The following is a 461,373-nucleotide window of genomic DNA, read 5'->3' on the forward strand; positions in this document are numbered from 1 at the left end:
TGGATAAAGCCATGGGCTTAGCGCCAACAAGATTAGCAATTTGTTCTTTCTTATATGGATGTGTTGGTATTTCTGTTGCGACTACAATGATGGGTTACATCATGATTCATGACTGGCCACAAGATATTGGAGGAAAGCCAAGTTTCAGTTTCATTCAAAATATGCCATCTTTTGTGCCAATTATGTTTGAGATGACAGTATTTTTTGCTGCGCACTTAATGGTAATCACTTTTTATATGAGAAGTAGATTGTGGCCATTTAAAGAAGCTGAAAATCCTGATGTAAGAACAACAGATGATCACTTCTTAATGGAAGTAGCAGTAAATGATAACGAAGCAGAATTAGTTTCTTTCTTTGAAGGAACTGGAGCTGTTGAAGTTAAAGTAATAGAAAAGAATTAATTGTAGCTATGAAAAGGATATATAAAATAACACTTTTAGTTGGTATAACTATTTTAGTTTCATCTTGCCACAATAATTCGGCACCGAACTATCAGTATTTCCCAAATATGTATGAGTCTGTTGCTTACGAGCCATATTCAGAAGCAAACATATTCAAGGGTGGAAAAGAAGGACAGCTTCCTGTTGTAGGAACTATTAATAGAGGTTTTGAACCTTATGAATATGAAAATTCGACAGCTGGTTATGAATTAGCAAAAGCTAATTTAAAATCACCTTTAACTGAAGAAGAAAGAAATTCTGGTAAAGGAAAAGAGCTTTTCGAAATTTATTGTATCAGTTGCCATGGTGCTGCTGGTAACGGTAAAGGTAAATTGGTTGAAAGAGAAAAATTTCTTGGGGTACCTAGCTATAAAGACAGGGTAATCACTGAAGGAAGTGTATTCCATGTTGAGACTTATGGTTTAAATGCAATGGGTTCACACGCAAATCAATTAAGTGCCCACGAACGTTGGTTAGTTGCTGACTATGTTCTAAAACTAAAAAGCCAATTATAATTGTTGAACAAACTGATCGTAATAGATATGTATACATTTTCAAGTAAATTAAAAACTTTTTCTATCATCTTAATGGTTCTAGGACTATTGGGAATTGGGTATGGTTTTTTAAGTGCACCTAAAGATATTCAAGAAGTTGAAAAAATACTAGCTGCGGATGCTCACGGTTCGCATGGGGCTGCACATGAAGAAGCTGCTGAAGCTTCTCATAAAGATGCTGCGCATCATGAAGCTGCTGAAGCTTCACATGAATCACACAAAGATGGTGAGCATGAAAAAGTTGGAGCAGCTGATGAACATACTGAACATTTAACTCATGTATTGCACCAATTGCAAAATAAGCCATGGTCTGCATTATATGTTGCTTCTATTTTCTTTTTACTGCTTTCTATGGGAGTTTTAGCGTTTTACGCTATTCAACAAGTGGCTCAAGCAGGTTGGTCTCCAGTTTTATTTAGAGTGATGCAGGGTATTACTGCTTACTTGCCAGCTGGTTCAATCATTTTCTTTATTATATTAGTTTTATGCGGATTGCACTTTAATCACATTTTTGTTTGGTTAGGCGAGGGAGTTACTGATCCAAAAAGCCCAAACTATGATGCAATTATTGCTGGAAAATCTGGATATTTAAATTTCCCATTTTGGATTGCTAGAGCGTTTGTCTTTTTATTAGGATGGAACATCTACCGTCACTTTTCAAGAAAAAACTGTTTAGCACAAGACGAAGCTAATGATGATCTTTACTACAAAAAGAATTTCAAAGCTTCTGCAGGATTCTTAGTATTCTTTATTGTTTCTGAGTCTATTATGTCTTGGGATTGGATTATGTCATTTGATCCACACTGGTTCAGTACTTTGTTTGGATGGTATGTATTTGCTTCTTTCTTTGTAAGTGGTATTACATCTATTGCTTTAGTGACAATTTACTTAAAATCAAAAGGTTATTTAGAGTACGTAAATACAAGTCATATTCACGATTTAGCTAAATTTATGTTTGGTATTAGTGTTTTCTGGACTTATTTATGGTTCTCTCAATTCATGTTGATCTGGTATGCTAATATTCCAGAGGAGGTTACTTATTTCGTAACAAGAATTCAATTATATAACTTGCCATTCTTTGGTGCTGTAGTTATGAACTTTGTTTTCCCATTATTGATATTAATCAACACAGACTTCAAACGTCTTAACTGGGTTATTGTAATGGCTGGTATCGTTATCTTATTAGGTCACTATGTTGATTTCTTTAATATGATCATGCCTGGTACAGTTGGAGACAAATGGTTTATTGGTGTTCCTGAAATTGCATCTATTCTTTTCTTCTTAGGTTTATTTATTTTTGTTGTATTTACTGCATTAACTAAAGCTCCTTTGTTAGCAAAAAGAAATCCTTTCATCGAAGAAAGTAAACATTTTCATTATTAATATTTAAAGAAGTAAACAGATGACAAGTTTGTTGGTAATTATAGTTGTAGTTTTATTAGCAGTTGCATTATGGCAATTGACCAAGATATTTGACCTTACTCAGGTAGGTTCTTCTTCGGACGATTCTCAGGTTGCATCAGATAATGATAATAATGTTCAAGGATATATTATGTTTGGCTTTTTAGCTTTCATTTATATATTTACGATTTATGGTTTACTGAAATGGGGTAATTTAGCACTTCATACTCCTGCTTCTGAGCACGGACTTTTAGTAGATAACTTAATGAATATTACTTGGGTTTTGATCTTCACAGTTCAAGTTATTACTCAAGGTTTATTATATTGGTTTTCTTTCAAAAACAGAGGACACAAAGACAGAAAGGCATTGTTTTTTGCAGATAGTAATAAACTTGAAGCAATTTGGAGTATCATTCCATCTGTAGTGTTGGCTTGTTTAATTCTTTACGGATTATACGCTTGGAACAACATTATGTTTGTTGACAAAGACGAAGATGTAATTGAAATCGAATTATACGCGCAACAATTTAAATGGACTGCAAGATACGCTGGTGCTGATAATACATTAGGAAAAGCGAATGTAAGATTGATCGAAGGGGTTAACACTTTAGGTGTTGATATGTCTGATAAGAATTCTCAAGATGATATCGTAGTTACTGAATTGCATATTCCTAAAGGGAAAAAGGTTCACTTCAAAATGCGTTCTCAAGATGTTTTGCACTCAGCTTACATGCCTCACTTTAGAGCACAAATGAACTGTGTTCCTGGTATGGTTACTGAATTTGCTTTTGTTCCTACATATACAACTGCTGAATACAGAGAGTTGGATTTTATGAAGGAGAAAGTTGCAAAAATCAACAAACTTAGAGCTGAAAAGAGCGTTGAGTTAGTTGCTAAAGGCGGAACAGCTTTAGATCCTTATACTTTTGATTTTTTATTATTATGTAATAAAATTTGTGGAGCTTCTCACTACAACATGCAAATGAAAGTTGTTGTTGATACTCCTGAAGATTATAAAAAATGGTTAAGTGAAAAAACTACTTTAGCTCAAGATATTGCTGCAGCAAAAGCAGCTGAGAAACCAGCTGAAGGAGCTGCTCCAACTACAGATACTACTGCAAAAGTACAAGATACTGTGAAAGCGGTTATTGATACTGTAAAAGCAGCTGTAGCTAAAGTTGCGATGAAATAATATTATTTAGAAAATTTAAAGTACACATATATGTCAGCAGAAGCGCACGGTCACGATCACGGACACGATCACGAGCACGAACATCATCATAAAGACACGTTCATTACTAAATATATTTTTAGTATTGATCACAAAATGATTGCTAAACAATACTTGATTACAGGTATTATCATGGGAATCATTGGTATCGTAATGTCTTTGCTTTTCAGAATGCAATTGGCTTGGCCAGAGGAGTCTTTCAAAATTTTTAATGTTTTATTAGGCGATAAATTTGCACCAAATGGTGTAATGGCAAATGATATTTATTTAGCATTAGTTACGATTCATGGTACCATAATGGTATTCTTTGTATTGACAGCTGGTTTAAGTGGTACTTTTAGTAACTTGCTTATTCCACTTCAAATTGGAGCAAGAGATATGGCATCAGGATTCATGAATATGATTTCTTACTGGTTGTTTTTCTTGTCTGCTGTTGTAATGGTTTGTTCTTTATTTGTTGAGGCTGGACCAGCTTCTGCAGGTTGGACAATTTATCCTCCATTAAGTGCATTGCCACAAGCAATTCCTGGTTCTGGAACTGGTATGACTTTATGGTTAGTTTCGATGGCAATCTTTATCGCATCTTCTTTGATGGGATCTTTAAATTACATTGTAACTGTAATCAATTTAAGAACAAAAGGAATGTCTATGACTAGACTTCCTCTTACAATCTGGACGTTCTTTGTAACAGCTATTATTGGTGTTATTTCGTTCCCTGTATTGTTGTCTGCGGCTTTATTATTGATTTTTGACAGAAGTTTTGGTACTTCATTCTTCTTATCTGATATTTATATTGCTGGTGAAGTTTTACACTACCAAGGTGGTTCTCCTGTATTGTTCGAGCACTTATTCTGGTTCTTAGGACACCCTGAGGTTTACATCGTAATCTTGCCTGCAATGGGTCTTGTATCTGAAATTATGGCTACAAACTCTCGTAAACCAATCTTTGGTTACAGAGCGATGATTATGTCAGTTCTTGCAATTGCATTCTTATCGACTATTGTTTGGGGTCACCACATGTTTATTTCAGGTATGAATCCTTTCTTAGGATCTGTATTTACATTTACAACTTTATTGATTGCGATTCCATCAGCAGTAAAAGCATTTAACTGGATCACTACATTATGGAAAGGTAACTTACAGTTTAACCCTGCAATGTTGTTTTCTATTGGAATGGTTTCTACTTTCATCACTGGAGGTTTAACAGGAATCATTTTAGGTGATAGTACTTTAGATATTAATGTTCATGATACTTACTTCGTAATTGCTCACTTTCACTTAGTAATGGGTATCTCTGCACTTTACGGAATGTTTGCTGGTATTTACCACTGGTTCCCTAAAATGTACGGAAGAATGTTGAATAAAAACTTAGGTTATATTCACTTCTGGGTAACTGCAGTTTGTGCTTATGGAGTTTTCTTCCCAATGCACTTTATTGGATTAGCAGGTTTACCAAGACGTTACTATACAAATACAAACTTCCCATTATTTGATGATTTACAAAATGTGAATGTTTTAATTACAACATTTGCTCTTGTAGGAGGTGCGTTCCAATTAGTATTCTTATACAATTTCTTCAGCAGTATTTTCTACGGTAAGAAAGCGGTTCAAAACCCATGGAGATCTACAACTTTAGAGTGGACAACTCCAGTTGAGCACATGCACGGTAACTGGCCGGGAGAAATTCCTCATGTATATCGTTGGCCGTATGACTACAGTAACCCAAATCACGATGTAGATTTTGTTCCTCAAAATGTACCAATGAAAGAAGGTGAAGAAGTTTTACACCACTAAAAATATCAAAAAGGCTATCAGAAATGATAGCCTTTTTTTGTTTAGTTAAAGTTTTAAACCTTCAGTTTTACTGTTTTAGAAACTGATTACTTTCTATATCTTTGTAGGATGAATGAAAATCTAGATCCTACAACTAAAGGATATAACTCAGAAGAATTAGATCTTGAAAAAAGATTGCGTCCACTCTCATTTGATGATTTTGCTGGACAAGATCAAGTTTTGGAAAATTTGAAAGTCTTTGTTGCGGCAGCTAATCAGCGTGGCGAAGCACTTGATCATGCTCTTTTTCATGGGCCTCCTGGTCTTGGAAAAACGACTTTGGCAAATATATTGGCCAATGAACTTCAAGTTGGAATCAAAATTACCTCTGGGCCGGTTTTAGACAAGCCTGGCGACTTGGCCGGTTTGCTTACTAATTTAGATGAGCGCGACGTTTTATTCATCGATGAAATTCACCGATTGAGCCCCGTTGTTGAAGAATATCTATATTCGGCAATGGAAGATTTCAAAATCGATATTATGATTGAATCTGGTCCAAATGCACGTACGGTCCAGATAAATTTGAACCCGTTTACGCTTATTGGTGCCACTACACGTTCGGGATTATTGACTGCTCCAATGCGTGCCCGTTTTGGAATTTCATCTCGTTTGCAATATTATACCACCGAACTTTTAACTACAATTGTTGAAAGAAGCGCCTCGATATTAAAAACGCCAATAGACTTAGAAGCGGCTATTGAAATAGCAGGTCGAAGCCGTGGAACACCTCGTATTGCAAACGCATTGTTGAGAAGAGTACGTGATTTTGCTCAGATAAAAGGAAATGGAAGAATTGATCTAGAAATCTCGCGGTATGCTTTGAAAGCATTAAATGTCGATGCACATGGATTAGATGAAATGGATAATAAAATTCTATTGACCATTATTAATAAATTTAAAGGTGGACCTGTTGGACTTTCGACTTTAGCAACAGCTGTTTCTGAGAGCAGTGAGACTATTGAAGAAGTTTATGAACCTTTTTTGATTCAGGAAGGTTTTATTATGCGTACGCCACGTGGCCGTGAAGTTACAGAGAAAGCTTATAAACATTTAGGAAAGGTTAATACAAATATCCAAGGTGGATTATTTTAAAGACATTTTATGAAGCATTACCTTTTAATTTTCCTTTTTGCTTTTGGCCTCTCCTTTGGTCAAACCAATTATTTTCCACATCTCGAATATGGAAAATCGCCACAGCAAATTTTGGATTTGTATGTTCCGAATGGAAATTTAAAAGATGTGCCAGTTGTTATTCTTCTACATGGAGGAGCTTGGTCGATGGGCGGACTGGAATACACAACCAAGCATGCTCAGGATATTGCTAATAAAGGTTTTGTTGTTGCTAATCTAGATTATCGTTATGTAAATGAGACTATTTCGGCTAAGGATTTATTGGCAGATATAGATAATGCGGTTGCTTATGTTTCGAAGACTTCAAGTAAATATGGTTATGCTAAAAAAGGATACCATATTGTTGGAATTAGCGCAGGTGCTCATTTAGCCTTATTATATGGCTATACAAAGAAGAATATGAAGTCTATTACGGCTTTGTGCGCGCCTTCGAGATTGGATTCTCCTGAAGCGTTAGAACTTAGAAAAAATAGTGGACATCTCGATATTATTGAAAAATTGGCTGGAGCCAAAATTAACCCAACTGGAAATAATGTTGCTTTAACTAAGATAAGTCCGTTTAGCAATATTTCGAATACACCAACATTGTTAATTCACGGCAACGCTGATGACTTAGTCGATGTAAGTCAATCAAAAAATCTATACAATGAACTAAAAAGAAAAGGGGTAGAAACAAAATTGATTATTAGGGAAGGCAAAGGACATGATGTTGGAATGAATACACCTGAAACTGAAATTCAGAATATAAAAGATATTACAGATTGGATTCTGAAACACAATAAATAAACGGTATTGACAAGAAAAAATAAGCACCATAATTAATTAAGGCGGTTTGTTTAACTTTTATTCAAAATGTCTCAAAGCAAAAAATATAATTATCCGAATAAGCTCTCAATTGCAAGATTCTTTTTAGACTCAGAAGGAGTGCGTAGAAATCCTATACCGTTTCATAAAAGATATTTTGACAAGTTAGGTGACTCATTTTCTTTGAAGATTGGTTTTTCTAAGCATTTGATTTTGTCTCGAGATAATGAAATCGTTCAATATATTTTGGTTAAAAATCAAAAGAATTATCACAAGTCAAAATTTCAATCGGTTTATCTTTCTAAATATTTAGGAAAAGGACTTTTAACTAGCGATGGTGATTTTTGGTTGAAGCAAAGAAGGCTTATTCAGCCGGCATTTCATAAACAGAAAATGAATATGCTTGTCGAGAATATGAATAATACAATTAGTTCTGAAATTGATAATTTGACAGAGAACGAGATTGTTAATGCTTTTCCGGCAATGAGCCAATTGGCATTTAATGTTGTTGCAAAATCGTTATTTGAGTTTTCTATTTCAGAAGAAAAACTGCATCGCATTAAATTTATTATAGAAGAAGTCCAAAAATTTTTGGTCAAAGAAATCAGGCTTCCTCATAAAGCTTTATGGTTTTCATTAAGCGGTCAGGTCAAAAAGCATTTGCAATTAGCACAAGAGAACAATCAAATCATACAGGAGATTATTGAAGAACGAAATGTCTCCAATGAAGATTTTAATGATTTGCTCAACATGCTGATGGAAACTCGTTATGAAGATACAGGCGAAAGCATGTCTATGCAACAATTAATAGACGAAATAAAGGTATTATTTATAGCGGGACACGAGACAACAGCAAACGCCTTGACTTTTACACTTCATTTTTTGGGAAAATATCCTGAAGTACAGCAAAAGGTTTTGGATGAAATTACAGAAATTGAATCGCAGACGGATAATGTTATTGAGCAACTTCAAAAAATGACTTATATAAATGCTGTTTTGAATGAATCAATGCGATTATATCCTCCGGCTTGGATAACAGATAGGCAAAATGTGGAAGATGATATTGTGGGCAAGTATAAAATTAAAAAAGGAACTTTGATTGGGGTTTCATTTTATGAGCTTCATCGAAATCCGAAGTATTGGGAAAATCCGGACGAGTTTATTCCAGAACGATTTCTTGGCGAGCAAAAAAAACAATCCATGCAATATTTTTATCCTTTTGGAGCCGGACCAAGAATGTGTATTGGAGCGGGATTTGCTATATATGAAATGTGCTTGGCGATTTCGCAGATTGTAAAACGTTATGTTGTAAAGTCAAATACGGATAAAGTAGAATTTAATCCATTAGTGACTTTAAAACCGGTTAATATTGAAGTTTCATTTTCTAAAAGATGAGCATAAATTCGAAAGAAATATATTCAAAATTCATAAAAGACGAAGCTAAAAGGCTTGGGTTTCTTTCGTGCGGTATTTCGAAAGCTGGATTTTTGGAAGAAGAGGCGCCTCGTTTAGAAAAATGGTTAAATAATAATCATAATGGTCAGATGGCTTATATGGAAAATCATTTTGACAAACGTTTAGATCCTACTTTATTGGTTGATGACGCAAAAAGTGTTGTTTCGCTTCTTCTTAATTATTTTCCTTCGGAATCTCAAAATTCGGATAGTTTTAAAATTTCAAAGTATGCTTATGGTCAAGACTATCATTTTGTTATTAAAGAAAAACTGAAAGAACTTCTTCATTCAATCGAAGAAAATATTGGAGCAGTTTCAGGTAGAGCTTTTGTTGATTCAGCTCCAGTTTTAGATAAGGCTTGGGCGGCAAAAAGCGGCTTGGGATGGATTGGAAAAAACAGTAATTTAATAACTCAAAAAGTAGGTTCTTTCTATTTTATAGCAGAACTTGTTGTGGATCTTGATTTAGAATATGATCACAAAGTAACTGATCATTGCGGTTCTTGTACTGCTTGTATTGATGCTTGTCCTACTCAGGCAATTGTAGCTCCTTATGTTGTCGACGGCAGTAAATGCATTTCTTATTATACAATCGAATTAAAAGAAAATCTTCCTTATGAAATGAAGGGGAAATTTGATGAATGGATGTTTGGCTGTGATACCTGTCAAGATGTTTGTCCATGGAATCGGTTTTCGAAACCTCATTCAGAACCTCTCTTTAATCCTAATCCTGAATTGCTTTCTTTTTCTAAAAAAGATTGGACAGAAATTACAGAAGAAACTTTTCGGGTTGTTTTTAAAAACTCTCCGATCAAAAGAACAAAGTTTGAAGGATTAAAGCGAAATATCTCCTTTTTGAAATAAAAATGAAATTTGTAGTAAGGTGAAAATTGGTTTAATTATACTTTTTTTTCACTGATAAACTTCCGCTTCATATGACACATTTTTGTAAGACGCTAATTTTTAACTTAATACGTGTGTCTTTATCGATATGTAAGAAATAAAATACGTTCAAGGTATTTTGTCGATAATAATTATCGACCAATTACATATTATTTCATGATTTGTTTTTATAGCAGATTTTTAAATTTAATTTTCTGCCAACTATCCGATGTAATTTTAAGTAGGCTTTATCTTTCAAAATATTTCTATTGAAATCTTGATTATCAGTGAGTAAAAAAGAATTTTAAGAGAATTTAAAATTTTTAGGCTATAAAATTTCTCTGATTTATGTTTTAAGTGTTTGATAGATAATGTTTTATTGTTTTGTGGGAAATTCAACAAAAATGACAAATGTAAAATGATTTAGTACTTTTCTTATTTAGTAAAATAATTTAATAAAAAATATGCCATTATAAAATCAAATTTTTAATGAAAAAAATTAAGATGATTTGTAGGTTAAAAAACAAACAAATGTTAAAATCTTTTTCGCAACTTAATATTGGTTTATTTTGTAAGATATTTTGTTTTTTTTGTTTAAAATATTAAAAAAACACGAGTTATTTGTAATAATTTAAGAAAATTCTTCTGTTTTATTGTGAAATAAATAATTTTAATGATTTTTAAAATTGAATTTAGCCGAAAAAAGTTGTTATTCAACGTTTTTATAGGTAGTTTATCGACTAATGTAGCTAGTTATTAGGTGTTTATATATTTTCGCGACACCAAAACTACCAAATAACCTATGAGACAATTTTTATGTTTTGGACCAAAAACGGTTCAAACACATTTTGATTTTAATAAAAATCTGAAGAAAGATTTTGTCTTTTTTTCAAGATCCAATCCCTACATTTTTTCGTATCTGTCCTATAAGCTGAAAACCTTGGCTGGTTTTCCAGTTTACAATATTTGCTTTCAAATCTCACTTGCGTATGCGTAACTCTACTTTTAATCAGTCTAGATTTTCTAGACTAAACTTTTTTATTGCATTTTTATTACTGATTAGTTTTAGTGCTTCGGCTCAGTTCTATACAAAACACTATATAGCGCCAGCACCTTGGCAGTATTTCAGTAAATCAAATGAAATTGTAATTGCAACAAATTCAAGTACACCAGTTAGTATTAAATTATACAGAAGTAATGGTGTTTTAGAAACAACATTGAGTGCAGTAAAAGGAGCGCCAGCAATTTATAGATTTCAACTTTTGGCTAGAGATCTTCCTATGTATGCACTAAATACAGTGATTTCAGGTGCAGGGTTAATTGTTGAAAGTGCGGGACCTACTTCTGTAAACTTGAGAAACGTGGCTTCTGATGAAAATTCTGGAGAAAATAATGACAGGTATCTTAAGGGGAATGCCGCATTGACCAGTTTTGGAGATGCAGGTCTTGGAGTACGATTTAGAGTGGGGTATTATAGAGATGGATCACTTGGAAATTTTGGTGGTTACGGAGATCAACGCCCGATTTATAGTATTATGGCTACGGCTGATAATACTACGGTGAAAATTAATAATGTTGTTGCCACTACTTTAAACGCAGGTCAAAGTTATTTATTCAAAGCAGATATAGGAACATTAGTAGAGTCTTCTAGTCCAACAGTAATGAACACTGCAGCCGGTATTGATACACCAGATGGTTGTGGTGATAGCGCCTATAATCAAATTCCACCTGAAGCAGTGTTAGGAACGGAATACTTTATTGAAAGAGGTAAAGGAAATAATACAGCAGAACAAACAACAATTGTTGCAACAAAAGACAACACAAATGTAGTAATCGATACCTATTCAACTACAGGTGCTGTGGTAGGAACTACAACTGTTACATTGGCAACAGCAGGAAGTTTTCATACTTTTTCTAATGGTTCGTTAAATACCCCGTTTTCAGCATCTCGTGTTTCTTCAGATAAGAGAATTGTGGTATATTCAGGGACTGCTCAATCATGTGAAGTCGATATATCGACAATTGCTCCGGTATCTGAATGTGGTGGATCTAATTTCATAGAAACGGCAAAATTTAGAAATTATGGTACGGGAACATTGCCTTATTTTGGATACATTCTTTTAAGAAGTGCAACAGACCCGGTGTTGGTTAATGGTACTAATATTGAATCTTTTAGTGGTATTAGCGCTCGTCATCAATTAGGAACAACAGGTTGGTATATTATAAATTTTGAAGATACTCAGATTGGAAGTCCAAATGTTCTTTCTCTTACTAGTAATACTAAGATGACTGTATCAATTGTACAACAAGGAGGAGGGTTTTCTATGGCAGGATTTTTCTCGAATTTTGCCGCTCAGCCTGACGAGCCATCTTTAACATATATTTCAGGTGGTGGATGTACCAACAATACTGCGGAACTTACAACTCCACCAAATTTTGATCCATACCAATGGTATTTTAATGGAGTCGCAATTAGTGGAGCAAATTCATCTACTTATACGGCTACTAAAACGGGTAACTATACGGTATCTTCTACTTTAGCTTGTGGGGCTCAAACCCAATCAAAACCAGTTAATGTTATTTTATGTACAGATTTAGGAATTACTAAAACGGTTGATAATGCAACTCCTTGTATAGATTCTAATGTAGAATTTACTGTTAAAGTTAGCAATTTAGGAGGGAATAATGTTTCTGGAGTTTCTGTTAATGATTTACTTCCTTCGGGTTACACTTATGTAAGTGTTGCACCTTCTGTTGGAGTTTATGATTCGACAGCTGGTACCTGGAGTATTGGTGATGTAGATGCCCAATCATCTGTTACATTAAAAATTACCGCGACAGTAAAATCTTCAGGGAATTATACCAACACGGCAACATTGCCAGCTTCAATAGATACAAACACAGCAAATAATTCAGCTAGTGCGGCGGTGAATCCGAAGCCGTCAAATCTTGTTGTTACAAATCCTACAGCGGTTTGTTCGCCTTCTACAGTTGATTTGACAGCTTCGACTATTACGGCGGGAAGTACTGGAAATTTAACACTTTCGTATTGGACAGACGCATTGGCAACATCACCGTATACATCAGCTACCACAGCTAGTGCAGGAACTTATTATATAAAGGCAGTTTCATCTGATGGATGCATATTTATAAAACCTGTTGTTGTAACAATGAATACACAACCAAGTACACCAAATGTCACTTCAAGAACTAGTGGAGCTACTATAACTAATGGTTCAATTAGCTGTTTTGGAGGGAATAGTATTACGTTAAGAGCAACTAATAGTTCGGGATATTTATGGTCAACAGGTGAAACTAGTAGAGATATTGTTGTTACTGCAGATGGAGTTTATTCGGTAAAAGTAATGAATAGTTCAAATTGCGTAAGTAACAGTTCTTCAGCTGTTACTATTACATTTGTACCAACTGCACCAACTGCTTCTAATCAAACATTTTGTTCTTCTGAGAATAAAAAAGTTGGTGATTTAGTGGCCACTGGAAATAATATAAAGTGGTACAGTTCAAATAGCGGAGGTACCGCTCTTTCAACTAATCAAAATTTGCCAACTACAGCTGGGACATATAATTATTTTGCAAGTCAGACATCAGCAAATAATTGTGAAAGTGCGAGAACTCAAATAGTGGTAACGATAAATAATACATCATCAGCGCCAACGGCTTCAGCTCAATCATTTTGTGCTGCTGATAATAAAAAAGTAGGTGATTTGTCTCCAAATGGATCAACCATAAAATGGTATAGTGCTTCTTCGGGAGGTTTAGCTCTTTCGGCTAACCAAGTTTTAGCAACCGGAACTTATTATGTAAGTCAAACTGTTAATAGCTGTGGAGAGAGTGCAAGAACTTCAGTGGCAGTTACCATAAATAATGTACCATCAGCACCAACTGCGTCATCTCAGACGTTTTGTGTCAACGATGGAAAAACTGTTAATGATTTAGCAGTTACATTAACGGCAGGCTCTACAAAAAAATGGTATAATGCCTTAACAGGAGGAACAGCTTATACGGGAACCGAATTATTGACAACAAGAACTTATTATGTAAGCCAGTCTAATGCTTGTGGTGAAAGCACAAGAACTGCAGTTGCAGTAACGGTAAATACAACTACAGCGCCAACATCTTCATCTCAAACTTTTTGTGCGATTGATAATAAAACAGTTAATGATCTGGCAGTTAATTTAATTTCTGGAGCAACTAAAAAATGGTATAATGCCAATACAGGGGGAACGGCATATACTGGCACAGAGACATTAAATACGGGAATATATTATGTAAGTCAGACTTTGAATAGTTGCGAAAGCGCAAGAACAGCTGTAGTAGTTACAGTATACAATACAGCAGCTCCAACGGCTAATTCTCAAACATTTTGTGCTGATGATGCTAAAAAAGTTAGTGACTTAACAGTTACTTCGGGAACAAATTTAAAGTGGTACAATGCAAGTACAGGAGGAACGCAATATACAGGAAATGAAATTTTATCTTCAAATAATTATTATGTAAGCCAAACAGTTAATAACTGTGAAAGTACTAGAACGCTAGTTTCGGTTACAGTAAACCCAACACCAGCAACACCATCAATTAATGCGGGAGGTTCCACAACATTCTGCACAGGCGGAAATGTAGTTTTGACATCAACTAGCGGTATAGGTTATCTATGGTCTAATGGCGCAACAACGCAATCTATTACAGTTTCAAATTCAGGAAACTACAGTGTTCAAGTGAAGAATGCTTCTGGATGTTTGAGTGCATCTTCTACACCAGTAACTGTGACAGTAAATACTATTCCTTCAGCTCCGATAGCTTCAGATCAGGCATTCTGTTCAGTTGATGCAAAAACAGTTAGTGACCTATCACCTTCAGGAGCTGGAATCAAATGGTACAGTTCCAATTCAGCAAGCACTGCATATACAGGCACAGAAACATTGTCAACAGGAACTTATTATGTGAGCCAGACAACCAGCGGATGCGAGAGCGCGAGAACTGCTGTAAATGTTACGGTTGCTCCGAAGCCTGCAGATGTTGTAACGAATTCAACAATTTGCTCAGGAGAGACTTATACATGGACAGCCAACAATACGGTCTACAGCACAACGCAAAGCGGAACCAGAATCTCAAACAACGGGTGTACTGCAGACCAGGTGCTGAACCTGACTGTTACTCCGAAGCCTGCAGACGTGGTGACCAATGCCACAATCTGCTCAGGAGATACCTATACATGGACAGCCAACAATACCGCCTACAGCACAACGCAAAACGGAACGAGGATCAGCAACAACGGATGCACGGCAGACCAGGTGCTGAACCTGACTGTCACTCCGAAGCCTGCAGATGTGGTGACGACAGCGAGCATCTGTTCAGGAGAGACCTATACATGGACAGCCAACAATACCGCCTACAGCACAACGCAAAACGGAACGAGGATCAGCAACAACGGATGCACGGCAGACCAGGTGCTGAACCTGACTGTTACTCCGAAGCCTGCAGATGTGGTAACGAATGCCACAATCTGCTCAGGAGAGACTTATACATGGGCAGTGAACAATACGGCTTACAGCACCACCCAAAGCGGAACCAGAATCTCAAACAACGGCTGTACTGCAGACCAGGTGCTGAACCTGACTGTCACTCCGAAGCCTGCAGATGTGGTAACGAATGCCACAATCTGCTCAGGAGAGACTTATACATGGACAGCAAACAATACCTCCTACAGCACAACGCAAAGCGGAACGAGAATCAGCAACAACGGATGCACGGCAGACCAGGTGCTGAACCTGACTGTTACTCCGAAGCCTGCAGACGTGGTGACCAATGCCACAATCTGCTCAGGAGATACCTATACATGGACAGCCAACAATACCGCCTACAGCACAACGCAAAACGGAACGAGGATCAGCAACAACGGATGCACGGCAGACCAGGTGCTGAACCTGACTGTCACTCCGAAGCCTGCAGATGTGGTGACGACAGCGAGCATCTGTTCAGGAGAGACCTATACATGGACAGCCAACAATACCGCCTACAGCACAACGCAAAACGGAACGAGGATCAGCAACAACGGATGCACGGCAGACCAGGTGCTGAACCTGACTGTTACTCCGAAGCCTGCAGATGTGGTAACGAATGCCACAATCTGCTCAGGAGAGACTTATACATGGGCAGTGAACAATACGGCTTACAGCACCACCCAAAGCGGAACCAGAATCTCAAACAACGGCTGTACTGCAGACCAGGTGCTGAACCTGACTGTCACTCCGAAGCCTGCAGATGTGGTAACGAATGCCACAATCTGCTCAGGAGAGACTTATACATGGACAGCAAACAATACCTCCTACAGCACAACGCAAAGCGGAACGAGAATCAGCAACAACGGATGCACGGCAGACCAGGTGCTGAACCTGACTGTCACTCCGAAGCCTGCAGACGTGGTGACCAATGCCACAATCTGCTCAGGAGAGACCTATACATGGACAGCCAACAATACCGCCTACAGCACAACGCAAAACGGAACGAGGATCAGCAACAACGGATGCACGGCAGACCAGGTGCTGAACCTGACTGTCACTCCGAAGCCTGCAGATGTGGTAACAAATGCAACGATCTGTTCAGGAGAGACCTATACATGGGCAGTGAACAATACGGTCTACAGCACAACACAAAGCGGAACCAGAATCTTAAACAACGGATGCACGGCAGACCAGGTGCTGAACCTTACAGTAAATCCTTTGCCGGCAACGCCAAGCATTTCTGCCGGAGGTCCGACAACATTCTGTACAGGCGGAAATGTTGTTCTGACTTCAACCAGCGGAACAGGATATCTATGGTCTAATGGAGCAACTACGCAATCAATAACGGTTTCAAATACAGGAAATTATAGTGTCCAAGTAACGAATGCTTCTGGATGTTTGAGTGCATCTTCTACACCAGTAACTGTGACAGTAAATACTATTCCTTCAGCTCCGACAGCTTCAGATCAGGCATTCTGTTCAGTTGATGCAAAAACAGTTGGTGACCTATCACCTTCAGGAGCTGGAATCAAATGGTACAGTTCCAATTCAGCAAGCACTGCATATACAGGCACAGAAACATTGTCAACAGGAACTTATTATGTGAGCCAGACAACCAGCGGATGCGAGAGCGCGAGAACTGCTGTAAATGTTACAGTTGATCCAAAACAGGCTGATGTTGTAACGAATGCAACAATCTGCTCAGGAGAGACCTATACATGGACAGCCAACAATACCGCCTACAGCACAACGCAAAACGGAACGAGGATCAGCAACAACGGATGCACGGCAGACCAGGTGCTGAACCTGACTGTCACTCCGAAGCCTGCAGATGTGGTAACAAATGCAACGATCTGTTCAGGAGAGACTTATACATGGACAGCCAACAATACGGTCTACAGCACAACGCAAAGCGGAACCAGAATCTCAAACAACGGCTGTACTGCAGACCAGGTCCTTAACCTGACAGTAAATCCTTTGCCGGCAACGCCAAGCATTTCTGCCGGAGGTCCGACAACATTCTGTACAGGAGGAAATGTTGTTCTGACTTCAACCAGCGGAACAGGATATCTATGGTCTAATGGAGCAACTACGCAATCAATCACGGTTTCAAATACAGGAAATTATAGTGTCCAAGTAACGAATGCTTCTGGATGTTTGAGTGCATCTTCTACACCAGTAACTGTGACAGTAAATACTATTCCTTCAGCTCCGACAGCTTCAGATCAGGCATTCTGTTCAGTTGATGCAAAAACAGTTGGTGACCTATCACCTTCAGGAGCTGGAATCAAATGGTACAGTTCCAATTCAGCAAGCACTGCATATACAGGCACAGAAACATTGTCAACAGGAACTTATTATGTGAGCCAGACAACCAGCGGATGCGAGAGCGCGAGAACTGCTGTAAATGTTACAGTTGATCCAAAACAGGCTGATGTTGTAACGAATGCAACAATCTGCTCAGGAGAGACCTATACATGGACAGCCAACAATACCGCCTACAGCACAACGCAAAACGGAACGAGGATCAGCAACAACGGATGCACGGCAGACCAGGTGCTGAACCTGACTGTCACTCCGAAGCCTGCAGATGTGGTAACAAATGCAACGATCTGTTCAGGAGATACCTATACATGGGCAGTGAACAATACCGCCTACAGCACAACGCAAAGCGGAACCAGAATCTCAAACAACGGCTGTACTGCAGACCAGGTGCTGAACCTGACTGTCACTCCGAAGCCTGCAGATGTGGTCACGAATGCAACAATCTGTTCAGGAGAGACTTATACATGGGCAGCCAACAATACCGCCTACAGCACAACGCAAAACGGAACGAGGATCAGCAACAACGGATGCACGGCAGACCAGGTGCTGAATCTGACTGTTACTCCGAAGCCTGCAAAAATAATAACCACGGCAACAATCTGCTCTGGTGACACTTATACATGGTCGGCAAATTCGACAGATTATACAATCAGCGGGACTTATCCGATTCTGAATAATGGATGCACGGCTGATCAGGAGCTTCAATTGACGGTGACTACTGTTGCAAGCCCAATAGTTGGCTTAATTACACAACCAACTTGTTCATCAGCGACGGCTAGTGTTGAATTAAGCGGTTTGCCAACAGGAAATTGGACTATTAATCCAGGGAATATAACAGGAAATACTCCGACAATTACAATCACTGGTTTGATGGTAGGTAACACTTATAATTATAAGGTAACAGATAATTTAGGTTGCGAATCAGCGGCTTCTTCTGACATTAAAATCTTAGATTATATTTGTGCTGAGAACGATACTCCATCTACAATAAATGGAGCAGCAGGAGGAACTATTTCAACTGTTTTTGTTAATGACAAAATAAATGGGTCTTCATTTTTACCAACAGATATTACTGTATCAACAGGTTCGCTTCCAGCAGGAATAGTATTTAATTCTGATGGAACAATTACGGTCGCACCTAATACAAGTGCGGGAACACATTTAATTACCTATACAATTTGTATGACTGCAAATGCTAGTATTTGTGATTCTGCAACAGTAGAGATAGTAATTGAAAGACCAATAATCCACGCGGTGACTGAAACAACAACAGCCATCAACAGCAATGCGGGAGGCACGACAATATCTTTGACAGCCAATGACACGCTGAACGGGACTCCGGTTGTGGTCGGGACAGGCGCAGGAGAAGTGAGCTTCACTTTGGTAAGCACGCTTCCGGCAGGACTTACGGTTAATGCAGACAAGACAATCACAGTAGCACCAGGCACAGCCTCAGGAAGCTACGAGGTGGAATACACGATCTGCGACAACGACCATGCGCTTAACTGCGATACGGTAAAAAGCTATATCATTGTTGATGGCGATGTTTTGGTTGCCAATGCAGACAATCCTGCTGTAGTGACACAGTCATCATCGGCCCAGACAATTATTACAGTAATCAGCAACGATATCAGAAACGGAAATCCGTTGACGGCATCGGAGGTAAACATAAAGACAACAACAGCGGATCCTTCAGGTTACCTGATTTTGGATCCAACAACTGGAATTGTGACGCTTGGCGCAAATGCTCCGGCGGGCACTTATACTTTGACGTATTCGATCTGCGACAAGACCAATGCATCGAACTGTTCGACAGCAACAGTAACCTTGATAGTGAATGCTCCAGTTGTGATCCCTGTAATCGACGCTGTAACCGAAATCACGACGGCAATCAACAGCAACAACGGAGGCACGACGATCTCATTGACTGCAAACGACACGCTGAACGGAAGTCCGGTAACGGTAGGAACAGGCGCAGGCGAAGTGACCTTCACTTTAGTGAGCACGCTTCCGACAGGCCTTACGCTTAATGCAGATAAGACCATTACGGTAGCTCCGGGCACAGCCTCAGGAAGCTATGAAGTGGAATACACGATCTGCGACAATGATCATGCGCTGAACTGCGATACAGTGAAGAGCTACGTTAAGGTTGTAGGCGATGTTTTGGTAGCCAATGCAGATAATCCAACTGCAGTGACACAGTCATCATCGGCTCAGACGATCATTACAGTAATCAGCAACGACACCAGAAACGGAAATCCGTTGACGGCATCGGAGGTAGACATAAAGACAACAACAGCGGATCCTTCAGGTTACCTGATTTTGGATCCAACAACTGGAATTGTGACGCTTGACGCAAATGCTCCGGCGGGCACTTATACTTTGACGTATTCGATCTGCGACAAGACCAATGCATCCAACTGCTCTACGGCTGCAGTAACCTTGACGGTGAATGCTCCGGTTGTGATCCCTGCAATCGACGCGGTGAACGAAATCACGACGGCAATCAACAGCAACAACGGAGGCACGACGATCTCATTGACTGCAAACGACACGCTGAACGGAACTCCGGTTGCGGTCGGGACAGGCGCAGGAGAAGTGAGCTTCACTTTGGTAAGCACGCTTCCATCAGGCCTTACGCTTAATGCAGACAAGACAATTACAGTAGCACCAGGCACAGCATCAGGAAGCTACGAGGTAGAATATACGATCTGCGACAATGATCATGCACTGAACTGCGATACAGTGAAGAGCTACGTTCAGGTTGTGGGAGATGTTTTGGTAGCCAATGCAGACAATCCTGCTTCGGTTGCACAGTCAACGACAGCTCAGACAATCATCACAGTTGTGGACAACGACACCAGAAACGGACAGCCGTTGACGGCATCCGAAGTAAAAATAACGACGACAGTTGCGGATCCATCAAGATATTTAGTTTTAGATCCGACGACTGGAACAGTGACGCTTGGCGCAAATGCTCCGGCGGGCATTTATACTTTGACGTATTCGATCTGCGACAAGACCAATGCATCGAACTGTTCGACAGAAACAGTAACCTTGACGGTGAATGCTCCGGTTGTGATCCCTGCAATCGACGCGGTGAACGAAACCACGACAGCGATCAACAGCAACAACGGAGGCACGACGATCTCATTGACTGCAAACGACACGTTGAACGGGACTCCGGTTGTGGTTGGGACAGGCGCAGGCAAAGTGACCTTCACACTAGTGAGCACGCTTCCATCAGGACTTACGCTTAATGCAGATAAGACCATTACAGTAGCTCCGGGTACAGCATCAGGAAGCTATGAAGTGGAATACACGATCTGCGACAACGACCACGCATTGAACTGCGATACGGTGAAGAGCTATATTATTGTTGTGGGTGATTTACTAGTATTGAAAGATGATTTGGCTGGTCCAATTGCGGGAGTTAATCACTCAGTAAATGTTATTAATGTTTTAGCAAATGATACTAAAAACGGATTACCAATTGCAGCTTCTGATGTAAATCTTTCAGTAACGGTTGTAGATCCAGCTGGATATTTAACTTTAAATCCAGACGGTATGATAGTTCTGAAAGAAAATGCACCAGCAGGAACTTATGGATTAACTTATCAAGTTTGTGAATTGAATACATCAAATTGTAAAACAGCCGAGGTTAAAGTTACAGTGGTTCTCCCAACAATGACAGTTACAGCAAATAGTTATTGTTCTAATGATGTTCCGTACGTGTCATACAATGTAACACCAGATAATTTTACTACAAATAATTTATTGACTGTAAAATGGATTGATAGTGATAATAATGTGGTAGCAACTCAAACTAATTTGCCTTTAAGTGGAAGCATTTTATGGCCGGGAGCAATTGTAGACAGCAACGGAATTGGTGTAGATTGGCCAGGATGGTTACTGGCAAACGGACAATGGATAGAAGGTGCTGACGGATTTGAAAAAACAAGAACTGGTGTAACAGTCGAGTTTTCATTAAATCCTACAGCTAGTATAGTTGTAAATTATCCGCCGGCAACTCCACAATGTAATGCAAAACCAACATTTGTAATCAAAGCGAACAATGACAACGCAGGACCAATCGATGCTAAAAAAGGTATTAGCACTGCATTGAATATATTTAGCAATGACCGTTTGAATGGAGTTGTAGTAAATCAAACAGCAATTGTTTTAAGTACTGTAGTTGCAAACCCTAATTTGATTTTAAATGCAGATGGTTCTGTTGATGTAAAATCAGGAACGCCATCTGGTACATATCAATTGACGTATCAAATTTGCGAAGCTTCAAACTTATCAAATTGCAGTCAAGCGGTTGTTAATGTAACGGTAGTTAACTCAGAAGATCCGGCACCAACGGCACAGATTGTTACGAAAGACGATCTGCAAGTAAGTGTTGATGGTGTTAACGGGCAGCTTGAGTTTGTAAATGTTTTAGATAATGATTTAGTGAACGGCTTGCCAATTGATCCATCAAATGTGGTGATTTCTAATACGCCAAAAAGTCCATATTTTGAATTTAATGCAGACGGAACAGTAAATGTGAAACCAAATACACCTGGAGGAACTTATGTTTTAGTTTATCAAGTATGCGAAAAAGCAAATGCATCAAATTGCAGTTCATCGACATTGAATGTTTTTGTTGAAGTTCCAAATATTGCGATTATCAAAACCGCTGTATTTAATGACGAAAACGCAAATGGATTTGCAAATGCAGGTGAAACGATCACTTATAAATTTAAAGTAACCAATACAGGGAATGTTGCTTTAAAAGGAATTACAATTACAGATCCGCTGCTAGGTGTGGTTGTTTCTGGACAAGCAATTAATTTGGAAGTAGGGGAATCAAATGAAAATAATTTTACAGCTAAATATAAAGTTACTCAAAACGATATTATTGCTGGTAAAGTAAGCAATCAAGCAACTGCTCTTGGAAAAAGTGCAAGAGGAGTTGAAGTTGATGATAAATCTGATGATGTGAGCAATACAGGAGATAATCCGACAGTGTTAGATTTAGATGGCTGTGAGGTAAAAGTACTGAATGCTTTTTCTCCAAACGGAGATTTGAAAAATGCCAGATTCTATATTCAAGGAATAGAATGTTATCCTGAAAATACGGTTGAAATTTACAATCGCTGGGGTGTCTTGGTATTTGATATTGATCATTACAATAATGAAGACCGAGTTTTTGTTGGGTTCTCGGGAGGAAGAGCTACAGTAAAAGAATCAGATGGATTACCGGGAGGAACTTATTTCTACACGTTGAAATATAAAGATTCTGATTCAAATCAGCACGAGCAATCAGGTTACTTGTATCTAAATAAATAAAAAAAATAATAAACGGCTTGACTTTTAGCTGAGCCGTTTTTTAAAGCTTACTAAATGAAAAAATTAATTTTAATTTTCATGTTTTTTTCGGTTGTGTGTTCCGCTCAGCAGGATGCGCAGTACACGCAATATATGTATAATACAATTTCGGTGAATCCCGCTTATGCAGGTTCTAGAGGCGTTTTAAGTTTGTTTGGATTGTATCGTACACAATGGATCGGACTTGATGGCGCGCCAGAAACAAGTACATTTTCATTAAACACTCCTTTAAGCACTAACAGTAAATTAGGATTAGGTGTTTCTTTGGTCAATGATAAAATCGGACCAACAGTTGAAAACACTTTATCTGCAGATTTGTCTTATAGTATTCCAACTTCTGAATCATTTAAACTTTCATTCGGAGTAAAAGCAACTGCGAATCTTTTTAATCTTGATGTAAGCAAATTGAGTTTCGAAAACCAAGGAGAGGAGCAATTTCAAGATTTGCAAAATAAATTTTCGCCAAATGTTGGTGCCGGAGTTTATTGGCATTCAGACAGAGCTTATTTAGGATTTTCCATACCTAATTTTATCGAAACCAATCGCTATGACGATAATACGACTGCTATTTTTAAAGACAAAATAAATTATTATTTAATTGCGGGTTATGTATTTAATCTGGACAAATTAGAATACATAAGATTCAAACCAGCATTATTAACCAAAATGGTTCAAGGAGCACCGTTGCAAGTAGATGTTTCGGGGAATTTTATGTTCTATGATAAATTTACTGTCGGTCTTGCTTATCGTTGGAGTGCTTCAGTAAGTGCAATGGCTGGTTTTCAGGTATCAAAAGGAATGTATATTGGTTACGGATATGATCATGAAACAACCAATTTAAGACGATACAATTCAGGATCTCATGAAATTTTCCTTCGTTACGAGTTTTTCAACAGTTATAAAAAAATGATCTCTCCAAGATTCTTCTAATTCGATACAATCATGAGAATTAAAATTTTAAGCTTTTCTGTTTTATTTGTTTGCTTTTTCTTCAATGCAAATGCACAAATGACCAACATAAGCTCCGCAGATAAAAAGTATGATGATTATGCTTACGCAGATGCTATAAAAGCATATGAAAGTCTTATAGAAAAAGGAACAAAAGATGAAAAAATAGTGCAAAGGCTGGCTAATTCCTATTATTTTTTAAGTGAATTGCAGTCGGCGTTGCAGTGGTATGACGAATTATTCAGAATGAATGAAGAACAAGAACCTGAATATTTATACCGATATGCACAATGTTTAAAAGCATCTGGAGATTATCAAAAGGCGAATGAAGTTTTAGAAAAATTCAATCTAAAAGCAGGTTCAGAAAAAAGAGCTTCTTTGATCAGAAATGAGAAAAATTATTTAGACGAAATTAAGTTTAATTCGGGACGATATGAAATTGCCGATGCCGGAATAAATTCGCCTTATTCAGATTATGGAAGTATAATTTACGACAAAAAAATTGTTTTTACTTCAGCAAGAGATACGGGTGGAATTACGAAAACAAGTTTTAAATGGACAAACAAATCGTTCTCTAAATTATATGTAGCAGATTTGATGCCAGACGGAAGTGTTGGAAACCCAAAGTTGCTTCGTAAAAATCAAAAGGCAAAATTTAATGAGTCAACACCAATTTTTACAAAAGATGGCCGAACAATGTATTTTACCAGAAATAATTTTACAGACGGAAAAAGAGGGCAAAACGATAAGCAAGTAACACTTTTGAAACTGTATAAAGCCGATTTTATTGATGGCCAATGGGTAAATGAAAAAGAGCTTCCATTCAACAGTGATCAATACAGCACTGCGCATCCAACTTTGAGCATTGATGAAAAAACATTGTATTTTGCTTCAGATATGCCAGGAACTTTAGGGCAATCAGATTTGTTTAAAGTTGCGATAAATGCTGACGGAACTTTTGGTCAGCCACAAAATTTGGGTCCGATAATTAATACCGAAGGAAGAGAAACTTTTCCATTTGTTTCAGCAGAAAATGAACTTTATTTTGCTTCTGATGGACGTCCGGGGCTTGGCGGACTTGATATTTTTGTCACTAAAATAAATGCAGACAATACAATCGAAAATGATGTGCAAAATGTTGGAGAGCCAGTAAACAGTAAACAAGACGATTTCGGATTTACGCTTGACGGTAAAAACAGAAACGGATATTTTTCTTCTAATAGAGATGGAGGACACGGTTTAGATGATATTTATCGTTTCACCGAAATTAAGAGATTGTTTTGCGAACAAGATTTAATGGGAACAATAACTGATTCTGAATCAAATGAAGTTTTGGCAAATGTAACTTTGGCATTATTCGACGAAAATTTAAATCCTCTTGCAACAATAACTACAGATGAAAAAGGGAATTACATTTTTCCAAAGATAAAATGTGGTAAAAAATATTCGATAAGAGCTTCAAAAAGTGATTATGGAATGAAAGATGTTTCAGCATTGCTCAAAAAAGAAAATGGCAAAACAACCTTGGATTTTTCGATGCAAAAAATATTCAAGCCTTTAGCAGCTAAAACCATTGAAATCAAAAAAACGGCGGTAAAGCCAGTAAAAATTGGCCCAATAAAAATTGGTACAGATTTGGCTAAACTGTTGCATATTCCAATGAACTTTTTTGATTTAGGAAAAGCGACGATCAAAAAAACATCTGAGCCAGATTTGCTAAAAGTGGTCGATGTTTTGAATCAGTATCCAAATGTAAAATTAGATATTCGTTCACATACAGACAGCCGCTCATCATCTGAAAGCAATCAAATTTTGTCAGATAAAAGAGCACAATCGACAAAAGATTGGTTGATCAGCAAAGGAATTGATGCGAGCAGATTGACAGCAAAAGGATACGGTGAAACAAAATTAATAAACAAGTGTGCCGATGGTGTAAAATGCACTGAAAAAGAACATCAGCAAAACAGACGAAGTGAATTTATAATTGTAGGTCTGTAAAAATTGTTACATATTAAAATAAAAGCCTTCAAAATCAAACTGATTTTGAAGGCTTTTATTTTTGAGATTAAAAAACAGTAATTGAGTTGCTGAAAGATATTTGTCTTATTGTTTTGTTTTTCAGGCTTAATGAGGTGTTTTTTGTAGGATTTGTTTTAGTTATTTACGAAGCTGATAAATTAATCAGAAGAATAAATATTAACTAAAAAGAACCAACATCAGACATTTAAAATTATTAGGAAATGTACGTACTACTTTTAGCTTGATCGCCTTGGGGCTGGCTTTATTTTCTTGTGATAATACAGAAGAGAATAATGCACAAAGGGCAAATCAAAATAAACGCATTGGAAGTATTAAAGTAGTAGATGGCACCGTAAAAATCGAAAATAAAACTACACTGAAAAATATGTTTAATTCTTATAAGGAAAGTGTTGAACAACTGAACGATTTTCATAATGAGATTCGACACATTCAGAATGAAGGATTTAAACCATTAACTCCTATTTTTGATGAAAATGATTCCAATAAAATTGAAAAATTTATAGCAGAAAAAAAAGCTAAACTTCATCAGAGAAATGTTGAATATGGGATTTTTTCAAAATCTGCTGAAAATGAAGTCAGTCTCGATGACGAATTAATTGAAGATCCTGCTTTTGCTCGTCTTTTAAATGAAGATAGAGAAATTATTGTAGGAGACAGTTTATATAAATATACAGAAACAGGTTTGTATATGTGTAGAAGTGAAAATAAAGCAAAATTACACAGTTATTTGGAAAAATTAACTTCAAATCAGAAGAAACAACAACTTCAAAAAATTAAAAGTATGACAGCCAAAGCACCTGCTGAATATACTGAGGTAGGGGATGGCATAGTTAGATTTGTACTTCAAAAAATTGAGGCAATTTCTCCAGAATATTCTGGAGGTGGCGGTGGTTCTACGACAATTGTGCCAACTCCGAGTACAAGTCCTAAGCTAATTAAACAAAATCTTGAAATTGCTTACGTCGAGAAAAACAGCATTTGGGAAAAGGTTTTTGGTGCTTCTGATAAATCAGAAGACTATTATAGTGATAATAGAAGAATTCAGGTTAGTTTTTGGAATCAGAACTATTTTATATTTTCGTCGGTGGTAAATAAACCTATGAAAAAAATAATTTCTATTTTCTTGCTACTTGCTTGTATAAACAGTTACTCTCAGATAATCAGACCTTATGCGGGTTTTGTTGTTTATGTTCATAGCGATTTTGCAAATTCAGTTTTTTTTAATGTAAAAACAGGTGGAGAATTTAAAATTAGTAAATATCTGAAACCTGAAATTGAATTCAGTTTACTGGGTGGAGCTGTGGAAGATTTCACAAAAAAGAATGAAAATATTATTGTTCAAGAATATACTCGTTCGGTTACATCTCTTAATTTTAGTATATGTCCGAAAATAATTCTTGGCAATGAGTCTGAATTGAATTCCTATTTTGTAGTTCTTCCAAAATATTCATTATCTCATATTGAAGCAAATGGAAATTTAAGTAGCTATAACGATACAGGACATCTTACTGGAAACAAGCATGCAAATTCAAAGACATGGAGTCATTCTATAGGTTTTGGGATAGGTTATAATTTTAACTTATCAGATGAAAATCCAGATTCTTTGTGCATAATATTGGACTGTCAAGGAGTTGAATTGGGAGATGCATTAAATCATCTTAATGAGGAAAATAAAAACAGAATTCTAACAAAATGGACATTCGGCTTAGGGTTTAATTATTATTTTAATTTCAAGAAAAAAAAAGTTTAATATAGTTCCTCATTTGATAAAGAGCTTTTTTCATAATATTGAAAAAAGCTCTTTTTTTATGGAGATTAAAAAGCGTTAAAAAAACTTATTTTTCGCAAAAAATGCTCTTTAATAATTTCATTCTTTGCGAGATAATTTTGAAAAATAAAAAATAGATGTATTTTATTTAAAATGAATTAATTAGGTTTTCAAAAAGTGAGGGGGAATACTAAATTGTGTCATTTTTTTTATAACTTTATAAATCTAAATTTTTTCAGATATGACTGTAAATCAAATACTAAACGCAAAAGGAAGAAATGTTTATTCCGTACTTTCATCTACAACAGTTTATGAAGCATTGAAAGTAATGGGCGAAAAAAACATAGGGGCAATTCTTGTAATTGATGGAACTGACCTAAAAGGAATATTATCTGAAAGGGATTATGCTCGAAAAATTGTTTTGAAAGATAAATCGTCAAAAGAGACTTTTGTTCATGAAATTATGGAAAGCAATGTTATCACAGTAAATCTTTCAAATAATATTGAAGATTGCATGGAGCTGATGAGCACAAAAAGATTCAGACATTTGCCCGTTTTAGAAGATGGAACTGTAGTAGGAATTATTTCCATCAGCGATGTTGTAAAGGCAATAATCGAGATTCAAAAAGATACTATAAATCACTTGAATTCTTATATTTCGCAATAAAAGAAAATCCGAAAATATACTTTTATAAATAGTCCTGATTTTGAAGGACTATTTTTTTTTGATAGCTCAAATTGTTATTTTAACAAAAGAAAGCAGTAAAAACAGCCCATTTTAAACTAAGACTTATATCTTTGTAAGCTAGAATAAAAGCTAAAAATAATGAACAAAGAGAGTAAAAGAAGAGAAGCGCTACTGTACCACTCAGAGCCAACTCCAGGAAAAATTCAGGTAGTTCCAACAAAAAAATACGCAACGCAGAGAGATTTGTCATTGGCATATTCGCCAGGTGTTGCAGAGCCATGTTTAGAAATTGCAGCAAATGTTGAAGAAGTTTATAAATATACAGCAAAAGGAAATCTAGTTGCCGTAATTTCAAACGGTACAGCTGTTTTAGGACTTGGAGATATTGGACCTGAAGCAGGAAAACCTGTAATGGAGGGGAAAGGTTTATTATTTAAAATATTCTCTGATATTGACGTTTTTGATATCGAGGTTGATACAAAAAATGTAGAAGAGTTTATCCAGACCGTAAAAAATATCGCTCCAACTTTTGGAGGAATTAATCTTGAAGATATTAAAGCGCCGGAATCTTTCGAAATCGAAAGAAGACTTATAGAAGAATTGGATATTCCGGTAATGCACGATGACCAGCATGGAACAGCAATCATTTCTTCGGCAGCTTTAATTAATGCACTTGAATTAGCGGGCAAAAAAGCTGAAGATGTAAAAATGGTAGTTTCTGGAGCAGGATCTGCAGCAATTGCTTGTACTGATTTATATGTTTTATTAGGTGTAAAAGTAGAAAACATCTTGATGTATAACAGTAAAGGACTTTTGACAAAAGACAATCCTTCGCTTTCAGAATTACAATTGAAATATGCTGTTGATGGTCCAAAGATTGAATTGGCAGAAGCTGTAAAAGGCGCTGACGTTTTCATCGGATTGTCTTCAGGAGATATTTTGTCGCCAGAAATGTTATTGACAATGAAAGAGAACCCGATTGTGTTTGCAATGGCAAATCCAAATCCGGAAATCGATTATAATTTAGCTGTAGAAACACGTAAAGATGTTATTATGGCTACAGGCCGTTCTGATTTTCCTAATCAGGTTAATAACGTGCTTGGATTCCCATATATTTTTAGAGGAGCGCTAGATGTAAGAGCTAGAAAAATCAACGAAGCTATGAAAATGGCTGCGGTAAAAGCTTTGGCTATTTTGGCAAAAGAACCAGTTCCAGAACAGGTTAACGTAGCTTATGGGGCGACAAAACTTGGTTTTGGACAAGAATATATTATTCCGAAACCATTTGATCCAAGATTGATCACAGTTGTAGCTCCTGCAGTTGCAAAAGCGGCAATGGAATCTGGAGTTGCAAAAAATCCTATTACAGATTGGGCTGCTTATGAAGATAAGCTTCGCGAGCGTATGGGTAACGATAATAAAATGGTGCGTTTGATTACAAACCGAGCAAAATTAGATCCTAAAAGAGTAGTTTTTGCTGAGGCAGATCAATTAAATGTATTAAAAGCAGCACAAATTGTATACGAAGACGGAATAGGTATTCCAGTTTTATTAGGAAGCAGAGAAACTATTTTGGAGTTAAAATCAGAATTAGGTTTTGATGCAGATTTAGAAATCATTGATCCTAAAACAAACGAAGAAGAAGCAAGACGTAACCGTTTTGCAAATTCATACTGGGAATCAAGAGAGCGCAGAGGTGTTTCATTGCTTGATGCTCAGAAATTTATGCGCGAAAGAAATTATTTCGCAGCTATGATGGTAAACGAAGGCGAGGCCGATGCTGTGGTTACAGGATATTCAAGAAGTTATCCAAGTGTAGTAAAACCAATGCTTCAATTGATTGAAAAAGCGCCAGGAGCTTCACTTGTTGCAACTGCAAATATGATGCTTACAGCACGTGGACCAATGTTCTTGTCAGATACAGCAATCAATATTGATCCATCTTCTGAAGATTTAGTAAATATTGCATTAATGACGGCTAAAACAGCAAAAATGTTTGGTATTGAGCCAGTTATTGCAATGGTTTCTTATTCGAACTTTGGTTCATCAACACATAAAAATGCTTCAAAAGTAAGAGATGCAGTAGCTTATTTGCATAAAAACCACCCTGAATTAATTGTAGACGGAGAGATTCAAGCAGATTTTGCTTTAAATTCAGAAATGCTTAAAGAAAAATTCCCTTTTTCTAAATTGGCAGGTAAAAAAGTAAATACGTTGGTTTTCCCTAACTTAGAGTCGGCAAACATTACTTACAAGTTATTGAAAGAATTAAATAAAGCAGGCTCAATTGGTCCAATTATGATGGGACTTGGCAAGCCAGTGCATATTTTCCAATTAGGTGCAAGTGTTGAAGAAATGGTAAATATGGCAGCAATTGCTGTGATAGATGCTCAAGAAAAAGAAATTAAAAAAAATAAATTAGCCCAATAGACTACTAAAAGGATAAGAGTATTGTCTTACTTTTTATGTATATTTGGTATTATAAATTATTTTTATGATAGCACATTTGCAAGGGAAACTAGTTGAAAAGAATCCCACAGAAGTTGTAATTGATTGTGGTGGAGTGGGATACCATGTGAATATATCTTTACATACCTTTTCGCTAATTCCTAATGCTGATTTTATAAAATTGTATACGCATCTTCAAATCAAAGAAGATGCGCATACTTTATTTGGCTTTGTAGAAAAGTCAGAGCGCGAAATATTCAGAATGTTATTGTCGGTTTCTGGTATAGGCGCTAATATTGCGAGGACGATGTTGTCTTCAATAGAACCTAAACAAATTATAAATGCTATTGCATCTGGAGATGTAGCAGTTATTCAGTCAATTAAAGGAATTGGCAGCAAAACTGCCCAGAGAGTTATACTTGATTTAAAAGAAAAAGTGTTAAAGTTGTACGATTTGGATGAAGTTTCAGTAATTCAAAACAATACAAATAGAGATGAAGCGTTATCTGCTTTGGAAGTTTTAGGATTTGTCCGAAAAGCTTCTGAAAAAGTAGTGGAAAGGATTGTAAAAGAAGATCCAGAAGCTACAGCAGAAACCATCATCAAAAAAGCATTAAAAAGCTTGTAACACAACTAACATAAACCAATTGTATGCGTAAAATTTGTATTTTTTTACTGGTTTTATTTTGCGGTAATGTTTTGCGATCGCAAGTAAATCCGGCAGTTCAAGATACAACCAAAACTCAGTATTCTACAGGAAAGGTAGAACTGAAGGATCCTCCAAGCATACTAGCGGCCTATAAATACGATCCAATATCTGATCGTTATATTTATACCAATTCTGTTGACGGTTTTCCGGTCAATTATCCTATTATTTTAACGCCCAAAGAATATGAAGCATTGGTTTTGAAAGAATCTCGTCGAGATTATTTCAGAAAAAAGGCCGATGCAATTGATGGGAAAAAAGCAGGAAGTGAAGCCGCAAAAAAGAATTTACTGCCAAGATATTACGTAAATTCAAATTTCTTTGAAAGTATTTTTGGAAGCAATACAATTGATGTAAAGCCTACAGGTTCTGTCGAAATGGATTTGGGGATACGATACACCAAGCAAGACAATCCATCGTTTTCACCAAGAAACAGATCCAGTCTAACATTTGATTTTGATCAGCGTATTAGTATGAGTTTAATGGGAAAAGTGGGTACGCGATTAGAAGTAAATGCAAATTATGACACCCAGTCCACATTTGCTTTTCAAAACTTATTTAAACTTGCTTACACGCCTTCTGAGGACGATATCATTCAAAAAGTCGAAGTGGGTAATGTCAGCATGCCTTTAAACAGTACTTTAATTCGTGGAGCACAAAGTTTATTTGGTGTCAAAACTCAATTGCAATTTGGAAGAACAACAGTTACGGGTGTTTTTTCTGAACAAAAATCGCAAACCAAAAGTGTTGTAGCCGAAGGAGGTGGTACGGTTCAAAACTTTGACTTATATGCATTGGATTATGATAACGATCGACACTTTTTCTTGTCGCAATATTTTAGAGATAAATATGATGCTTCATTAAAAACGTATCCAGTCATAAATAGCCGTGTTCAAATTACTCGTATTGAAGTTTGGGTAACCAACAAACAAAACAGAGTAAGCACAACCAGCAATAACCTTCGTAACGTAGTTGCACTTCAGGATTTAGGTGAAGGACGTTTAAGTGACGTTCCAGATAATGAAGTGGTTGTGATCAGTTCAACAAATGGATTCTTTAATCCTTCAGTACTTGTTGATTCTCCTGCAGAAAATGAGAACAATGCTTATAATCCAGAAGCAATTGGACAGCCAGGCTCATTTTTAAATTCAAACATTAGAGAAATTGTTACGGCAAAGTCTGGATTTAACAATACAAATATTAGTGAAGGAACTGATTATTCGATATTAGAAAATGCTAGAAAATTAACCGCAAACGAATTTACGTATAACCCACAACTAGGATACATATCGTTACAACAGCGTTTGGCAAATGATGAAATTTTGGCCGTTGCCTACGAATATACTGAAGGAGGCAAGATTTACCAAGTAGGGGAATTTGGAAGCGATGGTGTTGATGCGACTGTTGTAACAGGAAGCAATAATTCAAATCAGGCCATTATTACCCAGAGTTTGATTTTGAAAATGCTTAAGAGTAATTTGACAAATGTGCAAAATCCGGTTTGGAACTTGATGATGAAAAACGTTTATCAAATTCCGCAAGCTTATCAAATCAAGCAGGATGATTTTAGAATGAACATTCTATATACTGATCCTTCTCCTATAAATTATATTTCGCCAGTTGCTGGAACTTCTTTTCCATCCAATCCAACACCAGACAATAAAGTAGATCAAACCCCTTTATTGAATGTCTTCAATTTGGATAAATTGAACTACAATAATGACCCACAAACTGGTGGAGATGGTTTCTTTGATTATTTGCCAGGTATTACGGTTGATGTTCAAAATGGTAGAATTATTTTTACTACGAAAGAGCCTTTTGGAGAATTGCTGTTTAAAAAATTGCAAAACCAAGGTTCAGGAGAAACCTATAATGACCCAAGTACTTATAATGCGAATCAGCAGAAATATGTATTTAGAAATATGTACCGTAATACACAATCTGGTGCTTTGCAGGATAGTGACAAGAATAAATTCTTGTTGCGCGGAAAATACAAATCTTCAGGAAGCAACGGAATTCCAATTGGAGCTTTCAATGTGCCTCAAGGATCTGTTGTGGTAATGGCGGCAGGCAGAAGATTGGTTGAAGGAATTGATTATAGCGTCGATTATCAATTAGGGCGTGTTCAAATTTTAGATCCTTCGCTTCAGGCTTCAAATACACCAATTGAAGTTTCGTTAGAGAATAATTCCATTTTTGGTCAACAAACCAGAAGATTTATAGGATTCAATGTAGAGCATAAAATTTCAGATAAATTTGTTGTTGGAGGTTCTTACTTGAAAATGTCTGAAAAGCCATTTACACAAAAATCAAGCTACGGTCAGGAATCTGTAAACAACACGATTTTTGGATTTAATGGAAATTATGCTACAGAGGTTCCGTTTTTTACAAGATTAGTAAACAAACTTCCAAATATCGATACCGATGTTCCATCAAATCTTTCGATTCGTGGTGAGGTTGCGTTCCTAAAACCCGATGCTCCAAAAGCAAGTGATTTTGAAGGCGAGGCAACTATTTATGTTGATGATTTTGAAGGTTCGCAAACTACTATTGATATGAGGTCTGCTTATGCATGGAGTTTGGCTTCGACACCTTTTGTGGGGTCAATAAACGACAATACTTTTAATGCTAATTCGAATACATTAGATTACGGTTTTAAACGTGCAAAATTGGCTTGGTACACTATTGATCCCGTTTTTTATTCGTCAAAACCAAGTGGAATTTCAAACGATGATTTATCTTTAAATACAACCCGAAGAATTTATAGTAAAGAGCTTTATCCAAATACAGATATCGCACAAGGTCAGATTCAAGTTGTTAATACACTCGACTTGACGTATTTCCCATCGGATAGAGGACCTTATAATAATGATCCAAATTTTGGAACTAACAATCCGTCTAATAATTTCGGGGGAATCATGCGGGCGTTAAATTCTACCAATTTTGAACAAGGAAATGTGGAGTATATTCAATTTTGGGTATTGGATCCTTATGTAGGAAATGGACAAGCACCGGCAAATAATACGGGTAAAATTTATTTCAACTTAGGTGAAATTTCCGAAGATGTTTTAAAAGATGGCAGAAAACAATATGAGAATGGTTTAGGCCCTGATCAAGTAATGGTAAATCCACAACCAATTTGGGGAGATGTACCAGCTTCTCAGTCGTTGATTTATGCATTTGACACCAATCCAGATAATCGTAGAAACCAAGACGTGGGTCTTGATGGTTTGCCTGATGCCAAAGAAGGTTCGATTTATACGAATTATGCAGGAGAAAGTGACCCTGCAGCAGATAATTATACCTATTATTTGAATACTGATGGTGATGTTATCAACCGCTATAAAAAATATAATGGTACAGAAGGAAACTCAGCAGTAAGTGTTGATGATCCAAATCGTGGTTCTACAACATTGCCAGACGTGGAGGATATTAATCGTGATAATACCATGAGTACGATTAACGCTTACTACGAATACAGTGTTGAACTTAAGCCAGGAATGCAGGTTGGCTCCAATTATATTACAGACATTCGCGAAGTAAGCAATGTCGAATTGCCAAACGGCGGAACTACAACGGCAAGATGGATTCAGTTTAAGATTCCAGTAGCATCGCCTCAAAATACAATTGGAAATATAACTGATTTTAGATCGATTCGTTTCATGCGTATGTTTATGACCGGTTTTAATGATCAAATGACAGTTCGTTTTGGAGCTTTGGATTTGGTACGAGGCGAATGGAGAAAATATACAGGAACACTTGATGCAAGCGATCCAAATCCAGATGATGATGGTGTTCAATTTGATGTTGCGGCAGTTAACATTCAAGAAAATGGTACAAAATGTCCAGTAAATTATGTAATGCCTCCAGGAGTTCAAAGAGAGCAATTGTATAATAATAATACTATCATCAACCAAAACGAACAAGCATTGGCAGTTCGAATTGGTGGTGCCGGATTGCAATATGCAGATTCAAGAGCGGTTTTCAAGAATGTAAGCGTTGATATGCGTCAATACAAAAAGCTGAAAATGTTCTTGCACGCAGAATCATTGCCAAATGAAGCGAATTTATTAGATGACGAAATGGTTGGTTTTATTCGTTTTGGTAATGACTTTACACAAAATTATTATCAAGTCGAAATTCCATTAAAAGTAACGCCAACGGGAGGTTCTTGTACTATAAGTCCTGATTTGGTTTGGATGGAAGAAAATAACATTGATTTGGCGCTTGAATTATTGACTCGTATGAAAATCAAGGCCATGCCTTTGGATGTTAATTCTCCAAAAAGAGATATTAACGGAGTATATTATCCTGATGATGATCCGGATTTGGCTTCGAGCGGTGGTGACGGCGACAGCAAATTAAGATTAGGTATTAAAGGAAATCCGAATTTTGGTTTGGTTAGAAATTTAATGGTCGGAGTTAAGAGTAGGGCCGATCATAAGGATATAAAAGGAGAGGTTTGGTTCAATGAGCTTCGAATGTCAGATTTGGACAATAAAGGCGGGATGGCCGCATTGCTGAATGTTGATACCAATATGGCCGATTTTGCAACAGTTTCAGCTACTGGAAGAAAAAGTACAATTGGTTTCGGATCTTTAGAGCAAGGTGCAAACGAAAGAGACAGAGAAGATATCCAGCAATATAATATTGTAACGAATTTGAATTTAGGAAAATTAATGCCTCATAAATGGGGAATTAATTTGCCATTCAACTATGCTATTGGCGAAGAAGTTATTACGCCAGAATATGATCCGTTCAATCAGGATATTAAACTGGATCAATTGCTAAAAGAAACAACTGATCCAGCAGAGAAAGACAATATTAGAACGCGTGCAGTAGATTATACGAAACGCAAGAGCATTAACTTTATTGGTGTTAGAAAAGATAGAGCTCCAGAGGCGAAACCTCATGTTTATGATGTAGAAAATTTCACATTCTCACAATCGTATAATGAAGTGGCGCGTCACGATTATGAAGTAGAAGATTATCGTGACCAGCAATCGAATTCGGCAGTGAATTATGCTTATACTTTCCAGCCAAAAGAAGTTGTGCCATTCAAGCAGACCCAATTCATGAAAAAAAGTGATTATTGGAAAATGTTGAGCGATTTCAATTTCAATTATTTGCCTTCAAATATTACATTCAACACAAATATTTTAAGACAAAGCAACCGTCAGCAATACAGACTTGTTGAAGTGGAAGGAATTGGTCTTGATCCACTTTATAGAAGAAATTTTGCTTTTAATTATCAATATGGTTTTGGTTTTAATGTGACAAAATCTTTAAAATTAACCTATACAGCGGCATCAAATAATATTGTGAAAAATTATTTGAATGAAGACAAAACGCCAAAAGAAGATTTTAATATCTGGGATGATTATTTTGATTTAGGAACTCCAAATCAGCACATGCAGCAAATTGTGTTGAATTATGAAATTCCACTTAATAAAATTCCGGTTTTGAGTTTTATAAAAGCAAATTATGAATACAAGGCAGATTACAGTTGGCAACGTTCTTCTACGGCAATGGCTGAGTTTGTTGATGATAATGGAATTCAATATAATTTAGGAAATACGATTCAGAATGCAAATTCAAATACGTTTACATCCGCTTTAAATATGAATTTGCTGTACAAATATCTTGGACTTACACCTGGCGCTAAAAAAGCTACACAACCTAAACATGCTGGTCCTCCAAAACCAGGAGAAAAAGTGGTAAGTACTCCAACAAAAACAGTGGCAGCTAATAATAGTCCGTTTTATGATGGTTTGATTGGTGTTTTAACAAGTTTGAAAAGCGTTCAGGTTAACTATACTAAAAACAGCGGAACCGTATTGCCGGGTTATACGCCAAGTATTGGTTTCTTCGGTACATCAAAACCTTCGTTAGGATTTATTTTTGGAAGCCAAGACGATGTTCGTTATGAGTCTGCAAAAAATGGGTGGTTGACTAATTATGAAAATTTCAATCAAAATTTCACACAGGTTACAAACAAGCTTTTGAAGGTAACAGCCAATATTGATTTGTTGCCAGATTTGAAAATTGATTTGTCTATGGATCGCGCTTATTCGGAAAATTCATCAGAACAATATAGTGTTATAAATGGAGAATATACACCTTTGTCGCCATATACGTATGGAATGTTTTCGATTTCAACGGTGTTGATTAAAACATCATTTGCTACAAGCAATGAAACACAATCTGCGGCATTTGATGAATTTAGGAATAATCGTTTGGTGATTGCCAATCGTTTGGCTGAAGAGCATTATGGTGCAGGAAATGAAATACCAAGGTATGGAGATGCAAACAATCCAATTCCGGCGGTTGGTGATCCAAATTATGCTATTTATACGGCGAATGTTGGGTATCCAATTGGTTATACAAAAAGTAACCAGGCTGTTTTATTGCCATCATTTTTGGCGGCTTATTCAGGAGGAAATGCATCGAGCAGTTCTACAGATATATTTAGAAGTTTCCCGATTCCAAACTGGAGTATAAAATACAATGGTTTGATGCGTTATAAGTATTTCAAAGATAAATTTAGACGTTTCTCATTGCAGCATAACTACCGTGCATCTTATACAATAAACCAGTTTAGATCTAACTTTGATTATCATGAAAACCCGAATGGTCAAGATGTTAATACGAATTTCTACAACGGCACGATAATGTCAAATGTCAATTTGGTAGAGCAATTCAGCCCGTTGATTCGTGTTGATTTTGAGTTGAAAAATTCATTCCGTTTGCTTACAGAGGTTAAAAGAGACCGTGCATTATCAATGAGTTTTGATAATAATTTATTGACTGAAGTACGAGGAGTTGAATATGTTGTAGGTATGGGATACCGTTTTAAAGATGTTATCTTTTCATCTAGATTGGCCGATAGCCCAACAGGAATTATTAAAAGTGATATTAATATAAAAGCAGATTTTTCATATCGAAATAATCAAACATTAGTGCGTTATTTGGATTACGACAATAACCAATTGGCGGCAGGTCAAAATATTTGGGCATTAAAATTAACGGCAGATTATGCTTTCAGCAAAAATTTGACAGCCATATTTTATTATGACCATTCATTTTCAAAAGCAGTTATTTCGACTTCTTTCCCGCTTACAAATATTAGATCAGGATTTACGCTCAGATATAATTTCGGAAATTAAATTTAGGATTCTGAAGTAAATTTTATTAGAAGATTATTACATTTGTGACTTAATTATTAAATTATCAATTTTCAAACATACTATTATGAGCATACCAGCAAATTTAAAGTACACAAAAGATCACGAATGGGTTAGCATCGATGGAGATGTTGCGACTGTAGGAATTACTCATTTTGCACAAAAAGAGTTAGGAGATATCGTGTATGTTGAGGTAGAAACTTTAGATCAGACATTAAATAAAGATGAGGTTTTTGGAACTGTTGAAGCTGTAAAAACGGTTTCAGATTTATTTTTACCATTAACAGGTGAAATCATCGCATTCAATGACGATTTAGAAAGTGCTCCAGAAACTGTAAATTCTGATCCTTATGGAGCAGGATGGATGATCAAAATTAAAATTGCTGATGCATCAGAAATAGATTCATTGTTGTCTGACGCAGCTTACAAACAATTGATCGGTGCCTAAACAACTTCTTTTAATTTGGGCAATTATTTGTTCAGGTATCATTACTTATTTTTGTTTGACAAATTCAAGTAATATCCCAGCGTTAGATTTCCCGAGTATAGACAAGATCGTTCATTTTTGTTTTCATTTTGGATTTACGATTTCTTGGATTTTGTTTTTCAAAAAAGAGCTTAAAGGACAACATGCAAACGATTATAAAGCCTATCTGATTTCGTTTATATTTTCAGTTTTCTTCGGAATTACAATTGAAATTATGCAAGGAGTTTTAACAACTACAAGAACTCCAGATGTTACAGATGTTTTAGCAAATACAATTGGCGCAACTGCCGGTGTGTTTTCTGCTATAGGTTTAAGGAAGCAGATCGATAAAATAATAGGAATATAATTACCCACTTCGGTGGGTTTTTTATTATCCTAAAATGAAGCCAATAATAATGCTGTTTTTTGAATTTAAAATGTATTTTTGTGCCGATCTGATGTAACAGAAAAATCATGAACATTAAGCAATACCTTGATTCAACGTATCTTAAAACTGCTTCGCAAGCTGGGCTTTCAGAAGCAGAAAATAATGCCGTTGTTGTAAAAGCAATTGAAGAGGCAATTGAGGAAGGGTTTAAATTGATAATGATTCGGCCAGAACAGGTCAGCTTGGCTAAAAAAATGATTTTAGAGGCTCATTCGACTTTGCTTGTTGGAACTGTAATTGATTTTCCAGAAGGGAAGTCAGATTTGGAAACCAAAATTAAAGAAGCAAATGAAGCTATTGAAAACGGAGCAGATGATTTGGATTTTGTCTGCAATTATGAAGCTTTCAAAAATGGCGATGTAGCTTTAGTCAAAAATGAAATTTTATTGGGCACACAAATTGGCTTAGCGCATAATAAAACGGTAAAATGGATTATTGAAACCGCTGCCTTGACCGATAAAGAAATTATCCAGCTGTCGGCTTTGATAAAAAATGTCGTGATATCTAATTTTAAAGAAGAGAATTACGCATCAGTATTTGTGAAATCATCGACTGGTTTTTATAAAACAGAAAATGGTTTGCCAAATGGGGCTACGGTTCCAATAATTATTATAATGTTAGAAAATGCATCGCCATTGCCAGTTAAGGCGGCGGGTGGTGTGAGATCATACGAAGATGCAATAGAAATGATTCGTTTAGGAGTTAAACGTATCGGAACTTCGGCGGCAAAGACAATTGCTAATGGAGAGAATACCCCAAATCAATATTAAATGAAAACCAAAACCTACTTAACAAGCAAAACCGCCCTGACTTTTGCTTTAATGATAACTTCCTTATTTGTTTTTGCACAAGAAAATAATGCTACTTCGGTTAAATCTGGATTTACAAGTGAACAGTTTCCTGTTTTTCAGAATTGCGAAAATTTAATGGATAAAAAATTAGAAGATTGCTTTTATAAAGAAGTTCACGATTTTGTTTTTCAGAATTTTGAAGTGCCCGAAAATTTAAAACAAGAAAATTACAAAGGAGAGGTGAAAGTGCTTTTTGAAGTTGATGCAACAGGAGCTTTTAAAGTGATTTATGTAAATTCTGCAAATGAAGATTTGTCTGAAGCAGCAAAACGTGTTTTTGCAAAGTTTCCAACCATTAAGCCATCAACTTACAATGGAAAGCCTACCTATTCAAAATATACCATCACGATTAACATTCCTTTAAAAAGTTCAGAACAATTAGCAGCAGAAGCTTTGGCGGCATCACAAATTTTGAAGCCGGCTGAAAAGCCTATGACAGAATTGGATAGTATTGTGTACAAAAAATACAATAATCCAGAGTTTGATAGTTATTTGAATATTCCTTTTTCACATAGTTATTATGCGCAATTTGATGGTGCTATGAATCAAGTGGGAAGCAATAGCCATACGGCTTCAAAACCATATACTTATAGTGAAGTTTCAAAGTATTATAATTTGAGAGCTGTAAATGAGTCGCTTCAAAAGAAGGCTACCACTTGGTTGGGAAGAAAATGGTGGAATGAAAATTTAGTGCAAATTCAAGGAGAAGATTATTGGTTGGCTTTAAATCCTATTGTTGATTTGCAGTTGGGAAAAGCTTCAGATCTTGATGCGTCTTATACTTATGTGAATACGCGTGCTCTAAATTTTAGAGGAGGTCTTGGCAAAAAATTAAACTTTACAACGACAATTTTTGAAAGTCAAGGTCGTTTTGCAGGATATTTTAACGATTATGCTGAATCATTAAAGCCATCTGGAGGAAATCCGGCGATTATTCCAGGAGTTGGTATTGCAAAACGTTTTAAAACAGATGCGTATGATTTTCCTTTGGCAGAAGCTGATATTACTTATGCGCCATATAAGTTTTTTGATCTTCAGTTAGGTTATGGAAGGAATTTTATTGGAGATGGATATCGTTCATTGCTTGAAGGCGATGGTGCAAGCCCGTATCCGTACTTTAAAATTAACACGACTTTCTGGAAAATTAAATATACAAATACGTATATGTGGTTGAAAGATGTTCGCCCAGAAGTTACAGTTGATAAAACATACGCAACAAAATTTATGGCAAACCACTATTTGAGCTGGAATGTTTCGAATAGATTGAATTTAGGTTTCTTTGAATCGGTGGTTTGGACAGATACTAATAATAGAGGATTTGATGTCAATTTTGTAAATCCAATTATTTTTTACAGAACGGTTGAGTTCACTTCTTCTTCAAGAAGCGGAAATGCAATGCTTGGAATTACTGGAAAATACAAATGGAGCAACAGCATAAATTTATATTCGCAATTTTTGATCGATGAATTTTCAGTTTCTGATGTAAAAGCTGGAGATAAAAGCTGGAAAAACAAATTTGGTTTTCAAATTGGAGGGAAATATTTCAACGCATTTGATGTAAAAGATCTTTTGTTGCAGGTAGAATACAATCATGTACGTCCTTATGTGTACTCGCATAGTGCGGTAATTACAAATTACGGGCACAATAATCAAAGTATTGGACATCAATGGGGCGGAAATTTCAATGAGCTTGTAGTAATTGGAAGATATCATAAAGGCCGTCTTTTTGGTGATGCTAAATTTAATATTGGAAAACGCGGACTTGATTTTAATACAGCAAAAGATAGTTACAATTATGGAGGCGATATTTACAAAAGCTATGATGTAAAACGTCCTTACGATAAAGGAGTGAAAGTGGGGCAAGGAAATAAAACAGATGTTTTCATTGCAGATATTCAAGGAGGGTATTTGATAAACCCAATGACGAATCTAAAATTGTTTGGAAGCTTTATTTATAGAAACTTCGATCCAACTCAAGATACACCAACAACTTTTAAACAAAGTACGACTTGGTTTACTATCGGATTGCGTTCAGATATTTTCAATTGGTATTTCGATTACTAGGATTTTTATAGGATTTTTCGAAATAATTGTGTTAAAGATTTGCAAGTCCTTATTTTGTAAAGGTTTTATTGAAAAAAATCTAAATTTATTGGTTTAGATTCTACAATCTAATTTGTACATTTGCAGCACTCAAAAAAAATATACAAACAATAAAGGTTTGAACGCTACAAAAAATACAATTTCACTAAAATCAATATTTCTGGATTTCAAAGAGATTACTAAAGCTGGTTTGGCTATTAGTGTTTTGTTTTCTTCAATTGCTGGATATTTATTAGGTGTAAATGACGAGCATCCTTTTCAATGGAGTGTTTTGCTTGTTTTGTCAATTGGCGGTTACTGCATGGTTGGGGCTTCAAATGCTTTCAATCAAGTAATTGAAAAAGATATCGATGCTTTAATGGATCGAACCAAAAACCGCCCAGTTCCTTCTGGACGCATGTCTCCTAAAATGGCTTTGTTTGTGGCAAGTCTGCTGACGATTATCGGAATCAGTTTGCTTTATACCATCAATGCCAAGTCAGCAATGTTTGCTGCTATTTCCATATTTTTATATACCAGTATTTATACACCATTAAAAACAGTTACTTCGTTATCTGTATTTGTTGGCGCTTTTCCTGGTGCTATACCATTTATGTTGGGATGGGTTGCGGCTACTGGTGAGTTTGGAATTGAAGCAGGGACTTTGTTTTTGATTCAGTTTTTCTGGCAATTTCCTCATTTTTGGGCAATTGGTTGGTTTTTGTATGAAGATTATGAAAAAGCAGGAATCTTTATGCTGCCAACAGGAAAGAAAGATAAAGGAACTGCGTTACAAGTTATTTTATATACCATTTGGTTAATAATTGCCTCATTGCTTCCGGTTTTGGGTTATACAGGGCAATTGTTTATTTCTCCAATTGCTGCAGTTTTAGTGTTTTTGTTGGGATTATGGATGTTGTTTTATGCCGTAAAATTGTATCAGTTGAGAACGGCGAAATCGGCAAGAACGTTGATGCTGGTGAGTGTTTCATACATTTCATTATTGCAGATTGTATTTATAGTAGATAAATTTTTAAGATAGTTATGGAAATGACAATTAAAGCAAATGAGGAACAATTAAGAAAGTCAAAATCGGCAAAACTGATTTTGTTATTCGCCATGGTAAGTATGACCATGATGTTTGCGGGACTTACAAGTGCATTTGTGGTAAGTAAATCTAGAGCCGACTGGTTGAAGGATTTTGAACTGCCATCAGCATTTTATTATAGTACAGCAGTAATTATCGGCTGCAGTATTACTTTTTATTTAGCAAAAAAAGCAATTCAGAAAGATAAAAGAAGCGAAGTTACCGCTTTGCTCTTAGGAACTTTAGCTTTAGGAGTTTTGTTTGTAGTGTTGCAATTTCAAGGATTTGGACAAATCGTTGAAAAAGGATATTATTTTACAGGACAAGGTAGCTCAATTACTACAACTTTTCTTTATGTAGTGACTGTAACGCACCTATTGCACTTGGCTGGCGGATTAATTTCACTTTTAATTATAATTTATAATCATTTTAAACAAAAATACAATTCGACTCAAACTCTTGGTATAGAACTAGGTGCGATGTATTGGCACTTTTTGGATTTATTATGGGTATATTTATTTTTATTTTTATATTTCTTTAAATAAGAAAAAAACGTAAATTTGGGAACTTTTTAACGAATATCTTTTATGGAAGCGACAGTTACTACTGCAAATAACAACGAAAAAACTTGGGGAGGCGGAGATGATATCCAACCATTAGGAGCAAGTTATGGTAAAATGATGATGTGGTTTTTCATCGTATCAGATGCCTTAACATTCTCTGGATTCCTTGCTGCTTATGGTTTTTCTAGATTTAAATTTATTGAAACTTGGCCTTTGGCTGACGAAGTGTTTACACACTTCCCATTTATGCATGGCGTTTCGGCTCCTATGTATTATGTAGCCTTAATGACTTTTATCTTGATTTTCTCATCTGTAACAATGGTTTTGGCTGTTGATGCAGGTCATCAATTAAAAAAGACAAAAGTTGCTATTTTTATGTTCTTGACTATTATTGGAGGTTTAATTTTCGTTGGTTCTCAAGCTTGGGAGTGGAAAAACTTCATTAAAGGAGAATATGGTGCAGTAGAAACAGCAGGTGGAAGTTTATTGCAGTTTGTTGATAAAGACGGTAAAAGAGTTGCTCTTGAAGCATTTGCTGTAAAATTACCAGAACAAAGAGAAGCTTTGACAAGAAGTCATGGAACTTGGTTTGTTGAAGATGCTGAAACACAACCAACCTATACAGTTGCTGAAGTTCAAGCTGGTTTTAAAGCGCATCCTGAATTATTGATCAGAACAGAACAGATTATTGAAAATAACGGAAAAAAGAGTAAAAAGGTTCTGACTAGAGCAGAAGCTGAAACTCGTTTAGCAACTGCAAAATATGTAGTAGAAGGAGCAAACTTAACTAGAAACGAATACGGAAGCAAATTATTTGCTGATTTCTTCTTCTTCATCACTGGATTCCACGGATTCCACGTATTTTCTGGAGTTATCATTAATATCATTATCTTCTTTAATGTATTATTAGGAACTTACGAGAAAAGAAGAAGCTACGAAATGGTAGAGAAAGTTGGATTATACTGGCACTTTGTAGATTTAGTTTGGGTATTCGTATTTACAGTTTTCTACTTAGTTTAATTTTTTAAGATTTATTATTATGGCACACGGTCACGAATACGTATCAAATACAAAAAGAATCTGGTTTGTTTTTGCATTACTATCAGTAGTAACTACAGTAGAGGTTATTCTTGGTATCTACAAACCTGCAGTTTTAGAAGGTAATCATTTTGTAGGTTTGAATTTATTGAACTGGATTTTCTATATCCTTACAATTTTCAAAGCATATTATATTGTATGGGCATTTATGCACATGGAAGGTGAAAAAAGCAGTCTTAGATGGTCTGTTGTATCACCAGTTGTTTTCCTAGTTTTATATTTATTGTTTATTCTTTTGACAGAAGGACATTATATTTATGGGGTTTTTAAAGATTCTACTATTAAATGGAATTTTTAACATGATATTAATTCGAAAAGAAGCTCCGATTTGCGGAGCTTTTTTTATTTTTGTACCTCAATAATTTCCCGCATAAACAATGAAAAAAAATATAGTTCTCTTTGTACTTTTTGTTTTGCCAATTGTAGCCTATTTATTTTTTGCTTCTGGTGTAAATAGTTTCACAACACTTCCTGTAATAACACCAAAAGTTGCCGATTTTGGAAATTGGAATTCATTAAACGGAAAAAAAATCTCTCTTAATAAAAAGATTACGGTACTTGGTTTTGGAGGTACAAATATTTTAGAGAACCGAGGGAATTACTTCAATCTAAATGAAAAAATCTACAAACGTTATAACGGTTTTGAAGATCTTCAGTTTGTGATTTTGTGTCCGCTTGGAACAGAGAAAGAAGCTCAAAAAATAGTCGATGCTTTGTCTCCTTTTACAGATGTCAAAAATTGGAATTTTGTTTTTGCTTCGAAAGAAGAAGTTCAAAAGTTTTATGACGGACTTCATTTAAAGGGAAAATTAAATGAGAATCTTGGAAGTCCAAATGTTTACATTGTTGATAAAGAAAGGAATCTTAGAGGTAGAAAAAACAAAGATGAATATAAGGAAGGCTATGATACTTTTCATCCATCAGAGTTGAGTAATGAAATGCTGGATGATTTCAAAATTATTTTATACGAATACCGAGCAGCTCTTAAAAAGAATCACAACGCTACTAAACAACTTTAATTTTTATCGACATGTTTAAAAATAAATCATACATCGGAATTTCGTTTATTGTTTTGATTTTTGGAATTTATGCAGTACCAAAAATTGTTGACAGGATAAAAAACGGAGAAGTTGTAAAAGGAAACCGCTTGGATAACGTTGGTTTGAAAGATTCAAAAGATGCAGCAAAACTGTTGACTATTGGACCCGCTCCTAAATTTGAATTGACAAATCAAGATGGTGCAAAAGTTTCAAATGAAACGTATAAAGGAAAAGTTTATGTTTTAGAATTCTTCTTCACAACTTGTCCTTCAATTTGTCCAAAGATGAATGTAAGCATGCTAGAAATTGAAAAAACTTTCTTTGGAAATCCAAACTTCGGAATTGTTTCAATTACTATAGATCCTAATCATGATACGCCAAAAGTTTTGAAAGATTACGCAAAATTGCTTGGTGCAAAATCTTCAAATTGGAATTTCCTTACGGGTGATAAAGCAACAATTATGGATTTGTCTAACAAAGGATTTAACTTGTATGCCGGTGAAAATGACAAAGTGAGTGGAGGTTTTGAGCATTCTGGTTTATTTGCCCTGATTGACAAAGATGGTAAAATTCGATGCAGAAAAGATGAATTTGGAAATCCAATTTTGTATTATGATGGATTAGATAAAAAAGGAGTTAGAGAAATTCAAGAAGATATTAAAGTATTATTAGCAGAATAAAAATGGAAGATAATTCAATAGAAAAAAAATACAATAAATTTATTATTGCCGTTTCAATTGTAATACCAGTTGTGGTAGCAATTTTATTTGGCGTAAAACTAAAAGATTTTGGTTACAATGTTGAACCGTTATCCATGTTGCCTCCGGTTTATGCGACAATAAATGGTATAACAGCTGTTGTACTTGTTGCTGCTGTAATGGCCATTAAAAATGGAAAACGTGTATTGCATGAGCGCTTAATGACTTTTGCGATTGCCTTGTCAGTTGCTTTTTTGGTGATGTATGTTGCATATCATATGACGGCAGATTCTACTAAATATGGTGGAGAAGGCGTTTTGCGTTATGTGTATTTCTTTATTTTAATAACGCATATTTTATTGTCCATAGCAATTATTCCGCTTGTTTTATTCACTTATGTTAGAGCATTGGCGCAACGTTTTGACAGGCATAAAAAATTAGCTAAAATAACTTTTCCACTTTGGTTGTATGTTGCGGTTACAGGTGTGGTAGTTTACTTAATGATTTCTCCTTATTATGCGCATTAAAAATAAAATATCAAATTTTCAAACTTCAAATTCCAAATTGCAAAAAGTGATTTTTGGAATTTGTATTTTCTTGATTGGAATTTCAGCGAATGCTCAATGTGCAATGTGTCGTGCAGCATTGGCGGGAGATTCAAATACAAAAAAAGCTGAAGCTGTAAACGACGGAATTGTATATTTAATGGTCATTCCATATTTACTTGTAGGGATAATTGGTGTTCTGATTTACAGAATGTACCAATCTAAAAAGAAAAAAGCAGTCTAAATTTTAGACTGCTTTTTTTATCTTAATTTTGTCTTGTCCTGAAATAGCGATACACAAAAAGTGGATATGCAAACAAAAACTGGAGAAAAAGTTAAGCTACATTTTTATAATTAGTTAGTTTGTTAAATTCTTCAATTGTTTTATAGTTCAAAGCCGAATGTCTTCTTTTTTTGTTATACCAAATTTCGATGTATTCAAAAATTTCAAGTTCCATCTGTTCTCTAGAAATTAATTTACTTCCATAAACCAATTCCGTTTTTAAAGATTTGAAAAAACTTTCAGCAACCGCGTTATCCCAGCAGTCTCCTTTACGGCTCATACTTCTTGTGATATTTTTATAAGAATCCAATACATTAGTAAATTTTTTATTGGCATATTGGATTCCTCGGTCAGAATGGAATATTAATTCACTTGCAATTGTTCTGTTCTTTACAGCCATTTTCCAAGCCGTCATTGTAGTTTGTTTAGTGCTTAGTCCATTGCTTAAACTCCAGCCGACTATCTTTCTGTCAAATAAATCTAAAATGATGGTCAGATATAAAAAACCATCCTTTGTCTGTATATAGGTGATGTCTGAAACCCAAGCCTTTGCTGGTTCTGTTGCTGTAAATTCCCTTTTTAGAATATTTGGAACAACAAAATGATTGTGTTTTGAATTGGTTGTTACTTTGAATTTTTTACTCAATTTGCTGTACAGTCCTAACTGCTTCATGTATTTAGCCACAGTTATTCTGGATATCTGATATCCTTGGCTTTGCAGTTCAAGGGTAATTCTAGGGCTTCCATACCGCTGTTTAGCATTAAAATATATTGAAGCAATTTCTTCTTTTATCAGGGCAGTCTTCCTCTGTCTTTCTGATAGAATCTGCCGCTTCCAATTATAGTAGCTGCTTGGGCTTACTTTTAAAACTTTGCACATCTTTTCAATCGAATATATTTTTTCATGGTCTTTTATGAAAAGATAAATCATCGACCTCCCTTGGAAAAGATGCTTATAGCCTTTTTTAGAATATCACGTTCTAATTCTGCTTCTTTTAATTTTTTTTCAAGCTCATGGATTTTTTCCTGTTCAGGGCTAAGTTTTAATTTTTCTTTCCCAGGAAAACTTCCTGTTCCAAATTCTTGGTAATCCTGACGCCATTTGTAAAGTAAAGGTGCTGTTATTCCAAGTTCCTTGGCTAATTGTGAGATATTATCTCTTTCATAACTTAATTGGACTGCTTTCTCTTTAAAATTGCGGTCATAAGTTTTACGATTATCTTTCATGCTCTAAAGTTAAGATTTAGTTCTTAACTAGAACTCCATGCTAAGTTAGCACATCCATTTATATCGTACAAGTCAAGGAAAACGAAACAATACATACCAAAACCATAATAAAACAATAGGCTATGAGAAAAATTTTTAATCGAGACAATATTTTTTTGTTATTATTAATGCTGTTAGTTTTTGGTAGTAAAGCAAACGCGCAGAATAATGAAAACGGCGACGGTGGTTTTAACTGGGACGGCATGAATGATTTAGATAATGTTAATGTTGGGCCATCTGGCGGGGGAGGAAATACTCCTGCATGGGATTATGCTTCTAATTACTGGGATCAAAATCCTAACGATTATATTGGAAGTAATAACGACTATTATAACGAGCAATATAGTACAGGGCCCAGTAATCCTGGATATCCTTCAGGTGGAGGATCTGGTGGTGCTGGGGGTGTTAACAGACAAACCGTATCAGATGTTGCATTGACAAAAAGTGTAAAGCCTGGAGAAACTCATACACAAGATGTCAAGATGTTGAGGGATCCTAATAAGAGCACTAATAAAAAAGTAATAGATCTCGTTATTAATGGAGAAAAAGTCGGCACGGTTACTTTCTTTGCACCTTTGAGGGATGCTAATGGAGTAGATATATATTCTAAAATGACTGTCGAAGTTTTTTCCAATTGTCCTATAGCTATAGCGAGTCTGACACCTATCAATCCAGAAACATCAAGTTATAATGGTGATCAACACAGTACGAATGGTAATCTTGAGAATGCTTTGGCAGAACTAAAAATTTATGATAATTTTATGCAAATGAGCTTTAATGTGCCAATTAATGAAGAGGAAGATCTAGTAATTACAACAAGTGGGGTGCCATTAGATACACCTCAAGCTTATGAAAACGCACTCAACGAAGCGGGCAAAGGCGATTTTAAAATTATAAATGGCGTTGTTAAAATTAAGGCAGACAATGGAACTTATGTTTTAACCTCAGATACAAATGTCTCATCACCAACTGTTTTAAGTAGAGTCAAAAATTTAGCCGCAATTTTAACCAAGAGCCTTGGAGGAGACCAAAAAGAAGTTTATATTAATACCGAAAAAGGAGAAAAAAAATCAGAAGATAATCAAGCATGGACACGTAAAATATTAGGAGCGACATTTCAAACTATTTATTTAAATATTAATGGCGGATTTAATGCAGAACTGAATAATCTTAATAACTTTAAAAGTATTATAAAGCATGAACTGTTTCATGTGGAAGATAATAGAGACGAAAATTTTAGGAGTGATTTATCTACACACGCAGATGTATATGTTAGAGCTGCAAATAATTATACGTATAATACGACTACCGATGATTTTAAAATGCACAATGCGGCAGCATTTGCGAAGTATTTATTAAATATGGCTAAAGACTCAGAATTTTCATTAAATGATATCTTGACGAAAATTACTGCATTTAATAAAAACAATGGTGGGGTAAAAATTTTGACTCCATCAGGAGCTTTTTCAAAAGCAACAATAACTTTACGAGTACAATATAAAAATGTAATATCTGAACCTATAGAATATGGAAAAATCGATGAATAATTTCAAAATTGGAATAGTGCTTTTAGTCTCGTTTTGCATTTCATGCAGTAAAAAAAGTGAGATTGAATCGACTTTTAGGACTAGTGAAAATGAATACTGGAAATATAAAAATTATTGCTTAGGTACAAAAGGAATTTACTTCCAATTTAAAGAAGATGGCTCTTATGATAAATATTTATTGTACATAGATGAAGGATTTAGCAGATTTAATACAGACATGGGGGGGGGGATTGATAGAAGAGTGTGGTCAATAAAAGATGATTCGACATTTGTTTTTGATAATGCAGAATATCATATAGAAAAAATAAGCAAGGAGGAAGTTTTGCTCTCTTATTACCACTACAAAATTAAGGATAAAAAGTGTTTTATCAGTCTAAAAAAATTAGTTGATGGTCCAAGGGGACCTAAGTCTTTAGATTCTGTGAAAGTAAAATGATAAAATAATATGATTGACCTAACAGGTTTTTAAAACCTGTTAGGTTTTCATTAATACCTAATTGCCTTTTTCAGCACATAAAAAAATCAATGAATAAATTCAGAATTGCAATAATGCTTTTAGTTACACTTTGCATTTCATGCAGTAAAAAAAGCGAAATTGAATCAATTTTTACAACTAGTAAAGATGAGTATTGGCATTATCGAGATTACTGCTTGAATACAAAAGGCAATTACTATAAATATAATAAAAATGGTATTCGCGACAAGTATTCACTATATATCAACAAAGGATTTGTCTTGGCTAATATAGATGGAGATTACGAAGAAATAAATATTCCATGGTCAATAAAAAATGATTCAACATTTGTTGTCAACAATGGAGAATATCATATAGAAAAAATAAGCAATGAAGAAATTTTGCTTTCCTATTATCATTATAAAATTAAGGATAAAAAATGTTTTGTTAAACTAACAAAATGGGTCGATGGTCCGGAAGGTCCTAAGCCGTTAGATTCTGCGAAAGTACAACGATAAATACTAATATACTTGATTAATCCTAACAGGTTTTCAAAACCTGTTAGGGTTTCGTTATTTTTCAGCACATAAAAAAAATCGATGAACAAATTTAAAATTGTAGTACTAATTTTAGTCCAACTATGCGTTTCATGCAGCAAAAAGAATGAAATAGAATCTATGTTTGTGACAAGTAAAAACGAATATTGGAAATATCAAGATTACTGTTGGAATAATAAAGGTGTTTATTTTAAATGTAATAAAAATGGCAGTAGTGACAAGTATCGTTTCAATACTGATGAGGGGTTTTTATTGTTTAATACAGATGGGGATCTTGAAATTATAGGCTCTTCTTGGTCCATAAAAAATGATTCAACATTTGTTTTTGATAATGAGGAATATAAAATTGAAAAAATAAGCAACAAAGAAATTTTGCTTTCCTATTATCACTATAAAATTAAGGATAAAAAGTGTTTTGTTAAACTAACAAAATGGGTTGATGGTCCGAAAGGCCCTAAGCCTTTAGATTCTGCGAAAGTAAAATGATAAATAATTTAATGCAGTATTTGTGTTTTCAAATACTGCATATTTTAGAGTATGAATAAATTTAAAAGGCAGTATTGCTTTTGATGTTGTTTTGTATTTCATGCAGTAAAAAAAGTAGTATAGAATCTATATTACTAGCAAACACAAATGAATATTGAGCATATCAAACTATTGCTTAAAAAGCAAAAATATTTATTTTCATTATAATGAAGTTAGTAGTAATTCCCTACAACAACAAAAGAATTCAATAACTAATACGATAAAGCTATGAAAATTTTTTACCTATCTGTTTTAATGATGTTTATTGTTAGTTGTGATTCAAATAGAATACCAAAAGATTTTGCTGTGAAAATTGATTACTTTGGAGAGCATTACAATTCTAAAACGGGTGTTTATACGAGAAAATATAATTTTAAACAAAAAAGCGTAAAAATATTATTATCAGAAAAACAAAAGTCAAAGCTCTATAGTTTTTATAACGAAATTGACTTTCTTTCTTTTCCCACTGAATTTGAATGTGATACATTGAAAGGTGGAGGAATCATACCGAGTTTTTGGTTTACTATTGAAATCACCGCAAATGGAATAATTAAATCATCAGGTACAAGTAGTAGATGTGATTATAAGATTGAAATGGAAAAAGAAAAAAAATTAATAATCTTTTTCGACGAAATAAGAAATATGATTGAAGAAGATAAAGCATATAAATCCTTGCCAGAATCAGACAGAATGAGTCTATAAAAAAACTAGCGCTAACTATCATTATAAAATTAAAGATGAAAAGTGTTTTGTACGCCTTATAAAATGGGTTGATGGTCCAGAAGGTACTATGCCTTTAGATTCTGCGAAAGTGAAATGATAAAATAATATGATTAACCTAACAGGTTTCAAAAACCTGTTAGGTTTTCATTAATGTCTTATGCATAATAATATGGATGGTATTTTAAAAAAAATGATCTTTTTCTTTTTCTTTTTAACAGTTTTAAGTTGTAAGAATGAGGATAAACCAAATGTAAAAGAGATCGATTTGATTTCTGAAGGAAGAAGTTTAATTAGGGAGTATAGTAGTATACTAATTGATTCAGTGGAACAATTTGATGTAAGACCGGAGAATGAAAAAAATGACTTGCCAAAAATAACAATTGGTTTAATTGATTCTATACCAAAGAGAAAAGAAAAATTAAATCAAGGCAGAACAGACGGACATACGTTTGTTTCATTTAAGTTAGAAAAGGAGGATTTAATTAAGTTCAAGTCTCCATACAAACTGTATCTGATTAAGGAAAAAAGCAGCAATGTTAATGTAGTGTTTGTGATTATTTCGGAGTTAAATATAAACGGAAATAATGCATACGTTGTAGTGAAAAAAGTCCGAGGAATAGGTATGGTTGAAGATACTTATTATTTTAAAAAAGAAAATGGAACATGGGTTTTTGAAAAAAAGAGATTATCAAAGATGGGATAATATTAAATGTTCTAAATTAATCGTTAATGGTGCTATTGAAATCACAGAACTTTCTATTATGCAAAAAGACCATCAGTAGTGATGGTCTTTTTGTTATATAATTTAGGAGGAAGGATTAAAGATTAACTATTTCAATCCATTAACAGAAACATTTACGGTTCCGTTTATTTTTATAAAAGCGATAATTGCTTGATTTGTCAATTGAATTTTATCAAATACAATATCCTCCATTTTTCCATTTACAAAAACACCGGGCATTGGTGAATAATTCCTTAAATAAGAAGCCATGCTTTTTTTGCCTTCCTCTAAGTTTGGTTGTATCGAGTAACGACAACTTGCTTCCATTTTTCTTAAAATATAACCTTGTCCTAGCCAGCTTGCAGTACGCATTAATTTGCTTTTGGTATCCAAAACATAATCTAATTTGTCGAAATAGATTTCTTTTGTCTGCGGATTATATTGCGGAAATCCGTTAAGATACAATGTTCCGTTTATTGAGCCTAAAACATCCAATGCGATAACCATTTTTCCATCTTTATGCCAAATGGAAACATTTTTCACCGTTACTTTTTTGCTTCCGGATCCAAATTCGTGATCTGCAAAATTTTTCGTCATGATTTTGGAAGCATCTGCGTAAGTGGAGATTGCTGCAATATTGGCGCTAACCTGATTTGGGATTTTAGCAACAGGTTTCAAAACAATTTTATTCGCATTGAATTTAGATTCTGGTTGTTTGCCAACAATGGTTTCCATGTTGCATTTCATTCCCATGTCTAATAAAAAGGAATCATTTTTGAGTTTTGCATTTGTTGAATACACTTCGATAGGTGCAATTCTCAACCAGCTTTCATAGGTGTCACTCATTTGAAATGGAGTGCATATTTTTTCTAATGCAGTTAAAACATTCGGCTTAAAATCCATTGATTTTTCTATTGACTCGTCGATTTTCTTTTCAATTTTTGATTTGAAAATAGAAATTGCTGGATTTATCAAATAGGTAATTGGCATACTTTTTCCAAAAACCATCATAGTTGGGCTTTCGTTCCAATCCAATGATTTGAATTCGGTTTTAGTGTTTAATTTCCAATTGGTCAAAGCAACATCGCTAGATAAAGTGATTACTCCATTCAAATTAAATTCACGAGTATCATAAAGTTCGACTCCCAGTTTTTTTGTTCCAATTCGATATTTTACAGTTGCTTTTAAAGGCAAAATAGTTTTGATTTTTTTATCTGGATTTGAAGGGTCGTTCTGGATTTTTATTGGAGCCTGTTTCCATACTTTCATTTCAATATCGTCATCTTCGATATTGTTGTCTTCATAAATCAATCCGTTTAAAAGAGCATTCGTCTGATTTTCGATATCAGCCAATTTTACGTTTATCGGCAAATTTATAAACGACGGATTTGCATCATAAACCAATGGACTCGCATCGTCAGGTTCCGGTTTTAAAGTTTCTAATTTTTGAGATGTTGAACAGCCAGCAAGGATTGCAGCAGCTGTAAATAAAGCGAAAATTGAAGTAAGCTTCATTGGTACAATTTTTTTGAGTGACACAAAATTAAGAAAACTATTAAATAATTGTAAAAAAGTGTAACAATTGCGAAAGAGAGCCGTCTTATTTAAATATAAAAATGAAATTATTAACGTTTTGTTATCATAATTTACTTATAAAAAATATTATTATTGTTTTAAAAAATTAACAATACCATGATTGAAATCAAAGATTTGCATAAATCCTATAAAATGGGAAGTTCAGAACTGCATGTGTTAAAAGGCATAAATTTTAATATTGAAGAAGGCGAGCTTGTAGCTATCATGGGATCTTCGGGATCTGGTAAATCGACGCTTCTTAATATATTAGGAATTTTAGATGAAGCCGATTCTGGAAGTTATGTTTTAGATAAAACTCCAATTAAAAAACTGAACGAAACCATTGCGTCTAAATACCGCAACAAATTTTTAGGATTTGTTTTTCAGTCTTTTAATTTGATCAATTATAAAAGCGCGCTTGATAATGTGGCAATGCCATTGTATTATCAAGGAATAAAAAGAAAAGAACGTTACGAAATTGCAATGAAATATTTGCAGAAAGTTGGGTTGGGTTCACATTCACACCATTTGCCAAGCGAGCTTTCTGGTGGACAAAAACAACGCGTTGCTATTGCAAGAGCGTTAGCCTCAAATCCAAAAGTATTATTGGCCGATGAGCCAACTGGAGCTTTGGATACTAAAACTTCTTATGAAGTAATGGAGCTTATTCAAGGAATTAACGATGAAGGAAAAACCATTTTGATCGTTACGCACGAACCTGATATTGCCGCAATGTGCAAAAGAAATGTGGTCCTGAAAGACGGACTAATTATCGATGATAAAAAAGTAGAACAAGTTAGAGCTTCATCATATGTTTAATATTGAGCGTTGGCAAGAAATATTTGAAGCAATCTCCAAAAACCGATTAAGAACTTTTCTTACTGGGGTTTCTGTAGCGTCGGGAATTTTTATTTTGGTGATTTTGCTAGGAGCGGGAAAAGGGCTTCAAAATGGAATTGAAAAACAGTTTGAGCGCGATGCCGCCGGACTTATCGAGGTTTGGTCTGGAACGACTACAAAAGAATACAAAGGATTAAATCCGGGAAGGCAAATTCAGCTTAGAAACAGTGATTATAACCAATCGGTTCAAAAATTTGAGGATAAACTAGATTTGCGTTCTGCGTCATATAATTTTTGGGGTGGTACGATTTCTTATGGTAAAGAATCTGCGAGTTATCAATTTAGAGGAGTAGATCCTGATCATGGCTCAGTAGAAAACCTTACAGTTGTTCAAGGCCGATTTTTAAATAGTAACGATTTGGCTAACAATGAAAAAGTAGCTGTGATTGGGATGAAAGTAAAAACAGATTTGTTTAAAGATAAAGACGCTTTAGGTAAGGAAATCGCAATCAATAATGTCAATTTTAAAGTAGTGGGTGTTTTTACAGATCCTGGAGGAGAGAGAGAGGAATCCAGAGCGTATTTGCCTAGAACTACGGTGCAAAGAGCTTTTGGTGGAGGGGATAAAATTAGTTATATGTCTTTTAACTTGAAGAAAACACAGGATTATGATGAAGCTTTGGCAGAATCAGAAAAATTTACTCAAGATGTAAAGACGCTGCTTAAAAGCAAAAATATGGTCGCGCCAGATGATGATAGCGGAATTGGTGCGTATAATTCAGTAAAAGATGCCAAGCAATTTTATGATTTGAACTTATATATACGATTATTCTTTTGGTGGGTTGGGATTTGTACCATCATTGCAGGGGTTGTTGGTGTAAGTAATATCATGCTGATTATAGTGAAAGAAAGAACAAAAGAAATTGGAATTAGAAAAGCCTTGGGAGCATCTCCATTTTCTATTATTACCATGATACTTCATGAGTCAATTTTTATTACCACAATTGCTGGCTTTACCGGATTACTGGCTAGTTTAATGTTGCTGGAATTTGTTGGGCCAATGGTACAGAGTGAATACTTCAGAAATCCTGAAGTCGATTTCAGTGTCGCATTGACGACACTTGTATTACTTGTATTCGCGGGCGCAATGGCTGGTTTTTTTCCGGCATATAGAGCAGCCAAAATTAAACCTATTGTAGCACTTAGAGACGAATAATTATGTTTAAAAAAGATAATTGGGACGAAATTTTACAGGCATTGACTGCGAATCCTTTCAGGACGATCTTGACGGCTTTTGGGGTTTTTTGGGGAATCTTCATTTTGGTGATTCTGCTAGCGGCAGGAAACGGACTGGAAAATGGAATTAAAAAAGGTTTTGACGGAATTGCGACAAATACCATGTTTATGTGGAGTCAAACGACATCAAAAGCATACAAAGGTTTGCCAAAAACACGCCGTTATGATTTTAGAAATAGCGATGTTGCGGCGCTAAAAGCAGCTTTGCCAGATTTGTTATATGTTTCGCCAAGAAATCAGTTGGGAGATTTTAACGGGACAAATAATGTGGTGCGCGGAACAAAAACTTCTGCATTTACCATTTATGGAGATTATCCGGAACTGATTAAGCAACAGCCAATGGATATCATTAAAGGGCGATTTGTAAACCAACAGGATATTCTAGAAAAAAGAAAGGTTTGCGTAATTGGTCAAGGTGTTATCAGCGAACTTTATGGAAAAGAAGAAGAGTGCATTGGAACCTATATTAAAATTAACAGCATAAATTTTATGGTTGTTGGAGTTTATAAATCTAAACAACAAGGTGGAAATGCGGAACAGGAACAAAAAAATATTTTTATTCCGTTTACAACATTTCAACAAGCATTTAATTATGGTGATAAAGTGGGCTGGATGGCGTTGACGGCAAAAGATGAAACGTCGATAACGTCTTTAAAGCCAAAAATTCTAGAAATAATTAAATCATTGCATTCCATAAATCCGGCAGATGACCGTGCAGTAGGAAATTTTGATTTATATGAGCAGTTTAATAAAGTACAAAGTTTGTTTAATATCTTGAAAATCATTGCTTATTTTGTAGGAACATTAGTTTTGATTTCAGGAGTTATCGGGATTTCAAATATTATGCTCATTGTAGTTAAAGAACGTACAAAAGAAATAGGAATACGAAGAGCTTTAGGAGCAACTCCGGCAGCAATTCGTGGGCAAATTTTATCAGAATCTATCTTTTTAACTATTATTTCAGGAATGTTAGGAATTGCTGTTGCGACAGGAATTATTGCCCTCCTAAACTTAGCCTTAGATTCCATGCCCCCCGGTGGCGACACCATGTTTGCTAATCCAAGTGTAGATTTAGGAGTTGTATTTGTAGCGCTATTAATATTAGTGGGTTCAGGTTTGCTGGCAGGATTTATTCCGGCCCAAACCGCAATTAATGTAAAGCCTGTTGACGCTTTACGAACGGAATAAATTATCAATCAAAATATAATCGATTAAACCAAAAACAAAATGAAAAAAGGAGTAACCGTAACCATTTTAATCTTTATTGCAATAATTTTCTTTGGTGCACTGTATTATTTGTATGCTAAAAATCAAGAGTCGCCAATTGTTTTTCAAACAGAAAAGGCAGAGATTAAAACGATCGTAAAAAATACCATCGCAACTGGTAATATTCAGCCTGATGAAGAGGTCTTAATCAAACCAAATATCTCAGGAATTATTGAAGAAGTATATATCAAAGCTGGAGAGAAAATCAAAGCGGGAGATATGATTGCTAAAATTCGAGTTGTTGCCAATGTTTCAAACGTAAGCAGTACGCAAAATCAAGTGCAGACTGCAAAAATTGCATTGGACAATCAAGAAAAAATTTATCAAAGACAAAAAACATTGTTTGATAAAGATGTAATTTCTGCAAACGATTTTGATGCGGCGCAAGTGGCTTATAAACAAGCAAAACAAAATTACTTGGCAGCAAAACAAAGTTTAGATATTGTAAAAACAGGAACAACAACATCTTTAGGAAGTTATGCAAATACTTTAATTCGTTCAACAGTAAACGGAATGGTACTGCAGGTGCCTGTAAAAGTTGGAAACCAAGTAATTGAAAGTAATAATTTTAACGAAGGAACAACAATTGCTAGTGTGGCCGATGTTGGAAGAATGATTTTCATTGGAAAAATTGACGAATCTGAAGTTGGTAAAATCAAAGAAAAAATGCCGATTGAGATTACAGTTGGAGCCATTGAAAACAAAAAATTCGAGGCGACTTTAACAGATATCGCACCAAAAGGAGTTACAGAAAATGGAGCTATTCAGTTTGAAATAAAAGCTAAATTAGAAAATAAAGGAGATACTTTTATCAGAGCTGGCTTAAGTGCAAATGCATCGATTATTTTGGAAAAAGCAGACAAAGTTTTAGCTATCAAAGAGTCGCTTGTGCAGTTTGACAAAAAGACTCAAAAACCTTATGTAGAAGTTGAAACGGCACCACAAAAATTTCAAAGAAGAGATTTAGTTTTAGGTGTTAGTGACGGAATTTATGTTCAAGTTAAAAGCGGCGTTGCAGCTTCTGATAAAATCAAAATCTGGAATCAAGGCTTGATTAACGAAGGAGATAAGGATAAAAAATAATTCGATTATTTAAGGGAGTTTTTGGGTTTTTAAAATGTTAAATTTGCATGGCTTGTTTGCTGTGCTTCATTCAAAATATATGAAAATAAATAAAATAAATAGTCTTTTTTTTGCCATGCTTTTCGGATTTGGTTTATCAGGCCAAGCACAGACAAAACAATGGACATTAGAGGAATGTGTACGATATGCATTGGATAATAATATCACGATTAAAAATTCGGAGTTAGACGTTCAAAATGCTGAAATAAATAAAAAAGATGCTTTCGGTAGATATCTTCCGTCGGTAAACGGAAACGCATCGCATTCATGGAACATTGGTTTGAACCAGGATGTGACTACAGGGGTTTTGCGTAATCAAACAACGCAGTACTCATCTGTAGGTTTAAATGCTGGAGTTGATATTTACAAAGGTTTGCAAAACCAAAATACATATAGACGAACAAAACTTGCTATTATTGCATCTCAATATCAATTATTGAAAATGCAGGAAGATGTTTCGTTGAACGTTGCAAATGCTTTTCTTCAGATTTTGGGCTATAAAGAAGATTTAAAAATCAAAACAGAACAGCTTTCTATTGATGAAAAACGTCTAAAACGTTCAGAAGAAATGGTGAGTGCGGGGACAATTCCGCGTGGTGATTTATTTGATCTGAAAGCAACTATTGCAACGGATAAGCAGAATATAGCAGTTTCAGAAAACAATTTATTGATTTCAAAATTGAGTTTAGCACAACTTTTACAGCTTAAAGAATTTGCTGATTTTGATGTTGTAGATGATACAAATGCAAAAGATGAAAACAATATCATGGCACAAAGTCCAGTTGATATTTACAATAAAGCAAAGGAAACAAGAACCGAATTAAAACTGGCACAAACCAATCTTGAAATTGCCGAAAAAAATGTAGCTATTGCAAAAGGAGCCTTTCAGCCAACGCTTAGTGGTTTTTATGGCTTTAATACAAGAGCAAGTTACAGTGATCAGGTAAAGTTTGATTCTAATAACCAGCCTTATACTGTAGGTCCAGACCCACTATTCCAGCAGTTTAGTGACAATAAAGGACATAATTTTGGTTTGCAATTGAATGTTCCAATTTTCAATGGATTCTCTGTTAGAAATAATGTTGAACGAAATAAAGTAAGTTTAGAGAAATCTAAAATAGATTTAGAGCAAAAAAGTTTAGATTTGCAACGTAACGTATATACAGCTTTTACAAATGCAAAAGGCGCGTTGAATACATACGAAGCCGCAACAGTAACTTTAGAAGCAAGGCAACAAGCTTACAATTATGCTAAAGAAAAGTATGATGTAGGATTGATGAACTCATTTGATTTTACTCAAGCGCAGACATTGTTGACAAATGCACAATCTGAAGTTATTAGAACGAAATACGATTATATATTTAAAATAAAAATTCTTGAATTCTATTTTGGAATTCCAATTGTTCCAATTCCTGCAAAATAATTTACTATGTCAAAAAAAACAATTTATTTCTTAGTCGGGGGCGCAATTATAGTTATTGCTGCTTTAATAGGTCTGTCAAAAGCAGGAATTATTGGAAATAAGGATGAAGGCAAAGAAGTAGAAATATCAAAAGTTGTGGCTTCGACAATTGTTGAAACCGTTTCGGCAACTGGAAAAATTCAGCCTGAAATCGAAGTTAAAATAGCTTCAATGGTTTCAGGCGAAATTATTGCACTAAACGTAAAAGAAGGCCAAGTAGTTAAAAAAGGAGATTTATTGGTAAAAATAAATCCCGATTTGTATACTTCAGGTTTAGAGCGTTCGGTGGCCAATTTGGCTGGTACAAAAGCAGGTTTGACACAGTCAGACGCCAACTTTAGAGAAGCAAAAGCAAATTACGAGCGAAATAAAACCTTGTATGACAAAGGCGTAATTTCAAAATCAGATTGGGATAAAGCGATTTCGACTTATGAAGTCGCAAAAGCAACAAAACAAAGTTCGTATTACAATGTTCAAAGTGCTACGGCATCTGTTACAGAGGCTAGAGATAACTTAGGACGTACAACAATTTATTCTCCTGCAGATGGTACGATTTCGGTATTAAATGTTGAATTAGGAGAGCGTGTTTTAGGAACGCAACAAATGGCAGGAACAGAGCTTTTGCGCGTTGCAAATTTGAACAATATGGAAGTTGAAGTAGATGTCAACGAAAATGATATTGTAAAAATCAAGATCGGAGATGAAGCAAATGTTGAAGTGGATGCTTATTTGAAAAAGAAATTCCGTGGTATTGTAACCAGTATTTCTAACTCTGCGAGTACAGCTTTGACTTCAGATCAGGTTACTAATTTTAAGGTTAAGGTTCGTATTCTGAAAGATTCTTATAAAGATTTATTAGAAGGAAAACCAGAAGCTTATTCGCCTTTCAGACCAGGAATGACGGCCACAGTAGATATCATTACAACTACAAAAACAAATGTTTTGGCGGTGCCAATCAGTTCTGTTGTAGTTAAGGCAGATACAACTGCGGTAAAAGAATTTAAAGTTGACGATCCAAACGAAGATAAAAAAGTAGCGCCAAAAGTGGATAAAAAATACGAATGTGTTTTTGTGAAAGTAGGCGATAAAGCTAAAATCAGAATCATTAAAACTGGAATCCAAGATGATACTAATATTGAAGTAATGTCTGGATTAAAACCTGGTGATGTCGTGATTACGGGTCCATATACAACAGTTTCGAAAGACCTGAATTCTGGCGATAAAGTAAAGCTTAAAAAAGCAGAAGCACCTAAGAAATAATTTGCTATGATCATTGCATTGCATGGCGGATTTTCGATGGAAATGATTTATGGATTTGGCGCCACATTAATAACGATTGCTGTATTTCTGATTTATATCCATTATCGCATATATAAATCAGAATATTATAATGAAGAATACGTTTATTTTTCATCATGGAAAAAGCTGTTCTTGTATATCGGTTTTTTGATGGTCAGTTTATTCATTGCAGTTGGGCTGTTCTGGATATTCTCATTCCTTTTTATCGGGATAGCGGTCGCAATTCAAAAATAATTTTAATTTAAAAAATAAATATTTTGTCTTTTATTCTCAATATCGAAACAGCAACTAAAAATTGTTCAGTATCAATTGCAAAAAATGGAGAAACCATTATATGCAGAGAAATCGCTGAAGAAGGGTATTCACATGCCGAAAAACTTCATGTTTTTATTGAAGAAATAATTGCCGAATCAAATATCTCGGTTCAGGATTTAGTGGCAATCGCCGTAAGTCAAGGACCGGGTTCTTATACCGGTTTGCGAATTGGAGTTTCTGCAGCAAAAGGATTGTGTTATGCTTTAAACATTCCGTTGATCGCTGTTGATACGCTAGAAACTTTGGCTTCAAGAGTGTCTATTTCAGAAGGAAAAATAATTCCGATGTTGGATGCGCGAAGAATGGAAGTTTACAACGAAGTTTTTAGTGCCGATTTAAAAACAGAAAGAGCCATTCAAGCTGAAGTTATTACCGAAAATTCTTTTGCTGAATTTAAAGAAGTATTATATTTTGTTGGCGATTGCGCCGATAAATGCAAACCCGTTTTGACAAAAGAAAATTTTGTCTTTTTAGAAGAAATAAAATATCCTTCTGCGCGTGAAATGAGTAAAATCAGTTTTGATAAATATCAAAAAAGCGACACTGTAGATGTCGCTTATTTTGAACCTTATTATTTAAAAGATTTTATGATGACGTTGCCATCAAAAAAATAACAAATCTATTTTATTTTTGAATTGTATAAGGCTGAACAGAAATTCCTGCTTGGTCTAAAGCTGTTTTGCAATTCTCTAAAGTTTCAGAAAAAACAGCGGAGTAATTGGCATTTTTTGCCCAAGGGCGAACAGCAAAATCCACAGAACTTGCTGATAGGTTTTTTACGAAAACTTCTGGTGCTGGAGTTTTAAGCACTTTTGGATTATTGTTTAAAGTAGCTAAAAGAATGTCTTTGGCTTTTTTAATATCAGAATCGTACGAAATTGAAAAAGTCAAATCGGCTCTTCGCTCTCCTTGCATCGAATAATTGATGATTGTTCCATTTGATAAAGCACCATTCGGCACAAAAACAGTTTGGTTATTTCCTGTCAACATTTTGGTAACAAAAATTTGAATTTCTAATACCGTTGCAACAACTCCCTGTGCTTCGATTGTATCGCCTACTTTAAAAGGTTTGAACACAATAATAAGCATTCCTCCAGCAAAGTTAGAAAGAGACCCTTGTAGCGATAAACCAATTGCAAGCCCCATTGCACCTAAAATAGCTACAAATGATGAAGTATCAATTCCGATTTTTGAAATAAAAGTTACAAACAATAAAACTCGGAGCGCCCACAATAAAATATCGGCGAGAAATTTAGTCAATGTAGGATCTAGATTTCTTTTTACCATTATTTTTCTAATCAGTCTGTTTATTAATCGAATGGCATATAATCCAACAAATAAAATCAGAAATGCAGAGAATAATTTTGGAGAATAATCTATTAATAAATTGATCAATCGAGTAGTGTAACTTGCTAATTGTTCTGGGCTCATAATTATATTTTAAGAATAAAAAAACCTTCTCAAAGCGAGAAGGCTTACTATTTTGCAAATATAAAAAATATTTATTTTTATAAGAAAAGAATGCGGTTTTATTCCTTGTCAGCTTCTTCAATTTCTGGTTCGGTTGTGTCAACAACAGTTTCGGTAACCAGTTTTTTTGCATCATCTGAGGTTTCAGCAGTAGCTTCTTTTATGCTTTCAATAACATCACTAATCGCGTCAGAAGCTTTTTCAGCATATTCGCTTACCGTTTCTTTTGCTTGATGTGCATATTCTGTGGCAGTTTCAATAATTGGTTCTGAAGCTTCTTTTGCTTTCGCAATTGTTTCCTCAGCAAAAGTCTCTGCTTTTTCAATATAAGGAGCTGCGGCCTCTTTGGCTTGGTCAAAAGTAGTTTCGGCGTTATTTGCCAATTCGTTTACTGATTCTTTGGTCGAGCCAAATAAATTTTTGAAAAAAGATGATAATCCCATAGTTTTTTATTGATTGGTTTAGGATTACAATATTAAACTTTTTTGCAGAATTTCAATGTTTTTCTATTGATAATTTGCTGAAAACAAGATTAATATAAGGTTAAATAAAAAAACGTCCACAATTTGCGGACGTTTTCATGTACTGTTTTATTTTTGGATTAAGCATTCAAAGCTTCAACTGTAATTGCTTCATCATTCAGCATGCTTTTCAGCATATTTTCAATACCGCTTTTTAAAGTAAAAGTTGATGAAGGACAACCACTGCAAGCACCTTGCAGAATTACTTTTACCGTTTTGTTGTCTTCATTATAAGAATCAAAAGCAATATTTCCACCATCTGCAGCAACTGCTGGTTTTACATATTCTTCTAAAATATTAATGATTTGCTGAGAAGTAACATCTAATTTGTCAAATGCTTCATCTTTTTTAGCTTCATTTTTGGCTTTAGTTTCGATCAAGCTTTCATCAAGTACGGTTCCTCCGTTTTCAATATATTGTTTGATGAAAGTTCTTAATTCCAATGTAATTTCATCCCAATTGTTGATTTCATATTTCGTTACCGAAATATAGTTTTCATCAATAAAAATTTCTTTTACATAAGGAAATTTGAACAATTCCTGTGCTAATGGAGAAGAAGCAGTTTGATCGATGTTTTTATATTCAACCGCATTTCTTGTCAACATTCTGCTAACTACAAATTTTAATGCTGCAGGATTTGGAGTTGTTTCTCCGTAAACCGTAATTGGCTGTTTTTTAGGTGCGTTTTCGTCAATGTTTACAATAACGCCACCTTTGTCCACAAATGCAGCAATTTGTTCTGCTACAGCATCTTTTACATCATCCCAATCCACGATGCTGAATCGCTCGATTGCAATGAAATTTCCTGAAATATAAACTGTTTTTACAAACGGAAGATAAAATAATTGCTGTGCAAGAGGTGAAGATTTCGCTTCATCGATGTTTTTGAATTCAAAATTTTGATTTCTTGTGATGAAATCATCAAACTCAAATTTAAGAATGGTAGGATTTTGAGTTTCTTTTATAGTGATTTTTGTCATGGTCGTATATTTTTTGCAAATTTAGTAAAGTTATTTTCTACTAATACTTATATTTGGTTTTTTAATAAAATAATTAAGACTCTTTACAAATAAATCGTATTAAATTACAAGAGTCAAAAATATATTTAAACAATTTTGCCTTTATGAAATTTAGAATCAAGGTTTTGTTCTTTTTTTTGGTTGCTTCATTTTATTCCTATTCACAAGAAGGAATTCCTGTGTACTCGGATTATTTGTCGGATAACCTTTATTTGATTCACCCATCTATGGCTGGTGCGGCAAATTGTGCAAAAGTTAGATTAACAGCAAGAAAACAATGGTTTGGTGAAGAAGATGCGCCTTCGCTACAAACTTTAAGTTTTAATGGTAGAATAGGAGAGCGTTCTGGAGCCGGAATTATTGTTTTTAATGATAAAAACGGATACCATTCTCAAAAAGGAGTAAAACTTACTTACGCACATCATATTATGTTTTCTAGAGATGAGCTTGATTTGAATCAGCTCTCATTTGGTATTAGTGGCGGATTGATTCAGAGTCAGTTAGATGAGACAACATTTGGAGGAACTTTTGATCCAATCGTTTTTGGTTCAATTCAAAAAGATTCTTATTTCAATGTCGATGTTGGAGCTTCTTACAACTATTTGAATTTTTATGCTCATGCGACAGTTCAAGGACTTCTTGAAACTAGAAGAGATTTATATACCGATTACGAAAGTGATAATTTGAGAAAGTATTTGTTGAGCGCAGGATATGTTTTTGGCAAAAATGACAATTTCACTTGGGAACCTTCTGTATTATTTCAGGTTTTTGACAAGACAAAAGAAAAAACAATTGATTTGAATATGAAAGGCTACAAAAACATGGACTTTGGAAGTTTATGGGCCGCATTTTCATACCGAAGAAGTTTTGATGGCGCACAATATAGCACAGGAAGTGGCGTAAAAGCTCAAAAACTGCAATATTTCACTCCGATAATCGGTGTCAATTTTAAAAATTTTATGTTTGCTTATACGTATTCACAAGTTATGGGCGATGTGAAATTTGATACTGGAGCCTACCATCAAATTACCTTAGGAGTTAATTTATTTTGTAAAAAAGAACGTTACGATTGTAATTGTCCTGCTATTAATTAATATATTATGTTGATCAAGTCTGTAAACGGAAAATCGCCTTTGATTCCAGAGGATTGTTATGTTGCTGAAAATGCTACAATTGTAGGTGATGTGTCTTTTGGACATTCTTGCAGTGTTTGGTTCAATGCCGTTGTTCGTGGTGATGTTCACTTTATTAAAATTGGAAATAAAGTAAATATTCAAGACGGAGCAATTATTCATTGTACCTATCAAAAACATCCAACAATTATTGGAAATAATGTTTCAATTGGCCATAATGCCATCGTTCACGGCTGTACAGTGCATGATAATGTTTTAATTGGAATGGGTGCTATTGTAATGGATAATTGCGTAATAGAAAGCAATGCCATTATTGCTGCAGGAGCAGTTATTACTCAAAATACCGTTGTAGAATCAGGAAGCATTTATGCTGGCGTACCGGCAAAAAAAGTGAAAGATATCAATCAATCTGATTTTGCTGGAGAAATTGAACGCATTTCAAACAATTATGTAATGTATTCTGGTTGGTTTAAAAACGAAGAATAAACAATAAATACTAAAAATTTAAAATCCCAAATTCCAATTGTCTATAAGACTTGGAATTTGGGATTTTTTTATTGGAATTTAAAATTACAAATTGATTTTTTCAAAAAAAGCAGTCTTATAGCTTTCACTGATTGGAATTCGCTTATCACTAATCAAAACCTTATTTTTTTGTATCGATTTGACATGTTTTATATTGATGATATAAGATCTATGAATTCGAGAGAATCCTTTGCTGGAAAGCAAGTTTTCCAGTTTTATTAAACTGATCAATGTCAGCGTAAATTTATTATCTGTTGTATAGATTTTTACGTAATCTTTTAGGCCTTCGATAAACAGAATGTCTGCAAAATTCATTTTTACATTTTCGTATTCAGCTCTTACAAACATAAAATCCTGCTCTAATTCTGGCGGTGTTGTATTTTCGGAAATGGCCTGAATTGCAGCTGCTGGATTTATAATTTGCTGTGCTCTCACAACCGATTTTAAAAAACGATGAAATGGAATAGGTTTTACCAAATAATCGACCGCTCCAAGATTGAAACCTTCTACAGCGTAATCAGAATAAGCGGTCGTGAAAATAACCAACGGTTTTTTTTCAATAGTATTCAAAAAATCAATTCCAGAGAAATGTGGCATCTGAATGTCTAGAAAAATTAAATCGACATTGTTTTGATTGATAAAAGAAACGGCATCAATAGCATTATTGAAAGTGCTGACTAATTCAAGATAATCTACTTTCTTGACAAAATCTTCTAATAATTCAACTGCTAAGGGTTCGTCATCAATAATTACACATTTCATTCTGCTGGAAATTAGATTTTAAAAAATTTTGTTTTGGTGCTCAAAAGTACTTTGAAATCAATTAATTAAGTTTTAAAATTTTCATAAAATAAGCCTTTATTTTATAATTATCTCTTAACGTTTCAGCATTAAATTTTTAATTTATAGCAGTCTGAATTTGATCCAAATTTAAATTCAGATGCACCCTATAATAAGCATTATCTTGTGTTATAGTAAGCTGATGCGCATTTGGATAAAGCAAATCAAGTCGGCTTTGAATATTTGCCAAACCAATTCCGGAGTTTTCCGGATCTTTAACATAGTTTTCGATTGTATTTTCTATCCAAAAATCGAGACTATTTTCATGAATGAAAATTTTGATCTTTACATGCGCAGCGCCTTTGTAATCTGTTCCATACTTAAAGGCATTTTCAACAAATGAAATCAAAAGCAGCGGTTCTATGAATTTATTTCGAGTATCGCCGTGCACATTTATGACAATGTCTTCAATATTGTTTAGTCGAAGTTTTTGCAGCTCGATATAATTTTGGATATAATTGATTTCTTTTTCTAAAGCCACCGTTTTGTTATCCGTTTCATACAACATGTAGCGCATGAGTTCAGATAACGTCACGATGGCATCAGGGACCAAATCAGATTTCTTGTGTGCTAATGAATAAATACTGTTTAGGGAATTGAATAAAAAATGCGGATTTGTTTGTTTTCGCAAATAAATCAATTCAGTACTTGTTCTATGAGTTTCGGCAATTAATTTATTTTGCTGATTATTGTAAAACTCAGTCAATGTTCTAATAATTGCACTTATTGTAATAATTAAAATATAGAAAAAGGAAGGTGCTACTTTAAAAAAGAAAGGCTGTCTTATTTCGGTTCTAAAATGTGCGCCCTTTGGGAAAAATTTAGGATCAGGCATCATTCTTGGTGGACGCATATTATCTGGTCTTAAATGTCTGAATTCAGGAATAAAATAATGAGTTCGAATAACCATGAACAATACGATAAGAGCCAAAACAAAACTAAAGTATAACCAATATTTTTTTTCTAAAAGCAAAACCGGAACCAAGTAAAAATAGTTCAGGTAAAACAATACAATTCCGGTAATCCACTGCGCATAAAAATCATTATTGATTTTGAAAGGGCTTTCATAAAATTGAATTAAAGAAGTCAATATAAAGAAAACCCATATAATGCAATGAAATAGAATTTTGTTTGAATTCGTATTTTTAATGGCGTCTAGCTTCATTTAGAATTTTATTTTTAATAAAATTAAATCATTTTTCGTTATAGTTGGCGACATATTTTGGTCGAGTTTGCTTACCACTAAATGTGCAGTTTTTAAAGCATCTTCTTCAGATGAAAAACTTTTTACAGTACTGATTACAGGAATAATAGACTGTTTGATCAGGATTTTGTTTTTGGCTGAAATTGTATATCCCCAGCCAGTTTTGGTTTGAAAAGAATCAATTTTAAATGTCACTGCTTTTGTGCATGCAATAAATTGCAAAACAAGTAAAATAAACAATAAATTCTTCTGGATTTTGCTCCAGAAGAATTGATTTTTGGTATTAATTGTCATCGTCGCTTTGTTCATCAAGAGGTTTAAATTCCCAGGCATCGTCAAAGTAAGTTGATCCAACTCTTCCAAGCATATAAAAACCTCGGTTGTTGATTGCAAAACCTACTGCATCTGTTCTGGTTGCGCCTTCCATAGAAGTTCTTTCAACCCAAAGATCTGTTGATGGATTGTACTCCCAAACTGTTTTTACACCATCACCGCCAACAACATATCCCAAACCATTCATTGAAAAACTTGATGCGTTTGAACGCGTTACGGCATAATCGTCATTATAAGTGTAATCATCATTAAGGTCTTTATCGATATCACGTTTTCTTGTCCAAACATCTGATGCAGGATCAAATTCCCAAAAATCTTCTTGATAAACACCATTATTGATTCCAGTTCCTAAATAAGCTTTGTCGCCAATTACAAAAACTGTAGCGTTACGTCTTTTATTGCCGCTAAAACCGTTTACTAATGTCCAAGCGTTTGTCTGGTCGTTGTATTGGTAGAAATCTTTCAGATAGTTTCCGTCATAACCAGTTCCAAAGTATGCTTTTCCGCCAACTTGAAATCCAAGTGCGCCATAACGCCCTGTTCCGGCAAAATCTGTTTTTTGAGACCAGCTGTTGCTTGTAGGGTCATATTGGAAAAAATCCTTTAGTTTATTTGTTCCGTCATAACCAAGGCCTACATATCCTTTTTCGTTCAAAGCAAAACTTGATGCAGAGCTTCTTCCAACTCCAATAAAATCAGCTTTTTGTTCCCAATAATCGCCATTTGAATTGTAGGCCCATAAATCTTTTAAATATACATCGCCGGTATAACCAGTTGCTACATATGCATAATCGCCAATAACGAAACTTGTGGCACTAGATCTCGCCGGGCCATCAAAAGCCGACTTTTTAATCCAGTTTCCTATCAAATCATCATCTTCATCATCATTACTGCAGCCTACAAAAACAAGAGCTGAAAATAGAGTCGCGAATAATATTCCTTTTTTCAAATTATTCATAATGTATTAAATTTATTTATTGTTTGTATTTGATCCCAATTCCTAAAATGTATCCGTTGCTTGTATTAAAATTGTACATAGTGTGGTTTTCAGAATCGGTGAGTTTGTAATTTTTGTTGAAATCATACCCAGCCTTAAAATTCATAAACCAATTTCCGTCTACATTTCGCTCATATTCAAATGCCGAAGTCATTTGTGACAAACTCATTTTTGAGGCATTGAAATACGAGTCTGACTTTTGGTCTAAATTGTAAAAGCTACCATTGAAGCTGTTTGTTAAACTGAATTTGTTTCGGATATTATTTGAATATGAAATTTTTGTGTCTGGAAATCCTACTGAAATAGTGCTTTTTTCACTCAAATTGTAGTTTATTGCTGTAACAGGAATGAATTTTGGATTTCCGAAAATGCTAGATCGTGCCACTCCAATAGAAATAGTTGTATTAGAATTCAATTGCTGATTGATTTCAAAACTTCCTAAAATCGTAAAATCAGATGCGTCTAAATGCTGCTGAAAGCTAAACATTGGCGTAAGCGAAAATTTCAACTTTGTTTTGTCCCAAGCTTGAAATGAATACTCTGTTTTGTTGTGAAACTGATTAAACCGATCTAAATTTTCAAGTTCCGAAAAAGGATCTAAATCATAATTTATATTCAACTTAGAATATTCAGTTGTGTTGATGATCTGGTTTTTTGGGTTTATTTTTTTGTTAAATACTACCGAAATACCGCTCTCATTAAAATCAATTTTATCAGTAGGTTCTGTTTTTAAATTCACATTTGCCGAAAAAGTTTCTTGAGCCTTCATACTAAAAAATGAAATTGTAAAAACCGAACATATTAAAAGCCTTATTCTCATTACATAATTATTGGTTCAAAAGTAGGTGGCTGATGCTTTAAAAAAAAAGAATATATATGTATGGCGTTTTTTGATAGACTAAATTGCCTTTTTAAAGGCTGAAATCGAGATTTGTTTGTCTCGGGCTATTATAGATGATTTTTTGCTGTTTGTAGTGCAAAAAAGCAAGGCTGTATATGTTATAGTGTCGTGCAGAATGAGGCATTTTATATTTGCTCAAAAATTTTATTATGCACAAGTTTATATTGATGTTCTTTTTTGCGATCACGATCATTTCGTGCGGTACAGATACAGATGCTGGGGAATTTGTTGTTGGGTCTGATTATTTGGCTGTGAACAATAAAGTAATTATGATTGACACAGTTACGGTTGATATGGCAACAATAAATTTTGATTCCTTAATTACGTCAAATCAAAGCAGAATTTTAGTGGGGAACTATGATGATCCTATTTTGGGAAAAGTAAAATCAAATAGTTACTTCCAATTGGCGGGCGATTCATACACCTTAAATTCTGGCGGTGGTTCTGATACTGAAGCTGTGAATTATGTGTTTGATTCGATAGCCATGATTTTAAAATATGACAATTATTATTATGGCGATACGACAAGTGTGCAGACGCTTAATATTCACAGATTGACACAAAGAGTAAAGCCAAATACTGAAGATGAAAATTTTTACAACAACTCTTCATTGACTTATAGTGATGAAAATATTGGAACTATATCTTATAAGCCAAGGCCAATAGAGAAAGATTCTATCACAATAAAAATGAGTGATGCTTTTGGTTCTGCACTTTTTCAGAAATTAAAAAAGAGAGAAATTACAGATTTTGATAGTTTTTCAGAATACCTCAAGGGACTTGTGATTGTTCCTGCTACAACAAATTCTTCTAGCATGATTGGCTTTCATGTTTCGACCAGCAAAGTGCGGTTGTACTACTCCAAATATCAAGCAGATACTGAAGAGGTATCTTATATTTTGGATTTTACAATTGCTGATGCAACAAGACAGTTTAACTCTGTTTCATCAGATAAAACAGGAACTCTGATTCAGAATTTGCCTGTCTCGAGCAGTAAATTATCAAGTTCGCTCACAGATCGGCAAGGGTTTATTCAGTCGGGAACAGGAGTCGCATGCAGGATCGATTTCCCAAACATTAAGCAGCTCAAATATATTTCAGATAATGGAGCAATTGTAAATGCCGAACTGATCTTAAAACCCGTCAATAACACCTATTCGGCAAAATATCCTTTAGCAGATTCCTTGTCTGTTTTTGTAGCAGATAAATTAAACCGAATAAGTACTTCTTTGGTAAACTCTGCTGGAACTACGGTTTATGGAATTTTAAATAAAAAAAGTGATGAGTTTAATGAAGACGTTGGTTATTCCATTCCGGTTGGAAACTTTTTGCAAAAAGAAATGCTTAAATCATCAGATTCAAAATCTTCTCTGATTTTGACATTGCCAGGAATTTACAAGACCGTAAATCGAATTGTTTTAGGTGATCAAAAACATCCGAACAATAAAATTCAATTGAAAATTTATTATATCTCCTATTAAATGAAAAGTAAAATCATTTATTTAAGCTGCTTCATTTTATTGTCGCTGACTTCATTTTCTCAAAGTATTTCAAGTTCACCTTATTCACTTTACGGAGTGGGCAGCGTATATGATTCTGATTTCGGAATTCTTCCTTCGATTGGTTCTTCGGGTATGGCTTTGCCTTCGGATACATTTATCAATAATTTAAATCCGGCGTCGCTGGGGTTTACTTCTTTAAATCATTTTATGTTTGATATTGGAGGAAAAGCTATAAAAACAATTTATCAAAGCAGTTCGCGTACTGAAGAGCGAAATAATTTTCAGTTTTCGCACATGGCTTTTGCTTTTCCAGTCACTAAAAACTCAGGATTTAGTATGGCATTGCGTCCATATTCGAGTGCGGCTTTTAAAATTTCAAATCTAAAATTGCCAATAGAAGGAAGCCAGGAATATTATTATTTAACCGCAGTTGGGTCTGGCGGATTGAATAATTTTGATTTTTCTTATGGTTATCGATTTGAGAAGAAACTTTCTGTTGGTTTTACGGGTTCAGTATTATTTGGAAGCACAACAGATGAAAGGCATTACCTGATTACAAACACACTCACCACCATTAGCAAAAAAACGAGTTATAAAGGTGTTCGAGCAACATTTGGAGCACAATACAAAATCGATTCAACTTTTACAATTGCTCCAGTGGTCAAGCTTCCTTCTCAAGTCAATGCCTCAAAAGTACAAAGCGTTGCAACTATTGCAGATGATGTGACAACAACAATTCAGTCAGAGGTTGCGTCAGATATAGACGATTACTATATGCCTTTAGAAATAGGAGTGGGGATTAGCAAACGTTTTAAAAATAATCTAAACATGACTTTAGATTATGAAAAGAGTTTTTGGGATGATACCAAACAATCTGAGTTGTACGGAAATTTTGTAAATCAGGACCGATTTGCGCTTGGCTTTACTTATCGTGCAAAAAAAGATTATCGAAAATATTGGGACCGCGTTCAATATGCAATGGGAGCCAACTTTGATAACGGATATCTTGAAGTAGATGGCAAACGAATAAATAATGCCGCAGTTTCTATTGGACTTTCATTGCCAATTGAAAACACATTGACAACTTTGAATATATCCTATTCTTATGGACAAAAAGGAAGAATATCGGATAATTTAATTAAAGAAAATTATCATAAATTATCTCTGAATTTATCCTTAGACGGAATATGGTTCGTCAAGCGAAAGTTTGAATAGTCTTTAGAAATCTTTTTTGATCACCTGATATTTGTGGTCTAAAATTGATTCTAATACTGCAGGATTTGAATTAACATAAAACTCAGGCTCGGCTTCTTTAAGATCTGAGAAACCAACTTTATCACGCAAAATATTTTGGGTCTGACGGGCCACCGCTTCACCAGAATCTATAATCTGGATGTGGTCCGGCAGAATTTTTTTTATTTGAGGAATCAAGTAAGGATAATGACTACAACCTAAAACGAGATAATCAATATTTGCATCAATCATGGGTTTTAAGTACGATTCTAAAAGCTCCGTCATTTCTGGCGAGTTTAAATTCCCGTCTTCAATAAGCTGTACTAAACCATAACCCACTTGCTCAATGATTGTGGTATTCTGAAACATTTCGGCAGTTTTATTAAATAATTCGCTGTTCAAAGTTCCTTTAGTAGCTAAAATACCAATTACTTGAGTTTTTGAATTATTTGCGGCAGGTTTGATCGCTGGTTCAATACCAACAAAAGGAATATCGTAATCAGCTCTTAGTTCACGAATCGCATTAGTTGTTGCAGTATTGCAGGCTACAACAATCAATTTGCAACCTCTTTCAATTAAAAATTCGACATTTTTTTTGCTGAGCGCAACAATTTCTTCTTTGGTTTTTTGACCATAAGGAGCATTTTTGCTGTCGGCTAAATAAATAGTTTTTTCGTTCGGAAGGAGATTATGAATTTCATTCCAGATTGAAGTTCCTCCAATTCCAGAATCAAAAACGCCTATAGGATTATTGTTTGTCATAAATACAAATTTAGTATTTTTTGAAATAAATTGATATTTGAATTTAGCTGAAATCTGCGAATTATTTTCTTTTTTTATTTTAATTTATTGTAAAAAAAAACTGCTCGATACTTTTAAAAGTTTGAGCAGTTTTTTAATAATGAAGAATTCGTTTATTAGAATCCTAAATCTTTTTTAACATCAGCAGTGATGTTTGGACCATCAGCTAAGATAAGGCTAGAACCGTCTAAAACGTATTGGTAACCTTTAGCTTTTCCAACTTTTTGGATAGAAGCTTTCACTTTCTCCATAATTGGTTTCATGATGTCATTGTCTTTTTGTTGTAGTTCTTTTTGTGCATTGTCTCTGTAATCAACAATTCTTTTTTGCATGTCTTGAACTTCTTTAGCACGCTCTGTGTTTACAGCTTCAGTAGCTGTTGTAGATTCTTGCTCGTACTTTTTGATTTTAGTTTGGTATTCGTCAACCATTTTTTTGTATTCAGCGTCGTATGTACCACTTAATTTTTGCAATTGATTTTGTGCATCTAGCATAGCAGGCATTTTCGACATAATCTCGCTAACATCAACATGGGCAACCTTAGCCTGTGCATTCATTGTGTTACTTGCTCCTAAAATTAGAACGGCAGCAATTAGTAAAGTTTTGATTTGTTTCATCATTTTTAAAATATTAATTAATTATTGGTCGTATTAGGTTTTTGTGCTTCGGCTTCTTTTGCTTTTTTAGCGGCCTCTCTCTCTTCTAATATTTTTTTTCTTCTTTCTTCTAATTCTTTTTTACGTTGTTCGTATAATTTTTGTCTTTCTGCTGCTTTATCTACTGCTGGCTCAGTTGTCGCTGGTGCTGCTGTTGCTGGAGCTGTTTCAGTTGCTGTTCCTGCAACAGGTTTGGCCGTGGCATCTGTTTTGGCGGCTTCAGTTGTTTTTGCAGGTTCAGAAACCGTGCCATTTTTTTTAGCTTCTCTTTCGGCTTGTATGGCTTTTCTTCTATCGTCGTATTCTTTTTTCTTAGCCTCTTGCTCTAATCTTCTGTCTTCGATTAGTTTTTCTCTTGCAGCTCTTTTTTCATCAAGTGCTTTTTGTCGATCGGCCATTGCTGGATTTTCATCAATAGCATTTTCTTTGGCTTCCTTAACTTCCTGATCTTTCAATTGTTTTTTAGTCAATTGCTCTCTTTTGTCAGTTCTGTTTAAAACACGAATAACTTGATCGCTGATGTCAAATTTTTTGTTGCTGAAAAGCATCGTCAAATCTGAAGACTTATCAAAAATAAAATCATAATTTTTAGCTTCTGCGATATCTTGTACTGCCGTAAAAACTTGATCCTGGATTGGTTTAGCCAATGCGGCCTTTTGGTGAATCAGATTTCCATCAGAACCAAATTGCTTTTGCTGATAATCCATCATTTCTGTTTCCAGAAATTTTATTTCAGTTTCTCTTTCATCAATAAGCTCTTTTGTCAAAAGTGCTTTTTCTGCTTTTAAGCTTTCTTTCAGTTTGTTTATTTCTATTTTTTTGGATTCAATTTCTTGTTTCCATTTTTGAGCTTTGAGCTCTAATTGAGCTGTTGCCTCTTTATAGTCAGAAACGTTTTCAAGAATGTACTCCATGTCTATATAGCCAATTCTTGTCGTTCTTGTCTGTGCCTGACTTGTATTTGCTACAATCAAGGCTAAAAATAAAAATAAAAACTGTTTTCTCATAACATAACTTTATTGATGATTTTTAACCAAACGCTAATTGTCTAAAATTGTTGTCCAATAATGAAATGAGTTTCCCATCCATTTGGTTTATTGGTAACAGAATTAGGAAGCGCGTCGAAACCGTAACCAAAATCAATTCCTAATAATCCGAATGCTGGCATGAATACACGTAATCCTACACCTGCAGAACGGCTCAAATCAAATGGGTTGTAATCCTTAAATTGAGGATAAGACGCTCCTGCTTCTAAGAATGTCAACGCATAAATTGACGCTGACGATTTTAGTGTAATAGGATAACGTAACTCCATAGAGAATTTGTTATAGATTGTTGCTCCAATCTGTTGACCCGCAGCATTTGTAGGGGTCAATGATCCGTTTGGATAACCTCTTAAACCAATAGTCTCTCTACCATCCATTGAGTATTGCGCCATTCCGTCTCCTCCTAAATAGAAACGCTCAAACGGTACAACTCCTCTTGCTTGATCATAAGCTCCTAAGAAACCAAATTCTGTTAATGTTCTAAGCACTAATTTTCCGTAAACTTTAGTATACCAGTCTGCTTTGAATTTAATTTTATAATATTCTAACCAGTTGTATTTCTTTTGATCGACTTTAGCTTGGTCAGTATCTGCACTTGCATAATCAGATCCTACACTAACAGTTTTTCCTGCAGTATCAGTTTTGTAATAATCACCATTATTAAGTGGTTGACCATAATCATCTGATGTGTTTGTACCTGTATATTGTTTTTTGTATTCTTTTTGATTTCCTAAATCAGCATAATTAATTCCGTTAAGTAAAGAATACGGAGGCGTCACTTTTGCTGAAATACTAAATTCCGAACCATACATTGGGAAAATAGGGTTTGTACCTTTATTATTTCTAGTAAGACCTATAGTATAAGCAAGGTTTCGCGATGCTCCGTTACCAAAGGTAAACAATCCAGTGTAATAGTTATTCAAATCATAGTGCTGATAACTTACAGATTGTGACAATACAAAGAAATCATCAGGCACAGTTAAACGTTTTGCTAAACCAACTTGTACAGTAAAAATATTAAAACTTTTGCTTTTATCAACAGTTCTTGTTGCATAATTGTTGTTGAACTGTTTACTGTATGAAATCGCAGAACTAAATTGTACTGGTTTCTTGCCTCCAAACCATGGTTCAGAGAATGATAAACTATACGTTTGGAAGTATGTACTTCCTTGTAAACGAAGAGCTACTTTTTGACCATCTCCCATAGGAAGTGGTTTGTATGATTCTTTGTTGAATATGTTTCTCGCTGAGAAGTTGTTGAACGAAAGCCCTAAAGTTCCGATGAAACCACCTCCGCCATAACCTCCTTGAAGCTCGACCTGGCTAGATCCTTTTTCAACAAGTTGGTATTCAATATCTACAGTTCCTGCTCCAGCGTCCACGTTTCTAAATTCTGGTTTGATAGACTCTGGATCAAAGAAACCTAGCTGACCAATCTCACGAATAGTTCTAACTAATTCTTCTTTACTGTATTTGTTTCCAGGCTTAGTTCTTAACTCACGATAAATAACGTGGTCATTTGTTTTGTCATTCCCTGTAACATATATTTTGTTGAAATAGGCAATAGGACCTTCTGTTACTCTAATTTCAAAATCAATTGTATCATTTGCTGTTCTAGTTTCTACTGCATTGATATTAGAGAACAAGTAACCATTGTTTTGGTACAAGTTTGTAATGTCTTCTGCATCAGGTTTTGATTTGTCTGCGATACGTTTTTCTAGTAAAACTCCATTATAAGTTTCTCCTTTTTTGATTCCCAAATAACGGTGTAAAAGTTGATCAGAGTATACTGTGTTTCCTAAAAATTTAATGTTACCAAAGTAGTATTTGTTTCCTTCTTCAACATTGATTTTTATGGCAAGCATATTTTTGTCCTTATTATAAGTAACAGAGTCGTAGATAATACGAGCATCGCGGTAACCTTTCTCTTTGTAAGCTGCAATTACTTTTTCTAAGTCGGTTTTGTATTTTTCAGGAATAAATTTTGACGCTTTTAAAACACGGAGAACATTTTTTTGTTTCGTGTCTTTCATTGCAGCTCTTAATTGCGTATCTGTAAGTTGTTTGTTTCCAGTAAAATCAATACTGCTAATTTTTACCTTATCGCCCTTGTCAATTCGAACCAACATATTTACTTGGTTTCCAGCAGTGGTGTCAGGTGTATTTGTAATAGTAACTTTTGTATTATAGTAGCCTTCTTTTTTGTATTTATTTTCGATGTAATTTTTGGTCGTGGTAATCAAGTTTTCATTGACAATTTTGCTTTTTGTCAAATTATTATCTTTAATAAGTCCTTCGATTTTACTCTTCTTGACCCCAACGATTTTAACTTCGTTCAATTTAGGAAGCTCAACAATATTTAAGTCTAAATAAATACTGTCATTTTCAACTTTATTGATATAAAAAGCGATTTCATCAAAAAGGCCAAGTTTGCCTAATTTTTTGATCGCACTACTGATTTCTTCACCAGGTACAGTGATTTCCTGTCCTTTTTGAAGGCCAGAAAAAGTAACAACTGTTTGTTCATTGAAGCTTATTTTACCAACTACAGAAACTTTTGCAAGAATATATTTTTTTCCTTGATCAAAAGGAACTCGCTCTTGTGCTTTTATTTGTGAAAAACTCCCCAAAAATAATAGGGTACAGATTATTTGTGGTATTCTTTTTTGTAACACTAAAAAATTATTTAATTTGTTCACTTGTTTTTCCAAATCTACGTTCTCTTTTTTGATAACTAATGATAGCCTCATATAAATCTTGATCTTTAAAGTCTGGCCATAAGACATTCGTAAAATACAATTCTGCATAGGCAATCTGCCATAGCAAAAAGTTACTTATTCTATGTTCTCCACTTGTTCGTATTAATAAATCTACGTCAGGTAAATTTTGCGTGTAAAGATGCTCATTTATAATTGAATCGTCAATAGTGTCTAATGAAATTATATTATTTTTAACTTTATCGCTGATGATTCTCACGGCATTTACCAATTCTTCTCTCGATCCATAACTTAAAGCCAGTGTTAGCGTAAGACGAGTATTGTTTTTCGTCTTGTCCATAACGTCTAAAAGTTCTTTTTGGGCTGATTTTGGCAATTTCTCAAGATTTCCAATAGCGTTAAGTCTGATATTGTTTTCTTGTAAAGTAACTAGCTCTTTTTTTAATGAATTGATCAATATTTTCATCAATGCCTCAACTTCCAATTTTGGACGATTCCAGTTTTCAGTAGAAAAAGCATATAATGTCAAATACTCAATGCCAAGTTTGGCGCAGGTTGTGATTGTTTTTTTTACTGATTTTGTGCCATTTTCATGACCAAAAGCGCGTAAAAAACCTTGTTGTTTAGCCCAACGTCCGTTTCCGTCCATGATAATGGCAAGGTGTTTAGGCAAATTTTTGTGATCTATAGAGTCTAGTAAATTCATTTTGTTATTGTGCGCAATAGCACGGTTTTTGTCCAAAGGTATAAGTTAATGTAATGCCAGAGAACACATACCAGTCATTATTATTTAAATTTCCAAAACGCAAACTCGAAAGATTGTTGTTGTTTGGATTGCTTCCATCAATATTATCTGTAAAAGTATAGCGGGCGCCAACTTCGGCTCCTATAATAAAGTGGGGCGTTACATTTGATTTGATTCCCAAAGTCATCGGAATGGCAATTGAGCTTGAAGTTTTGTCTTTGTAGGTGCGGCCTCCGTCAATGTATAAATCATCATAAAAAAAGTAACTTAAACCTGTATATATATAAGGTGTAACTTTTGTATGATAATCGTGCAAATTAAAATCAAAAAAATTAAATTCTAAACCTGCTGAAAGCTCTTTGATGTTGTTTCTAAAGCTGTATCCTCGGTTGTATCTTCCTGATTCTTCTGAGTCAACATCATTTCCGGAAACTGTGGATTGCGTATATGAAAAGCGGTACGCATGTCGCGGACTTTTATTCCATTTGTATAGTACTCCAAAAGCCAGTTTGTTTGGATTGATATAAGTCGTACTGCCGACGTCACCAACAAAGTTGCTTCCACCAACAAAAACACCTAACTCATTTATCTGAGCATGAAGTGCAATAAAGGGGAAAAAACATAACAATAAATTAAAAATTTTCTTCATTTAATTCAAAATTGCGTGCAAATATAATAATTATCGATACGAATCAACGTCGCTTTAGTTAAATGTGCTTTTTTTTCAATTTACAATATGATTTTGAGACATTTAATGCGGATTCGATACATGCAGAACGAGAAAAAGTGGTATTATCGTATAGCTGAGTGTCAGAAAAAGACTTAATTTCTCTTGTCTTCGCCCCAGAGTAATTTATTTCTTAATGTTTTCAGGAAAGTTTCGCCAGGAATCTCTACCATTTTGATTTTATAATCTGTTTTTTTGATTTTTAAAATAGATTCGTTTTTTACAGATGAAATCCTTGAATCTAAAGAAACTAAGTATTGATCTTCTCTTCCTGAAACGCGCAAAGTTATTTCGGTGTCATCAGGAATGACAAGTGGCCTTGCTGTTAAGTTGTGTGGCGCAATTGGTGTTATGACTAAGCTTTTCACATCTGGCGTTAAAATAGGCCCTCCGCAACTTAATGAATATCCGGTAGAGCCTGTTGGTGTCGAAATGATTAGGCCATCTGCCCAATAAGAATTTAAGTATTCGTTGTTTAAATACGTTTCTACGGTAATCATCGAAGTGGTGTCTTTACGGCTCACAGTAACTTCGTTCATTGCAAAATTCAATTCTGCGAAAGCTTCATTATTTGGTTCAGAAGTCAGTCCAAGAAGTGTTCTTTCAGAAGTGGTGTAATTTTGATCGATCACATATTGGAGTAAGATGTCGATGTTTTCTTTTTGAACTTTAGCAAGAAAACCCAATCGGCCTGCATTGATTCCTAAAAGCGGTACGCCAGAATTTCGGACCAAAGCCGCAGATCTTAAAACTGTTCCATCTCCGCCAATACTAATCAGCATTTCAAAACTATTATCTAGAATTGTGCTTGATGAAAAAGTTTTGTATTCCTTTTTTACAAGCTGTTTTTCATAAAGCATTTCCAGAAAATTCTCTTCAATAACAATTTCGACATTATTGGTGGTAAAAAACAAAAAAATGTCTTTTATAATAGGCTCGGTGCTGTTTTGATAATATTGTCCGTAAATGGCTATTTTCATTCTTTTTAAATTAGATAATTTGTCAATGTGTCAATTAGATAATCGTTTAAATGTGAAAATTATCTAATTGGCTAATTTTCTCATTGGCACATTCATAATTTATATGTTGAGATATTTGTCTAAATAATCTGAGCGTTCTTTTAAGCTGTTGATATAAGCGTCTTCTTGATGCTCAGAAATAATTTCGTAATTATATCGTCTGAAAGTTTGGATAATCTCATTCAATGGGCCGGTTCCAATTTTTACCGTAATCTGAACATTTTCAAGATCGGCTTCAGAAATAAAACAGCCAAGGACTTTGCCGTTGTTGCTCTCAACAATTTGAGCAATTTGCCCCATAGAATAATCTAATAGCCCTTTTTGAACTATTATGATTCCTCCTTGTTCTTTTAAAAATGGCGTTTCCTGAAAGAATTTCATGATATCTTCCATTTCGTAATAGCCAATATAACTATTGTTTTCGTCTAATACAGGAACCGTATTGGTGTGATTTTTGGCAAAAACCTCTAAAACGTCCAGCCAAATCATTGATTTTCGGGCAAAAAAGCGTTCTAAAGTATATTTGTAGTCAATTGCTTTTTTGTCGGTGTCAAAAGTTTCAATGTCATCAGCCACAATACTGCCAATGAAAATCCCATCTTCTAAAATTGGGAAATGAGAAAAATTCACATCGATAAAAAAATCCTGAATCGAGGCTATCGTTTCCTGACTATCAATCGCTCTGAAATCATTGGTGATATAGTTTGTAATTTCTGTCATAAATCAATTAAAGATATTTCCTTTGCAAAATAATCAAAAAATACCAAAAACTACGACGTTTTACTTTGTATTTTTGTCTTTACAAATATAGTGTTACTAGAATTAATTATCTATTTATATGACAAAGTTAAGTGTTAATATCAATAAAATTGCAACTTTAAGAAATGCTCGTGGCGGGAATGTTCCTGATTTGTTAAAAGTAGCTGTGGATATTCAGAAATTTGGAGCTCAAGGAATTACTATTCACCCACGTCCAGACGAGCGTCACATACGTTACCAAGACGCACGTGATTTGAAAGCAATTGTTACGACAGAATATAATATTGAAGGAAATCCGCAACATAATTTTATTGATTTGGTTTTAGAATGCAAGCCTGATCAAGTGACGCTGGTTCCTGATGCAATTGGCGCAATTACATCTTCGGCAGGTTGGGACACGATCAAAAATCAAGAATATTTGACCGAGGTTATTCAAGAATTTCAAAGAAACGGAATCAGAACATCAATTTTTGTTGATCCAGTTTTGGAAATTATTGAAGGTGCCAAAAAAACAGGAACCGACCGAATTGAATTATACACTGAAGGTTTTGCGCATCAATACAGTTTAGGAAATGAAAAAGGAATCGAGCCATATACGAAAGCGGCTGTATTAGCAAATGAATTAGGTTTAGGAATCAATGCCGGTCATGATTTAAGTTTAGATAATATCAAATTTTTCAAAGAGAATATTCCGGGCTTATTGGAGGTTTCTATTGGTCACGCGTTAATTTCGGAGGCGCTTTATCTTGGATTGGATAATACGGTAAATATGTATCTGAATAAATTGAAATAAATTTTCAAAGTAAAAATAAAAATATGCTTTACTCAAAAATAGAAGGCGAAGGAAAACCATTCATTATCATGCACGGTTTTCTGGGAATGTCTGATAATTGGAAAACACTTGCCGGACAATATGTAGAAGCGGGTTTTCAGGTTCATATTTTGGATTTAAGAAACCACGGGCGCAGTTTTCATTCAGATGAATGGAGTTATGAAGCGATGGTTCAAGATGTCTTTGAATATTGTCAGGCACATAATTTAACGCGAATTGACATTCTTGGACATTCAATGGGCGGAAAAGTAGCAATGCTTTTTGCGACTACTCATCCTGAAATTATCGATAAATTGATCGTGGCCGATATTGGTCCGAGATTTTATAAACAACATCATCAAGATATTTTGGCGGGACTAAATGCAGTTGATTTTTCTGTAAAACCAAGCCGAAATGACGTTGAAGCCATCGTTGCGCAATATGTGCCAGATTTTGGAACGCGTCAGTTTTTGCTAAAGAATTTATATTGGAAGGAGCCGGGACAATTGGCTTTTAGATTTAATCTAGAGGTTTTTAATAATAATCTGGATGCTATTGGAAAACCTTTGGCAGAAGGTTTGGTTTTCAATAATCCAACATTATTTATAAGAGGAGGAGATTCAGGCTATATTCAGGATGAAGATATTGATGCAATAAAAGAGCATTTTCCGAATTTAAAACTAGAAACAATTCCAAATGCAGGACATTGGCTTCATGCCGAAAATCCGCAGCTGTTTTTTGAGTTGACAGCAGGGTTTTTGAAAGAGTAGTTTACTTTTGATAAAAAAAATATTACTTTTAAATAAATTTTAAACCTGATAAACTATGAAATTATTACTTAGACTTCTTGTTACTGCAGCTTTGGTTTTATTGTTATCAAACCTTTTAACTGGGGTTGTTGTCGCTAGTTTCGGAACGGCTGTAATTGTTGCAGTAGTTTTAGGCTTGTTGAATATTTTTATAAAACCTATTTTGGTGATTTTGACTTTGCCTGTAACAGTGGTGACACTTGGTTTGTTTTTATTGGTCATAAATGCAGTAATGATTCTGTTATGTACTAAAATTGTTGGTGGTTTCGCAGTCGATTCGTTCTGGACGGCATTAATTTTTAGTGTTATTTTGTCTATTCTGCAATCGATCACTTATAAAATACTGGGAGACGATAAATAAAACAAATTGAGCAGATTAAAACTGCTTCAAATACAATAGATTAAAAACTTGGTTGGGTTGCAAAAATTTTATAATTTTGCAACCCAATTTTATTATGTAAATTAAAGAAGAAGATGGATATTAAAAGAGTAGCAATAGACGCTGTAAACGAGACGATTGTTATGAACGTTGTTCATATGGATTATAAAGGTCAAGTAGCAAAAAGAATTAACGAAAAAATGCCTTTAGCACAAGTAAAAGGATTCAGAAAAGGACAAGTGCCTAAAGATCTTGTTGAAAAACAATACGGAAAAGCTATTAAGCAAGAAGAGATTAAAAAAGTAGTTGATTTGGCTTTAGAGCGTTATATTCAATCTGAAAGATTAAATCTTTTAGGAACTCCGCTTCCAAAAGTAAACGAAAACCTTGATTGGAATGCAGAAGAATTAACTTTTGAGTTCGAAATTGGTTTAGTGCCAAACTTCGAAATTGATTTAGAAGCTAAAAATAATATCGTAAAATATATCGTTACTGCTGACGATAAATTAATCGAGGGACAAGTAGAGCGTATCCAAAAACAATTTGGAAAAGCAGTTCCACAAGAAGTATCTGATGTAAAATCTGACTTGACTGGAACTTTCTCAAGCGAAGCAAACGGAATCAATAATACAACTACAATTGCTGTAGATGCATTCAGCAAAAAAGCTCAAAAACAATTCACAGGTAAAAAAGTTGGAGATGTTGTTACGGTAAGCACAAAAGGTTTATTTGAAGACGATCACCAATTAATGGATTACTTAAAAGTAGGTCACGAAGGTGTTCACGGTTTAGATGTTGAAGTAAACTTCACTATCGAAGCTATCAACGGTTCTGAGCCAGCTGAATTGAATCAAGAATTATTTGATAAACTTTTTGGAGAAGGAAAAGTAGCTTCTTTAGAAGATTTAAAAGCTAAAATTAAAGAAGATGCTGAATCTCAATTCGCGCAGCAAGCTGACCAAAAATTATTATTGGATGTTCAAGATTTCTTGATCGAAAACACAAAATTCGATTTGCCAGCTGAATTCTTGAAAAAATGGTTGCAAACTGTAGGTGAGAAAAAATTAACTCCAGAAGAAGCAGAAGTTGAATACGCAAGATCTGAAAAAGGTTTACGTTTCCAATTAATCGAAGGAAAAGCTTTAGCTCAAAGCAACATTCAAATTACATTTGAAGACTTGAAAGAGTTTACATCAAACGCTATCAGACAGCAAATGGCTCAATTTGGTCAAACAAACCCAACTGACGAAGAAGTTCAAGGAATCGTGGCTAGAGTTTTATCTAACCAAGACGAAGTGAAAAGACTTTCTGAGCAAGTTGTAGCAGCTAAAATGTTAGATATCTTCAAAGAAAAAGCTAATCCAACAACTAAAGAGGTTACTTACGAAGAATTTATTGCAGCTTCTTACGGAGAATAAATTTTAGTCTGAAAGTCAAAAGTTCTAAAGTCGAAAGCTAGAAGTATACTTTTTAAAAATTAAGATTTTATTACAGAAACTGAAAGATAAAAATAATTATATTTGAACGTCAATGGAATTTTTTATTCTGTTGACGTTCTTTTTTTGTGTCAAGTTTCAAGTTGCTAATCGTTTCGTAGTGAAAAAAAACTTAGAATCTTAGTCTTAGAATCTTAGCATCTTAAAAAAGAAGACAAATTGGCATCCTTTATAAAAAGGTACGAACTTTGTTTAATTCGTTTGAGTCACTAGCTGACTTTAGACTTTTCACCTTATAAACTAAAAATATGAACTACGGTAAAGAATTCAAAAAATTTGCTACAAAGCACCAAGGGGTAAACGCAATGTATTACGATAAAATCGTTGCAGCGATGAATCCAACTAATATGACTCCATACATTATTGAAGAGCGTCAGTTGAACGTTTCTCAATTAGATGTTTTTTCTAGATTAATGATGGACAGAATTATCTTTTTAGGAACTGGTATCGACGATCAAATTGCAAATATCGTTCAAGCACAATTATTATTCTTGGAAAGTGCTGATGCCTCAAAAGATATTCAGATTTACTTAAACTCTCCAGGAGGAAGTGTTTATGCAGGTTTAGGAATTTATGACACTATGCAATACATCAAGCCAGATGTTGCTACAATTTGTACTGGAATGGCAGCTTCTATGGGGGCGGTTTTATTATGCGCAGGAGCAGAAGGAAAACGTTCGGCTTTGCCACATTCAAGAGTAATGATCCACCAGCCATCTGGAGGAGCGCAAGGTGTTGCTACAGATATGGAAATCAATTTACGTGAGATGTTGAAATTAAAAGATGAATTATACAACATCATTTCACACCATTCAGGACAAACTTTTGACAAAGTGCACAAAGACAGTGAGCGTGATTACTGGATGAAAGCCGACGAAGCAAAAGAATACGGAATGATCGACGAAGTATTGAGAAGAAGTTAAAAAAAGTTTCAGGTTTCAGGTTTCAAGTTGCAGCAGTTAACTTAAAACCTGAAATAAAATAAAACTTGAAACAAAAAACAAAGATTTAAGCTGCAAAGAATTAAGTTTTTAAGTTTTAATTAAAATAAAAAGCTTAGAAACTTAGTATCTTTGCAGCTTAATAATTTAAATAAAGAATGGCAAAAGTAGTTTTAGAATGTTCGTTTTGTGGAAGAAAAAAGCCAGAAACTAATTTATTAATTGCCGGGATTAATGCACATATTTGTGATAAGTGTATTGAACAAGCGCACGGAATCGTATTAGAAGAATTAAAATCCAGCGGAAATGCTAAACTGGTTGGAGACTTAATTTTAAAGAAACCGAAAGAAATCAGAGCTTTCTTGGATCAATATGTTATTGGTCAGGATCAGACTAAAAAAGTAATGTCGGTTGCGGTTTACAATCACTACAAGCGTTTAATGCAACAGCAATTAGACGACGAAGTTGAGATTGAAAAAAGCAACATTATAATGGTGGGTCAAACCGGAACTGGAAAAACATTGGTTGCAAAAACGATTGCAAAAATGTTAGACGTTCCTTTGGCTATTGTTGATGCAACAGTATTGACAGAAGCAGGTTATGTTGGAGAAGATGTTGAAAGTATTTTAACTCGTCTTTTGCAAGCCGCAGATTATGATGTAACCAAAGCAGAAAGAGGAATCGTATTTATTGATGAAATTGATAAAATTGCTCGCAAGAGCGATAATCCATCGATAACTCGTGACGTTTCTGGAGAAGGTGTTCAACAAGCGTTGCTTAAATTATTAGAAGGAACGATTGTAAATGTACCGCCAAAAGGAGGACGTAAGCACCCAGACCAGAAATTTGTTGAGGTTAATACTCAAAACATCTTGTTTATTGCAGGTGGAGCTTTTGATGGAGTTGAGCGTATTATTTCAAAACGTTTGAACCGTCAGGCAGTGGGTTATTCGACTTCTAAAAATGCAGATAATATCGACAAAGACAATTTATTGCAATATATTATTCCGAAAGACATTAAAGATTTTGGATTGATTCCTGAGATCATTGGTCGTTTGCCAGTTTTGACGCACATGGATCCTTTAGATAGAGAAACATTGCGTGCAATTTTGACACAACCTAAAAATGCTTTGGTAAAACAATATCAAAAATTATTCTTAATGGATGATGTTGAATTCAGCATTACAGATGAGGCTTTGGATTTTATTGTTGATAAAGCTTTAGAATACAAGTTAGGAGCTCGTGGATTGCGTTCGCTTTGTGAAGCAATCTTGACAGATGCAATGTACGAATTGCCAAGTTCTGATGATACAACTTTGACAATCGACAAAGAATATGCAGAACATACGTTGAGTAAAAACTTATTGAAGCGTATGGAAATAGCTTCTTAAAACTGCAAAATAACTTTGTCAAAGTTTCAAATTTTGACAAAGTTCAATTTATAGAACCTGTTCATTTATTTGAGCAGGTTTTTTTGTGGGTATTTGTTAAATTTTTAAAGACTCGACAAAAAAGTAATAATTTTCCTTCAAAATATCTTTTTGTAAAGGATTATTTGTTATGTTTGTTTTTGTAGTAAAAATCTTTAAAATTTATCATTATGAGCCAGAAAATTAAAAAAATTGTAGTTTTAAGTATTGTTTTGATGATTTCTGTTGTTTTTTCAAGATGTCAAAATGATGATGATAATGTATCAAATCCAGAAATTTCAAATGTTTCACTCGCTAAAAAGTGGTTTAAAGAATATGAATCAAGTAGTGAAAATTATGCTTTATTTGAAAATTTAGATTATGAATGGAATCAGGCTGAAATTAAAAAATCGAAAGATGGAATGGAAGTTATTGTTGTTCCTGTCTATAAAGCAAACAAACACGCAGATGAAATTTGGGAACAGAAATTATATCTGTATAAATTAGGCATTGATGAGTACCAAGCATTGCTCTTTGAAATATATCCCGATAAATCAAATGAAATAGAGAATGTTTCCCTAATTGATGATGAAGATTTTAACGGTCATATTGTTGCCTGGGATTTAAAAACAGGTTTTGTAAAAGCTGCTAACTTTAAAAACAACAAACTTGTTGCAAACGGAACGGTTAAAGAATTTAGCGGCAAAAAAGCTATAAGCCAAAAAATGGCTCCTATAGCACCGGATGATGATGACATATATTCGGACCGTGGATTATGGCAGTATCCGACTACAGTTGGTGGCGGTAGTCCTACTCCATTGAGAGATGTAGTTGTAAATAACAATTACCGTAACGATAATTATCATTTAATTTTTGTTGGAAATGGCAGTAGCTTAAACACTGGTGGATCCTCTAATGATTATACTTCTGGTAATGCTGGTGGTGGCGGTGCAGGCGGAGGTAATAATAATTCAACAACAGTAGAGACTCCTCCTAGTTGTAGGGCGTTTGAGTATTCAAATGTTACAAGTAATTGGCAAACAGCAGCAACGAAAAATATTGTAGCTTTGATAGGTTATTATGATGTTGCTACAGGGGAATATAATGTTGCTTCAGTATTATATCCTCAACAATTTATTTTGAGATGCCAATTAATTCAGCATCTAATGGAGGTTATATATCTTCAGGAAGAGCTGCTGAATTAACAGCATTAGCATTGAATACCGCTATTAGTAGAGCTAAATATTATTTCTTATCTACAAGAGCATCTAGCTCCCAAGTACAAGCAAAACTTTGGGAATATATAAGAGATGAAATGGCTAATGGAGCACATATTGTTGGAGGTAGAGCTAGCTTTACTCCACCTTTAAATTTTAAAGGACAAACTATAGATTACAAAAGTTATTGGTTTCTATCTGATAATTGCAATTAAACTTATATAAAATGCTATTTGAAAATTTCTTTAATACAATTTCTTATATTTATTATCCTAAAGATAAATCTATTTTTGATTTAGATTATAATGAGAGTATTGAATACAAGCGTTACTTGGAAAAAATATATTTCAATTTTTCAAACAACAATGAATTAACAGTATTTTTAAAAGAATTAAATAAAAAAATTAGTCCATTATCAATAGTTGAATTCAGAATGGGGGAGAATTTTCCCTCATATTAATAAAGATTATTTTGGTCAAGCCTCAAGTTTAATTAATTTAATAAAAAAGGAGCTAAATCAAAAACTCTTTTATTATGAGTTTCCTGATGATAAACTATTAGAAATAATACCTGATATAAGAATGGAAGAAAACTTTACATATTTAAATGCCTTTTTTATAGATTATTACAGAATTATTAACTTTTAAAGTGAAAGACAATGGATATTAACATTGGAGATTATTATTTTATTATCCTTAATTGGCATATAATATTTATAGCATTTTTTTTCATATTCATTCTTTACATAATAATAAAAAAGATTCTCTTTAAAAAGGTAAAGTAAGAACATGAAAAACAGGCTTAAAAACAGTTATTATTGAAAAGTAGTGTTGACGTGAGCATCTCACTCGTGAACGCAAAGTTTTTATAATTCCACTAAACAACTTATGATAACCGAAGTTTTAAAAAATTTAGCCTATTTATATTACCCTAAAAATATATGTCCGTGGACACAAAAAGAAGAATATTTTGAAACTGTGGAGTATAAAAGGCTAAAAACATTAATTGAACATTTTGATTCTGATACTAGTCATGAAATTCGAAAAAACATTCGAGCAGAATTTGATTCGGATCCAGTTCTAAAAGATTTTGAAGATTTTTCGAGGCTGGATTGGCAAGATAGATGCTATACGTTTTTTTTAAATGTTGTTGAAGGCGGAGAATTGTGTTCAATTACTTTGTATTTGAGCATCTTGGTGCCATATTACGTAATTGATATTATAATTCATAAGAACCAAATGATTATTCCAAAGTCAAGAATTGAAGAATTAGAAAAAGAAAATGTAGATCCGAGAAGAATTAAAGATTTGGTTTTAGAAATAGAACATATTGTTGAAAAGAAGTTTTTGTATTCTAAATTTCCTAAAGAAATATTGAATAACAAATTTGAAGATATTAGTTTTCAAGATTCCTATTTAGGCGAATTTAAAATGTTTAATGCTTTTTTTAATAATCAAATTGTTCATAGAGAAGGGCATGGTAATTAATACTTATTTAATTCTATTTTGTGTTTTTTTATTTTCTTGTACTAAAGAAAATAAAAAAGCAATAGTATCTGAAAGCAATCAAAAAAATCATGAACTTTTGAAAACGAATAAAAAAGTATTGATGTGGGTTATAAAATCCTAATTTTTGATGTTTTGAAAACAAAAACTTCTCATTTAGCCCTGATCGAAACGGCATCCTTTTGTGGTGGGGTTCACCACAAAAGATATAGTGTAGAGCAGGACAAGTCGTCTTTTGAAAACGAAATTAGCTGCTTCTAATAAAAATTACTGAACCCTAAATTTCTCTCGATATTCAATAGGTTTCATGCCAACCATTTTATAAAATACTTTTCTGAATGCTTTTGGATCGTTATATCCTGTTTTTTCGATAATTTCTGAAATTGAAAGCTGTGTTTGTTCCAAATATTTTTTTGAGCTTTCGACTCTGATATTCTGCAAATATTCAATCGGCGGAATTCCGGTTACTTGTTTGAATCGGCGCGTCATGTTGCGGGCGCTTGTTGGAATATCTTTTGTGATTTCTTCCAGTTTTTCAATGGTGTGATACTGGCTTTCAATTTTTTGCTGTAATTGCGCTACCAAAGCGTCATTGTGCAAATGATTTGGCCTGAATGTGCTAAAATAACTCTGTTTGTATCGATTCAAATCGATCGAAAAGATTTTGGCAATTTGAACCGCAATTTCGTTGCCACAATATTTTTGGACTAAAAGTATGAGCAAATGAAAGGATGAAGTCGAACCGCCACTTGTGTAAAGACTTCCGTCGGCAGTCAGTGTTTCTTCGGGTTTTAGTTTTACCAGCGGAAAAGCTTTTGTAAAAGCACTGCAAGCGTCAACATGTGTTGTGGCTAGTTTTTCGTTTAATAATCCAGAAGCAGCAAACAAAAATGCACCAGTGCAAAAACTAGCCAGTTCAGCTCCAGATTGATGCTGCTTTTTCAGCCACGGAATAAAATTTCGGTTTTTTGCAATCATACCGCTCATATCATCAGTAGTGAAAGCGGGGATCAGAATCAGTTCCAAATCGATGTTTGAAGTCTCAATGGCTTGAACATCATATCCAAATAGTTTTTCCTGCGTAATTTGTTCAACCGATTGAAATAGCATAATGTCAAAAGGTTTTTCAGAATCTTTGCTTAGTTTATTGGCTGTTTCAAAAACTTCTAAAATCGCTGCTATACTCAATAATTTATAGTCGTGCGGTACTATCAAACCTGTTTTCTTGCTCATGACTTTTTCTTTTTGGAAGATTGTAATTCTTACAAAAGTAATCAAATTGTCTTAAATGACCCTAAAGTTGACTTTTATTGTCGTTTTAAACTAATCTTAAAATTTTACATTTGCTTTTATAAATTTGTAATTTTATAAAGATGAAAACAAAGATATTCTTAAATCTTCCAGTAAAAGATTTAAATAATTCAATTGCTTTTTTTACTAAAATGGGTTTTTCATTTAATCCAAAATTTACTGATGATAAAGCAACATGCATGATAATTGGTGAAGATATAAATGTGATGCTTTTGGTTGAAGAGTTTTACAAAACGTTTACCCACAAGCAAATTTGTGATGCGGCAACAGCTAGCGAAGTTTTAATTTCTATTTCGGTAGAAAGCCGTGCGCAGGTTGATGAATTAGTAAAGAAAGCAGTTGATGCGGGCGGAACTGATTACATAGAAGCGAAAGATTATGGCTGGATGTACCAGAGGGCTTTTCTTGATTTAGATAGCCATCATTGGGAGCTTTTCTTTATGGATGAAAGTCAGATTCCAACTAATTAAAAATGATTTCAGTAGAAATTATGGTTGAGGCGCCAATAGAAAAAGCTTGGGATTTTTGGATCACACCAAAACACATTCAAAACTGGAATGCAGCTTTTGACAATTGGTACACACCTTATGCTGAAAATGATTTGAAGCTTCAAGGAAAGTTTAAGTATGAAATGACATCAAAGGACAACACGGGAAGTTTTGATTTTGAAGGAATATACACTAAAATTGAAAAATTTCGTTTAATAGAGTATATACTTACAGATAACAGAGTCGGGAGTGTTTATTTTAAGAATTTTGATGATCAGGTGAAAATTATTGAAAAGTTTGAACCAAATAAAAACGATCCCGAAAGTATGCAAGAAAAGTGGTGTCAGGATGTGCTGAATAACTTTAAAAATTATACAGAAAACAGTTAAAAAGATTTTTAAAACTAAATTTAGGAATAATGATAACAATCAAAAATACAGTAAACGCACCGATAGCTAAAGTTTGGGAATATTGGAACACACCAGAGCATATTACAAAATGGAGTTTTGCTTCGCCAGACTGGCACACGCCATATGCAGAAGCTGATTTGAGAGAAGGCGGAAAATTCAAATCGACTATGGCTGCTAAAGACGGCAGTATGAGTTTTGATTTTGGAGGCGAATTTACATTAGTAAAACCTGAAGAAGCGCTTTCGTATGTTTTGGGCGATGGCAGAAAAGTTGAAATTACTTATACTGAAACTTCAGACGGAGTAGAAATCGTTGAGCGTTTTGATCCTGAAACAGTAAATCCCGAAGAAATGCAACGCGCAGGCTGGCAGGCGATTTTGGATAATTTTAAAAATTATGTAGAGAATAACTAGTTTTTCAGGAGCAAAGGCTCAAAGGTGCAGAGGTTCAAAGATTATATTGCAGATTAAACTTAAATTGAATTACATAACTAATGTTTAAAATAAATTGTTTAACACAAAAAATCTAAAAAAATGACAAAACAAATATGGTTGAATCTTCCTGTAAAGAATGTTGCAAAAGCGAAAGATTTTTTCTGGAAAATAGGTTTTTCGTTTAATGAACAGCACGATACGCCAAGTTCAACTTGCATGGTGGTTGGTGAAGGGCATTTTGTAGTAATGCTTTTTGAGGAAATGCTTTTTTCCAGTTTTTCTCAAAATGGGCTTACAGATACAAAGCTAAGTTCTGAAGTTTTGATTTCTATTGATGCCGAAAGCAGAGAAGAAGTTGACGAATTGGCTAAAAAAGTGACAGAAGCTGGCGGAACTGTTTTTGCACAGCCAGCAGAAAGCCAAGGTTGGATGTACGGTTGCGGATTTGCAGATTTAGATGGCCATAGATGGAATGTTTTGTATATGGATTTTAGCAAATTATCTTAATTATGGAAACATTAGAATTTAAGAGTAGGATTAAAGCTTCCCCGGCAAAAGTTTGGAAAGTTTTATGGAACGATGACACGTATAAGGAATGGACCGGTGCTTTTTGCGAAGGTTCATATGCTGTAAGTGATTGGAATGAAGGTGACAAAATTCATTTTATGTCACCAAATGGAGAAGGAATGAATAGTCTTATTGAGAAGAAAATCCCAAATGAATACATGGCTTTTAAACATATAGGAGAAATTAAAGATTTTAAAGAACTGCCACTTGATGAAGAAACAAAAAAGTGGAGTGGTGCAATGGAAACCTATCGATTAACTACAGATAATGAATTTACAGATTTGACAGCTCAAGTTGATGTTGTCGAAAAGTACATTGATTATTTTAAAGAAGCTTTTCCTAAAGGTTTAGAGAAAGTAAAAGAGTTATCTGAGAAGTAGAAATAGAGTATAGAAGAAAGAAAAAGTGAAGAGATTTGATCTTCTGCTTCAAAAAAGTAAAAATTTATAACTAACAATTAAAAATTAAAAAAAAATGGCAACAGTAAACCCTTATTTGTTATTTAACGGAAATTGCGAGCAAGCATTTCTATTTTATAAATCCGTTTTTGGAGGAGAATTTCCTTATATCGGAAAATTTAAAGACATGCCAAAAGAAGAAGGCTGTGACGAAGTTTCTGAAGCAGATGCTGAAAGAATCATGCACGTTTCGCTACCAATTGGCGACACTATTTTAATGGGAAGCGACAGCTCGACAAGATTTGGAGATCTGCCTTTTGGAGAGAATTTTTCAATTTCGATTAATACTGAAAGTGCAGCAGAAGCAGACCGAATTTTCAACGGACTTTCAGCTGGAGGAAAAGTTGAAATGCCGATGAACAAAACTTTCTGGGGCGCTTATTTCGGAATGTTCAAAGATAAATTTGGAATCAACTGGATGGTGAATTTTGACGAAAATCAACCAGCGAAATAATCATTAAAGTTATGTTATTCTAAAAGCGGAACATAATTGTTAAATTACTCGAAAAAGCGCATGTATATGCGCTTTTTCTTTGCAAAAAAAACAAGGATTATTCTTTTTTATCAACGATAGATTGCCGATTTTTGTCGCTTCAAAAATCAATAGAGAAAAAATGGCAATAGAGGATAAAGAAATTATTTTATTAAAAGTTTCAGGACATGATAAAATAGGGGTTACAGCAGGTTTAACCGCTGTATTGGCGGCTTATGATGCTAATATTTTAGATATCGGTCAGGCCGATATTCACGATACACTTTCTTTAGGGATTTTGTTTGAGATTGCAGCAGGTTCTTCTTCTGCGCCGGTTTTGAAAGACTTGTTGTTCAAGGCTTACGAACTGGAAATTAAAGTGAAATTTATTCCAATTTCGATCGATGATTACGAAACTTGGGTAAAATCACAATCAAAACAACGTTATATTATTAATATTTTAGGCGAAAAACTAGCTGCTTCTCAATTGGCTGCGGTGACTAAAATTATGTCAGATCAAAACCTGAATATTGATTCTATCATACGATTGACAGGTCGAACTTCTATCGTTGAAAAAGAACAATATCCACGCTCTTGCATTCAATTGTCTGTAACAGGTGAAATTGTAAATAAAATTGACATGACGGCAAGTTTTATGGAAGTTTCACGAACATTGAATGTTGATATTTCGTTTCAAGAAGATAATATTTACAGAAGAAACCGCCGTTTAGTATGCTTCGATATGGATTCTACTTTAATCCAAACCGAAGTTATCGACGAATTGGCAGAATTGAATGGAGTAGGAGATCAAGTGCGAGCAATTACAGAATCGGCTATGAATGGCGAAATTGATTTCAACGAAAGTTTCAAAAAGCGTATGGCTTTGCTTGAAGGTTTAAGCGAAGAGGTTTTGCAAAATGTTGCCGTTAATTTGCCAATCACACAAGGCGCGCACCGTTTGATGAAAGCGTTGAAATACTACGGTTATAAAACCGCAATTCTTTCTGGAGGATTTACCTATTTTGGAGAATACCTGCAAAAAGAATTGGGAATTGACTACGTTCACGCCAATCAATTAGAGATTAAAGACGGTAAATTGACAGGGAAATATATTGGTGATATTGTCGACGGACAAAAGAAAGCCGAACACTTAAAAGCAATTGCCGAGAAAGAAGGAATCCACATCAACCAAACTATTGCCGTTGGCGACGGAGCAAACGATTTGCCAATGCTAAATTTAGCTGGCCTCGGAATCGCTTTCCATGCAAAACCAAAAGTAAAAGAAAGCGCTTCAACCTCAATTTCAAGCTTAGGTCTTGATGGTGTTTTATATCTTTTGGGATATCATGATCGATATATTGATATGATGTAGCACAATTGTCATCCTGAGCGAAGTCGAAGGCGCAAAGGGCTTCGACTTCGCTCAGCCTGACAAACGAAATTCAACTCATTTTTGTCATTTCGATCCCGAGACTTCGGAAGAGAAATCACACAAGAAATTCCACAATCAAAATAAAAACAAAACCTCAGTCTTTTACATAAAGAGCTGAGGTTTTTTATTTGGGCATGCCCCGCCAGAAAAAGGCGGGTCGGGCTATCCGTTTCAATCTTTTGTGTCTCGTTAAAGAAACGAGACATAAAAGGATTTCCACTTCTATCCCTCATGCGAGTTTAGTGGAATTAGCGTTTTTATTTTCTCGATTCTAACTCCTTTTTAATTTCTTTCAAATTATTCGCATTCAAGAAAAGAATTGGCAATAGCGCAATTGGAACAACATTCATAGCGCTGAAACCTTTCATGCAAACAATAAATATATTAAGTGCAAACAGCATAATTAATACGACAGCAAAAATAGTGTTAACTGTTTTCAATGTTTTGTGGTTTTTAATGAGTTCTTCAGTACTCATTTCGCTGAATTTATTGTTTTTCATTTTCTATAAATAAAAAGTTGTTTTTAACACATCTCCTTCAACTGTTCCAAATAATCTCTCTGATTCGAAAGTCTAGGAATCTTATGTTGGCCGCCAAGTTTGTCTCTTTCCTTCAACCAATCATAAAAAAGGTTCTCTCGGGCAACATTAATCACCAAAGGATTTAAAGTCATATTGTTGTAGCGTTTCGCTTCGTAGTCTGAATTTAAAGTCTGTAAAGTTTCGTCTAGAACTTTTTGGAAAAGACCAACATCAGCTGGATTTTTCTTGAATTCAATCATCCATTCGTGTGCGCCTTTTTCTTTGTCATGCATAAAAATAGGAGCAACAGTATAATCGATAACTTCGGTTTGAGTGACTTGGCACGCTTTAGCGATAGCTTGATCGGTGTTTTCGACCATTAATTCTTCACCAAAAACGTTAATATGGTGTTTGGTTCTTCCAGTAACTCTTATTCGGTAAGGATTTAATGAAGTAAAACGAATGGTATCACCAATTAAATAACGCCATAATCCAGAATTGGTCGTAATGACAATGGCATAATTTTTATTCAATTCAACATCGGCCAAACGAACGACTTTTTGGTTTGGAGTTCCAAAAGTGTCCATCGGAATAAATTCATAAAAAATTCCGTAATCCAGCATCAGCAATAAATCGCTAGAATAATTCAAGTCCTGAATGGCAAAAAAGCCTTCAGAGGCATTGTAGATTTCGTAATATTTAAAATCAGAACTTGGCAGTATTTTTTTGTATTGTTCTCTATAAGGAGAAAAACTCACGCCTCCGTGAAAATAAACTTCAAGATTTGGCCAAAGTTCAAATAAGTTTTGATTGCCTGTATTTTCTAAAACTTTATTCATTAAAACCAGCATCCAGGAAGGAACTCCGGCAAAACTGGTTACATTTTCGTTTTTAGTTTCATTGATGATTGCCGCAATTTTGCTTTCCCATTCGCTCATCAGCGAAGTTTTACTGCTTGGCGTACTGCTGAATTCGGCCCAAATGGGCATATTTTCAATCAAAATTGCCGATAAATCGCCAAAAAAAGTATTGTTATTTTCGTAGATCTGAGAACTTCCGCCCAAGCGAAGACTTTTTCCTAAAAACAATTCAGAATCTTCATTATTATTCAAATACAAACAAAGTAAATCTTTGCTTCCTTTATAATGACAATCTTCAAGAGCTTCGTTGCTTACCGGAATAAATTTGCTTTTGGCATTTGTAGTACCGCTTGATTTTGCAAACCATTTAATTGGAGTTTCCCAAAAAACGCCTTGCTCGCCTTGACGCGTGCGTTCAATCAACGGCTGTAATTCTTCGTACGTTGAAATCGGGACTCTTTCTGCAAAAGTTTGATAGGAATTTATGGAAGCAAAATCATATTTTTTTCCCACAACTGTATTTTCTGAAGCTGTCAATAAATTATGCAACAGTTCTTCCTGAACTTCATTCGGATATTTTAGAAAAAGTTCAATTTGGTGTATCCTTTGCTTTAGGACCCAAGATGCGAAAGAATTGATGATAGATACAGGCATTGAGTGAATTTTAAATTTTAGAGTGCTAATTTTAGATTTTAGATTTAACGTCTTGCGCAAAATCAAGAAATTTAAAATTTGAATATCAATAGACAAATACTAACTTTGTCATATTATCAAAAATAGTATTTTTTTGTAAAAAAAACCATTCTATTTTGAGTAAAGATTCTAATTAAATTGAATTAGAGATTAAATTAGGAACTCAAAAGAAACAAATCTAAAATCTAAAATCAGCAATCTAAAATACAATGACTTATCAAGGAGTACTTACAAAAATGCAGACTGAAATGGGAAATCCAATTCAATATTATTTGGTTTTCGAAGATAGTTTCTTAAGCATGAATCAATTATTGAATAAGGATATTGAGATAAATTTTGTGGGTTTTCAATGTTTAAATTGTGGAAAAAAGAAAAAAATCTACAGACAAGGTTTTTGTTATGAATGTTTTTACTCAAGTGCTGCTTCAGGTGATTGGATCATGCGCCCGGAATTGAGTACCGCTCATTTAGGAATTGCAGATCGTGATTTAGAATTTGAATCAAAAGCGCAATTGCAGCCTCATATCGTGTATTTGGCATTTTCAACAGAAGTGAAAGTAGGAGTGACGAGAAAATCTCAAGTTCCAACACGATGGATCGATCAAGGAGCCACTCAGGCAATTGCAATTGTTGAGGTTCCAAATCGATATTTGGCAGGAATTACGGAGGTTGCGTTGAAAGATCATTATACTGATAAAACAAACTGGAGAAAAATGCTTCAGTGTACCTCAGAATCCTGTGATTTGATTCTGGAAAAATCAAAAGTAGAAAGCTTGATTCCTGCTGAGGTAAAGGATTATTTTTATAGTGAAAAAAATGATGTTTATCAATTAAACTATCCGGTTTTGAACTATCCAGCAAAAATCAATAGTTTGAATTTGGATAAAACGCCTTCATTTCAAGGAAAATTAGTTGGAATAAAAGGACAATATCTGTTATTTGAAAATGGAACCGTTTTTAATGTCCGTGGTTCCGAGGGTTATGTGGTTGCCATAAATGTCTAGCGTAATTAGTCATTCGTCTATTTGTTTTTAGTCTCGGTCTATTAGATGTAAAAAAGTGCCAAAATACTTGTATTTTCGACGTTTTTTAAAATTAATGATGCGAATTCTGTTAAATTAATTTACAATTATGTAATGTTTACTTATTCAAACATTTTAATTTTAAGAAATTTTTAACTTATATTTGGTCGGTTCAATACCGCTGAATTACCAAGTAAGGCAGGAACTTTTTTAATTCTAAAAACAAAATGAATGAGTAACTTAAAAAAAGTTAACGCACTCAGACGCAATGTAATGCGTGGTTTAACCAAGAACATTGGCCGCTCAAGTATGCAAAAAGGCGAGCCAATCAATAAAAGCGAAATCAAGAAAGTATTAATCGCTAGACCTAATCAGAGATTAGGGAATTTGATTTTAATTTCGCCTTTAGTCCAGGAAGTGACCAAAACATTTCCGAATTGCAAAATCGACTTATTTGTCAAAGGAACTTTGGCTCCAATTGTTTTCGAAAATTATGAAAACATAGACAAAATAATTCATTTGCCTAAAAAGCCTTTCAAGGAATTAATCAAATATTTGAAAGTTTGGACACTGATTCGAAAACAAAATTACGATGCCGTAATCAATGTTGATCAAAATTCTTCATCAGGAAGATTGGCAGTGAAATTTTCGGCAGCGAAGTATAAATTTTTTGGTGACTTGCCAGAAAATGTTCAGTTGCCTTATGACGATTATGATCATATTGCAAAATATCCAGTTTATAATTTTAGATATGCTTTAAGTCAATTGGGTATCGAAGATAAAAAAGAACCTGTTGCACTTATTGATTTAAAATTGTCTCAAGATGAAATTGCAAAAGGAAAAACAATCTTGAATGGAATTGTTGATGAAAATAAAAAATCGATTGCCATATTTACTTTTGCAACTGGTGAAAAATGCTATCGTGTAGAATGGTGGGAAGAGTTTTATACGGCTTTAAAAAAAGAATATGCGGAGAAATATAATATTTTCGAAATTTTACCAGTTGAAAATGTTTCCCAAATAAATTTTCAGGCACCGTCGTTTTACAGTAAAGATGTTCGTGAAATTGGGTCTGTAATGGCTAATAGCGAAGTGTTTATTGGAGCAGATAGTGGCATTATGCATTTGGCAAGTGCTTCAAAAGTAGCTACTGTTGGGTTGTTTTCAGGAGCAAATATTAAAAAATATGAGCCGTATGGAAATAATAGTGTTGGTGTTGATACCAATACAAACTCGATTGAGGATTATATTCGAATAATTGATTCTATTTTAAAGAAATAAAACTTAGATCTGATATAAACTAAAAATCCTGCTCTTGACGAAGAGCAGGATTTTTTTTATGAAATCAATTCAGATTTAGTTTTTCTTCTTAAATAATCCATTCAGCAAGTCGCTTGCTTTTTTAGTTACTTCCTGAGTTTTTTGTTCTTTTTCAGTTTTTGCAGCTTGAGTTGTATCTTTTGCTTTTGTGTTTTTATTGATTAAATCCGTTAAAGCAGCAGTACCTTTTTGCGTTAATTTTTCTTTTTGCTGATTGGCAACTTGAGAGGCTAAACTGCTAACAGCAGTCTTCATATCCGTGCTGATTTTTGGGCTAGAAAAATTACCTGTAATCATTGCATTGATCGGAATGTTTTCCAGTTTTGCGGCATCAGCAGGAGACATTTTTGCGATCAAAGCATTTGCTTCGCTTCCTAAATATTTGGCAGGAACATCAAATTTCAAATTGTAATTCATCGTTTGATCAAAACCGTGTGTTCCGCCAACTGTTACTTTAATATCTTGATATTTAATGTCGAAAGGTTTTACATTTACTTTTCCGTTATCAAAAGTCAAAGCCGCTTTAATGTCATTTAAATTTACCTTATTCATGTCGATAAATTTAACATTTGAGCTAAGTGCACTAAGCAAAGTTGAATTTTTAGCATTTACAGTTGTTGAGAGCAATTGTCCTAATAAATCTCCTGAAATAGATTTTAAGTCTGGAGTTAATTCATTTGCATCAAGATTTCCGTTTAATTTGATCGTTGAATTCAGTTTTCCGTTGATGATTCCTGCAATCGGTGCAATTTTTTTCATCATATCTAACTGTGTAAAAGTCTGCGCAATATCAACTTGATTGAAACCTAAATTCATATCAAATGTTGGCACTTTTTCTTTTGTTGAAACCGATCCGGTCAAACCAATTGTTCCGCCAAAAATTGATGTTTTGAAGTTTTCCAAAAGTGCTTTTTCATCTTTGATGATTAATTTTCCAGAAACATCTTTCAGTTTTAAATTGTCGTATAAAACAGTTGTTGCTTTTGCATTTAAAGTACAATTTAAAAAAGCTGGAATTTTCATTGCTTCAGTAGGTTTTGCTGGAGTTTTTGTTTCTGTTTTTGCAGGCTCGCCAGCAGTCATGAAATCATCAACAGCTAATTGATTTGAACTCATATTGAAGTTTCCTCTCAATTCCTGTTTTTTGAACATGAAGCCATAGAAGTTTTCTAAAACTCCATTGATCGCAAGATCACTTTTTCCAGTAGTCGCATTAAATTGTTTTAAGTTGATTTTGCTTGGATTAAACTCAACTAAAGCCGTACTGATATTCATTGCTTTCCCGTTTTCGTCAGTATATTTAAATCCTGACAAACTCATAGTTCCAGCATTTTTGATGTTTTGATATTGACTTTTTTCAACAGAAGCCATGTCAAAATTAGTCGTAACATCAGCTTTCAGAATACCTGCAAGTGGTTTGTCCATTTTAATTGGATATGCTTTTGAAAGATTTGCCAAGTTGATTGTTCCTTTCAAAGCAGCATCAACAATTGGATTTACAGTAATGTTTTTAATATTCGCTTTAGCGTTAAAAACGTCTTGATCAATTCTGAAAGACAGTTTGTCTAAATTGACGTAGGTGTCGTTTAGAATTCCTGTTTCGTTTATGATTTTAGTGTCAATCACAATATTTTGAACTGATTTTGGCAAGTTTGGATATTGAAATGAAGAGTTGCTTGAAGCAATTTCAATATTGAACTTAGGTACAGTTGTATCTGTCAATTCTCCTTTTGCAAAACCATTAACTGTAAAATCTCCAGTAGTTTTCACGCCTTCTAAACTTGATGCATAAGCAGATGGAATCAAGCCTAAGAAGTTTGTAAATGATGAAGTTGGCGTTTTAAATTTCAAATCATAAATCTGCGCTTTTTCGGCCATTTGAATGAATCCGTCAAATTCTAAAGGCAATTGATTGATCAAAGCCTTGTTTTCTTTAAAAGTATATTTGCTCTTTTCAAGATCGATTCCTAAAATCGCGTCCAAAGTCAGTTTTACATTTTTCATGTAATTGATTTTGTCCATATCCAAAGATACTTTTGCAGTAGATTTTGTTGTTAAATCTAGTTTTGAATTCGTGAAATCTCCAGTTCCTTCGTGGTTTAAACTATCGATAACCATTTTAATTTTAGAACCTTGATCAATATATCTAAAAGTGAAATTCTCGATTTTATAATTCTGAATTTTTAAAGCAAGCGGTTTGCTGTTGTGGTCTTTGGTTTCTTCTTTTTTATCTTTTAAAGCAATGTCGAAGTTTCCAACACCATCTTTATTAAAAATAATGTTGATCAAACCATTTTCAGATGTGATTCCTTGAATGCTTAAAGGTTCGTCTTTTCCTTTAAAAAGTTCTTTGATGCTCATTTTTAAGTTTAATTGGCCCAAAGAAACCAATGTGTCACCTTCAAACGGTGCTTTGTTGATAATTACCAATTTTTCAATTCCAACAGCCACATTCGGGAAGTTTCGAAACAAACTTAAATCGGCATCGGCAAAACTTACTTTCGCATCAACGCTTTCGTTAATTGCTTCGGAAATTTTTGCTTTGATTTGGTCTTTAAAGAAGTAAGGAATGGCGAATAATGCGGCCACAAAAACCACAATTACAATGGCGGTTATTTTTAAAATTTTCTTTAACATATTTATAGATTTGAGGGTTTACTTAAAAATAGACTACTGCAAAAATAGTTTTTTTTGCCACAGTTCGAAGATAAAGTTTTCTTAAAAATGTAAGAAATGTTTTCTGTTTGCAAACAAAAAAATCCGCTTGAAGATTTTCAAACGGATTTGCTTTTAGTGTTGTGTCTGTTTTTTTATAAAGGAAACAATTTTGTTGACCAATACTTCTGAAATTGGCAAGGTTTCATTGTTATAGCTGTCAAAATTTGCTTTATTGTCACCGTCAATTATTTTCAGAACGTGATTCATTTTTTCGACAATGACCAATTCAGAATTTTTATTGGCTTTTGATAATTTTTCGGCATCAGTAATGCTTACTTGCAAATCACTGCTTCCTTGAAGAATTAAAATAGGAACAATGAGTTTTTTAATTTCTGTTTGAGGATCATATTTAAACCAAGAAATCAAATAAGGCTGAATGCTTGGCCTGAATAACGAATTTAAAAGTGGGTCAACTTTGTTTACTTTGTTTCCGGCTTTTAAACTGTCAATAATCGGGAAAGTCATGTCCTCGATTTGTTTATTTGATTTAGAAGAAATCTGCTCTTTTAATAATTGGTCTGCCGATTCGCCTGCGCCTGCAATCGAAATAAATTTGTTTGCTTTTGCTCCAGCAATCATCCCAATTAATGAACCTTCGCTATGTCCAATAACCGTTAACTGCGAAAAACGTTTGTCTTGTTTCAAAAAGTTGATCCAGCTTTTTGCATCTTCGGTATAATTTTCAAAAACCAAAGCTGATTCAGTTGGTGCGGCTGCTTTGCTTTCGCTAATTCCTCTTTTGTCGTATCTTAATGATGCAATTCCGTTTTTTGCCAAAGCTTCAGCTAGCATTTTCAAGGAATTGTTTTTCATCATCGGATTATTTCCGTTTCGGTCCGTTGGGCCAGAACCTGCAATGATCAAAGCAACGGGGCATTTTTTTGTTACATCAGGAACCGTCAGTGTACCATAAAGCTGATCGATATTGATTTTTAAAGTAACATTAGTTTCCTTAAAAGTGCGTTGTTCTGTGTTTTGAGCATTTACTACAGTAAAGAATAAAGCGCTCAAAAACAAAAGGATCTTTTTCATTTTTTAAGATTTGAATTACTTAATGTTAATTCCAAAAGGCATCATCGCTTGAACTCCTTTTTGTTTTTGAAGCTTTTTAATCTGCTCAATCATTAAGTAGTTTTCTTCGCCAATTTCTTCTTTAAGGAAAGCTTCTTTAGATTTTGCAAAAGGCATTTTTGATAAAAGATCACCAAAAGTCTTTTCGTATTCCGGATAATTTTGAGTTGAGTATGTTTTTACTTTAGCCATTTTAGCAGCTTCAGTAATCGCATCATTCAATCCACCAATTTTGTCCACCAAACCAATTTTTAAAGCCTCGCTTCCAGACCAAACTCTTCCTTGTGCAATAGCATCAACTTGGTCAAAAGTCATTTTTCTTCCTTCCGCAACATGCGTTACAAATGTTTTGTAAATCTGCTCAACTCCTTCTAAAGTAAAAGCTTTGAATTTTTCGTCAACAGGAACAAATGGACTATAATTTGCTGAGTTTTCGTGAGTTTTTACTTGTTCTGTATTGATTCCTAATTTGTTGGCTAATGGGCTAAAGTTTGGCAATATTCCAAATACCCCAATAGAACCTGTTATTGTATTGCTTTCAGCAAAAATTTTATTAGCGTTACAAGCAATATAATAACCTCCAGAAGCCGCATAATTACCCATTGAAACGACAACTGGTTTTACTTTTTTAGTCACTTCAATTTCTCTCCAAATCAAATCTGAAGTCAAAGCGCTTCCTCCTGGACTGTCAATTCTTAAAACAATTGCTTTTACGTCGTCATTTTTTCGAGCTTCTTGAAGCGCACGTCGCATTGAGCCTTCGCCAATAACGTTGACATCTCCTTCGCCACTTTCAATTTCGCCTTGAGCGTAAATAATTGCGATTTCGTCAGTTGCTGTATTCGTCAAAGCGGTTGTTACATTATTCTGAGTGTAATCTTCAATTGAAATTTTATTGTAATCGTCATCGCCAGTTACTTTCAATTGTTTTTTGATAGCGTTGTGATAAACATCTTCATAAGCTATAATATCAATTAACCCGTTTGCTTTTGCCAATTCTGGAGTTCTTGCCAACAAGCCATTTGCAATTTCATTCAATCTTGGAAGTGGAATATTTCGGCTTTTTGAAATATCGGCAGAAACGGTTGCCCAAATAGAATTTAAAAGTGCAGTAATTTGTTCTCTGTTGGCATCGCTCATTTTATTTTCTAAAAACGGCTCAACTGCGCTTTTGTATTTTCCATGGCGAATCACTTCCATGTGAATGCCTGATTTGTCTTGGAAATCTTTATAAAACATCACTTCAGATGAAAGTCCTTTAAAGTCTAAATCTCCAGCAGGATTTAAGTAAACCGTATTGGCAACAGAATTTAAATAATATTCTTTTTGCGAATACGTATTGGCGTAAGCCCAAACAAATTTTCCTGATTTTTTGAAGCTTTCAAGAGCGTTTCTCAAATCTTTGTATTGCGCAAGTCCTAATGAAGATTGATCATTTAATATTGAAATTCCCTTGATGTTATCGTCTGTTTTTGCAGCTTCTATGGCGTTGATAACATCGGTGATGCCAATTCCTTTTTGTTCTGAAAAAACAGTTACCCATGGATCTTTATACTTTCCGGCATAGTCGTTTTTGATTTCTTTTAAATTCAATTCTATAACCGAATCCTTTTTAACCGAAACTGTATCATCTCCTCCAAATATGGCTCCAATAAGGATTACTCCAAAAAAGAATATCATGATAAATACAAAAATACCAATCACTGTGGCAATTACATTTCCTAAAAACTTCATAAGTGTATTTTTTTTAATAAGTAGCAAAAAAGCCTCTTTCGTTACAAATATATCTAAATGCGATTTAATTATAGAATTCAATTTATGAAATATTTGTAGATTTTACATTTTCAAACTCGATAAATAATACGACCGATTCTAAATTGTTTTTAGTTACTTTGCATTAATTATGAAGTCACAGCATCAAGTCGTTTTATCAATAGGAAGTAATCAAGGAAACAGATTAGCAAATATCGAAAGTTGTATTGCTCTAATACATCAAGAAGTCGGCACTGTTATTAGGGTTTCAAAACTATACGAAACTCCAGCTTGGGGATTTGAAAGTGATGCTTTTTATAATTGTGCACTGCTTTTGCATACTACTTCGTCGGCACAAAAAATACTGAATCAGGTTTTAAAAGTTGAAAAACAATTAGGCAGAATTCGATCCAATCAAGAAGGATATCAGTCCCGAGTAATTGATGTCGATATAATTGCATTTGACGCCGAAATTATTGAAACCGAAAAATTGCAGATTCCGCATCCATTAATGCAAAACAGGAATTTTGTTTTGTTGCCGTTTAACGATTTGAAATTAGATTGGAAACATCCAGTTTTGCAGAAAACGATTCAGGATTTGATTGCAGTTTCTCCAGATGAGAGTGTTTGTACTGCAGTTCAGAACTTGAAAAGCCCCTTGCAGGAAATTGCTTTGGAAAAGTTCAATTATATTGCTTTTGAAGGAAATATTGGAGCAGGAAAAACCACCTTAGTACATAAAATTGCCGAAGATTTTAATGCAAAAACTGTTTTGGAAGGTTTTGCAGATAATCCTTTTTTGCCAAAATTTTATAAAGATCAAAACCGTTATGCGTTTCCGTTAGAAATGTCTTTTTTGGCCGATCGTTATCAGCAATTGTCAGACGATTTAAAACAGTTTGATTTGTTTAAAGATTTTATCGTAGCCGATTATCATATTTTCAAATCTCTGATTTTTTCTAAAATAACGCTTGGAGAAGATGAATATCGACTGTACAGAACTTTGTTTGACATTATTTACAAAGAAATGCCAAAGCCAGATTTGTATGTTTATTTATATCAGAATACAGAAAGATTGTTGCAAAACATCAAGAAACGCGGTCGAAGTTACGAACAGAATATTGAAGCAAGTTATTTAGAAAAAATAAACACGGGTTATTTGGATTACATTAAATCACAAACCGATTTGAATGTTTTGGTAATCGATGTTTCAGATCGTGATTTTGTGAAAAAACACGAAGACTATCTTTTTATTCTAAATGAGATTCAAAAGAAAATAGGTTAAAGAGTCAATTAGGGAATGTGCCAATTAGCTAATTGTACATCCGAATTATCTAATTTTCAAATTGCCATATTTTCTAATTTAATTTATCGTTTTAAAGAAAAATGACCTCTCAAAATAGGTTGTGTATTATCAATTTTTAAAGCGTACCAATAGTCAGATGCTGGTAATGGTGTTTTATTTAGGGTGCCGTCCCAGTATTTTTTTGAAACGTTCAGCTGTGTTATGAATTTGCCATACCGATCAAAAATAGTCACTTCGGCTTCGGGATAATTCTCAATTCCTATTATTTCCCAAACATCATTGTATGAATCATTGTTTGGCGTAAAAAATGCGGGAACTAGCAGAACAATAAAACTTTTTGAAGCCGTTTTGTAACAACTTTTTTCCCTAGCATACGCCGTTTGCAATCCGCCAGGCGCATCATGAAAAACATTAGAATTCTGAAAATTTTCTCCGTCAATAGAATATTCAAAATAGCTTTCGGGATTATTGAGAACAATCGTTACAATTCTATTATCAATTTCTACTTTTTGAATTTCAGGTGCAGGAAGTTCAATTACTTTGATTGTTTTTCTATTACTGCAATTTCCTTGTGTAGAGGCAGTGACATCAACGAAATAAGTTCCTAATTGTGAAACTTTTATTTTTTGAGTGATCTCTCCGGTTGACCACAAATAGTTCATATTGCTAATTCCAGCATCAAGTGTAACTGAATTTGGAACGCACAAAACGACTTCCTCATTTTGAACAGCAGGAAGCGGAAATATTTCTATTTTAACAGGCGTTCTTGTTATAGAACGACAATCATTATTATTGGCTTCAACATAATAAATGGTATTTGAAGAAATGGAAGGGGTAATAAATAAAGAGCCCTTTCCTAAAATTGTTCCTCCAGTTTCAGAATCGTACCAGTTTGCATCACCTTCAGAAACGACAGCTTCTAAAAAAAATATTCCAGAACCGCATTCAGGGTCGGGGCTTGAAACAGAAGTTACTACTGGAACCTTATTTACCCTAACATCAACCGGAATTCTTTTAGAAAAGCAACCGTTATATGACGCAGCAACATAAAATGTTTGATTTGAATTTAAAACTGGAGTTGTGAAATCAGGTCCAGTGGCAATTAAACTTGATCCAGTTTCATCAGTGTACCAATTGATTGTTCCAACTATACTTTCGGCTTTTAGTACAGATGTTCCTGATCCACAAATATCAGGAGCTTTAGTTTCGGTAATTGAAAGCATGGTCAGTGATGTACTTGCAGTTATTTGTGGATAAACATCGCCTGGCATTCCTCCATATTCAACAATATAGCCTCTCGGATAATTTACATTTGTTGGGTCAGAACTTCCGTAAAGCGAAGAATCGTTCCATCTTCCTTTTTGGCCGTGTCCGGGTGGCGTGATATAGGCATAATCTTCGACGCCAATCAAAGCTAGTTCACCGCCATTATTTGGTTCTTTAAAATCATTCCAGTAAGCAAATGTTGTGGTAGAACCGCTTTCTCGACCGTACCAAAATTGAGTTCCTTCCTCTGGGCCGGTTTCCCATAGCCAATAGGGTTCTTTTCGAGTATCGCTTCCGCCAATCCATCCTGTTCCCGAAAGTTGTTCGCCAACAAATATTGCTTCATCTAAAGTTGTAATGGTTACCAAATAACCTTTTAATCCAAAATAATTGCTTGCCGCGGCAGCTCTTTTTGCTTCTCCCCAAGAAATTCCCGGACTAGAAACAAATTGATAATAATGTTTTGATGAAGGCAAATAATTGGCTTGGCCTAAGCTTATCGAAAAATTTCTAATTCCTTTCGGATCGATTGAGCTATTTTTGAATTCAACAGCTTTAATTGCTGTAATAAACTCAGAGAGTGAAGCTGTTTTTCCGGAAGCATTTGAAATAGTAAGAGTGCCAGAATCAGAATTCCAGTTTGAGGTCAAATTAGGATGAGTGCCGACTAAAGTTAATAAATCTTCATCTATCGAATACCCAGAAGAAATTTGAATATAGATTGCATTAATCTCTTCTGTTGCATTGATGGAAACATTCGTTACAATTTTTATTGAGCTATGCGGACAATACACTTGATCTCCAGTTGCAGTAATTGCTGATGCCATTACCGTTGTTTTTTTTGAAGTTTCTTTTTGAGGTATTCTTTCAGGCAAATGTCTTGTGCTGAAAGCAAATAGTATATTACAAAAAAGTAATATAAGTGCCAAAGTACAATTGCAAAAGAATTTAGTTTTCATATTTAAAAATACATTTTTTAATTGAAAACCGTATATGAAACGTTCAAAAATGAGTTTTATCTTTTTAATGTAAAATGTCCTCTTAAAATAGGATGGTTGTCATCAATTTTCAGCGCGTACCAATAATCTGAGGCAGGAAGAGGAACATGATTGAAATTTCCATCCCAGCTCATTCTTGAAGCAGATAATTGCGCCAATAATTTTCCGTATCGATCGAAAATTGTAACCCGCGCCTGTGGATAATTCTCCATACCTGTTACTTCCCAAACATCATTATAACTGTCGTTGTTTGGAGTAAAGAAAGCTGGAAAAACTAAAACAACAAAGTTTTTTGTTGTACCGCCACAACCATCTTTTTCTTTTACATAAGCAGTTTGCAGTCCGCCAGGAACATCATAAAAAATATTTGAATCTTGAAAATAAACACCATCAACTGAATACTCAAAGTAGGATTGTTCTTTTTTAAGATAAATTATGGCTCGCGTTCCTTCGACATCAATACGATCGATTTGCGGAATTTCATGTTCTTCTACAATAATGGTTTTTGTACTTGAGCAACTTTGCGGTGCGGGACTTGTTACTTCGACAGTGTAAGTTCCTGGAGTACTTACCACGATGGTTTGTGTTGAAGCTCCAGTTGACCACAAATAAGTCATTCCAGATATTCCTGCATCTAGCGTTTTTGTTTTAAATTGACATAAAACCACAGTTTCGTCTGCAACTACAGGTGGTGTATAAACCGTAATGTTTACAGGAGTTCGGATTGGATTCAAACAGCCATTGTTTGAAGCTTCAGCGTAATAAACAGCTGATGAAGTAATGTTCGGTGCAGTAAAAATGTTTCCTGTCCAAACGCTTGTCCCTCCCGATGAGGTTGTGTACCAGCTGATTAGTCCTACATCAGTAGAGGCCTGCAATGTTACATTTCCTGGTCCGCATCGTGACACATTTGATTCTGCTACAGTTGGTGTGGCAGGAGTTTTGTTAACAACTGCAGTAACTGATTTTCTGTTGCTTTCACAGCCAGCATCAACATAATAAGTTGTTGTTGTATTTAATATTGGAGTTGTAAATGAATTTCCTGAAGCAATTGCAGTACCTCCATTTGCTTGAGTGTACCAACTGATTGTTGCTCCTGCAGTAGCGGTTGCGTTTATAGTAAAACTTCCTGAATCGCAAATTGCATTTGGTGTCAAAACAGTTGCCTCTGGAATTGTGATTTTTGTACTTGCGGCAATTTGTAAAGGAGATTCTCCAGCAGATCCGCCATATTCAACTACATAACCTTTTGGTTGATAGTTGTCGCCAGGTGTTAGTGATCCTGTGTTTGATAAATCGTTCCATGAACCGCGTATTCCTACTCCAGGTTGTGTAATATGTGCGTAATCTTCATCTCCTTGTTGGTTGGGTTCGCCTGTGTTCCAAAAAGCAAAATTCGGTGTTGATCCATTTGCGGTTCCGTTCCAAAAAACAGTTCCAGCTTCAGGGCCGGTCACCCATTTCCAAACACCTTCAGTTTCTGCATCGCTTCCTCCAATCCATCCCGTTCCTGATGCTTGCTCACCAATTAGCTTGGCTTCATCTGCAGATAAAATTGTAGCTAAATATCCTTTAAGTCCATAATAAGTACTTGCGGCAGCGGCATCTCTTGCTGAAGTCCAAGTAATGCCAATGCTTGGAACATATAAATAAAAATGTTGTGTTGAGGGTAAATAATTGGCATTTCCAATTGTTATTGAAAAAGTTCTGGTTCCAGATGCAGTTGCTGATGAATTTGTGAAAACTACATCTTTTACAGCAGCAATTAAATCAGAATATAGAACATCAGTTCCAGATGGGCTTGTTATGCTTAATTTTCCTGCTGTTGAGTCCCAGATTGTTGTTACGTTAGGATGTGAAGCTGGATTTGCTAATGCAAGCTGATCAAAACCACTTGAATAACCAGATGAAATTTGAATATAAACACCCTTAGTTCCAGTTTCTGCTAGATCATGTTCAATGGTAAAATCGGTTACAATATTTATTGTGCTTTGTGGGCAATAAAGTTGATCTCCGGTTGCTTTGACGATAGGAGCAGTTGTGGTAATTTGAGCAAATCCAAAGAAACTGGACAGCAGTAAAGCGAATAAGATATATATATTAAGAGAACAATTTTTTTTCATTTTATAAAAGTATCACTTTTATAATAATAAAAAAAATATTTCAATTTCTAACAATTAAAGCCTTAAAACAACTTTAAAATCATATTTTTTTAAGCAAAATATTCTTAATTGTTTGTTGGCCAGTTTAATTTCTGAAATAAATCCCAAACCACAATTCCGGCGCTTACAGAGATGTTCAAAGAATGTTTTGTTCCAAGTTGCGGAATTTCGATACAGCCATCGCAAATCGCAACCGCTTCCTGTGCTACACCATAAACTTCATTTCCAAAAACCAACGCATATTTTTGGTTTTTCTCTACTTTGAAATCTTGAAGGAAAATAGCGCTTTCTACTTGTTCGATGGCAAGCGTCAAAACATTTTCTTTTTTAAGATTTTCAATAACTTCAAGCACATTTTCATGATGTTCCCAAGCGACAGTTTCTGTAGCGCCAAGAGCAGTTTTGTGAATTTCCTTATTTGGCGGAGTAGCCGTGATCCCGCATAAAATGATTTTTTCAATCAAAAAAGCATCGGCGGTTCTGAAAACAGAGCCAATATTGTGCAAACTGCGAATGTCATCCAAAACCAAAATTAAGGGTGTTTTGTCTGATTTTTTAAAATCTTCAATCGATTTGCGCTCTAATTCGCTATTTTCAAGTTTTCTCATTTTTTTTGTATTCAGGTCATAAAAAAAGCTTCCAAAGATAAGGAAGCTTTTTCAATTATTTTATTTTGTTTTATTTTCAGATTAGCTTTTTACTGGATCTGGTAAAACAGTACCTTTAATAGTAAGTACTTTTGTTGGTTGTCCTTCAGCATTTGAAGTAACAGTTACAGTTTTTGTAAAAGCACCAACTCTGTCAGTAGCGTATTTTACACCAATAATTCCTTTAGCACCTGGAGCGATTGGCTCTTTTGGTGTAGTAGGAACAGTACATCCGCAAGAACCTTGCGTGTTTGTAATGATAAGTGGCTTTGTTCCATTGTTAACAAAAACAAATTCACGTTTTCCGTCAGCGTTGTGAGCGATTGTTCCGTAATCAATAGTTTCTGTTTCAAAAAGCATTCCTGCTCCTTCAACTTTAGCAACTTTAGCCGCTCCTTTTTTAGTGCTTTGTGCGTTAGAAGCTGTAACTCCAGCAACAGCTAGCATTACAAATAAAATTATTTTTTTCATTTTTATAGTCTTTGTTTAAATGATAAAACAAATCTATGTAAAATTCTTAAATGTCAACTTAAAAATCTCTTAAAATATTTTAATTTTTGAAGCCTTCTTTATGCCGCTAAAAAATTATAAATTCGCTGTCTTAATTTTCATTTAAAATATATCGATTTGGCAGCTAAAGAAAAAGTGGTGAAGGAAACACCTTTAATGAAACAGTACAACGAAATCAAGAGAAAATATCCTGATGCATGTCTGCTTTTCAGAGTTGGGGATTTTTATGAAACCTTTGGAGAAGATGCAATTAGATCTTCTAAAATTCTTGGAATTACGTTGACCAAAAGAGGTGCTGGTTCTGATACTGAAACAGCTTTGGCTGGTTTTCCACATCATTCGATAAATACGTATTTGCCAAAATTGGTCAAGGCAGGACTTCGTGTAGCAATCTGTGATCAGCTTGAAGATCCAAAAATGACCAAAACTATCGTGAAACGCGGCGTAACTGAATTAGTAACTCCGGGAGTTTCTTTAAATGATGAGGTTTTACAATCTAAATCAAATAATTTCTTGGCATCTGTTTATTTTGCCAATAAAAATATCGGAATTTCATTTTTGGATGTTTCGACAGGAGAATTTTTGACGGCTCAAGGAAATGCGGAATATATTGATAAACTGTTGCAGAATTTCAATCCGAGTGAAGTTTTGGTTCCAAAGGCAAATAAAGGAGGTTTTAAAGATGCTTTTGGAGAAGATTTTCACAGTTTTTATCTCGAAGATTGGATTTATAAAGAAGATTATGCTTTAGAAACACTTACAAAACATTTTCAGACGAATTCTTTAAAAGGATTTGGTGTCGAAGAATTGAAAGAAGGAATTATCGCTTCTGGAGCAATTTTGTATTATTTGTCAGAGACACAGCATAATCGTGTGCAACATATTACGGCAATTCAGCGAATTGCTGAAGATGCTTATGTCTGGATGGACCGTTTTACGATTCGAAATTTAGAATTGTATCATAGCTACAATCCCAATGCGGTCACACTTTTAGATGTTATAGACAAAACACTTTCTCCAATGGGAGGTCGTTTGTTGAAACGTTGGTTGGCTTTGCCTTTAAAAGATGCCAATAAAGTAAAAAGCCGACACGAAGTTGTTGCGTACTTAAAATCTAATCCTGAAATTCTGCATAATATTCAATATCAGATTAAGCAAATTTCTGATTTGGAACGTTTGATTTCTAAAATTGCTGCAGGAAAAGTTTCGCCACGTGAAATTGTGTATCTGAAAGAGTCGCTAGATGCTATTATTCCGATAAAAACTTTGGCACTCGAAAGTCCGCAGGAAGCTGTAAAAGTTATTGGAGATAGTTTGCATGCTTGCGATCTGCTTCGCGAAAAAATAAAGGTAACTTTAAATCAAGATGCGCCGGTTGCGATTGCAAAAGGAAATGCTATTGCAAGCGGTATTAATGAAGAGCTTGACGAACTTCGCGCGATATCAACTTCTGGAAAAGAATATTTAGAAGGAATTGAAAGAAGAGAATCTGAGCGTACTGGAATTTCTTCTTTGAAAATATCTTTCAATAATGTTTTTGGATACTATATCGAAGTTCGAAATACGCATAAAGACAAAGTTCCTGCAGAATGGATCAGAAAACAAACGTTGGTGAATGCAGAACGTTATATTACGGAAGAATTAAAAGAATACGAAACTAAAATTTTAGGAGCAGAGGAAAGAATATATAAAATTGAGGCCGATCTTTTTGAGCAATTAGTAGCTTGGATTGCTACATATATCAAGCCGGTTCAAATGAACGCTAATCTTGTGGCGCAGTTGGATTGTTTGTGTTCTTTCACACAATTGGCTATAGAAAATAAATATGTTTGCCCAGAAATTGACGATACATTTGAATTGGAAATCAAAGAAGGAAGGCATCCTGTAATCGAAAAGCAATTGCCAGTTGGAACGCCGTACATTTCAAATGATGTTTATTTAGACAGAGAAACCCAACAAATTATCATGATAACGGGGCCAAACATGTCGGGTAAGTCTGCAATTTTAAGGCAAACTGCTTTGATTGTGTTGTTGGCTCAAATGGGAAGTTTTGTTCCTGCTGAAAGTGTTAGAATGGGAATTGTGGATAAGATTTTTACAAGGGTAGGAGCTTCGGATAATATTTCGATGGGAGAATCTACTTTTATGGTAGAAATGAATGAAACGGCTTCTATTTTGAATAATATTTCAGACAGAAGTTTGGTTTTGCTGGATGAAATTGGAAGGGGGACAAGCACGTATGACGGAATTTCGATTGCCTGGGCGATTGCTGAATTTTTGCATGAGCATCCGTCAAGAGCGAAAACATTATTTGCAACGCATTACCATGAGTTAAATGAAATGACAGAATCGCTTCCGAGAATTCAGAATTTCAATGTGGCGGTGAAGGAATTAAAAGATACTGTTCTTTTTGTTCGTAAATTAGTAAAAGGAGGAAGTGCGCATAGTTTTGGAATTCATGTTGCAAAAATGGCCGGAATGCCACAATTGGTTATTTCGAAAGCGCAAAAACTTTTAAAGAAATTAGAAAAGAATCATTCAAGTGATGCTTTGAACGGAATAAAATCTGCAAATGATGAAATGCAGATGAGTTTCTTTAATTTGGATGACCCTTTGTTAGAGGAGATAAAAGAAGAGATTTTGGGTCTTGACATAAATGCTATAACGCCAGTCGAAGCACTAATGAAGCTGAATGAGATTAAAAGAATGTTGGTCAAAAAATAAAATCAAAAATTTTCAATTTTAAAGTTTAGGTTATCAGAAGGTTATAAAATAAGTAAACTTTTTTTTCAAAAAACGCTTGTGTAATTGAATAAATGTCCTAAATTTGCACTCGCAATACGAAACAAATCAAGTGTTGCGGTTCTTATAAAGAATTGAAATGCGAAAATAGCTCAGTTGGTAGAGCGCGACCTTGCCAAGGTCGAGGTCGCGGGTTCGAGCCCCGTTTTTCGCTCAAAACCATACAATGCTCGGATGGTGAAATTGGTAGACACGCTGGACTTAAAATCCAGTGAACAGCAATGTTCGTGCGGGTTCAAGTCCCGCTCTGAGTACTAAAGCCTCTTCTTTTGAAGAGGCTTTTTTTGTTTTGCAAACTTGCGTTTGATAAATTTACGTAGTAGATTTATTTTAAAATCTAAAATCAACAATCTAAAATTTCTAAATGGGTGCTTTTGTAATTAGCAGGCGATTTAATGATGAATATAAATTTACGTTTACTTCTCGAAAAGGGAAGGTGATTTTTACGAGTTTGAGTTATGAGTTGCGATTTGAATGTGAAGAGGATATTGAGAAATTCAAAACGTCGATTGATCTTGCGAAGTTTTTGAAGTTTAAAGGTTCTGGCGGGAAGTATTTCTTTAAATTGATGCTGGGTGAGGTTCATTTTGCAACAAGCCGTAAATATAGCACGGAATTGCTTTTGCAGAAGGGAATAAAAGAAATCGTGTTGTATGCTTCGAGGGCTGAGATTTTGGACTTCTCATCAAATGAAGCGATTTTTGAAGATGAGCCTCTTGAAGAGGAAGAAATAGAATAGGTAAGACTCCAATAAAATAAAATTCCAAATTCCAAAGCAAGTTGTGTATTGTATTGGGATTTGGAATTTTATTTTATTGGAATTTGCCAATTTTTGGGCATAAAAAAACCATCGCTATGATGGTTTTAAAATTTTTAGAACTTAGGTTCTAATTATTTTTTTACTTCTTCTACTTTAGCAGCAGCAGAATCAACTTTAGCAGCAGCAGAATCAACAGTTGCAGCAGCAGAATCAACAACAGCAGCAGCTGAATCAACAGCAACAGCAGCAGAATCTACAGCAGGAGCTTCAGCAGCAGCGTCAGCTTTTTTACAAGATACAACAGTTAATACAGCAACAACAGCTAAACTTAAAAATACTTTTTTCATCTTACTTTATTATAAAAGGTTAATTATTAATTCGTGGCAAAGATATAAATTTTTTAATATGTAAAATATTTTTTCACTTTTTTTTTAAAATATTTTCGTTGCTCACGATTATCTTAGTTATCAAAAAACATGCCAAAATACCAAAAAATTATTATATTATTGTATTTTTCGAGGAAATTATTTTTTGTTGCATAATCAGCAAAAAAAGAACGTGTCCGTATTCGTTTGCTTGCGGTTTATTTTGTTTTTTGTGAGATATTCTTTAGCTGGATAAGTGTGAAATTAGCTTGTTTAAGCGCTATTTTCGATTGCAATGACCTCTAAACAGGTTTGTAGTCTTTTAGACTGTTTGTGAAACTATTTCCATAATGCAATTTGTGGCTCCTTTATTATCACGAATAAAAGATTTGCATATTTGACTTTTTTCTTCAAAATATTCTTTGTTTGCAAGCAATCGGTCGAAATTTTGCTTTAATTCGATATTGTTGGAAATTGAAATGCAACCTCTTAATTGTACCAATGAAACAGCTTCGGCAAAATTCGAATAATTTGGTCCGATTAAAATTGGGATTCCGAAAGTGGCTGGTTCCAGTACATTGTGAATTCCTGGATTTCCAAAACCACCTCCAACATAAGCAATTGTTCCGTAACTGTATATTTTGGTCAACAAACCAATTGTATCGACTATAAAAACATTGTATTTTGATAAATCGCCAGCTTGTTCTTTTTCTGAAAACAAAACGGTCGATTTTGTGATTTGCGTTTTTAAACTCGAAATTTGATCTTCTTTGATATTGTGAGGCGCAATAATAAATTTTACATTTTCTGAGGCTTGATTGATATATTCCGCTAATAACGCCTCATCTTTTGGCCATGAACTTCCTACAACAATTGTGGGTTGGTTGTTTTTGAATTCCGCAATAAAATCAACTTTATTGTCTCTTTCTAAAATTGCGGCAACGCGGTCAAAACGTGTATCTCCAGAAACAACAGCATTTTGAAATCCGATAGCTTCGATTTTTTCTTTTGATTTTTCATTCTGCACAAAAAAATAAGTAAACGCTTTTAATGCTTTTCGGTAGAAACCGCCATACCATTTAAAAAACATTTGGTTGTCTCTAAAAATTCCTGAAATTAAATACGTTGGTGTTTTGCTTTTTTCTAATTCTTTTAAATAATTGAGCCAAAATTCATATTTGATGAAAAAGGCGATTTCTGGATGAGCTAATTTTAAAAACTTTTTTGCATTGCTTTTTGTGTCTAAAGGAAGATAAACGGTGACAGCTGCAACTGTGTTATTTTTACGCACTTCGTATCCCGATGGTGAAAAAAAAGTTACAATAATTTTATGTGTAGGGTATTTTTCTTTGATTTTTTCAATTACGGGAAGTCCTTGCTCGTATTCGCCTAAAGAAGCTGAATGAAACCAAATAGTTTTGTCTTCAGGTTTGATTTTTTCTTGTAAGATAGAGAAAACGTCTTTGCGGCCTTCAACAAAAAGCTTAATTTTCGGACTAAATAGCGCAATGATTCTTAAGAAAAATCCTGCTAAGTGTATGGCGAAATTGTATAAAAAAAGCATCTAATAATTTTTGCAGCTAAATTACATTTCTTTCGACTATTTTCATTGGTTTGAAGCTATTAATAACTATTTTTGTTCCTTCTTTTAGAGATTCTGTCAAAAAACAGGTCTTTATTTTAAACGTTATTCAAAATGAAAAAAATACAAATGGTTGACTTAAAAAGTCAATACGAAAAAATAAAATCTACTGTAGATGCTTCAATTCAGGAAGTTTTAGATACAAACACTTATATCAACGGACCTTTAGTTCATCAGTTTCAAAAAAATCTTGAAGATTATTTAGGCGCAAAACATGTTATTCCATGTGCGAATGGAACAGATGCTTTGCAAATAGCCATGATGGGGCTTGGTCTTCAGCCAGGAGATGAGGTAATTACTGCCGATTTTACTTTTGCAGCAACTGTTGAGGTTATTGCTTTGTTGCAATTGACTCCGGTTTTAGTTGATGTGGATTTGCATAATATGAACATCGATATCGAAGCTGTTAAAAAAGCAATCACGCCAAAAACAAAAGCGATTGTTCCGGTACACTTATTTGGACGTGCTGCGAATATGGATGCGATTATGGAAATTGCGGCAGAACACAATTTATATGTAATTGAAGACAATGCGCAGGCAATTGGAGCAGATTATATCTCTAAATCAGGTTCGAAGGTGAAAGTGGGAACAATTGGCCATGTTGCGGCAACTTCTTTTTTTCCATCTAAAAACTTAGGGTGTTATGGAGATGGAGGAGCAATTTTCACCAATGATGATAAATTAGCGCACATTATCCGTGGCATTGTAAATCATGGAATGTATGAGCGTTACCACCACGATGTTGTGGGAGTAAATTCTCGTTTAGACAGTATTCAAGCAGGAGTTTTGAATGCAAAATTGCCTTTATTGGATGAATATAATAAAGCACGTCGTTTAGCGGCAACAAAATATAATGCAGCTTTTGCTGGAAATGCAAAAATTATTACTCCTGATTTTGATGCAAACGAAAATGATCACGTTTTTCATCAATATGTTTTACGAATTATTGATGCAGACCGAAATGTTTTGATGCAACATTTATTAGATAAAGGAATTCCTTGTGCAATTTACTACCCAATTCCGCTTCACTCTCAAAAAGCATATTTAGATCCGCGCTATAAAGAAGAGCAATTTCCAGTTACCAATCAATTGGTTCAAGAAGTTATTGCTTTGCCAATGCACACAGAACTTGATGACGAGCAGATTAAATTTATTACTGATAGCGTAATTGAATTTTTGAAGTAAGAAATTATAAGCCAAAAAATAACAACAAAACAACCAAACAATGAAAGTATTAGTAACAGGAGGATTAGGTTTTATTGGTTCTCACACCGTAGTCGAATTGCAAAATGAAGGCTTCGAGGTGGTGATAATTGATAATCTTTCTAATTCTTCAGAAGATGTTTTAAAAGGAATTACAGCGATAACAGGTAAGACGCCTTTATTCGAAAAATTAGATTTAAGAGAAAAAACGTCAGTTCGGGATTTCTTTAAAAAACATAATGATGTTACAGGAGTGATTCATTTTGCTGCTTCTAAAGCAGTGGGAGAAAGTGTTGAACAGCCTTTATTGTATTATGAAAACAACATTAGCAGTTTAGTTTATCTTTTGCAGGAATTACAACAAAAACCTGAAGCGAGTTTTATTTTCAGTTCTTCTTGTACGGTTTACGGCCAAGCCGAAAAAATGCCAATTACAGAAGATGCGCCAGTTCAAGCTGCAATGTCTCCTTATGGAAATACAAAACAAATTGGCGAAGAAATTATTACAGATACAGCTAAAGTAACCAATATCAGCGCTATTTTATTGCGCTATTTTAATCCAGTTGGAGCGCATAAATCAGTAGAAATTGGTGAATTGCCTTTGGGAGTTCCTCAAAATTTAGTTCCGTTTATTACACAAACTGGAGTAGGATTGCGCCAGGAATTATCAGTCTTTGGAGATGATTACCCAACGCCGGATGGAACAGCTGTTCGCGATTATATTCATGTTGTTGATTTAGCAAAAGCACACGTAATTGCTTTGCAAAGACTATTGAACAAGAAAAACTTAGCGAAAGTCGAAACTTTTAATCTTGGAACTGGAAAAGGAAGTTCTGTTTTAGAAGTCATTCACAGTTTTGAAAAGGTCAGCGGTAAAAACCTGCCTTATAAGATGATGCCTCGTCGTGAAGGTGATATTACTGAAGCTTATGCAAATACAGATAAGGCAAATAATGTCTTAGGATGGAAGGCTGAATTAAGTCTTGACGAAGCAATGGCAAGTGCATGGAAATGGGAACAAAAAGTGAGGAGTAAATAATTCTTTGCTTTAAAATTATAAAATTTTAAGATCCCAAATTATAGCAATATAGTTTGGGATTTTTTTTAGCTAATTGATTATCATGAAACAAAGTTTAGATTATAAATTAATTTTTGCTCTAGCAGCAGTTGGAATTGTTTGGGGAACAACATTTTTAGGAATTCGTGTTGCGGTCGAAACGATTCCGCCTTGGTTCGTAACTTCAATTCGTCAAGGTTTGGCCGGATTGATTATGATGACTATTTTGTTGTTTAAAAAAGAATTAAAATGGATTGGCTGGGCAAATTTCAAGCAACAGCTTATCCCTTCAGTGTTAATGATTGTAATTGCCAATGGTTTTACAACAATTGCAGAACAAACATTGCCAAGCGGATTAGCTTCTGTAATAAGTGCATTATCTCCAATATTGATTTTTCTAGGAAGTATTTTAGTCGGGTTGCAAAAAATGAGTTTGAAGGGGTTTGTTGGGGTATTAATTGGATTTTCAGGAGTCGTTTTTATATTCAAAGACGGATTAGCGTCATTTTTAGATGCCGATTACAGAATAGGAATGATGTTTATGGGATTTGCAATTTTGGCTTGGGCCATAGGAACAATTTACACCAAAACACACGCCAATAAATTAAATAATATTGTGCTTAACTTGTTTTATCAATTTACATCTGCGTCTTGCATTCAGTTGGTTTTGGCTTCTATTTTTTCGCCAAATCCAGATTTCAGTTCGTGGACTTACAGAAGTATTTTTGCAGCTTTGTATTTGTCGATTTTTGGTTCAGTTATTGCTTTTTTTAGTTATAGTTATGCTTTAAAACATGTTACGGCAGTTCAAGTTTCTATTTTGGCTTATATCAATACTATAATTGCTGTTTTTTTGGGTTGGTTGCTTTTAGATGAAGTCATTACAATTGATTTTATTATTGCAACAGCTTTAATTATACTTGGAGTTTTTATTGTGAATTACAAGAAGAAGGAAAAGAAGGCTGTATAAATAATATCTAAAAAATATTATCTTTTGTGTTTGCCTTTTAGTTTGTCATTTCGACGAAGGAGAAATCTTCGCAAGAAACTCTATATAGAAAGTCCGCAAACTTTGTCGAGCTACTCGCGAAGATTTCTCCTTCGTCGAAATGACAAAAGGCTCTGAAAAATCTATTTTCCAGAGCCTTTTTTATGCAATATTTGATTTGAAAGATGTACTGTTGTGCATCTCTGCTAATTAAGCATTAGCAACAGCAGCTTCTTTATCAATTTTATTAATCAAACCAGTTAAAACTTTTCCAGGACCAACTTCAGTAAACAAAGTAGCGCCGTCAGCAATCATTTGCTGTACAGACTGAGTCCATTTTACAGGAGCGGTTAATTGGATGATTAAGTTCTTTTTAATTTCATTAGCATCAGAAACCGCGTTTGCAGTAACATTTTGATATACTGGACAAATTGGAGTAGAGAAAGTAGTTGCTTCAATTGCAGCAGCTAATTCTTCTCTTGCAGGTTCCATCATTGGAGAGTGGAAAGCACCTCCAACAGGTAAAATTAGAGCGCGTTTTGCTCCTGCAGCTTTCATGGCTTCGCAAGCTTTTTCAACTGCTGTAGTTTCTCCAGAAATAACTAATTGTCCTGGGCAGTTGTAGTTAGCTGCAACCACAACACCGTCGATAGAAGCACAAACTTCTTCCACAACATTATCCGCTAAACCTAAAACAGCAGCCATTGTAGATGGAGTGATTTCGCAAGCTTTTTGCATTGCTAAAGCACGTTGAGAAACTAATTTTAAACCATCTTCAAAAGATAAAGTTCCGTTTGCTACTAAAGCGGAAAATTCTCCTAAAGAGTGTCCTGCAACCATTTCCGGTTTGAAATCTTCTAAAGTTTTAGCTAAAATAACTGAATGTAAAAATACAGCTGGCTGCGTTACTTTAGTTTCTTTTAGTTCTTCGGTAGTGCCTTCAAACATAATATCTGTAATTCTAAAACCTAGAATTTCATTAGCTTTTTCGAATAATTCTTTGGCTAAAGCCGAATTTTCATAAAGGTCTTTACCCATTCCTGTGAATTGCGCGCCTTGACCTGGAAATACGTATGCTTTCATTTGTCTAATTTGTTTTTATTTTTTTTTGGAATTGAAAATTAGCTTCAATTGAAAGGCAAAAATAATACTTTTTTATTTCGTATAATCCTTAAACATGTAAATCCACGCTAATCTGGAAAATCGGAGATTAAAAGGCGTTAATAAAGTAATAGTCACAGCAATAATTGGTAAAATTCTTAAATCGAAATTTTTATCAAAGAAAAACTGTGCAATACAATATGTTGTAATTCCTTGAGCAACAGTTAGTCCGTAGTTTACATACATAGCGCCAAAGAAATAACCAGGCTCTTTTTGAAATTTATAATTGCAGTGACTGCAGTATTCATTCATTTTTGGAAAGCTAAAATTCAGAAAAATGTTCTTGTCTGTAAAAACTTTTCCTTTATGACAAACAGGACATTCGTTTTTTAAAATATGAGTTAATGCGCTTGACATGATATTGTTAATTTTTGTTTATACAAAGGTAATTCAGGGCCTTATAAAAGTCTTTTTAGTATCTTCGCTTTTTATAGCACAATAAAGACATTTTGTCTTTAAATTTTAAGAATATCCCGAAGCTTCGGGACCAAATTACAAAATGAAAAAGTACCCCATTTATAGCGTCCAGAATTTTAGCTGTAACGACATTCACCGTGATTTTTATATGAATACTTTTAAAGAGCACCTAAAAAATCACAGTTTTGTAGAAGAACCGCATCGTCATGATTCGTATTTAATGGTCTTTTTTACCAAAGGTTCTGGATTGCATGAAGTGGATTTTGACCAGTTTGAAATCAAAAGAGGAAGTCTTTTTGTCCTACAGCCAGGACAAATGCACCATTGGAATTTATCTGAACACATCGAAGGTTTTGTAATTATCTTTTCGCAGGAATTGTACAATCTGTATTTTGGACAGAAAAAGATCAACGATTACAACTTTTATCATTCCATTCAAAACCGACCAGAAATGGTTTTTGAAGAAAAGGAAATTCCCAAAATTCTTCCGTATTTTGATTTGCTGATTCAGGAAAATAGTCAGGCTAATAAATATCAATTAGATAAATTACTGAATTTATTGGATTGCCTTCACATTGAAATAGCCAGAAAATATGGAGAAACCTATTCCCATCAAACACATTCATACAATATCAAAATCAACAAGTTTGAATCTCTTTTAGAAGAACATTTCAGAACCCAAAAACTGCCATCATTCTACGCAGAAAAACTAAATATCACATTGAAGCATCTGAATAGAATCTGCAATGAAATCCTTCAAAAAACAACGACAGAAGTCATTACAGACAGAGTAATTCTAGAAATAAAACGAATGTTGATTGACAAACAATTAGCTGTAAACGAAGTCGCATTCAAAGTCGGATACGAAGATTATTCCTATTTCTCCCGCTTCTTCAAAAAACAAACCGGAATTTCCCCAACAGAATTTAGAAATATTGTGAGATGATTTTTTTTAGCCACGAATTATTATTTTATTTTTAGCCACAGATTAAATAGATTATTTGGATTTCTAATCTGTGGAAATCCTTTAAATCTGTGGCAAAATTTCTGCTTTGAGAGAAAAAATTTGTGGAAATTCATGTAATTCGTGGCAAACAAAAAAGCTCTGCAAAATGCAGAGCTTTCAATAACCAACCAATTAAATCTAAAACCAAATAGATTAGGCTTGTTTTACAAATTGTAATTCAATGTTCAAACGAACTTCTTCGCCTACTAAAACACCACCTGTTTCAAGAGCTGAGTTCCAGTTTAAACCCCAATCTTTACGATTAATTTTTCCTTCTATGCTTAAACCTACTTTTGTATTTCCCCAAGGATCAGTCATGATTCCGCTAAATTCTACAGGAAATTTAACAGATTTAGAAACGCCTTTGATAGTTAAATCTCCAGTTAATTCATAATCTCCATCATCAATTTTCTTGAAAGACGAAGCTTTGAAAGTTAATTTTGGATTGTTTTCTGCATCAAAGAAATCAGCACTTCTTAAGTGTCCGTCTCTGTCTGCATTTGCAGTATCGATAGAAGCGATATCGCCAGAAAATTCGATTGCTGCATTTTCGAAATCATTTCCTTCTGTAGTAATTGTAGCGTCGTAAGTTCCAAATTTTCCTGAAACATTAGTAAACATCATGTGTTTAACTTTAAAACCAATTTCTGAGTGAGTTGGGTCAATTGACCATTTTGTAGTTGCCATAATTTTATTTTTTTAAATAATTAATTTGTTTCATTTTGATAGGACAAAGTTACGGTGACAGTTGTCCCGGAGCACTTAACCTAGATTAAGAAATAAAAAATGTGTTTTTTTTGCCACAGATTGCACGGACTAAAAGGATTAAAAAAGATATTGCCACTAATTACACGAATTTCCACTAATTTTAATTCAACTTATTTTGTGGAAATTCGAGTAATTAGTGGCGAATAAAAATCATTTTAATCTGTGTAATCTGTGGCAAAAAACTATGTATAAAGCTTAGCTTTTGTTATTCATATAAAAGGTCAACGCTCCCGACGGACATTTATTAACCGTAGAAATAATTTTCTCAGTAGTAGATTGTTCTGGAGTAATCCAAGGTTTTTCTTTTGGACGAAAAACATCTGGATTGTTTTTGACACAATTGGCAGAATGAATGCATTTTCCAGATTGCCAAACAATCGTTACTTCGCCGTTTGTATATTCTTTAGTGAGGTTATTCGGATTCATGATTGAAAATTTTAAATAGTTAGTTTAATTTTAAAGTCAGACCAATTTTTTTACTTATAAAGTTAGTCTTTCTTTTTTGAAATGGAATAAAAAAAAGAAACGATAATAATCTGATTTTCAGATTTTTTATCGTTTCAAAGTACAGGTATTAATTGTTTTTTTGTTTGAATTAATAATTCATCGGAATGTCCATTAATAAAAATTCAGCATCTGTATTGGCTTTAATATTTAAAGTATCGGTTCCTGAAATTCCAACTGCATCACGAGAATTTAATTCCTGACCGTTGATGGTAACATTTCCTTTTAAAACGAAAGCATAAACTCCGTTTCCTTCTTTTTTGATTTTGTATTCGGTTGCGATTCCGGCATCGAAATTACCCATGTTGAACCATGCGTCTTGGTGAATCCAAACACCCTCATCATCTGCATTTGGAGATAAAACCTGAGACAATTTATTATGTCTGTCGGCAACATCCAAAGTGATTTGCTGATAACGTGGCGTCACATTTCTTTTGTTTGGAAACAACCAAATCTGCAACAATTTAGTTTGCTGATCTGCATTTGGATTAAACTCACTATGTTGAATTCCAGTTCCGGCGCTCATCACCTGAATATCTCCATTTTTGATAATTTCAGTATTTCCCATGCTGTCTTTGTGAGCCAAATCTCCTTCAAGTGGAATCGTAATAATTTCCATATTATCGTGAGGGTGAGTTCCAAATCCCATTCCGGCAGCAATCGTATCGTCATTCAAAACGCGAAGCGCTCCAAACTGAATTCTGTCCGGATTGTACCAGCTCGCAAAACTAAAGCTGTGGTAGGCGTTCAGCCATCCGTGATTTGCGTTTCCTCTTGTGTCTGCTTTGTGCAATACTATATTTTCCATGATTTTGTCCTTTCGTTATTTTTATGGTACAAAGATACGGCCGATGTAGAGGAAAAGCACTTAATCTAGGTTAAGAAAAGATTCTAAGATTCTAAGTTGCTGAGATTCTAAGTTTTTTCGAAGAATTTTCAAGATTGTCAAAATTATCTAATTGGCATATTCCCAAATTATCTAATTATTTTCTGGAGCAGAAGTATAGTTTTCAAAAGATGTATAGTCTCGCTATCCGTTGCAATCTTTTGTGGTGAACCCCACCACAAAAGGATTTCCACTTCTATCGGGGCTAAACGAGAAGTTTCTTTTTTGTAAGAAACGTATATTTTAGTTCACATAAAAAGTTCCGAAGGAACGAAACATATTATAGGGATGGATTTTAATCCATTCTACGCATGAAGCTCGATAAAGATTGCAAATTAACACGTTTTTACCTCAAAGTTACCACATAGTTTGTCATCTCGACAAAGGAGAGATCTCCGCAATTAGTTCCATATAGTATATCGCCAATCTTTGTCGAGCTTCTCGCGGAGATTCCTCGTTCCTCGGAATGACAAATAGGACCTGATAAAAAGATAGAGCTTAATTATTTAATCCGAATCAATTTTCCTTTCCCAACCACTTCGTCAAGATAATTCGCAACAAGACTTTGTTTGTCATGCATAAAAAAATCAATAGTATCTTTTGTAATTTGATCTTTCGGAATACTTATAATTAAGTCTCTATTAATGAAATTATCCAATAATATCACATTGCCATAAGAAACTTTCCCTTTTGGCAGATACTTATTATCAAAAACAAAAACGCTGTCCTTAAAAGTAATTTTGTCTTTTTGGATATAAGCATTATCGTCTTCAATCAAGTAATTATAACGGCCAATAAGTTTTTCCGTTTTTTGGTTGAAATTGATGAAGAACAAGGTTATTAGTAAGGCAAAATATTTCATAATAGTTAACTGTATTGATTCATAAACTGCTGTACAACTGCATCTGTATTCTCATGGCGTTTCTTTTTTTCTAAAACAATTGGCGGAGCAGCTCTTTCTAAACAGTCTTTTACAGCACAAGTTTCGCAAGTTACACCAACAATTCGTTTTACCAAAGGTTTTCCGTCAATGAGCTTAAATTTCTTTTTCATAGTCGGATTGATTAAAATTCCAACCGAAATACTTCGAATAGTATCATGCAAAAAAGGATCTTTTGTGGCCGATGAAAAAACTAAATATTCATTTCCACTATTGGCGTAGCTGGATATTTGAGCATCAAAAAAATGAGATTTATTTTGTTTGATGGCTTCGTCAATTGTTTTTACAGAAACCCATCTTCTGCAATAATGTTCGTTGGTTTCGTTGGCGTGCGGTTCCTGCTGGTGCGTAATGTGCAATTCTTTGTTTATCTGATAAAAATCAGAACCCATTTTATGTGATAATCTTAAAAAGAAAAGGTTTTTGAGCTGAAAATCTTTCGGCAATAAATTGGTCAATCGCTGGTAAAAGGATTCAGGCGAAACTTCGAAGCTTTCAATTAATTGAACAAATTCTTCCGGTTTCGGATTTTCATTTTCTAAAAAAGAATTGATTTTATCAACCACTAATTTTCTCGGCAATAATAAAGCACCGGCAAAATAAGAAGCATAAAAGTTATGCAGAACCTGATCGAAATTTTCAAACTTAATCCAGCTAAACGTTAGCAGACGATCAGAAATCTTCATGTAATTATAGGCAATTTCTTTAGCTAAAATAAACGCTTTCTGCGGAGCATCAAGTTCGGTTGAAAGCAATAAAGTTTTGCTTTTCGGAACATAAATCGAACGTAAATCGTCTAAAGCTTCCTGATCTGCAAAAGCAATTTCTTTGATGTTGTATTCGTATTCTTCTTTTAAAATTGCTTCCAGTTCTTCAACGCTGATTTTAGAATCCAGATTAATTTGAAATGACTTCGAAAACGAAATGACTTTTTCTTCTAAATCTTCAAAATAATTGCTGTGCGCTTCTTGATACGAGCGCAAAGCAGCTAAAAAGAAACTTTCACGACTCAAATTATAATGCTGTGCAATTTCGATTATCGTACTAATAAATGCATTGACTTTTGCTGGAGCATTCGCAATAATATCAATTAAATCAGCTTCCTGAATTCCAAAAAGTTCGAGCGGAATCTCTTTTAAAATTCCAGATTTCAAGATTTCGCCAATCGGAGCGAGGTTGTTATCTAGTTTTAAAGACACCATTTGGTCGTAAGTCACGTCCAAATGTTCGCATAAAAGCAAAATTTTATCTGTTTTGGGATATTTTTTTCCCTTTTCAATCTCGTTTAAATACGATTTTGAAAGATTAGTCAGTTTGGCCAAACCAAAAAGAGACAAGTTTTTTTGCGTTCGAACCTGTTTCATTTTTAGCCCAAAAATCAGCTTTATATAGTCTTTTTCGATATCCATAATCCAAATGTAAGTAATCTAAAAATAATCGCCAAAAAAATATTTTTAAAATTTAGCGAACGTTCGCTTGTTTTGTAAAAAACTTTTTTATAACATTGTATCGTTGAAACTTATTAATTATGAATTAATTATGAATTAGTTATGATTTAGGTGTTTTGACGAAATAAAAAGGATAAACAGAAAATCTGTTTTTTCAAATTAAAAATTAAAATCTGCAGCTATGAAAAACCAAGTAGAAATCACTGAAATGGCTATAGAATTCCTAGCCGACAAAAAGTTTTCCTATCCAAAAATCTGGACAGAAGAAGCAACTGCGTTTATGATCGAATTGCATAAAAAATTCGAATCGCAGAGAAAATTATTGCTTTTACAGAGAGAACAGAAACAAGTCACTTTTGATCAGGGAATCATGCCGGTTTTTATTCCAGAAACCAAAAATATCAGAGAAAGTAATTGGACCGCTGGAGAAATTCCAAAAGATTTACAAGACAGAAGAGTAGAAATTACTGGGCCAGTTGATCGAAAAATGATTATCAATGCTTTAAATTCTGGCGCTAAAACCTTTATGGCCGATTTTGAAGATAGTACTTCACCAACTTGGCAAAATCTGATGGACGGCCAAATGAATTTGATTGATGCTGTTAACAAAACCATCACTTTTACGGATTTGATAAAACAGAAATCATATCACTTAAATGAAAAAATCGCAACGTTGATTGTTCGTCCAAGAGGTTTGCATTTGCCTGAAAAACATGTTTTGATTGAAGGAAAAGAAGTTTCAGGTTCTTTGGTAGATTTTGGTTTGTATGTATTTCATAATCATAAAAGACTTTTGGGAAACAATTCTGGACCCTATTTCTACATTCCGAAATTAGAACATTATCTGGAAGCGCGCTGGTGGAATACTGTAATTGATTTTACAGAAGATTATCTAAATCTGAAACGTGGAACCATAAAAGTGACGGTTTTAATTGAAACTATAACCGCAAGTTTTCAGTTGGACGAAATCATTTATGAATTGAAAGAACATATCGTTGGTTTGAACTGCGGGCGTTGGGATTATATTTTCTCTTACATCAAAAAGTTTAGAAAAAATCCAAAATTCATCGTTCCAGATCGTGATCAGGTAACTATGACTTCGCCTTTTATGAATGCCTATTCGAATCTCGTAATTCAGAGATGTCATAAAAGAGGAATTCATGCGATTGGCGGAATGGCGGCTCAAATTCCGATTCGAAATAATGAAGAAGCAAATGCTGTCGCTTTCGCAAAAGTAAAAACCGACAAAGAACGTGAAGTTCGAAACGGCCATGATGGAACTTGGGTAGCGCATCCAGATTTAGTTTCAATAGCAAAAGAGATTTTTGATAAAGGAATGCCAACTCCAAATCAGATTCATGTAAAAAGAGAACATCGAAAAATTACAGAAGCTGATTTGATAGAACCGCCAATTGGCTTGATTACAGAAAACGGAGTCAGAAAAAACATAAATATAGCGGTTTTATATCTGGCTTCATGGCTAAACGGACAAGGTGCAGCTGCTTTGCATAATTTGATGGAAGATGCGGCAACTGCCGAAATTTCAAGATCGCAATTGTGGCAATGGCTTCAGAATAAAGTGATTTTAGATAATGGACGAAAATTAGATTTGACGTATTATCATGAATTGGCTTTAGATGAATGCCAAAAAATCAAAGAAGAATTAGGAGAAGAGAATCACGAAAAACAGCAATTTCCATTAGCCGAAAAATTGCTGGAAAGACTGGTTGTAAACCTGCATTTTGTGGATTTCTTAACGATTCCATGCTATAAATATTTATGAAACTTTTAAAAATCTACTCAATCTGCCAAATCTGCGAGCGAATAATTTTCCCACAGATTTAGCAGATTAGGCAGATAAAATGAGGATTAAAGTTAAACTTAAAATTATTTAAACACATAGAAACATAGATTTTAGTTTTCTAATAAAAAGGAAAAAGAAAAAACTAGTTTTCACACATAGTGCTATGTGCATTGAAAACAAGTGAAACGCCTTTCAGCTCAAAGCATAACTATGTTTCTATGTGTTGAGAAAAAAATCTCGATTCAGAACTGAGAACTGAAAACTGAGACTGAAAACTTACTAACAAACCACTTTAACTATACTATTTATGAAAACAACAGAAAACAGAATTCAGGAATTGATTAACGATTGGATTACGAACCCGAGATGGAAAGGCGTGGAGCGCCCTTACACCGCAAGCGAAGTAGTAACGCTACAAGGGTCTTATAAAATTGAGCATTCTATTGCCAAAATGGGTGCAGAAAAATTATGGAGAAAGTTAAAAAGTCAGGATTATGTTGCGGGTTTGGGAGCGTTGACTGGAAATCAGGCGATTCAAGAAGTCGATGCAGGTTTAGAAGCGATTTATTTAAGCGGATGGCAAGTTGCTGCCGATGCAAATCTGGCAGGAGAAATGTATCCAGACCAATCGCTTTACCCGGTAAACAGCGTTCCGATGGTGGTAAAAAAGATTAATAACGCCTTATTGCGTGCTGATCAAATTCAGATTGTAAATAAAATTGAAGATAAAATAGATTATTTAGTTCCAATTGTGGCTGATGCCGAAGCAGGTTTTGGAGGAAATTTAAATGCTTTCGAATTAATGAAATCGATGATTGAAGCCGGAGCTTCTGGGGTTCATTTTGAAGATCAATTAAGTTCTGCTAAAAAATGCGGGCACTTGGGCGGAAAAGTTTTGGTGCCAACACAAGAAGCAATTAATAAGCTTATTGCTGCCCGTTTGGCTTCAGATGTTATGGGAGTTCCAACTTTAATCGTTGCTCGAACAGATGCTGATGCAGCTAATTTACTTACGAGCGATGCAGATCCAAGAGACAGAAAGTTTTTAACAGGAGAAAAAACACCTGAAGGTTTCTTTTACGTAAAAAACGGAATCGATCAGGGAATTGCAAGAGGTTTGAGCTACGCACCATACGCAGATTTGATTTGGATGGAAACCAGTAATCCTGATTTGGATTACGCTAGAAAGTTTGCAAAAGCAATGAAAAAAGAATTTCCAGATAAAATGCTGGCTTATAATTGTTCGCCATCTTTCAATTGGGCAGCAAAATTATCAGTTGCCGAAATGGAAACCTTTAGAGAAGATTTGGCAGCAATGGGATATCGTTTTCAATTCATCACTTTGGCAGGATTTCATGCTTTGAATACAAGTATGTTTGAATTGTCTAAAGCCTACAAAGAGCGCGGAATGGCAGGATATTCTGAATTGCAAGAGCGAGAATTCGCTTTACAACAAAACGGATTCAGAGCTGTAAAACATCAGGCTTTCGTAGGAACGTCTTATTTCGACGCCGTTCAAAATACCGTAATGCTAGGAAAATCAGCAATAACAGCAATGGAACATTCTACTGAGGTTGAGCAATTTTAATTCACAATAACACGGTTCATTTTTGAGCCGGTTTTTTTTTTGCCACAGATTTTACAGATTAAAGGAATTAAAAAAAGCTTGCCACGAATTTCACGAATTCACACGAATTTTTATTCAATTTTAATTAGTGGAAATTATTGAAATTCGTGGCAAAAAAATCCTTTTAATCTGTATAATCTGTGACTAAACCTTTATTTCTTTAGAAGACGAGCTTTCATTTTGCTGAAGAATTCTGGTGTTACGCCAATGAAAGAAGCGATTTGTTTTTGAGGAACTTTGTGAACCAATGTTCCATATTTTTTAGTGAATTTCTCAAAACGTTCTTCCGCTGGTAAACTCAAGTTGTCCATTAATCTTTGTTGATTGGCAACTAAAGAATTTTCAATTAAGATTCTGAAAAAACGTTCCAATTTTGGAATTTCAAGATACAATTGTTCCTGATTTTCTTTAGATAAAGAAACGACTTCGGCTTCTTCCAAAACTTCAATAAAAAGTTGTCCTGGTTTTTGCGAAAAATAACTGTACATATCGCTCATCCACCAGCCTTCGCAAGCGAAAGAAAGAACGTGTTCAACAATATTATCGTTGATGTTGAAACTTCTTAAAATTCCTGAGTTTACAAAATAAGAATGTTTGCAAACTTCGCCGGCATTTAATAAAACTGTTTTGGTTTTGTAAGTATTTGTTTCCAGTTTAGATAAAAAAAGCGCCTGTTCCTCTGGCGTCAGAGAAACGTGTTTGGCAATATTTTCAAGAATTAATGCCATTATTTTTTATCGTCAATTAAGGTAAATGAAGTGGCAACAAATCTGTTTCCTTTGATTTCTCCGGTTACAGAAGCTTTTCTTATGGCATTGCAAAAACCATCTTTTGCGTGCGCATCACCATGCTGATCGATTTTTGTTCCGTCAACAAAATAGGACTTTCCATCGATGCGAACGGCTAAATCACAACTTTTGCCTTTCATTCCGAATTGGCATTCTCCGCAAGAAGCTTCAACGATTGTTGGTTTGTCAAATTTCTTTTTGTCTTGTGCTTGTACTGCGATCCCAATAAAAAGGAAAGTCGCTAAAAGTATATTTTTCATATTTAAGAATTTACAGTGATTAATTTTGCCGTTTCTTTGGCACGTTCTATTATTTTGTTAATTGGAGTTGAAAGTGTGTCATGACTTAAAACAACTCCCATTCTTCGGTAAGGTCTTGAAGTTGGTTTGCCGAAAATTCTGAAATCAGTTTTTGGTAAAGCAGCTGCTTTTTCGATTCCACTAAAAGTTGGATTTGTAGAATCTTCAGATGCTAAAATTACAGCGCTTGCTCCAGCTTTTTCTAAAGTAATTTCGAAAATTGGAAGACTTAAAATAGCTCGCAAATGCAATTCGAATTCGTTGAAATTCTGAGTTCCTGCCAAAGTTACCATTCCGGTATCGTGCGGACGCGGAGAAAGTTCAGAGAAATAAACCCCTTCATTCGTTAAGAAAAATTCGACACCAAAAAGTCCTGCTCCGCCAAGTGCTTCGGTAATTTTTTCGGCCATATCTTGAGCTTCGTATAAATCTTTTTCTGAAACCAAAGCCGGTTGCCAGCTTTCTTGATAATCGCCACGTTCTTGTCTGTGTCCAATTGGAGCGCAAAACAAAGTTGGATTGTTATTTTGTGTAATCGTCAAAAGCGTAATTTCTGAATGAAAATCAACAAAAGCTTCTACGATCACTTCAATAACATCACCTCGTGAACCCGCAACGGCGTATTGCCACGCTTTTTCGATATCACTTTCGGTTTTGATTGTTGATTGTCCTTTTCCAGAAGAAGACATTAGAGGTTTTACAACACACGGAATTCCAACTTCTTTAACAGCTTTTTGCAATTCTTCTGCTGAGGTTGCGTATTCGTATTTTGCAGTTCTTAGCCCAAGTTCTTTTGCCGCTAAATCACGAATAGCCTTACGATTCATCGTAAAGTTTGCCGCTTTCGCTGAAGGAACAACGGTGATTCCTTGTTTTTCATAATCGTAAAAACGTTCGGTGCGAATGGCTTCTATTTCAGGAACTATAAAATCAGGTTGGTGTTTGGCTACGATTCGGTCAAGCGCTTCGCCGTCGAGCATGTTGATGACTTCAAAGCCGTGTGCGACTTGCATTGCCGGTGCATTTTCGTAACTGTCAACTGCGATTATGGTTTGTCCGATTCGTTGTGCGGCAATGACAAATTCTTTGCCTAATTCGCCTGAACCTAGGAGTAGTATTTTCATTTTGTTTGATTTAAAGTTTGGATGTTTTGACTCGCTTTTACAATTATTAAACTGCTTATAAAGGTTAAAATCATTAATGTAAATGAGAGAAATAGGATTATTAGTATTGAAAATACTATATCATCTAAAAATTGTGATTGCAATGGAGCAGACATTCCATTAATAAATTTTCCGATTATATAAATTGTAAAAAAAGCTATTATGATTTTTGAACTTACACCAAAAGAAAATTGAGAACAAGCTTGGAAATAAGTGATTTGATTCAGTGAATAACTAAGTTTCTTTGCTGTATTCCAAAAAAGAAAAACAATAAATAAAGGAAATAGAATTCCCCAGAAGATTGGATTCCAAAAAATACCAAAATCACATATTTGAATGCATAAGTCGATGAAGAGGCTTTTTGAAAAAATTAAAAATGGAAAAAATGCACAGACAAAAATTCCTGCAATGATGGCATATTTTTGAATGTTTTTGTTTGATTCCATTTAAATTAATTTAAAGAGTAAAGATAAATAAATCGAATTTATTCTCACGCAGATTTTGGAGATCGAGCAGATTTATTTTGTGTAAGATTTTATTTTTAAGACAAAGTAACCACACAGTTTGTCATTTCGACGAAGGAGAAATCTCCACGAGTAATTCCGTTCCAATAAGCCAATCTTTGTAGAGCTACTTGCGAAGATTTCTCCTTCGTCGAAATGACAAGATTGGGGAAATAGAAGCTTTAAAAAAAAAGTTCGCAAAGATTTTAAAATAATCTTTGCGAACTTTGCGTATTCCTTTTGCGCTCTTTGCGGTTAAATACTCTTAATGAAAATGATCTTCTTCAATCTCAAATTCAGCATCTTTTTCCCAGATTTCCATTTCGCAGGGTTTGCAGTTGAATTTTAATTTGTATTCCAATTCTCCCTGTTTCAATACTAATGGCTCTTTTACCTTTACACCAACAATATCCTTTTGGTGAATTGGGCATTTTTTTAGTTCGTATTTGATGCAATATTTAGTTGTCATTACACGAGATTTTCCAGGATCCCATTGTAATTCGAACGCTTTTTCGATTTCGGTAACACCGTGGCGTTCGTAGAATTTACGAGCCGTTTTGTTTGAAACGTTGTACATGAAATCCAGTTTCGTTTCTGGATAAGGATGTGACGTTTTTACTAATTGATGCTCCTCGCGAACGTAATTTGCCAAACGAATTTCTGTTAATTGATCGTAAACTGTTCTTCTCATTTCATTGATTTTTGAAATAGGAAGGAACCAGTTTTCAGAGAACATTACATTAATTTCATCAGCGCTGTAAGGTGTAAAACCTGTTTTTGCCAACTGAACTTTAATGTTTTCTTCGATCGATTCGCCTGTTTTCGTTTTTTCTTTAGGATGTTCTAGTTTTACTGTACTTACGTTTCCGTCTTCATCGGTTGCGATTAATTCAAAACCGTTTTCGTTTTCGGTAAGCAATAAAGTAGTTCCGATTTTACGAATGGCACTGTCTTCTCTTTCTACTATTTTTATGAAAGCAGCGTCGTTATTTCTATAAATGAAAGTCCCGTCTTTGATTTCTTTTAAAACGTTTGGATAAACTTTTCCGTTTTCGGCTTTGTTTACGTAGATTCCGTCAGCTTCATTATTTTCGTTGATGAAGCAAAGTCCGTCGCCATTGTTTAACAATTCGCCGTTTTCGATTTCGTATGCACCACCGACAGTTCTAATTAATTTACCAATATATTGTCCTTTTGATTTTGGGCTTTCCCAAGAACCAATCGAGCTGTGTCTTTCGTTCACGAAATAATCAGTATAACCGCGGTTGAAAGTTCTGCTTAAAGTAGAATCAAAAGTATAAGTGCATTTTCCAGACGAAGCTTTGATGTATTTGTCGCTTCCTTCTAAAAAGCTGTCTAATTTTTGACGTAAATAAGAAACATTGTTTTTAACGTAAGCAACGTCTTTTAATCGTCCTTCGATTTTGAAAGAAACGATTCCAGCTTCAATCAAATTCGGAATCTGATCTGAAACGTCTAAATCTTTAATCGAAAGCAAGTGGCTGTTTCTGATTAAAGTATCTCCGTTTCCGTCGATTAAATTATAAGGTAAACGGCAGTTTTGTGCGCAAGAACCACGATTGGCGCTACGTTCTCCGTTTGCCACACTCATATAGCAGTTCCCGCTGAAGGATACGCATAAAGCTCCAGTTACGAAAAACTCTAACTCAACATCGGCGTGGTCGTATATTGTTTTAATTTGATGAAGGTTTAATTCACGTGCTAAAACGACACGTTTAATACCAGCATCTTTTAAGAATTTGATTTTGTCTGCATCACGATTATTGGCTTGTGTGCTGGCGTGAAGCACGATAGGAGGCAAGTCCATTTCCATAATCGCCATATCTTGAATAATTAAGGCATCGACACCAATATCGTACAATTCCCAGATCATGGCGCGACAAGTTTCTAATTCGTTGTCATATAAAATGGTATTGATAACTACAAAAACCTGAGCGTTAAATAAGTGCGCATATTTTACCAGTTCGGCAACATCTTCGATAGAGTTGTTGGCATTAGAACGTGCACCAAATTGAGGTGCACCAATATATACAGCATCGGCGCCACTATTTATGGCTGCGATTCCTCCAATTAAATCTCTAGCAGGAGCTAATATTTCGATTTTCTTCTTCATTTCTAAAACTTTAGACTTTTGTGGTATTCCCGAAAAAAAGTGTGCAAAGGTCTAATAAATTATTTGAGTTTGCTAGTGATGAAGCGATTTTTTTGAAATTGTTAACTTAATATGGAATGAAGATAAATGAAAAATTCTTATTATGGTTTAATTATGATTTGTACTATCAAAGTTTTTGTCTTTTGAATTTGCATTTCTTGTCTTAGTATTATAAACTTTTGAAAACCATTTTCCTGATGCCAAGAAAATGGTTTTCAAATTTGGTAAACAAAAAAACTACCCAGTTTTTAACTAAGTAGTTTTCTAAGATGAAAAAAACAATGATATTAAATTCCTTTCATTTTAATTTGTGATAAAGTATTTTGAATACTATTTAATTGTTTTGATACAATATAAACTTGACTGTGTTCAAAATGGTTTTCTTCGAGTGCCATTTTGTATTTTTCTATGGCGGCTTCTTCTCCGGTGATGCAGGCATTTATGATGGCCTCGGTGTCTCCTCCTGTAAATGCTGATTTAATATCAATCCAAGTACGATGCAAGACGCCAAGTGGTCCACCTCCTGAGGTGTCTGTTGATTTACCAAGTTTGTTGATTTCGTCTTGTAGTTCTACAATAAAAAGGGCACGTTCGCGGGCATAATCTAGAAAATCGGCTTTCATAGCTAGATTTTCAACGTGTTCGGCGGCATTTGTGTATCCTAGTTTCCCGTCTTCAAGAATTGAAATTAATCCTTCTAATGTTTTAACTGTTTCTGTTGTGGTTTCTTCTGCATGTATCATGACACATAATTTTTGAAATTAATATGTTACAAAGTTTGTGATTTCTAACATGCTTTGTTTTACAGGATTACAATCGGGATTTTATAATATTGTGGAATGGGAATTTTGAAATTATTTTTTTGTTTCATGCATATTTAAGTTTCAATTGCCTCCAGCTTTAGCTGGAGGAAGTTAAATTGGGCAAGTTAGTGGCTTTAGCCGAATGCATAATTTGGCTAAAGCCTTTATAGAAGTTTTAATTATAACCTCCAGCTAAAGCTGGAGGCAATTGAATTAGATATTGTTTTCTTTTGAAAATGAATTTTCTCGTTTTACGGTTTGCGTGAGGGATAGGAGCGGTATCCTTTTATGGCGGGGTTCGCCATAAAAGATATAGCGGATAGCCTGGCCGTAGGACACGCCCACAAAAAAAACAGCTTAAAGTAATAAAAGTGATGAAACTTTTGAACCTTAAGCCGTTTTAATAAAACTTAGAATATGTTTATGCAGTCAAAGCCACTTTGATTCTGCGTAATGCTTCTGTTAAAATATCGTTGCTTGTTGCGTAAGAGAAACGAATACAGTTTGGATTTCCGAAAGCGTCTCCCGTTACTGTTGCCACGTTTGCCTCTGCTAAAAGATACATCGAAACGTCGTTTGCATCTTTGATTTCGTGTCCTTTTAAAGTTTTTCCGAAGAAAGAAGAAACGTCTGGGAATACGTAAAAAGCTCCTTCTGGAACATTGATTTTTACTCCTGGAATTTCTTTTAATAATCCAACTACTAAATCTCTACGTCCGTGGAAAGCTTCGACCATATGGTTTAATACGCTTGGGTCAGCGTCTACAGCTGTAATTGTAGCGCGTTGTGCTACAGAGTTTGCTCCAGATGTTACTTGTCCTTGAATTTTTGTACACGCTTTTGCGATGAATTCTGGCGCTCCAATGTAACCAATTCTGTATCCTGTCATGGCGAATGCTTTTGCAACTCCGTTTACAGTGATTGTTCTGTCTAACATTCCCGGAATTGAACCAATACTGCAGAAAGTTCCTGAGAAATTGATGTGCTCGTAGATTTCATCTGAAACTACATAAATATTTGGGTGTTTTTCCAACACTTTTGCCAATGCTGTTAATTCTTCTCTGCTGTAAACAGACCCTGATGGATTACATGGAGAAGAAAACCACATCATTTTTGTTTTTGGTGTAATGGCAGCTTCTAATTGTTCTGGTGTCATTTTGAAATCGGTTTCAACAGATGTCGGAACTTCAACAGGAACTCCGCCAGAAAGTTTTACGATTTCGAAATAAGAAACCCAGTATGGTGCTGGCAAGATAACCTCGTCACCATCGTTTAGCATTACTTGTGCAATGTTATATAAAGATTGTTTTGCTCCTGTAGAAACTACAATTTGAGTTGGTTTGTACTCTAAATCATTGTCTCTTTTGAATTTTCTGCAGATTGCTTCTCTTAATTCTAAGTAACCTTCTACTGGAGAATATGTGCTGTAATTTTCGTCTACTGCTTTTTTTACTGCTTCTTTAATGAAGTCTGGCGTGTTGAAATCAGGCTCGCCTAAACTTAAACTGATAATGTCTTTTCCTTGTGCTTTTAATTCGCGTGCCAATGCAGCCATTGCTAATGTTTGCGAAGTAGCAAGATTGTTGATTCTGTCCGAAAGAATATGATTCATTATAAAAATTTTGAATGTCCTTAAATTTGCTGTGTTGTTTAAGGAAGGTTAATTATTAATAGATTTTTTTTAGTTTTTATGCTAATTCTGGCTTCATTCCCAATTCTCGTAAATGTTTGAAGTGAGCAATAACGGCACTTCGCATTGTTTTGTATTCGTAATATGGCAAGTTGCATTCCTTTGCAGTTTCTTTTACGATTTTTGCAATTTTGCCGTAATGAATGTGGCTTATATTTGGGAAAATATGATGCTCAATTTGATGGTTTAATCCGCCAGTGTACCAATTTACAATTGCATTTTTTGGTGCAAAATTAGTTGTAGTGTACAATTGGTGAATGGCCCAAGTATTATCCATTTCGCCTAATTCGTTTGGTTCTGGATTAGTTGTATGATCCACAACGTGTGCTAATTGAAATACAATACTCAAGATTAATCCTGTTGTATAATGCATTACAAAAAATCCAAGAAGTACTTTCCACCATGTAATTCCAATCACGATTGGCAATACAATCCAGATCGATGCGTAGATAATTTTTGTGATGATTAAAGTTGTCCAAAGAATTTTTGGGCTTTTTGGTTCTCCGTAAGATAATTTTCTTTTTAAGTAATTTCTCATTTGCTTAAAATCGGTTGTAATTGCCCAATTGAAAGTCAATAATCCATATAAGAAAACAGAATAATAATGTTGAAAACGGTGAAAACTATGCCATTCAGCATGTTTTGTGAAACGGATGATTCGTCCCGCATCTAAATCTTCATCGTGGCCTGGGATATTTGTGTATGTATGGTGCAATACATTGTGCTGTACTTGCCAGTTGTAAACATTTCCTGCCAAAATATAAATCGTACCGCCCATTAGTTTGTTGATCCAGCTTTTGTTTGAGTAAGAACCATGATTCCCATCATGCATTACATTCATTCCAACGCCTGCCATTCCAATACCCATTACGATAGATAATAAAAGCATTACCCAAAAAGGCATGTTAAGTGTTAGAATCAAAAAATAAGGAGTAAGAAACACTGCAAAAAGGATAACGGCTTTTAGATGTAACTTCCAGTTTCCGGTTTTTTGAATATTATTCTCTTTGAAGTAATTGTTTACCCGAGAATTAAGTGTTCTAAAAAACTTTAAATTGTCTTGCCTTGCAAATGTAGGTGCAGTGTTATTCATAATTATTTTAAATAGGTTTCAAAGGTAATTATTATAAATTTTCAATTTGCAAAATTGAGTTAAATATTTCAATCGTAAAGTAGTACTTTTGTTAAAAATTTACAGCAATGGATGAGATATTGAAATATTTTCCTGATTTGACGGATCTTCAAATCAAACAATTTCAACAATTAGACTTTTTATACCACGATTGGAATGAAAAAATCAATGTTATTTCTAGAAAAGACATCGATTCATTATATACAAAACACATTTTGCATTCATTAGGAATTGCTAAAGTGATGAAATTTGAACCTGGCACAACTGTTTTGGATGTTGGAACAGGAGGTGGTTTTCCAGGAATTCCCTTGGCAATTCTTTTTCCTGAAACGCGTTTTTATTTAATTGATGTTATTGCCAAAAAAATAAAAGTGGTTCAAGGTGTGGTTGATGCATTAGAATTAAAGAACGTAAAAGCGGAACAAAAACGTGCAGAATTAGTAAAAGGTGATTTCGATTTCATCGTAAGTCGTGCGGTTACTAATATGCCTGATTTTGTTTCATGGATTAAAGATAAAATCAAAAAACAGCATAAACATACTTTGAAGAATGGAATTCTTTATTTAAAAGGAGGCGATTTAGAAGAAGAATTGAAAGATTTTCCAAATGCCACCTTATATAATTTGGCTGATTTTTTTGAAGATGAATTTTTTGAAACTAAAAAAGTGGTGCATTTGCCATTGAAGTTTAAACCTTAAATAGAAAGCCGAATCTTGATGAAAGGTTCGGTTTTTTATTTGTTAGAATTTATAAAATTCATGAATTCTTGCTGGTCAACTTGAAATGAAAAAACATCTTTTATTAAATAATAATTTCTGACATCTACACAAGAATTATAAGCCTGTTTTGCAAATTTCATTTGATTATCTGCAAATGAAAAGGTTTTGGCTATTTGTGCAATTTGATTTGTTTTTAGACAGTTGTTTAAAATTATGTTTTGTGCGATTGCTGATTTTTGGTCATCAAAATTTTCCTTTTTAATAGACGCCATTGCAATTTCAAATTCGGCGGGACTCATTTCTGGGCATTTCCTATTTTTATAATCCAAGTTTGATCTCGATTGTTCTTTGCCGTTAATGCTAATATTAATGCCATTATTGATTGTGACATTCTGGTTTGGAGAAGGATTTTGATTTGCTTCCAAGCTATCTTGATTCGGGTAAAAGTCAGGGACAATATCTTTTCCCGAATAATAATTGAGTTTTGTTTTTTTGGTTTTATAGTCAATCTTAATTTTATAGGTTGCATCTTCAAAAGTCTTTCCATCTTTGCCCATTACAGTGACATAATTCTTTGTAATATTTTTTAAAGCAGTATTTTCAAATGAAATCTTTACATTGTAAAACCGCTGATTTAGGTTTTTTATTGTCACATTTGATCTTGGCTGAATGTTTTGCAATTCTCCATTTAAATAAACAGAAAACATTTCTGAATTATCGCTAAAGATAGTTAAGCAGCCACTTGATGGATATTGTTGTGCAAATAGGATGCAAGAAAGAAATATAAAATAAAGAGAAAATAATTTTTTCATCTGTAGCATTTATTGAAACAAAGCCAATCTGTTTTTGAGATTGGCTTTGATAATTAAATTTTTTAGTTTGCTTTTAATTCTTTAAATTGAGTAGTGTACATATCTTTTACTTCAACTTCAGTGTTGTCTTTTAATCGTCTTATTTTATAGGATATTGGTGCTGAAGAAGTAACTAAATCGGAGGAAGTAGGAGTTTTAAGAAACTCGACAAAACTATTGTAATCACTAACTTTTCCACCTAAAGCCAGTGGACCACCTACAATCATCACTTTCACTTTATTTTGTGCAAATAATTTTTTAAACTCTTCAGAGTAAGATACATCTACTCCTATATCGACTACTTTTAAAGCAACGCCAACAGCTGCTTTAACCATCTTACTGTTGTATGTTTCGTCTTTGGTAGTTTCAATCAGAATATAAGCAACTCTTCCGTAATCTACATTACTCACATAAACAGGTTCATGAGTTCCAAAATTATTATCATTGATATTGCCATCAATCCAATCTGTATGGTATTTTGGGTCTATCGTCATGCTATACAAACGTTGTCTTACCTTTACCATTACATATGATGTAGTAGCTGTTGAACTACTACTTTGTGTATATCCAAAATTAGCCTTTACTAAACCTCCTAATACATTTACATTAAGGTGAGCGTCTAATGCTTTTTTAAAACTATCTTCTGTGGTTATTTCGTCACTTTGATATTCGTAATAAGTAGGAATAGCTTCATAATCTATATCATTTTTACTATTACTCATTAAGCCTGTTATTACATTTCTTACTTCGCTCGGAATTGGAAGAGTACTGGCTGTAACAGGAATTTTCCCTCTCAAAGACATTGATAGTACAACAGGCTTAAAAGCATTTTTAAGCACAAGCGGATCATAAGTTGCATTCATAAAACTAGAACCGCGTAAAATACTACCAGGATAAATAACATCTAAGTTTACTTCGTTAATAATCGAAAGCGGTGATAATGTAGTTTGTTTTTCTATTGTGGTAAGATAAACGTATTCGTTATTACCAGTGGTAGGATTTAGTTCTTGTGTTCCAGTTTTTACAGAGCTTATTACTTTATCTGGTTTGTTGGCAAAAGCTACTTGTTGTAGGTCATTAAGATTAGTTCCTGAATCATTTTTATTGTCATCATTACTACAAGAAGTAATTAAAGCCGTACTAATTGACAAGGCTAAAAATGTTGCTTTTCTAAGTTGGTTTTTCATATTCATTATTTTTGGTTTATACTGAGATTGTTATATGTAATAATATTGTCAGGTTCGTGATCTCTTTTTTGTACTATTTTGAGTTCAGTTAATGTCCAATTTGGTACGGTTTGAGGAGCACGTTCTGTATCTACTTTGTCGCTAAATGTCATTTTATTATTGATAACTATAGTGCCACTATGTATTTTTCCATTATACATTGCAGTATATGTATTAGATTTAGATTCACTATTTGTCAAGTATGTGTCAGGGGTTTGATCTCCGTCATCTACAGTAAATTCATAATAACGACTGTGTTGAGATGTTCTAAACATAGTAGAATTGCGTGTTTCTTCATTCCATGTATAAGCTTCAATTTTTACTGCAGAGAAGAGCATTTCTTGTGTAGATGCAGCTACATATTTGTTTGATTTCATTTTACGGAGTTCATATTGTTGCGTAAAATTTCCTGGTTTTAGGATTGAAACAAAAAATGACGAGTTTGCTTTTTTGAGAATAATACTATCTCTCGTTTTTTTGGTGAGAATACTATCTTTACTTATGCCAAATATACTCGTAGATGGCATTTTTATTTCTTCTTGAAAGTTGTAATCAATTTTATTGCGTTGGTGTCTTGTCGCATCTAAGGTGATAGGTTTTAAAACATATACAACATCTGAGGCGCCGTCAAAATTTTTGATTTTGACGTCAAATTTTAAAGTCTCTTCGACTTGAATATTGCCCCAATCAGCTCTCTCGATATTTTTAGACAGAATAAAATTGGCTTCATTGTGTTCATTTTTTTTAGACGAACTGTTTTCTTCAGTACAAGAAATAAACAAACTACAAGAGATGAATAGGAAAACAAAGATTTTTCTCATAATTTTTAATTTTCACTAAGTAATAATTTTACTATAATTCTGTCATAACCTAAAAGTTTTAAAAATGATAAAATAAGCCATTTGTAGTTTTGTGTTTTTAAGTTTGGCAAGAGAAAAAATAAAAAGCCCGACAAGAAATTAAATTTCTCGCCGGGCTTTTGAATTAAAAACAAACTATAAAAACTAAGATGCTTTTTTAGGAAAATTTAAAAAGGCATTTGCTTTATGATCTAAGTTTTCGATGAAATTATGAATCGCATCTTCAGTCGCTTTTTTTGTGTACTTAAAGTTGGCGTCAAAGAAAAATTCGCGTGAAATTAGAGGCTCATACGAAGAATCATATACAGCTTCATCAGTTTCGTCCAATTCAGTGTTTTTATATGGATTTGGATGTGTGTGGATTAATTCACTTATAACTTCGTTGAACCAATCATCAAATTTTTTCTTTTTTGGAGTTATATGACGAGCTAAAAGCACTAATCCGATAAGTTCATTTTGCAAATAATAAGAACCTTTTCTATATCTCACATCAATCATTCTCACATTCATCAAAGCGATCCACAATGCGCCATTAACGGATCCGTTTGCCGATGTCTCAAGATCGGCATCAAATATTAATGGATTAGTCTGCTCCCGATTATTGATGGAGCACCAAAGCGCTTCAATGCGTTTTTGAGTGTCACTAGTTGCTTGTGTAAAACCTGTAAAACGCCAGTAGACCCATTCTAGTAATGCTGCAGTTAGTCCTATTGAACCTTTATGATTTATCTGCATTAAGACTTTTTCAAGATCTTCATTGCCTAGCGGATCTAGCAATTCATCTATTTTCTTTTTTGTCCATTTATAATCAATTTTATGTCCAATGCTTTTTGATTCCATGATTATTTTTGGAACATTGTTTAAGTTTCTCATAATATGTATTGTTTATAAAGTTAATTTTCTGTTTAAATCGTTAACACAAAATTATGATTATGAGCTTTTTAAAAGAGGACCTAGAAGTTTAAAAAATAATATAATAAGGTTTTTAATAGGTCTAATATGTTGGTTTTTAGATATATAAGAAAAATACTACAATTTAATAATGATAGTCATTTAAGTCAATTTTAAGATATAAACATGGAGAAAATATAAAAGCAAAAGCCGATTCTGTCAAGAATCGGCTTTTTATGTATTATTCAGATTGTAAGTTCAAATCTGAAATTTAAAATCAAATTAACCTAAGAATGGATATCTGTAATCCTCAGGAGTTACAAATGTTTCTTTGATCGTTCTTGGAGAAGCCCAACGCAATAAGTTCAATGCAGAACCTGCTTTATCATTAGTTCCAGAAGCTCTTGCTCCGCCAAATGGTTGCATTCCAACAACAGCACCAGTTGGTTTGTCGTTGATATAGAAGTTACCGGCTGAATTTTGTAGTTTCGTTGTAGCTACTTCAATAGCATAACGATCTTGGCTGAAAACCGCTCCTGTTAAAGCGTACTCAGAAGTAGTATCAACTAATTCTAAAGCCTCTTCCCATTTAGCATCTTCATAAACATAAATCGTGATAACTGGTCCAAACAACTCCGTTTCCATTGTAGTATATTTTGGGTTGGTTGTTACAATAACCGTTGGCTCAATAAAGTATCCAACTGATTTGTCATAATTTCCTCCAACGATGATTTCAGCGTCAGCATCTTTTTTAGCTTGGTCAATATAACTTGCTAATTTATCAAAAGAACCTTCGTGGATAACTGCCGTAATAAAGTTTCCAAAATCTTCTGGAGAACCCATTTTCATTGATTTTACATCAGCAATTAATTGCTCTTTTACAGCAGGCCATAAACTTTGTGGAATGTAAGCTCTAGATGCAGCAGAACATTTTTGTCCTTGGAATTCAAATGCTCCACGAGTGATTCCTGTAGCTACTTGTTTTACGTTTGCACTTGGATGAGCAATGATAAAATCTTTACCTCCAGTTTCTCCAACGATTCTTGGATATGTTTTATAGTTGTGAATGTTTGCACCAATTTTAGCCCAAATATCTTTAAATACATGAGTTGATCCTGTAAAGTGAATACCAGCAAAATCACGGCTCGCTAAAACAGTATCCGTAATCATTAAAGCATCTCCGAAAACTACGTTGATAACGCCGTCTGGAACTCCAGCTTCTTTGAAAACATCGATGATTATTTTTGCAGAAAATACTTGGCTGTCACTTGGTTTCCAAACCACAACGTTACCCATCATAGCAGCACTTGCAGGAAGATTTGCAGCAATAGCAGTAAAGTTGAATGGAGTAATTGCGTAAACAAAACCTTCTAATGGTCTATATTCTACACGGTTCCAAACAGTAGAATCTGATTTTGGCTGATCGTTGTAGATTTGAGTCATAAACTCAACATTGTAACGTAAAAAGTCGATTAATTCGCAAGAAGAATCGATTTCTGCTTGGTGAATATTTTTAGATTGACCAATCATTGTTGCAGCGTTGATGCGCGCTCTGTATGGTCCTGCAATAAGCTCAGCAGCTTTCAAGAAAATAGCAGCACGTTGTTCCCATGCCATGTTTGCCCATGCTTTTCTTGCTTCAAGTGCATTAGCGATTGCTTTTTCGATATGTTGTTTTTCAGCTAAATGATATTTTCCAACAACGTGTTTGTGATCGTGTGGAGCTGTAATGTTTCTTGTATTTCCAGTTCTGATTTCTTCGCTTCCAATATATAAAGGAACGTCAATTTGAGAATTCCACATTGTGGTGTAAGCTGCCTGAACTGCTGCTTTTTCTGGTGAGTTCGGTGCGTAGCTTTTAACTGGCTCGTTTACCGCTTTTGGTACATGAAAGAATCCTTTTAACATGGGATAAATTATTTTAAAATTACGATTTGTTTAATTTTTTACAAAAGTACAAATGATAATTTGAATTTATCACAATACAATATTAAAAAGTTGTATTTTAATAAATGAATGATTCAAGTTGCAGAATAATTAACATTTTAATTAAATAAAATCCAAATGATTCAGGCAAAAATTAAATGTTTTCTCGAATTTTCTTAAATGAAAAAGAGTGCTTCAAACTATAAATTAGTTTAATGCAAACGGAGCACACATTCTAAAAGTAGGAACGATCACTTTGAATGTTTTAGTTGTAGTAAAATTGATCATATTAAAATGACCTTTCATAGCGCCATATGGAGATGATAACAAGCAACCAGAACTATACGTGTGATTTTCGCCTGGTTTTAATACCGGTTTTTTGCCAATCACGCCTTCGCCATCCACTATATCTAAGTCGTTTAGCGAATCAAAAATTTCCCAGTGGCGAGAAGTCAATTGGACAGAATCTTTACTGTGGTTTTCAATTGTAACTACATAACTAAAAGCAAAATGAATCTTGTAGTTTTTGAAGTAAGTTCCTTCAAAACTAGTTAAAACTGATATTTTTATGCCTCGTGTAATTTGAGAAACCATACTAAAGTAGTATATATGTGTGCGTTATACGTGCAAAGCTACGAAAAAAAATGATTGAAGTGAAAACGTTAACATTGTTTTAATTTACGATGTTTATTGAGTTTCCGTTTCCTTTTCCAATAACTCTTTGATAACGATCAGAACTTTCTTTATAATAAACCAAGATGGTGTATTCATTTTCAGTCTGATAAAAATTTCCATCAACCGCATTTTCGTAATCGATATTTCCTTTTTTCTCAACTGTTCGGTATTGATAATTGGTAAAACCTTGTTTGATCATAACGGCTTTTTCAAAAATTGCTTTGTCTGGATTATAATCCATTTTATATTCTGGCGAAAGGCTGAAATTGTTGAACATTCCAACAATATAAATGTCTTTGTTTAATTGAAAAGCCGGCGCTGATAGAGTGAAATAAACCCAAGCATAATCGGCTTCAATTTCTTGTTTGAATCCGTTGATGTTTTTCACTACAAAATTTCCATTTACATCTTCATAAAGCGTATAAATTTGGTTGCCTCTCGCATGATTGGGGTACAAATATGAACTGTAAACATCATTGTTGGAACCCACTTTGGCGACATTATTACTTGCCGCGCGAATATCTTTGTTTTCAAAATACAAAAATTCATTGCCTCCCCAAAACTGTGTTTCTTTGTCATATTTATATACCATTTGATTTCCTATGGTATATTGAGGCGGAACGTTTTTAATACTTGTTTTAAAATCGCCATTTTGCAATAAAAGCACTTTTATGTTTTGCAGAGGTGTTTGAAAAGTAATGTCATTTGACAAAATAGTAAATTCAAGATTTTGCTTATAATCAATATTGCTGAGGTTTCGGGTGCGTTTTACCAAACAGGCAACTGTAGAATGATTTTCGTAAAGAACAAATTTTCTGGAGAAAACAACTTCCTTGTCTTCATTCAGGATTTTCAGCATATAATTGCCCGAAATTCTCAGTTGTGTCGTGAATTGATTTGGAAAAGTCAACGTGTAATGCGTGTACCCTTGAAGTGTATTAAATGAATTCGAAAAATCTGTAATTCTTTGATTGTCAAAACCGCGAATGTATTCTGTCTTCGGGATGTCTGACGGAATCCAATTGTAATCACAATGAACCAATTCAAAATAATAATTCGCTTCGTTGCCAAATAAATCATCAAATTGAAATGAAAATACCGAACCCAATTCAAAAATAGGAACCACATTTGAATCATTTTGAACAAACGAAGCCGTTTTGATGTTATATGGAGGATCTACTTCGTTTTGTACTTCTTGGGCTTTCGCCGAAGTAAAAATAAAAAGCAGAAGAAAGCTTATAGATAAAAATTTTGGCATTTGATAGATTGTAAGATTTGTAAATATAATAATTTTATACAACGAAAAATATGCCAATCTATTGGCTTTAACAATTAAGAACCTAAAATGTATTCCAGATTGCCTTCAATTTCATCATTGATGTAACTTTCCTCTAAAAGAGAATCAGACAATAATTTTTTGTTTTCTTGAAGTTTGATAATTTTTTCTTCAACTGTATTTTTAGAAATAAAACGAACCACATTAACTTTATTCAACTGTCCAATTCTATGCGCACGCGCAACACCTTGTTTTTCTGCGAAAGGATTCCACCAAGGATCTAAGAATAAAACATAAGAGGCTTTTGTAATATTTAGACCAACACCTCCCGCTTTAAGAGAAATAAAGAATAAGAGCGGATTTTCTTTTTCTTGAAACATTTTAACTTGCTGTTCTCTCTTATCTGCTGGAGTTTCACCTGTAATTTCGCAGAACTCAATTTTGTTTTCTTTACACCAATCGGTATAGAAATTCAAATTGGTGACAAATGAACTGAAAATGATGACTTTCTGTTTTGCTTTTACTAAGTTTTCTAAATAATTAGTAACCGCAATGAATTTTCCAGAATCAACTTCAGATTCTTGATCAACCATTTTCGGGTGATTACTCAATTGGCGTAATTTCATCAAAGTATTAATAATACTAATTTTATCAGGAGATCCATCAGTTTTAAGCAAGAAATTACGAGCCTTAGATTTTTCTTTCTCGTATAATTTTTCCTGTTCAGGATCCATGTCACAATAGTAAATCTGCTCGGTTAATTCTGGTAAATCTTTTAAAACCTGTTCCTTTGTGCGTCTTAAAATATAAGGCTGAATAAGATTTTTTAATTCTGCTAAAACTTCTTCATTCTGTTTTTTCTCAATCGGATTTTTGAAATTTTCCATAAAAAAAGCATAACTGCCCAAAATCTCAGGATTGATAAACTGCATTTGCGACCATAAATCGTCAAGCGAATTTTCGATCGGTGTACCACTCAAAGCAATTTTATGCCCTGTACTGATTTTATTTATGGCTTTAAAAATCTTAGAATTTTTGTTTTTGATGTATTGGCTTTCGTCCAAAATCAGATAACGGAAATCGTATTTTTCTAAAATGGAAATATCACGATGAATGATGCTGTAACTTGTAAAAATCAAATCGGTCGAATTGATTCTGCTTGCTAAAGATTTCCTATCGTTACCAACATATTGCATTTTTGAAAAGTGTGGAGTGAATTTTCCAGCTTCATTAAACCAGTTAAAAACCAATGAAGAAGGCAAAACAATCAAGGCCTTTAGCGGTTCTCTTTCAATAGTAGTTTCGTTGGCAAACAAATCAAAATTGGTGGTTTTGGTAGTAAAACCTAATTGTTCTTGTACAGAAACCAAAACAGATAAAGTTTGCAACGTTTTTCCAAGTCCCATATCGTCAGCAAGACACGCGCCCATATTGGAGTTAAAATGTCCTAAAAGCCATTTTACGCCATCAATTTGATACGGTCTCAAAGTTGCTTTTATTAAGTCAGAACCTGTAAATTCAGCTTGATGAATTTGATCTAAATCACTGTCAATTTCTGAAATTCCGTCTAAAGCAGTAAAGTTGCTTTTGCGCAACAAAAGAACGCCATTTTCTGTTTTGGCTAATTTTGCAAGTGAACCATATTTGCTGAACCATTCTAGCGGAATCAAAAAGTAGTTTCCGTCAGGCAACGCAAAAAGTCTTTCTTTGCTTTTTATATTCGGAATAATTTCGCTGAAATTGATTTTATAATTTCCAACGGTAATTATTATTTTAATGTCAAACCAATCGCCAACTGTTTCTTTTGAAGCAGAAATAGTATGGCTTTCAGTGATGATTTCTTTACTTTCCAGTTTTAGGTTTTCAATAGTAAAACCTAAACTTTTCAGTTCTTCTTTATGATCAATAATCAGCTGAATATTGATGAAAGGATCTGTATTTTCAGCTTCTGAATTTAATCCAAATAATTCGTTTTTGATTTTGGTTAAACCAATTTCATTCAATTTATCGATATATAGACTTTCGTCAGGATTTCTTTTAAACTGAATTATTTTAGGTTCATTGGCAACGCTGAAATCGACAAAAGAATGTGTTTTTTTATTTTTACTCGCATCAAATGAATATCCATTGTAATCAAAATAAAGATTAATATAATAGCAGTTTTTAAAGAAATCATGAATAGGCTGAATCGTACAGGAAATGATTTTGTCGCGAAGTTCAATCTCGAAGCCTGTTGCTTCAATATCAATTTTCTTTGCGATTTGCGGAATGAAACTCTTGAAGTAGTCATCAACTAATTTTGATGGTATTTCAATAGATTTTTTCTTTAAAAAAGGCATTAGTTTTTTAGAGTTCAACTCTTTTAGTTGTCCTAATTTTTTATTGATGATCAGCCAGCCTGGTTCATCCAAAAGAATTTCTGCCTTGATATCCATTGGAGAAAAAGTGGTTTCATTTTCTTTTAAAGAAAGTGTGTAAGTAATGCCTTCTGAATGTTTGTCAAACTGAATCTGAGGTTCAAAATCAAGAGGTTCAATACTGACTCTCGAGCGGTAAAAATCTTTTTCAGGACCGAGGTTTAAAGATAGAGGAAATTGTTCTTTTACAATTAAATCGTAAAAAGAACTTAAATTGAATTTTAGATGCTGACGAATAGCAAACTCAATTTTTGAATCTTTCTGTAAATCAGCAATTGTTTTGGCTGATTTAATTTTGGCGCCGAATTTTTTAAAAATAAATTCAGGTTTAAGAGAATCGCAAGCCGTTAATATTCTTTTTGAGTTGGAATCTAAACTATCAAAAGTGATTCCGAAACTTTCAAGTACATCGGGACTTGCTTTTTTGTCTAAATATTTGATTTCGCTAGTATTCTCAACAATGTATGCGGTTGGAATATGAACATTCAGATTTTTTTCCAAACTGATGTCAAAACAGAACTGAAATGATTTTGTAGGTTCCAAGATTTAGGGATTTGGTTAGGCTTATATTTGGGAATTGGGCAAAAAAAATAAAGAGTTTTCAAATCTGGTATTTTGAAAACTCTTTATTAAATGAACTTATATGGTGAAAAAATTAGTTTTCCTGTTTAAAGCAAAGCGGGATAATCTCGCCTTTTGCTAAACAGTATTTTTCAACCAATTCTGGTGCAATTTTATTAGTGTAATCTTCTTCGATAACAATAAAACCAATACTTCTTAATTTATCGAAATAATCGCGTCCGTAAACACGAACGTGGTCATATTGTCCGAAGATTTTAGCACGCTCTTTTTGATCTGTAATCGAATCATCGGCAAAAGTAACTTCACGAGACAAATCTTGTGGAATCTGCAAAATTGCCATTCCGCCTGGTTTTAAAACACGAAATAATTCCTGCATTGCTTTTGTGTCGTCAGGAATATGTTCTAAAACGTGATTGCATAAAATAACGTCGTATTCGTTGTCTTTGAAAGGTAAATTACAAATATCTGCTTTTACATCTGCCAATGGCGAAAGTAAATCAGTTGTTGTGTAATCTAAGTTTTTCTGCTTACGAAATCTTTTATAAAAAGCTTGTTCAGGAGCAAAATGCAATACTTTTTTAGGTGCTGTAAAAAAATCAGTTTGATCGTTTAAATACAGCCAAAGTAAACGGTGTCTTTCTAGAGAAAGTGTACTTGGCGAAAGCACATTATTACGCTGTTTTCCGTATCCATAAGGCAAAAAAGATCTAAAGCTTTTTCCGTCAATAGGATCAGTATATTTGCTTCCTTTTAATGATAATGCTAAAATTGGGCGCGCAACATAACTTAAACGAATTAATAATGGACGCGGTATTGTATTTAAAACTAATTTAAAAAGTTTTTTCACTGGTTTGATTCGGGTTGTATTATAATACTAATGGAACTTGTCTGAATTCGTCTTCTTCGTTGCTTTCGATCCCTAAAGCTTTATAGATGTATTGGAAAGTCGATAATAATTCAGGTTTTCCGTCAACTAAAGCCACATCGTGCTCAAAATGCGCACTAGGTTTTCCGTCAGCAGTTAAGATTGTCCAGCCGTCTTTAAGTTGTTTGATGTTTCTGGTTCCCATGTTGATCATCGGTTCAATTGCTACAACCATTCCTTCAACAAAAAGTTTTCCACGTCCGCGTTTTCCGTAATTTGGCATTTCTGGCTCTTCGTGCATTTTTTGCCCAACACCATGTCCAACCAATTCACGAACTACTCCGTAACCGTGAGCTTCAGTATACTTTTGAATCGCATTTCCAACATCTTCTACGCGATTTCCAGCTTTAAATTCTCTAATTCCAACATAAAGAGATTCTTTAGTTACACGCAAAAGTTTTTTAACTTCTGGTGCAACTTCTCCAATTTCGAAACTGTATGCGTGATCTCCGTGGTAACCATTTTTAAAAGCCCCACAATCAACTGAAATAACATCACCGTTTTTAAGAGGAACATTGTTAGGAATACCGTGAACAACCTGAGCGTTTGGACTCATGCAAAGCGAATTCGGGAAATCATACAATCCAAGGAAACTTGGAACTGCACCGTGATCACGAATAAATTCTTCGGCCAATTTGTCAAGATATAATGTTGTAACTCCTTCTTTAATTTCAGAAGCAATCATTCCTAATGTTTTTGATACGATTAAAGCACTTTCGCGCATTAATTCGATTTCCTCTCTAGTTTTTTGGATAATCATATTTTTTCCATTTTCAGTTGGCAAAAGTACAATTTTTATCTCATTTTTTGCGCAAAATTTTTAGCCACGAATTTCGCGAATTTGCACAAATGATTTAGTCAAAAAAATTAAAGCAAAAGCAATTAGTGAAAATTGGTGGAATTCGTGGCAAAACTAATATCTGCCAAAAAAAACCGTAAATTAGTAATACAAACGCTTATAATTATGGAAACTATTACAGATAAAGATATAGCCAAAGTAAAAGCGCTGAAAAAAATGAAGGGAAATGCTTTGGGACTTTTAGGCATTGCCGTATTGTTGTTTTTAGTCGCTATTTATTTTAAAATTCCAATGTTGCAGGCTTTCAGTGAAGCTGCAATGGTTGGCGGAATTGCCGATTGGTTTGCCGTTGTGGCTCTTTTTCGTCATCCGATGGGAATTCCGATTTGGCACACAGCCATTATTCCGACCAAAAAAAATGAAATAGGAGAGAACCTTGGGAATTTTGTTTCTGAGGAATTTCTAGTACGTGAAAAATTAGAAATTAAATTGGACGAATTCAATTTTGCAACCAAGGCTTCAGAATGGCTATCGCACGAAGAAAATGCAAATAAAATTGCCAATGCAGTTGCAGTGAGTGTGATACCGGGAATTCTAAAAACCATTAAAGATGAAGATGTAAAGCGATTTATTCAAGTTCAGTTTAAGGAAAAAATGGAAGGGATAAATTTTGGAGAATGGGTCGCATTGGCATTAGAACCTTTGCAAAAAGGAAATTTAAAAAATCAAATGCTTACGAATCTTCTTGAAGTGATGAGCAATGAATTGACTAATAATAAGGATTTGATTCGGCAAAAAGTAAAAGCTTCAACTCCGTTTTTGAGTTTCGGATTGGCAGATAAAAGTATCACAGAAGGTGTTTTTAATGGTTTGCAGGACTTTTTAAATGAAGCGAAAAAGCCAGAAAGTGCTGTGCGTTTAAAAATTGACGAGTATATTTTTAATTTTTTGGAAAAAGTCAAAAATTCTGAAGAAATGCGAATTAAAATCAATGATATGATTTTGGGTTTTGTTGGAAAAAAAGAAGTGCAGGATTATATCAACGGAATTTGGGATGAAATTAAGCGCTCTATTACAAACGACTTAAGCCGTGGCGACAATTCGTCAATAAAAAACAATATTGCAGATTTGATTCAAACTTTTGGAAATGGAATTAAGGAAGACCCTGTAATGATCGATAAAATCAACGGTTTTATCAAGAATGATTTATTATCAATGCTTTTGAATAATAAGAAAGTAATTGGAGATTTGATTTCATCAACGGTAAAAAGCTGGGACGGAAAAGAGGTTTCGGAGAAATTAGAATTAGAAATCGGGAAAGATCTTCAATATATTAGAATCAACGGAACTTTGGTTGGTGGATTTATTGGTCTTGTGATTTATGGTGTTGAGCAGCTTTATCATTATTTTATTGTTTGATAAAAAATACATTTTAATATGCATGTCAGGCTGAGCGGAGTCGAAGCCCTGCGTTCTCTACTGCACGTGCCTTCGACTCCGCTCAGGCTGACATACAAGACTTAAAACAAAAAAGAGATAAATTTCATAATTTATCTCTTTTTTTTGAGTTCTGTTTTTTACTGAACTTATATGACTTATATGGTGAAAATTATAGAAGTGAATGACAAGTCATCGCATTAGGCTGTTGCACTCCCATTAATTCTAAAATTGTTGGAGCGATATCACCTAACACACCATTTTGGATGTTTTTCAATTCTTTGTCAACTAAAATAATCGGCACTGGGTTTGTTGTGTGAGCCGTATTTGGAGTTCCGTCAGGATTGATCATTGTTTCGCAGTTTCCGTGATCGGCAATGACGATTGTGGTGTAGTCATTTGCAAGAGCGGCATCGATCACTTTTTTCGCGCAAGCGTCAACCGCTTCGCAAGCTTTAATTGCAGCTTCCATAATTCCGGTATGACCAACCATATCACCGTTTGCGAAGTTTAAGCAAACAAAATCAACTTCGCCTTTGTTCAATTCAGGAACAAGTGCATCTGCCAATTCGTAAGCGCTCATTTCTGGCTGTAAATCGTAAGTTGCCACTTTTGGGGAGTTTCTTAAGATTCTTGATTCGCCTTCAAAAGGAGTTTCTCTACCTCCAGAGAAGAAGAAAGTTACGTGAGGATATTTCTCAGTCTCCGCAATTCTGATTTGTTTTTTGCCCGCTTTTTCTAAAACTTCACCAAGAGTTTCAGTGATATTATCTTTATTGTAAACCACTTTTACGTTTTGATACGTCTCGTCGTAGTTTGTCAATGTTACATAATATAGGTCTAGTTTGTGCATGTTTTGTTCGTGGAAATCTTGCTGAGAAAGCGCTTCAGTAAGTTCACGGCCTCTGTCTGTTCTAAAATTAAAGAAGATTACAACATCATCTTCGACAATTGTAGCAAGAGGTTTTTCGTTTTCGTCAACAATTACAACAGGCTCGATAAACTCATCTGTTACGTCTTTCTCGTAGCTGTCCAAAACACTTGCAACAGCATTTTTAGAAGGAATTCCAACTCCGTTTACAACTAAATCAAAAGCTAATTTTACTCTTTCCCAACGTTTGTCGCGATCCATTGCATAATAACGTCCAACGACAGAAGCAATTTTAACTGGAGTGTTTTTAATGTGATCTTCAAGATCTTGAATGTATTTTGCTCCAGATTTTGGGTCAACGTCACGCCCGTCTGTAAAAGCGTGAACATAAACTTGATCTAAATCATATTCTTGAGAAGCGTCGATTAATCCACGCAAGTGAGAAGTATGTGAATGCACACCTCCATCAGAAACTAATCCTAAAAAGTGTACTTTTTTATTGTTTTCTTTAGCATAAGTAAACGCATCAACTAAAACTTGCTCTTTTGCAAGAGTTTTATTTGCTACAGCTAAATTAATTTTGGCTAAATCTTGGTAAACAATTCTTCCAGCTCCAAGGTTCATATGGCCTACCTCGCTGTTTCCCATTTGACCTTCTGGTAAACCAACATTCAAACCATCAGTTCTAAGTTGCGCGCTTGGGTAATTTTTGTAAAGACTGTTTATAAAAGGAACATTTGCATTGTCTATTGCAGATACTTTAGGGTCAGGAGATTTTCCCCAACCATCTAAAATCATAAGGATAACTTTCTTGTTCATTACTTTTTGTTTTCTACAAAGATAAGTCATTTCTAAACTTTGCAAGGGAACAGCGATACATTTATATTTAATAAAATGAAGCGTATCAAAAAATAATAATTTAATTGTAGAAGCCTTTATTTTTTAAAATTTATTCACGCTAAGCTCTCTTTCTGAACTTATTTTTGACAGCATTATAGTCAATAAAGTATTTGACACTAATCGAAAAAGCATGTTTTAAAGCATCATTATTCAATAAAGCGGTTACATTGTCTTTATATTGTTTGTCGATAATGCGCTCAAAATTATCAGCATTGTTGCGATATAGGACCGAAACTTGGCTTCCGGGAGCAAACCACCAAGAATAAGATAAATCAGCATTCCAGGAATAAAAACTTGAATTTTTGTTTTCGTCATAGTCTGGATAAGGCGTTAAGGTGCCATTGTCTTGAAGTTGCAAGATATCTTTGTTTTCAGCGTAAGACCAATATTGTCTTACAGATAAATTTAGCGTCATGGTGCTGTTTAAAGCATATTTTCCGCCAAGTGTGTTTGAGTATGTCACGACATTCCTATTGGCAAAAACAATAGTGTTTGGAGTTGCTTCATTGTCATCTGCATCAACGCTATCAATATAACCTTTGTTGTTGTTTTTTCTGAAAAAACTAAAATAATACGTCAGTAATAATTTGTCATTAAAACGATATCTTGGACCAATGTCGATTCCATAGGAAGTTCGTCCCGATTCATCTAGAATCGCAATTGACGGATTCAAATCGATTGCAAATTTGTGGTTGTAATTTGTAGAAACGCTTCCCCAGGCTTCAATTTTTCTCGGAATAATTACATATCTATTGTCAGCTCTCGGTTCGTAATAATCGTGTGATTCCATGGGATAAACTGTAATTCCGCCACCATAATAATTGTTTTTTACCGTTGTCAGGTTTACGTTTACATTAATGCTGTTGTCTTGAATTAACCCAGATTCTTTATTGAATTCAGCATACATATTATAGTTGATTCTGAAGCTGTTGAAAAGCTTGGTTGGATTTAGAATTCTATAATTTGCATTTCCATAAAAATTATAATAATTCGTGTAAAAATTGATTCCGAGATCATTCGGGTCGTAATCTTTAGTCACAAAATCAGAACCTATACTATAACGGTATTTTCCGCTTGTTTCGGCAAAACCAATTGTGGTAAAAACACCATTTTTATTTTCTTCCATATTAATATGGCTGTATTTTGCATTTCCATACAAACTGTAGGTGTTTGCTTTTGTGTTTAAATCCCAAGCCAAACCTGTTACATTGGCATCTCTGTAATGGCCATTTCTAGTAACATTGGTATTAATAAAGGTAACTGATGAATTTTTACGAAAACGCTGATCTAGAACCAAAACATTGTAATTGGTCAAGGGTTCAACAATTACGCGACGTGTTTCGTTCGAAATAGTGTCTTTAATCGTTGCGTATGTTTTTTCGGTAACGGCATTCAAAACCCCAATTCCCAATCCTTTTTTTGTTCTTCCAGAAATTTTTAAAGCATTGATAAGATTGACATTTTGAACCGTTTCAATAACTTCTTCGTTGTCGTTTAGTTCAGGATCAATTGATGGGCTTCCGCCAATTCTGCGCGAATAAAAAATATTTCCTTTGTTGAACAAGTCGGTTCCTTCTGTGAAAAAAGCACGATTTTCATTAAACTGCTGTTCAAACGGACTAAGATTCAAAATTCGGTCGTCGTATTTCGTTTGTCCAAAATCTGGGACTAAAATGGCGTCAAGCGTAAAAGCGTCGTTGATGCCATATTTTATATCCATTCCGCCTTTCATCGTGCCATAGGTTTTTTGGCCATCCGCCGCATTTAAATAATACGAAGCATAAGGCATAAAAAACAGTCGAGTAGGAGGTTTGATGTTTTCAATTCCGGCCAATTCTCCATTTTGCTGTGTAAATGTCCCAATTTTGGTATCGATTAGATTCCATGTATATTTTTTGCGTTCGCGCTTGACTTCCCTAAAAAAGTTGATTCCCCAAGTTTGCTTGTTTTCTGCAGAAAAACGCAGAGCAGCATACGGGAGTTTGATTTCTACAATCCAGCCTTTATCTGTAATTCGGGCTTTACTCAACCAAACGGCGTCCCACGAATAATCTTCCCCAATAGCGTCAGTCATAATGCAATCGCCCTGAACATCTGCCGCCGAAACAAAAAACTCAAAGTTTTGCTGGCCGTCATTAAAGCCATTTACAAAAACACCAAAAATATCAGCAGTTCCAAAGTTGTCGCGCTGTGATATTTCTTTTAAAATTTTGTTTGGTTCATCGTCATACATCATGGCGCCTATATAAATGGCGTCGTTATTATATAGAACTTTTATTTCTGTTTTTTTTGCTTCGGTAATTGACTTGCCGTTATCGGGTTCAAACATGATGAAATTAGAGGCAATCGGAGCATTTGCCCAAGCTTCTTCATCTAATTTTCCGTCAATAGAAATGGATTCCGCAGTAGATTGAGCCTGAAGGATTTTCTTTTGGCTATAGCTGCAAAAAACGGATAAAAGAAGACTTAAGAAAACTAATTTTTTCATGGAATTTTAAAATGATATAAAGCTAAAATGGTATTTGCTGAAGTAATAGACATTTTTTCAATGCGAATGTTACAGTTTCAATGGCCAAAAATACTATTTAATTGTATTTTCTTTAAGAAAAAGTAAGAAAATATTTATTTTATACTTATGATAAAAAATCCTACAAAAGCGACGTGTTTTTTGTTTGAAATGCAAAATTTTTACTATTATTCTGTTAAAGTTTTAGTAAAAAAACACTGTTTCAGCGTGTTGCAATTGAATCGCTATAATTTTTTTATATTTTTGCCTTACCCAAATTTAGATATTAACCTAAAGAAATTCAATGATTTACAAAATTTACCCTCTGTTTGTGTTTTTCCTGTTGTCTTTTGGTAAAGATTCAAAAAGCACTCCCGAAATTAAAACTGCAGCAACAAAAAGTGTCGCTAAAGTTGAAAAACTTACAGTTGATGCTAAGGTTGAAAGTGTGTACAGCAATTTAAATGCAAATCATTTTCAGTTGCCAGAGCTAAAAACTTTTTCTGAAGCTTTGAAAGGATTTTATCTTTTAAAAGAAAAAGGAGTAATTCAAAAAGATATTTTGACTTTGATCGATTTTAGTTTATCATCAAATATGAAACGTCTTTGGGTGATTGACCTGTCAACCAATACTATTTTATATCAGTCATTAGTAGCGCATGGAAGAAATACTGGAGAAGAATTTGCAACTTCATTTTCAAACAATAATTCTTCTTATAAAAGTAGTTTAGGCTTTTACGCTACAGGCGAAATTTATCAAGGAAAACACGGAGCGTCTTTGCGTCTAGATGGCTTGGAAAAAGGTTTTAACAGCAATGCTCGCGAAAGAGGCGTTGTAATGCATGGCGCTGATTATGTGTCAGAATCATTTATAAGAGATCATAAAAGATTAGGCAGAAGCCAAGGTTGTCCTGCAATTCCATTTGAATTGCGTGATGAAATAATTGAAGCTATAAAAGGAAAATCGTGTTTGTATATTTACCATCCATCAAGAAGTTTCTCAATGGAAGAAAAGCTAATTTCTTAATTTAGCATACAAATCCGCATCTAGATTATAAATATCAGCTCTAAAAATGAGCTGATTTTTTTTGCTCCAAGCTGTCCAATACCATTGGTATAAAGCATATTTTTTAGTGATTTTGATGCTTGTGGTTTTTTTGGAAGCAATTATCGTATCGATTTTTATTTTCGAAAAACGTATCGAATCGGCTAAAATATGCTCAGCCAATTCTAAAGGATTTTCTATACGAACACATCCAGAACTTAAAGAACGGTTGTTTCGCCCAAAGTAGTTGCGATGATTCGTGTCGTGCAAATAAACGCTATGATGATTAGGAAATAAAATTTTCACCAGCCCTAATGAATTGTTATAGCCAGGACTTTGAATGTAGCGGTAATTGTGAGGTTTGTTTTCATTCCATGCGTTTGGAGCAACTACATTTCCTGAGGTATCGTATATAGTTATGTTTTTGTTGGCCAAATAATTTCTATTGCGTTTCATGGCGGGCACAACATCTTCTTTTAAAATAGTTGGCGGAACTGTCCAAGTCGGGTTAAAAACCACTGTTTTTAACGTCGAAGTGATTATTGGTGTTTTTCTTTTGCTCGTGCCCACCACAATATTTCTGACCAAGGTTGTGTCTTGGTTTTCAACAACATTTAGGCTGTAATCTGGAATGTTTATTATGAAATAATTTTCAGCAAAATCAGCTGTAAACCATCTCCAACGTTCTAAGTTGGCAATGATTTGCTGTTTTCTTTTTTCTTTGGAATAATTCAAAGCACTTATTGTTCCTTGACCAATAATCCCATCAGCAGCTAAACCATGTCGTTCTTGAAATCTTTTGATTGACTCAAATGTTTTGTTGTCGTAAATTTTGGTCAAAACGCTATCTTTTCCAGTCATGTCGCCCCAAAATAAAAGTTTTTTCTTGATGTTGATTAGCGCAGCATTGCTCTCGTTTAAACTTATTTTTTTTGTCAAAGAATCGGTAGTAATCTGTTCGATATCGTCATCAGGAAAAGTATTTATGATTTCAAGAGCCTTTAGCAGTTCTTTATAAGTCTCAGATTTCGGCTGAATATTATCGACAATACTGTCTAATTTGTTCTTGTTGAAAGCTTTGATAAGAACATTATTCACATCCAAAATTTTTTCATCCAAATCCCAATCGGTGTAGATTGTTTTAGGATCTAGTTTTCCTTTAAAAAGATGATTCAGGTATTTTTCAAAATTATAAGTCAGCAAAATATCATAAGTGGCCAAATCAGTATCGTTAAGCGAGCCAATTCTTTTTTCGAATTTTTGCAATTGTGAAGCTTTGTAATCTTCTGGATCTAAGCCCAGTTTGTCTGAATTTTGCAGTTGTGACAAAACATAAGCTCTCTTTTTAAGGTTCCCCCAAACAGTTTTATTTTCAGATGAAAGATAAAACTGTTTAAGAGTTTCACTTTTATAAGCGCCTATTATAGCGGTATCAATTTCAACTTTTCTTTCGTCAGTAAGTATGATTGCTGGCGCCTTTTTTTTGACAACAGGAATAATTTTTGGCTCGTCTTTTTTGCAACCAAAAAGTACACATATTACTAAAAGAAAGTAAAGTTTTTTCATTTTATAGTTTTTTATACATCAAATAATGTTCGCCAACATCTTTAATGTCAAAAGGTTCTCCTAAAACCTCGTAATTCATTTTTTTATAAAAGCCAACAGCGGCAGTTCGTGCGTTAAACCAAATCAATTCAACATTGTTTTCATTGCAGTAATTTTCGCAATGTTTCACAAGAGCTTCTCCAAATCCTTTTTTCTGATGCGTTCCTAAAACGGCCATTCCTCGAATCTGAGCTTGATTCTTTTCGGCAAATATAGAGTTGCTTTGTTGAAATAACGAAATTATTCCTGTTAAATTTTTATTTTCAAATAAACCAAAATGATGTGTTGTGTCTAAATCATCGCCTTCAAAGATGCAACTTTCAATAGGTTTTCCTGCTCTTAAAACAGGTTGACGAACAATATAAGTCTCTTTTGACGGGATTTCTTTAATAATAGTCATGATTTTTTTTATTTTTTTTTAATTTATAACTTTTTAATTTTAAATGTGTTATAAATTTTTGTTGTTTTTTATTGATTTTTTTTGCCCAAAAGCTTGTTTTGAACTTAACTTTCTTTTTATATTTGCACCACCAATGCGAAAGTAGCTCAGTTGGTAGAGCTCCAGCCTTCCAAGCTGGTTGTCGCGAGTTCGAGCCTCGTCTTTCGCTCTAAAATAAATAATTTTAGATTTTATTTTTTTAGAAATTAAAATTATTTATATTTGCACCACCAATGCGAAAGTAGCTCAGTTGGTAGAGCTCCAGCCTTCCAAGCTGGTTGTCGCGAGTTCGAGCCTCGTCTTTCGCTCTTCAAAAGCCTCAAACATTGTTTGAGGCTTTTTTGTTTTTAGGCTAATGCAAATCCCAATGTTTCAAATCCCAAATTTCAATCTTTTTGATTCATGCGTTTTAGTCTTGGAATTTGGACCCGAGCGATAGCGAATAGGCGAAGCAATTTGAAACATTGGGATTTTATTTTAAATTGCTCAAATCGCTTTCAGTTTCTAATTCGATTGGAGTTTCGTTTTGTTTGAACAAACGTGCTGTCAAATTTCCTTTCAAAGTGATTTTTTCGCCTTTTACTTCCAGCCAGCTTCCTTCTCGTAAACCTAAAACCGGAATTGAATTGAATGCATGAAATTCTTTAATTCTAGTTTCTCGTGTTTCGCCCATATGTTTGGATTGCAAATCTGGATCTAAATAATGCGGATTTAAGTTGAAAGGAATTAATCCTAAAGTCTGAAAACTTGGCGGGTAAATAATAGGCATGTCGTTTGTCGTTTGCATTGACAAACCGCAAATATTGCTTCCGGCGCTTGTTCCTAAATATGGCGTGCCGTTTTTTACAGTTTCGGCAAGAAGTTGCATGATATTGTTTTTGTAAAGCTGCGTTACGAGCAAAAAAGTATTCCCGCCACCTGTAAATATGCCGTCTGCATTTTTGATTGCATTTTGTGCATCTTCAAATTCATGAATTCCTTTTACTGAAATGTTAATAGTTGCAAAAGCCTGCGAAACTTTTTGCGTGTATTCGTCATGCGAAATGCCGCTCGGGCGCGCATACGGAATAAATAAAATGCTTTTGCAATTTTTAAAATGAGATTGTAAAGTAGGTAATAAATACTCTAAATAACTGCCTTCGTGAAGAGTAGAAGTGCTGGCAATAATGATGCTTTTCATATTTTTTTAAAATCAGATTCTGTATGCTAAAGGTATTAAAAACTCTCTTTTTTGTGAAGATTGCCAAGGTTTAATTAACATATTTTTACCAAGTCCTTAATATTAAATTTTGAACACATTAAGATATTTTTACGGCTTTAAGAATAATTTTAATTTTTTGTCACTTTGATTAATAAAATTGCCTGTTTTTTGTTGGTGTTTTGCGGGCAGAATGCCATTTCGCAAGTTGAGGAGCGAACGGTCATTAGCGGAAAAATTATTTCCACCTGTGCCGATTTGGAAGGAGTGTATGTGATTAATGCACAAACTGAGGCGATGACTGTGACCGATGCATTGGGTGGTTTTTCTATTTTGGCAAATGCTGGAGAAACTCTTGTTTTTTCATCGATACAATTCAAAGAGAAAAGGATTTTATTGACGGCTGAAAATTTTTCAGATCTTAATTTTACAGTAAGATTGAGCATGATCATGCATCAGCTTCAGGAAGTTGTGATTAGAAATTATAACGGAATTAATGCAGAATCGTTAGGAATCGTTCCATACGGACAAAAAACATACACTCAGGCGGAAAGAAGACTTCGTACTGCAACTGCCTTAGATGCGCAAGCAAATGGCGGAACAATGGCGGGAGGGTCAATTTCTGCAGATCCTTTGCTGAATTTTTTCTCAGGAAGAACCGCGATGCTTAAAAAAGAAGCCGAAGTGGAGAAAAAAGAGGCTTTTATGAAGCTTTTGGAGCGCATGTTTACTCTTGAGCATTTTGTGAATGTTTTGAAGATTCCTAGTGAATATGTAAAAGGTTTTGAATATTATGCCGTTGAAAATGATAAGTTTACAGTCATTTTAAACTCAAAAAATAAAACTTCGACCGAGTTTTTGTTGGCAGAATTAGCAACAAAATATAAAGAAATGATTGCCAGTGAAATCAAATAATACTTTACATATACTATTTTTTGTGTTTCTGATGCAGTTTGGCTTTGGCCAAAATTTAGTCAGAAAAGAAATGCTTGGGCAAATTTTTGAGCAGTCAACTTCGGTTGATGGCGTAAATATTGTCAATAATACAACGCAAGTTTCTACGATTTCAGATGTCAACGGAATGTTTTCGATTGCCGTAAAAGAAGGCGACGTGCTGGTTTTTTCATCTGTAAATTTAGATCCGTTAAAACATAGAATTACTGCTGAAGATTTGGATTTAGATAAAATTCTGATCAAAATGACAGCCAAAGAAATTGAGTTGAAGGAGGTTGTGGTAAATGAAAATCCCTCTATTACAACTGAAAACCTCGGAATTGTCCCGCACGGACAAAAAACATACACGCCTGCAGAGAGAAAAGTTTATACAGCCACTTCAACCTCAATAGATAAATTGTTGAATAAAATTTCTGGACGCACTGCAATGCTTAAAAAAGAAGTGGTTGTAGAGAAAAAAGAAATGCTTTTCAGGAAATTAGAATATCTTTTTGAAGAGAATTATTATACTGACCGATTGAAAATTCCTGTAGATGATATCAAAGGATTTCAATTATTTTGTGTGGATGATGCTCAATTTGCCGTATCTTTGAATACAAAGAACAAAACAATGAGTATGTTTTTAATCACAGATTTAGCCAGAAAGTATTTAATAATTCTAGAAAATGAAAAATAGTTTATCAGTATTCGTTGTTTGCTTGTTTTGTCAAATTGCATTAGGGCAAAATACAACCAGAATACCACTTCACGGGCAAGTGGTAAATACAGCATTAGCAATAGAAAGTGGCCATGTAATGAATATTAATGCAAATACCAGAACTTTTATAGGTGTTGGTGGATTGTTTGATATTTTGGCAAGACCAAAAGACACTTTGGTATTTACTGGAATGGCTTTTCAGTCAAAAAAAATTGTATTGACTGAGAAAGATTGCTCAGAAATTCTTTTGACAGTGCCATTGGAATTAGTAAATAATCAATTAAAGGAAGTTGTTGTTCATAAAGATCTAAAAGTGAAAACATTGGGAGTTGGATCTCAGGCAATTGTAGATACGCAATTTGAAGATGACAACCAGTCTACAGCTAAAAATTCGGCAATGTATTCTGATCAAACCATAAAATACGGAACGGATTTTGTCCGAATCTTTAAAGATGTCAAAAAGCTTTTGAAGAAAAAAGAGGATGTAAAAGAAGAAGAAATATCAGATATTGCTTTCGTTGCTTACACGAAAGATAATTTCAAACCCGATTTTTTTACTAAAACATTAGGACTGAAAGAAGATGAAATAGATTTGTTTTTGATGTATTGTTCTAATGATCCAGAGTCTAAGCGACACGTTAGTCCAGATCAAAAATTTGAATTGATAGATTTTTTGATCAATAAGAATAAGGAATTTAAAAAATCCATTGTTACTGAAAAATGAAAAAAAGATTGATTTACCCCTTAATTGGGGTTTTATTTTTATTGCTATCGGCATTTGCATTTCATAAATTTTACATGGGTGTTTTTCAAGTAAATTATGCTGCTGATAAAAAAATGATTCAAATTACATCCAGAATTTTTGTTGATGATTTGAATAACGGAATAGAGAAAAAATACCATAAAAAAACATTTATTGGTACTGAAAAAGAAACTCCGGAAGATGTTGAGATTTTGAAAAAATACCTTGCTGAGAATTTTACCATAAAAGTTAATGGGCAACCAAAAGTAATTGCATTTTTATCAAAAGAAGTAGAATCTGGAGATGTTTTGGTTTGTTATTCTAGAATAAAAGATATTGATAAATTCAAGACGCTCGAAATTTCAAATACAATTTTAGTAGATTGGAACGCTGAACAGCAAAACATTACACATATTTCAGCGTTTGGCACAAAAAAGAGTGTGCTTTTTACAGAATCTTCAAGGAAAGAAGTGTTAAAGTATTAATGAATGGGTGAAATTATCATTTTAATTGTTATTTTCACACCCTGATAAAATTACCATTAAACTTTTATGAAAAAACTTTCGCTATTATTACTTTTTCCAGCGATGTTGGTTGCTCAGGAAAAAGCAAATACCCCGCCAGCTCCAAGACAACAAGGAAAGTATGACACAAACAAATTCAGCCAAATGTATGATTTGTTGGCTACTCCAAATATGTTTCGTACAGCATCTGGAGCGCCTGGACCAGCATATTACCAACAACAGGCCGATTATAAAATTGATATCGAATTAGACGATAAGAATTCAAAAATAACAGGATCTGAGGTGATTACCTATTCTAACAATTCACCAGACAGTTTAGAATATTTATGGATTCAACTTGATCAAAATCAAGCAAGAGCAAACGGACAAACTTCTTTAGCAGAAGGAGAAAAATTGAGTCAGGTTTTGCCACTTGAAGGTTTTGCTAATAAATATCTAAAAAAAGATCTAGAGCGTGGTTTTAATATTGAGCAAGTAAAAGATGCTAAAGGAAACCCAATGTCATATACCATCAATGAAACAATGATGCGTATTAATTTGGCTACTCCTTTAAAATCAGGTGAAAAAATCTCTTTAGCTATAAAATGGTGGTACAATATCAATAATTACAGAAAAGAAGGTGGACGTTCTGGTTATGAATTATTCGAAAAAGACGGCAATAAATTATATGTAATTGCGCAATTCTACCCAAGAATGGCAGTTTACAATGATGTTGAAGGATGGCAGAATATGCAGTTCTGGGGAAGCGGAGAGTTCGCTCTTCCTTTTGGAAACTTCGATGTTAATATCACAGTTCCTGCTGATCACGTAATTGACGCAACTGGAGAATTGATGAACAGAAGTGAAGTTTTCACTGCTGAACAAGTGAAACGTTATGAGCAAGCTCAAAAATCATTTGACAAACCTGTTGTAATTGTAACGCAAGCTGAAGCAGAAGCTGCTGAAAAAGGTTTTTCGGAAAAGAAAAAAACATGGAAATTCAGCGCAAAAAATGTTCGTGATTTCGGAATTGCCTCTTCAAGAAAATTCATTTATGATGCAATGGCTGTAAAGTTAGGCGGAAAAGTGGTTATGGCTGAATCTGTTTATCCAAAAGAAGCAAATCCGCTTTGGGGCGAAACATCGACAATGGTTGTGGCACATACTTTAAAAAGCTATTCTTCTCATACATTTGATTATCCTTATCCAAAAGCAGTTTCAGTTTCTGCGGAAGATCAAGGTATGGAATATCCAATGATTTGCTGGAACTTCGGTCGTCCTGATGAAAATGGAGTAACAAGCAAAGAAGTTAAAAACGGAATGATTGGTGTTGTTATTCATGAAGTAGGACACACTTTCTTCCCAATGATTGTAAATTCAGACGAGCGTCAATGGACTTGGATGGATGAAGGTTTAAACTCGTTCTTAGAATATTTAGCAGAACAAGAATTAGATCCAACTTTCCCATCAAGACGCGGACCAGCTAAAAATATTGTTCCGTACATGAGCGGTGACCAGAAGTTTTTAGAGCCAATTATGTCAAACTCTGAAACGATTGCTCAATTTGGAAATAATGCTTACGGAAAACCAGCTACAGGTCTTAATATTTTAAGAGAAGTTGTAATGGGAAGAGAATTGTTTGATTATGCTTTCAGAACATACGCAAACAGATGGAAATTCAAGCACCCAACTCCTGAGGATTTCTTTAGAACTATGGAAGATGCTTCGGCTGTTGATTTGGATTGGTTTTGGAGAGGATGGTTTTACTCAACTGATTTCGTAGATATCGGAATTAAAGAGGTGAAACAATATTATGTTTCTGAGACTCCAACTACTGATTTAAAAGATGTAAAAGTTAGAAAAGGACGTTTTGGTTTAGATAAAGGACCATTCGTATATTTAGTTTCTGGAGATAACGCTGAAGTTAGCGCATCAAGCAAAAAAGCTTTAAAAGTTGACGACGTAAAATTATTATCAGATTACGTAAATCAAACTTTTACAGCAGAAGAAAAAGCAGGTTTAAAATCGCCTAAATATTTCTACGAAGTAGAATTCAATAAACCAGGAGGAATGATTATGCCAATCTTGGTAGAGATTACTTACGAAGACGGTACAAAAGATAATTACCAATACCCAGCACAAATCTGGAGAAAAAATAATGATACAGCTAAAAAAGTTTATGCAACTTCAAAAGCAATCAAAAGCATTCAGATTGACCCAAAATTAATGACTGCTGATATTGATGTAACCAACAATGCTTGGCCAAAAGCAGAAGAAAAATCAAAATTTGATTAAGGATAAACTAAAAAAGACTCTGAAAAGAGTCTTTTTTTTAAGTAAATTTTAAAACTCTACGCAGCAAAATTTAATATCTTTGTGACCACACAAAATTAAAAAGATATGTTCGGTATAGGAGGAGGAGAATTAGTTTTCATACTGTTTATAGTATTAATGCTTTTTGGTTCAGATAAAGTGCCAGAAATTGCTCGTACAATGGGTAAAGCTATGGCGCAATTAAAAAATGCTACCAATGATATTAAAAGCGAGATTCAAAAAGGAGCTGAGGCAAACGGACTTGATACAAAATCTCTTAACAGTATAACAGGCAATATCAACGCTCAAATCGACGAAGCAAAATCGAATATTTTAGGAGATTCAGGGAATCTTTTAGGAGATACAGCTACAGAAATTGACAAAGTAAAAGAAGATATTGATTCACTTTCAGGACCTATAAAACGTCAAATGTAATATGCTTGAAAAAATACAAGAATTAGATACAAATCTCTTTGTGTATCTGAATGGTTTGGGTTCTGAAACATACGATAAACTTTGGCTGATAATCACCAGTCAGTTGAATTGGACACCTCTTTTTTTATTGATGTTTTATCTTATTTATAAAAAAATAGGAGGGAAACAAACCTTGTATTTATTGCTTTTTATAGCGGTTTTGATTGCTTTTACAGATCAGACTTGCAATTTGTTCAAACATACTTTTCAGCGCTTGCGCCCGTGTAATAATCCTGAATTAAAATCGATTATTCGTATTGTTCAGGTGAGGACATCTTATAGTTTTTTCTCTGGACACGCTGCTAATACAATGGCCGTTGCAACTTTTTTATTCTTGGTTTTAAAAAGCCGTTTCAAGTATTTAGGATTCATCTTTTTATGGCCATTAATTTTTGCTTACAGTCGCATTTATTTAGGATTGCATTATCCAGGTGATATTTTGGCTGGATATTTCTTTGGAGCTCTTTTTGGATCTTTGGTTTATTTATTATACAGAAAATTAAAACCACAATATTTTCCGGGATAAAAAAGATTCTAAGCTTTTAAGATACTGAGTTTCTAAGTTCTTTTTTTTGGAAAATAAAAATGTAAACTTTAATTAAGAATTGTTTTCTCGCTCCATTCCAATCCAATTGGAAGTTGCTCTCTGCTAAATTCAATATGAATAACTCTCCTTCTTTCATTGTTTGTAGTTTTGTTTGAAGCATGAAATAATAAAGGTTTCATAATCATTATGCCACCTTTTTCAACTTCGCAAATAGTTTCTTTTTTATTTTCGAAATCAAGGTTTTCAATTCTCAAAATTCCTTTTGAATGAGAATTATTGATGACTTTTAAAGCGCCATTTTCTTTGGTCGTTTTGTCAATATGAATTCTGATAGTGAAATTATTTTCTAAAACTTCTGTTGGTGGCTGTACGGCAAATTGATTTTGTTTTACGGTCCAATTTTCGAAATTTTCAGCCTCAATTTTTTGATTGACAGAAATAGTCAAATCTTGATGATAGGATACAAACCAATTTGATTTTTCTGGTTTGTCAAAATAAATGGATTTGGTTATAAAGTATCCTTTTCCAAAATTAGATTTGATAATTTCTTTTAAATTTTGATTAAAAATAAAATCTAAGGTTTCAGGTATTTCTTTGTGGAATTGTCTTATAGCAAATAAGTCCTGAGATTTCCTAAAAGTGGCATTTTCAGAATCGTTTTTGGTTGCATTTTCAATTATTGAAATCAGATTTTCGATTTCATTTTCAGTAAAAACATTATTTATAATTGAAAAACCTTGAGAGTTTATTTTGGCTATATACTTCATTTAAAAAAATCTTTAATTACCTCCAGCTTTAGCTGGTGGTAAAATAATATTGCAAAGAAAAGGCTTTAGCAAAATTAGTGAGTATTAAATTTGGCTAAAGCCTTGGAATCTAAATTTCGTTCCTCCAGCTAAAGCTGAAGGCAATTATTTTTTTAATTTTCTATAAAACGCGGCTTACCGTTAGCCCATCACGAATTGGCAACAAAACTGTTTCAACGCGTGGATCATCTTTTAACAGTTGGTTGTATTCTAAAAGGACTTTTGTGCTTATATCATTAGGATGAACCGGTTCCAGAATTTTGCCACTCCACAAAACATTGTCAGACAAAATAATGCCGCCTTTATTCATTTTTGGAACAATCATTTCCCAATAATTGAGGTAGTTTTCCTTATCTGCATCAATAAAAACCAAATCAAATTTTACATCAAGAGTCGGGATAATATCAACAGCTTCACCTAAATGCTGAAAAATTTGATTTCCCCAAGCCGATGCATCAAAATACTTTCTTTGAAAATCAACCAATTCTTCTTTGATATCAATGGTATGCAATTGCCCATTTTCCTGCATTCCTTCGCACAGACATAAAGCAGCGTAACCAGTATAAGTTCCAATTTCAAGAATATTTACGGGACGAATCAATTTAGACAACATGCTCAAAACACGCCCTTGAAAATGGCCGCTCAACATTCTCGGCAAAAGAATTTTTTGATACGTTTCTTTATTGAGTTTTGCCAATAAAGCCGGTTCATTTTCAGAATGCTGTTCAATGTAATCTTCAAGTTCTTGTGAAATAAAATGCATTTTTAGAGTCTTATAAATTTGGCACTAAAATACAAAAATATAAGCTCACTTTTGGGTATAAAAAAACCATTCGTTTTGGCGAATGGTTTTGAATTTGATTTTTAAATGAAATTATTTTTTTAAAGCTTCATTTACTTCTTTTGCTGTTTTTACAGTTCCGTCTTTTGCTGCTTTTGCTGCATTTTCAACTTTTTGAGCTCCTTTTTTAGTTGCGTCTTTTACGTCATCCGCAGCTTTTTTAGTAGCATCTTTTACATCGTCGGCAGCCTTTTTAGTGGCATCCTTAACATCCTGAGCGGCACTTTCAGTTTTGCTTACTGCGCTGTCTTTTACTTCTTCAATATCTGAAGTTAATGAGTCAACTTTGTTTCCAAGTGTTAATTCGTCATCTGCAGGTTTTGGTTCTTTTTTTTCGCATGATTGAACAGCGAATGCTAATAAAGCAACAACAGCTAAGCTTAAAATTTGTTTTTTCATAATGAAATTGTCTTTTTAGGTTTATTAAAAAATAAAGGTTATATCGTCGAAATCATAAAATTACAAATTTTAAAATTAGTGCGCGCTTTGTAAGATTATTTTTCCTTAAATGTGCTAGACAATTCTTGTGCCAAAATTTTATGTAAGAATAAAAACCTATTTACTTTAAGATTTTTTTAAGTATTTTTTAAATCCTCACCACAATATTTATTTGATAACCAACACATTTTCATTTCTTGCAAAATCAACTAAAGTAATATTAAAAAGAACGGTTATTTCTTTTCCAGCTCGTACTACACCAAGAGCAGCTGATGGAGGAGTCATTTCAAAATCAGTAAAATTCATTCGGTTTGAACCTTGCAAAATAAAAGTGCTGTTGTCATTTGTTGTTACTTTTGCTTGAGTTTTAAAATCTTTGCTCACGCCCGCAATGGTAAAAGTGCCGGTTAAAATCCAAGTTGTTTCGTTTACTTTATCAGCTGATTTTAGAGTGTATTTTATGTTTTTATGTGTTTTAGTGTCTAAACATTCATAAGCAACGTCATCCATGCTGGTTTTGCTGCTTTTTACACTCTCGGCGGGCAAGGTAATGGTTAAGTTTTTAATATCGACAAGTTTTGAATCGGTGATGGTTAAAATTGCGCTACCCGTGCCATCTGAAGATCGCATTACCCAATCGTGTATATTAGAAGTTCCTGCAACTTCAAAAGTTGATTTTGTGAGAGAATATCTTTTTTGTGCGTTTACTTGAAGAGATAATGTAATAACAACGGCTAATAAAATTGATTTGATCGTTTTCATTTTGTATGTGGTATTTAGTTAAAACTAGATAGATTATAATTTCTATCTTTTTCTTGAGTCAAAGGTATTTTGAACAAATCGCATAAGAGCTGATAAAAATCATGGTTGAGACTTTATTAAAAGTGTATAATAGGAAAGCAAATAGTTTCTTCTGGTTAGGATTTTTTTGATTTTGATTTAAGAATGTATCTAAAAATCAAAAAAAAGGACAAAAGTGATTAACTTTGCAGCATGCAAATCGAAAAGAAAGACATAAGAGCCTTATCAAAAGAACAATTGCGTGATTTTTTTGTCGCAAACAAAGACAAAGCTTTCCGAGGCAATCAGGTTTATGAATGGCTGTGGAGCAAAGGAGCGCATAGTTTTGATGACATGACAAATGTTGCCAAAACAACGCGTACTATGCTTGAAGAAAATTTTGTAATCAATCATATAAAAGTTGATACCATGCAGCGCAGCAGCGATGGAACGGTGAAAAATGCCGTTCGCTTGCATGATGGTTTAGTGGTAGAATCGGTTTTAATTCCGACAGAAACTAGAACTACAGCTTGTGTTTCTAGCCAAGTTGGTTGTAGTTTGGATTGTAATTTCTGTGCAACGGCGAGATTGAAACGCATGCGAAATTTGGAGCCTGGCGAAATCTATGATCAGATTTTGGCAATTGATAAAGAGAGCCGTTTGTATTACAATCATCCGCTTTCGAATATTGTTTTTATGGGAATGGGAGAGCCTTTAATGAATTACAACAATGTCATTAAAGCGATCGATATGGTCACATCATCAGAAGGTTTAGGAATGTCTCCAAAACGTATTATGGTTTCGACTTCTGGAATTCCGAAAATGATCAAAAAAATGGCCGATGATGAAGTGAAATTCAAATTGGCGGTTTCGTTGCACTCCGCAATTGATGAAACGCGTGCGAAGATTATGCCTTTCAGCAAAAATTTCCCTTTGAAAGATTTGCGTGAAGCATTGGAATATTGGTACAGAAAAACAAAAAGCAAAGTTTCGTACGAATATGTTGTCTGGAAAGGAATAAACGATGATAAAGCCTCGATTGACGCATTGGTTAAATTCTGCAAATATGTGCCTTGTAAAGTCAATTTAATTGAATATAATCCAATTGATGATGGAGAATTTCAGCAAGCTTCAGAAGAGTCAATTATGGCCTACATAAAAGCTTTAGAAAATATTGGAGTTGTGGTAAAAGTGAGACGCAGCCGAGGAAAAGATATTGATGCCGCTTGCGGACAATTGGCAAATAAAGAAGCTTAATAGTTTAGTCCCTACGGGACAAATGAAATATGCACATATTTATTTCTATCAATATGTAATCTCTATGAGATAATCAAAATAAATATGCTCCGTCAGGAGCAACATATTGGTAGAAAAACAACAAATACATACAAATGTCCCGTAGGGACTATATTTTAAAAATAAATTATAATTGCCAAAAAACAAAAAAGCATTAAAAACGAGATTGATCTTGTTTTTAATGCTTTTTTTTTGGGCAAAAAGGATTCTATTTTTTCAAATCGACTTCTTCCGTTACGCCATCTTTTGTAATGGTTGCAAGAGTATTGCATGTTCCGTCACCATAATCAATAACGGCTGTAGCACCATTTTTAGTTATAGACAAAACTCCTTTAACAGGGAAAGATGTTTTGCATGATGCTTTAAATTGTAATGGGGTTGTGATTTCAGCAGAAAAAGTATCACCGTTAGGGAAAGTTGTTGTGCCGCTTCCAGTTACTAAATAAGCATTATCATCCCAGTTGAACCAAGTATCAAAACCTTCAACTTGTTCTTTAACCAGTGTGCCTTTTCGAGTATAAACACTTCCATCGTCAAAAGTAATTGTCATATCGATTGCTGCGGTAAAAACTGGATGCGCAGTTGCAAGCAAATCGGTTGTTTTTACAGTTCGTACTATGCTTTTGCTTCCTTGAAGTTTTTTACCATTGTGATAAAATCCGTCAAAGGTATAACTAATCGTTTGTGTGGATGAGGCGAAATCATTAGAGAAAGAAATAACCATTTTTCCTTTTACGGTATTTCCGTTTTGAAGGGTACAACCTTCTACGCCAAAATCGACAGTTCTTGTCCAGGTATTGTTAGTTAATACTGTTGTAATCGTAGCACAACTCGGAAGGAAATTTTTTACCACACCGCTAGGTTTGGCGGTTACATTTTGTTGTGCGCTAAATTGATCTTCGGCAATATTAGTTACGTCATCAATTGAGGCGTCAATTTTTGAATTTTTGATGATTTCATCTTTTGTGATTGTTGCAGATGATCCGTCATTCATTTTTTCGTCAGAGTTACAGCTGACAAAAAAAGATAAAGCGACTAACGTTCCAATACATAAAATTTTTGTTTTCATAATAAATTAGTTTTACTTGATTTTAATTAATTGAATTCAAATTAGGCTTTAAATAAAATTTGGTGTTTTTGGTGTGAAATTTATATTAGTGCACAAATTGTTGATATACTAACATAAAATTGATAACGTTTTTTTATTTAAAATAGTATATTTGGAATCGAAATGAATATTACTTCCCAAATAAAACAGCCCATTTTTAATGAGATGGAACTTTTTGAAAAAAAGTTCCACGAATCAATGACTTCAAAGGTTGCGTTGCTGAACCGAATTACCTATTATATCGTAAATCGGAAAGGAAAGCAAATGCGCCCAATGTTTGTTTTTCTTACTGCAAAAATGGTTTCTGGAGGTGTTGTAAACGAGCGAACATATCGTGGAGCTTCGGTAATCGAATTGATTCATACGGCCACTTTGGTTCATGATGATGTGGTAGACGACAGTAATCGACGTCGCGGATTTTTCTCTATTAATGCACTTTGGAAAAACAAAATTGCCGTTTTAGTTGGAGATTATTTGCTTTCAAAAGGATTGCTTTTGTCAATCGATAATGGCGATTTTGATTTATTAAGAATTATTTCTGTTGCTGTTCGCGAAATGAGCGAAGGGGAATTGCTTCAAATAGAAAAAGCCCGAAGACTCGATATTACCGAAGATGTTTATTATGAAATTATCCGCAAGAAAACTGCAACACTTATTGCGGCGTGTTGTGCGCTTGGCGCGAAAGCCGTAATTGAAGATGATGTTCAGGTAGAAAATATGCGCAAATTCGGAGAATTGATCGGAATGGCTTTTCAAATTAAAGATGATTTATTCGATTATAGCGAAGAAGCCATCGGGAAACCTACAGGAATCGATATTAAGGAGCAAAAAATGACTTTGCCTTTAATTCACGTTTTAAATACGTGTACTCCACAAGAAAAAAAGTGGCTGATAAATTCCATCAAAAACCACAACAAAGACAAAAAACGCGTAAAAGAAGTTATTGCTTTCGTAAAAAATAATAATGGTTTGGCCTACGCCGAAAACAAAATGGTTGAATTTCAGCAAGAAGCACTTTCTCTGCTTCAAAACTTCGAAGATTCTGAATATAAAGACGCTTTGACTTTGATGGTGAATTATGTTATTGAGAGAAAGAAATAATCTTTATCAATTAGATAATTAGGGAATTTGCCAATTAGATAATTGAGTAGCTATAAAATGAAAAACCTCTTTTAAAATTTTAAAAGAGGTTTTTCATTTTATGATAAGCGGATTTATTCTGCTGGTTCAATTTCTGTTTCAGGTTGCGGTTGCGGTTTTTTCTTAAATTCATCAATAAGACCTAAAAGCATTAATAAAGCAAATACTCCCCATCCAATTGCCCAATACAAACTACTGTTTGATGTGTTTTTTTCCTTTTCTGAGTCTAATTTAGCTTGTGGATCTTGCAAGTTAAAGTTTGGATCATCTTTTAAATAATAAATTTTTAAAGTATTTGATTTTGGCAAATCAGTACTAAAAGTATGTTCTCCTTCATATTTGTTTCCATCAACTTCAAAATGATATCTAAATTCATAAGTTTTAATTGGTACATGGGCAATTTTTACCGTAGTCTCTTTGTATTCAGGATACAATTCTGCTATTGCAGTAGATTTGTCAAAAATCATTTTTTCATAGTTGGAAATCGCTTTGTTGTCTCCTCCTTTGATGTATTCAGATGTACATTGTTTACAGCATGCAATGGCAACGATAAGGATTACAATTCCTCCAATTTTGTCTTTTAAACTCTTCATTTTTAATTTGATTTAGGTTGTTTTTGGTAAATTCTCGAACGTAAATATAAAATATTTAATACGTAAATAGGTATTAATTTGAATAATTGTTGAAATAACGCTTTTAAGTAGAGACAATGCATGTTTAGACCTATTCAGAAGAATTTTGTTTAAGTTTACATAGAATAAATTCCATAGATTCGTCGCGATTTTTGGGATTTAGATTTTATTTTTTTGAATTTTTTTCACTCCCATGCAACCATTTCAAATCGATAATCGTCTATGCTAATAGAAGTCTGTTTCTAAAACCAAAAACCAAAAGCTTATTAATGAAAATTATTTCGTTATATCAAGAAGAAACCAAAATCATAAAGTTGGCCGTCGAAAATAATCGTCAGGCACAACAGCAGATTTATGGTAAATATGCTTCGAAAATGCTAAGCGTCTGCAGACAATATATAAAGGATATTCAGCTGGCAGAAGATGTAATGATAACGGCTTTTATGAAAGTGTTTACGAATTTGAAAAATTTTGAACATAAAGGAAGTTTTGAAGGCTGGATCCGCCGAATAATGGTTAACGAATGTATTTCGTATTTAAGAGTTCAGAAAAAAGTAAAATTTGCCGAAGATGAATTTTTTGTCGAAGAAAGTTTCAACGAAATCGATAGCCAATTTACAGTCGAACAAATTCAGTTTTTAATTGACGCTCTGCCGGATGGCTATAAAATGGTTTTCAATTTATATGCAATCGAAGGCTATAAACACAATGAAATTGCCAAGATGTTAGGAATTAATGAAGGAACATCAAAATCGCAATTATCGCACGCTAGAAAAATGCTGCAAACACAAATTACTATTTTAAAAAAACAAGATAATGGAACCGAATAATTTTGAAAAGGATTTCCGTGAAAAACTAAATCAGCGTGAAATTGAGCCAAGCAACAAAGCCTGGGATCGATTAGATGCCATGTTGAGTGTTGCCGAAGAAAAGAAAACAATTCAACTAACGTCTAAGAAAAAATCGAACAAAAAATGGCTTTATATCGCAGCGAGCGTTGTGGGATTTTTATTGGTTGGAACTTTCTTCTTTAATCAAAAAGAAAATACGATTGAAGCGCCTATAAATTCAGTTGTTGTAAAAGAGACAGGAAAAGATTCAATTGAAAAACCAATTTTAAACAATATCGATTCTTCAAAAACTGAAATTGCACTTTCAGAAAATCATGCAGAAGAAGGTTTGAATCAAGAAGCAAAAATCAATAACCAGAAATCAGATAAAATCAGTAAAAAGGAATCAAACCAAGTAGCGGAGTCTTCAATCATCATCAAAAAAAATCAAGAAAAACCTTCAATCAACAATCAAACTGCAGTTGCTGAAACATCTAAAAAAGAAAGCGTAGATCAATTATTAGAAACTGCTGAAAATAAGGTTGTAGCGGAAAATTCGGCTAAACCCAAAGCTAAAATTAAAGTCAATGCCAATGATTTGCTTAATCAAGTTGATGGCGAATTAGAAGAATCCTTTCGTGAAAAAGTAATCACGAGAGTCAATAAAAACTACCAAACTGTAAAAGTGGCTTTGGCGAACAGGAATCAGCAGGAATAAAGAATTAGTATTAAGAATCAAGTATTAAGTATTAAGAATAAAGTATTAAGAATCAAGTATTAAGAGAATAGAATATAGATTTTTAGTTCCGAAGGAACGAACCATTTTGTAGCGTCGGGTTTCAACCCGATGGGCAAGGAGTTGATCATTCACAATTAACCATTTACAATTCACAATTAAATAAATCATCATCAATCACAATCAATTAAAAAATCAATCATGAAAAATTTTACCATTCATCTCGTAATTTTAATTTTCTTATTTGTCAGTAAGGTTTTCAGTCAGGAAACTTTTGAATCAAAAGCGAAGAAAATTGCCAATAAAATCGAGAAAGTTACTAAAGAAGAAAAAGAAACTTTAAAGCAAGAAGTTGAAGCTGTAAATGTGCAATTGTCTGAAGGGAAAATTACACAAGAACAAGCCGATAAACGCAAAAAAGAATTGGCAGAAGCTAGAGCCATAATCATCGAGGAAAAAGTGACATTGGCACAAAATGAATTGAATGATCTTGTGCAACAAAAAGTAGATGGAAAACTGAAAGAGCAAGATTCTACCAAGAAAAGCAAAATTGTAATTTACTGGGATAAAAACGACTGGAATCACAAAAAATGCAAGGATTCTATTCGTGGAGAAAAAAGAACCACTTCGCAATTTGTTTTTGCAATGGGTTTGAATAATACAATGATTGACGGAAAATACCAGGATTCAAATTACAGTTTTATAGGTTCGCATTTTTATGAGTGGGGTTTCACCTATAACTCAAGATTAATGAAAAATGATAATTTGCTTCATGCTAAATATGGTCTTTCGTTAATGTACAACAACATTCGTCCGACAGACAACCGCTATTTTGTAGTAAACGGCGATCAAACCAATTTAGAAACCAACGCTATAAATTTAACCGAATCACGTTTTAGAAATGTGTATTTAGTGGCGCCAGTGCATTTGGAATTTGATTTTACAAGGCCAACAGTAAAAGATGGAAAGACTTATTTTAAGACCCATAAAAGTTTCCGTTTTGGAATTGGAGGTTACGCCGGAATCAACGTAAAATCAAAACAAATTTTGAAATTCGAAGAAGACGATTTAAAATATAAAAGCAAAGCAAAAGGCGAATACAATGTAAATAATTTCATTTATGGCGTAAGCTCTTACGTAGGATATAAAGAATTAAGCTTGTATGTAAAATACGATTTGAATCCGTTGTTTCAGGACAATTTAGTTAAGGAAAACAATATTTCAATGGGATTGCGTTTAGATTTGAATTAAGTATGACTTTGAGTTTAGTTAGTAGAAAAAGTGCTTCGAAAGAGGCACTTTTTTTAGTTTAATAAATAAATTTCAGGAAGGATTTATGTACTTTTACAAGCTTTCAACTTTAAAAATAAATTTACGTTTTGATTTCACAAAGTACAATTGATGCTGTTTTTGAAACTGCTCGAGTAGAGGAGGTTATTGGCGATTTTGTTAATTTAAAACGTGCCGGAAGTAACTTTAAAGGCTTGAGTCCCTTCTCGGATGAGCGCTCTCCGTCGTTCATGGTTTCGCCAGCAAAAGGAATCTGGAAAGATTTTAGTACGGGAAAAGGAGGGAATTCGGTTAAATTCCTAATGGAACATTCGCAGTTTACTTATCCAGAAGCTATTCGGTATTTAGCTCGAAAATATAATATTGAAATCGAAGAAACGGAACAAACGGATGCTGAAAAAGCCATGACGGATGTTCGCGAAAGTATGTATTTGGTTTCAGAATTTGCAAAAGATTATTTTCATAAGACACTTTTAAATTCGGAAGAAGGAAAAGCGATTGGGCTTTCTTACTTTAAAGAAAGAGGTTTTACGAATGAAACCATCAAAAAATTTAGTTTAGGATATTCGCCAGAAACATGGGATGCTTTAACAAAAGAAGCATTAGGGAAAGGATATAAATTAGAGTTTTTAGAAAGTACAGGTTTAACCATTCCAAGAGAAGACCGTCCATTTGATCGTTTTAAAGGTCGTGTAATGTTCCCGATTGAAAGTATGTCGGGACGTGTTTTAGGTTTCGGAGGACGTATTTTAACCAATGACAAAAAAGCGGCAAAATACCTGAATTCACCAGAAAGCGATATTTACCATAAAAGCAAAGTGCTCTACGGTATTTTTCAGGCAAAACAATCGATAGCAAAACTAAATAATTGCTATTTGGTTGAAGGTTATACCGATGTGATTCAGTTTAATCAATCTGGAATTGAGAATGTCGTGGCGTCATCAGGAACTGCTTTAACGCCAGATCAAATTCGATTGATTAATCGCCTTACCCGAAATATTACGGTACTTTTTGACGGTGACGCAGCGGGACTTCGTGCAGCCATTCGAGGAATCGATTTGATTTTGGAAGAAGGCATGAATGTGAGGGTTTGCGCATTTCCTGATGGAGAAGATCCGGACAGTTTTGCAAGGAAAACGCCTCATGACGAACTAGTTGCTTATCTCGAAAACAACAGTAAAGATTTTATACAGTTTAAGGCTTCGATTTTGATGAACGAAGCTAAAAACGATCCAATCAAAAAAGCCGATTTGATTCGCGATATGGTTGCCAGTATTTCTAAAATACCAGATCGTATTCAGCGTGAAGTATATGTTCAGGAATGTGCCCGAATAATGGATATTTCAGAACAAGTTTTAGTTAGTACATTAGCACAGCTGATTCAAAAAGATATTGCAGAAGCAAATAAAAAGCAAAAACAAGAGCAAAAACCTTTTGAAGTTCATAGAAACCAACCTCCACAAAATGCAGGAAGTTTTTCTGGAGGAGATCCAGAAGATCCAAGAACTGGCCCGCCAGAAGGGTACGATTATCCCGGAGATATGGGCTACCAAGAACCGTCTCAAAAAGTTGATATTTTATATGGTTTTGAAAGGAAAGTTATTGAATTATTGTTGCTTTACGGAAGTGTAGAAGAGGATTTTGAAGATGTTTTCTTGAAAGCAGATGAAGAGGGAAATGTCAAAGAAGTATCCGAAAAACGAAGATATAGAGTTTTTGAAAAAATCTATTTGAGTTTGCAAGAAGACGAAATCGAACTTTCGAATCAATTGTTCCAAGATATTTTCAATAATTTGATTAATTTTTTCAATCAGAATGAAGTTTTCAGTTTAGATAAATATTTGATGCATTTACAACCAGAGTTTGCTCAGGAAGTGACAAATATTTTAATGGAAGATGAAAAAGTGGTCATTCACGATTGGGAAGGGCAAAATATTTTTCCGAAACACAAAAATGTGACTATTGAGCAAAATGTTTCGGATACTATATTTTCATTAAGATGGTTTTTGGTGTCAAAAATCATTCATGATTTGAAAAATTCGTTGATTACAGATCCACAAGATGATAACTCAGAAGTTTTATCGATGGTTGTAGATTATTCTAAATTGTTGAATAATTTTTCGAAGAAATTAGGAAGAGTAGTTGTTCCTTATCACTAAAAAATCAAAAAGCTCTATATTGATAAACAATACAGAGCTTTTTTATTACTGTTGATTGCCGAAGCAAATCAGCATTAAATTAAATAATTTCTAAAGTCTTAGCTTTGTTTACTAAGTCAACTAAATTAGTAACGTTTAATTTAGTCAATAATCTTAATTTGTAAGTACTGATCGTTTTTTCGTTCAGATTTAAGATTTTAGAAATTTCATTGTTTTTCTTTCCGTCACTTAAGTAACGCAAAACTTCAATCTCGCGATTAGAAAGTTTTCTGTACAAACGTTCGCTCTTGCTTTGTTTAGCAATAAGGGCCATGTTTTTGCGAACTGTTTCGTTGATAATAATTTTTCCTTCGTGTACTTTAATAATTGAAAGACCTAAAGTTTCAAGTTTTTCTGTTTTGTGTACATACCCCGAAACCCCCGCTTTAATTGCATTTGGAGCATACATTTGTTCAGCGAGGTCACTAAAAATTACAATTTTTGTTTTTGGGAAATTCTTCAAGATAGATTTCACTTCAAAGATGCTTGATAGACCTTCTAACTCTAGATCTAGAATTAGAATGTCGATCTCCTTCGTCTGAAGAATGTCTCTAACCATTGAAAAATTGCCTACGTTGGCAACAATTGAAATTTGATCGTGGTCTTTAAAATAAGACTTAACGCCAAAGTGCGTCACAGGATGATTGTCTGCTAGACATACTTTAATCATAATTTTTACCTTTTTAGAATTGTTATCATGTTTTTGGAACGGTAAAATTAATAAATAAATTCTGTAGTTTATAGCTGACAAATGTTAAAACTTTTATTTTAACGTTTTTGGTATCAAACAAACCGGAATTGATTCCATTTTATGCTTGTTGCTGGTGTTTAATCGTTTATAAATTTCAAAGACAGTTTTTTCTCTTCCATTAAAGTCACCTGCCGTCTTTCCTGACTCCGCCGCTAACATCGCCCATTCTAGTTCGTCATAACTTGCTCCAAGTTGATCTTCATCGGTACGATTATCACCAAATAATCCATCAGTTGGTGCAGCTGTTAAAATGGATTGCGGAATTTGCAAAAATTCTCCTAAAGCATAAACATCAGACTTCATTAAATCAGCAATCGGACTCAAATCAACTCCTCCATCGCCATATTTTGTGTAAAAACCAACACCAAAATCTTCGACTTTATTTCCGGTTCCGGCAACTAAAAGACCATGAATTCCGGCTAGATAATATAATGATGTCATTCTTATACGAGCACGTGTGTTTGCTAGAGAAAGATTGACTTTTGCTTCGTCGTCAGTTTTTGGTACTGCGCTTTTAAAAGCTTCAAAAGTAGCAGTCAAATCAGTTTGCACGCTTGAAACGTTTGGAAAACGTTTTTTTAATTGTTCAATATGCTCTTTTGCTCTTGAAACTTGACTTTCGGCCTGATGAATCGGCATTTCAACACATAAAATCTGTAAACCTGTCTGAGCACACAATGTAGAAGTCACCGCAGAGTCCACTCCGCCAGAAATTCCAATTACAAAACCATTTACTTTTGCGCTCTCAGCATAATTTTTTAGCCACTCTACAATGTGGATGTTTACTTTTTCTGTTTGAATCGTACTTTTTTTAGCCATAATAGTTCAAGTTTTAAGATACAGGGATGTATATTTGCACAAATATTTTAAGTATGTATTTATTTAAATTTATGCAACACAAATCTAATTAAAATAAAATGAAATTATATCGCTTTGCAGTGCTTCTGTGTTTGTTTTTTTTGTCTTGTGAACAAAAAAGCAAAGTCGAAAAACAAGTTGAGGAAATTCCAGTAGATATTAAAGTAGAACGTTTTGATAAAGCATTTTTTGAAGCTAAGCCAGAAGATCTTGGTAAATTAAAAAAGCAATATCCATTCTTTTTTCCGGCAGGAAATGATGACGCTGTCTGGATTCAAAAAATGCAGGAACCAATTTGGCGTGAAGTATATGCTGAGGTGCAAAAAAAGTATTCCAATTTTGAGCCGGTTCGCGCAGAGTTTAATTCGCTTTTTCAGCATGTGAAATATTATTTTCCTAAAACGAAAACGCCAAAAGTAATTACGGTAATCGGGGAAATGGATTATAACACTAAAGCAATTTATGCTGACAGTTTAGTTGTTGTCGCTTTAGAATTGTATTTAGGAAAAGAACATAAGTTTTATGAGTTTCCTGCTTATTTAAAGCAGAATTTTGAAGAGAAACAAATCATGCCCGATGTGGTTTCTAGTTTTACATACAGAAATATTCCGGCATTTCCTGATCGAAGCTTGCTTTCGCAGATGATTTTCGAAGGGAAACAGTTGTATGCTAAAGATTTGCTTTTGCCTGAATATTCAGATGCCGATAAAATGGGATATACTCCAGAGCAAATAAAATGGTGCGAAGAAAATGAAGCGTATATGTGGCGCTATTTTCTGGAAAAAGAAATGCTTTATAGCGATGATCCAAAACTTACAACCCGCTTTATTGCACCAGCACCGTTTTCGAAATTTTATTTAGAGATTGATAACGAATCGCCAGGAAGAGTAGGCGCATGGATTGGATGGCAGATGGTGCGTTCGTACATGAAAAATAACAATGTATCTTTGCAGGAATTGCTAAAAGTAAATGCAAAAGAAATTTTCGAAAAGTCAAAATATAAACCTAAGAAATAATGTCAAATACAATAAATTCAGAAATTAAATTCAATATAGAATTAGATGAAAACCGTGTTCCAGAAAAATTATCATGGAGTGCACAAGACGGTGGAGTTCGTGATGAAGAAGCAAAAGCAATAATGTTGTCTATTTGGGATAGCAAAGCCAAAGAAACAATGCGTATTGATTTGTGGACAAAAGATATGCCGGTGGATGAAATGAAAATCTTTTTCCACCAGACATTAGTAGCAATGGCGGATACTTTCAAACGTGCAACAGACGACGAAAAAATGTCGGATACAATGAAAGATTTCTGTGATTATTTTGCAGAAAAACTGGAATTAACGAAGTAAATAAATTCCAATATTAAAAATTCCAAATTCCAAACATTACAATTGGAATTTGGATTTTTTTTATTGACTATTTTAATGTTATTTGACTGATTTTTTATCGATGTCTTTAAAAATTTTCTTCAACGCTTTTGTCATCAATTGGTTGGAGTTTTTGTAAAAGGCAATATTGTCTATAAGTTTGTCTGACTTTTCGGTTTGCCACATTGGTTGCGAAGATTCTTTTCTTGTAATGCCTACTACATTTTGGGAATAAATTATTTGTTGCAGATTTAGGTCATAAATTTCGACAATTACCGAAGCTTCATTTTTTCCTGTTTCACTAGCACTCTGATATAGTTCGATTGTAGAGAAGTCGCTTTTGTTCTTTTTTGTAGAAATATTGATAAAAAAGTCAAATCCTGTTCCTTCTTTCAGTTCTTTTAATTTGGTTTTATTAGGATTCAAAGGGATTTTTCGAGGAACAAGCAATCCATTTACATCATGAATATATGATATGCGTTCTCCAAGATTTTTTCTGAAGAATTTCATGGATTCAGCTGTCAGTTGGTCTTTGGAATTTTTAGGTGCGTCTATTTCGTTTAAAAGCCATTTTCCTGAAGAAAAATCGACACCAGTTTGCTTAGGTGCTAAAAAAATAAATACTGGTGTAGTGCAAGAGGAGAAAAAGAAAAAAAGTAAAGTTATACTACAGACGAATTTGGTTTTTTTCATGAACGATAGGTTAATTCGTTCAAAAGTAGGGAAAGAAATTCCAATAAAAAAATCCCAAATTCCAAGTTGTACAATTGGAATTTGGGACTTTTTTATTGATTTTTTCCTTTCTTTCGATTGGAATTTGGAATTTAAAAATTTGTAATTTAAAACTGGTTGTTGTTTTTAAAAACTTCCTGATTTACTTCGTCTATGTATGACAAAAGTTCTTCTTTTCCAATTGATTCTGTCGATGAGGTTACAAAATAATGAGGCATTTCGGCCCAATTATTAGCATACATTTGTTTTTTGTAAGCTGCAATATGCGAGTCAACTTTTGTTCTGCTTATTTTATCTGCTTTTGTGAAAATAATGCAAAACGGAATTTCGCTCTCGCCCATGTAAGACATGAATTCAATGTCGATATTTTGCGCTTCGTGGCGAATGTCGATCAAGACAAAAGCACAAACAAGCTGTTCTCTGTTTTCAAAATAATCAGTAATAAATTGCTGAAAAACAGATTTGGTTTTTTTAGAAACTTTTGCATATCCATAACCTGGCAAATCGACCAAAAACCAATTATTGTTGATTTTGAAGTGATTTATCAATTGTGTTTTTCCAGGTTTTCCTGATGTTTTTGCTAAATTTTTATGATTGGTAATCATATTGATCAAAGATGATTTACCAACATTTGATCGGCCAATAAAAGCGTATTCTGGCAAAAATTCAGCCGGGCATTTTGAAGCGTCAGAATTGCTGACAATGAATTCGGCAGAAGTAATTTTCATGTTTTTTTGTTTTTAAACTTTCTTAAAAATAGAAAGTTAGATACTATAATTTCTGCTCAGTAAGCCATTTTTCAAGAATCTCGTTGAATTCATCAGGATGTTCCATCATAGCGGCGTGTCCACATTTGTCAATCCAATACAAAGTTGAATTTGGCAATAATTTATCAAATTCTTCGGCAACATTTGGAGGTGTTACAGAATCATTTTTACCCCAAATGATGCAAGTTTCTACAGTCATTTTTGGTAAATCTTTAGCCATATTATGACGAATTGCGCTTTTTGCAATCGTTAAAGTCTTGATTAATTTGATTCGGTCATTAGCAGTTGCATAAACTTCATCGATCAATTCTGGAGTAGCAATCGCAGGATCATAAAACACATCTTCAGCTTTCTTTTTGATATATTCATAATCTCCTCTTCTTGGATAGCTGTCGCCCATCGCACTTTCGTAAAGACCAGAACTTCCTGTAATTACAAGTCCAACAACTTTTTCAGGGTAAAGTTTTGTATGGTATAATGCGATATGTCCTCCCAATGAATTTCCAAGTAGAATTACTTTGTCAAAACCTTTAAAAGCGATAAAATCTTTTACATATTTGGCAAAACTTTTCACGTTTGTTTTTAAAATGCTTTGCGTGTAGATTGGCAAATCCGGGATTACCACTTTGTATCCTTTCGACGGGAAATATTGCGCTACACCATCAAAATTACTAAGGCCTCCCATTAACCCGTGTAAAATTACGATAGGAGTTCCTTCTCCAGCTTCAAAATAGCTGTACTTGCCTTCTTTTTTGTAGTGTTTGTCCATTTAATCTTATGCCAATTTCAATTTCGACAAATATAGGGTTAAATAAATAAAAATGAATTTTTGCTGCCGTTTTTTAACTAGATAATTTATGTAGAATTTATAACTGGTTAAAAATCAGCTTTTAGGGTGTTATTTGGTAAAAAAGTCAAATGTTAAGAAATCGATATAAAAATCATTTTTTTAAGAAAAATAGTGCTTAATTTTTTTGAATGATTAGTGTTATTAAGAAAACACTAATAATAAGTTAAACTATTGATTGTCTATGGCTTAGTGAAGGTGGTAGAAAAGTGGTTAAACTTATTAACAAAGTGGTATATTGTGGTAAAATGTGGTAATATTTTTTATATTTTTGTCCTATAACATCTTAATTGATTTTTTTGAACACAATTGTTGGAACATATGAGTGTAAAGTTGATGCTAAAGGAAGGCTAATGATGCCTGCGCCTTTGAAAAAGCAATTGGCTTCGTCACTTCAAGACGGTTTCGTTTTGAAACGCTCCGTTTTTCAGCCGTGTTTAGAATTGTATCCAATGGAAGAATGGAATTTGATGATGCAAAAAATCAATAAGCTTAATCGCTTTGTAAAAAAAAACAATGATTTCATTCGAAGATTTACTGCTGGAGTTAAAATGGTAGAGATTGATGCATTAGGAAGATTGCTGGTGCCGAAAGATCTGGTTGCTTTTTCAAGTATTTCTAAAGATGTTGTTTTTTCTTCTGCGGTTAATATTGTGGAAATTTGGGATAAAGATTTATACGAAAAATCAATAAGCGGCGAAGATATGGATTTTGCTGATTTAGCCGAGGAGGTAATGGGAAATATTAATGACGACGACAATGGAATATCATAATCCGGTTTTGCTTCATCCAACAGTTGATGGTTTAAATATTAAACCTGATGGCGTTTATGTAGATGTGACTTTTGGCGGAGGCGGACATTCAAAAGAAATTTTGAGACGCTTGGGGCCAAATGGAAAATTGTTTGCTTTTGATCAAGACGAAGATGCACTAGCAAATGCATTGCCAGATGAAAGGTTTACTTTAATTAATGAAAATTTTAGATTTATAAAAAGGTTCTTGCGTTTTCATGGTGTTAGAGGAGTTGATGGAATCTTGGCAGATTTAGGAGTTTCATCACATCAGTTTGATGTTCCTGAAAGAGGTTTCTCAACAAGATTTGATGCCGAACTTGATATGCGGATGAGTCAAAAAAATGATTTGAATGCTTATCGGGTGGTTAACGAATATGAAGAACAGGATTTACGTCGTGTTTTTTTTGATTATGGGGAGTTGAAAAACGCGCCAGCTTTAGCCAGAACAATTGTTGAAGCGAGAAGAGATTATCCTATCAAAACAACTGATGAGCTTAAAGAGGTCTTGAAAAAATATTTGCCAGAAAAGGTTCGAAACAAAGTATTGGCTCAGATTTATCAAGCAATCAGAATTGAGGTGAATCAAGAAATGGACGTTCTGAAAGAATTTATTGAGCAGTCATTAGAAATTTTGAATCCGGGCGGAAGGCTTTCAGTAATCTCATATCATTCTTTAGAAGATCGATTGGTAAAAAGATTCATTAAAAACGGAATGTTTGAAGGCGAGCCAGAACGTGATTTTTACGGAAATTTTTCCGTTCCGTTTAAGACCATCGGAAAATTGATTGTTCCAGATGACGCTGAAATCAAAATCAACAATAGAGCAAGAAGTGCAAAATTGAGAATTGCTGAAAAGATATAATATATAGGTAGAAATGAAAAGTGGAGTATTTGGCATATTAAAAGCAAGATTCTTGATCAATGACGACGCAATTAAAAACTGGCGTTTCATTGTTTTCATCATTTTGTTGGCCATTTTGATGATTGCAAATACACAGCGATACGAACAAAAGGTTTTTGAAATTGCAAAACTGAATAATGAAGTAAAAGAATTGAGATCAGAATTTGTAGATCGACGTTCAGAATTGATGAAATTAAAAATGGAATCAACGATTTCGGATAAAATGCTTGAAAAACAGATTTTTCCGTCAACGGTTCCTCCAATAAAAATAGAAGTTAAAAAAGAAGAAGAAAAAAGTTTCTTTAAAAGAATATGGCAGTAGACGATAAACATATATCCTACAGAATTTACCTCGTAGCAGTTTTCATCTTTTTGATGGCAATTGCTATTGTTGTTAAATTGACCAATATTCAATGGGTTCAAGGTGATCATTACAGGCAATTGGCAAAACAGCGAACGGTCAGAAATTTTGTGATTCCAGCAAACAAAGGAAATATTTATTCGGCTGACGGAAGTTTATTGGCAACATCAATCCCGAATTATGAAATTCGTTTTGATGCAAAAGCACCAAAACAAGAAACTTTCGAAAAATATGTAAAGCAATTATCAGATTCATTAGCTACGGTTTTAGACAGGCCAGCAGGTTATTACGAACAGGAACTGAGAAAGGCGAGAGCAAATAAAAATCGTTATTATTTGATTGCTCGCAATTTAAGTTATACGGATTATGTGAAAATTAAAGGATTTCCATTATTTAAGTTAGGAGCTTTCAAAGGCGGAATCATAATTGAGCAAGAAACGGTTAGAAAACACCCAATTGGAAAAATTGCGGAAAGAACTATTGGTTATGATCGAATAGATCCAGCGACAGGAATTGAAGTTGGAAAAGGAATTGAATGGGCTTTTAAAAGCTATTTGAACGGAAAAGATGGGAAAATCTTAAAGCAGAAAATAGCAAAAGGTCAATGGAAACCAATCCGCGACGTAAACGAAGTGGATCCAATTGATGGTTACGACGTGATTTCGACTATAGATGTATTTATTCAGGATATTGCACATCACGCTTTGTTGAAGCAACTTCAGGATTACGAAGCAGACCATGGTTGTGTTGTTGTGATGGAAACAGAAACGGGTTATATAAAAGCAATTTCTAATTTAGGGAGAAGTGAAGATGGATCGTATACAGAAACTGTGAACTACGCGGTAGCAGAATCTCACGAACCGGGATCGACTTTTAAGCTGGTTGATTTAATGGCGATATTAGAAGATAAAGTAGCTGATACCAGTACGGTTTATGACAGTCACAATGGTGTTGTCAAATATTATGGAAGATCTGTACGTGATTCACATCATGGAGGTTATGGAAAGATTTCATTAGCGCGTGGATTTGAGCTTTCGTCTAATACTGTAATGGTTCAGGCAGTTTACGATAATTATAAAAGTAATCCGTCAAAATTTGTAAATCATATTAAAAGTTTTGGTTTAGATAAACCTTTAGGATTGCATTTTAAAGGAGAAGGAAGACCAATTATTCCTCATCCTGGAGATAAAATCTGGTCGGGAATTTCACTTCCGTGGATGGCTTTTGGGTATTCAGTTTCGGTTACTCCAATGCAGACATTGGCATTTTATAATTCGGTTGCAAATAATGGTGTAATGGTAAGACCGCAATTTGTTTCAGAAATTAAAGAATGGAATAAAACGATTAAAAAATTCGATACAGAGGTAATTAATTCAAAGATTTGTTCAGATGAAACGCTTAAAAAAGTAAGAGCAGTTTTAGGAAACGTGGTGAAAAAAGGAACAGCTTCTAAGCTTTATTCCAAAGATTTTCCAATGGCGGGAAAAACGGGAACGGCCATGGTTAATTATAATAAAGCAGGAAGAGAAGGAATGTATTATGCATCCTCTTTTGTAGGGTATTTTCCAGCCGATCATCCAAAATATTCTTGTATTGTGGTAGTACATAAGCCAAATACAGCTAAAAATAATTATTACGGAGCAGACGTTGCGGGGCCAGTTTTTAAAAGAATCGCTCAAAAGATTTTTACAGATGCGCCTTCGACAAATAAAATAAAACAACTCGATTCAAGAGTGCCAAAACAAGACAGCAGCTACGATAAGTACACAGCTGAAGCAAATAAAAAAACAAATGTAATTCCGAATTTAAAAGGAATGCCAGGAATGGATGCAATTGCTTTGCTTGAAAATTTAGGTTTGAAAGTAAAAGTAAATGGAATTGGAAAAGTGAAGAATCAATCGATTCAAGCGGGTCAAAATATTAGCAAGAACGCAACAATTGTATTAGAATTATCGTGAAAGTATTAAAAGACATATTATATAAAGTAGCTATTGAATCTGTAAAAGGCTCAACGGATGTTGCTATTCAGAAAATCGAATTTGATTCGCGCAAAGTAGAGGCAAATGATATTTTTGTGGCAATTCGCGGTTCACTTTCAGATGGACATGATTACATCGAAAAAGCAATTCAGCTTGGAGCAAAAGCAGTTATTTGCGATACATTTCCAGTAAATGTTGCTAATGATGTGACTTATATTCAGGTAAAAGATACCAATGCTGCGTTGGCTTTTATGGCGGCTAATTATTTTGGAGATCCATCTGCAAAACTAAAATTAGTTGGCGTGACGGGCACAAACGGTAAAACAACAATTGCTTCATTATTGTTCCAGTTGTTCAAAAAAGCAGGTTTTAAAGTTGGTTTGCTTTCAACTGTAAAAATTATGGTTGATGAAACAGAATATCCAGCTACGCATACAACTCCAGATTCAATTACGATAAATCATTTTTTAAATGAAATGATTGAAGCAGGAGTGACGCATTGTTTTATGGAAGTGAGTTCGCATGGAATTCATCAAAAACGTACTGAAGCTTTGCATTTTGTGGGCGGAATTTTTACGAATCTTTCGCACGATCACTTAGATTACCATCCAACTTTTGCTGAATACAGAGATGTGAAAAAATCATTTTTTGATTCGCTTCCAAAATCGGCTTTTGTTTTATCAAACATTGACGATAAAAACGGATCGGTAATGTTGCAAAATACTGTAGCTAAAAAACTGACTTACGCATTAAAATCTTATGCAGATTATAGAGCACAGATTTTAGAAAGCCAATTATCTGGTTTGTTGTTGAAAATTAATGATAATGAAGTTTGGGTAAAACTAATTGGTACTTTCAACGCATACAATGTTTTAGCAATTTATGGAACAGCTGTAGAATTGGGAATTGATAGTCTTGAGGCGTTGCGATTATTGTCTGATTTAGAGAGTGTTTCGGGTCGTTTTCAATATATTGTTTCAAATGAAAAGATAACGGCGGTAGTTGATTATGCACACACGCCAGATGCGCTTGAGAATGTTTTGAAAACGATAAACGACATTCGTACAAAAAACGAACAGTTAATCACTGTTGTGGGTTGTGGCGGAAATAGAGATAAAACAAAAAGGCCAGTGATGGCAAAAAGCGCTTCAGAATTGAGTGATAAAGCTATTTTAACTTCTGATAATCCAAGAAACGAAGATCCTGAAGTGATTTTAGATGAAATGGAGGCAGGAGTTGAAGGGCAAAACTATAAGAAGATTCTAAGAATTACGGACAGAAAACAAGCGATAAAAACCGCTTGTCAATTGGCTCAGCCAAATGATATTATTCTTATTGCAGGAAAAGGGCACGAGACTTATCAAGAGATAAACGGTGTTCGCCATCATTTTGATGATATGGAAACTGTAAAAGAAATTTTAGAACAACTAAATAAATAATAAAAGAACAAATTCCAAAAACCGATTTACAGTTGGAATTTGGAATTTCAAAATTGGAATTTCAAAAAATAAGAAAATATGCTATACTATTTATTTGAATATTTTGACAAAACATTAGATATACCAGGAACAGGAGTTTTTCAGTATATCACTTTCAGATCGGCTTTGGCTTTAATGCTTTCGTTGCTTTTGTCTACGATTTACGGAAAAAGAATTATCAACTTTTTGCGTCGTCAGCAAGTAGGAGAAACGGTTCGCGAGCTTGGTCTTCAAGGACAAAATGAAAAAGCGGGAACACCAACAATGGGAGGTCTGATTATCATTTTTGCAACTCTTGTGCCTGTTTTGTTATTCGCTCGTTTGCATAATATTTATATCGTATTGCTTATTGTGACTACACTTTGGATGGGAACAATCGGCTTTATTGATGATTATATCAAAATATTCAAAAAAGATAAAGAAGGTCTTAAAGGAATTTTCAAAGTAATTGGTCAAGTTGGTTTGGGAGTAATCGTAGGTGCTGTTCTTTATTTTAATCCAGCAGTTACAGTTCGTACAGATACAGGAAGAACAGATGTTTTTAAAGCATCGCAAAATACAACCATTGTTTTGCCGGCTCCTGTTGAAGAAAAATCAACTGCTACTACAATTCCTTTTGTAAAAAACAACGAATTTGATTATGCCGAATTATTAGCTTGGACAGGAGATGGATATGAAAAATGGGCTTGGTTGATTTTTATTCCGGTTGTGATTTTTATTATCACAGCGGTTTCTAACGGAGCAAATTTAACTGATGGAATCGATGGTCTCGCCGCCGGAACCTCCGCTGTTTCTGTACTCGCGCTCGGGATATTTACATTCGTTTCAGGGAATATTATTTTTTCTAATTATCTGAATATTATGTACATACCAAATTCAGGAGAAATGACGGTTTTTATATCCGCTTTTGTGGGTGCATTGATTGGATTCCTTTGGTACAATTCTTATCCGGCATCTGTTTTTATGGGAGATACAGGAAGTTTGACAATTGGCGGAATTATAGCGGTTTTAGCGATTGCAGTTCGTAAAGAATTATTGATTCCATTATTATGCGGAATCTTTTTAGTGGAGAATTTCTCAGTGGTTTTACAAGTGAGTTATTTCAAATTTACTAAAAAGAGATATGGCGAAGGACGTAGAATTTTCTTGATGTCGCCTCTTCATCATCATTATCAGAAAAAAGGATATCACGAAAGTAAAATTGTAACCAGATTCTGGGTTGTTGCCATCATGTTAGCTATTTTATCAATTGTTACTTTAAAATTAAGATAGATGAGGCTGGTTGTGCTTGGAGGAGGAGAAAGTGGTGTGGGGACCGCCATTCTCGGAAAGAAAAAAGGATACGATGTTTTTGTATCTGATTTCGGAAAGATAAAAGAGAGTTATAAAGAAGTTCTTATCATTAATAAAATTGCTTGGGAAGAAGAACAGCATACAGAAGATTTAATTCTGAACGCTGATGTCGTGATGAAAAGCCCTGGAATTCCTGAGAAATCGCCAATAGTAAAAAAGCTGATTGCGGCCGGAGTAAAAGTGATTTCGGAAATTGAATTTGCAAAGCCTTTTACAGAAGCGCTTACAGTTGGAATTACCGGAAGCAATGGTAAAACTACAACAACAATGCTGACGTACCATTTACTGAAATCGGCTGGATTGAATGTAGGATTGGGAGGTAATATTGGAAAAAGCTTTGCTTGGCAAGTTGCCGAAAATAAATTTGATGCATACGTTCTTGAATTAAGCAGTTTTCAGCTTGATGGAATCATAGATTACAGGCCAGATATTGCCATAATTACGAATATCAGTCCGGATCATCTCGATCGATATGAATATAAATATGAAAATTATATCAATTCGAAATTCCGAATAACGATGAATCAGACTGAAAGTGATTATCTGATTTATGATGCCGATGATGAAGCAAGCACAGAATGGTTAAAAAATAATACAACAAAAGCGAAATTAATTCCTTTTTCATTGACTAAAAATCTTAAAGAAGGAGCTTCTATAAATAACAACAAAATGGAAATAAAGATCAACCAAGAAGAGTTTACAATGGATACAGAACACATTGCGTTAGAAGGAAAACATAATATGAAAAATGCAATGGCAGCAAGCTCTGTAGCAAAATTGATGCAAATTAGAAATGCAACAATTCGTGAAAGTCTATCTAATTTCCAAGGTGTTGAGCACCGTTTAGAAAAGGTATTAAAAATTCAGAATGTACAATATATCAACGATTCAAAAGCAACAAACGTTAACGCTACTTTCTTTGCTTTAGACAGTATGAATGTGCCAACAGTTTGGATTGTGGGAGGAGTTGATAAAGGAAACGATTACAACGAATTAATGTCGTTAGTTCGTGAGAAAGTTAAAGCGATTATCTGTTTAGGAATTGACAACAGAAAAATTATCGAAGCTTTCGGAAACGTTGTTGATATTATGGTTGAAGTGAATAATATGAATGATGCAGTGAAAACTGCCCAAAGATTAACAGAAAAAGGTGACGCTGTTTTATTATCTCCAGCTTGCGCAAGTTTCGATTTATTCGAAAATTATGAAGATAGAGGAAAGCAATTTAAGCAAGCAGTTCACAATCTGTAAAAATGGTTTCAGGTTTCAAGTTTCACGTTAGGAGAAACTTGAAACTTGAAACAAAGAAAATCTGAAACAAAATTAAAATGAAAGAACTAGTAAACAAACTAAAAGGAGATAGAGTAATATGGTCATTCGTGGCTTTATTAGCGCTGTTTTCGTTTATGCCTGTTTTTAGTGCAAGTAGTAATTTGGCATATATAGGGCACGGAACTGGAAATACGTTGGGGTATTTGCTGAAACATTTAGCGCATGTATGCATTGGTTTCTTGATTATATATTGGGTTCACAGAGTGCCATATCATTATTTCAGAGCTATTTCTAAAATTGCTTTGCCAATAGTTTGGTTCTTATTGCTTTATACATTGTTAAAAGGAACAGTTATTGCCGGAGCAAATGCGAGCCGTTGGATTCAGGTGCCGTTTATCGGAATTACATTCCAAACTTCGACATTGGCTTCGATTGTTTTGTTCATTTTCGTAGCGCGTTATTTGTCAAAAACCAAAGAAGAAAACGAACCTTTTCAAGTGTCGTTTATACAGCTTTGGATTCCAGTATTTATTACATTGGCATTGATTTTACCTGCTAACTTTTCGACCACAGCGTTAATTTTTGCAATGGTTTTAATGCTTACGTTCATTGGGAAATATCCATTAAAACATATCGGAATTATCATAGGTTCAGGAGTTGCTATGTTGGCATTTTTCCTTTTAGTTGCAAAAGCTTTTCCGGATTCAAGATTTTTCAGCAGGGTTTCAACTTGGGAAAGTCGTATTATGAACTTTACCACTGATAAACCTGACGAAGACGATTATCAGATCGAAAAGGCGAAAATTGCAATTGCATCTGGAAGACTCGGCGGATTAGGTCCTGGAAAAAGTGTTCAGAAAAACTTCCTGCCACAATCTTCTTCAGATTTTATTTATGCCATTATTGTTGAAGAATACGGACTTGTTGGCGGAGTTGCAATAGTGATTTTGTATTTATTGCTTTTGTTCCGATTTGTGATCGCGTCACACAAAGCCAATACATTGTTTGGAAAACTTGTCGTCGTTGGTCTCGGTTTCCCGATGATATTTCAGGCGATGATCAATATGGCGGTTGCAGTTGAGTTATTGCCGGTCACAGGGCAGACATTACCACTGATAAGTTCAGGAGGAAGTTCGATTTGGATGACTTGTTTAGGACTTGGAATCATCATAAGCGTTACGAAAAAAGAAGAAGAAATAGCTGAAGAAAAAGAAGAGAAAGAACGACGAAAAGAAGCACTTCAAAGATTAATAGATAAAGAATTAGCAGAAGAAGATTTGCCAGCTGACGAAATTTATGAAGAAGAGGCAATGTATTCAATCGAAGACAATTCAAGAAATCCGATGAATGCGGTTTTAAACAGATAAGATTAAAATATAATATTTTTTTTAAAAGTTGTAATTTTTAGAGAGATGACAAAGTATAAATTCATACTTAGCGGAGGAGGAACAGGAGGACACATTTATCCTGCGATTGCGATTGCAAATGAATTAAAATTACAATTTCCTGATGCCGAATTTCTTTTTGTGGGTGCCAAAGATAAAATGGAAATGCAAAAAGTGCCCCAGGCAGGTTACGAGATAAAAGGTCTTTGGATTGCTGGATTACAGCGCAAATTGACTTTACAAAATATGATGTTTCCGCTAAAATTGGCGACAAGTTTATTGGAATCAAGAAAAATCATTAAAAAATTCAAACCAAATGTAGTAATTGGAACTGGCGGATTTGCAAGTGGTCCATTATTACAAGCGGCAGGATCAGCGGGAATTCCGACAGTTATTCAGGAACAGAATTCTTTTCCGGGGATAACCAATAAATTGTTGAGTAAAAAAGCAAATGCCATTTGTGTAGCTTATGACAATTTAGAAAGATTTTTTCCAGCTGATAAAATTGTTTTGACTGGAAATCCAGTACGTCAGGATTTAATTGATATTGAAAGTAAACGCAATGAAGCTATTGCTTTTTATGGCTTAGATCCAAATAAAAAAACATTACTGGTTTTAGGCGGAAGTTTAGGTGCCAGAAGAATCAATCAGTTAATTGAAAAAGAATTGCAAAATTTCCTTTCGCAAGATGTTCAGATTATCTGGCAATGTGGAAAGTTGTATTTTGAAGATTATAAAAAATACAATCAACCAAATGTAAAAGTGGTTGATTTCATTGAAAGAATGGATTTTGTTTACGCAGCATCAGATGTGATTATTTCACGAGCAGGAGCTTCATCTGTATCAGAATTATGCATTGTTGGAAAACCAGTAATTTTTATTCCGTCGCCTAATGTAGCTGAGGATCATCAAACTAAAAATGCACAAGCAATCGTAGATGCAAAAGGTGCGATTTTGTTGAAAGAATCAGAATTAGACAGCGAATTTAGTATTGTTTTTGAAGCGTTGTTAAAAGATGAAGGGAAACAAAAACAATTGAGTGATAACATTAAAAAACTTGCAAAACCGAAAGCTACACAAGACATCGTGGCTGAAATTGTGAAGTTAATTAAATAGGAGTTGTCAAAAGTTAAAGATGCAAAGTGCGCGACTTTAAAAACTTTTGACTTTAAGACATTAAGACTGAATTATGAATTTAAATCAAATACAAAACGTTTATTTTATAGGTATCGGAGGCATCGGAATGAGTGCTCTGGCTCGTTATTTCAAATATATTGGAAAACAAGTTTCAGGTTACGACAAAACGCCATCAATGCTTACAAGTGAATTGATTGAAAGTGGTATTGATATTCATTTTGAAGACAATATTAATTTGATTCCGACTGATTATTTTGTAGAAAATACATTGGTGATTTTTACTCCAGCAGTGCCTAAATCACATTCAGAGTGGAATTATTTTATTGAAAGAAATTACGAAATTAAAAAACGTGCTGAAGTATTAGGAATTATTACCAAAGACACTTTTAGTTTTGCAGTTGCCGGAACACACGGAAAAACTACGACATCAAGTATTTTGGGGCATATTTTATATGAAAGTGGTGCTGATGTTACTGCCTTTGTGGGCGGAATTGTAGAGAATTATAATTCAAATTTAATTGGAACCGGAAAAACGGTAACAGTTGTTGAAGCAGATGAATTCGACAGATCGTTTTTGCATTTGCATCCAAATATTGCTTGTGTGACTTCTATGGATGCTGATCATTTGGATATTTATGGAACAAGCGATGCAATTCAAGATTCTTTCAGGGAATTTGCTTCAAAAATAGAAGATAAAAATCATCTGTTTATTACTAAAGAATTGCCTTTAGAAGGTGTTCAATGTGCGATAAATGAAGATGCAGTATATAAGGCGTATAATGTTCGAATTGAAGACGGAAGCTATGTTTTTGATGTGCAGACGCCATCAGAAATAATAAAAGATCTTCGTTTTGGATTGCCAGGAAAACACAATTTAATGAATGGATTGATGGCTATTGCGATGGCAAAAACTTTTGGCACCCCGACCGAGTCCATTGCAAAAGCCATTGCTTCATTCAGAGGGATCAGAAGACGTTTTTCTTATCAGATCAAATCAGACAAGTTAGTTTATATAGATGATTATGCACATCATCCAACAGAAATAAATGCTGTTCATCAAGCAGTTAGGGAGTTGTATCCGGGGCGAAAAGTTTTGGCTATTTTCCAACCGCATTTGTTCAGCAGAACCAAAGATTTTGTAGATGGATTTGCAGAAAGCTTGTCTCAGTTTGACGAAGTGTTTTTAATGGATATTTATCCTGCAAGGGAACTTCCAATGGAAGGAGTGACTTCAGAATGGCTATTGGGCAAAATGACAAATTCGAACAAAAAAATTGTTGCAAAAGAAGATTTATTGGCACACATCAAAGCAAATGATGCACCAATAATTGTAACAATAGGAGCAGGTGATATTGGAGAAATGGTACCATCAATTAAACAGATGCTAAATGAAAATATTTAATTGGACAAATATTAGATTAGTACTTATTTTCGGACTAGTTCTTTTTCTTTATTCCTTCGCGCAACATCGAAATGGAGATCGAAAATTGAAAAAATCTGAGGTTGTTTTTGTAGGAGAAAATGCTCTTTTTGTCAAAGCAGAAACGGTTAATAAATTGTTGATAGAAAATAAAAGAGACGCTTCCAGTATTAGAAAAGATGAAGTAGATTTGAATAAGATAGAAAAAACCCTTGATGCGCAAGACATGATTGAGAAGTCAGATGTTTTTGTAAGTATCGACGGTGTTCTAAAAGCGGTAGTAAAACAGAAGACACCAATAGCAAGGATTCTTGATGGTGGTCGATCTTTTTATATTGACTATGAGGGAGGTAAAATGCCCTTGTCAGACAATTTTACGGCGCGAGTTCCTCTTGTTTCAGGGGCAATAAATGAAAAAAATAACGAAGATTTAGCTGCTTTATTTCGCACAATTTATGACGATGCGTTTTTGAAAAAAAACATCATTGCAATACAAATTATGCCTAATGGCAGCCTAAAAATGTTTAATAGAAACTATGATTACTTCATAGATTTTGGCAGAACGATGAATGTTGATAAGAAATTTAGAAACTATAAAGCGTTTTTTCAAAAAGCAGTTTTAGATAGTTCGTTATACAAATACAAAAAAATTGACCTTAGGTTTACGGAACAAGTAGTTTGCACAAAATAATAGAAAATGGAAAAAGATAACATTGCAGTAGGTCTAGATATTGGAACGACAAAGATAGTTGCCATGATAGGCAAGAAGAATGAGTATGGCAAATTGGAGATTTTGGGTATCGGAAAATCCAAAAGTTTGGGAGTTGCGAGAGGAGTGGTAAACAATATCACGCAAACTATTCAATCAATCCAGCAAGCGATACTTGAGGCAGAAAACAATTCAGGTTACAAAATAAAAGATGTTGTTGTGGGTATTGCCGGACAGCACATCAGAAGTATTCAGCATACAGATTATATTAGCAGAAGCAATCCAGAAGAAGTAATTGGCGAAAAAGATATTCAGCTTTTGATTGACCAAGTGAATAAATTGGCAATGTTGCCAGGTGAAGAAATTATTCACGTTTTGCCACAAGAATTTAAAATTGACGGGCAATCTGAGATTAAAGAGCCAATTGGAATGTACGGTGGAAGATTAGAGTCTAGTTTTCACGTTGTGGTGGGACAGGCTTCTTCAATCAGAAATGTTGGAAGATGTATTCAAAGTTCAGGAATTGAATTATCTGGATTGACTTTAGAACCATTAGCTTCTGCAGATGCTGTTTTGAGCCAAGAAGAAAAAGAAGCAGGTGTAGCACTTATCGATATTGGAGGTGGAACCACAGATTTGGCCATTTTTAAAGATGGAATTATTCGTCACACCGCTGTTATTCCTTTTGGAGGAAATGTAATTACAGATGATATTAAAGAAGGCTGTTCGATTATTGAAAAACAAGCGGAGCTTTTAAAAATAAAATTCGGATCAGCTTGGCCGGGAGAAAATAAAGACAACGAAATTGTTTCTATTCCTGGTTTAAGAGGAAGAGAGCCAAAAGAGATTTCGCTTAAAAACTTATCAAAAATCATCCATGCACGTGTGGTGGAAATTATTGAGCAGGTTTTTGCAGAAATTAAAGCTTACGGACACGAAGATCCTCGCAAAAAATTAATTGCTGGAATTGTTCTTACAGGTGGTGGAGCACAACTAAAACATATCAAACAATTAGTTGAATATATTACTGGTATGGATACCAGAATTGGATATCCAAATGAACATTTAGCTGGAAATTCGAGCGAAGAAATTTCGAGCCCATTGTTTGCAACTGCTGTAGGGTTAGTGATGAACAGTATTGAAAACAGTACACAAAGTGCCGTTAGGATGGAAATTGTAAATGAACAGCCAAAAGTAGTTTACAGAAATGCTCCAGTGCAGCAACAACAGCCAGTGCAGCAACGATACGAAGTTGAAGAAAACTACGTTGAAAGAGTAGAAACTATTGATGAGCCTAGAGAGACAAGAACGAACAAGGTCGAAGCAGAATCTACAGAAACCAAAATTAGGAGATCATTTTTTGACAGATACGTCGATAAAATCAAAGATTTTTTAGACAACGCTGAATAAATATAAGCCGAATAGAGAAAAGAGAAGGATTACTTTCTGGCCCCAAGTCACGAAGTAAAAAATGTACTAAATAAGAATTAAAAACCAAAAAGATGATGAGCAACTCAGAATTTGGAAGCATTTCATTTGATTTGCCAAAAAACCAGTCAAATGTAATCAAAGTAATAGGTGTAGGTGGAGGAGGTAGCAACGCTATCAACCATATGTTTAAACAAGGTATTAAAGGCGTTGATTTCATCGTTTGTAATACCGATTCACAAGCACTGCAGAACAGTTCAGTGCCTAACAAGATTCAGTTGGGTATGAATTTGACAGAAGGTCTTGGTGCAGGAGCAAATCCTGATGTAGGACAACAGTCTGCTATTGAAAGTATTGCCGATATTGAAAAAATGTTGGATCGCAATACTAAAATGGTGTTTATTACTGCGGGTATGGGTGGTGGTACCGGTACTGGTGCTGCGCCAGTTATCGCACAATTAGCAAAAGAAAGAGAAATCTTAACAGTGGGTATCGTGACGATTCCGTTTCAATTTGAAGGGAAAGTGCGTCAAGAGCAGGCACTTTTAGGAATCGAAAAATTACGAAAGCAAGTTGACTCTTTGATCGTAATTAATAATAATAAATTAAGAGAGGTTTACGGAAATCTTGGTTTCAAAGCTGGATTCTCAAAAGCTGACGAAGTTTTGGCAACTGCCTCAAGAGGTATTGCCGAAGTAATTACGCACCACTATACTCAAAATATTGATTTGCGCGATGCTAAAACAGTTTTGGCAAACAGCGGAACTGCGATTATGGGATCTGCGGTATCACAAGGAGAGAACAGAGCTAAAGATGCAATTGTATCGGCATTGGATTCTCCATTGTTGAATGACAATAAAATTACAGGAGCCAAAAACGTATTGTTGCTTATCGTTTCTGGATCTAATGAAATAACGCTTGATGAGATTGGAGAAATCAACGATCACATTCAGGCAGAGGCTGGTTACAATGCAAATATTATCATGGGAGTTGGTGAAGACGAAGCTCTTGGGGAGGCTATTGCTGTAACTATTATTGCAACTGGTTTTGATGTTGAACAACAAAATGAAATCGTGAATACTGAGCCTAAGAAAATTATTCACACGTTAGAAGACGAACAAAGAAGTGTTCACAATTTAACAAACAAACCGCTTGCATCTTTTGATTTAAATGCAGAAACACCTATTGCAAAATCTGAAGATAAAGTTGTTTTTGATTTAATGGAAGATACGGTTGCTCCCGTAGTTCAAACTCCAGTTGCTCCGGTAACGCCACCAACAATCAATCAAGAAGAATTGGTAGTGATGTCTGAGTTTATCAAGAATCTTGATGTAACTTTTGAAATCGTTTCGCCAATTACAGATATCGATTTTAAAATTTCTGCTCCAGAAGTCCCAGCTTACCAAGAAGTAAAACCGGTACAGCAAAGAACTTTTGAGAAAGAAGAACAAACGACTTTTTCATTTGATTTGCCACTTTTTAGAAGTGAGCCTGAAGTGAAAAAAGAGCCAGTAGCAGAACAACAAGAAAATAAAATTGTTTTTGAGTTAACAAACGAAACACGTAATATTAAAGTAAACGATCCAGTTTCATTTGTGCCGGTTACTGAACTTTCGGATAACGGAATTATCAAATATTCTTTGGAAGAATATATGGAAGTGGAGAATGATTTAATGGCTTCTAAACCGGTTGAAAAAGTGGTTGAAGATACTGTGCCAGAAGAATTAAACATCACTTTGAAACCAAGAGTTGATTTTGCTGCTCAACCAGATTACACAACAACTGCTGAAGTTTCTCCAATGGAATTGACAATTGAAGAAACATTGCGTTTGCGTGCTGAAGAAAGAAGAAAGAAACTAAAAGAATTTAATTATAAATTCCACAATAATGTTTCAAGAATTGATGAGTTGGAAAAAGAGCCAGCTTATAAAAGATTAGGAATTGATTTATCAAATTCTCAATCTAATAATACCAATTCTAGAATTTCTGTTGGAACAGACAGCAACAACGATTTGCAATTGCGTTCAAATAATTCATTTTTGCACGACAACGTAGATTAGTTTTCAAAATCTTAATATAAGGATAGCCCGAAAATTGGATTTAATTTTCGGGTTATTTTTTTTATCTTCGCACAGAATTTAGAAATTTGACTTTTAAATAGTGCTTTTAAAACAATATTGTCACCCTGAGCGTAGTCGAAGGGCTTTTTGTCGGAAAGGGCTTCGACGAAGTTTATTCTGAGCGAAGTCGAACGGACTCAGCCTGACAGACTATATTATTAGTCGAACAAACAAATTAATACATCAATTAATAGGCATTGGCTTATTTTAAATAAAACATAAACATGAGTTTACAAACACAAATCATGGACGAAATCAAAAACGCCATGAAAGCAAAAGATACTGTAGCTTTAGAAGCTTTAAGAGCTGTTAAATCTGAATTATTATTGGCTTCAACTGCATCTGGATCTAAAGAAGAATTATCTGAAGAAGATGAAATTAAATTACTTCAAAGATTGGTAAAAACACGTAAAGAAAGCGCAAGAATCTTTACAGAACAAAACCGTCCTGATTTAGCTGAACCAGAATTGGCTCAGGTAGCAGTAATCGAGAAGTTTTTGCCAGCTCAATTAAGCGAAGCAGAAGTAGAAGCTGTAATTGCAAAAATCATTGCTGAAACAGGAGCTTCAGGCATTGCTTCAATGGGTAAAGTTATGGGATTAGCATCTGCTCAATTGGGCGGAACTGCTGAAGGAAAAACCATTTCTACAATTGTGAAGAAATTACTTTCGTAAATATAATTTTAGATTTTAGACTGTAGATTTTAGATTCTAATCAGCAATCTAAAATCTATAATCTAAAATCAAAATAAACTGACCTCGTAGTTCAACTGGATAGAATATCAGATTTCGGCTCTGAGGGTTGGGGGTTCGAACCCCTCCGGGGTCACTATAAAAAATGAAAAGCCTGAGAATGTAAATTCTCAGGCTTTGTTTTTTGGTTCGAATCCCATCAAAGAGTATTTTTTGAATCAATTAATGATTTTAAATTTTCCTTTTATTGTTTCACCTTCAAAAGTCGCTGTATAGTAAATAATTTTATTATCAATTCTATCAATTTTCACGTTCATTTTATCACCTATTTTATAGTTTAATTCGCTAGCTGTTAATTCGATTACTATTGCATTGTATTCACACTCATTTATCCATTCTAGGTTTGATTTAATATAATTTTTATCACCATTTGGATACTCCGTAAATATATTGTCTTTAATAATTATGTAAGTTGAATCATCATCTGTTTCGGAATATCTTAATTTGCAATTTTTTAAAAATGAACAATTTACTTTTTCAACAGATTGTTTTTTTGCTATGTAGAAAAAATTCATATCATATTCCTTTGATGATTTTAAAATTGGATAAAGTTTTTCATTTCTAATCAGCCATTTTTTATTTGCAGGGAAATTGTCATCGTTTTTTAGAATTAATATATCTTTTTTAATAGTCCAAGTTCCAAAAGTTGTGTGCTTTTCGCCTATTGTATAACTCATTTCAAAAGTTCCATCGGATTTAAAATTAACAGTTGATTGAAGCCAACTTGTTTGAAACTCATAAATTCCTGAAATGTCTGAGACACTATGTTTTTTTTGGTTTGAGGTCATTTGATTCTCCGTTATATCAACAGTATAAGCCGATAAAATCAATACTGAAGTAATATATATAAATAAACGAGTAATAATTTTTAATTTTATCATTTGTTACATTATGTTATTGGTTTTTCCTATTGTTGAGAGACATTACCACAAACGTTCTAACGCTACATGAGGTTTGCTAGTTATTAAACGGAGTATTTTCTGTTAACCAAAAATAGAAATAAAAATCTCACTAAATTCGCATATCGCTTGAAAGAACTTTTTAGTAAGATTTATATTTTCAGCCACCATTTCATTGTTTTTATTTTTTCAGTTTGTATGGCATTCAATTTTTGAGAATCAAATTCAGTCAATGTATTTTTGAGTGATTCGAGTCCATAATTTTCCTTTAGCCAAAAAGGGAATTCTTCAACACTTTTATTCCAATTTTCGATTGTAGATTTTAGGATAGTACTTAAATCAATTTCTGTTTTTGGTTTTATCTTATTTAATATTATTCCAGCATATTTTTGGTCGGTATATTGAGTGTTTTGTCTATCTACATTTTCGAATATTTTAATTATGGCACTTACAATTATTTCGTCCATAACGTTATCCAACTTATCAATAAATTGTCTTATTCTTAAATCTCCTATTTTATCCATTAAGTCAATAGATAAATAAAATTCTTTTTGAAAATCATCTGTTGTTTTTGGTATGTTCATCTTGTTTAAGCTTGTTGCTAACTTATATGTATGTCCGACATTATGTATTGGCTACACCAGATAAATATAAGTATTTTCTTCTTTTCAAAAATAAGCTTTTTAATTTATTACTTAGGAGGGATTTACACTCGAATCTCACAAAATCAGACCTCATTTAAAATTTTTAAATCGCCTAACAAATGGTTCGAATTCTGCCCCGTCAAGGTCACTGTAAAAAATGAAAAGCCTGAGAATATAAATTCTCAGGCTTTGTTTATTCTGTATGTAACATAGTTATTTGACTAAAATTCAATTTACTTTTTTTCAGGCAAAGGCATTTTCCATACATTATTGATTACATCAGGTTGCGGACCATAAATACGCATGACAAACATAAAATTTTCGTCTTTTGGAGTAGGAAGCCAATTGCTTTCTTTGTCTTTTCCTGGAGAGTCTTTTTGCATGTAAATAATCAAATCGCCATTGGATTCATATTTTAAGCCTTTGGTTTTGTTTCCAATAGAATACCGGTTTATCGGGTTTGAAACCAGAAAACGTTTTGGCAGATTATACATGGTTATGCTCCAAAAGTATTTTGCTTCCGGAAGCTCGCTTTTATTGAATTTTAAAATATAATTGCTGTTTCCTTGTAGTGGCAGATTGTCTTTATCGGTACTGCTTCCTGTGTAAACGGCTTCTTCTTTTGTATTTCCATAAATTCCAGCGGCAGCCGCAATTGCACGATTAAGATAATTGTTTTTTAACTCCGCTCGTGTCCCAAAAAGACTTCCGGCATCTTTTACATTATTTACCTTAGATCCTAATTCCTGTTTTGCCTCTGCAATTCCTTTTTCTATAGCTTTAATGGTTTCTGGTGGATATTTAGAACTGTCAAAAGGTGTTCCGGGTACAATTCCAATTTTAGCAAAACGAGCTCTAAGATCTTTTTCGCTAGTGTCCTCAGTTGTATATTGTAATAAAGAATTTAAGATAGAAATGAATTGTGGAGAGCTGTAATCGCTTTCTTTCCAAGCAGGCAATGGCAAATTGTATTTTTTTGCTACTGGAGCTGTCTGTCGCGTAAACTCATGTAGCGGAATTAATTTATATTGTGCTTGTATTCTTTTAAGATTTGGCACATCAGATGGATCATGAAGTTGCGTACGGCCAACGAGAAAGATTAAATTGGTTTCAGAATGCAAAACCTTATTGATGCCTTTTGGCGTTTCGCCTTTCCAGTCTGGTCCAGCAATCAAGTATTTCCCGGGATTGTTTCCCGTTGCGCGCGACCCAATATATTCATAATTGAACGTATATAAATCTACAAACTGCATGACATAATATCTGTCATTTTCAATTTTTGGAACTTCTAAAACAACTGGCTCGTCTGAAACATCTATAGCAGCCATTGAGTATGGAGTGTCATTGTTAATTGTTACAACTAGTGTATCGGCAGGAGTGGCACTCATTGAAAAGTTCTTGAACTTGTTAAAACCTACATATTCTTTTGCTTCTTTGTTTATTGCACTGGCATAAATGGTTTTATAATTGTAAAACATCGGATAACCATAGATCCATGCTTCCTTGGTAATAGCAGTTATTGAATCTGAAGAAACAGCTGTTTCTGCATTATCTTGCTTGTCTTTTGGCTGGTCTTTTTTGCACGCGGTGAATGCTAAAAGTACTAGGATTAAAAAAGAGAGATTTTTCATAATTCAAGGATTTGTTTCACATGAGACTATTTCTTGAATTTAAAATTAGATTTTAAAAAAAAGGACTTTATTTGTTTTTATCCTAAATATGGTTGCAACTTATAAAATGCAACCACATTTAATTGTATTGCAGAAGAATAGGGCTAAATACGCAATTAAAGCGCAAATTTCAAATCTATTTTTCAGATTGCTTTTTTCTGTTTTTGATTAAATAGAAAATGGAGAAAGCAAAAACAATTATATAAATGACAGCCAATGCCGGCTTTTCAAATTTTAGCGTTTCGAAGTCAAATTGCTTAAACAATACTACACCCAAAATGATTGCGACGATCGAAAAAGTAAATCGTAATGCGTTTTTGTTTTCCATTTTTTAAAGTTTTATTAGGATTAAAATTCTTTCTGGTTATAAAGCTAATATAATGAAATAATTAATTCCGTTTTTATATTTTAGCAAACAGAGAACGAGAAGTTTTCTATTCCCAAATCAAATTTAAAATATGTTCGTTTTCTTTTTTATCGGAATTTTGATTGCTTTAGTGTTGGCCATAATTGTGTTCAGAATTATTGAACCCATTTATCTGATGATTTACAATAAGCCATTGTATTTGTTTTGGTATCCAATTTTAAACCAAATTGATCCGAGAGATAAGACAATTTTAGGACGTGAATTTCCGTATTATTTTAATTTATCAGATAAAAAGAAAAGGTATTTTGAACACCGAGTAAAATGTTTTATTGAGCATTATAATTTTGAAGGAAAAGATATTGAAGTTACTCAGGACATGAAATTAATCATTGCCGGAACTTATGTAATGCTTACTTTCGGTCTGCGAAATTACCTGCTGGAATTATTTGAAAATATCATTATTTACCCAACATCGTATTATTCTACAATCAATCAAGCTTATCACAAAGGAGAATATAATCCTAGGATGAAAGCAGTTGTTTTTTCTTGGGAAGATTTCCTGAGCGGACACGAGACAAAAGATAATATCAATCTCGGATTACATGAATTTACGCATGTTTTGCACTTTTATTCTCGAAAAAGTTCAGAGCCTGGTGCGGTTATTTTCTATGATGAATTTACCGAAATCGAAAAGTATTTCGATGATGAATCTTTGAGGAATATCCTTAAAGAAAGAAATTATTTTAGAGAGTATGCTTATACCAATAAATTTGAGTTTTTGGCCGTAATTTTAGAGCATTTTTTTGAAACTCCGGAAATCTTTAAAAAGGAATTTCCAGAGTTGTTTGAACGTGTGAGATTAATGATAAATTACACCGAACGGTAAAGAACAACTTATTCTTCCAATATTTTTTCGGTGTCAATAGCGTTGTTTTCCTGATATAATTTTTGGCCAATTTTTCCAGTATCACCGAGAGCGCGACCTTTTATAAGCCAAGCAATTCCAAAAGCAAAAAGAGCAATAGTTTCGAAAACCAAAGTGGAATAAGCAAACAGTTTAAATTTTTCTGAAATTGGCACTAGAATCAGTGAGGCTAAAATCGTATAACCGCAAAATTTATAAATATTGTTTTCATTCAAGATGCTTTTTGGGGTTCCAGTTTCGTTTGTCTGACCAATCGTAAAAACATTAATAGCGAGTAAAGCCAATATCAAAAAGAAGACTCCTGCAAATCCGTAATGAATCCATCCCAGCCAAGTTTTGGCTGACGGAATGAGCGTGTATATTTTTTGTGAGAAGTCAGCTGGATTTGTGGGAACTAGAGCAACTCCAATTGCCATGACTCCTGCAATATTGGTCAGCAAATTATCATTTTTTAAGACAGAAATATTTCCATGGCCTTTGTATCTTATCAAAAACAAACCGACAGCACACAAAATTCCAGTAAAAATTTCTCTAAGATTAGTATAGTAATAATCGCTGATAGAAGGCTGAATTGAAGTCTGAAAAAAAGGAATCAGAGAAAAGCCAACTAAAAGAATGGGCAGACATATTCCTAAATACCCGATCGCACGCCTGATTCTTCTGTAAGTAAAAATATCAAAGCTTTCAATTTTGACTTCTTTGTTGTTTATCTTCATAAAGATTTTATTTATGCAATAATAAAGTTATGAGAATATTTTGTAAGTATTTGGAAATTGGTGCTTGAATCCGTTTTTTATTTCTTCGAAAAAATATTCTCGACAACCCAAGCTGGGCCAATCAATAAAAACTGAAGATCTTTTAAAAAAGAAGGTTTTTTGCCTTCAATATTGTGTCCGTAAAATTGTCCGATCCAAGCAATGACAAATACACCAATTGAAAACATCCATAAAGGCACGAACTGACCAATGTAGTAATTTACAATAAGGCAAATGCCAGAGAAAATAGCAATTTTAATCGCCATAGAAATTGATAATCGAATGTAAAAAACGAGAACAAAAAGTAAAACTACAAAAGCCCAGTTTTCAATAATTGGCATATTTAGTTTTAGTAAATTATAGATAAACTCGCTCGGAATACTCATTAATAAACCAACAATCGAAAAAAAGATTGCAGGAACGCAAACATAATGTATGGCTTTGTTTTTTGGGTTTTGATGACTTACGGCATATTCAGCAAACCATTGATCTAATGTTCTCATTTTTTTGGTTTTAGTAGTTAGTTGACGTAAATCTAATGAAAAATCTTTTTACTTAAACAGAATAAAATTTCTCTCGCAGATTTGGCAGATTAAACAGATTTTGATCTAAAAAAAGAAATCGGCTTAATCTGCCGAATCTGCGAGAAACCAAAATTAAATTTTTTGAGTTACGTTATACTCAAAAATAGTATCCCACAATTCATCAATTGTAAAAAGCGCTTCTTTTAGCGGAATAACTTTCCATTTTCCATTGTTTTCAATGCCAAGGCCAATATTTTTCAACTTCAATAAAGCATCATTGACATCAAAATCCAAATCGGTATTCAATTTGGTTTTAAACCAAGATTCTATTTGATTGTCGAGTTCTTCGGCGGTTAAAGGTTTTTCGCTTTTGTGTAAAAATGAATAGGCCAAAATAGTTTCTTTTAAGACCTCTTCTTCAGATGAATTCAAGAGCGAATAAAAGGCACCGCTGTTGTTTCCGAGATTTTTGAAATACAAACTATCAGAAAGTAATTTAGAATATCGGATTTTTTTATTTATGAAATTGTTGTACTGGCGAAAGCAATAAGCAGATAAAATTCCCAGCGCAATCAAACCTTGATTTAAGGAAGTTTTACTATTCAGTAAATCAATAGCTTCTCCCGTTTCATAAGCATTGTACATATTGATTAAAGCCGGAATTACTTTTGCGCTTAATAATGAAATGCCACCGAAAACTCCTGGAATCCACAGCAACATTTTATCCTTTATGGACATTCTCGGAATTGCATTTGGAAAAATGGTTTCAAGATCATTTTTTGGAACGCGCTTAAAGATTTTTAAAGAGATAGAACCCGGGTCAATTGGCATTTTGCCTAATTTGACTTTCTTTTTATTCAGAAAATCGGCATCACTGTAATTGAGGTAAACTAAAACACGATCATAATATTCGACTTCAATTTCTTTTTTCCAGAAAAAATATTTTTTGACTTTTTCAGTCGCTTTATGATGCCCGCGTGCATAAAGTTCAAAATCCTTGAAGGCGTTGAAATCAATTTCGAGATTCAAGCCAATCAAATCAGATTCTGTAAAAGCTTCGTCCAGTGTTTTTTGATCAATTCGGTAATAATTTCCACGTTCTAAAACCTGAAGCAATGTTTCCTTGAATGCCGAAAAGTCACTTTTGCCAATAAATTGACGGCGTTCTTTTTTGCTCAAATCTGGATCAAACAAAGCATAGTTTTGTTTCAGATTTCGATTCAGATTAAAAGATTCATAGTGATAATAATGTTCGATAATGTCAAACAATTTTTTAAAATCAGCTTCTTCGTCAGGATTTTTAGCGAAAGCAGCGATTTGCTGTTCCAATAAAAATTCTTTGTTGAACGGAATATAATGTTCTAGGATCATGTTGATTTCTGGGCTTTAATGCGTGGCGTTTACAACATGCAAAAATACTGCCTGAAATTTGATTTCGAAAAAGTTTTTTTGGTTAGAGAAAGTATTGAAAATAAAAAAGTGAGATTTATATCGGTTCCAGCGATTAAAATCCCACTTAAAAGTTCCAAAAAAAAATAGTGACAAAATTTACCTGATTTCCTAATCAGAAATCATATTCTACAAGAATAAATGATTACCACAAGTTTACTATAAAATAAAATAGCGGCTATGCGTATTTATACCTGTTTTTGTGAATGAATGCAAATTATTGGTAAATGATTTGTTTGGTGATGTGATAAAAAAAGCCGTCAGAAAGAAGCCTTCGGAATTTAAATCTCAAAAACATTTACTTGAACTATATTATTCTTTTTTAATTTATTTTAATGTTTTTTTGATGAGCTGAAAAACAACATCTTCATGTGCTTTTTCCATTATAGAATAATCTTTCTTGATATTGTCAGCCTTAACTCCTTGCACCGAACCGTTTATGCACTGTCTGATATAATATTTTGAAACTTCGTATTTTAAAAACAAAGCTTCTAATATAGTAGAATTGTAGGAATTATAGTTTTTTGCCTTACTCTTACCCATTGTTTAATTTGTTTTAAATATCGAAAACAAATATAAATGGTAATCTCGGACAAAACCAAAAAAAACGAGAATAATTTCTTACAAAATAGTAATATAATTCTAGTTGATGTGAAAATTATTGCTGATAATTAAGGTTTTAGTATGATCAGGCTAGAGAAAAAGCTCTAGTTTCGTTGTGAAATGAAGCGGTCGAAAATCTAAAAAAGTAATTTGTATTTAGAAAATACGTCTTCGGTTTGTAAGAAAGAAGAGAAACGGGATAAACAAAATTCAGAAGTTTTTTTAGATTTTTTCTGAAGTGATGTATGTTGCAAGAGCTTGAGTAGTTTATGTATACTGTTTTCTTATTTGAATTATTTTTTGCGATCTGACCTTTAAATATCGAAAGAATTTACTTAGATAAAAATTTCAATTTTGAAAGTTTTTACTTAACTTTAAATTACGATACCACTATAATCTTTTTTAAAGAAAAAGAGAATTAAAACCGGCCCCATGATAGTTGAAGTTTTCAAAACAAATGTGCAGAAAGAAGCAGACAAAAACTATGTCGTTGCCGTTATACAAGCCCAATTCCCGGATTATAAAATTAATTTTGATTTAGAAGATTGTGATAAAATATTGCGGGTCGAAGGCATTGATATAAAATATGATAATATTATCGATTATGTTAATTGCCTTGGTTATACTTGTGTGAGGTTGGAGTAATCTATATTTTTCTCTTGATTTATCGAGTTGTTAGGCATTGTTTTCTACATTTGTGGCCTATGAAAAAAGCATCACAACTCTTCGATTTTAGTCAGAAAGTCAATTACAAAAACGAAATTTTAGCCGGTTTTACGGTCGCAATGACAATGATTCCAGAATCGCTTTCATTTGCTATTTTAGCTGGATTTCCGCCATTAGTTGGATTATATGCTGCTTTTATTGCCGGATTAGTTACCGCAATTTTTGGAGGAAGACCGGGAATGATTTCGGGCGGGGCAGGAGCAACAGTAATTGTCTTGATTGCTTTAATGAAATCACACGGAATAGAATATGTTTTTGCTGCCGTTGCATTGGGCGGTGTAGTGCAAATTTGCATTGGACTTTTTAAACTCGGCAAATTTATTCGACTCGTGCCACAACCCGTAATGTTTGGTTTTGTAAACGGGTTGGCAGTTGTCATTTTCATGTCGCAATTAGAACAATTTAAAACTGTAATAAATGGACAGGTTTCTTGGCTTCAAGGAACTCCTTTATACATTATGCTTGGTTTAGTTGCGCTTACTATTGCAATTGTTTTAGTTTTTCCTAAAATTACAAAAGCAATTCCGGCTTCGTTAGTTGCCATTATGGTTGTTTTTGCTTTAGTGATTGTTTTCAATATTGAAACTAAAACAGTCGAAGATATCGCTTCGGTTCAAGGCGGATTTCCTCCGTTTCATATTCCGAATATTCCAATTTCTTTTGAGACTTTAAAAATTATTTTTCCGTATTCAGTAATTGTTGCAGCGGTAGGTTTGACTGAAGGTTTGCTGACGCTGAATTTAGTGGATGAAATTACGGGAACTCGAGGAAATAGCAATCGCGAATGCATTGCACAAGGAAGCTCGAATATTTTAAATGGCTTTTTCTACGGAATGGGAGGTTGCCCAATGATTGCGCAAACTCTGGTAAATCTTGGCGCCGGTTCACGCGCCCGACTTTCGGGAATTATTGCTGCGTTGACTATTTTAATGATTATACTTTTTGGAGCGCCAGTAATTGGTAAATTGCCAATGGCCGCATTAGTTGGCGTAATGATGATGGTGGCAATTACCACGTTTGAATGGGCAAGTTTCAGGATTATCAACAAAATGCCGAAACATGATATTTTTGTTGGAATTCTGGTTGCTTTAATTACAATCGTACTGCATAATCTGGCTTTGGCAGTTTTGATTGGTGTAATTATTTCGGCTTTGGTTTTTGCGTGGGAAAGTGCCAAAAGAATTCGTGCCAGAAACTATATTGATGAAAACGGAATAAAACATTACGAAATTTATGGACCATTGTTTTTTGGTTCGACCACTACTTTTTTAGAAAAATTTGATGTCCAAAATGATCCCAATCATGTCATTATTGATTTTAAAGAAAGCCGAGTTTCTGATATGTCAGCGATTGAAGCCCTAAATAATTTGACTAAAAAATACAAAGAACAAAACAAAACGGTAGAATTACAGTATTTGAGCGAGGACTGCCGAAAATTACTCAAAAATGCCGATGCTGTTATTAATGTCAATGTAATTGAAGATCCTACTTATAAAGTGGTTAGTTAATTAGATAACGTGACAATTTGCCAATTAGATAATTAGACGATGATTGTCACCCTGAGCGAAGTCGAAGAGCGCTCCAATTGGCACGTGGGCTTCGACTCCGCTCAGCCTGACAAAAGGATATAGACAAACAAAAAACAACCCGACAGGCTTAACAACCTGTCGGGTTTCTCAGATAGTATTCAAAATTTTCTAATTGCCACATTATCTAATTATTTACTCCAACAGGAACTTTTTTGACTTCTGAAATTAAATATCCATCATCAGTAAAACCTTCTATTAGAACCTGTATTTCTTTTTGCTGATTTTTTGGAATTTTAATTTGAAAGTCTGAGCGATCTGTTAAATCGACGTTTGGTGACCAATTCAAGGTGCCGAAATAATTAAATTCATCCTGATCTTCGAATGGTACAGTTTTATAGGTGAAATTTTGAGCAAAACCTTTTGTCACGATTAGTGAAGTATGTTTTGATTTGAAATATTCGTTTTTTTGACCTGTTTTCATGAAAATTTTAATTGTACCGTGTCCTCTTAAGGCTGTAACATCAGAGCTTCCGGTTCTGTCAATGTAGATTTCATCTATTTGATCTAGCGTGAGATAATACAAATCATTAAAATCATAAAGTAAAAAATTGTCAATATACACGTTTGGAGGAGTAGCTGTGAGATAAGAACCCGGCGCCCAACCCTTATAAGCATCTCTGCGATCTGCTATACGTACGGTATAATTATTGGGGTCAATACCTGTATTATAACCATTTAAAGATAGAAAATTTAGCAAAGTCTGATGTGATTTGCCGTCAATTTTAAAAGCTTTGGCCATAGGGCTTACTTCTGCTTTATGAATAAAAACTTCTTTTTGGGCAGTATTTTTTACTTCTACTTCTTTTAATGTAGTAGCCTTTGTTTTAGGCGGAGGAAAGTTAAAAACATTGTCAGACGTCTTTCTTGCTTGACAAAAAGTCTTTTCAAATGATGGTCCCAAAGCAAATCGAGGCTCATTTCTGGCAATTCGCGCTTCTATTTTAGTGGTTAAAGTGTTGTTTTTTTCATTGCTCATTTGCAAAGCCAAAACAGTCGAATCCTGAACAAAAAAATGTTCAAATTTAAAATCATTATTCTGGTCAATGATGGTTTCGTCAAACAGATTACTTTTTAATTCAAAGAGCGTAATTTTATTTTTAGAATTCGGTTTTTGCTCTCTCTCGACTTTTCCATTTATGGTAACTCCTTTTTCAAATTCATAATTGATTTTTGGCGGACCTGATTTGATATTTTCCCACAAGTATTTGCCTTTGTTTTGTGCAAGCAATAAAAGTTCGATATCCTGTTTTCGGGTTTTATTGTCTGGATTAAAATAAAAGTAAGTGTCATTTACTGGTTTGTCCAAATAGGCATTTAAGTAGAAAGTTCCTAAAATTGATTTTTTCTGAGTATTGCAAACGCTCTTTTCGGGCAGAATACTAATACTCAAATGGGCTTTATCAACTTCCGTTTTTCCAGATAATATGATGCTGTCGTTAGCTGTTGTTTTCGTTTGAAGTAGTGTTGACGGATTTCCGTTTTCTTCGATATAGGTAAATCTTTCAGTAATTTCATTCAAATCTTCATCTAATACTCGGACAGTATTAATGCCATTTGATAGGAATTTTTTATCAAAGAAAATTGGCTGTTCGGTTTTGTTATTGTTGAAGGTAACTTCCTGTAGCATCAAATTTTCATTTTGCTGAATGAGCACAATGAATTTTTTATTTTGAACGGACTGTAATCCTTTTTCATTTGTTTTTAGAACAACAAGTAATTTGTTTTTTGCAGGATAATCTTTTTGTGTTAAGATTAGTCCGGTTTCTGCAATTTTGCCAAGAGGACGTTCTATTTTTAATTTGTCATTATTTATTTTGAGGGTATATTTTTCATTTAATTTGGCTCTTAAATAAATAACACCATTTCCCATTTTGTTGGTATGAAAGTTTGAAATTTCATCTGATTTTGAGTCCAAAATAACGCCATCTGTAATTTCTATTCCTTTTTTATTGCAGTCTGTAATCTTCACGCCTATTGTATTGACAACATCGCTTAGTATAATGCCACCTTCAGGAAATAAGCTTATTTCTGCTGTTACCCAATTTGGTTCATTGGTTTCAAAAACGTATGGATTGTTTTTGTCAATAATTTTAATGGTCTGATTAAAGGAATCATCTTCCTTGAAATTATTCATCCAGTTTGTATAAAAATGGAAATAATATTTACCCGATTTAAATTTTTCATTTAAATGAATACCGCCAGAAAAAATACCGTCTTGTGCAAAAAGCAATTGTTTTTGAACGATTTGCTCTTCATCATTATAAATGACTAATTGAACATTTGTAGTGGCACTGTTCGGGATATTGTTGTTTTTGCTGAGAATATATCCCTTGAAGGCGATATCTTCGTCATTTGTATAAATATTTTTATTGAATTGGACGTGGATAATCTCTCGGTCTTCTGAAAAATAGTCAGCAAGGTACTTGGTAATTTTATCTTGATTGCTAATCTCTTGCGAAAAGGAATGTATGCAAAAGAATAAGCTAAAAAACCGAATGATTAATTTCATACAGAAAATATTAGGAACAATTTTAATTACCATAAAGCTATAAAATTAATTGTAATATTAATCTGTAATTATCAAAAACCGTGCAAGTTTCTGTAAGTAAGTTAATGTGTCAATTAGATAATTAGAAAATGTGATAATGATTAACAGGTCGCATATCTGTACTATAGAGGCACGCTGCAGTGCACCTCTACAATTTACACCAGCAATAAAATTATCTAATTATCACATTTTCTAATTAGCGAAGCATCAATTCTACATCACTCAATTTTCCGTCGATTTCTCCTATTTGTAGACCTAAAATATGTGCTATTAAAGGATAAACCGAAACATTTTGAAATGTTTTGACTCTTTTGTTTATTTTAAAAGCTGGCCCTTTTGCGTAAAAAATAGCGTGCATATCTTTTTCATTATTGTCGTAACCATGCGTTCCGCCTTTTATGTTCTGAGATTCTTTAGTTACTAAACTCCATCCTTTATCAGCTTCAATAACAAAATCAAGTACTCGTGAATTTGTTCCGTAATGTAATCTTGTGGGAACTTCAGATGATTTCCAGAATTTAATATGAGGCACTTTTTTGAGAGCATTAGCGATAGAATCTTGATAACCAGATTTTGCCTGTACGCTCATAATTGGGTTCACTACATCTTTATAACCCAACCATTCTGGTTTTAAATAATCTAAAACCGCTACTTTTTTATCATTGCTGATATTTGCCATTCCGTGGTCTGAAACGATGATCAAATTGATTTGTTTTCCGATAGGCAATTGATCTAATTTTCTTGAGATTTCACCCATTATAGAATCCATTTTGATAACCATTTTTTTGTTTTCCGGCGAAAGCGGACCAAAATTATGCCCAGTATGATCTGGTTCGTCAAAATATAAAGTGATTAAATGAGGTCTTTGTTTTTCTGGAAGTTGCAACCATTTCATGACTGTATCGATTCTCGCTTCGTACCGAATTTTATTATCGTATTTTTTGAAATAACTCGGATTTCTTTTGTCGATATCAGAACCTGGCCAGAAGAAAGAGGCAGTTTTCACACCTTGTTGTTCGGCTAAATTCCAAATCGGATTTCCGCCATAAAATCTGGAATCATTTTTTGCATCGCTTGATAATGAAAAAGCTTGATTTAAGGTAGCATCATAAAAAACATTATTGATGATTCCGTGATGATCAGGATAAAGACCTGTTACAATCGAATAATGATTTGGAAAAGTTTTACTTGGATAAGATGGTTTCATTGATTTGGCATGAACGCCTTCTTTTTCAATTTGCTTTAAATTCGGAAGCTTGAATTGTTTGCCGTAATCCCAGCGAAAACCATCCATAGAAACTAAAACGACATATGTATCTTTATTAGTTTGGGCTTGTAAAACGAATGATAGTAAAAGAAAAATTAAAGATAGGAGAGTAGTAAACTGCTTTTTCATTTTTTATATTATTGTGAAGCAACAAAGGTATTGATAACAGATTTTTTAAAGAAAAAGAGAATGTTAAATAAAAGAGCTGCCACGAATTGCACGAATTTCCACTAATGCTTTGTGTAAAAGAAGTTGCCACAGATTACACGGATTAAAAGGATTTCTTATTGGATACACTAAAAATTTTTCACGCAGATTTTACAGATTTAAGCAGATTGATTTAATTTTTATAATCTATGATCCGCATAAAATAAAAATCCTTTTAATCTGTGTAATCTGTGGCTAATTAAACTATGCGCAAAAGATTAAAACTAATTCGTGTAAATTAGTGCAATTCGTGGCAAACAAAAAAAAGCGCCAGATAATAAATCCAGCGCTTTTAAGTTTAAGAAGAGAATGAATTACATCATTCCTGGCATTCCGCCTCCCATTGGCATTCCGCCTCCGGCATTTTCTTCTTTAATATCAATTAATGCACATTCTGTAGTTAAGATCATTCCAGAAACAGATGCAGCATTTTCAAGAGCTACACGAGTTACTTTTTTAGGATCGATAATTCCAGCTTTAAGCATGTCAACATATTCGTCAGTTTTTGCATTGTATCCAAAATCGCCAGAACCTTCAGCAACTTTAGCCACAACAACAGAACCTTCAAGACCAGCGTTTTCAACGATAGTTCTTAATGGAGCTTCAACAGCGCGAGAAACGATTTGAATTCCAGTTGCTTCGTCAGCGTTATCAGCTTTTAAATCGGCTAAAGCAAGTTTAGCTCTCAATAAAGCAACACCACCACCAGCAACAATTCCTTCTTCTACAGCAGCGCGAGTTGCGTGTAAAGCATCGTCCACTCTGTCTTTTTTCTCTTTCATTTCAACTTCAGAAGCTGCACCAACGTAAAGAACTGCAACACCACCGGCTAATTTAGCCAAACGCTCTTGTAATTTTTCTTTATCGTAATCAGATGTAGTAGTTTCCATCTGACCTTTAATTTGGTTTACACGGTTTTTGATGATATCTGCTTCACCAGCACCGCTTACGATAGTTGTATTATCTTTATCGATAGAAACTCTTTTTGCGTTTCCTAACATTTCGATCGTTGTATTTTCAAGAGTGTAACCTCTTTCTTCAGAAATTACAGTTCCTCCAGTCAAGATAGCGATATCTTCTAACATTGCTTTTCTTCTGTCTCCAAAACCAGGAGCTTTTACAGCAGCAATTTTAAGAGCACCTCTTAATTTGTTTACTACTAATGTAGAAAGCGCTTCTCCGTCAACATCTTCAGCAATAATCAATAATGGTTTTCCTGATTGTGCAACTGGCTCTAAAACTGGAAGTAATTCTTTTAAAGAAGATACTTTTTTGTCGTATAATAAGATGTATGGAGAGTCTAATTCAACTTCCATTTTCTCTGGGTTTGTTACGAAGTAAGGAGAAAGATATCCTCTGTCAAACTGCATTCCTTCAACAACGTCAACAAAAGTATCAGTTCCTTTAGCTTCTTCTACAGTAATAACACCTTCTTTTCCAACTTTAGCGAAAGCGGTAGCGATTAATTCACCAATAACTTCGTCATTGTTTGCAGAGATAGAAGCAATTTGTTGAATTTTGTCAGAATCGCTTCCAACAACTTTAGCTTGTTTCGCTAAGTCAGCCACGATTGTTTCAACAGCTTTGTCAATACCACGTTTCAAGTCCATTGGATTGGCACCAGCAGCAACGTTTTTAAGACCTTCTTTTACGATAGCCTGAGCTAAAACTGTAGCAGTTGTAGTTCCGTCTCCTGCAAGGTCATTGGTTTTAGAAGCCACTTCTTTCACCATTTGCGCACCCATATTTTCTAATGCGTCTTTTAATTCGATTTCTTTTGCAACAGAAACACCATCTTTAGTAACAGTTGGTCCACCAAATGATTTTCCGATAATTACGTTACGACCTTTTGGTCCAAGAGTTACTTTTACAGCATTTGCTAATGCATCAACACCACGTTTTAATCCGTCACGTGCTTCAATATCAAATTTTATATCTTTTGCCATTTTAATTTTTTGTTTAAAGTTTGATTTGTTTCAAGTTAAATGAAGTTCTTAATTCTTAATACTTCTTACTTAATACTTAATACAATTTTTTTTAGATAATTGCTAAGATGTCGTCTTCGCGCATAATCAAATAATCAGTACCTTCTAATTTTAATTCAGTACCAGCATATTTTCCGTAAAGAACAGTGTCTCCAACTTTTACAGTCATCGTGTGATCTTTAGTTCCGTTTCCTACTGCAACTACAGTTCCTTTTTGGGGTTTTTCTTTGGCAGTATCTGGAATAAAAATACCTGAGGCAGTTTTAGTTTCAGCTGCAACAGGCTCGATAAGTACGCGGTCTGAAAGCGGTTTAATGTTTAAAGCCATGATTTTATATTATTAATTAAGTTATACGTTTTTTATTGTTCAATAAACTTTCAGAAATTGTGCCATGCTCAATAAACTGACATTATTTCTTAAAAAAAATGCCAGCTTTGACAGGCTGGCATTTTAATTTATATCAAAATTATTATTTAGCTGGAGCTGCTGGTGCAGGAGTTCCTTGAACCGGAGCTGCTGGCGTAGTTGCTGGAGCTTCTGTTTTTTCAATAATTTTAGATCCAGTATCGTTTAATGAACCTGTAAAGCTTAAGCTTGAAAGGATAACTAAAACGATCAAAATAGTAGCTAATGTCCAAGTACTTTTATCTAAAAAGTCTGTTGTTTTTTGTACACCACCTAACATTTGAGTTCCGCTGATAGTAGAAGACAATCCTCCTCCTTTAGGGTTCTGTACCATGATTACTACGATCAATAGAAAACAAACTATTGTGATTAAAACTAAAAAAATTGAAAATGTGCTCATTACTTAATTATTGTTATTGTTATTTTGTTGTAAAATCTTTATATCCGATATGCGGTCTGCAAAGAAAGTAATTTTTTCTGGATATTTCAAAATTAATATTTCATATGCTTGAATTGCCTTTGTGTATTTTTTTTGTTCCAAATATACTCTTGCTAAAGTCTCTGTCATTAAGTATGAACTATCGTCTTTGTTGATGTCAAGTTGGGCAGCTGCAGTTATTGCAGTTTGCTTTATCGGAGAGATTTTTGGATTTGCTTCAATAAATCGGTCGATTATTTCGGCTTTTTTCTTTTTCTCTTCCTCTATTTTTTCTTCTGGATTAACTGTTCCTAACGTTTGTTCTGCAATTTCAACAGGATTTTTCGTTAAATTATTTTCCATTGGCGCTTCTTTGGTTCTGTCAATAGGCTCAGTTCTTGCTAATTGCAGCCATTCTTGAAATGAATGTGTTTCGTTTCCTGAAAAATCCAATGGTTTTCCAATTTCTAGATTCTCTTCTGCCGTTTTTACTGCTTCCTGAATTTCGATTTCTTCGGGCTCTGAGATTGTTTGAGTTTCTTGAACTACAATTGTAGTTTCAGGAATTTCAATTTCTTTTGATTCTTCAATCGCTACACTTTCTTCAACAGGTGTTGCTGTTTGCAGAATTTCAATTGCTGTAGGTTCTTCCGTTAAAGTTTCTTCTACAACAATTGTTGTTTCTGGAGTTTCAACTACAATTGGTTCTTCAACAGTTTTAGCTTCTTCAAAAACTATATTTCCAGCTTCTTTAATAGCATTAAATACCGATTCTTCAATTGGGTCAATTCGGACACTCGGAATTTCATCGTCTAATCTGTCTTCTAGAAAAGTTCGACTTTCCTTAACAATAGGAGTTTCTTCAACAACTGGAATTTCTTCTTTGGCAGAAAGTTCAATTGGCTCTTCAATAACAGCTTCAATTGGTTTTTCTTCCACTTTTATTGGTTCTTCAAAAGTAACCGTTGTCGCTTCTTTGATAGAATCCAAAATTGATTTTTCGATTGGATCGATTCGGACCTCGGTAATTTTCTTTTTTTCTTCCGCTGAAATAATTTCGACATCAAAAACAGTAATGTTTAAAAGGTCTCTCAGTTTTCGTTCGTAATAAGCACCCTGAATAGGAGTGAATTCTTCCGAAGTAATAAAATCAAATAAAACCGAACGATCAGTGGTATGTGCTGCCGTAACTTTTAAAGCATAATTATACTTAAAACTGTTTTGTTTGTAAAGTCCTTTTAATCGCAATGCGCGCGCACTTTGAAAATAAGGGAATTCATTCAAAACACTTCCTAATGTTTCGGCCTGTTTTTCTGTAACGGTATCAGGTTTGTTTATTAGGTATGTATAATCGGTTACGTTCATTTTTATTGTTTAATCGTTTATTTGTTTAACTGTGTAATCGGAAAAGTTGTTTAATCGATTTAACGACTAAACGATTAACCGATTAAACTATAAAATTACCATTTGGCCAATGACTCATTAAAAATATCTTGAGTAATTCTTTCAAAAATAGTTTGGATTGCATTGCTTAAAACAGCTCCCGTTGGAAGATCTGTTCCTGGAAAGTCATTGTAAAATTCAAATGTTCTTTCAAAATCATCCTTTTCTTTTTTCTTGTTTGTAAAACGAACATTTACACGGATCGTTAAACGGTTTTGTGCAGCACCTACGCTACCATCTGCCGCAACAGCTGTTGCTGTCATCGGGCTTATTCTGTAATCTACAATTTCTCCTTCGTAAACCAAATCTCCACTGTTGCTCACTAAATTCAAGTTGGTTTGATTCATAATCAAATCCTGAAGTGCTAATGTAAATTGTCTGTCGATTCCAGGTTCAATCAAATCAGCATTGTTTTGAAAAAAGTTGACCTGAAATGTTTTGGCGTCAATTGGCCCAGTTCCGGTAAAGTTATAAACATTGCATCCGCTTAATAAAAACAGACTTAAAAGTGCAAATAAAGAATATATTTTTTTCATAATATTGAAGAGGAAATCCCAATGTTTTAAATCTCAAATTTCAACCGTGTCCAAATATAGGCAATTGGAATTTGGAATTTCAAAATTGTAATTTAATTATTTTATAAATCGAATTGTTTGATTTTACGATATAGCGTTCTTTCAGAAATGCCTAGTTCATCGGCAGCGGCTTTACGTTTTCCTTTGTTTTTCTCTAATGATTTTTTGATCATTTCGATTTCTTTTTGTTCCAAGCGTAAAATCTCTTCTTCTTCGATAGTTTCGGCAAATAGGTAATTGTCGTCTTGAATTTGATAGTTTTCTTCACGAACTGTAGGAGTTGTCATTACCGCAGTTCTTGGTTCTTCTTCAAAATCAATTTCACTATCGTTTTGCTGATTTCCGTAAATCTTCTGAATTAAATTCGGATTGATATCCTGCACTTTTGATGAACCGTTTTTCATCAATTCTAGAGTCAGTTTTTTCAAATCGTTCAAATCGCTTCTCATGTCAAAAAGCACTTTGTATAATATGTCTCTTTCTGTGCTAAAGTCGCTTTCTTTTTTGCTGTCGCTAATAACAGACGGCAAGTTGCTTCCTTCAGCTGGCAAATACGATTGTAAAGTCGCAAGACTGATATCACGATTAGTTTCTAAAACAGAAATCTGTTCTGCCACATTTCGAAGCTGACGAATATTTCCGCTCCATCTGAATTTCTGCAAAAGCTGAACAGCATCGTCATCCAGTCTTAAAGGAGGCATTTTGTATTTATGAGCAAAATCGGCTACAAATTTTCTGAACAACAAATGAATATCGTCGTTTCTTTCGCGTAAAGGTGGTAAAGTAATTTCGACTGTACTTAAACGATAGTACAAATCCTCACGGAATTTGCCTTTTTCAATAGCATTGAATAAATTCACGTTTGTTGCGGCAACAATACGAACATTTGTTTTTTGAACTTGAGAGGAACCTACTTTAATAAATTCGCCATTTTCTAAAACACGAAGTAATCTTACTTGGGTTGTCAATGGCAATTCACCAACTTCATCTAAAAAGATGGTTCCGCCGTCTGCCACTTCAAAATAACCTTCACGTGTGCTTGTTGCACCTGTAAAAGCACCTTTTTCGTGACCAAAAAGTTCACTGTCAATCGTTCCTTCCGGAATTGCGCCGCAGTTTACGGCAATATATTTACCATGCTTTCTGTGCGAAAGCGAATGTATAATTCTTGGAATATTCTCTTTACCAACACCACTTTCCCCAGTTACCATAACCGAAATATCAGTTGGAGCAACCTGAATGGCTTTTTCGATAGCACGATTTAATTTCGGATCATTTCCAATAATCTCAAATCGTTGTTTTATTGCTTGAACTGTTTCCATATCGATTTTGTTTCAAGTTTTTTGTTTGTTTCAGGTTTTGCCTAAAACTTTGGCTTGTATTTTTCTTTTGCCACGAATTTCTCGAATTTCACTAATTTTTGAAAAAGTGGTCAATGAATAACTCTTTTGTGTTGTAATGTCTTTTTATTAAAATTAACGATAATTCCTAAATCACTATCAGCTAATTTTAAATAATTTATTGTTTGAGCGATATATTCATCAACTATTTCTTTTGATGCTTTTACTTCTAAAATGATTTCGTCATAAACAACAAAATCAGCATAAAATTTATGCGCTAAAACAATTTCTTTATATTGAATGTTGTATTCTTTTTCTCGTTCATAGGGAATATTATGTTTTTGAATTCATATTCTAAAGCGTCCTTATAAACAATTTCTAAAAGTCCGCCACCTAATATTCTATGAACTTCCATGCAAATTCCGACAATTTTGTAATACTCTTCTTTTCTGTATAATTCCATCTTTGTTTTTTAAACAAATCTATAGAAATTTTTGAAAGAAAATTCGTGTAAATTTGTGAAATTCGTGGCAAAAAAACTTAATTCATGCTGCTAAGCCCAACCGCTTCACCTTTCAAAGTTCCGCTGGTACAGCTTGTGATTTTTACGTTTACGAAATCTCCAATTTTGTAATTCTCCTTTGGGAAAACTACCGTAATACTTTGTGAATTTCTTCCTGAAAATTCTTCTTTCGATTTTTTAGAAACTTTTTCTACTAAAACTTCAACAGTTTTTCCAACAAATTCCTCACTTCTAAACCAAGCATGTTTTTGTTGTAAATCGACAATTTCTTGTAATCTTCTCGCTTTGGTTTCTTCCGCAACATCATCCTTCATTTTTCTTCCAGCCAAAGTTCCAGGGCGTTCAGAATACGAATACATATAACCGAAATTATATTTTACATATTCCATTAAACTCATCGTGTCTTGATGATCTTGCTCCGTTTCGGTTGGGAAACCAGCAATCATATCTTGTGAAATAGAAGCATCTGGAACAATCGCTCTGATTTTATCAATCAAAGCCATATATTCTTCACGAGAATGAAGACGATTCATTTCTTTCAAAATTCTGTTACTTCCAGACTGAACCGGTAAGTGAATGTGTTTACAGATATTTGGATATTTCGCAATAACATGCAAAATGCTTTCGTGCATATCCTGAGGGTTTGAAGTCGAAAATCGGATACGCATTTTTGGAAAACCAACTGCAACCATTTCTAACAATTGGTCAAAATCAACCGCAGTTGCTTTTTGCATTTCAGAAGCGTTTACGAAATCCTTTTTCAAGCCTCCGCCGTACCAAAGGTAACTGTCAACGTTTTGTCCTAAAAGTGTAACCTCTTTATAACCATTATTCCACAAATCCTGAATTTCATTCATAATACTTTGCGGTTCACGACTTCTTTCGCGTCCGCGTGTAAAAGGCACAACGCAGAATGTACACATATTATCGCAACCGCGAGTGATTGAAACCAAAGCTGTGATTCCGTTGCTCATCAAACGAACAGGCGAAATATCTCCGTAAGTTTCTTCTTTTGATAAAATTACATTAATGGCGTCACGGCCTTCTTCAACTTCTGCTAATAAATTCGGAAGATCTTTATAAGCATCTGGACCAACAACTAAGTCAACGATTTTTTCTTCTTCTAGAAATTGGCTTTTCAAACGCTCCGCCATACAGCCCAAAACGCCTACCTTCATTTTTGGATTCGTGCGTTTTACTGCATTATATTTCTCTAAACGCTTGCGAATAGTCTGTTCTGCTTTATCTCTAATAGAGCAAGTATTTACCAAAACCAAATCGGCTTCTTCTAGAACAGAAGTAGTGTTGTAGCCACCGTCAGACAAGATGGAAGCTACGACTTCACTGTCCGAAAAATTCATCGCACAGCCGTAACTTTCTATAAATAGTTTTTTAGTATTCTCAGGTTTATTTTCCAAAACAAGACTTTCGCCCTGTTTGCTTTCTTCAATAATCTTTTCCATTGTAAAAATTCAAAGTGCAAAGATAGCGTAATTGAATCTAATATGACAAGATGTCAGATAAAGAATTAACAATGTTTTGAGAAATGTTGATACCTAATGCTTTGAGCTCAATTTAAGAGTAATTAGGAGCTATTTCCAGCTTTTCACTTCAAGTCCTCATAAAAAAAGCAAAGTTTCTAATGTTTCAAAAAGAGCTTCCGTTGGTCGCTTTTTTAAAACAAGAAACTTTTGCTTTTTTTACTCCGGGCTTTTCGTTGCAGTCTGGGCTAGGAGCCAATCTATTTAAAAGTAAATATTGTAGTAAAAGGATAAATAAATTGAATTTTGAATTAGGACATTTTTTTTGGAATCTAAAATCTAAACTCTGAAATCTAAAATTAAAAGCGATTTCTTGGTTAAAAATCACTAAAAGTTATACCTATATATATTATCGAGATTATTACAGATAAATCTGCAATTTTAAGTTTCATAATATCAAAATACCTCAAAAATGCATTCATAAGGTTAATATTTAAAAAAAATAAATACTTTTGTTGCAGAAAATAAGAGCAATGGCAAAGAATTTAGTAATAGTGGAGTCACCTGCAAAGGCGAAAACGATCGAGAAATTTCTTGGGAGTGATTTTCAGGTGGAGTCAAGTTATGGACACATAGCAGACTTACCATCAAAGGAAATAGGAGTAGATGTAGAAAATGGTTTTAAACCTAAATATGAAGTTTCTCCGGATAAAAAAGCCTTGGTAACGAAACTAAAATCACTTTCTAAGAATGCCGAAACGGTTTGGTTAGCATCCGATGAGGACCGCGAGGGAGAGGCTATTTCATGGCACTTGGCGGAAGAATTAAAACTGGATACCAAAAAAACGAAACGAATTGTTTTTCACGAGATTACAAAATCTGCGATTCTTAAGGCAATCGAAAATCCAAGAGAAATTGATTATAATTTAGTAAATGCACAACAGGCACGTCGTGTTCTGGATCGTTTAGTAGGTTACGAATTATCTCCGGTTTTATGGAGAAAAATAAAAGGTGGACTTTCTGCAGGTCGTGTACAATCGGTTTCTGTACGTCTGATTGTTGAAAGAGAACGTGAAATACAAAGTTTCAACGCAGTTGCAACCTATTCAATTGTGGCGGAATTTGTAAACGAAGCCGGAAAAGCTTTCAAAGCAAAACTGCCTAAAAATTTCAATACTAAAAAAGAAGCAGAAGATTTCTTAAATCAAAATATCGGTTCTAAATATAAGGTAGCCGATTTAGAAACTAAACCTACCAAAAAATCTCCAACAGCGCCTTTTACAACTTCGACACTTCAACAGGAAGCTGCGAGAAAATTGTATTTGCCAGTTGGAATCACAATGCAGTTAGCACAGCGTTTATACGAGGCGGGACTTATTACCTATATGAGAACTGACTCCGTGAATCTTTCAAAAGAGGCAATGAACGCCGCTGAAGCAGAAATCATAAAATCTTACGGAAAAGAATTCTCAAAACCGAGAACTTTTGCAAATAAAAGCAAAGGAGCACAAGAAGCGCACGAGGCAATTCGTCCAACTGATATGTCGCGTCATTCAGTAAATATCGACCGTGATCAAGCGCGTTTGTATGATTTGATCTGGAAAAGAACTTTGGCTTCGCAAATGAGCGACGCGCAACTTGAAAGAACAAATGTGAAAATCGAAGCAGATAATCACGGCGAAATTTTTACAGCTTCTGGAGAAGTATTGCTTTTTGAAGGTTTCCTAAAAGTGTATTTGGAAGGTCATGATGATGACGAAGAAGAGCAAGAAGGAATGCTTCCAGCTTTAAAAGTAAATGAAAAGTTAGCAAATAACTATATTACAGCCACAGAACGATATTCAAGACCGCCGGCTCGTTACACCGAGGCGTCTTTGGTTAAAAAGCTTGAAGAGCTTGGAATTGGACGTCCTTCTACTTATGCGCCTACTATTTCAACTATTATTAATAGAAATTATGTTGAAAAAGGAACTTTGGAAGGTCAAGAGCGTAATTATACGCAGCTTACTTTGCAAAACAGTAAAGTAGGAGAGAAGGTTTTAAAAGAAAATACAGGTTCTGATAAAGGAAAATTAGTTCCAACAGACATCGGAACTATTGTAACCGATTTCTTAGTGAAGAATTTCGGAAACATTTTAGATTATAATTTTACTGCAAAAGTTGAGCAGGATTTCGACGAAATTGCCGAAGGAAACATCGATTGGGCAAAAATGATGCAGGATTTCTACAATCAGTTTCATCCAAATGTAAAAGAAGTTGAGGCAAATGCTGAACGTGAAAGCGGTGAAAGAATTCTAGGAAAAGATGCTGACGGAAGACAAGTTTCTGTTCGTTTAGGGAAATTTGGACCAATGGCTCAAATTGGAGAAGCAGACGATGAAGATAAGAAGTTTGCCAGCTTAATGGCTGATCAAAATATTGGAAATATTACACTTGAAGAAGCTTTGAACTTGTTCTTGCTTCCAAAAAGTTTAGGAGAATACAAAGGAGAAGAAGTGGAGGTTAGTAATGGTCGTTATGGGCCTTATGTACGTCACGGAAGTGTATTTATTTCATTGCCTCGAGGCGAAGATCCTCTTGGAGTTTCTAAAGAAAGAGCTCAGGAATTAATTGACGAAAAAGCACTTGCTGATGCGCCAATTGCAGTTTACAAAGGAGAAGCTGTTCAAAAAGGAGTGGGGCGTTTTGGTCCTTTCATCAAATGGAACGGTCTTTTTGTAAATGTGAGCAAAAAATACAATTTTGACAATTTATCGCAAGCTGATGTTGAAGAATTGATTGAGGATAAATTACAGAAGAATATTGACAAAGTGCTTCATAACTGGGAAGAAGAAGGAATTGTCGTAGAAAAAGCACGTTGGGGACGTTCTGTAATTCTGAAAGGAAAAATCAAAATTGAATTAAGTAAAGATGTCGATGCAACAAAATTGACATTGGCTCAAGTTCAAGAAATGATTGCAGCGAAAACTCCCGCAAAAAAAGCTCCGGCAAAAAAAACAACAGCAAAGAAGGCTCCTGCTAAAAAAGCAACAGCAAAAAAGAAATAATACAAGCACAATAAATGGAATTTGATTTTCTAGAACCAGTTAACGAAGGAATTGTAAATTATATCAATTCGTTGTCTTCTCAAGAATTGGGCAGTAAAATAGTGTTGCACACCCATGATCAATTTCCTGATATCAGCAAAATAAATATTGCCATTATTGGTGTTTTAGAAGACAGACGAAACATTAATATCGTGAATGAAGTCAATTTGACTTCGATTCGTAAGAAGCTTTATGGCATGTTTCCTGGTAATTGGGATGCATCTATTGCTGATCTTGGTGATATCCTGGCGGGTGATTCGGTTGAAGACACTTATTTTGCACTTAAAAAAGTTGTGGCTTCTTTGATTAAAAATAAAGTCATTCCTATAGTCCTAGGAGGTTCTCAGGATTTGACCTATGCTTTATATCGCGCTTATGACGATTTGGAGCAGATGGTAAATTTGGTTTCGGTAGATAATCGTTTTGATTTTGGAAAAGAAAATGAATCGGTTTCGGCTAATTCTTATCTGACCAAAATTATTATAGATGAGCCAAATAACTTATTTAATTATTGTAATATAGGATATCAAACCTATTATAATTCTCAAGAAGAGATTGATTTGATCGAAAAATTGTTTTTTGATGCTTATCGATTAGGAGAGATTTCAACAAATATCGCATTGTCAGAGCCAGTTTTCAGAGATGCTGATTTGGTTAGTATTGATTTGAATTCGGTGAAATCTTCAGAGTCAGGTAATTTGGTGTCTTTTGAGCCAAATGGATTTAATGGAAAAGAGATTTGTTCTTTGGCCAGATATTCAGGAATAAGTGATAAAGTTTCGGCATTTGGAATTTTTAATCATAATAGCACTGTGCCTGAATCAGTTCTGATTGCTCAAATTGTTTGGTATTTTATAGAAGGCTATCATTATCGTTCGAAAGAATATCCATTTGGAAGCAGAACAAATTATTTGAAATATATTGTTCCGCTAGAAGATGAGGAACTTATCTTTTACAAAAGCGACAAAACTGATCGTTGGTGGATCGAAATTCCATTTGTTTCAAACGGCAGCAATAAATTGAAAAGAAATACGTTATTACCGTGTTCTTACGACGAATATTTGTGTGCTTGCAATCAAGAATTGCCAGAAAGATGGTGGAAAGCACAGCGAAAAAATGCTTTGTAGAATAAAATTTCAATTAAAATCTTAATTTTTTAAAATTTTGAAAAATTAATTAACAAATATTAATAAGAAGTAGATTACATATTATAAAATTTGATGTTTTTGGTCGATTTTTTGCGTTAGTTTATCGATGAAATATTTTTTTTTTATTTTATTTAACATTATTTTTGAACGGTAAAATAAAATTCGCAACTAGTATTGTTTTTTAGATAAATAATAAATACGTTTACGGACTTTTAATAATGAATAGATAATCCCAAATTTATATGAAGAAGTTTATTGCATTTACAGCAATGTTAACACTGGTAATTGGCTGTGGTAAATCAGGTGACAAAGGTGAGTTAGTTGGTGTTACAGGAGGGAAATGGCATCCTGAAAAGCCATACGGAATGACTTTAGTTCCAGGTGGATCTTTTATTATGGGTAAAGCTGATGCAGATTTAGCTAATGTAGAAGATGCTCCAACCAAAACAGTAACAGTTCGTTCATTCTACATGGATGAAACAGAGATTACTAACAGTGAGTATCGTCAATTTGTGGAGTGGGTAAAAGACTCTACAATGCGTGTTCGTTTAGCAATTTTAGCTGACGAAACAGGTCAAAAAGCTACTGGTGACGGTAAAGGAAAAAAAGGTGGCAGTATTGCTGATTATGCATTTAATGATTCTGAGCCAGATAAAATGACGGCTTATGATAAATATATGTATGATAACTACTATAGTGTAGGGACAAAAGATGATCCTTATGCTGGTAGAAAATTAAACAAAAAAGTTAAGTTGATTAAGGATACAAAAGCTTATCCAGATGAGTACTATGCTGAGGTGATGGATTCATTGTATTTACCAATTGAAGAGTCTTATAATGGTTTAAGAACGATGGATGTAAATAAATTGAAATTCCGTTATTCTTGGATGGATATTCAAGCTGCAGCTAAAGCTAAAGTTGGAAAAAGAAAAGACTTTGTTAAAACAGAACAAGTTAGTGTTTATCCTGATACAACAGTTTGGATTAAAGATTTCGCTTACTCATATAATGAGCCAATGCACAATGATTATTTCTGGCACAAAGCTTATGGAGATTATCCTGTAGTTGGTGTTACTTGGAAACAAGCAAAAGCTTTCTGTGCTTGGAGAACGTTAAATAAAAACAGTTACATTAAATCTAAGAAAAAAGGACGTGACTTAGTAAATTCTTTCAGATTGCCTACAGAGGCTGAATGGGAGTATGCTGCAAGAGGAGGTCTGGAATCAGCAACTTATCCTTGGGGTGGTCCTTACACAAAAAGTGATAGAGGATGTTTCATGGCAAACTTCAAACCTAACAGAGGTGATTATGCTGCTGACGAAGCTTTATACACAGTTGAAGCTAAATCTTACGAACCAAACGGTTACGGATTATACAATATGGCAGGAAACGTTGCAGAGTGGACAGATTCAGCTTATAATCCAAATGCATACGAGTATGTTTCTACAATGAACCCTAACGTAATTGATGGAAACAACCAAAGAAAAGTTGTTCGTGGTGGATCTTGGAAAGATGTTGCTTACTTCCTACAAGTAAGTACTCGTGATCACGAATATGCTGATTCAGCAAGAAGTTATATCGGTTTCAGAACTGTACAAGATTACATGGGAACTCAAGTAACTGGAAGCTCTAAAAGAAAGTAATTTATAAGTAAATTAAATACAATAACCAAATCGAATCTATTTTAAAATTAAAACCTAAAAAAAAATTATTATGGCATTATTAAGTAAAAAAGCAATGAATTTCGCTTATGGTATGGGAGCGGCAGTGGTAATTATTGGAGCATTATTCAAAATCACTCACTTTGAAATTGGACCATTAACAGGAACAGTTATGCTTTCAGTAGGATTGGTGACAGAGGCGTTAATTTTTGCACTTTCTGCTTTCGAACCAGTTGAAGACGAATTAGACTGGACTCTTGTTTACCCAGAATTGGCAAACGGACAAGCTAGAAAAAAAGAAGCAAAAGCTGAAACTCCAACTGATGCTCAAGGGTTATTATCTCAAAAATTGGATGCCATGTTAAAAGAAGCTAAAGTTGACGGTGAGTTAATGGCAAGCTTAGGAAATTCAATCAAAAACTTCGAAGGCGCTGCAAAAGCAATTTCTCCAACTGTAGATTCAATTGCAGGTCAAAAGAAATATGCTGAAGAAATGTCTATGGCAGCTGCACAAATGGAATCATTAAACAGTTTATATAAAGTTCAATTAGAAAGTGCTTCAAGAAATGCACAAGCTAACAGCGAAATCGCTGAAAATGCTGCTAAATTAAAAGAGCAAATGGCATCTATGACTGCTAACATCGCTTCTTTAAACAGTGTTTACGGTGGTATGCTTTCTGCAATGAGTAACAAAGGATAATTAGTTTTTAACTATTATATTAAAATTATTAATAAGAACTAATTAGAAAAAAATGGCAGGAGGAAAATTAACCCCTAGACAGAAGATGATCAACCTGATGTATCTGGTTTTCATCGCAATGTTAGCAATGAACATGTCCAAAGAAGTTTTATCTGCTTTTGGATTAATGAATGAAAAATTTGAAAGTGCTAATACGTCTTCAGAGCAAACAAATGCAAGCATGTTGATGTCGTTAGACCAAAAAGCAACTGAAGCAAAAGGAGAATTTGCTACTGCGGCGGTAACGGCTCACAAAGTTGAAACAACTTCAAAAGAATTTTATGCTTACGTAGGTTCTTTAAAAGCGGATGTTTTAAAAGGCTTTGAAACCGATAAAGAAACTGGTAAATTGCCATATGAGTCAATGGACAAAGGTGACAATATTGACAACTGGTTTACTGGTGATGGATACACTAAAAAAGGAAATGATATCATTGCTCACATCGAAAAGTATAAAGCAGACATGAAAGCTGCGTTGTCAGACAAAAAATATGCTGCAATCTTAGCTGAGGTTGAAAAGAAATTTGATGTTTCTGATGTAAAAAACAAAGAAGGTTTAAAAGACAAATATTTAGCTTACCACTTTAAAGGTTTCCCTGCTGTTGCTTCATTAGCTAAACTTTCTGCTTGGCAAAATGACGTTCAAAAAGCTGAAGCTGATGTTTACAGTGCGGCTTTAGGTAAAGCTGCCGTTGCTGCTGCTTCTTACAGCAATTATCAAGCAATCGTTGTTTTAGATAAAAATGCATATTTCCAAGGTGAGAAAGTTACTGGTAAGGTAGTTTTAGGTCGTTATGACGAAAACACTAAGCCAACATCTTTCCAAGGTCCTGGTCAAATTGTAAACGGACAAGCTGTTATCTCTTTAACTGCTGGTGGAGTTGGAGAACAAAATATCAATGGACAATTTACTTTCTTAGAAGATGGAAAAAATATTCCACTTAAATTTGCTGGAAAGTATGTTGTAGTTCCAAGACCAAACTCTGCTACAATTTCTGCAGACAAAATGAACGTAGTGTATAGAGGTGTTGTTAACCCAATCTCTGTATCTTTCGCTGGTGTTGCTGACAATAAAGTTGTTGCTAGTGCTCCAGGATTAAGTTCAGCTGGTAAACCAGGTAAATATAACATGAGCCCGGGAGCTGGAACTGAAGCTACAATTTCTGTAACTGGTACATTGCCAAATGGAGATAAAGTTTCTGATAAGAAAACATTCAGAATTAAAGGTATTCCTGGGCCAACAGGTACAATTAGAGGTGAAGTAGGAGTTGTTAAAGGTCCTAAATCTAACTTAGAAATTGCTACTATTGGTGCTAAACTTCAAGATTTTGATTTCGAAGTTGGTTTAGATGTTGTTGGATTTAATTTAAAAATTGCTGGTCAACCAACAGTTGTGGTTACAGGTAACAAATTGAATGCTCAATGTAAAACAGTACTTTCTAAAGCTGGAAGAGGAGATCAGGTTACTATTTCTGAGATTAAAACTAAACTTGTTGGAGCTGGTAGTTATTTATTGCCAAGAACTGCTCCGGTAATTTATGAAATACAATAATAAAGTAGGTAAAACTACGTTCAATATCTTATAATAATACCACGATGAAAGTAAGAAATTTTTTAATAGCTATTGTTTCTATCGCTGGAGGTTTGTCTTCTAATGCGCAATCTAATTTGCTTAATGCGAAAACACCTGCTCAAATAGGACTTAAGACTCCTGCGCAACTTATCTCAGATAATGATAAGCCTTTGGCTTACGGTTATGTTGATGATAGAGATATTTTGATGGGAAAAACAACTTGGGAAATTATCGATTTAAATGAAAAAATCAATTTTCCTTTGTATTTTCCTGTAGACACTGCCAATATTGGTGCTGATAGACGCTCGCTTTATGACGTTTTGACGAAAGCTATCAAAAAAGGTAAAATAACAGAAGTTTATACAGATAGTTATTTTAACACCAAAAAATCTATGAAAGACATCGAGGGATCATTGTCTCGTATTGATACAACAGATGCAGGTAGAGAACTTATCAATCAAAATCCAGACGACTATAAAACACGTGTAGTGAAGAAAAAAGTTGTTACTGGAACTGGTAAAAAGAAAGTGGTTACTTATGTTGATGAAACTGTACCACCTTCAAGAAGTGTACCTTCAGAGTATATCTTAAAACAAGATTTGACTGCTCAGGATGTTACACAATACAAAATCAAAGGATACTGGTATTTTGACAAACGTCAAAGTGAATTGAAATATCGTTTGCTTGGAATTTGCCCTGTAACTCCAGACGTTTATACGATGAACAGTGATGAGAAAGATTATATCGAGTTATTCTGGGTTTTCTTCCCTAACTCAAGAGAGGCGTTGCACGAAGCAAAAGCTTTTAATGATAATAACTCAGCTTTACCAATTTCATTCGATCAGATCTTAAATTCAAGACGTTTTAATGCGGTTGTTTACAAAGAGGAAAACCTTTACGGAGACAGAGCGATCAGCGATTATATGAAAGATAACGCTCAAAACCAATTGTTAGAATCTGAAAGAGTAAAAGAAAAGATTCGTAACTTCGAACAAGATATGTGGAACTACTAAGTTGAAACATAACATTATAAGAAAAACTCTTACTACCTTTGTAGTAAGAGTTTTTTTTTGGAAAAAATTCTTTGACGGTCAATAAAATCGCAATGATTTTAATTTTGTAAAAAAAAATTAATGTTTTTTTTCTAAGTATTACGTTTAGTTTCTTATGCTGTTAATTATGATGAAAGTGAGAAATTTTTTAATCGTTATGTTTTTTGTTGCTGGAAATTTTGTTTCTAACGCGCAATCTAATTTGCTCAATGCAAAAACTGTTTCCCAAATTGGAATTAAGACGCCTGCACAGCGTATTGCAGATAATGACAAACCATTGGCATATGGCTATGTGGAAGATCGAGATATTTTGATGGGAAAAATGACTTGGGAAATTATTGATTTAAATGAAAAAATCAACTTTCCACTTTATTTCCCTGTAGATACAGCTAATATTGGTGCTGATAGGCGTTCTCTTTATGATGTTTTAACTAAGGCAATTAGAAATGGTAAAATAACTGAAGTGTACTCAGATAGTTATTTTAATACCAAGAAAACTATGAAAGATATTGAAGGGGCATTATCTCGTGTAGATACCACCGATGCTGGAAGGGAGTTGATCAATCAAAATCCAGATGATTATAGGTCACATGTAGTAAAGAAAAAGGTTGTTACAGGTACTGGTAAGAAAAAAAGTGTAAGTTATAAAGAAGAAACAGTTGGTCCAACACGTTCTGTTCCTGCTGAGTATATTTTAAAGCAAGATTTAACTGCTCAAGATGTAACACAATATAAAATCAAAGGATATTGGTATTTTGATAAGCGACAAGGAGAATTGAAATATCGCTTGATCGGGATTTGTCCTGTTACTCCGGATGTTTATACAATGAATAGTGATGAGAAAGATTATATCGAGTTATTTTGGGTTTTCTTTCCAGATGCCCGAACGGTATTGCATGAAGCAAAAGCTTTTAATGATGCCAACTCCGCAGCGGCGATTTCATTTGATCAGATTTTAAATTCTAGACGTTTTAATTCAATTATTTATAAAGAAGAAAATGTGTATGGAGATCGTGAAATCAAAGATTATATGAAAGATAATGCACAGAATCAACTGCTGGAATCTGAAAGGGTGAAAGAGAAGATTCGTACCTTTGATGAAGACATGTGGAATTATTAAGAAGATATTTTACATAAATTTTAAAAGAAACTCTTATTGCAAATGCGCAGTAAGAGTTTTTTTTATTTGATGGCTTTTGAAGAGAAATTCATTTTCGAAATAATTGTAAGAAAAATAACAATATTTATATGTTTTGTACGTTATGATTTCGTACAATTACTTTAAATTATGAAAGCACGAATAATTTTGATTATTTTTTTAATCATAGGAAGTTTTCCTTCTTGGTCACAAGCTAATTTGCTTAATGCAAAGACAGTTGAAGAAATTGAGGTGAATAAAATTAAGCAGCTTGCCTTCGATAATGACAAGCCACTATCTTATGGATATGTTGGAGAGCGTGATATTTTGATGGGTAAGACTGTTTGGGAAATCATTGATTTAAACGAAAAGATTAACTTTCCGTTGTACTTTCCTGTGGATAGTGCTAATATTGGCCCAGAGAGGCGTTCGCTTTATGATGTTTTAACTAAGGCAATCAAACAAGGCAAAATAACTGAAGTTTATACAGACGGTTATTTCAATACAAAAAAGACCATGAAAGATATTCAAGCATCATTATCGCGTGTTGATACGACTGATGCAGGAAGAGAGCTTATTAACCAGTATCCGGATGATTACGTAGAGCGTGTTGTCAAGAAAAAAGTAGTTACGGGTACTGGAAAAAAGAAATCGGTTTCTTATGTAGAAGAAAAAGTTGGGCCTAAACGATCCGTTCCAGCGGAATACATCCTAAGGCAAGATTTAACAGCACAAGATGTTTCGCAATATAAAATTAAAGGGTATTGGTTTTTTGATAAACGAGAAAGTGCATTGAAATATCGTTTAATTGGTATTTGTCCCGTAACGCCCGATGTTTATACAATGAACAGTGATGATAAAGACTATATCGAGCTTTTCTGGGTTTTCTTTCCAAATGCGCGTGATGTTTTAAATGAGGCTAAAGCTTTTAATGATAAAAATTCAGCGGTTCCAATTTCATTTGACCAAATTTTAAACTCAAGACATTTTAATGCTTTAATTTATAAAGAAGAAAACATGTATGGGGATCGTGAAATTAAAGACTACATTAAAAATAATGCTCAGGAGCAGTTGTTTGAATCGGAACGAGTGAAGGAAAAGATTCGAAATTTTGAAGAAGAAATGTGGAGTTATTAAATTTTGAGATATCTATAGAGAAACTCTTGCTATCTTTGTAGCGAGAGTTTTTTATTTATTATATACTGCACAATGCTTGATTATTTAATCGTTGGATCTGGATTAGCCGGAATTTCTTTTGCCGAAGTGGCCCTTAACAACAACAAATCTATTTTACTTGTTGATAATAAATCACAGCATTCTTCAAGAGTTGCCGGCGGATTGTATAATCCTGTAATTTTAAAACGTTTCAGTGAAGTTTGGAATGCCAAAGAACAATTAGTCTTAATGAATGATTTTTATAATCGGGTAGAGGTTAAATTAAATGAGAAATTCAATTTTAAAATGCCAATTCTCAGAAAATTTTTCTCAATTGAAGAACAGAATAATTGGTTTGCCGCTTCAGATAAAATAAATCTAGCTCCTTTTTTATCCACAAAATTAATTACCGAGAAATTTAACGGAATCGATTCTCCATACGATTATGGTGAAGTTTTGCATACAGGCTACGTTAATACAGCTTTATTATTGGATTGCTATCAGAAATACCTTTTAGAAAATGATTTGTTGCTGGAAGAATCTTTTGATTGCAACGATATTGAATTTTTGGAATCTGGTATTAAATATAAAGATATCGAGGCACGCCATATCATTTTTGCCGAAGGTTTTGGAATGCATAAAAATCCGTTTTTTAACTATTTGCCTCTTGATGGCACAAAGGGCGAATTGTTTATTATAAAAGCGCCTGATTTGAATTTGGATTTGATTGTAAACACAAGCGTTTTCATACTTCCTTTAGGAAATGATCTATTTAAAGTTGGTGCAACTTACAATTGGTCTGACAAAACAGATGCGCCTACGGAAGAAGGCAAACAAGAACTTTTAGAGCGCATAAGAGAAATTATTACCTGCGATTTTGAGATTGTAAAACATTTTGGCGGTGTACGACCTACGGTTGCAGACAGGCGACCTTTGTTGGGAACTCACGAAGTTCACAAGTCATTGCATATTTTAAACGGATTAGGCACACGCGGCGTAATGCTGGGACCAGCGATGGCACAAGCTTTGTACGATCACATTGAAAATCAGATCCCTTTAGATAGGGAAGCAGATATTAAAAGGTTTCATAAAAGATATCTCAAGTCTCTTACTTTTGACCAGCCTTCGGATCATAAGAAATAAACATATTGATATATAAATTTCTGGAAAGTCTAAGTACAAACGGAAATAAAACGATCAGTGTAATTATGATTGCTATAAAGGATTGGCTAATACTTGCGCCAAAAAAGACAAAAGAAACAATAAAAGCAGCAATTCCTACGGCAACATTCAGTGCATAACTTACATACATTGCACCATAAAAAAAGGAAGGTTCAATTTGATATTTTAAGCCACAATGGCTACAGTTTTCATTCATTTTTAGGACTTTAGTCAAATGAAGCGGGTTTTTGTCTTCGTACATGCTTTCATTTTGACATTTTGGACAGCTTCCGGTAAAAATACTGTTGATTTTGGATCCCTTTTTAAACATTGTATTGCGTAGTTTTTAATTCTGAAATCAAAGAAATTTGATCAATAAAAGAAATAGTTATTATAATGAAGTTCTCCTACAAAGATACTCTTTTATTTTGTTTTTAGCTTGATTTATTGTGAATGACAAGTGGTCTGCTCGAGAAAACATAAAAAATTTTCGATCATTTTTTCATTGGCGAAAGCCAAAACAAATAGAATTCTGAAATATTGCCAAAGCAGTCCTTTTCAGTTCCAAAACTTTCAATTAAAAGTTATACTTTTGCACTTTCAAAATTGTGAACAGCAAGTAACTGTTTTACAGTTTTTTTAATTTCTAGATTTTCAGCAATACATTATGCTTAATATACACAATCTTTCAGTTTCTTTTGGTGGGACATATTTATTTGAAGAAGTTACATTTCGTTTAGGCGCCGGCGACCGCGTAGGTCTTGTGGGTAAAAACGGAGCAGGTAAATCGACCATGCTTAAAATGCTGGCGGGTGATTTCAAACCAGATTCAGGCGTTATTTCTCAGGAAAAAGACATCAAAATGGGATTTCTACGTCAAGATATTGATTTTGAACAAGGAAGAACTGTTTTGGAAGAAGCATACGAAGCTTTTACGGAAATTAAAATTGTAGAAAAAAAGCTGGAAGAAATTAATCATCAATTGGTAACCAGAACCGATTATGAAAGTGAGGAATACGGACAAATCATAGAAGATTTATCTGATTACACACATCGTTTTGACCTTCTTGGAGGTTACAATTATGTTGGAGATACAGAGAAAATTCTGCTTGGACTCGGTTTTAAAAGAGAAGTTTTCAATAATCAAACTGAAACATTTTCTGGAGGATGGAGAATGCGTATTGAGCTTGCAAAACTTTTATTGCAGTCTAATGATGTGTTGCTTCTGGATGAGCCAACCAACCACTTAGATATCGAGAGTATTATTTGGTTGGAGAATTTCCTTCGTAATTATCCGGGAGTTGTGGTAATCGTTTCGCACGATAAAATGTTTTTGGACAATGTTACAAACAGAACCATCGAAATTTCTTTAGGAAAAGCATACGATTTCAATAAACCATATACTCAATATTTAGAGTTGCGTCATGAAATTCGCGAAAAACAATTAGCGACGCAAAAAAATCAGCAGAAAAAGATTGAAGAAACTGAAAAGTTAATCGAGAAATTCCGTGCAAAAGCTTCAAAAGCTTCAATGGCACAATCGCTGATTAAAAAATTAGATAAAGTAGAAAGAATTGAAGTTGACGAAGATGACAATTCAGTAATGAATATCTCATTTCCGGTTTCAAAAGAGCCAGGAAAAGTGGTAATCGAAGCAGAACACGTAACAAAAGCTTACGGCGATAAAACGATTCTTAAAGATATCAGTTTATTGGTAGAAAGAGGAAGCAAAATTGCCTTTGTTGGCCAAAACGGACAAGGAAAATCGACTTTTATTAAAGCGTTGGTAAACGAATTTGAATACCAAGGAAACATCAAATTAGGACATAATGTTCAATTAGGATATTTTGCTCAAAATCAGGCAGAATACTTAGACGGAGAAATCACTTTGCTTCAAACAATGGAAGACGCCGCAACCGATACAAACCGAATGAAAGTTCGTGATATGTTGGGTTCATTCTTATTCCGTGGCGATGATGTGGAGAAAAAAGTAAAAGTGCTTTCTGGAGGTGAGCGAAACCGTTTGGCACTTTGCAAATTGTTGTTGCAGCCAATCAATGTTTTGCTGATGGATGAGCCTACAAACCACTTGGATATTAAATCTAAAAACGTTTTAAAAGCGGCGCTTCAAAAATTCGGCGGAACTTTATTATTAGTTTCTCACGACAGGGATTTTCTTCAAGGAATGTCGAATATCGTTTACGAATTCAAAGATCAAAAAATCAAAGAATATCTTGGTGATATCAACTTCTTCTTAGAGCAGCGCAATCTTGAAAACATGCGCGAAGTCGAGAAAAAAGATGTTGTAAAAGCAGCTACTCCAAAAGAGAAAGAAGTTGCTAAAATATCATATGAAGATCAAAAGAAAACAAAAGCGCTTCAAAACAGATTAAGCAAAATCGAAAGTCAGATTCAGCAATTAGAAAAAGACATTCAGCACGACGATAAAATGCTCGAAACGAATTACGACAAACATGTTGAAGATGCTTCATTTTTTACGGCATACAACAAAAAGAAAGCAGATCTAGATCAATTATTAATCGACTGGGAAGTTGTTCAAGAAGAGATCGATAATTTTAATGCTTAATTTTTGTTTCAGGTTTCAGGTTTCAAGTTTTCAAGTTGTAATCTTTACCAGTAAATTTAACCGCAAAGCACGCTAAGTTTTTTATAGTTTGCATTTATAATACGCAAAGTTCGCAAAGCCATATTGATAAAGCTTTGCGAACTTTGCGTTTTATGAAATCTCGTAGATCAAAAAATAGCGTGCTTTGCGGTTAAATATTTATTCAGTTCAAAACCTGAAACCTGAAACAAAACTATTCAATAATCCCAATGGATCGAGAATGTTCAATTGCTTGACTGCTTTCTTTGAAATAACAAACAGAAACATCCAGTGTTTCTAGATTTTTCATGATTTTTTTAACTTCTTCTTTCTGAGATTTGCCAGTTTGCCTGATGTAAACCGCAATTACAGTAACTGGAAATATTTTGCAGATTCTTTCATATAAAACAGGATCATGCTGTGAGTCATCGCCCAGTAAAATATATTTGAGATTAGGGTAAAACTCCAAAACATGTTTTATCTTTTCAAATTTGTGATCGTGATTGCCACGTCCGCTCATGAAAAAATCAGTGATACCTCTTTTAATGTCTTTCAGTAAAATAACTGCTCTCGGTAAATGATTGATTTTGGTAAACTGCACAATAAAACGATACAAATTCCATTCGCTGCTTGAAATATAAAAAAAAGCATTTACTTCTTCTTTATTTTTTCTTCCGGCCGAACTTAAAGCTTGATAATGTGCTACAACATCTTTAAAAACTTTTCGGTCATTTACATTTTTAAACAATAAAATATAAATTTTTCTGAAGATATTCTGTGTGTGCGAAATCAAAAAAGTATCATCAATATCAGAGATAATGCCCAGTTTTCCTGTGTGCGGATGTATGAAACTTCCTTTTGAAGTAATATTTTGTGAGTTATATTTAATGCTCACTTCGTAATTCATCCAACCAAAATGAGTTTCATTTTCAAGTGGAATGCAAAACTTAAAATGTCCGTCGTCTAATGTTTTTGTATGGATTTCTTGGTTGCCATATTTCAAATAAACATCGAAATTTTTAATTGTTTTTATTCGAAACTGATTGATTATGGATTTTGCATTTTTTAGATTTTTCTTCTGAAAATCATATTCGTAGGTTCTTTTAAAAACGTGTCCCATTACAATTAATTCTTCTTCATTGGCATAGCCGCGATATAATTGTAAGATTGGTTTCATTTATTACGTATATTTATGTAACTGTAAATTACTTAATTTAATTGGTTTTTAAAGCTAAAATTTTGAAAAAGAACATTCTATTCGTTGTAAATCCCATTTCTGGCGACCTTGATAAAACTGATTTAATCGAGACGGTTCAGGAATTTGCGGCCATAAATCATTTTAATCTTGAAGTATATGAAACAACCGGAAAAAATGATTTGAGTGAAATCCAGAAAATTTATAATTCACTTTTTCCGGAACGAATTATTGTGGCGGGTGGTGACGGCACGATCAAAATGGTTGCCGAAGCGATGGAAGATTACGACATCATAATCGGGATTTTGCCAGCCGGTTCAGCAAACGGATTGTCAGTCGATTTGAATTTGCCTGTTGGAATAGAAGAAAACCTAAAAATCGCCTTTTTGAGTCATTATATCGAAATGGATATGATTTGCATCAATGGCAAAAAAAGCATTCATTTAAGCGATTTAGGCTTGAATGCCAATTTGGTAAAAAACTACGAGCAAAGCGATGTGCGTGGCTTTTGGGGATACGCCTTGCAGGCTTTTACAACTTTAACCGAATCTGAAGAACCTTTTGTGGCGACGATTTCTGCCAATAATGAAATCGTGAAGCATACTGCCAGAATGATTGTAATAGCCAATTCACAAAAATATGGAACTGGTGTAATCATCAATCCAAATGGTGCTATGAATGATGGAAAATTCGAACTTGTAATTCTAAAAAACCTCGATTTATTATTGATTGGGAAAATTATCACCGGAAATATGCCAATAGACTCTGATGACGTTGTGATTATTTCAACTGACAAAGCGAGTATTAAAACAGATTATCCAGTAAATTTTCAAATTGACGGCGAATATTGTGGCGCACAAACCGATTTAGATATTTATATTTTGCACAAACAAATGAAAATTGCAGTGCCTTAATTGCCATTGAAATTACATCGTTATTTAAACGGATTTCGTTCCTGCCATTCTGTTTTTGGTTCCAAATATTGAAATAATTTGGCAATATTATGATTGATCAAAGCGTTGCTATGTGTGATCAAGCCGTACATTTTTAGTGGTTTTGCACCTACAGAACTCTTTATTTCTAGTGCTGTTCTGGCAAATACAATTGCTTTAAAACCTTGATTAATTGAGTAGGCGATCATGTCATAAAGCATATTTAGATACAGCATTTTTTCACGTTGCAGATTTTCATCATAACCCAGAAAATACGTATCCATTACATTTCCATTCTTGATCAAGGTATTGAATCCGATTAGTTTTTCGTCCAAAAAATAACCATAAAACAAAAAGCCATCTTTCATAATTTCTTTAAAAAAGCTGAAATGATTTCGCGCCAGAAAAAAAGTGTTGAAAGGTGCATTTTTTGCCACGTGAAAATATAAGTCATAAATAACATCTTCATACTGTTTGATATCAGTTAAAGACATTTTCTTTTTAATGATTCCTTCCGATTTTTTGCGGGCACGCTTGTATTGATCTCTATATTTTTTAGACAAAGCATCAATATAATCTTGCTCGTTTTTCCAATTTTCATTGATTTCAAAAACCATATTGGGCTGTGTCGAAAAAGTGTAATTGTTTTTGAATTCAACCTGAAGCGGTTTTATTTCGGAAGCAGTAAAATCTTTAATGCTCGTAATATGCACTTTTTTGCCAGAAGCTCTTAAATCTTTTTTAAGCTGATTGATTGCTTTGTGAAGTGTTTTGACTGCTTTTGAAACTTCTGCATTCTTAGCAAAAGCAAAAGCATTTTGTCCCGTAAGCATATTATTGCCCACAAATAATACATGCGAAGCGAAATTTTTGAAAGCAAAATTGCGCACAGAAGTTTTTAAACATTGATCGCGTTCGCCAAAGGATTCCAACTTTTCAGCAAACAAAAACTGAGTCAGAGCAATTCCTACTAGTTTTTCTTCTTTAAAAATTCCAATAAAATGACAAATCATATTTACTGGACAAGAATTTTCCAGTACTTCGAGATATTCTCGCGTCAAAAAAATGTTTTCTGTTGCAAGCGAATTCCATTCCGACGGAAGTAAGGACGTTCGGTTATAGATTTGAAAGGAATAAGTTGTATTCAAAAGTGTTTGCTAATTTTTTCAAAATTAGATAATATTTGCAATAACTTGTTTGCTTTAAGTTATTATTAAGAAAAACCCGTTTGAGTTTTGGTTTCAAACGGGTTCAGTATATATTGATTTATGCATAAGCACAGATAACTCCGCCCATTAAAGCAAGAGTAACCATCCAGAAGCCTGCATGAATGAAAATATATTTCCAAGATTTTCTTTCAAATAATCCATTAATTCCAATTATTGGAAGAGCAAAGAATAGACCTCCCATAAACCCGTGAAGCGCACCATGTTTAAAGGTGCGATAGGCAGTTCCATAATCAGCCATAAATGCAGCGAATGATGGTTTTGCATTAGCTAGCATTGGTGGTCCACCAACCATTCCAACTGCTCCAGATTGGTGAATGGTTAAAGCCATTAATATCATTGTAGCCATTAACGAAAAGATGTAAGTTAGCCCAAATATTTTGAGCATATTTCCCTTTTGAAGTTCTTCTTGTGTGAAATTGTTTTCTCTCATCCAGATTGTTCCGAATGTTTTTGGGTTGTACCAAATAAATCCAACGACAAGTGGTATTAAGGCAGCTCCAAATAATGCAATAAAGTTAATTTCCATAATATGAGGTTTTTAGAATTAGTTGAGTCAAATTTAGTTAAAAAAAGGACTGAATTTACATTTCTATGTTAAGTAGTAAAAAGGTTGTTAATTGATTTTTTATTAACACTTTATCGACAATTAGTGCATTATATCTAGATAATTATATAATTTTATACCCGTAACAAACCCCAAATCTGTTATGAAAAGCTTTATTACTTTTTTTTTAGCATTCGCTTTTTCACTCAGTTCTTTTGCAGATACTGTTTCAGATAAAGAGAAAGAAGCTTTAATAAAATTATATCATGCAACGAATGGTTTGCAATGGAAAACAAAGTGGGATTTATCGCTTTCTGTTTCGACATGGTATGGCGTTCGTGCTGAAAACGGAAAAGTAGTAGCTTTAGATTTATCAAATAATAACCTGCAAGGCGAATTGCCTGTGGAGTTTTTTGATTTGATAAATTTGGTTCAGGTTAATTTTCAGAAAAATAAATTAGAAGGAAATTTGCCAGACCAGATTCAGAATCTCAAAGAACTTGAAGTTTTAAATGTTTCTGACAATAATTTCTCAGGAGAAATTCCTGCAGCAATTTGTGAGTTGCAAAAACTGAAAGACTTGGAGCTTTTTATGAATAAAATTTCAGGAGAACTGCCTAAAGATCTTGGGAAATTAAAACAGCTGGAAGTTCTTGCCTTGTTTAATAATGAAATTCAAGGCGCGTTGCCAAGTTCTATTTACAAAATTTCGACCCTAAAAACATTGCTTTTAAATGGCAATAAATTATCGGGTAATTTGAGTAGGGAAATTGCGAATTTTAGAGCTTTGGAAAACTTGAGCTTGTTTGACAACAGTTTTGAAGGAGAAATTCCGGACGGACTTGGAAAGCTGCAGCATCTTTCTGAAATGAATCTTTCCTATAATAAATTTAAAGGAGGAGTTTCTAGAAAAATAGCGGTATTAGATGCTTTAAATATGACAATGTTTGATGAAAACGGAAATCTGTTTTTATTAGAAATAAATACTGAGAGACAAAAAATATTACCGAAAATTAATCGTGCTTATGGAATGAATTTTACTCTGAAAAAAGTTGATTAAATATATTTAGTTAATTGCCGAAAACCGTAATTCGTTACGGTTTTTTTTGTTTCTTTTTTTGCGATTTATTGTTTTAACTTTGTGAAAATATTTTAAAAATCTTTTAGTTTTTTTCTTTAACTTTAAAATTAGATTCGGTCATTTGGCTGAAGCCGGAAAGAGAAAAATAATTAACCTTTTAATGTTAAAATTATGACACTGCAATATCAAGGCGAAGAATACGGAAAACCAACGACATTTACGTTAAGAATCATTGGAAACAATTTGTCAAAAAGTAGTTCAAATTATCAAATTGATCTTTTGGTAGGAGATAAAAAATTGCCAACTTTTACAACTGAAATTCATCAAAGTCTTTCTAATTGCTTGAAAGAGATTTATTTGTTTAGAAAACACCACGGAATCAAATTTGACGCTGCTTCAGAGAAAATAGTTTCGCTTTATGTTCCTTACGATAGAGTTTTGTTCAACTATAATAAATACGCTTTGTTTAGAGCTTAAGTTCAAACTTAAAATAAAACAAAAAGACCGTTCATTTGAACGGTCTTTTTGTTTTAGAAGCAAGAAGCTAAAAGGATTGTTTTAGTTTTCTTTTTTCAGTCAAATATTTTCGGATTGGTGTATCAATATAGGTCATGACAAGATAAGCGAAGCCAAGTAAAACTATTGTTCCTACCGCAACGACTGTGTATAATTTCAGACCAGTAAGCTTATATTCGAGATTGTATGAAGCAAATATCCACATAGCGAAATAATGCGTCATGTATAATGGATACGATATATTTCCTGAGAAAATGCAAATTTTTTCTGTTCTTTCAGAAGTTACTGCGCCAGCTCCCAAAGCGACTATTAGTGGGTAGTAAAACAATACAATAAGTGGTTCTGTAATAAAATTTAAATCTGGATTGAATGGATAGATGAAGGTTGGAAATAAAAGAATTGAAAGTCCAATGAATCCAAGCTTTGAAGGAATAATCCATTTAAATCTATAAACCGCCATTCCTGCTAAAAAACAATAGGAAATACGTGCAGCGCCATGCCAAAAAGTATCGCCACCCCAGCCGCCTGAAATGCCTTTTGCATGAACAGAAACACAAACCAGCGCAATTCCTGCGATGAAAGTCAGCAAAAGAATTATTTTGCGAGACAAACGATATAAGAATATGCAGTAAAAAATATTAGCAATATATTCCCAAAATAAAGACCAAGCCGGTGCATTCAATCCGAAATTGTTGTAAAAACGTTCTTTCATTATTGGAAGCGGAATCAGTAACATCGAACAAATAAATAGGAGCAAAATTTCAAAAAAACTTCTGCCTCCAGTATCACCGAATGGCAAAGCAAAATATCCAATCAAGCCTAGAATTGATCCTAAAATAACCAATGGATGCAATCGGATTAAACGCAATTTCAAAAATTCAACAGCGCCAATTTTCCCGATTCTATCATCGTAGGCATACGCAATAACAAATCCTGAGAGGCAAAAGAAAAAATCGACGGCGAGGAAACTATGTGCGAATAAATTTTTGGTATAATCAGAAATTGCGATTTCTAAAAAATGATAAATTACTACGGCTATTGCAGCAACACCTCTTAATCCGTCCAGAATTTGAAAATGTTGTTTAGGTTTAATTGGCTCAGAATCGTTCATGTAAAGTTGGGTTGTAAATTAAAATTGTATGATAATATTTTATTCCTTTTTGTTAAGTTTATTTCCCCATTGCATACATAATTCCTCCAAGCAAATGCTGTACAAAAAGCGGATCGCTGTAACTTTCAGGGCTATGTCCTAATGCGGTATAAAATGCTCTTCCTCCATCATAATCATGATACCACGCGAGAGGATGGTTATTGCCGTGTTTTCCGCCATTATATGATGATTCGTCAATCTTTATGAGCACTTTTACATTGGGATTTAAATATTTGAAATTGTACCATTCGTCTTTTCTTTCCCAAATTTCAGGCAAATGTTTGGTTGATGGATGTTTATGATCCACGACAATAAGTTTCGCGTTTTGAGGCTCTGGATGACCTTCAAAAATACCGCCGATCATTTTGGTGTACCAATCCCAATCGGGTTCACAATTTGTAGCAGAATGAATGCCCACAAAACCGTTTCCTTTTTCAATAAATTGCTGCAAAGCTAATTTTTGTTCTTCGCCTAAAACATTACCCGAAGCACTTAGGAATATTACAGCTTGATATTTTTTCAAATTTTTAGAATTAATTGCCAATGAATCTTCAGTCGCATCTACTAAAAAGTTATTTTCTGATCCTAATTTTTTAATGGCAGCAATTCCTGCTGGAATGCTTTCATGTCTGAAACCATTTGTTTTAGAAAAAATCAAGACTTTTTTTGTTTTTCCAGAATTGATCGGTGCTGTGTTTTTTTGATAAAAAGAGACTAAAAAACAACTCAGCAGCACAATTGCAATGCATGAAATTGATTTTTTTATGGAAGGCAAAATATTCATTTTGAAAGTTTTTATTTTTGGGAAGATAGAAAAATAATTAATTCCGTTGAGAAATATTTTGTGCTGAATGCCACACAAAAAAGATATTTTGTAGAAAAAATGATGTCAAAAACAAAAAAAGCTTCAAGTATTCTTGAAGCTTTTTAAATAACTAACACAAACAGAAATTTAAATTTGCTTATCGTTACGCAGTAACTTTTAAACTTTAAAAATCAGTTTCTTTTTATAGAAAATCCACAAAATAATAGACCAGAAAACGGCATACAACAAAGCATAAGCCAGCGATGCATTCAATGGGTTTTCGAAACATGGAGCGAGTCCGTGTTTATAGATATAAGTTTGAAAGCTGATTTCTTCTCCAGCAGTTTCTGGATTGGCAATTTTTATAGCGCTTAAAACTCTCGGAATTATTCCAGAAAAGAAAAATACAATCATTGGGTTTACGCCCCAAATCAAGAACAATTTGGTCCATTTCTTGTATCCTTGAATATCGATTATGTAATATAAAATCGTTAAACAGATTGTCGCAATTCCGGCCGTATATAAAACGTAAGAACTTGTCCAAAGCGATTTGTTGATAGGGAAAAAGATGTTCCAAAACAAACCTCCAATTAATAAAACGGTTCCTGTAATAGCCGTTTTTTTCACAATTTCGATTTTGTCAATTGACAAGTTCAAAAGCTGTCCAATGTACATTCCTAAAATTCCAGTTCCGATTGCAGGCAACGTACTCAAAATTCCTTCCGGATCCCAAGTTTTAGACGATGCCCATAAATGACCGTTTAAAAGTGTATCGTCGATCCAAGCAGCTAAATTTGTTCCTTTGTCGAAATTCGCAGTGCCAAATCCCGGAACGGGAACAAAAGCCATCAAAAGCCAATATCCAATTAATAGTGTCGCTAAAACTAAAAGTTGTGTTTTTAAATTTGTCTTTAAATACAAAATAGAGGTGAAGAAATACACAATTGCAATTCGCTGCAAAACGCCCGGAATTCGTGTATCTTCAAAATGTTCCAAGCCACTAAAAGCTAGAGAAAGCAATAGGATGAAAATTCCAACTGCAAGAATGGTTTTCACTTTCATTGAAAAGTTTCCTAATAGTGCATAAGCAACTCCAAAAGCAATAACCAATCTCACGCCTAACAACGGAATTCCTTCTAAACCAAATAAATGAATTCTGCTGAAAATGCTTAAAAACAATCCCAAACAGAAAATTCGAAGTGAGCGAACTAAGATTTTATTGAAAGTACTTCCGTCAAACTGTTTTACGGGCATTGCGAAAGGTATTGCAGTTCCCATTATAAAAACGAAAAACGGGAAAACTAAATCGGTAGGAGTACAGCCGTGCCATTCAGCGTGTTCTAAAGGCGCATAAATAGAATCCCAGCTTCCTGGATTATTGACAATCGTCATTAAGAAGATGGTAAATCCTCTAAAGACATCGAGTGAGGTTAAACGTTCTTTTGTCATTGGGTTTTATGGTTTATGGTTGATAGTTTATGGTTGATGGTTTGGAGTTTATAGTTTGGAATTTGGAATTTAAAATTTGGAGTTTATTTGATAATTGCATCTTGAATTATCTGTTGAATTTCTTCTCTGATTTTTCCTTTGGCTAATTTATTTTCATCGTTAACTACTTCTGGATACGTTCTGTTGGATAAGAAAACATAAACAATTTCGGTTTCTGGATCTGCCCAAGCCATGTTTCCTGTAAAGCCTGTGTGCCCAAAACTTGTTTCAGAAACACAATCGCAAGTTGGCCCGCCTTTGTGGACTCTTTTATCAAATCCTAAACCTCTTAATACACCTTGATTTTTGTAATAGCAAGTATTAAAAGCATCAAAAGTTTGAGGAGAAAAATATTGAATGCCACCGTAATTTCCCTTCTGTAAATACATTTGCATCATTTTAGCAACATCCATACTGTTCGAAAAAATTCCAGCGTGACCTGCAACGCCACCTTCCATTGCTGCCGCCATATCGTGTACATAACCTTGAATGACCTGATGTCTGAAATAATTATCAATTTCAGTTGGCGCAATATTGCTTTTGTCAAATTTGTCTAAAGGATTGTAGAGCGTATAGGTCATTCCTAATGTGCTGTAGAAATTTTCTTTACTCAAATCTTCCAGTTTTTTATGTGTTTTTCTTTCTAAATATTCTTTCAGAATGATAAAAGTAAAATCGCTGTATTTGTATTCTTTTTTAGGAGAAACAGGACTTTTGGCAATTATTTTCATGATTGTGTCATGATAGTCATTTCGAAGGTAAAGGCTGTCAGCTACTTTTGTTGTGAAACCATTCTCAGCTATTTTTCGATAGTATTTTTGAGAAGGTTTAGTATTAGCATCTAAAGTTGCTTTGTAAAACGGAATCCAGGCTTGAAGGCCAGCATAATGATTCAGCAAATCTTTGAAAGTGATATTTTCTTTGTTTGTTTTAGCAAAAAACGGCACCATATCTTTTAGTTTGGTGTCCAGCGTTACTTTGTTTTTATCGTACAATTGCATCACATTTGGCAGAGTCGAAATCATTTTTGAAATCGAAGCCACGTCATATAAATCTGAATTGGTTACTGTTTTCCCGTTGTCATAAGTTTGAGTTCCATACGATTTCTGAAAAATTACGCTTCCTTTTCTTGCCACTAAAACCTGCATTCCTGGTGTCATTTTTCCGTCAATTGCTTTTTGTGCTACAGCATCAATTTTAGACAAAATAGCTGGATTCATATTTACATTTTCTGGAGCTGTAAATGCTAATCGATTTAGTTTTTCTGTAGTTAGACCATCATTTACATGAAAAGCATCATTAATCGAAACAGGCAGTTTTCCTTTAGCTTCAATGGCTCCAAAAAGCAATTCTGCAGAAACTACTTGGCTAATATCCGAGTTTTGGTAGGAAACTACTAAACCTTCAATATCATCAAAGTTATCAATTGACAGAAGTGAATACGGTTTGGCAAAAACATCCAAAATCACTCTGTTGTGCTTTGCAATTTCTTTCAGCCAAAGCATTTCTTGTAGCGTGAATTCTTGTTTTTCCCAAGGCTTATTTACTTTATGAAAGCTGATAATAACCTTGTCAAACTTTTTTAATTCACTATTCAAACTGTCAAGATTGGTGTCTTTAACTTCTGTAATATCAGTGTATTTTTTTAAAGTAGAAATGAAAGTGCTGTTGGTATCTTCACCCAATTTTACGTAAGCAATTTTTTCGCTTAAATCTTTTATTGGAAGTACTTCTTTTTCATTTTTTAAAACGGTAATTGCATTTTCATACAATTTATAATGCAAAGCATCATTTTGCGTCGGATTCAAATCTTCATACAAATTATTTAAATCAATTGGTTTGTATTTGTTCAATCCTGCTTTGTATTTATAGTGCAATATTTTTTTTACAGAATGTGCTAGACGTTCTTCTGTAATTACTTTTTCGTTGTAAGCCACTTCTAGTTTTTGAAAAGCGACAGGCACATTTTCTGGGCAAAGCAAAATATCATTTCCAGCTAAAATTACGGCTATTTCCAAATCGCCTGGACCTTTGAAATTAGCTGCGCCTTTCATCGCTAAACCATCAGTAAAAATCAATCCGTTGAAGGCTAATTCTTTTTGAAGCAGGTTCGTAACGACATTATAAGAAGCCGAAGAAGGACAATTTGGCTGTGATTCTAAACTCGGGATATTAAGATGCGCAACCATTACAGAAGCTAAACCTTCGTCGAATAATTTTTTGTATGGATATAATTCTACCAATTCTAGTCTGTCTTTAGAAAAATTAACGGTAGGCAAAGCTTTATGCGAATCGGTTGAAGTGTCGCCATGTCCAGGAAAATGTTTTCCAGTGCAGAAAACGCCGTTTCCTTGAATTCCTTTCATCAAGGCAATCGCTTTTTCGCTTACGTTTACTTTATCTTCACCAAAAGAACGGTTTCCGATAATTGGGTTTTTAGGGTTTGTATTAATATCTAAAACAGGAGCGAAGTTGAAATGAACACCGATTCTTTTGTTTTCGGTGGCCATATTTTTTCCCACTTTTTCAATTAAGCTCAAATCTTGAATCGCACCCAGAGTCATGTTCCAAGGATAACGATAAGTTGAATCCAAACGCATGGCTAATCCCCATTCGGCATCAATACCAATCATCAAAGGAACTTTTGATTTTGATTGATACAAATTGGTCAATTTTGCCTGACGAACGGGTCCGCCTTGAAAGAAAATAACATTTCCTATTTTGTAATCTTCAATAAGTTTGCTGATTTGATTAACGTGTGCAGAATCTTTATTAGAATAAGCAGAAACCATAAATAGCTGACCAATTTTTTCCTGAACCGTCATTTTGTTGTAAATGCTGTCGACCCAAGCCGTTTCCTGATCAGAATCTTTAAAGAATGTCTTTTTTTCAGCGGTATTTTTTTGGACATAAACAACCGTGTCCTTCAAAGGAATGCCTTTTTTGGAATCGGTTACGCTGTTTTTTTTAGAAGCACAATTGGTAATTAAAAATATAAAAGAGGCGTATAAACTGATTTTTATGAATGAATTTTTCATGTGATTTTTTTTAAAATCAAATTTGAATTTTAGCATCAAATCCAAATCGATTAATCAATATTGAAAAGCTGATTAGAAGCTTATTTTGTCACTCGTTTTGGAGCTTGTAATGTATAAACCTAAATACGTTATTAATCCGTTTAGTACGATTAATTCGTTATCAAAAACATATCCTGCAAAAAGCAATTTCGAGTTTTCATTTATTAGATAAGTGAAAAATGGTGATAACAAACAGATTATCGGTACGAGTTTGTCATGGACATTTCTAGATTTTTGGAACAAGCCAAAAGCATATAATCCTAGCAACGGCCCATAAGTGTACGAAGCGACTTTAAAGATCATTCCCACAACAGAACTGTCGTTTATTGCATTAAAAACCAAGATGATAAAAAACACTAAAACTGAGAAACTGATGTGTACTAAATGTCTAATTTTTACCGTGTTTTTTTTGTGACTGTTTTCTGCTTTGTCCATTCCTAAAAAGTCAACACAGAAAGAAGTTGTTAAAGCTGTTAATGCCGAATCTGTAGTAGCAAAAGTGGCAGCAATGATTCCTAATAAAAAGACAATTGCAGGAATTAGCGCTAAATGATTTAAGGCAATTTCTGGAAATAGTAAATCGGTTCTTGGTTTTCCTGTAACCAAATCAGTTGGAATTGAAATGCCGTTTTTGTTTGCGTAGATGTACAAAAGCGCTCCAACGCTCAAAAAGAAAATATTGATTACTACAAATATTCCTGTAAAAGTGAACATGTTTTTTTGCGCTTCGCCAATGTTTTTGCAGCTCAGGTTTTTTTGCATTAAATCCTGATCCAAGCCTGTCATGGCAATCGTTACAAACATTCCGCCTATAATTTGTTTTATGAAATGGAATTTGCTTCCCATAAAATCATCGAAGAAAAATATCTTAGAATAATTGCTGTTTTTCACTTCTTCAAAAGCGCTGATGGCACTTAAATCCATTCGGTCGCAAATGAAATAAATGGTTAAGAAAACCGAAGTAACCAAGAAGAATGTCTGCAGAGTATCCGTAATAATAATCGTTTTTAGTCCGCCTCTGTACGTGTACGAGAAAATAAGCAATAAAGAAATCAAAACGGTAAAAGCAAACGGAACATGATAGAAATCAAAGACAAAACGCTGTAAAACAATAACAACCAAATAAAGTCTGAATGCCGAGCTGATTGTTCTGCTGATCAGGAAAATAGAAGCCGCTGTTTTATAACTGAAAATACCCATTCTGTGCTCGATATAACTGTAAATCGAAGTCAGATTCATTCTGTAATACAGAGGCAGCAATAATTTTGTAATTACAATAAAACCGAGTGCGTTTCCTAAAACAAACTGAAAATATTTGAATTGTTCACCACTTGCTGCACCAACCTCGCCCGGAACCGATATGAAAGTAACTCCAGAAAGAGCCGTTCCAATCATCCCGAAAGCAACTAAATACCATTTTGAATTTTTATTGGCAGTAAAAAAAGCTTGATTGCCGCTATCTTTCTTGCTTACTCTGTGCGAGATATAGAATAATGTTCCGAAATAAATGATAATTAAGAGAAGGATGGTGCTTGGTGTCATTTTGTTTTTTGGTGTTTGATTCTTTTATAAAACTATAAAAGATTTTAAATAGTTTCGGTTTTGCAGATTTTTATTTTTGTGCCTGTAAAACTGCTCGTACGCTTTTGTGTTTATGCAATAATTCTTCGGCTAAATCATATTCGATATCCAGCTCTTCCATGATCATTTTGATACCTCGTTTTACCAGTTTTTCATTTGAAAGCTGCATATCAACCATTTTGTTGCCTTTCACTTTTCCTAATTTAATCATTACTGAAGTAGAGATCATGTTTAGGGTCAGTTTTTGAGCCGTTCCCGATTTCATTCTTGTACTTCCAGTTAAAAATTCTGGGCCTACAATTAATTCAATAGGATAATCTGCTTCTTGAGCAATAAGTCCATTGCTGATACAAGAAATACTTCCTGTTTTTACGTTGTGTTCTTTGGCTTTTTTCAGAGCTCCTAAAACATAAGGCGTGTTTCCAGAAGCCGCAATTCCGATAATGAAATCAAGACTTGAGATTTCAAATTTTTCTAAATCTTTCCAAGCTTGCTCGGTGTCATCTTCAGCATTTTCAACTGCTTTTCTAATAGCAGTGTCGCCACCAGCAATAATTCCGATGATCATATCATGTGGCACGCCAAAAGTCGGCGGACATTCTGATGCATCTAAAATTCCGATTCTTCCTGAAGTTCCTGCTCCAATATAAAATAATCGGCCACCCAATTGCATTTTCTTGACAATTGCTTTAACGAGTTTTTCAATTTTAGGAATTTGTTCTTCAATAATATTCGGTACTTTTTTGTCTTCTGTATTAATGTTTGTAAGAAGTTCTTTCACGCTCATTTGATCCAAATCTTTGTACAAAGATTCTTGTTCAGTTTCAGGATTTTTATTTTTCATTTTTCTCTTTTTTTTTGATTTTTGAAACCAAATTCTTTCGAATAAGGACTTCGTTTTTTTGCATTAATAGTCTCTATTTTATTGAAAAAATAGTGGAATTCGTGTGAATTATTGAATTAAGGGATTATTTGTAAATCAGGTATTTTGTTCGCATTTTTTTGAAAGCTTCCAAGTCTTTCTGCCAAGTTTTTCTTATGGCAACTTCAGAAACACCGCTTTCAATTTGCTGTTGTAATTTTTTTGTTCCTGCAAGCTTGGTAAAAAAAGCATTGAAGAATTTTGTTTTGTCGCTCGTATTTTGATACGCTTTAATCAACCATTTTAATTCGAGTTGTTTTAGTTTTGGATATTTTGTTAAATCCTCACCAAAACATTCTTTTCCGTTGTATAAAGGATCTTTTGCGCCAAAATTTGGTTTCGGCGTAAAGCGGAAATTGGTTTTGGCTAAATAGGGCGAGCCATAAATTTGAAATTGTGTTTCAGTGCCACGGCCCACGCTTACATTTGTTCCTTCAAAAAGGCATAAACTCGCATAAAGATTGATTGATTGGTCATTCGGCAAATTCGGAGATGGTTTAACCAATAAGCTGTAAGGCATTGTGCGTTTATAATCCAAACATGGAATAACAGTTAATTTGCATTGCGCACCATCCTTCAGCCATTTTTCACCATTTACCATTTGTGCATATTCTCCAATCGTCAGACCGTGGAGAAGCGGAATAGGGTGCATGCCGACAAAACTTGTAAATTCTTTTTCTAAAAGCGGACCGTCAACGATGGAACCATTCGGATTTGGTCTGTCAAAAACAATAAGCGGAACGTTATTTTCTGCGCAAGCTTCCATCACATAATGAAGCGAAGAAATATAAGTATAGAATCGTGCACCAACATCTTGCAGGTCAAAAATCATGACGTCAATTCCTGCTAATTGCGCTGGTTTTGGCTTTTTATTGTCGCCGTAAAGTGAAATAATTGGCAAACCGGTTTTTGGATCTTTTCCGTCAACAACATGTTCGCCTGCATCAGCAGTTCCTCTGAACCCGTGTTCTGGAGCAAAAATAGTCTGAATGGCGATTTTTTTCTCTAAAAGAAAATCAACCACATGTGTTTTGTCAGACAAGATTCCAGTTTGATTCGTCACAATTCCAACTTTTTTATCTTTTAAAATCGGAAGATATTTTTCGTAATTATCTGCACCAGTTTTAATTACAGAAGCATTGATTTCCAATGAATTCTGATTTTGAATTGTTGAAGAATGAGACGGAATACAAAATAGAAATGCCGCAACAAAAGCGCTTTTTGCTATAAATTTTATCATTTTAAATACAGTTAATTGTTAAGACAAAAAAATTGACAAAATAAAATTAAGATTTTATCGGGATGTATATGAATGTTTTAGGTAGATTGGGGGAAATCTAAAAACTAATATTGTATGGCCTGAATTATTCAGGTGAGAATCTTATTTTGTCTTTTTGTCTGTCACGATGTGTTTAAAAAAGAATGTTTTTTAAATACTGCCCCCAAAAAACATGAAATTTTGGAGGCAGTTTTACTATTGATTTTTCAGTTTTTACTGAATTACCAGCCTGGGTTTTGTTTTAATGTTACACCTTCAGCCAAGTACAAATTGATGTCATTTGTTGGAATTGCACTTAGGTAATTTTTAGGTGATACAAACAATCTTGTTACACCTGCTGCGTAAGGAATTACATATCCTTGTGCATTTACTTTTGTTTTAGTATTTCCGCCTATCAAAGAAACTATTCTAGCTCCTAAAATAACATCTGGATTAGCATTAGTGTCTAAATAATCTCCTTTTTTCCAACGAATAAGATCTTCTTTTCTCATAGAAGTCCAGCTCATGAACTCAATTCTGCGCTCACGACGAATCTCATATATAATTGGACTAACAATTCCGCTTATTTGCTCTAACGCAGATGTTCTTTGCGGATCATCGATTTGTACACCATTAGCAAAAGCATTTGTGCCATCTGTAGTCAAAATAGCTATTCCTGCACGTGTACGAACTTTGTTGATTGATAAATTAAGATCGTTGTTAGTAATTGTGCCTAATTCAGCACAAGCTTCAGCATAATTCAAATAAACCTCGCTTAGTGTAAAGATAGGTGCATCAATTTGATTTTGTCCAATTGTTGTAACCTCTGTACCTGTTGCAGCTGGGTTATTGTATAGTTGAATTACATAACCTGTTATAGAGGTCAAACCATTGAAAGGTTTGTCAGAATAAGCATAATCTACATTGCTGAAAGCTTTAGCAAATCTTGGATCTCTGTTGGCAAATGTATTGGCAATAGTAGCATCACCTAAATATTGAGCATTTCCTGCTTGTTTGATAGGCAATCCATTTGTAGTTACATAACTTTCTGCAGCGAATTTTGTCAATCCGTTTTGAACAGTAGAGGTATTGGTGTACGCTTGAATTCCATTTCCTAAAACACCTTTAATGTATCTTTTTGTCAAAATTACTTCACTGTTTCCTAATAGCTCAAGAGAATTGTAAAGTGCTTTCCAATCTGCATTTAATTTATAAGAATTGTTGTTCATTACAGCTAAAGAAGCATCTTTTGCTTTTTGAAGATAAGCATTTCCATTTTGACCTAGATTGTATTTTCTGTAAGTACCTTCAGTTAAACATACTTTGCTTAATAATGCATAAGCAGTGTATTTGTTTACTGTAATATTACTGTCATCAACGTTTAATAACATTGGAATTGCTTCTTCCAAATCTTTAATAACATTGTCCATAACTTCTGCTCTTGAAGAAGCTGGTTTGTATACATTAGGATCGCTTTGAGCTAAATATTTATCTGTATACGGTACATCGCCAAATTGCTGTGCTAAACGGAAATAGGTATTAGCTCTAAAAAACTTTGCAACACCTATATAGTGATTTTTCTTCACCTGATCCATAGGTACATTTGGTACTCTTTCTAGCATCAAGTTACAACGGCGAATCAAAGTGTAATATTCGTTCCAGTTTGCGTTAGTTGCATTTGCAGCAGTTGGAAAGTTCGTAAAAACGTTCATTGCCAAGTTGTCATCTATTAATCCGGTAGACGTAGCGTGGAAGTAAAAGTCGGCCGTAGTACCAGCATTATTTCCGTACCCATTGAAGGTATTATAGTTTAGCCAAGAATATGTTTTTACGTTATTTTCTGAAGTCCAAAAATTGTCGTCTGTAAACACATCTTCTGGAGGTGTATCCAAAAAATCTGAACAGCTAACAGCTAGACTCGCAAAAGTTAGCAAGGCCACTGATAGTTTTATCCTAGAGTTTATTATTAGTTTTCTCATTTTGATTAATTTTTAATTTTTAATACCTTATTTAGAACGCAATTTGGACACCAAATGACCATGTTTTAGAGTAAGGGAAAGTTCTTCCCCAAGCTGCTTCAGTTTCATTGATTTCAGGATCTACTGGTAATTTGCTGCTTTTCCAAGTAACTAAGTTTAATGCTGAAATATACGGTCTAATTTTGTCGATGCCAGCTTTTTGAGTAATGCTTTTAGGAATTGTATATCCAAGCGTTACTGATTTTAAACGTAAATAAGACATGTCTAACAAATAGCGTGATTGCGCCACAAAGTTGTTTGATCCAGGTGCATAAGCTCCAAAAGCATTTCCTGAATGTCCTGGGTATGGATTAGGGAAATAAGCATCTGTGTTTTGTGGTGTCCAGTAATCATTCTGGTTCACATACATAGCATCAGTTCTGTTATAGAAAGGTAAGATTAGATCTGAAGTTGCCCAATATTGACGTTTACCTACTCCTTGGAAGAAAGCATCAATATCAAATCCATATAAAGCACTTCCAAGACGGATTCCGTATTGGTAACGAGGCGTTGTATTACCAATTACTTTTAAATCTCCTGGCTTAAGAGCTGTTCCATCTCCTCTTGTGATTACTCCGTCTCCATCTAAATCTTTGTACATTACATCTCCAGCGCCAAATTTGAAAGCACCTGTTCTTACGTTTTTATAATCAACGCCATTTACGATTAATCCTGTAGCATCAACTTGATCTGTAGATTGAATTAAGCGGTCTGTTTCTAATCCCCAGATTTCGCCTAATTTTTGACCTGCATAAAAAGATCCTAAAAGTTTAGAAGAGTTGTTCCATTCTGTTACTTCAGTAGTATTGTCAGAAAGGGTAAGATCAGCATAAACATTGATATCTTTGTTTATTTGTTTATTAAAGTTAAGCGCTAACTCCCAACCAGTTGTTCTTAAATTTCCTGAGTTTGTATTCGCTGCAGTTTGACCAAATGAACCTGGAAGTGTTTTTCCTGGAGCTAACATTCCTTTAGTATCACGTTGGTAATAATCAAATGTTAAACCTAACATATTAAAGATACGAATATCAATACCAATATCTTGAGTAGTTACTTTTTCCCAAGTTAAATTAGGGTCAACATTTGAAGGTTGATTAACAGAAGGAGGAATAGTTGAACCACTACCTAGCCAAAAAGGATTAGAGTTGGTCATAGTTGGCAAAAAGGCATTGGCAGCAATATTTTGATTTCCGATTGAACCAACAGATCCACGGATTTTCAAATCATTTAACCAGCTTTTTGTGCTTTCCATGAAACTTTCTTCCGAAATTCTATATCCAACAGAAGCAGAAGGGAAGAATCCCCATTGCTCATCTGAAGGGAATTTTGACGAACCGTCATAACGTCCATTTAGTTCCAATAAATATTTTCCTTTGTAATCATAATTCACACGTGCAAAGAAACCAGCAATTGCATATCTTGATAAACCTGGATTTAAAATGTCATTAGACGAAAGAGGCGAAGTAAATTGATCACCAATAGCTAAGTTAAATTCTGGTTTTGTTTTGTCTAGAAGTGTATTTCTACGAGCATACGTTCTTTCGAAATCATACCATTCTGAGTTCAAACCACCTAATACCTTGAAGTTGTGGCCTTCTCCTAATGTTTTAGTATAATTTCCAAAAATGTTTGCTACATTTCTTGTATATGATGATTTAGCTTGTGCCACAAAATCGTTTGCACTTTCCATCATGGTAGGTTTTCCTGCAACTAAGTCGGCAGCACTTGTCCACCAGTCCCAAAGAGGTATTTGCCCACCGTTCATTTTTAGGCTTGAGAAATTATTGTTGATACTGTATTCTCCAACGATATTAAAGTCTTTCGTGATTTGAGCAGTAAGTCTTCCACTGATCCTCATATCATTTGACTTGCTTTCGTTTTGACTTGCGTTTGCCATATATCCTGGCGCATGTCTGAAATAAGTACCATTGTAAGTACCGTAAGGGAAATAAGAACCCCAACGCATGTAATATCCAAAATATCCGTTACCAGCAGTATCAAGACCACTATTATAGTAGTTGAAAGGAGAGTCATATTCTTGGAAAGTTCCTAATACTTTAAAGTCTCCTGTAAGCCAGCTCGCCAATTGTGTTGTAAATCCAAGATTAAGATTGAATCTTTGGTTAGTCTCGTTATTGATTTTCATCACACCTTCTTGATTAGCAAGTCCTAACGAAACAATAAACGAACTCTTATCGCCCAAAGAACCTTGAGCTGATAAGTTATGAAGCGTTTGTAATGAATTCTTTTTCAACATTTCATCATGCGGATTCCAAATTCTGTAGAAATATTCTTTTCCGCCAATCACGTCAAAATCTTCTCCTAAGATCATGTTTTTATTGTTAGGATCTCTTGTTGCGGCATATTTTTCTTTCCAGTTGATGATTCCAGGCAATAATGTTTTGTAGTTCATACCAAAAGATTCTGGATTTGCATTACCAGCTCTGGCTTGTGCATCGATCATTGCAGGAAGTTCCACAGTAGGATCATTAAATTGAACCAAAGAAATAGGGTTGCTTATTGCCACATTGTTACTGTAGGCGAATCGTACTTTTCCTTTAGCATTTTTACCGCTTTTAGTAGTAATTAAGATAACTCCAAATGCAGCACGTGCACCATAAATAGAAGCAGAAGCGGCATCTTTAAGTACAGACATCGATTCTACGTCTTCTGCATTTAGCATTGACAAATCGCCAGGAACACCATCCACTAAAATAAGTGGCGATCCTGTAGCTACTCCATTAACAATAGTTCCAGCTCCACGAATGTTCACATTTGATCCCTTGCTTATGTTACCTGAATTATAAGTAATGTTAAGCCCAGGAGTTGTTCCTTGTAAACCTTTTGTGATATCTGTAATAGGAATGCTTCCTAAAGCTTTTTTTACATCTACTTTAGCAACAGCACCTGTAAGATTTGCTTTTTTCTGAGAAGAGAATCCCACAACAACTACTTCATCCAATTTTGCAGTAGCCGCTGCAAGAGAAATGTTAAGTTTTTGTTGTCCTTCAATTTTTACTACCTGAGTTTCAGAACCCATGTAGCTAAAGCTTAGCGATTGTCCCTGCGCTACGTTGATGCTGAAGTTTCCATCAAAATCAGTAGTTGTACCGTTTGGAGTTCCCTGAATCACTACGCTGACTCCCGGTATGGGAAAACCGTCTGCTTTGTTTTTAACAGTTCCAGTAATTGTTTTTGTTTGCCCAAATGTCACTTGAATGAACAAAACCAACAATGAAATAAGGAATAATTTTTTCATAATAATCTGGTTTTTTTTATGGTTGTTGAGCAAATATATTTATTTATTGCATACAATTGCATTTTTTTGTCTTTTTTTTCTAAAATTAACTCAAATAACGCAAAATAACGCAAAATATAATGTTTTAATTAGGCTGCGTTAATAATTAAAATCTTTTAATTTGCGGAATGTTGCATATTCAATATGTGTTTTTTACTATAATTTGAAATAATTGATATATTTGCTCTGAATTTTAACTTTTTAAGAAAATGCTGAAAGCCGAAAGACATCAATATATAATGACTAAGCTTAATGAGGACCAAAAGGTTGTCACGACAGATTTAGCGTTGGCTCTAGATTTGTCAGAAGATACTATTCGCCGAGATTTGAACGAGTTAGACAGCAAAAAGCTGTTAGAGAAAGTATACGGAGGAGCAGTTCAGGTTTCTGAAAAATCGGCTAATATATTTGATATTTATATTTCGGAAGAAGAGCAAAAAAAGCATATCGTAACAAAAGCATTGTCATTACTTCGTGACGATCAAGTTATTATAATGAGTGGTGGAAGCACCAATTTGGTCTTTGCAAAGTTAATACCTGCCGATTTAAAAGCGACAATTTATACGTATAGTCTTCCAATTGCCATGCAATTATCACAGCATCCAAACATAGATTTGATCTTCATTGGAGGAAAAATGCAGAAAAACGCAATGGTAACTATTGGTATGGATGTAATTCAGGTGGTATCCAAAATCAAAGCTGATATTTGTTTCATTGGCGCCAGCAGCATCAATATAAAACAAGGTTTGACTGAGATTGGATATGAAATCTCTATTGTTAAAAAAGCAATGATTGAGGCTTCAGATAAGGTAGTTTCAATGTTTTCTTCGGATAAATTAGATACAAAAATGCCTCATGGCGTATGCGAACTTACAAAGTTGAATACAATTTTAACCGATTTAGATCCGAATGATGCCAAATTAGAAGAGTATCGAAAATCAGGCGTACACATCTTATAAATTATTGTTTCAAAAAGACAAGTCTGCATGTTTTTGCGTTTTTTAAAATTTATTTTGTTAAATAACGCAAAATAATGTAGTGTTTCTCTTTTTTGTATATATATTTGTTAAAGCTTAGCCTTTGGCAAAATATATGAATATCATTACTTCATCATTTTACGGTTTATTGGCAGGCTAAATATTGATTTCAACATGATTTATATGCTGTTTTGAGGACAGTTTGAATCTAATGAAAAATGGAATCAAATATTGTAAAAACAACCAAAGCAATAGAACCAGTAAAATGCCCAATTCTCCACAACTAAAAGAACTATCTGCTTCATTAGAAGGAAATCTTTTTCATGATGAGCTTCATAAAAAAATATATTCGACAGATGCTTCTGCTTACAGAATTACGCCGGTTGCGGTAGCAATTCCGAAAACAGAAGAGGATATCGTTAAGATTATTCGTTTCGCATCCCAAAATCAGATTTCAATAACACCAAGAACAGCAGGAACTTCTTTAGCTGGACAAACCGTTGGTAGCGGTATAATTGTCGATGTTTCCAAACATTTTACCAAAATTGTTGCTTTTGATGCCGAAAAGAAAACGGTAACCGTTCAGCCCGGAGTAATTCGCGACGAGCTGAATTTGTTTTTAAAACCGCACGGATTATTTTTTGCGCCAACAACATCAACTACTAATAGATGCATGATTGGCGGCATGGTGGGAAATAATTCTTCTGGGACAACTTCAATTCGTTACGGTGTTACCAGAGATAAAATTGTAGAAATAAAAGCAGTTTTGAGCGACGGAACGCTTGCTGTATTTAAGGATTTAACTTCTAAAGAATTTATTGAGAAAACAAAAGGTGATTCTTTAGAAAGTAAAATTTATAAATCGATTTACGAAGAACTTTCAAGTAAAGAAAATCAGGAAGAGATTTTAAGAGAGTTTCCAAAACCAGAAATTCACCGAAGAAACACAGGTTACGCGATTGATGCTTTGTTGAAATCGGAACTTTTTTCGGGAACGGAAAATACCATCAATTTAGGGAAATTGCTTTGTGGCAGCGAAGGAACTTTGGCATTCACAACAGAAGTTACGTTAAAAGTTGACGATCTTCCTCCAACAAATAATATTATGGTCGTAGCGCATTTTCACACGATTCAAGAAAGTCTTGAAGCCGTTGTGGTTGCGATGAAACATCATTTGTACACTTGTGAAATGATGGATGACACGATTTTAGATTGTACCAAGACGAATAGGGAACAAGCCAAAAATAGATTTTTTATTGTGGGCGAACCAAAAGCGGTTATTATGCTCGAAGTAGGTTCTCATAGTAGTATGGAAGATGCCGAATTGCAAGCCGATGCTTTGATTAAAGATCTTGAAGCTAATGGTTTTGGATATGCGCTTCCAAAAATTTATGGAGAAGATATTGAGAAGGTAAATGAGGTTAGAAAAGCGGGTCTCGGACTTTTAGGAAGTATTGTAGGAGACGACAAAGCGGCCGATTCGATTGAAGATACTGCAGTTGAATTAAGCGATTTGCCAAATTACATTGCCGATTTTGCCGCGATGATGGAAAGCCACGGACAAAGTGCAATTTATTATGCACACGCCGGAGCGGGAGAGTTGCATTTGCGTCCGAAGATTAATTTAAAAACAAAAGAAGGTTTACACCAATTCAGAAATTTATCTACCGAAGTTGCTCATCTGGTTAAAAAATACAGAGGCTCACTAAGTGGTGAACATGGCGACGGAATTTTGCGCGGAGAATTTCTACCGTTTATGATTGGCGATAAAAACTACGAACTGCTGAAGCGAATCAAAAAAGCATTTGATCCTGATACTATTTTAAATGTTGGAAAAATTGTAAATGCATCTAAAATGGATGAAAACCTTCGTTTTGAAGCAGGAAGAGTAGAACCAGATATTAAAACAATTCAGGATTTTTCAGATAGTTTAGGGATTTTGCGTGCAGCCGAAAAATGCAATGGATCTGGTGATTGTCGAAAATTGCCATCGGCAGGAGGAACTCTTTGTCCGAGTTATCGTGCGACAAGAAACGAAAAAGATACCACTCGCGCACGTGCCAACGCTTTGCGCGAATACCTGACGCATTCTGATAAAGAAAATAAATTCGATCACGAAGAATTATATAAAGTATTCGAATTGTGTGTGAGCTGTAAAGCATGCGCCAGCGAATGTCCAAGCAATGTGGATGTTGCCACTTTAAAAGCAGAATTTTTATACCAATATCAAAAAGCAAATGGTTTTTCTTTCCGAAATAAAATGTTTGCTTTCAATTCGAAATTAAATGAATTAGGAAGTATTGCGCCAGCAATTACCAACTGGGCATCCAATCTTTCATTTGTTAAAAAAAGAATGGGAATTGCACCCGAAAGACAAGTGCCATTATTGGCTCCAAAAACGTTTAGGAAATGGTACCAAGCGAACAAAAAGCTTTATGAAGCAAACTCTTTTGAAAATGGAAGCGTTTATCTTTTTTGCGACGAATTCACGAATTATTATGATGTTTCAGTCGGAATTGATGCTTTTGAATTATTGACAAAATTAGGTTACAACGTAATTGTAATCGATCATGAAGAAAGCGGAAGAGCTTTTATTTCAAAAGGTTTTCTAGAAGAAGCGCAGGAAATTGCGAATAAAAACATCACAATTTTTAAAAATATAATTGCTGAAAATACGCCTTTAATTGGTCTTGAACCTTCGGCGATTTTGACTTTCAGAGATGAATATCTTCGATTGGCAGCAGATAAAGAAAGTGCTGAAAAAGTAGCAAAAAACACTTTTACAGTTGAAGAGTTTTTCAAAAGAGAAATTTCAAACGGAAAAATTCACGCGGGACAATTTTCTGAAAAAGAAAAAAGCATAAAGATTCACGGACATTGCCACCAAAAATCTCTGAGCAGTGTGGAAGCTTCTTTTGCGATGTTGAATGTTCCAAAAAATAATAAGGTTACGATTTACAATTCGGGTTGTTGCGGCATGGCGGGCTCATTTGGATATGAAAAAGAGCATTACGAAATCAGTATGCAAATGGGTGAAGATACTTTGTTCCCAAAAATCAGAGCAACAGAAACGACAACGGTAATTGCAGCCGCGGGAACAAGTTGCCGTCATCAAATTTTTGACGGAACCAGCAGAAAAGCAATGCATCCGGTAACTATTTTGAAAGACTGCCTAAAATAGTATTTAAAGAACATCAGTTATGAAAAAATCAATTTACACCATCTTCTTGCTCTTTTTAGTTTTTACTGCGCAAGCTTCTAAAGTTGATACTCTGGAGGTTTTTAGTGCTTCAATGCAGAAAAACATCAAGACGTGTGTCGTGGTTCCAGACAATTACAAAAAGAGCAAAAAAGCTTTTCCGGTGGTTTATTTGCTTCATGGGCACAGTGGCAATTATGCTACATGGGTAAAAGGTTTTAAGGAACTTGGAAAACAAGTAGATCAATACGGTTTTATTGTAGTTTGTGCTGACGGAAATTATTCAAGCTGGTATTTTGACAGTCCAATTGATCCGAGTTTTAAATACGAAACTTATGTTGTGAATGAGCTAGTTCTGTTTATTGATAAAAAATACAAAACCATTGCCGATCGAACAGGAAGAGCAATTTCGGGCTTGAGCATGGGCGGTCATGGCGCTTTGTATTTGTCATTCAGGCATCAAGATGTATTTGGTGCTGCAGGAAGTATGAGCGGAGGAGTTGATATTCGTCCGTTTCCCGACAAATGGGAGATCAAAAAACGATTAGGATCAATTACTGAATTTCCTGAAAATTGGAATCAAAACACGGTTACCAATATGCTCGATTTGGTAAAAGACAACAAATTAAAACTGATTATCGATTGTGGTGTTGACGATTTTTTCATGACCGTAAACAGGGAACTTCATGCAAAAATGTTGGCTTTAAAAATAAATCACGATTATATTGAGCGCCCAGGCGAACATAATCTTAAATACTGGGAGAATTCTTTAAAATATCAACTTTTGTTTTTTCACGATTTCTTTAATGAAAATGTAAAAACAAAGTAATCATAAAGTGTATTTTGATTCTCACACATGATCGAAATACACAAATTTTGGTTGGTTATCCTAACAGGTTTTTTGTCAAACCTGTTAGGTTTTTTTGATCAATTCTGCACGAATTAAATTGGTGTAAAACAAACAAACGCATCATATTCCGAATAGGAATTTTTAAAATAAATTATTGCTAATAAACTAAAAACAACCATGAAACATTTATTTTTCAGAATAGTATTGCTTTTTGCAATAGCAACTGGATTTTCGCAGAATGCAGAAAAAAAAGGAATTATAAAATTTGTACAACTTACAGACTTGCATGTTTCTGTGGGAAATGACAATGATTTTTTGTTGCAAAACATCGTAAAAGAAATCAACAATTCGGACAATGAATTTGTAGTCGTAACCGGAGATTTAACCAATCGAGGTGCTGATGACGAATTAAAACAGGTTCATGCAATCCTTTCAAAATTAACAAAACCGTATTATGTAATTTCGGGTAATCACGAGACGAACTGGAGCGAAAGCGCGGGACTTACTTATAAAAAGATATTTGGAGAAGATCGATTTGTATTTTCAAAGGGAGATTATCTTTTTATTGGATATCCATGCGGGCCATACATGAAAATGGGTGATGGTTTTGTAAAACACGAAGATGTACTTTGGTTAGATAAAACGTTGAAAGATAGTTTGAAAGGAAACAATAAAAAAGTACTCAATTTTGCTCATTATCCAATGGATAATAGTGTAAGCAATTATAAAGAAGTACTTTCTGTTTTGCAGAAATATCCAACTGTCGCGAGCTTTTGTGGTCACGGACATACTTTGAGAAAATATGATTTTTCTGGTTTGAGCGGTTTAATGGGAACTTCTATAACTTCGTTGGACGGTAAAACTCAAAGTTATAACGAATTAATTATCAGTAATGACAGTATCAGTATTTATCAAAAAGAAATTGATAAACCAGGTGTTTTCAAATTTTCTGTTCCGACAAAACCATCAAAAATTGAAATTCCCAAGGATGATTTTCCGGCAATTGGTCCTTTTTTGAAAGACGACGCTTCGATTTACAGTCTTCCTTCATTTGACAAAAAGAATTTTTATTTTGCGAATTCTCTAGGCGAAATAGAATCTGTAAATTTGAAAGACAAAAAAATAAATTGGAAAACAAAAACTGGAAACGCCATTTATTTTTCGCCGACAATTGTGAAAAATAATCTCGTTGTTGGAACGATCGAAGGAAATCTTTTAGGATTTGATTCACAATCAGGAAAACAAAAATGGAATATTGCTGTTGGAGGTGTTTTAGTGGGTTCTCCAATCGCCGAAAACAACAAGGTTTATACGGCAAGTTCGACTTCATTTGTTTGTGCAGATGCTTTGACCGGTAAGGTAATTTGGAAAAAAGAAATGCCACAGTCTTATTCTCAAGGAATACCTTTGATTCAGGGAGATAAAATCATTTTTGGGGTTTGGGATACTTATGTGTATTGCTTAAATAAAAATACAGGAGAGTTAATTTGGAAATGGAATAATGGCAATGACAAACAAATTTTATATTCGGCTGGAAATGTAAATATGGTTTCGACAAAAAGCCGGCTTTATTTTGTGACACCACAGCGCTTTTTGACCATTTTGGATATTGAAACTGGAAAAACGCTTTTAAGAACTTCGAAGTGGAAAATTAGAGAATCGATGGGAAAAAGCCAGGACGGGAAATGGTTTTATGGCAAAACAATGGATGGATTGCTTTTAAGAGTGCCACTTTCTGATGATCTTGAATTGACAGAAGAAAATGTAGAAAAACAAAGTAAAGTTTTGGATTTGAAATTAGGCTACGAACACAATCCAGCAGGAATTTTAGAAAAAGACAACAAAATCTACATCGGAAGCAGAAAAGGCGAAGTGATACTAGTCGATGCAGAAAAATTTGAAATCATAAAACAAATCACTTTAGGAAGTTCAAGTGTAAATGGTTTCACAATTGATGCCCAAGGCAGAGTTTGGACTTCTCTAGTCGAAGGCGGGATTTATTTGTTAAATTAAGTTTTTTTATTGCGCATGAAATTGCTCGCAAAGTCGCAGGGACACGCAAAGAAAAATAAAAGATTTAAAAATAAAACTTTGCGCTTTCGCGACTTTGCGAGATTTAAAAATAAAGATGAGTTAAAAAAACTTTGCGAACATAGCGTAACTGTACACAACCATATTATTATGAAAAGCATAAAAATTATAATTCTAGTTTTGCTGATTCATGCCAAAATCTTCAGTCAGCAATCTCCAAAAAGAGAAATGCGCGCCGCGTGGATTTCTACAGTAGAAAATATCGACTGGCCGTCTAAACCCGGTTTGTCAGATAAAGAAATGAAAGCCGAAATGATTACACTTTTGGATAATCTACGTTCGTATAATCTGAACACTGTAATTTTTCAAATTCGCCCAACTGCCGATGCTTTTTACAAATCGACAAAAGAGCCAGCTTCGCATTGGATAACCGGAACTCAAGGCGTTGCGCCAGGCTTTGATCCGTTGCAAATGATGATTGATGAAGCAGGAAAACGTGGCATGAACGTGCATGTTTGGCTGAATCCGTATCGTGTTCAGAAAGACACTGTTAGAGATGTGCTTTCAAAAAATCATTTATATTTTAAGAGACCAGACCTTTTCCTGACATATGGAAAAACGAGATATTTTAATCCAGGCTTACAAGAAACCAGAGATTTTGTCGCTTCTGTTGTAGGTGAAATTGTTCGTAAGTATGATATTCAGGCCGTTCATATGGATGATTATTTTTATCCGTATAAAATTGCGGGACAAGAATTTCCAGACGAAAAAGCATTTGCGAAAGAACCGCGCCAATTTAAAGACAAAGACGATTGGAGAAGAGACAATGTCGATTTAATCATCAAACAAATCAGAGATACGATTATTGCCAATAAACCAGAAGTTGAATTCGGAATTTCGCCTTTTGGAGTTTGGAGAAATAGTGCCAAAGATTCTGAAGGTTCTAAAACTACTGCGGGAGCTACAAATTATGATGATTTGTATGCCAATATCTTAAAATGGCAAAAAGAAAACTGGATTGATTATGTAACGCCGCAAATATATTGGCACATTGGTTTTGACAAGGCAAATTTTGAAGTTTTGGCAAAGTGGTGGGCCGAACATAAATTCGGAGCAAATGTTTATGTGGGACATGGCGAATACAAAATTTCAACTACTGCCAAAGAACCAGAGTGGAGAAGCCCTGATCAAATCGTAAAACAAATTGAAATGATTCGCAAATTCCCTCAAATTGAAGGTTCGATGCACTTTACAGCTTCCAATTTTCTGAAAAAAGGTGATACGTTACGACAGCCTTTACTCCAAAAAGAATACAAATATATCGCTTTGACTCCCGAAGCAAACAGAATTACAAGATTAAAGCCTGAAAAGCCTACAAATGCTGTGATTGCAAAAAAAGGCGACAAAGCAATTTTGACTTGGAAACCTGCAGTTAACGACAAGAAATATGTGATTTACAGATTTCCAAAAGGAAAAATAACTGATTTCTCAAATCCATCAACTATTTATTATGTGACAACAGCTCTAAAACTGGAAGTTCCAAATGCTAATTTGGAAAATTATGTTTACGCGCTCACCGCTTTGAGTCAAACCCAGACAGAAAGCAGTCCCATAGAATTTACAGTAAAATAAAGTATCAAGAAATGAGAAAAAGTATTCTCCTAATTGCCTTATTTCTAAGCTCATTAAGTTTTGTACAAGCCCAAAAATTAGATATAATTCCGAAACCAGTTTCAGTGCAACAAAATTCCGGACAATTGGTTTTGCCTTCAGTATTAAAAGTTGTTGTAGATAAAAAACTAAAAAATAGTGCCGATTATATTTCGGCAAGCATTTCAAAAAATACCGGAATTAATCCAATTGTTTCCCTTGGAAAAAAACATGGAAAAAATGCGATTTCATTTTTAGTAGATAAAAAATTAGAGCTTCCAAATGAAGGTTATCAATTAGACATAAACGAAAAAGGGATTTTCGTAAAAGGGAAAACTACAAATGGAGTCTTAAACGGACTTCAGACTTTAGCTCAAATTTGTTCTGCAAAAGAAGTTAAAAAAGGAACCGTTCCGTTTGTGAAAATTGAAGATTATCCTCGTTTTGATTGGCGCGGTATGATGCTCGATTGTTCGCGACAATTTTTTGACAAACAAACTGTCAAGAATTATATCGATTGGTTGGCAGCTCATAAAATGAATGTTTTTCATTGGCATTTAACCGATGACAACGGTTGGAGAATCGAAATAAAATCAATGCCCGATTTAACTTTAAAAGGCGCTTGGAGAGGTCCTGGAGAAGTTTTATTGCCATCTTACGGCTCAGGAGACAAACGTTACGGAGGTTTTTATACGCAAGAAGATATTAAGGAAGTAGTGGCTTATGCCGCTAATCGTGGCATTTCAGTTATGCCAGAACTTGAAATTCCGGGGCACTCGCGTGCAGTAACGGCTTCATATCCAGAAATTGGGTGCGAAATTAGCCAGGAACTTAAAAGTGTTCAAGGCGAAGTAAAAAATGTTTGGTGCGTTGGACGTGAAGAAAATTATGATATTTTGGATTCGATCATTAGAGAAGTTTCGGGATTATTTCCTTTTGAATATATTCATGTGGCGGGCGACGAAGTCAATCGTGCAAATTGGGAGCATTGTCCAAAATGCCAAGCTCTGATGGCAAAAGAAGGTTTTACAGACAGTTTTCAGCTTCAGAATTATTTCTTTAAAAGAGTTCAAAAAATTGTAGACAAATACCATAAAAAAACAGACGGCTGGAATGAAATCTTGAAAGGTGGAGAAGTCAACCCAAATACGTTGATTTCGGCTTGGCAAGGAATTAATTACGGAATTGAATCTGCTAAAAAAGGATACAAAACCATTATGATGCCGGGACAATTTTTGTATTTTGACATGGCACAATCTGAAACAGAACGCGGTCATCGCTGGGCGGCAATCACCGATACAAAGCACGCTTATTCGTTTGAGCCAATTCCAGATTCGGATTTAACGGCGGAAGAACAAAAAAATATAATTGGAGTTCAAGGTGCATTGTGGAGCGAATATTTGGATCGTCCGGCGAGAATTATGGAATACCAAAGTTATCCGAGAATTACGGCTTTGTCTGAAATGGGCTGGTCTAAAAAAGAAGATAAAAACTGGGATGATTTTTACGGAAGATTAACCAACAGTCATTTAAAAAGATTGGCCGATATGGGAATTGCTTTTAGAGATTTTCCTCCAACGGCAATTTATAAAAACGGAACAATTACAGTGACGCCACCTTATGAAGGCGCGATTGTAAGATTTGATAAAGATGGAAATGAGCCCACAAGACAATCGCCTTTGTACACAGGACCAATTCAAACGAAAGATTACGAACAGTATAGATTTAGGGTTTTCTTTAATGAAACTTCGGCAAGTCCTGCAGTGAAAGTGGAGAAATTGCCTGTTGCAACCTGGAATACAGCTAAAGCCGAGGTTTTAACCATTTCAGAAAATATATCAGAACATGTTGATAAAAAGGGAATTTGGTATTTGAATTTTAATCCGACTGATGACGGCGCAAACGGAACAATTAAAAATGTTTCTCTTTTTGAAAATGACAAACTATTGCAGGCTTATTCAGACGAAAAAGCTTTGAGATCAAAACCGCGTTTGAGATTTTTGATTGAAAATTACAACGAAAAAAACACCTACAGATTAGATTTTACTGTTGAAAACAAAGAAGAGAGAAAATCTGCAGCAAATGTAAAATTCATTTGTTCACCGTATCAGGAACCAGAAGTTAAAGTAACTTCATCAATGGCAGAAAATACGAAGTTTCCAATTGCGAATCTGCAAGATTATAATGAAGAATCGTATATGCGCACTGATGTTGCCTGCAAAGATGGCGATTGGATTTTATATACCTTTACTACTCCTGTAATTTCTTCTAAAATTGATGTTTTAAGCGGCATTCCGCATCATCCGAGATTTATCATAAACAACGGTTATGTTGAGTTTTCATACAACGGAATTGATTTTATAAAAGGCGATAATTTTGATTACGGAAATGCATCAATTTATCCGAAACAGCCTGTAAAAGCAGTTAGAATAAAAATTACAGGAACCAATAATGAGCCTTTGATGGCAGGGCAGGACTTAAAAATTAATCCATAGAAATATGAAAAATATAGTGAACAAGATTGTAGCGATCTGCTTAATTTCGTTAAGCATAAACAGTTATTCTCAAGAGAATTCTAAGAAATCTTTTGATGTTAAACGAAATCAAGTTTATATCGATTCAATGATGACCAACGCGCTTGAAAAAGGCTTTTTTCCAGGAGCACAAATTATTGTTGGAACAGGAGATTCTAATTTGATAATCAAAAATTATGGCTATCATGATTATACTAAAAAACAAAAGGTAAAATCAGATGATGTTTTTGATTTGGCTTCGATGTCTAAAGTTTTAGGAGCAACACTTGTTACAATGCGTTTGGTTGGAGATGGAAAAATCAAACTTACAGATCAAGTAGGTGAAATTGTTCCAATGTACAAAAATACAGCGATTTCCGATTTAACGCTTTTTGAGTTGCTGACGCATACTTCTGGACTAACGCCAAGCATTACTTTTTATCAGGCGTTGCTTTCTACACCAGATAATTCGCCTTTGTTGAGCAATCAAAAATCAGAGCAATATCCACAGCAATTTGATAATATGTTTGTCAACAAAAACATTGTTTATGATTCAAAATATCTTGTTTTTCAGCCGAAAGAAAATTGGATTCAGATTTATAAAAACATGTGGCTGAATCCAGAATTTTATCCATCGGTTTATGAAAGGATTGCGAAAGCAAATACAAATCCGAGAGGAAAATATTTGTACAGTGATTTAAATTTGCTTTTGGTAAAACAAATGATCGAAACCAAAACTGGAAAGAAATTAGATCAGCTGACAAATGAAATTTATACGCAATTAGGCATTTCAAAAATTGGATATAATCCACTAAAATGGACTTCTATAGATAATGTAATGCCAACGGAAGTAGATAATTTTTTCAGAAAAGACACCATCAAAGGTTATGTGCATGATGAAGCGGCAGCTATTTTTGGAGGCGTTTCGGGAAATGCAGGTTTATTTGCAAATGCCGAATCAATTGCTGTAATCTGCAAAATGCTAATGAATAACGGAAATTATAAAGGAAAACAAATTCTAAAAGCCAAAGTTGTAAAAGAGTTTACAGAATCGCCACTCGCTAAAGAAGGCATTTACCGCGGTTTAGGTTTTGACAAAAGAAAACCAGATGAGTTTTTTACAAAAGATGATTTTGGACATACCGGTTTTACGGGAACATTTTTCTTTATGAATCCAAACACAAATCGATTTGTAGTTATTCTGACAAATCGCGTAAACCCAACCCGAACAAACAGATTGATGTATAAAGATGATTTTAGTGCTAAAATCTGGAGGCAAATTAATAAGTAAAAAAGTTTTTTTTTTCGCCACGACTCGAGCGATAGCGAACAGGCGAAGCAATTCACGAATTATTGAAAAATAATATGTGTAATTATGGGATTTTTATTTACACAAATTAGCAAAATTTAATTCGTGAATTTGTGGACAAAGAAGAGGAATTACTTTTGAGGAAGCTCAAATTAGTATAAAATAAATTTAAGTAAAATGAAACAAGCCATTATCAATGCAGTCGTTCACACAGGAGAGGAAATAATCAATAATGGAGTTATTGTTGTTGAAAATGGAAAAATTCTTTCAATTCAAAATGAAATTCCAACTGCCATTGAAACCCTTGATTTGAAGGGAAAACATATTGCATCAGGTTTTATTGATATTCAAATAAATGGAGGAGAAAGGCTTTATTTCAGCCAAACTCCAACGGAAGAAGCAATTCAGGATATTTATGATGCTAGTCGCAAATATGGAACAACGCAGGTGCTTCCGTGTTTGATATCATCTTCAAATGAAACTATTCTGCAAGGAATTGAGGCTGTTCGCAATTATCGAGCAAAATACGATAATGGTGTAATCGGAATGCATTTAGAAGGGCCATTTTTGAATCCGTTACGAAGAGGCGCGCACAGTATCGATCAGGTTCGAAAACCTACAAACAAAGAGCTTGAAGAAATTATCAAATACGGGAGAGATGTTATAAAAGTCATCACGATTGCTCCAGAATGTTTTACAGAAGAACAGCTTGAGATGTTGCTGGAAAGCGGTATAGTAATTTCGATTGGGCATTCGACAATTTCGTATAACGAAGCACAGCCTTATTTTGCAAAAGGAATTAAACTGGTAACACATTTGTTTAATGCGATGACTCAATTTGGGCATCGCGAACCGGGTTTAGTTGGTGCGTCTTTGGAAAATGAAAATGTATTTACACCCGTTATTTTAGATGGTTCGCATTGCGATTATGCCGCGGCAAGATTAGCGTATAAACTTAAGCAAGATAAGTTCTTTTTGATTAGTGATGCCACATTTTTAGGACGAAAAGTGACCAACTTCAATTGGGACAATTTTGATGCTCATCTTGACAATGGATTTTACAGAAATAAAGACGGCAATTTGGCTGGAGCATCGATCTCGATGTTAGAGGCGGTGCAAAATGCCCACAATCATTTGAATGTTTCTGTTGATGAAGCGCTGAAAATGGGATCTTCTCGCGTGGCAAATGCAATTGGTTTAGGAGATAAATACGGAAAAATAAAAACTGGATTTCCAGCCACTTTTGTCAAATTCGATGATGATTTATCTGAGATAGAAACTTTTGATTTTCTTAATACCAATCGGTTATTATGATGTTGTTTTTCATTTTTAAAAATGTATTTTTGAAAAGAAAATAAAATTTTTTTTACAAATTCAAAACTCCAAATCATAATGATCAAAAAAGGTGTATTAACTTTTTGTGCAGTTGTTTTAACAGTTTTAAGTAGTTCTGGCCAAAATTGTTTGCCTTCAGGAATTACAATCAACAGCCAATCTCAACTAGATAATTTCTCTAAAAATTACCCAGGTTGTACCACTATTGGCGGGGATGTATTAATAGAAAACGTCGGCAATCTTTTAGGATTATCCCAAATTAAATCTATTGCTGGAAATCTTACTCTCAAACTTTTAATTAAAGATTTAAAAGGATTACATAATTTGACCACAATTGGTGGAGATTTGACTATTAGTGGCAATTCTCTTTTAACCAATTTCACTGGATTAGAAGCGTTAAATTCGGTTGGAAAAAATGTATTGATCGAAAGAAATGACGTTTTAGATAATTTTAATGGCTTAGAAAATCTTAAATCAGTAGGAGGAGATTTGTCGATAAGAGATAATAAAGTATTAACTAATATCAGCGCCCTTAAAAACGTTGCAACTATTGGAAATAATTTAATAATCAGTACCAATAATCAGCTTCTTAATATTAATGGATTAGCAGGTATTACCGAGATTAATAATGATTTAGTTGTTGAGTCAAATCCGCTTTTGACTTCTTTAGATGGGTTAAATAATTTAAAGACTGTAAAAAGAGATTTAAAAATTAGATTTAATAATAGCTTAAAAGATTTACAAGGTTTAAATGGGTTAATAACTACTGGGCGATCTTTTGAAATAGAACGAAATGATAATATTTCTAGTTTTACTGGTTTAGAAAATCTTAATACTATTTACAGACTATTTGTAGTTGATAATGATAATCTAATTAATCTAAAAGGACTTGATAATCTTAAAATTGTAAAAGAAAATTTAACGCTATTTGGAATTGATAAATTAAACTCATTGAATGGGCTGCAAAATGTGACATCAGTTGATGGAATGTTGCAAATAAAAAGTTGCAATGCATTGACTAATTTAACGGGATTGAGTGGTTTGACTAAAGTTGGAATTTCATTTGAAATTTCAGACAATTTGGGCATGATAAATCTTCAAGGTTTAAATAGCTTCGTGTCAAGTGCAAACCTTTACGTATCTGGATGTGCGAGTCTTGAAAATTTAGTGGGATTAGAAAGTCTTAAAAATATAAATAACGGCAATTTAACCATCAGCTATTGTGACAAAATTACAAGTTTGAAAGGTATTGAGAATATTGACCCTAAGACAATCGGATATGTAACTATTGAGTTGAATGCCTTATTGTCAACTTGTGCTATCCAAAGTGTGTGTAGTTACCTTTCAGATATTGCAAAAAGTGCCGCTATTCGTTCAAACAAAGAAGGATGTAATAATAGAGAAGAAGTTACAGCAATGTGTAAAGCTGTCCTATCGGTAGATGAAAATGACTTGTTATCTTCGACAACTTTATATCCAAATCCAACTATTGGTAAAGTGAGTATAAATGTAAAATCTGATTGTAAAATTTACATTTATAACGCAATCGGGGAGCAACTAAAAGAAGTAAGTTTAGTTGTGGGATATAATGAAGTGAATTTGGATTCATTGCCATCTGGTGTATATTTTTTTAAGACTAAAAAAGGAAACTCTCTAAAAGTTCTAAAAAAATAAGTAGTCGTTTTGTTGATATTTCGTAGCGATTTCTTGGAAATAAAAAGGATTAAATTGATATTAAAAATAGAAAAGCTTCAGAGAAATCTGAGGCTTTTTCTTTTAAAAAGTTTTAAAAAAATGACAGAAAACAGTTTTTCTAGGCGTCTTTAACACAAATTCAATTTTCATAGCAAAACGCACTCAGATTAGTAATAATTCTGACAAAAACTTTAAAATTAAAAACCGAATTCGTATCTTGTTCTGCTAAAATTTAGTATGCCAAGCATATACATTTTAGAATGGTTGCCTTCAAAACGTTTTTCACTTCTTTTTAATAGAAACAATCTACATTATGAAAAAATCATTAATGCTCTTTACTGCATTCTTAGCGCTTACAGCTTGCTCAAAACATCAAGGAAAAAAAGATGTTGCTATCACCGGAATAGACTCCACATTGCGACCTGGTAATGATTTCTTTAGATATGTAAACGGGAAATGGTATGATTCGGTATCAATACCAGCATCTCAAGCCGGAGTTGGCGTTTATATGTTTATGAATTATCCGCAAAGAATTCGCCTGCAAGGAATTTTGGACAGTATTTCGAAAAGCAAAAATCCTGAAGGAAGTATAGCTCAAAAAGTTGGAGATTTTTATGCATCGGGTATGGATACGATAACCATTGACAAACGCGGATATGAACCAATCAAACCTCTGCTTGCCAAAATTGATGCCATTAGCGATTTACCTTCCTTAATGAGCTTTGTGGTTAATCAAGTAAAAGTAGGCAATTCGTCTATTATAGGTTTTGGAGTGTCAACTGATGATAAAAACAGCACTATGAATCTTGCGCAGCTTTATCAAACAGGTATTGGTTTGCCTGATCGGGATTATTATTTCAAATCAGATTCTTCAACTGTTGCCATACAGCAATCATACAAAAAATACCTTACGACTTTGTTTCAACAAACAGGAAGCAATGCTCAAGAAGCTAAAAAGAGTGCTGATTTGGTTTACGACATTGACAAACAACTTGCCTTTTCGCACAAAACAAAAGTGCAACTTCGCGATGTGCAAGCCAACTACAATAAAACTACGGTGGCTGATTTGGTCAAAAAACATCCTAACATCGATTGGGCAACTTTTTTAAATAATTTAGGTGCTAAAACTGATTTTATAAATGTTTCGCAACCGGCATATTATGATGCGCTGAATAAGCTCTTGAAAACCATTCCGATTAATAATTGGAAAGTTTACTTGAAAGCAAATTCTATCGAAAGATATGCAGATGATTTAAGCAAGCCTTTTGTAGATGCATCATTTGAATATACCAAAGTGCTTTCAGGGCAAGCTGTTCAAAAATCACGTGGTGAAAAAATGGCTAACGTCATAGACAACTACTTAGGCGAAGCGTTGGGCGAATTATACGTAAAGAAATATTTTTCGGAAGATGCCAAAAAACGTATGTTGGTTCTCGTGAACAATCTGCAAAAAGCTTATGCCAAAAGAATTGATAACTTGGAATGGATGAGTCCAGTAACCAAGCAAAAAGCAAAAGAAAAATTGTTCGCGATCACTAAGAAAATAGGATATCCAGATAAATGGAGAGACTACAGCAATGTGCATATTACTAGAAATACTTATTTTGAGAATATGGTTTCGGCTGCGACAGCTGCTTATCAATTTCAACTGGCAAAATTGGGCAAACCAGTCGATAAATCAGAATGGTACACTACAACGCCAACGGTTACAGCATACAATAACCCGACTGCAAATGAAATTGTTTTTCCTGCTGGTATCTTGCAACCTCCATATTTTGATAATAATGCCGATGACGCACTTAACTATGGCGGTATCGGAATGGTTATTGGTCACGAAATTACACATACTTTTGATGATCAAGGTGCTCAATACGACAAAGATGGAAACTTGAAAGACTGGTGGACAAAAGAGGATTATGCAAAGTTTAAGGAAAGAATACAACAAGTTATTAATAGGTACAATACCTATACGGTTTTAGGCGATTTACATATAAACGGTGCGATGACAGTTGGTGAAAATACTGCAGATATTGCAGGGTTAGCGGTAGCTTACGATGCCTTTAAAATGACTGAGCAAGGAAAAGGGAATACAAAAATTGACGGTTATACTCCAGACCAACGCTTCTTTATTTCTTTAGCTAAAATATGGAGAGTAAAAATGAAGGATGAGTTCCTGCGTTTGTGGATCAATAACAACCCACATTCTCCACCAAATTGGCGCGTGAACGGCCCTTTGATGAATACGACACCTTTTTACAAGGCATTTGATGTGAAGCCAGGAGACAAGATGTTTTTGCCAGAGAAAGAAAGAATCACAATATGGTAACGGTGCCATAAAAGCAACTATCCGAACTAAAACTGATTAAAAATGGCAAATGTAAAAGAAGGCATAGTATGGCTAACGGGCGCTTCATCTGGCATTGGAAAATCAATGGCTCTTGAATGGGCAAGATTAGGATATAAAGTAGTTCTTTCCTCAAGACGCAAAGAGTTATTGGATAAAGTTGCTGACCAGATTAGGCATTCAGGGGGAGAAGCATTGGTGATTCCGTGCGATATAATGGAAGAGGCCTCGATTGAAAATGCGGTTCAACAAATCATTAAAGTTTGGGGACGTTTGGATGTTGTTGTTGCTAATGCCGGATTTGGTGTTTTTGGAAGTATCGAAAAACTAACAGCTAAGGATTGGAATAGACAATTGCAAGGCAACGTTACAGGTTTAGCCCTCACAGTAAAATATGCCTTGCCACATTTAAAGAAAAACAAGGGCCGAATTGGTTTGGTTGGAAGCGTAGCGGCATATCTCCCTAATCCGAATGTAGGTGCTTATGGTGCCTCAAAAGCAGCTGTAAACTCTATTGGCCAGACTTTACAGGTTGAACTTAAGGGTACAGGCGTAAGCTGCACCACGATGCATCCCGGATTTGTGGTTTCGGAAATTGCCCGAATTGACAATGATGGAGTTTGGCATCCTGATGAGCCAGATCCACGACCGTCAAATTTAATGTGGCCAACAGATAAAGCCGCTAAAGTAATGGTAAAGGCTATTTTAAAACGAAAGAGAAATTATATTTTTACAGGTCATGGAAAGCTAGCTGTTTGGTTGCAAAGATGGTTTCCTGGATTGATGAGGTCTATCATTTCAAAAGGTCCAAAACCAGATTAATAAGTAAGTAGCTCGAATTAAATCTATGTTAAAAGAGCTGCTTTATTTCAATATTAATTTGAAATTTGTGAAATGTCTAATTAACAATGAGATAATATGGAATTACAGACTATAGAATTGGAAAAAAAATACTGGCACGGAGTTGAAAATCATGATTATGAAACGGTAAAAAATCTGACGGTGTTTCCTTGCATAGTTGCTGGAAAAAATGGTGTTCAGAGTATCAATGAGGATGATTTCAAAAATATGTTCGACTCTGGACAAACCAATAAAATAAAGGTACTGAACATCTATGATGTAAAAGAAAAGCTAATTAACGAAAATACAGCAGTTATAGGATATGGTCTAGATTTTGAGATAGTAGATCAAAGTCAAAAAGAGCCTATAAAATGTGTTTGTACATCTACATGGATTAAAGAAAATAACAAGTGGGGTTGTGTGATGCATACTGAAACTGAACTGGAAAAAAAATAGTAATCTGAAACAAAGTTCGTAAATATAACGCATCATAATTTCAAAAAAAGTATAAAATGACAAAAAGCTTCAGAGTAATCTGAAGCTTTTTGTCATTAGCGGGAAGCATTTGAAAATAAATAATGAGCAAAATTTAGCACACATATCTACCCAAATTTGTATGGCTTTTGTAAGATGTATAAATAAGTTAGCGGTCAGTATTTGACAACGAAAACTGATAATCAGAAACGAACAAAAAAACATGAAGAAAGAATTTCTACCTATAAAAACCGAAAGACTTTTACTGCGACAATTTGCAGATAGTGATCTTGAAAATATTTTCAAAGGACTTTCAGATCCAAAAGTTATTAAATATTATGGAGTAAGTTTTCAAACATTGGAAGCAACTAAAGAACAAATGTCTTTTTTTGCTGACCTTGAAAAAAACGGTACAGGAATTTGGTTTGCTATTTGCTCGGCTGATAACAAAATATTCTATGGAGCAGGTGGATTAAATAATTTAAGTAAAGAACATAAAAAAGCAGAAATCGGTTTTTGGTTGATTCCAAATTTTTGGGGAAATGGAATCATGAAAGAAGCAATACCGTTAATTTGTAATTATGGCTTTGGCAATCTAGAACTTCACAGAATTGAAGGATTTGTTGAGTCAGAAAATAAGAATTGTAAAAGCCTAATGACTAAACTTGAATTTCAATACGAAGGAACTATGAAAGATTGTGAAATTAAAAATGGCAAGTTTATAAGTCTTGATGTTTATGCGAAACTAAAAAGGTAATTTGATCAGATAGCTCCAATATGTAGGCAACGATAGCGCAGATTTGGAATTTGTGTCCGCGAAGAAAATCAGAAAGGTGTGAAAAAAAGCTTTAGATTTCTCTGAAGCTTTTTTTTTATAGTAGCCCTAACGGGACAATTTTCGAACCATTTTATTGATGATTTGAAAAGAATATATATAATTTAATCAAAGTGATGTATTTAACGTATAGGGTATCGAATAAAAGCATCTTACTTTTTTTCCCTCTTTAATTCCTGGACTCCATTTAGGAGAAAGCTTTAAAACTCGAATAAGTTCTTTTCCGCTTCCATATCCAAGATCTCTAAGGATTTTTATGTCAGATAAGCTCCCGTTTTTTTCAACTATAAAGGTTGCATAAATTTTTCCTTTTAGATCTTTTTCTTCCAGTTTGAATTTTTTATCTACAAAATTATAAAACCCACTTATTCCGCCAGGAAAATTAGGTAGAACATCTACAGTCGCAGTGCTATATAAAGCATGTTCTATTTCTTTTTTTTCTGCTTCTTTTTCTTTTTTATAAACGATATCCCATTTATGACTATAAGTTTTTCCTAGAAAATTGTAAGATACAATGTCAGAAGATTTGACGATCCAATATCCTTTAATATTTTTGAATAAGTAATATTGTTCTTTAAGGAAATTCTTCTCATTAATTATTATAGAAACACCTTCTTTGTAAATTATATAATCTGATATCAGTTTTAAATCTTTACTCTCAATTACTTTTGAAGTTTTAATGTATAAATAGTTTTTGTCAGCAATAAACCAATCAGAATAATTTGTTGAAGCCGCATCGATGCCTTCAATTTTCTGCAAACCTGATTTCCATGTATTATAATAATAAACATTGGTATTGTTTTTAAAATACTCAGGCCCAATTCTCTTAAAGCTACTGCCATCAATATTTGTTAATATCCCTTGGTAGTAAACTCTATTTCCTTTTTTATAAAAATTATAATCGTAGTTCTCTGCATTTGGTACTAATGTGTAATATGGAGTGCCACAACCGGGATATGATTCCACCCATTTACGTTTGGTATAGCCTTCAGGAATTTTTAAAGAAAAATCTCTTACTGCGGTATTGGAACTTTTGATTTGACCATTTGCAATTGAAAAGATACTTAGGAATATTAAAATTAATGTTTTCATGAGTTGCATTTATTTTGTTGAATGAATGTTTATTGCTTGGCTTTAATCAGCACAATCATAAAACCCACTTTCCATCTTTTTCAATAATTTTTTCACTAATTTACTATAGAATCTAGTAGTTTGTCTAGCGGCTTTTTTACTTTGAAAATAAATCAATCCAGTGCCGGTCACTGTACCTAGATTAAACTCATAGCAGTTTTTATCTGTAATTAAAATCTTTTGGGTTTTAATAAAGTCTCCTTGAATAATTAACATGTCACCTTCTTTTGCCTCAATTTCAAATTTGCCATCATCGTCTGTTTTTGTCTTTCTACCCGTTCCTACTATTTCAATAGGAACTTTAACAGCTGGTAAAGGAATGCTTGCGTATTCGGAGTTATCAAAAACAAACCCTCTGATTAATTTACTTTTTGGAGCAGACTCTTGTCCGAATGTCAGAAGAGTTAAATGGCAAAACAATAGGTAGATAACTTTTTTCATATGTGCTTTCGTAATTGATTTATGCTGTTAAATCTAAGTTTTATTCGCTTTAAGAAAATTAGAAATTTTATATTTAATGAAACACTTCAGAAATTGATTGTCAAATTAAAAATAAAAATGTGATTTAAGTTTTAAAATTTCCTACTATAATGTATAGATGGTATGAAATTGAAAAAGGTTGGGTTGAAGAGATTTTTTTGCTTTGTTTAGACCTCTTTCGCTGGAATGAGCGTTTCATTCGCGAACGTAAAGTTGTTTTAGAATATTTCAAAACAAAAAAGCTCCAGATTTCTCTGAAGCTTTTGTCTTAGTAGCGGGAAGCATTAAAATATCTAACCAGATCATCTTGGATTATTACAATATTTTAGCATGTGCATCTTAATTTTTTCTATGCTTTTTGTTTTTATATCAAAATAGGTAATATTACATTTTATTAATCTTCAGGAAAAGGTGATTCCACTTTTTTAAAAACATTTCCGTTTATACCATCCATTTCAATGTTAATATAAACTTGTTTGTCATAATTAGGGTATCTAATGATCCAATAATTTTTATTATCAGTATTTGATTTGTATTTAGATATTGTCGTTTTATAGCCGCTTTCTTTTTTTTCTAATGAAATTCCATTTTTTTGACAGTATGAAAACACTTGATTAACATTATATTTGAAGCCATTATCAAAATCCTCAGTAGATACTAAATCTCCATTTTCATCATAATTATACCATTTACCTATTTTGAATCCAAACCAACAATAGACTCCCTTTGTTTTGATACTATTGTTAGGATAAAATTCTTTATACAATCCAATTACGGGATTTTCTGAGTAATCATATCCGGAAAAGGCACTACCTATTTGGGCACTTTTAGAATAGTAAAAGAGAGTTTTTCCATCTTTATCTCGAGCACTATATGAGTTATCTGTTTTAGTTATGTAAATCGCTTCATTTTTATTTTTTTTATTTGCTCCAATTTCATCTGGAAGATCCAAAATTTCAAATTTTTCGACTGAATTATTAATTTTTAAAATTCTAATTCTCTCTGGTTTTTTATTTTCAATTTTTGGAAGTTTATTTTGCGAAATACAAGAAATAAATAGTAGGGGATATAATAACAAAAATAGTTTTTTCATAGCCAATGTGTTTCTTCAAATTTTAATTGTCTAAATATTCGTTTCCTTTTAAATCCAGCCAGCCTTGTTGTCCATTTGGTAGCTCAAAACGGACATATTTCCCCTTAAATTCATCTAACTTTTTATATTTAATCTCTTTCATGATTGGGTAATAAGTAAATAAACCATCTTTTTCTATTCTATAACTTTGTTGATCTAATAAGGTTATAGAATCACAATTTTTAGGCAGATTGCTGTTGTATATTTCCATTTCTTTATCGGGATTCTCTGTAATCAAATAATCAAGTGTAGTCAAATTAAATTTTCCGTTTTTGAGTTTTGTATATAAATAAACAGGATAACTCATGGTTGTTCCCATCATTTCAGAATAGGAGGTAAACATATTAAGCCCTTCATCTGCATATTGAATGGTTTCATATCCTTCTCTGTTATACAATGGATAGCAGTTTGCTCTTGCCTCCGAAAAGTTTATAGTAAGGGAGCCAATTTGACCAGTATAGATGTAAAAATGATCATTTTCGGATTGAATCTCAAAAGCAATAGTAGCATCCGGAAAATAGGGTGCGCCACTTGTTTCGTATGATAAGTCTTCCTTTTGGTAGTTTTCGCCAGTCAGGTTTATTCTTCTCAAAGTATTACCTTCAATTACTTGCATATTTGGGTAAAATCGGGCAAAACTAAATGCCCGTATATTTTTTAAGTTGAATTTTTTAAACGCATAATTATAGATCTCCATTTCTTTTCCTTTATATGCAACGATAAAATAATCGTTACTTGTTATAGAATCAAAAGATTCCTTTAAGACCTTTTCGTTATATAAATTTTTGATCCGTAATTTTTTGTTTTTTAAAGTATCTATTTTGTAAAAATCTTCATTAAGCTTTAAATCATTTCCGTTAGCTAGCTGCATGTCTATTGCCTTTAGGTTTTTATATGCAATTGATTCGTAATTAGTATAAGAATCATTTAGATCATTTTCGTCAAATAAAAAACGGGTATTTTTTTTTGTTGGTATAATAAAACCTTTTGGATGATAAATGATTTTTTTGTTAGCCCCAAAATCTAAAATACAATAATGCAATAAATATTCATTTGTTTGATTTTTTAAAGAATCTTCTAAAATACTAACAACAAAGAAGTTTTTATTATACTTGTAAAATTGGTAGTTATCATCGTCGATATTGTTTTTAGTGATAAATTTTTGACTTTCTAGATTTTTAAAATCAGATGTAATAATTTCGGAAACTGAAATTGTTGAAGCGTCTTTTTTTATTTTTTCTATTTCTTTTTCTGTTGTTTCTTCTAATTCATATTTAAAACCAACAACCATTTTTTCATAATCATCAACATCCTGAAGCTGCAAATGAAAGTAGGTATTGTCTTTTTTTATAAAGACACCTTTATCTGCATTAATAAATTGTAATTGGCCTTCTTTTATTTTAAAAACTTTTTGGCTAAAGCAGACTTGAGCCAGAAGGATAAATAAAAAAACTAATTTTTCGGGGTATTTTGCAATCATATTAAAATTAATTTAATTGTAGAAAGATACTATTTTTATAAATGTAGAAACCATTGCTTTATTTCCGTTTATATTTTTATAGATGAGTTTTTTATGCAGAAGGTTGGGAGTGATAATGAAAATACTTTGAGAAGAATTAAATATAAGTCTTCGTCAATTTTAATGTCGAATTTAATTTAAGGAGTGAATTGATTTTATGGTATAACTTGACGGGACTCGAACCATATTGCATTGAAAAATAAGGCTTTAAATTTTTAAGAAATTGAAACAAAAATTTATCGAACCACAAAAAAAAGCCTGAGAAATATAGATTTCTCAGGCCTTACAATTTTTCTTGTAGCGGGAACAGGACTCGAACCTTTGTCCGCCGTGGCGGATATGAGTCCGACAAGCTGATAAAATTTTTGAATAAAAAAAACACCAGCTTTTTCAAGTGGTGTTTTACTTAGTAGCGGGAACAGGACTCGAACCTGTGACCTTCGGGTTATGAGCCCGACGAGCTGCCTACTGCTCTATCCCGCGATGTTTCGGGTGCAAAGATAAGCACTAAATACAGTTTTTCAAAGAAATAAGTAAAAAATTTTAGCAAACTTAAATTTGGGTTAACTATTTATTAATCAGTATTTTGTGTGTTTGAAATTGTGAAATCAGATTTTATATTTCAATAATTCTAAATAGGGATCTTTTTTTAAGCCTAATAATTTGCCGAAAGCAGGCTCAGTTTTATAGCCGTTTTGTTTGAGTTTTATGATTTCTTTCCTGAAATTTTCATCCCGTGATTGCAGAATTTGATGTTCTATGATCATATGCCTGTATCCGTTTTGATTCTCAGTCGGAATGTTTTGTCCGAAGATTTCAATTTCGAAATCATCCAAAATAAAACTTCCAAGCACAGATTCTTCTTGATTTATAATCGTTTCACTGATTTTGAAATTGGTTTTGTCTTTAAAAAGAGAAGTTATCCTTTTGATAAAATGATTTTTATTTTGCCAATAACAAACAATATCCAAATCGCTGTTTCCAATATCAATATTTATTGGAATCGTGCCTACTAAAATTGGGTCAAATTCTGCCAGAACTTCTAAAACCTTATTTTTTGTCAAGGTTTCATAAGCTTCGGTTTGTCTTTTGGTTCCAGACTTTAAATATTCAATATTTTTGAAATCAATCATCAGGTTACTTATCGTAGTTTTTCTCTTCTTTAATTTCCTGCTCTAATCTTTTGTTGATGTTGATTTTTGCTTTGGTAAAAACAAAAATTGTAGTTCTGTATTCGCGAGCGTATTTGTTTGTGATTTCCCCGCCAATCGCTGCTTTTTCAAAAAACGGACTAGTTTCGGCAATTTCAGTGTTGTTTTCATCAAATTCTTTTATTCTGATGAGGTTTGTGTAATAAATGTCCAGATTAAACCAGTTGACATAATCGGCGTTGAATGATACGGCTTTAATTCCTTTTTGGGTATAATAATTAATGGCTCCAGCTTGACCGTAATTGTCGCAAAGCACCAAAGTGTTTTCCGATTTTGGAAATAAAGCATAAACCGAATCGGTTTTGTTAGCAAGTTCTTTCCAGCCCAGCATATCGGCAAAATCTTGAGGCAGTTGGTGGTCTTTTCCGTCTTCCCAACGCAACATTCCGAGTTTTTTGTATTTTTCGGGTTTTGCCGTGATTTCCTCAGGACTTTTATTAGGAAAAGCAACATTGTAAATCGGGACAAAAAGCAAAATCGGAATCAAAAGAAAAACAGGCTGTAAAAAGCGTTTCCATATATCTTTCGAAATTTCGCCCAAAAACACGGCGCCAAACGCAATATAAATTGGATACAAACCAATTGCGTAATAGGCTTTGGCTTTGAAATAAATAAAAACCAAAAGGGTGAATACTATCGAGGTAAAAAAGAATCGGAATTTTGCAAAAGGCTTGTAAAAAAGCAAAGCATAAAAGGAGGAAAGCAGAACCAAAATGCCTCCAAGGAAAAACAATATTTGTTCTTTTAAAAAGCTAATACGGTCAACGTTTACAAGTTGCGTTGCGGCCAATTCCTTCATGTGATGCACAATTGGGAACTGGTTGTTGAGTTGCCATAAAAGATTCGGCAAAATCAGAATAAAACCTAAAAGCAATGCAAAATAGAATTTCTTTTCAGTAAGTATTTTTCTTTGTTTCGAAAGCAAAAGAGCTGGCAAAAATCCGATTAGTAAAAAAAGAATATTGTATTTATTGAGAAATCCGAAAGCAAAAATTAGGGCTCCAACAAAAAGCCATTTTGATTTTTCGGTTATAATGTATTGAATTACGGTAAAATAAAAAGCAGTCCAGCATAAAATATCTAATGAATTGGGCTGAAAAAGCATATTAAGTCGCAGTAAAGATGACAATAAAATACACGTTGCTCCTAAAATCAGTGCGTATAGATTCCCTTTTAAAACCTCGATTGTTTTCCACACGATTATAAGCGTCAAGACGCCAAAAAGAGCAGGGAAGAACTTGACCCAAAAAACAGAATTTCCAAGCAAAAATATGATGTACGAAAACCAAGAAGTCGCCGGCGGAACTGATAAATAGCCCCAAGCCAAATGATGCGCCTGATCCAGGTGCAAATATTCATCGCGTTGCAAATCATATTCGGGGCTTAATAAAACGTACTGTAAAACAAATTTTAAAATGATCGCAATTAAAATAAGTGTTTTTTTTGCCATGAAGCTTTTGGTTTAGGTTGTATTTGGTTTTGTTTCAGTTAAAAAAAATATAACGAATATAGGATTTAATTTTGATTTGAAAATGAAGGAAATGTTTTGGTTTCAAAATAAAAAAAGCCCCAGATTTCTCAGGAGCTTTTAGTGAATTTATTCTTCTATTGCGGTTTCAAATTCCATGTGGTCAATGATTTCCTCATCTGGCCTTGCAGGTTTTGAAGCTTTCAAGGCATTGAATCTTTCCAGCATTTCAGTTTCTTCTTCTTCACCGCTGAAATAAGGAAAAACATCCATAATTGGTGATTCAGAAATTGCAGGAATCGAATATTCGCCCATGCTGTTTTTCATTACATGAAGCGTGTTGTCGTATGCTTCTCTTACATCATTTGCCTGAACAAGCATGTACATGTTTGATTTTCTTTCTTTGCCGCTTTCTTCGTCATAAGCAATTAAAGAAACTTTTGATTTGAACCAGCGATCAGCATTTTCAAACGGATGAATTTCGGCAAAATTTGCCACTTTTATATTGGTGATTTTAAATTCTTCACTAATATAAGCGGCCATTTCTTCATTAATTCTTTTTTCTGCTTCTGTGTATGATATTGCATCTACCAAATACGGTTCGGTTAACACTTTTTGCCCGCCCGTTTCGTCGGTTTTTCTATATTTTACTTTGCATTCGTACCAAATTGCGCTCATATTCTTTTGTAATTTTTAAGGATGCCAAAGATAGATTTTACCATGAAAAAAGAAGCCAAATTCAGAAATAGATATTCACAATTTGAAATAAGTTTGAATTTGTGGTGTTTTGTTTAATGTTTTTAAAAATTTTGTTTTTGAGTCTTTTTTGTGAAGAGATGATGTATTTTGTGTATTTCGTCGTTTATAAATGAATATGGTGTATTTTATTTGTTAAAAATTATTATTTATTGTATATTTAATAACTTTTAAGCTGAGGATTCTTCGAAGTATTTTTGTACTTTAGCTTAAACAAAACTTAAATTTTGAAACCGCAATTTGCTGAAGATAAACTCGAAAATTTGAAGTATGAATAATATTCAGGATTTAAATATAAAGGAAGAAGTATTGCTGATTTTTGATTCTTCATTGAATAGCTTTACTCGAAAAAAAATTCTCCATCTTTTAGAAACGCCTTTGTCAAATGAATCTCAGGTAATGGAGAGGCAAAATATTTTGAAGGGTTTTATCCTTAATAAAGAGGTTTTAAAAAGCTACTCGTACACGGTTTTGTATTTAAATGAAGTGCATTATTTCTTAAACAATTTTAAGGAAGAAGAGTTGAATTGGAAGCGTTTTTTGTTTTTTGGACCAACTGCCGACGAAATTCTTACTCACAATAAAATCCATCAGCTGATTCTTTTTTTTCATAGATTGGAATCGACCTGTTTTTTCAGGCTTAATCTGATTCATTTTCCGAAATCGTATAGAAAAGATTTAAACAGAATTCTGTCTTTTCTTTCCTTTTTCGAGCTTACAAAATTTGAGCATATAATTAGAGGAAAACAGCTGAAAACCAAGCATGTCAAAAATATGTTGGCTAAAATTTCGGTTTTAAAAGAAGAAGGAAGAATTGAGTGTTTTTGGGAAGATTTGTTTTTGTTCGAATCGTATTTGTCCATAAGTAAAGCTATAATTAACCATGAATTTGTTTTTCCGGTTTTTGCTGAAAAAAGTTTGGTGATAAATGATTTTTACCATCCGTTACTTGAAAATCCTGTTAAAAACAGTTTTAGGGCAGTCAATAATGTAATTGTGTTGAATGGCCCAAATATGTCTGGCAAATCAACGTTTTTAAAATCGGTTAGTCTGTGTGTTTATTTGGGGAACTTAGGATTTGGAATTCCGGCTTCTTCTGCGGAAATTCCGTTTTGCACTGATTTTTCAGTCGGGATAAACAAGCGCGATGATATTTTGAATGGCTATAGTCACTTTATGACAGAAGTTGTCAATGTAAAAGATGTTGTTTTGAAAGCTGCAGACGGGAAAAGATGTTTTGTTGTTTTTGATGAACTTTTTAGCGGTACTAATGTTGAAGATGCAATCGAAATTTGCACCAGAACCATAAATGGCGTTAGTCTTTATTCGAATTCTTTTTTCTTAATTTCGACGCACATTCAGGAATTAAAAGATATGACAAACGATACTGTTTCGACCTATTATCTGGATTGTGAACTAATCAATAATATTCCGACTTTTACTTATAAATTAAAAAAAGGTTGGTCAGATATTAAAGTTGGAAGAATTTTATTTGAAAAAGAAGGGTTGAACAAGCTTTTGAATGTGAGTTGATTTTTAAGAGCTCCATTTTTGTTGTCAATATGAAAAAAAAAGATTTTTGCTGGTTTTTAAAAGACCAACAAAAAAATCCAACAAAATGTTTCTTTAAATTTTAATTTCAGTAGCTTCTCCATAACCAGCAAAAATGGCTTTGTTGAAATCAAGTTCGCTGTCATTTATCAAAGTTTGATCTTTAACAATGGCTACATTTACTACGGTTTTATTTGCTCCAGGTTGTAGCGGTTGTTCTTGAAATCTTCCGCCAACAATAAGGTAGTCGGTTTTTAAAAGCGGTTTTTGGTTCAGTTCTCTATATTCTAAAGTTTGGTGTAATTTCACCAAGTAATATTCGCTTCCATCTGCGCCGTTTAGTCGTTTGATTATTTTTCCAGAAACTTCGCTCGCGTCTTTAGCATAATCTTCTAAACCATTTTCACCATAAATTGTATTGAGCTTGATGTAAAAAAAGTCGTCTTCATTTGACGTTGGTGCCGCACCAATTTCTTCTTTGGTTTCTGTAGGTTGTTCTGCTTTTGTTTGATTTTCAGCTTTGTTTTGGCATCCCAAAAAAGATAGAAATACGGATAGCGCTAATAGCATTTTTTTCATGTAGGTTGATTTGGAGTTATGATTTCAAATGTACTAAAGTCGGCTGATTTTTTGGGTTCTGTTTTTAAAATATGGTTGGAATTTTTTTTGCATAAAGCAAAAAAAAACCACTTGCTAGAAGTGGTTTTTTATAGGTTTGAATTTCTTAGAAATTAGTGTTTACTTTTTTAGAGCGATCTGCAATGTATGAAATCAACCAAATCACTTGTCCTTCTTTTACAAAATATACTTTCTTTGATTGTAAATTCGGAATACTTTCTAAGCAAGTTTGCAATATGTTATTTGCAGAAATAAGATATTGTTGATCGTATGTGCTCAAAACTCTTGCAATTTCTTTATTGGTTTTAGCAAGGTTGGTGAATTTCACGAAATTGTTTTTCAAAATTGCGTCGTAATTGATAACGTCTTCTAAAGTTAAAGAAATATAGTGATCTTTTACATCGTCATTGTAGTATAATGTTGCGAAAGCCCATACAGCGCCACCAGACAAGTAAATTTTGTCTTTTTTAGCCAATGGAGGATTTGCATCTAATAATGCTTTTACTTTTTTGCGCAAAATCGGGTTAAAGTCAAATGCTTTTTCTTGATAAGTTGACATATCATTTGCTTGGTTCGGATTTGTAACCGTCTTTTTTACGGCGTCAGTAAGTGTCATTGTGCCGAAATCAAGCTCTAACGGAACGAATTCTAATTTGTCGTCTTGTTCGTCAATATAACCGCCTTTTGTAGTTTGAGCGCCAATATCAAGTAGGAAAGCATTAGCGAAATCAACTGGAGGCATAGCTCCTTTTACCAGTGTTTTTGCTTCCTCGTTTACGTTTAATATGTCAAGATTTTTGTTTGTAAGCGTAGTGATTTTGTTTCTTAAAACTTCAACATTTCGCGCTTGTGCAAAAACAGGAGCGGCAACGATAAAAATATTTTCTTCAAGAAGTTTGAATTCTGTTTTGATTTTTTTCAATTGATCAACAACTGTAACGCTGATTTTGTTGATGTCTTCTTGAGGAAGTTCGCCTTTTTCTGCGATATGTGCTGCGAAATCTAGTCTGTCAGTTGCGAAGTAAAGGATCTTGTAATCTGCTTTTCTGATGTTGTTTACATCGACAACAGAAACTTTTATGGCTCTTCGGCCAATTTCAATTCCGCCATAAAGGCTTTTTTGAGAAAATGTAGTGATGGAAAATAATAAGCTTAAAAGGGTAAAAAATACAATTTGGGGTTTGTTTTTTGTGAACATTGTGGATTTTAATTGTTGTTGTAATATAGTTTTAATAAAGACTTTTCGTGAATTATGTGAAAATCATAATTTTAGATTGGAAATAGTAGGTTTTGTAATCAGATTGCAAATTTATGAAAACATTTACTAAATATATACTCACTTATAAAGAAAACGCATTATTAAATTATTAAGGCTTTTTTTTAAAGCCGATAGCAATTTGTTTATGCTATTTAACGCGCCGAAATTGGATCTAGTATGTGTGCGAAATAAAAAAAGCTCCAGATTTCTCTGAAGCTTTTGTTAGTAGTCCGTGGGGGAATCGAACCCCCCTTACCAGGATGAAAACCTGGCGTCCTAACCGATAGACGAACGGACCTGCTTTGTTATTGCGGGTGCAAAAGTGCAACTATTTTTGGAATACACAAAGGATTTTTGAAAAAATTTTCGATTTATTTTTTTAGGAAAATGATTTTGAACATTCAGGATGTATAAATATCAAAAGTTAATGAGTTTGTATTTGTTTGGTTAATAGTATTTTGTTTTGAGTTTAAGAAACGAATATGAATGCGTTTTTCTTCTTTTTTCAGGGTGAAAAAAAATAGAGAATTTGGAATTTATTTTTATTTGAAAGAATAATCTTGTGTTTTTAAGATTGAATTATTAGGCTTGTGATTTTAGAGGAATAAAAAAGCCTCAGATTGCTCCGAAGCTTTATAATGATTTTATGAGCGCTAAAATAGAATTAGATTTTCAAACTGTTCAATAACTCAATAAGTTTTGGGTCAGATGGTTTTGGTGCTCGTGCTGAAACGATATTACCATTAGGATCAAGAAGGATAAAAGTTGGAATTTGCTCGATACCATAGGCTTTCATAAATTCTGATTTAAATTCGTTATCAGCCAATAACTGAATACCTCCTAATTGTTTTTCTGTAACAAATTTGCTCCATTTGTCGTGATCTTTCATCGCATCTACTGAAATAGTCACAAACTCAATATTTTTTCCTTTATATTGTTCTTCCAGTTTCTGAAGAAACGGAATTTCCTTAACACATGGACCACACCATGTTGCCCAAAGATCAATATAAATATATTTTCCCTTCAGATCTTCTAGAGTGGTTTTTCCTCCTTTGTGATTTTCATAATTAAATGTCGGAGACGGTTTCCCTGGTTGTACGGCATTTGTTGTATTGTACAAGGCCGTAAGCTTTTCTTTTAATATTGGATCGTTGGTAATCGATGAATATTCCTGATATATTTTGGCATAATTAGGATTTTCTATGTTGATGTTGAAACTTGAATTTTCAATCAATCGATTTTTTATGCTTTGACTTTTCAGCGCTTTAATTTTTGGGATTGCATTATTTCCATCAGCAAATATATTGTTGACATCTCCTGCCACGTTTTCGTAAAATCTGTTTAGCACTATTTGTTGATAGTCGTCTGAAAATAAAAAGTCGGAATCATTGTCCATATCAATTCTTTCATCAATCTTCGGATATGTTTCTGAAACTTTAAAATTAGTGTCGTGTCCATAAAATCCATGGCTTTTTTCGTAAAAAAGCAAATTCTTCTGCTCAAAATAATAAATGCTTCTAGCTTCTTTTTCTTTAAAAGAGGCATCAGTAAATTTTGTTTTTGTATACAAATTAGTGACTGAAGCTTTTATTTCTTGCAATTTTTTCAGGAATTCATTTTCGTTAAGTGCATATAGTACATCGTATGGGTTTGCAGAAATTATGAGTTGTTTTTGAGCTAAATATTGATTTTCGACACTTCCTTTGCCGGTAAATTTTAAAGTTGATGCCAAGTTTGCATCATCAGCATTTATTATCAGTTTGGAATCTTTGGCTAAATATACAGGAATACTATTCTTAGTCGTTTCGATTTTGTAAACGCGACCAAATTCTACTGTCAGATTTTCTGAAAAACTGCCATCGGCTTTTAGCTTGATTTCTTTGTCAAATAACTCTCCTTTAATTCTAATTGTTTTGTTTTCTGTATTTGTGATTTTACCTGAAACGGTTGTTGTTCCTTCGGGAGTTGTGAAGGAATATAAAACAACAATCAGCAATAAAAGCAAGTTTTTTTTCATTTTTGGCGGTTTAGATACTTAGTTTTTTGAAATCAAATACTGATTAAAAATAGGAATTAATTTTTTATAATGACATACTTGATACATCATTATCTTTACTAAGCAATTTTCTAGGATATGAAAAAAAACTAAAGCGGTCCCCGGGTATATTATTATCTAATTTATATATTAGCATTGAAAAACCATTTTTCAAAAGCAATTTACAGTCATTTAATTCTTAATAACAGATCCGGTTAGTTAATGAAAAAAGAGCTCAGTTATCAGCAAATAAAGGAGATTAAAGAAGCATATTTAAAAGATAATTTGTCTGTAGAGAATCAAATTATAAAATTGATTGTTGCAGGTTATGATGAAAATACTGCAGAAGAGCTAGTTAATGAAGTGGTGAAAGAGTATAAAAGAGAGCTTGTAGACGTGGCTCAGGACGAAAGTTCAGAAAAAGAAAACCAAAAAATTACCGGAAGCATTATTTTTATGGCTGCGATTTTAGGGCCTGTTTTTGGTATCAAAGGATTTGAATGGTATGTCTTAGCTGCTATTGTTGCTGGAGTTGCCGGTTATTTTGACTTGATAAAACAGCCAGTTGCCGGGGTTGTAAGGTCTGTAGTTTTAGTAGTTTTGTTTCCATTGGCTTTCGAATTATATGTCAGCAAGGGAAGTTCGTATTATTATGTCGAGCTGTTAATTCCATTTTTCATTTGTCTTCTTATCGCATATTTATTCCAGTTCATAATTTCTAAGATATTTTATCCTGAAGAAATTTAATTTAAATTAATAAATGATGTTCTCTAAATACAATTATAATGAGGCTTTAAAGCGTCTTGAACCAAAAGAAAAACGATGTGGTTATTGTTTTCAAAACGAAGCTCGAAATATTAAGAATTACTATTTTATCAAGCTTTATAAAGTAAAAGAAAGAACCAATAATATTGTCCACAGAAGTTTAAAATATGAACAAATAGAGATAGGAATTGCAAGATGTAATGATTGTTATGAATTTCATCAAGAGCTTTCTCGAAAATCTCCAATATTGAAATATGCAATTTATTTCCTAATTCTGATTTTTGTACTGCCTGCTTTTGGCTTAAAAATATTTATAGTTGGAATTTTATCGAGCTTAATTCTGTTTTTTTTGCTACATAAATATGCACCAAAAAAAAGTAATAATCCGAAAGAGAGATTGACATTAAACCAAGGAATTTCTTCAAATGAAACCATTCAGGATCTTATTGTTGATGGATGGGTGTTTGATAAGCCTGTGGCATAATCAGGAAGCGTAACTAGATTGAATTTGAAAAAAAAAGCTTCAGATTACTCTGAAGCTTTACTTATGAAAAGCTACTTAGTTCTAAAAGCTTTAGGGATTTCAAAGCATTGCGAACAAGACTTTTTGGAGCAAGGGCTGTAGCTAGTTTTTTTATCCATTTATTTTATAGACTTCGTTTTTGTTCAGCGTTTCGCCCCAAACAGAGAATGCCAATATATCTTCTTTATAGCCCAATATTTTCCCTCGCATTTCAAAATTATCAAAAGATAATGTTAGCGTTTCTTTTTCAGTTTCTCGGTAATGCCCTATCAATATTGTATCCGAAACATTTCCATCATATCTTTTAGCGTTAATAACTTTCGAGTGTAATTCAACCTTGTTATCAAGTTCCCTAAATATTAGACTTTTTTGTATCAAATATCCGTCAAAGTTTCCACCTCCAACCCAATCAATATAAGGTGCTGTTATCCCTTCAAAATATTCTGAATCGTATTTTATCCTAACCATGTTTTTAAATTCTATAATTATTCGGAAATTAAAACAACTTCTCCGTTTTCCTCCGCTCGCGCTCGCATCCCGCTCGTGAACGTGACGAAATGTTGACAAAGAAGATTGTAAAAATAGACAAAAACAAAAAAAGCTCCAGATTTCTCTGAAGCTTTCTATTGGTTAAAAGTATGAAAATCCAAATTATTTCATTTGTATAAGTTTAAGGGTATAGTCCATTTGTGTATCCTTTTGTTGGAAAAAATCATCCAAAGATGGCCACACTTCATGATCCGGTATAATACCGTGGCCTTCTGGCTGATTTTCCTTTTTTGGCGCATCCTGAACCAGATTTACAATTGAAAATTGTGTTTTTATCTTTGAATTGGGAAGTTCATAGACCAATGGAGAGTGTCCGTTGTGACGATAATAACCGCCAACAGTCTCTACACCAACTATGGTAACATTTGGAACATATGCTTTTACTAGGGAAGCAAAATGTGAAGCAGCTGATGCGACATTTTCATTAATCAAAAGATAAAGATTGCCTTTGAACTTTGGTGATTTGGGATAATAAACCGGATTATATTTTGGGTTTTGTACGCTTATATTGTTTTTAAAAACCGGATAAACATCTTTTAGATATTCTTTTCCCATTTTTTTAGAAATACTATCCATTCGTTCTGATGTTGAAACGCCCCAGAAATAGTTCTCGAAAGGCAACAAGTTAGGATCGAAGATTATGGTAGCTTTTACATTTTCCTTGAATGGTTGATCTGTGAGGTACATTACGGGCTGTTCAAAGTTAGGGTCACTTCCGCCAGGATTATTTCTAACATCAATGATCAGGTTAGAAACCTTGTTTTTGTCTAGTCCTATAAAAACACTATCCAAAAAATGAACATATGTTTTAAACTTAGGATCGTCTGATCCGTATGCCATTCCAAACCATCTTAGATTTAATAAACCTGTTGTTGGATTAAGCATTTGAAAACTATAAGGAGACTGCTTTTTATAATCTATCAAATCAGTAACAGGAGCGCTAAATCTATTTTTAATGTTCGCTTCTCTTTGCTTTAGCGTTACTGCAGGAAGTATCTTTTTTTCAAGAGACTCCGATTTTGGTGAATTGTATTCTATACTGAATTCATTAGAAAGACCATATTCCAACAGATAGTTTATTCCAAACGATTTATTTACGCTGGCCGATAATTTTTCTGTAGTATTAAAGCCATCAGCTGTATAATATTTATAAAAAGATTGCATCAATTTTGCGTCACTTATCCCGTTTATGCTTCTTATTCTTGAACCTGCTGGTATATCTGATGATTGACCATCGAAAATAATTTGCCCGCCAATGTAAAGAAGAGGATAAGGGAAAAAAGATTTTTGCCTGTTCAGAAATTTTATTAAGTCGAGATCAGGAATCGTATAATTGTGTACACTTCCTTCAAAATCTGCCAGATGGAGCATTATTTTGTAAAACTCCGTAACACTTATAGGCTTTTTTATACTTTTAATAGTTGTATTGTAAATACTGTCTACTTGTTTTTTAGAACGGTATTGGTACAATCCGGAATTTGCTTTTTCGTTTATAGCAAAGAGTATTTTAAGATCCTGCTGTACTTGTTTTACCGAAAGCATTTTATTGTACAGCATTAAACTATCCTTCGCGTTTTTATCAGATCCTTGTGCCTGAATTTTAAAGGACAAGAAAAATAATAATATAAAAATTGATATCAGATTTTTATTATTCATGTAATACATTAGTTTTAGGTTAGGGGTTATAGGTTTATTTTAGAGTTTAATATACGTTACTGACAATCATTTTTACTAAATTTTTGTGGTAAAAATAAGATAAAATTGCATTGCAATAAAAAGAAAAACAGTGCGAATGTCTCTCTGATTTTGTGTATTTTTTTGTTTCCTAGAAATTGTAATTTTCTTAAAAAGTCTTCGATCCAATCACTTCCATATGTAGACAACCACAATACAGATTTGCCATCTGTGTTCGCAAATAGGATCAGAGAAAAGGTAAACAAAAAAAAGCTCCAGATTTCTCTGAAGCCTTTTCTTTTAGTAGCCCTAACGGGACAATTCTCGAACCATTTTTGTAATGATTTAAGGAAAATTAATCAAGAACCTTTATAGGTACTGTGTTAGTACTTTTTAAGATACCATGATACACTTTTACATTATTGTCTTTAATTGTATTTAAAATGTCATTCGGCAAAACATACTTGTAATTTGAAGAATCACTGGCTATTGATAATTTTGCATAATATTCTTTTCTAGAATTCAAATTAACGTACCCTTCTCTTACGCCATCGAACTTAATCGGTCTATTAAGATTTATTATATATTGAAATTGAATAGTTTCGTTGGGATGAATAAAAAAAATATTATTGCGCTCATAGAGCCCAAAATACTTAAGATTTGTGTTGTTTTTTAATCGTTTTTCATTTATATCAAAATCTTCAATCATAAAATTGACACAATTTTCGGAATCTAAATTTTCGGATATATAACGTTTAATTTCATAATTGACTTCAATATTTTTCTCGTCATAAATGCTTAGATTGGCACCATTTTTAAAGACTTTCTTTTCTGACAATTCTTGTTCTTCAGTTAAATTGTTGATTAAATATGTTTTATCAGAATTGTTCTTTATTTTGTACTTGATAATATTTATGGAATCAATTTTACTATTGTCAGAAAAATAAACAATCTCTTTATTTAAAAGAGTTAATTCTAATTCTTCTTTTTTGTCCTTATATGAACAAGAAGGTAATACGATTAAAAAAATGATAACGTTAGAAAAAAAAATCTTCATGCTATTTTGCTGAATTATATTTAAAGACATTCGTATTGATTCTATTTTTCTAAATCAATATATGCTATTACTCAAAACATTTTTGTCCCTTGCAATACAAACCGAGGCTTTTTGTTTGAACATTACCTTTTTTATCAATTTTAATTTCTACAGATTCTTTTTGTGGTGGATTTTCATGAAATTTCATAAGATGAAGTTCATATGAATTATCTTTAATTCTGTACGAACTTCCTTTAAAATCATTGTCTAAAAGATAACCATAAGTCATCGCTAGCAAGACAGCTTCTTCTAAATTATCGATGTCGCCAAGGAAGTTTATAAAATCTTGTTTTGATTTTAAATATTTTACGTTTCCATTTTTGATTGTAATAATATAATTACAGCAATAATTAGGATAGCATCCTTCAAAAAATCCCTTAACATTAGTCTCGGTTTTTATGAATTGTTTTTGAAGAGTATCTCCTCCTTGATTTAAAATTCTATGTTTTTCTTTTCCAAAATTATAAGAGTAAATCATATAGGCCCAATATTGATGATTTCCATTTGGTACAATCTTGGTGCCTAAGCTGTCTTTGTAATTATCACTTACTTTATATGGTATTTTCTGAAATTTTGAATCTTCTTTTTTCCAACAAGAATTTAGTACAACTAAACTGAATATACTGAATAAAATCTTTCTCATATTAATCTTTTGAATCTTTTAAAATTTTATTTGTCTGATACCAAGCATTGTTTTTATATGGCACACCGCCATATTTGTATGCAAATTCAAAAGCATAAACTTCGGAATAAGCTTGTGGTTTTTTACTATAAGTGCCATACTTACCCACAAGAGGTGCCAATTGTCCTGTATAATTAAAATAAGAATGCCCATATTCATGAAGCATATTATACGCTAATTTTCTGTAGGAGTCAAAAGATGAATTAAAAAAAGTAATCGTTGAAATTTTATAATTATCTGTATCATATGCAAATGTTTTCGCTTCAGAAATTCCATCACTTGGTGCATACCTATAATTTGGTTCCGCGTACATTACAGGTTTTCCTGATTTATTGGACCAATTTTTTAATGTGGGGATTTTGTCTCTCATATTGGTTAATGTTTTGTCAGTAGCGACAGCAATTTTATCTGCATTCGTGGGATACGCATTTTCTATTTCTATATCAAAATTATGCTTTAAATATGATGCTTCAGCAGCTGAATAATTATTGCTATTAATATAAATATAACTACTAATATTTGGAGGTGGAGGAGGCGTTGAATTCTTACTATCCCTGCCAAAAAGATTATGGGTATTAATTTTGCCTTTCCACCATTTGCTGAACTTGTCACCATTGATGTTTCTGTTAGCCCAATCCTTGATTCCCCAATTATCCCAATTTGCAACTATAGTGGCTATTCCGCTGCCAATAAGTGCACCCCATCCACAATCTACACAGTCATTTCCATTTCCATTTCCTTTTACGGAATTGCCGCTTGGGTCAATAAACAATAATGGGTTATTCATAGCATAACCGTACTGATTATAATTTTGTGTGCTGGTAGGATCCTGTATATAATTGTCAACCTGAAGGAACCTGTGTATGACAGGGTCATACAATCGCGCATTCATATTTATAAGCCCTACGCTCTGCAAATGCTCATGCCCTGTATAGCCACGATCCAGAACAGTCAGGCCATTTAGAATATTTCCAGCACCATCCTGAACTTTTATAACACTTCCCCAGGCATCAAAAAGGCGCTTTTCTACTATTGATCCATTTGAATCTGTTATGGCCAAAATACTGCCTTGATAATCCCTGTGTAAATATAGAAAATTTGCGGAAGTTACAGGATTAACTCCGTCGCTTTTTACTGCTATCGGAGAAGTATATCCATCCCCGTTAATATATGTTACAAATTCAATATTTCCTGTAAAGGTATTCTGCTTGACTTCCATGCTGCCATCAGAAGAATAATATTTACGGAACTGCCTGTCATTTTTTTCAGCCTGCAACCCTCCATAGTACATCATGCTGCGCTGGTTATCATCATTGTAAAGAAAGCTTAGTTTATCTACCCCGGTCTCTTCGATCTGTATCGGACTTTTGAAACCATTGTATGTGGTTATCAGTTGTCGTTCCGATGTTGGCGCATTGCTTGTTTTGCGGATCTGCACATCATCATACCACATATTGCCGTAACCATTGTTATCCAAACGGATGTTCAGTTTTTTTATATTTGGTTGTACTAATACGGTCTTTTCAATTTTATACCATTGATTTGTAACATTGGTTACTTGATTGCTTATATCGGTAAAATATTGGGTTTCGGTCGGAGTCTTCATAAACAGGAATATCTCAGCTTGAGGCCCTTCGGAATATACCCAGGCTGAATAAGTATATTCTGTCGGCTGTGAATTATCGATAGCAATCCATTTATCGCCATGAACATATTGTTTGTTTGAAGAAGTATTAGTCAATTTTAATGAAGTTGCTCCTGTATGGGCTCTGGAGTTATCATATGTATAAAAAGTGGAGCTTGGGTATGCTGAAGGCCCCCAGCCATTTTTGTCTTCCATTGTATCATTAAAAATCCCTTCCCTGCTAGAATAGTATCCTGTAGCTTCATTTGTCAATGCGATAGCTGTATTGCGATACGGTTTTGATGGGTCATATTCATAAGTGCCCAGATTATTGCTGGTTATTTTGCCTGAAGGATCATAATTCTGCGTTTCTACCATTCCTAGCTTGTTTGTGAATGTTTTCAAGCGGCCTAAGTCGTCATAGCCAAATGCTTCAGTATAGTTCCCAAAAGCACTGTTGGTGCGACCGTCCAAATAATCCGTGTTTTTATTGAATTGATTTGTAAGGGTTATGATGTTTGATGTGGGAGTGGTGGTCTTGTCATGCTGTATTTTTTTCAAATAGCCGTCTGAGTCATATTCATTGGTCATTTTTATTCCATTGCCGAAAATACTTTCCAATATCTGCCCTTTCGGATTCAAAGTGTTGACCTGCCATAATACATTATTGTTTGCATCATAGATTTTATACAGACTGCCGTTTTTATATTCATTTGTGGTCCTTACAGTACTTATTTTCCCTCCAACTTCGGCAGTCTTGATTTCAGCTGAAATGCGGCCCAATCCATCATATTCAAATGTACGCGTAAATTTTGAGATGCCGATCTTTTCTTCTTTGATTTCAGTCGGACGCTTGAATGTATCATTATAGGTAATAGTTGTTGTCGTTTTATTGGAGCCTGCCGGCTCATTATTATCCTGGTAGCTTATGGTCAAAGGCAATTTTGAAGAATCATAGGTATATGAAGTCTCGCTGTTTGATCCTCCGCCATTGATTTTTTTGTTGATGGGCCTCCCGCTTGGATCACGGGTAATTGTCGTAATTACATTTCCATTCTGTGATTTTTCTTCAGTGATCTCGTCAAAATCATTGCTCTTATAATTGAAAATGCCTGCAGATGGGTCTTCTAGTCTTGACTTTCGTCCCCAGCCATCCTGTTCCATTACTATATCAACGCCATTATAATTTGTCTGGCGCAGATTCCCATTTGCAAAATACGAGTATAATATAGTTCCTCCTGACGGCTGGTAGGAAGAAATTATATTGCCTATGGCATTTTTAGTCAATTTTTTGGATTTTGCCCCGTCGGTGTATGTGGTAGAAAGCCCTTCATATAGTGCAGTAGATGTCCTGCCGTTGAATGATATATTGTCTGTAGGCCTGCCGTAAACATCATATTTGGTTTCATTCCATTGCGATGGACTGGCGCCGAAATATGGTTCGCTTATTTTATAGTTTCGATCATAAATATCATATAAGAAAGAGGTGTAAGAAAATGTTCCGTTGACGTCTTTTTTGCCTGATCGCGTTAATCTGCCCAAGTCATCGAATTTTTCTTCAGTGACGCTCCCGTCCAGTACATCAGTAGTTGTCGTGACGGTTGTTTCAGAGCCATTTTGTGCGCTATATGATTTGGTGTATGAACTTGCAACCGTTTTGTTCAGTTTGTCATCAGTAGTTGTCAATAGCTTGAGCCATGAATCGTAGGTGTAAGAAGTCTGAGCGTACGGACTCGTTTCTTTTTTCAGCATCCCTGTATCGTAGTATTCATAACTGGTGATCAAAGCGTCATTGTCTGTCTTTTTTGCCAGAAAACGACCTGAAGGATCGTATTCAAACCAAGTGTTTCTTGTAGACAAGGGAGTAATTAGTGATATTTTCATTATATTTCCAGAAGCATCATTATCATGATGCTCAGTAACCGTCGATGTCCCTGCAGCACTTCTGTCAATGTCTGACAAAAGCTGATATGAGTCGTACCTATATGCTTCGTTGCTTGTCATTGTGGGGCTTCCAGGAACAGTACTGCTTACGTTTTTAGAAGAAAGCCTCCCCAATATGTAACGTGGACTTGTTACAGGAGTTTCATAGGTTAGATTTGATGTATTTGTTTGGATAACAGTGCTTCCTTCTTTAATGATTGTTTGAGAGTACGTTATATTGTTATATGAGTCAAATGTATTTGCAGTTTCGACACTTGAATTTTCCAAAGTGTTTTCCACGGTAGAGCCTGTATTCTGCAATTTGAAAACTTTGTTTGCCTGCACGGCCAAATCTCCAGTTGTCGGAGTGTATGTTGAATTAGATTTTGTAGTGTAGCTTGAAGGCACAAAGTTGCGGTACGGATAAGCCAAGTATGTCAGAAAGTAAGAATCAGTTTCTGCTCCTCTCAAATTGATGTTTCTGTTGGTGATCGTACAGGTTATCGGATTGTTGCTGTTATGCCAGTTTGTTTCCATAATCGACCTGAATCCCTGAAAACCGAGGCCTTCCATGTTTGTTACCGCTCCATAATAGCCGTATCTTTTTATCTTGGATACAGAACCGCTTTTCTTTTCCAATGATGTTACAATCTGGAAATCAGGAGAGGAAACAATATCAAAATAAGGATATTTTTCTGTTGTCAAGCTCGAGTTGTATATGCTGTTGTAACTGTATTCATAAATTGGGTCCAATGGCTGGTAGCTGATAAACTGCTGGACGCCGTTCCCATAAGTTATGGTTGTCACCAAGCGGTCTTTATTGCTGTCTTGAGGAGAATTGAAGAAATGGAGCTTGTTGTTGTTGATGAATGCAATTTCGAAATGCGGACGCTGCCTGTCTGTTGAAGGGAGATATATCGGCAATGCATAAATGTCTATATTTGACTGCGCGGAGCTTGTGTTGCTTACAACATTATAACTGCCAGGCGCTGTTTCTGATATTGCTGTTATTTTTATTGTACCGGTTCCAGCACTGCTGTTTCTGCTGTTTTGTACTACTGTTAGATCGGATTTGCCGTCATTGTCATAATCAGATGCAAAATAGTTATACGAATTGTACGGGTCATTTGGCGTCAAATAAGCAATGTTTTTAAATTCTTTGTTGAATGCAGATCCTGTCGATGTATATCTATACCATCCGTTTCCTGATTCGATAGGAATCATGAAATCGGACTTTCCATCTCCATTATAGTCACCGATAAGTATCGGTCTGCTGGTGTTAATGCTCGAATCGTATAGAGATTGTGTCAATAATGCAAAATGATTATCGGTATTAAGCGTAAAAACGCTCAAGGATCCATTATCGAAAACGTATACATCTGATTTTCCATCTCCATTAAAATCGGCAACGAAGATTTTGCCGCTGGAACTCAAGTAAAGGTTTCCTGCATCGTTTACATAATTGCTGGTAAGTCTTTTGTCCAAGTTAACAAAGAAAGTCTGTCCCCCATAATAAGTGCGTTCAGAAGTGGAACAGCCGGAAGTGAAAGGGTAGGTGAATGATTTTTCCACTGCAATCATATCAGTCAGGCCGTCTCCGTTGAAATCTCCGCTGATAAAGGCATGCTGGATATCGCTTTCATAATGATAATGTATAGAGCCTGATCCGGCAGTTGTTGCATTTGCGTTTGCCATGCGTGCTGTTGGGTTCGAGATTACGTCAGGGGTTTCCCCTCCGCATTCATTGTCGTAATCCAGAACAAATCTTGGAAATGTATAAGATTTTTGATCCTGCTGTACAACGGCACCTGAAGGCGCATAAGCATATGTTGTAAAAATGCCTCCTTGCACTACAGTCCAGCCTTGAAGAGGCATCAAATAATTTTGGTAATTGATGTAATTTACGGGGAAAATTTCGTCAAATACATTCGTAAATTCTGTAGCACTGGCTAAACTAGGAATGGTTTGGGCACTTGTATTGGGGCTTATGCCGCTGAACATCCATATCTTTTTTTTTGCTTTTGTACCTGTGAGCGGATATAATATAAAGTCCATACTGCCGTCGCCGTCAAAATCTCCTGCAATTGTTGAGGCATTGAGCGAAGAGACATTATCAACGCTTAAAATTGTGGGATTTGAAATGTATTTAATGTTGTTGTCTGTGCTATTGTAATAAAAAACCGTCGGGTTCAGGCTTTTGCTTTCGTCCCCATTTTTTTCGGTTATTTTCCAAACCCTGTCATAGTTTAGCGATGATGAAATATATTCGACCTTGTAGTGCCTAAACCCTATATTTTCGCTAATCTTTTATTTCTGATTATATTTTGTCCTCCGACATAATAGTTTTCTTGACGGGAGCTGGCTTCATAAGCAAATTTTATTTCATTTATGGGAGATGCCGAGCCAAGCGACCCGTATTTGATTGAAGCGATTTCAAGGAGATTATTAGAAGAGTTGTAGCTGTACAAGATTTTTACTCCCTGAGCGTTTTCCCAAGATGTGATCGACCATTCGGTTATAGATCTCGAATCAGTCGAATTGCCGTAGTAGGCTTTTGATCCGTCAGGGTATTCTACTGTGAAATAAGCTGGGCCATAATTGGCGCCATTTGGGTGGACTCCAAAAGATTTTATTTTTAGATTGGAGTATATTTCTGTTTCATAGTCAATATTGTCTCCACCGTAAGTAAGTGCAGGGTTTTTCATGACAAGACGCTGGCCGTCTATAGCAAAACGATCAAGAGCATTGAAATCAACAGCGTCAATTACCCCATCATGAAATTTTGTGGCTGGTATTCGGGAAATGGACGAAATGCCAGAAATATTCCATCCGTATCCAGCAGAGCCGACTCCACCCTGGCTGTTGTAGGAAAGGCTTATTTCAGGCTGTACGTTGTTGATACCCGGCGGAACTGCAATCGGAGTAGAGTAGGAAGCTCCACCTGAAAGAGTTACAGAAAGGTCGCCTTCAGTAATTCCGACCTCATTCGACGCCCCGGTTGGATTTGTCTGGGCTGTAACAAAGACGCTTAAGCTGATAAAAACTAGAATTGAAAAGTAAAACTGTTTCATATGCTATTGTTTGATAATTTTTATTGTTTTCTGTTCTTGGTTGTGGTATGCAAGTGATACTATGTAAATCCCTGCAGGCAGACTTTGAAAAGGAATGTTTTGTGAATTGATTTCCTTTTTGCAGCTGTATGACGTCAATATCTGTCCGTTGATGCCAATTACCTGTATCGACGAGACAAAGTTTTCATCAACAAGATCCCATTTAAGATACAGTTCCTCTTTTACTGGATTTGGATAATATGAAATGACATCAGTTGGAGAAAATTTTAACAAATCCTCTTCGTCGACGGCTTGAATCTCATTATTGTCTTTGGATGGTTTAGAAGATGCGCAGTTAATACATAGAGTTCGGTTGATTTGATTTCCGGTTAAATTGTCGTAAGTGAATTTTAATTTATTCTGTGCTTCCGAGAAAGTAATGAAGCATAAAAAGAGAAAAAGAATAACATTCTTCATGTGGTATAATTTTGTTAAACACTTGTTAATTTATTACAAATAAATAAAAAATACAAATGTAATATTATGCTTGTTTAATTTTTATTTAATCTTCAATTTAATCGATTAAATGTATTGTTTCATCGATTAAATAATTTTTTTACATTTCATAAATAAAAAATTAATAAAATATTAACATATTTGTTTCTGGCTATTTTGCTGTTTTTAAGATGGTGATGATATATAAGCAAGAGAAAATGCTAATGATAATTTCCATATATTATTGGAAAATAAAATTTGTAGAAGTTCAATTGATTTGCTTTTGATAATACAATAAGCCTGTATCTAACCAAACAGGACTCGAACCAATTTTTGTTGAAAGTATGGATGGGTGGTATTTTTGATAAATTAAGATTAAATTTATCGAACCAAAAAAAGTCTGAGAAATTAAGGGTTCTCAGGCTTTTGAATTTTTTTAGTAGCGGGAACAGGACTCGAACCTGTGTCCGCCGCGGCGGATATAAGCCCGAAGAGCTAAATGTTAGGAATTAGATTTTTAATAAATTCTCTTCCAATTCCGGTTTTTAGATATTTTTCTCTTTTTATTGCCTCAGATTTTGAATTGAAAAATTCGACATGAATCACTTTCCAAGGCCTAAATTTTAAAGTGTACCCTTTTGTTCCAAGAAGATTGTGAGATTTGAATCTCTCAATTAGATTAGAAGTGTAACCGGTATAATTTTTATTGAATTTTTCAGAATAAAGAATGTAAACCACAAATTCTTCCATAATACAAAATGTTATAAACAAAAAAACACCACTTGTTGAAGTGGTGTTTTTCTTTTAGTAGCGGGAACAGGACTCGAACCTGTGACCTTCGGGTTATGAGCCCGACGAGCTGCCTACTGCTCTATCCCGCGATGTTTCGGGTGCAAAGATACGCCGATTTTTTAGAAATCCAACGAAAACTTAAAAAAATGTTTTATTTTCTGTATTGAGTTGATATGACTACCTTTGCACCTTAAAATATTATTCAAATGTCACATAAAGCAGGTTTTGTAAACATTATCGGAAATCCAAATGTTGGAAAATCAACATTGATGAACGCTTTCGTTGGAGAGCGATTATCGATCATTACATCAAAAGCACAAACTACTCGTCATAGAATTCTTGGAATTGTAAACGGAGAAGACTTTCAATTGGTATTGTCTGATACTCCTGGAATCATCAAACCAGCTTACGAAATGCAGGAATCGATGATGAACTTTGTAAAATCGGCTTTTGAAGATGCTGACATTTTAATCTACATGGTCGAAATAGGCGAACAGGATTTAAAAGACGAAGATTTCTTCAAGAAAATCATTCACGCTAAGATTCCGGTTTTATTGCTTTTAAATAAAATTGACAATTCAAACCAAGAACAATTAGAACAGCAAGTTACTTTCTGGAAAGAAAAAGTGCCAAATGCAGAGATTTTCCCAATTTCGGCTTTGCAGAACTTCAACGTTCCAGAAGTCTTCGGAAGAATTATCGAATTATTGCCAGAATCACCACCTTATTATCCTAAAGACCAATTAACAGACAAACCAGAACGTTTCTTTGTTAACGAAACCATTCGTGAGAAAATCTTATTGAATTACGCTAAGGAAATTCCATACGCAGTAGAAATCGTAACAGAAGAATTTCATGAAACCGATTCTATTATCCGAATCCGTTCAGTAATTATGGTGGAGCGCGATACACAGAAAGGAATCATTATCGGACATAAAGGTGCTGCTTTGAAGAAGGTAGGAACTGATGCCCGTGCCGATTTAGAGAAATTCTTTGGAAAACAAATTCACATTGAGCTTTATGTAAAAGTGAACAAAAACTGGAGAAGCAACGCAAATATGTTGAAACGATTTGGTTATAATCAGTAGTTTTTTTGTTTAATCGGTTAATCGTTGATTTGTTTAATCGTTTAACGAAAGGTTCATTTGAAAATGAGTGCCCTAGCCCAGATGGGAACGGCATCCTTTTGCGGCGGGGTTCGCCACAAAAGATATAGAGGACAGCTGGATTTAGCTCCTGAAAATTATACAAAAAAACAATAAAAACTTAGGTACTTAGAAACTTAGCGTCTCAGCAACTTTTTTTAACTACCTTTGCAAAAAATTTAAATAAGGCATTTTGGATTACAAGTGATTAGGTTTTTAGGAAGCTAAGAATCTGAAATCTAAAGTCTAAAATCTAAAATTCAATAAAATGAGTAATAACATTGTTGCGATAGTAGGAAGACCTAATGTAGGGAAATCGACCCTTTTTAATAGGCTGATACAAAGAAGAGAAGCTATTGTAGATTCAGTATCTGGGGTTACCCGTGATAGAAACTATGGTAAAAGCGAGTGGAACGGAAAAGAGTTTTCTGTCATTGATACAGGTGGATACGTTCGAGGGTCTGATGACGTTTTTGAAGGTGAAATTCGTAAACAGGTAGAACTTGCTATCGATGAAGCCGATGTTATTATTTTTGTGGTTGATGTTGAAGAAGGAATTACGCCAATGGATGAAACCGTTGCAAAATTGCTTCGTAAAGTAACAAAACCAGTTTTATTGGCTGTAAATAAGGTTGATAATGCAATGCGCGAAAAAGACGCAGTTGAGTTTTATAACCTTGGTTTAGGTGATTATTATACTTTTGCAAGTATTTCTGGAAGCGGAACAGGAGATTTATTGGATGCTTTGATTGAAGCTTTCCCAGAAAAACCGGAGCCAGTTACTCCAGAGGTAGAATTGCCTCGTTTTGCGGTTGTAGGACGTCCGAATGCTGGAAAATCTAGCTTTATCAACGCTTTGATTGGTAAAGATCGTTATATTGTTACTGATATTGCTGGAACAACTCGCGATGCTATTGATACTAAATTTGACCGTTTTGGTTTCGAATTTAACTTGGTTGATACTGCGGGAATTCGTCGTAAAGCAAAAGTTAAGGAAGATTTAGAGTTTTATTCTGTAATGCGTTCTGTACGTGCGATTGAACATGCAGATATTTGTATCTTGGTTATTGATGCAACTCGTGGATTTGAAGGTCAGGATCAAAGTATTTTCTGGTTGGCTGAGAAAAACCGTAAAGGTGTTGTGATCTTGGTAAACAAATGGGATTTGGTTGAAAAAGATACCATGTCAACGCGTGATTACGAAGAGAAAATCAAAAAAGAATTGATGCCTTTTACAGATGTGCCAATTTTATTCGTTTCGGCTTTAACAAAACAACGTTTGCTAAAAGCGCTTGAAGCTACAGTTCAGGTTTTCGAAAATAGAAAACAAAGAATTGCTACTTCAAAATTCAACGAATACATGTTGAAGGTGATTGAAGCTTATCCGCCACCAGCGACAAAAGGTAAGTATGTGAAAATTAAATATTGTATGCAGTTGCCAACTCAAACGCCTCAGTTTGTGTTTTTTGCAAATATGCCGCAATATGTTAAAGAGCCATATAAAAGATATCTGGAGAATAAAATCAGAGAAAAATGGGACTTTGCAGGAGTTCCAATCGATATTTATATCAGAGAAAAATAAAACAGAAATCCCCAGTAAAATGGGGATTTTTTTGTTTTTAAACAAAATGCACGCTAATTGTTAAACTTAAAATTAAACCTTTAAGTTGTTTCTTGGTCTTAATAGTTCTAACCAACCAATTATGACCAAGTATTTTTCTTATTTACTATTTTTTCTTTTTTGCGTCGTCGCCAATGCACAAAATGATATTATTTTAAAAGGAACCGTTGTTGATCTAAACACTCAGATGCCACTTGAAATGGCGACTGTTTATTTTACAACCGTAAAGGATTCTGCTGTAATCGAATATGCTACTACCGATAAAAATGGGGTTTTCAGAATAAATACGAAAAAAATTACCAAGCCTGTTTTCTTGAAAGTCAATTATATGGGTTACCAAACTTTTGTTGAAGAACAGAAAGAACTTATAGAAAGCAAAGATTTTGGAAAATTGTATTTAACCGAAAATATAAACGCATTAGAGAATGTAGTTATTAAAACTGAAGCGCCGCCAGTTGCCATTAAAAAAGATACCTTAGAATTTAATGCATCGGCTTTTAAAGTGAGGCCCGATGCGAATGTCGAAACTTTATTAAAGCAATTACCCGGAGTTGATGTTGACAATGACGGAAAAGTGACTGTAAATGGGCGAGAAGTCACGCAGTTTTTAGTCAACGGAAAAGCTTTTTTTGATAAAGACGGACAGATGTTATTGAAAAATATGCCGGCCGAGATCATCAAAAAAGTCCAGGTTTCAGATTTCAAAACCAAAAAAGAAGAGCTGGCAAAACAAGAATCAAGTTCAGATAATTCATCAATTAACTTCACGGTTGATGAAAAGAAAAATAAAGGTTTCTTCGGAAAAGTGTTGGGAGGTTATGGTTCTGACGATCGTTATGAAAGCAGTTTGATTATGAATTTCTTTAACAACAATCAGAAAATTAGTGTTTTGGCTTCTTCTAATAATATCAATTCGACCGGTTTTTCAATGGATGATGTATTTGATAATATGGGAGGCGGACGAAATAATAGTTCGAACCAAGGAAGCACTACAAGTGGAAAAGGAATTATTCAGTCTAATTTGGCGGGTGTTAATTATTCAGATGAATGGTTTAAGGATTTTTCGGCTACTGGAAGTTATAATTTTTCAAATAATATAACCAACAATGATAGTAAAGCGAATCAATTGAACTTTTTGCCGACAGGAAATATTTTGACAGAATCAGATGCCAAAACAAGAACTGAAAATACCGGAAATAAAGCCAATTTTGAGTTCGAATATAAGCTCAATCCGAGTACGCGAATTGTTTTTACTCCAAAATTTAATCAAACACGAGTTGATAGTGACTCAGATTCTTCAAGTTCTTCTCAAGACGAAAATGGCCAAGCATTAAATGAAAGTACAGCTGTTTCTCGCAGAGAAAATACAACCACTAATTTTGCCAATACTTTAAATTTCAATAAAGTATTTGAGAAGAAGAACCGTAATTTGAGTTTTGTTTTTGATAATAATAATACCGATGCTATAACGGATGCCTTAAACGTTTCGGAAACTATTTTTTATCAAGACAATAAGCCAAATGATACGCGAAATCAGACAACAAGAAATGATAATGTGAATGATGCTTATTCGTTAGATATTGAATATACAGAACCGATTACAGATTCTTTAAGAATCAGATTTGGTTCTGATTTTGATTGGCAAAACGAAATAAAAGATCAAAAAACATTTGATTATGACGCTGACACACAATCGTATTCTCAAATAAATCAATCTTTGACAACTTATACGACTTCGAAACAAAATTCGATAAGTCCGAAAGTTGGAATTACGCTTCAAAAGAATAAATACACCATAAATCTAGATACAAAAACCTCGATTATTGATTACGATAATCATGCTTTCTATTTGGGAAAACCAACTGATTTGAATCAGAAATATGCTTTGCCATTCGCGACAGCGCAATTTCGATATAAGTTCAGCCGTTCAAAAAACATGACTTTTAAATATGATTATTCGAATGCGCTTCCGGTTTCGAGCTTTTTATTGCCGGTTGCCAATTTGAGTAATCCGTTGAACACTATTATAGGAAACCCAAATTTGACTCCAATAGAAAAAAGCAGTGCGAATTTTAGTTTTAGAAATTTTGATTTCCGCACGCGTTCTGGTTATAGCGTTTATGCAAGAGGAGATTATTACAGCAACGATATTTCTTCGACTTCATTTTATGATGACAGCGGAAAAAGAACAACAACGTATGTGAATATATCAGACACCTACACCTTTACTGTTGGAGGAAACTGGAATCAATCGATCAAAAAAGACGCAAATACTTTTCGATACGGTTTGCAGTTGAACGGAACTTACAGTTTTGATAAAGGTTTTACAAATGGAGTTATGTACAATGCAAAAGGAACAGCAGTAACGCCAAAAGTATATTTGTCATACGAATATGGAGAATTGCTTGTAATTGCGCCGTCGTATAGTTTGTCGTACAATGAAACTAAATATGAAAACTACACACGCGACGCAACTTCAAACGTAGTGCACAGAATCAATTTGCAGACTACAAGCTATTGGCCATCTAAATTTATTTTCGGAAACGATTTTGGTTACACTTACAATTCGAATATCTCAAGTGATTTCAAAAAGGACTTTTACTTATGGAATACCAGTTTGTCTTATGGCTTTTTGGACAAAAAACTTTATGCAAAAGTTAAAGTGTATGATGTTTTGAATCAGAATCAAAGTGCTACAAGAACAATCTCGGCAACATCAATTCGAGATGAGGAAAATACAGTTTTAAAACGTTATGTCATGTTTTCATTAGCCTATAAAATAGGAAATTTTGCAGGAAATGAAAAAGGCAAGAGAAGAGGCCGAGAAAGAGAGGAGTAGGTTTTGTCTTTCTGGAGAGACGTACTTTTTGTGCGTCTCTTTAAGGCTTTTTTTTTTTAAGATGCTAAGGTTCTAAGATACTAAGATTCTAAGTTGTAGAAAATAGTTATAAATCAAATTTAAATTTGATTTATAACTATTTATTATTAAGGTTTAAATTTAAAAGCTTAGTACCTTAGAATCTTAGCAACTTAGCAACTTAGCACCTTAGAAACTTCTGTTAATTCGATGATAAACCGTAAAACGAATAATATCCCGATCATAAAAATCTATACCGCTGGCGCGTCTTTGGAAGTTTTTCAAGTAGCCTAATTCTAATCCAAGATTTGGATTAAAATGATAGCGTAAAGCAACATAAAATCTATTTTGATCAAACGTATTTAGTTTGTTATCCTTTCCGAAATTGAACATCACTTCATCTGAAATTGTGCCTTTCAAGCTTCTATTTTCTTTTTTCCAAAGATCAAAAGTCGATTGTAATCGGTAACGAAATCGCAAGGCAAATGAGAATTCATCTAGTAATTCTGTTCTTGAGGCTTTTTCGATAAAACGTTCTTCTAATTGAAAACGATTGTGAAAAGTGATTTTTGCAATATCGTTAATCAAAGTAATGTCTTGCTGTATTCGATATTCGGGAACTGAAAAATTCGGATCAACATTTGGGTTTTGGGTATTTACACTAAAAAAAGCAAATCCGCCACCTAAATCTACAAGTTTGCTGGCGCGGTAACGTCCCTGAGTTCTAATGACAAAAAGATTTTCATGAACAGGATTTAAAAAAGCACGATTGTCAAATTCAGAATGGAGCGCCCATTTTTCGGATAAAGGGAAAATATTATAATAACGAGTCCAGGTCAAAGTTTGCTGGTCGATTTTCCTTTCATTTTGCGCTGATAAATTAGTGCCAATTAAGCCAACCAAAAACAATAATTTGAAAAATTTCATCTAATCTCCATAAATTCAGGCTGCGAATATATAGAAATCAAAATGTAAGTATTGAAATACACTTTGTTTTTTTGTTTGCTTTTTGCTTGATTTTGTGATGTTTTGAAATGAATTATATCGAAGAACAATTATTCAAATCAAAAACAGTCTTGTTTTTATTTAAGTTTAGGAATAATTCGAGCTCCGGAATTAGCCTTATTTCTAGAAAGCGAACTTCTGGATTGTTTTGTTTTTTGTTTTTTATCTTGGTGGTTAAACGTATTTTTTTTGTTTTGTTTTTGATTTTAATATTTAAAAAATAAGAATAATAGGCTGATCCTGCCTTAGATGTAATATCGATTGCTTTGCTCAGCGAACCGATTTTTGTTTTTCGTAATGGTGTAATTTTATATAGAGCATCATTGGTTTTGTCAAAAATTAAAGTTGTTTTGTTTTGGATCAATAACTTGTAAAATCCAGTTAGAAAAAAATAAGTGCTAACTAATAAAGCAATTATTAAACCGTTTTTAAATGTTGTGGTATTTGACACAATACCCCCAATAATTATGATGCTTACGGCCAAGACCAAGTCTATTATGAAATTTGATTTCTCGTACCAATACGGTTGGTATGAGATTTCATTTTCTAGTATTTGAGTGTTGTAATAGGCTAACATTTTAAAGACTTTTCTAGTTATAAGCTAGTAAAAATCTTTATTTAAAATGAATTAGAGGTACACTAAAGGTTTTAAAACTATCATTTTGAGGTTTTTAACGGAGTTTATTATTGATCTATTTTTTGCATAAAAAAACGAGATGTCTTTTAGGCATCTCGTTTTAATGTACTAAACTAACTAACCGCTTACAGTGAATACTTTAATGTAACTCCGTAAGTTCTTTGATCACCAAGAACACCGGCATATTGTCCTGCATTACCTCCAGCTGGCAGTAATTGCTCATAATAATCTTTATTGAATAGGTTGCGTCCCCAGAAATGAACCGAAAGTCCTTGAGAGGCACGGAAACCTAAACGTGCATTAAAAATAGCGTAGCCTTGCACTACTAAATATTTTGAAGCCGATGGGCTTGAAGAAAATTCAGAACGCGCATACGAATCAACCGCTACAAATACTTTTCCTTTATTTCCAAAGAATGTTGCGTTGTCAGAAAGTTCACCACCTAAAGATCCTGCCCATCTTGAAGCTCCCGGCAAATCAGTTCCAGAAACATCTTTGTAGGCTACTGGGGCACCAGTTTCTTCTAATGGAAGCGGCGCATTTGTAAATTTCACGTATTTTCCATCTGTATATGCTGCTGCTGCATTTACTGTCAAGTGAGAGCTGAATACAAAACTTGCATCTAATTCTGCACCTCTTACACGTACTTTGTCAGCATTTGCTAAATAACCACGGTTTACACCCAATTCAGCCGCTTGAACGTTTGTTTGAAAATCTTTGATTTCTGTATTATAAAACGTTAAGTTGAAAATTGAATTTTTGAATGGAGAAGTTTTTACTCCAATTTCATAATGATTTACTTTTTCAGGTTTAATTACGGCAAGATCAAGCATTGGATTTCCTTTTGCGTCTGATGGAAGTCCCGCAACGTTTACACCAACTGGTTTGTAACTTTTAGCATATGTTGCGTAAGCATTGATTTTGTCTGTAACTTTATAAGTCAATGTCACGTTTCCTGAAAAATCGGTATTGTCTGTACTTGAGTCAAAAGCCTGATCAGAGTAAACTGATTTTTTCAAAGCAAGCAATGCAGGATCTGTAGTTTGCAAACCTCCATAAGTTTTACGAGCATAGTGTGCATCTTTTTTGTCAAAATTATATCTCAAACCTGGCAAAACATGCAGACGTTCTGTAATTGCCCAATCAATTTGCCCAAATACTGCAGCACTTGATGATCTAATATTTGCATCTGTTTTGATTCCGTATCCTTCAAAAAGGCCAGGAGTTTTCCATAATGGACTTGTAGTGCTTTGTGAGAATCTCCATTGTGCATTTCCAGATTCTTCTGTACCGTCTGTTTGTGAGGTTTGATCAATAAAAAATGCACCCACAACACCGCTCACTTTTGTAGAAAGCTGACCAGCATAACGAACTTCTTGAGTTACTTGTGTTTGTCTTGTTGGGTTTTGAGATTTTGCTAATACTTGCAATCCTGTAAAATCCCTGTCATTTGATGGATCCCAGTTCCAGAATCTCCAAGCTGTAGTTGAAGTCAGTGTTCCTGGTCCAACTTTGGTATCAATGTTTAATGAAATACCTCCCATATCTTGATTTGAACGCCATGGCGTATCTTGATCAATTTTACGGTCAAAAGCATTTAAGCTTGGCAATTGATAATTCAAATCTTTGATAATGGCATCAAATTGGCGGTAAGCTGCTCTTTGAGTTGGAGCAACACCTGCAACAACTTGAGCATATCCATCAGGACGTTGTGTGGTGATATCTGCTGCCAAAATAATATTTGTATTTACAGATGGAGTCCAAAGCAATTGCCCTCTAATTCCTTGGTTGTTCAATGTATTTGTAGGTCTTCCGGTAGCAACATTGTCAATTAAACCATCTCTTTGAGTTCCTGAAAAAGAGATTCTACCTGCGACTTTTTTGCCCAAAGCTCCAGTAACCGATGCTTTAGCTTGTAAAAAGTTATAATTTCCATAACTAACTTCAAAATCTGCTCCTGTGGAAAAACTTGGTTTTCTAGTGGTGATATTGAAAGCTCCAGAAGTTGTGTTTTTTCCAAATAATGAACCTTGTGGTCCACGTAAAACCTCAATTTGTTCAACATCAATAAAGTCTAAAGTTGTTGCGGCAGGACGAGCGTAATAAACGCCATCAACATAAAAACCAACTCCAGGATCGATTCCATCATTTGTTAATCCGAATGGAGAACCTAAGCTACGAATGTTGATTCCAGTATTTCTTGGATTTGAAGAATAAAGTTGTACTGATGGAACTAATTCTTTAATACGGTTTACGTTGAAAGCTCCAGTTTGTTCGGCCTGTTTTCCTGTAATTACAGAAATGGCAATTGGCACATCTTGAACTTTTTCGATTCTGCGTCGTGAAGAAACTACAACTTCAACAAGAGCGTTTTCTTCATTTAAAACGATTTGCAAAGGCGTTGCTGGTAAATCATCGATTTCAATTTCAGATGTTTTATAGCCAACATATTGGATTAAAAGTGTAACAGGAAGTTTTCCTTTAGTGTCGATTGTGAATTTTCCTGTCGCATCTGTGATTGTATTTGAAGTTGTTCCTTTGATAACGACATTTGCAGCTTCTAATGGGGTGTTTTCAGTTGTTTTAACGAAACCTTCTATGTTTTGTCCAAATGAGATTGAAAAAGTTAAAACAGATAATATTGTAAGTATATTTTTAATCGAATTTTTCATTTTTTATATTAAGTATATATGATTAGTAGAGTTTTAAAATAAAATTTTTTTATCAACACATACACATCATACAGGAAATGCTTTTCGCAGTTTCAAACTGACTATTATAATTTATTTGCAAAAGATTTTTGGTTACGCCTAATAAACTGAAATGTTCTTTCATGAGTCAAAAATTTGTAATTGGTTTGTTAATTATTTTTGGCAAATATATATAATTAATTCTATCGATTTACTAGACTTTAGAAAATATTTTTTTATTTTTTTACTAATGAGGCGATTGTGATGCCTTCCATTGCCTTCAAAGTTTTGTCTCTGATAAGCATCAAACCGTGACGCAGACTGCATTCAGACTCGGTTTTGCAATCAGAGCAAGGTTCGTAAAAATTTAAAGAAGCGCATGGCAAAAGTGCAATTGCACCGTCAAATAATCGGTGGATTTCTGCCAAAGTGATGTCATTTTTTGATTTTATCAGATAATATCCGCCAAATTTCCCTTGCTTGCTACTCACAAAACGTCCTCGTTTTAGATCTAAAAGAATTTGTTCTAAAAACTTTTTAGGAATGTTAGCGCCATCAGCAATTTCTATAGTTCTAGAAATGTGATTTTCGTCTTGTTCTGCTAAATAAAGTAAGGCCTTAAGGGCGTATTTTGCTTTATGTGATAACATCTATTCCTTGTTAAATTTTACAATATTCAATTATTAATTCTTGCGCTGGTAAATATCCAAAATTAAACGCTTTTTTTAAATCTGCGCAATAATTTCCTTTTATTTTGAAATTAATAAAATAAAGCGCTCTATTGAAATATACTTCGGCATTTTCTGGGGCTAAATTTATTGCTTTATCAAAGTCTGCCAAAGCATCTTTTGAATGTGTCATTGCTTTTGAAATCGCCCTGTTTTGATATGCATCAACTGATTGTGGGTCTATTCGGATGACTTCATTAAAATCTACTATTGCTTCTTTATGTAAATTTAATTCTTTTTTTAATAATCCACGATTTTGATAAGCAGCCAAATTATTAGGTTTAAGAGCAATGCTTTTCGAATAATCTTCAATAGCTCCCATACGGTCATAAATTTTTCTTTTTGCAAAAGCTCTATTAAAATATGCTTTTTGTGATTTATCGTCTAATGAGATGCATTTGGAAAAATCGTCAATAGCGTTTTTATAATCTTTTACTTTAAGATAGAGATTTCCTCGGCTAAAATAAGCATTAAAATCAATAGGATTTAGAGATAATGCTTTTTTATAATCTTCTAGGGCCTCAGTATAATTGTCATTCAAATAATTGTAATACCCTCTATAATAATAATTTTCAGAAGTAGGATTAACGCTAATGTCAGCGTTTAAATCTTCAATCACCTTGTCGTTTTGCAGTTTGTCCGTTTCAATATATTCCTGAGAATATGAGATGAAACAGAGACAAAATAGAAGCAAACAAAAACCTATTTTCATAAAAATTACAACTTAGAACTTGAAACAAATAAAACTTGCAACAAAAGAATGTTTACCAGCTTCCTCCAGAACCTCCACCAGAGAATCCGCCACCGCCGAAACCTCCTCCGAAGCCTCCGCCTCCGCCAAAACCACCTCCAGATGATCCGCCGCCAAAGCCACCAAAACCGCCACCACTTCTTCCAAGATTGCTCAAAATAATGACATCAAGCAGGCTAGGACCACCGCTACTGTTGCCTGAATTTCCTCCTCCGCCTCGTTTGTTTCGAGACATTAAAATCAAGACAATTACAACAATTACGATGAATGGCAATATGGGAAAATCTTTTCCTTTACTTTGTTTGCGTTCGCCTTTGTATTTTCCTTTAAAGACATCAAAAAGAGCATCAGCTCCTTTGTCAAGACCTCTATAATAACTTCCAGCTTTAAATTCGGGAATAATGATGTTTCTTGTGATTTCTCCACCTATACCAGCAGTCAAACGATCTTCGAGTCCGTATCCTGGTGAAATCCAAATTTTTCTTTCGGCTTTAGCCAATAAAATCAAAACGCCATTATCTTCTTTTGCTTGTCCAATTCCCCATTCGTGTGCCCATTTTGGAGTAAGAATACCAATATCTTCACCTTTAAGGCTTTCAATAGTAATCACCACGATTTGAGTTGAAGTTGAATCAGAATAACGAATAAGTTTTTCTTCTAATTGTGATTTTTCAGAGGCACTTAAGAGATTGGCATAATCATAAACAGAAGTTTGAAAATCAGGTTTTTTTGGAATATCGAATTGTGCAAAAGTGGTATTGCAGATAAAAAACGTAATAAACAAAAGAGTAACTTGAAAAATTCTATTTGAATTTGGGATTTTATTTATGGAATTTTTCATCATTTATCCTTTTGAGATTTCGTTAGATAATTCGTTTGTGTCATCTTCTGACCACGGAAAATATTTTTTTAATTGTTCTCCGGCATTTGTAATTCCGTCAACAATTCCTTGTTTAAAATTTCCAGCTTTAAAATGATTGGTCATAATGTCTTTGGTACAGTCCCAAAAATCATTGGCAACCAAATCATTAATTCCTTTGTCTCCACAAATTACAAAGTTTTTATCTTCAACTGCAAAATAGAGCAGAACTCCATTTTTCAATTTAGTTTCATCCATTCGTAGTTCATGAAAAACTTCTAAAGCCCTATCAAAATGAGCTTTAGAAGTTGTTTTTTCTATATGTACTCTAATTTCGCCAGAAGTATTATTTTCGGCCATACGAATAGCTTCAACAATTTCTTGCTCTTCTTCTTTGGTTAAAAAATCTTCTACTTTTGACATGAAAATGATTTTAGAGTTTAGATTGTAGATTTTAGATTTTTGTCTAAAACTTTTTTAGAATTTTACTTCAACTGGTTTTTCTGCTCCGATAGAAGCTTCAAAATATGGTTTTTCTTTAAGACCATATAATCCTGCCAAGATATTTCTTGGGAAGGTGTTGATATTGTTATTGTAAGGCTTAACAGCTTCGTTAAAACGAGTTCTAGCTGTCAAAATTTGATTTTCGGTACTTGCCAATTCATCTTGTAATTTCATAAAACTAGCATCAGCTTTAAGATTTGGATATTGCTCAACGCTTACCAATAATTTTGATAAAGACGAAGAAACCCCTGATTGTGCAGAATTGAACGCAGCTAACTGTTCTGGTGTAACATTCGATGGGTCAATAGTGATTCCTGTAGCTTTTGCACGAGCTTCAATTACAGCTGTTAAAGTGCTTTGTTCGTGTTTCGCGTACCCTTTTACGGTATTAACTAAATTTGGAATAAGATCATTTCTTCTTTGATAAGCCGTGTTAACATTTCCCCAGCTTTCTTTAACATTTTGATCAAGTGTTACTGCTGTATTATAAATTCCAGAAGCCCAGCCATAAATTCCAATGATAACAACTGCAGCGATAATCCAAGGCAAAAATCTTTTCATGAGTGTTTAATTTAAGTTTGTTTCTATTTTTATTTAATTACAATTCGTTTTTGATGTCGTTTAATTGTGTTTTTATGGATTCTAATTTACGTATTATTTCGAATTTATCTAATGTTTTCTTCTGTCCTTCTTTTAAATGCGTTTTGGCGCCTTCAAGTGTAAAACCTCTTTCTTTGACCAAATGATAAATCAGCTGTAGGTTTGTAATATCTTCCGGAGTAAACATTCGGTTTCCTTTGGCATTCTTTTTTGGTTTCAGAATATCAAATTCGCTGTCCCAAAAGCGTATCAAAGAGGCATTGACATTAAAAGCTTTGGCCACTTCGCCAATACTGTAATATCTTTTGTCTTTTGAAAGTTCGATATGCATGATTTGTTTTTTTCTATTTTATTTCAAAAATACTATTTTTTGTACTGTTACCCTAAAGTCGAAAGTCAAAAGTCATAAAGTTTTTAAAGTCCTATAGGTATTTATTTCTATTTTTATCCATTGTGTATGTTCTGAAAAAAATACAAAGTCAATATTAGCAACAACTTTAAGACTTTTGACTTTACAACTTTTGACTGCTGGATGTTAATCCAACGATTGGTTTTCTTGATTTGCCATTTGTGAAATTGCTACATATTCGGCCGCCGAAATATTTCCGTAATAAAAATTCAGCGGATTCACGACTTTTCCATCTTTATGAACTTCATAATGGCAATGAGGGCCTTCAGATCTTCCTGTACTTCCCACGTAACCAATAATATCTCCTCTTTTGACATGTTGTCCGGGCCTGCAATTGTATTTGCTCAAATGTGCATACAAACTTTCATAGCCAAAACCATGCCTGATGACCACATGATTTCCAAATCCAGAGGCAGCGGCATCAGCTCGATCCACCACGCCGTCGCCCGTTGCATAAACAGGAGCGCCTGTGTTGGCGGTAAAATCCATTCCGTTGTGCATTTTTCTCACTTTCGTGAAAGGATCAATTCGATATCCAAAACCTGACGCAACTCGTTTCAAACTTTCGTTCTGAACTGGCTGAATCGCCGGAATGGCTAATAATAAATTTTCTTTTGCTCCAGCTAATTTCAAAATCTCATCTAGAGATTTAGACTGTATTGCCAATTGCTTCGAAAGCTTATCAATTCGCTTGGTAGTGTTTAAAACCAATTGTGAATTGTTGTAGCCTTCTAATTTTTTGTATCGTTCTGCATCTCTAAAACCTTCTTTCCTAATGGAATCTGGAATTTCAGTTTTGTTAAAATAAACTCTGTAAATATTATTGTCTCTGTCTTCGAGTGATTCGGCAACATCGTCAATTTCGTCCATTTTTTTATTTAAAATTGCGTATTGCAGTTTTAAATTTTCAATTTCACGAGCTTGCAAACGATCTTTTGGCGTCTCAAAATAAGAGGTATTGATTAAAAGAACAAAAATTAAAAAGCCAAATAGTGCGGAGGCCAACAAAAACAAGAAAGCATAACCAATTTTTGCCCTTTTTCTGGTTTTTATTTTCGTATAAGCCAGATTTTCTGAGTCGTAATAATATTTTACTTTCGCCATATTTTAAAATACCCTATTTTTGCAGCTTGTAAAATAAGTTAGTCGAACAAAATTAAAAAATGTTTCAGTTGTTCGATACTTTTTTTCAAGAATTAAAGCAATTAGATAATGTGTCAATTTGATAATTAGATAATGCATTAAAAGCGAAATTTATTGTTTTGAATTTTAAGTTTTTAATTGAATTTTTCTAACAATCACATTCACAGATTAGTAAAATATCTAATTGACAAATTATCAAATTATCGCATTAACAAAATATGAAATCACAAGACGTACGTAAACAATTTTTAGATTTTTTTGAGAGTAAAGGACATACTATTGTTCCTTCAGCTCCTATTGTGCTTAAAGACGACCCAACCCTAATGTTCAATAACTCGGGAATGGCCCAGTTTAAAGAATTTTTCTTAGGGAACGGAACTCCAAAAAGTCCAAGAATAGCCGATACGCAAAAATGTCTTCGTGTTTCAGGAAAACATAACGATCTTGAAGAAGTTGGTATTGATACATACCACCACACGATGTTTGAAATGTTAGGAAACTGGTCTTTTGGAGATTATTTCAAAAAAGAAGCGATCAATTGGGCTTGGGAACTATTGACAGAAGTGTACAAAATTCCAAAAGAGAATCTTTATGTTTCTGTTTTTGAAGGAAGTAAAGAAGATAATGTTCCTTTTGACCAGGAAGCTTGGGATATTTGGAAAACTTTAATCGATGAAGATCGAATCATTCTTGGAAACAAAAAAGACAATTTCTGGGAAATGGGAGATCAAGGACCATGCGGACCTTGTTCGGAAATTCACGTTGATTTACGTTCTGAAGAAGAAAAAGCACAAGTTTCTGGAAAAAGCTTAGTGAATAACGATCACCCGCAAGTAGTTGAAATCTGGAATAACGTATTCATGGAATTCAACCGTAAAGCTGATGGTTCGTTAGAAAAACTTCCTGCGCAACACGTTGATACCGGAATGGGATTTGAGCGTTTATGTATGGCTTTACAAGGAAAAACATCAAACTACGACACTGATGTTTTCATGCCTTTAATTAGAGAAATCGAGACCATTACTGGAGCAAAATATACAACTAATGATGTAACAGGCATTAGTGAAGAACAAAATAAAATGAATATTGCTATTCGTGTAGTGGCAGATCACGTTCGTGCGGTAGCTTTTGCTATTGCTGACGGACAGTTGCCTTCTAACACGGGTGCAGGATATGTTATTCGTAGAATTTTACGTCGTGCAATTCGTTACGGATTTACTTTCTTAGGAACAAAAGAGCCGTTTATTTTTAAATTGGTTGAGACTTTAAGCGAGCAAATGGGGGATTCTTTCCCAGAAATCAGAACGCAGAAAGCACTTTGTTCGAATGTAATTCGTGAAGAAGAAAATTCATTCTTGAAAACTTTAGATCAAGGATTAGTTCTTTTAGATGCTGTAATTTCAAATAACAGTACAGATACTGTTGATGGTAAAAAAGCATTTGAATTGTATGATACTTACGGATTCCCAATCGATTTAACAGCTTTGATTCTTTCTGAAAGAGGATTGAAATTAGACGAAGAAGGATTCCAGGAACAATTACAACTACAAAAAGAAAGATCTCGTGCTGCATCAAAAGTAACGGCTGGAGACTGGAATGTACTTGTTGAAGATGATATTCAGGAATTTGTTGGATATGACAGATTATCACAGCAAGTAAAAATTACGAAATACCGTAGAGTTGAAAGTGCAAAAGATGGTGAGATTTTCCAATTAGTTTTCAATGCAACTCCTTTTTATGGAGAAAGCGGAGGACAAACTGGAGATAAAGGATATTTAGAAGCTCAAAACGGAGATATAGTTTATATTATTGATACTAAAAAAGAAAATAACCAAACGATACATTTGGCAAAATCGTTACCAGAAAACCTTACGGGAACTTTTAACGCGGTTGTTGATGCAAACCAAAGAGCTAAAACTTCGTCAAACCACTCGGCTACGCACTTGTTGCATCAAGCTTTACGTAAGATTTTAGGAACTCATATCGAGCAAAAAGGGTCGATGGTAAGAAATGCATCTTTACGTTTTGACTTTTCTCACTTCTCTAAAGTTACAGATGAGGAATTAGTAGAGGTTGAAAACTTCGTAAACGCAAGGATTCGTGAGAGTTTGCCATTAATCGAAAAAAGAGCTATTCCGAAAGAGCAAGCTCTTGAGGATGGCGCGATTGCTTTATTTGGAGAAAAATATGGTGATTTAGTTCGTACCATTAAATTTGGAGATTCTGTTGAATTATGTGGAGGAACTCACATTGCGAATACATCTGATATATGGCATTTTAAAATCGTTTCTGAAGGAGCTGTTGCGGCAGGAATCAGAAGAATTGAAGCGATTACAAGTGAAGCTGCAAAAGAGTATTTTGAGTCTCAAGCTGTTTCTTTAGCTGAAATTAAAGAAGCGCTTAAAAATGCTCAAGATCCAGTAAAATCAATTATTGCTTTACAAGACGAAAATGCTCAATTGAAAAAACAATTAGAAGCTTTATTAAAAGATAAAGCTAAAAATATGAAAGCTGATTTGGCTAAAGAGTTGCAAGAAATCAATGGAGTTCAATTCTTAGCTAAACAAGTAGATTTGAATCCGGAAGGAGCAAAAGATCTAGCTTATGAATTAGGCGGTTCTTACAATAATTTATTTGTAGTTTTCGCAACGGCTCACGAAGGAAAACCAATGTTAACTTGTTACATTTCTAAAGAAATCGTAGCTGAGAAAAACTTAAACGCTGGGCAAGTTGTTCGCGAATTGGGTAAATACATCCAAGGTGGAGGAGGAGGCCAGCCTTTCTTTGCAACTGCAGGAGGTAAAAATGTTGATGGAATTGCTGAGGCACTTGCTAAAGCGGTTGATTTTGTGAAGTAATTAAAGATGCTAAGGTTCTAAGTTTTTATAATTCAATTCAAACCCGACAGATTTTACCTGTCGGGTTTTTGTATTTAATATGGATTCAATAGCGTCCAGCTTTAGCTGGATGAAAAAGATAAGAATTAATTAAAAGGGCTTTAGCCAAACTATTTCGTTTGGCTAAAGCCCTTAATTTTAAATTATGATCCATCCAGCTAAAGCTGGACGCTATTAAAAAAACTTAGAACCTTAGTAACTTAGAACCTTAGTAACTTAGAACCTTAGCATCTAAAAAAAAACTATTTTCGTTCCCCAATCTGTTGGCGCCACATTGCATAATACAATCCTTTTTCGGCAATTAAATCATCGTGTTTTCCTTGTTCAATGATTTTTCCTTGTTCTAACACAAATATCTTATCAGCATGCATAACAGTCGATAAACGGTGTGCAATTAAAACTGTGATTCTGTTTTTGTCTGAAATATTTCTAATCGTATCATTGATTTCTTCTTCGGTAATAGAATCCAAAGCAGAAGTCGCTTCGTCAAAAATCAATAAATTCGGATTTCTTAGAATAGCTCTAGCGATTGATAAACGTTGTTTTTCTCCGCCTGACACTTTGATTCCGCCTTCACCAATTGTGGTGTTTAAACCGTCTTCGGCACGTTTTAAAAGCTTTTCGCAACTTGCTCTTTTCAACGCGTCATATAAGTCTTCGTCAGTTGCATTTGGTTTTACGAACAATAAGTTTTCGCGAATCGTTCCTGAGAATAATTGTGCATCTTGAGTAACAAAACCTAATTGCTTTCTTAAATCCAACAAATCAATTTCGGTTGAATCGATGTCGTTATAAAGAACCTGGCCTTCGGCAGGTGTGTACAAACCAACTAATAATTTTACAAGAGTCGTTTTTCCAGATCCAGACGGTCCAACAAATGCAACGGTTTGCCCTTGTTTAATTTCAAAATTAATATTTTCAACTGCTTTAAATTTTGCGGTTTTATGTTTGAAACTCACATTTGAAAACAACAATGATTGAATTGCGCCAACATGTTTTGGATTTTTCGGGCGATATTCTTTTGGTGCGCTTAATAAGGTTTTGAAGTTTTCCATTGAAACTTTGGTTTCATTAACGGTAATGATAAAGTTTCCAAGTTCTTGTAGCGGACCAAAAATAAAGAAAGTGAAAAATACCATTGTCAATAAGTCACCAACAATGATTTTTCCGCCAAACAAGAAATAGTATAAAGTAAAAACAACGCAAGTTCTCAAAAAGTGAACTGTTGTACCTTGTATAAAGCTTAAACTTCTGATATAGCGGACTTTTTCTAACTCAAGATGTAGAATTTTGAACGTGTTCAAATTCAGACGTTTTTCTTCTTGATACGTTAATCCTAAACTTTTTACAAGTTCGATATTTCTCAAACTTTCGGTTGTAGAACCTGCCAAAGCATTGGTTTGATTTACAATTTTCTTTGAAACAATTTTGATTTTTTTACCCAAATAAGAACTTACCAAAGCAATAATTGGCGCTGTAATCAAAAAGATAATTGAAATACGGTAATCGATTCTGGCTACATAAATAATTACAAATATGAATCCGATAATGGTTTGAAAAATCAAAGAAATCGAAAGCGTGATCAATTTCTCCGAATCTGAACGCACTTTAGTCAATTTGCTTAATGTTTCACCGCTTCGCTGATCTTCAAATTCGGCGTACGGCAAATCAAGTGATTTTTTGATTCCGTCAGTGTACATTTGAGCGCCAGTCCTCTGAATGACAACATTGGTGAAATAATCCTGAAAGTTTTTGGTAATTCTGGAAACCATTGCGGCTCCAAGAGAAAGTCCAAGCCAGAAAGATAATGATTTGATAAAACCAGTTGCATTTCCATCGTATTTATGCAAACCAACCCCGCAGTCCTGCATTAATTTACCGGTAATAATTGAATCTGATAAACTGAAACAAATGTTTATCGAAGCCATAATCAGTGCAAAAAACAAAAGCATTTTGTGTCTGATTATATAGGAATATAGTAATTTCATATGATTTTTAGAAAAGTGGAAGATGCAAAAGTAAGCAATTGTTTTAGTTTGTGGAGTTGGTTTTTGTTATTAAAAATGTAAATTTTTAGTTAGCTGTTTTTGACTTTAGTAAATTCACGCAAAGTCGCAGAGTCGCAGAGTTTTTTTAAAATAAATTCAGCATTCAATACAATAATAAGCTTTGCGACTCTGCGACTTCGCGTGATTTGTCTTTTTAATTTTGAAATTTCGGTTTAAATAAATTAAACAAAAAGTAAGTTTTTTCTGTAATTTTGTAAAAGAAAATAAAATGACAGAAAATGAAATATCATCTATCGTTGTGGATGTTTGTTATAAAATCCATGTTAAACTTGGACCAGGATTGTTAGAATCGGTTTATGAAGCGATTTTATATCATGAATTACTAAAACGAGGATTAAATATTGAAAGGCAAAAACCACTACCTGTAATATGGGACGGAATAGCATTGGATATTGGCTTTCGAGCAGATTTAATTGTTGAAAATTAAGTGATATTAGAAATAAAATCAGTTGAACAGGTTAATGAAGTTCACGGAAAACAAGTTTTGACTTATCTTAAAATCACAAAAATGAAATTGGGATTGCTAATTAATTTTAATGTGCCAATTATTAAATTAGGTATCAAAAGAGTGGTCAGTAATCTTTAACTTTGTTTCAAACTCTACATTATGCAATTCAGAACCCAAATTCCAATTTCAAAAAGTAATTCTCCGATCGATTATAATTCGAAAATACTTTCTTTTGGTTCTTGTTTTGCAGAAAATATAGCCGAGAAATTTGATTATTTTAAGTTTCAAAATGAAACTAATCCGTTTGGAATTATTTTTAATCCAGTTTCGATTGAGAAAATATTTCGAAGAGTTTGTCAATTGGATTTCTATCAGGAAAAAGATGTTTTTTTTCATAACGAGCGCTGGCATTCTTATGAAGTGCATTCGGATTTAAGTAATTCCGACCGACAAGAATTACTTGAAACTTTAAACAAAGCCATTACAGAAACCAATAAGCAATTAAAAGAAGCGTCGCACATTATCATCACCTACGGAACTTCATGGATTTACAGAAATCTAGAAAGTGAAGAAATTGTAGCGAATTGCCATAAAGTGCCACAAAAACAATTCTCAAAAGAATTATTGTCGGCAGAATTAATTCAGAAAAGCATTCAAAACACAATTGATTTAATTCAGACATTAAATCCAAACATAAATTTCATTTTCACCGTTTCCCCAGTTCGCCACATAAAAGACGGATTTATCGAAAATCAATTAAGTAAATCTCATTTATTCACGGCTTTGCATCAAACTTTTGACTTTCGACTTTCGACTTTCGACTATTTCCCTTCCTACGAAATCATGATGGACGAACTTCGCGATTATCGCTTTTATGCTGAAGATATGCTCCATCCAAACCAAATTGCGATTGATTATATCTGGAAACTTTTCAGTGAAAATTATATTGCTCAGGAAAGCATTTCCGTAATGCAGGAAGTTGATGAAATCCAAAAAAGCCTGCGTCATAGAAGTTTTAATCCAGAATCAGAACAACATCAAAAATTTTTAGCAAATCTTCAAAAGAAAATTAATCTCTTAGGAGAAAAACTTCCACAAATCAAATTCTAAAATTTTCTTTGCGCCTTTGCGTCTTTGCGAGATTATTTCTAAGCTATTTAAACAGGCTTTTTTTAGTCTCGCAAAGACGCAAAGGCGCAAAGTTTTATTCAGTCTTTGGCTAAAGTAAGAACTGAAAATTAACGATTTTACAGTGAAATTTTAGAATAATTGCAGATAATTGTGTAAATTGTTAAGGTTTAAAATCCACAATTTTGTAGACTGTATAATAACAGCCTTATAAAACTGCAACTTTAATCTAATCGTGTTTTGTTGACGTATGAATAAGAAATCAATTCATTTTCTAAAAAAAACACTTCGTGTACTTCTTTGGTGCGTGGGTTCTGTAGTTGCACTTTTATTACTTATAATTGTTTTGATTCAGGTTCCTTCAGTTCAGAATTTTGTTAAGGACAAAGCGATTTCTTACCTTCATAAAAAGATTAAAACCAAAGTTTCTTTAGATCATATTTCGATAAAATTTCCAAAAGATGTAGTACTGGAAGGTTTCTATTTTGAAGATCAAAAAAGAGATACTTTGCTGGCTGGTAAACGATTAGAACTCGATGTTGATCTTTTTAAACTGGTTAGCAGTGAACTCGAAATCAATTCGGTTTCTTTAGAAAATACGACAGCTAACATTTCCCGAAATAAAGACGGCGTTTTCAACTTCGATTATATCATAAAAGCATTCGAATCAAAAGAACCAAAAGTTGAAGATCCAAACGCTAAACCTTTTAAAATTTCAGTTGTAAAAGTCAATTTAGATAATATCAATTTCAATTTTAAAGATGATTTTTCTAAAAATGATATTCGTGTAAAGCTTACGCATTTTGACACAAAATTCAAGGAATTTGATTTAGATAAAATGAATTTTGATATTCCGAACATCGACCTTGACGGATTAAAATTGGTTTTAAATCAAGATGTTGTAGAGAAAATCGCCGAAGTTTCGGTAAAAACGGTCGATACAATCTCCAAGCGACCAGATTTCAATTTAAAACTCGGAAAAATCAGCTTGTCAAAAATTGATATTGCTTATGATAATAAAGATTCAAAATTAGATTCGGGAATAAAACTCGGAAATCTAAATTTATCTTTCAACGAAATTGATTTAAACAAACAGCTTTTAGATTTCGACACTTTCGAACTAAAAAATCTTAGCGGAAATTTAAGATTAGGCGCAAAAGATAAACAAATTCAAGCGCCAGATTTAGATACAACAGCGATAAAACAAGCAGGCTGGAAAGCAAAACTGAATAAAGTTGATATTGAAAATGTTGCTTTCAAGTTTGATGATATGCAATCAAAATCCGTTGCAAAAGGTTTAGATTACAGTCATTTGGATTTGAATAAATTTAATTTTCAAGCCGAGAAATTATATTATGCCAATGACACTATTTCGGGAAATATAAAATCTCTGGCGGTTGTTGAAAAAAACGGTTTGAATATTCAAGCTTTAAAGACCGACTTTTTTTACGGACCAAAAAATGCGTATCTGAATAATTTATATTTAAAAACGCCACAAACACTTCTTCAGGATAAAATTAAAGTCGAATATAAATCGCTCAAAGCACTTCAAAAAGATCTTGCAAACCTTACGATTGAAGCCAATGTAAAGAATTCAAAAATTGGATTTAAAGATATTTTATTGTTTGCTCCCGATTTACGAAATACAAATCCGTTTAAAAGTAATCCAAATGCTGTTTTGGCGATTAATACACGTTTGAGCGGAAAAGTGAAAGATTTGGATATTCCATTATTCGAAATGAGCGGGATTGGAACTACAAAAGTTTCCCTTTCGGGGAAGATAAAAGGCTTGCCTGATGCTCAAAAAGCGTATTACGATTTGAATATCAAAAAACTTTCGAGCACTTCAAAAGACATTTATGGTTTTGTGCCGAAAGGAACAATTCCGAACAATATTCAAATTCCGCAACAGTTAAGTTTAAGAGGGAAATTCAAAGGTTCGGTGCAGAATTTCAAAACAAATCTGGCTTTGAATAGCAGTTTCGGAAATGCAAAAGTCGATGCTTTATTTGATCAGCGCGTCAAAAAAAGAGAAAAATACGATGCCACGGTTTATTTATTGGATTTTAATTTGGGAAGACTAATCAAAAATGATTCGATCGGAAAAATTACGCTCAAAGCAAAAGTCAAAGGAACAGGTTTAGACCCAAAAACCGCAAATGCAGTTGTTGACGCATTGGTTCAGAAAGCGGTTTTTAATAAATATACATACAAAGATTTGGCATTAAAAGGAAATATTGAAAACGGATCTTTTGCTGTAAAATCTGGAATGAAAGACCCGAATTTGAATTTTGATTTGGTTGCCAGCGGAAATACAAAAGAGAAATATCCGGCCGTAAAACTAAAATTAAACCTAGACATAGCCGATTTAGAAAAACTGAATCTTCACGCCGGACCAATGAAACTTCGTGGAAATGTTGACGCCGATATTGCCAACAGCAATCCCGATTTTTTGAACGGAAAAGTATTTCTTTCAAACATTCAGATTTTGCAGGACAAAGAACCAATTGTTTTAGATTCCATCCGCGTTTTTGCTTTTGCAGATAAAGACAGCAATTCAATCAAAATTTCATCGCAATTTTTAAAAGCTGAAGTAATAGGTAAATACAAATTGACGACGCTCTCAAATTCGATCCAGAAATCTTTATCTAAATATATCAATCTTCAAAATCCAAAAGTTAACGCCGAATCAGACGAGCAAAGATTAGCATTTACGCTGAAAGTAGATAATGATCCTGTACTTTTAAAATTATTGCCGAAATTAACAGGTTTAGAACCTTTTGAGATAAACGGAAAATATAACAATCAAACAGATTCGTTGAAAGTAAAAGGAACGATTCCTCGAATTGTTTATGACGGAAATACTATTTCGGACGGAAAAATAAATATCGAAACAAAAGATAATGCTTTAGAATATGCTATTTCTGTTGCCACAATTGAAAGCGGTTCATTGAAAATCCCGTTTACAAGTTTATCGGGAAAAGCCGAAAATAATATTCTGGATTATGCACTCGAAATAAAAGACGCAAAAGACAAACAGCAATATTTCATAGGCGGAAAATTTAAAGCAGAAGATTCTAAAAACAGCTTCAAAATTGATGCTGAAAACTTCGTTTTAAATTATGACAAGTGGAAAATTGATCCGGAAAATGCAATTGAATTTGGAAAAAATCAGCTTTATATCAACAAGTTTTTCCTTGAAAATGACGGAAATGAATTGAAAATCCAATCGCAAGGAACACAAAATAATGCGCCAATTCAGGTTGATTTTGTGAACTTCAAAATCGAAACTATCATGAACATTGTCAAAAAAGACAAATTGCTCATGCAAGGTTTGATTAACGGAAATGCGGTTGTCGAAAACGTAATGACAAAACCCACTTTTACTTCCGATTTAAAAATCGATGATTTTACTTTTAAAGGCGATAAAGTTGGCGATTTAGAAGTAAAAGTGGATAACAAAACAGCCAATATTCTTACTGCAAATGTACAGCTGAGCGATGAAGGAAACGATGTAAATCTGTCAGGAGATTATGTGATTGACGCAGGAACTTTTGATTTTAACGTAGCTATAAATAAGCTGAATATAAAAAGTATTCAGGGTTTCAGCATGGATAATATTTCTGAAGGAACAGGTTATTTATCAGGAAATTTTAAAATTCAAGCCACGACTGATGCGCCTAAAATTAATGGTGAACTTAATTTTAATGATTCGGCTTTTAGAGTTACACAGCTGAATTCCTATTTTAAAACAGATCAGGAAAAAATCACTTTTAATGACGGCGTAATCACTTTTGATAAATTTACACTTCAGGACGAAAATGATAACGAATTATCGGTTGACGGTACGATTGAGTCACCTGATTTCAGGAAATATAACTTTGGATTAACCATTACGGCCGATGATTTTAGAGCGATTCATTCTAAAGCAACAGATAATGATTTGTTTTACGGCGATTTATTTTTGGACACCAAATTAAACGTAAAAGGAACGCTTGAAAATCCTGTTATTAGCGGAAATGTTAAAGTCAATAAAGAAACCAAATTTACGGTGGTTTTGCCACAATCAGATCCTTCAATTGCTGACAGGGAAGGAATTGTGGAGTTTGTTGATGAAGACAATCAATATTTGAGACAAACGGCTGAGATGGAGAAAAAACTGAATCAGTCAGAATTAATTGGAATGGATGTTAGCGTTGATATTTCGATTGATAAAGAAACAGAATTGACGTTGATTATTGATAAAGGAAACGGCGATTATCTGAATCTAAAAGGCGAAGCACAGTTAACTGGTGGAATTGATCCTTCGGGAAAAACGACTTTGACAGGTAAATATGAATTTACGGATGGAGCTTATGAAATGAACTTCAACATGATCCGAAGAAAATTCAATATTCAGAAAGGAAGTTCTATTACATGGAACGGCGAGCCGACAATGGCAACTTTGGATATTACGGCCATTTATAAAGTTAATACCGCGCCAATCGATTTGCTTGGAAATCAGTTAGGAGATAAAACTCAGGCTGAAAAAAACACCTATAAACAGAAAATTCCGTTTGAGACACATTTAAAAATGAACGGTGAATTATTAAAGCCAGAAATCACTTTTGACATTGTACTTCCAGAAGGTAATTATGGAGTCTCTTCGAATGTTGTAGACATGTCTCGTACAAAATTGGAACAATTGCGCCAAGAACCAGCGGAAATGAACAAACAGGTTTTTGCGCTTTTATTACTGAACCGATTTATAGGCGAAAATCCGTTTGCCAGCGAGAGTGGTGGTACAAGTGCTGAATCTTTGGCCAGACAGAGTGTGAGCAAGATTTTGTCACAGCAATTAAATGATTTCGCAGGCGAATTGATCAGCGGTGTTCAATTGGAGTTTGATTTGGAATCAACCGAAGATTACACGACAGGAACAATGGAAAACAGAACCGATTTGAATGTTGGTGTTTCAAAAAAACTTTTAGATGACCGATTGAAAGTTACTGTTGGAAGTAGTTTTGCGGTTGAAGGACAAGAACGTGCCAACGAACAAAGCACAAACATTGCGGGCGACGTTGCTTTAGATTATCAACTTACGAAAGACGGCCGTTATATGCTTCGTGCCTATCGAAAAAACGAATATCAGGTCGCAGTTGAAGGTCAGGTAATCGAAACCGGGATTGCTTTTATTATTACGATGAGTTACAATAAATTCCGTGAACTTTTTCATCGCAGTGAAGCAGAAAAGGAAATGATTAGAGAAGAAAAACTGCGTAAAGAACGACAAAAACAAAAGGATAAAGAAGAGAAAGAAAAAGAGAAAAAGCAAGAAGATAATCAAATTAAAGGCACCGATATAAAAACATAATAAAATGAAAAACAGATATATAAAATATTTTATTACGCTGTCCTTATTTTTTGTTTTTGGATGCAGTAATACTAAATATTTGCCCGAAGGCGATTTGCTTTATACTGGAGCTTCAGTAAAAGTGAAAGATTCGATTATTAAAAAGAAAGATCGAAAAATTTTAGAGAATCAGCTTGAAGATTTGCTTCGCCCAAAACCAAATAAACAGTTTTTGGGTCTCCGCCCGAAATTATGGATTTATAATATTGCCGGTCAGCCTAAAAAAGACAAAGGTTTTCGATATTGGCTTCGCACAAAAGTGGGCGAGGAACCTGTGCTTTTTAGTAAAGTCGATTTAGATTATAATGCTTCTGTTTTAAGAAATTTTACCGAAAACAAAGGGTATTTCAAAACCCGTGTCAGTGCCGATTCTACGGTTCGAAATAAAAGAGTTACGGCTGAATATATTGTTGTTCCTAAAAAACAATATATAATAAAAAGCGTGACTTTCCCAGATGATTCACTGGCAATGTCAAGAATCATTGGAAGATCAAGTCGAAGAAGTTTGCTGAAAGTTGGAAATCCGTATGATTTGGATGTTATAAAAGCCGAAAGAGAACGAATAGACGCAAGACTAAAAGAAAAAGGGTATTATTATTTTAATCCAGATTATATTTTGGCTAAAGTTGATAGTAGTAAAGGCGATCACGAAGTTAAAATAAGATTGGTCATAAAAGATGACGCTCCGCCAAAAGCTTTGACGGCTTATAAAATTGACAAAATTATTGTTTATCCAAATTTCTCCATTTCAAAAGACAGCGTAAAATATAAGCTGGAAGATGTTGTTCAGTACAAAGATTTTACGATTATTGATACCGCAGATACCTTTAAACCAAGAGTTTTTGACCGAACAATCTATTTCAAAAAAGGTGATTTATACAATAGAAAAGACCACAATCTAACTTTAAACCGATTTGTAAATCTGGGTACTTTTAGTTTCGTGAAAAATGAATTCAGAACGTCAGACAGTATAAAAAATGCGTTGGATTCGTATTATTATTTAACGCTTTTGCCAAAGAAATTCATTAGAGTTGAGGTTTTGGGAAAAACAAATTCGGCGAGTTATACCGGTACAGAAATTAATGTAAACTGGAACAATCGAAATTTATTTCGCGGAGCAGAATTGCTGACTGTTTCTGTTTTTGGCGGTGCCGATTTTCAGCTTGCGGGAGTGAATAAAGGCAAGAATATCTATAAATTAGGAACAGAAACGAGTTTGACCTGGCCAAGATTTATAACGCCATTTCATATTGATGGATCAAGCGAATATGTTCCAAGGACAAAAGCGACACTTCGCTATGAGTATCAAAACAGAACGCAATTGTATGCCTTGAATTCTTTTAAAACGTCTTTTGGTTATTTATGGAAAGAAAATGCCAGAAAAGAGCATCAGTTAAACGTATTTGACATTACTTATGTAAGTCCGAATCACGTGACGCAAGAATATCTTGATGATATTGAAGAAGATGCATCGTTAGGAAAAGTAATTGAGAAACAATTAATTTTTGGGACAACTTACACTTATACATACACGAATACAATGCAGAAGCGTAAAAAGAACACGTTTTATTTTAGTGGAGAATTGGATTTGGCCGGAAATGTGACGGGTTTAGTGACAGGAGCAAACGTTAAAGACGGTAATCAGAAAAGTATTTTTGATGTTCCGTTCAGTCAATATGCAAAAGTTAGAGGCGATTTCAGGCATTATTTAAAGTTGGGAAAAGAAAGCGAATTAGCTAGCCGAATCATTGTTGGCGCCGGAATTCCGTATGGAAATTCGAGTGTTTTGCCAACCTCCAAACAGTTTGTAGTTGGAGGAACAAATAGTATTCGAGCTTTTAGAGCAAGATCACTTGGGCCAGGAAGTTATTATAACGCACCAACAACAAATGATTATCTTCCAGATCAATCGGGAGACTTAAAATTGGAATTCAGTACCGAATACCGAGCGAAACTTTTTAGTATTGTAAAAGGCGCAGCTTTTATTGATGCAGGAAATATTTGGCTCGTAAATGCAGATCCGAATAAACCTGGAGCAGAATTTTCTAAAGATTTTATGAAAGAAATTGCAGTTGGAGCCGGCGTCGGACTGCGTTTTGATGTATCCTTTTTTATTCTAAGAACCGATTTGGCTTTTCCATTAAGAAAACCATATTTACCTGAAGGCGAAAGATGGGTAATTAAAGACATCGATTTTGGAAGCGGACCGTGGCGAAAAGAAAACCTGATTTTGAATATTGCTATTGGCTATCCGTTCTAAAGCTTTTTTTGCCACGACTCGAGCGATAGCGAACAGGCGAAGCAATTCACGAATTGCACGAATTTTTTGAAAGCGTAATTTTAATTTTTCGAATTTTTAATTTGTGAAATTGAGTAGTTATATACACAAAGTTGAGATTAGTGGAAATTCGTGTAATTCGTGGCGAAAAAAAAGAAACGTGGCGGAAAAAAAGGAAAAAAGCAGTAAATTGGTCTAAAATATTTTAGAGGAATGCAAAACTTGGTCAAAAGAATTATCGGTATTGGTGTTATTGTTTTTTTAATAATTCTGGCTTTCAAATTCTGCCAATTTAAAAAAGATGATGATAAAGATATTGAGTATAACACCAATTTAATTCAGCAACAGATTCTTAATGTTGGAAAATTGGTTGTCACCGAAGGACATTTTTCAGAAGTTATAACCTATAAAAATCAGCAGAAGTACTTAATGGACATGATTTCTTTTGAGAAGAAAGCACTTGTTGTTGTAAATGCGAATGTGACAGTTGCCTACGATTTGCATAAAATGAAATATGATATCGATGAAAAAAACAAAACAATTACAATTTTAAATATCCCAAAAGAAGAAATTACAATCAATCCTGATATTAAGTTTTATGACATTGAACAAAGTCAAATGAATCAATTTACGGGAGATGATTACAATAAAATCAATAAATCGGTAAAAGCGAATCTGGCAAAAAAAATCGAAACATCTTCATTAAAAACAAACGCCGAAAACCGTTTAATCAGCGAGTTGTCTAAGATTTTGATTATGACAAATTCAATGGGCTGGAAACTGCAATATGAAGGGAAAACTATTGAATCAGAGACCGAGTTGACTCAGGATTTGAAATTATAGTTTTTGAGGTGCAAAGAGGCAAAGGTTCAAAGTTGAATTTTTTTTTGCCACAGATTAAAAGGATTAAAATGATTATTGAATTGCCTCTTGCTTTAGCTGGAGGTACTTATAATGAAAAAGAAAAAGGCTTTAGCCCAAAAAATGAGTTTTGGCTAATAAAGCCTTTTGTGTTGACTTATCTTTTTCCTCCAGCTAAAGAGGAGGCAATTTAAAAAACTTCGATTCTTAGTGCCTTTGTGGCAAATTTGGCAAAGAACTGTCAAAAATCAAATCCAATCCGCCAGAAATTAAATGCGCTACTTCAGGACGTTTTATTTTCAATTGATCCAAATGAACCAATACTTCTTGCAGTAATTGTTTTTCATCAGAATCTTTTAAAAGCTCAGCGATTTCAACTGTCAAAAGCCAATCGTTAGCATGATTGTTTTTAACCTTCTCAAAAACAGATTTTAATTCCGTTTTAGCATCTTTATTATTTCGGATATTTCGAACAGTAGCGTACAAAATTTCTAATTCATCACGCTCTTCAGTATGTTTTGCTTTTATTGTTTTAGTTGAAGGAACAATATTGATCAAATCAAAACTATTCACATCGGCTGGGCCAGAAAATGCAGAAACTACTTTTTTGCCAATTGCCATGTCATAATTGCCCCATTCAGGCTGGAACAAAATCGTTTCACCATGAGTAACCGTACAATTTCTAAAACTGATTAAAATAATTTCTCCATGTAAGTTTCTAGAACCCGTAATAATTTCACCTTCAACAATAATATTGCCTTCAAATTCCAGTTTTATTTTTTCTCCTTCAACAATGCTGTACGCTTGTAAATCTTTCGGACTCATATCTTCAATCGCTAAATTGAAGCCTTTTAATTTCCCAATCGGACTTCCAAATCCGTGAGGATGCGTTAAAGTTCCGTGGCCAACCAATTCTTTTTCACGATAAGCCAAAGCTGTTTTTCCGGTTGTTTGAATATAAACGGGTTTTCCTTCTTCTTCAATTACATTTGTGAAAACGCCAGAAATTTGCAAGCCCGTACTTAATTCAATTGTTCCTAAAGCATTGGACTGAATCAGTTTCTGAATTCCAGATAATCCGCCGGTACGCAAAGCCATTTTATTGGCAAACTCTTCCAAAATCAAACTCAAATAAGAGAAAGTGGGCGTTACATATAATTGAGGTTGTAATTGCGTAATATCAAAATTTTGATTCGCTGCCGAAATATCATAAGGAATTTTCTTCACATTATCTGTCATGCAATGGGCACTTTCTCCAATTGAAGAAAGCAGTCCAGCACCGTAAATTTTTGGATTTTCGACTGTTCCAATTAAACCGTATTCCACTGTCCACCAATGCAAATTACGAATTTGAGCCATTTCAGACAATTCGCCCATATTATTTTGTAAATCGGCAACAGCTTTTTCAGCTTCGTCAATTTTTTCCTGAGGCGTATCTTCGGCTTCTTTCAAAATCGAAAGCAGACGAATCGCTTCATACATTTGGTAATCTTTATGAGAAGAAATCGCTTTGCATCCAATTTCGCCAAAACGTCTCAAATATTCAGCATATTCGGGATTAGCAATAATGGGAGCGTGGCCGGCACCTTCGTGAATAATGTCTGGAGCTGGCGTATATTCAATATGTTCTAATTGTCGGATATCTGAAGCAATAACCAAAACGTTATAAGCTTGGAATTCCATAAAAGCATTTGGCGGAATAAATCCGTCAACAGCAACCGCAGCCCAACCAATTTCAGTCAGGATTCGGTTCATTCCATACATACTCGGAATAGAATCAATCTCGATTCCGGTTTTCTTCAAACCATCTAAATAGGAGTGATGAGCAACTTTTGAAAGGTAATCTACATTTTTACGCATTACATAGCGCCAAACCGCTTGATTGATAGGTGTGTAATCGCTATAATCTTGAGGTTTAATAAATTGCTTTAAATGTTTTGGCAATCGCTCCAATAACGGATTTGTTTCTATAGATGCATTCATTTCGAAAACGTTGTAGATTAGAATGTAAAATTACGAATTTAGACCGCTAATTTTTGCTATTCATCACAAAATTTTTATCCGAAAGTATGTTTTATTGCATTTTTATAGGTTTTTAGAGCTTAGCAAGAAAACGGATTTTAACAGTCATTATTCTCATAATTGACTTTTTCCATTGTTTTTTCAAAGTTTTCCAGCTCTTTTTTGGTCATTGTTGCTTCTTTCAAATCCACTTTTAATTGTTTTTTGGTATCTGGACTGATCCACAACCCTGAAAAAGTATTATTTGTTTTCTTTAAAATCAATACACCGCTAAAGTCATGTTCTACCATGATAAATTCATTTTCAGCTTTTCTGTTTTGAGTAATATTGAGCTGAATCCAGTTTTTGGATTTATTGTAACGGTACATTGAAGTGTACATTAAATCGGCTGTGCATGGATTTTCTTCTGTTTTGATGTATACTGTTATAGGAGTTTTGCCATCAACAGTTCCTTGATATAAATTTGAAGTTGGTGACGTTTGAGCTTGAATGGTATTGAAAAATGAGAAGCAAATTATAAAAAGCAGTATTATTTTTTTCATGCGAAAAACATTTAGTAGGTTTTAGATTCAGTTAAGGGATTTGGCTCAATCAAATTTATTTAAAAAATAATAACCTTATCTACTTTTCAAGTTTACTTTTAAGATTTCTTAATTGAATTTCTCAATTCATTTTCTGCATTTCTGAAATATTCAATTTTATGATTGAACATAAAAGCCATATTTGTGGCACGCATTTTAGCTTCTTCAGTTACTGGGCCTGCAAATTGTGCATCAATTGTAGTGTTGAAAATTTCGATCCAACGATCAAAGTGAGTTTTATCTACAGGCAATTGCTTGTGCGGAGGAAACGGAGTTCCAGAATAGGCTCGGACATCAAATAAAATGGTTTGCCAAAAGCCATACATTTTTTGTAAATGTGGCTCCCATCGATCTTGTAATTTATCATTAAATATTGGGCCAATGAGATCATCTTTTCTGACATTGTCATAAAAGCTGTTCACCATTTGTTTAATATCTTCTAAAGTCGAAATGTCTTTAAGAGCATTCATTGTTTTTCTTTCTAAAATGAATTACAAAAATACGATATAACTTCTTGCTTAATCCATGATATTTGTCATTTAACAAGCGCATTTTTCCATGCTAAAAACAATCTATTTTACTTATAAATCATTCGTTTTTCGAATATTGTAGGGGTAAGGGAGTAAAAAGTAAGATTTTTTGTGTTTTTATTTTATGTAAATATTTGATTATCAGTTTCTTGAATTTTAGTTAGATAAGTTTTTGTTAAGGTAAATTTTACAAATGATGTGTATTTGTAAAGCTTCTGTTATATCGATTTCGTTAAAATTGACATATTTTTGATGCGTTTTTAATAAAAATAATCATAATAAAATGAGAAAACTTTAACTATCAACAAACCTCAAAAACCACAAAAAAATGTACAAAACTACTCAAAAACCTACAAATCGGGTAAAAGCTTTTATGACACAAGTCATTATAATAATGCTTTTATGTATTACTAAAACAAATGCTCAGACGGTTACGCCTTTTATAACATCAGGCGATCAAACAAAATTACTTCAACAGCAGGCAACTGTGAGTTTCGGAACAAACTCAGGAACCAATCCTTCTACCGTTACAGTTAATGCTGGAACAACATATCAAACCATGGACGGCTTTGGTTACACACTTACAGAAGGTAGTGCCGAAGTGATAAGCGGAATGGCAGCAACGCAGCAAAATCAGTTATTGAATGATTTGTATAATCCAACTACAGGCTTAAACGCAAGTGTGATTCGTATTAGTATTGCGGCTTCAGATTTAAGCAGTTCTTCATATAGTTACAATGAAACTTCGGGAGATACTAATATGAATAATTTCAGTTTAAATGGCCCGGATTTGACTTATTTGATTCCAATTATCAAAAAGATTCAGTTGATCAATCCGAATATTAAAATATTGGCAACTCCTTGGACCGCACCACGCTGGATGAAAACCAACGGTTCTTGGGTTGGCGGAAGTTTGCAAACGCAATATTATGCGGCTTACGCCAAATATTTTGTGAAATATCTTCAAGCTATGCAGGCGCAGGGAATCTCGATTTGGGCAATCACGCCTCAAAACGAGCCTGAAAATCCAAACAACGAGCCAAGCATGCTGATGAATTCTACAGAACAAAAGAATTTTATTAATCAGCAACTTGGGCCACAATTGGCTGCTGCGGGATATGGCGGTGTCAAGATTATTGCTTTTGATCACAATTGCGATAATACTGCCTATCCAATTGATGTTTTGAACAACAGCAGTTATGTAGACGGCGCAGCGTTTCATTTGTATTTAGGAAATATCTCTGCAATGTCAACCGTAAAAACACAAACCAATAAAAACGTTTATTTCACAGAACAATACACAGGTTCTGGAGGAAGTTTCAGCGGCGATTTTGGCTGGCACATGCAAAATGTTGTTATTGGTAGTACAAGTAACTGGTCGAAAACAGTTTTAGAATGGAATGCTGCAAATAATTCAAGCATGGGGCCGCATACGCCAGGCGGTTGTAATACCTGTTTAGGAGCGATTACAGTAAATAATAGTACAAGCTATACTAAAAATGTTGCGTACTATATTATTGGCCAAATTTCTAAATATGTGAAACCGGGCGCAGTAAGAATTAGTTCTTCTAGTACAAGCGGAAGCATTTTGTCAGTTGGATTTAAAAACCCTGACGGATCTATTGCTCTGGTACTTTATAATACTTCTGGATCATCAAATACAATAAAAGTAGTTTCAGGATCATCGGCATTTAATTATGCAGTTCCAGGATCATCTGCGGTTACTTTTACTTGGGGAACGGGAGGTTCGGTTGCTGTAACGGGCGTAAGTGTAAGCCCGACTTCGGCAACAATTACAGCAGGGCAAACACAACAATTGACAGCGACAGTTTCGCCAAGCAATGCAACAAATACAGCTGTAAATTGGAGTTCAAGCAATACTTCAGTGGCAACTGTAAATTCAAGCGGATTAGTTACGGGAGTTGCAGCAGGAAGTGCGACAATAACAGTTACAACGGTAGATGGAGCTAAAACGGCAACAAGTGCGATCACAGTAAACGCTTCAAGCACTGGATTTCCAGGATACTACAACATCATTTCGAGAAACAGCAATAAAGGCTTAGATGTTGCAGATAATTCGACAACAAGCGGTGGAAGAATTCAGCAGTATGATGTTACCAGTGGAGGAGGAAGCAACCAAAGATGGAAATTTGTTTCAGATGGAAGCGGCAATTATTACATTATTGTAAAATCGACGGGAATGTATCTTGCTGTTGAAAATAACGGAACTGCAAATGGTCTAAAAGTGCAACAAAGGACTTTTGTTAATTCTAATGAATTTAAATGGACAGTGGCAAGTTTGACTGGTGGTTATTATAAAATTACCAACGTGAATACAGGCAAATCTCTTGATGTTGAAAATGTTTCGACGGCAAACGGAGCTAATATTCAGGTTTGGGATTATACTGGCGGATTAAATCAGCAATGGCAATTTGTTCAAGTGGAATCTACAGCAAAAAAAGCTTTGGCACCTACAGTTTCGGCAGAAGAAGAAAATCCAAATGATATGTTGATTTTTATCAATTCGTCAAATGATTATTTGAAAATTGATACTAACCATACCGGAAGTGCCGATGTTGAAATATTCTCACTTGAAGGACAAAGCGTTTTGAAGAAAAATATGAATTTCGAAGGAAGACAAGCTGAAATCGAAATCTCAAGATTGCCAAAAGGTATTTATGTGGTGCGAGTAAACGATAGTCAAGGCGCTTACTCGAAAAAAGTATTAAAACAATAAATTACAAATCTAGAATTCAATTAGTAATTTTATATTTGATTTTAAAAGGCTGTCTACGGTTAATAGACAGCCTTTTTGTTTTATCCAATCAATTGGGTAAATAAATCTTGATTGTCATTTAAATATTGAAATTCAAACCCATTTTGAGTCATTTTCAATTTAATTGGCATAATATCATTTTTGTTTTTTAATTCTAAACCCACTACAACAGAACCCACTTCACGGCTGTTTTTCTTCGCAAATTGAAAATAAGTAATGTCGTCATCTGGGCCAAGAATATTGTTTACAAATTCTTTTAAAGCTCCTGGACGTTGTGGAAATTGAATCATGAAATAATGCATCAAGCCTTCATAAAGCAAGGAACGTTCTTTTATTTCGGCAGTTCGTTCGATATCATTATTGCTTCCGCTAACGATGCAAACTACATTTTTGTCTTTTATTTTATCTTTATAAAAATCCAAAGCGGCAATGGTCAAAGCGCCGGCTGGTTCAACAACCATTGCTTCTTCATTGTACAATCGCAAAATTGTGGTGCACACTTTTCCTTCAGGAACCAGAATAATATCTTCTAAATTATAACGACAGATTTCAAAAGTTTTATCACCAACTTGTTTTACTGCGGCACCGTCAACAAATTTGTCGATTGTTTTTAAGGCCGTATTTTTATTTTCTTCAATAGAAGTTTTCATCGAAGGCGCGCCTTTTGGCTCAACGCCAATGATTTTGGTATGCGGACTCAAATGTTTAAAAACTTCTGATAATCCAGAAGCAAGTCCGCCGCCACCAATTGGAACAAAAACATAATCAATAGGTTCTTTGAAGCTTTCTAAGATTTCTAAACCAACAGTACCTTGGCCAGCGATTACTTTTTCGTCATCAAAAGGATGAATAAAAGTTTTATGATTTTTGATCGCGTCTGCAGTTGCTGAAGCGTATGCATCATCAAAAGTATCTCCGGTTAAAACAATTTCTACAAACGATTTCCCAAACAATTGAACTTGTTTTACTTTTTGTTTTGGAGTGGTTTTTGGCATATAAATTTTGCCTTGAATCTTTAAAAGATTACAGGAATATGCAACACCTTGCGCATGATTTCCTGCGCTGGCGCAAACAATTCCGTTTGCTTTTTCTTTTTCATTTAACGAAGAAATTTTATTGTAAGCTCCTCTGATTTTGTACGATCGGACGATTTGCAAATCTTCTCTTTTTAGTAAAATAGTCGATTTGAATTCGTCTGAAAGATTCAAATTTTGTGTTAAAGGCGTCGCGGCAACAACATTTTCAAGTTGCTTTTTTGCGTTAAGTACTTCGTTAAATAAACTCATGATGTTGTGTTTTTTGCCACGAATTGCACGAATTAACACTGATTTTTCTTGTCTTTCAGGAAAAAGTAATTCGTGTTAATTCGTGTAATTAGTGGCGACTTTTAATTATGTTTTAAAATAAAAAACCTCCCGTTTTGGGAGGTTCTTATAAATTATATTTTACATATTTATATAACACCTCGCCATTAATGCTGAATTGCAATAATGCTGATAATAGCGATAATAATGTTATTAAAATTTGTCATTTTTTTAGCTGATTGAATAGCAAATGTATTAATTATTTTTGGAAAGTTTGCAACTATTTAAAGTTTTACAAAAGCTGAAAACTACCAATTGCGACTGAAAACTATTTTTTAACAGGCGGATATTGTGCTAAAATTTTGGTTACAAATTCATTAATTCGGGCATCTTTTTTATCTATGCTTTTGTATAATGTACCAATTCCTTGACCTTGCCAGATCATTTCTTTCTTTTTCGCATCGATAAAATCAATGAACAAGGTTCCTTCAGTATATCTTGAAACTGATGTTCCTCCATACATGTACGGACTCCAGCCCCATCCCCAGCCATAACCCCAGCCATAACCATAAGTACCATAAAATTGATTAACATCAACTTGTTCTTTGGCTTTAGTAAAAATATTTATTAGGATATCAGGATTTTCGCTTTTAGTAAAACCTTTAGCTATCATTTGATCATCAATTGCTTTCAAGATTCGTTTTTTATCCAGATCAGAAATTTCAACCTTATCAATTCCGGGCTTGAAATAAGCATAAGTTTTATAAGGCGTAAAATCTACTGTTTTGTCATAATCAGAATAGGCACTTACCGAGTCGCATGACGCTGCAAGTATCAAAAGCAAAAAAATCGGAATTAATTTGAATGTTTTCATATTGTAAGAAATTTAATGTTCTTGTTTTACGCCTGTTAGGCTGAGCAGAGTCAAAGCCTTTCTTACTCATAAGCCGTTGACTCCGCTCAGGATGACATTTTGTTTTATGAGTAACTTTTTATTTAAAGCAGACTTTCGTCAACCATATTAGGCAAAGTTACTTTTAGTAAAGGCTCAACTTGCATGGCTCTTTTTATAGTAAAAATTGCTTCGTCATTTCGGGCCCAGCTTCTTCTTGAAATTCCGTTGTTGACATCCCAAAAAAGCATTGATGCTAAACGTTTCGAAGCTTCTTTAGAACCATCAAGAACCATACCAAATCCGCCATTTATAACCTCTCCCCAGCCAACGCCGCCGCCATTGTGAATTGATACCCAAGTTGCTCCTCTAAAGCTGTCGCCAATCACGTTATGAATCGCCATATCGGCAGTAAAACGTGAGCCGTCATAAATGTTTGAAGTTTCTCGATAAGGAGAATCTGTTCCTGAAACATCATGATGATCACGCCCTAAAACAACAGCGCCAATTTCGCCTTTTGCAATGGCTTGGTTGAATGCTTCGGCAATTTTGATTCGTCCTTCTGCATCTGCGTAAAGAATTCTCGCCTGAGAACCTACTACTAATTTATTTTCCTGAGCACCTTTGATCCATTTGATATTATCCTGCATTTGTTGCTGAATTTCATTTGGAGCTGTTTTTGTCATTTCTTCTAAAATTTGAGAAGCAATAGCGTCTGTTTTTTGCAAATCTTCGGGCTTTCCAGAAGTACAAACCCATCTGAAAGGACCAAAACCATAATCAAAACACATTGGGCCCATAATATCCTGAACATAACTTGGATATCTGAAATCAATTTTATTTTCAGCCATAACATCTGCGCCTGCGCGTGATGCTTCTAACAAAAAGGCATTTCCGTAATCGAAAAAGTAAGTTCCTTTTGCTGTATGTTTGTTGATTGCTTGAGCTTGTTTTCGCAATGATTCCTGAACTTTTTCTTTGAATAAATCTGGATTATTCGCCATCATTTCATTGGCCTCTTCAAAAGAAATTCCAACCGGATAATAACCTCCAGCCCAAGGATTATGAAGCGAAGTCTGATCTGAACCTAAATCAATTTTGATGTTTTCTTGGTCAAAACGCTCCCAAACATCAACTACATTTCCTAAGTAAGCAATAGAAACGGTTTCTTTGTTGGCTTTCGCCAAAGCGACTCTGGCAACTAATTCATCTGTCGAAGTTACGACTTCATTAATCCAGCCTTGTTCGTGGCGGATTTTTGTGATTTTCGGATTTACTTCGGCGCAGACCGTAATACAGCCTGCAATATTTCCAGCTTTTGGCTGAGCGCCAGACATGCCGCCCAATCCAGAAGTTACGAATAAACTTCCTTCCGGATTTTGTTTTATTTTTCTGAAGCCATTCAAAACCGTAATCGTAGTTCCGTGTACAATTCCTTGTGGGCCAATGTACATATAACTTCCGGCAGTCATTTGTCCGTATTGTGAAACCCCTAAAGCATTCATCTTTTCCCAATCGTCCGGTTTTGAATAATTTGGGATCACCATTCCGTTTGTAACTACAACTCTTGGTGCTTCTTTATGTGAAGGAAATAATCCCATCGGATGTCCAGAATACATTGTCAAAGTTTGCTCGTCTGTCATTTCAGACAAATATTGCATCGTTAATAAATATTGTGCCCAGTTTTGAAAAACGGCTCCATTTCCTCCGTAAGTAATCAACTCATGCGGATGTTGTGCCACAGCATAATCCAAATTATTCTGAATCATGTGCATAATCGCTTTTGCCTGTAAAGATTTTCCAGGATATTCGTCAATTGGACGCGCATACATTCTGTAATCCGGACGAAGACGATACATGTAGATTCGTCCGTATTTTTCTAATTCTTCTGAAAATTCAGGAATTAATTCGGCGTGATGTTTTGGATCAAAATAACGCAATGCATTTTTTAAAGCCAGCTTTTTCTCCTCTGCCGAAAGAATTTCTTTTCTCTTTGGAGCGTGATTAATAGCCGGATCGTATTCCTGCTTTGGAGGCAATATATTTGGAATTCCTTGTTGTATTTGTTCTTTGAAAGTCATTTTTTTTTAGAGATGCTAAGTTGCTAAGGTTCTAAGACGCTAAGGTATTTTAGTTAGATTAACAACAGATTAATTTTTTGTTTTTAAAATTATATTGCCCCGCTGGGGCTTAAATGTGACGGTTAAAATGATTTCTATAAATATTTCGCTCCTTTCGGAGCTTGAGCTTTATAAATGTAAGACGTTTAAAAGAGAAGCCTTGGAAAGGCGAAATATTTATAGGAAATAATAAAAACCAATATAAAAGCTCCAGCAGAGCGAAATATTAGCCAATGTAATTGATTTAAATTATCTCATTTTCAAATTGACTCATTGGCATATTGCCACATTTTCTAATTAGAAAAAAACTAGGGATAGCGGATATCCGACCTGTGATAGGATTTGTGGATTTTAATCCTGAATTTTCGTGAATGGATATCCATTTATAATTTTAGATTTTAAATTGTTGATTTTAGATTGTTGAATTATCTAATTGATACATTTTCAAATTGCCACATTATCTAATTCGTTTTCTTTCTTATTTCTCCTGTTCTTTTATCAAATCCGTACGGGCAATGACGACAGCCACTTTTACAGCAATAGCCTCTTTTTAAATGGTGTTTTTCTGTAAAACATTTGTAACCTTCTGGCGTATAGTAAAAATCTTCACCTTCGATTAATTTATTTTCATTACTTTGCTCTTTCATAAATCTGCTTCGGTTCGATTTGGGATAAAATAAAATCAAAAATAAAAATATTTGATTATGATTTTATTGAAATTGAACAATTTTACAGCTACAAATTTATAAATTTTACAACCAATGTTTTTGATTGTTGCTAAATATTTAATTCCGAAAGGATATCGTGGAATGGCTTTATTCCCGTTTATTTTGGTTAAATATGATTTTGATAAAACAAATGCAACATTTGTCAATCATGAAAAAATTCATTTGAGACAACAATTAGAAATGCTGGTTTTGCCTTTTTTTATCTGGTATTTTGCAGAATTTTTGATTCGATTGATTCAATATAAAAATAAAGATCTGGCGTACCGAAATATTAGTTTTGAAAGAGAAGCTTATCAAAATGAAACCAACATCAATTATTTAAAAAACCGATCTTTTTTTCAGTTTTTAAATTATCTAAAATTAAAATGAATCAGCCCATAAATATTCAATTTCCGAATGATATTTCGTTGACAATTAAGCGAGAAGATCGTATTCATCCTTTTGTTTCGGGAAATAAATTCAGAAAACTGAAATACAATTTGCTTCAGGCGAAAGCCGAAAACAAAGATACTTTATTGACTTTTGGTGGCGCATTTTCAAATCATATTGCAGCGGTTGCTTTTGCAGGAAAAGAGCAAGGTTTTAAAACCATTGGAATTATTCGCGGAGATGAATTGTTGGACAAAATTGAAGAAAATCCGACTTTGAAATTTGCTCAGGAAAACGGAATGCAGTTTGAATTTGTTTCTAGAGAAGAGTATCGTTTAAAAAGTGAAAAATCTTTTATTGAAAAGTTGGAAGCTAAATTTGGCGACTTTTATTTGGTTCCGGAAGGCGGTACAAATGAACTCGCTGTAAAAGGCTGCGAAGAAATTTTAACAGATGAAGATTCGGTTTTTGATTATGTTTGCTGTGCAGTTGGAACCGGCGGCACGATTTCTGGATTAATAAATAGCGCATTGCCTAATCAGAAAATTTTAGGTTTTCCGGCCTTAAAAGGTGATTTTCTAAAGGATGAAATTCGTATTTTTGCAAAAAAAGATAACTGGAATTTAATTTCTGACTATCATTTTGGAGGTTATGGCAAGGTAAATTTGGAATTAATTGAATTTATTAATGCTTTTTTTGAAGAAAATAAAGTGCCCTTAGATCCAATTTATACAGGAAAGATGGTTTTTGGCGTTATAGATTTAATCAGCAAAAATTATTTTCCTGCACATTCAAAAATTTTACTCATTCATACTGGCGGATTACAGGGAATTAGCGGAATGAATATAAAGTTGAAGCAGAAAAAATTACCAATACTCAAAATCAATGATTAAAAAAATTGTATTACTTCTCGTAATATTAGCTTTAGCAAGTTGCTCATCGAGCAAGCCTGCCATCGCGACGACTAAAAAAGCGGCGGCAGTTCAAGCCAGGACAGCTTCAGTTAAGAAAAGTCCTTCCGTGAAACCTATTGGAAAAAATTACCCTTCTACAAATAATACAACTGAGGTAATTCAATCGACTTCAAAAACAGTTGTTACCAGCGATTTAGTTAATAATTATATCTTGCAATACAAAGATATTGCAATGGGAAATATGCAAAAATATGGTATTCCTGCCAGTATTATTTTGGCGCAGGGAATATTAGAATCGGGTGCCGGAAAAGGAGATTTGGCTGTCGATGCAAACAATCATTTCGGAATTAAATGTCACAAAGATTGGCTTGGAGAAAGCGTTCGTCATGATGATGATGCAGAACAAGAATGTTTCAGGAAATATAAAGAAGCCTCAGAATCCTATCGTGATCATGCATTGTTTTTAGTTGGAAAAAAGCGATATGAAACCTTGTTTACTTACGAAAAAGACGATTATAAAGCTTGGGCAAAAGGGTTGAGAGCATGCGGTTATGCGACAGATCCTAATTATCCAGATAAATTAATAAGCTATATTGAACGCTACAATTTGCATCAATACGATTGCCAGGTTACAGGGAAAAATTATGTTGCAATTAACAAAACAGCTCCACCAAAAAAGTCATCTTATGACGTGGCTTCTGATCCAAAGATAAATATGAGCTCAAACGATCCAAATTTATACGAAGTTCAAAAAGGTGATACATTGTATTCAATTTCAAAAAAGTTCAATTTATTAGTTGACGATTTGAAGCAAAAAAATAATCTGACTGACAATGCAATTTCGATTGGACAGAAGTTGAAAGTGAAATAATTATCAATTGTTAATTGTGAATTATTAATGAAAAGTAAAATCTCGATTGGAATTTTTATTTTGGCAATAGTTGCAATAATTAGATGTTTTTGTGGAGTCTATCAGCATGATGAATTTGGAGAAATAAACCTTTTCATAAAACATCGGCCAACTTGGAAATGGAGATTTTATTCTCCAATTGGAATGTCAGATAAAAAGATTGAAGAGCTTTCAGAAGAAGAAAAAAGAGAACAAAAATATTTCAATGAGTTTGTTTTGGATCAGGGTTTAAGTCGATAAATTAAATCTGAAATCTAAACTCTAAAATCAAAAATTAAGAATGTTATATAAAAGAAGTAGTCAGCTTTTTGCTGAAGCAGAAAAAGTAATTCCGGGAGGAGTAAATTCACCAGTTAGAGCATTTAAAGCAGTTGGAGGAACTCCGATTTTTGTAAAAAGCGCTAAAGGCGCTTATTTGTATGATGAAGACGGAAACAAATTAATAGATTACATCAACTCTTGGGGACCAATGGTTTTGGGGCATGCTTATCAGCCGGTTGTTGATGCCGTTATTGAAAAAGCAAAACTTGGAACTTCATTTGGAATGCCAACAGAATTGGAGACAGAAATTGCTGCTTTAGCCGTTTCGATGGTTCCAAATATTGATAAAATTCGTTTTGTAAATTCGGGTACAGAAGCTTGTATGAGCGCGATTCGTTTAGCGCGCGGTTTTACAAAAAGAGATAAAATTGTAAAATTTGCAGGTTGCTATCACGGACATTCTGATTCGTTTTTGATTCAGGCAGGAAGTGGAGCGGTAACTTTTGGTTCGCCAAACAGTCCAGGTGTAACGGAAGGGACTGCAAAAGATACTTTATTAGCAAAATACAATGATTTAGAAAATGTGAAAACATTAGTTGAAGCTAATAAAGGCGAAATTGCTGCAATTATTATAGAAGCAGTTGCTGGAAATATGGGCTGTATTCCGCCTCAAAAAGGTTTCCTTGAAGGCTTAAGAGAATTATGTACAGCAAACGGAATCTTATTGATTTTTGATGAGGTAATGACAGGTTTCCGTCTAGCACGCGGAGGAGTTCAGGAATTGTATGGCATTGATGCTGATATTGTGACTTTCGGAAAAGTTATTGGTGGAGGATTGCCAGTTGGAGCTTTTGCTGCGCGCAAAGATATCATGAATTATTTAGCGCCACTAGGGCCGGTTTATCAGGCAGGAACATTATCTGGAAATCCGTTGGCAATGGCGGCTGGATTAGCAATGTTGAAAGCACTTGATTCAGACAGAGAAATTTTTACTCGTTTAGAAGAAAAAACAGCTTATTTAGAAGCAGGAATTGATAGAGTTTTAAAAGCAAATAACGTTGTTTTTACAATCAACAGAGTTGGTTCTATGATTTCGGTTCATTTTGACGCAAATCCAGTTACTGATTTCCAAACAGCTGCAAAAGGCGATAACGAAACATTCAAGAAATTCTTCCACGGATTATTGCAAGAAGGCGTTTACATTGCGCCATCGGCATACGAAACTTGGTTTATTACAGATGCCTTGACATATGAAGATTTAGATTTCACAATCAATGCAATTGATAAAGTTTCAAAAACATTTTAATTTCTGAAAGTAAAATAGTGACTAGTCCTAAATAATCGATACAGATTATTAGACAAATATATTTAATTAAACACCTGTAAGAACTTTTTTTGCAGGTGTTTTTGTTTTATAAGTTCTCATTTCTACTATGTTTTGTTTGTGCATTTGATTGGGTGTTAGCATATAATTAGAATAATGGGGTCTTTCATTATTATAAACCTCAATTGCATCTTTTATTAAAATCTTCATCACAGCAAGTTGCTGATTAAATTTATCAATATTAAATTCTTGTTTTAAAATTCCATTTATTCTCTCCGCCACTGCATTTTCATAAGGATCAGAGTTTTGTGTCATACTGCATCTTATATTGTTTTTATATAATAGTTTTTGATATTGATCAGAACAATACTGAAGTCCTCTATCTGAATGGTGGATTAATGTTTTTCCTTTGTCTCGGCGCTGTTTTATTGCATTTTTTAAAGCTGTTAAACTGCTTTTAGTATTCATATTATCTGCCACATAAAAACCCATTATTTTTTTAGAGTAAGCATCTGTTATAAGACTTAAATAACATGGATTCTCTCTTTTTCCGACATAAGTTATGTCTGATACCCAGACTTGTTCTGGTCTGCAGATTTTTAAATCCAATATTAGATTCTCATGCTTTCTAAATCTATGATGAGAGTTTGTTGTTATATGATAAGAACGCCTAGGTGTTATTAATAAATGATTAGCTCTAAGTATATCTATAAATTTATCCCTGCCGATTTTGAGTTGATTCAATTGGATTTTTAAAAGATAATACAGTTTTTTTGCCCCTATTCGGGGCATTGTATTTCTAATTTTCAAAACCAGACTAATAACTTCTGAGGCAATAAGCTTTCTGGAACTGGTTCTTTTTATTCTTCGATAATAAACCTGTCTGTCTATCCCGAACAAAGTACAGGCAAACATTATTGTTTGTTGATGTTCTTCTTTAAAATGTTCGATTGTTCGGGTGGTGAGTTTTTTCGAATGTCAATTTGATATTCTTTTTCTGCTATATCAATCATCATATCGAAAATAATAGCTTTTTTATCGGCAACGTAAGCCTGCTGTTCTAAAAATGATTTTTGTTTTTCTAATAATTTCACTTTGGCTTCAAGTTCCATTATTTTTTGTTCAGGAGATTTTGGCATAGCAGAAGGTGTTTGATTGTCCCAATCAAAGTTACCAAATTTTCGAAGCCATTGAACGATTGTAGAACGGGACTGAATGGCATAATCTTTTTTAACCTGGGAAATTGAAATTCTTCCTTGTTCTATTTCCTGAACAATTTGAAGCTTAAAAGACATGCTGTAATCTTTTTGGGTGCGCTTTACATAGCGTAATTCTTGATCTTTTTCCATAATGATACTTTTTGTGTATCGCTATTTCAGGACAAGACATAGAAATAAATTTAAAAGTCCGCTTTTCACAAAGAGCGGATTTTTTTTGTGATTATAATCCTTATTTTGTAGTTAATAAAAAGTTAATGACTAGTTATTTTCTTGTGTTATTGTAATCAAAAATTATTTTTGTTTATCAAATAACCATAAAACCTGCAATAAATGAAGAAATTTTTGATTTTATCTGCAATAGCTACATTTACGCTATTTCCAGCAAATCAATTTGCCCAGTCAAAAAAGAAAAAGGACGAAACTCCGGCAACAGCCCCGCCAGAAAAAAAATCGGAATCTACAATTAAGGAGTACAGCAAAGTAATTACAAAAGATGCCGTTTCAGACGAAGGGCTTTTCACTGTTCATAAAGTGGATAAAAAGTATTACTTCGAAATTCCAAACAAATATTTGGATAAAGATATGTTGCTTGTGAGCAGATTAGCAAAATTGCCTTCAAATTTAGGAGGAGGTTATGTAAACGCTGGCTCTGAAACGAATGAACAATTGATTGTTTGGCAGCGTTTTCAAGATAAAATCTTAATTAAATCGAAATCATTTAATGCGGTTGCAAATGATACTTTGCCAATCAGCATATCGGTTAAATCAAATAATTACGAACCAACATTATTTGCTTTTGATATTGTAGCTTTCAGTAAAGATTCGGCGAATACAGTAATCGATGTAACCAAGTTTTACAGCACAGATGTTAAGGCAATCAGCGGAATTTCTGCTGAAATGCGTGACACTTACAAAGTAAAAGGATTGGATGATTCTAGAAGTTTCATCAATAAAATTAAAAGTTTTCCAATGAATATTGAAGTCATTCAAGATATGACTTACAATGCTTCAAAGCCATCAATGTTGGAAGATACAGAATCGATCAGCATTCAGATGAATCAATCGATGATTTTATTGCCAGAAGTTCCAATGCAACCAAGATTAGCCGATCCACGCGTGGGCTGGTTTACAGTTAGTCAATACGATTATGGAAGCAACGAATTGAAATCAGATTTAAAAACATACATCCGCCGTTGGAGATTAGAACCGAAAGATCCAGCAGCTTATGCAAGAGGAGAATTGGTGGAGCCAATAAAACCAATTGTGTATTATCTAGATCCAGCAACTCCTGAAAAACTAAAAAAATACATCAAACAAGGAATTGAAGAATGGCAAAAACCTTTTGAAACAGCTGGATTTAAAAACGCGATTATTGCGAAAGATGCGCCAACAAAAGAAGAAGACCCAGATTTCAGTCCGGAAGATATTCGTTATTCAGTAATTCGTTATGTGGCAAGCACAACAAGAAACGCAGTTGGGCCAAGCGTTTCAGACCCTAGAACGGGCGAAATTATTGAGAGTGATGTTATTTGGTATCACAATCATTTGCGTTCGTACAGAAATAGATATTTGCTTGAAACTGGAGCTGCAAATCCATCAGCGAGAACCTTGCAGACAAGCGACGAAGAAATGGGCGAAATGATGCGAATGGTAATTGCGCACGAAGTGGGTCATGCATTAGGATTTCCGCACAATATGGGCGCGAGTTCATCTTATGATTGCGAAAGTTACAGAAACGGAGCTTTCACGCAAGAAAACGGTATTTCTCCAAGTATAATGGATTATGCGCGCTATAATTATATTGCGCAACCTGGCGACCAAAATATTCGTTTTATTCGTAAAATGGGACCATATGACCATTACGCGCTGAATTGGGGATATAGAGTGATTCCGAATGCAAAATCGCCTCAGGATGAAAAAGCAACTTTAGACAAATGGATTTTGGATAAAGCAGGAAATCCAATTTATAAATTCGGAAAACAAAGCAGTACGTTTGATCCTTCTTCTCAAACAGAAGATATTGGAAATAATTCAATGAAAGCAAGCACATACGGAATGAAAAATCTGGAATATGTAGCGAATCATTTGAGCGAATGGACGAGCAAGGTTACAAACGATTATGATGATTTAAGCGAATTATATAAAGAAATGCTAGATGTTTGGGGAAGATATGTTGGTCATGTTGTAACCAATGTTGGAGGCGTTTATGAAAACACTAAAAATCCAAACCAGCCTGGAAATGTTTATGAAGTAGTTCCAAAGGCAAAACAAATTGATGCAATGAATTGGCTTCAAGCAAATGCATTTGCGTCACCAACTTGGATCGTAAACATCAATACGCTGAAAAATACGGAATATGCTGGTTACACTGAAATGTTCAGAAATATTCAGGTTAAACATTTGAACAATTTGCTGAGTTTGCCTCGCATTGGAAGATTAATGGACAACGAAATTCTAGGCGCTGATACATACAAAGCCTTGGATTTCTTTAAAGATTTGCGAAAAGGAATTTGGAAAGAAACTGCAGCAGCGTCAAATGTTACAATTTACCGCAGAAATCTGCAAAGAGCTTATATTGACAGAATGTGCAATTTAATGACCGAAGAAATGAAGCCAACAGAAAGAGGTACAACATACTATAATGTTGCGCAATCTGATCTTAGAGCTTTGGTTCGTGGTGAATTGAATGCTTTGAAAAAATCGCTTGTTGCAGCAAAAGCAGCTGGAATAAACACCGAAACAAAATACCATTATGAAGATTGCATCAAGCGAATTGATTTGATATTAAATCCGATTAAATAATTAGTTATAAAAACAAAAAAGAGGCCTTAAAAAGCCTCTTTTTTTATGAAAACAAATTAGTTGCTGTCATTTCTGTATTCTCTCATTTTTTCTCTCGCTTTGTCTTTGTTTTCTTCTTGAATTTTTTTCCATTTGGTGTATTGGTCAGCATTCAAGATTGATTTCATTTTAGCATCGTTAGCGTCTCTTTCAGCGATCATGTCTTTTTTGAAAGCTTCTCTTTCAGCAGCAGTTGGTTTAGTTCCGCTATCTTTGCTTGCTTGACGCGCTTCTCTCATTTTTTCTGCTTTCGCGCTTCGGTCAGCCAAAAGCTGTTTTACTTGCGCTTGCTGATTGGCATCCAAGGTCAATTCAGAAGTTAGTTTTTGCAACTGTTTTTCATTACGCTGCTCAGGCGTCATTCTTTCTTTTTGGTCGCGAGCTGGTTTTTGAGCCATGTCTTGTGCAAAAGATGCTACTCCAACAAATAACATAGCGACGATAAATAGTTTTTTCATGATTAAGTTTTTTTAATTGTTATACCGATTAGACTTTTTGAAATTAATTAGGTTTAATTTCTGTAAAAGAATTATGTTTTATTTAACAAATTGATTCGTAATGTATTAAAACGTTTCTTATAAGAGTAATAGTATAGAAATAATTGCGTATTTTTAATGAACCAACGTTTAGAACAAATTTTTATGAGCACAATTACCACATCAAATAAAATCGCTTTTTTTTCAACACAGCCATACGACAAAACTTTCTTCAATAAATACAACGCTGATTTTGGCTTTCAATTGGATTTTTTTGAAACACAACTTAATCCGCAGACGGTTGTACTGATTGAAGAATGCGAAATTGTTTGTGTATTTGTAAATGACATTGTGAATGAAGCGGTGATTAAACAATTGGCTGATAAAAAAGTAAAAATAATCGCTTTACGTTGCGCCGGATTTAACAATGTCGATTTAGAAGCTGCTAAAAAATACAACTTAAAAGTTTGCCGAGTTCCTGCTTATTCTCCTCAGGCGGTGGCTGAGCACGCTATGGCAATGATTTTGACTTTAAACCGAAAAACACATAAAGCGTACAACAGAGTTCGCGAACAGAACTTTTCGTTAAACGGATTATTAGGTTTTGATTTATTCGGAAAAACAATCGGAATTATTGGGACAGGAAACATCGGAAAAGCATTTTCAAAAATAGCATTAGGTTTTGGCTGTAAAGTGCTGGCTTATGATATTGTTGAAAATGACGAAATGAAAAAAGAAGGCGTTTCTTTTGTGAGTCTGGAGGAGATTTTCAAATCAAGTGATATTATTTCACTGCATTGTCCGTTAAATGATCAAACAAAGCATGTTATTAATTCGACTTCCATTTCTTTTATGAAAGATAGCGTTATGATTATCAATACCAGTCGCGGTGGATTGATAGAAACAGCTTCTGCAATTGAAGGTTTGAAAGACGGAAAAATTGGGTATTTAGGAATCGATGTTTATGAGCAAGAAGAAAAATTATTCTTTAGAGATCTTTCTGCAGATATCATTCAAGATGACGCCATTCAGCGTTTAATGAGTTTTCCGAATGTTTTGGTTACCGCACATCAGGCATTTTTTACCAATGAAGCTTTAACACAGATTGCATTGGTTACTTTCAATAATATAAAATCATTATTGACGCAGCATGATATTGAAAATAAAGCTGCGTTATTGGTGTAAATTATAATGAATTTAAAATATCAGAATATGAAAAATAAAATTCTAATTCTAGTAATGATTTTGGCATTCTATTCCTGTCAAAATAAAGACAATTCAAAAAATATTGTAAAAACCATTGTTCAGGATACACTTTCAAAAACGATGGGAGGAACAGCAAATTTGAGTGAAGCTCCGTCAAAAACAGATCAAGCTGTTGATATGATTCGGAAACAATTGCAACTTTTATTAAAGAATGATATTCCAGCAATGACAAAAAATGACCGATTTTTTTATTATGAAGCTTTTGATTTGAATGGCGATAAAAAAAATGAATATTTTGTTGGTTTCTCTAATTCCTATTTCTGCGGAAGCGGAGGCTGTTCAGGTTATATTTTGAATAATGATGGAAGCGTAATCAATCGTTTCTCTGTAACCGATTTTCCTATTTCTGTAACAACTTCAACAACAGAAAGCTTTTATGATCTTATATTTGAAAGTGGAGGAGAATTTCATCTTGTAAAAATGAAAAACGGAAAATATCCTTCAAATCCATCTGTTCAGGAAGTTATAAAAGGAAACGCTCCAAAAGAAAGCACAAAAGTTTTGGATATTCAAACGAAGAAATTGAAGAAGTATTCGTTTTAAAAAATAAACCCGACAGTCACGAAGCTTCGTGACTGTCGGGTTTTCTATTATTACTTCTTTAGAATTTTAGAAAGGATTTTTGGATTTTGTCGATTATCCCAAAATGCTACAACAATTAATTCTTTTGGAGTTATTTTATAAAAGATATTATAATGTCCTAATGTTGAGGTTCGAATGTCTGGAAAGCTGGTTTTGACATAAATCTCAGGATTTTCAATTAAGAATTTAGTTCTTTGTGTTATCTCTAAAACTAATTTTCTTGAATACGTTTTTGATTTGTTTCTTTTGTTCCAATAATTCAGTATTTTTCTTCTTTGATTAACTGCAGTATTAGTCCAAATTATTCTGACAGCCATTCAAGATCTTCCTTATCTAAATCTTCTTGAGTAATAACTCTTCCATATTTTATGTCTTCTTCACTTTCTCTTAGCATATCCAATTCATATTGTTCAAATTGATAAACATCTGAAGGATCTGCATTTTTTAGAAGATTTCTGATTTTTTCTAATAGACTAACATCTTCAACATTTTTTAGTTTATCAAAAATTTCTAGTTTTATCTCTAAAGTGCTCATAATAATGTATTTTAATTAATCAAAGTTATGTAAATAAAACGAAAAACCCGATAAGTTATAAACCTATCGGGCTGTATTTATAATAAAATAAGACAAAAAATTATCCCACCAATTCAACAAATTTAAACTCGCCGTCAACGACAACTTTAGTTAAACCGTGTTTAGATAAGTTTTTCATAGACGCATCCCATTTTTTACCGCTTAAGTTAGCTGTAATTTTTAGTTGTGTTAGATCCATTCTATTTTCATTTTTCGTAAGCAAGTCAATGATGAATTTTTCTTCATCAGAAAGTTCAATCTGAGCTTGTTTTTTCTCAGGACGCATTTGCGGGAACAATAAAACTTCCTGAATAGAAGCATTATTCGTCAAATACATAATCAAACGATCCATTCCAATTCCCATTCCAGAAGTTGGAGGCATACCGTATTCAAGCGCTCTTAAGAAATCTTCATCGATAATTCCGTTTGCTTCATCATCACCTTTTGCTGCCAAACGCATTTGATCTTCAAAACGCTCTCTTTGGTCAATTGGGTCATTTAATTCAGAATACGCATTTGCAATTTCTTTTCCGCAAACCATTAATTCAAAACGTTCCGTCAAATCTGGATTATCGCGGTGCTCTTTACAAAGCGGCGACATTTCTTTTGGATAATCAGTAATGAAAGTTGGCTGAATATAATTTCCTTCACATTTAGCGCCGAAAATCTCATCAATCAATTTTCCTTTACCCATTGTTTCGTCAACCTCGATTCCCATTCCACGCGCTGCTTCAAATAATTCTTGCTCAGATTTTCCAGAGATATCAAAACCAGTAAAATGTTTGATAGAATCCGTCATTGTAACGCGTGCATAAGGCGCTTTGAAGTTGATTTTGTGTTCGCCAAAAGTAACTTCGCTTGTGCCATTTACTGCAATTGCACAATGTTCCAATAAACCTTCAGCAAATTCCATCATCCAGTTGTAGTCTTTGTAGGCTACATATATTTCCATTGCAGTAAATTCAGGATTATGTGTTCTGTCCATACCTTCATTACGGAAGTTTCTAGAGAACTCATAAACACCTTCAAATCCACCAACAATTAATCTTTTTAAGTATAACTCATTGGCAATACGCATGTAAAGCGGAATATCAAGTGAGTTATGGTGCGTAATAAATGGTCTTGCTGAAGCCCCACCAGGAATTGATTGTAAAACTGGAGTATCTACTTCAAGATATCCTGCATTGTTAAAATACTCTCTCATTGCAGTGAACAATTTAGTTCTCTTAAGGAAAGTTTCTTTAACCTGAGGATTTACAGTTAAATCTACATAACGCATTCTATAACGTAACTCTGCATCGTTGAAAGCATCGTGCACATTTCCTTCTTCATCCACTTTTGGCAATGGAAGCGGTCGTAACGTTTTACTTAAGAAAGTGAATCCAGAAACACGAATACATTTTGCACCAACTTGCGTAGTGAATAATTCACCTTCGATACCAATAAAATCACCTAAATCGGTTAATTTTTTGAATACTTGGTTGTACAAAGTTTTATCATCGCCTTCACATAATACATCACGATTCACGTACAATTGAATACGTCCTTCGCTATCTTGCAACTCAGCAAAACAAGCCTTACCCTGATCACGAACACTCATCAAACGTCCTGCAACGATAACCTTCTTGCCCTCTTCAAACGATTCCTTTATCTGCTTCGAATTGTGATTTACAGGAAAAAGATTAGCTGGGTAAGGATTGATTCCTAAGTTGCGTAAGTTCTGAAGTTTTTCTCTTCTAATGATTTCTTGTTCTGATAATGCCATTTTGTGCTCTGTTTTTTAAGTGTGCAAAGATAGTTTTTAAGTCGCAAAGTTGCAAAGTCATAAAGTCTAAAGTTTTAGAAAAGAGTAATGTTTTTTATTAGAAGCAGAAAAAACAGTTTTTTATTGGCTCTTGTCCCGCTATTCGCTTGTATCTTTTCCTTCCGCCACGGCGGAAGAAAAAGGATACCGCTTCTATCGGGGCTAGATGAGAAATTTTTGTTTTCAAAAGATGTTTTAGTTGGAATGTTCATTCTTAATGCAATTACAAACAAAAAATCTGTAAGAAATAAACTAAAAGAAAACTTAGTATCTTAGCCACTTAGTATCTTAGAATCTTTATAAAAAAATGAAATACCTATCAGCCTTTTTAATCTTAATTTCTTTTGCAAGTTGTCAAATTACTGAAACAATCAATCTCAATTCAGACGGAAGCGGCACTATTGAATATTATAATCTTCGCGATGAAAACAGCTTCGCACAGTTAGGAAGGCAAGATCTTAGATACGAAAAATTTAGGGATACAATTTTTACTTTTCAAGATTATATTACCAAGTATCAAGAGATTTTTGTAAGGTTCAATAAAGAAGATCAAGCTTTGTTTACAGAACATGCAAATGTAAAAATGCATATCAAAACCGATCCTGTTCAAATGGAAAATTTTAATCGAGTAACGCTCGATTTTAAAAAAATAGACGCAATACCGGATATTTATGAAAGCCTTGGATTGGCCAATTCGTTGAAAGAAAATTATCCAATAAATAGAAAAAGTTACCGAATAAAATTCGCTTTTGATGGTGCAGTTTTTAAAAGAGTTTTTACTATAACCAATCCTAAAGAATTTGAGAAAGACAAAAAAGAATGGGAAGACAGGGAAAAAATATATTCGAAGTATAAAATGGTTCAATCTTACACGTTGAAATATTCTTTTCCGAAAAAAATAAAATCGGTTTCAAATGAAAAAGCGATTATCAGTTCAGATAAAAAATCCTTGACCTTAGAAGTCCAGCTCTTAGATTGCTTAAAAAATCCAGAAGTGACAAATTTGGAAGTTGTTTTGGAATAACGAAGTTTTGATGTATTTAATAAACTTAGTAACTTAAAATCTGAGAACCTTAGTAGCTTAAAAAGTTCGTATCTTTGATAAAAAATTAGATTATGATAAAATTATATAAACTGTTAAGTTTTTCTTTTCTATTAGTAGCATTGACAAGTTGCACTTTCACAGAAAATATTACAATCAATGATAACGGAACTGGAAAATTTTCTGTAGATATGGACGGATCCTCTTTAATGCAAATGGCAGGTGACCAACTTGGAAGCCAAATGGGAGCAGATAATAAAAAAGATGTTGATACAACTTTTACTTTCAAACAATTGCTTGCTGAGAAAAAAGACAGTATCGCAAAATTATCTCCAGAAACACAAAAAGAGCTTAAAAAACTGGAAAACTTCGTCGTTACAACAAAAATGAGTGCTGAGAAAAAACAGTTTTTAATGACTCTGGCAACTGATTTTAAAAGTGTAAACGAACTTCAGGATATTTTGCAAACTGCCAGTACACTTCAGAAGTTAGAAGGAGGTGCAAATGCAAATCCTCTTGGCAGCGGTTTTGGAAACAATAACAGTAAGTTGAACTATACTTATGACGGAAAGAAATTTACCAGAAAAGCTATCGTCGATCAGCAAAAACTAGCAGAAAAACTAAATGATACTGCTGCTGATATGTCAAAAATGATTTTTGCATCGTCAAATTATATTGTGAAATACAATTTCCCGAAAAAAATCAAAAAAGTTTCAAATCCGAACGCTTTATTTAGCGACGACAGAAAATCAATTACAATTCAATACTCTTTCACGGATTATATGGAGAATCCGGACAAACTAAACTTTGATGTTGAGTTTGAAAAATAATTAAAATGAATAAAAAAATTCAACTTCAGGATCTAGGAAACAGAGATTATAAATCGACTTGGGAATACCAGGAAGAACTTTTTAAAGAAATAGTCGATTTAAAAATCAAAAACAGAAGAGAAGAACTAGACTTGCCAACTCCAAATTATTTATTATTTGTTGAGCATCCGCATGTTTACACTTTAGGAAAAAGCGGTGATTTGGAAAACTTATTGCTAAACGAAAAACAGCTCGAAGCCAAAGGGGCGACTTTTTATAAAATCAATCGTGGAGGAGATATTACCTATCATGGTCCGGGACAAATAGTAGGTTATCCAATTTTGGATTTAGAAAACTTTTTTACCGATATTCATAAATACCTTCGTTTGCTGGAAGAGTCCATTATTCTAACATTAGCAGAATACCGTTTAGAATCGGGTAGAAGCGAGGGAGAAACAGGCGTTTGGGTTGGCGTTGGAACTCCGTTTGCACGCAAAATTTGCGCAATGGGCGTTCGTGCTTCACGCTGGGTCACCATGCACGGATTTGCTTTAAATGTAAATGTCGATTTAGGCTATTTTGATAATATAATTCCGTGCGGCATTCGCGGAAAAGGCGTTACTTCTTTAAACGTTGAACTTGGCGTAGAAAAAGTAGATGAGAAAGAAGTAAAAGCTAAAATCATTAAACATTTGACGGCTTTATTTGAAGCTGAATTTGTTTAAAATTTAAAGCAATTCAAGGTATGGAAAATGAAGATAAAAAATCATTTTTAAAGCTTTTAGGGCTTCCAGAAAAGGAATTGCAAGAATTATTGAATATTACACAGCAGGTCAAAATAATCAAAACAAACTATTTTGTTCGTGAAGGACAAGTGCCTCGCAAGATGGCTTTTGTTGTAAAAGGTTTGTTTCGATATGTTTACACTCATGAAAACGGAAACGAATTCACCAAAAATATTATAGCCGAAGGGAATTTTATAAGTTCTTATTCGGCTATGATTTATAATACCCCTTCGTATTTTTCGATAGAAGCTTTGGAAGATTCCGAAATTTTGGAAATCGATTATTCAAGCTGGATCGAAATAAAAGAGAAAAATCCTTTTTGGAATGTATTTCTTGTTCAAATTCTTGAAAAAGCATTTTACATCAAAGAAAAAAGAGAAAGAGAATTACTCCTTTTAGATGCTGAAAAGCGATATGGAATTTTTAATGCCGAATTTCCTGACATCGAGAATCGTGTTTCGCAACAAATTATAGCTTCTTATTTAGGCATTCAGCCAGAATCTTTGAGCCGACTCAAAAGAAAAAACAAGACTTAACATAGGTCAATGCAATCCTAAAACTCCAGAATTATTTTTGATTCCTAATTTTAAAAAGAGAAATTATGGAAATCATAAATAGTACTATTGTTGTTACTGGAGGAAGTTCTGGCTTAGGGTTTGAAATGTGTCGTCAGCTTATTGCAAAAGGGAATAAAGTAATTGCTTGTTCAAGTACTTTGGAAAAACTTGAATGTGCGCAAAAGCAATTACCACATTTAATTATCTACAAATGCAATATTGCGAATGAGTTTGAATGTGAAGATTTTACAGAATGGTTGCGAACCAACCACTCTGATGTAAACGTACTGATCAACAATGCCGCAATTGTAAACAAGTCCAATTTTATAGAAGATCATCTTTCGTTAGAAAAAATGAATAATGAATTTTCAGTCAATTTATTTGCGCCTATCCGTTTGATAAAATTGTTGTATCCGCTTTTGATTCAGAATCAAAATTCTAAAATTGTCAATATCACAACTGGATTGGTATATGTTCCAAGAGCCGTTTATCCTTTTTATAATGCAAGCAAATCGGGATTGCATTCTTTTACCCAGGTTCTAAGAGAACAATTAAAAGAAGAGCAGATTAAAGTTATTGAAGTGTTGTTCCCAGTAGTTGATACGCCTTGGCATAAAGGCAATCCACCAAAAATTGCCATAAAGCCTGAAAAGGCAGTTTCAGAAATGTTAGAAAGGATCTCTCATAATGAACTTGAAATCAGAATCGCAAAAGTAAGACTGCTTTACTGGCTTTTCAGAATGGCGCCTCGTTTTGCTTTCAAAAAAATAAATGGTTTTTAATAAATAAAAGACAATAGGCTTTTATAGGAAATGCGATTTAGTTATTGGATTAACCATAGATAGATCATATTGGTAATGTATTTTATGTAGTATTTTATTTGTTTAAATTAATTAAAAAGAAAGAAAAAGATTAAAAAATTAACTTTTTATAATTGCTTTTGTAAGAAAATAATTTAATTTTTGTCAAATTATTAACTAATTTAAACAAAAATGAAATTACAATTTAAGTATGTTTTAGCATTATTTATGATGCTAATGTTACAGCTTTCTTTCTCACAAGAGAGGGCGGTTTCTGGAAAGATATCTGATGAAATTGGATTGCCTCTTCCTGGTGTTAGTGTTCTTGTGAAGGGCACAAAAAAAGGAACTCAGAGTGATATTGATGGGAACTATTCTATCAAAGCATCGTCAACAGAGGTCATTATTTTTAGCTATGTGGGAATGAAACCTCAAGAAATTATGGCTTCATCTACAATAGTAAATGTTAAAATGACTAGCGTTTCTAATGAGCTAGAGGGAGTTGTGGTGACAGCATTAGGAATTAAGAGAGAAAAAAAATCATTAGGATATGCATCTCAAGAAATAAAAGGAGCCGATATAAATTCTGGCGTTGCAAGCGGGAATTTTTTAAATGAAATTTCAGGAAAAGCGGCTGGTGTATATGTTAGAAAAAACACCAATTTTGGAGGTTCTACAAATGTAATTTCACGAGGAGTTAAAAACTTGACAGGCGATAATCAGATGCTTATTGTAATTGACGGGATGCCTATTAATAACAGTAATATAAATTCGAATGCAGCAAAGCAAACCGAAGGCGTTAGAAATACTTATGACTACGGTAATGCTGGAATGGATATTAATCCAGATGATATTGAGTCGTTAAACATTTTGAAAGGAGCTGCTGCAGCCGCTTTGTACGGCTGGCAGGCAGGTAATGGTGTCATCATGATAACCACAAAAAAAGGGAAGGCCAAAAAAGGAATTGGAATTACCGTTTCGAGTGAAGTGACAGTAGGATCGATTGATAAAACGACCTTTCCAGTATATCAAAACAAATATGGTCAAGGATATGGGCCAACCTATGATAAAAATGGCGTTCCAAAAGGTATTCCAGTTGGACCAACGGGAGCCTTTTTTACAATAGATAAAAATGGAAATTATGTTGCAACTACAGTTGATGATGCTTCATACGGTGTGGCTTTTGATCCAAATTTGCTAGTATATCAATGGAATGCTTTTACTCCATATTCTTCAAATTATGGAAAAAAAACGCCATGGGTAGCTGCAGAAAACGGTCCGATTACTTTTTTCCAAAAATCTCAAATTCTTAATAATTCGATTTCATTTGAAGATGGCAACGAAAAAACTAATGTGGTTATTAACTACAATAATTACAAAGAAAATGGCATACTCCCTAATAGTGAATTGAAGAAGAATAATCTAAGTTTTAAAGGGAATCATAAATTTACTGATAAATTATCAGCTAGCGTGTTTGCTAATTATATGGCACAATCTACAGTTGGAAGAAATTCAACAGGATATAGCGGTGATAATGTGGCAAGCAGTTTTAGACAATGGTGGCCAGTAAACGTAGATTTAAAAGAACTGAAAGAAGTTTTTGAAAAATCTGGCGGGCAAAATGTTGCTTGGAATATGGCGGATCCAGCGAATGGAAATATTAAAACAAAGTCGGCAAATAACCCTTATTTTACACGATACAGAAACTTTCAATCAGATGAAAGAAATCGTTTTATAGGCTACATGCAGCTTGATTATAAATTGACAAATTGGCTTAATGCAACAGGAAAAGTAAGCACAGATACCTATGCTGAATTAAGAGAAGAAAGAAGAGCTGATGGAGCAAGTAGCGCCGTATTTGGAGTAAGCAGAAATTCAGTGCCTTCTGGTTATCAAAAATATACTGGAATGTTTTCGGAGCAGAATTATCAGTTGACTTTAAATTTTAATAAAAAGCTTTCAGACGATTTTTCTTTAAATGGCTTAATAGGATTTAACTCTTTAAGAACAAAGCGTAATTCTACTTTAGCATCAACAGAGGGAGGGCTCCTTATTCCTGATGTATATTCATTATCGAATTCTGTCAGTGCTGCACCGTTTCCTGTTGAAAAAGATGAAAGATCGGGCGTAAATAGTGTCTATGCATCGGCTTCTTTAGGATATAAAGACTTTTTATATGTAGAAGGAACAGTTCGTAATGATGCATTTTCAACTTTGCCAAAAAATAATAATGCTGTAAATACATTCTCTACTTCTGCAAGTTATGTGTTTACAAAACATGTAAACCAAGATTGGCTATCTTTTGGAAAACTTCGCGTTAGTTATGCTGAGAATCCGCAAGGAAATATTGATTTATATGCCCTTAGAGATGCTTATGATAAGTTTGATAATTTTGGTACAAATCCGCTTTATTCAAAACCAAGTATAGGATCTAATCCTGATTTGCGTCCTGTAAAAACTGCATCGCAAGAAGTTGGTTTGGAACTGCAGTTTTTTAACAGAAGACTTGGGCTGGATACTAGCATTTATAGAAGTTTGAGTTCAGACCAAATATTCCCTGTTGATTATTCAGCAGCGACAAGCTATTCCTCAAAGTATGTTAATGCAGGTTCGGTAGAAAATAAAGGTATAGAATTGCAGTTGAATTTGACTCCTATTCAAATGAAAGATTTTCAATGGGAAGTTTTTGTAAACTGGTCTAAAAACAAGAATACTGTAGTAGAATTGACTCCTGGAATTGAAACCTTGACATTAGGTTCTTTTCAAGGAGGAGTTAGCATAGTTGCTAAAAAAGGACAGCCGTATGGTAATATTATTGGGAAAGATTATGTGTACGCGCCTGATGGACAGAAAATTACTAATGGCGGAATTTATTTGATGACAGATTCAAGCACAGAAGTTATTGGTAATGTTACTCCAGACTGGATAGGAGGTATTCGCAACAAGATTTCTTATAAACAACTATCACTAGGGTTTCTTATTGATATGCAAAAAGGTGGAGATATTTTTTCTTTAGATCAATATTACGGACAAAACTCAGGTCTTTATGAATCTACGGCTGGATTAAATGAATTAGGATATCCTGTTAGAAATACTCTTGCTAATAATGGCGGAGTTATCCTGCCGGGTGTTAATGCTGATGGTACGCCAAACACAACAAGAACCCCAGCTCCAGAAGTTGCTGGAGGAATTTATGGATATACTAAAAATCCTCAAAAAGCTTTTATTTATGATGCCAGCTATATCAAATTAAGAGAAGCAAGCATTACTTATAACTTTCCAAATGATGTGTTGAGTAAAATGAAACTTACAGGTTTAAAGCTATCTCTGGTAGGATCAAATTTATGGATTATTCATAAAAACCTTCCTGATGCCGACCCAGAAAGTGGCCTTAGCTCTGGTAATCTATCAGCTGGTTATTCAAGCGGTTCATTGCCAACAACCAGAAATATTGGTTTTAACGTAACATTAAAATTTTAAATTATGAAAAAAATACTCGTATTAATAGCGATGATTAGTGTTGCATTTTCTTGCAGTAACGATCTAACTGATATGAATGTGGATCCTAAAAAACCAACAGTTACTAAAGCTGAATATTTGTTTACCAATGCAGAAAAAAAGCTTGTAGATCAAATGGTAAGCACTAGTGTAAATTATAATGTTTTTAGGCTTTTTGTGCAACAATGGACAGAGACAACCTATCCAAACGAAAGCCAATATGATCTAACAAGCCGTAAAATACCTGATAATCATTTTACAGTTTTATACAGAGATGTACTTGCAGATTTTAACGAAGCTAAAATTATGATTAATCAAATAGCAGCAGTGACGGATACAGATCTTGCTGTAAGGCAAAACAAACTAGCACTTATTGATATATTAGAAGTTTATACCTACAGTATATTAGTGGATACTTTTGGGAATGTACCATATTCTCAGGGGGGAGATATCCAAAAATATCCTTTACCAGCATATGATGATGCCAAAACAATTTATAAAGATCTTGTAAAACGTTTGTTTGAAGCGCAAAGTATATTGAAAAAAAATGCTTCAAATGTGAATTTTGGAAGCGCGGATATTATTTATTCAGGGGACGCCTTGAGCAATTTAAAATGGGCAAAATTTGCTAATTCGCTTGTGATCAGATTAGCTGTAAACATTTCTGATATTGAACCTGATTATGCTGCAACTCAAATTAAAGATGCATTGGCTAATGGAGTTTTATCAGGAAACGCAGATAATACAAAATTAACGTATTTATCAACAACAGGAAATCAAAATCCGCTTTATACTGATTTAGTTCTAAGCGGTCGAAGTGATTTTATTCCAGCAGATACATTTGTAGAAGCGATGGATCATGTTGTGCCTGGAGGTGATCCGAGAATGGTTAAATATTTTGTCAACGGAAGTCCTAAGCCCGTTCTTCCAGCAGGCAGAACTTTTATAGGAGGAACTTATGGAGAGGCAAATGTGTATACTTCTTATTCTCATCTTACTACTGCTTTCAATAATCCTTCATTTGCTGGAACAATATTCGATTATGCAGAGTTGCAGTTTTTACTGGCTGAAGCAGCAGAAAAGAATTTAATTCCAGGCGGATCGACTCAAGCAGAAAATTATTATAATGCAGGAGTTACTGCTTCAATGCTTGATTGGGGATTAACAGAAGCAGATGCATTGGCTTATCTTGCAAAACCTACTGTGAAATATTCTAGTATTCAAAGTGGTGAAACTTGGAAGCAGAAAATTGGCACACAAGCCTGGTTTGCTCTTTATAATAGAGGATTTGAGGCTTGGACTTCCTATAGAAGATTGGATTTCCCTATTTTACAATCGCCGACTTCTGCTGTTAATAAAGGAATTTTGACAGTTCCTGTTCGTTACACATATCCAGGTAAAGAGCAGTCTGTAAATACCACTAATTATTCAAAAGCATCCAGTGATATTGGAGGAGACAAGTTGAACACCAAACTGTTTTGGGATAAATATTAGAAAAGCCAAAATTCTTGATTGTTAGAGGATATTTGTATTAAAAACCTGTTCATGTTTTGAACAGGTTTTTTGATTAGAAAAAAAGGCGATAATAAAAAATGAACAATTAGCCAGAACTTGCAATAAATTATCAAGATAGTTTATGGTTTTCTTTGGTATTTATGCTAAATTTGGTTGTAATGTTATGAAATCCTAATTATTCTAATGTAAAAGCTCATGAGAAAACTTTACTTACTTCTTTTCCTTTGCATGCTCAACAGTCTTTATGCTCAAAAAAAAGATAAATTATACCCAATTACTGCTTACGAAAAAGCATGGCAAGAAAAAAATAGTGATGCTAGGTTAAAAATGATCAAGTCGATTTGGTTGGAAGACAGTACTTTTGAAGATCCTTCTGCTTCTGTAAAAGGAACTGTCGCTTTTAATAATGTAATCACCGAATTTTATAAAAAATTCCCAGATGCGGTTTTGACCTCTGGCGCAAAAATCGTAAAAGACAATTATGTAACATGGGAATGGAAAATTGTCGATTCAAAAAATAAGCTCATAATGGCAGGCCGAGATTTTGCCCGCTTGAATGGAAAAGGGCAAATAAGTAAAATAATCGGCTTTTGGGACAATTCAGCAACTTTGTCTGAAACGGATATTTTAAAAAATCTTGAAGCAGATAATCTTAAAGTTGTTGCAAAATATTATGAATGTCTTTTTAAAACAAGAGATTTTGATGCCATGGCAACTTTAATTGAAGATGGAGCAGTTTACACTCAGGCGACCGGACTTCCTTACGGCGGTACTTTTGTAGGTTTTGCTGAATGGACAAAAATGTTTGCAAAATCTGCAGAGTTTTTTGATTTGCAAATAGAGAAAGAACCAACATATTTTAGCGATGCTTCAAAAAATGAAGTAAGCATTTATTTCACTATAAATTGCAAATCCAAAAAATCGGGTAAAAACCTTTCAATGCCAATTTCGGAACATTTTGATTTGAAAAACGGAAAAATTACAGCGATCAGACCATTTTATTATGATACCAAGCAATTTGCAGAGTTCCTGAAAAGCAAAAAATAAAAAAAGCGACCTTAATATATAGGTCGCTTTTTTTATTCAAAAAAATCCAGAGTCAGTTGATCAGGCAAAAGTCTGAAACTCATTCGATGATATTTTGTGGTTCCATATTTTTTAATGGCTTCTCTATGTTCCTTGGTTGGATAACCTTTATTTTGTTTCCAATTGTACATTGGGAATTCTTCGTGAATTTGATCCATATATTCGTCGCGATATGTTTTTGCCAAAACAGAGGCGGCGGCAATACTCAAGAATTTTGCATCACCTTTAATAATGCTTTGATTTGGGATTGATTTTAATAATTCAATTTCAGTAGATGAAAATTGTTTTCCAAAAGTATTTTTAAGTCCGAGTTTTGCATTCAACGAACGATTTCCATCTACAATGATATATTCGGGCACCTGTTTTAATTTTAGAATACATTCCTGCATTCCTTTCATGGATGCATTGAGAATGTTTATTTCGTCAATTTCTTCCGGAAATAAATGTGTGACCGCAAAACAGACCGCTTGTTCTTCAATTATAGGTTTTAATAGCGCTCTTGTTTTTTCAGACAATTGTTTACTGTCGTTCAGAATGGCGTTTTCAAAATCTTCCGGTAAAATTATCGCTGCAGCTGTAACAGGTCCGGCAAGACAACCACGGCCAGCTTCATCGGTTCCGGTTTCTAAAATAAATCCTGAGAAATTTTTTTTGAGCATTTTTAGGCTTTTTTTGAATAGCAAAGATTGCAAAAAAATCAGCAAATTGATAAAATAGCGACTAAATTTAAGTATAAAGGTTTAATTGGGTTAATAAATTTTATGATTTACTGACATTTTTTAACGGCAATTTCCGATGTTTTTTACACTTTATCTTAATAATTTTGGTCGTTAAGTTATTTTTTTTGAATTTTTTGAATAACTAAGATTAAAAAATCATTAGAAAATTAATGTTTTTGGGTATTAAGCTCTTGTTTTTGTCAAAAGTTCAAAAAATATTGTCAAATTAAAGAACTTAATAAAAGAAATTGGAGTTTTTTATGAGTTTTACTGTTGGATTTTTTCAAATGTTAAAATTTGCTAAAATTTAACAGACTGAAAGAATGCTGTTTTGTTTGTTTTTGAAAGAAAAATAGTATTTAAAATTAAAAATAGTTACATTTTATTAGAATGCATTAAGCTTTTGTTAATAATGTTGCGGAAATTTAAATTGAAATAGTTTGTTATTTTAAGAAATAATTAAGATGTTTGTCGCATACTAATTCAAAATAAATTAAAATGAAATTAAAATTTAAATGGATTTTTACGCTCCTTGTAGCGTTATCTATGCAGTTTTCTTTCGCTCAAGAGAGAACTGTAACTGGAAAGGTATCTGATAAAACAGGTGTTATTCCAGGAGTAAATGTTCTTGTGAAAGGATCTAAAACAAATACTCAGACAGATTTTGATGGAAGTTATTCTATTAAAGCAAAGACTGGTGATGTTTTGGTTTTTTCATATGTTGGTATGAACAACAAACAAGTTACTGTAGGAACTTCAAATACAGTAAACGTTGAAATGGAATCTGAAGCACAATTAATGAATGAGGTTGTCGTAGTTGGTTACGGTGTTCAGAAAAGAAAAGAGGTTACAGGTTCTATTTCTAAAATTGCAGGTAACGACATCGCTAACTTAGTAACTCCATCTTTTGAAGGAGTATTAGCTGGTAGAGCAACTGGAGTACAAGTTGTAACTAACAGTGGTATTGTGGGTGTTGCTCCAAAAATTAGAATTAGAGGTATTGCTTCTATTTCTAGTGGAAGTGATCCATTAATCGTAGTAGATGGTGTGCCAATTCTTTCTGGTGATATCGGAGGTGTTGCAAATACAAACGGTTTAGCAGATATCAACCCAGACGATATCGAATCATTCGACATCTTGAAAGATGGTGCTGCAACGGCTATCTACGGATCTAGAGCTGCGAATGGGGTAATTTTGATTACTACTAAAAGTGGTAAAAAAGGAACTTTAAAAGTTAATTTCTCTTCAAATTTTGGTGTTGCAAGTGCAGCTAAAAAATATGATCTTTTACAGACTCCTGATTTCTTAACAATTGCAAACGAAAAAAGAACTAATAGAGGACAAGCTCCATGGGCTGTTGGAAGTACTTATAATACAGACTGGCAAAGTGCTGTTTTAAGAAACGCACCTCAAATCACTAACAACTTAGCGTTCAGTGGTGGTTCTGATAAAACTAAATACTACTTATCTTTAGGTTATACTGATCAAGATGGTATCAACTTGTCAAATAGCATGCAGAGATATTCTGTAAGAGCTAATATTGATCAAGATATCAATAAATGGTTAAGCATTGGTACAAACTTAAGTGTTTCTAGAACTGAGTACAATGGTTTAAATACTAGTGCTAGTGGACTTTCTGGTAATATCTTCAACACAATCAGACAATTACCTAACGTGCCAATTTATGATGCTGCAAACCCAACAGGATATAACTTAACATTACCGTTAAGCACAAATACAGTTGGTAGATGGGATAATACTGATCCAGTAGGAGATAACATTACAAATATTATTTATGTATTAGATCATAATAAATATTACTCAAAAGTTAACAGAACATTGTTAAGCATTTTTGCTAATGCAAAAATTACTTCTGATTTAACTTATAAATTACAAGTAAGTGCTGATAACTCTATCACTGGTGGATTACAATACTGGAATCCTATTCACGGTGACGGACGTTCTAGAAACGGTTACCTTTACAATGATAATACAGAATACTTAAGATGGAACTGGCAAAATATCTTGAACTACAAGCATACTTTTGGCGAAAATCATAACGTAGGAGCTACAGCTGTTGCTGAGTACCAAAAACAGAGATACCAAAATTTCTGGGGATCTGGAAGTGATATTATCAGTGATTTCTTCAACAAAAACTTAGTTACTAACTCATATGTTACTAAAGATTCAGGTGGATCTGTTACTGAAAACGGTATCATTTCTTACTTAGGACGTTTTACATATAACTATAAAGAGAAATACTTTATTCAAGGTTCTATCAGAAGAGACGGTATTTCTAAATTAAGTGCAGATACAAGATGGACTAACTTCCCTGGAGTTTCTGCAGGTTGGACAGTTTCTAAAGAAGATTTCATGCAAGGAATCAGCAATACACTTTCTGATTTCAAACTTAGAGCATCTTACTCTAAAGTTGGAAATACTGAAATTGGAAACTACCCATACATGGACTTAACAACTGGTTCTCCTTATGCAACTGCAAATGGTATTGGATATTTCCAATTTGGAAATCCTCAATTACAATGGGAATCTAGTGAGAAAATTGACTTCGGGGCTGATTTCGGATTATTCAATAATCGTTTGACTATCGGTTTCGATTACTACAGAAACAATATCGATAAATTAATCTTGGCTGTACCGGTTTCTCCATCATTAGGGGTTCCGTTTAACACAACAAACAAAAATATTGGTAAATTGTATAACCAAGGTTTAGAGTTCGCTGTAGCTTACAAAGCTATCAACAACCAAAACTTCAAATGGGATGTGTCTTCAAACTTGACTTTGTCTAAAAACGTAGTTACTGACGTATTTAATGGTCAAGATATCATTGGAGGATCTTCTACAGATACTAACATTGCACCAAATATCATTATCAGACAAGGTGAATCAATGAACTCTTTATATGGTTTCAGATATTGGGGAGTTAACAAAGCAAATGGTAACCCAGTTTACTATAAAGCTGATGGTAGTTTAGTTCAAGGAAACATTCCAACATCTACTTACTATGTTTACGATCCAAACAATCCAGCTGCTTTAACAACTCCAGCTACTTTAAGTGCTGCTACTGATAAAGTAATTTTAGGTAATACATTACCAACTTACTATGGTTCTGTATCTTCTAGCATGAAATACAAAAATCTTGATTTCGGATTTATGTTCAGATTCAGTGGAGGAAACAAAATTTTCAACTCTACAAGAAGAGAGTTGATGAACCAAAACTTCAACAACAACGGAACAGAGATTTTAGGAAGATGGCAAAGTGTTGACAATCCTGGAGACGGATGGACTCCAAGATTATGGGCAAGTTCAAATACATTTACTAACCTTTCTGGAAACGCGAGTTCTCGTTTCGTAGAAAAAGGAGATTTCATTTCTTTAGATAACATTAGCTTAGGTTATACTTTACCTAGAATCTTGTTAGATAAAATTCAAGTAGAAAACTTCAGAATCTATGTTCAGGCTCAAAACATCTGGTTGATTTCTGATTACAAAGGTATTAACCCTGAAATGGAAACATCTGGAGTAGATATCAATGGAACTCCACGTTCTAAAGTTATATCAATGGGAATAAATGTTAGTTTATAATATGAAAAATATGAAAAATATAATAAAATCAATTTTACTTTCTGCAGTAGTACTTGGGATGAGCTCATGTACTGAAGAAAAGATCTTAGACCTTGTACCTATAAATAACGTTCCGACTGACCTAGCTTTTACAACTCCAACATATATCGAAACTTATATGGCTGGTGTGTATAACGCTGCAGCGATTGGTACTTATAACAGTGGTACTTCAAATGGTGGTAGAGGATACGTATGGGGAGCTGCTTTTGTTGAGCAGGGAGAATGTATGGGAGAAGATGCAGTAAACAATGCTACTTTCTACCAGTTAACATATACTCAAACTTACGATCCAACATCTGCAAATAACGTTTACTACTGGGTTGACGGTTACAGATTAATCAACAGATGTAACTTAATGATCGAAGGAGTTAATGACGCTGTAAAAAAAGGTGTAATTACGAAAGCTGTAGGTGATGACTATATTGGTCAATCTAAATTTTTAAGAGCGATTACACATTTTGAATTATTGAATTATTTCGCAAGACCTTACAACCACACTCCAGGAGCTACACATTTAGGTATTCCTTACAGAGAAGTTGGTGTAAATACTCAAGCAGAAATTGATTCTGAAAATGCAAAACCTAGAAATACTGTAGCAGAATGTTATGCTAAAGTACTTGCTGATTTAGATGACGCTGAAAAATTAATTACAACTGCAACTATTTCAAGAGCATCTAAAAATGCTGCGATTGCTTTCAAAACGAGAGTTTATCTTCAAAAGAGAGACTGGGCAAATGTAGTTGCTGAAGGAACTAAATTAAATGGTAAATATACTTTGACTGCTAAGCCAGGTGATCCATTCGTACCAGCTAGTAACTTAACAAACTCAGAGTCTATTTTCTCTATCGCTCACTCTGCTACTTCTAACCCTCAGGTTAATGCTGCATTAGCAAGTATTTTGAACAGTAGAGCTTTAGTTAACATTAGCCCTATTATCTGGAGAGAACCAAGATGGTTAGCTAATGATAAAAGAAGAGAAGAAGGTGTTATGATCAAAACTGTTGCTGGTAGAAAATACACTAACAAATATTCTGATATTGTTAACTTGACAGATGCTGCTCCAGTGATTAGATATGCTGAGGTTTTATTAAACATGGCTGAAGCACAAGCACGTTTAAATACTCCTGCTAGTTTAGCTTCTTCTTTGGCTTTATTGAACCAAGTAAGAAACAGATCATTAGCTAATCCTGCAACTGAAGCTTATACTGCAGCTACTTTAAATACGCCACAAACTTTAGTTCCTGCGATCCTTATTGAAAGAAGAATCGAGTTTTTAATGGAAGGACGCAGATGGTCTGATATCCACAGATTACAAAATGATGATATTGCTCCAATCAACGGTATCCCTGCAAAACTTGCTAATGCTGCTCCAGCTGCTGCATTATACACTTTAGGAACTCCTTACACAGGTCCTTACGGTGTACCAGCTTTGCCTTATACTGATTACAAATTTATTTGGCCAATACCACAAATTGAAATGAATACAAACCCAGGTTTAGGACAAAACCCTAACTGGTAAGAAAATAAATATTTTGATTTTTTTAAAACCCTCAATCATTTTTGATTGGGGGTTTTTCTATTTGCAATATATTGTGATAAAAATTCTGCAATCACACTGATTTGTTTTTTTATACGTTTTTATCTTTTACCTTTGCTTGACTAATTTTGTCGATTATAATTTCATATAAAACAATCAAATGAGAATACTCTTTTTTCTATACCTAATAATAATGCCCGCCTTATTGTTTTCTCAAGAAAAAAACACTCCAAAAAATAATTTGGATATGAATACAAAGTATTCTAGTATTACTGATACGGTAAAAAAGAAAAAATCATTAGTGGCTAAAATTGAGCAATATCAGATTTTTACTTTAGAACACGATACAACTTATGCAGATACGTCTTTAACATTAAAAAGTGCTTACAGACAAAATTATCTTCGCAAAGATTATTTTGGACTTTTGGAATTCTCAAATATCGGGCAGACGTTTAATACATTGCAGTATAGTTTGAATAGTTTTTCTCCGTATCCAGAAATTGGTTTTGCAGGCAAACATTTTGATTATATGCAGCCGTCGGACATTAAATATTACTCAGCACCAACTCCGTTTACCGAATTGTTTTTTAATACCACTATAAATAAAGGACAAAACGTAGATTCGTTTATCACATTGAATACTTCAAAAAATCTGAATTTTTCAATTGCATATAGAGGTTTGCGTTCAGAAGGAAATTATATCAATCAAATGGCTAGTGTGGGTAATTTTAGATTTACGACAAGTTATGCGACTACCAATAAAAGATATATCTTGAATGCGCACGTAACGTTCCAAGATGTGACAAATGAAGAAAATGGCGGAATTACAAGACCAGAGGATTTTGAAAGCGATAACCCTGATTATAAAAATCGCCAACGATTACAAGTTTATTTAACAGATGCTAAAACATTATTAAAAGGCCATCGTTTCTTTTTTGATCACGCCTTTAGAATTAATCCAAAAGATGCCGATAACAATTTGTATGTAACGCATCAATTTAATTACGAATATAAAATTTTCGAATACAAACAACCGACGGTTTTATCTTCAGTAGGTAATGTCACAAATGTGCAGCGTTTTGGAGAATCGTACGTGACCAGCAATATAAACGACAGAACTCGTTTTGAAAAATTATATAACAAAGCGGGACTTGCTTACGAAAATTCACTTTTAGGGAAGTTCTATTTCTTTATTGATGACTACCGATCAAACTATGAGTATAACAGAATTATCGTAAAAGAAGACGGACATATAATTCCGAATAATTTGTTTTTGCAGATTAATAATGTTGGTGGACAATATGAATATCAAAAAAACAAATGGAATGGGCGTTTCTTATACACTAGATCGATTACAAACCAGTCGCTTTCTGATTTGGATGCAAGATTGAAATACAATTTAAACAAAGATTTTCAGTTTGATTTTAGCTATCGCAATATCAATAAGTTGCCTAATAACAATTATAATTTGTACCAAAGTAGTTATGTAGAATACAATTGGTCAAATAATTTTAAAAACGAAAAAATCAATCAGCTTGGAGCAAATGTTTACACGCCTTGGTTGAATGCCGAAGTTCAATATTCTGTATTAAAAGATCATTTGTATTTTGCTGACGTTTCAACGTCAGGACAAGCTGCGGTTCACACTCAAATTATAAATCCGGCTCAGTACGGAAACATAATTAATTATTTTTCTATAAAAGCAAATAAAGAATTCAAGTTTGGAAGATTCGGTTTTGACAATACGCTTTTATACCAAAAAGTAGATCAGTCTGAATTGATCGTGAACGTGCCGGATTTTGTGACCAGAAATACATTATATTATTCTAGCTACTTTTTCAAAAAAGCCCTGTTTATGCAAACCGGACTTGTTTTTAATTATTTTACGAAATATTACGGAAATGATTACAATCCAGTAATTGGAGAATTTTTTGTTCAAAACACCAAGGAAATTGGTAATTATGCAAGATTCGACTTTTTCGTAAATGCAAGAATTCGTCAAACGCGTTTTTATTTAAAAGCAGAACATTTTAATTCTGCGTTTTCTAAAAACGATTATTATGCGGCGCCTAATAATCCTTATCGTGATTTTCTTATCCGATTTGGTTTAGTTTGGAACTGGTTCGAATAAAATTTGAGCCTTGATTTATTTTTTTAAAACCAAATATTAAATTACAATAAAAATGGACTTTTCAAATAATATTTTAGAAACAATAGGCAATACGCCGCTTGTAAAGCTCAACAAAATTGTTGCTGAAATTGATGCGTTAGTATTGGCAAAAGTCGAAACTTTTAATCCAGGTAATTCTGTAAAAGACAGAATGGCTGTTAAAATGATTGAAGATGCTGAGGCTGATGGAAGATTGAAACCTGGAGGAACAATTATTGAAGGAACCTCTGGAAATACAGGAATGGGATTGGCACTTGTTGCGATCGTTAAAGGATATAAATTGATTTGTGTTATCTCTGATAAACAATCAAAAGAAAAAATGGATATACTTCGCGCTGTTGGAGCTAAAGTTGTAGTTTGTCCTACAGATGTTGAGCCAACAGACCCACGGTCTTATTATTCGGTTTCAAAACGTTTAGCTGAAGAAACGCCAAATTCTTGGTATGTGAATCAGTATGATAATATGTCAAATTCATTGGCACATTACGAGCAAACTGGACCAGAAATCTGGAAACAAACCGATGGAAAAATTACACATTTTGTTGTGGGTGTTGGAACGGGAGGAACTATTTCAGGCGTTGGAAAATACTTAAAAGAGAAGAATCCAAATATCAAAATCTGGGGAATTGACACTTATGGTTCTGTTTTCAAAAAATATCATGAAACGGGTATTTTTGATGAAAACGAAATTTATTCTTATATCACTGAAGGTATCGGCGAAGATATTTTGCCTAAAAATGTTGATTTTTCTTTAATAGATGGTTTTACCAAAGTTACAGACAAAGATGCAGCAGTTTATACGAGAAAAATTGCACTTGAAGAAGGAATTTTTGTTGGAAATTCTGCTGGAGCTTGTATCAAAGGATTGCTTCAATTAAAAGAGCATTTTAAGCCAGACGATGTTGTCGTGGTTTTATTTCACGATTCTGGAAGCCGTTATGTTGGAAAAATGTTTAATGATGATTGGATGCGCGAACGCGGATTCTTGGAAGAAAACGTAACTAAAGCTGAAGATGTCATCAAAGATCATATTGACAAAGAATTGATCGTAGTGCGTACAGAAGAATTAGTTTCACATGCCATTGAGCGTATGCGTAAATATAAAATTTCGCAAATTCCAGTTGTTGATATTAATGGATTTGTCGGTTCTGTTGATGAAACCGACTTATTTAGAAGTTATGTCGCCGATAAAAACGTTGCCGAAAAACCAATTAAAGAAGTAATGGGAAAACCATTCCCGATCGTAAAAATGGGAACTCCAATCGAAGAAGTGTCTAAACTTTTCTCAAAAGAAAATGACGCTGTTTTAGTTGATTTAGGCAATGGGCATCACCATATTATCACGAAATATGATATCATTGGTTCAATAAAATAAGACTTTAAACATAGAATTTATCCATAAATCTGATTACTATTGTAATTGGATTTATGGATTTGTTTTTTAAAAATAGAATATGAATTTTACCGCAATAGATTTTGAAACCGCAACAGGTTTTCATCCGTGTTCCGTTGGAATTGTTACGGTGCAGAACGGCGTGATTGTCGATGAATTTGTCACTTTGATAAAACCACCCAATAATATATACAATCCGTTTACGATTCAAGTGCATGGAATTTATCCGAGAGATACCGTTAATGCAAAATCGTTTAAACAAGTTTATCCAGAAATCGAAAAAAGACTAAAAAATAGAGTCGTAGTGGCTCATAATGAAAGTTTTGATCGAAATGTGCTGGTAAAGTCAATGTTGGCAAATGGCTTGAATTATGAGGATTTGAATATTGCCTCAAAATGGGAATGCACTGTGAAAATTTACAAGGCAAAAGGTGTAAAACCTACAAAACTAAGTGATTGTTGTCGTGAAATGAATATTAAATTAAATCACCACGAAGCATTGTCAGATGCACGAGCGTGCGCAAAATTATATATGTTGCGATAAAAAAGCGCATTTACTTGTAGGAATAATATTATTTTTTAATTATTTTAGGTCTTGTAATTTTTATAAAGACTTAAAAATGAAAGAAGATTTTCTTCATTATCTCTGGCGTTTTAAAAAGTTTGATACTTTGAATTTAAAAACGGCCCAAAAAGATGAACTTGTTATTTTTAAGACAGGTGATTATTTAGGACTTTCTGGCCCTGATTTTTTTAATGCACAAATTAAAATTGGAGATCAAAAATGGGCTGGAAATATTGAAATTCATTTAAAATCCTCTGATTGGTATTTGCATTATCATGAAAAAGATGTGGCTTATGAGAATGTAATTTTGCATGTGGTTTGGGAACATGATACTGAAGTTTTCAGAAAAAACAATTCTGAAATACCTGTTTTGGTCTTAAAAGAGTATGTTTCTACAGAAACGATAAAAAGTTATAACGCACTCGTTTCGGTTAAGTCATGGATATTTTGTGAAAGACAACTTAAGGAAATCGACAACTTTGTTTTGAAAAATTGGCAAGAAAGACTTTTTTTCGAAAGACTGGAACGCAAATCACAATTTATTTTTCAATTATTAGAAGAAACCAATCAAGATTGGGAAGCAGTTTTGTTTTGCATGCTGGCTAAGAATTTCGGACTTAATACAAACGGAAACTCTTTTTTTCAAATGTCAAAGGCAATTCCTTTTTCTGTTTTCAGAAAGGAAAGTTTTGAAATAGAAAATCTCGAAGCATTGCTTTTTGGAATCTGTGGTTTGCTTGACTCAGAGAAAGAAGATGTTTATTTTAAGGATTTAAAATTTAGGTATTTTTTTCTGCTTCATAAATATAATTTGGAACGAACTTATGTTGATCCAGTGCAGTTTTTTAAGCACCGACCAGATAATTTTCCTACTATTAGGCTTTCTCAATTGGCCAGTCTGTATTTTAATTGCCACAATTTATTTTCGAAGATAATCGAACTAAAGTCAGCAGAAAGTGTTTATAAGTTGATGGAGGTTTCGGTAAGTTTATATTGGGAGAATCATTATCAGTTTGATAAAGAAAGTCCTAAAAAGGCTAAAAAGCTTTCAAAATCGTTTATCGATTTATTGATTATAAATACGATAATTCCATTGCAGTTTGCTTATTCAAATATAATGGGCGAGACAATTGCTGAGGATTTAATCGACTTTATGAATGATGTTTCGGCAGAGAAAAATTCGATAATTGAAAAGTTTGAATCCTTTGGCATAAAATCAAAAAATGCGTTTGAAAGCCAGACGCTAATCGAACTCAAAAATGAATATTGCAATCATAATGCTTGCTTGAAATGTGCAATAGGAATGGAGTTGCTCAAAAATAATTAGCGAATTAGAAAATTTGATAATTAGATAATTCCTATTTTTGTAAATCTAAAAATCTAAAATAAAAAATGTCAGCAATTTTAAAGCTTAAGTTTTTCTTCGAAAAATATGGATTTCATGTTTCGTCAAGACTAGCAGACAAACTCGGAATGCGTGTAACGAATGTGCGTTTGTTTTTTATCTACATTTCTTTTGTTACTGCCGGTTTAGGATTTGGAGTTTATTTGACTCTTGCTTTTTGGATTCGACTAAAAGATTTAATTCGCTCAAAAAGAACATCAGTATTTGATTTATAAAAAAAGCTCCAATTTTAAAATTGGAGCTTTTTTTATAACTAGAATTGAAAATTATTCAACATCTGCATTTGTGTTGTTCAATTTTGATCTTCTTTTGCTATATCCAAAATAAACCAAAATACCAATCACTAACCATCCAAGAGACAATAATTGAGCATCAATACTCAAATTGATAATCAAATAAGTATTAATCGCGATTCCTAAAACAGCTATAACCGGCAAAGCAGGAACTTTAAAAGTTCTGTTTAATCCTGGTTGTTTTACTCTTAAAATCCAAACAGCGATACAAACCATTGTAAAGGCAAACAAAGTACCAAAACTTGTCATATCTGCTAATTTATTGATTGGAGTAAAAGCTGCAACAGTTGCAATAATACCACCTAAGATCATTAAGTTTGTTTTTGGAGTTCCAGAAATTGGGTTAACTCTTGAAAAAACTTGAGGAATTAAACCATCTTTAGACATTCCTAAGAAAATTCTAGATTGTCCCATAATCATTACCATCAATACTGAAACTAAACCAATAGTAGCAGCAACAGTGATTATAAATCCAGCCCAGCCTTGTCCAGCAATATCAAATGCATAAGCAACAGGAGCTTTAATAGCTTCAGGATATTTTCCTAGCGGGTTGAAATCTTGGTAGTTCATCATTCCTGTTAATACTAAAGAAACAAGAATATATAAAGTTGTACAAATTAATAAAGAAGCAATAATGGCAAAAGGAACATCTTTTTTAGGATTGATTGCTTCACCAGCTTGAGTCGAAACAGCATCAAAACCAACATAAGCAAAGAAAATCGCAGCAGCTCCAGAAACGATTCCTCCAATTCCATAAGCATTGTGAGTAGTTTCTTTTTCAACAATTTGAGTAGCTTCTGGAATAAAAGGACTCCAGTTTGCAGTATTGATGAAGAAAAGACCAGCTACAATTACAAAAATTACAGCAGATACTTTAAGGATAACTATCGCATTATTTGCTTTTGCAGCACTTTTTGTTCCTTTAATTAATAATGAAATAACTAAAATTACGATACAAAAAGCAGGAAGATTCATTGAGAAACCTTCTCCTGTATAACTCGCAGGATCTGTTGTAAGCCATTCAGGGAGTTTAATGTGAAACATTTTCAGCAATTTATTAAAGTATCCTGACCAGGAAACGGCAACTGTCATGGATCCCATTGCATATTCGAGAATTAATCCCCACCCAATAATCCAGGCAAAAATTTCACCAATTGTTCCGTATGCATACGCGTAAGCAGAACCTTCAACTGGTAAAATTGATGCAAACTCAGAATAACAAAGAGCGGCAAAAACACAGGCAATACCTGCAATAATGAAGGAAATAGCTAATGCTGGACCTGCATGATAGTAAGCTCCCGTACCAGTAAGAACAAAAATTCCACCACCAATGATAGCACCAACTCCAATGGCAGTAAGGCTCCATTTTCCAAGAACTCTTTTTAAATCACTTTTTTTCATATCGGCTTCAAAAGCAGATATAGGTTTAACTCTCCAAATTGACATATAATTATATTGGTTTATTGTTATTAAGCTCCAAATGTATTGTTTTTTGTAAAAAATAAAAACAATTATAGAGTTTTAAGTTATAAAATGTTTAAAATATTCATAAAAGTCACAAGAAATAAGGTTTGGACCTTTGAATTTGTCAATCAAATTCGGTTAAAATTTTTGATTGTCTAATTTTTGGTTTAACATAATTTTAGTAAAATTCGTGTTAAATTTATTATTTTTGAAATTATATCATATATAAGAGTATAGCCTGATGAAGAATTATAAGCAACTAATTTCATATTTTAAATTTTCAAATCAACAACGTACAGGAATAGTGGGGCTTTTTGCAATTATAATTGTATTAGAGGTTTTATATTTCACTCTGGATTTCAATTCGGCAGAAAAATCTTTTCCCGAGAGAGAGCAATGGATGACACTTCAGTTAGAGGTTGATTCCCTTAAGATGATGAAAAATGAAAGAAAGCCAATACAATATTCTTTTAATCCCAATTTTATAACAGATTATAAAGGATACAAACTTGGAATGTCTGTGCAGGAAATTGATCGTTTGTTGGCATTCCGAAAAGAAAATAAATATGTGAATTCGGCTGAGGAATTTCAAGCTATTACTAAAATATCCGATTCCTTGCTGACCGCAATTTCTCCTTTGTTTAAATTTCCAGATTGGTCTCGCAATAAAACAAGCGTAAAAGCGGATAAAAAAGAATATGTACAGAAAACAGATTTCAAGAAAGAAAAGTTAGTTATACTTGATATTAATCAAGCTTCACAAGAAGATTTAATCAAAGTTTATGGTATTGGCGAAGCTTTATCTTCAAGAATCTTAAAACAAAAAGAAATCCTGGGTTGTTTTGTATCGATGGAACAGATGAACGACATTTGGGGATTGTCACCAGAAGTAATTGTCGAGTTGAATTCTCACTTTAAAGTTGTAATTCCGAAAGATTTGAAAAAAATCGCAATAAATGATGCATCACTAAAAGATTTATCGCAGTTTCCTTATTTCAAAAATGCTTTGGCAAAACAAATTATAACCCATCGAAGCATGAACGGAAATTTTGAGAATATTGAGGATTTGACAAAAATTAAAGGTTTTCCTGTTGAAAAAGCAAAAATAATTAGTTTATATTTGGAGTTCTAAAAAAACAGCCAACAATGAATTTTGATTACAACGAAACACAGTCAATGATTGCGCAATCTATAAAAGAGTTTGCAGAAAAAAACATTAGACCTAATATTATGGAGTGGGATGAAGCACAAATTTTTCCTATCCAGCTTTTCAAAAAATTAGGAGAAATGGGATTTATGGGCGTTTTGGTGCCAGAAGAATACGGTGGTTCCGGATTGGGATATCATGAATATATAACAGTTATCGAAGAAATTTCAAAAGTAGATCCGTCAATAGGTTTGTCTGTTGCCGCGCATAATTCATTATGTACAAATCATATTTTGACTTTTGGAAATGAAGAACAAAAGAAAAAGTGGCTTCCTAAATTAGCTACAGCAGAATTTATTGGGGCTTGGGGATTGACAGAACATAATACAGGCTCTGATGCGGGAGGTATGAATACCACAGCAGTAAAAGATGGTGACTTCTGGATTGTAAACGGAGCTAAAAATTTTATTACGCACGCTATTTCGGGAGATGTTGCCGTAGTTATAGTTCGCACAGGAGAAAAAGGCGATTCAAAAGGAATGACAGCATTTGTTTTTGAAAAAGGAATGCCAGGATTTTCATCAGGAAAAAAAGAAAACAAACTTGGAATGCGTGCCAGTGAAACTGCGGAATTGGTTTTTGATAATTGCCGCGTTCCAGATGCAAATAGGCTCGGTGAAGTAGGAGAAGGTTTTGTACAAGCGATGAAAATACTTGACGGTGGTCGAATCTCAATTGGTGCTTTGTCATTAGGAATTGCGAAAGGGGCTTATAATGCTGCTTTGAAATATTCAAAAGAAAGATATCAGTTTGGTCAGCCAATTAGTAATTTTCAAGGAATATCTTTTAAATTAGCCGATATGGCGACAGAAATTGAGGCGTCAGAATTGCTTTTGCATAAAGCCGCTTATTTAAAACAGCAACATAAACCGGTGACTACATCAGGAGCCATGGCTAAAATGTATGCTTCTGAAGCTTGCGTTAAAATCGCAAATGATGCCGTTCAGATCCATGGAGGTTATGGTTACACCAAAGATTTTCCGGTCGAGAAATTCTATAGAGATTCTAAACTTTGTACGATAGGTGAAGGAACAACAGAAATTCAAAAACTTGTTATCTCTAGAAATTTGTTAAAAGAATAATAGTGTTTTGGGCGGGCTTTTCACTGCAATCTTTTTGTTTTTAAAGAAAAAACAAAAAGGATTTCCGTTGCAATCCCTCACGCATAAGGGCGAAATGGAGTTTATGAAAAATAATTTACAATTTATAACTCATAATTCATAATTAATATTTACATTTGCAGCCTTAACGAGAGGAGGTGTCTATATTATGTTAATTATACCAATTAAAGACGGAGAAAATATCGATAGAGCATTAAAGCGCTATAAAAGAAAATTTGATAAAACAGGAACTGTTCGTCAATTAAGAGCACGTACTGCTTTTATTAAGCCTTCTGTTATCAAAAGAGCTCAAATTCAAAAAGCTGCTTACATCCAAGGCTTGAAAGATAGTTTAGAGAGTTAGTATTTAGCTTTTGCAAAATAATTACCGTTAGTTGTCAAAAATTTTGACACTAACGGTTTTTTTATGTTTAATTTTGAAATAAGTCTAAAATCATTATCGGCAAATAAAACGAATCTGATGAAATCAAATAAAGAAGCTTTTCGCGATTATCTTCAGTTGGAGAAAAAATATTCAATGCATACAGTTAATGCATATTTGAATGATATTTCGTTTTTTGAGGAATTTAATAAAATTAATTTTGAACAGGACGGCGTCGAAAATGTAAATTATAGCCAAATCAGAAGCTGGATTGTTTCTTTGGTTGATGACGGGATTTCAAATGTTTCTGTAAATAGAAAAATGGCTTCTTTAAAGTCGTTTTATAAATTTCTTTTAAAAGCAAAGCAAATCGATGTGAATCCCATGTTGAAGCATAAAGCTTTGAAAACTCCAAAAAATGTTCAAATTCCGTTTTCAGAAAAAGAACTAGGGGATTTGATGTCTGGAATTGATTCTCCTGTTGGCTTTGAGGAAGTCAGGGATAAATTGATTGTCGATTTATTTTATACAACAGGAATGCGTAGAGCAGAGCTGATACATTTAATGCTTCATAATGTGGATTTGTCTTCAAAAGTAATTAAGGTTTTAGGGAAAAGAAATAAAGAGCGCCTTATTCCGATTTTGCCTATAGTGGCTGATGAAGTGAGGGTGTATTTAAATGAGCGTTCTTCGGTAGAAAACATTCAGGATGAGGATTATTTTTTTATTTCAAAAAAAGGATTAAAATTGAGCGAATCTTTTGTGTATCGATTAATAAATTCTTACTTTAGTAGGGTCTCTGAAAAGGTGAAAAAAAGTCCGCATGTGCTTCGGCATACTTTTGCAACTCACTTATTAAATAATGGAGCAGATTTAAATTCAGTTAAGGAATTGTTAGGGCATTCAAGTTTGGCGTCAACGCAAGTATATACTCATAATAGTTTGGCGGAGCTTAAAAAGACATATAATGATGCACATCCTCGAAACAAATAATAATTTCTGAAATGTTTAACCCTAAAATTAGTATTATGAAGGTAGATGTTCATGCAGTTAACTTTACTGTTGACAGAAAATTGGTGGATTTTATTCAAGAAAGAATGGATAAGTTAGAAAAATACTACGATCGAATAGTGTCGTCAGACGTTTTTTTAAAAGTGGAAAGAACAAGTGATAAGGAGAATAAAGCGGTGGAGATAAAGATCAATGTTCCGGGAGATGATTTTTTGGTAAAAAAGCAGTGTAAAACATTTGAAGAAGCGGTAGAGCTTTCAGCAGAATCATTAGAACGTTTGCTAGTAAAAAGGAAAGAAAAAATAAGAGCGCACATATAATTGAAATTTTTTTTCAAAAAATGTTTTGATTAAAAGATAAAATAGCTACATTTGCAGTCCGTTAGAAATAGCGGACTTTTTTAATGCATTCGCCGATGTAGCTCAGCTGGCTAGAGCAGCTGATTTGTAATCAGCAGGTCGTGGGTTCGAGTCCCTCTATCGGCTCAGAAAATTTCAAATGCGATTTGAAATTTGGTTCTTTAAAATAATGAAATTTTAAAATTAGGGGAGATACTCAAGCGGCCAACGAGGGCAGACTGTAAATCTGCTGTGTGAACTTCGCAGGTTCGAATCCTGCTCTCCCCACAAAAAAGAAGTTTGGATTTTGAAATGAAGATTTTGGAGATTTTAAATCTGAAATCTAAAATCAAAAATCTAAAATCAGAACTCTCTGCCGGTGTAGCTCAGGGGTAGAGTGCTTCCTTGGTAAGGAAGAGGTCTCGGGTTCAAATCCCGACATTGGCTCAAGTAAGTAGGAAATTGAAAATTAATATATAACTAAGATTAAAAATTAAGTAAAATGGCAAAGGAGAATTTTAATCGTTCCAAACCGCACTTAAACATAGGTACAATTGGACACGTAGATCACGGAAAAACTACATTAACTGCTGCAATCACTAAAGTATTGTCAGATGCTGGTTACTGTCAAGCAAAATCGTTTGATCAAATCGATAACGCTCCAGAGGAGAAAGAAAGAGGTATTACTATTAATACATCACACGTAGAGTACGAAACAGCTAACCGTCACTACGCTCACGTTGACTGTCCAGGTCACGCGGATTACGTAAAGAACATGGTTACTGGTGCTGCTCAAATGGACGGTGCTATCTTAGTAGTTGCTGCTACAGATGGTCCAATGCCACAAACTCGTGAGCACATCCTTTTAGGACGTCAGGTAGGTATTCCAAGAATCGTTGTTTTCATGAACAAAGTGGATATGGTTGATGATGCTGAGTTGTTAGAGCTTGTTGAAATGGAAATTAGAGATTTATTATCTTTCTACGAATATGATGGAGATAATGGTCCTGTTGTTCAAGGTTCTGCTTTAGGAGGATTAAACAATGATCCAAACTGGGTACCTAAAATTATCGAATTAATGGAAGCTGTTGACAACTGGATCGAAGAGCCAGTACGTGACGTTGCTAAACCATTCTTGATGCCAGTTGAAGACGTATTTACAATTACAGGTCGTGGAACTGTTGCTACAGGTCGTATCGAAACTGGAGTTGCTAACACTGGAGATCCTGTTGAAATCATTGGTATGGGAGCTGAAAAATTAACTTCTACAATTACAGGAGTTGAGATGTTCCGTAAAATCCTTGATAGAGGTGAAGCTGGAGATAACGTAGGTTTATTGTTAAGAGGTATTGATAAAGCTGATATCAAAAGAGGTATGGTTATTATTAAGCCAGGTTCAGTAAAACCACACGCTAAATTCAAAGCTGAGGTTTATATCTTGAAAAAAGAAGAAGGTGGACGTCACACTCCATTCCACAATAACTACCGTCCACAGTTCTACGTACGTACAACTGACGTAACAGGAGTTATTTCTTTACCAGCAGGTGTAGAGATGGTAATGCCAGGTGATAACTTAACTATTGAGGTTGCTTTATTAAGCCCAATCGCTATGAACGTAGGTTTACGTTTCGCTATCCGTGAAGGTGGTAGAACAGTTGGTGCTGGTCAGGTTACTGAAATCGTAGAGTAATTCTATTAAAATAAATAAAAAAGCCAGTGATTATTTTTTAATCACTGGCTTTAATTACGGGCGTAGTTCAAGGGTAGAATAGCGGTCTCCAAAACCGTTGATGGGGGTTCGAATCCCTCCGCCCGTGCAATAAAAAATATATCAAATGACAAAAGTTACTAATTATTTATCAGAGGCTTTCGAGGAGTTAAAGTCAAATGTTACTTGGCCAGCTTGGGCTGAGGTTCAAAAATTGACAATTGTTGTGGCTGTATTTTCGATCTTATTTGCTTTGGCAACATGGGGAGTAGACGAATTTTTTGCAAAAGCTTTAGCTGGATTTTTTAACTGGTTAAAAGGATAATTTTTTTGTGATGGCAGATAATAATGTGAAAAAATGGTACGTAGTTAGAGCGGTTAGTGGTCAAGAGAATAAAGTGAAAGCTTACATCGAGACTGAGATTGCGAGATTAGGTATGGAAGATTATGTTTCTCAGGTTTTAGTTCCTACTGAAAAAGTAGTTACTGTAAAAGATGGGAAAAAATCATCTAAGGATAAAGTGTATTTTCCTGGATATGTTATGATTGAAGCTAATTTAGTTGGTGAGATCCCTCATATTATTAAGTCTATTACAAGTGTAATTGGTTTCTTAGGAGAAATTAAAGGGGGAGAACCTGTTCCTTTGAGATTGTCTGAGGTAAATCGTATGTTAGGAAAAGTAGATGAGTTAGCTGTAAATACAGATACTCGTTCAATTCCATTCAGCTTAGGTGAAACTGTAAAAGTGATCGATGGTCCTTTTAATGGTTTTAACGGAACGGTTGAAAAAATAAATGAAGAAAAGCGTAAACTTGAAGTAATGGTTAAGATTTTCGGAAGAAAAACTCCATTAGAATTGAGTTTTATGCAAGTTGAAAAAGTATAATTTTTTGTTACACTATAATAAACCATTGTAATCGCTTCCATTGATTACAGTGTTAAATTTTTTAAAAATGGCTAAAGAAATTAGTAAGGTAGTTAAACTACAAGTTAAGGGAGGTGCTGCGAATCCGTCGCCACCGGTTGGACCTGCTTTAGGAGCTGCTGGGGTAAACATCATGGAGTTTTGTAAGCAATTTAATGCTAGAACTCAAGATAAACCTGGCAAAATTTGTCCAGTGCAAATCACTGTGTACAAAGACAAATCATTTGATTTTGTTGTTAAGACTCCTCCAGCAGCAGTTCAGTTAATGGAAGCTGCAAAGCTAAAATCTGGTTCTGGTGAGCCTAATCGTAAAAAAGTAGCTAGCGTTACTTGGGAACAAATTAGAACTATTGCTGAAGACAAAATGCCAGACTTAAATGCTTTTACAATTGAAAAAGCAATGAGTATGGTTGCAGGAACAGCTAGATCTATGGGTATAACTGTATCAGGAGATGCTCCTTTTTAATTAAGAAAAAGACATGGCAAAATTAACAAAAAAGCAAAAAGAGGCTGCTTCAAAAATTGAAAAGAACAAATTATACTCTCTTAAGGATGCTGCTGCATTATTAAAAGTTGTTGCTTCTGCAAAATTTGATGAGTCTGTTGATATCGCAGTTCGTTTAGGTGTAGATCCTAGAAAAGCGAATCAAATGGTGAGAGGTGTAGTTACTTTACCTCATGGAACAGGAAAAGACGTTAAAGTATTAGCATTGGTTACTCCAGATAAAGAAGCTGAAGCAAGAGAAGCTGGAGCAGATCACGTTGGTCTTGACGATTACTTACAAAAAATTAAAGACGGTTGGACAGATGTTGATGTGATCATTACTATGCCTGCTGTTATGGGTAAATTAGGTCCATTAGGTCGTATTTTAGGACCTAGAGGTTTAATGCCAAACCCTAAAACAGGTACAGTAACTATGGATGTTGCTAAAGCTGTTCAAGAAGTTAAAGCTGGTAAAATTGACTTTAAAGTTGATAAAACTGGTATCGTTCACGCTGGAATTGGTAAAGTTTCTTTCGGAGCTGAGCAAATCGTTGAGAACGCACACGAAATTATTCAAACATTAATAAAACTTAAGCCAACTGCTGCTAAAGGTACATACATTAAAGGTATTCACCTTACAAGCACAATGAGTCCTGCTATCGCATTAGACCCAAAAGCAGTATAATTGGTAGTTAAAAATTTTTAGTATGACTAGAGAAGAAAAATCAATCGCGATTGAAAATTTAACTGCGCAGTTAGCTGGTACAAATATCATTTATATTTCTGATATTTCTGGTTTAAACGCAGAGACAACTTCAAACTTGCGTAGAGCTTGTTTTAAAGCAGGTATCAAATTAGAGGTTGTAAAGAACACTTTGCTTGCAAAAGCAATGGAAGCTTCTTCTAATGATTATGGTGATTTACCTACAGTTTTATCAGGTAACAGTGCTATATTTATTTCTGATGTTGCTAACGCACCTGGAAAAATTATCAAAGATTTCCGTAAGAAATCTGATAAACCAGTTTTAAAAGGAGCTTACATCAATTCTGAAGTATATATTGGTGACAACCAATTAGATGCATTAGCTACAATTAAATCTAAAGAAGAGCTTATCGGAGAAATCATTGGATTATTACAATCTCCAGCTCAAAGAATTATTTCTGCTTTACAAAACAAATTCGCAGGAAGCGAAGAAGAAGGAGCAGAGTAATTATCAATGTAAGAAAGTATTCTTTCTTACTGCTTAATTAGCGCACAATAATTAAATTATATTTTTACAAATCATTTTAAACGATAGAAAAAATGGCAGATTTGAAACAATTCGCAGAACAATTAGTTAACTTAACAGTTAAAGAAGTTAACGAATTAGCAACAATATTAAAAGACGAGTATGGTATCGAGCCTGCTGCTGCAGCTGTGGTAGTTGCTGCTGGTGGTGGAGAAGGTGCTGCTGAAGAAGCACAAACTGAATTTACAGTTGTATTGAAAGATGCTGGTGCATCTAAATTAGCAGTTGTGAAATTAGTAAAAGAACTTACAGGTTTAGGTCTTAAAGAAGCTAAAGATGTAGTTGACGGTGCACCAAGCAACGTTAAAGAAGGTGTTTCTAAAGAAGAGGCTGAAGGTCTTAAAAAATCTTTAGAAGAGGCTGGAGCTACTGTTGAGCTTAAATAATTAAACTCAGTTTAAGAACTAGGTTTAGGTCTTGAGTTAACACTCAAAGGCCTAAACCATTTTTCGTATAATAAAATATATCAATTTTATTATCCCATAGTTTAAAATACGAAAAAGTTTTTGATCAATACGAAGAAAGAAAATTAGACTTAATTTATAGAACTAATTTTTAAAGATGTATTGATTATAATAAGAAAGTATAGATTAAACAGTGTGTATTTACACAAAAATAAATTACTTTTTTTTAATCAAAATTTTGTCCATTGATGATAACAAATCAGACTGAAAGATTGAATTTTGCCTCTACAAAAAATATCCCTGATTATCCAGACTTTTTGGATGTTCAGGTTAAATCTTTTAAAGATTTCTTTCAATTAGAAACGAAATCTGACGAAAGAGGCAACGAAGGGTTATACAATACCTTCATGGAAAACTTCCCAATTACAGATACAAGAAATAACTTTGTATTGGAATTCCTAGATTATTTTGTTGACCCGCCACGTTATACAATTCAAGAATGTATAGAGAGAGGTCTTACTTATAGTGTGCCTTTAAAAGCTAGGTTAAAACTATACTGTACAGATCCAGAACACGAAGATTTTGAAACTATTGTACAAGATGTTTATCTTGGAACAATTCCTTACATGACTCCTAGTGGTACTTTTGTTATTAATGGTGCCGAGCGTGTTGTAGTATCTCAATTACACCGTTCTCCAGGGGTTTTCTTTGGACAGTCATTCCACGCAAATGGAACTAAACTTTATTCTGCCAGAGTAATTCCTTTTAAAGGTTCTTGGATAGAATTCTCTACTGATATTAACAGCGTAATGTACGCATATATCGATAGAAAGAAAAAATTACCTGTAACAACTTTATTCCGTGCTATCGGTTTCGAAAGAGATAAGGATATCCTTGAAATTTTCGACTTAGCTGAAGAAATTAAAGTTTCTAAAACAGGTATTAAGAAATATATTGGAAGAAGACTTGCTGCGCGTGTTTTGAACACTTGGCACGAGGATTTCGTAGATGAGGATACTGGAGAGGTAGTTTCTATCGAGCGTAACGAAATCATCCTTGATCGTGATACTATTATCGACAAAGATAATGTTGAAGAGATCATCGATTCTAACGTAAAATCTATTTTGTTGCACAAAGAGGATAACAATCAAGCAGATTATGCTATTATCCACAACACGTTACAAAAAGATCCAACTAACTCTGAAAAAGAAGCTGTAGAGCACATCTACCGTCAGTTGCGTAACGCTGAACCGCCTGATGAGGAAACTGCTCGTGGTATTATAGATAAATTGTTCTTCTCTGATCAACGTTATAACTTAGGTGAAGTTGGTCGTTACAGAATGAACAAAAAATTAGATTTAGATATTCCTATGGATAAGCAAGTGCTTACTAAAGAGGATATCATTACAATCGTTAAATATTTGATCGAATTGATCAACTCTAAAGCAGAGATTGATGATATCGATCACTTATCAAACCGTCGTGTTAGAACAGTTGGTGAACAATTGTCTCAACAATTCGGTGTTGGTTTGGCACGTATGGCTAGAACTATTCGTGAGAGAATGAACGTTAGAGATAACGAGGTGTTTACACCAATTGATTTGATTAATGCTAAAACATTATCATCAGTTATCAACTCTTTCTTTGGTACTAACCAGTTATCTCAATTTATGGATCAAACGAATCCATTAGCTGAGATTACGCACAAAAGAAGACTTTCTGCACTTGGACCAGGTGGACTTTCGAGAGAGAGAGCTGGTTTCGAGGTTCGTGACGTTCACTATACGCACTATGGTCGTTTATGTCCGATTGAAACTCCTGAGGGACCAAACATTGGTTTGATTTCATCTCTTGGTGTTTATGCAAAAGTAAACGGAATGGGATTCATTGAAACTCCATACCGTAAAGTAACAAATGGTGTTGTTGATTTAGAAAGCGCACCAATCTATTTAAGTGCTGAAGAAGAAGAAGGTAAAATGATTGCTCAAGCAAACATTGACATGGACGCTTCTGGTAAAATTACAGCTAGTAATGTTATTGCTCGTGAAGAGGGTGACTTCCCAGTTGTTGAACCAAGTTCAGTACATTATACAGACGTTGCTCCTAACCAGATCGCTTCGATTTCTGCATCTTTGATTCCTTTCTTGGAGCATGATGATGCGAACCGTGCGTTGATGGGATCAAACATGATGCGTCAGGCAGTTCCTTTGATCCGTCCTGAAGCACCGATTGTTGGTACAGGTTTAGAGCGTCAGGTAGCTTCTGACTCAAGAGTATTGATCAATGCTGAAGGGCATGGTACTGTTGAATACGTAGATGCTAACATCATTACTATTAAATACGATCGTACAGAAGACGAGAGAATGGTTAGTTTTGATGCTGATGAGAAAACGTACAATCTTATTAAATTTAGAAAAACCAATCAAGGTACAAGTATCAACTTGAAACCAATCGTAAGAAGAGGTGACAGAGTTGTTCCTGGTCAAGTATTGTCTGAAGGATATGCTACTCAAAATGGAGAATTAGCTTTAGGTAGAAACTTAAAAGTTGCGTTCATGCCATGGAAAGGGTATAACTTCGAGGATGCGATTGTAATTTCTGAAAAAGTAGTTCGTGATGATATTTTTACTTCTATCCACGTTGATGATTATTCATTAGAGGTTAGAGATACTAAGTTAGGAAATGAAGAGTTAACAAACGATATTCCTAACGTTTCTGAAGAAGCTACTAAAGATTTAGATGAAAACGGTATGATCAGAATTGGTGCAGAGGTTAAACCTGGCGACATTTTGATCGGAAAAATTACACCAAAAGGAGAATCAGATCCTACTCCAGAAGAGAAATTGCTTCGTGCAATCTTCGGGGATAAAGCTGGTGATGTAAAAGATGCTTCATTAAAAGCTTCTCCATCTTTACATGGTGTAGTTCTTGACAAAAAATTATTTGCAAGAGCCGTAAAAGATAAACGTAAACGTACTCAGGATAAAGATGCTTTAGGTGCTTTAGAAATGGAGTTCGAAACTAAATTTGTTGAATTAAAAGACAGATTAGTTGAGAAATTATTCTTGATCGTTAATGGAAAAACATCTCAAGGTGTAATGAATGATTTGGGTGAAGAAGTTTTACCAAAAGGTAAAAAATATACTCAAAAAATGCTTTACGCAGTAGAAGATTTCGCTCACTTAAGCAAAGGTCAATGGGTTGCTGATGATGCTACTAATAAAATGGTTAATGATTTGATTCATAACTATAAAATTAAGCTGAACGACTTACAAGGTGCTTTAAGAAGAGAGAAATTCACTATTACAGTTGGAGATGAGTTACCATCTGGAATCTTGAAATTGGCTAAAATCTATATCGCTAAAAAACGTAAGTTAAAAGTTGGTGATAAAATGGCGGGACGTCACGGTAACAAAGGTATTGTTGCTAGAATCGTTCGTCATGAAGATATGCCTTTCTTAGAAGATGGAACACCGGTAGATATCGTATTAAATCCACTTGGGGTACCTTCACGTATGAACATTGGTCAGATTTATGAGACTGTTCTTGGATGGGCTGGTATGAACTTGGGTAGAAAATTTGCTACTCCAATCTTCGACGGTGCTTCTCTTGACGAAATCAATGCTTTGACTGATGAGGCTAATGTACCACGTTTCGGACATACTTATCTTTATGATGGTGGAACTGGAGAGCGTTTTGCACAAAAAGCAACTGTGGGTGTAATTTACATGCTTAAATTAGGACACATGGTTGATGATAAGATGCACGCACGTTCTATCGGACCATACTCATTGATTACGCAACAGCCACTTGGAGGTAAGGCTCAATTTGGAGGTCAGCGTTTTGGAGAGATGGAGGTTTGGGCACTTGAGGCTTATGGAGCTTCTAGTACTTTACGTGAAATCTTAACTGTTAAGTCTGATGACGTTATTGGTAGAGCTAAAACTTACGAAGCTATCGTTAAGGGTGAAACTATGCCAGAACCAGGTTTACCAGAATCATTCAATGTATTAATGCACGAATTGAAAGGTCTAGGATTAGATCTTCGTTTGGAAGAATAATAATAAAAAATGTAGAGACGTGATTAATCGCGTCTCTATATTCGTATTTATAATAAGTTTTTAAAGATTTATACCCGTAACCCGTTCCGATTTTTTATAATAATGCGAGGCATTTTATAACTAGCACCTCAAATAAGAATTTGAGGTTTAGAGAAGTAACCCGAGGTAGTGTTTTTAGTCAAAAGCCAAAAGTCTTAAAGTCATAAAGCTCAGAAATGGCTTTCGACTTTCGACTTTCAAACTTTCGACTTCAATGAAATCAATTTTTTAATTGCAAATAAATCAATAGTAAAAACTATGATGAATAACAGAAACAATAAAGATAAGAATCCAGTAAAAAGATTTAACAAAATCTCTATTGGATTGGCTTCACCAGAATCTATCTTGAAAGAATCAAGAGGAGAGGTTTTAAAGCCAGAAACAATTAACTATAGAACTCACAAACCAGAGCGTGACGGACTTTTTTGCGAAAGAATCTTCGGACCAGTAAAAGATTTCGAATGTGCTTGTGGTAAGTATAAAAGAATTCGTTACAAAGGTATCATCTGTGACCGTTGTGGTGTTGAAGTTACAGAGAAAAAAGTACGTCGTGACAGAGTAGGACACATCAACCTTGTTGTGCCAATTGCTCATATATGGTATTTCCGTTCTCTTCCAAACAAAATTGGTTATATCCTTGGTCTTCCATCTAAGAAATTAGATATGATCATTTACTACGAAAGATACGTAGTAATCCAAGCTGGTATTGCTAAAAATGCAGATGGAGAATCTTTACAAAGATTAGATTTCTTAACTGAAGAAGAATATTTGAATATTTTAGATACTCTTCCGCAAGAAAACCAATATTTAGATGATTTAGATCCTAATAAATTTGTTGCCAAAATGGGAGCAGAATGTATTATGGATTTATTAGCTCGTATTGACTTAGATGCTTTATCTTATGAATTAAGACACAGCGCTAACAACGAGACTTCTAAACAAAGAAAAACTGAGGCTTTAAAAAGATTACAAGTTGTTGAGTCTTTCCGTGAGTCTAACGAAAACCGCGAAAACCGTCCAGAATGGATGATTATGAAAGTGGTTCCAGTTATCCCGCCAGAATTACGTCCGCTTGTGCCACTTGATGGAGGTCGTTTTGCAACTTCAGATTTGAACGACTTATACCGTCGTGTAATTATCCGTAACAACCGTTTGAAAAGATTAATGGAGATTAAAGCTCCAGAAGTTATCTTGAGAAACGAGAAACGTATGTTGCAAGAATCTGTAGATTCATTATTCGATAACACACGTAAAGCTTCTGCTGTTAAAACAGAATCAAACAGACCATTAAAATCATTATCTGACTCATTAAAAGGTAAGCAAGGACGTTTCCGTCAAAACTTACTTGGTAAACGTGTGGATTATTCTGCTCGTTCGGTAATTGTTGTTGGTCCAGAGTTAAAATTGTATGAGTGCGGATTGCCAAAAGATATGGCTTCTGAATTATACAAACCTTTCGTTATCCGTAAGTTGATCGAAAGAGGTATTGTAAAAACAGTAAAATCTGCTAAGAAAATCATTGACAAGAAAGAGCCTGTAGTTTGGGATATCCTTGAAAACGTAATTAAAGGACACCCAGTATTACTGAACCGTGCTCCTACTTTGCACAGACTTGGTATTCAGGCTTTCCAGCCAAAATTAATTGAAGGAAAAGCGATCCAGTTACACCCATTAGTATGTACGGCTTTCAACGCCGATTTCGATGGTGACCAGATGGCGGTTCACTTACCATTAGGACCAGAGGCTATTTTAGAGGCACAATTATTAATGTTGGCTTCTCACAATATCTTGAACCCTGCAAATGGTGCTCCAATTACTGTACCTTCTCAGGACATGGTCTTGGGTCTATACTATATGACCAAAGAACGTATTTCTACAGAAGATCACAAAATTATTGGTCAGGATTTAACTTTCTATTCTGCTGAAGAAGTAAACATTGCATTAAACGAAGGAAGATTAGAATTGAATGCTCGTGTGAAAATTAGAGCAAAAGATTTTAATGATAACGGAGAGTTAGTGTACAAAATCATCCAGACAACTGCTGGACGTGTGTTATTTAACGAAGTAGTACCTGAAGCAGCTGGATATATCAATGACGTATTGACTAAGAAAAACCTTAGAGATATTATCGGACACATTTTAAGTGTGACTGATGTACCTACAACGGCAGCCTTCTTGGATAATATGAAAGATATGGGTTATAAATTCGCATTTAGAGGAGGTTTATCATTCTCTTTAGGTGATATTAGAATTCCAGAACAAAAAACGAAGTTAATTGCAGATGCTAGAGAGCAAGTTGAAGGTATCTCAACTAACTATAACATGGGTCTTATCACAAATAACGAGCGTTACAACCAAGTTATTGACGTATGGACTTCAGCAAATGCTCAGTTGACAGAGTTAGCAATGAAAAATATTAGAGAAGACCAACAAGGTTTCAACTCTGTATATATGATGCTTGACTCTGGGGCGAGGGGTTCTAAGGAGCAGATTCGTCAGTTAACTGGTATGCGTGGTTTGATGGCTAAGCCTAAAAAATCTACTGCTGGTGGTGGTGAGATTATTGAAAACCCGATTCTTTCTAACTTTAAGGAAGGTCTTTCGATCCTTGAGTACTTCATTTCTACTCACGGTGCGCGTAAAGGTCTTGCGGATACGGCTCTTAAAACGGCCGATGCTGGTTACTTGACAAGAAGGCTTCATGACGTTTCTCAAGATGTTATTGTTAACATTGAAGACTGTGGAACTTTAAGAGGTGTTGAAGTTGCAGCATTGAAGAAAAATGAGGAAATCGTTGAATCTTTAGGAGAGAGAATCTTAGGACGTGTTGCATTACAAGACGTTATCAATCCTCTTACTAACGAAGTAATGGTTAAATCTGGAGAACAAATTACAGAATCAATTATGAGAACTATCGAAGCTTCTCCAATTGAGAAAGTAGAAGTTAGATCTCCATTAACTTGTGAAGCTTTAAAAGGTATTTGTGCGAAATGTTACGGTAGAAACTTAGCTACTGGTAAGATGACACAAAGAGGTGAAGCTGTCGGAGTTATTGCGGCTCAGTCTATTGGAGAGCCAGGTACACAGTTAACACTTCGTACGTTCCACGTTGGAGGGGTTGCTGGAGGTATCTCTGAAGAGTCTAGTATCGTTACAAGATTCGCAGGTAGACTTGAAATTGAAGATTTAAAAACAGTTAAAGGTGAAGATGGAGAAGGAAACTCTGTTGATATCGTAGTTTCACGTTCAACTGAATTAAAATTAGTTGACGAAAAAACTGGAATTGTTTTAAATACACATAACATTCCTTATGGATCTAGTATTTTTGTTAACGATGGAGATACTGTTGCTAAAGGAACTGTAATCTGTAAATGGGATCCATATAACGGTGTAATTGTTTCTGAGTTTACTGGTAAGATTGCTTACGAAGATTTAGAGCAAGGACAATCGTTCATGGTTGAGATCGATGAGCAGACTGGTTTCCAAGAAAAAGTAATTTCTGAGGCTAGAAACAAAAAATTAATCCCAACTTTATTAGTTTACGGTAAAGAAGGTGAATTGATTCGTTCTTACAACTTACCAGTAGGTGCACACTTAATGGTTGAAAACGGCGAGAAAATTAAAGCAGGTAAAGTATTAGTAAAAATCCCTCGTCGTTCTTCTAAAGCGGGCGATATCACGGGAGGTTTACCAAGAATTACTGAGCTTCTTGAGGCTCGTAACCCTTCAAACCCAGCGGTTGTATCTGAAATTGATGGAGTTGTATCTTTCGGTAAAATCAAAAGAGGTAACCGTGAGATTGTTATCGAGTCTAAATTTGGTGAGGTTAAAAAGTATTTAGTTAAACTTTCAAGCCAAATCTTAGTACAAGAGAATGACTTCGTAAGAGCGGGAGTTCCATTGTCTGATGGTGCAATTACACCAGATGATATCTTAAGAATTCAAGGGCCAGCTGCTGTTCAACAGTACTTGGTAAATGAAATTCAAGAGGTTTACCGTTTACAAGGGGTAAAAATTAATGACAAGCACTTTGAGGTAGTTATTCGTCAAATGATGCGTAAAGTAAGAGTTCAGGATCCAGGTGATACTTTATTCTTAGAAGACCAATTAATTCACACTAAAGATTTCATCGTTCAAAACGATAAATTATATGGTATGAAAGTGGTTGAGGATGCTGGAGATTCTTCAGTATTGAAACCAGGTCAGATTATTACGCCTCGTGAATTACGTGATGAAAACTCACTATTGAAGCGTACTGATAAAAATCTTGTTGTAGCAAGAGATGTAATCACTGCAACTGCAACGCCAGTTTTACAAGGTATTACAAGAGCTTCGTTACAAACTAAATCATTCATTTCTGCGGCTTCATTCCAGGAGACAACGAAAGTACTTAACGAAGCTGCAGTAGCTGGTAAAGTAGATGATTTAGAAGGATTAAAAGAAAATGTAATTGTTGGACACAGAATTCCTGCGGGAACTGGTATGAGAGAATACGATAACACAATCGTAGGATCTAAAGATGATTACAATGAAATGATGGCTAATAAAGAAGAATACATTTATTAATTAGGAAACTATGAGTAATCCGAAACAACAACAAGAGCAAATTAATATTGAGTTAGATGAAACTATTGCGGAAGGAATTTATTCTAATCTTGCGATTATCAACCACTCATCATCAGAGTTTGTTTTAGATTTTGTAAGCATTATGCCGGGTATTCCTAAAGCCAAGGTAAAGTCAAGAATTGTTTTGACGCCACAACATGCTAAAAGATTGTTAAGAGCAATAGGTGAAAACATCCACAGATTTGAGGCAGCTCATGGTGAAATCAAAGAAACGGAACAAGCGCCAATTCCGCTTAATTTTGGTCCTGCGGGACAAGCATAAATTTTAAAGCCCCATTTTTATGGGGCTTTTTTTTGCGTCAATCTAAATCATGTAGTTTATCCGATTTAATTTGTATTTCATCGACTAAATTTCTGCATAATTGAAGTTTGCAGTATTTTAGCAATTCCGAATTAGAAAAAATTTATATTAGAATAATAACTCAGTAAGGTTGTAATTAATTCAAATAAAAAAAGCGCTATAGTAATTTATAGCGCTTTTTTTATTTTTTTTAAGTAAATTAATCAAATTCAGATGTAAAATATAATTTCACAGTAGGATATTTACTTTGAGTCATTTGAATTGTAAAATCAGAATCGGCTAAAAATACCAATTGCCCGTATTTATCGTGAGCAAGGAATTTTTGTTTGATACGTTTAAATTCTTTGAATTCTTCGTTTTTAGCATCGTCCGGTTTTACCCAGCACGCTTTATGTACAGGAAAGTTTTCGTAAGTACATTTTGCTCCGTATTCGTGCTCTAAACGATATTGAATTACCTCATATTGAAGTGCTCCAACAGTTCCGATAACTTTACGATTATTCATTTCTAAAGTAAATAACTGCGCTACACCTTCATCCATTAACTGATCTACTCCTTTTTCTAATTGCTTAGCTTTCATCGGATCAGCATTATTAATGTATCTAAAGTGCTCTGGAGAGAAACTCGGAATTCCTTTAAAGCTCATGATTTCACCTTCTGTTAAAGTATCTCCAATTTTAAAGTTTCCTGTGTCATGCAAACCAACAATATCACCAGGATAAGAAATGTCTACAATTTCTTTTTTCTCAGCGAAAAAGGCATTTGGACTTGAGAATTTTAAATTTTTCTTCTGACGAACGTGGTAATAAGGCTTATTTCTTTCGAAAGTTCCAGAAACAATTTTGATAAAGGCTAAACGGTCACGATGTTTTGGATCCATATTAGCGTGGATTTTGAAAACAAATCCAGTCATTTTTTCTTCAGTAGGTTCAACTGTACGAGTTTCAGAATCTTTTGGTCTTGGAGATGGTGCAATTGTAATGAAACAATCTAATAATTCACGAACTCCAAAATTATTTAAGGCTGAACCGAAGAATACGGGCTGAATTTTTCCATCTAAATAATCCTGACGTTCAAATTTAGGATAGACTTCATCAATCAATTCTAATTCTTCACGAAGTTTGTTCGCTGCTTTTTCGCCTACAATTTTATCTAATTCAGGATTGTTCTGTACATCAGAAAAAGCAATTGTTTCTTCGATATTTTTACGACTGTCTCCGCTGAAAAGGTTAATATTTTCTTCCCATAAATTATAAATTCCTTGGAAATCGTAACCCATTCCGATAGGAAAACTTAGTGGTGTAACTTTCAATCCTAATTTTTGTTCTACTTCATCCATCAAATCAAAAGCATCTTTACCTTCACGATCTAATTTATTGATGAAAACAATCATCGGTATGTTACGCATTCTACAAACTGCAACCAGTTTTTCAGTTTGTTCCTCAACCCCTTTTGCAACGTCAATCACAACAATTACACTATCAACAGCGGTTAAAGTTCTAAAAGTATCTTCAGCAAAATCCTTGTGCCCAGGAGTATCAAGGATATTGATTTTTTTATCTTTATAATTAAAAGCAAGCACAGAAGTCGAAACCGAGATCCCTCTCTGACGCTCGATTTCCATAAAGTCACTCGTTGCTCCTTTTTTAATTTTGTTATTTTTTACAGCTCCAGCTTCCTGAATAGCCCCTCCAAACAACAGTAATTTTTCAGTTAAAGTTGTTTTACCGGCATCAGGGTGCGAGATAATTCCAAATGTTCTTCTGCGTTGTATTTCTTTTAAAAAGCTCATATTTCGTATAAATAGGTTGCAAAAGTACTATTAAATACGGCTTTATAAAAATATTCAGTTCGTAAATTTGGAAGTCTTTATTTCTAAATGGATTTTGAAGAAAAAAATAAGGCTGTTTTGCAACAGCCTTATAAGAGTCATTTTTTAAATTACTGATTAATTGACCAAATTGAATATCCTTTTGGAGGACATTGTATTTTTACCCATTTATCGGCTTGTGTAGTTGGATACCAAGATGAATTTCCTGTAAAATCTTTAATTTGAGTATTGGCCCAGTTGGTCTGAATCCATCTTTCTTGCCAAACATCAGAGTTGTTGATGTAAACTACCAAACCTGGATTTCCATTATATCCATTTCTTCTTGCCACATATTCATCATTGTCAGAATATAAAATAGAAGTTGTTCCAGTTGCTTTATTGTTATGAATCCAAATTAAGTTGTTCAGTTTGTTTTTGTCTAGCCATTCTTCATAATCTCTGTAGAAAATAGTTGGATAACCTTCATGAGTCAAAATATAGGAGTAAGCCAACATTTTGCTCCAAATTTCGTCAGTATCGTGATTGGTTACAAAAGTCACTGCTTTATACGGATTTCGTTTCCACATCATATCATCATTTAATAGAGCAAGATTATTTCCATCAAAAGCGTCGTTCATTTTGTAGTAACAAGCAAAATCAAATACAGAACTATTGGCATTGTTTGCCCACCATTCAAGTGTATTTACGTTAGAATCCCAATATTCTCCAACAGAAAATCCGCCAACATTCGCATTCCAAGCGTTTACCACCCACGGCCCAAAACCTTTAACATAATCGAAACGCCATCCGTCAAATTTCATAGTGTTTTTATAGTATTTTCCAACACCATCTGTTCTAAGCCATAGCCAGTCTTTTACATTTTGTGCGGCATGACATAAATCTGGGAAACCGCCAAAAGAGCCTTCGTCATTGTTGCCGAAACTATTTTTGTAGAAGTCATTATAATTACGTTTGAATTTTCCAGAAGCAATTCCCGTAAAATTTGTCCAAGTATTTGTGCCTGTAAACGGATTCGCTTCAGATTGCCCTCCACTGTTATGATTGATTACAATATCTGCATAAACTTTGATGTTTTCGTTATGAGCAGCCGTAATTAAATTTACCAATTCGGTTTTTGATCCAAATCTGGTTTCTGTACTTCCGTTTTGATTGTAATCTCCAAAATCAAAATAATCCGTTGGATCATAACCCATAGAAAATGCGCCATTTTGGGCTTTTGAAGCGGGAGGAAGCCAAATTGAGCCAATTCCAGCATTACCCCAAGCCGTTACTTTACTGCTCACAGTATTCCACCAAGTTCCGCCTGCAGGAACATCCCAATAAAAGGCTTGCATCATAACACCACCGCCCGGATTGTCTACATATTTTCCTGTAAGTGATGATTTTGCACCGGTACTAAAAGGTTTTCCGTCGTGATGTGTAACATTAATGATTTCAAATTTTTGACTTTCAGCTTTTGAATCAGCTTCAATTGTTTCATTTTGAGAGCATGAACATAACAATGCTGTAAGCATGCTCATAAACAAAAATTTTGTTTGTAGTTTTTTCATAAAAGATTTGGTTAAAATGGTTAATAAAGTTAGTAATTACGCAATTTTAAAGCTTTTAAAAAGATATATTCTTATTTTTTTGCTCGTTAAATTGTTAATTGCTCACGAATGTAAGTTTTTTTTGATTTGATTCGTTTTTGTCTGAAAATAGTTGTACAACGAAAACGTTGTAGTGTTAAAAACTTTTTTTATAGTCTTTATAATTAAAGAATTATGTTTTTTGTGAAATAGGTTTTGTAGATTTTGCTTCTTTCAAAAAGATATGCTTAAATATGTGGCAAAAAGTGATTTTTAGTTTTTATAAAAAGACAATCACTATAATTTTTTGTTAATAGTATAAGCGATAGTTGTATTATGTAATTGAATTGTTATTTTTGTTCGTTATAAGTAAAAGAACTAGAGTTTAATTGTTTACTGTTTTTGAAGTTTATCTTTTAAAATAAGGCAATTGACAGTTTAGTTTTTAAAAAGGATAATTCTAAAAACAAGATCTTACATTTAAATTAAATCTAGAATAATGTTATTAAAAAAATTACAGCTAAAAACAATTGATTACAAGCTTGTATTGACAATGTGTTTTTTACTTTTTTTCAGCTCAATGGTTTCAGCTCAGGAGATTATTCCAGATGTTGTGGCTCAAAAACCAGCTGAACCTCATGTTGGAGGACAAAAAATAGATGGTATTATTGCTACCGTTGGAGATTATATTGTTTTAGATTCAGATATTGATAAAGGTTTTTTAGAAATCTTAGCTTCTGGTGGTAGTACAAAAGATATTACAAGATGCCAGATGTTAGGTAAACTTCTTGAAGATAAATTGTATGCACACCAAGCAATTCAAGATAGTATTATTGTAAGTGATGCCGAAATTAGAAGTATGATGGAAGACCGTTTAAATTATATGGTTAAACAGGTTGGAGACATCAATAAAGTGGTTGAATATTACCATAAGAGTTCTGTTGAAGAATTCAAAACTTATTTCGCAGACATTTTGAAAGAGCAAAAATTGGCTACTGACATGCAGAAAAAAATTGTTGAAGCTGTAGAAATCACTCCTGAAGAGGTTCGTAATTTCTTTAAAAAAATACCAAAAGATGAATTGCCAACTTTTGGAGCTGAAATGGAAGTTGCGCAAATTGTAGCAGAGCCAAAAGTTTCCAAAGAAGACAAACAAAAAGTAATTGACAGATTGAATTCCATCAGGCAAGATGTTTTAGATGGTGCTAGTTTTGCAACAAAAGCCGTTTTGTATTCTCAAGATCCTGGATCATCCTCAAATGGAGGTTATTACAAAATGACTCGAAGAACTCCTTTCTTAAAGGAGTTTAAAGACGTTGCTTTTAGTTTGCAGGAAGGTGAAATTTCACAGCCTTTTGAAACTATTTATGGATTTCATATAATAATGATTGATAAAATAAAGGGACAAGAAGTTGAATTACGTCATATTTTGATTTCGCCAACTGTTTCTGAAAGTGCGTTAAAAGAAGCAAAGGAAAGACTTATAAACGTTCGTACTAAGATTATGAATAAAGAAATTTCTTTTGCTGACGCTGCTAGAACAGAATCTGATGAGAAAGAAACAAGAGCAAATGGAGGAACGTTAGTAAATCCTAATACGCAGGATACACGTTTTGAACTGACAAAAATGGATCCGCAATTGTACGGTCAAGTTTCAAATTTGAAAGATAATGAGATTTCTCAACCTCTTTTGAACGTAGATGATAAAGGCAAAAAGACTTATAAGATCATCACAGTAACAAACAGAATTAATGAACATACTGCTGATTATGCTCAAGATTATACAAAAATCAAAGAATTAGCATTAAAAGAAAAACAAATTCAAGCGATTGCAAAATGGTTTGATACAAAGATAAAAGATACTTATATTAAAATTATTGGAGAATACAGAGATTGTAATTTTACAAACAATTGGCTTAAAAAATAATTTTTATTAAATAAATAAAAAGAGTTAGTTTTATGAATCCATAGAGCTGACTCTTTTTTAATTTAAAAACATACTTAAATGTCTGACGTTACAGCAATTCATAATTTAGTTCAAAAACGAAACGAGTTAAAATCAGAAATAGCAAAAATCATTGTAGGCCAAGATGCCGTTATTGATCAAATATTATTGTGTATATTTTCAGGCGGGCATGCCCTTTTGATTGGAGTTCCTGGTTTGGCAAAAACATTAATGATAAATACGCTGTCACAGGCTTTAGGATTAGATTTTAAAAGAATCCAGTTTACGCCAGATTTAATGCCATCTGACATTTTGGGAAGTGAAATCTTGGACGAAAACAGACACTTTAAATTCATAAAAGGACCAATTTTTTCTAATATCATTTTGGCCGATGAGATCAACAGAACACCGCCAAAAACACAAGCCGCTTTGCTTGAAGCAATGCAAGAGCGTTCGGTTACGATTGCTGGGCAGAATTACAAATTAGATTTGCCATATTTTGTATTGGCAACTCAAAACCCAATTGAGCAGGAAGGAACTTATCCGTTGCCAGAAGCGCAATTGGATCGTTTTATGTTTGCAATCAAATTGGAATATCCAACATTTGAAGAGGAAGTTCAAGTGGTAAAACGTACTACGTCTGACGTTAAAACACAAATTAATCCGTTATTTTCGGCTCAGGAAATTATCGACTTTCAACATTTGATCCGTCGAATTCCTGTTGCAGATAATGTAATTGAATATGCTGTGAGTCTGGTAAGCAAAACGCGTCCGGACAATAGTTTGACAAATGATTTTGTAAAAAACTATTTAGATTGGGGAGCAGGACCAAGGGCTTCTCAGAATTTGATTTTGGCAGCAAAAGCGCACGCCGCTTTCAATGGTAAATTCTCGCCAGATATTGAAGATGTAAAAGCTGTTGCAGTTGGCATTCTAAGACACAGAATTATTAAAAACTATAAGGCAGACGCTGAGGGAATAACTGAAGAAGTTATTATTAAGAAATTGTTATAAATAGTACCAAATATAAAGAGCCTGACAAAATTAAATTTGTCAGGCTTTTTTGTTTTTTGTCTCGTCCTGAAAAAAGTTGACTATAATTAACTTAATTATGTCACTAACAAGAGAAGTATTTAAAAGAATTGTGCCTGATTGCACTTACAGTGAGGCATTCAAAAAACAGGTTGTAAAAGAATTTGAACTGGGATTATTTTGCAAGGCAGATCTTCGCCGTCGTTACCAAATCAGAAGTCATAGCTGTATCGACAGTTGGTTAAGAAAATATGGTAAATTTACATATCTGGAAAAACTAACACTGGGACGACCTATGAAAGATCCTCAATCTCAACGCATCAAAGAACTCGAAGCTCAATTAGCTAAGAAAGAGCAAGAATTATTGGTCTTTAAAAAGTTTATTGAAATAGCCGAACGCGAGCTAAAAATCGAGATTGTAAAAAAGTCTGGTTCCAAGCAGTCCAAGAAATAAATCGTATATACAGGGTTAGTCCTTGTGAAATATGTCGATTGTTTGGATACAGTAAACAAGCTTATTACAAACGAAAATCACATCTATTAAAGTCAATTCCCGACAAAGTACATCTCAAATCTTTGGTAATGTCGGTTCGTCAAAAGCTGCCAAAAACCGGTGGCAGAAAACTGCATTATATGCTGAAAGATGATTTAAAAAGACATCAAATAAAGATTGGCAGAGATAAATTGTTTGATTTTTTACGTGATGAATATTTATTAGTCCCTAAAGCTAGAAGATATTACAAGACAACAAATTCAAGACATTGGATGCGTAAATATCCAAATTTAATAAAAGAAATCAAGCTCAATGAGCCTGAGCAGGTTTGGGTTGCTGATATTACTTATCTAAGAACTAAAGAACAAACATATTACCTGCATTTGATAACAGATGCATACTCGAAGAAAATTGTAGGTTATAATTTATCGGATAATTTAATGGCTTCTTCTACATTAGAAGCTTTAAAGATGGCTGTCGGTAATAGGAAATACAGCAGAAATCTCATACATCATTCAGATAGAGGTCTTCAATATTGCAGCAAAGAGTACACGGAATATTTATCTCAAAGCAAGATTCTGATAAGTATGACACAAAACTATGATCCATATGAAAATGCAGTTGCAGAAAGAGTAAATGGTATTTTAAAAGAAGAATTTGGATTATCTGAAATCTTTGAAGATTTTGAAAATCTGAAAAAGCAAGCTCTAGAATCTATTTTATTTTATAATCAAATAAGAGTGCATTTATCAATAAATATGCTGACTCCAAATCAAGCACATTTACAAAATCAAATCAAACTCAAAAGATGGAAAAAAACAAATCGGAACAAAAATAATTCTGTTCCGATTTAATTAATTTTATATTACTAATCGAGTCAACCTTTTTCAGGACAACTCATTTAAATTTTGACTGTTTCGTTGATCAAACGGACAGGTTTGTTTGAAAATAATTTGATTAAAAGAACTTCAGGAAGCGAAGTATATTTTCTGGAATCGCATTCGTACCACCAGTAAGAATTATATTTGACATTGTTTTTCTCCATTTTCACCAACCAGATTTTTTCATTTGCGTTGCTTATTTCTTTTTTCTCGATGATTTTATAGCCCGCTCCAGTCCAACATATTAAAGGGTTATGGGCAGGAGTTTTAATATAAATAAGTTTGTTAGAAGTCGTAATCTTGAATACTTCGTTATTGACCCAAACACCATTTTGAATAGCATATTCTGGACTGATGTTTTCAAGTAAGTTGTGAGGCTGTATTTTTTTGATTTCAAAACTAGTTCCAACGGTTACGATTGTTCCAGCGATGGCAAAGAAAACTGTGTGCCACATTTTTTTCGTTTCGACTTCTTTTGTTTTGGGTTTAAAAAATCGGATGAAAAAAAGCATTGGAAGAATTTGATAAAATACAAAACAAAGAATTCCGATAGAATGATGCAATACGTTTTCTTCAGTACAATTGAATAAAACTAGTGTAATAATTCTGAAATAATTTGAAATAATATTCAGAATTATTACTACGGCGCAAAAAAGAAAAATCTGCAAAATATTGAAATGTTTTTGATGTTTCTTTTCTTCAAGCGTCAATAAAAATGCGCCAGACAACAATCCGGTTTTGAACATGGACAATCCTATGCAAGCGGTATCAATAGTAATTTTTGCGTTATCGATGTAAAAGTTGACGCCTTCTATCTTGTCGATCGAAATAAAGTTCTTCAAAACTAAATAAACATAGTAGCAGAGAGATTGTTTGATTTCGGTCGTCAAATAGTCAAAAAACGTATTGAAGATGGAAGAGAATAACAAAATGCAGATAAAAGCAATAAATGAAAATTTTTGAGTAACACCGTAATACAAAAGGCATACAAACAAAGCTAGAGCCAGAAAATGCACAGATTGCGTATGTAGTCGATAACTAATGAATTCTAAAACAATAATTGATGCTAAAAGAGGATAGTTGAGATTAAGACTCGTTTTTTTGCCACCAAAAACAAACAATCCAATTGAGGCTATTATCCCGAATAAATTATTGTTTAATCCATTAAGTACAATACTTTGGTTTAAAAGCAACAGAAGACAAACGATTAGCAGTACCGCAACTTTTTTGTATTGGAGTGTTGAATTCATTTAGGCTAGTTGTTTTTTGTTTTTTCGGTAATAGAAATATAAAGCAGAAATTCCAATTATGATTAAAAGCCATTCATGAGGTTCAGGAACTGATCCATCATTATTTATGGAAGCATTTCCTAATGTGTTCACATTTTTTTCAATGCCATTTTTGGCATAATCTTCATCTGTTTCTAAGACAATTAAAGAAGAAATTGGTGTTACTATGTTGGCATCTTTTGCCAATTCAACATATTGGTTTGAAGCCAAAGTATCATTTTTGATTTTTACTTGTTCTTCTAAAACTTTTCCAAAAGCGTACATTCTGTAAATATGATTTGGGCCGTTGCTTTTTGAAGTGCTGTCTGCAATGTTTTCATGAATTGAAATTTGAGCAGGTTCAATATTGATGCTGTTTTCATCTGTTTTGTACGATGGAAATTGTTGTTTTTTGATCAGATTCAAACTTTTGTCCAAACTGCATTGAAAATAATCAACATATTTTTGCTCTTTTACAGTTTGCCAAAAAGGATTAATATCGGTGCTGATATTAATGACTTTTATGTTTTTTTCTGTTGTATTAGTTTTAATTTCTTTCAGATAATTGGAATCTTCAAGTTCTTCAAAATTGGCAGAAAATGTTCCCGATTTTGTAATGATTAAAGTATTTTTGGCTAATTGGTAAAGTGGAAGCAAAGAATAATGGTAGTTTTCAAAATCCAATTGAATGGCTTTGAAATTCTCGGCATTAATTTGTGTTTTTTTACCATTTACAAAAACGTAAAGATTCTTTTGGTTTAAATTTATAAAAGCTTCGATTTGTTTAGTTGTCCAATTGTCATTCAGATCCAATATTATTTCAGAAGGAGTGAAGGGAATAATCGTTTTCTGGATATTTTGAATTTCGTACACTTTGTTTTTCCATACAAATGCTTGCGAATTAATTTTAGGTAAAGGCATAGTCGCATCCCATTCATCCAATCCTGTAGATTGATTGATGAAAAAACCTTTTTCAAGTTCAAAATCCTTACTGGTTTCTATAGCGGTGTTTCCAACAGTTTGTATTCTTGAAATTGTTTTAGCATTTGAAATGTTTGGTCCTTTTGTTGAAAGGCTCTGATATTTTAAAATATTATCCTCTACCTTCAGAGGAGTGGTAAAGCCGCATTTGAATTTTCTAGGTGTTTGTTTGTTTACTGGGAAAACTCGAACTACAACTTTATTTCCTTCTCTCCATTGCAGTAAAGAAGGATCACGATATTCTACGCCAACAATCTGTTTGTATGCTTTTTTTGCTTTTTCCTTTGTTGTCAAGACGCCTTTTCGCTCAATTCCGTTTACCCAAAGTGAAAGTGAAGTAGCAACAGATCCTTCCGGCAATTGAAAAGAGTAAATAGCCTCTTGATTATTCCAAGCTTTTACGTCGGATGCAATATCCATCGTGATTTCGGTATAGGCTAATCGCGTATTGGGATAAAGTTTTACATCTTCTTTAATGGCTTTTGTGAGTACATTTTCACCGCTCCAAAGCTGTTCTTCGGTTTCAAGTCTTTTGTCAAAATTTGATTTTAGAATATTTATTTTGTCATCATTTGTTAGGCCTGAATCTTCACAAAACCAATAGGCAATACTGATAAACGGATTATGGATTTTGGTTTTGTTGAACTGTTGATTGCTGAATGAATCAAATCCGTCAAATGAGAAAAAGTTATTTTTGTCAAAATATACAATATCCTTCTTTAATAAGATCTCGTTAAAAAAATTGGGTTTTAAATTCTGTGAAACCGAAATGTATCGTGGTAAATCTTCATCAGAATTAAAAGAATTGATTCTGGCACTTTGAATTATTTTGTTGTTTTCGACAACTAATCCAATAGTGAAAATCGAAAAACCGACTAGTACAAGCCCAAATCCGGCGGTAAAAGAAAGAAAATAGATTCTGTTTTTTGACAAATTCACAATGACAGTTAGCAAATGAATAATTAAAATTATTCCTGGCACCAGGCCATAAAATCCCATTCCGAGAGCTAAAATTCCAATAAATGAAAATGGTGTCAATGGAATAAGGTATAAGGCAAAATAAAAGATGATCCAAAATGAAATTCCGTTTATAAAATAAAATAGGAATGTACGAGGGGTTTTAATAAAATCTTGATAAAGAATAAAATTCGTAAAGCAAAAAATAAAAGTGGTAACATATACCCATATAGGTAAATCTTGAAAAACCGGAATAAAAACATTCAAGCTAAAGCAACCAATAAGCCAATTCAGCATTAGAAAAGGAATTAGATGAACGTATTCGTTTTTGTTTTTTAAAATTGAAAAAGAGATAAGAGTACCATATAAAAATTCAATCATAAGACTGACTACCCCGATTGATTCGTATTCGTTAAAAGATAATTTTTTAAAGGTTAAAGAACAAATCATAAAGATGGTGCTGAAAATGGTAACCACAAGACTTGACTGTACTCCAGGTTTTTGGTAATAATCTAAAATTTCTGTTTTGTATTTCATAGTTATATATTTTTAAAAGTACTTTGAATTACAAAGTTAATAGAAAATCTGAAATACAAAATTTTAGAGCTAGTTTTTTTAGGAAATTTCTGGATTCGGTTTTTTGTGTGAAAATGTATTTTGAAGACGAAAAAAAGGCAACTATAACGTTATAATTTGTTATTTAGAAACATTCTTCGCTAAAACAGATGTAAAATCGTACTTACGCTATAACATTAAATTTCGACTTTGTTAAAGAAAAGATTTTAAAATGCCAATAATTCATTTTTTTAATATAAAATTGATTTTTTTATAAAAACAAGCAGTGAAAATCGTTTTTTAGCAATAATAATTTTTGAAAAGACGACTTCTATTAAATTTTTTTTAATTACGGTCTTTAATGTTTAAATTTGCCTCAAAAAAATAAATCCGCTTTTATTATGAATATTTATCAGGATTACCTTCAAGAAATTGAAGAAAGAAAAAATCAAGGGTTACACCCAAAACCAATTGATGGAGCTGAGTTATTAAGCGAAATCATTGCTCAAATTAAAGATGTTGATAACGCAAACCGCGAAGACTCTCTTAAGTTTTTTATTTACAATACGTTACCGGGTACTACAAGTGCTGCAGGTGAAAAAGCAAAGTTTTTGAAAGAAATCATTTTAGGTCAATCTATTGTAAAAGAGATTACGCCTGTTTTTGCTTTTGAACTATTATCACACATGAAGGGCGGACCTTCAATTGAAGTGTTGTTAGATCTAGCTTTAGGCAACGATGCTGCAATTGCACAACAAGCTGCAGATGTTCTTAAAACACAAGTTTTCCTTTACGATGCTGATACTGACCGTTTGAAAGAAGCTTTCAAAGCTGGCAATGCATTTGCTAAAGAAATTATTGAAAGTTATGCAAAAGCTGAATTCTTCACTAAACTTCCAGAAATAGCTGAAGAAATCAAAGTTGTTACATATATTGCTGGTGAAGGAGATATCTCTACAGATTTATTGTCTCCAGGAAACCAAGCGCACTCTCGTTCAGATCGTGAACTTCACGGTAAATGTATGATTACGCCTCAAGCTCAAGAGGAAATTCAAGCTTTGCAAGCAAAACATCCAGATGCAAGTGTGATGTTAATTGCTGAAAAAGGAACAATGGGAGTGGGTTCTTCTAGAATGTCAGGTGTGAACAACGTGGCACTTTGGACAGGAAAACAAGCAAGTGAGTATGTTCCATTCGTAAATATTGCTCCAATTGTTGGTGGTACAAACGGTATTTCTCCAATTTTCCTTACTACAGTTGACGTGACTGGAGGTATCGGAATTGACCTTAAAAATTGGGTTAAAAAATTAGATGCAGACGGAAAACCAGTATTGAATGAAAATAACGAGCCAATTCTTGAGCAAGCATATTCTGTTGCTACAGGAACTGTTTTGACAATCAATACTCAAACTAAAAAATTATACAACGGTGATCAAGAATTAATTGATATTTCAAGATCATTTACTCCTCAGAAAAAAGAGTTCATTAGAGCTGGAGGATCGTATGCAATTGTATTTGGTAAAAAATTACAAACATTTGCTGCAAAAGTTTTAGATATTGAAGCTCCAGCTGTATTTGCTCCATCTAAAGAAATTTCTAACGAAGGACAAGGCTTAACTGCAGTTGAGAAAATCTTCAACAAAAACGCTGTTGGTATTGCTCCAGGAAAAGTATTGCACGCTGGATCTGACGTTCGTGTAGAAGTAAACATTGTAGGTTCTCAGGATACTACAGGTCTTATGACGGCTCAAGAATTAGAGTCTATGGCGGCTACGGTTATTTCTCCAATTGTTGATGGTGCTTATCAATCTGGTTGTCACACTGCTTCAGTTTGGGATAAAAAAGCTCAGGCTAATATTCCTAAATTAATGAAGTTCATGAACAACTTTGGTTTGATCACAGCACGTGACCCTAAAGGTGTTTACCACTCAATGACTGACGTAATCCACAAAGTACTTAACGATATTACGATCGACGAATGGGCAATCATTATCGGTGGTGACTCTCACACGAGAATGTCTAAAGGTGTTGCTTTTGGTGCTGACTCAGGAACTGTTGCTCTAGCATTGGCTACGGGAGAGGCTTCTATGCCAATTCCAGAATCTGTAAAAGTGACTTTCAAAGGAGACATGAAAGGGTACATGGATTTCCGTGATGTGGTTCACGCTACTCAAGCTCAAATGCTTAAGCAGTTCAACGGAGAGAACGTATTCCAAGGAAGAATCATTGAGGTCCACATTGGTACGCTTACTGCTGACCAAGCGTTTACATTTACAGACTGGACTGCAGAGATGAAAGCAAAAGCTTCTATCTGTATTTCAGAAGACGATACTTTGATCGAATCATTGGAAATTGCTAAAGGCAGAATCCAAATCATGATTACTAAAGGAATGGATAATGATAGACAAGTTCTTCAAGGATTAATCAACAAAGCAGATAAGAGAATTGCTGAAATTAAATCTGGTGAAAAACCAGCCTTAACTCCAGATGCGAATGCTAAATATTATGCTGAAGTTGTAGTTGATTTAGATCAAATCGCTGAACCAATGATTGCGGATCCAGATGTTAATAACAAAGACGTTTCTAAACGTTATACTCATGATACAATCAGACCATTATCTTTCTATGGTGGAGAGAAAAAAGTAGATCTTGGATTTATTGGTTCTTGTATGGTTCACAAAGGAGATATGAAAATCCTTGCTCAAATGTTGAAAAATGTTGAAGCACAAACAGGAAAAGTTGAGTTTAATGCTCCCCTTGTAGTTGCTCCTCCAACTTATAACATCGTTGATGAGTTGAAAGCTGAAGGTGACTGGGAAGTTTTACAAAGATACTCTGGTTTCGAATTTGATGATAATGCTCCAAAATCGGCAGCACGTACAGAATACGAAAACATGTTATACTTAGAGCGTCCTGGATGTAACCTTTGTATGGGGAATCAAGAAAAAGCAGCCAAAGGAGATACGGTAATGGCAACATCTACTCGTTTGTTCCAAGGAAGAGTTGTAGAAGATAAAGAAGGTAAAAAAGGAGAATCATTGCTTTCTTCTACGCCAGTTGTGGTTCTTTCTACAATTTTAGGTAGAACTCCAACAATCGAAGAATACACTGCTGCGGTAGACGGAATCAACTTAACGAAGTTTGCTCCATCTAACAAACAATTAGTGATGTAATCGAATAGATTATTTATTCATAGTATTTTAAGCCCGAGTCATAAAACTCGGGCTTTTTTTGTAATAATTGTTCTATTTTTTGTATCTTGTGATGTTCAAAAAAACAAATAATAAAACAAATAAATCTATGGCTTTTGATATCGAAATGATTAAAAAAGTGTACGAAAACATGCCGAGCCGCGTTGACAAAGCGCGTGAGATTGTTGGTCGTCCGCTTACTTTAACAGAGAAAATTTTATACAACCACCTTTGGGATGGAAATCCGACTAAGGCGTTTGGAAGAGGAATTGATTATGTTGACTTCGCGCCAGATCGAGTTGCTTGTCAAGATGCAACTGCGCAAATGGCATTATTGCAATTCATGCACGCTGGAAAATCTAAAGTAGCAGTTCCTACAACGGTGCACTGCGATCACTTGATTCAGGCAAAAGTCGATGCTGTAACCGATTTGGCTAGAGCCAAAACACAAAGTAATGAAGTTTTTGACTTTTTGTCTTCTGTTTCAAATAAATACGGAATCGGTTTTTGGAAACCAGGAGCAGGAATTATCCACCAAGTAGTGCTTGAAAATTATGCATTTCCTGGCGGAATGATGATTGGTACCGATTCTCACACTGTAAATGCAGGAGGTTTAGGAATGGTGGCAATTGGTGTTGGTGGAGCAGATGCTGTAGATGTTATGTCAGGAATGGCTTGGGAGCTTAAATTTCCTAAACTTATTGGAGTTAAATTGACTGGTAAATTATCAGGATGGACAGCTCCAAAAGATGTTATTCTTAAAGTTGCAGGTATTCTTACTGTAAAAGGAGGAACCGGTGCAATTGTAGAATATTTCGGCGAAGGTGCGACTTCTATGTCTTGTACAGGTAAAGGAACAATTTGCAATATGGGAGCTGAAATTGGAGCAACTACTTCAACTTTTGGTTATGATGACTCTATGAGCCGTTACCTGCGTTCTACAAACAGAGCTGAAGTGGCTGATGCGGCAGACAAAATAGCTTCCTATTTAACAGGTGACCCAGAAGTTTATGCCAATCCAGAACAATATTTTGATCAAGTTATCGAAATCAATTTATCTACATTAGAACCACATTTAAACGGACCTTTTACACCAGATTTGGCTACTCCAATTTCTAAAATGAAAGAGGAAGCCATCAAAAATAACTGGCCTTTGCAAATTCAGGTTGGTTTGATTGGTTCTTGTACAAACTCTTCTTATGAAGATATTTCACGCGCCGCTTCATTGGCAAGACAAGTTGCAAATAAAAATCTAAAAACGAAATCACAGTTTACCATTACGCCAGGTTCTGAAGTGGTGCGTTCTACCATCGAAAGAGACGGATTTATTGATACGTTCCATAAAATTGGGGCAACAGTTTTTGCAAATGCCTGCGGACCATGTATTGGTATGTGGGATAGAGAAGGAGCAGAAAAAGAAGAAAGAAACACGATTGTGCATTCTTTCAACCGTAACTTCTCAAAACGTGCAGACGGTAATCCAAATACTTTAGCTTTTGTTGGTTCACCAGAATTGGTGACGGCATTGGCAATTGCTGGTGATTTAAGTTTTAATCCATTAACAGATAAGTTGATCAATGAAGAAGGCGAAGAAGTAATGCTTGACGCTCCAACAGGAGACGAGCTTCCTTCTAAAGGTTTCTACGCCGAAGATCCAGGATTCCAAGCTCCTGCTGAAGACGGTTCGGGAGTTACAGTTGTCGTAAATCCTACTTCAGAGCGTTTGCAGTTATTGGCTCCGTTTGACGCTTGGGACGGTAAAAACATCACAGGCGCCAAATTATTGATCAAAGCATTCGGAAAATGTACTACAGATCACATTTCTATGGCTGGACCTTGGTTGCGTTTCCGCGGACATTTAGATAATATTTCAAACAACATGCTGATTGGTGCTGTAAATGCATACAACCAAAAAACAAATTCGGTTAAAAACCAATTAACAGGCCAGTATGATGCTGTTCCTGCTGTTGCCCGCGCGTACAAAGCCGCTGGAGTTCCGTCTATTGTGGTTGGAGATCACAACTATGGTGAAGGTTCTTCTCGTGAGCACGCTGCGATGGAGCCACGTTTCTTGGGAGTTAAAGCTGTTTTGGTAAAATCTTTTGCTCGTATCCACGAAACAAACCTTAAAAAACAAGGTCTTTTAGGATTGACTTTTGCAAACGAAGCCGATTATGATAAAATTCAAGAAGATGACACAATCAATTTCTTAGATTTAACAGAATTCGCGCCAGGAAAACCATTGACACTAGAATTTGTTCACTCAAATGGTACAAAAGATATTATTTTGGCTAACCATACCTACAACGAAGGCCAAATCGGCTGGTTTGTTGCTGGTTCTGCATTAAACTTAATTGCGGCTGGAAAAGCTTAATTTTTAAGATTCAATTATAATAAAAATGCTCTGTGAAAACAGGGCATTTTTTATTGTTACTAGAGGAATTAATGAATTATAAATTCACTTTAGTAACTTTTATTGCAGATGATAAAACTTTAATGCGATTTAGTTGTGTTTTATCGAATTCTTCAATATCAATGCTATATACATTGTCTGAAGGAAGAGTTGAGAAGTAGTCTTGCGTAGTTCCGCCCAAGATGTATAATTTGTTATTGTAATAATGCATACTTGATCCTTTTAGTCGAATGTCAGTAATGTATTGTTTTAATTGTTTTGATTGAATGTCATAAAGATACATTGTATTGTCTTCAAAAAAATAAATAATGTTTTCATTAAAAGTTACTGCGGGTCTTTCTAGTGCTGTGAATAATTCTCCTTCAGTATGCCACTCCTCAGTTTTTAAATCAAAAAATTCAATTTGAGAGGTGTTTTTGCCATTGCTTCCGCCAATTAAATAAATTTTATCATTTATTAATACACCTGAAGTTTCTTTAGCGACTGGCATGCTTGGAAGTTCATACCAATAACCGGAAGTGATGTTATATTGATGTGCTTTGTTTGTAAATGTCTTCTCGTTGTTTGCATCCATTTTTATTGAACCGCCAATTACAATGATGTTGTCGTTGTAAGTAAATGAAGCAGCATTGGATGCTTGATGTGGATTTGTTTTATCAACTTGAATGTTTTGGTTTTTAATGTCAAATACTTCAATCTCGTTTTGTAAATATTCAAAAATTCCATTATTGGAGATTCTTTTTCCTCCTAAAACATATATTTTGCCATTGTAATAATTAAGATTGTGAAACGCTCTTTTTTTAAATTTGAGGTTTGAATCTTCCCAAGAATTGTTTTGTATATCGTAGATCAGTAAATCTTTTTTATAAGAAAACATGTTTGGATTGAAACTAATTTCTCTTAGATAATCTTGCATTGTAAATTCTGGCCGTTCTTGTCTAACTTTTTCCCATGGATCGGCTTTAATACTTGCATCTCCACCAAGAATATAGATTTTGTTGTTGTTCAAAATAGATCCAAATGAAGCGATTTTAGTTGGTAAAGGTGCTAGTTTAATAGAATGAAGTTTGGGTTTTAATTTTACATTTCGATTTGAGATTTTTACATTTTTTAGATTTTGAATGTCATCTTTAAGTATAATGATGTAATTTAATTTTTTTAGGTCTGCAATAGCAATTTTTGATGTGATATGTCCGATATGAGATACTTGAAGGGTGTCATTTTCTTCTATTTTTTGGTTTAATGAAAATTCTCCCTTATCATTGGTAATAGTTCCAATTTTAGCATGCAACACATAGGCATTGGCATCTTCTATTGGCAAATTTCCGATTTGAGATTTTATAATTCCATTTATTATTTGTGCATTTGAGAAAAATGGAATTATAATAAGTAAAGAGAGTAATTTTTTCACAAGTTTTTTAAAGTTAAGTTACTATTAAATCTTGAATTTTAAAAATTATGTAAGAAACTGCATTTCAAAAAGTTGGCTCAATATTTATGCCGAAACTGTTAATCTGGATGAAAATAGTTGTTAAAAAATGTGCTTTTTTTACTTTAAAAAGTTAAATTCGCCTTGCCCCAAACAACAAAACTGTTTTTTTTGAGTTTTATGAAAATAAAGTTCGAAAGAAGTGGTGATAAAATGATTAGAATGATTAGTAGATTTATAATAGTGCTGTTTTTTTTTAGTGTCAGTGTTTTTTCTCAGGACAAATACATTAAACATAAAATTTCGAAAGGAGAAAATATTACTGTTATTGCTAAAAAATATGGAGTTAAACCAAAGGATATTGTCGATGCAAATCCGAATGCTCCAAAAATTCTGAAACTTAATTCAGTTTTATTAATCCCTAACAATAGCAAGGCAGTCACTCTAAAGCCTGATGAAAATAAAGCTATAGCATTAAAATCTTCTGATAAGGCTGAAATTGCAAATTCTGATTCTCACGATGTCCAGCCAAAAGAAACCCTTTGGGGAATTTCGAAAAAATACAACGTTTCGGTCGATGATTTAAAAAAAGCAAATCCGTCAATTGAAACCGATGGATTAAAAATAGGACAAAAAATCACCATTCCTTCAAATGGAGCAACAATTGCTGAAAAACCTGTTGAAGTTCCAGAAAAATCAAATGAGGTTGAGGTTGTTGTTGAGGTTCAGCCAAAAGAAACAAAATATGCAATTGCCAAAAAGTACGGAATTACAGTTGCAGAGCTTGAAAAACAAAACCCGTTTATAAAAGGGAAATTGCCAGTAGGCTATGTTTTAAAACTAAAAATTCCTAAAGAAAAAGCAGATGCCATTGTGGCGCTAAATCCGGTTTCGGCACCTGCTGAAATGAAACCGCTCCAGGAAGAAAACATTCAGATTGCCGATAAAACTAGCGTGAAAATGGATTCAACGATGGTGCGTGTGAGCAATCATTCTGAATTAATTGATTTACTGATTTTAAATGCAACACAAAATATAGGAACACGTTACCGTTCCGGCGGAACAACAAAAGCCGGTTTTGATTGTTCTGGTTTAATGTTTTGCACTTTTGGAAACTTCGATATTAAATTGCCAAGAAGCTCAATTGAGCAATCGAGAATTGGTACAAAAGTTGACAATGACGAAGCGCAAAAAGGAGATTTGATTTTCTTTAAAACCAACGGACGACGCCATATTAATCACGTAGGTATGGTAGTCGAGGTAAGCGACGGCGAAATTAAATTTGTGCACTCCTCAACTCACGGCGGTGTAATGATTTCTTCTACAAAAGAGCCGTATTATGAAAGAGCTTTTTCGCAAGTAAATCGCGTTTTGATAGAAGAGTCTAAGAAGCTATAATATTGATATAAAAGTCGTCCTTAAATTCGTCGATTGGAAAAGGTTTGCTTAACATTTTGCAGACATATTTATTTCCAGTTATTTTATCAATTTCGTCTTGGTCCAAGGTAGACGAAAGCACATAAATTAAGGTTTCGATCTTTAATTTCGAATCCAGTTTATCATATTCTTTTAAGAATTCAAAACCATTCATAAAGGGCATTTGAATGTCAAGAAGAATGATCAAAGGTTTGTCTGCTTCTTTACTATTTGCTAGCCATTGAAGTCCTTCTTGCCCATTATTGGCAATGTGGATCTTATGTACAGAAAGTACTTTTTTCAGCAATTGTTTCATTACAAGCTGATCAATCAAATTATCTTCGATTAATAAAAATGTTGGGCTAAATGGCATAATGATTCGGTATTGTTACTATGAATTTACTTCCAATTGTTGTTTCTGAACATACAGATATGTTTCCTTTTATATTTTCAACAGCTTCTTTGACAATATAAAGTCCAAGTCCGGAACCTTTGTTTTTGTTGGTTCCAAAATACATTTTAAAAATGTTATCCTTAAATTCTTCTTTGATTCCAATTCCGTTGTCTGTCACTTCAATTTTATTGTAGCCGTCGGTCAATGAAGTTTTGATAGAAATGAACATTTCTTGTTTGCTGGAGTCGGCATATTTTATCGCATTTGAGAGCAAGTTTGATATGATGATTTTCAATCTTAAACTGTCACTGTGAATTTGATCAACCAGTAATTCTTTTGTGAATGTAATTCGGTCTGCATTTTCAATATGCATCAATTGCAAAATCGCTTCTTCAAATAATTCCTTCAGGCTTACAGGTTCCATGATTACTTGCGCACGCTTGTTTTTTGAGTAATCAATAATGTCGCTTATAAATTGATCTTGTTTTGCTAAACTTTGCTCCATTAAATTTAAATATTCCTTGATTCGGCTCACATCGTCTTCTAATTGAGTGACTTTTATTAGGCCTTTTAGAGAAGTGATTGGTGATCTTAAATCATGCGAAGCGCTATAAACAAAACAGTCCAGTTCATGATTTGCCAGTAGTAGATTTTCATTTTTTACTTCAATTTCTTTTTTTGATGTCAATAATCGTTTTACCATTATTGAGTAATAAAGGCATATGCTGCATACAATTATTAGAATGAAAACAATATTGGTAATAATCAGTAAATCTTTTATTTTTCGAGTTCCGGCTCCAAGAGTATTTGAAAAATTACGTTCATTAATCGTCAATCGATCACTAATAGAGCTGATGCGTTCAAGGAATTTTCTTTGTTCTTGGACGGTTAATGAATTGTGTTTGATTTTGGCATCGATTTCTGTTCCAATTACAAATAACTCATAGATTAAATTATCCCCCTGTTCCCATTCATAAATTGCTTTTGCTAAAAAGGGAACTTTTTTAAAATTGACAAATAACCATACAATATCGTCCAAATCATCTCTATGATTTCTTCCCGCTAAAAAACCTTGTCGCGCAATCAGGTTGTCGCCTGCTTTTAAAAGTGTTTTGCGTGCAATCCCGTCGCCTTGAGGAACACTTAATTCTTCAAGATATAATTTCCATTGATTTTGGTCTTTTGTATACAGATAAGTTATTAGGTGGCGCGCTGCATCTTTTTGGCCTTTTGAATAATGTGATTCGCCATTTACATAAGCTCTATTAGCAGATAGTATTTTGATGGTGAAGAAATTTATACAAATTAATAAGGCACATGTAATGAAAACAATTAACAAAAGAACAAAGACGTTTGGGAAACGTATTTTTCTGAGAAGCTGGATCTTTTGCATATTTCTCGTTTTGTAGGTTGGTTGTTTGATTGTGTGGGGCTAATAACTTGTAAAAGATACTTTTTTGGGGCTCATGAATCTTTTTGGGGCTTACTCATGTTTATAATGTTTTAGGTAAACAAATGTTAATAAAAAAGATGGTATTTTATCACTTTTATCCTTTTAACCAAATTTAATAAAAATATATTTCGCTTTGACAAATGTGATTTTATTTTTTCTAAATTTTAAAAATTCACAACTTAATATATTGATTTTTAATGTATTGTGAAAATGTTAAAAATGTTTTTTCGGCCTTTTAAACTGTCTTTAAATTTGGTTTTTAGTAATCATTTTAGGAATAATTTATATTTTCGGATGTTATTTTGTTTAACTAATTTGATGTTTTAAAATTTAAAATATTAGAAAAATTTGGTTTTGATGTTTTTAGAAGAATAAAAAAAGGGGTTTAATAAAATGTAAGAATTTAATAGTGCTGTTTTTCAGCGTTTTGAGTTTTTTGATAAAAGAAAAAGCTGCAGGTTTTGCCAGCAGCTTTTATTTAAAAGTAGAGTTATTTCATTTAATAAAATTTAGATTTTAATGAAAAAAGAAAAGTATTACGCATATTTAGCAGATAATTTAGGAAACATCCGTTTTAAATCATCATTATCTTCGTTCCACTTATTTCCGGTTGTAATATGGTTTTCCTGAAAAGGATATGGCATTTTTTGTCCAGTTAGTTCTTCAAAAACTATTCCGGGTAAAAAACCAAAGCCTTCCCAATCGAATTCCTCAATCAAATTAGTTTCAATTTCTGCAAGTGATTCTGGATCAGTAATTGTTTTGTAATAAAAGTCTTTACCTTGAGCGATTACCCATTCGCGAAAATCATTGAAACTATCGTCGCTACAGCCTCCGTGGATGATGTATATAGCGCCCCAGAGTTCCCAGGTATTGGCTTGACCTCTAAAATTTCTAAAACTATTGCCAAATAAAATGAGTTCATCTGCAGTTAGTTTTCGGAGCTCATTTGCTAATTCTTCTTGCTGTTCTTCAAAATAACCTCCGGAAATATCTTTAGTTTTTTGAATTATTTTCCAAAATAAATCTTCGTCCATCAAATTTTCGGAAGCAGTATAATGTATGTTTTGGTTCGGTTTTGAAATTTGGCCTTTTTCCTTGTTACCAAAAATCTTATCAAATAGTCCCATTTGTATTTTGGTATTAATTTTTAAATGTTTTGCTCTTTTGGTGAAATAATCAGTTTTAAGAATTTACATTAATCAACCCTCTGAAAAATTGAATACCACCAAATAGGATTGCGCCCCAAAATATAAATCCAATATTAGCAAACGTCAAAATGGTGCCTCCGCAAAACCATAACGCTCCATAAACCATATCTTTTCTGGCTCGCTCGTATTTTGCTTCCTGAATTTCTATTTCTAGGTTTTCAACAATCAATGCGGCAACTTCGGCGCTAACTCCTTGTTCTGCAAGTTTTGCTTTGGTTTCATAAGCTGATTTGTTTTCATTGATGAGCAGATTCGCAGCATAATTGTAATGATGTGTTGATGCATCAAATGGTTCATTTTGGTTCATTTCCATGGGTTAGTTTTGGGTTAGTTATGAATAAATAGAAATACTTTCTGTGGCTATCATATTATTTGATATTCTTCTTGTTAGAATCGAGATTTTATATACCAAGTCAAATATAAATAGTTGAAAAATTATATGCTTACGGGAAAACGTAAATGGGATTTTTTTTTTCAAAAAAAAAGTGGCAAATTTTTATTGCCACTTTTACAGTAAAGATCATTGTGATCTAATTTATATTTTTATTGTTGATGATCTTTTCAGTTCTAAATTTTCCATATAAGCTTTTAGAGCTTTTCCAAAATAAGCACTTTCATATCCTGATTTATATTGCTTGTCTGTAAATCTGTCTCTTACATAAAATTGCTTGAACGTTATTATATTGCTTGAGGGCGGTGCATGAAATTGAGAGTTGCCTGAATAATACACAGTTCGCGAAGTTCCTTCATCATAATCAAAAACATAACGATAGATGGTTTTGTCTTTATATTTTTCCGATTCAATTTTATCATAAGTAATAAATTCATATTTGCCAAGATATCGTTTTGCTGCACTTTTTACATATTTGTCGTAGCTCGAACGTTTTTTGAGAACAATTAGAAGAACTTGATTGTCAAATTTTCCAAATTCTGGCGGAATAGCATGTTCTTTTTCAGTAAAATGATTTTTCGCATGTCCTTTTGCAATAGCGCCACATGAATTTAAAGAGAGTGCAAAAGCAAGCAGAAGAATTAAAATTAAGGATTGGTTTAGTTTCATTGAAGTTGGTTTGGTTAAAGTCCTATTAAAGTGGTACGATTAAAAAATAAATTTATTGGATTCAGTTATTTTGTCGTAAAACAAGTGAGTAGGTGTTTTTTTTGTTAATAAAGCTCATGCCAAAAATGTTTGCAGCCATCCTTGCATTCTGTGTTTCTTCTTTCGGTATCGGTTACTTTAAAAATCCATAACAAGGCAGTTATTACTTTTTTATTTTCTTCTTCTGGAAGCACTGCTAATTTTTGAAATGCAATTTTAGTTGGGAATGTTTTTAAAAGTACTATTGGCGTGTAAGTTGGTTTTAATGGAATGCTTTTTAGCGCCTCTTGATAAGATGGCGAGTCATAGTTAACCTTGTCCGGAATCGAATTGATGATATAATTATGCAACGTTGTAAAAAGCTCTTTAAAATTATAATCATTTCCTAATAAAAGCTCTAAGCCAGTATTAAAATCGATATGATCTTGAGCAGTTTTGTTGATTATTTTTTCTATTTTTTTCAAAATGGTTCGGTTTCTTTTTGGAATAGTATTCCAAAATTAAGCAGTCGAACTAATATAAAGTTACGGAAAGACGTAAAGGGAAAAAATTTTATATAATTGAAGTTTTTTGAGAAAGCAAGCTTTCATTTTTAAAGAATAACCAGAATTTAGAATTTGAAGATTAAGATTTCAGAAAAAAGTATATCTTTAACCAACCCAAAAACCAAAAAAATGCAAGAAAACGACCAAGAAAATTTTAAAAGAGAACTCGGATTATTAGACGGAACCATGCTTGTGGTAGGTTCTATGATTGGATCCGGGATATTTATCGTGAGTGCAGATATTGCCAGACAAGTAGGATCTGCTGGCTGGCTGACACTTATTTGGCTAATTTCAGGATTGATTACCGTTATTGCAGCGGTAAGTTACGGTGAGCTGAGCGCCATGTTTCCAAAAGCTGGAGGACAATATGTTTACTTAAAAGAAGCTTACAATAAATTGATTGCCTTTTTGTACGGCTGGAGTTTTTTTGCTGTTATTCAAACAGGAACAATTGCCGCAGTTGGAGTGGCTTTCTCAAAATTTGCGGCTTATCTATACGAACCTTTCAGTGACGAAAATATACTGTATGAATTAGGCTCTTTTAAACTTAATGCAGCACAATTAGTTTCGATTTTTACAATCGTTGTATTGACTTTTATTAATAGTCGTGGTGTGAAAAACGGAAAAATTTTGCAAACTGTTTTAACTATTATCAAAATTTTATCTTTGCTTGGGTTGATCGTTTTTGGATTAACGCTTGGCGCAAAAGCTTCGATTTGGGACGCCAACTGGACAGACGGATGGGCAACAAGATCCTATAATACTGACAGCAGTTCATGGTTTCCAATTAGCGGAACAGCTTTGATAACGGGAATCTCTGCGGCCATGGTTGGTTCATTGTTTTCAAGTGATGCTTGGAACGGTGTGACTTTTATTGCAGGAGAAATTAAAAATCCAAAACGAAATGTTGGTTTGAGCTTGTTTTTAGGAACTTTCATTGTAACTGTAATTTATGTTTTGACCAATTTGATGTATTTAGCTGTTGTACCACTTCAAGAAATTGCAACAGCAAAATCAGATCGTGTTGCGGTTGTGGCTTCACAATATATTTTCGGAGACATTGGAACGCTCATTATTGCGATCATGATTATGATTTCGACTTTTGCTTGCAACAACGGCTTGATTATGGCCGGAGCAAGAGTATATTATACTATGGCAAACGACGGATTGTTTTTTAAAAAAGCAGCAGTTTTGAACGAATCAAGTGTTCCCGCATGGGCTTTATGGGCGCAATGTATTTGGGCTTCGGCTTTGTGTTTGACTGGAAAATATGGTGATTTATTAGATTTCGTAATCATCATTGTTTTGATTTTTTACATCTTGACGATTTACGGAATTTTTATTTTAAGAAGAAAAATGCCAGATATTGAGAGGCCTTATAAAGCATTTGGTTATCCATTTCTGCCAATGCTTTACATCATCGTTGCAACTGCAATTTGTATTTCATTGTTATTTACGAAATTTTCAACTTGTGGCTGGGGCGTATTGATAATGTTGGCAGGAATTCCTGTTTACTATTTGACAAAACCTAAAGAATAGGTTTTTGTTTCAGGTTTAATGTTCAAGTTTAATACTTTGTCTATAAATTTAAAGCGCTTTGTTTACAAAGCGCTTTTTTATTGGTCTCAGATTTGGGTTAAAAACCCTGCAATTTATTGCAGTACTTTAGTAATGCGAAAAAATCTTTATCTTTAATTTATGGCTACAGAATTAAGAAAAGGTTCGCACACAGTAAGCAGATTAACATGTCATGTTGTTTGGGTTACGAAATATAGGTTTAAGGTTTTGAAAGGTGATATCCAAAAGCGCTGTCGTGAACTTTTGATACAAATATGCGAAGCGGAAGGGATAGAAATTTTGAAAGGAGTTGTGAGCGCAGATCACGTTCACATGCATATTGAGTATGCGCCAAAGCAAAATGTAAGTTCAATTTTAAAAAGTTTCAAAGGTCGTACTTCAAGGAAATTGCAAATGGAGTTTCCAGAACTTCACGCACGTTACTGGGGACAACATTTTTGGGCAAGTGGTTATGGAGTTTGGAGTACAGGAAATATAACTGATGAAATGGTAAATGAATATCTGGAGCATAATAGAAGGAAAGATAATGATGATGATTCAAATTTCATTCTTGAATGAAATAGAAAAAGGGACTTTCAGTCCCTCGTCAAACAAACCTCTGCACTTTTAGTGCAGAGTGGTTTAGTATTCTGATAAATCATTATCGATTCTTTCTGCGGTTGGCCTTAAAAAAATCAGATAAATTAAAATCAGTATTCCAAATAATATAAAATCTGGTTTTAAAATTAAGATCAGAAATGCCGCACCTTCAAGAACTGCCCATCGCATGATTGACGCTGTTTGGTAAATAGGAAATTTTTCTTCGAGTTTTAATTTTGGATTAATTTGCTTCAATTGAGATTTGAATAGAAAAGTACTCAAAACAAATGCGACAACCGGAATTGCAACATAAATTATCGAAGATGAGTCGATGTTGGGAATACGCAATTTCTCAATCGAAAGGTCGCCTAAAATATAATAAGCCACGATCGTACCTGCACAGATACCGAGATGAATAATTTGCAGGGTTTTAATTTTTTCAGACATGGTTTGGTTAATTAAGGGGTTTGGTATGTATATGCAAGATAAAAATTAATTCTCTGAAAATTCTTATTTTATGAGTTAAGAATTTGACAAGCTTGGTTTTTTATTGGAAATAAAGGAAAAAAAAGCATGGTAAAAAATGCTGAAAATACGGTAATAAAAAAAAAGACATTGCAATTAAGCAATGTCTCCTTTGATGCAAATAATCTGGAAAATGTTATAAGGCAACAGCTTCAGCAGATGATTTTATTGTTGAATTAATAATAGACAAAGTAAGCGGGTCAGATTCTCCCGAAAAGAAAGCTTCCAAAATTTCCTGAAATATAGGATTAGTGTTTTCAACTAATGAGAAAAGCGTCATAGACGAACGCAATTTGCGCGCATCTAAGTCACCAAAAATTCCATCAGCCGATTTCATTTTAAAGCTTAATAAAAGTTCTGAAATTTCGATTAAATGTTTTCCAAGAATCGGGTGTTCTAAATAATCTGAAGCTTCTTTCAAATCATTGATGGCATAAAGATTTGCTGTATCACTTTTGCCCAAACCTTTTATTTGCGGAAAAATAAACCACATCCAGTGTGTTTCTTTTTTCCCTTTGCTGATTTCAGAAAGAGCAGTAAGATATAGTTTGTTTTGCGCATCTAAGAAACGCGATAAATCATTGTTAGAATAAGCCATTATGGTATTGTATTTTGAAAAAGGTTGCAAAAATAGTAAAAAAGAAAGGGTTAGCCTAATAAAAGGTTCATACAGTGCATGTTTTAACTTTTTAAAGAAGGAATATCTTACGCGGTTTTAAATAAAAAATGATTCTTTTTAAGAGTTCAATGTTATAAAAATCAAAGATTTCGATTGGTTCTCCTAAAGGTAAGATTGATCCTTGGCAAAACGTCGCGAGCCGTTTTTGGAACATGATGTTGCCAAAAACTATTCGTCGTTCCAGCCATCAATAAAAAGGAGCCATGATGCAGCGGAATCTCAACTTGACCAATGTCTTTCCTGAATTTATGTCGGAGTTTAAACATTCTAGTTTCGCCAAAAGTAACTGAAGCGATAATTGGATCTTTGCCAGAATTGTCTTCACGATCGCTATGCCAGCCAACGCCATCTTTTCCGTTTCGGTATAAATTTAGTAGAAGACTGTTAAAGTCAAGCTGGGTTTCTTTTTCAACTCGGCTTCTTATTTTTAATAATTCATACGTCCAGTCAGGTCCGTTTGGATCAGCTCCTGCATTATCTTTGTCTTCATACCACGCAATCATTCTAGGAACAGTATAAGTTTTGTCATAAATTTCCATTTCATATTCTCTCCATTTGGTTTTACGAAGTATTCTTTCATAAAAAGAATCTGATTCCTCTTTGCTGAAGAAATTTTCAATCAGAATAAGTTCGCAATCCGGAAGATCAAATATTTTTTTACCTCCGTGTCCAGTGGTGAATAACTCGGTGTCGCTAAATAGTGTCATAATTTTTTTTACAGCTCTATTTTGTTCGGTTTAAGAAACGTTGCTCAGAAATTGTTTGTTGAAGAATACTTTGCTTGGATGTTTTTCTGCGAAAGCAAAAATCAACTGTTCAATATATTGGTTGCTTTTATAAGGCGTTACATAACTTTTGACATCTTCTGGATCGTGAATCGAAACATCTCTAGGAATGTATCCCATTCCGTAAAAATGGCCGTTTTCTATCCAGATACAGCTGCGTTCCTCTTTGGATCTTCCTTTGTCTATAATGGCAAAAGTGGGCCTGTTGTTTATGAAAAAATCTATAGCATTGTCAACTTGTTCGTTGTGAAGCAGAATATCAGGGAGACTTTTTATATCATTATTTTGCGGAAGCTCTGCTTCTTCAGGTCTCGAATATTTGCAGAATCTTTGATCAATTTCAAATTGTTCAGCCAAGCTTCTCAGTAAATTTATAGCGTTATACAAACTATTAAATTCATGAATGCAAGTTTGAAATTTGCTTAGTTTTCCAACAGCTAAATATTTATATCCGTTTCTTGCCTCATATTGATAAATACCGAATCTTGTTTCAAAACGTTTTAATGCTCTATTGTAGGCTGGCCAAAGCTGTTTTATTTCGGTACATTCTAATAAAAGCGCCATTAATTCGGTGGCACAGACTTCAAAAGAAATACCGTGAATGTCTCTCAGAAAATGCTGTCTTTGAGGATTGATATTGTTGCCACTAAAGTGTGATGCCACACGTTTTTTTACATTTATGGCTTTACCTACATAAATCACTTTTCTGGCCTGATTATAAAAATAATAGACACCTGGTTTTTCAGGTAAATTATTGAAGTCATCTGGTGGAAGATTAGGAGGAAGACGTTGATCTTGTGCTGTTTTTTTGATCATTTTTTCAATTTCTCCTTCACTGTCCCATTCCATTAAAAGTGAAAATAATACAGCGGTTGCATCTGCATCTCCGCCGGCGCGGTGTCGGTTTTCTAAATTGATATTTAAAGAATTGCAAAGATTTCCTAAACTATAAGAACCCAATCCCGGCTTGATTTTTCTGGCTGCACGAACAGTACAAAGTTTTTTTGCCGACCATTTAAAACCAGCTTGTTCCAATTGATGATGAACAAATGAATAATCGAAGTTGACATTATGAGCAACGAAAATACGATCTGTAAGCATTTCGAGAACCTTCTCTGAAATGTCATCAAAAATTGGCGCATTGGCGACCATTTCGTTATTAATACCTGTTAATCCAAAAATAGAAGGAGGAATGTCCTGCTCAGGATTTACAAGAGTTTCATAACGATCCAGCACATTTTTGCCATCATGAAGAATGATCGCAATTTCTGTAATGCGGCTGCCACTGGCATTTCCGCCTGTGGTTTCAATATCGACTATAGCATATTCCGTATTTTTCATCTTTATATAACGTAAGTTGTTCTTTAGTTATTTAATTTTTTAACACTTAGTGTGCACTATATTTTTTAATCTCGCAAAGACGCAAAAGCGCTAAGTTTTTTTCTTTTTTAAGTCTTTGTAAATAAAACTTTGCGACTTTGCGACTTTGCGAGCAATTTTTCGGCGTTTAGTAAAAATTAAAACTTCATTCGATGTCTGGGCAGATTAATTTCATTTCCTGATGGATAAGGTTTTCGATGTGTAAGGCTTATATCTTCTTTAATTTGGTTTTGTGTTCTGTATTGATCTTTAGCATCCATATAACGCGGATCTGGAATAAAAGGCATTTTCGCCATTTTGGTTATTGTTATGGTAGGAAAATGGTAATCGACTTCTACAGTTCCTAACAATAAATAACAGCCTCCGCCCTGAAAAGGATGTTTTTCTAAACTATCCGGAAAGTGTGCCGTATCAAAATAAGTGCCTTCATGATCAATCCAGGTTCCGAAGTACATCGTTCCTTTTTTTGTCGGAACGTGTTTTCTAGAAATCAAATACGCCAGCATTCTCACTTGTTTTTTATGATACTGAACCAAATCTTTCGCCATTACATCTCCGCGATGTTTGGTTTGTAAAAGATCAAAAACAGTACAGGAAACAGGGAAACTCAAAAGCTCAATTTCGTCAAAAGCATCTTCAAAAACAGAACGCTCCAATGTTGGAAGCTTGTATTCTTTAACCGGTTCCTGCAGTAATTTTAAATCTCTGTTTTCAGGCTTAAAATTATTCAACAACAAACTGGCAGTTACCAAAAGTTGATTTTTGGTTTTTCCTGTAAAACGAAAAGCATCAATAAAAATCAGAGTTTTAACGCCTTCGATTCCAATTGGAATTCGGTTGATAAAATCTTCTAGAGAATTAAAATCGCCTTTTTTGTTTCGGTCTTCTTCAATCAAATGAGCAATTTTAGATTCCAGACTTTGAATGTGCATAAAGCCAAGGTAAATATCAGTACCATACAAAGTCGTCTGATATTCGCTTTTATTCACACACGGATTATGAATCGTTCCGCCAGACATTCTGGCTTCGTGTACATAAACTTCGGTTCTGTAAAACCCACCCTGATTATTGATTACCGCCGTCATAAATTCAACAGGATAATTAACTTTGAGGTACAAACTCTGGTAACTCTCAACGGCATATGAAGCCGAATGCGCTTTGCAGAAAGAATAGCCTGCAAACGATTCAATCTGGCGATAAATTTCCTGGCTCAACTGTAACGGATGCCCTTTTTGAGCACAGCTCGCAAAGAAATTATCTTTTACTTTTTGCAACGCTTCCAAAGATCTTCCTTTGCCAGACATGGCACGACGCAGAATATCTCCGTCTGGTGCAGGAAGTCCACCGTAATGCTGGGCAATTTTAATTACATCTTCCTGATAGACCATAATGCCGTAAGTTTCGCCAAGATGTTCTCTGAAAACTTCATGAAAATATTCAAACTGAGTTGGATTGTTATGACGGAAAATATACTCTTTCATCATTCCCGATTGTGCAACGCCGGGACGAATAATAGACGACGCGGCGACAAGAATTTTATAATTATCACAATTTAAACGGCGCAGTAAACCACGCATAGCAGGACTTTCGATATAAAAACAGCCAATTGTATGTCCTTTTGCTAAATAAGAATTGCAAACGGCTTCATCTTTAGATAATGAAGTATCGCGAATGTCTACTTTTATTCCTCGATTTTTGGCAATAAGTTTTACGCTGTCATCAATATGTCCGATACCGCGCTGACTCAGAATATCAAATTTGTCAAAACCAATTTCTTCTGCAATGTGCATGTCAAAAAGCACGATCGGAAAACCTTTTGGAGGCATTTCCAGAGGCGTGTAATTGGTAATGGGTTCTTCAGAAATCAGAATTCCACAGGCATGCATGCTTCGTTGGTTCGGATATTTTTCAAGCAACATTCCGTATTGCTGAACCATTTTTACAATTTTATTGGTTTCATGCAAAGCCATCGGATTTTTAGCCAGCATATCCAATTCCTCTTTTGGAAGTCCGAAAACTTTTCCAACTTCTCTAAAAATTGAACGGTATTTAAACTCGACATTCGTACCACAGAAAGCAACGTGATCTCTGCCATATTTTTTGAAGATATATTCCAGAATTGTATTGCGTTCCTGCCAGCTCCAATCGATATCAAAATCGGGTGGAGTTTTACGATTAAGATTTAGAAAACGTTCAAAATACAAATCCAGTTCAATAGGGCAGATATCGGTAATTCCGAGACAATAGGCAATGATACTGTTGGCACCGCTTCCGCGACCAATGTGCATAAAACCTTGGCTATTGCTATATTGAATAATATCCCAAGTAATTAAAAAATAACCGCTGAATTCCAATTCGTCGATTACTTTTAATTCTTTTTCTACACGGGCTTTTGCTTCTAGATTGTCGTTTCCGTATCGTTTTGCGAATCCTTCCCAAGCTAATTCTGTCAGTTTTTCTAAATCTTTTTGACGGTTTTCAGTATAGAACTTTTTATTTCTTTTAACCGAAAAATCATATTGAAAATTGCACTCGTCACTGATACGTTGTGTATTTGAAATGATTTCAGGATATTTTTCATAAAAAGGCAAAAGTGATGCTTCAGATTTCATCACATCAGAAACTTTGCAGTAATCAGCTTCTGTAAGTTTTGATAAAATAATATTGGTATCAATAGCCCTAAGCACTTTATGCAGATTGTATTCTTTTTTGCTTCTAAAAGTTACAGGCTGTAAAATCACCATTTTGGAGATTTTATTTTTATGTTTTGAAGTTAAAAGACTCGAAACTTCTTCAGGACGAACTCCGATAAATTCATTATCAAAAAGTGTTTCTGGAGCATTTTCTAAAGTATAAATCACAAAAACCGATTCGAATTTTGGAGCACGCAAAGGCAAAGTTTCTCCACTGAAATTATGATCAGTTAAAAAAACATTCATTTCTGCTAAACCTTCAGCATTTTGCGCTAAACCAATATATCGGAATTCATGATGGCATCGAAATTCCATTCCAACCAAAGGTTTGATTTCTTTTTCCTGACAGGCTTTTATAAAATCGTAAATTCCAGTAACCGTATTTATATCTGTCAATGCCATTGCTTTTATATCATGCAAAACGGCTTCGGCAATCAAATCCTTAAGCGGAATTGTGCCGTAACGTAATGAATGATAAGAATGGCAATTAAGGTACATTATTTCTTGCGTTTTAAAATTTCGTCTTTCGTATTCGGTTTAAAATGAGCTCCGGCACAACGCATTACAGCATCAAAACCGTAACGGCTTTTCATTTTATCCATCGCTTCATAAAGCGAGAGCATTTCCTGAGTATCTTCAAAAAGATCAATTTGATAGGTTCCGCGCACCAATCCGCTAAAGCGAACGCCAATCAAACGCAGGCGCATACGACGCTGATAGACTTTCTCAAAAAGTTCTATTACATTTTTAGTTAAAATATGATCGGCAGATGTATAAGCCACTCGGCATTGTTTGGTTTCGGTATCAAAATTGGCATAACGTATTTTGACGGTAACAGTCGAAGTCAACCATTGTTCCGCACGAAGCTGAAAAGCCAGTTTTTCGACCATTCCTAATAATATTCGTCTCAATTTAGCAAGATCAATCGTGTCCTGAGAAAAAGTAGTTTCGGTCGAAATTGATTTTCTTTCTGTATAAGGTTCAACAGGCGTATGGTCGATTCCGTGCGCTTTTTTCCAAAGTTCGAGACCATTTTTACCAATCATTTGCTGTAAAACCTCAGCAGGCATTTCGGCTAAAGTCTGAATTTTACGAACACCAATTCTAGACAAAAGCTGAAAAGTCACAGCACCAACCATCGGGATTTTCTGAATCGAAAGCGGATTTAAAAAGTCTTGTACTTCTTGTTCTGGAATTTGAAGATTTCCGACAGGTTTACCTTCGCCAGTTGCAATTTTTGAAACGGTTTTGTTTATGGATAATGAAAAACTAATTGGCAATCCGGTTTCTTTGATGACTTTTTGAGCCAGTTCATTGGTCCATTTATAACTGCCATGAAATTTATCCATTCCGGTAATGTCCATATAAAACTCATCGATACTCGCTTTTTCTAAAACAGGCGCTTTTTCCTGAAGAATTTCGGTAACATCATGAGAGAGTTGTGAATACAATTCCATGTCGCCTTTCATCACTTTTGCGTCTGGACAAAGTTTCAATGCCATACGAATTGGCATAGCAGAACGAACTCCATATTTACGGGCTTCATACGAACAAGATGCCACAACACCGCGGTCTCCGCCACCTATAATAAGCGGAATTCCGTTAAGTTCTGAGTTAGTGCGTCTTTCGCAGGATACAAAAAAGGTATCCAAATCCATATGTACAATTGCCCGTGCCATTTTCTTTTTTGTTTTTGTATGGAACAAAATTAGCACAGGTAATAACAATTTTTTGTATATTTGCTGTTCCAAATTATAACAAATTAATTATGTCCTTATTTTCAGACAACATCAGAGCATTAAGGGTTAAGCATAAAATATCGCAGGAGAAATTAGCTGAAAACCTTAGCATTACCAGAGGTAGATACGTGAAATACGAAGATGGAACTTCGGAAGCACCGTATGACATTTTAAAGAAAATTGCGTTATATTTTCATATGAGTATCGACTTGATATTATCTGTCGATATACGTAAAATTGATGTGCAAAATTTGATAAAACTGGAAGGCAACCGACTTATTTTGCCGATTCAAGTGGATAGTTTTGGAGAAAATTTTATTGAAATTGTATCTCAAAAAGCAAAAGCAGGTTATTTAAACGGATATGCTGATCCAGAATATATTGAAAGTTTACAGCAGATTACGCTTCCGTTTTTAGGTCCTGGAAAACACCGCGGATTTCCTGTTGAAGGCGATTCAATGCCTCCACACGAAGATGGTTCTATTATTATTGGCCGTTATGTGGAAAAGCTGGGAGAGGTAATGGATGGCAAAACCTATATTCTGATTACCAAAAGCGAAGGAATGGTTTACAAACGTCTCAATAAAAACAAAAAGAATGCTTTGGTTTTAGAATCGGATAATAGTTTTTATCCGAATTATGAAGTGAAAGCTTCTGATATTTTAGAGATTTGGGAATACGAATGCAACATTGGCCGTTCAGATAAAAAACAAGAAACTACAGAAACCGGAGCAATGAAAGATTTGCTTTTAGAATTGAAAAGAGAAGTTCGAGAAATTAAGAATAATACTTCGAATACGTAGTTTATAGCCACAGATTTCACAGATTAAAAGGATTATTTTTTTTTTTGCCACGAATTACACAAATTTCCATTAATTATATTTAATAAAAATTCGTGAAAATTTGTGTAATTCGTGGCAAACAAACTATACAAAGTAGTAAAAAAACCTTTTAATCTTAGCTATCGGGAGTGGCTTTTAAAATAAACTTTGTGTCTTAGCGCCTTCGTGGCAAAAAAACTAAAAAACTTTCGCAAATCCCAAACCATATTGCTGTCCGTTATAAAAAGGCATTATCATAGAAGTTGATTTGTTTTCAGAATCTGACTTAAATAATTTTTTTGTAATATACGGATTAATCCAATACGCAATTTTGGTACTCAAAATCCCAATTCCCGCTCCCGCAGCAACATCTGTCAGCCAATGACGATTATTGTAAATTCGGAATAATCCCGTTCCTGTTGCGACGGCGTAACCTGCAATTCCGTACCAAATCGATTTGTCTTTATATTCTTGATATAAAAATTCGGCACCCATAAATGCCGTTGCTGTATGGCCAGAAGGGAAGGAGTTATTCGAACTTCCGTCAGGTCTTTCTTCATGGACGATTGATTTTAAACTCAAAACGGTTGTTGCCATAATAGCATATGAAGTCACCAATATGACCGAACGATCGCGTATATTGTTTTTCCCTTTTACGCCAAAGGCATTCAAAGCGTAAACAGAAGCAGCTGGCGCATATTGCGAGAAATCATCAATGGTAATTTTTTCATCAATATCTTCAGTAACTTCACTTTGAATCTGATGATTAAAATTTAAGAGTTGGTCATTTCCAATTCCAATAACGCCATAGCCTATTAATACACTCGGAATAATTAATTGCTTGTAATTGAATTTTAAATGATTGGAAGTGGTATCAATTTTTGTGATCGAATCATTTTGCTGTGCATTCGCAGAAAATAATCCAAATAGAAATACCAGGGAAATGGCTTTGTAAAACATCTTTCGTTGTCGTTATATTTTGCAATATTAACGAAGGTTTTCGCCAACTATTTTTCTCTTAATTGAACCTTAAGTGAATATTAATTTGTTGGTTTTAAATGAGGTAGTTGAATTAAGATTAGCTAAATTATTATAGATAAAACAGAATATATTGTGTAATCCCTACGGGATAAATATATGTGTGCAGAAATTTTTCTACCAATATATAATCTCTACGAGATACTCCTTTAGGAGTTAAATATTGGTAGAAAAAAAGTATAAATTACAAGAAAGTCCGTAGGGACAATTCATATTGTAGGGCTGGATTTCAATCCAGTTTAATAATATGATATAGCCTATAATTGTTTTGCATTGCGGAATTTCTGTGTCAACCGGATTGAAATCCGGCCCTACAATATGGATCGAGCCTTTGGCTCTTTTTTACACTTTCAGTGAAAACCAAAACGTACTTCCCAATCCCAAATTACTCTCAACACCAACGCTTCCGTTTTGAGCTTCAATAAATTCTTTACTAATAGCTAATCCCAATCCCGTTCCAGATTTCTGACTTCCCGGAACTTGAAAATATTTATCAAAAACTCGGTCTTTATATCGTGTGTCAATTCCTTTTCCCGTGTCGATAACCTGAAATACAATTTGATTTATTTCTTTTTTAAGTTTGATATGAATGGTACTTTTTTCAGATGAATATCTTATCGCATTCGACAAATAATTAATCAAAACCCAGCCTGTTTTTTCGCTGTCAGCTTTTACTTCGGTCAGGTTTTCATCGGCATCAACAATTAACTGAATTTGTTTCTGATCGGCTTGAACTTTTACCGCTTCAACAGCATAATTTACAATTTGATGCGGATTGCTTTTTTCGATATTCAGTTGAATGTTTCCGGTTTCCAATTGCGATAAATTGAGTAATTCGCCTGTAATTTTCAGTAGTCGCTGACTGTCCTCTTTTATACTTTCAACCAATTGTTTTTGGTCTTCATTCATATCGCCTGTTTTTTCGTTTTCAAGCAATTTCAGACTTAATTTTATCGAGGCAATTGGTGTTTTTAATTCGTGTGAAACGGTTGCAATAAAATTGGTTTTAGCAAAATCCAATTCTTTAAAAAGTGTAATATTTCGCAGAATAATAACATCGCCAATATTGATTTCTTTTTCTTCGCCAGTCGGAATTATAGTAATATTCAGAATCTCTTTTTCGAAATAACTTTCTTTTCCGTGAGCGAAGATTTTAAGCGGTTGTTTTTTAGGAATATCTGAATCTTCTTTTAAAATCAAAGAACGAATCAAATCATTTGACAGAGCCAGTTTTGAAGCCGATTTCCCAATAAGATCCTCTAATTTTAGACCAATAATTTTAAGCGCTTCATCATTGGCAAACAAAACAATTCCTTCATGATCCAAACCAATAATAGGATCATTCATATTATTGATAAGCGTTTCGAGGCGTTTCTTTTCAAAAAAGAGTTTGTATAAATTACTGTCATTATATTCCTGAAGTTTCTGCGCCATTGTATTGAACGATTTAGCGAGATCTCCAAATTCGCTGTGACTCGTAAAATGAACTCTTTCAGAATAATTTTTATTGGCAATTTCCTTAATACTCAACGTTAATTCTTTTATAGGATTCGCAATATTATTTGGCAGATTGACTAATAGATTAAAAGCAATCAAAAAGCATAAAGTTCCCACAATGGCAATCCATAAATTGGCAGTTTCTGCGGTATGTTGAGCAATATCGCTTTTTTGTTTTATAGCATTCATATTGAGCTTCATGATCTCAAAAATATCCTGCCTGATTTGTGTTTTTAAAGATTCATCAGAATTGTTTTTTTCTAAAAGAGAAAAGTTTTTTTTCAGGTTGTCAGTTCCTTTTTTCTCCCCAACTTCAGTAACATTTTGTGTCTGTTTCTGAAGATTGTCTTTGAAAATAACAATTGCGTGATTTTTATCTGCGGTGATTTCATCTAATGCCAAAAGCATATTTCTAGAATACTCTAAAGTATTATAATTGGCTTTTAAAATATTTTCGGTGTCTTTTTTTATTGAAAAAATATAAAAGGCACTTACCAATGTGAGTATTATTATTAGTAAAAATAATAATCCAACACCCAGATTCAATTTGGTTTTAATTCTCATTTTATAAAACATTTAGTTTTTTTTGAACCATATAAGTGATATAAGAAAATATTAGAGTTCTTTTATTTAACCGCAAAGAGCGCTAAGGTTTCGCAAAGCACACAAAGATTATATTTAAAATACTTTGCGCCCTTGCGTCTTTGCGAGTAAAAAACTCTAGCGAACTTTGCGTAAAACTTTGCGCTCTTTGCGGTTAAATTTCAACATCTCTAATTAAATGAACTTATATAACTTATATGGTTTAAAATTTTTTTCACGACAATATCACAAGATCAACATTTGACAAAGACAATTTGTTCAGCAAACGCTTGAAAATTGTTGTAGACAAAATTACTTTAAACAAATTGAAATGCGGTTTCCCGATGCATACCGTTGTAATTTGTTTTTCTTCTACCGTTTTCAAAATAGCATCTGTAATATTTGAGTTTTCTAGTTTAATAACTTCCGCGCCCAATTGCACTGCGAGTTTAAAGTTATTAATTAAATGTCTTTGTTTGTCAAGTGCAATTCTCGTACTGCTTTCTTTTGGCGTTTCGACATACAAAACATACCAGGATCCATTGTAATAACTGGCTAATCGTGCTGCTTTTCTAATTATAATTTTGGCTGTTTTTTCATTACTGCTAATGCAGGCCAACAATTTTTCGTGCCGTAAAGCATGCAAATTCGGGACTTCACTTTCTACTTTTCGAACGACTTGACTTGCGACTTCTTTCAAAGCCAATTCACGCAATTGCAGAATTTGTTCCGATTTAAAAAAGTTCGCTAAAGCCGTCGGAATTTTATCCGGCGTATAAATTTTTCCTTCTTTCAAACGATCAATCAAATCTTCTGAAGTCAAATCGATATTTACAACTTCATCCGCCAGACGCAAAACATTATCGGGAATTCGTTCCTGAACATCAATATTTGTAATTCGTTTTACATCTTCATTTAAACTCTCAATATGCTGAATATTAACGGCCGAAATGACATTAATTCCTGCATCCAAAATCTCCAGAACATCCTGCCAGCGTTTTTCGTTTTTGCTTCCTTCAACATTGGTATGTGCCAATTCATCAACAATAACGACTTCTGGTCTAAGGTTAATAATGGCTTGCACATCGAGTTCTTCAAGTTGTTTTCCCTTATAAAAAATTGTTCGCCTCGGAATAATCGGCAAACCGGCCAAAAGTTCATGCGTTTCCTTCCGCATATGCGTTTCGATGTAGCCAATTTTTACATCGATTCCGTTTTTCAATAACGAATGCGCTTCCTGAAGCATACGAAAAGTCTTGCCCACACCGGCGCTCATCCCAATGTAGATTTTAAATTTTCCTTTCCTAGATTTCTGAATCAAATCCAGAAAATGCTGTGCGTTGTTTTCGTTTTCCATGTTTTTTTGTTTTGCCACGAAGGCGCTAAGGCGCAACGGTTTATTTTAAAAGCCACTCCCAATAGTTATCGGGATTCACAGATTAAAGTGATTTTTTTTTAGCCACGAATTACACGAATTGCACAAATTTTTATTTTAAAAATGGGATAACGTTAAAGTAATTAATTCGTGAAAATTTATGCAATTCGTGGCAAATGACTCAACACAAAGAATCCCTTTAATCTGTGGAATCTGTGGCAAAAAATATTTTCTAGAAACTAATCGCCAGCGAAGTTGTTACAAACGTATTCGTATCCGTTGGAAGATTATCTTTATTTGTAAAAATTTCATCCTTGCTTGACAGATTTCTTGCTTCAATTCTAAACATAACATTATCAGTAACTAAGTAATCAAAGTTAGCTGAAAATCCGTAAGTTTTAAATCCGTTTGGAGATTCTGTTGCGATGATTACGCCTTTTTCGTCGCTGTAATATTCTCCACGTGCTGCCAACTGAATTTTATCAGTCGGTTTGTATTGTAGAATCAAAACAGGAGAGAACCAAACGTCATATTTTTCGCTTCCTTTAGCCGATTGCTGAGAACCAATATCAAATCCAGTTGTCAGATTCACTTTTTCAGCTACTTTAAATTGTCCGTAAAAGTTATTGAAATAACGCCATTTTTTATCAATATCCGGCTGTTCGTTTCCAACATAAGTGCTCCAGTTCAAAGTCACATTATCCGATGGCTTAAAAGTAACCTGCGTTCCAAAAGCAGGAGTCTGATTGCCTTCTACTTTTTCAATTCTTTGCCAACCGTTTAAATACATTCCGGCCAAATACCATTCTCCAGATTCTGAAGTATAACCAATTTTAACTCCCGTTTCATAATAAGGAGAATTCTCAGCCAGAATACTTCTCGTTAAAGTCTGACAATCTTTTCCAATTGCACTTTCAAAACCAATATGCGAAGGCATAATTCCCGCATCAATCCATAAATTATGGTTTTTAGAAATTTTAACGCCAACATTTGCTTCATAAACATTTTGCAATAAACCCTGTTCAGCCGACATATTATACTGCGGATAAGTTCCAGCCATCAAGGCAAAATTTCCACGGACATTTTCTGTCGAATAATTCACTTTTGCCATTCCCAAATTCAGGTTGACTTCATTGCTTTTATTATAACTGTAAAAAAAGTTTGGCCGAGTATGATTTTCAGGTTTCCCGAAATCATAACTGTAATAAACGTCTACATATCCCGAAAACGTAAACGGACTTTTAGATGCTGACTGTGCGTGTAAATTGCTAAAACCAAAAGCGATTAAAGCAGTAAGTATTATTTTTTTCATTTTGCGGTATTCAATTATTTATTTAGTAGATTTTTTAGGAGCTAATCCCGCTATCCGTTTCAATCTTTTGTGCCGAACCCCGGCACAAAAGGATTTCCACTACTATCGGGGCTAGGGCATTTGGGGTAAAAAGGCGTTTTGTATTATAATAGGTTTTATATCCTAACAGGTTTCTAAAACCTATTAGGTATTATTTTAAGTTTAGTTTTTTCGATTCCAATTTGCGTTCTGTTTGTCATTTCGGCGTAAGGAGAAATCTTCGCAAGTAGCTCCGCAAAGGATATCAATCTGTGTCGATTTGGCAATGAGGATTTCTCCTTACGTCGAAATGACAAATTATACGTGTTGCTTCATGATAATAGTTGACACAGATTCATACCTGCAAGGTTTTGAAAACCTTGTAGGAGAAAAACTTAGAATCTCAGTATCTTAGAATCTTAGCATCTTAAAGCTTTAGCGAAGCTGATCAAGCGCCACATTCAATTCCAAAACATTAACCGTCTCAGGCCCAACAATGGCAGTATTAATTTTAGATTCTACCAAAACTTTTACTTTAGCCTCATCCAGTTTTCTTTCTTTAGCAATTCTTTTAACCTGAATCAAAGCGCCTTGGGGAGAAATATTCGGATCTAGACCACTTCCGGAAGCCGTAACCATATCAGCTGGAATATCAGATTTTTTCAAATAAGGATGAACCAATAAAAGTGTATCAATTCTTTTTTGAACCAAAGCCAAATATTCGGCATTGCTTGGACCTTTGTTACTTCCAGCACTTCCTGCAGCATTGTAATCTACAGCCGAAGGTCTTCCCCAGAAATAATTTGATTTATCAAACTTTTGTCCGATTTTTTGATAACCAATTACTTTTCCGTTAATCGAAATAGTTTCTCCTTTTCCTTGATTGGGAGCAATTTGTGCGATTCCGTAAATCGCAAGAGGATAAATAATTGCAAATAGAATTAATGTAACCGCAGTAAGTTTTAGTATAGAAAATAGATTTTTCATTTTGTTTGAGATTCTAAGGGACTAAGTTGCTAAGGTTCTAAGATTTCTTCTCAGAACTTAGCAATTCAGAACCGATGTTTTTTATTGAGTTTTGATAGATTCTAGTTTTTACGATTCTAAGAGAAAACCTTAGTTCCTTAGAATCTTAGCACCTCAGAACCTTACATAAAAAGTGCAACAATCACGTCAATCAGTTTGATTCCAATAAAAGGAACAATTAATCCGCCAAGGCCATAAATCAAAAGATTTCGTTTTAAAATAGCACTCGCACCAATCGGACGATATTCAACACCTTTCAGCGCAAGCGGAATCAAGATCGGAATGATAATCGCATTGAAAATTACCGCCGATAAAATGGCACTTTCAGGACTATGCAGATGCATAATATTCAAACCTTGAAGCGCTGGAATTGCAGTAATAAACAACGCAGGAACAATCGCAAAATATTTCGCAACGTCATTAGCGATTGAGAACGTAGTCAAAGTTCCTCGAGTCATTAAAAGCTGTTTTCCAATTTCGACAATTTCGATTAATTTCGTTGGATCATTGTCAAGATCGACCATGTTTCCGGCTTCTTTTGCCGCTTGAGTTCCGCTGTTCATGGCAACTCCAACATTCGCTTGCGCAAGGGCAGGAGCATCGTTTGTTCCGTCACCCATCATGGCAACCAAGCGTCCTTCAGCTTGCTCTTTTCGGATATAGTTCATTTTATCTTCAGGTTTAGCTTCAGCGATAAAATCATCTACACCAGCTTTCTCAGCAATAAACTTAGCTGTCAGAGGATTATCTCCTGTAACCATAACTGTTTTGATTCCCATTCGGCGTAAGCGTTCGAAACGTTCTTTCATTCCGGTTTTAATGATATCTTGTAATTCGATTACACCTTGAATTTCGTTGTTTTTAATAACTACTAAAGGCGTTCCTCCGTTAGACGAAATAGAAATTACTTGCTGTGCTGTATCTTCAGGGAAAACATTTCCTGCTTGTAAAGCAATTTTTTTTGCTGCATCTTGTGCACCTTTTCTAATATTGGTTCCATCTTTTAATACTACTCCCGAAGTTCTGGTTTCGGCAGTAAACTTGATAGTGTGCGCGATGTCAGAAGTAGTTTGTAAAAAGCTGGCTTTCGCTTCACTTTTCACATCAATCATTTCACTTAACTCGAGAATACTTTTCCCTTCCGGAGTATCATCTGCAAGCGAACTCAAAACAGCCGATTTAACGAAATCATCAAAAGAGATTCCTTTTGTCGGATAAAAATTCGTTGCTTTTCTGTTTCCAATTGTGATTGTTCCGGTTTTATCCAAAAGCAAGACATCAATATCTCCGGCAGTTTCAACGGCTTTACCAGATTTTGTAATTACGTTGGCACGTAAAGCTCTGTCCATTCCCGCAATACCAATAGCAGAAAGTAAACCTCCAATTGTAGTTGGAATTAAACAAACGAATAGCGCAATAAAAGCAGCGATTGTAATAGGAGCGTTGGCATAATCGGCAAACGGTTTTAAGGTAACGCAGACAATTACGAAGATTAAGGTAAAAGCTGCTAACAAAATGGTCAAAGCAATTTCGTTTGGTGTTTTCTGACGGCTTGCACCTTCAACCAAAGCAATCATTTTATCTAAAAAGCTTTCGCCAGGCTCAGAAGTTACTTTTACTTTAATTTTATCAGAGAGCACTTTTGTTCCTCCTGTAACCGAAGATTTATCACCGCCGGCTTCGCGAATTACTGGAGCACTTTCTCCGGTAATGGCACTTTCGTCGATTGTGGCCAACCCTTCGATAATTTCTCCATCGGCAGCAATTAAATCCCCCGCTTCACAAATGAAAATATCGTCTTTTTTTAATGTTGAAGAACTTACATTTTTTATTTCTCCATTTGGCAGAATTTGTCTTGCAGGAGTTTCTTCACGGGTTTTTCTTAAACTGTCGGCTTGTGCTTTTCCTCGAGCTTCGGCAATCGCTTCAGCGAAATTGGCAAACAAAAGCGTTGCAAATAAAATTAGGAAAACAATCAAATTATAGATAAAACTTCCCTGATCGTTTGCGCCCATTAATATTGAAATGCAGACCGCAAACATAATCGCAGTTCCGATTTCTACGGTAAACATTACCGGATTTTTAACCATCATTTTCGGATTCAGCTTCACAAAAGACTGCGCGAATGCTTCCTTTACTTGTTTACTTTCAAACAATGATGTGGATTTATTAGTTGTCATTTTTTTGTTGTTTAATTGGGCTGAGTAGTTTTTAAACACATAGAAACATAGATTTTTACTTTGAGGAAAAGGCGTTTCACTTGCATTAATACACATAGCTATGTGTTAGAAACTAGTTTCTTTTAATTCATCTTTTTCAGATGAAGAAAAAATCTATGTTTCTATGTGTTTAAAATATTTTCAGCATTGAAAAATGAGTTATTATTTTAAAGTAAAGAATTCTGCCAATGGACCAAGAGCTAATGCAGGAAAGAACGATAAAGCAGCAATAATGGCAATCACAGCAAAAATCATTATTCCAAAAATGGAAGTATCGGTTTTTAAAGTTCCTGCACTTTCAGGAATGTATTTTTTACCTGCCAATAAACCAGCAATAGCTAACGGACCAATAATTGGAATAAAACGGCTTAGAAGTAATACAATTCCTGTAGTGATATTCCAAAACGGATTATTATCTCCCAAACCTTCAAAACCAGAACCGTTGTTAGCAGCGCTCGAAGTATATTCGTATAACATTTCAGAAAATCCGTGGTTGCCAGGATTGTTTAACCAGCCTGTTGCGTTTCCGCTGAACCAATAACCCATTGCGGTATCATGTGCAGCAAAATAAGAAGCCAAAGCTGTTCCTGCTAAAATCAATAAAGGATGAAGAATGGCAATAAAGGCAGCAATTTTAACTTCCCGAGCTTCGATTTTCTTTCCTAGAAATTCAGGAGTTCGGCCAACCATTAAACCAGAAATAAATACAGCCAGAATAATAAAGATGTAAAAGTTGAGGTAACCTACACCGCATCCGCCATAAAAAGCATTGACCATCATGGCTAATAATTGCATAGCTCCAGAAACTGGCATTGAACTATCGTGCATGCTATTTACAGATCCTGTAGAAATTACAGTTGTAGCAATGCTCCAAAATCCTGAAATAGCTGGACCAAAACGAACTTCTTTTCCTTCCATTGCTCCAGTTGTCTGTGCAATTCCCATTTTTGCAATAGCAGGATTTCCGTTGATTTCGCTCGAGATTGTCGGAATTACAAGAAGTAAAAATCCAACGGTCATAACACCAAAAATGATGTAAGCAAACTTTCGTTTATTTAGGAAAAATCCAAGTGCAAAAATCATTGCAAACGGAACAATCATTTGTGCCCAAAGTTCTACGGCATTAGTAAAATAAGTTGGGTTTTCTAATGGGTGAGCGGAGTTGGCTCCGAAGAATCCACCACCGTTTGTACCAATATGTTTAATAGCAATAAAAGCTGCGGCTGGTCCGCGTGATACTTCAACGTGATCGCCTTGTAAAGTTGTAATGGAATCTTTTCCTTCAAAAGTCATTGGAGTGCCGCTGAAAACCAAAACAATAGCGACAATTGCTGAAAGCGGTAATAAAATACGAGTACAGCTTTTTACAAAATAATTATAGAAATTTCCTAGCTTATCTGTAGTTCTTTCTTTCATTGCAGTGAAAACCATTGCAGCAGCAGCGATTCCGACACCAGCAGAAACGAATTGTAGAAACATTAAAACTAGCTGTGATAAGTAAGAAACACCACTTTCGCCTGAATAATGTTGCAAATCACAATTGACTAAAAATGAAATGGCAGTATTAAATGCCAAATCAGGTGTCATTGACGGATTGTTATCTGGGTTTAAAGGCAAAGAACCCTGAAAAAGCAAGACAAAAAAGCAAAGAAAAAACCAAACCATATTGATGCTCAAAAGTGCTTTTAAGTGCTGTTTCCAGTTCATTTCTTCGGCTGGATTAATGCCGCTGAGTTTAAAAATAAATTTTTCAAGCGGATTGAAAATCGGGTCAAGTAGGGTTTTATTTCCCGTAAAAACTTTAGCAATATATTTCCCTAACGGAATGGCTAAAATAATAGTGAGGATAAAAATACCAATGACGCCTAATAATTCTGTGTTCATAATTTTTATATTTTTTTAGTGAAAGTGAGAGGTGATTTGTAAAATGAGTTGATGAATAAAATTTGTGTTTACATTTCACTTAATGCATTTTCACTTTTTACATGATTTAAAATTTCTCGGGTTTGATTAAAACATAAATCAAATACACGAAAACGGCGATTGAAACAATAAATAGTGCAGTCATGATTTAGATTTTTTCAAAGAATTCAACGGAGAGAAAACAAATGGCAAACAACACAACGGCTAATCCGAGTAAAAGAAAGGTGATCATAATATTATTTTAGATTTAAGATTGTAGGCTTTAGATTTTTTCGATTAAACAATTAAACAGTGAACCGATTAAACTTTTTATACTCCCGAAGCATTAACCTGTTTGATATATTCTGCTTTAAGCGTCTGTGGAAAAAGATGTGAAATATTGCAGTGGCGCATTTCCATAAAAGATGAAACCGAAAAAACGTACACGTTAGAAATAGCATTTTTAGTTTCGATGCTTCCAGTAATAAATAACCGTTCAGCAAGGGCTAAGCATTTTTTAGCACGAACGATATTTCCAGAAATAATAGATTTTTTGGTTATCTCAGCAAACCGTTCGGCTTGTTTGTAGATTGAGGTTACTTGATTTTTCATTTGGTATGAATTTTTAATGTTCTTCCTCTTTATGCCAAAAGATGTTCCGAAAAAGTCAAGTTGAGTTTAAAGTGTTGTAAATAAAAGGAATGTAGTTTTGTGCCAAAAAATAGGCATAAAAAAAGCCTATCATTTTGATAAGCTTTTCTCGTTTTGATATGTTATTATCAAGCTCCGGAGGAGCGAAATGTTTATAGAAAATAAATAATTGTCACGGTTATTAGAGCCCCAGCGGGGTGAAATATTTTTGAATTGTGTCGATATCGCTCCGCTGGAGCTTTTGATCAATGTGATTAAATTATTCTATAAATATTTCGCTCCTCCGAAGCTTTAAAATTGGATTTGAAATTTGCCATTGTCATTGATATTTGGACCCGAGCGATAGCGAACAGGCGAAGCAATTTTAAAAATTGGAATTTATTCTATTGAATCCCATATTCTTCAATTTTTCTATACAAAGTTGCAATTCCAATTTCCAATAATCTCGCGGTTTCAGCCTTATTTCCTTTCGTATAATTTAAAACCTTTTGAATATGGAGTTTCTCAACACTTTGCATGGAGAAAGCTGACAGAGGTTTTGAATTATTTTCAGCTTGATGTTGCATTTCATAAGGAAGAACATCTGAAGTCAAAATATCTCCATTGCTCAAAATAACCGATCTTTCGATGACATTTTTAAGCTCGCGGATATTTCCTGGCCAAGAATAGTTTTCCAATTTTTGTAAAAAGTCATCAGCAATCCGTAAAGCTTTTTTATTTGTTTTTTCAGAAAACTGCGTCACGTAATAATTAGCCAAAAGCGGAATATCTTTAATTCTTTCTCGCAAAGAAGGCAATTTAATTTCGAAAATATTCAAACGGAAATACAAATCAGAACGGAAACGATGTTCATCACTTTCTGTTTTTAAATCACGATTTGTAGCAGCAATTAATCTGAAATTTGATTTTTTTGGAGTCGTGTCTCCAACGGGAATATATTCGGAAGTTTCTAAAACACGCAATAATTTCGCCTGAAGATCAATTGGCATTTCACCAATTTCATCCAGAAACAAAGTTCCGCCATTTGCTTCTTCAATAAAACCTTTTTTATCTTTTACAGCTCCTGTAAATGCGCCTTGTTTATGACCGAAAAGTTCGCTTTCTAAAATTTCTTTTGTGAAAGTACTGCAGTTCAGCGCCACAAAAGATTTTCCTGCACGATTGCTGTTTTCATGAATCGCCTGCGCAAAAACTTCTTTTCCGGTTCCGGTTTCTCCCATAAGTAAAACAGTCGAATCGGTTTTTGCTACTTTTTGTGCCAAATCAATAACTTGTTCGATTCCTTTTGATTTTCCAATTATGGTATTGAAAGAATATTTATCATTGATTCGTTTTTCAAGTTGTTGGACTTTTTTCTGCAATTGCACTTTTTCGACAGCTTTATAAAGAAGCGGAATAATTTTATCGTTATCGTCGCCTTTTACAATATAATCGAAAGCGCCGTTTTTCATGGCCTGAACGCCATCGGGAATATTTCCGAAAGCCGTCAGCAGAATTACTTCTGTTAGAGGAAAACTGTTTTTTATGTTTTGAAGAAAATCAACGCCATTTCCGTCTGGTAATTTTACATCGCACAAAACGACATCAATTTCGGTTTGTTCCAATTTCTTAAAACCAGATTTTAAATCTTTGGCTTCAAAAACTTCAAATCCTTCTGATTTTATAATTCGCGCTAACAGACTTCTTAGTTTTTCTTCGTCGTCTATAATTAAAATTTTGTGTGTCATTTTGCAGATAAGCTAAAACCGAATTGGTATTTTGATGTACAAATTTAGGTCTAAAATTAGTTCTCTTTTTTGATTCAGAACAAATTATTTTTAAAGACAGAATCAGTTTTAAAATATTTTTTCAAAAAGAAATGTACTTTTAGATCGCAAAAGAACCACTAAAATTTATGTCAAAACAAATCTTCCTTATAATAGCTTGCGTAATCTTCGGAAGCTTTACTAGTTTTTCAAACGGAATTATTCTAAAAGATTCTTCAAAACCGAAAACTATTTCATTCAAAATAAAATTAAAATCGGCAGATAAAATCAAAGTTGCTGTTTCTCCTTTAAAATACAATAAACATTTAGCGTATAGTTTTACGTTTGATGATGGTTACAGATCGGCCTATTTAACCGCTTTTCCATTATTGAATGGAGGAAAAATCAGTAATTCATCAATAAACGAATGGAAAATCGATCAAGGTGGAGACGGAACAATTTCAGAAGGGCTTTTTTATTCAGACGGAATGGGAAATAAAATTCCGTTTAAATTGGCATTAGCGATAAATGGAGGTTCAATTCGTGATTTGCCAGAAAATCGCGGACATCTTTCGTGGAAAGAAGTAAAAGAAATGTACAATGCTGGTTGGGATATTTTGAATCATGGATTTCATCACGCTACCAAACATGGAACAAACTACAAAACAGAAGTAACCGAAAATACTACTTCGATTAAACAAAATCTAGATTTCAATATGTCTCATTTTGTGGTTCCTGGTGGAGAAGGTGATGAAAAGTATTATTTGGAATATGAAAAAGAGGCACTTAATAACGGACATTTTTCGGTGGCGTCTTATTATGGTGTTGGACCGGTTTTTAAAGTAGATTCAAAAGTAGATTTAGATAAAATGATTTCTGCCCGAACTTTTGTGCAGAGTTCAAAAGACACAACAAGTTTTAAAACGATGGATAAATATTTAAAAACGATAGATTCTATTGTAAAACAGAAAGATCCAGTTTGGTTTAACGAATTCACGCACGGAACTGGAAATACAAATTTGTGGAATCTAAGTATGCGTTTTCCTGAATTCAAATATTATATGACTACGCTTGCCAATAAATACGGTTTAAAAGGGAACGACTCAATCTGGATGGCGCCGTGGCAGGAGGTTTACGAATACATTTGGTTAAGAGACCGAATAAAAGTCGATTTCCAGCAGAAAAATAAGGAAGTAACCGTAACAATTCAGCTTCCAGAAATTCCAGAAAATTTTAGAAATCGTGATATTTCATTAAATGTAGAAACGTCATCAAAATTTGAAATCGAATCGAATAAAGATTTGAAAATAAAAGATGACGGAAAAACAACGCACAAACAGATTTTAATACAATTGTAGAGGTAATATTTGTAACTACAAATATTATAATTCTATTAACATTAGAAAGGAAAAGGCATTCGCATAAATGACTTAATTTTGCATTTTAGCCTTAATTTATATGAAAAAACCAATTTCAGTCTCAATATTAGAGCTTGCAATTATCACTCAAGATAGCAACGCAACCGAAACATTTCAAAAAACAAAAGACATTGCGCAATTAGCCGATAAACTCGGATACAAGAGAATCTGGTTGGCAGAACACCATAATATGGCGCATGTTGCAAGTACTGCAACTGTAGTTTTAATTGGTTATGTTGCAAGTCAAACCGAAAATATCCGAGTAGGTTCTGGCGGAATTATGCTTCCAAATCATTCTCCTTTAGTAGTAGCAGAACAATTCGGAACTTTAGAAACGCTTTACCCAAACCGAATCGATTTAGGTTTAGGAAGAGCTCCAGGAACTGATCAGCCAACTGCCGAAGCGATTCGAAAAGACTTTTTTGAACAAGCACAGCGATTTCCACAAAACGTAACTAAACTTCAAGAATATTTTTCAACCGAAAATGCAACAGGAAAAGTCCGTGCATTTCCAGCCGAAGGCCTAAACGTCCCAATTTGGATTTTAGGATCAAGCATGGAAAGCGCAGCTTTGGCGGCGGCTTACGGATTGCCTTATGCCTTCGCTGGACATTTTGCACCAAAACTGATGATTCAGGCATTTGAATTCTATCGCGAAAATTTTCAACCTTCAGAATATTTGAATGAACCAAAAACAATGGCTTGTGTCAATATAATCGCAGCAAACACAAATGAAGAAGCTGAATTATTATCGACAAGTTTGTATCAAATGTTTTTAAACCTGATTAGAAATGATCGTAAAGGTTTGCAACCACCTGTTTCTTCATTAGATGATATTATGAATGAAGCGGAACGTTATCATGTCAATCAAATGACTGCTGGAACCTTCACAGGAAATAAAGAACAATTAGTAACTGACTTGAAAAAGTTTGTCAATTACGCCCAAATAAATGAGCTTATGGTTACGAGTCCAATATTTGATCATCAAGCAAAGTTAAAAAGTATTGAAATTACTAAAGAAGTAATAGATACGATCAACGAAAGTATACATATATAAGTATACATATATAATAGTAGATCTCACACACGCAACCCGCCAGTTTCCCAAAAGCTGTCGGGTTTGTTTTTTTTTATACATATAATATAGATGAGCAAGATTTTGTCCTGCTGAGCGGGGTAGAAGTCTTTTTTTAGTTTTAGAATCTGTTTTATTAGGAGCTGATCCCGCTATCCGCTGCAATCTTTTGTGCCGAACCCCGGCACAAAAGGATTTTTGCTTCTATCGGGGCTAGGGCATCCGTTTTCAGGAGAAGATTTCCGAAGCAGAAGACATTTTCAGAAGAAAAAAAGAAAAAACTCAGCGCCTTTGCGCCTTTTCGAGATTAAAAAAGGCAGAAAACAAGGCTTTGCGGCTTGGCGCCTTCGCGGCAGAACAGCGCAAAGAACAGCCAAACGAGGAAAAACCCCACAATTGCTGAAAAAACTTCGGAATGTAAAGAATCCGTTATCAGCGAGTTATGAAATAAATGAAAAAAAGAATTAAAAAAGATTTGAAAAAGCCTTGCATAACTGGAAAAAGGTGCTACTTTTGCACCCGCAACAGCGAAAACGTTCACAGAAATACTGGCAGGCAATACGGATCAAGCGGGAAGATATTCTCGAAAAAAAAGTTCAAAAAAAGCTTGCAGGTTTTGAAAAAGCGTTCTACATTTGCACCCCGCAAAACACGGAAAGTTCATTGAGGTATTGGAAGGAAAACGAGAAGGGATGAGGCGAAAAAAAAAGCTTCAAAGATTTTTCAAGTTTTTCTTGCGAGAAACAAAAAGAAGTTTTAGTTTTGCACCCGCTTTGAGAAACAAGCGCAAAGACAAAAAAAGACACGTTCGTAGACATATTGAATTGACAGCCGTTCCGATGCAAATCGGAACAAAAAAAAGAATAAGAGTAATGGAATCGAGAGATTCGAAAAGAACCGACTGGAATTCATCGAATGATAATATTAAAATATACGATGAAGAGTTTGATCCTGGCTCAGGATGAACGCTAGCGGCAGGCTTAACACATGCAAGTCGAGGGGTATAAGTCTTCGGATTTAGAGACCGGCGCACGGGTGCGTAACGCGTATGCAATCTGCCTTCCACAGAGGGATAGCCCAGAGAAATTTGGATTAATACCTCATAGCATTGCAAGGGGGCATCCCTTTGCAATTAAAGTCACAACGGTGGAAGATGAGCATGCGTCCCATTAGCTAGTTGGCAAGGTAACGGCTTACCAAGGCTACGATGGGTAGGGGTCCTGAGAGGGAGATCCCCCACACTGGTACTGAGACACGGACCAGACTCCTACGGGAGGCAGCAGTGAGGAATATTGGTCAATGGGCGCAAGCCTGAACCAGCCATGCCGCGTGCAGGATGACGGTCCTATGGATTGTAAACTGCTTTTGTACGGGAAGAAACACTCCTACGTGTAGGAGCTTGACGGTACCGTAAGAATAAGGATCGGCTAACTCCGTGCCAGCAGCCGCGGTAATACGGAGGATCCAAGCGTTATCCGGAATCATTGGGTTTAAAGGGTCCGTAGGCGGTCCTGTAAGTCAGTGGTGAAAGCCCATCGCTCAACGATGGAACGGCCATTGATACTGCAGGACTTGAATTACCAGGAAGTAACTAGAATATGTAGTGTAGCGGTGAAATGCTTAGAGATTACATGGAATACCAATTGCGAAGGCAGGTTACTACTGGTGGATTGACGCTGATGGACGAAAGCGTGGGTAGCGAACAGGATTAGATACCCTGGTAGTCCACGCCGTAAACGATGGATACTAGCTGTTGGGGGCGACCTCAGTGGCTAAGCGAAAGTGATAAGTATCCCACCTGGGGAGTACGAACGCAAGTTTGAAACTCAAAGGAATTGACGGGGGCCCGCACAAGCGGTGGAGCATGTGGTTTAATTCGATGATACGCGAGGAACCTTACCAAGGCTTAAATGCAGACTGACCGTTTTGGAAACAGAACTTTCGCAAGACAGTCTACAAGGTGCTGCATGGTTGTCGTCAGCTCGTGCCGTGAGGTGTCAGGTTAAGTCCTATAACGAGCGCAACCCCTGTTGTTAGTTGCCAGCGAGTCATGTCGGGAACTCTAGCAAGACTGCCAGTGCAAACTGTGAGGAAGGTGGGGATGACGTCAAATCATCACGGCCCTTACGCCTTGGGCTACACACGTGCTACAATGGCCGGTACAGAGAGCAGCCACTGGGCGACCAGGAGCGAATCTACAAAGCCGGTCACAGTTCGGATCGGAGTCTGCAACTCGACTCCGTGAAGCTGGAATCGCTAGTAATCGGATATCAGCCATGATCCGGTGAATACGTTCCCGGGCCTTGTACACACCGCCCGTCAAGCCATGGAAGCTGGGGGTGCCTGAAGTCGGTGACCGCAAGGAGCTGCCTAGGGTAAAACTGGTAACTAGGGCTAAGTCGTAACAAGGTAGCCGTACCGGAAGGTGCGGCTGGAACACCTCCTTTCTAGAGCCTCGATTGTTTGCCGCAAGGCACGGCGAGGAAACAAGATGGATATCCTGAAGGTCTTGGGCCTCGGAATTCGATTACTCTTGCTGTCGATTTAAAAAATGATAAACAATTAAGAAAAAACAGAGTCTCGTAGCTCAGCTGGTTAGAGTACTACACTGATAATGTAGGGGTCGGCAGTTCGAGTCTGCCCGGGACTACTATTTTGACTTGAGAAAAAGGAAATTCTAGGGTTGAGTTCTTATGAATGATTATTCATAATTCATAATTCACAATTCATAATTAGATTGGGGGATTAGCTCAGCTGGCTAGAGCGCCTGCCTTGCACGCAGGAGGTCAACGGTTCGACTCCGTTATTCTCCACAAAAAAGTACAAAGGTGATAGTACAGGGTATCAAGACGGTAGTCTTGATGCTTCATGCAAAAATCTTGATACTTATTAAAGTTCATTGACATATTGAGATAAGAAAATACAAGAAAGTAGAAAGCGTTTTCTGCAGTTTTGCTGCAGGAGACAAAAAAAACGGTCATAATAGATATTATGATTGGTACAATAAGCAAAACAAGGGCGCATGGGGAATGCCTAGGCTCTCAGAGGCGATGAAGGACGTGATAAGCTGCGAAAAGCTGCGGGGACGGGCACACACCGATCGATCCGCAGGTATCCGAATGGGGCAACCCGCTATATTGAAGATATAGCACACCGATAGGTGGGCAAACCCGCTGAACTGAAACATCTAAGTAGGCGGAGGAGAAGAAAACAAAAGTGATTCCGTAAGTAGTGGCGAGCGAACGCGGATTAGCCCAAACCAGCTATGTTGCGGCATAGCTGGGGTTGTAGGACCGCGATATTTCATGCACAAGGAACCGGAAGCTTCTGGAAAGGAGCGCCACAGAGGGTGACAGCCCCGTATGGGCAACGAGTGTAATGGATAGCGGTATCCTGAGTAGGGCGGGGCACGTGAAACCCTGTCTGAATTCGGCGGGACCATCCGCTAAGGCTAAATACTCCTGAGAGACCGATAGTGAACCAGTACCGTGAGGGAAAGGTGAAAAGAACCGTGAATAACGGAGTGAAATAGATCCTGAAACCATGCGCCTACAAGCGGTCGGAGCCCTTTAGTGGGGTGACGGCGTGCCTTTTGCATAATGAGCCTACGAGTTAACGTTGCCGGCAAGGATAAGTGGTTAAGCCATGGATCCGCAGCGAAAGCGAGTCTGAATAGGGCGCTTTAGTCGGCAGTGTTAGACGCGAAACCGTGTGATCTACCCATGGGCAGGTTGAAGCTGTGGTAACACACAGTGGAGGACCGAACCGGTTGACGTTGAAAAGTCTTCGGATGACCTGTGGGTAGGGGTGAAAGGCCAATCAAACTCGGAAATAGCTCGTACTCCCCGAAATGCATTTAGGTGCAGCGCTGAGGATAGTTATATAGAGGTAGAGCTACTGATTGGATGCGGGGGCTTCACCGCCTACCAATTCCTGACAAACTCCGAATGCTATATAATGTTTCCCAGCAGTGAGGGCTTGGGTGCTAAGGTCCAAGTCCGAGAGGGAAAGAACCCAGACCATCAGCTAAGGTCCCCAAATATATGCTAAGTTGAAAGAACGAGGTTTGTCTGCCCAGACAGCTAGGATGTTGGCTTGGAAGCAGCCATTCATTTAAAGAGTGCGTAACAGCTCACTAGTCGAGCGGACGAGCATGGATAATAATCGGGCATAAGCATATTACCGAAGCTATGGATTTGCATGTATGTGCAAGTGGTAGGGGAGCATTCTGACAGGGCTGAAGGTGTGCCGTAAGGCATGCTGGACCGGTCAGAAAAGAAAATGTAGGCATAAGTAACGATAATGCGGGCGAGAAACCCGCACACCGAAAAACTAAGGTTTCCACAGCTATGCTAATCAGCTGTGGGTTAGTCTGGTCCTAAGGCGAACCCGAAAGGGACAGTCGATGGCCGACGGGTTAATATTCCCGTACTACTTATTGCTGTGATGG

The 461,373-nt window shown here is 34.3% G+C and carries 368 protein-coding genes, 14 tRNA genes, 2 rRNA genes and 3 pseudogenes (2 of these 387 running past the window's edge); 211 read left to right on the top strand and 176 right to left on the bottom strand.

Annotation, left to right across the window (positions count from 1 at the left end; genetic code table 11):
- The 29 genes from SCB73_RS10045 to SCB73_RS10185 all read left to right on the top strand — a co-directional run.
- Positions 1–401: the 3' portion of a DUF3341 domain-containing protein gene (locus SCB73_RS10045; protein ID WP_026728591.1), read on the top strand. The gene continues 124 nt to the left of window position 1, outside the view; only the last 401 of its 525 coding nucleotides appear in the window; its start codon lies off the left edge, out of view; it ends in the stop codon at positions 399–401.
- An 8-nt stretch (positions 402–409) separates the two neighbouring features.
- Entirely contained in the window at positions 410–955 is a 546-nt protein-coding gene (locus SCB73_RS10050) for a c-type cytochrome (protein WP_320569888.1), read from the top strand.
- A 27-nt stretch (positions 956–982) separates the two neighbouring features.
- A complete protein-coding gene (locus tag SCB73_RS10055) occupies positions 983–2,377 on the top strand; it encodes a quinol:cytochrome C oxidoreductase (protein WP_320569889.1) in 1,395 nt (464 codons plus the stop codon).
- Positions 2,378–2,396: 19 nt separating this feature from the next.
- The gene (locus tag SCB73_RS10060) at positions 2,397–3,587 is read left to right on the top strand and encodes a cytochrome c oxidase subunit II (protein ID WP_320569890.1); all 1,191 of its coding nucleotides are present in this window, start codon (positions 2,397–2,399) and stop codon (positions 3,585–3,587) included.
- A gap of 30 nt (positions 3,588–3,617) precedes the next feature.
- The gene (locus SCB73_RS10065; protein ID WP_320569891.1) at positions 3,618–5,420 is read left to right on the top strand and encodes a cytochrome c oxidase subunit I; all 1,803 of its coding nucleotides are present in this window, start codon (positions 3,618–3,620) and stop codon (positions 5,418–5,420) included.
- A 108-nt stretch (positions 5,421–5,528) separates the two neighbouring features.
- Positions 5,529–6,551, top strand: a complete 1,023-nt coding sequence (ruvB, locus tag SCB73_RS10070) for a Holliday junction branch migration DNA helicase RuvB (protein WP_132990855.1) — start codon at positions 5,529–5,531, stop codon at positions 6,549–6,551.
- Between the two features lie 9 nt (positions 6,552–6,560).
- Positions 6,561–7,376: an alpha/beta hydrolase gene (locus SCB73_RS10075; RefSeq protein WP_320569892.1), complete on the top strand. Its 816-nt coding sequence runs from the start codon at positions 6,561–6,563 to the stop codon at positions 7,374–7,376.
- A 66-nt stretch (positions 7,377–7,442) separates the two neighbouring features.
- A complete protein-coding gene (locus SCB73_RS10080) occupies positions 7,443–8,789 on the top strand; it encodes a cytochrome P450 (RefSeq protein ID WP_320569893.1) in 1,347 nt (448 codons plus the stop codon).
- On the top strand, positions 8,786–9,712 hold the full coding sequence (gene queG / locus SCB73_RS10085; protein WP_320569894.1) for a tRNA epoxyqueuosine(34) reductase QueG: 927 nt from the start codon (positions 8,786–8,788) through the stop codon (positions 9,710–9,712). The genes SCB73_RS10080 and queG overlap by 4 nt, the downstream gene beginning before the upstream one ends.
- 1,007 nt (positions 9,713–10,719) lie before the next feature.
- Positions 10,720–22,914 (top strand): Ig-like domain-containing protein, encoded by a 12,195-nt coding sequence (locus SCB73_RS10090; protein ID WP_320569895.1) that lies wholly within the window; start codon positions 10,720–10,722, stop codon positions 22,912–22,914.
- A 54-nt stretch (positions 22,915–22,968) separates the two neighbouring features.
- Complete coding sequence (locus SCB73_RS10095) at positions 22,969–23,883, top strand: PorP/SprF family type IX secretion system membrane protein (RefSeq protein WP_320569896.1); 915 nt, start codon at positions 22,969–22,971, stop codon at positions 23,881–23,883.
- A 12-nt stretch (positions 23,884–23,895) separates the two neighbouring features.
- Positions 23,896–25,899, top strand: coding sequence for an OmpA family protein (locus tag SCB73_RS10100; RefSeq protein WP_320569897.1), 2,004 nt, complete (start codon positions 23,896–23,898; stop codon positions 25,897–25,899).
- A 271-nt stretch (positions 25,900–26,170) separates the two neighbouring features.
- Positions 26,171–27,691 carry a hypothetical protein gene (locus SCB73_RS10105; protein ID WP_320569898.1) on the top strand — a complete coding sequence of 507 codons (1,521 nt, stop codon included), beginning with the start codon at positions 26,171–26,173 and terminating at the stop codon, positions 27,689–27,691.
- A 259-nt stretch (positions 27,692–27,950) separates the two neighbouring features.
- Complete coding sequence (locus SCB73_RS10110) at positions 27,951–28,376, top strand: CBS domain-containing protein (protein WP_132989273.1); 426 nt, start codon at positions 27,951–27,953, stop codon at positions 28,374–28,376.
- Between the two features lie 159 nt (positions 28,377–28,535).
- On the top strand, positions 28,536–30,827 hold the full coding sequence (locus SCB73_RS10115; protein ID WP_320569899.1) for an NADP-dependent malic enzyme: 2,292 nt from the start codon (positions 28,536–28,538) through the stop codon (positions 30,825–30,827).
- A 64-nt stretch (positions 30,828–30,891) separates the two neighbouring features.
- A complete protein-coding gene (gene ruvA / locus SCB73_RS10120; protein ID WP_320569900.1) occupies positions 30,892–31,473 on the top strand; it encodes a Holliday junction branch migration protein RuvA in 582 nt (193 codons plus the stop codon).
- Between the two features lie 23 nt (positions 31,474–31,496).
- Positions 31,497–38,717, top strand: a complete 7,221-nt coding sequence (gene sov / locus SCB73_RS10125) for a T9SS outer membrane translocon Sov/SprA (protein ID WP_320569901.1) — start codon at positions 31,497–31,499, stop codon at positions 38,715–38,717.
- A gap of 85 nt (positions 38,718–38,802) precedes the next feature.
- Positions 38,803–39,183 carry a glycine cleavage system protein GcvH gene (gcvH, locus tag SCB73_RS10130; RefSeq protein ID WP_320569902.1) on the top strand — a complete coding sequence of 127 codons (381 nt, stop codon included), beginning with the start codon at positions 38,803–38,805 and terminating at the stop codon, positions 39,181–39,183.
- On the top strand, positions 39,176–39,568 hold the full coding sequence (locus tag SCB73_RS10135) for a VanZ family protein (RefSeq protein WP_320569903.1): 393 nt from the start codon (positions 39,176–39,178) through the stop codon (positions 39,566–39,568). Before gcvH ends, SCB73_RS10135 begins: the two co-directional genes overlap by 8 nt.
- Before the next feature lie 107 nt (positions 39,569–39,675).
- Positions 39,676–40,419 (top strand): deoxyribose-phosphate aldolase, encoded by a 744-nt coding sequence (gene deoC, locus SCB73_RS10140; RefSeq protein ID WP_320569904.1) that lies wholly within the window; start codon positions 39,676–39,678, stop codon positions 40,417–40,419.
- Complete coding sequence (locus tag SCB73_RS10145) at positions 40,420–42,564, top strand: energy transducer TonB (RefSeq protein WP_320569905.1); 2,145 nt, start codon at positions 40,420–40,422, stop codon at positions 42,562–42,564.
- A 157-nt stretch (positions 42,565–42,721) separates the two neighbouring features.
- Positions 42,722–43,624 carry a heme o synthase gene (cyoE, locus tag SCB73_RS10150; protein WP_320569906.1) on the top strand — a complete coding sequence of 301 codons (903 nt, stop codon included), beginning with the start codon at positions 42,722–42,724 and terminating at the stop codon, positions 43,622–43,624.
- Between the two features lie 2 nt (positions 43,625–43,626).
- On the top strand, positions 43,627–44,214 hold the full coding sequence (locus SCB73_RS10155) for a cytochrome c oxidase subunit 3 (protein WP_320569907.1): 588 nt from the start codon (positions 43,627–43,629) through the stop codon (positions 44,212–44,214).
- 42 nt (positions 44,215–44,256) lie between these two features.
- Positions 44,257–45,252 carry a cytochrome c oxidase subunit 3 gene (locus SCB73_RS10160; protein WP_320569908.1) on the top strand — a complete coding sequence of 332 codons (996 nt, stop codon included), beginning with the start codon at positions 44,257–44,259 and terminating at the stop codon, positions 45,250–45,252.
- Positions 45,253–45,271: 19 nt separating this feature from the next.
- Positions 45,272–45,628, top strand: a complete 357-nt coding sequence (locus SCB73_RS10165) for a cytochrome C oxidase subunit IV family protein (protein ID WP_320569909.1) — start codon at positions 45,272–45,274, stop codon at positions 45,626–45,628.
- A 79-nt stretch (positions 45,629–45,707) separates the two neighbouring features.
- The gene (locus tag SCB73_RS10170) at positions 45,708–46,349 is read left to right on the top strand and encodes a hypothetical protein (RefSeq protein WP_320569910.1); all 642 of its coding nucleotides are present in this window, start codon (positions 45,708–45,710) and stop codon (positions 46,347–46,349) included.
- An 11-nt stretch (positions 46,350–46,360) separates the two neighbouring features.
- Entirely contained in the window at positions 46,361–47,050 is a 690-nt protein-coding gene (locus SCB73_RS10175; RefSeq protein ID WP_320569911.1) for an SCO family protein, read from the top strand.
- Between the two features lie 2 nt (positions 47,051–47,052).
- Positions 47,053–47,595 carry a DUF420 domain-containing protein gene (locus SCB73_RS10180; RefSeq protein WP_320569912.1) on the top strand — a complete coding sequence of 181 codons (543 nt, stop codon included), beginning with the start codon at positions 47,053–47,055 and terminating at the stop codon, positions 47,593–47,595.
- 46 nt (positions 47,596–47,641) lie between these two features.
- A complete protein-coding gene (locus tag SCB73_RS10185) occupies positions 47,642–47,857 on the top strand; it encodes a hypothetical protein (protein ID WP_413927825.1) in 216 nt (71 codons plus the stop codon).
- A 91-nt stretch (positions 47,858–47,948) separates the two neighbouring features.
- Here SCB73_RS10185 and SCB73_RS10190 read toward each other — a convergent pair.
- A pseudogene (locus SCB73_RS10190) lies at positions 47,949–49,123 on the bottom strand (IS3 family transposase).
- Positions 49,124–49,245: 122 nt separating this feature from the next.
- Between SCB73_RS10190 and SCB73_RS10195 the strand changes: the two are divergent.
- The 6 genes from SCB73_RS10195 to SCB73_RS10220 all read left to right on the top strand — a co-directional run bounded on the left by SCB73_RS10195 (position 49,246) and on the right by SCB73_RS10220 (position 53,671).
- A complete protein-coding gene (locus SCB73_RS10195) occupies positions 49,246–50,709 on the top strand; it encodes a hypothetical protein (RefSeq protein ID WP_320569915.1) in 1,464 nt (487 codons plus the stop codon).
- A complete protein-coding gene (locus SCB73_RS10200; protein ID WP_320569916.1) occupies positions 50,690–51,145 on the top strand; it encodes a hypothetical protein in 456 nt (151 codons plus the stop codon). Before SCB73_RS10195 ends, SCB73_RS10200 begins: the two co-directional genes overlap by 20 nt.
- Before the next feature lie 89 nt (positions 51,146–51,234).
- Entirely contained in the window at positions 51,235–51,681 is a 447-nt protein-coding gene (locus SCB73_RS10205) for a hypothetical protein (RefSeq protein ID WP_320569917.1), read from the top strand.
- A gap of 81 nt (positions 51,682–51,762) precedes the next feature.
- Positions 51,763–52,206, top strand: a complete 444-nt coding sequence (locus SCB73_RS10210; RefSeq protein WP_320569918.1) for a hypothetical protein — start codon at positions 51,763–51,765, stop codon at positions 52,204–52,206.
- A gap of 267 nt (positions 52,207–52,473) precedes the next feature.
- A complete protein-coding gene (locus tag SCB73_RS10215; protein WP_320569919.1) occupies positions 52,474–52,947 on the top strand; it encodes a hypothetical protein in 474 nt (157 codons plus the stop codon).
- Positions 52,948–53,137: 190 nt separating this feature from the next.
- The gene (locus SCB73_RS10220) at positions 53,138–53,671 is read left to right on the top strand and encodes a hypothetical protein (RefSeq protein ID WP_320569920.1); all 534 of its coding nucleotides are present in this window, start codon (positions 53,138–53,140) and stop codon (positions 53,669–53,671) included.
- 126 nt (positions 53,672–53,797) lie between these two features.
- On the opposite strand, the gene SCB73_RS10225 is transcribed toward SCB73_RS10220, so the two are convergent.
- Positions 53,798–55,204 (bottom strand): DUF4403 family protein, encoded by a 1,407-nt coding sequence (locus SCB73_RS10225; protein ID WP_320569921.1) that lies wholly within the window; start codon positions 55,202–55,204, stop codon positions 53,798–53,800.
- A gap of 177 nt (positions 55,205–55,381) precedes the next feature.
- Between SCB73_RS10225 and SCB73_RS10230 the strand changes: the two genes are divergently transcribed.
- The 8 genes from SCB73_RS10230 (at position 55,382) to tsaB (ending at position 63,478) form a co-directional block, all read left to right on the top strand.
- Positions 55,382–56,083: an ABC transporter ATP-binding protein gene (locus SCB73_RS10230; protein WP_320569922.1), complete on the top strand. Its 702-nt coding sequence runs from the start codon at positions 55,382–55,384 to the stop codon at positions 56,081–56,083.
- Entirely contained in the window at positions 56,076–57,320 is a 1,245-nt protein-coding gene (locus SCB73_RS10235; RefSeq protein ID WP_320569923.1) for an ABC transporter permease, read from the top strand. The genes SCB73_RS10230 and SCB73_RS10235 overlap by 8 nt, the downstream gene beginning before the upstream one ends.
- Positions 57,321–57,322: 2 nt before the next feature.
- On the top strand, positions 57,323–58,588 hold the full coding sequence (locus tag SCB73_RS10240; RefSeq protein ID WP_320569924.1) for an ABC transporter permease: 1,266 nt from the start codon (positions 57,323–57,325) through the stop codon (positions 58,586–58,588).
- A 39-nt stretch (positions 58,589–58,627) separates the two neighbouring features.
- Positions 58,628–59,749, top strand: a complete 1,122-nt coding sequence (locus SCB73_RS10245) for an efflux RND transporter periplasmic adaptor subunit (RefSeq protein ID WP_320569925.1) — start codon at positions 58,628–58,630, stop codon at positions 59,747–59,749.
- A gap of 79 nt (positions 59,750–59,828) precedes the next feature.
- Positions 59,829–61,211, top strand: a complete 1,383-nt coding sequence (locus tag SCB73_RS10250; RefSeq protein WP_320569926.1) for a TolC family protein — start codon at positions 59,829–59,831, stop codon at positions 61,209–61,211.
- Positions 61,212–61,217: 6 nt separating this feature from the next.
- Positions 61,218–62,510: an efflux RND transporter periplasmic adaptor subunit gene (locus tag SCB73_RS10255; RefSeq protein WP_320569927.1), complete on the top strand. Its 1,293-nt coding sequence runs from the start codon at positions 61,218–61,220 to the stop codon at positions 62,508–62,510.
- Positions 62,511–62,516: 6 nt separating this feature from the next.
- Positions 62,517–62,783 (top strand): hypothetical protein, encoded by a 267-nt coding sequence (locus SCB73_RS10260; protein ID WP_320569928.1) that lies wholly within the window; start codon positions 62,517–62,519, stop codon positions 62,781–62,783.
- 23 nt (positions 62,784–62,806) lie between these two features.
- Positions 62,807–63,478, top strand: coding sequence for a tRNA (adenosine(37)-N6)-threonylcarbamoyltransferase complex dimerization subunit type 1 TsaB (gene tsaB / locus SCB73_RS10265; protein WP_320569929.1), 672 nt, complete (start codon positions 62,807–62,809; stop codon positions 63,476–63,478).
- A 10-nt stretch (positions 63,479–63,488) separates the two neighbouring features.
- On the opposite strand, the gene SCB73_RS10270 is transcribed toward tsaB, so the two are convergent.
- From SCB73_RS10270 to SCB73_RS10280, 3 genes are all read right to left on the bottom strand, one after another.
- The gene (locus SCB73_RS10270) at positions 63,489–64,295 is read right to left on the bottom strand and encodes a mechanosensitive ion channel family protein (RefSeq protein WP_413927826.1); all 807 of its coding nucleotides are present in this window, start codon (positions 64,293–64,295) and stop codon (positions 63,489–63,491) included.
- 98 nt (positions 64,296–64,393) lie between these two features.
- The gene (locus tag SCB73_RS10275) at positions 64,394–64,777 is read right to left on the bottom strand and encodes a YtxH domain-containing protein (protein ID WP_320569930.1); all 384 of its coding nucleotides are present in this window, start codon (positions 64,775–64,777) and stop codon (positions 64,394–64,396) included.
- Positions 64,778–64,935: 158 nt separating this feature from the next.
- Entirely contained in the window at positions 64,936–65,835 is a 900-nt protein-coding gene (locus SCB73_RS10280; RefSeq protein ID WP_320569931.1) for a NifU family protein, read from the bottom strand.
- 143 nt (positions 65,836–65,978) lie between these two features.
- On the opposite strand from SCB73_RS10280, the gene SCB73_RS10285 reads away from it, so the two are divergent.
- Together SCB73_RS10285 and SCB73_RS10290 are read left to right on the top strand one after the other, a co-directional pair.
- Entirely contained in the window at positions 65,979–66,968 is a 990-nt protein-coding gene (locus tag SCB73_RS10285) for a PorP/SprF family type IX secretion system membrane protein (protein WP_320569932.1), read from the top strand.
- Positions 66,969–66,974: 6 nt separating this feature from the next.
- A complete protein-coding gene (locus tag SCB73_RS10290; protein ID WP_320569933.1) occupies positions 66,975–67,493 on the top strand; it encodes a gamma carbonic anhydrase family protein in 519 nt (172 codons plus the stop codon).
- An 84-nt stretch (positions 67,494–67,577) separates the two neighbouring features.
- Here SCB73_RS10290 and SCB73_RS10295 read toward each other — a convergent pair whose 3' ends face one another.
- The 5 genes from SCB73_RS10295 to SCB73_RS10315 form a co-directional block, all read right to left on the bottom strand.
- Positions 67,578–68,294 (bottom strand): LytR/AlgR family response regulator transcription factor, encoded by a 717-nt coding sequence (locus tag SCB73_RS10295; RefSeq protein ID WP_320569934.1) that lies wholly within the window; start codon positions 68,292–68,294, stop codon positions 67,578–67,580.
- A gap of 136 nt (positions 68,295–68,430) precedes the next feature.
- Positions 68,431–69,537 carry a sensor histidine kinase gene (locus SCB73_RS10300; RefSeq protein WP_320569935.1) on the bottom strand — a complete coding sequence of 369 codons (1,107 nt, stop codon included), beginning with the start codon at positions 69,535–69,537 and terminating at the stop codon, positions 68,431–68,433.
- Positions 69,538–69,870 (bottom strand): DUF4907 domain-containing protein, encoded by a 333-nt coding sequence (locus tag SCB73_RS10305; RefSeq protein WP_320569936.1) that lies wholly within the window; start codon positions 69,868–69,870, stop codon positions 69,538–69,540.
- Positions 69,860–70,867 (bottom strand): Kelch repeat-containing protein, encoded by a 1,008-nt coding sequence (locus SCB73_RS10310; RefSeq protein WP_320569937.1) that lies wholly within the window; start codon positions 70,865–70,867, stop codon positions 69,860–69,862. The genes SCB73_RS10305 and SCB73_RS10310 overlap by 11 nt, the downstream gene beginning before the upstream one ends.
- Positions 70,868–70,883: 16 nt before the next feature.
- Complete coding sequence (locus SCB73_RS10315) at positions 70,884–71,675, bottom strand: DUF6268 family outer membrane beta-barrel protein (RefSeq protein WP_320569938.1); 792 nt, start codon at positions 71,673–71,675, stop codon at positions 70,884–70,886.
- Positions 71,676–71,956: 281 nt separating this feature from the next.
- Between SCB73_RS10315 and SCB73_RS10320 the strand changes: the two genes are divergently transcribed.
- A complete protein-coding gene (locus SCB73_RS10320; RefSeq protein WP_320569939.1) occupies positions 71,957–73,288 on the top strand; it encodes a DUF4270 family protein in 1,332 nt (443 codons plus the stop codon).
- Entirely contained in the window at positions 73,289–74,524 is a 1,236-nt protein-coding gene (locus tag SCB73_RS10325) for an aromatic hydrocarbon degradation protein (protein WP_320569940.1), read from the top strand.
- Between the two features lie 3 nt (positions 74,525–74,527).
- Here SCB73_RS10325 and murI read toward each other — a convergent pair whose 3' ends face one another.
- The 8 genes from murI to SCB73_RS10365 form a co-directional block, all read right to left on the bottom strand.
- The gene (murI, locus tag SCB73_RS10330; RefSeq protein WP_320569941.1) at positions 74,528–75,304 is read right to left on the bottom strand and encodes a glutamate racemase; all 777 of its coding nucleotides are present in this window, start codon (positions 75,302–75,304) and stop codon (positions 74,528–74,530) included.
- A 155-nt stretch (positions 75,305–75,459) separates the two neighbouring features.
- Positions 75,460–75,963, bottom strand: a complete 504-nt coding sequence (locus SCB73_RS10335) for an OmpH/Skp family outer membrane protein (protein ID WP_208749468.1) — start codon at positions 75,961–75,963, stop codon at positions 75,460–75,462.
- Between the two features lie 14 nt (positions 75,964–75,977).
- Positions 75,978–77,006, bottom strand: a complete 1,029-nt coding sequence (locus tag SCB73_RS10340) for an OmpH/Skp family outer membrane protein (RefSeq protein ID WP_320569942.1) — start codon at positions 77,004–77,006, stop codon at positions 75,978–75,980.
- Positions 77,007–77,047: 41 nt separating this feature from the next.
- A complete protein-coding gene (locus tag SCB73_RS10345; RefSeq protein WP_320569943.1) occupies positions 77,048–79,795 on the bottom strand; it encodes a BamA/OMP85 family outer membrane protein in 2,748 nt (915 codons plus the stop codon).
- Positions 79,728–80,468, bottom strand: coding sequence for an isoprenyl transferase (locus tag SCB73_RS10350; RefSeq protein WP_132989314.1), 741 nt, complete (start codon positions 80,466–80,468; stop codon positions 79,728–79,730). Before SCB73_RS10350 ends, SCB73_RS10345 begins: the two co-directional genes overlap by 68 nt.
- A gap of 4 nt (positions 80,469–80,472) precedes the next feature.
- On the bottom strand, positions 80,473–81,156 hold the full coding sequence (gene porG, locus SCB73_RS10355) for a type IX secretion system protein PorG (protein WP_320569944.1): 684 nt from the start codon (positions 81,154–81,156) through the stop codon (positions 80,473–80,475).
- A gap of 173 nt (positions 81,157–81,329) precedes the next feature.
- Complete coding sequence (locus SCB73_RS10360; protein WP_320569945.1) at positions 81,330–82,214, bottom strand: NAD kinase; 885 nt, start codon at positions 82,212–82,214, stop codon at positions 81,330–81,332.
- Positions 82,215–82,313: 99 nt separating this feature from the next.
- Complete coding sequence (locus tag SCB73_RS10365) at positions 82,314–82,973, bottom strand: CBS domain-containing protein (RefSeq protein ID WP_320569946.1); 660 nt, start codon at positions 82,971–82,973, stop codon at positions 82,314–82,316.
- A 118-nt stretch (positions 82,974–83,091) separates the two neighbouring features.
- Between SCB73_RS10365 and SCB73_RS10370 the strand changes: the two genes are divergently transcribed.
- The 9 genes from SCB73_RS10370 (at position 83,092) to SCB73_RS10410 (ending at position 91,561) form a co-directional block, all read left to right on the top strand.
- Positions 83,092–83,805, top strand: coding sequence for a pyridoxine 5'-phosphate synthase (locus SCB73_RS10370; protein WP_320569947.1), 714 nt, complete (start codon positions 83,092–83,094; stop codon positions 83,803–83,805).
- A gap of 23 nt (positions 83,806–83,828) precedes the next feature.
- Complete coding sequence (locus SCB73_RS10375; protein WP_320569948.1) at positions 83,829–84,593, top strand: alpha/beta fold hydrolase; 765 nt, start codon at positions 83,829–83,831, stop codon at positions 84,591–84,593.
- A gap of 55 nt (positions 84,594–84,648) precedes the next feature.
- Positions 84,649–84,993, top strand: a complete 345-nt coding sequence (locus SCB73_RS10380) for a phage holin family protein (RefSeq protein WP_320569949.1) — start codon at positions 84,649–84,651, stop codon at positions 84,991–84,993.
- Between the two features lie 113 nt (positions 84,994–85,106).
- Entirely contained in the window at positions 85,107–86,429 is a 1,323-nt protein-coding gene (locus tag SCB73_RS10385) for a trigger factor (RefSeq protein ID WP_320569950.1), read from the top strand.
- Between the two features lie 326 nt (positions 86,430–86,755).
- The gene (gene clpP / locus SCB73_RS10390) at positions 86,756–87,430 is read left to right on the top strand and encodes an ATP-dependent Clp endopeptidase proteolytic subunit ClpP (protein WP_320569951.1); all 675 of its coding nucleotides are present in this window, start codon (positions 86,756–86,758) and stop codon (positions 87,428–87,430) included.
- A gap of 176 nt (positions 87,431–87,606) precedes the next feature.
- Entirely contained in the window at positions 87,607–88,839 is a 1,233-nt protein-coding gene (clpX, locus tag SCB73_RS10395; RefSeq protein ID WP_320569952.1) for an ATP-dependent Clp protease ATP-binding subunit ClpX, read from the top strand.
- Positions 88,840–89,048: 209 nt separating this feature from the next.
- A complete protein-coding gene (locus SCB73_RS10400) occupies positions 89,049–90,062 on the top strand; it encodes a hypothetical protein (protein WP_320569953.1) in 1,014 nt (337 codons plus the stop codon).
- The gene (locus tag SCB73_RS10405) at positions 90,002–90,289 is read left to right on the top strand and encodes a hypothetical protein (RefSeq protein WP_320569954.1); all 288 of its coding nucleotides are present in this window, start codon (positions 90,002–90,004) and stop codon (positions 90,287–90,289) included. Before SCB73_RS10400 ends, SCB73_RS10405 begins: the two co-directional genes overlap by 61 nt.
- Positions 90,290–90,961: 672 nt before the next feature.
- On the top strand, positions 90,962–91,561 hold the full coding sequence (locus SCB73_RS10410) for a hypothetical protein (RefSeq protein ID WP_320569955.1): 600 nt from the start codon (positions 90,962–90,964) through the stop codon (positions 91,559–91,561).
- Between the two features lie 285 nt (positions 91,562–91,846).
- Here the strand turns inward: SCB73_RS10410 and SCB73_RS10415 are convergent, their stop codons facing one another.
- Entirely contained in the window at positions 91,847–92,812 is a 966-nt protein-coding gene (locus SCB73_RS10415) for a GlxA family transcriptional regulator (protein ID WP_320569956.1), read from the bottom strand.
- A 140-nt stretch (positions 92,813–92,952) separates the two neighbouring features.
- Between SCB73_RS10415 and SCB73_RS10420 the strand changes: the two genes are divergently transcribed.
- The 7 genes from SCB73_RS10420 (at position 92,953) to serB (ending at position 97,091) form a co-directional block, all read left to right on the top strand.
- A complete protein-coding gene (locus SCB73_RS10420) occupies positions 92,953–93,360 on the top strand; it encodes a VOC family protein (RefSeq protein ID WP_320569957.1) in 408 nt (135 codons plus the stop codon).
- A 2-nt stretch (positions 93,361–93,362) separates the two neighbouring features.
- Positions 93,363–93,767: an SRPBCC domain-containing protein gene (locus tag SCB73_RS10425; protein WP_320569958.1), complete on the top strand. Its 405-nt coding sequence runs from the start codon at positions 93,363–93,365 to the stop codon at positions 93,765–93,767.
- Positions 93,768–93,796: 29 nt separating this feature from the next.
- A complete protein-coding gene (locus tag SCB73_RS10430; protein ID WP_320569959.1) occupies positions 93,797–94,201 on the top strand; it encodes an SRPBCC family protein in 405 nt (134 codons plus the stop codon).
- A gap of 120 nt (positions 94,202–94,321) precedes the next feature.
- Positions 94,322–94,729, top strand: a complete 408-nt coding sequence (locus SCB73_RS10435; protein WP_320569960.1) for a VOC family protein — start codon at positions 94,322–94,324, stop codon at positions 94,727–94,729.
- Between the two features lie 2 nt (positions 94,730–94,731).
- A complete protein-coding gene (locus tag SCB73_RS10440; RefSeq protein WP_320569961.1) occupies positions 94,732–95,169 on the top strand; it encodes an SRPBCC family protein in 438 nt (145 codons plus the stop codon).
- A gap of 94 nt (positions 95,170–95,263) precedes the next feature.
- A complete protein-coding gene (locus SCB73_RS10445) occupies positions 95,264–95,701 on the top strand; it encodes a VOC family protein (protein ID WP_320569962.1) in 438 nt (145 codons plus the stop codon).
- A 160-nt stretch (positions 95,702–95,861) separates the two neighbouring features.
- Positions 95,862–97,091 carry a phosphoserine phosphatase SerB gene (gene serB, locus SCB73_RS10450; protein ID WP_320569963.1) on the top strand — a complete coding sequence of 410 codons (1,230 nt, stop codon included), beginning with the start codon at positions 95,862–95,864 and terminating at the stop codon, positions 97,089–97,091.
- Positions 97,092–97,408: 317 nt separating this feature from the next.
- Here the strand turns inward: serB and SCB73_RS10455 are convergent, their stop codons facing one another.
- Positions 97,409–97,651, bottom strand: a complete 243-nt coding sequence (locus SCB73_RS10455) for a redox-active disulfide protein 2 (RefSeq protein ID WP_320569964.1) — start codon at positions 97,649–97,651, stop codon at positions 97,409–97,411.
- A 23-nt stretch (positions 97,652–97,674) separates the two neighbouring features.
- A complete protein-coding gene (locus SCB73_RS10460; RefSeq protein WP_320569965.1) occupies positions 97,675–99,186 on the bottom strand; it encodes a GH3 auxin-responsive promoter family protein in 1,512 nt (503 codons plus the stop codon).
- Positions 99,187–99,434: 248 nt separating this feature from the next.
- Here SCB73_RS10460 and SCB73_RS10465 point away from each other — a divergent pair, with 248 nt between their 5' ends.
- Both SCB73_RS10465 and SCB73_RS10470 read left to right on the top strand, forming a co-directional pair.
- Positions 99,435–100,229, top strand: a complete 795-nt coding sequence (locus SCB73_RS10465) for a DUF2797 domain-containing protein (RefSeq protein ID WP_320569966.1) — start codon at positions 99,435–99,437, stop codon at positions 100,227–100,229.
- 249 nt (positions 100,230–100,478) lie between these two features.
- A complete protein-coding gene (locus SCB73_RS10470) occupies positions 100,479–101,528 on the top strand; it encodes a glycosyltransferase family 9 protein (RefSeq protein ID WP_320569967.1) in 1,050 nt (349 codons plus the stop codon).
- Positions 101,529–101,603: 75 nt separating this feature from the next.
- Here SCB73_RS10470 and SCB73_RS10475 read toward each other — a convergent pair whose 3' ends face one another.
- The 3 genes from SCB73_RS10475 to sppA form a co-directional block, all read right to left on the bottom strand.
- Positions 101,604–104,204 (bottom strand): AsmA-like C-terminal region-containing protein, encoded by a 2,601-nt coding sequence (locus tag SCB73_RS10475; protein ID WP_320569968.1) that lies wholly within the window; start codon positions 104,202–104,204, stop codon positions 101,604–101,606.
- Positions 104,205–104,357: 153 nt separating this feature from the next.
- Positions 104,358–105,317 carry an alpha/beta hydrolase gene (locus tag SCB73_RS10480; RefSeq protein WP_320569969.1) on the bottom strand — a complete coding sequence of 320 codons (960 nt, stop codon included), beginning with the start codon at positions 105,315–105,317 and terminating at the stop codon, positions 104,358–104,360.
- A 15-nt stretch (positions 105,318–105,332) separates the two neighbouring features.
- Positions 105,333–107,090 carry a signal peptide peptidase SppA gene (gene sppA / locus SCB73_RS10485; protein ID WP_320569970.1) on the bottom strand — a complete coding sequence of 586 codons (1,758 nt, stop codon included), beginning with the start codon at positions 107,088–107,090 and terminating at the stop codon, positions 105,333–105,335.
- A gap of 169 nt (positions 107,091–107,259) precedes the next feature.
- On the opposite strand from sppA, the gene folK reads away from it, so the two are divergent.
- The gene (folK, locus tag SCB73_RS10490; RefSeq protein ID WP_320569971.1) at positions 107,260–108,393 is read left to right on the top strand and encodes a 2-amino-4-hydroxy-6-hydroxymethyldihydropteridine diphosphokinase; all 1,134 of its coding nucleotides are present in this window, start codon (positions 107,260–107,262) and stop codon (positions 108,391–108,393) included.
- 83 nt (positions 108,394–108,476) lie between these two features.
- Here folK and SCB73_RS10495 read toward each other — a convergent pair whose 3' ends face one another.
- From SCB73_RS10495 to SCB73_RS10510, 4 genes are all read right to left on the bottom strand, one after another.
- On the bottom strand, positions 108,477–110,639 hold the full coding sequence (locus SCB73_RS10495; RefSeq protein WP_320569972.1) for an Ig-like domain-containing protein: 2,163 nt from the start codon (positions 110,637–110,639) through the stop codon (positions 108,477–108,479).
- Between the two features lie 56 nt (positions 110,640–110,695).
- A complete protein-coding gene (locus SCB73_RS10500) occupies positions 110,696–112,801 on the bottom strand; it encodes an Ig-like domain-containing protein (RefSeq protein WP_320569973.1) in 2,106 nt (701 codons plus the stop codon).
- Between the two features lie 104 nt (positions 112,802–112,905).
- A complete protein-coding gene (locus SCB73_RS10505) occupies positions 112,906–113,448 on the bottom strand; it encodes an RNA methyltransferase (RefSeq protein ID WP_320569974.1) in 543 nt (180 codons plus the stop codon).
- Between the two features lie 81 nt (positions 113,449–113,529).
- The gene (locus SCB73_RS10510; protein WP_132989343.1) at positions 113,530–113,958 is read right to left on the bottom strand and encodes a DUF1573 domain-containing protein; all 429 of its coding nucleotides are present in this window, start codon (positions 113,956–113,958) and stop codon (positions 113,530–113,532) included.
- A gap of 156 nt (positions 113,959–114,114) precedes the next feature.
- Between SCB73_RS10510 and mutS the strand changes: the two genes are divergently transcribed.
- From mutS to SCB73_RS10530, 4 genes are all read left to right on the top strand, one after another.
- Positions 114,115–116,721 carry a DNA mismatch repair protein MutS gene (mutS, locus tag SCB73_RS10515; protein ID WP_320569975.1) on the top strand — a complete coding sequence of 869 codons (2,607 nt, stop codon included), beginning with the start codon at positions 114,115–114,117 and terminating at the stop codon, positions 116,719–116,721.
- A 159-nt stretch (positions 116,722–116,880) separates the two neighbouring features.
- Positions 116,881–116,953 (top strand) — tRNA-Gly (locus tag SCB73_RS10520).
- A gap of 14 nt (positions 116,954–116,967) precedes the next feature.
- A tRNA-Leu gene (locus tag SCB73_RS10525) sits at positions 116,968–117,053 on the top strand.
- Between the two features lie 110 nt (positions 117,054–117,163).
- Positions 117,164–117,538 (top strand): DUF1508 domain-containing protein, encoded by a 375-nt coding sequence (locus SCB73_RS10530; RefSeq protein ID WP_320569976.1) that lies wholly within the window; start codon positions 117,164–117,166, stop codon positions 117,536–117,538.
- A 152-nt stretch (positions 117,539–117,690) separates the two neighbouring features.
- Here SCB73_RS10530 and SCB73_RS10535 read toward each other — a convergent pair whose 3' ends face one another.
- Positions 117,691–117,906, bottom strand: a complete 216-nt coding sequence (locus SCB73_RS10535) for a PG1828 family lipoprotein (RefSeq protein WP_109191883.1) — start codon at positions 117,904–117,906, stop codon at positions 117,691–117,693.
- Between the two features lie 340 nt (positions 117,907–118,246).
- On the bottom strand, positions 118,247–119,488 hold the full coding sequence (locus tag SCB73_RS10540; protein ID WP_320569977.1) for a 3-deoxy-D-manno-octulosonic acid transferase: 1,242 nt from the start codon (positions 119,486–119,488) through the stop codon (positions 118,247–118,249).
- A 132-nt stretch (positions 119,489–119,620) separates the two neighbouring features.
- Here SCB73_RS10540 and SCB73_RS10545 point away from each other — a divergent pair, with 132 nt between their 5' ends.
- The 3 genes from SCB73_RS10545 to SCB73_RS10555 all read left to right on the top strand — a co-directional run bounded on the left by SCB73_RS10545 (position 119,621) and on the right by SCB73_RS10555 (position 122,796).
- Positions 119,621–120,751, top strand: coding sequence for a DegT/DnrJ/EryC1/StrS family aminotransferase (locus SCB73_RS10545; protein WP_320569978.1), 1,131 nt, complete (start codon positions 119,621–119,623; stop codon positions 120,749–120,751).
- A gap of 40 nt (positions 120,752–120,791) precedes the next feature.
- Complete coding sequence (gene galE / locus SCB73_RS10550; protein WP_320569979.1) at positions 120,792–121,808, top strand: UDP-glucose 4-epimerase GalE; 1,017 nt, start codon at positions 120,792–120,794, stop codon at positions 121,806–121,808.
- Positions 121,809–121,890: 82 nt separating this feature from the next.
- A complete protein-coding gene (locus SCB73_RS10555) occupies positions 121,891–122,796 on the top strand; it encodes a DMT family transporter (RefSeq protein WP_320569980.1) in 906 nt (301 codons plus the stop codon).
- Positions 122,797–123,024: 228 nt separating this feature from the next.
- Here SCB73_RS10555 and fabD read toward each other — a convergent pair whose 3' ends face one another.
- Together fabD and SCB73_RS10565 are read right to left on the bottom strand one after the other, a co-directional pair.
- Positions 123,025–123,897: an ACP S-malonyltransferase gene (gene fabD / locus SCB73_RS10560; RefSeq protein ID WP_320569981.1), complete on the bottom strand. Its 873-nt coding sequence runs from the start codon at positions 123,895–123,897 to the stop codon at positions 123,025–123,027.
- 72 nt (positions 123,898–123,969) lie between these two features.
- On the bottom strand, positions 123,970–124,332 hold the full coding sequence (locus tag SCB73_RS10565) for a DUF983 domain-containing protein (protein WP_320569982.1): 363 nt from the start codon (positions 124,330–124,332) through the stop codon (positions 123,970–123,972).
- Positions 124,333–124,474: 142 nt separating this feature from the next.
- On the opposite strand from SCB73_RS10565, the gene SCB73_RS10570 reads away from it, so the two are divergent.
- Positions 124,475–125,338 (top strand): helix-turn-helix domain-containing protein, encoded by an 864-nt coding sequence (locus SCB73_RS10570; RefSeq protein ID WP_320569983.1) that lies wholly within the window; start codon positions 124,475–124,477, stop codon positions 125,336–125,338.
- A gap of 213 nt (positions 125,339–125,551) precedes the next feature.
- Here the strand turns inward: SCB73_RS10570 and SCB73_RS10575 are convergent, their stop codons facing one another.
- The 5 genes from SCB73_RS10575 to SCB73_RS10595 all read right to left on the bottom strand — a co-directional run bounded on the left by SCB73_RS10575 (position 125,552) and on the right by SCB73_RS10595 (position 129,905).
- The gene (locus tag SCB73_RS10575) at positions 125,552–126,085 is read right to left on the bottom strand and encodes a YceI family protein (RefSeq protein ID WP_091492480.1); all 534 of its coding nucleotides are present in this window, start codon (positions 126,083–126,085) and stop codon (positions 125,552–125,554) included.
- Positions 126,086–126,361: 276 nt separating this feature from the next.
- A complete protein-coding gene (locus SCB73_RS10580; RefSeq protein ID WP_012023810.1) occupies positions 126,362–126,592 on the bottom strand; it encodes a (4Fe-4S)-binding protein in 231 nt (76 codons plus the stop codon).
- Positions 126,593–126,761: 169 nt separating this feature from the next.
- On the bottom strand, positions 126,762–127,478 hold the full coding sequence (locus tag SCB73_RS10585; protein WP_320569984.1) for a pirin family protein: 717 nt from the start codon (positions 127,476–127,478) through the stop codon (positions 126,762–126,764).
- A gap of 580 nt (positions 127,479–128,058) precedes the next feature.
- Positions 128,059–128,418, bottom strand: coding sequence for a hypothetical protein (locus SCB73_RS10590; protein WP_320569985.1), 360 nt, complete (start codon positions 128,416–128,418; stop codon positions 128,059–128,061).
- A gap of 5 nt (positions 128,419–128,423) precedes the next feature.
- Positions 128,424–129,905 carry a helix-turn-helix domain-containing protein gene (locus SCB73_RS10595; RefSeq protein WP_320569986.1) on the bottom strand — a complete coding sequence of 494 codons (1,482 nt, stop codon included), beginning with the start codon at positions 129,903–129,905 and terminating at the stop codon, positions 128,424–128,426.
- Positions 129,906–130,125: 220 nt separating this feature from the next.
- Between SCB73_RS10595 and aceB the strand changes: the two genes are divergently transcribed.
- Positions 130,126–131,727, top strand: a complete 1,602-nt coding sequence (aceB, locus tag SCB73_RS10600) for a malate synthase A (RefSeq protein WP_320569987.1) — start codon at positions 130,126–130,128, stop codon at positions 131,725–131,727.
- Positions 131,728–132,055: 328 nt separating this feature from the next.
- Positions 132,056–133,336, top strand: coding sequence for an isocitrate lyase (aceA, locus tag SCB73_RS10605; protein ID WP_320569988.1), 1,281 nt, complete (start codon positions 132,056–132,058; stop codon positions 133,334–133,336).
- 191 nt (positions 133,337–133,527) lie between these two features.
- Here the strand turns inward: aceA and SCB73_RS10610 are convergent, their stop codons facing one another.
- From SCB73_RS10610 to SCB73_RS10645, 8 genes are all read right to left on the bottom strand, one after another.
- Positions 133,528–134,103 (bottom strand): Crp/Fnr family transcriptional regulator, encoded by a 576-nt coding sequence (locus SCB73_RS10610; protein WP_320569989.1) that lies wholly within the window; start codon positions 134,101–134,103, stop codon positions 133,528–133,530.
- Positions 134,103–134,423, bottom strand: a complete 321-nt coding sequence (locus SCB73_RS10615) for a DUF6370 family protein (protein ID WP_320569990.1) — start codon at positions 134,421–134,423, stop codon at positions 134,103–134,105. The genes SCB73_RS10610 and SCB73_RS10615 overlap by 1 nt, the downstream gene beginning before the upstream one ends.
- Before the next feature lie 2 nt (positions 134,424–134,425).
- Positions 134,426–135,586, bottom strand: a complete 1,161-nt coding sequence (gene purT / locus SCB73_RS10620) for a formate-dependent phosphoribosylglycinamide formyltransferase (RefSeq protein WP_320569991.1) — start codon at positions 135,584–135,586, stop codon at positions 134,426–134,428.
- On the bottom strand, positions 135,583–136,071 hold the full coding sequence (locus SCB73_RS10625; RefSeq protein WP_320569992.1) for a hypothetical protein: 489 nt from the start codon (positions 136,069–136,071) through the stop codon (positions 135,583–135,585). The genes purT and SCB73_RS10625 overlap by 4 nt, the downstream gene beginning before the upstream one ends.
- A 322-nt stretch (positions 136,072–136,393) precedes the next feature.
- Positions 136,394–138,262 (bottom strand): peptidase U32 family protein, encoded by a 1,869-nt coding sequence (locus SCB73_RS10630; RefSeq protein WP_320569993.1) that lies wholly within the window; start codon positions 138,260–138,262, stop codon positions 136,394–136,396.
- A 326-nt stretch (positions 138,263–138,588) separates the two neighbouring features.
- On the bottom strand, positions 138,589–139,044 hold the full coding sequence (locus SCB73_RS10635; RefSeq protein ID WP_320569994.1) for a ferritin-like domain-containing protein: 456 nt from the start codon (positions 139,042–139,044) through the stop codon (positions 138,589–138,591).
- A gap of 481 nt (positions 139,045–139,525) precedes the next feature.
- Positions 139,526–140,716 carry a pyridoxal phosphate-dependent aminotransferase gene (locus SCB73_RS10640; RefSeq protein WP_320569995.1) on the bottom strand — a complete coding sequence of 397 codons (1,191 nt, stop codon included), beginning with the start codon at positions 140,714–140,716 and terminating at the stop codon, positions 139,526–139,528.
- A gap of 76 nt (positions 140,717–140,792) precedes the next feature.
- Positions 140,793–141,887 carry a fatty acid desaturase family protein gene (locus SCB73_RS10645; RefSeq protein ID WP_320569996.1) on the bottom strand — a complete coding sequence of 365 codons (1,095 nt, stop codon included), beginning with the start codon at positions 141,885–141,887 and terminating at the stop codon, positions 140,793–140,795.
- A 107-nt stretch (positions 141,888–141,994) separates the two neighbouring features.
- On the opposite strand from SCB73_RS10645, the gene rsmG reads away from it, so the two are divergent.
- Positions 141,995–142,624 carry a 16S rRNA (guanine(527)-N(7))-methyltransferase RsmG gene (gene rsmG / locus SCB73_RS10650; protein ID WP_320569997.1) on the top strand — a complete coding sequence of 210 codons (630 nt, stop codon included), beginning with the start codon at positions 141,995–141,997 and terminating at the stop codon, positions 142,622–142,624.
- A gap of 35 nt (positions 142,625–142,659) precedes the next feature.
- On the opposite strand, the gene SCB73_RS10655 is transcribed toward rsmG, so the two are convergent.
- The 10 genes from SCB73_RS10655 to map all read right to left on the bottom strand — a co-directional run bounded on the left by SCB73_RS10655 (position 142,660) and on the right by map (position 155,034).
- Complete coding sequence (locus SCB73_RS10655; RefSeq protein WP_320569998.1) at positions 142,660–143,457, bottom strand: DUF4476 domain-containing protein; 798 nt, start codon at positions 143,455–143,457, stop codon at positions 142,660–142,662.
- Between the two features lie 62 nt (positions 143,458–143,519).
- Positions 143,520–144,683 carry a thiol-activated cytolysin family protein gene (locus SCB73_RS10660; RefSeq protein ID WP_320569999.1) on the bottom strand — a complete coding sequence of 388 codons (1,164 nt, stop codon included), beginning with the start codon at positions 144,681–144,683 and terminating at the stop codon, positions 143,520–143,522.
- Between the two features lie 5 nt (positions 144,684–144,688).
- A complete protein-coding gene (locus SCB73_RS10665; protein WP_320570000.1) occupies positions 144,689–145,543 on the bottom strand; it encodes a hypothetical protein in 855 nt (284 codons plus the stop codon).
- A 183-nt stretch (positions 145,544–145,726) separates the two neighbouring features.
- Positions 145,727–146,455 (bottom strand): hypothetical protein, encoded by a 729-nt coding sequence (locus SCB73_RS10670; protein WP_320570001.1) that lies wholly within the window; start codon positions 146,453–146,455, stop codon positions 145,727–145,729.
- Positions 146,456–146,755: 300 nt separating this feature from the next.
- Positions 146,756–148,381: an L-glutamate gamma-semialdehyde dehydrogenase gene (gene pruA / locus SCB73_RS10675; RefSeq protein ID WP_320570002.1), complete on the bottom strand. Its 1,626-nt coding sequence runs from the start codon at positions 148,379–148,381 to the stop codon at positions 146,756–146,758.
- Positions 148,382–148,606: 225 nt separating this feature from the next.
- Positions 148,607–148,993, bottom strand: a complete 387-nt coding sequence (gene apaG / locus SCB73_RS10680; RefSeq protein WP_012023834.1) for a Co2+/Mg2+ efflux protein ApaG — start codon at positions 148,991–148,993, stop codon at positions 148,607–148,609.
- A 79-nt stretch (positions 148,994–149,072) separates the two neighbouring features.
- On the bottom strand, positions 149,073–150,332 hold the full coding sequence (locus SCB73_RS10685; protein ID WP_320570003.1) for a type IX secretion system plug protein: 1,260 nt from the start codon (positions 150,330–150,332) through the stop codon (positions 149,073–149,075).
- A gap of 74 nt (positions 150,333–150,406) precedes the next feature.
- Positions 150,407–153,310 (bottom strand): DEAD/DEAH box helicase, encoded by a 2,904-nt coding sequence (locus SCB73_RS10690; protein WP_320570004.1) that lies wholly within the window; start codon positions 153,308–153,310, stop codon positions 150,407–150,409.
- Between the two features lie 112 nt (positions 153,311–153,422).
- The gene (locus SCB73_RS10695; protein WP_320570005.1) at positions 153,423–154,196 is read right to left on the bottom strand and encodes a class I SAM-dependent methyltransferase; all 774 of its coding nucleotides are present in this window, start codon (positions 154,194–154,196) and stop codon (positions 153,423–153,425) included.
- Between the two features lie 19 nt (positions 154,197–154,215).
- On the bottom strand, positions 154,216–155,034 hold the full coding sequence (map, locus tag SCB73_RS10700; protein ID WP_286969718.1) for a type I methionyl aminopeptidase: 819 nt from the start codon (positions 155,032–155,034) through the stop codon (positions 154,216–154,218).
- A gap of 204 nt (positions 155,035–155,238) precedes the next feature.
- Here map and SCB73_RS10705 point away from each other — a divergent pair, with 204 nt between their 5' ends.
- Positions 155,239–156,492: a DUF445 domain-containing protein gene (locus SCB73_RS10705; RefSeq protein WP_320570006.1), complete on the top strand. Its 1,254-nt coding sequence runs from the start codon at positions 155,239–155,241 to the stop codon at positions 156,490–156,492.
- Positions 156,493–156,682: 190 nt separating this feature from the next.
- On the opposite strand, the gene gpmI is transcribed toward SCB73_RS10705, so the two are convergent.
- Positions 156,683–158,200 (bottom strand): 2,3-bisphosphoglycerate-independent phosphoglycerate mutase, encoded by a 1,518-nt coding sequence (gene gpmI, locus SCB73_RS10710; RefSeq protein ID WP_320570007.1) that lies wholly within the window; start codon positions 158,198–158,200, stop codon positions 156,683–156,685.
- A 139-nt stretch (positions 158,201–158,339) separates the two neighbouring features.
- Positions 158,340–160,769 (bottom strand): DUF5916 domain-containing protein, encoded by a 2,430-nt coding sequence (locus tag SCB73_RS10715; protein WP_320570008.1) that lies wholly within the window; start codon positions 160,767–160,769, stop codon positions 158,340–158,342.
- Between the two features lie 322 nt (positions 160,770–161,091).
- On the opposite strand from SCB73_RS10715, the gene SCB73_RS10720 reads away from it, so the two are divergent.
- Positions 161,092–161,814, top strand: a complete 723-nt coding sequence (locus tag SCB73_RS10720) for a murein L,D-transpeptidase catalytic domain family protein (RefSeq protein WP_320570009.1) — start codon at positions 161,092–161,094, stop codon at positions 161,812–161,814.
- Here SCB73_RS10720 and SCB73_RS10725 read toward each other — a convergent pair.
- Together SCB73_RS10725 and SCB73_RS10730 are read right to left on the bottom strand one after the other, a co-directional pair.
- Complete coding sequence (locus SCB73_RS10725) at positions 161,803–163,398, bottom strand: L,D-transpeptidase family protein (RefSeq protein WP_320570010.1); 1,596 nt, start codon at positions 163,396–163,398, stop codon at positions 161,803–161,805. The two genes, SCB73_RS10720 and SCB73_RS10725, sit on opposite strands and share 12 nt — an antisense overlap.
- Position 163,399: 1 nt before the next feature.
- The gene (locus SCB73_RS10730; RefSeq protein WP_320570011.1) at positions 163,400–163,837 is read right to left on the bottom strand and encodes a GNAT family N-acetyltransferase; all 438 of its coding nucleotides are present in this window, start codon (positions 163,835–163,837) and stop codon (positions 163,400–163,402) included.
- A gap of 135 nt (positions 163,838–163,972) precedes the next feature.
- Here SCB73_RS10730 and SCB73_RS10735 point away from each other — a divergent pair.
- Together SCB73_RS10735 and SCB73_RS10740 are read left to right on the top strand one after the other, a co-directional pair.
- Positions 163,973–164,045, top strand: a tRNA-Gly gene (locus SCB73_RS10735).
- Positions 164,046–164,111: 66 nt separating this feature from the next.
- Positions 164,112–164,184, top strand: a tRNA-Gly gene (locus SCB73_RS10740).
- Positions 164,185–164,348: 164 nt separating this feature from the next.
- On the opposite strand, the gene pepE is transcribed toward SCB73_RS10740, so the two are convergent.
- Complete coding sequence (pepE, locus tag SCB73_RS10745) at positions 164,349–165,056, bottom strand: dipeptidase PepE (protein ID WP_320570012.1); 708 nt, start codon at positions 165,054–165,056, stop codon at positions 164,349–164,351.
- A gap of 165 nt (positions 165,057–165,221) precedes the next feature.
- Here pepE and SCB73_RS10750 point away from each other — a divergent pair, with 165 nt between their 5' ends.
- The 7 genes from SCB73_RS10750 (at position 165,222) to SCB73_RS10780 (ending at position 171,283) form a co-directional block, all read left to right on the top strand.
- Positions 165,222–165,989, top strand: a complete 768-nt coding sequence (locus SCB73_RS10750; protein WP_320570013.1) for a carboxypeptidase-like regulatory domain-containing protein — start codon at positions 165,222–165,224, stop codon at positions 165,987–165,989.
- A gap of 70 nt (positions 165,990–166,059) precedes the next feature.
- Entirely contained in the window at positions 166,060–166,704 is a 645-nt protein-coding gene (locus SCB73_RS10755) for a carboxypeptidase-like regulatory domain-containing protein (protein ID WP_320570014.1), read from the top strand.
- Positions 166,694–167,449, top strand: a complete 756-nt coding sequence (locus SCB73_RS10760) for a hypothetical protein (protein ID WP_320570015.1) — start codon at positions 166,694–166,696, stop codon at positions 167,447–167,449. Before SCB73_RS10755 ends, SCB73_RS10760 begins: the two co-directional genes overlap by 11 nt.
- Positions 167,446–167,952, top strand: a complete 507-nt coding sequence (locus tag SCB73_RS10765; RefSeq protein WP_320570016.1) for a DUF6702 family protein — start codon at positions 167,446–167,448, stop codon at positions 167,950–167,952. Before SCB73_RS10760 ends, SCB73_RS10765 begins: the two co-directional genes overlap by 4 nt.
- Positions 167,953–168,018: 66 nt before the next feature.
- Positions 168,019–170,265 carry a M1 family metallopeptidase gene (locus SCB73_RS10770; protein WP_320570017.1) on the top strand — a complete coding sequence of 749 codons (2,247 nt, stop codon included), beginning with the start codon at positions 168,019–168,021 and terminating at the stop codon, positions 170,263–170,265.
- Between the two features lie 105 nt (positions 170,266–170,370).
- The gene (locus SCB73_RS10775) at positions 170,371–170,718 is read left to right on the top strand and encodes a Sec-independent protein translocase subunit TatA/TatB (protein ID WP_320570018.1); all 348 of its coding nucleotides are present in this window, start codon (positions 170,371–170,373) and stop codon (positions 170,716–170,718) included.
- A gap of 1 nt (position 170,719) precedes the next feature.
- Positions 170,720–171,283 carry a phosphatase PAP2 family protein gene (locus tag SCB73_RS10780; RefSeq protein WP_320570019.1) on the top strand — a complete coding sequence of 188 codons (564 nt, stop codon included), beginning with the start codon at positions 170,720–170,722 and terminating at the stop codon, positions 171,281–171,283.
- A 68-nt stretch (positions 171,284–171,351) separates the two neighbouring features.
- Here SCB73_RS10780 and SCB73_RS10785 read toward each other — a convergent pair whose 3' ends face one another.
- From SCB73_RS10785 to SCB73_RS10800, 4 genes are all read right to left on the bottom strand, one after another.
- Entirely contained in the window at positions 171,352–172,071 is a 720-nt protein-coding gene (locus SCB73_RS10785) for a phytanoyl-CoA dioxygenase family protein (RefSeq protein ID WP_320570020.1), read from the bottom strand.
- Between the two features lie 160 nt (positions 172,072–172,231).
- Positions 172,232–172,873, bottom strand: a complete 642-nt coding sequence (locus tag SCB73_RS10790; RefSeq protein WP_320570021.1) for an O-methyltransferase — start codon at positions 172,871–172,873, stop codon at positions 172,232–172,234.
- Between the two features lie 111 nt (positions 172,874–172,984).
- Positions 172,985–173,350, bottom strand: coding sequence for a hypothetical protein (locus tag SCB73_RS10795; protein WP_320570022.1), 366 nt, complete (start codon positions 173,348–173,350; stop codon positions 172,985–172,987).
- 207 nt (positions 173,351–173,557) lie between these two features.
- Positions 173,558–174,151, bottom strand: coding sequence for a YceI family protein (locus tag SCB73_RS10800; RefSeq protein ID WP_320570023.1), 594 nt, complete (start codon positions 174,149–174,151; stop codon positions 173,558–173,560).
- Positions 174,152–174,382: 231 nt separating this feature from the next.
- On the opposite strand from SCB73_RS10800, the gene rlmN reads away from it, so the two are divergent.
- Positions 174,383–175,426 carry a dual-specificity RNA methyltransferase RlmN gene (rlmN, locus tag SCB73_RS10805; RefSeq protein WP_320570024.1) on the top strand — a complete coding sequence of 348 codons (1,044 nt, stop codon included), beginning with the start codon at positions 174,383–174,385 and terminating at the stop codon, positions 175,424–175,426.
- 247 nt (positions 175,427–175,673) lie between these two features.
- On the opposite strand, the gene SCB73_RS10810 is transcribed toward rlmN, so the two are convergent.
- Positions 175,674–176,534 (bottom strand): hypothetical protein, encoded by an 861-nt coding sequence (locus SCB73_RS10810; protein ID WP_320570025.1) that lies wholly within the window; start codon positions 176,532–176,534, stop codon positions 175,674–175,676.
- Between the two features lie 162 nt (positions 176,535–176,696).
- Between SCB73_RS10810 and SCB73_RS10815 the strand changes: the two genes are divergently transcribed.
- Complete coding sequence (locus SCB73_RS10815; RefSeq protein ID WP_320570026.1) at positions 176,697–177,674, top strand: polyprenyl synthetase family protein; 978 nt, start codon at positions 176,697–176,699, stop codon at positions 177,672–177,674.
- Positions 177,675–177,787: 113 nt separating this feature from the next.
- Here SCB73_RS10815 and SCB73_RS10820 read toward each other — a convergent pair whose 3' ends face one another.
- A complete protein-coding gene (locus SCB73_RS10820) occupies positions 177,788–178,306 on the bottom strand; it encodes a hypothetical protein (protein WP_320570027.1) in 519 nt (172 codons plus the stop codon).
- Between the two features lie 308 nt (positions 178,307–178,614).
- Between SCB73_RS10820 and SCB73_RS10825 the strand changes: the two genes are divergently transcribed.
- From SCB73_RS10825 to dnaG, 4 genes are all read left to right on the top strand, one after another.
- Positions 178,615–179,175 (top strand): RNA polymerase sigma factor, encoded by a 561-nt coding sequence (locus SCB73_RS10825; RefSeq protein ID WP_320570028.1) that lies wholly within the window; start codon positions 178,615–178,617, stop codon positions 179,173–179,175.
- Positions 179,162–179,893: a hypothetical protein gene (locus tag SCB73_RS10830; RefSeq protein ID WP_320570029.1), complete on the top strand. Its 732-nt coding sequence runs from the start codon at positions 179,162–179,164 to the stop codon at positions 179,891–179,893. The genes SCB73_RS10825 and SCB73_RS10830 overlap by 14 nt, the downstream gene beginning before the upstream one ends.
- A 219-nt stretch (positions 179,894–180,112) precedes the next feature.
- Positions 180,113–181,162 carry a coiled-coil domain-containing protein gene (locus tag SCB73_RS10835; protein ID WP_320570030.1) on the top strand — a complete coding sequence of 350 codons (1,050 nt, stop codon included), beginning with the start codon at positions 180,113–180,115 and terminating at the stop codon, positions 181,160–181,162.
- 128 nt (positions 181,163–181,290) lie between these two features.
- Positions 181,291–183,360, top strand: coding sequence for a DNA primase (gene dnaG / locus SCB73_RS10840; protein ID WP_320570031.1), 2,070 nt, complete (start codon positions 181,291–181,293; stop codon positions 183,358–183,360).
- A 79-nt stretch (positions 183,361–183,439) separates the two neighbouring features.
- Here dnaG and SCB73_RS10845 read toward each other — a convergent pair whose 3' ends face one another.
- Together SCB73_RS10845 and nadE are read right to left on the bottom strand one after the other, a co-directional pair.
- Positions 183,440–184,069 (bottom strand): response regulator transcription factor, encoded by a 630-nt coding sequence (locus SCB73_RS10845; protein WP_026730588.1) that lies wholly within the window; start codon positions 184,067–184,069, stop codon positions 183,440–183,442.
- 93 nt (positions 184,070–184,162) lie between these two features.
- On the bottom strand, positions 184,163–184,969 hold the full coding sequence (nadE, locus tag SCB73_RS10850) for an NAD(+) synthase (protein ID WP_320570032.1): 807 nt from the start codon (positions 184,967–184,969) through the stop codon (positions 184,163–184,165).
- 98 nt (positions 184,970–185,067) lie between these two features.
- Between nadE and gldB the strand changes: the two genes are divergently transcribed.
- Both gldB and gldC read left to right on the top strand, forming a co-directional pair.
- Complete coding sequence (gldB, locus tag SCB73_RS10855; RefSeq protein ID WP_320570033.1) at positions 185,068–186,024, top strand: gliding motility lipoprotein GldB; 957 nt, start codon at positions 185,068–185,070, stop codon at positions 186,022–186,024.
- Entirely contained in the window at positions 186,024–186,359 is a 336-nt protein-coding gene (gene gldC, locus SCB73_RS10860) for a gliding motility protein GldC (RefSeq protein WP_162847875.1), read from the top strand. The genes gldB and gldC overlap by 1 nt, the downstream gene beginning before the upstream one ends.
- 78 nt (positions 186,360–186,437) lie before the next feature.
- Here gldC and SCB73_RS10865 read toward each other — a convergent pair whose 3' ends face one another.
- The 3 genes from SCB73_RS10865 to SCB73_RS10875 all read right to left on the bottom strand — a co-directional run bounded on the left by SCB73_RS10865 (position 186,438) and on the right by SCB73_RS10875 (position 188,645).
- Entirely contained in the window at positions 186,438–187,070 is a 633-nt protein-coding gene (locus tag SCB73_RS10865) for a hypothetical protein (RefSeq protein ID WP_320570034.1), read from the bottom strand.
- Between the two features lie 146 nt (positions 187,071–187,216).
- A complete protein-coding gene (gene yihA / locus SCB73_RS10870) occupies positions 187,217–187,837 on the bottom strand; it encodes a ribosome biogenesis GTP-binding protein YihA/YsxC (protein WP_320570035.1) in 621 nt (206 codons plus the stop codon).
- A 43-nt stretch (positions 187,838–187,880) separates the two neighbouring features.
- Positions 187,881–188,645, bottom strand: a complete 765-nt coding sequence (locus SCB73_RS10875) for an alpha/beta fold hydrolase (RefSeq protein ID WP_320570036.1) — start codon at positions 188,643–188,645, stop codon at positions 187,881–187,883.
- A gap of 377 nt (positions 188,646–189,022) precedes the next feature.
- Here SCB73_RS10875 and SCB73_RS10880 point away from each other — a divergent pair, with 377 nt between their 5' ends.
- The 15 genes from SCB73_RS10880 to SCB73_RS10950 all read left to right on the top strand — a co-directional run bounded on the left by SCB73_RS10880 (position 189,023) and on the right by SCB73_RS10950 (position 205,888).
- Entirely contained in the window at positions 189,023–189,496 is a 474-nt protein-coding gene (locus SCB73_RS10880; protein ID WP_026730580.1) for a division/cell wall cluster transcriptional repressor MraZ, read from the top strand.
- Positions 189,471–190,379 (top strand): 16S rRNA (cytosine(1402)-N(4))-methyltransferase RsmH, encoded by a 909-nt coding sequence (rsmH, locus tag SCB73_RS10885; protein ID WP_320570037.1) that lies wholly within the window; start codon positions 189,471–189,473, stop codon positions 190,377–190,379. The genes SCB73_RS10880 and rsmH overlap by 26 nt, the downstream gene beginning before the upstream one ends.
- Before the next feature lie 13 nt (positions 190,380–190,392).
- Positions 190,393–190,740: an FtsL-like putative cell division protein gene (locus SCB73_RS10890; RefSeq protein ID WP_035651754.1), complete on the top strand. Its 348-nt coding sequence runs from the start codon at positions 190,393–190,395 to the stop codon at positions 190,738–190,740.
- Entirely contained in the window at positions 190,731–192,737 is a 2,007-nt protein-coding gene (locus SCB73_RS10895; RefSeq protein WP_320570038.1) for a penicillin-binding protein, read from the top strand. The genes SCB73_RS10890 and SCB73_RS10895 overlap by 10 nt, the downstream gene beginning before the upstream one ends.
- Positions 192,734–194,197: a UDP-N-acetylmuramoyl-L-alanyl-D-glutamate--2,6-diaminopimelate ligase gene (locus tag SCB73_RS10900; RefSeq protein ID WP_320570039.1), complete on the top strand. Its 1,464-nt coding sequence runs from the start codon at positions 192,734–192,736 to the stop codon at positions 194,195–194,197. Before SCB73_RS10895 ends, SCB73_RS10900 begins: the two co-directional genes overlap by 4 nt.
- A gap of 78 nt (positions 194,198–194,275) precedes the next feature.
- Complete coding sequence (gene mraY, locus SCB73_RS10905) at positions 194,276–195,508, top strand: phospho-N-acetylmuramoyl-pentapeptide-transferase (RefSeq protein ID WP_320570040.1); 1,233 nt, start codon at positions 194,276–194,278, stop codon at positions 195,506–195,508.
- Complete coding sequence (murD, locus tag SCB73_RS10910) at positions 195,509–196,840, top strand: UDP-N-acetylmuramoyl-L-alanine--D-glutamate ligase (RefSeq protein ID WP_320570041.1); 1,332 nt, start codon at positions 195,509–195,511, stop codon at positions 196,838–196,840.
- Between the two features lie 77 nt (positions 196,841–196,917).
- Entirely contained in the window at positions 196,918–198,228 is a 1,311-nt protein-coding gene (locus tag SCB73_RS10915) for an FtsW/RodA/SpoVE family cell cycle protein (RefSeq protein ID WP_320570042.1), read from the top strand.
- Positions 198,229–198,273: 45 nt separating this feature from the next.
- Positions 198,274–199,362: an undecaprenyldiphospho-muramoylpentapeptide beta-N-acetylglucosaminyltransferase gene (gene murG, locus SCB73_RS10920; RefSeq protein ID WP_320570043.1), complete on the top strand. Its 1,089-nt coding sequence runs from the start codon at positions 198,274–198,276 to the stop codon at positions 199,360–199,362.
- Between the two features lie 73 nt (positions 199,363–199,435).
- Positions 199,436–200,785, top strand: coding sequence for a UDP-N-acetylmuramate--L-alanine ligase (gene murC, locus SCB73_RS10925; RefSeq protein ID WP_320570044.1), 1,350 nt, complete (start codon positions 199,436–199,438; stop codon positions 200,783–200,785).
- Complete coding sequence (locus SCB73_RS10930) at positions 200,772–201,494, top strand: cell division protein FtsQ/DivIB (protein ID WP_320570045.1); 723 nt, start codon at positions 200,772–200,774, stop codon at positions 201,492–201,494. Before murC ends, SCB73_RS10930 begins: the two co-directional genes overlap by 14 nt.
- Before the next feature lie 6 nt (positions 201,495–201,500).
- Positions 201,501–202,922 carry a cell division protein FtsA gene (gene ftsA / locus SCB73_RS10935; protein WP_320570046.1) on the top strand — a complete coding sequence of 474 codons (1,422 nt, stop codon included), beginning with the start codon at positions 201,501–201,503 and terminating at the stop codon, positions 202,920–202,922.
- A 92-nt stretch (positions 202,923–203,014) separates the two neighbouring features.
- Positions 203,015–205,000, top strand: a complete 1,986-nt coding sequence (gene ftsZ, locus SCB73_RS10940; protein ID WP_320570047.1) for a cell division protein FtsZ — start codon at positions 203,015–203,017, stop codon at positions 204,998–205,000.
- Positions 205,001–205,284: 284 nt separating this feature from the next.
- A complete protein-coding gene (locus SCB73_RS10945; RefSeq protein ID WP_320570048.1) occupies positions 205,285–205,734 on the top strand; it encodes a GatB/YqeY domain-containing protein in 450 nt (149 codons plus the stop codon).
- 80 nt (positions 205,735–205,814) lie between these two features.
- Positions 205,815–205,888, top strand: a tRNA-Arg gene (locus SCB73_RS10950).
- An 82-nt stretch (positions 205,889–205,970) separates the two neighbouring features.
- Here the strand turns inward: SCB73_RS10950 and SCB73_RS10955 are convergent.
- From SCB73_RS10955 to SCB73_RS10970, 4 genes are all read right to left on the bottom strand, one after another.
- On the bottom strand, positions 205,971–206,693 hold the full coding sequence (locus tag SCB73_RS10955) for a hypothetical protein (RefSeq protein WP_320570049.1): 723 nt from the start codon (positions 206,691–206,693) through the stop codon (positions 205,971–205,973).
- A gap of 170 nt (positions 206,694–206,863) precedes the next feature.
- Positions 206,864–207,295, bottom strand: coding sequence for a hypothetical protein (locus SCB73_RS10960; protein WP_320570050.1), 432 nt, complete (start codon positions 207,293–207,295; stop codon positions 206,864–206,866).
- Between the two features lie 293 nt (positions 207,296–207,588).
- The gene (locus SCB73_RS10965; protein ID WP_320570051.1) at positions 207,589–208,986 is read right to left on the bottom strand and encodes a DUF1254 domain-containing protein; all 1,398 of its coding nucleotides are present in this window, start codon (positions 208,984–208,986) and stop codon (positions 207,589–207,591) included.
- Between the two features lie 175 nt (positions 208,987–209,161).
- Complete coding sequence (locus SCB73_RS10970; protein ID WP_320570052.1) at positions 209,162–209,353, bottom strand: hypothetical protein; 192 nt, start codon at positions 209,351–209,353, stop codon at positions 209,162–209,164.
- 130 nt (positions 209,354–209,483) lie between these two features.
- On the opposite strand from SCB73_RS10970, the gene SCB73_RS10975 reads away from it, so the two are divergent.
- Positions 209,484–210,278, top strand: coding sequence for a zinc-dependent peptidase (locus tag SCB73_RS10975; RefSeq protein WP_320570053.1), 795 nt, complete (start codon positions 209,484–209,486; stop codon positions 210,276–210,278).
- Positions 210,279–210,286: 8 nt separating this feature from the next.
- Here the strand turns inward: SCB73_RS10975 and SCB73_RS10980 are convergent, their stop codons facing one another.
- The 4 genes from SCB73_RS10980 to SCB73_RS10995 all read right to left on the bottom strand — a co-directional run bounded on the left by SCB73_RS10980 (position 210,287) and on the right by SCB73_RS10995 (position 213,588).
- Entirely contained in the window at positions 210,287–211,033 is a 747-nt protein-coding gene (locus SCB73_RS10980) for a hypothetical protein (protein ID WP_320570054.1), read from the bottom strand.
- A gap of 77 nt (positions 211,034–211,110) precedes the next feature.
- A complete protein-coding gene (locus SCB73_RS10985) occupies positions 211,111–211,575 on the bottom strand; it encodes an Mpo1 family 2-hydroxy fatty acid dioxygenase (RefSeq protein ID WP_320570055.1) in 465 nt (154 codons plus the stop codon).
- A 153-nt stretch (positions 211,576–211,728) separates the two neighbouring features.
- Positions 211,729–212,967 carry a DUF3754 domain-containing protein gene (locus SCB73_RS10990; RefSeq protein WP_320570056.1) on the bottom strand — a complete coding sequence of 413 codons (1,239 nt, stop codon included), beginning with the start codon at positions 212,965–212,967 and terminating at the stop codon, positions 211,729–211,731.
- 405 nt (positions 212,968–213,372) lie between these two features.
- Positions 213,373–213,588, bottom strand: a complete 216-nt coding sequence (locus SCB73_RS10995; protein WP_320570057.1) for a hypothetical protein — start codon at positions 213,586–213,588, stop codon at positions 213,373–213,375.
- Between the two features lie 492 nt (positions 213,589–214,080).
- Between SCB73_RS10995 and SCB73_RS11000 the strand changes: the two genes are divergently transcribed.
- Entirely contained in the window at positions 214,081–214,293 is a 213-nt protein-coding gene (locus SCB73_RS11000; protein WP_320570058.1) for a hypothetical protein, read from the top strand.
- A 59-nt stretch (positions 214,294–214,352) separates the two neighbouring features.
- Complete coding sequence (locus SCB73_RS11005; protein WP_320570059.1) at positions 214,353–215,882, top strand: SulP family inorganic anion transporter; 1,530 nt, start codon at positions 214,353–214,355, stop codon at positions 215,880–215,882.
- A gap of 205 nt (positions 215,883–216,087) precedes the next feature.
- On the opposite strand, the gene SCB73_RS11010 is transcribed toward SCB73_RS11005, so the two are convergent.
- The 10 genes and pseudogenes from SCB73_RS11010 to miaB form a co-directional block, all read right to left on the bottom strand.
- Entirely contained in the window at positions 216,088–218,472 is a 2,385-nt protein-coding gene (locus tag SCB73_RS11010; RefSeq protein WP_320566306.1) for a hypothetical protein, read from the bottom strand.
- 235 nt (positions 218,473–218,707) lie between these two features.
- Complete coding sequence (locus SCB73_RS11015) at positions 218,708–219,907, bottom strand: alkaline phosphatase family protein (protein WP_320566307.1); 1,200 nt, start codon at positions 219,905–219,907, stop codon at positions 218,708–218,710.
- Between the two features lie 392 nt (positions 219,908–220,299).
- The gene (gene groL / locus SCB73_RS11020) at positions 220,300–221,931 is read right to left on the bottom strand and encodes a chaperonin GroEL (RefSeq protein ID WP_320566308.1); all 1,632 of its coding nucleotides are present in this window, start codon (positions 221,929–221,931) and stop codon (positions 220,300–220,302) included.
- Between the two features lie 91 nt (positions 221,932–222,022).
- Positions 222,023–222,298, bottom strand: coding sequence for a co-chaperone GroES (locus tag SCB73_RS11025; RefSeq protein ID WP_008467105.1), 276 nt, complete (start codon positions 222,296–222,298; stop codon positions 222,023–222,025).
- Between the two features lie 142 nt (positions 222,299–222,440).
- On the bottom strand, positions 222,441–222,776 hold the full coding sequence (gene secG / locus SCB73_RS11030; protein ID WP_320566309.1) for a preprotein translocase subunit SecG: 336 nt from the start codon (positions 222,774–222,776) through the stop codon (positions 222,441–222,443).
- 3 nt (positions 222,777–222,779) lie between these two features.
- The gene (locus tag SCB73_RS11035) at positions 222,780–224,159 is read right to left on the bottom strand and encodes a tetratricopeptide repeat protein (protein ID WP_320566310.1); all 1,380 of its coding nucleotides are present in this window, start codon (positions 224,157–224,159) and stop codon (positions 222,780–222,782) included.
- Positions 224,160–224,254: 95 nt separating this feature from the next.
- The gene (locus SCB73_RS11040; RefSeq protein WP_320566311.1) at positions 224,255–224,773 is read right to left on the bottom strand and encodes an LptE family protein; all 519 of its coding nucleotides are present in this window, start codon (positions 224,771–224,773) and stop codon (positions 224,255–224,257) included.
- Positions 224,774–224,874: 101 nt separating this feature from the next.
- Positions 224,875–226,134, bottom strand: coding sequence for a sigma-54 interaction domain-containing protein (locus tag SCB73_RS11045; protein ID WP_320566312.1), 1,260 nt, complete (start codon positions 226,132–226,134; stop codon positions 224,875–224,877).
- A gap of 110 nt (positions 226,135–226,244) precedes the next feature.
- Positions 226,245–226,552, bottom strand: a pseudogene (locus SCB73_RS11050) (GxxExxY protein).
- 140 nt (positions 226,553–226,692) lie between these two features.
- Positions 226,693–228,138: a tRNA (N6-isopentenyl adenosine(37)-C2)-methylthiotransferase MiaB gene (miaB, locus tag SCB73_RS11055; RefSeq protein WP_320566313.1), complete on the bottom strand. Its 1,446-nt coding sequence runs from the start codon at positions 228,136–228,138 to the stop codon at positions 226,693–226,695.
- 551 nt (positions 228,139–228,689) lie between these two features.
- On the opposite strand from miaB, the gene topA reads away from it, so the two are divergent.
- The 9 genes from topA (at position 228,690) to SCB73_RS11100 (ending at position 240,851) form a co-directional block, all read left to right on the top strand.
- Complete coding sequence (gene topA / locus SCB73_RS11060; RefSeq protein WP_320566314.1) at positions 228,690–231,203, top strand: type I DNA topoisomerase; 2,514 nt, start codon at positions 228,690–228,692, stop codon at positions 231,201–231,203.
- 14 nt (positions 231,204–231,217) lie between these two features.
- Positions 231,218–232,369, top strand: a complete 1,152-nt coding sequence (locus SCB73_RS11065; RefSeq protein ID WP_320566315.1) for a formimidoylglutamase — start codon at positions 231,218–231,220, stop codon at positions 232,367–232,369.
- A gap of 263 nt (positions 232,370–232,632) precedes the next feature.
- Entirely contained in the window at positions 232,633–234,033 is a 1,401-nt protein-coding gene (gene porK / locus SCB73_RS11070; RefSeq protein ID WP_320566316.1) for a T9SS ring complex lipoprotein PorK/GldK, read from the top strand.
- A gap of 70 nt (positions 234,034–234,103) precedes the next feature.
- Positions 234,104–234,751, top strand: coding sequence for a type IX secretion system motor protein PorL/GldL (gene porL, locus SCB73_RS11075; RefSeq protein ID WP_320566317.1), 648 nt, complete (start codon positions 234,104–234,106; stop codon positions 234,749–234,751).
- A gap of 52 nt (positions 234,752–234,803) precedes the next feature.
- The gene (gene porM, locus SCB73_RS11080; protein ID WP_320566318.1) at positions 234,804–236,342 is read left to right on the top strand and encodes a type IX secretion system motor protein PorM/GldM; all 1,539 of its coding nucleotides are present in this window, start codon (positions 234,804–234,806) and stop codon (positions 236,340–236,342) included.
- A gap of 44 nt (positions 236,343–236,386) precedes the next feature.
- Positions 236,387–237,376: a type IX secretion system ring subunit PorN/GldN gene (porN, locus tag SCB73_RS11085; RefSeq protein WP_320566319.1), complete on the top strand. Its 990-nt coding sequence runs from the start codon at positions 236,387–236,389 to the stop codon at positions 237,374–237,376.
- A 169-nt stretch (positions 237,377–237,545) separates the two neighbouring features.
- Positions 237,546–238,535, top strand: a complete 990-nt coding sequence (gene porN, locus SCB73_RS11090; RefSeq protein WP_320570087.1) for a type IX secretion system ring subunit PorN/GldN — start codon at positions 237,546–237,548, stop codon at positions 238,533–238,535.
- 168 nt (positions 238,536–238,703) lie between these two features.
- On the top strand, positions 238,704–239,690 hold the full coding sequence (gene porN, locus SCB73_RS11095; RefSeq protein ID WP_320566320.1) for a type IX secretion system ring subunit PorN/GldN: 987 nt from the start codon (positions 238,704–238,706) through the stop codon (positions 239,688–239,690).
- A 72-nt stretch (positions 239,691–239,762) separates the two neighbouring features.
- A complete protein-coding gene (locus SCB73_RS11100; protein WP_320566321.1) occupies positions 239,763–240,851 on the top strand; it encodes an NAD(P)/FAD-dependent oxidoreductase in 1,089 nt (362 codons plus the stop codon).
- Here the strand turns inward: SCB73_RS11100 and SCB73_RS11105 are convergent.
- Positions 240,817–241,200: a DUF983 domain-containing protein gene (locus SCB73_RS11105; protein WP_320566322.1), complete on the bottom strand. Its 384-nt coding sequence runs from the start codon at positions 241,198–241,200 to the stop codon at positions 240,817–240,819. The genes SCB73_RS11100 and SCB73_RS11105 overlap by 35 nt on opposite strands.
- A gap of 336 nt (positions 241,201–241,536) precedes the next feature.
- Between SCB73_RS11105 and SCB73_RS11110 the strand changes: the two genes are divergently transcribed.
- On the top strand, positions 241,537–243,456 hold the full coding sequence (locus SCB73_RS11110; RefSeq protein WP_320566323.1) for an ABC-F family ATP-binding cassette domain-containing protein: 1,920 nt from the start codon (positions 241,537–241,539) through the stop codon (positions 243,454–243,456).
- A gap of 232 nt (positions 243,457–243,688) precedes the next feature.
- Here SCB73_RS11110 and SCB73_RS11115 read toward each other — a convergent pair whose 3' ends face one another.
- Positions 243,689–244,651 (bottom strand): App1 family protein, encoded by a 963-nt coding sequence (locus SCB73_RS11115; RefSeq protein WP_320566324.1) that lies wholly within the window; start codon positions 244,649–244,651, stop codon positions 243,689–243,691.
- 62 nt (positions 244,652–244,713) lie between these two features.
- On the opposite strand from SCB73_RS11115, the gene SCB73_RS11120 reads away from it, so the two are divergent.
- Positions 244,714–245,583, top strand: coding sequence for a diacylglycerol/lipid kinase family protein (locus tag SCB73_RS11120; RefSeq protein ID WP_320566325.1), 870 nt, complete (start codon positions 244,714–244,716; stop codon positions 245,581–245,583).
- A 20-nt stretch (positions 245,584–245,603) separates the two neighbouring features.
- Here SCB73_RS11120 and SCB73_RS11125 read toward each other — a convergent pair whose 3' ends face one another.
- Both SCB73_RS11125 and SCB73_RS11130 read right to left on the bottom strand, forming a co-directional pair.
- Positions 245,604–246,749, bottom strand: coding sequence for a peptidogalycan biosysnthesis protein (locus SCB73_RS11125; protein WP_320566326.1), 1,146 nt, complete (start codon positions 246,747–246,749; stop codon positions 245,604–245,606).
- Between the two features lie 118 nt (positions 246,750–246,867).
- Positions 246,868–247,356: a DUF1761 domain-containing protein gene (locus tag SCB73_RS11130; RefSeq protein ID WP_132989447.1), complete on the bottom strand. Its 489-nt coding sequence runs from the start codon at positions 247,354–247,356 to the stop codon at positions 246,868–246,870.
- Positions 247,357–247,537: 181 nt separating this feature from the next.
- Here SCB73_RS11130 and SCB73_RS11135 point away from each other — a divergent pair, with 181 nt between their 5' ends.
- Both SCB73_RS11135 and SCB73_RS11140 read left to right on the top strand, forming a co-directional pair.
- A complete protein-coding gene (locus SCB73_RS11135; RefSeq protein WP_320566327.1) occupies positions 247,538–248,434 on the top strand; it encodes a leucine-rich repeat domain-containing protein in 897 nt (298 codons plus the stop codon).
- Positions 248,435–248,626: 192 nt separating this feature from the next.
- Positions 248,627–248,932: a hypothetical protein gene (locus SCB73_RS11140; RefSeq protein WP_320566328.1), complete on the top strand. Its 306-nt coding sequence runs from the start codon at positions 248,627–248,629 to the stop codon at positions 248,930–248,932.
- A 67-nt stretch (positions 248,933–248,999) separates the two neighbouring features.
- Here SCB73_RS11140 and SCB73_RS11145 read toward each other — a convergent pair whose 3' ends face one another.
- The 9 genes from SCB73_RS11145 to SCB73_RS11185 form a co-directional block, all read right to left on the bottom strand.
- Positions 249,000–250,082, bottom strand: coding sequence for an acyltransferase family protein (locus SCB73_RS11145; protein ID WP_320566329.1), 1,083 nt, complete (start codon positions 250,080–250,082; stop codon positions 249,000–249,002).
- Positions 250,083–250,140: 58 nt separating this feature from the next.
- Positions 250,141–250,905, bottom strand: a complete 765-nt coding sequence (locus SCB73_RS11150) for a ThuA domain-containing protein (protein ID WP_320566330.1) — start codon at positions 250,903–250,905, stop codon at positions 250,141–250,143.
- Positions 250,906–251,103: 198 nt separating this feature from the next.
- A complete protein-coding gene (locus SCB73_RS11155; RefSeq protein ID WP_320566331.1) occupies positions 251,104–252,375 on the bottom strand; it encodes an acyltransferase family protein in 1,272 nt (423 codons plus the stop codon).
- An 83-nt stretch (positions 252,376–252,458) separates the two neighbouring features.
- On the bottom strand, positions 252,459–255,452 hold the full coding sequence (locus SCB73_RS11160) for a glycoside hydrolase family 3 N-terminal domain-containing protein (RefSeq protein WP_320566332.1): 2,994 nt from the start codon (positions 255,450–255,452) through the stop codon (positions 252,459–252,461).
- 72 nt (positions 255,453–255,524) lie between these two features.
- Positions 255,525–257,033 (bottom strand): sodium:solute symporter, encoded by a 1,509-nt coding sequence (locus SCB73_RS11165; RefSeq protein ID WP_320566333.1) that lies wholly within the window; start codon positions 257,031–257,033, stop codon positions 255,525–255,527.
- A 70-nt stretch (positions 257,034–257,103) separates the two neighbouring features.
- The gene (murQ, locus tag SCB73_RS11170; protein WP_320566334.1) at positions 257,104–257,916 is read right to left on the bottom strand and encodes an N-acetylmuramic acid 6-phosphate etherase; all 813 of its coding nucleotides are present in this window, start codon (positions 257,914–257,916) and stop codon (positions 257,104–257,106) included.
- A gap of 124 nt (positions 257,917–258,040) precedes the next feature.
- Positions 258,041–259,234 (bottom strand): exo-beta-N-acetylmuramidase NamZ family protein, encoded by a 1,194-nt coding sequence (locus SCB73_RS11175; protein WP_320566335.1) that lies wholly within the window; start codon positions 259,232–259,234, stop codon positions 258,041–258,043.
- A 260-nt stretch (positions 259,235–259,494) separates the two neighbouring features.
- Positions 259,495–261,231 carry a RagB/SusD family nutrient uptake outer membrane protein gene (locus SCB73_RS11180; protein WP_320566336.1) on the bottom strand — a complete coding sequence of 579 codons (1,737 nt, stop codon included), beginning with the start codon at positions 261,229–261,231 and terminating at the stop codon, positions 259,495–259,497.
- Between the two features lie 31 nt (positions 261,232–261,262).
- The gene (locus SCB73_RS11185; protein ID WP_320566337.1) at positions 261,263–264,529 is read right to left on the bottom strand and encodes a SusC/RagA family TonB-linked outer membrane protein; all 3,267 of its coding nucleotides are present in this window, start codon (positions 264,527–264,529) and stop codon (positions 261,263–261,265) included.
- Positions 264,530–264,777: 248 nt separating this feature from the next.
- Here SCB73_RS11185 and SCB73_RS11190 point away from each other — a divergent pair, with 248 nt between their 5' ends.
- The 13 genes from SCB73_RS11190 to SCB73_RS11250 all read left to right on the top strand — a co-directional run bounded on the left by SCB73_RS11190 (position 264,778) and on the right by SCB73_RS11250 (position 284,542).
- Entirely contained in the window at positions 264,778–265,527 is a 750-nt protein-coding gene (locus SCB73_RS11190; protein WP_320566338.1) for a DeoR/GlpR family DNA-binding transcription regulator, read from the top strand.
- A 283-nt stretch (positions 265,528–265,810) separates the two neighbouring features.
- Positions 265,811–268,726: an FAD-binding and (Fe-S)-binding domain-containing protein gene (locus tag SCB73_RS11195; RefSeq protein WP_320570088.1), complete on the top strand. Its 2,916-nt coding sequence runs from the start codon at positions 265,811–265,813 to the stop codon at positions 268,724–268,726.
- Positions 268,727–268,745: 19 nt separating this feature from the next.
- Positions 268,746–269,573: an alpha/beta hydrolase gene (locus SCB73_RS11200; protein ID WP_320566339.1), complete on the top strand. Its 828-nt coding sequence runs from the start codon at positions 268,746–268,748 to the stop codon at positions 269,571–269,573.
- 198 nt (positions 269,574–269,771) lie between these two features.
- On the top strand, positions 269,772–271,607 hold the full coding sequence (locus SCB73_RS11205) for an outer membrane protein assembly factor BamB family protein (RefSeq protein ID WP_320566340.1): 1,836 nt from the start codon (positions 269,772–269,774) through the stop codon (positions 271,605–271,607).
- Between the two features lie 168 nt (positions 271,608–271,775).
- A complete protein-coding gene (locus SCB73_RS11210) occupies positions 271,776–273,257 on the top strand; it encodes a glycoside hydrolase family 10-like protein (protein ID WP_320566341.1) in 1,482 nt (493 codons plus the stop codon).
- Between the two features lie 11 nt (positions 273,258–273,268).
- On the top strand, positions 273,269–275,770 hold the full coding sequence (locus tag SCB73_RS11215) for a beta-N-acetylhexosaminidase (protein WP_320566342.1): 2,502 nt from the start codon (positions 273,269–273,271) through the stop codon (positions 275,768–275,770).
- A gap of 4 nt (positions 275,771–275,774) precedes the next feature.
- Positions 275,775–277,079 (top strand): serine hydrolase domain-containing protein, encoded by a 1,305-nt coding sequence (locus tag SCB73_RS11220; protein ID WP_320566343.1) that lies wholly within the window; start codon positions 275,775–275,777, stop codon positions 277,077–277,079.
- Between the two features lie 195 nt (positions 277,080–277,274).
- Positions 277,275–278,411: an N-acetylglucosamine-6-phosphate deacetylase gene (nagA, locus tag SCB73_RS11225; protein WP_320566344.1), complete on the top strand. Its 1,137-nt coding sequence runs from the start codon at positions 277,275–277,277 to the stop codon at positions 278,409–278,411.
- A gap of 78 nt (positions 278,412–278,489) precedes the next feature.
- On the top strand, positions 278,490–280,106 hold the full coding sequence (locus tag SCB73_RS11230) for a T9SS type A sorting domain-containing protein (protein WP_320566345.1): 1,617 nt from the start codon (positions 278,490–278,492) through the stop codon (positions 280,104–280,106).
- 334 nt (positions 280,107–280,440) lie between these two features.
- Positions 280,441–282,453 carry a M13 family metallopeptidase gene (locus tag SCB73_RS11235; protein WP_320566346.1) on the top strand — a complete coding sequence of 671 codons (2,013 nt, stop codon included), beginning with the start codon at positions 280,441–280,443 and terminating at the stop codon, positions 282,451–282,453.
- A gap of 42 nt (positions 282,454–282,495) precedes the next feature.
- Positions 282,496–283,293, top strand: a complete 798-nt coding sequence (locus tag SCB73_RS11240; RefSeq protein WP_320566347.1) for an SDR family NAD(P)-dependent oxidoreductase — start codon at positions 282,496–282,498, stop codon at positions 283,291–283,293.
- A gap of 96 nt (positions 283,294–283,389) precedes the next feature.
- Positions 283,390–283,767 carry a DUF4440 domain-containing protein gene (locus SCB73_RS11245; protein ID WP_320566348.1) on the top strand — a complete coding sequence of 126 codons (378 nt, stop codon included), beginning with the start codon at positions 283,390–283,392 and terminating at the stop codon, positions 283,765–283,767.
- Positions 283,768–284,008: 241 nt separating this feature from the next.
- Entirely contained in the window at positions 284,009–284,542 is a 534-nt protein-coding gene (locus SCB73_RS11250; protein WP_320566349.1) for a GNAT family N-acetyltransferase, read from the top strand.
- A 186-nt stretch (positions 284,543–284,728) separates the two neighbouring features.
- Here SCB73_RS11250 and SCB73_RS11255 read toward each other — a convergent pair whose 3' ends face one another.
- The 8 genes from SCB73_RS11255 to SCB73_RS11290 all read right to left on the bottom strand — a co-directional run bounded on the left by SCB73_RS11255 (position 284,729) and on the right by SCB73_RS11290 (position 292,239).
- Positions 284,729–285,712, bottom strand: coding sequence for an energy transducer TonB (locus SCB73_RS11255; RefSeq protein WP_320566350.1), 984 nt, complete (start codon positions 285,710–285,712; stop codon positions 284,729–284,731).
- A gap of 42 nt (positions 285,713–285,754) precedes the next feature.
- Positions 285,755–286,192 carry a peptidase associated/transthyretin-like domain-containing protein gene (locus SCB73_RS11260; protein WP_320566351.1) on the bottom strand — a complete coding sequence of 146 codons (438 nt, stop codon included), beginning with the start codon at positions 286,190–286,192 and terminating at the stop codon, positions 285,755–285,757.
- A 433-nt stretch (positions 286,193–286,625) separates the two neighbouring features.
- Entirely contained in the window at positions 286,626–287,324 is a 699-nt protein-coding gene (locus SCB73_RS11265; protein ID WP_320566352.1) for a toxin-antitoxin system YwqK family antitoxin, read from the bottom strand.
- 22 nt (positions 287,325–287,346) lie between these two features.
- Complete coding sequence (locus SCB73_RS11270) at positions 287,347–288,843, bottom strand: hypothetical protein (protein ID WP_320566353.1); 1,497 nt, start codon at positions 288,841–288,843, stop codon at positions 287,347–287,349.
- 449 nt (positions 288,844–289,292) lie between these two features.
- Positions 289,293–289,365: transfer RNA gene (locus tag SCB73_RS11275), tRNA-Met, on the bottom strand.
- 125 nt (positions 289,366–289,490) lie between these two features.
- Entirely contained in the window at positions 289,491–290,015 is a 525-nt protein-coding gene (locus SCB73_RS11280) for a DUF4269 domain-containing protein (RefSeq protein WP_320566354.1), read from the bottom strand.
- A gap of 4 nt (positions 290,016–290,019) precedes the next feature.
- Complete coding sequence (locus SCB73_RS11285; RefSeq protein WP_320566355.1) at positions 290,020–291,543, bottom strand: glycosyltransferase family 39 protein; 1,524 nt, start codon at positions 291,541–291,543, stop codon at positions 290,020–290,022.
- Between the two features lie 147 nt (positions 291,544–291,690).
- Positions 291,691–292,239, bottom strand: coding sequence for a DUF4494 domain-containing protein (locus SCB73_RS11290; RefSeq protein WP_320566356.1), 549 nt, complete (start codon positions 292,237–292,239; stop codon positions 291,691–291,693).
- 348 nt (positions 292,240–292,587) lie between these two features.
- Here SCB73_RS11290 and SCB73_RS11295 point away from each other — a divergent pair, with 348 nt between their 5' ends.
- Positions 292,588–293,850: a MutS-related protein gene (locus tag SCB73_RS11295; protein ID WP_320566357.1), complete on the top strand. Its 1,263-nt coding sequence runs from the start codon at positions 292,588–292,590 to the stop codon at positions 293,848–293,850.
- A 93-nt stretch (positions 293,851–293,943) separates the two neighbouring features.
- Here SCB73_RS11295 and SCB73_RS11300 read toward each other — a convergent pair whose 3' ends face one another.
- The 4 genes from SCB73_RS11300 to SCB73_RS11315 all read right to left on the bottom strand — a co-directional run bounded on the left by SCB73_RS11300 (position 293,944) and on the right by SCB73_RS11315 (position 297,761).
- Positions 293,944–294,447, bottom strand: a complete 504-nt coding sequence (locus SCB73_RS11300; protein ID WP_320566358.1) for a hypothetical protein — start codon at positions 294,445–294,447, stop codon at positions 293,944–293,946.
- Positions 294,448–294,592: 145 nt separating this feature from the next.
- Positions 294,593–295,684: a Ppx/GppA phosphatase family protein gene (locus tag SCB73_RS11305; protein ID WP_320566359.1), complete on the bottom strand. Its 1,092-nt coding sequence runs from the start codon at positions 295,682–295,684 to the stop codon at positions 294,593–294,595.
- 286 nt (positions 295,685–295,970) lie between these two features.
- Positions 295,971–296,042: transfer RNA gene (locus SCB73_RS11310), tRNA-Glu, on the bottom strand.
- Positions 296,043–296,408: 366 nt separating this feature from the next.
- Positions 296,409–297,761 (bottom strand): TlpA family protein disulfide reductase, encoded by a 1,353-nt coding sequence (locus SCB73_RS11315; RefSeq protein ID WP_320566360.1) that lies wholly within the window; start codon positions 297,759–297,761, stop codon positions 296,409–296,411.
- Between the two features lie 240 nt (positions 297,762–298,001).
- Here SCB73_RS11315 and SCB73_RS11320 point away from each other — a divergent pair, with 240 nt between their 5' ends.
- Complete coding sequence (locus SCB73_RS11320; RefSeq protein ID WP_320566361.1) at positions 298,002–298,526, top strand: hypothetical protein; 525 nt, start codon at positions 298,002–298,004, stop codon at positions 298,524–298,526.
- Between the two features lie 13 nt (positions 298,527–298,539).
- Positions 298,540–299,028: a hypothetical protein gene (locus SCB73_RS11325; RefSeq protein ID WP_320566362.1), complete on the top strand. Its 489-nt coding sequence runs from the start codon at positions 298,540–298,542 to the stop codon at positions 299,026–299,028.
- A 150-nt stretch (positions 299,029–299,178) separates the two neighbouring features.
- Here the strand turns inward: SCB73_RS11325 and SCB73_RS11330 are convergent, their stop codons facing one another.
- From SCB73_RS11330 to SCB73_RS11370, 9 genes are all read right to left on the bottom strand, one after another.
- Complete coding sequence (locus SCB73_RS11330) at positions 299,179–299,535, bottom strand: hypothetical protein (RefSeq protein ID WP_320566363.1); 357 nt, start codon at positions 299,533–299,535, stop codon at positions 299,179–299,181.
- A 183-nt stretch (positions 299,536–299,718) separates the two neighbouring features.
- Positions 299,719–301,272 (bottom strand): S41 family peptidase, encoded by a 1,554-nt coding sequence (locus SCB73_RS11335; protein WP_320566364.1) that lies wholly within the window; start codon positions 301,270–301,272, stop codon positions 299,719–299,721.
- 373 nt (positions 301,273–301,645) lie between these two features.
- Positions 301,646–302,377, bottom strand: a complete 732-nt coding sequence (locus SCB73_RS11340) for a hypothetical protein (RefSeq protein WP_320566365.1) — start codon at positions 302,375–302,377, stop codon at positions 301,646–301,648.
- Positions 302,378–302,414: 37 nt separating this feature from the next.
- Entirely contained in the window at positions 302,415–303,029 is a 615-nt protein-coding gene (locus SCB73_RS11345; protein WP_320566366.1) for a hypothetical protein, read from the bottom strand.
- Position 303,030: 1 nt separating this feature from the next.
- A complete protein-coding gene (locus tag SCB73_RS11350; RefSeq protein WP_320566367.1) occupies positions 303,031–308,670 on the bottom strand; it encodes an RHS repeat-associated core domain-containing protein in 5,640 nt (1,879 codons plus the stop codon).
- 233 nt (positions 308,671–308,903) lie between these two features.
- A complete protein-coding gene (locus SCB73_RS11355; protein WP_320566368.1) occupies positions 308,904–309,686 on the bottom strand; it encodes a SpvB/TcaC N-terminal domain-containing protein in 783 nt (260 codons plus the stop codon).
- A gap of 3 nt (positions 309,687–309,689) precedes the next feature.
- A complete protein-coding gene (locus tag SCB73_RS11360; RefSeq protein ID WP_320566369.1) occupies positions 309,690–310,142 on the bottom strand; it encodes a T9SS type A sorting domain-containing protein in 453 nt (150 codons plus the stop codon).
- A 513-nt stretch (positions 310,143–310,655) separates the two neighbouring features.
- Positions 310,656–310,910 carry a GIY-YIG nuclease family protein gene (locus tag SCB73_RS11365; protein ID WP_320566370.1) on the bottom strand — a complete coding sequence of 85 codons (255 nt, stop codon included), beginning with the start codon at positions 310,908–310,910 and terminating at the stop codon, positions 310,656–310,658.
- Positions 310,911–310,968: 58 nt separating this feature from the next.
- Positions 310,969–311,041 (bottom strand) — tRNA-Met (locus SCB73_RS11370).
- A 117-nt stretch (positions 311,042–311,158) separates the two neighbouring features.
- On the opposite strand from SCB73_RS11370, the gene era reads away from it, so the two are divergent.
- From era to SCB73_RS11385, 3 genes are all read left to right on the top strand, one after another.
- Entirely contained in the window at positions 311,159–312,040 is an 882-nt protein-coding gene (gene era / locus SCB73_RS11375; protein WP_177210694.1) for a GTPase Era, read from the top strand.
- A 325-nt stretch (positions 312,041–312,365) separates the two neighbouring features.
- Positions 312,366–313,679: a ribosome biogenesis GTPase Der gene (gene der, locus SCB73_RS11380; protein WP_320566371.1), complete on the top strand. Its 1,314-nt coding sequence runs from the start codon at positions 312,366–312,368 to the stop codon at positions 313,677–313,679.
- A 121-nt stretch (positions 313,680–313,800) separates the two neighbouring features.
- On the top strand, positions 313,801–316,557 hold the full coding sequence (locus SCB73_RS11385) for an outer membrane beta-barrel protein (RefSeq protein ID WP_320566372.1): 2,757 nt from the start codon (positions 313,801–313,803) through the stop codon (positions 316,555–316,557).
- A 207-nt stretch (positions 316,558–316,764) separates the two neighbouring features.
- On the opposite strand, the gene SCB73_RS11390 is transcribed toward SCB73_RS11385, so the two are convergent.
- The 10 genes from SCB73_RS11390 to SCB73_RS11435 form a co-directional block, all read right to left on the bottom strand.
- Positions 316,765–317,502: a DUF2490 domain-containing protein gene (locus SCB73_RS11390; protein WP_320566373.1), complete on the bottom strand. Its 738-nt coding sequence runs from the start codon at positions 317,500–317,502 to the stop codon at positions 316,765–316,767.
- 112 nt (positions 317,503–317,614) lie between these two features.
- Entirely contained in the window at positions 317,615–318,157 is a 543-nt protein-coding gene (locus SCB73_RS11395; protein ID WP_320566374.1) for a hypothetical protein, read from the bottom strand.
- 185 nt (positions 318,158–318,342) lie between these two features.
- Positions 318,343–320,889: a TonB-dependent receptor gene (locus SCB73_RS11400; protein ID WP_320566375.1), complete on the bottom strand. Its 2,547-nt coding sequence runs from the start codon at positions 320,887–320,889 to the stop codon at positions 318,343–318,345.
- A 254-nt stretch (positions 320,890–321,143) separates the two neighbouring features.
- Positions 321,144–321,557: an RrF2 family transcriptional regulator gene (locus SCB73_RS11405; protein ID WP_026730483.1), complete on the bottom strand. Its 414-nt coding sequence runs from the start codon at positions 321,555–321,557 to the stop codon at positions 321,144–321,146.
- Between the two features lie 10 nt (positions 321,558–321,567).
- A complete protein-coding gene (locus tag SCB73_RS11410; RefSeq protein WP_320566376.1) occupies positions 321,568–322,254 on the bottom strand; it encodes a tetratricopeptide repeat protein in 687 nt (228 codons plus the stop codon).
- A gap of 145 nt (positions 322,255–322,399) precedes the next feature.
- The gene (locus tag SCB73_RS11415; RefSeq protein WP_320566377.1) at positions 322,400–323,227 is read right to left on the bottom strand and encodes a TPM domain-containing protein; all 828 of its coding nucleotides are present in this window, start codon (positions 323,225–323,227) and stop codon (positions 322,400–322,402) included.
- Between the two features lie 3 nt (positions 323,228–323,230).
- Positions 323,231–323,668, bottom strand: coding sequence for a TPM domain-containing protein (locus SCB73_RS11420; RefSeq protein ID WP_320566378.1), 438 nt, complete (start codon positions 323,666–323,668; stop codon positions 323,231–323,233).
- A 54-nt stretch (positions 323,669–323,722) separates the two neighbouring features.
- Positions 323,723–324,310, bottom strand: coding sequence for a LemA family protein (locus SCB73_RS11425; RefSeq protein WP_320566379.1), 588 nt, complete (start codon positions 324,308–324,310; stop codon positions 323,723–323,725).
- Between the two features lie 37 nt (positions 324,311–324,347).
- A complete protein-coding gene (locus tag SCB73_RS11430; protein ID WP_012023968.1) occupies positions 324,348–324,680 on the bottom strand; it encodes a MerR family transcriptional regulator in 333 nt (110 codons plus the stop codon).
- 204 nt (positions 324,681–324,884) lie between these two features.
- Positions 324,885–325,862, bottom strand: a complete 978-nt coding sequence (locus SCB73_RS11435) for a peptidoglycan DD-metalloendopeptidase family protein (protein ID WP_320566380.1) — start codon at positions 325,860–325,862, stop codon at positions 324,885–324,887.
- 257 nt (positions 325,863–326,119) lie between these two features.
- On the opposite strand from SCB73_RS11435, the gene alaS reads away from it, so the two are divergent.
- The gene (gene alaS / locus SCB73_RS11440; RefSeq protein ID WP_320566381.1) at positions 326,120–328,759 is read left to right on the top strand and encodes an alanine--tRNA ligase; all 2,640 of its coding nucleotides are present in this window, start codon (positions 326,120–326,122) and stop codon (positions 328,757–328,759) included.
- 281 nt (positions 328,760–329,040) lie between these two features.
- Here alaS and SCB73_RS11445 read toward each other — a convergent pair whose 3' ends face one another.
- A complete protein-coding gene (locus SCB73_RS11445; protein ID WP_320566382.1) occupies positions 329,041–330,786 on the bottom strand; it encodes an ABC transporter ATP-binding protein in 1,746 nt (581 codons plus the stop codon).
- 289 nt (positions 330,787–331,075) lie between these two features.
- Here SCB73_RS11445 and SCB73_RS11450 point away from each other — a divergent pair.
- The 6 genes and pseudogenes from SCB73_RS11450 to SCB73_RS11475 all read left to right on the top strand — a co-directional run bounded on the left by SCB73_RS11450 (position 331,076) and on the right by SCB73_RS11475 (position 341,168).
- Positions 331,076–331,453: pseudogene (locus tag SCB73_RS11450) on the top strand (GxxExxY protein).
- 21 nt (positions 331,454–331,474) lie between these two features.
- Positions 331,475–332,425 carry a GSCFA domain-containing protein gene (locus SCB73_RS11455; RefSeq protein ID WP_320566383.1) on the top strand — a complete coding sequence of 317 codons (951 nt, stop codon included), beginning with the start codon at positions 331,475–331,477 and terminating at the stop codon, positions 332,423–332,425.
- Between the two features lie 268 nt (positions 332,426–332,693).
- Positions 332,694–337,796, top strand: coding sequence for a translocation/assembly module TamB domain-containing protein (locus tag SCB73_RS11460; protein ID WP_320566384.1), 5,103 nt, complete (start codon positions 332,694–332,696; stop codon positions 337,794–337,796).
- A gap of 4 nt (positions 337,797–337,800) precedes the next feature.
- The gene (gene tamL / locus SCB73_RS11465) at positions 337,801–340,095 is read left to right on the top strand and encodes a translocation and assembly module lipoprotein TamL (protein ID WP_320566385.1); all 2,295 of its coding nucleotides are present in this window, start codon (positions 337,801–337,803) and stop codon (positions 340,093–340,095) included.
- Between the two features lie 231 nt (positions 340,096–340,326).
- Entirely contained in the window at positions 340,327–340,956 is a 630-nt protein-coding gene (locus SCB73_RS11470) for a DUF4230 domain-containing protein (protein WP_320566386.1), read from the top strand.
- 68 nt (positions 340,957–341,024) lie between these two features.
- A complete protein-coding gene (locus tag SCB73_RS11475) occupies positions 341,025–341,168 on the top strand; it encodes a hypothetical protein (RefSeq protein ID WP_320566387.1) in 144 nt (47 codons plus the stop codon).
- A 13-nt stretch (positions 341,169–341,181) separates the two neighbouring features.
- On the opposite strand, the gene SCB73_RS11480 is transcribed toward SCB73_RS11475, so the two are convergent.
- The 3 genes from SCB73_RS11480 to SCB73_RS11490 all read right to left on the bottom strand — a co-directional run bounded on the left by SCB73_RS11480 (position 341,182) and on the right by SCB73_RS11490 (position 344,047).
- Positions 341,182–342,957: an aromatic amino acid hydroxylase gene (locus SCB73_RS11480; RefSeq protein ID WP_320566388.1), complete on the bottom strand. Its 1,776-nt coding sequence runs from the start codon at positions 342,955–342,957 to the stop codon at positions 341,182–341,184.
- Between the two features lie 137 nt (positions 342,958–343,094).
- Entirely contained in the window at positions 343,095–343,538 is a 444-nt protein-coding gene (locus SCB73_RS11485) for a hypothetical protein (protein WP_320566389.1), read from the bottom strand.
- Between the two features lie 98 nt (positions 343,539–343,636).
- Entirely contained in the window at positions 343,637–344,047 is a 411-nt protein-coding gene (locus tag SCB73_RS11490) for a group III truncated hemoglobin (protein ID WP_320566390.1), read from the bottom strand.
- Positions 344,048–344,435: 388 nt separating this feature from the next.
- Between SCB73_RS11490 and SCB73_RS11495 the strand changes: the two genes are divergently transcribed.
- Positions 344,436–346,844: an RICIN domain-containing protein gene (locus SCB73_RS11495; protein ID WP_320566391.1), complete on the top strand. Its 2,409-nt coding sequence runs from the start codon at positions 344,436–344,438 to the stop codon at positions 346,842–346,844.
- An 80-nt stretch (positions 346,845–346,924) separates the two neighbouring features.
- Here SCB73_RS11495 and ilvA read toward each other — a convergent pair whose 3' ends face one another.
- From ilvA to SCB73_RS11515, 4 genes are all read right to left on the bottom strand, one after another.
- The gene (gene ilvA / locus SCB73_RS11500) at positions 346,925–348,169 is read right to left on the bottom strand and encodes a threonine ammonia-lyase IlvA (protein WP_320566392.1); all 1,245 of its coding nucleotides are present in this window, start codon (positions 348,167–348,169) and stop codon (positions 346,925–346,927) included.
- A gap of 346 nt (positions 348,170–348,515) precedes the next feature.
- Complete coding sequence (locus SCB73_RS11505; protein ID WP_320566393.1) at positions 348,516–349,061, bottom strand: DUF4136 domain-containing protein; 546 nt, start codon at positions 349,059–349,061, stop codon at positions 348,516–348,518.
- A 122-nt stretch (positions 349,062–349,183) separates the two neighbouring features.
- Positions 349,184–351,160: a urocanate hydratase gene (locus tag SCB73_RS11510; protein WP_320566394.1), complete on the bottom strand. Its 1,977-nt coding sequence runs from the start codon at positions 351,158–351,160 to the stop codon at positions 349,184–349,186.
- A 500-nt stretch (positions 351,161–351,660) separates the two neighbouring features.
- Positions 351,661–351,846, bottom strand: coding sequence for a DUF5522 domain-containing protein (locus tag SCB73_RS11515; protein ID WP_071636586.1), 186 nt, complete (start codon positions 351,844–351,846; stop codon positions 351,661–351,663).
- Positions 351,847–351,960: 114 nt separating this feature from the next.
- On the opposite strand from SCB73_RS11515, the gene SCB73_RS11520 reads away from it, so the two are divergent.
- The 5 genes from SCB73_RS11520 to hemL are packed head-to-tail and all read left to right on the top strand — an operon-like array spanning position 351,961 to position 355,687.
- On the top strand, positions 351,961–352,296 hold the full coding sequence (locus tag SCB73_RS11520; protein WP_320566395.1) for a hypothetical protein: 336 nt from the start codon (positions 351,961–351,963) through the stop codon (positions 352,294–352,296).
- Positions 352,293–353,189 (top strand): 1-aminocyclopropane-1-carboxylate deaminase/D-cysteine desulfhydrase, encoded by an 897-nt coding sequence (locus SCB73_RS11525; RefSeq protein WP_320566396.1) that lies wholly within the window; start codon positions 352,293–352,295, stop codon positions 353,187–353,189. Before SCB73_RS11520 ends, SCB73_RS11525 begins: the two co-directional genes overlap by 4 nt.
- Positions 353,182–354,081 carry a glucosaminidase domain-containing protein gene (locus tag SCB73_RS11530; protein WP_320566397.1) on the top strand — a complete coding sequence of 300 codons (900 nt, stop codon included), beginning with the start codon at positions 353,182–353,184 and terminating at the stop codon, positions 354,079–354,081. Before SCB73_RS11525 ends, SCB73_RS11530 begins: the two co-directional genes overlap by 8 nt.
- A gap of 27 nt (positions 354,082–354,108) precedes the next feature.
- Complete coding sequence (locus tag SCB73_RS11535; protein ID WP_320566398.1) at positions 354,109–354,360, top strand: hypothetical protein; 252 nt, start codon at positions 354,109–354,111, stop codon at positions 354,358–354,360.
- A 40-nt stretch (positions 354,361–354,400) separates the two neighbouring features.
- Complete coding sequence (gene hemL / locus SCB73_RS11540) at positions 354,401–355,687, top strand: glutamate-1-semialdehyde 2,1-aminomutase (RefSeq protein ID WP_320566399.1); 1,287 nt, start codon at positions 354,401–354,403, stop codon at positions 355,685–355,687.
- 66 nt (positions 355,688–355,753) lie between these two features.
- Here hemL and SCB73_RS11545 read toward each other — a convergent pair whose 3' ends face one another.
- Positions 355,754–356,620, bottom strand: coding sequence for an IS3 family transposase (locus SCB73_RS11545; RefSeq protein WP_204251648.1), 867 nt, complete (start codon positions 356,618–356,620; stop codon positions 355,754–355,756).
- Complete coding sequence (locus tag SCB73_RS11550) at positions 356,620–357,054, bottom strand: hypothetical protein (RefSeq protein ID WP_204251647.1); 435 nt, start codon at positions 357,052–357,054, stop codon at positions 356,620–356,622. Before SCB73_RS11550 ends, SCB73_RS11545 begins: the two co-directional genes overlap by 1 nt.
- A gap of 201 nt (positions 357,055–357,255) precedes the next feature.
- Between SCB73_RS11550 and SCB73_RS11555 the strand changes: the two genes are divergently transcribed.
- Positions 357,256–359,727, top strand: a complete 2,472-nt coding sequence (locus tag SCB73_RS11555; protein ID WP_320566400.1) for a zinc-dependent metalloprotease — start codon at positions 357,256–357,258, stop codon at positions 359,725–359,727.
- 56 nt (positions 359,728–359,783) lie between these two features.
- Here SCB73_RS11555 and SCB73_RS11560 read toward each other — a convergent pair whose 3' ends face one another.
- Positions 359,784–360,224 carry a hypothetical protein gene (locus tag SCB73_RS11560; RefSeq protein WP_320566401.1) on the bottom strand — a complete coding sequence of 147 codons (441 nt, stop codon included), beginning with the start codon at positions 360,222–360,224 and terminating at the stop codon, positions 359,784–359,786.
- A 183-nt stretch (positions 360,225–360,407) separates the two neighbouring features.
- Here SCB73_RS11560 and SCB73_RS11565 point away from each other — a divergent pair, with 183 nt between their 5' ends.
- Positions 360,408–361,427, top strand: coding sequence for a 2-hydroxyacid dehydrogenase (locus SCB73_RS11565; protein ID WP_320566402.1), 1,020 nt, complete (start codon positions 360,408–360,410; stop codon positions 361,425–361,427).
- A gap of 27 nt (positions 361,428–361,454) precedes the next feature.
- Positions 361,455–362,051 (top strand): hypothetical protein, encoded by a 597-nt coding sequence (locus SCB73_RS11570; RefSeq protein WP_320566403.1) that lies wholly within the window; start codon positions 361,455–361,457, stop codon positions 362,049–362,051.
- Positions 362,052–362,101: 50 nt separating this feature from the next.
- On the opposite strand, the gene SCB73_RS11575 is transcribed toward SCB73_RS11570, so the two are convergent.
- The 3 genes from SCB73_RS11575 to lysS form a co-directional block, all read right to left on the bottom strand.
- A complete protein-coding gene (locus SCB73_RS11575) occupies positions 362,102–362,407 on the bottom strand; it encodes a type II toxin-antitoxin system RelE/ParE family toxin (RefSeq protein WP_320566404.1) in 306 nt (101 codons plus the stop codon).
- Positions 362,392–362,625, bottom strand: coding sequence for a hypothetical protein (locus SCB73_RS11580; protein ID WP_320566405.1), 234 nt, complete (start codon positions 362,623–362,625; stop codon positions 362,392–362,394). The genes SCB73_RS11575 and SCB73_RS11580 overlap by 16 nt, the downstream gene beginning before the upstream one ends.
- Before the next feature lie 100 nt (positions 362,626–362,725).
- Positions 362,726–364,429: a lysine--tRNA ligase gene (lysS, locus tag SCB73_RS11585; RefSeq protein WP_320566406.1), complete on the bottom strand. Its 1,704-nt coding sequence runs from the start codon at positions 364,427–364,429 to the stop codon at positions 362,726–362,728.
- 346 nt (positions 364,430–364,775) lie between these two features.
- Between lysS and SCB73_RS11590 the strand changes: the two genes are divergently transcribed.
- The 8 genes from SCB73_RS11590 to SCB73_RS11625 all read left to right on the top strand — a co-directional run bounded on the left by SCB73_RS11590 (position 364,776) and on the right by SCB73_RS11625 (position 374,521).
- Positions 364,776–365,492, top strand: coding sequence for a hypothetical protein (locus SCB73_RS11590; protein WP_320566407.1), 717 nt, complete (start codon positions 364,776–364,778; stop codon positions 365,490–365,492).
- A 92-nt stretch (positions 365,493–365,584) separates the two neighbouring features.
- Positions 365,585–366,340, top strand: a complete 756-nt coding sequence (locus tag SCB73_RS11595) for a hypothetical protein (protein ID WP_320566408.1) — start codon at positions 365,585–365,587, stop codon at positions 366,338–366,340.
- Positions 366,341–366,345: 5 nt separating this feature from the next.
- Positions 366,346–367,044 carry a lipoyl(octanoyl) transferase LipB gene (lipB, locus tag SCB73_RS11600; protein ID WP_320566409.1) on the top strand — a complete coding sequence of 233 codons (699 nt, stop codon included), beginning with the start codon at positions 366,346–366,348 and terminating at the stop codon, positions 367,042–367,044.
- 20 nt (positions 367,045–367,064) lie between these two features.
- Positions 367,065–367,640: a Crp/Fnr family transcriptional regulator gene (locus SCB73_RS11605; RefSeq protein WP_320566410.1), complete on the top strand. Its 576-nt coding sequence runs from the start codon at positions 367,065–367,067 to the stop codon at positions 367,638–367,640.
- Between the two features lie 65 nt (positions 367,641–367,705).
- Positions 367,706–368,443, top strand: a complete 738-nt coding sequence (locus tag SCB73_RS11610; protein WP_320566411.1) for an SDR family oxidoreductase — start codon at positions 367,706–367,708, stop codon at positions 368,441–368,443.
- Between the two features lie 210 nt (positions 368,444–368,653).
- Positions 368,654–371,941: a SusC/RagA family TonB-linked outer membrane protein gene (locus tag SCB73_RS11615; RefSeq protein WP_320566412.1), complete on the top strand. Its 3,288-nt coding sequence runs from the start codon at positions 368,654–368,656 to the stop codon at positions 371,939–371,941.
- Positions 371,942–371,944: 3 nt separating this feature from the next.
- Positions 371,945–373,453: a SusD/RagB family nutrient-binding outer membrane lipoprotein gene (locus tag SCB73_RS11620; RefSeq protein ID WP_320566414.1), complete on the top strand. Its 1,509-nt coding sequence runs from the start codon at positions 371,945–371,947 to the stop codon at positions 373,451–373,453.
- 216 nt (positions 373,454–373,669) lie between these two features.
- The gene (locus SCB73_RS11625; RefSeq protein WP_320566415.1) at positions 373,670–374,521 is read left to right on the top strand and encodes a nuclear transport factor 2 family protein; all 852 of its coding nucleotides are present in this window, start codon (positions 373,670–373,672) and stop codon (positions 374,519–374,521) included.
- 32 nt (positions 374,522–374,553) lie between these two features.
- On the opposite strand, the gene SCB73_RS11630 is transcribed toward SCB73_RS11625, so the two are convergent.
- Positions 374,554–375,219 carry a ribonuclease HII gene (locus tag SCB73_RS11630; protein ID WP_320566416.1) on the bottom strand — a complete coding sequence of 222 codons (666 nt, stop codon included), beginning with the start codon at positions 375,217–375,219 and terminating at the stop codon, positions 374,554–374,556.
- Positions 375,220–375,777: 558 nt separating this feature from the next.
- Here SCB73_RS11630 and SCB73_RS11635 point away from each other — a divergent pair.
- The 7 genes from SCB73_RS11635 (at position 375,778) to SCB73_RS11665 (ending at position 386,206) form a co-directional block, all read left to right on the top strand.
- Positions 375,778–378,882: a SusC/RagA family TonB-linked outer membrane protein gene (locus SCB73_RS11635; protein ID WP_320566417.1), complete on the top strand. Its 3,105-nt coding sequence runs from the start codon at positions 375,778–375,780 to the stop codon at positions 378,880–378,882.
- Positions 378,883–378,892: 10 nt separating this feature from the next.
- On the top strand, positions 378,893–380,440 hold the full coding sequence (locus tag SCB73_RS11640) for a RagB/SusD family nutrient uptake outer membrane protein (RefSeq protein ID WP_320566418.1): 1,548 nt from the start codon (positions 378,893–378,895) through the stop codon (positions 380,438–380,440).
- Positions 380,441–380,618: 178 nt separating this feature from the next.
- A complete protein-coding gene (locus SCB73_RS11645) occupies positions 380,619–382,589 on the top strand; it encodes a putative porin (RefSeq protein WP_413927816.1) in 1,971 nt (656 codons plus the stop codon).
- A gap of 52 nt (positions 382,590–382,641) precedes the next feature.
- The gene (locus SCB73_RS11650) at positions 382,642–384,003 is read left to right on the top strand and encodes a pyridoxal-phosphate dependent enzyme (RefSeq protein ID WP_320566420.1); all 1,362 of its coding nucleotides are present in this window, start codon (positions 382,642–382,644) and stop codon (positions 384,001–384,003) included.
- A 79-nt stretch (positions 384,004–384,082) separates the two neighbouring features.
- The gene (locus SCB73_RS11655) at positions 384,083–384,565 is read left to right on the top strand and encodes a 3'-5' exonuclease (protein ID WP_320566421.1); all 483 of its coding nucleotides are present in this window, start codon (positions 384,083–384,085) and stop codon (positions 384,563–384,565) included.
- 76 nt (positions 384,566–384,641) lie between these two features.
- Complete coding sequence (locus tag SCB73_RS11660; RefSeq protein ID WP_320566422.1) at positions 384,642–385,913, top strand: DUF2851 family protein; 1,272 nt, start codon at positions 384,642–384,644, stop codon at positions 385,911–385,913.
- A 65-nt stretch (positions 385,914–385,978) separates the two neighbouring features.
- Positions 385,979–386,206, top strand: coding sequence for a PspC family transcriptional regulator (locus tag SCB73_RS11665; protein WP_026730439.1), 228 nt, complete (start codon positions 385,979–385,981; stop codon positions 386,204–386,206).
- A 51-nt stretch (positions 386,207–386,257) separates the two neighbouring features.
- Here the strand turns inward: SCB73_RS11665 and SCB73_RS11670 are convergent, their stop codons facing one another.
- On the bottom strand, positions 386,258–387,730 hold the full coding sequence (locus SCB73_RS11670) for an APC family permease (protein WP_320566423.1): 1,473 nt from the start codon (positions 387,728–387,730) through the stop codon (positions 386,258–386,260).
- A 259-nt stretch (positions 387,731–387,989) separates the two neighbouring features.
- Here SCB73_RS11670 and SCB73_RS11675 point away from each other — a divergent pair, with 259 nt between their 5' ends.
- The 19 genes from SCB73_RS11675 (at position 387,990) to SCB73_RS11765 (ending at position 405,585) form a co-directional block, all read left to right on the top strand.
- Entirely contained in the window at positions 387,990–388,880 is an 891-nt protein-coding gene (locus tag SCB73_RS11675; RefSeq protein ID WP_320566424.1) for a ComEA family DNA-binding protein, read from the top strand.
- 14 nt (positions 388,881–388,894) lie between these two features.
- Positions 388,895–390,037, top strand: coding sequence for an acyl-CoA dehydrogenase family protein (locus SCB73_RS11680; protein WP_320566425.1), 1,143 nt, complete (start codon positions 388,895–388,897; stop codon positions 390,035–390,037).
- 187 nt (positions 390,038–390,224) lie between these two features.
- A complete protein-coding gene (gene rpsU / locus SCB73_RS11685; protein ID WP_026730435.1) occupies positions 390,225–390,419 on the top strand; it encodes a 30S ribosomal protein S21 in 195 nt (64 codons plus the stop codon).
- A gap of 117 nt (positions 390,420–390,536) precedes the next feature.
- Positions 390,537–391,430, top strand: coding sequence for a tyrosine-type recombinase/integrase (locus SCB73_RS11690; RefSeq protein ID WP_320566426.1), 894 nt, complete (start codon positions 390,537–390,539; stop codon positions 391,428–391,430).
- Between the two features lie 35 nt (positions 391,431–391,465).
- Entirely contained in the window at positions 391,466–391,768 is a 303-nt protein-coding gene (gene hpf / locus SCB73_RS11695; protein WP_132989543.1) for a ribosome hibernation-promoting factor, HPF/YfiA family, read from the top strand.
- 91 nt (positions 391,769–391,859) lie between these two features.
- A tRNA-Thr gene (locus tag SCB73_RS11700) sits at positions 391,860–391,933 on the top strand.
- Between the two features lie 60 nt (positions 391,934–391,993).
- Positions 391,994–392,074, top strand: a tRNA-Tyr gene (locus SCB73_RS11705).
- 87 nt (positions 392,075–392,161) lie between these two features.
- Positions 392,162–392,233 (top strand) — tRNA-Thr (locus SCB73_RS11710).
- A gap of 55 nt (positions 392,234–392,288) precedes the next feature.
- The gene (tuf, locus tag SCB73_RS11715) at positions 392,289–393,476 is read left to right on the top strand and encodes an elongation factor Tu (protein ID WP_012024011.1); all 1,188 of its coding nucleotides are present in this window, start codon (positions 392,289–392,291) and stop codon (positions 393,474–393,476) included.
- 56 nt (positions 393,477–393,532) lie between these two features.
- Positions 393,533–393,603, top strand: a tRNA-Trp gene (locus SCB73_RS11720).
- An 18-nt stretch (positions 393,604–393,621) separates the two neighbouring features.
- The gene (secE, locus tag SCB73_RS11725; RefSeq protein WP_008466927.1) at positions 393,622–393,819 is read left to right on the top strand and encodes a preprotein translocase subunit SecE; all 198 of its coding nucleotides are present in this window, start codon (positions 393,622–393,624) and stop codon (positions 393,817–393,819) included.
- Positions 393,820–393,829: 10 nt separating this feature from the next.
- Positions 393,830–394,381: a transcription termination/antitermination protein NusG gene (gene nusG, locus SCB73_RS11730; protein WP_132989544.1), complete on the top strand. Its 552-nt coding sequence runs from the start codon at positions 393,830–393,832 to the stop codon at positions 394,379–394,381.
- Positions 394,382–394,448: 67 nt separating this feature from the next.
- The gene (gene rplK, locus SCB73_RS11735) at positions 394,449–394,886 is read left to right on the top strand and encodes a 50S ribosomal protein L11 (RefSeq protein WP_008466923.1); all 438 of its coding nucleotides are present in this window, start codon (positions 394,449–394,451) and stop codon (positions 394,884–394,886) included.
- Between the two features lie 13 nt (positions 394,887–394,899).
- Positions 394,900–395,589: a 50S ribosomal protein L1 gene (rplA, locus tag SCB73_RS11740; protein WP_132989545.1), complete on the top strand. Its 690-nt coding sequence runs from the start codon at positions 394,900–394,902 to the stop codon at positions 395,587–395,589.
- Between the two features lie 22 nt (positions 395,590–395,611).
- Positions 395,612–396,115, top strand: coding sequence for a 50S ribosomal protein L10 (gene rplJ, locus SCB73_RS11745; protein WP_012024014.1), 504 nt, complete (start codon positions 395,612–395,614; stop codon positions 396,113–396,115).
- A gap of 92 nt (positions 396,116–396,207) precedes the next feature.
- Positions 396,208–396,579: a 50S ribosomal protein L7/L12 gene (gene rplL / locus SCB73_RS11750; protein ID WP_320566427.1), complete on the top strand. Its 372-nt coding sequence runs from the start codon at positions 396,208–396,210 to the stop codon at positions 396,577–396,579.
- A gap of 266 nt (positions 396,580–396,845) precedes the next feature.
- Positions 396,846–400,658 carry a DNA-directed RNA polymerase subunit beta gene (rpoB, locus tag SCB73_RS11755; RefSeq protein WP_320566428.1) on the top strand — a complete coding sequence of 1,271 codons (3,813 nt, stop codon included), beginning with the start codon at positions 396,846–396,848 and terminating at the stop codon, positions 400,656–400,658.
- 297 nt (positions 400,659–400,955) lie between these two features.
- On the top strand, positions 400,956–405,263 hold the full coding sequence (gene rpoC / locus SCB73_RS11760) for a DNA-directed RNA polymerase subunit beta' (RefSeq protein WP_320566429.1): 4,308 nt from the start codon (positions 400,956–400,958) through the stop codon (positions 405,261–405,263).
- A gap of 10 nt (positions 405,264–405,273) precedes the next feature.
- Positions 405,274–405,585 carry a DUF3467 domain-containing protein gene (locus SCB73_RS11765; RefSeq protein WP_012024017.1) on the top strand — a complete coding sequence of 104 codons (312 nt, stop codon included), beginning with the start codon at positions 405,274–405,276 and terminating at the stop codon, positions 405,583–405,585.
- 238 nt (positions 405,586–405,823) lie between these two features.
- Here SCB73_RS11765 and SCB73_RS11770 read toward each other — a convergent pair whose 3' ends face one another.
- Both SCB73_RS11770 and SCB73_RS11775 read right to left on the bottom strand, forming a co-directional pair.
- On the bottom strand, positions 405,824–407,416 hold the full coding sequence (locus tag SCB73_RS11770) for a peptide chain release factor 3 (RefSeq protein WP_177210637.1): 1,593 nt from the start codon (positions 407,414–407,416) through the stop codon (positions 405,824–405,826).
- Positions 407,417–407,565: 149 nt separating this feature from the next.
- Entirely contained in the window at positions 407,566–409,005 is a 1,440-nt protein-coding gene (locus SCB73_RS11775; RefSeq protein WP_320566430.1) for an alpha-amylase, read from the bottom strand.
- 517 nt (positions 409,006–409,522) lie between these two features.
- Between SCB73_RS11775 and SCB73_RS11780 the strand changes: the two genes are divergently transcribed.
- The 3 genes from SCB73_RS11780 to SCB73_RS11790 all read left to right on the top strand — a co-directional run bounded on the left by SCB73_RS11780 (position 409,523) and on the right by SCB73_RS11790 (position 413,347).
- Entirely contained in the window at positions 409,523–410,950 is a 1,428-nt protein-coding gene (locus tag SCB73_RS11780) for a peptidylprolyl isomerase (protein ID WP_320566431.1), read from the top strand.
- Between the two features lie 78 nt (positions 410,951–411,028).
- Positions 411,029–411,982 carry an AAA family ATPase gene (locus SCB73_RS11785; RefSeq protein ID WP_320566432.1) on the top strand — a complete coding sequence of 318 codons (954 nt, stop codon included), beginning with the start codon at positions 411,029–411,031 and terminating at the stop codon, positions 411,980–411,982.
- A gap of 97 nt (positions 411,983–412,079) precedes the next feature.
- Positions 412,080–413,347 (top strand): IS3 family transposase gene (locus SCB73_RS11790; RefSeq protein WP_320566433.1). Its coding sequence is split into 2 segments (ribosomal slippage): positions 412,080–412,419 and positions 412,419–413,347, totalling 1,269 coding nucleotides; the frame shifts between segments, so codons are not numbered across the junction.
- A 47-nt stretch (positions 413,348–413,394) separates the two neighbouring features.
- On the opposite strand, the gene xrtN is transcribed toward SCB73_RS11790, so the two are convergent.
- Both xrtN and SCB73_RS11800 read right to left on the bottom strand, forming a co-directional pair.
- Entirely contained in the window at positions 413,395–414,624 is a 1,230-nt protein-coding gene (gene xrtN, locus SCB73_RS11795; protein WP_320566434.1) for an exosortase N, read from the bottom strand.
- Positions 414,625–417,117, bottom strand: coding sequence for an XrtN system VIT domain-containing protein (locus SCB73_RS11800; protein WP_320566435.1), 2,493 nt, complete (start codon positions 417,115–417,117; stop codon positions 414,625–414,627).
- Between the two features lie 419 nt (positions 417,118–417,536).
- Here SCB73_RS11800 and SCB73_RS11805 point away from each other — a divergent pair, with 419 nt between their 5' ends.
- Complete coding sequence (locus SCB73_RS11805) at positions 417,537–420,308, top strand: bifunctional aconitate hydratase 2/2-methylisocitrate dehydratase (protein ID WP_320566436.1); 2,772 nt, start codon at positions 417,537–417,539, stop codon at positions 420,306–420,308.
- Positions 420,309–420,435: 127 nt separating this feature from the next.
- Positions 420,436–422,700: an aconitate hydratase gene (locus SCB73_RS11810; RefSeq protein WP_320566437.1), complete on the top strand. Its 2,265-nt coding sequence runs from the start codon at positions 420,436–420,438 to the stop codon at positions 422,698–422,700.
- 76 nt (positions 422,701–422,776) lie between these two features.
- Here the strand turns inward: SCB73_RS11810 and SCB73_RS11815 are convergent, their stop codons facing one another.
- Positions 422,777–424,150 carry a carboxypeptidase-like regulatory domain-containing protein gene (locus SCB73_RS11815; protein WP_320566438.1) on the bottom strand — a complete coding sequence of 458 codons (1,374 nt, stop codon included), beginning with the start codon at positions 424,148–424,150 and terminating at the stop codon, positions 422,777–422,779.
- Positions 424,151–424,390: 240 nt separating this feature from the next.
- On the opposite strand from SCB73_RS11815, the gene SCB73_RS11820 reads away from it, so the two are divergent.
- Positions 424,391–425,566: a LysM peptidoglycan-binding domain-containing protein gene (locus SCB73_RS11820; protein WP_320566439.1), complete on the top strand. Its 1,176-nt coding sequence runs from the start codon at positions 424,391–424,393 to the stop codon at positions 425,564–425,566.
- On the opposite strand, the gene SCB73_RS11825 is transcribed toward SCB73_RS11820, so the two are convergent.
- The 6 genes from SCB73_RS11825 to SCB73_RS11850 all read right to left on the bottom strand — a co-directional run bounded on the left by SCB73_RS11825 (position 425,553) and on the right by SCB73_RS11850 (position 430,205).
- The gene (locus tag SCB73_RS11825; RefSeq protein WP_320566440.1) at positions 425,553–425,957 is read right to left on the bottom strand and encodes a response regulator; all 405 of its coding nucleotides are present in this window, start codon (positions 425,955–425,957) and stop codon (positions 425,553–425,555) included. The two genes, SCB73_RS11820 and SCB73_RS11825, sit on opposite strands and share 14 nt — an antisense overlap.
- Positions 425,947–427,371 carry a sensor histidine kinase gene (locus SCB73_RS11830; protein ID WP_320566441.1) on the bottom strand — a complete coding sequence of 475 codons (1,425 nt, stop codon included), beginning with the start codon at positions 427,369–427,371 and terminating at the stop codon, positions 425,947–425,949. Before SCB73_RS11830 ends, SCB73_RS11825 begins: the two co-directional genes overlap by 11 nt.
- Positions 427,372–427,967: 596 nt before the next feature.
- Positions 427,968–428,561, bottom strand: coding sequence for a DUF4240 domain-containing protein (locus SCB73_RS11835; RefSeq protein ID WP_320566442.1), 594 nt, complete (start codon positions 428,559–428,561; stop codon positions 427,968–427,970).
- Between the two features lie 55 nt (positions 428,562–428,616).
- Positions 428,617–428,955, bottom strand: coding sequence for a hypothetical protein (locus tag SCB73_RS11840; protein WP_320566443.1), 339 nt, complete (start codon positions 428,953–428,955; stop codon positions 428,617–428,619).
- Positions 428,956–429,177: 222 nt separating this feature from the next.
- Positions 429,178–429,702, bottom strand: a complete 525-nt coding sequence (locus tag SCB73_RS11845) for a hypothetical protein (RefSeq protein ID WP_320566444.1) — start codon at positions 429,700–429,702, stop codon at positions 429,178–429,180.
- Between the two features lie 104 nt (positions 429,703–429,806).
- Entirely contained in the window at positions 429,807–430,205 is a 399-nt protein-coding gene (locus SCB73_RS11850; protein ID WP_320566445.1) for a DUF5958 family protein, read from the bottom strand.
- A 210-nt stretch (positions 430,206–430,415) separates the two neighbouring features.
- On the opposite strand from SCB73_RS11850, the gene SCB73_RS11855 reads away from it, so the two are divergent.
- Complete coding sequence (locus SCB73_RS11855; RefSeq protein ID WP_320566446.1) at positions 430,416–431,825, top strand: APC family permease; 1,410 nt, start codon at positions 430,416–430,418, stop codon at positions 431,823–431,825.
- Between the two features lie 159 nt (positions 431,826–431,984).
- Positions 431,985–432,422, top strand: coding sequence for an IS200/IS605 family transposase (gene tnpA, locus SCB73_RS11860; protein ID WP_320566447.1), 438 nt, complete (start codon positions 431,985–431,987; stop codon positions 432,420–432,422).
- A gap of 63 nt (positions 432,423–432,485) precedes the next feature.
- On the opposite strand, the gene SCB73_RS11865 is transcribed toward tnpA, so the two are convergent.
- From SCB73_RS11865 to dinB, 6 genes are all read right to left on the bottom strand, one after another.
- The gene (locus SCB73_RS11865) at positions 432,486–432,890 is read right to left on the bottom strand and encodes an MFS transporter (protein ID WP_320566448.1); all 405 of its coding nucleotides are present in this window, start codon (positions 432,888–432,890) and stop codon (positions 432,486–432,488) included.
- Between the two features lie 214 nt (positions 432,891–433,104).
- Entirely contained in the window at positions 433,105–433,566 is a 462-nt protein-coding gene (locus SCB73_RS11870) for a DUF1810 domain-containing protein (RefSeq protein WP_320566449.1), read from the bottom strand.
- 161 nt (positions 433,567–433,727) lie between these two features.
- Positions 433,728–434,354: an alpha-ketoglutarate-dependent dioxygenase AlkB family protein gene (locus SCB73_RS11875; RefSeq protein WP_320566450.1), complete on the bottom strand. Its 627-nt coding sequence runs from the start codon at positions 434,352–434,354 to the stop codon at positions 433,728–433,730.
- Between the two features lie 30 nt (positions 434,355–434,384).
- Positions 434,385–435,773 carry an exonuclease domain-containing protein gene (locus tag SCB73_RS11880; protein WP_320566451.1) on the bottom strand — a complete coding sequence of 463 codons (1,389 nt, stop codon included), beginning with the start codon at positions 435,771–435,773 and terminating at the stop codon, positions 434,385–434,387.
- Positions 435,774–435,949: 176 nt separating this feature from the next.
- Positions 435,950–439,003 carry a DNA polymerase III subunit alpha gene (locus SCB73_RS11885; RefSeq protein WP_320566452.1) on the bottom strand — a complete coding sequence of 1,018 codons (3,054 nt, stop codon included), beginning with the start codon at positions 439,001–439,003 and terminating at the stop codon, positions 435,950–435,952.
- Positions 439,003–440,184: a DNA polymerase IV gene (dinB, locus tag SCB73_RS11890; RefSeq protein WP_320566453.1), complete on the bottom strand. Its 1,182-nt coding sequence runs from the start codon at positions 440,182–440,184 to the stop codon at positions 439,003–439,005. Before dinB ends, SCB73_RS11885 begins: the two co-directional genes overlap by 1 nt.
- 89 nt (positions 440,185–440,273) lie before the next feature.
- Between dinB and SCB73_RS11895 the strand changes: the two genes are divergently transcribed.
- A complete protein-coding gene (locus tag SCB73_RS11895; RefSeq protein WP_320566454.1) occupies positions 440,274–441,047 on the top strand; it encodes an XRE family transcriptional regulator in 774 nt (257 codons plus the stop codon).
- Positions 441,048–441,263: 216 nt separating this feature from the next.
- Here the strand turns inward: SCB73_RS11895 and SCB73_RS11900 are convergent, their stop codons facing one another.
- The 10 genes from SCB73_RS11900 to SCB73_RS11945 form a co-directional block, all read right to left on the bottom strand.
- Positions 441,264–442,025, bottom strand: a complete 762-nt coding sequence (locus SCB73_RS11900; RefSeq protein ID WP_320566455.1) for a phosphatase PAP2 family protein — start codon at positions 442,023–442,025, stop codon at positions 441,264–441,266.
- Positions 442,026–442,445: 420 nt separating this feature from the next.
- Positions 442,446–444,164, bottom strand: a complete 1,719-nt coding sequence (locus SCB73_RS11905; RefSeq protein ID WP_320566456.1) for an ATP-binding protein — start codon at positions 444,162–444,164, stop codon at positions 442,446–442,448.
- Positions 444,165–444,417: 253 nt separating this feature from the next.
- The gene (locus SCB73_RS11910) at positions 444,418–445,539 is read right to left on the bottom strand and encodes a sensor protein KdpD (RefSeq protein ID WP_320566457.1); all 1,122 of its coding nucleotides are present in this window, start codon (positions 445,537–445,539) and stop codon (positions 444,418–444,420) included.
- 250 nt (positions 445,540–445,789) lie between these two features.
- Positions 445,790–446,869: a porin gene (locus tag SCB73_RS11915; protein ID WP_320566458.1), complete on the bottom strand. Its 1,080-nt coding sequence runs from the start codon at positions 446,867–446,869 to the stop codon at positions 445,790–445,792.
- 453 nt (positions 446,870–447,322) lie between these two features.
- The gene (locus tag SCB73_RS11920; RefSeq protein WP_320566459.1) at positions 447,323–447,874 is read right to left on the bottom strand and encodes a K(+)-transporting ATPase subunit C; all 552 of its coding nucleotides are present in this window, start codon (positions 447,872–447,874) and stop codon (positions 447,323–447,325) included.
- Positions 447,875–448,035: 161 nt separating this feature from the next.
- Complete coding sequence (gene kdpB / locus SCB73_RS11925; RefSeq protein WP_320566460.1) at positions 448,036–450,093, bottom strand: potassium-transporting ATPase subunit KdpB; 2,058 nt, start codon at positions 450,091–450,093, stop codon at positions 448,036–448,038.
- A 201-nt stretch (positions 450,094–450,294) separates the two neighbouring features.
- The gene (gene kdpA, locus SCB73_RS11930) at positions 450,295–452,016 is read right to left on the bottom strand and encodes a potassium-transporting ATPase subunit KdpA (protein ID WP_320566461.1); all 1,722 of its coding nucleotides are present in this window, start codon (positions 452,014–452,016) and stop codon (positions 450,295–450,297) included.
- A gap of 106 nt (positions 452,017–452,122) precedes the next feature.
- Complete coding sequence (gene kdpF / locus SCB73_RS11935) at positions 452,123–452,200, bottom strand: K(+)-transporting ATPase subunit F (protein ID WP_073418200.1); 78 nt, start codon at positions 452,198–452,200, stop codon at positions 452,123–452,125.
- A 164-nt stretch (positions 452,201–452,364) separates the two neighbouring features.
- The gene (locus tag SCB73_RS11940; RefSeq protein ID WP_465221497.1) at positions 452,365–452,679 is read right to left on the bottom strand and encodes a DUF7674 family protein; all 315 of its coding nucleotides are present in this window, start codon (positions 452,677–452,679) and stop codon (positions 452,365–452,367) included.
- A gap of 389 nt (positions 452,680–453,068) precedes the next feature.
- Positions 453,069–454,412, bottom strand: a complete 1,344-nt coding sequence (locus SCB73_RS11945; protein ID WP_320566462.1) for a sigma-54-dependent transcriptional regulator — start codon at positions 454,410–454,412, stop codon at positions 453,069–453,071.
- A 167-nt stretch (positions 454,413–454,579) separates the two neighbouring features.
- On the opposite strand from SCB73_RS11945, the gene SCB73_RS11950 reads away from it, so the two are divergent.
- From SCB73_RS11950 to SCB73_RS11975, 6 genes are all read left to right on the top strand, one after another.
- Positions 454,580–455,788: a polysaccharide deacetylase family protein gene (locus tag SCB73_RS11950; RefSeq protein WP_320566463.1), complete on the top strand. Its 1,209-nt coding sequence runs from the start codon at positions 454,580–454,582 to the stop codon at positions 455,786–455,788.
- A 100-nt stretch (positions 455,789–455,888) separates the two neighbouring features.
- A complete protein-coding gene (locus SCB73_RS11955) occupies positions 455,889–456,905 on the top strand; it encodes an LLM class flavin-dependent oxidoreductase (protein ID WP_320566465.1) in 1,017 nt (338 codons plus the stop codon).
- 951 nt (positions 456,906–457,856) lie between these two features.
- Positions 457,857–459,370, top strand: a 16S ribosomal RNA gene (locus SCB73_RS11960).
- Positions 459,371–459,499: 129 nt separating this feature from the next.
- A tRNA-Ile gene (locus tag SCB73_RS11965) sits at positions 459,500–459,573 on the top strand.
- Positions 459,574–459,662: 89 nt separating this feature from the next.
- A tRNA-Ala gene (locus SCB73_RS11970) sits at positions 459,663–459,736 on the top strand.
- 188 nt (positions 459,737–459,924) lie between these two features.
- Positions 459,925–461,373 (top strand): 23S ribosomal RNA (locus tag SCB73_RS11975); it runs 1,433 nt beyond the window's last position.
- Together the 16S and 23S rRNA genes with 2 tRNA genes alongside form the textbook arrangement of a ribosomal RNA operon.

Origin of the sequence: Flavobacterium sp. KACC 22761 (assembly GCF_034058155.1) — a bacterium.
Lineage (GTDB): Bacteria > Bacteroidota > Bacteroidia > Flavobacteriales > Flavobacteriaceae > Flavobacterium.

Excerpts from the sequence above, each read along its gene's own strand:
- SCB73_RS10050 (WP_320569888.1), top strand. The coding sequence starts at position 410 with ATGAAAAGGATATATAAAATAACACTTTTAGTTGGTATAACTATTTTA.
- SCB73_RS10055 (WP_320569889.1), top strand. The coding sequence starts at position 983 with ATGTATACATTTTCAAGTAAATTAAAAACTTTTTCTATCATCTTAATG.
- SCB73_RS10060 (WP_320569890.1), top strand. The coding sequence starts at position 2,397 with ATGACAAGTTTGTTGGTAATTATAGTTGTAGTTTTATTAGCAGTTGCA.
- SCB73_RS10065 (WP_320569891.1), top strand. The coding sequence starts at position 3,618 with ATGTCAGCAGAAGCGCACGGTCACGATCACGGACACGATCACGAGCAC.
- ruvB (WP_132990855.1), top strand. The coding sequence starts at position 5,529 with ATGAATGAAAATCTAGATCCTACAACTAAAGGATATAACTCAGAAGAA.
- SCB73_RS10075 (WP_320569892.1), top strand. The coding sequence starts at position 6,561 with ATGAAGCATTACCTTTTAATTTTCCTTTTTGCTTTTGGCCTCTCCTTT.
- SCB73_RS10080 (WP_320569893.1), top strand. The coding sequence starts at position 7,443 with ATGTCTCAAAGCAAAAAATATAATTATCCGAATAAGCTCTCAATTGCA.
- queG (WP_320569894.1), top strand. The coding sequence starts at position 8,786 with ATGAGCATAAATTCGAAAGAAATATATTCAAAATTCATAAAAGACGAA.
- SCB73_RS10090 (WP_320569895.1), top strand. The coding sequence starts at position 10,720 with ATGCGTAACTCTACTTTTAATCAGTCTAGATTTTCTAGACTAAACTTT.
- SCB73_RS10095 (WP_320569896.1), top strand. The coding sequence starts at position 22,969 with ATGAAAAAATTAATTTTAATTTTCATGTTTTTTTCGGTTGTGTGTTCC.
- SCB73_RS10100 (WP_320569897.1), top strand. The coding sequence starts at position 23,896 with ATGAGAATTAAAATTTTAAGCTTTTCTGTTTTATTTGTTTGCTTTTTC.
- SCB73_RS10110 (WP_132989273.1), top strand. The coding sequence starts at position 27,951 with ATGACTGTAAATCAAATACTAAACGCAAAAGGAAGAAATGTTTATTCC.
- SCB73_RS10115 (WP_320569899.1), top strand. The coding sequence starts at position 28,536 with ATGAACAAAGAGAGTAAAAGAAGAGAAGCGCTACTGTACCACTCAGAG.
- ruvA (WP_320569900.1), top strand. The coding sequence starts at position 30,892 with ATGATAGCACATTTGCAAGGGAAACTAGTTGAAAAGAATCCCACAGAA.
- sov (WP_320569901.1), top strand. The coding sequence starts at position 31,497 with ATGCGTAAAATTTGTATTTTTTTACTGGTTTTATTTTGCGGTAATGTT.
- gcvH (WP_320569902.1), top strand. The coding sequence starts at position 38,803 with ATGAGCATACCAGCAAATTTAAAGTACACAAAAGATCACGAATGGGTT.
- deoC (WP_320569904.1), top strand. The coding sequence starts at position 39,676 with ATGAACATTAAGCAATACCTTGATTCAACGTATCTTAAAACTGCTTCG.
- SCB73_RS10145 (WP_320569905.1), top strand. The coding sequence starts at position 40,420 with ATGAAAACCAAAACCTACTTAACAAGCAAAACCGCCCTGACTTTTGCT.
- SCB73_RS10155 (WP_320569907.1), top strand. The coding sequence starts at position 43,627 with ATGGAAATGACAATTAAAGCAAATGAGGAACAATTAAGAAAGTCAAAA.
- SCB73_RS10160 (WP_320569908.1), top strand. The coding sequence starts at position 44,257 with ATGGAAGCGACAGTTACTACTGCAAATAACAACGAAAAAACTTGGGGA.
- SCB73_RS10165 (WP_320569909.1), top strand. The coding sequence starts at position 45,272 with ATGGCACACGGTCACGAATACGTATCAAATACAAAAAGAATCTGGTTT.
- SCB73_RS10170 (WP_320569910.1), top strand. The coding sequence starts at position 45,708 with ATGAAAAAAAATATAGTTCTCTTTGTACTTTTTGTTTTGCCAATTGTA.
- SCB73_RS10175 (WP_320569911.1), top strand. The coding sequence starts at position 46,361 with ATGTTTAAAAATAAATCATACATCGGAATTTCGTTTATTGTTTTGATT.
- SCB73_RS10180 (WP_320569912.1), top strand. The coding sequence starts at position 47,053 with ATGGAAGATAATTCAATAGAAAAAAAATACAATAAATTTATTATTGCC.
- SCB73_RS10195 (WP_320569915.1), top strand. The coding sequence starts at position 49,246 with ATGAGAAAAATTTTTAATCGAGACAATATTTTTTTGTTATTATTAATG.
- SCB73_RS10200 (WP_320569916.1), top strand. The coding sequence starts at position 50,690 with ATGGAAAAATCGATGAATAATTTCAAAATTGGAATAGTGCTTTTAGTC.
- SCB73_RS10205 (WP_320569917.1), top strand. The coding sequence starts at position 51,235 with ATGAATAAATTCAGAATTGCAATAATGCTTTTAGTTACACTTTGCATT.
- SCB73_RS10210 (WP_320569918.1), top strand. The coding sequence starts at position 51,763 with ATGAACAAATTTAAAATTGTAGTACTAATTTTAGTCCAACTATGCGTT.
- SCB73_RS10215 (WP_320569919.1), top strand. The coding sequence starts at position 52,474 with ATGAAAATTTTTTACCTATCTGTTTTAATGATGTTTATTGTTAGTTGT.
- SCB73_RS10220 (WP_320569920.1), top strand. The coding sequence starts at position 53,138 with ATGGATGGTATTTTAAAAAAAATGATCTTTTTCTTTTTCTTTTTAACA.
- SCB73_RS10225 (WP_320569921.1), bottom strand. The coding sequence starts at position 55,204 with ATGAAGCTTACTTCAATTTTCGCTTTATTTACAGCTGCTGCAATCCTT.
- SCB73_RS10230 (WP_320569922.1), top strand. The coding sequence starts at position 55,382 with ATGATTGAAATCAAAGATTTGCATAAATCCTATAAAATGGGAAGTTCA.
- SCB73_RS10235 (WP_320569923.1), top strand. The coding sequence starts at position 56,076 with ATGTTTAATATTGAGCGTTGGCAAGAAATATTTGAAGCAATCTCCAAA.
- SCB73_RS10240 (WP_320569924.1), top strand. The coding sequence starts at position 57,323 with ATGTTTAAAAAAGATAATTGGGACGAAATTTTACAGGCATTGACTGCG.
- SCB73_RS10245 (WP_320569925.1), top strand. The coding sequence starts at position 58,628 with ATGAAAAAAGGAGTAACCGTAACCATTTTAATCTTTATTGCAATAATT.
- SCB73_RS10250 (WP_320569926.1), top strand. The coding sequence starts at position 59,829 with ATGAAAATAAATAAAATAAATAGTCTTTTTTTTGCCATGCTTTTCGGA.
- SCB73_RS10255 (WP_320569927.1), top strand. The coding sequence starts at position 61,218 with ATGTCAAAAAAAACAATTTATTTCTTAGTCGGGGGCGCAATTATAGTT.
- SCB73_RS10260 (WP_320569928.1), top strand. The coding sequence starts at position 62,517 with ATGATCATTGCATTGCATGGCGGATTTTCGATGGAAATGATTTATGGA.
- SCB73_RS10270 (WP_413927826.1), bottom strand. The coding sequence starts at position 64,295 with ATGAGCCCAGAACAATTAGCAAGTTACACTACTCGATTGATCAATTTA.
- SCB73_RS10275 (WP_320569930.1), bottom strand. The coding sequence starts at position 64,777 with ATGGGATTATCATCTTTTTTCAAAAATTTATTTGGCTCGACCAAAGAA.
- SCB73_RS10280 (WP_320569931.1), bottom strand. The coding sequence starts at position 65,835 with ATGACAAAAATCACTATAAAAGAAACTCAAAATCCTACCATTCTTAAA.
- SCB73_RS10285 (WP_320569932.1), top strand. The coding sequence starts at position 65,979 with ATGAAATTTAGAATCAAGGTTTTGTTCTTTTTTTTGGTTGCTTCATTT.
- SCB73_RS10290 (WP_320569933.1), top strand. The coding sequence starts at position 66,975 with ATGTTGATCAAGTCTGTAAACGGAAAATCGCCTTTGATTCCAGAGGAT.
- SCB73_RS10295 (WP_320569934.1), bottom strand. The coding sequence starts at position 68,294 with ATGAAATGTGTAATTATTGATGACGAACCCTTAGCAGTTGAATTATTA.
- SCB73_RS10300 (WP_320569935.1), bottom strand. The coding sequence starts at position 69,537 with ATGAAGCTAGACGCCATTAAAAATACGAATTCAAACAAAATTCTATTT.
- SCB73_RS10305 (WP_320569936.1), bottom strand. The coding sequence starts at position 69,870 with ATGACAATTAATACCAAAAATCAATTCTTCTGGAGCAAAATCCAGAAG.
- SCB73_RS10310 (WP_320569937.1), bottom strand. The coding sequence starts at position 70,867 with ATGAATAATTTGAAAAAAGGAATATTATTCGCGACTCTATTTTCAGCT.
- SCB73_RS10315 (WP_320569938.1), bottom strand. The coding sequence starts at position 71,675 with ATGAAGGCTCAAGAAACTTTTTCGGCAAATGTGAATTTAAAAACAGAA.
- SCB73_RS10320 (WP_320569939.1), top strand. The coding sequence starts at position 71,957 with ATGCACAAGTTTATATTGATGTTCTTTTTTGCGATCACGATCATTTCG.
- SCB73_RS10325 (WP_320569940.1), top strand. The coding sequence starts at position 73,289 with ATGAAAAGTAAAATCATTTATTTAAGCTGCTTCATTTTATTGTCGCTG.
- murI (WP_320569941.1), bottom strand. The coding sequence starts at position 75,304 with ATGACAAACAATAATCCTATAGGCGTTTTTGATTCTGGAATTGGAGGA.
- SCB73_RS10335 (WP_208749468.1), bottom strand. The coding sequence starts at position 75,963 with ATGATGAAACAAATCAAAACTTTACTAATTGCTGCCGTTCTAATTTTA.
- SCB73_RS10340 (WP_320569942.1), bottom strand. The coding sequence starts at position 77,006 with ATGAGAAAACAGTTTTTATTTTTATTTTTAGCCTTGATTGTAGCAAAT.
- SCB73_RS10345 (WP_320569943.1), bottom strand. The coding sequence starts at position 79,795 with ATGAGGCTATCATTAGTTATCAAAAAAGAGAACGTAGATTTGGAAAAA.
- SCB73_RS10350 (WP_132989314.1), bottom strand. The coding sequence starts at position 80,468 with ATGAATTTACTAGACTCTATAGATCACAAAAATTTGCCTAAACACCTT.
- porG (WP_320569944.1), bottom strand. The coding sequence starts at position 81,156 with ATGAAGAAAATTTTTAATTTATTGTTATGTTTTTTCCCCTTTATTGCA.
- SCB73_RS10360 (WP_320569945.1), bottom strand. The coding sequence starts at position 82,214 with ATGAAAATAGCCATTTACGGACAATATTATCAAAACAGCACCGAGCCT.
- SCB73_RS10365 (WP_320569946.1), bottom strand. The coding sequence starts at position 82,973 with ATGACAGAAATTACAAACTATATCACCAATGATTTCAGAGCGATTGAT.
- SCB73_RS10370 (WP_320569947.1), top strand. The coding sequence starts at position 83,092 with ATGACAAAGTTAAGTGTTAATATCAATAAAATTGCAACTTTAAGAAAT.
- SCB73_RS10375 (WP_320569948.1), top strand. The coding sequence starts at position 83,829 with ATGCTTTACTCAAAAATAGAAGGCGAAGGAAAACCATTCATTATCATG.
- SCB73_RS10380 (WP_320569949.1), top strand. The coding sequence starts at position 84,649 with ATGAAATTATTACTTAGACTTCTTGTTACTGCAGCTTTGGTTTTATTG.
- SCB73_RS10385 (WP_320569950.1), top strand. The coding sequence starts at position 85,107 with ATGGATATTAAAAGAGTAGCAATAGACGCTGTAAACGAGACGATTGTT.
- clpP (WP_320569951.1), top strand. The coding sequence starts at position 86,756 with ATGAACTACGGTAAAGAATTCAAAAAATTTGCTACAAAGCACCAAGGG.
- clpX (WP_320569952.1), top strand. The coding sequence starts at position 87,607 with ATGGCAAAAGTAGTTTTAGAATGTTCGTTTTGTGGAAGAAAAAAGCCA.
- SCB73_RS10400 (WP_320569953.1), top strand. The coding sequence starts at position 89,049 with ATGAGCCAGAAAATTAAAAAAATTGTAGTTTTAAGTATTGTTTTGATG.
- SCB73_RS10405 (WP_320569954.1), top strand. The coding sequence starts at position 90,002 with ATGCCAATTAATTCAGCATCTAATGGAGGTTATATATCTTCAGGAAGA.
- SCB73_RS10410 (WP_320569955.1), top strand. The coding sequence starts at position 90,962 with ATGATAACCGAAGTTTTAAAAAATTTAGCCTATTTATATTACCCTAAA.
- SCB73_RS10415 (WP_320569956.1), bottom strand. The coding sequence starts at position 92,812 with ATGAGCAAGAAAACAGGTTTGATAGTACCGCACGACTATAAATTATTG.
- SCB73_RS10420 (WP_320569957.1), top strand. The coding sequence starts at position 92,953 with ATGAAAACAAAGATATTCTTAAATCTTCCAGTAAAAGATTTAAATAAT.
- SCB73_RS10425 (WP_320569958.1), top strand. The coding sequence starts at position 93,363 with ATGATTTCAGTAGAAATTATGGTTGAGGCGCCAATAGAAAAAGCTTGG.
- SCB73_RS10430 (WP_320569959.1), top strand. The coding sequence starts at position 93,797 with ATGATAACAATCAAAAATACAGTAAACGCACCGATAGCTAAAGTTTGG.
- SCB73_RS10435 (WP_320569960.1), top strand. The coding sequence starts at position 94,322 with ATGACAAAACAAATATGGTTGAATCTTCCTGTAAAGAATGTTGCAAAA.
- SCB73_RS10440 (WP_320569961.1), top strand. The coding sequence starts at position 94,732 with ATGGAAACATTAGAATTTAAGAGTAGGATTAAAGCTTCCCCGGCAAAA.
- SCB73_RS10445 (WP_320569962.1), top strand. The coding sequence starts at position 95,264 with ATGGCAACAGTAAACCCTTATTTGTTATTTAACGGAAATTGCGAGCAA.
- serB (WP_320569963.1), top strand. The coding sequence starts at position 95,862 with ATGGCAATAGAGGATAAAGAAATTATTTTATTAAAAGTTTCAGGACAT.
- SCB73_RS10455 (WP_320569964.1), bottom strand. The coding sequence starts at position 97,651 with ATGAAAAACAATAAATTCAGCGAAATGAGTACTGAAGAACTCATTAAA.
- SCB73_RS10460 (WP_320569965.1), bottom strand. The coding sequence starts at position 99,186 with ATGCCTGTATCTATCATCAATTCTTTCGCATCTTGGGTCCTAAAGCAA.
- SCB73_RS10465 (WP_320569966.1), top strand. The coding sequence starts at position 99,435 with ATGACTTATCAAGGAGTACTTACAAAAATGCAGACTGAAATGGGAAAT.
- SCB73_RS10470 (WP_320569967.1), top strand. The coding sequence starts at position 100,479 with ATGAGTAACTTAAAAAAAGTTAACGCACTCAGACGCAATGTAATGCGT.
- SCB73_RS10475 (WP_320569968.1), bottom strand. The coding sequence starts at position 104,204 with ATGTTAAAGAAAATTTTAAAAATAACCGCCATTGTAATTGTGGTTTTT.
- SCB73_RS10480 (WP_320569969.1), bottom strand. The coding sequence starts at position 105,317 with ATGAAAAAGATCCTTTTGTTTTTGAGCGCTTTATTCTTTACTGTAGTA.
- sppA (WP_320569970.1), bottom strand. The coding sequence starts at position 107,090 with ATGAAGTTTTTAGGAAATGTAATTGCCACAGTGATTGGTATTTTTGTA.
- folK (WP_320569971.1), top strand. The coding sequence starts at position 107,260 with ATGAAGTCACAGCATCAAGTCGTTTTATCAATAGGAAGTAATCAAGGA.
- SCB73_RS10495 (WP_320569972.1), bottom strand. The coding sequence starts at position 110,639 with ATGAAAACTAAATTCTTTTGCAATTGTACTTTGGCACTTATATTACTT.
- SCB73_RS10500 (WP_320569973.1), bottom strand. The coding sequence starts at position 112,801 with ATGAAAAAAAATTGTTCTCTTAATATATATATCTTATTCGCTTTACTG.
- SCB73_RS10505 (WP_320569974.1), bottom strand. The coding sequence starts at position 113,448 with ATGAGAAAACTTGAAAATAGCGAATTAGAGCGCAAATCGATTGAAGAT.
- SCB73_RS10510 (WP_132989343.1), bottom strand. The coding sequence starts at position 113,958 with ATGAAAAAAATAATTTTATTTGTAATGCTAGCTGTTGCTGGAGTTACA.
- SCB73_RS10530 (WP_320569976.1), top strand. The coding sequence starts at position 117,164 with ATGGGTGCTTTTGTAATTAGCAGGCGATTTAATGATGAATATAAATTT.
- SCB73_RS10535 (WP_109191883.1), bottom strand. The coding sequence starts at position 117,906 with ATGAAAAAAGTATTTTTAAGTTTAGCTGTTGTTGCTGTATTAACTGTT.
- SCB73_RS10540 (WP_320569977.1), bottom strand. The coding sequence starts at position 119,488 with ATGCTTTTTTTATACAATTTCGCCATACACTTAGCAGGATTTTTCTTA.
- SCB73_RS10545 (WP_320569978.1), top strand. The coding sequence starts at position 119,621 with ATGAAAAAAATACAAATGGTTGACTTAAAAAGTCAATACGAAAAAATA.
- galE (WP_320569979.1), top strand. The coding sequence starts at position 120,792 with ATGAAAGTATTAGTAACAGGAGGATTAGGTTTTATTGGTTCTCACACC.
- SCB73_RS10555 (WP_320569980.1), top strand. The coding sequence starts at position 121,891 with ATGAAACAAAGTTTAGATTATAAATTAATTTTTGCTCTAGCAGCAGTT.
- fabD (WP_320569981.1), bottom strand. The coding sequence starts at position 123,897 with ATGAAAGCATACGTATTTCCAGGTCAAGGCGCGCAATTCACAGGAATG.
- SCB73_RS10565 (WP_320569982.1), bottom strand. The coding sequence starts at position 124,332 with ATGTCAAGCGCATTAACTCATATTTTAAAAAACGAATGTCCTGTTTGT.
- SCB73_RS10570 (WP_320569983.1), top strand. The coding sequence starts at position 124,475 with ATGAAAAAGTACCCCATTTATAGCGTCCAGAATTTTAGCTGTAACGAC.
- SCB73_RS10575 (WP_091492480.1), bottom strand. The coding sequence starts at position 126,085 with ATGGCAACTACAAAATGGTCAATTGACCCAACTCACTCAGAAATTGGT.
- SCB73_RS10580 (WP_012023810.1), bottom strand. The coding sequence starts at position 126,592 with ATGAATCCGAATAACCTCACTAAAGAATATACAAACGGCGAAGTAACG.
- SCB73_RS10585 (WP_320569984.1), bottom strand. The coding sequence starts at position 127,478 with ATGGAAAATATAGTATTGCACAAAGCAGACACAAGAGGAAACGCAAAT.
- SCB73_RS10590 (WP_320569985.1), bottom strand. The coding sequence starts at position 128,418 with ATGAAATATTTTGCCTTACTAATAACCTTGTTCTTCATCAATTTCAAC.
- SCB73_RS10595 (WP_320569986.1), bottom strand. The coding sequence starts at position 129,905 with ATGGATATCGAAAAAGACTATATAAAGCTGATTTTTGGGCTAAAAATG.
- aceB (WP_320569987.1), top strand. The coding sequence starts at position 130,126 with ATGAAAAACCAAGTAGAAATCACTGAAATGGCTATAGAATTCCTAGCC.
- aceA (WP_320569988.1), top strand. The coding sequence starts at position 132,056 with ATGAAAACAACAGAAAACAGAATTCAGGAATTGATTAACGATTGGATT.
- SCB73_RS10610 (WP_320569989.1), bottom strand. The coding sequence starts at position 134,103 with ATGGCATTAATTCTTGAAAATATTGCCAAACACGTTTCTCTGACGCCA.
- SCB73_RS10615 (WP_320569990.1), bottom strand. The coding sequence starts at position 134,423 with ATGAAAAATATACTTTTAGCGACTTTCCTTTTTATTGGGATCGCAGTA.
- purT (WP_320569991.1), bottom strand. The coding sequence starts at position 135,586 with ATGAAAATACTACTCCTAGGTTCAGGCGAATTAGGCAAAGAATTTGTC.
- SCB73_RS10625 (WP_320569992.1), bottom strand. The coding sequence starts at position 136,071 with ATGGAATCAAACAAAAACATTCAAAAATATGCCATCATTGCAGGAATT.
- SCB73_RS10630 (WP_320569993.1), bottom strand. The coding sequence starts at position 138,262 with ATGAAGAAGAAAATCGAAATATTAGCTCCTGCTAGAGATTTAATTGGA.
- SCB73_RS10635 (WP_320569994.1), bottom strand. The coding sequence starts at position 139,044 with ATGATACATGCAGAAGAAACCACAACAGAAACAGTTAAAACATTAGAA.
- SCB73_RS10640 (WP_320569995.1), bottom strand. The coding sequence starts at position 140,716 with ATGAATCATATTCTTTCGGACAGAATCAACAATCTTGCTACTTCGCAA.
- SCB73_RS10645 (WP_320569996.1), bottom strand. The coding sequence starts at position 141,887 with ATGAATAACACTGCACCTACATTTGCAAGGCAAGACAATTTAAAGTTT.
- rsmG (WP_320569997.1), top strand. The coding sequence starts at position 141,995 with ATGGATGAGATATTGAAATATTTTCCTGATTTGACGGATCTTCAAATC.
- SCB73_RS10655 (WP_320569998.1), bottom strand. The coding sequence starts at position 143,457 with ATGAAAAAATTATTTTCTCTTTATTTTATATTTCTTTCTTGCATCCTA.
- SCB73_RS10660 (WP_320569999.1), bottom strand. The coding sequence starts at position 144,683 with ATGAAAAACCAACTTAGAAAAGCAACATTTTTAGCCTTGTCAATTAGT.
- SCB73_RS10665 (WP_320570000.1), bottom strand. The coding sequence starts at position 145,543 with ATGAGAAAAATCTTTGTTTTCCTATTCATCTCTTGTAGTTTGTTTATT.
- SCB73_RS10670 (WP_320570001.1), bottom strand. The coding sequence starts at position 146,455 with ATGAGAAACTTAAACAATGTTCCAAAAATAATCATGGAATCAAAAAGC.
- pruA (WP_320570002.1), bottom strand. The coding sequence starts at position 148,381 with ATGTTAAAAGGATTCTTTCATGTACCAAAAGCGGTAAACGAGCCAGTT.
- apaG (WP_012023834.1), bottom strand. The coding sequence starts at position 148,993 with ATGGTTTCTCAAATTACACGAGGCATAAAAATATCAGTTTTAACTAGT.
- SCB73_RS10685 (WP_320570003.1), bottom strand. The coding sequence starts at position 150,332 with ATGCCAAAATTTTTATCTATAAGCTTTCTTCTGCTTTTTATTTTTACT.
- map (WP_286969718.1), bottom strand. The coding sequence starts at position 155,034 with ATGATTATCCAAAAAACTAGAGAGGAAATCGAATTAATGCGCGAAAGT.
- SCB73_RS10705 (WP_320570006.1), top strand. The coding sequence starts at position 155,239 with ATGGAAACTATTACAGATAAAGATATAGCCAAAGTAAAAGCGCTGAAA.
- gpmI (WP_320570007.1), bottom strand. The coding sequence starts at position 158,200 with ATGAACAAGAAAGTTATCCTTATGATTTTAGATGGTTGGGGAAAATCT.
- SCB73_RS10715 (WP_320570008.1), bottom strand. The coding sequence starts at position 160,769 with ATGAAAAAATTAGTTTTCTTAAGTCTTCTTTTATCCGTTTTTTGCAGC.
- SCB73_RS10720 (WP_320570009.1), top strand. The coding sequence starts at position 161,092 with ATGATTTACAAAATTTACCCTCTGTTTGTGTTTTTCCTGTTGTCTTTT.
- SCB73_RS10725 (WP_320570010.1), bottom strand. The coding sequence starts at position 163,398 with ATGAAAAAACTTTACTTTCTTTTAGTAATATGTGTACTTTTTGGTTGC.
- SCB73_RS10730 (WP_320570011.1), bottom strand. The coding sequence starts at position 163,837 with ATGACTATTATTAAAGAAATCCCGTCAAAAGAGACTTATATTGTTCGT.
- pepE (WP_320570012.1), bottom strand. The coding sequence starts at position 165,056 with ATGAAAAGCATCATTATTGCCAGCACTTCTACTCTTCACGAAGGCAGT.
- SCB73_RS10755 (WP_320570014.1), top strand. The coding sequence starts at position 166,060 with ATGCTTGGGCAAATTTTTGAGCAGTCAACTTCGGTTGATGGCGTAAAT.
- SCB73_RS10760 (WP_320570015.1), top strand. The coding sequence starts at position 166,694 with ATGAAAAATAGTTTATCAGTATTCGTTGTTTGCTTGTTTTGTCAAATT.
- SCB73_RS10765 (WP_320570016.1), top strand. The coding sequence starts at position 167,446 with ATGAAAAAAAGATTGATTTACCCCTTAATTGGGGTTTTATTTTTATTG.
- SCB73_RS10770 (WP_320570017.1), top strand. The coding sequence starts at position 168,019 with ATGAAAAAACTTTCGCTATTATTACTTTTTCCAGCGATGTTGGTTGCT.
- SCB73_RS10775 (WP_320570018.1), top strand. The coding sequence starts at position 170,371 with ATGTTCGGTATAGGAGGAGGAGAATTAGTTTTCATACTGTTTATAGTA.
- SCB73_RS10780 (WP_320570019.1), top strand. The coding sequence starts at position 170,720 with ATGCTTGAAAAAATACAAGAATTAGATACAAATCTCTTTGTGTATCTG.
- SCB73_RS10785 (WP_320570020.1), bottom strand. The coding sequence starts at position 172,071 with ATGAAGTATATAGCCAAAATAAACTCTCAAGGTTTTTCAATTATAAAT.
- SCB73_RS10790 (WP_320570021.1), bottom strand. The coding sequence starts at position 172,873 with ATGCATTTTATTTCACAAGAACTTGAAGATTACATTGAACAGCATTCT.
- SCB73_RS10795 (WP_320570022.1), bottom strand. The coding sequence starts at position 173,350 with ATGAAAAAACAAATTTTAAGCTTAGCTGTTGTTGCTTTATTAGCATTC.
- SCB73_RS10800 (WP_320570023.1), bottom strand. The coding sequence starts at position 174,151 with ATGAAAACGATCAAATCAATTTTATTAGCCGTTGTTATTACATTATCT.
- rlmN (WP_320570024.1), top strand. The coding sequence starts at position 174,383 with ATGCAAATCGAAAAGAAAGACATAAGAGCCTTATCAAAAGAACAATTG.
- SCB73_RS10810 (WP_320570025.1), bottom strand. The coding sequence starts at position 176,534 with ATGAAAACAAAAATTTTATGTATTGGAACGTTAGTCGCTTTATCTTTT.
- SCB73_RS10815 (WP_320570026.1), top strand. The coding sequence starts at position 176,697 with ATGAATATTACTTCCCAAATAAAACAGCCCATTTTTAATGAGATGGAA.
- SCB73_RS10820 (WP_320570027.1), bottom strand. The coding sequence starts at position 178,306 with ATGAAGAGTTTAAAAGACAAAATTGGAGGAATTGTAATCCTTATCGTT.
- SCB73_RS10825 (WP_320570028.1), top strand. The coding sequence starts at position 178,615 with ATGAAAATTATTTCGTTATATCAAGAAGAAACCAAAATCATAAAGTTG.
- SCB73_RS10830 (WP_320570029.1), top strand. The coding sequence starts at position 179,162 with ATGGAACCGAATAATTTTGAAAAGGATTTCCGTGAAAAACTAAATCAG.
- SCB73_RS10835 (WP_320570030.1), top strand. The coding sequence starts at position 180,113 with ATGAAAAATTTTACCATTCATCTCGTAATTTTAATTTTCTTATTTGTC.
- SCB73_RS10845 (WP_026730588.1), bottom strand. The coding sequence starts at position 184,069 with ATGATTAAAGTATGTCTAGCAGACAATCATCCTGTGACGCACTTTGGC.
- nadE (WP_320570032.1), bottom strand. The coding sequence starts at position 184,969 with ATGGCTAAAAAAAGTACGATTCAAACAGAAAAAGTAAACATCCACATT.
- gldB (WP_320570033.1), top strand. The coding sequence starts at position 185,068 with ATGAAATTATATCGCTTTGCAGTGCTTCTGTGTTTGTTTTTTTTGTCT.
- gldC (WP_162847875.1), top strand. The coding sequence starts at position 186,024 with ATGTCAAATACAATAAATTCAGAAATTAAATTCAATATAGAATTAGAT.
- SCB73_RS10865 (WP_320570034.1), bottom strand. The coding sequence starts at position 187,070 with ATGAAAAAAACCAAATTCGTCTGTAGTATAACTTTACTTTTTTTCTTT.
- yihA (WP_320570035.1), bottom strand. The coding sequence starts at position 187,837 with ATGAAAATTACTTCTGCCGAATTCATTGTCAGCAATTCTGACGCTTCA.
- SCB73_RS10875 (WP_320570036.1), bottom strand. The coding sequence starts at position 188,645 with ATGGACAAACACTACAAAAAAGAAGGCAAGTACAGCTATTTTGAAGCT.
- rsmH (WP_320570037.1), top strand. The coding sequence starts at position 189,471 with ATGACGACGACAATGGAATATCATAATCCGGTTTTGCTTCATCCAACA.
- SCB73_RS10890 (WP_035651754.1), top strand. The coding sequence starts at position 190,393 with ATGAAAAGTGGAGTATTTGGCATATTAAAAGCAAGATTCTTGATCAAT.
- SCB73_RS10895 (WP_320570038.1), top strand. The coding sequence starts at position 190,731 with ATGGCAGTAGACGATAAACATATATCCTACAGAATTTACCTCGTAGCA.
- mraY (WP_320570040.1), top strand. The coding sequence starts at position 194,276 with ATGCTATACTATTTATTTGAATATTTTGACAAAACATTAGATATACCA.
- murD (WP_320570041.1), top strand. The coding sequence starts at position 195,509 with ATGAGGCTGGTTGTGCTTGGAGGAGGAGAAAGTGGTGTGGGGACCGCC.
- SCB73_RS10915 (WP_320570042.1), top strand. The coding sequence starts at position 196,918 with ATGAAAGAACTAGTAAACAAACTAAAAGGAGATAGAGTAATATGGTCA.
- murG (WP_320570043.1), top strand. The coding sequence starts at position 198,274 with ATGACAAAGTATAAATTCATACTTAGCGGAGGAGGAACAGGAGGACAC.
- murC (WP_320570044.1), top strand. The coding sequence starts at position 199,436 with ATGAATTTAAATCAAATACAAAACGTTTATTTTATAGGTATCGGAGGC.
- SCB73_RS10930 (WP_320570045.1), top strand. The coding sequence starts at position 200,772 with ATGAAAATATTTAATTGGACAAATATTAGATTAGTACTTATTTTCGGA.
- ftsA (WP_320570046.1), top strand. The coding sequence starts at position 201,501 with ATGGAAAAAGATAACATTGCAGTAGGTCTAGATATTGGAACGACAAAG.
- ftsZ (WP_320570047.1), top strand. The coding sequence starts at position 203,015 with ATGATGAGCAACTCAGAATTTGGAAGCATTTCATTTGATTTGCCAAAA.
- SCB73_RS10945 (WP_320570048.1), top strand. The coding sequence starts at position 205,285 with ATGAGTTTACAAACACAAATCATGGACGAAATCAAAAACGCCATGAAA.
- SCB73_RS10955 (WP_320570049.1), bottom strand. The coding sequence starts at position 206,693 with ATGATAAAATTAAAAATTATTACTCGTTTATTTATATATATTACTTCA.
- SCB73_RS10960 (WP_320570050.1), bottom strand. The coding sequence starts at position 207,295 with ATGAACATACCAAAAACAACAGATGATTTTCAAAAAGAATTTTATTTA.
- SCB73_RS10965 (WP_320570051.1), bottom strand. The coding sequence starts at position 208,986 with ATGAAAAATCTCTCTTTTTTAATCCTAGTACTTTTAGCATTCACCGCG.
- SCB73_RS10970 (WP_320570052.1), bottom strand. The coding sequence starts at position 209,353 with ATGGAAAACAAAAACGCATTACGATTTACTTTTTCGATCGTCGCAATC.
- SCB73_RS10975 (WP_320570053.1), top strand. The coding sequence starts at position 209,484 with ATGTTCGTTTTCTTTTTTATCGGAATTTTGATTGCTTTAGTGTTGGCC.
- SCB73_RS10980 (WP_320570054.1), bottom strand. The coding sequence starts at position 211,033 with ATGAAGATAAACAACAAAGAAGTCAAAATTGAAAGCTTTGATATTTTT.
- SCB73_RS10985 (WP_320570055.1), bottom strand. The coding sequence starts at position 211,575 with ATGAGAACATTAGATCAATGGTTTGCTGAATATGCCGTAAGTCATCAA.
- SCB73_RS10990 (WP_320570056.1), bottom strand. The coding sequence starts at position 212,967 with ATGATCCTAGAACATTATATTCCGTTCAACAAAGAATTTTTATTGGAA.
- SCB73_RS10995 (WP_320570057.1), bottom strand. The coding sequence starts at position 213,588 with ATGGGTAAGAGTAAGGCAAAAAACTATAATTCCTACAATTCTACTATA.
- SCB73_RS11000 (WP_320570058.1), top strand. The coding sequence starts at position 214,081 with ATGATAGTTGAAGTTTTCAAAACAAATGTGCAGAAAGAAGCAGACAAA.
- SCB73_RS11005 (WP_320570059.1), top strand. The coding sequence starts at position 214,353 with ATGAAAAAAGCATCACAACTCTTCGATTTTAGTCAGAAAGTCAATTAC.
- SCB73_RS11010 (WP_320566306.1), bottom strand. The coding sequence starts at position 218,472 with ATGAAATTAATCATTCGGTTTTTTAGCTTATTCTTTTGCATACATTCC.
- SCB73_RS11015 (WP_320566307.1), bottom strand. The coding sequence starts at position 219,907 with ATGAAAAAGCAGTTTACTACTCTCCTATCTTTAATTTTTCTTTTACTA.
- groL (WP_320566308.1), bottom strand. The coding sequence starts at position 221,931 with ATGGCAAAAGATATAAAATTTGATATTGAAGCACGTGACGGATTAAAA.
- SCB73_RS11025 (WP_008467105.1), bottom strand. The coding sequence starts at position 222,298 with ATGGCTTTAAACATTAAACCGCTTTCAGACCGCGTACTTATCGAGCCT.
- secG (WP_320566309.1), bottom strand. The coding sequence starts at position 222,776 with ATGAGCACATTTTCAATTTTTTTAGTTTTAATCACAATAGTTTGTTTT.
- SCB73_RS11035 (WP_320566310.1), bottom strand. The coding sequence starts at position 224,159 with ATGAACGTAACCGATTATACATACCTAATAAACAAACCTGATACCGTT.
- SCB73_RS11040 (WP_320566311.1), bottom strand. The coding sequence starts at position 224,773 with ATGAAAAAAATATATTCTTTATTTGCACTTTTAAGTCTGTTTTTATTA.
- SCB73_RS11045 (WP_320566312.1), bottom strand. The coding sequence starts at position 226,134 with ATGGAAACAGTTCAAGCAATAAAACAACGATTTGAGATTATTGGAAAT.
- miaB (WP_320566313.1), bottom strand. The coding sequence starts at position 228,138 with ATGGAAAAGATTATTGAAGAAAGCAAACAGGGCGAAAGTCTTGTTTTG.
- topA (WP_320566314.1), top strand. The coding sequence starts at position 228,690 with ATGGCAAAGAATTTAGTAATAGTGGAGTCACCTGCAAAGGCGAAAACG.
- SCB73_RS11065 (WP_320566315.1), top strand. The coding sequence starts at position 231,218 with ATGGAATTTGATTTTCTAGAACCAGTTAACGAAGGAATTGTAAATTAT.
- porK (WP_320566316.1), top strand. The coding sequence starts at position 232,633 with ATGAAGAAGTTTATTGCATTTACAGCAATGTTAACACTGGTAATTGGC.
- porL (WP_320566317.1), top strand. The coding sequence starts at position 234,104 with ATGGCATTATTAAGTAAAAAAGCAATGAATTTCGCTTATGGTATGGGA.
- porM (WP_320566318.1), top strand. The coding sequence starts at position 234,804 with ATGGCAGGAGGAAAATTAACCCCTAGACAGAAGATGATCAACCTGATG.
- porN (WP_320566319.1), top strand. The coding sequence starts at position 236,387 with ATGAAAGTAAGAAATTTTTTAATAGCTATTGTTTCTATCGCTGGAGGT.
- porN (WP_320570087.1), top strand. The coding sequence starts at position 237,546 with ATGAAAGTGAGAAATTTTTTAATCGTTATGTTTTTTGTTGCTGGAAAT.
- porN (WP_320566320.1), top strand. The coding sequence starts at position 238,704 with ATGAAAGCACGAATAATTTTGATTATTTTTTTAATCATAGGAAGTTTT.
- SCB73_RS11100 (WP_320566321.1), top strand. The coding sequence starts at position 239,763 with ATGCTTGATTATTTAATCGTTGGATCTGGATTAGCCGGAATTTCTTTT.
- SCB73_RS11105 (WP_320566322.1), bottom strand. The coding sequence starts at position 241,200 with ATGTTTAAAAAGGGATCCAAAATCAACAGTATTTTTACCGGAAGCTGT.
- SCB73_RS11110 (WP_320566323.1), top strand. The coding sequence starts at position 241,537 with ATGCTTAATATACACAATCTTTCAGTTTCTTTTGGTGGGACATATTTA.
- SCB73_RS11115 (WP_320566324.1), bottom strand. The coding sequence starts at position 244,651 with ATGAAACCAATCTTACAATTATATCGCGGCTATGCCAATGAAGAAGAA.
- SCB73_RS11130 (WP_132989447.1), bottom strand. The coding sequence starts at position 247,356 with ATGGAAATTAACTTTATTGCATTATTTGGAGCTGCCTTAATACCACTT.
- SCB73_RS11135 (WP_320566327.1), top strand. The coding sequence starts at position 247,538 with ATGAAAAGCTTTATTACTTTTTTTTTAGCATTCGCTTTTTCACTCAGT.
- SCB73_RS11140 (WP_320566328.1), top strand. The coding sequence starts at position 248,627 with ATGACACTGCAATATCAAGGCGAAGAATACGGAAAACCAACGACATTT.
- SCB73_RS11145 (WP_320566329.1), bottom strand. The coding sequence starts at position 250,082 with ATGAACGATTCTGAGCCAATTAAACCTAAACAACATTTTCAAATTCTG.
- SCB73_RS11150 (WP_320566330.1), bottom strand. The coding sequence starts at position 250,905 with ATGAATATTTTGCCTTCCATAAAAAAATCAATTTCATGCATTGCAATT.
- SCB73_RS11155 (WP_320566331.1), bottom strand. The coding sequence starts at position 252,375 with ATGACAAAAGAACGTTTAACCTCACTCGATGTCTTTAGAGGATTTACC.
- SCB73_RS11160 (WP_320566332.1), bottom strand. The coding sequence starts at position 255,452 with ATGAAAAATTCATTCATAAAAATCAGTTTATACGCCTCTTTTATATTT.
- SCB73_RS11165 (WP_320566333.1), bottom strand. The coding sequence starts at position 257,033 with ATGACACCAAGCACCATCCTTCTCTTAATTATCATTTATTTCGGAACA.
- murQ (WP_320566334.1), bottom strand. The coding sequence starts at position 257,916 with ATGAAAAATAAAAATCCTGAAACTGAACAAGAATCTTTGTACAAAGAT.
- SCB73_RS11175 (WP_320566335.1), bottom strand. The coding sequence starts at position 259,234 with ATGATAAAATTTATAGCAAAAAGCGCTTTTGTTGCGGCATTTCTATTT.
- SCB73_RS11180 (WP_320566336.1), bottom strand. The coding sequence starts at position 261,231 with ATGAGAAAACTAATAATAAACTCTAGGATAAAACTATCAGTGGCCTTG.
- SCB73_RS11185 (WP_320566337.1), bottom strand. The coding sequence starts at position 264,529 with ATGAAAAAATTATTCCTTATTTCATTGTTGGTTTTGTTCATTCAAGTG.
- SCB73_RS11190 (WP_320566338.1), top strand. The coding sequence starts at position 264,778 with ATGCTGAAAGCCGAAAGACATCAATATATAATGACTAAGCTTAATGAG.
- SCB73_RS11195 (WP_320570088.1), top strand. The coding sequence starts at position 265,811 with ATGCCCAATTCTCCACAACTAAAAGAACTATCTGCTTCATTAGAAGGA.
- SCB73_RS11200 (WP_320566339.1), top strand. The coding sequence starts at position 268,746 with ATGAAAAAATCAATTTACACCATCTTCTTGCTCTTTTTAGTTTTTACT.
- SCB73_RS11205 (WP_320566340.1), top strand. The coding sequence starts at position 269,772 with ATGAAACATTTATTTTTCAGAATAGTATTGCTTTTTGCAATAGCAACT.
- SCB73_RS11210 (WP_320566341.1), top strand. The coding sequence starts at position 271,776 with ATGAAAAGCATAAAAATTATAATTCTAGTTTTGCTGATTCATGCCAAA.
- SCB73_RS11215 (WP_320566342.1), top strand. The coding sequence starts at position 273,269 with ATGAGAAAAAGTATTCTCCTAATTGCCTTATTTCTAAGCTCATTAAGT.
- SCB73_RS11220 (WP_320566343.1), top strand. The coding sequence starts at position 275,775 with ATGAAAAATATAGTGAACAAGATTGTAGCGATCTGCTTAATTTCGTTA.
- nagA (WP_320566344.1), top strand. The coding sequence starts at position 277,275 with ATGAAACAAGCCATTATCAATGCAGTCGTTCACACAGGAGAGGAAATA.
- SCB73_RS11230 (WP_320566345.1), top strand. The coding sequence starts at position 278,490 with ATGATCAAAAAAGGTGTATTAACTTTTTGTGCAGTTGTTTTAACAGTT.
- SCB73_RS11235 (WP_320566346.1), top strand. The coding sequence starts at position 280,441 with ATGAAAAAATCATTAATGCTCTTTACTGCATTCTTAGCGCTTACAGCT.
- SCB73_RS11240 (WP_320566347.1), top strand. The coding sequence starts at position 282,496 with ATGGCAAATGTAAAAGAAGGCATAGTATGGCTAACGGGCGCTTCATCT.
- SCB73_RS11245 (WP_320566348.1), top strand. The coding sequence starts at position 283,390 with ATGGAATTACAGACTATAGAATTGGAAAAAAAATACTGGCACGGAGTT.
- SCB73_RS11250 (WP_320566349.1), top strand. The coding sequence starts at position 284,009 with ATGAAGAAAGAATTTCTACCTATAAAAACCGAAAGACTTTTACTGCGA.
- SCB73_RS11255 (WP_320566350.1), bottom strand. The coding sequence starts at position 285,712 with ATGAAAACATTAATTTTAATATTCCTAAGTATCTTTTCAATTGCAAAT.
- SCB73_RS11260 (WP_320566351.1), bottom strand. The coding sequence starts at position 286,192 with ATGAAAAAAGTTATCTACCTATTGTTTTGCCATTTAACTCTTCTGACA.
- SCB73_RS11265 (WP_320566352.1), bottom strand. The coding sequence starts at position 287,324 with ATGAAAAAACTATTTTTGTTATTATATCCCCTACTATTTATTTCTTGT.
- SCB73_RS11270 (WP_320566353.1), bottom strand. The coding sequence starts at position 288,843 with ATGATTGCAAAATACCCCGAAAAATTAGTTTTTTTATTTATCCTTCTG.
- SCB73_RS11280 (WP_320566354.1), bottom strand. The coding sequence starts at position 290,015 with ATGATTGATTTCAAAAATATTGAATATTTAAAGTCTGGAACCAAAAGA.
- SCB73_RS11285 (WP_320566355.1), bottom strand. The coding sequence starts at position 291,543 with ATGGCAAAAAAAACACTTATTTTAATTGCGATCATTTTAAAATTTGTT.
- SCB73_RS11290 (WP_320566356.1), bottom strand. The coding sequence starts at position 292,239 with ATGAGCGCAATTTGGTACGAATGCAAAGTAAAATATAGAAAAACCGAC.
- SCB73_RS11295 (WP_320566357.1), top strand. The coding sequence starts at position 292,588 with ATGAATAATATTCAGGATTTAAATATAAAGGAAGAAGTATTGCTGATT.
- SCB73_RS11300 (WP_320566358.1), bottom strand. The coding sequence starts at position 294,447 with ATGAAAAAAATGCTATTAGCGCTATCCGTATTTCTATCTTTTTTGGGA.
- SCB73_RS11305 (WP_320566359.1), bottom strand. The coding sequence starts at position 295,684 with ATGTTCACAAAAAACAAACCCCAAATTGTATTTTTTACCCTTTTAAGC.
- SCB73_RS11315 (WP_320566360.1), bottom strand. The coding sequence starts at position 297,761 with ATGAAAAAAAACTTGCTTTTATTGCTGATTGTTGTTTTATATTCCTTC.
- SCB73_RS11320 (WP_320566361.1), top strand. The coding sequence starts at position 298,002 with ATGAAAAAAGAGCTCAGTTATCAGCAAATAAAGGAGATTAAAGAAGCA.
- SCB73_RS11325 (WP_320566362.1), top strand. The coding sequence starts at position 298,540 with ATGATGTTCTCTAAATACAATTATAATGAGGCTTTAAAGCGTCTTGAA.
- SCB73_RS11330 (WP_320566363.1), bottom strand. The coding sequence starts at position 299,535 with ATGGTTAGGATAAAATACGATTCAGAATATTTTGAAGGGATAACAGCA.
- SCB73_RS11335 (WP_320566364.1), bottom strand. The coding sequence starts at position 301,272 with ATGAATAATAAAAATCTGATATCAATTTTTATATTATTATTTTTCTTG.
- SCB73_RS11340 (WP_320566365.1), bottom strand. The coding sequence starts at position 302,377 with ATGTCTTTAAATATAATTCAGCAAAATAGCATGAAGATTTTTTTTTCT.
- SCB73_RS11345 (WP_320566366.1), bottom strand. The coding sequence starts at position 303,029 with ATGAGAAAGATTTTATTCAGTATATTCAGTTTAGTTGTACTAAATTCT.
- SCB73_RS11350 (WP_320566367.1), bottom strand. The coding sequence starts at position 308,670 with ATGGACTTTATATTATATCCGCTCACAGGTACAAAAGCAAAAAAAAAG.
- SCB73_RS11355 (WP_320566368.1), bottom strand. The coding sequence starts at position 309,686 with ATGAAACAGTTTTACTTTTCAATTCTAGTTTTTATCAGCTTAAGCGTC.
- SCB73_RS11360 (WP_320566369.1), bottom strand. The coding sequence starts at position 310,142 with ATGAAGAATGTTATTCTTTTTCTCTTTTTATGCTTCATTACTTTCTCG.
- SCB73_RS11365 (WP_320566370.1), bottom strand. The coding sequence starts at position 310,910 with ATGGAAGAATTTGTGGTTTACATTCTTTATTCTGAAAAATTCAATAAA.
- era (WP_177210694.1), top strand. The coding sequence starts at position 311,159 with ATGTCACATAAAGCAGGTTTTGTAAACATTATCGGAAATCCAAATGTT.
- der (WP_320566371.1), top strand. The coding sequence starts at position 312,366 with ATGAGTAATAACATTGTTGCGATAGTAGGAAGACCTAATGTAGGGAAA.
- SCB73_RS11385 (WP_320566372.1), top strand. The coding sequence starts at position 313,801 with ATGACCAAGTATTTTTCTTATTTACTATTTTTTCTTTTTTGCGTCGTC.
- SCB73_RS11390 (WP_320566373.1), bottom strand. The coding sequence starts at position 317,502 with ATGAAATTTTTCAAATTATTGTTTTTGGTTGGCTTAATTGGCACTAAT.
- SCB73_RS11395 (WP_320566374.1), bottom strand. The coding sequence starts at position 318,157 with ATGTTAGCCTATTACAACACTCAAATACTAGAAAATGAAATCTCATAC.
- SCB73_RS11400 (WP_320566375.1), bottom strand. The coding sequence starts at position 320,889 with ATGAAAAATTCGATTAAAAATATACTTACAATATTATCTGTTTTAACT.
- SCB73_RS11405 (WP_026730483.1), bottom strand. The coding sequence starts at position 321,557 with ATGTTATCACATAAAGCAAAATACGCCCTTAAGGCCTTACTTTATTTA.
- SCB73_RS11415 (WP_320566377.1), bottom strand. The coding sequence starts at position 323,227 with ATGAAAAATTCCATAAATAAAATCCCAAATTCAAATAGAATTTTTCAA.
- SCB73_RS11420 (WP_320566378.1), bottom strand. The coding sequence starts at position 323,668 with ATGTCAAAAGTAGAAGATTTTTTAACCAAAGAAGAAGAGCAAGAAATT.
- SCB73_RS11425 (WP_320566379.1), bottom strand. The coding sequence starts at position 324,310 with ATGAAAAGATTTTTGCCTTGGATTATCGCTGCAGTTGTTATCATTGGA.
- SCB73_RS11430 (WP_012023968.1), bottom strand. The coding sequence starts at position 324,680 with ATGCATATCGAACTTTCAAAAGACAAAAGATATTACAGTATTGGCGAA.
- SCB73_RS11435 (WP_320566380.1), bottom strand. The coding sequence starts at position 325,862 with ATGGCGAAAGTAAAATATTATTACGACTCAGAAAATCTGGCTTATACG.
- alaS (WP_320566381.1), top strand. The coding sequence starts at position 326,120 with ATGAAATCACAAGACGTACGTAAACAATTTTTAGATTTTTTTGAGAGT.
- SCB73_RS11445 (WP_320566382.1), bottom strand. The coding sequence starts at position 330,786 with ATGAAATTACTATATTCCTATATAATCAGACACAAAATGCTTTTGTTT.
- SCB73_RS11455 (WP_320566383.1), top strand. The coding sequence starts at position 331,475 with ATGCAATTCAGAACCCAAATTCCAATTTCAAAAAGTAATTCTCCGATC.
- SCB73_RS11460 (WP_320566384.1), top strand. The coding sequence starts at position 332,694 with ATGAATAAGAAATCAATTCATTTTCTAAAAAAAACACTTCGTGTACTT.
- tamL (WP_320566385.1), top strand. The coding sequence starts at position 337,801 with ATGAAAAACAGATATATAAAATATTTTATTACGCTGTCCTTATTTTTT.
- SCB73_RS11470 (WP_320566386.1), top strand. The coding sequence starts at position 340,327 with ATGCAAAACTTGGTCAAAAGAATTATCGGTATTGGTGTTATTGTTTTT.
- SCB73_RS11475 (WP_320566387.1), top strand. The coding sequence starts at position 341,025 with ATGATTATTGAATTGCCTCTTGCTTTAGCTGGAGGTACTTATAATGAA.
- SCB73_RS11480 (WP_320566388.1), bottom strand. The coding sequence starts at position 342,957 with ATGAATGCATCTATAGAAACAAATCCGTTATTGGAGCGATTGCCAAAA.
- SCB73_RS11485 (WP_320566389.1), bottom strand. The coding sequence starts at position 343,538 with ATGAAAAAAATAATACTGCTTTTTATAATTTGCTTCTCATTTTTCAAT.
- SCB73_RS11490 (WP_320566390.1), bottom strand. The coding sequence starts at position 344,047 with ATGAATGCTCTTAAAGACATTTCGACTTTAGAAGATATTAAACAAATG.
- SCB73_RS11495 (WP_320566391.1), top strand. The coding sequence starts at position 344,436 with ATGTACAAAACTACTCAAAAACCTACAAATCGGGTAAAAGCTTTTATG.
- ilvA (WP_320566392.1), bottom strand. The coding sequence starts at position 348,169 with ATGAGTTTATTTAACGAAGTACTTAACGCAAAAAAGCAACTTGAAAAT.
- SCB73_RS11505 (WP_320566393.1), bottom strand. The coding sequence starts at position 349,061 with ATGAAAACATTCAAATTAATTCCGATTTTTTTGCTTTTGATACTTGCA.
- SCB73_RS11510 (WP_320566394.1), bottom strand. The coding sequence starts at position 351,160 with ATGACTTTCAAAGAACAAATACAACAAGGAATTCCAAATATATTGCCT.
- SCB73_RS11515 (WP_071636586.1), bottom strand. The coding sequence starts at position 351,846 with ATGAAAGAGCAAAGTAATGAAAATAAATTAATCGAAGGTGAAGATTTT.
- SCB73_RS11520 (WP_320566395.1), top strand. The coding sequence starts at position 351,961 with ATGTTTTTGATTGTTGCTAAATATTTAATTCCGAAAGGATATCGTGGA.
- SCB73_RS11525 (WP_320566396.1), top strand. The coding sequence starts at position 352,293 with ATGAATCAGCCCATAAATATTCAATTTCCGAATGATATTTCGTTGACA.
- SCB73_RS11530 (WP_320566397.1), top strand. The coding sequence starts at position 353,182 with ATGATTAAAAAAATTGTATTACTTCTCGTAATATTAGCTTTAGCAAGT.
- SCB73_RS11535 (WP_320566398.1), top strand. The coding sequence starts at position 354,109 with ATGAAAAGTAAAATCTCGATTGGAATTTTTATTTTGGCAATAGTTGCA.
- hemL (WP_320566399.1), top strand. The coding sequence starts at position 354,401 with ATGTTATATAAAAGAAGTAGTCAGCTTTTTGCTGAAGCAGAAAAAGTA.
- SCB73_RS11545 (WP_204251648.1), bottom strand. The coding sequence starts at position 356,620 with ATGTTTGCCTGTACTTTGTTCGGGATAGACAGACAGGTTTATTATCGA.
- SCB73_RS11550 (WP_204251647.1), bottom strand. The coding sequence starts at position 357,054 with ATGGAAAAAGATCAAGAATTACGCTATGTAAAGCGCACCCAAAAAGAT.
- SCB73_RS11555 (WP_320566400.1), top strand. The coding sequence starts at position 357,256 with ATGAAGAAATTTTTGATTTTATCTGCAATAGCTACATTTACGCTATTT.
- SCB73_RS11560 (WP_320566401.1), bottom strand. The coding sequence starts at position 360,224 with ATGAAAAAACTATTTATCGTCGCTATGTTATTTGTTGGAGTAGCATCT.
- SCB73_RS11565 (WP_320566402.1), top strand. The coding sequence starts at position 360,408 with ATGAGCACAATTACCACATCAAATAAAATCGCTTTTTTTTCAACACAG.
- SCB73_RS11570 (WP_320566403.1), top strand. The coding sequence starts at position 361,455 with ATGAAAAATAAAATTCTAATTCTAGTAATGATTTTGGCATTCTATTCC.
- SCB73_RS11575 (WP_320566404.1), bottom strand. The coding sequence starts at position 362,407 with ATGGCTGTCAGAATAATTTGGACTAATACTGCAGTTAATCAAAGAAGA.
- SCB73_RS11580 (WP_320566405.1), bottom strand. The coding sequence starts at position 362,625 with ATGAGCACTTTAGAGATAAAACTAGAAATTTTTGATAAACTAAAAAAT.
- lysS (WP_320566406.1), bottom strand. The coding sequence starts at position 364,429 with ATGGCATTATCAGAACAAGAAATCATTAGAAGAGAAAAACTTCAGAAC.
- SCB73_RS11590 (WP_320566407.1), top strand. The coding sequence starts at position 364,776 with ATGAAATACCTATCAGCCTTTTTAATCTTAATTTCTTTTGCAAGTTGT.
- SCB73_RS11595 (WP_320566408.1), top strand. The coding sequence starts at position 365,585 with ATGATAAAATTATATAAACTGTTAAGTTTTTCTTTTCTATTAGTAGCA.
- lipB (WP_320566409.1), top strand. The coding sequence starts at position 366,346 with ATGAATAAAAAAATTCAACTTCAGGATCTAGGAAACAGAGATTATAAA.
- SCB73_RS11605 (WP_320566410.1), top strand. The coding sequence starts at position 367,065 with ATGGAAAATGAAGATAAAAAATCATTTTTAAAGCTTTTAGGGCTTCCA.
- SCB73_RS11610 (WP_320566411.1), top strand. The coding sequence starts at position 367,706 with ATGGAAATCATAAATAGTACTATTGTTGTTACTGGAGGAAGTTCTGGC.
- SCB73_RS11615 (WP_320566412.1), top strand. The coding sequence starts at position 368,654 with ATGAAATTACAATTTAAGTATGTTTTAGCATTATTTATGATGCTAATG.
- SCB73_RS11620 (WP_320566414.1), top strand. The coding sequence starts at position 371,945 with ATGAAAAAAATACTCGTATTAATAGCGATGATTAGTGTTGCATTTTCT.
- SCB73_RS11625 (WP_320566415.1), top strand. The coding sequence starts at position 373,670 with ATGAGAAAACTTTACTTACTTCTTTTCCTTTGCATGCTCAACAGTCTT.
- SCB73_RS11630 (WP_320566416.1), bottom strand. The coding sequence starts at position 375,219 with ATGCTCAAAAAAAATTTCTCAGGATTTATTTTAGAAACCGGAACCGAT.
- SCB73_RS11635 (WP_320566417.1), top strand. The coding sequence starts at position 375,778 with ATGAAATTAAAATTTAAATGGATTTTTACGCTCCTTGTAGCGTTATCT.
- SCB73_RS11640 (WP_320566418.1), top strand. The coding sequence starts at position 378,893 with ATGAAAAATATAATAAAATCAATTTTACTTTCTGCAGTAGTACTTGGG.
- SCB73_RS11645 (WP_413927816.1), top strand. The coding sequence starts at position 380,619 with ATGAGAATACTCTTTTTTCTATACCTAATAATAATGCCCGCCTTATTG.
- SCB73_RS11650 (WP_320566420.1), top strand. The coding sequence starts at position 382,642 with ATGGACTTTTCAAATAATATTTTAGAAACAATAGGCAATACGCCGCTT.
- SCB73_RS11655 (WP_320566421.1), top strand. The coding sequence starts at position 384,083 with ATGAATTTTACCGCAATAGATTTTGAAACCGCAACAGGTTTTCATCCG.
- SCB73_RS11660 (WP_320566422.1), top strand. The coding sequence starts at position 384,642 with ATGAAAGAAGATTTTCTTCATTATCTCTGGCGTTTTAAAAAGTTTGAT.
- SCB73_RS11665 (WP_026730439.1), top strand. The coding sequence starts at position 385,979 with ATGTCAGCAATTTTAAAGCTTAAGTTTTTCTTCGAAAAATATGGATTT.
- SCB73_RS11670 (WP_320566423.1), bottom strand. The coding sequence starts at position 387,730 with ATGTCAATTTGGAGAGTTAAACCTATATCTGCTTTTGAAGCCGATATG.
- SCB73_RS11675 (WP_320566424.1), top strand. The coding sequence starts at position 387,990 with ATGAAGAATTATAAGCAACTAATTTCATATTTTAAATTTTCAAATCAA.
- SCB73_RS11680 (WP_320566425.1), top strand. The coding sequence starts at position 388,895 with ATGAATTTTGATTACAACGAAACACAGTCAATGATTGCGCAATCTATA.
- rpsU (WP_026730435.1), top strand. The coding sequence starts at position 390,225 with ATGTTAATTATACCAATTAAAGACGGAGAAAATATCGATAGAGCATTA.
- SCB73_RS11690 (WP_320566426.1), top strand. The coding sequence starts at position 390,537 with ATGAAATCAAATAAAGAAGCTTTTCGCGATTATCTTCAGTTGGAGAAA.
- hpf (WP_132989543.1), top strand. The coding sequence starts at position 391,466 with ATGAAGGTAGATGTTCATGCAGTTAACTTTACTGTTGACAGAAAATTG.
- tuf (WP_012024011.1), top strand. The coding sequence starts at position 392,289 with ATGGCAAAGGAGAATTTTAATCGTTCCAAACCGCACTTAAACATAGGT.
- secE (WP_008466927.1), top strand. The coding sequence starts at position 393,622 with ATGACAAAAGTTACTAATTATTTATCAGAGGCTTTCGAGGAGTTAAAG.
- nusG (WP_132989544.1), top strand. The coding sequence starts at position 393,830 with ATGGCAGATAATAATGTGAAAAAATGGTACGTAGTTAGAGCGGTTAGT.
- rplK (WP_008466923.1), top strand. The coding sequence starts at position 394,449 with ATGGCTAAAGAAATTAGTAAGGTAGTTAAACTACAAGTTAAGGGAGGT.
- rplA (WP_132989545.1), top strand. The coding sequence starts at position 394,900 with ATGGCAAAATTAACAAAAAAGCAAAAAGAGGCTGCTTCAAAAATTGAA.
- rplJ (WP_012024014.1), top strand. The coding sequence starts at position 395,612 with ATGACTAGAGAAGAAAAATCAATCGCGATTGAAAATTTAACTGCGCAG.
- rplL (WP_320566427.1), top strand. The coding sequence starts at position 396,208 with ATGGCAGATTTGAAACAATTCGCAGAACAATTAGTTAACTTAACAGTT.
- rpoB (WP_320566428.1), top strand. The coding sequence starts at position 396,846 with ATGATAACAAATCAGACTGAAAGATTGAATTTTGCCTCTACAAAAAAT.
- rpoC (WP_320566429.1), top strand. The coding sequence starts at position 400,956 with ATGATGAATAACAGAAACAATAAAGATAAGAATCCAGTAAAAAGATTT.
- SCB73_RS11765 (WP_012024017.1), top strand. The coding sequence starts at position 405,274 with ATGAGTAATCCGAAACAACAACAAGAGCAAATTAATATTGAGTTAGAT.
- SCB73_RS11770 (WP_177210637.1), bottom strand. The coding sequence starts at position 407,416 with ATGAGCTTTTTAAAAGAAATACAACGCAGAAGAACATTTGGAATTATC.
- SCB73_RS11775 (WP_320566430.1), bottom strand. The coding sequence starts at position 409,005 with ATGAAAAAACTACAAACAAAATTTTTGTTTATGAGCATGCTTACAGCA.
- SCB73_RS11780 (WP_320566431.1), top strand. The coding sequence starts at position 409,523 with ATGTTATTAAAAAAATTACAGCTAAAAACAATTGATTACAAGCTTGTA.
- SCB73_RS11785 (WP_320566432.1), top strand. The coding sequence starts at position 411,029 with ATGTCTGACGTTACAGCAATTCATAATTTAGTTCAAAAACGAAACGAG.
- xrtN (WP_320566434.1), bottom strand. The coding sequence starts at position 414,624 with ATGAATTCAACACTCCAATACAAAAAAGTTGCGGTACTGCTAATCGTT.
- SCB73_RS11800 (WP_320566435.1), bottom strand. The coding sequence starts at position 417,117 with ATGAAATACAAAACAGAAATTTTAGATTATTACCAAAAACCTGGAGTA.
- SCB73_RS11805 (WP_320566436.1), top strand. The coding sequence starts at position 417,537 with ATGAATATTTATCAGGATTACCTTCAAGAAATTGAAGAAAGAAAAAAT.
- SCB73_RS11810 (WP_320566437.1), top strand. The coding sequence starts at position 420,436 with ATGGCTTTTGATATCGAAATGATTAAAAAAGTGTACGAAAACATGCCG.
- SCB73_RS11820 (WP_320566439.1), top strand. The coding sequence starts at position 424,391 with ATGATTAGTAGATTTATAATAGTGCTGTTTTTTTTTAGTGTCAGTGTT.
- SCB73_RS11825 (WP_320566440.1), bottom strand. The coding sequence starts at position 425,957 with ATGCCATTTAGCCCAACATTTTTATTAATCGAAGATAATTTGATTGAT.
- SCB73_RS11830 (WP_320566441.1), bottom strand. The coding sequence starts at position 427,371 with ATGCAAAAGATCCAGCTTCTCAGAAAAATACGTTTCCCAAACGTCTTT.
- SCB73_RS11835 (WP_320566442.1), bottom strand. The coding sequence starts at position 428,561 with ATGGGACTATTTGATAAGATTTTTGGTAACAAGGAAAAAGGCCAAATT.
- SCB73_RS11840 (WP_320566443.1), bottom strand. The coding sequence starts at position 428,955 with ATGGAAATGAACCAAAATGAACCATTTGATGCATCAACACATCATTAC.
- SCB73_RS11845 (WP_320566444.1), bottom strand. The coding sequence starts at position 429,702 with ATGAAACTAAACCAATCCTTAATTTTAATTCTTCTGCTTGCTTTTGCA.
- SCB73_RS11855 (WP_320566446.1), top strand. The coding sequence starts at position 430,416 with ATGCAAGAAAACGACCAAGAAAATTTTAAAAGAGAACTCGGATTATTA.
- tnpA (WP_320566447.1), top strand. The coding sequence starts at position 431,985 with ATGGCTACAGAATTAAGAAAAGGTTCGCACACAGTAAGCAGATTAACA.
- SCB73_RS11865 (WP_320566448.1), bottom strand. The coding sequence starts at position 432,890 with ATGTCTGAAAAAATTAAAACCCTGCAAATTATTCATCTCGGTATCTGT.
- SCB73_RS11870 (WP_320566449.1), bottom strand. The coding sequence starts at position 433,566 with ATGGCTTATTCTAACAATGATTTATCGCGTTTCTTAGATGCGCAAAAC.
- SCB73_RS11875 (WP_320566450.1), bottom strand. The coding sequence starts at position 434,354 with ATGACACTATTTAGCGACACCGAGTTATTCACCACTGGACACGGAGGT.
- SCB73_RS11880 (WP_320566451.1), bottom strand. The coding sequence starts at position 435,773 with ATGAAAAATACGGAATATGCTATAGTCGATATTGAAACCACAGGCGGA.
- SCB73_RS11885 (WP_320566452.1), bottom strand. The coding sequence starts at position 439,003 with ATGTACCTTAATTGCCATTCTTATCATTCATTACGTTACGGCACAATT.
- dinB (WP_320566453.1), bottom strand. The coding sequence starts at position 440,184 with ATGGCACGGGCAATTGTACATATGGATTTGGATACCTTTTTTGTATCC.
- SCB73_RS11895 (WP_320566454.1), top strand. The coding sequence starts at position 440,274 with ATGTCCTTATTTTCAGACAACATCAGAGCATTAAGGGTTAAGCATAAA.
- SCB73_RS11900 (WP_320566455.1), bottom strand. The coding sequence starts at position 442,025 with ATGTTTTACAAAGCCATTTCCCTGGTATTTCTATTTGGATTATTTTCT.
- SCB73_RS11905 (WP_320566456.1), bottom strand. The coding sequence starts at position 444,164 with ATGAGAATTAAAACCAAATTGAATCTGGGTGTTGGATTATTATTTTTA.
- SCB73_RS11910 (WP_320566457.1), bottom strand. The coding sequence starts at position 445,539 with ATGGAAAACGAAAACAACGCACAGCATTTTCTGGATTTGATTCAGAAA.
- SCB73_RS11915 (WP_320566458.1), bottom strand. The coding sequence starts at position 446,869 with ATGAAAAAAATAATACTTACTGCTTTAATCGCTTTTGGTTTTAGCAAT.
- SCB73_RS11920 (WP_320566459.1), bottom strand. The coding sequence starts at position 447,874 with ATGAAAAATCTATTTTCTATACTAAAACTTACTGCGGTTACATTAATT.
- kdpB (WP_320566460.1), bottom strand. The coding sequence starts at position 450,093 with ATGACAACTAATAAATCCACATCATTGTTTGAAAGTAAACAAGTAAAG.
- kdpA (WP_320566461.1), bottom strand. The coding sequence starts at position 452,016 with ATGAACACAGAATTATTAGGCGTCATTGGTATTTTTATCCTCACTATT.
- kdpF (WP_073418200.1), bottom strand. The coding sequence starts at position 452,200 with ATGACTGCACTATTTATTGTTTCAATCGCCGTTTTCGTGTATTTGATT.
- SCB73_RS11945 (WP_320566462.1), bottom strand. The coding sequence starts at position 454,412 with ATGACACACAAAATTTTAATTATAGACGACGAAGAAAAACTAAGAAGT.
- SCB73_RS11950 (WP_320566463.1), top strand. The coding sequence starts at position 454,580 with ATGTCAAAACAAATCTTCCTTATAATAGCTTGCGTAATCTTCGGAAGC.
- SCB73_RS11955 (WP_320566465.1), top strand. The coding sequence starts at position 455,889 with ATGAAAAAACCAATTTCAGTCTCAATATTAGAGCTTGCAATTATCACT.